The sequence below is a fragment of the Pseudomonas sp. Z8(2022) genome, assembly GCF_025837155.1.
Taxonomy (GTDB): domain Bacteria; phylum Pseudomonadota; class Gammaproteobacteria; order Pseudomonadales; family Pseudomonadaceae; genus Aquipseudomonas.
Map to the genome: position 1 here is coordinate 1,626,419 of NZ_CP107549.1, position 457,362 is coordinate 2,083,780.

The window sequence follows — 457,362 nt, forward strand, 5'->3', positions numbered from 1 at the left end:
CGGCGCCGAGCTGGCCTTCCGGCTGCGCCAGGGAGCGTGCATACAGCGCCTTGACCTCACGCATGCCCAGTACCTGCTTCTCGACCTGCTTGAGCAGGGCGTCTTTCTCCTGCACCGACAGGTCGCCGCGTGCGCGCAGCCAGATCTGTGCGCTTTCCGGCTCGACGTCGGGAAAGAATTCCACGCCATGGTTGAAGCGCCCGTAGCCGACGTAGATCAGGGCGATCAGCGCGAGCATGCCGAGCAGGGTCAGGCCTGGGCGCTTGAGCAGCGTTTCCAGCAGCTTGCGGTAGGCGTTGCCGACGGCGCTGGTGGGCGCGGCTTGTGGCCGCGCCTGGCCGCCGCTGACGGCGCCGAGCACCGGCAGAAACACCAGGGCCATGGCCAGGGAAGCCAGCAGGCAGACGATCACGGTGGCCGGCAGGTACTTCATGAACTGGCCGACCACGCCGGGCCAGAACAGCAGCGGCAGGAACACCACCAGGGTGGTGGCGGTGGAGGCGATCACCGGCCAGGCCATCCGTGTCGCGGCATTGGCCCAGGCCTGGCGTGGCGTCTGGCCCTGCTGCAGGTAACGGTCGGCCAGTTCGGAAACGACGATGGCGCCGTCGACCAGCATGCCGGCCACCAGAATCAGGCTGAACAATACGACGATGTTGAGGGTGAAACCGAGCATCCAGATCAGCAGGATGCCGCTGAGGAACGCACCGGGAATGGTCAGGCCGACCAGCAGTGCCGAGCGCATGCCCATGCTCGCCACCACCAGGATCAGCACCAGGACGATGGCGGTCAGCACGTTGTTCAGCAGGTCGCCGAGCATGTTCTGCACTTCCTGCGACTGGTCCATGATGTAGCTGACTTCCACGCCTGGCGGCAGCAGGGGTTTGGCCTGCTCCATCAGCGCCTTGACCTGGTCGATGGTCTCGATGATGTTGGCGCCGCTGCGCTTGGCCACTTCCAGCACGATGGCCGGCTGACCGTTGATGCGGGCGAAGCCGGTCGGGTCCTTGAAGGTGCGGCGGATGGTGGCGACGTCGGCGAAGGTGACCACGCTGCCCGCCACCACCTTGATCGGCATGCGCATGACGTCTTCGAGGTCCTCGATGACGCCTGGCACCTTCATGCTCATGCGCCCGGCGCCGGTATCCAGGCTGCCGGCAGCGACCAGGCGGTTGTTGCGGCTGACCAGGTTGAACAGCTCGTTGTAGTCGATGCCGTAGCTGTCCAGCACCTGCGGGTCGACGACGATTTCCAGCAGGTCCTCGCGGTCGCCGCCGATGGTCACCGACAGCACCTCGGCGATGCCTTCGAGGTTCTCCTTCAGGCGCCGGGCGATGTACACCAGCTCGGTCTCGGCGATCGGCCCGGACAGCCCCACCGACAACACCGGGAACAGCGCCACGTTGACTTCGCTCACGGTCGGCTCGTCAGCCTCGGCAGGCAGTTTGCTGCGGGCGGTGTCGACCTTCTCGCGCACGTCGGCCAGCGCCACCTTGGCGTCGAAGCCGGCGTCGAATTCCAGGGTCACCGAGGCGTGGCCTTCGCTGGACACCGAGCGCATTTCCTTGACGCCCTCCAGGCTGCGCAACTCCTGCTCCAGGGGGCGCACCAGCAGGCGCTCGCCGTCTTCCGGGCTGATGCCTTCGAGGGTCACCGAGACGTAGATGATCGGGATGGTGACGTCGGGGTTGGACTCCTTGGGCATGGCGACGTAGGCCACCAGCCCGCCACAGAGCAGGAACAGCAGGATCAGCAGGGTGGTGCGGCTGCGGTCGAGCGCGGCGGCGATCAGTGTGTGCATTTCAACTGCCCTCGGCCGCGAGTTGCGTCGCCACCTGCTGGCCGGGCTGGACGAAGCCCTGGCCGAGGGTGATCAGCGCCACCTTCGGCGGCAGCCCGCTGACCCAGGCGCCCTGGTTGTCGACGCTGATCAGCTCGACTGGCGTGAACTCCACGCGCTGCGCGTCGTTGACCCACTTGACGCCATGGCGGCCGCTTTCGTCCAGGCTGAGCAGGGCAGGGGACAGACGATGGGCCATGGCCTCGCCGGTCTGGATATGCAGCGTCGCGCTGGCGCCGGCCAGGCGCAGGCCGTCCGGGTTGTCCACCTTGACCTCGATGCGGAAGCTGCGCGAGCCGGGGTCGGCCGCCGCGGCGATGAAGTGCAGCTCGCCTTGCAGCGTGCGGCCGTCGAGCAGCTCCACCCTTACCGGCTGGCCCAGCTCGAGCTGGGTGACCTGCTGCTGGGCGATCTGCGCGCTGACCTTGAGGCGGTCGATATCCACCAGGGTCAGCAGGCTCTGGCCGGGCTGGACGAAGTCGCCCAGTTCGACCATGCGCTGGTCGTAGATGCCGGCGAACGGCGCCTCGATCCTGGTGTTGCGCTGCTGCAGGCGGGCGCTGTCGAGCTCGGCGCGGGCCTTGGCCAGCTCGCTTTCCAGGCGCATCAGTTCGTTGGCCGAGACCAGGCTGCGCTCGCGCAGGCGTTTGGCTGCAGTGACATCGCTTTGCCGTTGCCGGACATCGGCCTCGCTGCGTGCGACCTGGGCCGGGCGGTCATCCGGCGAGAGGCTGAGCAGCAGCTGATCGGCGGTGACGCGGTTGCCCTTGTCCTGATCCAGATTCTGTACGCTGCCGCTGACCTGGGCGCGTAGCTCCACCCGGCGCCAGGCCTCGATCTGTCCCTGCACGACATGCTGGCGCTGCATGGGCTGGGCTTCCAGCCATGTCACTTCCACCCGAGCCAGTTCGGTACTGGTGACCGGTTTGTCGGGCTCGGCCTGCACCTCGTCGCGAGCGACGAAGCGGTCTCCGCTGAGCAGCCATAGCAGCAGCACGATGGCGATGACGACGGCGATGATCCAGGGACGTTTGCTGAGTTGCGCGAACATGGCGATGGCTTACTCGTGGTTGGCGGGCGCTGCCAGCAGCGCGGTGGCCTGGCCCTGCAGGCCGGCGATGATGAAGTCGGTGACGCGGTCGAAGTACGCGTCCAGCTCGATGTACTCGGCCCAGTGGGCGAAACCGCCGGAAGCGATGCGCGTCATGACGCCGTTGACGCAGGCCTCCACGCCCCACAGCAGATGCTGGCAGTGCCGAGCGGAGAGCTTCAGGTCGCGAAAGCTGCCCTGCAGAAGATCGCTGAACAGACTCATGTACAGACCTTCCAGCTCGATGAACTGCTCGCGGTATTGAGGTTCCAGGCGCTCCTGAAAGGCGGGACGGTCACACAGCAGGCAAAGTTGCGCCTGCAGCGGGTCGGCCTGCAGCAGTTCGAAGGAGCGGCGAATCACTCGGCGCATGGCCTCTTGCGCGGGCGCGCTGCGGGCGATTTCCTGCAGCTCGGCCAGATGCCGGCGTGAGCAGTCCAGCACCAGACGCGCATAGAGCGCTTCCTTGCTGGTGAAGTGTTTGTACACCGTGCCCTTGCCGATACCCGCATGACGCGCCACCTCGGCAATGGTGACGCGATCCCAGGATTGATTCTGGAATAGCTGGCGTGCGGCTTCGAGCAGGGCGCTTTCGCGTTGCTGAAAGAGTTGATCCTGATAGCGCATGGGCTTTCCATGAAATGTTGTGACCGGTGGTCATGCTATGACCGTCGGTCACAGTGCGGCAAGTCGGGAGTTGTAACAAGGCAATTGCGGGGTGCCTCGTTAGCAGCTGCTGGCGATAGCTGCAGATGGCGGGATGTGGATGAGGAGGCCCGTGCTCGGGGCAAGTATGCGACAGCCGATGACCGTCCTGGCTGTCGGCTGCCGATGAACGGCGCTTAGCGCGCCACGCTGACGCCTTCGAGGCTGGCGAAGGAGGTGTCCTTGGCGGTCAGCAGAAAGTCGCGCATGAAGGGAGCATCGAGCATGTCGCTGCGGATTGCCGCGTATAGCGTGCAGTACAGGCCTTTCTCGCCCAGGCGTTTGGCGCTGACGTAGCCGCGCGAGCTGTATTCGTGCAGCGCCCAGTTGGGCAGGCAGCAGACGCCGCGACCGCTGGCGACCAGCTGCATCATCATCACCGTCAGCTCGGAGGTACGTATCTGCGCCGGCTCGACGTCGGCCGGTTCGAGGAAGCGGGTGAATATGTCCAGGCGATCTCGCTCGACGGGGTAGGTGATCAGGGTTTCTGTGGCCAGGTCTTCGGGCTGGATAGATGTCCTGGTGGCCAGACGATGCTGATTGGCGACCGCCAGCTGGGCCTCATAGGTGAACAGCGGCACGTAGGTGATGCCTGCCAGTTCGACGGGGTCTGAAGTCACTACCAAATCCAGATCGCCACGAGCCAGAGCCGGCAGCGGAGCGAAGGAAAAACCCGACGCCAGGTCCAGCTCCACTTCCGGCCAGGCGTCACGGAACTGGTCGATGGTGGGCATCAGCCACTGGAAGCAGCTGTGACACTCGATGGCCATGTGCAGGCGGCCGGCTGTGCCGCCGGCCAGGCGCGCCAGGTCGCGTTCGGCACCGCGCAGCAGAGGCAGGGCGGCATCGGCCAGTTGTAGCAGGCGCAGGCCGGCGCTGGTGAAGCGCACTGGCTTGGTCTTGCGCACGAACAGCTGCAGGCCGAGGCGCTCCTCCAGCTCCTTGAACTGGTGCGAAAGGGCCGATTGGGTCAGATGCAGGCGTTCGGCTGCCTCGACCAGGCTGTCGGTTTCGCGCAGGGCATGCAGGGTTTTCAGGTGGCGTAGCTCGAGCATGGCGGGTCTCTGCGAAGGATTCACTCATCCGTTTTCGGAGCTGGATGAAAATTCTTCATACAGCCTACATGAGTAAATCTGTAGATCAAGACGAAAATCTTGAGTTTGTCTCACGCTCGTCCGATCCCGAGAATGGCGCCATCTCGATTGATTGTGGAGCGTTAAGTCATGGCCCTGTCCCATTCCCTCGGTTTCCCGCGCATCGGTCGCGACCGTGAACTGAAAAAAGCCCTTGAGGCGCACTGGCAAGGCGAGCTGGATGTAGCCGGCCTGCGTGCGGTCGGCCAACGGCTGCGTGCCGAGCACTGGCAACTGCAGAAGGAGGCCGGTATCGACCTGCTGCCGGTGGGCGATTTCGCCTGGTACGATCAGGTGCTCGGCCATTCGCTGACCTTGGGCGTGATTCCCGATCGCTTCCGGCCGGCAGCGGGCAAGCCTACGCTGGAAACGTTGTTCGCCATGGCCCGCGGCGTCAAAGAAAGCTGTTGCGGCGGCACTCATGCGCAGGAGCTGACCAAGTGGTTCGACACCAACTACCACTACCTGGTACCGGAATTCAGCATCGACCAGCAGTTCGCCCTGAGCTGGGAGCAGTTGTTCGAGGAGGTAGACGAGGCGCATGCCCTGGGCCATCAGGTCAAACCGGTGCTGATCGGCCCGCTGACCTATTTATGGCTGGGCAAGGCCAAAGGCGCTGATTTCGACAGGCTGGACCTGCTCGAGCGGCTGTTGCCGGTGTATGGCGAGATTCTCCAGCGCCTGGCCGCACAAGGTGTGGAGTGGGTGCAGATCGACGAGCCGATTCTGGTGCTGGATCTGCCGCAGGACTGGAAGAATGCCTTCGAGCGCGCCTACAACCTGATCCAGCGCGAACCCTGCAAGAAGTTGATCGCCACCTATTTCGGCGGTCTGGAGGACAACCTCGGCCTGGCCGCCAACCTGCCGGTGGACGGCCTGCATATCGATCTGGTGCGAGCCCCGGAGCAGTACCCGACCATTCTCGATCGTCTGCCTGCCTACAAGGTGTTGTCGCTGGGCGTGGTAAACGGCCGCAATGTCTGGCGCTGCGATCTGGACAAGGCCCTGGAGGTGCTGCGTCACGCTCACGAACGGTTGGGCGAGCGGCTCTGGGTGGCACCGTCCTGTTCGCTGCTGCATAGCCCGGTCGACCTAGCGCGTGAAGATCGGCTCGATGCCGAACTGCAGAGCTGGCTCGCCTTCGCCGTACAGAAATGCGAGGAGGTGGCGGTGCTCGGCAAGGCGCTGCAGGCGCCGGAAGACGCGGCTGTGCAAGCGGCGCTGGAAGCGAGCCGTGCGGTACAGGCCGCACGTGCGGCCTCGACGCGCATTCACAAGCCAGAGGTGCAGGCGCGTCTGGCGGCGATTCGCCCGCGTCATGCGCAGCGTCAGTCAGCATTTGCCGAGCGTATCGGTAAGCAGCGCGAGCGCCTGCAGTTACCGCTGCTGCCGACCACCACCATCGGCTCTTTTCCGCAGACTTCGTCCATCCGCAAGGCGCGACAGGCGTTCAGGCAGGGCAGGCTGAGCGCTGCCGATTACCTTGAGGCCATGCACGGCGAAATCCGTGAAGCCGTGCAGGTGCAGGAGCGTCTCGGCCTGGATGTGCTGGTACACGGCGAGGCCGAGCGCAACGACATGGTCGAGTACTTCGCCGAGCAGTTCGACGGTTATGCCTTCACCCGTTTCGGCTGGGTACAGAGCTATGGTTCGCGTTGCGTCAAACCGGCGGTGATCATCGGCGATCTGAGCCGCCCGCAGGCGATGACCGTGGAGTGGATCCGCTATGCCCAGAGTCTGACCGACAAGGTGATGAAGGGCATGCTGACTGGCCCGGTGACCATGCTGATGTGGTCGTTCCCGCGCGAGGATGTACCCCGCGAAGTGCAGGCAAAACAGCTGGCGCTGGCGATTCGCGACGAGGTGGTGGATCTGGAGGCGGCGGGCATCAGGATCATCCAGATCGACGAGGCAGCATTCCGCGAGGGGCTACCGCTGCGTCAGGCTGCCTGGCAGCACTATCTGGACTGGGCCACCGAGGCCTTCCGCCTGGCTGCCAGCGGTGTGCGTGACGAAACCCAGATCCACACTCATATGTGCTACAGCGAGTTCAACGACGTGATCGAGTCCATCGCGGCGATGGATGCCGACGTGATCACCATCGAGACTTCACGTTCGGACATGGAGTTGCTGGAGGCCTTCGAGCGCTTCGCTTATCCCAACGAGATCGGCCCTGGCGTCTACGACATTCACTCGCCTCGTGTGCCTGACCGCGCCGAGATCATCGGGCTGTTGCGCAAGGCGGCGCGGCGGATTCCGCTCGAGCGACTCTGGGTCAACCCCGATTGCGGCCTGAAAACCCGTGGCTGGCCGGAGACCGAGGCAGCGCTGGTGAACATGGTTGCGGCTGCCCGGCAGATGCGCGCCGAGCTGGCCTGACTGCCGGTAGCCGCGGCTTGCGTCCCTCCCATCGGTCGATGAGAGGGGCGGGGCGCGGCTTGCCACCGAGCGACTTTCAGCGCAGTCGCCGGGACGTGCATGTCAGGGTTCCTGGTTGTGCCTGATCGCTTCGCGACGATGCAGATTGTCGATGTGCTCGCTGCTGTGACGCAGCAGCTTGGCCGCCATGGCCATGCGTTCTATGTAGCGCACGATGCTTTGCTCGGCATCGTGGCGGGAGAGGAAGGGGCCTTCCAGCGTGCCTTCACGGGTGGCGAAGAAGTACTGACCATTGACAGCGCTCAACCGTGAACTGCGGTAGTGCGTGCCTGGCTGAGGGTCGGCCGTGCGTTGGCTGAACATGAAAAGCTCCATCTGCGGGGGGCTGGATAAGCTGAGTCTACTGTCAGCCAATCGGTGCGCCTGGCAATGCGACTAGTGGTCGATTTTGCCGACATATTTGCGTCTTTTAACGGGTTTTATTGGTTTTTGACGCCGGCTGGATGACGCTTTCCTGGCGCTGAGCAGTACAGTTCTGCCCATCTGCCAGACTGAACTGTCGCTGTGTCGATGGCATGGCCTCTCCTAGAATGGTCGGCTGCGGACGGCATGTCCTGTCGACCGCCTGCCTGAGGTTCCCATGCATATTTCCTCCGGCCGTTGGATGTACGGCCTGCTGCTTGCCCTGACCACCTCCGTGCTCTGGGGCATCCTGCCAATCAAGCTGAAAGAAGTCCTTCAGGTAATGGACCCGGTAACGGTCACCTGGTATCGCCTGGCCGTGGCCGGTTCCCTGCTGTTCGCCTATCTTGCGGCTACCCGACGCTTGCCGCGTTTTCGCCCGCTCGGGCGCAGGGGCGGATGGCTGCTGGCGCTGGCCATCGGCGGACTGACGGCCAACTACGTGCTGTATCTGGTCGGGCTCAATCTGCTCAGCCCCGGCACCACACAACTGGTGATCCAGGTGGCACCGATCCTGCTGCTGATCAGCAGCCTGTTCGTCTTTCGCGAGCGTTTCAGTCTGGGCCAGGCGATTGGGCTGTTGGTGATGCTGCTGGGCTTCGGCCTGTTCTTCAATCAGCGCCTGGGTGAGCTGCTGACCTCGCTCACGGCCTACACCACCGGCGTGCTGACCGTACTGGCCGCGGCCTTCGTCTGGACCTTCTATGGCCTGGCGCAGAAACAGCTGCTGACCACCTGGACGTCGGTGCAGGTGATGATGGTCATCTACCTGGCCTGTGCACTGCTGCTGACGCCCTGGGCGCACCCCCTGCAGGTGTCGCAGCTGAGCCCGTTGCAAGGCTGGCTGTTGCTGGCCTGCTGTCTGAATACCCTGGTCGCCTACGGTGCCTTCGCCGAGGCGCTGGCCCACTGGGAGGCCTCGCGCGTCAGTGCGACTCTGGCGCTTACGCCGCTGGTGACCTTCGTCTCGGTGGCCCTGGCATCGACCTGGTGGCCGGACCACGTGCTGCCCGAGCAGGTCAACTGGATCGCCTATGCAGGGGCCGTGGTCGTTGTGCTCGGCTCGGCGCTCACCGCCCTCGGCCCTTCGCTGATGGCGGCTCTGCGTGCCCGCAAGGCCAGGCGTTAGGCCAGGGACTAATCCAGCGGTAGCTCGGTGGTGCGTTTGACCTCGCTCATGGCGATGTGCGAATGCGCTTCATGCACGTGCGGGCGCTGCAGCAGCTGGTCACGCAGGAAGCGTTCGTAGTCGGCAATGTCCTTGGCCACTACCTTGAGCAGATAGTCCGAGCCGCCGGCCATGCTGTAGCACTCCAGCACCTGCGGGTAGCCGACCACTGCCTGCTCGAACTCGTCCAGATTGCCACGACCGTGAGCCGACAGCTTGATGTCGACGAATACCGTGATGCCGAAGCCCAGCCGCTTGTGATTGAGCAGGGCGACCTTGCGTTCGATCAGCCCTTCTTCCTGCATGCGATTGATGCGTCGCCAGCAGGGCGACTGCGACAGCTCGACCTTCTCCGCTACCTCGGCGGCGGAAAGGTCGGCATCGTGTTGCAGCAGGCGGAGAATCCGCCGGTCAATAGGGCTGAGCTTGTCCTGCATGACTTTTTCCATTTTCTTGTGATTGTTGGAATGATCATGCGAAGTATTGTCCTCGATTCTCGAAAATAGAAAGAAAAAAGCGGAACCCTCCGGTCATGCTTTAGGCAAATCCGTCGCAGTGATCCTGCGGACAGGATTCAACGGAGCGCGTTTACCGTCGCGCTCCCCGTGCTCGCCATAAGAATAAAAGGAGCGCTCCATGTCTCTGGCCGAAATCCGCCTGGATGACAAATACCGCCTCGCCACGGGTCACCTGTACCTGACCGGCACCCAGGCGCTGACCCGCCTGCCCATGCTGCAGAAGCAGCGTGACGCTGCCTTCGGACTCAATACCGCCTGCTTCATTTCCGGCTATCGCGGCTCGCCCTTGGGCGGCCTGGACAAGAGCCTTTGGGACGCACGCGAGTACCTGAAGGAAAACCACATCCACTTTCAGCCTGGCGTCAACGAGGAGCTGGGCGCCACCGCGGTGTGGGGCAGCCAGCAGGCCAATCTGTTCCCCGGCGCCCGCTACGACGGCGTGTTCGCCATGTGGTACGGCAAGGGCCCGGGCGTCGACCGCAGCGGCGACGTGTTCAAGCATGGCAACTCGGCCGGTGTGTCCAAGTACGGTGGCGTGCTGCTGCTGGCCGGCGACGACCATGGCTGCAAGTCCTCGACCATCGCCCACCAGAGCGAGCACGCCTTCATCGCCGCTTCGATTCCGGTGCTCAACCCGGCCAACGTTCAGGAAGTTCTGGACTACGGCATCATCGGCTGGGAACTGTCGCGCTACAGCGGTTGCTGGGTAGCGTTGAAGACCATCGCCGAGAATGTCGACTCCTCGGCTGTGGTGGATGTCGACCCGCTGCGTATCCAGGTGAAGATTCCCGAGAATTTCCAGTTGCCGGAAGACGGCGTGCACATCCGCTGGCCCGACCCGCCCCTGGCCCAGGAAAAGCGCCTCAACGTCTACAAGATCTACGCCGCGCGCGCCTTCGCCTTGGCCAACAACCTCAATCAGGTCAAGCTTGATTCGCCCAACCCGCGCTTGGGAATCATCACCACCGGCAAGTCCTACCTCGACGTGCGCCAGGCGCTGGATGATCTCGGACTGGACGAGGCGCTGTGCGCCAAGGTCGGCCTGCGCGTGCTCAAGGTCGGCATGAGCTGGCCGCTGGAACCGGTGTCGGTGCACCAGTTCGCCGAGGGCCTGGATGAAATCCTGGTGGTGGAAGAAAAGCGCAGCATCATCGAGGATCAACTGACCGGGCAGCTGTACAACTGGCCGGTAGGCAAGCGCCCACGGGTGGTCGGCGAGTTCGATGAGCAGGGCAATTCGTTGCTGCCCAACCTCGGCGAGCTGACCCCGGCGATGATCGCCCGGGTGATCGCCAAGCGTCTGGCGCCGATCTACAGCAGCCCGACCATCGAGGAGCGCCTGGCCTTCCTCGATGCCAAGGAAAAGGCCCTGGCCGCGCCCAAGCACAACACGGTGCGCACCCCGCATTTCTGCTCCGGTTGCCCGCACAACAGCTCGACCAAGGTGCCGGAGGGCAGCCGCGCCCTCGGCGGTATCGGCTGTCATTACATGACCCAGTGGATGGATCGCAGAACCGACACCTTCACCCAGATGGGCGGCGAGGGTGCCACCTGGATCGGCCAGGCGCCGTTCACCGACACGCCGCACGTGTTCCAGAACCTCGGCGACGGTACCTACTTCCACTCCGGCCATCTGGCTCTGCGCGCGGCCGTGGCCGCCGGGGTCAACATCACCTACAAGATTCTCTACAACGACGCGGTGGCCATGACCGGCGGCCAGCCCATCGACGGCGAGCTGCGCATCGACCAGCTCAGTCAGCAGGTGTACGCAGAGGGCGTGAAACGCATCGCCCTGGTCTCGGACGAGCCGGACAAGTACCCGACCCGCGCCACCTTCGCGCCCATCGTCACCTTCCACCATCGTCGCGAGCTGGATGCCGTGCAGCGCGAGTTGCGCGAGTTCAAGGGCGTCTCGGTGATCCTCTACGACCAGACCTGCGCCACCGAGAAGCGCCGCCGGCGCAAGCGCGGCAAGATGGTCGATCCGGCCAAGCGCGCCTTCATCAACCCGGCGGTGTGCGAGGGCTGTGGCGACTGCAGCGTGAAATCCAACTGCCTTTCGGTACTGCCGCTGGAAACCGAACTGGGGCGCAAGCGCGAGATCGACCAGAGTGCCTGCAACAAGGACTTTAGTTGCCTTGAAGGTTTCTGCCCGAGCTTCGTCACCGTGCATGGCGGCAGCCTGCGCAAGCCCGAGGCCGTGGGCCTGGGAGCCTTGTTCATCGCCGTGCCGGAGCCGAAGCAACCGGCCCTGAACCGCCCATGGAACATCCTTCTGCCGGGCGTTGGCGGCAGTGGCGTGACCACAGTCGGCGCACTGCTGGGCATGGCCGCGCATATCGAAGGCAAGGGTTGCACCGTGCTCGATCAGGCGGGTCTGGCGCAGAAGTTCGGCCCGGTGATCACCCATATCCGCATCGCCGCGCGGCAGAGCGACATCTACGCGGTGCGCATCGCCGCCGGGGAAACCGACCTGCTGCTGGGCTGCGATCTGGTGGTGTCGTCCAGTGAAGAGGCGCTGGCCAAGCTCAACGACAAGATCGCCCATGCGGTGGTCAACAGTCATGAAGCGGCCACAGCCGAGTTCACCCGCAACCCGGACGCCCAGGTGCCTGGCGCGGCCATGCGTGCGGCGATCAGCGAGGCGGTAGGCGAGGGCAAGACCCGCTTCGTCGACGCCACGCGCCTGGCAACACGGCTGCTCGGGGACAGCATCGCCACCAACCTGTTCATGCTCGGCTATGCCTACCAGAAAGGACTGGTGCCGGTCTCGGCCGAGGCGATCAACAAGGCCATCGAACTCAATGGTGTGGCCGTCGAACTCAATCAGCAGGCCTTCCTCTGGGGCCGTCGCGCTGCGCATGACCTGGCCGCAGTGGAGAAAGTCGCCGCACCCAAGGTGGTCGAAGCGCCGCACTGCAGCACACTCGAGGAGATCGTCGCCGATCGCATGCAGCGCCTGACCGCCTACCAGAATGCGGCCTATGCCGAGCGCTATCGGGAGCTGGTCGAGCGTGTGCGCAAGGCCGACAGCGATACCGAGCAGCGCCTGAGCAAGGCCGTGGCGCGCTACTACTTCAAGCTCCTGGCCTACAAGGACGAGTACGAGGTGGCGCGGCTGTACAGCGACGAGACCTTCCGCAAGCAGCTCGAAGCCCAGTTCGAAGGCGACTACCGCCTGCAGTTCCACCTGGCTCCGAGCTGGCTGAGCAAGCCGGATGCAGTGACGGGGGAGCCGCGCAAGCGCAGCTTCGGCCCATGGATGCTCAAGGCCTTCGGTGTGCTGGCGCGCTTCAAGTTCCTGCGCGGCAGCGTGCTCGATCCGTTCGGCCACAGCGCCGAGCGCCGTCTGGAGCGCGAGCTGATCGAGGAGTACGAGGCCAACGTGGCCTATCTGCTCGCCGAGCTGAATGACGGCAACTACCGCACCGCGGTGGCGCTGGCCGAGATTCCTGAGCAGATCCGCGGCTACGGTCACGTCAAGGAAGCGGCGCTGGCCAAGGCGCGTGAGCAGGCGGATCAGCTCAAGGCGCGTCTGACCGTCAGCGAAATTGCCGCGGTGCAGCTATTCGAGCCGGCTGCCTGAGTCTCAACCCCATCCCTTTGCCACCCTCTCCGTGCAGGAGGGGGGCGGCTTTTTATATCCGAGGTAAACCCGATGTCTGTTTTCACTCACGTCGACTTCGATCAGCATGAACAGGTGGTCTATGGCCACGACAAGGCCAGTGGCCTGAAAGCCATCATCGCCATTCACGACAGCACCCTCGGCCCGGCGCTGGGTGGTTGCCGCATGTGGAACTACGCCACGGACGAGGAGGCGCTGCGCGATGTGCTGCGCCTGTCGCGCGGCATGACCTACAAATCGGCGCTGGCGCGTTTGCCACTGGGTGGCGGCAAGGCGGTGATCATTGGCGACCCGCACACCGGCAAGAGCGAGGCCTTGTTCCAGGCCATGGGCGATTTTGTCGACAGCCTGGGTGGGCGCTATGTCACTGCGGCGGATTCCGGTACCGGCGTAGCCGAGATGCGCATCATGGCCGAGCGCACCCGTCATGTGGCTGGCGCCGGGCAACGTGAGGCGTTCGATGGTGGTAGCCGTGACGGCGATCCGTCGCCCTCGACCGCCTATGGCGTCTTCATCGGTATCCAGGCGGCCGTGGCGCATCGCCTTGGGCGGAACGATCTTGAAGGCGTGCGGGTGGCCATCCAAGGCGTCGGTCAGGTTGGTTTCGGCCTGGCCAAACTGCTCAAGGAGGCCGGCGCCCAGCTATGGGTGACGGATATCGTCGAGGCCAATGTACAGCGTGCGGTCAGTCAGCTGGGAGCCGTCGCAGTCAGCCAGCACGAGATCTACCGTCTCGATGTGGACGTGTTCGCACCGTGCGCCTTGGGCGCCATCATCAATCTGCAGAGTCTCGAAGCGCTGCGCGCGCCGATCATCGCCGGCGCGGCCAACAACCAGCTGGCCGATGCCAGCCTGGCCGAGCTGCTGCGCCGTCGGGAATGCCTGTACGCACCGGACTATGCGATCAACGCCGGCGGCATCATTGATGTCTGCTACGAGCGTACCGGCGGTACTGCGGCTGAGCTAAAGGCGCATATCGAAGGCATCGGCCCGACCCTGACGGAGATCTTCCAGCGTGCCGAGCGCGAAGGCGCGACCACCACCGCGATTGCCGACCGCATGGCACTGGAACGCTTGCGCGGCGGTCTGCAGCCTGCGCGTGCTGCAGTGGCTGCCAGGGTCGTGTCCCAGGGGTGGCAGCGTTAGGAAGTGAGCGGTGGCAGCATGACAAATGCGCGCGCCGCCGCTAAGATGCGCCCCGGCCGTTGCCAATACGGCCGTGTCCCCTTAGTTCAACGGATAGAATAAGCCCCTCCTAAGGGCTAGATGCTGGTTCGATTCCAGCAGGGGACGCCACGATTCTATCAACGAAAAAGCCGGCTCTTGCAGCCGGCCTTTTCGTTTCTAGGTAGTCGCCATGGCGCGCGGCCATGCTGAAGTTGCGCAGCTCCACACCCAGGCCCGGTTGCGCGCGCTAGGATCGTCGCTCTGGCAGCAGGCAGGCGACCGTCAGGCGAATAAGCCGGTCCGTGTTCGTCGGCAGCAGGCCGAGCTTGTTAGGGGAGATGACACCGTCAGAAGGACAGAAGGCTTGTACGCGCAAGCCTTCTGTACGCTGGCATCAGGCCTGATGCCGTTCTTCCGCCATGCAGGCAGCTGCAGTGAACAGGGCATCGGTGGAGGAGTTGAGCGCGGTTTCCGCCGAGTCCTGGACGATGCCGATGATGAAGCCGATGGCGACGATCTGCATGGCCACTTCGTTGGGGATACCGAACAGGCTGCAGGCCAGCGGAATCAGCAGCAGCGAGCCGCCCGCCACGCCCGAGGCGCCACATGCACTGATCGAAGCCAGGACGCTCAGCAGCAGGGCGGTGGGCAGATCAACGGCGATGCCCAGGGTATGCACCGCGGCCATGGTCAGGACGATGATGGTGATCGCAGCGCCGGCCATGTTGATGGTGGCGCCCAGCGGGATGGATACCGAGTAGGTTTCCTCGTGCAGGCCCAGGCGCTGGCACAGCTGCAGGTTGACCGGGATGTTGGCGGCCGAGCTGCGGGTGAAGAAGGCGGTGATGCCGCTTTCACGCAGGCAGGTGAACACCAGGGGGTAGGGGTTGCGGCGGATCTTCCAGTAGACCAGTGCCGGGTTGATGATCAGCGCGACCAGCAACATGCAGCCGACCAGTACCACCAGCAGGTGCAGGTAACCGAGCAATGCGTCGAAACCGGACTCGGCCAGAGTCGCGGCGACCAGGCCGAAGATGCCCAGGGGCGCCAGGCGAATCACCAGCTTGACGACGGCGGTCACGCCGTTGGCCAGATCACCCAGCAGTTGCTTGCTGCCGGCGCCAGCGTGGCGGAAGGCGAAACCGAGGCCGATGGCCCAGGCCAGGATGCCGATGAAGTTGCCGCGCAGCAGCGCATTGACCGGGTTGTCGACCACGTTCATCAGCAGCGTCTTCAGGACCTCACCGATACCCCCAGGCGGCGTGAGCTCGGCAACCTGGCTGCTCAGTACCAGCGATGACGGAAAGGCGAAACTGGCCACGACCGCGACCAGCGCGGCGCTGAAGGTGCCGATCAGATACATCAGCAGAATCGGGCGGATATGAGTCTGCTGGCCGTGCTGATGATTGGCGATGGACGACATCACCAGAATGAACACCAGCACCGGAGCGACCGCCTTGAGTGCAGAGACGAACACGTTGCCGATGAACGCAACGGACAGTGCCGCCTGCGGGGCTGCAACGGCGAGCGCGATACCTGCGAGCAGGCCGATGATGATCTGCGTCACCAGGCTGGTACGGTTGAGGAACTGCAGGACAGGGTGCATGGCTTGGGACATCGCGTGGTTCTCTGGTTGCTGGGCACGTTGCAGGTCGCGTCGGGCCTGGATCGAGAGGCATTTCTGCATGGCCTGCGGAAGGCTTGCCGAAAAATAGCGCGCGACTCTAGCACAGCCTCGCCTGGCTTCGAGCCAGCGAGCGCGCATATGGGCGACAGGGCGCAAGCCCGTGTCGCATCTCGGTAAGCTTTGCCGGCCTGGATGGCGCATTAACGAATCGGCATTCACTGTGGGCGTCGAAGGCCGGAATCGAGGCCTGGGACGTCATCCAACCAATCAAGTCGAGCAGTTGGCGCTACTCTGTACCTTATGGGTGGCCATCGGCGTCTGAGACATTGCGGACCGACATCGAACTGTCTGCTGCGCAATTCATCGAAGGCCTTATCGCCAAATACCATGAGTTAATCCGCTTCCGGGATGGAACAGCGCTTTGCAAGCGTCCCGTGCCGACTGGCCAGTCCTGAATCATTGTTACCCAGTACAAGGAGCTTTACCCGCCAATGCGCCTGATCTGGAAGTCATTCCGCTCGCTGTATTTCGCCACTTTGCTGATGTTGCTCGGCTCCGGTCTGCTCAGTACCTACCTGGCGCTGCGTCTGGCCAATACGGTGGACGGTCTGTGGGTAGGTGCATTGATGGCGGCCAACTACCTGGGTCTTGTGGTCGGCGGCAAGCTGGGACATCGGCTGATCGCGCGGGTCGGGCACATTCGTGCGTATGTCGCGTGCGCCGGGGTGGTGACGGCGGCAGTGCTGGGGCACGGCCTGGTGGAATGGCTGCCGTTCTGGCTGTTTCTGCGTCTGCTGGTTGGCCTTGGCATGATGTGCCAGTACATGGTGATCGAAAGCTGGCTGAACGAGCAGGCCGAAGCCAAGCAGCGTGGCCTGGTGTTCAGCGGCTATATGGCGGCGTCCTACCTGGGCCTGATCCTGGGTCAGCTTGCCCTGGTCCTGCACCCGACGCTGGGACTGGAACTGCTGATGCTGGTGGCTCTGTGCTTTGCCCTGTGCCTGGTGCCGGTGGCGCTGACCCGACGGGTGCACCCGGCCCCCCTGCACCCGGCGCCGCTGGAGATGCGCTTCTTCCTCGGACGGGTGCCGCTGTCGCTGACCACGATCTCCGTGGCCGGTCTGCTGATCGGCTCGTTCTACGGCCTGGCGCCGCTTTACGCTACGCGCATGGGGCTCTCTACCGAGCAGGTGGGTCTGTTCATGGGCTGCTGCATTCTGGCCGGGCTGCTGGTGCAGTGGCCGTTGGGCTGGTTGTCGGATCGGCGTGACCGGGTGCGGCTGATTCGCGGCTGTGCAGTGCTGCTGCTGTTGAGTGCGGCGCCGCTGGCTGCCCTGCCCGAGGTGTTCATCGGCTTGCTGTTCGGTATCGGCTTTCTGGTCAGCGTGATGCAGTTCAGTCTCTATCCGCTTGCCGTGGCGCTGGCCAATGACCACGTCGAGCCGGAGCGCCGGGTGTCGCTGACGGCGATGCTGCTGGTCATCTTCGGTGTCGGTGCCTGCGTCGGGCCGCTGCTGGCGGGCGTGTTGATGCGTTTCTATGGGCCCAACATGCTTTACGTATTTTTCTGTTTCTGCGCGTTGATCCTGATCTGGCGGATCCGCCCCGAGGTGGTGACCAATCGCCACCAGGTCGACAACGCTCCGGTACAGCACGTGGCGATGCCCGGCAACGTGGCCAGCTCGCCGCTGGTCGCGGCACTCGATCCACGGGTGGATGAGCAGACCGTGCAGGAACAGATGCAGGAGCCGGCTGCTGCCGCAGCTGAAGATGATCAGGAAAAGGGGCAGGGCGCTCAGTAGGGCGCCTGCAGCTGGGCCTACAAGGGGTCGTCGCTCTCGGTGCGGCGAGCCTCACGCTGCAGCTGATAGACGAAACGCTCGACCTGGCGTTGTTCCAGACCATTGATGCGGTGGAAGCGTGTGCCGACGAAGGTCATGTCGACCTTTTCCTCGTAATGCACATGGCGGATTTCCACGGCGCAGGTCAGATCGCCGAAGGGCAGATAGGCTGTGAGGCGTTCGTGTACCTGGCCGCTGCTAAACTGCTGGGTGATATTGCCGGCAAAGCGCAGCTTGCAGCCGCTGGCCGAGATATCCAGCAGATGGCCTGACAACGGCTCACGCAGCTTGTCGCCACTGAGAACCACCTTGATCAGATCACCCAGTTTCAGCTGGGCGCGATAAGCGCTGCGCCGCTGGTGATAGATCACTTCGGTGGGCAGAGGGGTCCAGTAGCACGGCGCCCCATCGAGTTCGCCGATCTGTGCGTCGTGCCCACAGCTCCAGGCCACTCGAACACCATCGCGGTAAGCCTCGACATCGAAGGCTTCACCCTGCTTCAGAAAACGTTCGCCATCGGTTGGGATGATCTCATCCAGCGCTATGCGGGCGCGGTCCTTATCGATTTCGACAAGATAGCTTTGAAAGCGCTGGCCACGGTCCTTGAACTGGATAATCAGGGGGTCATGGTTTTGCTGCAACTGACGCAGGGTCGCAATGATCTCGACGGATGTCTTGAGCACCTTGGGCGGTTGAGGACCGCTCTCGTCGTTGAACGCGCTGGACACAGTTCGTAACTCTCCGAGTCATGGACTACACGGCACCAGCATACTGGCAGAATGCCGGTATGTCCCTGTGCTTTTTTTGTATTGCGGTGGTCACGCCTGGCTGAGAGGCCTTTGCTGGGCGATTCTAGCGGCCGTACCACGGCTGTCATAGAGACCGGGCGTTTCGCCGCCGCGCAGAATGCCGAGAACGCTGCGAACTGAGGCCTGATTGGCGCGGATCAAGCGGCCATTGCGCAGATTGGCCTCCTGGCAACGCTGCAGCAGGGCGGACAGTTCTCCGCTGCGAGCGAGCAGCTGATCACCTACGGACGATTTGCCTGCGAGTGCGCTGAGCCCTTCTTGATCGGCGCTCAGGCCGGCGCTTTGCAGCAGGCGGCTGCGGTCGCTGCCATGCTGCTGGAGCAGGGCGAGCAGCGGCTGCTTCTCGTTGAGCAGGGTATCCAGGCGGGGCAGGTCACGCTCGGTGAGTGCCTGGAATTCGTTATCGATCAGCTCAAGCAATTGCTCGGCGGTGCCGATATCGGCGATGAACAGATCAAGCAGGGCTGTATCGTGCATGGCGGGCTCTTGGGGATCGGGCGTCCAACACCCCCAGCGCAGCCCTGGGACTAGCGCTGGGATTCGAAATCGAGCAGTTTCTGGGCGACGCGTTTGCTGTCGACCTGATAGCTGCCGTCGGCGATGGCCTGTTTCAGCTGGGCCACGCGCTCCTTGTTGACGATAGGCTGAGCACGCAGCTTCTCGCTGATTGCCTGCAACTGCTTTGCCTCGCGGCTCAGTTGCACGGGTTCTCCGCTCTTGGCGTTGGTTTGTTCATCGGTACCGGTGACAGGCGCCTTGCTCGGCTGTGCCGACTCACTGCGATTGCCAGCTTGAGTTGCGCCGGTACGCCCCGCACTGGCGGGTGTATTGGCATTGTTCAGCCGGTTGAAGTCGATGACCATGATGCAGAACCTCGGACGATATGGTGGACGCTTGCCATGCTTTTCGGCCGCGGCCGGCAAAACTTTAGGATTAATTTCATCGCGTCATTCAACAGTGTAGGGAATCGCCTGACCTTTGCGCTACAAGAAACATGCCTACATGGAAACTTCCACCTGGCCTGGGCCGACGACGCGTGCACGAACCACCCGCTGCGAACGCAGGTTGCGAACATTGATCTGCTCGCCGGGGGCGCCGTTCGTCAGGGCCTCGCCAGGCATGCGTACGCTCACAGTGGTGCCGCGAGCACTGATGACGACCTGATCACCGCGCCGTATGACCTCTGCGACCTGCAGATGGCTGGGAGCCAGAACCTGATCACCGCCCAGCTGGCGCGTCAATTTCTTGCCGATCGCCTGCGCGGGGTCCGTCAGGAAGTTTTGACCGAGCGTCCCGATGTCGCGTTCCATCATGCTCAGATCTGCCGCCTTGATCACGCTCATGCGCTTGAGGGGACGGGTCACCACGACGACCTGCCGGTACAGGCGTACTTCAGCCGGCACGAACACGGTCCAGGGGGCAGTGCCGTCGCAGCGTACTCTCGTGGTCACACGGCCCAGCGGCTGCGCCGGGCTCTCCAGCGTTGTGGTCAGTGGTCGATCGCACAGAGGCAGACGCAACCTGGGGTCGAGCCGATTGACACGAATTTCATGGCGGCCCTGAATTTCGCTACGCTGTAGATATTCAGTGGTTACCTGCTCAAGAAAGGACTCGGTGGCGCCGATAAGCTGTTCGGTGCTGGTGAAAGTCGCAGCCGCAGTAGTGTTGTAGCCGAGGATGGGCAAAGCGAGTACAACGGGCAAAGAGACGAGGCACTTTGCCATTAGCTGACGGAATGATGACGTTCTTGGCTTCATGATCAATGCAAAGCAAGCCCCGTGCCGCCTGCTAGGCTGCTGGAGGCAGGCGTTACCAAAACGATAAGGAGTCCGGGCATGGCCGGGTTGATGGATTCGGTTAACCAGCGCACGCAGCTGGTAGGGCAGAACCGTTTGGAGTTGCTGTTGTTCCGCCTGGAAGGCCCACAGCTTTATGGGATCAACGTATTCAAGGTGAAGGAGGTGCTGCAGTGCCCCAATCTCACCATCATGCCCAAATCCAGCCAGGTGGTGCGGGGCGTGGCCAACATTCGTGGTGGCACCATTCCTATCCTTGACCTGTCCATCGCCACCGGGCGGGCAGCGCTTAAAGATCTGAAGTCCAGTTTCGTCATCATTACCGAATACAACACCAAGGTTCAGGGCTTTCTGGTGCGTTCGGTGGAACGTATCGTCAACATGAACTGGGAGGAGATCCATCCGCCACCCAAGGGAACCGGGCGCGATCACTACCTGACCGCCGTCACGCGGCTCGACCAGCAGCTGGTCGAGATCATCGATGTCGAGAAGATTCTCGCCGAGGTTGCGCCGACCTCCGAAGTGATCTCCGAAGGGGTCATCGATGATCAGGTGCAGAGTCAGGCGGTAACCAAGCATGTGCTGATCGTCGATGACTCTTCGGTGGCGCGCAAACAGGTCGTGCGTTGCCTGCAAACGGTCGGTGTCGAGGTTACCGCGTTGAACGATGGGCGGGAGGCACTCAATTACCTCAAGAGCATGGCGGACGAGGGACGTTATCCCGACAAGGAATTGCTGATGCTGATCTCCGACATCGAGATGCCCGAGATGGACGGATATACACTGACAACGGAGATTCGTAGCGATCCGCGCATGCAGAAGCTGTATATCCTCCTGCATACTTCGCTTTCTGGTGTGTTCAACCAGGCGATGGTGAAGAAGGTCGGTGCTGACGACTTCCTGGCCAAATTCAAGCCAGATGATCTGGCGGCGCGTGTAGTCGATCGCATTCGCGAATCGGATGGGGGCTGAAGGAGCGACCTTCGGCGAACGTTATGGTAGGTGAGGCGGCCCTAGTGTCTTCAGGTAACTTGGATTTCGAGCAGTTCCGGACTTTCCTGGAAAAGGCCTGCGGTATTCTGCTTGGCAGCAACAAGCAGTATCTGGTCTCCAGCCGTCTGAACAAGCTAATGGAACAGAACGGCATCAAGACCCTGGGCGAGCTGGTGCAGCGCATGCAGAGCCAGCCGCGCGGCGGGCTGCGCGAGCAGGTGGTGGATGCCATGACCACCAATGAGACCTTGTGGTTTCGCGACACCTATCCCTTCGAGGTGCTCAAGAGCCGTGTGCTGCCGGAGTTGATCAAGGCCTACCCGGGGCAGCGCCTGCGTATCTGGTCGGCCGCCTGCTCGTCCGGGCAGGAGCCATACTCGCTGTCGATGGCCATCGATGAGTTCGAGCGTACCAACCTCGGTCAGCTCAAGGCCGGGGTCCAGATCGTCGCCACCGATCTTTCGCCTTCGATGCTGGCCAACTGCAAGTCCGGTGAATACGACAGCCTGGCCATGGGACGCGGTCTTTCGCAGGAGCGACTGCAGCGCTACTTCGATCCCAAGGGGCCGGGGCGCTGGCAGGTCAAGGCGCCGATCAAGAGCCGCGTCGAGTTCCGTCCGCTCAACCTGCTGGACAGCTATGCGGTGTTGGGCAAGTTCGACATCGTGTTCTGCCGAAACGTGCTGATCTACTTCTCTGCAGAGGTGAAGAAGGACATCCTCACGCGTATCCACGCGACGCTGAAACCGGGTGGTTACCTGTTCCTTGGTGCCTCCGAGGCGCTCAATGGCCTACCGGACAAGTATCAGATGGTGCAGTGCAGTCCGGGGATCATTTACAAAGCCAAGTAGACACGAGAAGTGTCTGTTTCGCAAACGGGAGACCATAGGTCTCCCGTTTGCTTTTCCGGGGTTTGAATACCCCCCCCAGCCGCCCTTGGTGATCCAGGCGGGCGGCAATCTCCACACCAGGCTTTGCCGCTTGCTTGCCAGCAGGCGGAAAGCCCTTGCCGCTTTGCCGCTTCATACGCCTGATTTTTTATACAAGTTATTGAATTTGTTGAACTAAATAACTTGGCATGGCCTTTGCTGAATAGCTCGCAACAGTGACCACATGGCCTTAGCGGCAAAGGTTCGGAACATGAGCATCAACTTCGGCAAAGCACTTGGCATCCACGAACAGGCACTCGGTTTCCGCTCTCAGCGCGCCGAGATCCTGGCAAACAACATCGCCAACGCGGATACCCCGAACTACAAGGCGCGCGATCTGGATTTCGCCAGCGTACTGGCCGAACAGAGCAACCGCATGCAGCGTGGCAGTGTTTCTCTGAACCGTACCGACAGCCGTCATATCCCTGCCGAAGGCGTGAACACCGGCGACGCCGAACTGCCTTACCGCACCCCGTTCCATGCCTCGATGGATCAGAACACCGTCGACCTGCAGATCGAGCAGTCGAACTACGCCGAGAATGCCGTGCAGTTCCAGGCCAGCTTCACCTTTCTCAACAACAAGTTCAAAGGGCTGACCGCGGCCCTGCGCGGCGAATAAGGAGCGCGACCATGTCCCTTGCCAGTGTTTTCAATATCGCCGGAACCGGCATGAGCGCCCAGAGCACTCGCCTGAACACCATTTCCAGCAACATCGCCAACGCCGAGACCGTGTCTTCGAGCCTGGATCAGACCTACCGCGCCCGCCACCCGGTCTTCGCCACCGTGTTCCAGCAGGCGCAGGGCGGCGATCGTGGTTCGCTGTTCGCCGAACAGGACGAGGCCGGACGTGGTGTCCAGGTGCTGGGCGTGATCGAGGATCAGAGCAGCCTGATGCCGCGCTACGAGCCGGATCATCCGATGGCCAACGCCGATGGCTACGTCTACTACCCGAACGTCAACGTGGTCGAGGAAATGGCCGACATGATCTCTGCCAGTCGCGCCTTCCAGACCAACGTGGAAATGATGAATACCGCCAAACAGATGCTGCAGCGTGTGCTGACCCTGGGTCAGTAACGTATCGAGGAGACTAGGGATGAGCACAGTAAGCGGCGCGAGTTCGGTACTGGATCAGTACCAGATCAAGCAGGACACCAAGCAGAGCAAGGATCTGGGCAAGAACGAGTTCCTCAATCTGCTGGTTGCACAGTTGAACAACCAGAACCCGCTGGAGCCGCAGGGTAACGGCGAGTTCATCGCCCAGTTGGCCCAGTTCAGTCAGGTGGAGGGGGTCGAGAAGCTCAACGCCAGCATGGGAACGCTGCTCTCGACCTATCAGTCCTCGCAGGCCCTGCAGGCTTCTTCGCTGGTCGGGCGCAAGGTGATCGTGCCGAGCGAGAAGGCGGTGGTCGACACCAGCGAGAGTTTCAAGGCGAGCACCATACTGCCGGTCAGCAGCAGCAACGTGTATGTCAATGTCTACGACAACTCGGGGGCGCTGGTAACGCGCATCAACCTCGGTGAGCAGGCCGCCGGCAACGTCAGCTTCATCTGGGATGGCAAGGATGCTGACGGCAATGTCGCTCCGCCGGGGACCTACAAGTTCGAGGCGCAGGCCACTTACGGTAGTGAAACCAAGGGACTTTACACCCTGCTGCCGGCCAACGTCGACAGCGTCACGCTGGGTGGCAATGAGCTGATGCTCAATCTTGCCGGCCTGGGCAGCGTTCCTCTTTCTCAAGTGCAGGTCATCGGCCAATAACTATTGCCGCCGGCAGTTCCGGCAAAGGAGTTTTCCATGTCGTTCAATATTGGTCTTAGCGGTCTGCGTGCCGCGACCGGCGACCTCAACGTCACCGGCAACAATATCGCCAACGCCGGTACCGCAGGCTTCAAGCAGTCGCGTGCCGAGTTCGCCGACGTCTACGCCGCCTCCGTACTGGGTACGGGCAAGAACGCGCAGGGCAGCGGTGTGCTGCTGGCCGATGTTTCGCAGTTGTTCAACCAGGGCAACATCAACTACACCAACAACGCTCTGGATCTGGCCATCAACGGCAATGGCTTCTTCATGACCAGCAACAACGGCGAGATCGGCTATACCCGTGCCGGTTACTTCGGCACGGATCGTGATGGCTACATCGTCAACAACTTCGGCTACCGCCTGCAGGGTTATGCCGCCGATGAAACCGGCAATATCCTGCCGGTGCAGGACGATCTGCGTATCAGTGCGGGTCAGCAGGAGCCTCGGGCGACGACTACGGTCACGCAGCGGACCAACCTGAACTCCAATGCCGTCCGTCCTGCCAATGCCGGAACCATGGCGGCTCCGACCTTCGACCCGAGCGACTCGAAGTCCTTCAACTGGTCGACCTCTACCAATATCTACGACGCGCAGGGCAATGCCCACGTGATGACTCAGTACTTCGTCAAGAACGAAGCGCCGGCCAACAACGGTTGGGTCATGCATGTGCTGATCGATGGCGTGAATCCGCGTGATCCATCCAGTACCCAGCCGTTCAGCTATGCGGTGAACTACGATGCTGCCGGGCAGTTGGCCACGCCGGCAATCACGCCGCTGGCCAGTGTGCCGGCCAACCCGGCGCTGGACGCTCCGGCCATTCCCGGCGGCACACCCAACGGCATCTTCGTTCTGGCGGATACCGATTGGGTGCCGGCCGAGATAGATCCCCTCAACCCGGGGACCATGGTGCCTAACGGTGCTGACAGCGATTCCTTCACTTTCGATATGCGGGGTTCGACCCAGTACGCGGCGTCCTTCGGGGTCAATGCCGTCAGCCAGGATGGCTATACCACCGGGCAGCTTGCGGGTATCGAAATCGACGATACCGGGGTGATCTTCGCCCGCTACACAAACGGTCAGTCCAAGGTGCAGGGGCAGGTGCTGCTGGCCAACTTCGCCAACGTTCAGGGATTGACGCCAGTGGGCAAGACCGCCTGGGCGCAATCGTTCGCGTCCGGCGAACCGGTGATCGGTACGCCGCGCAGCAGCACCCTGGGGGCTCTGCAGGCGGGCGCGCTGGAGGATTCCAACGTCGAGCTGTCTGATCAGCTGGTGAACCTGATCGTGGCGCAGCGCAACTACCAGGCCAACGCCAAGACCATCGAAACCGAAAGCGCCATTACCCAGACCATCATCAACCTGCGTTGATGAGGGCTGACTGAACGAAGCGGCAAGCCAGGCTTGCCGCTTTGCCGTTTCGGGAGCGGCAAAACCTCGCCGTCCGTCCTCGGGGCGGCTGCCTTGTTTCCATATAAACGTCTTAAAAATCAGTGGCTTGTTTGTTTTTTTCGAGAGTGGCACGGCGTTTGCTGTAGAGCATGCAAAGAGCCAAGGGCACGTCGCCCACTCGGAGAATGACCATGGACAAGATGCTGTACGTCTCCATGACGGGAGCGCAGAACAACACGCTGGCTCTGCGCGCACACGCCAACAACCTGGCAAACGTTTCCACCTCGGGCTTTCGCCGGGACTTCGAGCAGGCGCGTTCCATGCCGCTGTTCGGGGAAACCTATCCGGCCCGCGTATTTGCCATGAGCGAACGTCCGGCCACTGATTTTCGCTCGGGTTCGCTGCAGGAAACCGGACGTGACCTGGATGTCGCCATCGGTGGCAAGGGCTGGATTGCCGTGCAGGCTCCGGACGGCAGCGAGGCCTACGTGCGTACCGCCAGCCTGAATATCGACGCCCTGGGAATCCTGCGCACCGGCAACGGTTTGCCGGTGATGGGCAATGCCGGGCCGATTGCCGTGCCGCCTGAGCAAAAGGTGGAGATCGGGCAGGACGGCACCATCAGCATCCGCGCCCTTGGCGAAAACCCCAATGTGCTGGCCGAGGTCGACCGCATCAAGCTGGTCAACCCCGATCCGAAAAGCATGGAGAAGGGGACCGATGGCCTGATTCGGGTCAAGGGTCAGCCTGAGATCGAGGCTGATGCCACGGTTCAGATCACCTCCGGCTTTCTTGAAGCGAGCAACGTCAATGCCGTCGAGGAGATGACCGCGATTCTCTCCCTGTCCCGTCAGTTCGAGCTGTCGGTAAAGATGATGCGCACCGCCGAAGACAATTCATCGGCCATGGCGCGGGTTTTGCAGATTAGCTAATTACCAGTACGCGGCGCCGTAAAACCGGCGCCCGAGGAGAATCGATATGCTTCCGGCACTTTGGGTCAGCAAGACCGGTTTGTCCGCTCAGGACATGAACCTGACCACCATTTCCAACAACCTGGCCAACGTCGCTACCACCGGCTTCAAACGCGACCGTGCCGAGTTCGAGGACCTGTTGTACCAGATCCGTCGCCAGCCCGGCGGTCAGTCCAGTCAGGACAGTCAGCTGCCCTCCGGTCTGCAGCTGGGTACCGGTGTGCGCGTGGTCGGCACTCAGAAGATCCACACCGCCGGCAGCCTGCAGACCACCGAGCAGCCGCTGGACATGGCCGTCAATGGCCGTGGCTTCTTCCAGATCCTGCAGCCGGACGGCACGGTTTCCTACACCCGCGACGGCAGTTTTCACCTGAACTCCGACGGCCAGATCGTCACATCCCAGGGTTTTGCTCTGGAGCCGGCGATCGTCCTGCCCGCCGAGGTGCGCACCTTTACCGTTGGTGAGGACGGTACCGTGTCGGTGACTACCGCCGGCAACCCGCAGCCGCAGATCATCGGCAACATCCAGCTGGCCGACTTCGTCAACCCGGCCGGGCTCGAAGCCATCGGCAATAACCTGTTCCTGGAGACCGGTGCCAGCGGCGCGCCGCAGGTCGGCAATCCAGGCCTCAACGGTCTGGGCACCACCCTGCAGAACACGCTGGAAAACTCCAACGTCAGCGTGGTGGAGGAGCTGGTGAACATGATCACCACCCAGCGCGCTTATGAAATGAACTCCAAGGTGATTTCCACCGCCGATCAGATGCTGTCATTCGTGACGCAGAACCTCTGATTTTTTGACTCTGTTGTGAACGCCGCGAGGTAGTGGTTATGAACCGGCAAATTCTCTGTTTCCCCCTGTTGGCTGGCCTGCTGCTCAGCAGCGGTTGCGTGGCGCCGACAGCCAAGCCGGACGATCCCTATTACGCGCCCGTATTGCCGCGCACGCCGCTGCCGGCTGCGCAGAACAACGGCTCGATCTACCAGGCCGGTTTCGAAAATGGCCTGTATGACGACCGCAAGGCGTTTCGTGTAGGCGACATCATCACCATCACCCTTAATGAACGGACTCAGGCCAGTAAGAACGCCAACAGCAATATTCAGAAAGACAGCAGCGCAAGCCTCGGCGCGCCGAATCTGTTCGGTATGGCGGTGAGCCCTGACAACCCGCTGCGCAGCGTCGGCGCCCTGGGTATGGGTAATCCCAACCTGAGTCTGGAAGCGAGCTGGGATGCCGAACGCGCGGCGAGCGGCTCCGGCCAGGCAGGGCAGAGCAACAGCCTGTCCGGCTCGATTACCGTGACCGTCGCTGAAGTACTGCCCAACGGGATTCTCGCCGTGCGTGGCGAGAAGTGGATGACTCTCAATACCGGTGACGAACTGGTGCGTATCTCGGGCCTGGTTCGTGCGGACGATATCGCCACCGACAACACCGTGGCCTCCACCCGTATTGCCGATGCGCGCATCACCTATTCGGGTACCGGCGCCTTTGCCGATGCCAGCCAGCCAGGCTGGTTGAGCCGCTTCTTCCTCAGCCCGATGTGGCCGTTCTGATCTCGGGGTGTCGCAGATGAAAGCCTGGATGAATCATGCTCCGTCCTTCCTGCTCGGGCAGCTGAGCAACTGGTACGCGCGGGTGACGACCAGCGGCTCGGCGCGCAAGGCCTTTGCCGTCACGTCGGCGACCAGACGTGGGGCGCGGACCAATGGCCGTGACTCGGCCTGTTCCGGGGCATGCCGCCGACAGTTCGCCGTCGCTCATCGCGGCTACCGCCATCGCGGCGCCAACGACTGGGTGCTGCTGGCGACCATGCTCGCCGGCCTGCTGCTGAGCCTGCCGACTCAGGCCGAGCGCCTGAAGGATCTGGCTTCGATCCAAGGCGTGCGCAGCAACCAGCTGATCGGTTACGGCCTCGTGGTCGGTCTCAACGGTAGCGGTGACCAGACCACCCAGACGCCGTTCACCGTGCAGACCTTCAACAACATGCTGGCGCAGTTCGGCATCAAGGTGCCGCCAGGCGGCAACGTGCAGTTGAAGAACGTCGCCGCGGTGTCGGTGCATGCCGACCTGCCACCGTTCGCCAAGCCGGGCCAGACCATCGACATCACCATTTCCTCCATCGGTAACGCCAAGAGTCTGCGCGGCGGCAGTCTGCTGATGACGCCGCTCAAGGGCATCGACGGCAATGTCTACGCCATCGCCCAGGGCAATCTGGTGGTTGGTGGTTTCGACGCCAGTGGCGCCGACGGCTCGCGCATCACCGTCAATGTGCCGTCGGCGGGCCGCATTCCCGGTGGTGCCACCGTGGAACGCCCGGTGCCGAGCGGTTTCGATCAGGGCAACTACCTGACCCTGAACCTCAATCGCCCCGACTTCACCACGGCGAAGAACATCGTCGACCAGATCAACGATCTGCTTGGCCCTGGGGTCGCGCAGGCCATCGATGGCGGCTCGATTCGCGTCAGTGCGCCGCTCGACCCCAACCAGCGCGTCGACTATCTGTCGATTCTGGAAAACCTGCAGGTCGAGGCCGGCAAGGCGGTGGCCAAGGTCATCATCAACTCGCGTACCGGCACCATCGTCATCGGTCAGGACGTCAAGGTGCAGCCGGCAGCCGTCACTCATGGCAGCCTGACAGTGACCATCACCGAAGACCCCATCGTCAGCCAGCCTGAGGCGTTTTCCGGCGGGCAGACTGCCGTTGTGCCGCGTTCGCGCGTCGGCGCCGAGGAGGAGGCCAAGCCGATGTTCAAGTTCGGCCCCGGCACTAGCCTCGACGAGATCGTGCGCGCGGTAAACCAGGTGGGCGCGGCGCCTTCCGACCTGATGGCCATCCTGGAGGCGCTCAAGCAAGCCGGCGCTCTGCAGGCCGACCTGATCGTGATCTGAGGAGAATTGCCGACATGGATTCCCGACTTTCAGCCGGTCTGCTCGGCAACGGCAAAAGCCCGATCGACAGCGGCGCTTTCACCGACCTTAACCGTCTCAACCAGTTCAAGGTAGGTGGCGACACCGAGCAGAACATCCGCAAGGTTGCTCAGGAGTTCGAGTCGCTGTTCATGAACGAAATGCTCAAGGCCATGCGTTCGGCCAACGCTGCGTTCGGCGAGGGCAACTTCATGAACAGCAACGAAAGCAAGACCTACCAGGACATGCACGACCAGCAGCTGGCGGTGACGCTTTCCAAGGAAGGGCGTGGCATCGGCCTGGCCGATGTGCTGGTGCGGCAGATGTCGAAGCTCAAGCAGCCATCGAGTCGTCCCAATCCCTTTGCACAGATCGAGCAACCGCTTGCAGCGACGAACGAGGCCAAGGCCGACAAGGTTGCCAGCAGCGAAGGTTTCCGTGATGACGTGGCGCTGCTCAATCGTCGCCGTCTGGCTGTGCCTGGCAAGCTGGCTGATCGCCTGCTGGCGGGCATCGTACCGTCGAGCGGAGAGGGCGAGGGTAAGGCGCTGGCAGGCAATGACTGGATTCCGGCACAGGCCAGTGCCGCGCCCAGGGAGCAGCGCCTCAGTCTCGGCAACAGCGATGCGTTGACCGGCCGGCGTATCGCCCAACCGCCGCTGGCGCCGGGCAAGGCTGCCTTCAGTTCGCCGCAGGAGTTCGTCGCCACCATGCTGCCGATGGCGGAAGCCGCTGCCGAGAAGATCGGTGTCGATCCGCGCTACCTGGTAGCCCAGGCCGCACTGGAGACCGGCTGGGGCAAGTCGATCATTCGTACCGGCGATGGCCAGAGCAGTCATAACCTGTTCGGCATTAAGTCCCATCGGGGCTGGCAGGGCGAGTCGGCCCGTGTGCTGACGACCGAATACAAGGGCGGCAAGGCGGTCAAGGAAGCGGCCAGTTTCCGCGCCTATGACTCCTACGCACAGAGCTTCGACGATTACGTCAGCTTCCTGCAGAACAACGGTCGCTACGACAAGGCGTTGAGTTCTACCGAGAACCCCGAGCGTTTCGTCAAGGAGCTGCAGCAGGCCGGTTATGCCACCGACCCGCATTACGCGCGCAAGATCTCGCAGATCGCTCGCAAGATGCAGACCTATCAGGCAATCGCTGCTGCCGATAGCGCCACTACAAGGACTTGAGGTTGAATCATGGCTGACCTACTCAATATCGGCCTCTCCGGACTTGCTGCGAACAAGACGTCGCTGGCTGTCACCGGTCACAACATCGTCAACGTCAACACGCCCGGATTCTCCCGCCAGGAGACAATTCAGGCCACGCGTACGCCGCAGTTCAGTGGTGCCGGCTATATCGGTTCGGGTACGACCCTGACCGACGTGCGCCGCATCTACAACGAGTTCCTCAATACTCAGGTGCGCAGCAGTACGGCGTTGAACAGCGATACCATGGCCTACCTGAGCCAGATCAACCAGCTCGACTCCCTGCTTGCCGGCAGCAACACCGGCATCACCCCGGGCTTGCAGAAACTGTTCTCGGCCCTGCAAACCGCGGCCGAAGACCCGGCCAACGTTCCGGCTCGCCAGTTGGCGCTGTCGGAGGCCGAAGGGCTGGCCAAGCGTTTCAATACCGTCTACGACCGCCTGAGCGAGCAGAGCTCGTTCATCAACAAGCAGCTGTCGGCGGTAACCGATCAGGTCAATCAGCTGGCTACCGCCATCGCCGGTTACAACGACGCGATTGCCGTGGCTGCTTCCAACGGTCAGGCGCCGAACGATCTGCTCGACGCTCGTGAAGAAGCGGTGCGCAAGCTTTCCGAGTTCGTCGGTGTGACCGTGGTTCCGCAGGACGACAGCAGCTACAACCTGTTCATCGGCTCTGGCCAGCCTCTGGTGGTCGGCAAGCAGGCCGCCCGGCTCGAAGTGGTGCCGGGGCAGGCCGACCCCTTGCGCCATGAGGTGATGTTCGTCAGCGGCAATTCGCGGCAGAACGTCACCTCGCTGATCACCGGTGGTGAAATGGGCGGCCTGCTGCGTTACCGCGAGGACGTGCTGGATACTTCGCTCAACGCAGTGGGGCGTCTGGCACTGTCGATCACCGACCAGATCAACCGGCAACTGGGACAGGGCCTTGATCTCAATGGCCAGTTCGGCAACGAGCTGTTCCGTTCGATCAATGATCCTGCGCTGCTCAGTCAACGCAGCCTGGCGCGGGTCGGCAACAGCGATCCGAATGCCAACCTCAACGTCACGCTCACCGATACCACGCGCCTGACCACCAGTGACTACGAGGTGCAGTTCACCAGCGCCACCGAATACGTGATTCGGCGGTCGTCCGACGGCACGATGTTCCCACCGACCCCGGCGACCTTCGATATCACCACGGTGCCCGCGCCCGAAGTGGACGGTTTCTCCCTTGGCATCGCCAGTGGCACCTTCGCGGCAGGTGACCGCTTTCTGGTAATGCCGACCCGTAACGCCGGCCGTGATGTCCGCACGGAAATGAGAAACCCCGAGGAGCTGGCCTTCGCTGCGCCGCTCAAGGCCGAAACCAGCCCGGCCAATATCGGTACCGGGAAGATCACTCAGCCGAAGCTGCTGACCGAAATCGATATATACGACCCGGCTGCACAGGCGGATCTGGAAACCAGTCTGCGCAACGCGCCGCCGCTGCGCATCGTGATGGGCGCTGGCGGCGGTGCGACGCAGAGCTATGAGGTGGTCGATATCAACGGCAACGTTATCGACACCGGCAATATCGTTCCGGGACAGGACAACGCACTGACCATCAGCGTGCCGGCCAACCCGCCTGGGGTTCCCGCTGCATTTGACTATCAGGTGACTATCAGCGGTCGGCCGTCGGCCGGTGATAACTTCTCGGTTTCGTTCAATACCAATGGTGTGTCGGATAACCGTAACGCGCTGAATCTGGTCAACCTGCAGAACAAGGCGGTGATCGGGATCAACCCGGCGGCGCCCGATACCACGGGTTCGAGCTTTTCCGACTCATACGGCGATCTGGTGGAACGGGTCGGTACGCTCACCAGCCAGGCGCGCGTGGACGGCGAGGCGACCGGCGCGATTCTCAAGCAGGCCACCGATAACCGGGATTCGGTTTCCGGGGTCAATCTCGATGAAGAAGCAGCCAAACTGATCCAGTTCGAGCAGTACTACCAGGCATCCGCGCAGATCATTCAAGTTGCGCGTAACCTGTTCGATACTCTGATCAATACATTCTGATAGTCGCTTCGCCGAGTTCGGGAAGCGCGGCCTGTAAAGATGACAGGCCTTGCAAGAGGCAAGCCCCATGGTCATGCGCATCTCATCCATTCAGGCGTTCAATAACGGCGTTTCCGGTCTGGGACGCAATTATTCGAACCTGATTCGCACCCAGGAGCAGATCAGCACTGGCAACCGTATCCTGACTCCGGCGGATGATCCGGTGGCCTCGGTGCGCCTGTTGCAGCTTGAACAGCAACAGGCGGTGCTCAAGCAGTACAGCGACAACCTGACTGCCGCAAAGAACAGCCTGACCCAGGAAGAGACTACGCTCAATTCAGTCAACAACGTGCTGCAGCGCGTGCGCGAGCTGGCGGTACGCGCGGGCGGCGGCTCGCTCTCGGCTGAGGACCGCAACTCCATTGCCAAGGAGCTTTCCGAGCGTGAGGCCGAGCTGCTCAACCTGATGAACAGCCGCAATGCCCGTGGCGAGTACCTGTTTTCCGGTTTTCTGGGCAAGAACGAGCCGTTTGTGCGCAACCCGGACGGTACCTACTCGTACTTCGGCGACGAAGGACAGCGGACGTTGCAGGTAGCCAGCTCCACCAATGTGGCGATCAACGACAACGGCAAGAGCCTGTTCGAGGATGTCACCAACGCCAATCGTGTGGCCAACGGTAATGGAGTCAACAATCCGGCACTGCCGTCGCCACCCTTGCCGGCGACCAACATTCCCGCGGTGCCCAGCGCCGATCAGCGGGTATTCATCTCGCCGGGTCTGGTCGAGGACAACCGAGCCTTCAATGCCGACTTCCGTAACGGTGAACCCTATTCGCTGGCCTTCGTCAGCGGTACCGAGTTTCGTATCTATGATGCCAGCGGCGCGGATGTCACCTCCGAGATACCCGGGGGCGGCAAGATCGACCCGCTGATCAATGGTGGTAACGTCATCAACTTCCGCGGCATGCGTTTTCAGCTCGACGTGGTGCTGAAAGAGGGTGACAACGCGCTGGATCTGGACAATCTGCTCGCCGATATCCAGCCACCCGCAACTGCAGGTTCGCCCGGTATCGGTACCCACAGTTTCACCCTGCAATCGGCGCCCACCGAGTTTGCCGTGACCCGCGCCTCCACCAATGGCTCTGCTGCCGTGGTGGCTGGCGGCAATACCGTCAACCAGGCGGTATTCGACAGCCAGTTCCCGACTTCGGGTGTGGTGCTGCGTTTTACCGATGACAGCAACTATGAGGTATATGCGCAGCCGGTAGGCCCCAACAGCCCGGTGCTGACGACCGGAACCGTCACTGGCCCGTATCCGGCCAACTTCACCGTCTATGGCGCCGAATTCACCCTTTCCGGCCCGGCTGCCGCCGCTGGTGGCGACGAGTTTGGCGTGAAACCGCAATTTCAGGAACAACGCAGCATCCTCAACACCATCTCGCGGCTGCGTCAGGCGCTGGAGTCTTCGCCTACCTCCACGGTCGGCAACCTGGCCATTCGTGATGAAATCGCCATCGCCCTGAAGAACCTCGACAACGGCATGGGTAGCGTGCTCGAAGTGCAGACCGAAATCGGCGCGCGCCTCAACCTGATCGACACAACCAGTGTCGACAACGAGGACGTGACCCTGGTGAACAAGTCCGTGCAGGCCGAACTGCGCGAACTGGATTACGCCGAAGCATTGTCGCGCCTGTCATTCCAGACCATCATCCTCGACGCTGCGCAGCAAAGTTATGTGAAGATCGCGGGGCTTAATCTGTTCAACCAGTTGCGTTGAATCTGCGCGCCCCTGCAGTCTTGTCACTTGACCGGAATCCGGATGGAGGTACGACGATTGAAGGGTTACCCTCGAGGCGTGTGTCTGCCCCATTTTTAACCTGAGATGAACAAATGAACGTTCTGTTTTGGATGGAGCCTTTTCACGAGTTTGAAAAGCCCGAGTATCTATTGCCTTGGGCTCGCTGGTATGCAGGCATCGATAGAACGCTGAGCAAGGCATTTGATCGTTACGAGTCGGTGATTGTCTGTTCCGATACTAACAGTCTGATCACCTCCGGGCAGTATCCTATCCGCTACATTGAGCTTTCCGTAGTGGAGATACTCAAAGGCGTATCAGGTGACTTTTCCTGGGAGGCTTTTCGCGAGGAATTGTCCGTCGATCAAGTTCGGTACTTTACTGAGCTGGTCGGTCGCAAGTTGGCGGGTTTCAGTCCCGATGTAATTATCTCGGGGTACCGGAATCAGGTGTTGTCGGCGCTTTTTCCAGATACCCAGTGGTTGTGCTTTGAGTACTCGGCCTTCTCGCGCAAACCTTATCCCGAGACGTGGAAGTTCGATCCTGTTGGCTTCGGTGTTGGGCGGGTTGTAAATCAACTCGAGCGGAAGATACTGCTTGCGCATGAATACCGACCAGAGCGTCTGGAGCAGTTGCGGGGGCGCTTGGACGCGAGCTTTCGCGCTGTGTACGAGCGGGCTGGCTTAGCCCGACTAGATCAATATCGAAAGAGGTTCAGGAAGCTTTGGTGTTTCCCGGCTCCTGGTCCGATTCTGCTGAGCGGGCAAAGTGTTTTCGGTGAGGTGGCGCGGCTTCTCGATCTTATGCCTCCGGATGAGGCGCTGCTGGTAACGTTTCATCCGGATACTCAGGCTTTGACCCCTGCGCAGATAAACTACCTGCAGCGGCGTTACCGGAACTTCATTGCCGACCTCAATAAGGAAGGAATCCATGCTCAGTCCCAATACTTGTTACCTTTCTGCGACGTTGTGGTCGGGGAGACATCTTCGCTCATCGTCCAGGCAGCTTTGTGGCAGAAAACCGTTGTCGGCGTGGGGCGTAACGTGTTGCCATGGGTCTACGATGCCCGCGCGCACGAGGGGCAACTGATTGGCCAGATCAATGGTGGTCGCGAAGAAAAGACGGTGCTGCTGGACTGGTTAATATCCCATTACTCCAAGCCGATCGACTGGATGTTGTCGCCCTCCAAGCTGGGCTCCTTCTTCGAAGGAGTTGCGAGCGCCCGAAGCATCGATGATTACTTTGATATCTACAAAGAGCACGCCGAGGCGGATGCTCTAAGTGTCTTTATCGATCGAGTCGATGGCTTTGCCCTGTCTGCAACTGACCCCGTGCTGCTGGAGGAGTATGCACGTTCAGCCCAGCGATTTCTGAATCAGTCTGGTAGCCCCAGTATCGCTGCGGAGTTCTCACTTGAGGACTGGTTGCAGGAGCGGTTGCCTACAGTCGTTCAGGGGCGGCTGATAAATGAGCATCTGGCTTATCACCAGGGCGGACCGCGATTCGGTATTGTATTGCTCGACATAGAGGGTGATACGTCGGGGCTGATGCAGACGGTTAAAAGTTTGGGGCTTGATCGCGGGCTTTATGCTTCTTTGAAGATTGTTGTGCTTTCTGTTGCGCAAGTTCCTCGAACTTGCCAGGAGGACAAGCTCCATTTCATTTCCGTTAAGTCTAGCGACTATGTCGATGCTCTCAATGAGGTCGTTAGAAGGGGAGATTTCGACTGGATGATGCTGGCTAGAGCTGGCGAGGAATTTACCCCCAGCGGTCTTATGATGGCTGCCTTGGAGTTGCTGAATGCGCAAGAATGCAGAGCCGTATACGGTGATGAGTTGCAACGTAACCTAGAAGGAAACTTCGGGGCCCTGTTTCGCCCAGGCTTCAACTTGGACATGCTGCTCAGTTTCCCCACCGCCATGGCTCGTCACTGGCTCTTTAGGCGCGAAGTCGTACTTGAGGCTGGAGGCTTCGACCCCGCGTTCTCGGCGGCCCTGGAGTTTGACCTGCTGCTCCGCCTGATAGAGCAGGGGGGGATGGCGGGGCTTGGGCACGTTGACGAGCCTCTCGTTATTACCGCAGCGCCCGTCCTGGTAGAAAACGCTCATGAGCGGGAGGCGTTGCTGGCTCATCTGGCGCGGCGAGGGTATGCAGATGCCAGACTGCTTCCATGTCCTCCGGGGCTCCATCGTATCAATTACGGTCACCAAGACCGTCCTCTGGTCTCGATTATTATTCCGACCAAGGATCAGCTGCCGGTATTGCAACGCTGTGTGGAAAGCCTGTTGGAAAAGACGGCCTACACGAATTATGAATTGCTGATCGTCGATAACAACAGCGAGACTGCTGAGGCGCTGGCATGGTTTGCGGGCGTAGAGGCCATGGCCGATGACAAGGTCAGAATTTTGCGCTACCCGCAACCCTTCAACTACTCGGCGATAAACAACATGGCGGCGCGCGAGGCGCGTGGCGAGTACCTGGTGTTGCTAAACAACGACACTGCGATCATCAGCGAGCGCTGGCTGGATGAGTTGCTCAACCACGCTCTGCGTCCGGAAGTCGGCATTGTCGGCGCCAAGCTGCTCTACCCGGACGGCAGGATTCAGCATGCTGGTGTGGTGCTGGGCCTGCGTGGTCCTGCGGATCACCCGTTCATTGGTGAGCCGATGGAGGCGCCCGGCTACATGCAGCGTTTGCAGGTCGACCAGAACTACAGCGCGGTCACGGCTGCGTGCCTGATGATCCGCAAGTCAATCTACGAGGACGTCGGTGGCCTGGAGGAGGGCTTCCAGGTTTCCTACAACGACGTCGATCTCTGTCTCAAGGTGCGCGAGGCCGGTCATCTGATCGTCTGGACTCCGCATGCCGTGGTGATGCACGAAGGCAGTGTCAGCCAGAAGCGCATCGATCCCAAGGCCGTCGAGAGCAAGCGCCAGCGTTTTATCGGCGAGCAGGATGCGATGTACGAGAAGTGGTTGCCGGCGCTGGCAAGAGATCCTGCCTATAACCGCAACCTGTCGCTCAACGGCAAGGGCTTTGAGCTGGAAACGGACGTCAATCTGACCTGGCGTCCCTTGACCTGGCGCCCGCTTCCGGTGGTGCTGGCGCATCCGGCCGATCCTTGGGGCTGCGGCAACTATCGGGTCATCAGGCCTCTTCGGGCCATGCGCCGTGACGGCCTGGTCGATGGCATGCTCTCTGAAGGTTTGTTGCAGGTGGTTGATCTGGAGCGCTACGACCCCGACATAATCGTGTTGCAGCGACAGATTGGCGACGAGCGTCTGGAGGCGATGCGGCGGATTCAGCGGTTCTCGCGGGCCTTTACCGTCTATGAACTGGACGACTATCTGCCCAACTTGCCGATGAAAAACATGCACCGTGAGCACATGCCCAAGGACATTCTCAAGTCCCTGCGCAAGGGGCTGAACTTCGTTGACCGTTTCGTCGTATCGACCGAGCCCCTGGCCGAGGCCCTTGCAGGCCTGCACGGTGATATCCGGGTGATCGAGAATCGCTTGCCAGTCGAGTGGTGGAAAGACCTAAGCAGCCAGCGCAGGCGTGGCCGCAAGCCACGCGTCGGCTGGGCCGGCGGTGTCAGCCATACCGGTGACCTAGAGTTGATCGCTGATGTGGTCAAGGAACTGGCTGCGGAAGTGGAGTGGGTATTCTTCGGTATGTGTCCTGAGGCGATCCGTCCATACGTCCATGAAGTGCACGAAGGTGTCCAAATCGACCTGTATCCAGCCGCACTCGCTCGCCTGGATCTGGATCTGGCATTGGCACCGATCGAGCAGAACCTGTTCAACGAGTGCAAGAGCAACCTGCGCCTGCTGGAGTACGGCGCTTGCGGCTTCCCTGTAGTCTGCAGTGATCTGCGCCCTTACCAGGGCAATTTGCCGGTGACGCGAGTGAAAAATCGCTTCAAGGACTGGGTGGACGCGATCCGTATGCACATCAACGATCTGGATGCTTCTGCGCGCATGGGCGACGAACTGCGAGCGAAAGTGCTGAGCGACTGGATGCTCGAAGGGAACAATCTGGTGGCCTGGCGAGAGGCTTGGTCGCCGAGTTGATTCAGCGCACCATTCAAGAAAACACGAAGCCGCCGATATTTATTGGCGGCTTCGTGTTTTAGCGGTGAGCAGCGAGCAAATCTCTCCCGCGGGCAAGGATAGATAGTGTCGAAAAAATGGCGTTTTGAGCTAGGGGCCATGAAGTGCTTTGTTTTTGCTTGGAAATAACGAAGAGCAAGAAAAATCTGCCAAAAACCCTAAAGCTCTCCAGGCAAGCGCCGATAAAGAAATCGAATGCGAACTCTCTGGGCGTCTGAGCATGCCGGCCCGAGCTCGCAAGCTCAGACAAACGGTTCAAAAGGTCATCCGGAGGAAATACCATGGCCCTTACAGTCAACACTAACGTCGCGTCCCTAAATACCCAGCGCAATCTGGGTGCTTCGTCCAAAGGCCTGGATACTTCCCTCCAGCGTCTGTCCACCGGCTTCCGCATCAACAGCGCGAAAGACGACGCCGCTGGCCTGCAGATTTCCAACCGACTGACCAGCCAGATCAACGGCCTGGGTGTGGCTACCCGCAACGCCAACGATGGCATTTCCCTGGCGCAGACCGCTGAAGGTGCTCTGCAGCAGTCCACTGGTATCCTGCAGCGTATGCGTGACTTGGCTCTGCAGGCTTCCAACGGTTCCAACGGCGCTACCGAACGCGCTGCTCTGCAGGCTGAAGTGTCTCAGCTGCAGCAGGAATTGAACCGTATTTCCGACACCACCAGCTTTGGTGGTCGCAAGATCCTTGACGGCAGCTTTGGCTCGCAGGCCTTCCAGGTTGGTGCCAATGCCTACGAGACCATCAGTGTCTCCATCGGCTCGGCTGCCACTGATCGTATTGGTATCAACCGCATTACCTCTTCTGGCGCAGCTGCCGCCCAGTTCGCTGCCACTGGCGCCGGCAGCGAGTCGGCGTACGGTAGCGGCGCTGGCAGCTTCAACATCACTTCGCAGTTCACAACCAACGCGCCGAGCGGTTCGGTAACCGTCAACTATGGTGCAAACTCTTCGGCTCGTGACATCGCAGCAGCGATCAACTCGAAGAGCGATGAAACCGGCGTGACGGCTAATGCCCGTACCGTAGCGGAGCTGGCCGGGTTGGCCAGCTCAGGCACCGTGTCCTTCAAGCTGGCTGGTGCTGGCGATAGCAGTTCGGTAATTTCGGCTGTTGTGGCTGACAGCTCTGACCTGTCTGCGCTGGCAGATGCCATCAACAAGGAAAGCGGCAAAACCGGTATTTCCGCCTTCTCCAAAGGTGACAAGCTGGAGCTGGTCAGCGACCGTGGTGAGAAGATCGAGATCAGCGACTTCGCAATTGGTGGTTCTTCGGCTTCCGGCACCCTGGCAACTCTGCAGGCCAAGAACTTCGACGGTAGCGAGTATATTGGAGCTACGCCTGCGAATATCGACGCCGATAACGGTGCGCGTGCCGACGGCCAGGTTCAGCTCGAAGCTTCCAGCGCCTTCCAGATTACTGATGTGGGTGATGGTTTCGAGGAAGGCTTCAGTGCTCTGGACAGCGTTAAGGACATCGATATCAGCACTGCAACAGGTGCGCAGGATGCCCTGGGTATCATCAACGGCGCGATTGCGAACATCGATGCTCAGCGCGCTCAGCTTGGTGCGGTGCAGAACCGCTTTGAGAACACCATCTCGAACCTGCAGAACATTGCCGAGAACTCCTCCGCAGCTCGCAGCCGGATTCGCGACACTGACTTTGCTGCCGAAACCTCGGAACTGACCAAGAATCAGATCCTGCAGCAGGCCGGTACCGCGATCCTGGCCCAGGCCAACCAGCTGCCGCAGTCTGTTCTCAGCCTGCTGGGCTAAGTTCAAAGGCGCTAGACTACGGGGAGAAGGGCTCAGCTCTTCTCCCCGTTACCTCATTCTGAGGAGTTATTTATGGACATTGGTTCGATAAAGTCCCCAGTTAATCTCGCACGGGCTCGTGACGGCGGTGTCTCCACGGTTGTGGATTCACGGCAAAAGCAGAGCCTGACGGAGATCGCCTCGGCCCAGTCGGCCAATGGGCAGTCCACTGCTCGCTCGGCCGCTCCGGTTCAGAATGTGAATCGGGCTCAGGTCGAAGATGCAGTGGCCACCATTCAGGAATTTGTCCAGTCTGTTCGTCGCAGTATCAATTTTGCGGTGGACGACGGTTCCGGGCGGGTTGTGGTCAAGGTGACGGATGCCGGTTCAGGCGACGTGATCCGACAGATTCCATCAGAGGAGGCGCTCAAGCTGGCAGAGAATCTGTCGGAAGTGCGCAGTCTGTTGTTCAAGGCCGAGGCATAGCTCCATTGTCTTGGCATGAGTTTTGACTGTTATCCTGCTATCTACAGGGTGCAGTCGAATTTTTGACGAGGTACGAGATAATGGCGGGTATCACGGGAATCGGTTCGGGCATCAAGATCGACGAGATCGTCACGGCGTTGGTCAATGCTGAGCGAGCACCCAAGACCAACCAGCTCGACCGCCTGGAAAAGCAGACCACCACTCGTATTTCCGCGATCGGTACGCTCACCGGGGCGATGAACTCGTTTAAGACCGCCCTCGATGCGCTCAACAAGCCCGCGCTGTTCGAGTCTCGCACCGCGAGCACTTCCAACAGCAGTGTGCTCAAGGCTACCGCCAGCAGCACTGCGCCTGCCGGCAGCTACAGCATTCAGGTTCAGCAGTTGGCCACCAGCAGCAAGGTGGCCCTGCAATCCGTCTCGGGTGGTACCGCCGCCACGTTCAACAGCGGTACGCTGGAAATCTCTGCGGGTAGCAGCAGCATCAGTGTCGATATCACCGCCGCCAACAACACGCTGGCCGGTATGCGTGATGCGATCAACGAGGCCGGTAAGAGCAGCGGGATCAGTGCGACCATCATCACCGATGACTCCGGCTCGCGCCTGGTGCTGAGTTCGACCAAGACCGGCGCAGGTAACGATATCAAGGTCGTTGCAAGCGAAGATGGCGAAACCACCGGAAGCAATCTTCTGACGAGTCAGGCTTTCGTTCCTGTTGAAGATCCTGACAACGAGGGCGCTTTCCTCAAGCCGAATTCGGACAGTGGAGCTGGCGGGGTGATCACTCAGGCCAAATCGGCCAAGCTGACCATCGACGGGCTGCAACTGGTGCGCGACAGCAACAAGATCGAGGATGCCCTCGAAGGTGTGACACTGGATCTTGTGGCAGTGCAAAGCGCTACCGACCTTACCGATGGCAAGACCATCAATCTTACTGTTGGCGTCGACAAGTCGAGCGTCAAGACCAACCTGCAGAAGTTTGTCGATGCCTACAACGCCCTGGTCTCGTCTGCGGCCCAGCTAACGGCGGTCGTCGAAGTAGAGGGATCCAAGCCCGTGGCTGGCCCCCTGGTCGGCGACTCCACGGTGCGCAGCGTGCTGGCGGGGCTGCGCAATGAAATCGTCAAGATGACCGGAGACAGTGATGCTGGCGTACGTGCGCTGGCCGACCTGGGCATCACCACTGGCAAGGATGGAAAACTGGCCATCGATGACGCCAAGCTGACCAAGGCGCTGGATGAAAACTTTGAGCAGGTCGGTGCCTACCTTACCGGTAATGATGGCCTGATGGGACGCCTCTCTGGTTTCGTTTCGGATTACGTGGCCAGTGAGGGGGTGCTGAAACAGCGAGACAGCGCCTTGCGAGGCACGTTGAAGGATATCGACAAGCAACGTGAGTCACTCGATAAACGTATCACCAGCCTGCAAGACCGTCTTTATGCTCAGTACAACGCAATGGATTCTCTGGTGGGACAGCTTTCTCGCACCAGTGAAAGCCTGAGCAATATGCTGGCCAACCTGCCGGGCTTTGTCAGAAAGGACAAGTAATTCATGAGCAAGAACCCTATCGATGCCTACAAGCAGGTCAAGACCAGCCAGGAAGTATCGCCTTATCGCACCGTACAGCTGCTGCTTGAGGGCGCACTACAGCGTGTAATGCTTGCCAAGCACGCGCAGGCTGAGGGGGACACCGAGATCCGCGGTATTGCTGTGGGCAGCACCATCACCATCTTGGGGGTACTGCAGGCCGCTCTGGACAAGGAACTGGGTGGCGAGATCGCCGAGAATCTCGATGCGTTGTACGACTATATGACCCGCCGCCTGGCAGGCGTCGCCCTGGATGATACGCCGCGTAATCTGGATGAGGTTCAGTCGCTACTGGGCGATATCAAAAGCGCCTGGGATGCCATCGGTCCCGAAGTCGAACCCGCTTCCGCAGGCTGATCTGGCAGGCTGCTTTCGCAACATAAAGCGCTAAAGCTTTGCCCCATAGAGCCGATATTCAAAGTATCAGCCCATTGGTAGAGTGAGAGCGATTATGAACGCAATGGCGGCCCTCAAGCAGTATCAGACCGTCAACAACCAGGCGCAGGCTGCAGAGGCCAGCCCTCATCGGCTCATTCAAATGTTGATGGAGGGTGGTTTGTCTCGTATTGCTCAGGCGCGTGGCGCCATGGAGCGTGGTCAGACTGCTCTGAAAGGTGAATTGATCGGCAAGAGTATTGCCATCATCTCGGGACTGCGCGAGAGTCTTGACCACCAGCAAGGTGGCGAACTGGCGGCCAACCTCGATAGTCTGTACGAATACATGATTGCCCGTTTGACCGAGGCCAATGTGAGCAACGAGCCGGAACTTCTTGAGGAAGTGTCTGTGCTGCTGCGTAACGTCAAACAGGGTTGGGATGCCATCGCTCAATAATGGGCGAGCATCGGAGGAGAAACGAATGAGTTCATCTGTCCAGCATTTGCAGGCGACCGGTACGGCCTTGCGCGATGCGCTGGCACGGCAGGACTGGGCCGCGATTGGTGAGCTTGACCTGCAGTGCCGCCTGGCTGTCGAGGCAGCCATGGTCGAAAGTGACGGAGACGATCTGCGTGACGGTCTGGAGCAACTCCTGGGGCTTTACCGTGAGCTGGTAACCGTTTGTCAGTCCGAACAGCAGCGCTTGGCCAATGAACTGGTGCAGCTCAACCACTCCCGTCAGGGGGCGAAGGTCTATCAGCTTTTCGGCTAATCTCTGCTTTTACCGAGTTTAACCGGCAGGTTCGGCTCGGTTCCCCTCTAGCTAATTCTCTCTCTTTTTCTCCTGTCCTGTCCGTAGCGATTGCCAATTCAGTCGGCAATTGCGTGGCTGACACTATCAAAGTGCTAAAAAGTTACGTCATAAAATTGACTGTCTTCAATTTTTTGACTTTACTAGTGGCAAGTTGCCGGTGTGCGCCGAGGAATCGGCGTGCGATCCTCCTCACTTCTCGGGTCAGACAAGCACAAGATGTGGCGTGAAACCAAAATCCTGTTGATCGATGACAATGCTGCGCGTCGCCATGAGCTGGCGATCATTCTGAATTTTCTCGGGGAGGAGCACCTGGCTTGCACGAGCCAGGATTGGCGTAATGCGGTGGCGGAGCTAGGTTCCAGCCGGGAAGTGCTCAGCGTTCTGCTGGGTGATGTCGAAGCCAAGGGCGGCGCGCTGGAGCTGACCAAGCAGATCGCAGGCTGGGATGAGTTTCTGCCATTGCTGACGGTGGGGGAGTCGTCCATCAGTGAGTGGCCCGAGGACCTGCGCAGGCGTGTGCTGGCCAGCCTGGAGACGCCGCTCAGCTACAACAAGCTGCTCGATTCCCTGCATCGTGCCCAGGTCTATCGCGAGATGTACGACCAGGCCCGTGATCGTGGCCGGCAGCGTGAGCCCAATCTGTTCCGTAGCCTGGTCGGCACCAGTCGTGCCATCCAGCAGGTACGGCAGATGATGCAGCAGGTGGCCGATACCGAGGCCAGCGTCCTGATTCTCGGTGAGTCCGGAACCGGCAAGGAAGTGGTCGCGCGCAATCTGCACTATCACTCAAAACGCCGTGAAGCACCGTTCGTGCCGGTCAATTGCGGCGCCATCCCGGCCGAGTTGCTGGAAAGCGAGCTGTTCGGCCATGAAAAAGGTGCCTTCACTGGCGCCATCACCAGTCGGGCAGGGCGCTTCGAGCTGGCCAATGGCGGCACGCTGTTCCTCGACGAGATCGGCGACATGCCGTTGCCGATGCAGGTCAAGCTGCTGCGTGTGCTGCAGGAGCGCACCTTCGAGCGCGTGGGCAGCAACAAGACTCAGACCGCCGATGTACGCATCATCGCCGCGACGCACAAGAACCTGGAGAAGATGATCGAGGACGGCAGCTTCCGCGAGGATCTGTACTACCGCCTCAACGTGTTCCCCATCGAGATGGCGCCGCTGCGTGAGCGCATCGAAGACATTCCGCTGTTGATGAACGAGCTGATCTCGCGCATGGAACACGAGAAGCGCGGTTCCATTCGCTTCAACTCGGCTGCCATCATGTCGCTGTGTCGCCATGACTGGGCGGGCAACGTGCGTGAGCTGGCCAACCTGGTGGAACGCATGGCGATCATGCACCCCTATGGCGTGATCGGAGTGGGTGAGCTGCCGAAGAAATTCCGCCATGTCGATGACGAAGACGAGCAACTCGCGGCCAACCTGCGTGACGAGATGGAAGAGCGCGCGGCGATCATGGCCGGCCTGCCGGGGCTCGATACGCCGGCCATGCTGCCCCCGGAAGGTCTGGACCTGAAGGACTACCTCGGTAATCTGGAGCAGGGCCTCATTCAGCAGGCGCTGGATGATGCCGGTGGTGTGGTGGCGCGTGCTGCCGAGCGCCTGCGTATCCGCCGTACCACGTTGGTCGAGAAGATGCGCAAGTACGGCATGAGCCGCCGAGACGAGGATGGTCAGGACGAGGATTGATCCCTCAGCCGCAGGCCAGCAATAGGAAAAAGCCGGAGCTTTGACGCAAGCTCCGGCTTTGTTTTTTCAAGTCATTGAAAAATAAGGATAAAAAAGTAGGCACGGGGATTGCTAAAGCTCTTGTATCCGACCGTCTTCTGACGGTGCGTCGTATGAGAGAAACAGATGGAAGCCAACCGCCGTCCTACCGAGTCAGCCGAGCCGAGCGTTTCGGCGCCGCTCGAACAAGCCAGCCGCGCAGGACTGGAGCAGGCCTTTGCCCTGTTCAACCAGATGTCCAACCAGCTCAGCGAGTCCTACAGCCTGCTCGAGGCTCGGGTCAATGAGCTGAAGGGGCAGTTGGCGCTGGTCAGTGCTCAGCGTATGCAGGAGCTGGCAGAGAAGGAGCGCCTGGCGCATCGCCTGCAAAGCCTGCTGGACTTGCTGCCTGGCGGTGTGATCGTCATCGACGGCCAGGGCGTCGTGCGTGAAGCCAACCCGGTGGCGCGGGCACTGCTCGGTCAGCCATTGGTGGGCATGCTCTGGCGCCAGGTGATTGCCCGCAACTTCGCCCCGCGCGAAGACGATGGGCATGAAATCTCCATGCGCGATGGCCGTCGTCTGTCCATCGCCACACGTTCCCTGCATGGTGAGCCGGGGCAGCTTGTGCTTTTGACTGATCTGACGGAAACCCGTCGCCTGCAGGATCAGTTGTCTCGTCACGAACGTCTTTCGGCGCTGGGGCGAATGGTGGCTTCGCTCGCGCATCAGATCCGTACGCCACTGTCCGCTGCGCTGCTTTACGCCAGTCACCTCAATGAACAGGTGCTGCCCGCCGAACAGCAGCAGCGTTTCGCCGGGCGTTTGAAGGAGCGGCTGCACGAACTGGAGAACCAGGTGCGCGACATGCTGATCTTCGCCCGTGGCGAGCTGCCGCTGCCTGATCGCTTGTCACCATCGGCCCTATTCGATGCGCTGCGTGCCGCTGCCGACGCGCATGTGGGCGGGATGAGCGTGCGCTGGCAGTGCGATGTACGCGATGGCGAGTTGCTGTGCAATCGTGACACGCTGGTCGGCACCGTGCTCAACCTGATCGACAATGCCATTCAGGCGGCTGGTCGTGATGCGCATCTGAAGATTCATCTGTATCGCCGCGACAGCCAGCTGCGCCTGTGTGTCAGCGATAACGGGCCGGGGATGAGTCAGGAAACCCTGGCGCGTCTGGGCGAACCCTTCTTTACCACCAAGACCACCGGAACCGGCCTCGGTCTGGCGGTGGTCAAGGCAGTGGCGCGCGCCCATCAGGGCCAGCTGCTGCTGCAATCACGTGCAGGTCGTGGTACCTGCGCCATCGTTTCTCTGCCGCTGCTCGACGCAGCGACTCACTCGAATCAGGAGTAACCCATGGCTGCCAAAGTCCTGCTGGTTGAAGACGATCGCGCATTGCGCGAAGCCCTGGCCGATACCCTGTGCCTGGGCGGGCATGATTATCGGGCCGTCGATTGTGCCGAGGCGGCACTCGTTGCCCTGACCGAAGAGCCGTTCGGGCTGGTCGTCAGCGATGTCAATATGCCGGGCATGGATGGACATCAGCTGCTGGCGCAGATTCGCGCCCGTTATCCGCAACTGCCGGTACTGCTGATGACCGCCTTCGGCGCTGTGGAACGCGCGGTGGATGCCATTCGCCAGGGCGCGGCCGACTATCTGGTCAAACCGTTCGAGCCGCGCACGCTGCTGGAGCTGGTGGCCAGGCACGCCCTCGGCAAGATGACGGCGGGTGATCGTGACGGCCCCGTGGCGCTCGAGCCGGCCAGCGTGCAACTGCTGGAGCTGGCGTCGCGCGTCGCGCAGAGTGATTCGACGGTGATGATCACGGGCGAATCCGGTACGGGCAAGGAGGTGCTGGCGCGCTATATCCATCAGCAATCGCCGCGCGCATCCGGCCCCTTCATCGCCATCAACTGCGCGGCGATTCCCGACAACATGCTCGAGGCCACGTTGTTCGGCCACGAGAAGGGTGCGTTTACCGGTGCAGTCACCGCGCAGCCCGGCAAGTTCGAGCTGGCCGACGGCGGCACCATTCTGCTCGATGAAATTTCCGAAATGCCGCTGGGTTTGCAGGCCAAGCTGTTGCGCGTGCTGCAGGAGCGTGAGGTCGAGCGGGTAGGCGCACGCAAGCCGATCAGTCTGGACATCCGCGTGCTGGCCACCAGTAACCGTGATCTGGCCAGCGAAGTCGCTGCCGGGCGTTTCCGCGAAGACCTTTACTATCGTCTGTCGGTTTTCCCGCTGGCCTGGCGTCCGCTGCGTGAGCGGCCTGCCGATATTCTGCCGTTGGCCGAGCGCCTGCTGGCCAAGCACGTCAAAAAAATGAATCAGGCTCCGGTGCGCTTGTCAGAATCGGCCGCGCAGTGCCTGGCGCAGCATCAGTGGCCGGGCAACGTGCGCGAACTGGACAACGCCATTCAGCGCGCATTGATTTTGCAGCAGGGTGGCGTGATCCAGGCGCAGGATCTCTGCCTGCATGCGCCGATTGGGCAAACGGTGCAAAGCGCCGCGCCGAGGCTGGCGGTCGTACCGAGTGTAGCCTCGCCATTGCCACAACCGCTCGAGTCTTCAGGTGCGGTGGATTCCGGTGCTTTGGGCGAGGATCTTCGTCGCCGCGAATTCCAGGTGATCATCGATACCTTGCGCGCTGAGCGTGGCCGTCGCAAGGAGGCTGCCGAGCGCCTGGGGATCAGCCCGCGCACCCTGCGGTACAAGCTGGCGCAGATGCGTGATGCAGGCATGGATGTCGAGGCGTACCTCTACGCCAGCTGAGTCCTGACGCAGGAATGCCGCAGCCGGGTAGGTGCGGCGTTGCCCGTGCTGCACGCGTTCTGCCGGTTTGGTATATGGAGTCCACCCTGAACCTGCCGGCTGCCTCCTGCTCGCGGTTCAGGGTGGTCGTTTTCTCGTCCGCGTTCTCTTCTCTTCGTCATTCTGGCACCCTTGTTGCAAATACCTCTGCATAGCGCCGCTAGCGTCAAAAAGCGGGCAGTGGAGGAAGTCATGAGCCAGGGTGTTGAATTCAATCGCTTGATGCTGGAAATGCGAGCCATGCAGGCCGAGGCCATGGCCCGCCAGAAGCCGGCTGTCAGCGAGCCAGTGCCAGGGGCACCGAGCTTCTCGGAAATGCTCGGGCAGGCGGTGAACAAGGTCAACGAGACCCAGCAGGTTTCCAACAAGCTCGCGACTGCCTTCGAGATGGGGCAGAGCGGGGTCGATCTGACTGACGTGATGATCGCCTCGCAGAAGGCCAGCGTATCCTTTCAAGCCATGACCCAGGTGCGTAACAAGCTGGTCCAGGCTTATCAAGACATCATGCAGATGCCGGTCTGAGGGTTGATTCATGGCTGAAGCAGCAGTAGCAAACGTACCGGCCAAGGCCGAAGCAGACGAGCCGAAGAAGCCCCTGCTGGGTCTTGGTTTCCTGGAAAACCTCGCCGAGATGTCGGTGTTGCGTCAACTCGGCCTGCTGGTCGGTCTGGCGGCCAGTGTGGCGATCGGCTTTGCCGTGGTGCTGTGGTCGCAGCAGCCGGATTACCGTCCGCTCTACGGCAGCCTCAACGGTATGGATGCGACCCAGGTGGTCGAGACGCTGACCGCCTCCGGTATCGACTACACCATCGAACCCAACTCCGGCGCGCTGCTGGTCAAGGCTGATGATCTGGCGCGTGCGCGCATGCGTCTGGCAGCCACTGGCGTGGCACCCACCGACACCAGCGTCGGTTTCGAAATTCTCGACCGTGAACAGGGTCTGGGCACCAGCCAGTTCATGGAAGCAACCCGTTATCGCCGTGGTCTCGAGGGCGAGCTGGCGCGTACGGTTTCCAGCCTCAACAACGTCAAGGCGGCACGGGTGCACCTGGCCATGCCCAAGGCTTCGGTCTTCGTGCGTGACGAGCGCAAACCGTCCGCCTCGGTACTGGTCGAGCTCTATCCGGGACGCGCGCTTGAGCCGAGCCAGGTTATGGCCATTGTCAATCTGGTGGCCACCAGCGTGCCCGAACTGGACAAGGGCCAGGTCACCGTGGTGGATCAGAAGGGCAACCTGCTCTCGGATCAGCAGGAGCTCTCCGAGCTGACCATGGCGGGCAAGCAGTTCGACTACACCCGGCGTATGGAAAGCCTGTTCACCCAGCGTGTGCACAATATCCTGCAGCCGGTGCTGGGTAGCGGCCGCTACAAGGCCGAAGTGTCGGCTGACGTGGACTTCAGCTCGGTCGAGTCCACTTCCGAAATGTTCAACCCGGACCAGCCGGCACTGCGCAGCGAGCAGCAGGTCAACGAGCAGCGTCAGAGCAGCCTGCCACCGCAGGGCGTACCGGGTGCGCTGTCCAACCAGCCGCCGGGGCCGGCCAGTGCGCCCGAGCAGACCGGTGGTGCAGCAGGTCCGGCCGGCCCGGTAGCGGCGGGGCAGCCGCTGGTGGACGCCAACGGTCAGCAGATCATGGACCCGGCCACGGGCCTGCCGATGCTGGCGCCTTACCCGGCGGACAAGCGTGAACAGTCCACCCGCAACTTCGAACTGGACCGTTCCATCAGTTATACCCGTCAGCAGCAGGGGCGTCTGCGTCGCCTGTCGGTTGCGGTGGTGGTCGACGATCAGGTGCGTGTCGATCCGGCTACCGGCGAAACCACCCGGGTGCCGTGGACCGCCGACGACCTGGCGCGCTTTACCCGCCTGGTACAGGACTCGGTGGGCTTCGATGCCAGCCGTGGGGACAGCGTCAGTGTGATCAACACCGCCTTCACCGCCTCTCTGGGCGAGGAAATTCCCGATATTCCGTTCTACACCCAGCCCTGGTTCTGGGACATCGTCAAACAGGTGCTTGGCGTCCTGTTCATCCTGGTGCTGGTGTTCGGTGTGCTGCGTCCGGTGCTCAACAACATCACCGGCGGCGGCAAGGGCAAGGAACTGGCTGAAGCCGGCGACGTGGAACTTGGCGAGATGGCCGGTCTGGATGGCGAGCTGTCCGAAGACCGCGTCAGCCTCGGCGGGCCGCAGAGCATACTGCTGCCGAGCCCCAGTGAGGGGTATGATGCGCAGCTGAGCGCTATCAAGAGTCTGGTGGCGGAAGATCCTGGCCGCGTAGCCCAGGTCGTCAAAGAGTGGATCAACGCCGATGAGTGACAATCGTACCGCTACCAAACTGACCAAGGTCGACAAGGCCGCGATTCTGCTGCTGTCGCTGGGTGAGACCGATGCCGCGCAGGTGCTGCGCCATCTGGGGCCGAAGGAAGTGCAGCGTGTCGGCGTTGCGATGGCCGGCATGCGCAACATTCATCGCGAGCAGGTCGAGCAGGTGATGGCCGAGTTCGTCGATATCGTCGGCGACCAGACCAGCCTTGGCGTCGGTGCCGATGGCTACATCCGCAAGATGCTTACCCAGGCGCTGGGCGAGGACAAGGCGGGCAACCTGATCGACCGCATCCTGCTCGGTGGCAGCACCAGTGGTCTGGACAGCCTGAAGTGGATGGAGCCGCGCGCCGTTGCCGACGTGATTCGCTACGAACACCCGCAGATCCAGGCCATCGTCGTCGCCTATCTGGACCCGGACCAGGCTGGCGAGGTGCTCAGCCACTTCGATCACAAGGTGCGCCTGGACATCATCCTGCGCGTGTCTTCGCTGAACACCGTGCAGCCGTCTGCGCTCAAGGAACTCAACCAGATTCTCGAGAAGCAGTTCTCCGGCAGTGCCAACACCACGCGTGCCACCATGGGTGGCGTCAAACGTGCGGCGGACATCATGAACTTCCTCGACAGTTCGGTGGAAGGACAGCTGATGGATTCGATTCGCGAAGTGGACGAAGACCTGTCGGCGCAGATCGAGGATCTGATGTTCGTCTTCGACAACCTGGCCGATGTCGACGACCGTGGCATCCAGGCGCTGATGCGCGAAGTTTCCTCCGAAGTGCTGGTGCTGGCGCTCAAGGGCGCCGACGACGCGATCAAGGAAAAGGTGTTCAAGAACATGTCCAAACGCGCGGCCGAGTTGCTGCGCGACGATCTGGAAGCCAAGGGCCCGGTGCGCGTCAGCGACGTCGAGGCCGCGCAGAAGGAAATTCTTACCATCGCCCGGCGCATGGCCGAGGCCGGAGAGATCGTGCTCGGTGGCAAGGGCGGCGAGGAGATGGTTTAAGCCATGGCAGCCAAGGAGCCTGAGAGCGAACTGATTCGCGCCAAGGATCTGGGCACCGTCGATCGCTGGGCACTGCCCAGCTTCGACGCACAGGTTGAAGAGCCGGTCGAAGACGATGTTCCGGCCGAAGAGCCTGCTCCTGTCGAGGCCGAAGATCAGGACGCCGGGCAGGTCGAAGAGATCGCCATCGAGGATGTCAAACCGCTGACGCTCGATGAGCTCGAAGCCATCCGCCAGGATGCCTACAACGAAGGTTTTGCCACCGGTGAGAAGGACGGCTTTCATGCCGGCCAGATCAAGGCCAGGCAGGAGGCCGACGCCGCCCTGGCGCTCAAGATCGACAGCCTGGAAAAGCTCATGACGCAGCTGTTCGATCCGATTGCCGAGCAGGATCAGCAGATGGAAGTGGCCATGGTGCGCCTGGTCAGCCATATGGTCCGCGAGGTGATTCAGCGCGAGCTGCAGATCGACTCCAGCCAGATTCGCCAGGTACTGCGCGAGGCGCTCAAGCTCCTGCCCATGGGCGCGGACAACGTGCGTATTCAGGTCAATCCGCAGGACTTCGAAACCATCAGGGCATTGCGCGAGCGTCATGAGGAGAGCTGGCGCATTCTCGAAGACGACAGTCTGTTGCCTGGTGGTTGCCGCATCGAGTCGGAGCACAGCCGGATCGACGCCAGCGTCGAGACGCGCATGGCGCAGGCGCTCAAGCAACTGTTCGAGCAGCAGCGGGCGCAGAGCACTCAGCTGCCGGAGGCGGACATCAGCCTGGACCTGGATGGCGGCGATGCGTCTTGACCGCGTGAGCTTCGCCCGGCGTCTGGGGGGCTACAGCGATGCGATCAGCCTTCCCAGCCAGCCCGTACTCGAGGGGCGTCTTCTGCGTATGGTCGGTCTCACCCTTGAGGCCGAAGGTCTGCGTGCAGCCGTTGGCAGCCGCTGCCTGGTGATCAATGACGACAGTTACCACCCGGTCCAGGTCGAGGCCGAGGTGATGGGCTTTTCCGCGGGCAAGATCTACCTCATGCCCGTGGGCAGTCTGGCCGGCATCGCGCCGGGCGCGCGCGTGGTACCGCTGCCGGATGCCGGGCGTCTGCCCATGGGCATGTCGATGCTCGGCCGCGTGCTCGATGGCGCCGGCCGCGCGCTGGACGGCAAGGGCAGGATGAAAGCCGAGGATTGGGTGCCGATGGACGGCCCCACCATCAACCCGCTCAACCGTGACCCCATCAGTCAGCCTCTGGATGTCGGTATTCGTTCGATCAACGGCTTGCTTACCGTCGGGCGCGGCCAGCGCCTGGGGCTGTTTGCCGGTACCGGTGTCGGCAAGTCGGTGTTGCTGGGCATGATGACGCGCTTTACCGAGGCCGAGATCATCGTCGTCGGCTTGATCGGGGAGCGGGGACGCGAGGTCAAGGAGTTCATCGACGAGATTCTCGGGGAAGAAGGCCTCAAACGCTCCGTCGTCGTCGCCTCGCCGGCCGATGACGCGCCGCTGATGCGGTTGCGCGCGGCGCAGTACTGCACCCGCATCGCCGAATATTTCCGTGACAAGGGCAAGAACGTCCTGTTGCTGATGGATTCGCTGACGCGTTATGCCCAGGCGCAGCGCGAAATCGCCCTGGCCATTGGTGAGCCGCCGGCTACCAAGGGCTATCCGCCTTCAGTCTTCGCCAAGTTGCCCAAGCTGGTCGAGCGTGCCGGTAACGCCGAGGCCGGTGGTGGCTCGATCACCGCTTTCTATACCGTGCTGAGCGAGGGCGATGACCAGCAGGACCCCATCGCCGATGCCGCGCGCGGGGTGCTCGATGGTCACTTCGTTCTGTCCCGGCGCCTGGCGGAGGAGGGGCACTATCCGGCGATCGATATCGAGTCCTCGATCAGCCGGGTCATGCCGCAGGTGGTGCCACCGGAGCAACTCAGGCAGGCGCAGCGTTTCAAGCAGTTGTGGTCACGCTACCAGCAGAGTCGCGACCTGATCAGTGTCGGCGCCTATGTACCGGGGGGCGACGCGGACACCGATCTGGCCATCGCACGTCAGCCAGCCATGGCTCAGTATCTGCGCCAGGCGCTCGATGAAAGCGTGGGTATGCCGCAAAGCCGTGAGCAATTGGCCGCCGTGCTGGGGCAATGATGGTGCTGGAAAAGGTTCTTTTCCCTGTTGTTGAGGCCGTGGCGCAATGAGTCTCAGCCGCGCCAGACGCTTGCAGCCGGTTGTCGAAATGGCGCAGAAGGCCGAACGCGAGGCTGCGCGTCAGCTTGGCCACTGCCAGGGGCTGGTAGGGCAGGCCGAGGCCAAACTGGGGGAGCTGGAGCGTTTTCGTGGCGACTATCAGCAGCAGTGGATCAGCGAGGGCAGCAAGGGCGTTTCCGGCCAGTGGCTAATGAACTACCAGCGTTTCCTGTCACAGCTGGAAACGGCGGTTGGCCAGCAGCAGCAGAGTCTGGAATGGCATCGTGCCAACCTGGAAAAGGTGCGCGCCGTGTGGCAGCAGCGTTACGCTCGCCTCGAGGGGCTGCGCAAACTGGTTCAGCGTTATATCGATGAAGCCCGCCTGGCCGAGGACAAGCGCGAGCAGAAACTGCTCGATGAGCTGGCGCAGCGTCTGATCGATCGCGGCGAGTCCTGATCGGCTTGGGCCCGTGCAGCGCCACGCCAGTGCAGCGAGCCACGCTCTTCTGAAAACCTGCGAACGCGCTGCTTCCCCCGCGGATTTACTTGATTGCCCCGGCCCGGCAGTTTTCAGGCGCACCTGAAAGTTGTTTCGTCATCTGCCAAATGCTACATCTGCAGTCGTCAATCGACCCATCCGGCAAAGTCTCTGCAAAGGAGTAGACATGCCCATCACCTCGCAACCGTCGGCGGACGGGCAAGAGCTGACCATCGTGATTCGAGGGCGCTTCGACTTCGCCTCCCACCAGGAATTTCGTGACGCCTACGAGCGCGTCAACGTGACACCCAAGCGCTATCGGGTCGATCTGAGCGACACCACCTACCTGGACAGCTCGGCGCTGGGCATGTTGCTGCTCCTGCGTGATCACGCTGGCGGTGATTCGGCGCAGATCAGTCTGGTCAACTGCAGCGGTGATGTGCGCAAGATTCTCGCCATCTCCAACTTCGAGCAGCTGTTTCAGATCAGCTGATGCCTGATCGTCTTGCGATCCTGATCGCCGAGGACAACGCAGCCGATCGCATGCTGCTGTCCACCATCGTCAGCCGTCAGGGGCATCGCGTGCTCACCGCCCGCAATGGCCTGGAGGCGGTCGCCCTGTTCGAGCAGGAGCGTCCGCATCTGGTCCTGATGGATGCACTGATGCCGGTGATGGACGGCTTCGAGGCGGCGCGCCGGATCAAGGCGCAGGCCGGTGAGGCGTTGGTGCCGATCATCTTTCTCACCTCGCTGAGCGAAAACGAAGCGCTGGTGCGGTGCCTGGAAGCGGGTGGCGACGACTTTCTCGCCAAGCCCTACAACCGGGTGATACTCGAAGCCAAGATCGGCGCGATGGATCGACTACGCCGCCTGCATGGCACGGTGCTGCAGCAGCGGGACCTGATCGCCCGGCACAACGAGCACCTGCTGCGCGAGCAGCACGTGGCCAAGGCGGTATTCGACAAGGTGGCGCATTCCGGCTGTCTGGATGCGCCGAACATCCGTTACATGCAATCGCCCTATGCGCTGTTCAATGGCGATCTGCTGCTGGCAGCCTACAAGCCATCCGGCGGCATGCATGTGATGCTCGGCGACTTCACCGGACATGGGCTGCCCGCAGCCATTGGCGCCATGCCGCTGGCCGAGTTGTTCTACGGCATGACAGCCAAGGGCCACACGCTGGCCGAGATCCTTCGCGAGATCAACGCCAAGCTCAAGCGCATCCTGCCGGTTGGCGTGTTCTGCTGCGCCACCCTGCTCAACATCAGCAGCAAGCGCGGTCTGCTTGAGGTATGGAATGGCGGGTTGCCGGATGGGTATCTGCTGCATGCCGATGGGCGTCCACGTCAGCCACTGGTATCACGTCATCTGCCGCTGGGTATTCTCGAGCCTGAGGGGTTCAGTGATCGCTGCGAGATTTACCCGCTGGCGCCGGGCGATCGAATTTTTCTGCTCACTGACGGCGTGTTCGAAACCAGTGACCAGCATGGTCAGTCGTTCGGCGAGCAGCGTCTGCTCGCGCTACTGGAGGCCAATCGTCAGCCGCAGGCACTGTTCGAGGAAGTCCAGCAGGCCCTGGTGGCCTTCCGCGGCGAGCAGCAGGACGATGTCAGCCTGGTCCAGGTCGGACTCGCCGAGGACGAGCACTCCCGGCCACTGGCCTTTGCCGACAGCGGGCAGAGCAGCGTGATGGACTGGTCGGCCAGTTTCGAGTTTCGTGCGCTGAGCCTGCGGCATTTCAATCCTCTGCCGTTCCTGCTGCAGTTGCTGCTGGACGTGCAGGCGTTACGCCCGCGCGGTGGCGAGTTGTATACGGTGCTTTCCGAGCTCTATTCCAACGCGCTGGAGCACGGCCTGATGGGGTTGGACTCCTCGCTAAAGCGGGATGCCGGTGGTTTTGCCGAGTACTACCGCGAGCGGCGGTTGCGCCTGGCGTCGTTGCATGATGGCTACGTGCGCTTTCACCTGCGGATGTTGCCGGAGGGAAATGGCGGTCGCCTGGTCGTCGAGGTGGAGGACAGCGGGCCCGGATTCGATCCTGCCAGGACCACGGCAACGAAGGATGATGCGCTCTGCGGGCGCGGGCTGGCGCTGGTCCGTGAACTGAGCGACGGTTTTGCCTGCAGCCCCGATGGCCGGGGCGTCAGCGTGGAGTTTTGCTGGTCTACTGAGGCATAATCCGAACCTTGATGCTCAGGGAGTGACCCGGTGTCCGATATCCATCTCGATGATGCCGTCCTGGCGTCCCTGCAGGACGTCATGGAAGACGAATACCCCATCCTGCTCGATACCTTCGTTGCCGACTCCGAGGAACGTGTGCGTTTGCTCCATCGGGCTCTGGCCGAAGGCGACGCGCAAGGCTTGCGCCTGGCTGCACACAGCTTCAAGGGCAGTTGCAGCAACATGGGCGCGGTGCTGTTGGCCAGTCTGTGCAAGGAGCTTGAAGACGCGGGACGCCGCGAGGCGCTGGAGCAGGCACCGGCACTGATAGAACAGATCGAGCGCGAGTTCGCCATCGTGCGCATCCTGTTCAAGTCCGAGCGTCAACGCTATCGCGTCTGAGCGCTTTTCACGAGTTGGCCCGTCCTTTGCTCTGATCCCGTCACGACCCATCAGACGGAGAGCGACCATGTCCGCGTTGCCCGATATTCGCCTGCAGGCCACGCCTGAGGCGAAGAGCAAAGCGAAGCAGCCGGCCAAAGCCCCGGAACCCGGCAAGAACGGTGCTTCCAGCTTCGCCGAGGTATATGCCAAGGAGCGTCAGGCCAAGCCTGGCGAGCGCGCAGGTAGTACCGACAAATCCAGCCAGACACAAAAGTCCGCGTCGGCTCCGGGGGAGCCTGGTGCCGCCCCGCCTGCCGCCGAGCAGCCTGCAGTTGCCGCTTCCGGCAATTCCTTGCCGAACCAGGAGGTGGCTGAAGAGGAACTTGATCCCTTGCTGGCCATGGCCTTGAGCGGTATTCAGGTTCAGGGGGAGAATCCGGTAACTGAGGAGTCGCCCGAGATGCCTGCTCTGGTGATTACCGGGGCTGCTGAAGAGGCCACGGCAGTGCTGGACGAGGACGCACTCGACCCGTTGGCGCTGCTCAAGCAATCGACGGATGAGGCCAAGGCCCAGTCTCCGCAAGATGCAGCGGCCAAGAGCGCCAAGGTCGCCACCAGTACCGACTTTGCCGCGGCCATGGCAGCGATGGGCAAGGGCGAGGAGGAGGGTGAGAGCAGTGAGGCAACGCAGGACCAGCCATTGGAAAGCCTGGCCAAGGATGCTCTCGAGAGTCTCAAGGACAGCGTTCAGTCCAATCGCCCTGATCAGTTCGTCAGCAAGCTCAATGCGTTGACCCAGGCGCTCAACCATCAGGCCGGTGGCGCGCAGCGCCTGCCGCTGGTTCCGGGGCAACCGGTGGCGATGCAGCAGGGCGGCTGGAGTGAGGCGGTGGTGGATCGCGTCATGTGGCTGTCCAGCCAGAACCTCAAATCGGCTGAAATTCAGCTCGACCCGGCTGAGCTGGGGCGCCTCGAGGTACGCGTGAATCTGTCTCAGGACCAGGCCCAGGTGACGTTCGCCAGCCCCAACGCCAGCGTACGCGATGCGCTGGAGGGGCAGATGCACCGTCTACGGGAGCTGTTTGCCCAGCAAGGCATGAACCTGGCCGACGCCAACGTTTCCGATCAGTCGCTCAATCGTGGCTGGCAGGGGCAGGGCGAAGGTGGCCGCAGTGGCTCCGGTTCGAACGATGGTCTGCTCGCAGGCGATGAGTTGTCGCCCGCGGCTCATCAGGAGGTGCGCAGCGAGCGACTGACCGCGGGGCGTGGTCTGGTGGACTACTACGCCTGAGCGGGCTTCGCCGGAGCACCGGATAGCGCAGCATCGCATCAGCCAATGTCCGGCTATTAGTACCACTCCGCTAGACTTGCATTCGCCCGGGTTGCCGAAAGGTGCTCGGGCGAATGCATTTTGGGTGACAGCAAGCGGCTGGCGCTGTTAAATCCGCAGCCCAGAGTTAGACAAGCCTGCTCATATGCTGGCATAACACTTGCTCCTAACCCTTTGAATGCGGAAAGAACCTGGGTAGTGACGGATTATTGGCATGGCTAAGAACGATGCGGCATCGGCTGCCGATGGACAACCTGGCGGCAAGGGCAAGCTCAAACTCATCATCCTGATGGTGGTGGGACTGCTTCTGGCCGTGGGCCTTTCCGTTGGCGGCACCTGGTTCGTTCTCAGCAAGGGCGACAAGCAGGGAGAGGCCACTCCGGCGCAAACCGTTGCGGCTGCCCCGGTTCGACAGCCGGCCCTGTACCAGGAGCTGATGCCTGCCTTCGTGGTCAATTTCAATTACCAGAATCGCGCCCGCTATCTGCAGGTGAGCATGGCCCTGATGAGTCGTGACGCTGCAGGGATGGAGAAGCTAAAGGTACATATGCCTGTGTTGCGCAACCGTCTGGTGATGCTCTTGTCCAGTCAGGATTTCGGCGCTCTGCAGACGCCGCTGGGCAAGGAGATGCTCCTGCAGCAGGCATTGGCCAGCGTGCAGGAGCTGGCGCAGAAGGAAACCGGCAGCACCGTGGTCGAGCAGGTGCTGTTCACCAATTTCGTGTTGCAGTAGCGGGAGCCGAAGATGGCCGTGCAAGACCTGCTTTCCCAGGACGAGATCGATGCGCTGTTGCATGGCGTCGACGACGGCCTGGTGGAAACCGAGGACGCCGCAGAGCCGGGTAGCGTCAAGCAATATGACCTGACCAGCCAGGACCGCATCGTCCGTGGGCGGATGCCGACCCTGGAGATGATCAACGAGCGTTTCGCCCGTTACACGCGCATCAGCATGTTCAACCTGCTGCGTCGCTCGGCCGATGTCGCCGTCGGTGGCGTTCAGGTGATGAAGTTCGGCGAATACGTGCATTCGCTGTATGTGCCCACCAGCCTCAACCTGGTGAAGATGAAACCCTTGCGCGGTACCGGGCTGTTCATCCTCGACGCCAAGCTGGTGTTCAAGCTGGTGGACAACTTCTTTGGCGGTGACGGTCGTCATGCCAAGATCGAAGGTCGCGAGTTCACCCCCACCGAGTTGCGTGTGGTGCGCATGGTGCTCGACCAGGCCTTTGTCGACCTGCGCGAGGCCTGGCATGCGGTGATGGACATCAATTTCGAGTACGTCAACTCCGAGGTCAATCCGGCGCTGGCCAACATCGTCAGCCCCAGCGAAGTGATCGTGGTGTCGACCTTCCATATCGAGCTGGATGGTGGCGGCGGCGATCTGCACATCACCATGCCGTACTCGATGATCGAGCCGATCCGCGAGATGCTCGATGCCGGCTTCCAGTCCGATGTCGATGATCAGGACGAGCGCTGGATCAAGGCCCTGCGCGAAGACATTCTCGACGTCAGCGTACCGCTGGCTGCCACGGTGGCGCGCCGTCAGTTGAAGCTGCGCGACATCCTGCACATGCAGCCGGGTGACGTGATCCCGGTGGAGCTGCCGGAGAATGTGGTGATGCGTGCCAACGGCGTGCCGACGTTCAAGGTCAAGCTGGGTGCACACAAGGGCAATCTGGCCCTGCAGGTGCTGGAGCCAATCGAACGCCAGCGCTGAGGCGCTGGAACTCAGTGGGGTCGGCAGACCCGATGTAAACGAATAGCTGAAGCCAGGCGAGGAAAGACGATGGCAGACGAAGAAAACACCACCCCCGAGGAACAGGCGCTGGCCGATGAGTGGGCCGCCGCGCTGGCCGAGGCGGGCGATGCAGGACAGGACGATATCGATGCGATGCTGGCCGCACAGGCACAGGCACAGGCACCGGCACAGCCGGCAGCCCCGCGTGCGCCGATGGAGGAATTTGGCAGTGCGCCGCCGCCCAGCAACAATCTGCCTGCCAACCTGGATGGCCCTAATCTGGACGTGATTCTGGATATTCCGGTCTCCATTTCCATGGAAGTGGGCAATACCGACATCACCATCCGTAATCTGCTGCAGCTGAACCAGGGCTCGGTGATCGAGCTCGACCGTCTGGCTGGCGAGCCGCTCGATGTGCTGGTCAACGGCACGCTGATCGCCCACGGTGAGGTAGTGGTGGTCAACGAGAAGTTCGGCATCCGTCTTACCGACGTGATCAGCCCCAGCGAACGTATCAAGAAACTGCGCTGACCATGACTCGACTTCTTGCACTGCTGTTGGCCCTGCCCGGTCTCGCACTGGCCGCCGAACCCGCCGGCAAGGCTGCCACTCCGATGGCGGGCAGCGACATCGCCGGCCAACTCGGCCAATTGCTGCTGGGGCTGCTGCTGGTCATCGGCCTGATCTTCGTCCTGGCCTGGTTGCTACGCCGCGTGCAGCAACTGGCACCGCGCGGCGGGCAGGTGATCAAGCTGCTGGCCACGCAACCGCTGGGGCCGCGTGACCGACTGGTGCTGGTGCAGGTGGGCAACGAGCAGATTCTGCTCGGCCTTTCGGCCGGGCGTATCACGCCGTTGCATGTGCTCGGGGAGCCGGTACACCTGCCCGACGCCGAGCCGGCCACGCCGGAGTTCGCCCAGCGCCTGATGGAGCTGCTGGGCAAGGATCAGAAGGACAAATCCTGATGCTGCGCTTGTTGCTGGTGCTGGTGCTGAGCCTGGCCGCCTCACTGGCGTTCGCCGAAGATCCGCCCGGCGCCACCTCGCTGATTCAGCAGGGCAACAGCCCGCTGTCGATTCCGGCCATCACCCTGTCGACGGACGCGGAAGGCCAGCAGGAATACTCGGTCAGCCTGCAGATACTGCTGATCATGACGGCGCTGAGTTTCATCCCGGCGTTCGTCATGCTGATGACCAGCTTCACCCGGATCATCATCGTCTTCTCCATCCTGCGTCAGGCGCTGGGCCTGCAGCAGACGCCGTCGAACCAGATCCTGGTCGGCCTGGCACTGTTTCTGACCCTGTTCATCATGGCGCCGATATTCGACCGGATTAACAGCGATGCCCTGCAGCCCTATCTCAACGAGGAGATCGTCGCTCAGGAGGCACTGAAGCGCGCCGAGCTACCCATCCGCGACTTCATGCTGGCGCAGACCCGTGAGAGCGACCTGGCGCTGTTCGTGCGGCTGTCCAAGCGTACCGACTTGGCAGGCGTCGAGGACGTGCCGCTGACCATCCTGGTGCCTGCGTTCGTCACCTCCGAGCTGAAAACCGCGTTCCAGATCGGCTTCATGATCTTCATCCCGTTTCTGATCATCGACATGGTGGTTGCCAGTATCCTCATGGCGATGGGCATGATGATGCTCTCGCCCCTGATCATCTCCCTGCCGTTCAAGATCATGCTGTTTGTCCTGGTTGACGGCTGGGCGCTGATCATGGGTACTCTGGCCGCCAGTTTCGGCACGATATAGCGAGGCTCCCGATGACTCCCGAGGTGGCGGTTGACCTGTTTCGCGAAGCGCTCTGGCTGATCGTGCTGATCGTCGGCTTAGCGGTGGTGCCGAGCCTGTTGGTCGGTCTGATCGTGGCCATGTTCCAGGCCGCCACACAGATCAACGAACAGACGTTGAGCTTTCTGCCACGCCTGATGGTGATGCTGTGCACGCTGATCTGGGCCGGCCCGTGGCTTGTGAGCCAGCTGATGGAGTACACCCAGACGCTGATCCAGAACATTCCGTACCTCATCGGTTGAGGGGCGGGGCGCGATGCTGGAGTTGAGCAACGAGCAGATCAGCGGCTGGGTCGGTCAGTTCCTACTGCCGTTGTTCCGTATTGCCGCGATGTTGATGGTGATGCCGATCATCGGCACCCAGCTGGTGCCGACCCGTGTGCGCCTGTACCTGGCGCTGGCCATCAGCGTCTTGCTGGTGCCGAGCTTGCCGCCGATGCCGCAGGTCGACGCGCTGAGCCTGCGCAGCCTGTTGCTGATCCTCGAGCAGGTGCTGATCGGCGCCATGTTCGGCTTCATCCTGCAGCTGTTCTTTCATCTGTTCACCGTTGCCGGGCAGATCATTGCCATGCAGATGGGCCTGGGCTTCGCCTCCATGGTCGATCCGAGCAATGGCGTTTCCGTGCCGGTGCTTGGTCAGTTCATGCTGATGCTGGTGACCTTGCTGTTCCTGGCCATCAACGGCCATCTGGTGGCGCTGGAAATTCTGGCCGAAAGTTTTGTCGCCTTGCCCTCGGGGCAGGGGCTGATGGTCAATCATTACTGGACGCTGGCCGGCAAACTGAGCTGGGTGATCGGCGCCGGTCTGTTGCTGACTCTGCCAATGGTGACCGCACTGCTGGTGATCAACCTGTCCTTCGGCGTGATGACCCGCGCCGCGCCGCAGCTCAACATCTTCAGCATCGGCTTTCCCCTGACCCTGGCCCTCGGTCTGGTGATCTTCTGGGTGGGCCTTTCCGATTTCGGCAGCCTGTTTCAGGCGCTGGCCAGCGAAGCCCTGCAGCAACTGGGCGAATTCGCGTTGACGCGATGAGAGGCGAGCATGGCTGAGAGCGAGAGCGGCGCCGACAAGAGCGAGGAACCCACAAGCAAGCGACTTGAAGAGTCGCGCAAGAAAGGCCAGATCGCCCGGTCCAAGGAGCTCAACACCCTGGCGGTGACCCTCACCGGCACCGTGGCCCTGATTATCTTCGGCGCCTATATGGGCAATGTGCTGATGGAAATCATGCGCGGCAATTTCAGCTTGCCGCGTGAGGTGCTGATGAGCGAGCGCAGCATGGCGCTTCACCTGCTGGCCTCGGGCAAGGAAGCGTTGCTGGCGGTACAGCCGTTCCTGATCGCCTTGCTGATCGCCTCCATCGCCGGCCCGATTGCCCTGGGCGGCTGGCTGTTCTCGGCTGAAGCGCTGCAGCCCAAGGCCAGCCGAATGAACCCGCTGGCAGGTCTCAAGCGCATGTTCTCGGTTCAGGCCCTGGTCGAGCTGATCAAGGCGCTGGCCAAGTTTCTGGTCATTCTCGCGGTGGCGCTTCTGGTGCTTTCGGTGGATCAGGACGATTTGCTGGCCATTGCCAACGAGCCGGTCGAACCCGCCATCCTGCATAGCTTGCAGGTGGTGGGCTGGAGCGCGCTGTGGCTGTCGTGCGGGTTGATCCTGATCGCGGCGGTGGACGTGCCGTTCCAGCTGTGGAGCCACAAGAACAAGTTGAAGATGACCAAGCAGGAAGTGCGCGACGAGTACAAGGACACCGAGGGCAAGCCGGAGGTCAAGGGGCGTATTCGTCAGTTGCAACGGGAGATGGCCGAGCGGCGCATGATGCAGGCCGTGCCGGAGGCCGATGTGGTGATCACCAACCCGACGCACTTCGCCGTGGCGCTCAAGTACGACCCCGAGAAGGGCGGCGCGCCGCTGCTGCTGGCCAAGGGCGGCGACTTCCTGGCGTTGAAGATCCGCGAGATCGCCCAGGAGCATCAGGTGATGGTGCTGGAATCGCCGGCGCTGGCGCGGGCCGTGTACTACTCCACCGAGCTGGACCAGGAAATCCCCGCCGGTCTGTATCTCGCCGTGGCGCAGGTGTTGGCCTACGTCTACCAGCTACGTCAGTACCGTGCCGGCAAGGGCAAGCGGCCGGGGCCGTTGCCCGATCTGCCGATTCCGCCGGATTTGCGTCGCGACTCATAACCCTCGTAATGCTGTTTTCGTCCACTCCCGCGTTTCTGGAACGCTTCTTGCCATAACCCTTGCAAGGCGCATGTCAGCGTCAAAAGATTGAATTGGCTGGGGTCGTCACGTGGCATTCAATATCAACCGCTCGCAAATCATCGGGGACGCTCGTGGCAACCTGGCCGGGCTGCGCCAGGGCAGCCTGGGTATCCCGCTGCTGTTGCTGGCGCTGCTGGGCATGGTCACGCTGCCGGTGCCGCCGCTGCTGCTCGACACCCTGTTCACGTTCAACATCGCCTTGTCCATCGTCGTGCTGCTGGTCGCCGTCTACGCGCTACGCCCGCTGGACTTCGCCGTATTCCCCACCATCCTGCTGGTGGCCACCCTGTTGCGCCTGGCGCTCAACGTCGCCTCAACTCGCGTCGTGCTGCTGCACGGCCAGGAAGGCCCGCACGCCGCGGGCAAGGTAATCCAGGCCTTCGGTGAGGTGGTGATCGGCGGTAACTACGTGGTCGGTGTGGTGGTCTTCGCCATCCTGGTTATCATCAACTTCGTGGTCGTCACCAAGGGTGCCGGACGGATTTCCGAAGTCAGCGCGCGTTTCACCCTCGACGCCATGCCCGGCAAGCAGATGGCCATCGACGCAGACCTGAACGCCGGTTTGATCGATCAGGCCGAGGCCAAGAAGCGTCGTGCGGAGGTTGCCCAGGAGGCCGACTTCTACGGTTCGATGGACGGTGCCAGCAAATTCGTTCGTGGCGATGCCATCGCTGGTCTGCTGATCATGTTCGTCACCCTGATCGGCGGCATGGCCATCGGCATGCTGCAGCATGGCCTGAGCTTTGCCGATGCGAGCAAGATCTACGCGCTGTTGGTGATCGGTGATGGCCTGGTCGCGCAGATTCCTTCGCTGCTGCTGTCCACCGCCGCAGCCATCATGGTTACCCGCGTATCCAGCTCCGAGGACATGGGCCAGCAGGTCAACCGGCAGATGTTCGCTTCGCCGCGTGCTCTGGCCGTAGCGGCGCTCATCCTGATCGTCATGGGGCTGGTGCCGGGTATGCCGCATATATCCTTCATCGGCCTGGGCCTGATCGCTGCTGGTGGCGCCTATTGGATCGCTAACAAGAAGCGCAGGGCTCAAGAGGTGGAGCAGCAGGAAGTGCAGCGTCAGCAGGAACTGATTCCGGCGCAGAAGGCGCAGGAGGTCAAGGAGCTGGGTTGGGATGACGTCACTCCGGTCGACATGGTCGGCCTGGAAGTGGGCTATCGGTTGATTCCGCTGGTCGATCGCAACCAGGGTGGCCAGTTGCTGGCGCGGATCAAGGGCGTGCGCAAAAAGCTGTCGCAGGAAATGGGCTTTCTCATGCCATCGGTGCATATCCGCGACAACCTCGACCTGGCGCCCAATGCCTATCGCCTGACGCTGATGGGCGTCAGCGTCGCCGAGGCCGAGGTCTACCCCGACCGTGAGTTGGCGATCAATCCCGGGCAGGTATTCGGCCCGCTCAACGGCATCGCCGCCAAGGATCCGGCGTTTGGGCTGGAGGCGGTGTGGATCGACCCGACTCAGCGTGACCAGGCGCAATCGCTCGGTTACACCGTGGTCGACGCCAGTACCGTGGTCGCCACTCATCTCAACCAGATCCTGCACAAGCATGCCCATGAGCTGCTGGGGCACGAGGAAGTGCAGCAGCTCATGCAGTTGCTGGCCAAGAGCTCGCCGAAGCTGGCCGAAGAGCTGGTACCCGGGCTGGTTTCGCTGTCGACCCTGCTCAAGGTGCTGCAGGCATTGCTGCAGGAACAGGTGCCGGTACGGGATATCCGCACCATCGCCGAGGCCATCGCCAACGTCGCGCCCAAGAGTCAAGATCCCGCCGCTATGGTCGCTGCCGTTCGCGTGTCGCTGGCCCGTGCAATCGTGCAAAGCATTGTGGGACTAGAGCCGGAGCTGCCTGTCATCACGCTTGAGCCAAGGTTGGAACAGATTTTGCTGAACAGTCTGCAGAAGGCCGGTCAGGGTAGCGAGGATGGCATCCTCCTCGAACCGGGCATGGCCGAGAAGCTGCAGCGATCCCTGGTGGAAGCGGCGCAGCGCCAGGAAATGCTCGGCAAGCCGGTGATTCTGCTGGTGGCCGGGCCGGTTCGGGCGATGCTGTCGCGCTTCGCGCGGCTGGCGGTACCCAGCATGCACGTGCTGGCGTACCAGGAAATTCCGGACAACAAGCAGGTCACCATAGTCGCTACGGTCGGCCAGAACTGAGGTAGAGGGTCATGCAGGTCAAACGTTTCTTCGCCGCCGATATGCGGACCGCCATGAAACTGGTGCGTGACGAACTGGGCGCTGACGCCTCGATCATCGGCAACCGCCGTGTCGCCGGTGGCGTCGAGCTGACTGCCGCCCTGGATTACCAGGCGCCGACGCCGGTCCGCCCGAACCCGGCGCTTGAGGCCGAACTGCGCAAGACTCAGGCGCGCATCGTCAGCGCCCAGGCAGAGCTGGCCACCCGCTCCGAACAGGACGCCGGCAAGGACCGTCAGCTGTTCGCCAATGAATCGCTGCTGGCGCCCGAGCTCCCGGTAACGCCAGTCAAGCCGCAGCGCCCGGTCGAGGTCGCAGCGTCGGCCGCGCCGGCGGTCGACCCGCGCGCGCTGGATGCCATGCGCTTCGAACTGCATGGTCTGCGCGAGCTGATCGAGGTGCAGCTGGGCTCCATCGCCTGGGGACAGTTGCAGAATCGCCGTCCGCAGCAGGCCAATCTGTGGCGCCGTCTGCAGCGCATGGGGCTATCCGCCGAGCTGTCGCAGGCATTGCTGGGCAAGGTCGCCGGTGTGGCCGAGCCACGTCAGGCCTGGCGCATGCTTCTGGCGCACCTGGCTCACGCGATCAAGACGCCCAAGGTCGAGCCTCTGGAAGAGGGTGGGGTAATTGCTCTGGTCGGTCCGGCCGGCATGGGCAAGACCACCACGCTGGCCAAGCTGGCCGCGCGCTATGTGCTTAAGTACGGGGCGCAACAGGTCGCTCTGGTGAGTATGGACAGCTTCCGTATTGGCGCACAGGAGCAACTCAAGACTTTGGGGCGTATCCTTGGTGTATCGGTGACGCAGATCGATCCGGGTCAGTCTCTGCTGCAGGCCCTGGCGCCGCTGGCCAAGAAGCGCGTGGTGCTGATCGATACTGCCGGGCTGCCGGGCAATGATCCGGCCCTGCGTCTGCAACTGGAAAGCCTCGCCTCGGCACGCATCAAGGCGAAAAATTATCTGGTTCTGGCTGCAACAAGTCAGAGTCAAGTGCTCAAGGCGGCCTACCATAGTTACAAGCGCTGCGGCCTCGCAGGCTGCATACTGACGAAACTGGATGAAGCCGCGAGCCTGGGCGAGGTTTTGGGTCTGGCTATAGGCCATCAACTGCCGGTAGCCTATGTGACGGACGGCCCGCGGATTCCTGACGATCTGCAGGTACCGCGCAGTCATCAGCTGGTCAGCCGTGCGGTAGGCCTGCAGGCTGCCGAGGAGCCGAGTGAGGATGCCATGGCGCAGATGTTCGCCGGCCTCTACCACAGCCCGGCGCAGCGAGCCGGTTGAAGCGGCGAGAATGTTGCACCCTCTGGCGCATATGGCGCGGGAGTGAACGGCCTGATGGCCAAGTCGAAGTTAGACAAGGTGTAAAGAAAACATGGGTATGCATCCCGTACAGGTGATCGCGGTGACCGGCGGCAAGGGTGGCGTCGGCAAGACCAATGTGTCGGTGAATCTGTCCATGGCCCTGGCCGATCTCGGTCGTCGGGTGATGTTGATGGATGCCGACCTGGGGCTGGCCAATGTCGACGTGTTGCTGGGGTTGACGCCCAAGCGCACGCTGGCCGATGTCATTGCAGGTGAATGCGATCTGCGCGATGTCCTGCTGCAGGGACCGGGTGGCATTCGCATCGTGCCGGCCGCATCCGGCACGCAGAGCATGGTCAGCCTCACGCCGATGCAGCATGCCGGTCTGATTCAGGCTTTCAGCGATATCAGTGAAAACCTCGATGTGCTGGTGATCGATACCGCCGCCGGCATCGGCGATGCAGTGGTCAGTTTCGTGCGCGCCGCGCAGGAAATCCTTGTGGTGGTGTGCGATGAGCCCACTTCGATCACCGATGCCTATGCGTTGATCAAACTGCTCAATCGTGACCACGGCATCAGCCGCTTCCGCGTCCTGGCCAACATGGCCCACAGCCCGCAGGAAGGGCGCAATCTCTTTGCTAAGCTGACCAAAGTGACCGATCGCTTCCTCGATGTCGCCCTGCAGTACGTCGGTGCCGTGCCCTACGATGAGTGCGTGCGCAAGGCCGTGCAGAAGCAGCGCGCAGTCTATGAAGCCTTCCCGCGATCCAAATGCGCGCTGGCGTTCAAGGCGATAGCTCAGAAAGTTGACACCTGGCCGCTGCCGGCCAATCCCCGCGGCCATCTGGAGTTTTTCGTCGAGCGTCTGGTACAGCAACCGACTGCAGACTCGGCCGTATGACAGCAGCCTCTGGACTTCGTATGTATAACAAGGCTCAGGCGCAGGACTCCCAGCATCAGCTGATCGAGCGTTACGCTCCGTTGGTCAAGCGCATCGCCTACCACCTGCTGGCGCGCCTGCCTGCCAGCGTGCAGGTCGATGATCTGATCCAGGCCGGCATGATCGGCCTGCTCGAAGCCTCGCGCAAATACGACGCCGGCAAGGGTGCCAGTTTCGAGACATTCGCCGGTATTCGTATCCGTGGCTCCATGCTCGACGAGGTGCGCAAGGGGGATTGGGCGCCGCGTTCGGTGCACCGCAACAGCCGTATGGTGAGCGACGCCATTCGTGCCGTCGAAGCAAGAACAGGACGCGACGCTAAAGATCACGAGGTTGCGGCCGAACTCCAATTGAGTCTGGAAGATTACTACGGCATTCTTGGCGACACTTTGGGCAGCCGCCTGTTCAGTTTCGACGACCTGTTACAGGACGGCGAGCATGGCGGGCTGCACGAAGACGCCACGCACACCCACCTCGAACCTTCGCGGGACCTCGAAGACGAACGCTTCCAGGCGGCCTTGGCCGATGCCATCGCCGGCTTGCCGGAGCGCGAACGTCTGGTGCTGGCGCTGTATTACGATGAAGAACTGAACTTGAAGGAAATCGGTGAAGTGCTGGGGGTTAGCGAGTCGCGCGTGAGCCAGTTGCACAGCCAGTGCGCGGCGCGTTTGCGCTCGCGGCTGAGTGAATGGCGCGCCAATTGAAGCGGCGTACTCGCAGGCAGAAACGGTTTCACGATTAAAGGACGTAGTTGCAAGCGCAATACGTTTGGGACTGTACGGAGGTCGACTTGGACAAGAACATGAAAATCCTCATCGTTGACGATTTCTCGACGATGCGACGGATCATCAAGAACCTCTTGCGGGACTTGGGTTTCACCAACACCGCGGAAGCCGACGACGGCACCTCGGCTTTGCCGATGCTGCAAAGCGGCAGCTTCGACTTTCTGGTGACCGACTGGAACATGCCCGGCATGACCGGTATCGACCTGCTGCGTGCCGTGCGTGCCGATGAGCGCCTCAAGCACCTGCCGGTGCTGATGGTGACCGCCGAAGCCAAGCGCGATCAGATCATTGAGGCGGCCCAGGCCGGCGTGAATGGCTACGTGGTCAAACCCTTCACCGCTCAGGTGCTGAAGGAAAAGATCGAGAAGATCTTCGAGCGGGTTAACGGCTGATGCCGGCCGCGAGGGTGCTATGGAACACGATGACTCTACGATGGGTGACCTTGAGTCGACCCTGAAAAGCAACGCCCGCGATCTGGTCGACAGTCTCGAACAAGGTAACTTCGGCGCCGCGGTGCAACTGATCAACGAGCTCAACAAGGTCCGCGACCGCGGGCTGTATCACGAAGTCGGCAAGCTGACCCGTGAGTTGCACAACGCCATCGTCAACTTTCAGCTTGACGCGCGCATGCCCCATGCTCAGGAACTTTCGCAGATCGCCGACGCGACCGAGCGCCTGAACTATGTCGTGACCATGACCGAGAGGGCCGCCAATCGCACCATGGATCTGGTCGAGCAGAGCGCGCCGCTGGTCAACGACATGAGCGACGAGGCGCAGAGTCTGAGCGTCGAGTGGGGTCGTTTCATGCGCCGCGAAATTGACGCCGATGGCTTCCGTGAGCTTGCCAAGCGAGTCGAGCTGTTCCTGGCCCGTAGCGAACGGGATGGCGCCAAGCTCTCAGGTTATCTAAACGACATTCTGCTGGCACAGGACTACCAGGACCTCACCGGTCAGGTGATCAAGCGAGTCACCCAGTTGGTGACCGAAGTGGAAAGCAACCTGCTCAAGCTGATGTTGATGGCGAGTCAGGTCGATCGTTTTGCCGGTATTCAGCACGACCACGAAGTGTTGCGCAAAGAGCAGGAAAAATTAAAAGAGCCGTCGCGGGGTGAAGGTCCGCAGATTCATGCCGATAAGCGTGATGACGTCGCCTCCAGTCAGGACGATGTCGACGACCTGCTGTCCAGTCTAGGGTTCTAAGGAGCACACAATATGAGCTTCGGCGCCGATGAAGAGATTCTCCAGGATTTCCTGGTAGAGGCCGGCGAGATTCTCGAACAGTTGTCCGAACAGTTGGTCGAGCTGGAAAGCCGACCGGACGACATGAACCTGCTCAACGCCATCTTTCGCGGTTTCCATACCGTCAAGGGTGGTGCAGGCTTCCTCCAGCTCAACGAGCTGGTGGAGTGCTGCCATATCGCCGAAAACGTCTTCGACATCCTGCGCAAGGGTGAGCGTCGCGTCGATTCGGAACTGATGGATGTGGTGCTCGAGGCTCTTGATGCTGTGAACGGGATGTTCGGCGAGGTGCGTGAGCGCCGCGAGCCGACCCCTGCCTCGCCCGAACTGCTGGCCGCGCTGTCTCGCCTGGCCGAACCGGGTGGCAGCGAAGCGCCTGCCGCACCCGTGCAGCAGACCGCACCGGAGCCCGAGCCGGAACCTGTGGCCGCTGCTGCACCTGTTTCCTCTGGCGACATCACCGACAGCGAATTCGAACAACTGCTCGACGCGCTGGGTGAGGCGCCGTCTGCCGAAGCGAGCGCGCAAGGCAACACCGCTAGCGACGAAATTACCGACGACGAGTTCGAGTCGCTGCTCGATCAGCTGCATGGCAAGGGGCAGTTCACCGGCACGGTCGAGGCGCCTGTGGCTGCCGCTTCGGCTTCGCCTGCGGCGGCTGCACCAGCCAGCGATGAAATCACCGACGATGAGTTCGAAGCCCTGCTCGATCAGCTGCATGGCAAGGGCCAGTTCTCGGGCGCGGCCGAAGCCGCTGCACCAGCCGCCCCGGCGGCAACGCCGGCAGCGGCCAGCGATGAAATCACCGACGACGAGTTCGAGTCGCTGCTCGATCAGCTGCACGGCAAGGGCAAGTTCGTGCCGCCTAGCGAGCCGGCGCCGGCAGCCGCGGTAGATCCTGTTGTCACGCCCAAGGCCGCTGCGCCGGCTGCCAAGCCTGCTGCGGCCAAGACCAAGGCCGAGCCAGCTGCTTCCCGTCCTGCCGCTCCGGCCCCGGCTGCCGACAAGGCACCTGCGGCAAGTGAGGCAGAAACCACCGTACGGGTCGATACAGCACGCCTCGACGAGATCATGAACATGGTCGGCGAGCTGGTGCTGGTGCGTAACCGCCTGGTTCGCCTGGGCCTCAACAGCGGCGACGAGGCCATGGCCAAGGCCGTGTCGAACCTCGACGTGGTGACGGCCGACCTGCAGACCTCGGTGATGAAGACGCGCATGCAGCCGATCAAGAAGGTCTTCGGCCGCTTCCCACGTCTGGTGCGCGACCTGGCGCGCAACCTGAAGAAGGAAATCAACCTCGAGCTGGTGGGTGAGGAAACCGACCTCGACAAGAACCTGGTCGAGGCGCTGGCCGATCCGCTGGTGCACCTGGTGCGCAACGCCGTCGACCATGGCGTGGAAACCCCGGAAGAGCGCGAGAAGGCCGGCAAGGCCCGTGCCGGTCGTGTGGTGCTGTCGGCCGAGCAGGAAGGCGACCACATCCTGCTGACCATCAGCGACGACGGCAAGGGCATGGACGCCGATGTGCTGCGTGCCAAGGCCGTGGAGAAAGGCCTGCTGGACAAGGATGCGGCTGACCGCCTCAACGAGTTCGAGTGCTACAACCTGATCTTTGCCCCGGGCTTCTCGACCAAGACCGAGATTTCCGACGTGTCTGGCCGTGGCGTCGGCATGGACGTAGTCAAGACCAAGATTTCCCAGCTCAACGGCACGGTCAACGTGTTCTCGCAGAAGGGCCAGGGTTCGAAGATCGTCATCAAGGTGCCGCTGACTCTGGCGATCATGCCGACGCTGATGGTGATGCTGGAGAATCAGGCCTTCGCCTTCCCGCTGGTCAACGTCAACGAGATCTTTCACCTCGACCTGTCGCGTACCAACGTCGTCGATGGTCAGGAAGTAGTGATCGTGCGCGACAAGGCGTTGCCGCTGTTCTACCTCAAGCGCTGGCTGGTGCCGCAGGCATTCCAGGAGGGGCAGGGTGAAGGCCATGTGGTGATCCTCACCGTTGGCAGCCAACGCATCGGCTTTGTCGTCGATCAATTGGTCGGGCAGGAAGAAGTGGTAATCAAGCCGCTGGGCAAGATGCTGCAAGGCACGCCCGGGATGTCTGGTGCCACGATCACTGGCGACGGACGCATCGCATTGATTCTCGACGTACCGAGCATGCTCAAGCGCTACGCTCGACGGTTCTGATGTTTCGCGGCGAGGGCCATGGTGTCGCGCCGTCTAGGAGTGTGTATGGCTGTTAAGGTTCTGGTGGTGGACGACTCCGGTTTCTTCCGCCGGCGCGTTTCAGAAATCCTGTCTGCTGACCCCAGCATTCAGGTCGTAGGCACGGCCACCAACGGGCGGGAAGCCATCGATCAGGCGTTGGCGCTCAAGCCCGACGTGATCACCATGGATTACGAGATGCCGATGATGGACGGCATCACTGCGGTCCGAAACATCATGCAGCGTTGCCCGACGCCGGTACTGATGTTCTCCTCGCTGACCCATGAAGGCGCCCGTGTGACTCTCGACGCACTGGACGCCGGCGCCGTGGATTTCCTGCCGAAGAACTTCGAGGACATCTCGCGCAACCCCGAGAAGGTCAAGCAGATGCTGTGCGAGAAGGTGCACAGCATCGCGCGCAGCAACCGCCGTTTCAGCTCGGCTGCAGTGGCTCCGGCGCCGACTGCGGCGAATCCGAGCACGGCGCCGAGTAGTCGTCCGGCCGTTTCGACACGACCTGCTGCGCCGGCTCCTGCTGCGCCTGCACGTTCCGCGTCAGCGCCTGGCGGCGGAGCAGCGATATCGCCTGCGCCCAGGCGCAAGGCCTACAAGCTGGTGGCGATCGGCACCTCCACCGGTGGGCCGGTAGCGCTGCAGCGTGTGTTGACTCAATTGCCAGCCAATTTCCCGGCACCCCTGGTGCTGATCCAGCACATGCCGGCCGCTTTCACCAAGGCCTTCGCCGAACGTCTGGACAAGCTGTGTCGTATTCAGGTCAAGGAAGCCGAGGATGGCGATATCCTGCGTCCCGGTCTGGCGCTGCTGGCGCCTGGCGGCAAGCAGATGATGGTCGACTCGCGCGGTGTGGTGAAGATCCTGCCGGGTGACGAGCGCCTCAACTACAAGCCCTGTGTTGATATCACCTTCGGTTCCGCGGCCAAATCCTATGGCGACAGGGTCCTTGCCGTGGTGCTGACCGGCATGGGCGCCGACGGTCGCGAGGGCGCGCGGATGCTCAAGCAGGTCGGCAGTCAGGTCTGGGCACAGGACGAGGCCAGTTGTGTCATCTACGGCATGCCCATGGCGGTGGTCAAAGCCAACCTGGCCGATGCGGTCTATGGCCTCGATGACATCGGTCGACACCTGACCGAGGCCTGCCAGTGACGAAGATCAACTCGGGAACATGCGCATGGATGTACTGAGCCTCATTGGCGTCATCCTGGCGTTCGTTGCCATTCTGGGCGGCAACTATCTGGAAGGCGGCAACGCCGGGGCGTTGCTCAACGGCCCGGCGGCGTTGATCGTCATTGGTGGTACGCTGGGGGCCGCCTTCCTGCAGACGCCCATGCCGGTGTTCAAGCGTGCCGTGGGCACCCTGCGCTGGATCTTCTTTCCGCCGCGTATCGATCTGATCGGTGGCATCAATCGGGTGGTCGGCTGGAGCATGGTGGCGCGCAAGGAAGGTCTGCTGGGACTTGAGGCCGTGGCCGATGCCGAGCCGGATCCTTATGCGCGCAAAGGCCTGCAATTGCTGGTCGATGGTGCCGAGCCCGAATCCATTCGCAGCATTCTGGAAGTCGATCTCTATACCCAGGAAGCGCGCGACATCCAGGCTGCCAAGGTATTCGAGAGCATGGGTGGCTATGCGCCGACCATCGGCATCATCGGTGCGGTGATGGGCCTCATTCATGTGATGGGCAACCTGGCCGATCCGAGCATGCTCGGCAGCGGCATTGCCGTGGCGTTCGTGGCTACCATCTACGGCGTCGGTTTTGCCAACCTGTTGCTGTTGCCGGCGGGCAACAAGCTCAAGTCCATCGCGCTGCGCCAGTCGCGCTACCGCGAGATGCTCCTCGAGGGCATCCTGTCCATCGCCGAAGGGGAGAACCCGCGCTCCATCGAACTGAAGCTGCAAGGCTTCATGGACTGATGGAGGCATGGCATGGCGCGCAGGCGGCAACATGAAGAGCACGAGAATCACGAGCGCTGGCTGGTGTCCTATGCGGACTTCATCACCTTACTCTTCGCCTTCTTCGTGGTGATGTACTCGATCTCTTCGATCAACGAAGGCAAGTACAAGATCCTTTCGGAGTCGCTGACCGGCGTGTTCAATCAGCCGGATCGCTCGATCAAGCCGATTCCGGTTGGTGAGGAACGGCCGCGTACCAGCGAGCCCGACAGCACGGCGATGGACGACCCGAGTTCCGACTCGACCCTGCAGAGCATCGCCTCCAGCGTGCGTGAAGCCTTCGGCGATCTGATCCAGAGCGATCAGCTGAGCGTACGCGGCAACGAAATGTGGGTGGAGCTCGAGCTCAGCTCCAGTCTGCTGTTTCCCAGCGGCGACGCGATTCCGAACAACCAGGCATTCGAGATCATCGAGAAGGTCGCCAAGATTCTGGCGCCCTACGAGAACCCGATCAGGGTCGAAGGGTTTACCGATAACCTGCCGATCCAGACTGCCCAGTACCCGACCAACTGGGAACTGTCTTCAGCACGTGCGTCGAGCATCGTGCGTATGCTGGCCATGGATGGCGTAGACCCTTCGCGTCTGGCCGCTGTCGGCTACGGTGAATTCCAGCCGGTGGCCGACAATGCCACGGCCGAGGGCAGGGGACGAAACCGTCGGGTTGTGCTGGTGATTTCGCGCAACCTCGACACGCGACGTGGCGCCGACAGTGCCGCTACCCGGCAGCCCGAGGCTGGCACGCAACCTGCACCGGCGTCTGCGTCAGGGGTTCCGCAGTCGTGAGCCGTCAAATCCCAGTCGCATGCTGTGTGCTTGCGACAGCCATTCTCGGCCTGAGCACCTCTTGCCGGGAGGATGAGAGAAGATGAAAGTCTGGGCAGTAGCCAATCAGAAGGGTGGGGTCGGCAAGACCACCACCTCCATCGCACTGGCGGGCCTGTTGGCCGATGCCGGCAAACGTGTGGTCGTTGTCGATCTCGACCCGCATGGGTCGATGACCAGCTACTTCGGCCATGATCCCGATACGCTGGAGCACAGCTGCTTCGATCTGTTCCTGCATCAGGGCAACGTGCCGCAAGGCTTGCCCAGGCAGCTGCTGCACGGCACCAGCCACGAGAATATTTCGCTGCTGCCATCGAGCACCGCACTGGCCACGCTCGAGCGCCAGTCGCCGGGGCAGAGTGGCCTGGGGCTGGTGGTCGCCAAGAGCCTGGCGCAGCTGTGGGAGGATTTCGACCATGCCATCATCGACAGCCCGCCGCTGCTCGGCGTACTGATGGTCAACGCTCTGGCAGCCAGCCAGCAGCTGGTTATTCCGGTGCAGACCGAGTTCCTCGCGGTCAAGGGGCTGGAACGCATGATCACCACGCTGGCGATGATCAACCGCTCGCGCAAGCTGGCGCTGCCCTACACCATCGTGCCGACCTTGTTCGACCGCCGAACCCAGGCCTCCATGAGTACGCTGCGTGTACTGCGCAACACCTATCCCGAGCACTTGTGGCCGGCTTACATTCCGGTCGATACGCGCTTGCGTGATGCCAGCCGGGCAGGGCGCACACCTTCGCAATTCGATGCCAACAGCCGCGGCGTCATCGCATATCGGGCGTTGCTCAAGCATCTGCTCAGCAATCAGCCGGCGGCGCAGGTGGCTTGAAATGAGCGTCTGTGTTGAACTGCCCTCAAGTCCGAGCATGCTGCGGCCGATAGGTTGGAAAGATCTTATTCCGGGTTCCCGCCATGAGTCGTAACGTCGCCACTGCCACACGTTCCCAGCTGGCTCTGCAGTCCTACCTCGATGGGCTCCTGCGGGAAGCTGCTGCCGAGCTGGAGGTGTCCGTGAGCCTCGACGAGTTCGAGGCTGCGGTGCTTGAGGAGCAGGTGCGCGATGCTCGACTGGTCGAGCCTGTTGCGTCGGTGGCCGCTCCCGTTGCGCTCGCTGTGGTTGCCGAAGCGCCTGTTCAGCCTGCGCAAGTCGTTGCACCCGTGGAGTTGACAGCGCCAGTGCAGGCGCCGGTGGTCGAGGAGGCGCCGCCAGCGGTTGCTACGCTTGCCGAGCTGGCTCCGCAACCGGCTGGTTTGCTGGCCGATGGACGTCCGGCCTGGGCCGAAGAGCCGTTCGAGTGCCTGTTGTTCGATGTTGCCGGCTTGACCCTGGCCGTGCCGCTGATCTGCCTGGGGTCCATCTACCCGCTCGAAGGGCAGGAACTGACACCACTGTTCGGACAGCCTGATTGGTTCCTCGGTATCCTGCCGAGCCAGGCTGGCAACCTGAAGGTGCTGGATACCGCACGTTGGGTGATGCCGGACCGTTACCGCGAGGACTTCCGCGAAGGCCTGCAGTACGTGATTTCCGTGCAGGGCTACGAATGGGGGCTGGCAGTGCATCAGGTCAGCCGCTCGATCCGCCTCGACCCCAGTGAGGTCAAGTGGCGCAGTCAGCGCACCCAGCGGCCCTGGCTGGCCGGCACGGTGATCGAGCACATGTGTGCGCTGCTCGACGTGGCGGCCCTGGCCGAGCTGATCGCCAGCGGTGCGGCGAAACGCCTGAATGGCGGAAAAGTGCATTGAGAATTGGTGGGTTCGTGGCAACGGGCTCTATAGTTTGATGACAAGCGGGTCAACCCGCACATGCCGCACTGAGCGGTTTTTGACGAGGCTAGGGACATGAAGAAAAGTTCTGCACAAGGTGCCGAAGATCCGATTCTGCAGTGGGTGACCTTTCGCCTGGACAACGAGACCTACGGCATCAACGTGATGCAGGTGCAGGAAGTCTTGCGCTACACCGAGATTGCCCCTGTGCCGGGGGCGCCGAGTTACGTACTGGGCATCATCAACCTGCGTGGCAACGTGGTGACCGTGATCGATACCCGCCAGCGTTTTGGCCTGGGTTCGGCGCCGGTAACCGACAATACCCGTATCGTCATCATCGAAGCGGACAAGCAGGTGGTCGGCATCCTGGTCGACAGCGTTGCCGAAGTGGTTTACCTGCGTCAGTCCGAGATCGAGACCGCACCGAACGTCGGCAACGACGAGTCGGCCAAGTTCATCCAGGGCGTATGCAACAAGAACGGCGAGCTGCTGATCCTGGTCGAACTGGACAAGATGATGTCCGAAGAAGAGTGGTCGGAGCTGGAGAGCATCTGAGCCATGTCCGAATTTGCCATGCTCGCTGCGGCCCTGGCCTTCGTGGCCTTGCTATGCGTGGCACTGGGCATCGTCTGCAATGGCCTGTATCGCAACCAGCAGCGTCTGCTGGCCGAGCAGGCCAAGCGTGATGCCGTGCGCGATGCGCGGATCAAGGATCTGAGCAAGCGCCTGGACACCTACCTGACCGGCAGCATCCGCATGGGTGAGGAGCTGCATGAGCTACGCCGAGTGGTGGCGCCGCTGCCGGACAAGGTCAGCCAGATCGAGCAGCGCGATCCCAGCAGCCTGTCCTTTACTCAGGCTGCGCGTCTGGTGGGCATGGGCGCCAGCGTCGATGACCTGACCCAGTCCTGCGGCCTGAGCAAGGCCGAGGCCGAGCTGATCAGCCGTCTGCACAAACCCAAGGCCGGACAGCCCCGATAGCATTGCGCCTGGACGCAGGTCGATGCGTATTGCCGGCGCGCTACTGTCCGAGCAACACCTCTGTAATGAACGCTTCTGCTTGGAGGCGCTCAGTTGGTCGGCCCTTCGAGCTGGCGCAGCGGCGGTGTGACGTCGCGTTCCTCATCCGCTCTGAAACCAGGTGGCGTTTTGCCCTGTAGGTACCAGGCAAAGGCGATGATCTCGGCGATACAGCGATACAGCGCTTCGGGAATCGCATCGCCCAACTCCAGACGTGCCAGCAGGCGCACCAGCTCGGCATTCTCGTAAATTGGCACTTCGTATTCGCGGGCGATGGCGAGTATGGCTTCGGCCAGCTCGTCGTCGCCCTTGGCACTGAGCACAGGTGTGCTCTGCCCGTCGTAGTTGAGGGCAATGGCCTGGCGGGGTTCGGCTTGCGACTTGCGACTCATGCGGTTTCATCCACCCAGCGTTGTTCCAGCGAGGTTTTCGGCCCTTGTGGCGGCATGCCCTGACTGCAGGCCAGCTCGCCGACTTCCAGACCTGCAGCCTGCAGGCGGTCACGCAGATGACCGAGTTCGGCATTGATCAGCTGGGTGGTTTCTGCGCGTTCGGCCCAAAGCTGACTGGACAGGCTGCCGCGCAGCAGTTGGGCGCGCACCTGCAGCGGGCCCAGGTGATCAAGATCGAAGGCCAGTTCCACGCGCCAGAGGGTTTCCTTCTGTTCCGCCTTTTCTGCCTTGCCGCTGTCTTCGCGTTGCAGTTTGACCTGCAGGGGAATCACTTCCTGCTGATGGCGCATGGGCAGCTCCAGTTGCCAGGTGGTCAGCAGATTGCCGTTGGCGTCGACCTGGGTTTGCGCCAGGCTCGACAACTGGTGGGTCTGCAGCCGCGAAACGGCCGCCGCAGCGAGTTTCAACAGGGTTTCCAGATCAGCCTCGCCATCCATGTTCTGCAACAGGCGCGAGGGTAGGGGGAAGGTCAGTGCCTGTTGCCTCGACGATCCGGCCGCATTCACGCCGAGCAGTTGCCGGGCCAGGTTGGGCAGATTCTGGTTGAACGCATTCTGCAGGCCGGCGAGGGTGCCGGCACCGCCCGGCAGCTGCGGCGTCAGTTGGGCAATCAGACGCAGCAGATTGGCTTTAAGATCCTGCTGCAGGGCTCCCGTCTGGCCCTGCAGCAGCTTGGCTTCGAGCAGCACGCCGCTGTTTGCCAGCGCCTGCGCCAGGCCCTTGGCGGTACTTAACTGAGCGCTGTCGGGCAGTGTGCCGAACAGCTTGTCGATACTGCCGCGCAGCGCCTCGTCGCCGCCGCTGAGGTTCTGCAATCCCTTGAACAGACCCTCCAGCGAAGCCTGGCGATTCTGCTGCGCCGCCAGTTGCTGGCCCAGCACCAGTTGGTCGAGGCGGCCACTGAGGGGCAGGAAGGTGAGGCTCTGGCTGCCCTGCACCTGAGCGCTGAGGAGGCTGCCGAGCGGTAGTGCCAGTGGGCTGTCGAGTGCCAGTTTGCTGCCGGCAAGCGGGGTGTTGAGCAGATTCACCACCAGGCGATAGATCGTCTGTGCGCCTTGGGGCGGCAGGACGTCGCGACTGACGACCTTGCCCTGGACCAGGGTGCCGGGCGGCAGTTGCTGCAGATCAAGGCTGGTCAGCGGCTTGTCACCGCCGGCCTGCAGGGCCACTGTCAGGCGGGTGTCGGACAGTGCAGTAACCACCAGCGCGCTGCCCTGAGCCAGCTGTCTGGGGCTTTCGGCCTGCAGGGTCGCCTGCCTGCCGCCTTCAAGCGTCAGTTTCAGCAGTAGTTGGAAGGTCTGCGCCTGCTCGCGAATCGCGACAACTTCGGCCCTGGCGCTTTCGCCGGCGGCCAGCATGCCTTCCAGCGGCTGCAGCAGGCGTACGGCCATGTCGGCAGCGCTCGCAGTGCTGCGGCTCACCGGTGAGGATGGCGGAAGCGGGCGTGGGCTGCTGATTTCGCTCATGGGCTCTCACGTATCTGGTGGTGTGCTGCCAGGTGGGCAAGCCTCAGGCCGATTTGCCTGCGACAGATTAACACCCTGTCGAAAATGCTGACTGCGGGGACAGTGATGCGCCATGTATAATGCCGGCCCGCTGCGCATCGCACTTCCGGCACGCGTCAGTATAGCGGCCGGAGTACCGTCGACTTTAACCCTGCCAGGTATCGATGACCCGTCCCGTTCCTCTTCTCGAAGCCGTGGCGCTCAGCTGTGAGCGGGACTGGCGCATGCTTTTCGAGCAACTGCATTTCGCGCTGCAGCCAGGTGACATGTTGCAGATCAGTGGCCCCAACGGCAGTGGCAAGACCAGCCTGTTGCGTCTGATCGCCGGTCTGCGGCAGCCGACCACCGGCGACATTCTCCTGCAGGGGCGGGCGCTGGCCGAGCAACGCAGTGAGCTGGCGCGCAATCTGTTGTGGATCGGTCACGCCGCCGGCATCAAGGGCCTGCTGAGCGCTGAAGAGAATCTGGCCTGGCTCTGCGCGCTGCATCGCCCGGCGAGCCGCGAAGCGATCTGGCGGGCGCTGGAGGCGGTCGGGCTGCGCGGCTTCGAAGACGTTCCCTGTCACACCCTGTCGGCCGGTCAGCAGCGTCGAGTGGCTCTGGCGCGCCTGTACCTGGAAGACACGCCACCGTTATGGGTGCTCGATGAACCATTCACCGCGCTGGACAAGAGCGGTGTGGCGCAACTCGAAGCGCATCTGGCCGGGCACTGCGAGCGAGGCGGCGTGGTGGTGCTGACCACTCACCACAGCCTGCAGCACAAACCGGCGTCCTATCGCGATCTGGATCTGGGGCAGTACGCCGCATGAGCAACGTTTTCACTCAGCTGCTTTCGCGCGAAATGCGCCTGCTCGCCCGCCGTCCGTCCGACCTGGCCAACCCTCTGGTTTTCTTCGCCATCGTCATCGCCCTGTTCCCGTTGGCGGTGGGGCCGGAGACGCAATTGTTGCAAACCCTTTCCCCGGGGCTGGTCTGGGTGGCGGCGCTGTTGGCCGTGCTGCTCTCGCTGGACGGGCTTTTCCGCAGCGATTTCGAGGATGGTTCGCTGGAACAGTGGGTCCTTTCGTCGCACCCCCTGCCTCTTCTGGTGTTGGCCAAGGTGCTGGCACACTGGCTTTTCAGCGGTCTGGCGCTGGTTCTGCTGGCCCCTCTGTTGGCGTTGATGCTCGGTTTGCCCGGGCGCTGCCTGCCGGTACTGCTGATTTCCCTGCTGCTTGGCACTCCGGTGCTGAGTCTGCTTGGCGCGGTGGGCGCCGCGCTTACCGTTGGTCTCAAGCGCGGCGGCCTGCTGCTGGCGCTGCTGATTCTGCCGCTGTACATCCCGGTGCTGATTCTCGGCAGCGGGGCGTTGCAGGCGGCCCTGCAAGGACTGCCGGCTGTTGGCCACCTGTTGTGGCTGGCCAGCCTCACTGCGCTGGCGGTGACCCTGACACCTTTTGCCATTGCCGCCGGTCTGACCATCAGTGTCGGCGAATAGGAACGAACCGTGATACACCTGACCGACAGCAGTCGAGCCAGGCCTGAATAATGAGTCGAGCATGAACTGGACGTGGTTTCACAAGTGGGGTTCGCCCAAGTGGTTCTATGAGATGAGTGGCCGCTGGCTGCCCTGGCTCAGCATCGCTGCCGTGTTGCTGACTGTTGCGGGCCTGGTCTGGGGCTTGGCCTTCGCGCCGCCTGACTACCAGCAGGGCAACAGCTTTCGCATCATCTACATCCACGTTCCGGCCGCTTTCCTGGCTCAATCCATCTACGTGATGCTGGCCATCGCCGGGCTGGTAGGCCTGGTGTGGAAGATGAAGCTGGCCGACGTCGCCTTGCAGCAGGCAGCGCCCATTGGAGCCTGGATGACGGCCATTGCGCTGCTCACCGGTGCGATCTGGGGCAAGCCGACCTGGGGCACCTACTGGGTGTGGGACGCGCGCCTGACTTCGATGCTGATCCTGCTGTTCCTCTACTTCGGTGTGATCGCCCTGGGCAACGCCATCAGCAACCGCGACAGCGCCGCCAAGGCCTGCGCGGTGCTGGCCATCGTCGGCGTGATCAATATCCCGATCATCAAGTACTCGGTGGAGTGGTGGAACTCGTTGCACCAGACCGCCACCTTCAAGGTCACCGAAAAGCCGGCGATGCCGGTGGAAATGTGGCTGCCGCTGTTGCTGGCGGTGCTGGGGTTCTACTGCTTCTTCGGCGCCGTGCTGCTGTATCGCATGCGTCTGGAAGTGCTCAAGCGCGAATCACGCAGCAGCTGGGTGAAGGCCGAAGTGCAGAACCTGGTGGAGGGCAAGGCATGAGCTTCTCGTCCTTTTCCGAATTCCTCGCCATGGGTACCCATGGCGCCTACGTCTGGAGCGCCTACGGCATCAGCCTGGCGATCCTGGCGTTGAATGTGGTGCTGCCGATTCTGGCTCGCCGCCGTTACCTGCAAGACGAGGCGCGCCGTTTGCGCCGGGAGAAGTCGAAGTGAATCCGGTTCGCAAGAAACGTCTGTACATTGTTCTGGCCATCCTCTGCGGTGTCAGCATCGCCGTCGCGCTGGCGCTGACCGCGCTGCAGGAGAACATCAATCTGTTCTACACCCCGAGCCAGATCGCCAACGGCGAGGCGCCGGTGGATACCCGCATTCGTGCCGGCGGTCTGGTGCAGGAGGGTTCGGTGAAGCGTTCGGCCGATTCGCTGGAAGTCGATTTCATCGTCACCGATGGCGCTCACGGCGTGACCATCCGCTACAGCGGCATCCTTCCGGATCTGTTCCGCGAGGGGCAGGGCATCGTCGCCCTTGGTCGCGTGAACGCGGACGGTGTGCTGGTGGCCGATGAAGTGCTAGCCAAGCACGACGAGAACTACATGCCGCCTGAAGTGATGCAGGCACTGGAAAAGAGTGGGATGAAGCAGCAGCACGATGCTGCAACCGCCGCCAAGCAGGGCTACCAGCAGGAGAGCGCGCAATGATCCCCGAGCTCGGCCATCTGGCGATGATCCTGGCGCTGTGCCTGTGCATGGCGCAGGCCACGCTGCCGCTGATCGGCGCCTGGCGCAGTGACCACCAGTGGATGAGCCTGGCGCAGCCGGCCGCCTGGGGGCAGTTCGCCTTCCTGCTGTTTGCCTTCATCTGCCTGACCTACGCCTTCATGGTCGACGACTTCTCCGTCGCCTACGTGGCCAGCAACTCCAACACGGCGCTGCCCTGGTATTACAAGTTCAGCGCGGTCTGGGGGGCACACGAAGGCTCCCTGCTGCTGTGGGCATTGATCCTGGCCGGCTGGACCTTTGCCGTGTCGATCTTCTCGCGGCATTTGCCGGAAGAGATGCTGGCCCGCGTGCTGGCAGTGATGGGCATGATCAGCGTCGGTTTCCTGCTGTTTCTGATCATCACCTCCAACCCCTTCGAGCGCCTGCTGCCGAACTCGCCCGTTGATGGTCGTGACCTCAATCCCCTGCTGCAGGACTTCGGCCTGATCGTCCACCCGCCGATGCTGTACATGGGTTATGTCGGCTTCTCGGTAGCCTTCGCCTTCGCCATCGCCGCACTGCTTGGCGGCAAGCTGGATGCCGCCTGGGCGCGCTGGTCGCGGCCCTGGACCATCGTCGCCTGGGCCTTCCTCGGCATCGGTATCGCCCTGGGTTCCTGGTGGGCCTACTACGAACTGGGCTGGGGCGGCTGGTGGTTCTGGGACCCGGTAGAGAACGCCTCCTTCATGCCCTGGCTGGTGGGCACGGCGCTGATCCACTCACTGGCCGTGACGGAAAAGCGTGGCGTGTTCAAGAGCTGGACCGTACTGCTGGCCATTGCCGCGTTCTCCCTCAGCCTGCTCGGAACCTTCCTGGTGCGTTCCGGAGTGCTGACCTCGGTGCATGCCTTTGCCACCGACCCGGAGCGCGGCGTATTCATCCTCGCCTTCCTGCTGGTGGTGGTCGGCGGTTCGCTGGCGCTGTTCGCCGTGCGTGCGCCGGTGGTCAAGAGCCAGGTCGGCTTTGGCCTGTGGTCGCGCGAGACGCTGCTGCTGGTCAACAACATCGTGCTGGTGGTGGCCGCGGCCATGATCCTGCTCGGCACTCTCTATCCGCTTGTGCTCGATGCCCTGAGCGGCGCCAAGCTGTCGGTCGGCCCACCATACTTCAACGCACTGTTCCTGCCGCTGATGGCATTGCTGATGGCGGTGATCAGCGTCGGCGTGCTGGTGCGCTGGAAGGACACCCCGCTGAAGTGGCTGGGCAGCATGCTGACGCCGGTGCTGGTCGCCAGTGTCGTGCTCGCGGTCGTCGCTACCTTCCTGCATGGTGATTTCCACTGGTCGGTGCTGGCTGTCTGCCTGCTGGCGTTCTGGGTGATCCTCGGTGGTGTGCGCGACATTCTCGACAAAACGAGGCACAAGGGCCTGTTCAAGGGGCTGCCGGGTCTCGGCCGCAGCTACTGGGGCATGCAGACGGCGCATCTGGGTTTTGCCGTGTGCGCCCTGGGTGTGGTGCTGACCAGCCTGGGCAGCTATGAGCGCGACCTGCGCATGGCACCGGGTGACTCGGTGGAGCTGGCGGGCTATCGCTTCCAGTTCGACGGCGCCGTGCATCACGAAGGCCCCAACTTCATCTCCGACAAGGGCACGGTGCGTGTCTTCGACGGTGAGCGGCAGATCAAGGTGCTGAACCCGGAGAAGCGTCTGTACACCGTGCAGCAGTCGACCATGACCGAGGCCGGCATCGATGCCGGCTTTACCCGCGATCTGTTCGTCGCCCTCGGCGAGCCGCTGGAGCAGGGCGCCTGGGCCGTGCGCATTCACATCAAACCCTTCGTCCGCTGGATCTGGCTCGGTGGTTTGCTGATGGCCTTCGGCGGTCTACTTGCCGCGGCCGACAAGCGCTACCGGATCAAGGTACGCACCCGTGTGCGTGAAGCTCTGGGCATGCAGGAGGTCAGCGCATGAGACGTTTGCTGCTGCTGTTGCCGCTACTGGCATTCCTGGCGATTGCCGTATTCCTGTATCGCGGTTTGTTCCTCGATCCCTCCGAGTTGCCCTCGGCGCTGATCGGCAAGCCGTTCCCGGCCTTCAGTCTGCCGGCGCTGGACAATCCCGAGCGCACCCTGAGCGCAGATGACCTCAAGGGCAAGCCTGCACTGGTCAATGTCTGGGCCACCTGGTGTCCGTCCTGTCGTCACGAACATCCGGTGCTGAACAAGCTGGCCGAGGCCGGCGTGGTGATTCACGGCATCAACTACAAGGACCAGCGCGAACCGGCGCAAAAGTGGCTGCGCGAGCTGCACAACCCCTACCAGCTGAACATCGAGGATGCCAAGGGCAGCCTGGGCCTGGACCTGGGCGTGTATGGCGCGCCGGAGACCTTCTTCATCGACGCCAGGGGCATCATCCGCCACAAGTACGTCGGAGCCATCGACGAGCGCATCTGGCGCGAAAAACTGGCGCCGATCTATCAGGAACTGGTCGACGAGGCACAGGCACCATGAAAACTACTGTGCTCGATCATGCTGCGTTGAAAACAGGCTGGAACGCCAGCCCGGTCAAATGCTCATTTACAACTTGTAAACTCCGCTTCTTCGCCTGCTTTCGCCTTGCCTGCTCTTCGCTCGCGACGTTTTCATGGCACCTGTCTAAACGTGTGCTGATGTCCGCCGGTCTGGCACTGGGCCTGTTGGCCAGTGCGCATGCTGCCATCGACACCTTCGAGTTCGCCAACGAGGCTGAGCGCCAGCGTTACCGCAATCTGATCGAAGAGCTGCGCTGTCCGAAGTGTCAGAACCAGAATATCGCCGATTCCGATGCGCCGATCGCCATGGACCTGCGTGGCGAGATCTATCGCATGCTGGAGGAGGGCAAGAGCAACGAGGAAATCATCGACTTCCTGGTTTCCCGCTACGGCGACTTCGTGCTCTACAAGCCACCGCTGACCAGCCGCACGCTGCTGCTCTGGTACGGCCCGGCCGGCCTGCTGCTGATAGGTTTCGGCGTGCTCGGGGTGATCGTCCTGCGCCGTCGCGGCCAGCAGAAGACACGCTCCGCCGCTGGCCTTTCCGCCGATGAGCAGGCGCGCCTCGCCGCGCTGCTCGCCCAAGCCTCTCAGGACAAGAAAGACCAATGATCGATTTCTGGTTGCCCGCCGGGCTGCTGTTGCTGACCGCCCTGGCGTTTCTGCTGATTCCGGTTTTGCGCATTCGCAAGCTGCAGGCCGAAGAAGACCGTACCGCCCTCAACGTCACTCTCTATCAGGAGCGCCTGCAGGAGCTGGAAAACCAGCGTCAGGCCGGCGTGCTCGATGATGCGCAGCTGGAGGCCGGTCGTGCCGAAGCGGCGCGCGAGCTGCTCGCCGATACCGAGGGCGTGCAGCGTCGCAGTGGCGTGCTCGGCGGCAAGATCCCGCTGGTTTCGGCGTTGCTGGTGCCGGTGCTCGGTGTAGCCCTGTACCTGCACTGGGGCGCGCTCGACGAGCTCGAGCAGAGCCGTCAGCTGGCCGCCATGCAGCCGCAGAGCATCGAGGAGATGACCGCGCGCCTGGAGCAGACCGTCAAGCAGCAGCCGGACTCCGCCGAAGGCTGGTATTTCCTCGGACGTACCTATATGGCGCAGGAGCGTGCCGGCGATGCCGCCAAGGCCTTCGAGCGCGCGGTGGAGATCGCCGGGCGTGCCCCGGAACTGCTCGGCCAGTGGGCGCAGGCGCTGTATTTCGCCGAGGGCAAGCAGTGGAACGAGCAACTGCAGGGGCTCACCGACGAGGCGCTGCAGGCCGATCCGGAAGAGGTCACCAGCCTTGGGCTGCTCGGCATCGCGGCTTATGAAAGTCAGCGCTATGCTGATGCAGTGCGCTACTGGGAGCGCCTGGTTGCCGTACTGCCGGAGCAGGACCCGTCTCGCGTGGCCATCGCCGGTGGTATCGAGCGCGCCCGGCAGCAGATGAGTGAAGGCGAGCAGCCCGGTGCTGCCGCCGGGCCGGCCGCCAAGGTGCATGCTCTGGAGGTCAGCGTGTCGCTGGCGCCCGAAGTGCAGCAGAACGTGCAGCCGGACGATGCCGTATTCGTCTTCGCCCGCGCACTCAGCGGCCCACCAATGCCGCTGGCAGTCAAACGCCTGAAGGTTTCCGACCTGCCGGTTCAGATCAGCCTCTCCGATGTGGACGCGATGATGCCCGAACTGAAGATTTCCCGATTCGACCAGGTACAGTTGGTGGCCCGTGTGTCCCGTGCCGGCAACGCCACACAGGGCGAGTGGACCGGCCAGACCGGGCCGGTTTCCAACACCGCTCGTGACGTGCAGACGCTGCTGATCGACAGCCGCGACGGGCAGGCCCAATGAAGCGCCTGGCGCTGGCCTGCGCCATCGGGCTGAGTCTGACTGGCTGCGTACTGCAGCAACCGACACCGCCGGCTGGCGATCCGCCGCCAGTGCAGCAGCAGCCATCGCACCCGCGCTACGCGCCGCCGCCAGGGGTGAAAAGCCACTGGAACCCGGCGCTGGGCGTCTACGTGGTCGAGGGCGCGCGAGATCTCTACTACCGCGAGCGTATCTTCTACCGCTGGGACGGTGGCTGGAGCTGGTCGCCGCAGGCCGGTGGTCCGTGGAAGGACACCGACAGCTCGGGGATTCCACCGGGGCTGTTTCGTCAGTATCAGAATCGTTGAAATGACCCGGTGCCGACAGCATCAGCTGCTGCGCGCCGGTTACCTGACACCGCATACGAGAACGGCGCCCGAAGGCGCCGTTTTCTTTGCTTGGTGAACAGTGCTCAGTGAGCCCAGATCCTGCCGACCAGGAGGTAGCAGATCAGGGTCACCAGCACCACGCCGAACAGGTTGAGGGCGAAGCCTGCCTTGATCATCGACTGTATCTTCATATGCCCGGTGCCGAACACGATGGCGTTGGGTGGTGTCGCCACCGGCATCATGAACGCGCAGCTGGCAGCGATGGCGGCGGGGATCGCCAGCAGTTCGGCCGGCATGCCCTGCGACACGGCCAGTGCACCCAGCAGTGGCAGGAAGGCGGCGGCAGTGGCGGTATTGGAGGTGACCTCGGTAAGGAAGATGATCACCAGCACCACCACGCCGATCATTGCAATCACCGGCAGTGCGCCCAGTGCGCCGAGGCTCTGGGCGATCCACTCGGCCAGGCCGGTGCTGCGGATCACGCCAGCCAGCGACAGACCACCACCGAACAGCAGCAGCACGCCCCAGGGCAGTTTGCTGGCGCTTTCCCAGTCCATCAGGAACACGCGCTGCTTGCTGTCCACGGGGATGATGAACAGCGCCAGGGCGGCGGCGATGGCGATGCTGGTGTCGTTGACCCCCGGCAGCCAGCCGGCGATCAGCGGCTGAAACACCCATGCCAGTGCGGTAACCACGAATACCAGCGCCACCAGCTTCTCGCCGCGGCTCAGCGGGCCGAGCTCGGCCAGTTCACTGCGAATCAGCTGCGTGCTGTCATGCCCGGCCAGGTTGAAGCCACCGCGGGTCAGCCACCACCAGGTGAAGGCCAGCATGATTATGGCCACCGGCACGCCGAGCAGCATCCACTGGCCGAAGCCGATCTGTACGTCGTAGTTGTCGGCGAGGAAGGCGGCCAACAGAGCGTTCGGCGGGGTGCCGATCAGCGTGGAGATACCGCCGATGCTGGCCGCGTAGGCGATTGCCAGCAGCAGCGCGGTGGCGAAGCGCTCATGATCGGCTTTGCCTGTTTCCTTTCCTCCAGTGAGCATGCCGATCACCGAAAGACCGATGGGCAGCATCATGATGGTGGTGGCGGTATTGCTTACCCACATGCTGAGAAATGCAGTGGCAATCATGAAGCCAGCAATCTGCCTGCTCGGCTTGCTGCCCATGGCCAGCAACGTCATCAGAGCGATGCGCTTGTGCAGGTTCCAGCGCTCCATGGCCAGGCCAAGTACGAAACCACCAAGGAACAGGTAGATGGTCGGGTTGGCGTAGGGCGCGGTCGCGGCGTTCAGACTGTCGATGTCCAGCGCCGGGATCAGCAGGATTGGCAGCAGCGAGGTGGCCGGAATCGGAATGGCTTCGGTCGACCACCAGGTGGCCATCAGCAGAGTCAGCCCGATGGTGGCCCAGGCGGCACTGGACAGGCCGGCTGGTGGCTCGGTGAACAGACACTCGAGCAGTAGCAATGGGCCCAGGATCAGGCCAATCCAGGCGGCCTTGGCAGGCGCCGTGGATTCATTGGTGGTAACGGCCATGGCACGCTTCCTTCAGCTAAAAGTCGGGCTTTATTGCCCACTGGGCGACTTTATGACCACGCGCTGGCCGATCGGTTTTGCTCAGTCTATGTCAGGCGTGCTTTGCACCGACGATGACGGGTCGCCCTCCCTGCTGAACAACGGCCCGCCGCAGCGGCTGCAGAACGCCGCGCTGTACTCATGGTGGTTCTTCCGGCATTGCGGGCAGTCGTGCTCCATCGCCCCGTCCTGACGCATGGCGTTGGCCAGTTCAGCAGTGAAGATGCCGGTCGGTACGGCGATGATCGAGTAGCCGGTGATCATGATCAGCGTGGCCAGCATCTGGCCGACGGGGGTTTGCGGGGTGATGTCGCCGAAGCCCACGGTCGTCAGGGTCACCACCGCCCAGTAGACGCTGGTGGGAATGCTGGTGAAGCCGTTGGACGGGCCTTCGATGACGTACATCAGCGCGCCATACACCGTGACCAGGGTCGAAACGCTGACCAGGAAGACCACGATCTTCTGCTTGCTGCCGCGCAATGCCACGAGCAGGAAGTTGGCCTGGGTCAGGTACTGGCGCAGCTTGAGCACACGGAAGACACGGATCATGCGGATGACACGGACGATCATCAGGTACTGCGCATTGGCGAACAGCAGCGCCAGAATGGCCGGCAACACCGCCAGCAGATCCACCAGACCAAAGAAGCTGAAGGCATAGCGCATGGGTTTGGGCGAGCTGTACAGGCGCAGGCCGTATTCGATGGCGAACAGCGCTGTAAAGCCCCACTCCAACGCGCTGAACAACCCGGCGTACCGGCTGTTGAAGTGTTCGACGCTGTCGAGCATCACCACCACCAGACTGGCGAGGATGGTCAGCAGTAACAGGTTGTCGAAGCGCTGAGCAGCAGGTGTGGAGGTTTCGAAGATGATGATATACAGGCGCTGGCGCCAGGTCTGGCCTTTTTCCACGGCGTAATTTTCCTCGTGATGCAGGGGGCAAGCCTAGGCAGGACAGCGCTGCGAGAGCAAGCCAGAGGTGCCGTCCTTACTGATCCCCCAGCGAGGACTCCTCACGAGGATCGGCAAGGATGAAGTGTTCCCCTGTCACTGCGGTGATCCGCGCGGTTCCCAGGTTGAGCATCTGCCATTGCCACTGCCCGTAGCGGGTGCTGAGGGTGCCGTGCGCCTGGCAGGGACCGTGGAGGTACCAGTCGTGCTCCTGGCGCGAGGTAATGAGAATGGCGTGGCGCAGGAAGTCGGCGACCGTCTCCGGGCTGACCTTGAAGCTCGCACAGTGCTCGTGCCGCGGGCCGAGTCCGTCTTCGATTACCGCGATATCGCTGACCGGACCGATCAGGCTGGGAATCGTATCGGCGCTGGCAATGCTTGTCGCCAGCAGCAGGCCGAGGCCGAGCGTTTGTCTGTCCATATTGCGTGATCCTTCACTGGCTGGTGGTCATGTGCAGGTCACCAGCTTAGCGCACTGCCTGCGACTCAGTCGGGAACCCGTCGCCGTTTCGGTCGATGGCCAGGCAGTGCCTGGTAGAGCTGTCGTTCACGATCTCCCGGAGCGTGCAGGTGCAACTGGTGACGAAGACGGCATCTCCGGCCTTGCAGTGAACGGTTTCGCCGCTGAGCGCAGGGCATAGCGATCTCAAGTCGATGGCAGTTTCTCCAGAAAACGCATCAGCAGGCTTTCTTCTGCGCGCAGGCCCTTGCGCGGCGTTGCCAGGCGCAGGCCGGCCAGCTCGCCGGCAAGGAAGGCGTCGATCAGCGCCGGATGGATATAGCACTTGCGGCAGACCGCCGGGGTATTGCGCAACTGCTCGGCGACCTCCTTGACCATGGCCACCACGTGTTTCCTGGCGGCGCTGTCCGGCTGCCACTCGAGCTCGCGCAGTACCGTCAGGGCCAGCGCGCTGCCGGCCCAGGTGCGGTAGTGCTTGGCGGTGAAGTCGGCGCCGGTGAGTTCACGCAGGTAGTCGTTGATGTCGGTGGAGGTCACCGCCCGGCGTTCGCCATGTTCGTCCAGATACTGGAACAGATGTTGTCCGGGCAGTTCCAGGCAACGCCGGATGATGCGCGCCAGGCGCCGGTCGTTGACCTGCACTTCGTGTTCGATGCCGCTCTTGCCGCGGAAGTGAAAGCGAATGGTGCTGCCTTGCACCTCGACATGACGGTTGCGCAGGGTGGTCAGGCCATAGGAGCGATTTTCCCGCGCGTAGCGGGCGTTGCCGACCCGGATGAGAGTGTTGTCCAGCAGCATGATCACGGTTGCCAGCACTTTCTCGCGGCGGTGTTCGCGCAGATCGAGGTGCTGCTGTAGCGCCTCACGCAGCGCCGGCAGAGCCTTGCCGAATGCCAGCAGGCTGGCGTACTTGTCCGCATCCCTGATCTCGCGCCAGCGGGCGTGGTAGCGGTACTGCTTGCGCCCGCGGGCATCGCGGCCGGTAGCCTGCAGATGGCCGTTGGCCAATGGGCAGATCCACACCTCGGTATAGGCCGGCGGTATGGCCAGTGCATCGATGCGGGCCACCTCCTGTTTGTCACGGATACGCTGACCCTGGCTGTCGAAATAGCAGAATCTGCCACGCAGCTTGCGGCGGCTGATGCCCGGCATGCTGTCGTCCACATAGCGCAGGTCGGGCGGTAGGGCGATGTCGCCAGGCACCGTGCTCATCGCCAGGCATCCGCAAGAGAGGCACTGGCCGCAGGCGACAGTGGCGTGGCAGGACAGAAGACGATGTGGGGCATTGGTATCGCTCGTCGTGGCTGATATCCATTAGCCCATCGAACGCAGCGGTAGTTCAGTCTTTGCGGGGGGAGCCGGGTGTCTGTCTGCGCTGCCGGGCGGCAGGCTGCGCGCAGTCCAGCACCGCCTGTTGCCAGCTGTGCGCGCCGGCTCTGACCAGCCAGCAGGCGAGGATGAAGGGCATGGTCAGGGCCGGCAGGCCCAGTGCGCTGAATCCGGGCTGCAGGAGCAGAGCGAGGAAAATGCCCAGGGCAGGTACCAGGGGGCAACGATGCACCTGGGCCAGGGCGATGGCGGCAAGGCTGGCGTTGTAGCCGTAGAGACCGGCCAGAGCGGCGTCGCTGGGCCAGCCATTGAGCATCGTCAGCGCCAGTCCGCCGCTGGAGCCGAGCAGCGCCCAGAGCGCCGCCCGGCCGTCAGCCAGGCGCAAGCCGATCAGCAGGCACAGGCCGGCCAGGGGGGAGTCGAGGAAGATGACCTGGCCGAGGCCGCGCAGCACGCCGAGCAGCAGCTCCGTGAAGTTCAGCGTTGCTGCAGCCTGGGCGGTGGGCGCCGCAGGCGGCAGATCCAGCCGGGCGAGCAGTGCCAGCAACAGCCAGCCAAGCAGCACGAAGGGAAAGGTGAACGCAGGCAACCAGCCATGCTGGCGCATGCGCCGCATCCAGGCCGCCAGAAGCAGGCTGGAAATGGCTGCACTGGCAATGATCAGCAGCGGCAGCAGCGGCGTCCATGGCAGCTTCAGGCTAAGGAGCAGGCCGAGCAGGATGCCGTTGTAGCCGTACAGGCCGATGGCGATGTCCGCAGGCGGGTAACCACGGCGTTGCGCAACCAGGGTCGAGACCAGGCCGCCGAGCAGTGCGCCGGCCAGCAGGTCGGGCGCGCCGACAAGAATGGCGGTTAGCACCAGCAGGCCGCAGCCGGGGTGCTGTTGCAAAAATATCTGGGCGAAGCCGCAAAGCAGGGCGCGCAGGCTTTGCAGGGCAGGGTGGGTGGTTGCTAGTGAAGGCATGATGTCGGTGCCAGGAGAACCCTCTCCCACCCGGCTCCTCGGTATTGGCATCCAGTGTCGCCCTACCTCCTGCATCCGCGCAGTCGTCTCCTATAGACGAGAGAGGGGGAGCCGTTCGGGTAAAGCCCAGCGGATTGGTGTGCGGGCCTGGTTTGATGTGGAGTCCGGATGAAATCCGGGAGACGGGGGAGGTCCCCCTCGGATTTCATCCGGGCTACGGGTTTCAATGCAGCGTTTCGATTCTCAGGCTGTTGGTGCTGCCGGGCTGGCCGAAGGGTTCGCCGGCGGTGATCACCACGGTTTCACCGCGCTGGGCCATGCCCTGGGCCTGGGCGATTTCCAGTGCGGTGCTGGTGACTTCCTCGACCCTGCGCAGGCGCTCGTTGACCACCGAGTAGATACCCCAGGCCACGGTCAGGCGCCTTGCCGTGGTCAGGCTCGGCGTCAGGCTCAGGATCGGCGCTTTCGGACGCTCACGGGATGCGCGCAGGCTGCTGGCGCCGGACTCCGTGTAGTTGACCAGTGCCGCCACCGGCAGGATCGAGCTGATACGGCGGATGGCGCAGCTGATGGCGTCGCTGGCAGTGGCCTCGGCCTGCGGGCGACCGACGTCGAGCTGGCTCTGGTAATCCGGGCCGTTTTCCACCTGGCGAATGATCTTGCTCATCATCTGCACGGTTTCCAGCGGGTAGTCACCGGAGGCGGTTTCAGCCGACAGCATTACCGCATCGGCACCTTCGGCCACGGCGTTGGCCACGTCGGTGACCTCGGCGCGGGTCGGTGCCGGGGAGAAACGCATGGATTCGAGCATCTGCGTGGCCACCACCACTGGGCGGCCCAGCTGGCGGCAGGTGCGCACGATGTCCTTCTGGATGCGCGGCACGTTCTCGGCCGGCACTTCCACGCCCAGGTCGCCACGCGCCACCATTATGGCGTCGCACAGCCTGGCGATTTCTTCCAGGTGGGTGACTGCCGAGGGCTTCTCGATCTTGGCCATGAGGAAGGCCTTGCCGCCGATCAGTTCGCGGGCCTCGACGATGTCTTCGGGGCGCTGGACGAACGACAGCGCCACCCAGTCGACGCCCAGTTCCAGGCCGAAGGCCAGGTCGCGGCGATCCTTTTCGGTCAGCGGGGAGAGCTGCAGCACGGCTTCGGGTACGTTGACGCCCTTGCGGTCGGACAGCTCGCCGCCGGCGATTACCTCGGTGATCACGGCGTCGGCCTGCTTGGCGGTCACCTTCAGGCGCAGGCGGCCGTCATCCAGCAGCAGGCTCATGCCCGGTTGCAGGGCCTCGATGATCTCGGGGTGGGGCAGGTTGACCCGGCTGGCATCACCGGGAGTGGTGTCCAGATCCAGACGCAGGCTCTGGCCGTTGACCAGTTGCACCTTGCCCTCTGCGAAGCGGCCGACGCGCAGCTTCGGCCCCTGCAGATCCATGAGGATGCCGATCGGCTGGTTCAGCTCGCGCTCCACCTCGCGCACCCACTGATAGCGCTGGGCATGGTCGGCGTGCTCGCCATGGCTGAAGTTGAGGCGGAACAGGTTGACCCCGGCTTCCACCAGCTGGCGGATGTGCGCGGCATCGCGGATCGCCGGCCCGAGGGTGGCGAGGATCTTCACTTTCTTGTCGGCGTTCATTGAGCAGGGTTCTCAAGGATCAGAATGGCGCGGAAATCGTTGACGTTGGTACGGGTCGGCCCGGTGACGATCAACTCGTCGAGGGCGGCGAAGTAGCCATAGCCGTTGTTGTTGTCCAGTTCGTCGCGGGAGGACAGCCCCTTGATGCCGGCACGGGCGTAGCTGTAGGGGGTCATGATGGCGCCGGCGTTGTCTTCGGAGCCGTCGATGCCGTCGGTGTCCCCGGCCAGCGCATAGATGCCGGGCAGCCCCTTGAGGCTGTCGGTGAGGCTCAGGAGGAACTCGGCGTTGCGTCCGCCGCGGCCGTTGCCGCGCACGGTCACGGTGGTTTCGCCGCCGGAGAGGATCACGCACGGGGGCTTGATCGGCTGGCCATGCAGTTGCACCTGGCGAGCGATGCCAGCATGCACCTTGGCCACGTCACGCGACTCGCCTTCCAGATCACCGAGAATCAGCACCGGCAGGCCGGCGGCTTCGGCCTTGGCCGCGGCGGCGTCGAGCGACTGCTGCGGGGTGGCGATCAGCTGGAAGTGGCTGCGCGACAGCACCGGGTCGCCCGGCTTGACCGTCTCCGAGCGCGGGTCTTCGAGCCAGGCGCGTACGTTGGCCGGGATGTCGATTGCATAGCGGGCGAGAATCGCCAGGGCCTCGGCCGAGGTGGTCGGGTCCGCGACGGTGGGACCGGAAGCGATCACCGTGGCCTCGTCGCCCGGCACGTCGGAGATGGCGTAGGTGTATACGGTGGCCGGCCAGCAGGCTCTGGCCAGGCGGCCACCCTTGATCGCCGATAGGTGCTTGCGCACGCAGTTCATCTCGCCGATGGTGGCGCCGGATTTGAGCAGTGCCTTGTTGATTGCCTGCTTGTCCGGGAGGCTGATGCCTTCGGCCGGCAGGGCGAGCAGCGAGGAGCCGCCGCCAGAAAGCAGGAAGATCACCCGGTCTTCTGCGGACAGGTTCGACACCAGCTCCAGCACGCGGCGGGCGACGCGCTCGCCGGCATCGTCCGGCACCGGGTGAGCAGCTTCCACCACTTCGATCTTCTGGCAATCGGCGCCGTGCTCGTAGCGCGTCACCACCAGGCCGCTGACCTCGCCCTGCCACTGTTGCTCGATCACTTCGGCCATGGCTGCAGCGGCCTTGCCGGCGCCGATGACGATGACGCGCCCGCTGCGGTCGGCAGGCAGGTGATCGGCCAGTACCTGGCGCGGATGGGCAGCGGCGATGGCGGTGGCGAACAGGTCGCGCAGCAGGCTTTGCGGGTCGAAGGTCATGGTGGTGGTCTCTTGCAGATCGATTCCAGTCCGCAGATGCCGCACGGCAGCATCTGGGGAATGGAATCGACCAACCTGGCAATCGGGCCGTGACACCTCCTGCCAGGAAGGTCGAAAGGTTGCCGGGGCAAGCCCGGCTTATCGGTGCACACGACGCACCCTACCGTGCGCCGTGTGCGACGATTCATTCGCCGCGGATATTGAAGTTGGCCATATGCTCCAGGCCCTTGATCAGGGCAGAGTGGTCCCAGCCGCTGCCGCCGAGAGCCGCGCAGGTGCTGAAGACCTGCTGGGCATTGGCGGTGTTGGGCAGGTTCAGGCCCAGCTCGCGGGCACCGGACAGCGCCAGGTTGAGGTCCTTCTGGTGCAGGCTGATGCGGAAGCCCGGATCGAAGGTGCCTTTGATCATGCGCTCTCCGTGCACTTCGAGGATCTTCGAGCCGGCGAAACCACCGGAAAGCGCTTCACGTACCTTGGCCGGGTCGGCACCGTTCTTGGCGGCAAACAGCAGCGCTTCGGCCACTGCCTGGATGTTAAGCGCGACGATGATCTGGTTGGCCACCTTGGCGGTCTGGCCGTCGCCATTGCCGCCGACGCGGGTGATGTTCTTGCCCATGGCCTGGAACAGCGGCAGGGCGCGTTCGAAGGCGTTCGGGCAACCGCCGACCATGATCGACAGGGTCGCGGCCTTGGCACCCACTTCACCACCGGATACCGGAGCATCCAGATAGGCGGCGCCGGTAGCCTTGATCTTGTCGGCGAAAACCTTGGTCGCGGACGGCGAGATCGAGCTCATGTCGATAACGACCTTGCCGCTGCCAACACCGCTGGCAACGCCATCGGCGCGGAACAGCACGTCTTCGACCTGCGGAGTGTCCGGCACCATGACGATGATGAACTCGGCTTCCTGAGCGACTTCCTGCGGGTTGGCCAGCGCGATGGCCCCGGCGGCTACGAGGTCGGCCGGAGCCGGGTCGTGATGCTCGGAAAGGAACAGGGTGTGACCGGCTTTCTGCAGGTTCTGCGCCATGGGTTTGCCCATGATGCCGGTGCCGATGAATCCGATTTTTGCCATGAGTAAGCTCTCCTTAAGAGTGGGGCTCAGATTGCGTTGTGCGCTTTCATCCAGCCGAGGCCGGCAGCGGTGGTGGTTGCCGGCTTGTATTCACAGCCGACCCAGCCCTGGTAGCCGATACGGTCCAGGTGGGCGAAGAGGAAGCGGTAGTTGATCTCGCCGGTGCCCGGCTCGTTGCGGCCCGGGTTGTCGGCCAGCTGCACGTGGTTGATGGCTGCCACGTTGTTTTCCATGGTGCGGGCCAGGTCACCTTCCATGATCTGCATGTGGTAGATGTCGTACTGCAGGTACAGGTTGGTGCTGCCGACCTTGTCGCGAATGTCCAGCGCCTGACGGGTGTTGTTCAGGTAGAAGCCGGGGATGTCGCGAGTGTTGATCGCTTCCATCACCAGGCGAATGCCGGCGCCGGCCAGCTTGTCTGCGGCGTAGCGCAGGTTGTCGATGAAGGTCTTCTCCACCGTGGCGCAGTCCACACCCTGCGGGCGGATGCCGGCCAGGCAGTTGATCTGCTTGTTGCCCAGCACCTTGGCGTAGGCGATGGCCTTGTCGACGCCGGCGCGGAACTCCTCGACGCGGTCCGGGTGGCAGGCGATGCCGCGCTCGCCCTTGCCCCAGTCACCGGCCGGCAGGTTGAACAGCACCTGCTCGAGCTGATTGGCGTCCAGGCGGGCCTTGATCTCCTCAACCGGGAAGTCATAGGGGAAGAGGTATTCCACACCGCTGAAGCCGGCTTCGGCGGCGGCGGCAAAACGGTCCAGGAAGTCCACTTCGGTGAACAGCATGGACAGGTTGGCAGCAAAACGGGGCATGGTGTCGCTCCTATGTTCGTAGCCCGGATGCAATCCGGGGTGTTGCGCTATTCCCGGATTGCATCCGGGCTACGTCGTCGGGGTAGGTGCGCCGTGTGCACAGCGCACCCTACGGATCAGTCGAGCAGCGAGATGGCAGTCGGGGCGTCAACGCCGCGCTCGGCCAGTTCCTCGAATTCGTTGATGGCGTTGATCTCGGTGCCCATGGAGATGTTGGTGACACGCTCCAGGATGATCTCCACCACAACCGGCACGCGGTGCTCGGCCATCAGGCGCTTGGCTTCGGCGAAGGCGTTCTGCAGTTCGTTCGGGTCGAACACGCGGATTGCCTTGCAGCCCAGGCCCTCGACCACGGCCATGTGGTCGACGCCATAACCATTGAGTTCCGGCGCATTGATGTTCTCGAATGCCAGCTGCACGCAGTAATCGATGTCGAAGCCACGCTGTGCCTGACGGATCAGGCCCAGGTAGGAGTTGTTCACCAGCACGTGGATGTACGGCAGGTTGAACTGCGCACCGACAGCCAGCTCCTCGATCATGAACTGGAAGTCGTAGTCGCCGGACAGCGCCACCACGTTGCGATTCGGGTCGGCCTTGACCACACCGAGGGCTGCGGGAATGGTCCAGCCCAGCGGGCCGGCCTGGCCGCAGTTGATCCAGTGGCGCGGCTTGTACACATGCAGGAATTGCGCGCCGGCGATCTGCGACAGACCGATGGTGCTGACGTAGCAGGTGTCCTTGCCGAAGGCCTCGTTCATTTCCTCGTATACGCGCTGCGGCTTGGCCGGCACGTTGTCGAAGTGGGTCTTGCGCTGCAGGGTGCGCTTGCGCTCGCGGCAGGACTCGACCCAGGCGCTGCGGTCCTTCAGCTTGCCGGCGGCTTTCCACTCGCGAGCCACCTCGAGGAAGGCGTCCAGCGCACTGCCGGCGTCGGAAACGATGCCCAGGTCCGGGTTGAACACGCGGCCAATCTGCGTCGGCTCGATGTCGACGTGGATGAACTTGCGGCCTTCGGTATAGACGTCGACCGAACCGGTGTGGCGGTTGGCCCAGCGGTTGCCGATGCCGAACACCAGGTCGGAAGCGAGCAGGGTGGCGTTGCCGTAGCGATGCGAGGTCTGCAGGCCGACCATGCCGACCATCAGACGGTGGTCGTCAGGGATCGCCCCCCAGCCCATCAGCGTCGGTACAACCGGTACGCCGGTCAGTTCGGCGAATTCGACCAGCTTGTCCGCCGCATTGGCGTTGAAGATGCCGCCACCGGCCACCAGCAGCGGGCGCTCGGCGTCGTTGAGCATGGCGATGGCTTTTTCGGCCTGGACGCGGCTGGTGCTCGGCTTGGCCACCGGCAGCGGTTCGTAGGCATCGATATCGAACTCGATTTCCGCCATCTGCACGTCGAACGGCAGGTCGATCAGCACCGGGCCCGGGCGGCCGCTGCGCATTTCATGGAAGGCACGCTGGAACGCACGCGGCACCTGGCCGGGTTCCATCACGGTGGTCGCCCACTTGGTGACCGGGCCGACGATGCTGGTGATGTCGACCGCCTGGAAATCTTCCTTGTGCATGCGAGCACGCGGTGCCTGACCGGTGATGCAGAGGATCGGAATGGAGTCGGCGGAGGCGGAGTACAGGCCGGTGACCATGTCGGTGCCTGCCGGACCCGAGGTGCCGATGCACACGCCGATATTGCCGGCGTTGGTACGGGTGTAGCCCTCGGCCATGTGCGAAGCGCCTTCGACGTGACGGGCCAGGACGTGATCGATGCCGCCGAGTTTCTTCAGCGCGGCATACAGGGGGTTGATGGCAGCGCCGGGGACGCCGAACGCAGTATCCACGCCTTCGCGACGCATCACCAGTACGGCTGCCTCGATTGCTCTCATTCTGGCCATGACCATTGTTCTCCGAGTCAGTGGTTTTTCTTCTTGGGAGCAAGGATGACTGCTGTACCGGGGCGACGGAATTGTTGGATACTTCAGTTCTGTCGATACTTGGAGTACCGAATGGACCGTCATACCCTCATTCGCAGTTTCGTTCTGGTGGCCGACAACGGCAGCTTCGCAGCCGCTGCGCTCAGCGAAGGTGTCACACCGGTGGTCATGGGGCGCCGTCTGGATGCGCTGGAGCGTCACCTGGGTGTCAAGCTGATGCACCGCTCCACACGCGGCCTGCAGTTGACCGATCTCGGCGAGCAGTACCTCGAACGCGCCCGCAGCCTGCTCAAGGAGTTCGACGAGGCCGACGCCAGCGTGGCCCGTGGCGGGCGCTCGGTGCGCGGCCATCTGGTGGTGTCGGCGCCGGCCGCGTTCGGCAGGCGGCATATCGCGCCGCATGCGCCGGCGTTCCTCAAGCGCTACCCGGACCTGAAGCTGTCGTTCAACTTCACCGACAGCCTGGTCGACCTGGTGCGGCAGGGTTACGACATGGGCATCCGTATCGGTGAGGTGACCGATCCCAACTACGTTGCGGTCAAGCTCTTCCCCAATCGCCGTGTGGTCTGCGGCGCGCCCAGTTACTTCGAACTGCATGGCGTACCACGCACCCTCGAAGACCTGGCGCGGCACAACTGCCTGGCGTTCAACCTGCAGGGCGGTCAACAGCGCGGCTGGACCTTCCTGCGCGACGGTCGCCAGGTAGCGGTGAAGGTGGCCGGCAACCTCGATTGCAATGACGGGGAACTGCTCTACGACTGGGTCAAGCAGGGGCTGGGCATCGGTTGGCGCTCGACCTGGGAAATCCAGGCGGAGCTAAAGGCCGGTGAGCTGGTGACCGTGCTGGATGACTACGAGATCCCCGCTTACGACATCCAGGCGGTCTACCCGCAGCAGCGTTATTTGCCGGCCAAGGTGCGCTTTTTCATCGACTATCTGAAGGACATCTACAACGCGCCGGGGTACTGGGAAACGCGAGGGAGTTGAGTTGTTTATTCGATACTTGTCTTGTAATTAACAAGATTATTTATTGTGTACATTTCTTCGTATTTTTGTTCTTTTTGTGTTGCAACAATCCTTGTGTTCGGCTATTGCATAAGGCGCTTTTCCATGTCGCACGCAGTCGACGGTGCATGCGACGACTTCCTCATCGGTTTCGGAGATTCCTTATGAACGCTATCAATCTGGCCACTGCGGTGAGCATCACCCATAACGCTCTCGCCGTTGGGCGTGAGCTTCGCGCCGCGCCGCTGACGGTGGCGGTGCTGGATGCCGGTGGGCATCTGATCAGTCTGCAACGCGAAGATGGTGCCAGCCTGCTGCGCCCGCAGATCGCCATCGGCAAGGCCTGGGGGGCACTGGCGCTGGGCAAGGGCTCACGCCAGATCGCTGCGGATGCACAGCAGCGCCCGGCCTTTATCGGTGCGGTGAACAACCTGGCCCAGGGCAGTCTGGTGCCGGCGCCGGGTGGGGTGTTGATTCGTGACGCGCAGGGTGAGGTGATCGGTGCCGTTGGCATCACCGGCGATACCTCGGACATCGATGAGCAGTGCGCGGTCAGTGCGCTGGAGTCGCTGGGTCTGAAGGCGGACGCGGGCGTCTAGGCTGGGTGGAGCGCAGTAGCTGCATTACCAGATGCGCTCCAGGCAGGGCTGTCCCGGATCTGATCCGGGTTACGGCCCTGAGTCTCGGCGGGGCCTGATGTCAGGTCGCGGCGAACCGGAGGTCAGGCGCTGGTCACCAGTTCGGATGCCGGCGAGGGCATCGGGTTGACGTCGCAACCCTTGAGTACCAAGCGGATGATGGTCTGCGCGGCGGCTTCGTAGTCGGCGTCGTCCAGGTTGGCCTTGCCGGTGACGGTGGAGATCTGCCAGTCGAAGTCGGCGTAGGTCTGGGTCGCGGCCCAGATGCTGAACAGCAGGTGATGGGGGTCGACCTTGGCCATCAGCTCCTGATCGATCCAGCGCTGGATACAGGCGACGTTGTGTCTGGCCTGGGCGTTGAGCTGCTCGGTCTGTTCCTGCGACAGGTGCGGCGCACCATGCATGATCTCGCTGGCGAACACCTTGGAGGCATGTGGCAGATCGCGGGAGATGCGAATCTTCGAGCGGATGTAGGCGGTCAGCACTTCACTCGGGTGGCCCGGCTGGTTGAAGGGGGCAGAGGCGGCCAGCAAGGGCTCGATGATGCTCTCCAGGACCTCGCGATAGAGGTTTTCCTTGGACTTGAAGTAGTAGTACACGTTCGGCTTGGGCAAGCCTGCCTTGGCCGCGATGTCGCTGGTCTTGGTGGCGGCGAAGCCCTTTTCGGCGAACTCCTCGCTGGCTGCGCGCAGGATGAGCTCTTTGTTGCGCTCGCGAATGCTGGTCATAAGGCCCTGTGTTTTCCTCTGCCGCCGGGCGCGGCGGTCGGGCATGGTAGCACCGGCTTTGCGCGAGGCTCAAGCCAGTGACCATGGGCTGCGCAGCGATTAACTGACTTTCGGGTCAAATTTTTGTGTACAGGAAATCGCTTTTCTGTTCTTATCCCGCACAGCGATATCCATAACAAAAAGTCTCGGCGCGCGACGCTGCAGGAGACCCACCGTGAGTACCAGCCAACTCGTCGATCCTTTCGGTCGACGCATCACCTACCTGCGTTTGTCGGTGACCGATCGCTGCGATTTTCGCTGCACCTACTGCATGAGCGAAGACATGCAGTTCGCCCCGCGTGCGCAGATTCTCACCCTGGAAGAACTCTATAGTGTCGCCGATGCCTTTATCGGGCTGGGCGTGCGGCGCATTCGCATCACCGGCGGCGAGCCGCTGGTACGCAAGAACCTCCTGAGTCTGGTGCAGCGTCTGGGTGCGCGTGACGAGCTGGATGACCTGGCCATCACCACCAACGGTTCGCAGCTCACCGAGCTGGCGCCGCAATTGCGTGCGGCCGGTGTGCGTCGCCTGAACATCAGCCTGGACTCCCTGCAGCGCGAGCGCTTCGCTGCCTTCACCCGTCGCGACAAGCTGGATGGGGTGCTGGCCGGTATCGACGCGGCGCGTGCCGCCGGTTTCGAGCGGATCAAGCTCAATAGCGTGGTACAGAGCGGGCGCAACGATGACGAGGTGCTGGATCTGGTCGAGTTCGCCATCGATCGTGGCCTGGATATCAGCTTCATCGAGGAAATGCCGCTGGGCACCGTGGTCAGTCATAGCCGCGAGCAGACGTTCTGCTCCAGCGATGAGGTGCGCCAGCGTATCGAGCAGCGCCATGCGTTGGTGCGCAGCAGTGCGGTAACCGGTGGTCCTTCGCGCTACTGGCAGGTGGTTGGAAGCGACACTCGAGTCGGCTTCATCTCGCCGCACAGTCACAACTTCTGCGGCGACTGCAATCGTGTGCGGGTTACCGCCGAGGGCAAGCTGGTGCTCTGCCTTGGTCATGACAACGCGCTGGATCTCAGGCGTCTCCTGCGCGCTCATCCCGGTGACGGCGAGCGCCTGCGCCAGGCACTGGTCGAGGCGCTGCGCCTGAAGCCCGAGCGGCACCACTTCGCAACTGATGAGCAGGTCCAGGTGGTGCGCTTCATGAGCGTGACCGGCGGATAGATCCGTCTTCGAATTTCCAGAACAACAATAAGGAGGCTCTGCATGAAGCCCGTACGACTGTGTCTGCTATCTGCCGTTCTACTGAGTCCCAGTGCCTTGGCCCAAACCTACGTGGTCGGTGTCGAGGACCTGCCGTTCGCGCCGCATTACAGCCTTGATGCCGATGGGCAATACCGCGGCTTCGCACGTGAGATCCTGGATGCCTTCGCCGCCGACAGCGGCGTCAGCCTGAGCTACAAGGCGTTGCCGGTGGATCAGCTGCTGCCGGCTCTGCAGCGGGGCGAGATCGACTTCAAGTATCCCGATAGCCCTCAGTGGGCTGGTGCGCAGAAGGCCGGCATGAGGCTGCATTACAGTCAGGCCGTGGTCGATTACGTCGATGGCGTGCTGGTGGCGCCGCAGCGTCAGGGCCAGCCGCTGGAGGGCATTCACCGCCTGGCGATGGTGCAGGGCTGGACGCCGCGTGGCTACGAACAGCCGATCGACAGCGGGCAGATCCGCCTGAGTTACAGCGAGGACCTGCGCCAGATGATTCGCCAGGCTCTGAAGCAGGAAACCGATGGCGCCTATTTCAATGTGGTGGTGGCGACGCATTATCTGGACAACATCCGTGCGCGTCCCGGTGCGCTGGTGTTCGACTCCAGCCTGCCGCACACGCGCGGTAGCTTTCACCTGTCGAGCCTGCGCCATCCACAACTGATCGCCCGCTTCGATCAGTTTCTTGCCGAGCGTGCTGCCCAGGTGGCCGCGCTCAAGGCGAGTCATCGCGTCGAGGCCAATCTGGACAGCGAGTACATGGGCGTCGAGCAGTGGAAGGTGGATTTTCTTGAGCGCCAGAAAGACAAAGCCGGCGCACAGGCGCCGGCTTCGTCGTCACTATGAAGCTTCAGCTGGTGGCATCGGCGTGCTTCAGTGCCCGCGCCTGGCCGTGCATCAGACCATAGTGCAGCACTGCGCCAAGCAGGGCGCCGAGCAGCCAGGCATAGCCTGACAGTTGGCTCAGGGTTGGCACCCAGACCGAGGCGACGGAGAACATCGAGGCGATGGCGAAGGCAATCATCGCCTTGCGGTTCCAACCGCCATTGAAATAGTAGGTCGAGCCGACCTCGGCGCTGAACAGCTGCTGCAGGTCGAGCTTGCGCCGACGCACCAGGTAATAGTCGGCGACGATGATGCCGTACAGCGGCGCGAGCACGGCACCCAGGGTGTCGACGAAGGCGGCGATGCCGACGCTGCTGATGAAGGCTACCCACAGTGCGCCGATGAAGAAGGCGATACCGGCGGTGATGAAACCACCAGTGCGGGCGCTGATATGCGCCGGCGCCAGGTTCGCCAGGTCATAGGCTGGCGGGATGAAGTTGGCCACCAGGTTGATGCCCACGGTCGCGGCGAAGAAGGTCAGCGCGGCGATGATGGTCAGGGTCAGGTTGTCGACGCGTGCGACGATGTCGGTCGGATTGGTCAGCGTCTCGCCGAATACCACCACGGTGCCGGCGGTGATCACCAGCGCGATCAGCGAGAAGAGCGCCAGGCTTACCGGCAGACCGAGGAAGTTGCCGATGGTCATCTGCCTTTCGCTTTTGACGAAGCGGGCGAAGTCGCCGTAGTTGATCACCACCGCGGCGAAGTAGGCGACCATGGTGCCCACCACTGCGAAGAATGCCGCCACCGGCCCGGCCTTGTACTCGCCTGTGCCACTGAAGATGTTGCCCAGTTCGCTGAGCAGGCTCGGGCCGGCCTTGTACCAGATCAGCCCCATCAGCGCGATCATCACCACGTAGACCAGAGGGCCGGCCCAGTTGAGGAAGCGGGTGATCCAGCTCATGCCGCAGACGAACAGCATCACCTGGAACAGACAGACGATCACGTAGGACAGCCAGCCGATGGCGGTCAGCCCCATATAGACCGCCGGGTTCTGCGGTTCCAGCACAGAGTTGAGCAACAGGGCCACTGCCGTGGAGGCGAAGTAGGTCTGCACGCCGTACCAGAAGATGGCGACGATGCCACGCACCAGGGCGGGGAAGTTGGCGCCGCGCACGCCCATACTGGCGCGGGCGAACACCGGGAAGGGGATGCCGTACTTGACGCTGGGTTTGCCGGTCAGTTGCACCAGGCCCATGACGATGACCCCGGCGAGAACGATGCCCGCCAGTACCGCCCAGCCATTGAGACCGTAGGAAATGAACAGCGTCGCCGCCAGGGTGTAGCCGAATAGGCTTTGAATGTCGTTCGACCAGACGTTGAAAATCTCGAACCAGCCCCAGGTGCGTTTCTCGGGAGCCAGGGGAGCGAGGTCCTCGTTGTGTAGCGAGGGGGCGATGTTCTTGATGCGAAAGTCTTCGGTGGTGGACATGGACAGCTCCCAGTTTTGTTATTGCGCCGCGGCGACCTATGAGGAGATTTGTCTGCAGGTTCCGTTCCGGTTTTGTATTCGTTGCGTGACTGATTCCATGTATACAGCCATTCCAACAGTGTTTCGGTAGGAACCTGTTTGTCTTGTACACATAAAATCCGTTGTTGAATATGACTTTTGTACAAATTGCACACAAAAAATTGATTTTTTGTGCTCAAAAACTTGACCTTGCGGTCAATTGTGTGATTGTGCTGCATTGGTCGAAAGGTCTCTTTCAGGCATCCGCTGGTGCACCGAGGCAGTGCCGGATCTGCTTCAGTGTGCTGGATTGGTGCGGCCGCTCAGGCCACATATGAATGCGCAGAGCGCTGCCTTCTTCAGTCTTTCCCGGGGCGGGCATTTCGACAGGGCGAAGAAAAGGGGGAGGGCGCGAGCGCCCGTCCCCCTTTCTGCCTGGCCGCCGTCTCTACCCGACGGCGCTCAGATTCATTGCGTAGTGGTCAGAAGTGATACTTGACCAGTGCCTGCACCGCAGTCTGATCGAAGCGGTCGCCCGAACCATCCACCGGTTTCACGCCGTACTTGGCACGCCACATGTTGATCTCGGTACCGACATAGAGCTGACGCTCCTTGCCGAACAGCGCCTTGCCGGCATCCCACTTGACCTGAATCGAGGAGCCGACCGAGGTCTGGGTGCCGGCGTCGCGGGACGGCGAGCGCCAGTCGAGGAAGCCGTCGATCACGAAGTCCTGATCGCCCAGGCTGAACGGATACGCCGCGCTGACGGTGAGCTGGGTGGCGTAGCCGTTGCTGCCCGCGTCGGCGAAGAAGGTGTGGTTGTTGATCTTCACCTGATACAGGTTGGTCTTGAAGTAGCTGAAACCCGGGACTTCCCAGTCCAGGCCGATGCCGTACAGGTAGTTCTCCGGTCCCGGACCGCCGTTGCCTTTCTCATAGGTGAATGCGGCGAACACGTCCTTGATCGGGCCGGCTGCGAGCTTCTGCCCTGTCAGCCAGCTCAGGCTCACGCGTGGCGAGAACTCCATGTAGTAGAAGGAGTCCTTGTCGTGCTGGCGGAAGGTGCCGTTGTCGAAGCTGCCGCGTGTCTGCACGTTATCGGCGCGGATGTAGTCGAGGAAGTAGAAGATGTCGCCCCAGGCCCAACCGCTGGCGTGCTCGAAGGTGAAGGTGGTCTGGGTGCGCTGTTCTTCGCCATTGAAGTTCATGCGCTGGAAGTTCTCGCCATACAGGTACGACAGGCTGTTGTCCTGCCAGTAGAGCAGGTCGCCGGCGAGCGCTTGCTGACCGGAAAACAGTCCGGCAGAGAGGGCCAGGCAGTGAGGCAGATGCTTGAGTTTCATGAATTGTCCTTGTTTTTTGAGGTGCAAGCAGGTGCCTCCCGGCAGCGGGCTGCCGGGAGCGGATGGAGGTTGCTGTTGGGGTTTGTCAGCTGGTGCGCGCGTCCGGGGTAAGGTCGCGGCTCAAAGTCTTGAGACTGTTGTCGACGCTATCGTCGTCCTGGCGGTTCTGCAGCACGGTGTGCAGGTGCGCCTCGGGATCGTAGTCGTCCTCTTCCACTTCCTGCTGCTCGTCTGGCAGGAAAATGTTCAGCACGATGGCGCTGAAGGCTCCGATGGTGATCGGTGAGCCGAAGATGTTCTTCAGCACATCCGGCATGTGCGAGAGCACATCCGGCACGCCGGCCACACCCAGGCCCAGGCCCAGGGAAATGGCCACGATCAGCACGTTGCGGCGGTGCAGACCGGCTTCGCTGAGAATCTTGATGCCGGCCACCGCAACGGTGCCGAACATGATCAGGGTGGCACCGCCGAGTACCGGCTTGGGCATCAGCTGCAGCACCGCGCCGACCACCGGAAACAGGCCGAGCAGGACCAGGATGCCGGCGATGTAGAAGGCCACGTGGCGGCTGGCCACGCCGGTGAGCTGGATCACCCCGTTGTTCTGGCTGAAGGTGGTCATCGGCAGGCTGTTGAACATGGCCGCCACCGCCGAGTTGCAGCCGTCGGCCAGTACTCCGGACTTGATCCTGCGCATGTACAGCGGACCCTTGACCGGCTGCCTGGAGATGATCGAGTTGGCTGTCAGGTCGCCGGCGGTTTCCAGCGGGGTGACCAGGAAGATCACGGCGATCGGCACGAAAGCGATCCAGTCGAACCCGAAACCGTACTTGAACGGTTGCGGAACGCTGATCAGAGGCACTGCGGCCATGTCGGCGAAGTCCACTCGGCCGGTGAGCCAGGCAACGGCGAAGCCCAGGGTCAGGCCGATTATCACCGCCGAAAGGCGCAGTACCTGCGATGAGGCGCGGTTGAGCACGACGATGGTGCCCAGCACCAGGCCGCCGAGGGCCAGATGATGCAGTGCGCCGAGATCGGCTGCGCCGTAGCCGCCGGCCAGGTCGGTCATGCCGACCTTGATCAGCGATAGGCCCATCAGGCAGATGATGGTGCCGGTCACCACCGGGGTGACGACCTTGCGCAGCTTGTTGATGAACTGGCTGAAGGTAATCTCGACGAAGGCCGCGCAGAAGCAGATACCGAACAGCGTGGCGAGTATTTCCTCCTCGCTGGCACCCCGGCCCTTGGCGATGAACCCGGCGCTGAGCACCACGCTGAGAAAGCCGAAACTGGTGCCCTGCAGGCAAAGCAGGCCGGAGCCGATCGGGCCGATTCGTTTGGCCTGGACGAATGTGCCGAGGCCGGAGACGAACAGCGCCATGCTCACCAGATAGGGTACGTGGGCGCCGAGGCCCAGAGCGCTGCCGACGATCAGAGTGGGGGTGATGATGCCGACGAAGCTGGCCAGCACATGCTGCAGCGCCGCGAAGATGGCAGGGGCGAAAGCTGGGGTGTCGTCCAGCTGGTAGATCAGGTCGTTGTTGACGACGGGCGTAGCCGGAGCTTGGGTGTTGCTGTCTGTGGTCATGTCAGAGCCTGCCATTTGTTTTTATACGGTCATGGGCTTGCACGAGGCTTCACGGCACCTCTGTCCTGTCCGGCAGAAACCTGTCTAGTCGGTCGGGATGTCCCGACTATAGCAACTTGTGGACATGGTTAAAAACAATTTATTTCTGGATTGTGCACAAAAAATGAACCGCCGGTCAGCTCGCGCTGCCGGCGGTTCATGGGTGTAAAAAGATGCCGCACCCGGCATGGGCGCGACATGTGTGGCAATCAGTTGATCTGGGCGCCCTCGGCAATCCAGCTGCCGATCAGGTCGCGTTCGTCCTGGGTCATCTGGGTGATGTTGCCCAGCGGCATGATCTGCGAGGCCACGGTCTGCGCGTGGATCTTCGCAGCCTGCGCCTTCATCTGCTCGGGGGTGTCGAGCATCAGGCCGGCCGGGGCAGCGCTGAACATCGGGCTGGTCGGGCTGGCCGAGTGGCACACGGTGCAGCGCTCGTGAATCACGCTTTCGACCTTGGCGAAGTCACTGGCGCCGGCGTTGGCGGCTGGTGCGCCTTGCGCGCCTTGCGCATCGGCGGTCTGCTCGGCCGGGGCTGCGGCTTCAGCCTGCTCGACGGTGTTCGGGCTGCTGCTGGCCGGCTGCTCGACGGCTGCCACCGGGGCTGCGGCAGGTGCACGGTGCGCCGGGGAGGTGACGTAAGCCAGGCAGATCATGCCCAGCGCCGCGGCCGGCAGGGTCCAGACGTACTTACTGCTGTCATGACGGGTGTTGAAGTAATGACGGACCAGCACGGCCAGGATCGCGATACCGGCGAGGATCAGCCAGTTGTACTGACTGCCGTAGGTGCTCGGGAAGTGGTTGCTGATCATGATGAACAGCACCGGCAGGGTGAAGTAGTTGTTGTGGCGCGAACGCAGCAGGCCCTTGGCCGGCAGCAGCGGATCAGGCGTGGTGTTGGTTTCGATCGCCTTAACCAGTGCGCGCTGGGCCGGCATGATGGTGAAGAACACGTTGCCGACCATGATGGTGCCGATGATGGCGCCGACGTGGATGTAGGCCGCGCGACCACTGAATATCTGGCTGAAGCCGTAGGCCGCCGCGATAATCAGGACGAACAGTACGGCGCCGAGCAGGGCGGTACGCTTGCCTAGTGGCGAATCGCAGAGGAAGTGGTAGATCACATAGCTGACCGCCATGGAGCCGAGGCCGATGGCGATGGCTGCAGCGGGTGCCAGATCCACGCCCGGCTTGACCAGATACAGGCTGGGGTTGAGGTAATACACCACCAGCAGCAGGGCGACGCCCGACAGCCAGGTGAAGTAGGCCTCCCATTTGAACCAGTGCAGGTTCTCCGGCATCTTCGGCGGAGCCAGCTTGTATTTTTCCAGGTGGTAGATACCGCCGCCGTGAATGGCCCAGAGGTCGCCCGACAGGCCCTCTCGAGGGTTGCTACGGTTGAGGTTGTTCTCCAGCCAGACGAAATAGAAGGATGCGCCGATCCAGGCGATACCGGTGATCATATGGATCCAGCGGATGCCCAGGTTTAGCCATTCAGTGAAATGTGCTTCCACGATTCGTACCTCTTCCCCGGGGGAGGCACGCCAGCCCCGGGCTTCTCTTATTGGTGGGGGTTGAGGAGAAGGAACTCGTCCTCATTGAAGAAATGCTCATCGCAGTTGTTGCCGGAACCACTGCGATCAACCACCAGGAAGTCATCCCGCTTTTCGATCGTCAGCACCGGATGGTGCCAGACGCCGCGATGGTAATTGACGCCCTGCCTGCCATTGCTGAGGAAGGCACGGACGGACCCTGATACAGGTACATCGCCAAGTGGCGCGACCACGATCAGAAAGGGGTTGCCGAGCAGCGGGATGAAAGCCTGGCTGCCCAGCGGATGGCGTTCCAGCATGCGGATGGTCACCGGCCTTTCCAGCATTTCGGCGCTGAAGATGCTGATGATGGCCTTGTCCTCCGGCTGTGCGGTCTCCACGGTGGCCAGCTTGTGATAGCGGCGGGTGGAGCCGTTGTTGATCATGAAAAACTCGCTGCCCTCGGTTTCGATCACGTCACCGAAGGGGGCGAAGGCTTCTTTGCTCAGAGGCTCGATGGTCAGGGTGCGCATGGTTGTTCTACTTGTTCTGTGCGATTGGGGGCTGCAGCGTTACATCTGCTGCAGGCGGAAGAGGGCAATCTTGTTGATCTCGGCCAGCGCAGTGGCGAATTCCTGCTCCGGCGTGTTGTGAATGCGCTCCTCGAAGGCTGCCAGAATCTGGTGGCGATTGCTGCCCTTGACGGCCTTGATGAACGGAAAGCCGAACTTGGCCTTGTAGGCGTCGTTGAGTTCGGTGAAGCGGGCGAACTCCTCGGCGGTGCATTCGTGGATGCCGGCACCGGATTGTTCGGCGGTGCTGGAGGCGGTCAGTTCGCCGCGCACGGCGGCCTTGCCGGCAAGATCCGGGTGAGCATTGATCAGCGCAAGCTGTTGCTCGTGGCTGGCCGACAGGAGGATGTCGGCCATGCGCTGCTGCAGGCCGTCGATGTCATCTACCGAAGCGTCCACACCGAGGTCATAGGCCTTTTCGGCCACCCAGGGCGAGTGCTCGTAAATGTCGGCAAAGGCGGCGACGAATGCTTCACGGCTCAGTTGGGACGGGGTGAGGGTCTGAAAACGGCTCATGGGCGGCTCTCTTGTTCGGTCGCGCGGAAGGGGTGGGTAGCGTGCCAGTGCCTGGCGATATCGACGCGGCGGGCGCACCAGACCTTGTCATGGCTCTTCACATACTCGATGAAGCGCGCCAGTGAGGCCAGGCGAGCCGGGCGGCCGAGCAGGCGGCAGTGCATGCCGATCGACAGCATCTTCGGTGCGCCGGCCTGGCCCTCGGCGTAGAGCACGTCGAAGGCATCCTTGAGGTATTCGAAGAAATCGTCACCCTTGTTGAAGCCCTGTACCTGGGTGAAGCGCATGTCGTTGGTGTCCAGGGTGTAGGGGATCACCAGGTGCGGTTTTTCCGGCGTGCTGGCCGGGTCCCAGTAGGGCAGGTCGTCATCGTAGGTGTCGGAGTCGTAGAGGAAGCCGCCTTCCTCGCGCACGATGCGACGGGTGTTCGGGCCGAGGCGGCCGGTGTACCAGCCCAGCGGGCGCTCGCCGGTCAGCTCGGTGAGAATGCGAATGGCCTCGTACATGTGCTCACGCTCGGTGGCTTCGTCCATGTACTGATAGTCGATCCAGCGGTAGCCGTGGCTGCAGATCTCGTGACCGGCGGCGACCATCTGCCTGATCACTTCGGGGTGACGCTGGGCGGCCATGGCCACGGCGAAGATGGTCAGCGGAATGTCGTGCTTCTTGAACAGGTCGAGCAGTCGCCATACGCCGGCGCGGCTGCCGTATTCGTAGAGCGACTCCATGCACAGATTGCGTTGGCCCTGCAGCGGCTGGGCGGCGACCATCTCGGAAAGAAACGCCTCGGATTCCTTGTCCCCATGGAGGATGTTGCGTTCGCCGCCTTCCTCGTAGTTGAGCACGAAGGAGAGGGCGATACGGGCGTCGCCCGGCCAGTGCGGATGGGGCGGGTTTGCGCCGTAGCCGATCAGATCGCGTGGGTAATCAGCGTTCACTGCAGTCTTCCTATCTGGAGCGTTGCGGTCACTGCGTGCCGGATAATCGACGGCTACGCGACCGGGACGAGTAATTGTATACAAAGTTGTTGGGAGTTTGTAAATCGACTTTTCATCCTTTTCTTCGCGATATGCCCGAGCGTGAAAATTGTCCGGGTGGCCAGCAATTCACCCTGACAGAGGCGTTATAGCGGGCTTTCGATGAAATCTGATGTGAACCGATTTGGTGCGTTAATGGCAAGGGTGTCGATTTTATTGTGTACAATTCTGGCTAGAAATGTTTTATATTCGACCTGCATGCTATCCTGCCGTAGCGTCGCAGCAGTGCGACGAGTCGATTTCAACCGAGTAGAGGAGGTGTGGTGTTCGTCAGGCGCTCGCGCCACGAGCATCCGAGACCCATGGGACGTTTGACAACACATGTACTGGATGCCGCTCACGGCTGCCCAGGGAGTGATATCAAGGTCGAGCTGTATCGCGTCGAAGGCGCGCAGCTGGAGCTGATCAACAGCGTAACCACCAATCACGACGGCCGTTGCGATGCGCCGGTGCTGCAAGGCGAGGACTACCGTACGGGCGTGTATCAGCTGCACTTCCATGCCGGCGACTACTACCGCGCCCGTGGCGTGAAGCTGCCGGAACCGGCCTTTCTCGACGTGGTCGTTCTGCGCTTCGGTATCGATGCCGGTCAGGAGCATTACCACGTGCCACTGCTGATTTCTCCCTACAGCTACTCTACCTATCGCGGTAGCTGATGACGGGCGGGTTACCCGCCAGACGAATGCTTGTCACCCTCAGACTCGTTTGAGTCCCTATGCCCGCTCACACTGCGGGCTTTTTTTTCGCCTGCATTTCAGGGTTCCTGCTGGGGAGGCGCGCCGGCTCCAACTCGTTGCGCCTGTTGAAACAGTACCGGTGCGCATGGCGCACCTTAACGAGCGACCCGTAGCCCGGACGCAATCCGGGGACGGCGCCGTGTTTGCGGCGGATGAATCTGGCTGACGTTGCTGGGGCAAACGAAAAAACCCGGCACAAGGCCGGGGTTTCGCTCAGCACCTGGTTGTTGGCCGTCAGAGGAAGGCGAACTTGGCGATGAAGATGATGCACAGGGCGTACAGGCTCAGCGACACCTTGTCACCCTGGCCGGTGAGCAGTTTCAGTGTGGCGTAGGTGAGGAAGCCCAGGGCGATGCCGTTGGCGATGGAGAAGGTCAGCGGCATCATCACCACGGTGACGATGGCCGGAATGGTGTCGGTGTGATCCTTCCAGTCGATGTGCGCCATGCCGCTCATCATCAGCATCGCCACGTAGATCAGCGCACCTGCGGTGGCATAGGCGGGAATCATGCCGGCCAGCGGTGCGAAGAACATTGCGGCGAGGAACAGGATGCCGACGGTGATGGCGGTCAGTCCGGTGCGACCACCAGCAGCGACGCCGGCTGCGCTTTCGACGTAGCTGGTTACCGGTGGGCAGCCGACCATCGCGCCCACCACACTGGAAGTGGAGTCGGCTTTCAGCGCGCGGGACAGGTTCTGAATCTTGCCGTCTTCATCCACCAGGTTGGCGCGGTGGGCAACGCCCATCAGAGTGCCGGCGGTGTCGAACATGTTCACGAAGAGGAAGGCCAGGATTACGCTGATCATTGCCACGTTGAAGGCGCCGGCGATGTCCATCGCCAGGAAGGTCGGCGCCAGGCTCGGCGGCATCGATACCAGGCCGCCGTATTCCACCAGACCCAGGGCCCAGCCGATGGCTGTCACGCCGAGCATGCTGAACAGGATGGCGCCAAACACGTTGCGGTGGCTGAGCACGGCGATCAGCAGGAAGCAGACGGCGGCGAGCAGCGCAGTAGGATTGCCGAACGAGCCCATGGTCAGCAGGGTGGCCGGGCTGTCGACGACGATGCCGGCGGTTTTCAGACCGATCAGGCCTAGGAACAGGCCGACCCCGGCGCCCATGGCGAAGCGCAGACTCATCGGAATGCTGTTGAGCAGCCATTCACGGATCTTCGACAGGCTCATGAACATGAACAGCACGCCGGAGATGAATACTGCGCCCAGAGCGATCTGCCAGCTGTAGCCCATTTCACCGACAACGGTGTAGGTGAAGAAGGCGTTCAGGCCCATCCCTGGCGCCAGGCCGACCGGCCAGTTGGCGTACAGACCCATGAGGAAGCAGCCCAGGGCTGCGCCGATGCAGGTCGCGACGAAGGCGGCGCCGTGATCGATGCCGGCGCCGGCCATGATGTTGGGGTTGACGAAGATGATGTAGGCCATGGTGACGAAGGTCGTCAGGCCGGCCAGCAGCTCGGTCTTGATGGTGGTGCGGTGCTCGGTCAGTTTGAAGAAGCGGTCGAGCAGGCCGCCTCTTGCCAGTTGATTCGCGTGTTGTTCTTGTTTGACGCTTTCCACAGCGGGTACTCCTCATCTCTCTTGTTGTGTACCGCCCAGAGCGTTGCGCAAGGCTGGGCTCTCTGAGGCAGGCGGTGTTTTCGATGGTGCTTCCTGGCTAAGTTATTGACCGAGCGGTCAAGAAGTCACTCAGGCGCGATTATGATGTTGTATACAAAAAATGCAATTAATGTTTTTAATGTTGCGTTAATCGCACCAGTCGCCCATGCTGCTGCCAATCAGAGCGTATTTGGCGACAATTCGCAGGAGAGCCTATTTAATTCCTTTAAAAACAACGGGATATGAATGTGGCGCGTCTTGTGAGGTCAGGGGCAGGAATACCGGGTTGCCAGCCTTTCGAAGCCCTTATCTGCTAATGAACTGAGAAGGCAGCTATATATAAGGAAAGGATTTGTTGCGCTGAACCCTGTCCCGGGCATTGAACCGCCAGTAGCCAGCGTGTGATGTCATGCAGTGATTGGTGTGATGGCTGTTTGATTTGTGTACAATTGTCCCAATTCTTTTCTGATGTTTTTCGCTCGGTGCTTGTCAGCTACCGGGTAGAACACAGTAGAGTCGCACTGTCGCCGACTCTCATTGACGCGAGCCAGAATGAACGATCAATTGCAGCCTCTTAAGAAGCAGCCGCGTGCGGGCAAAAGCAGCCGCAGCGGGACTCAGGACGATGTCGTATATGCCCATATCTTCGATGCCATTCTTGAGCAGCGCCTGGCACCAGGCACCAAGCTGAGTGAAGAGGCGTTGGGCGAGATCTTCGGCGTCAGTCGCACCATCATTCGTCGCGCCCTGTCGCGCCTGGCCCATGAAGGGGTGGTGCTGCTGCGACCGAATCGCGGGGCGGTAGTGGCCAGCCCGAGCGTCGACGAAGCCCGGCAGATCTTCTACGCGCGCCGCCTGGTTGAGCGAGCCATCACCGAGCTGGCCGTCGAGCATGCCACCGCCGAACAGCTGGCCGAGCTGCGGCAGATGGTCAAGGACGAGCAGGACAGCTTCTCCCGTGGCGATCGTGGCGCTGGTATCCGTCTGTCCGGCGAGTTTCACCTGAAACTGGCCGAGGCTGCGCGCAATGCGCCGCTGGTGAGCTTCCAGCGCAGCCTGGTGTCGCAGACCTCGCTGATCATTGCCCAATACGAAAGCGGCAGCCGCTCGCACTGTTCCTACGACGAGCACAACCAGTTGATCGATGCCATCGAGGCGCGCGATGCCGAGCGTGCGGTGCAGTTGATGATGCATCACATGGATCACATCGACAGCAAGCTGAACCTGGACGAGGAAAGTGCCTCGGACGATCTGCACGCAGTGTTCTCGCACCTGTTGCAGACCAAGAAGAAGCCGGGCCGCAGCGCCGCCAATCGCTGACCGACTGCGTGTCATGAAAAAGCCCCGATGTTCGCGCATCGGGGCTTTTTCGTTGTGGCGACGATCTGGCCGAGGTGAGGCACGCTTGGGTAGGAGCGAATTCATTCGCGATGCTGTCGAGCCTTGCCTACGCCCTGATCGCGGATCAATCCGCTCCTACCAGGGCGCGCAGATGATCGATTTCAGTCGCGCTGATGCACCGATACACCAGCCGCGAAGGTTTCCTTCACCGTGCGGTCATCGCCGAGCATGGTCAGGGCGAACAGGCGCTCTTCCAGAGTCCTGGCCTGCTGCATGCGGTAGCCCATAAGCGGCGTGGCGTTGTAGTCGAGCACCACGAAGTCGGCGTCCTTGCCGGGCAGGAAGTTGCCCAGCCTGTCGTCCAGATACAGCGCGTTGGCACCGCCCAGGGTCGCCAGGTACAGCGACTTGAACGGGTCGAGCTTCTTGCCCTGCAGCTGCATCACCTTGTACGCCTCGTTGAGCGACTGCAGCTGGCTGAAACTGGTGCCGGCGCCCACATCCGTGCCCAGGCCGACGCGCACACCGTGTTGCTCCAGCTTGTTCAGGTCAAACAGGCCGCTGCCGAGGAACAGGTTGGAGGTCGGGCAGAAGGCCACTGCCGAGCCGGTTTCCGCCAGGCGCTTGCACTCGTCGTCGCACAGGTGCACACCGTGGGCGAACACCGCGCGTGGGCCGATCAGCTTGTGGTGATCGTAGACGTCGAGATAGCCCTTGCGCTCGGGGAACAGCTCCTTGACCCATTCGATTTCCTTACGGTTTTCGGACAGGTGCGTGTGCATGTACAGGTCCGGATACTCACCCAGCAGCTTGCCCGCCAGCTCGAGTTGCTCCGGCGTACTGGTCGGGGCGAAGCGCGGGGTGACGGCGTAATGCAGGCGACCCTTGCCGTGCCAGCGTTCGATCAGTGCCTTGCTCTCGGCGTAACCGCTTTCGGCGGTGTCGGTCAGGTAGTCCGGGGCGTTACGGTCCATCAGCACCTTGCCGGCGATCATGCGCAGGTTGAGTCTGTCTGCCTGCTCGAAGAAGGCGTCCACCGACTGCGGGTGCACCGTGCCGAATACCAGGGCAGTGGTAGTGCCGTTGCGCAGCAGCTCCTTGAGGAAGATCGCCGCTACGTCGCTGGCGTGCGCCTTGTCTTCGAACTGGCGCTCGGTCGGGAAGGTGTAGGTGTTGAGCCAATCCAGCAGCTGTTCGCCGTAGGAGGCGATCATGCCGGTCTGCGGGTAGTGGATGTGGGTGTCGATGAAACCGGGGGTGATTAGCGCGTCACGGTAGTGCTCGACCTCGACGCCCGCCAGCTTGGGCAGCAAGTCCGAAGCCGCACCGACCTCGGCGACCTTGCCGTTCTCGATCAGCAGGATGCCGTCCTCGAAATACTGGTAGGACTGCTCGACGCCGACGACGGCCGGGTCGGCGAGGCTGTGCAGGATGGCGGCGCGGTAGGCTTTGCAGGTGTTGCTCATTGTTCCAATCTCATGCGTAGGATGCGCTATGCGCATCGAAAAAATAGGGCGGGGCGCGCGGCGCCCCCGGCAGTGGAGGCCCGGATCAGGACCGGCGCGAGGCCGGCAAAAGCCTGGCGACGCTGGATTCGCCTTTCTTCACGTCCTGCCCAAAGCTGGCGTTGTAGGTGGCGATCACCTCGCCGGCGATGGACACCGCAATTTCCACCGGAAGCTTGCCTTTTACTTCGGCCAGGCCCATGGGGCAGCGCATGCGTGCCATCAGCGATTCTTCGAAGCCGCGCTCGCGCAGGCGGTGTTCGAACTTGACGCGCTTGGTCTTCGAGCCGATCAGGCCGTAGTAGGCGAAATCACCGCGTTTGAGGATTGCTGCGGTCAGCTCCAGGTCGAGCTGGTGGTTATGGGTCATGACGATGTAGTAACTGCCGGGCGGCATGTTCTCCACCTCGTCGACGACTTCGTCATTGACGATCTTCTCCACGCCGGCCGGGATGTGCTCGGGAAACTCGTTCTCCCGTGAGTCGATCCAGCACACCTTACACGGCAGGCTGGCGAGCAACGGCACCAGCGCGCGGCCGACGTGGCCGGCGCCGAACACGGCGATCTGCGCCTGTGGCTGACCCATCGGCTCGAACAGCAGCACGGTGGCGCCGCCGCAGCACTGGCCGAGGCTGGCACCGAGGGAGAAGCGCTCCAGGCGGGTGTCCTGGCAGCGGCTGGCGAGCATCTCGCGGGCCATTTCCATGGCCTTGTATTCCAGGTGGCCGCCGCCGATGGTCTCGAAGATGCGTTCCGCGGTGACCACCATCTTCGAGCCGGAATTGCGCGGCGTCGAGCCGCGTTCCTCGATGATGGTCACCAGAACGCAGGGCTCTCCTTTTTGCTGCAGGTCGGCGAGGGCGCTGATCCAGCTCATTTGCTCAGCCTCCAGGAAGGCGTGGTCTGGCCCGGGCGCGGCAGGCGCCAGTTACTTGGCGACGGATCGAGAATCGGTACCGGCGTCGGGCGTGCGGGCGGGTTATTCGGCTCGGTGTGTTTTGTCATTGTTGTACACCCATTCATCATTTGTTCGCCTTAGCAGGTCTGTGGGAGGCGCTTCAGCGGCGACAGTCGCGGCTAAAGCCCCTCCCACGGCAGCCTGAGGCTGCGCTAGGTCAGGCCGGCTCGACCTCGACAGCGTTGGCTGCCTTGCTCTGTGCTTTCAGCTTGCGCATCTGCTCCACACCCCAGAGCACGCGTTCAGGGGTGGCCGGGGCGTCGATCTGCGGCTGTACCTTGTAGTCGGCCAGGCTGGCCACCGCATCCTTGAGGGCGCACCAGGCCGCGATGCCGAGCATGAACGGCGGCTCGCCGACGGCCTTGGAGTGGAACACGGTGTCTTCCGGATTCTTGCGGTTTTCCACCAGCTTCACCCGCAGGTCGATGGGCATGTCGGCAATGGCCGGAATCTTGTAGCTGGCCGGGCCGTTGGTCATCAGCTTGCCCTTGGCGTTCCACACCAACTCCTCGGTGGTCAGCCAGCCCATGCCCTGAACGAAGGCACCCTCGACCTGGCCGATGTCGATGGCCGGGTTCAGCGAGTCGCCCACGTCATGCAGGATGTCGGCGCGCAGCATGCGGTATTCGCCGGTCAGGGTATCCACCAGCACTTCCACGCAGGCCACGCCGTAGGCGTAGTAGTAGAAGGGGCGGCCGCGCGCTTGGTCCCGGTCATAGAAAATCTTCGGCGTGCGGTAGAAACCGGTAGAAGACAGCGAGACCTGACCGAAATAGGCCTTCTGGATCATCTCTTCGAACGACAGGAAGTGATCGCGCACGCGCACCTGGCCGTTGCGGAACTCCACGTCCTCCGGGGTGACCCGGTATTCGCGCACCAGGAAGTCCACCAGACGCTGCTTGATGGTTTCGGCCGCGTTCTTGGCTGCCATGCCGTTGAGGTCAGCGCCGCTGGAGGCCGCGGTGGGCGAGGTGTTGGGCACCTTGTCGGTGTTGGTGGCAGTGATCTGGATGCGCGAGATGTCCACCTGGAACACTTCAGCCACGACCTGCGCGACCTTGGTGTTGAGGCCCTGGCCCATCTCGGTGCCACCGTGGTTCAGGTGGATCGAACCGTCGGTGTAGATGTGGATCAGCGCGCCGGCCTGGTTGAGGAAGGTGGCGGTGAAACTGATGCCGAACTTCACCGGGGTCATGGCCAGGCCTTTCTTCAGCACCGGGCTTTTCTGGTTGAACTCGACGATTTCGCGGCGACGCTTGGCGTACTCGGCGCTTTCCTCGAGCTCGGCGGTCATCTCGTGGATGACGTTGTGCTCGACGGTCTGGTGGTAGTGAGTGACGTTACGCTCGGTCTTGCCGTAGTAGTTGAGCTTGCGCACCTCCAGCGGGTCCTTGCCCAGACTGCGCGCGACCGCATCCATCACTTCCTCGATGGCGACCATGCCCTGCGGGCCGCCGAAGCCGCGGTAGGCGGTGTTCGAGGCTGTGTTGGTCTTGCAACGATGGCCGTTGATGGTGGCGTTGCCGAGGAAGTAGGCGTTGTCCGAGTGGAACATGGCGCGGTCGACGATGGAGCCGGACAGGTCCGGCGAGTAGCCGCAGTTGCCGGCCAGGTCCATCTCGATACCGTGCAGCAGGCCATCGTCATCGAAGCCCACGTCGTATTCGACATAGAAGGGGTGACGCTTGCCGGTCATGCTCATGTCTTCCATGCGCGGCAGACGCATCTTGGTCGGCCGACCGGTGAGGTGCGCGATCACCGCGCACAGACAGGCCGGGCCGGCGGCCTGGGTTTCCTTGCCGCCGAAGCCGCCGCCCATGCGGCGCATGTCGATGACGATCTTGTTCATCGGCACGCCGAGCACCTCGGCGACCAGCTTCTGCACCTCGGTGGGGTTCTGTGTCGAGGTGTAGACCAGCATGCCGCCATCTTCGGTGGGCATCACCGAGGAAATCTGGGTTTCCAGGTAGAAGTGCTCCTGGCCACCGATATGCAGGGTGCCCTGCAGGCGACGCGGGGCGCTGGCCAGCTTGCTGGCCGAGTCACCGATGCGGTGGGTGTGGCTGTCGAGCACGAAGTGTTTCTTGCGGTAAGCCTCGACCACGTCGAGCACCGGCTCCAGGTCCTCGTATTCGACGATCGCGGCCATGGCCGCCTTGCGTGCGGTCTCCAGGCTGTCGGCGGCGACTGCCAGCACCACCTGGCCGACATACTCCACCTTGCCATCGGCCAGCAGCGGGTCGCCTGCGACCACCGGGCCGATGTCCAGCTGGCCCGGCACGTCATCCTTGGTGATGGCGATGGCCACGCCGGGGAACTGGTAGCAGGGGCTGGTATCGATGCGCAGGATGCGCGCGTGGGCGCGATCCGACTGGCGCGCGTAGACATGCAGCTGGTTGGGGAATTCCAGGCGGTCGTCGACATAGACAGCCTCGCCGGACACGTGCTTGTCCGCGCTCTCGTGCTTGACGCTGCGGCCGACGCCGGTGGTCATGCCGGCGCGGAACAGTTCGGCCAGCTCTTCCTGGGATTTGTGTTCGATATGACTGGACATCTTCGCCTCCAAAACTTCGCAAGCCGCCGGGCGGGCCGGCGGCGTATCAATTCACTGCACGCTTATGCGTAGGCGGTAACCCGGGTTTCGACCTCGGGCGACTGCTGCTCCAGGAAGAACTTGCGCAGCAGGTTCTGGGCAGTGAGCAGGCGGTATTCCTTGCTGGCGCGGAAATCCGACAGCGGGGTGAAGTCTTCACCCAGCGCGTCGCAGGCGCGTTCGATCACACCCGGATACCAGGCCGAGCCGACCAGAGCCGCCTCGCAGGCGCTGGCACGTTTGGGGATGGCGGCCATGCCACCGAAGGCGATGCGCGCATCGCGCACCACGCCGTCTTCGATGGTCAGGTTGAAGGCCGCGCAGACGGCGGAAATGTCGTCGTCCAGACGCTTGGAAACCTTGTAGGCGCGGAACGCCTGGTTGGCCTGCTTGCGCGGCACGATGATCTTCTCGATGAATTCGGCTTCCTGGCAGGCGGTCACCTTGTAGTCGAGGAAGTAGTCCTGCAACGGCAGAATGCGCCGCGTGTTGCCCTGACGCAGGGCGATCTGCGCGCCGAGGGCGATCAGCAGCGGTGGGGCGTCGCCGATGGGCGAGGCGTTGCCGATGTTGCCGCCCAGGGTGCCCTGGTTGCGGATTTGCAGGGAGGCAAAGCGGTGCAGCAGCTCGCCGAAGTCCGGGTATTCGTGCGACAGCGCTTCGTAGCAGTCGGACAGGGCCGCGGCAGCACCGATCTCGATGGCCTCGTCGGTCACTTCGATGCGTTTCATGTCCTCGATGTGGCCGACATAGATCATTACCGGCAGCTCGCGATGGAACTGGGTGACTTCCAGCGCCAGGTCGGTGCCGCCGGCGAGCAGGCGCGCTTCTGGGTTGGCGGTGTAGAGATCGGCCAGGTCGGCCACGGTCAGCGGCACCAGGCAGCGCTTGTCACCACTGTTGAGCTCGGCCGTCTCGCGCGGGGCGATGGACTTGAGCTTGGCCACGGTGTCAGTTTCGAAGGCGTCGAACTGATCCGGCTGCTTCTGGCAGCAGGCCTGTTCGGCTGCGTCGATGATCGGTCGATAGCCGGTGCAGCGGCACAGGTTGCCGGCCAGAGCTTCCATCGTCGCGCCCTTGTCGAAGCCGCTGGAGTTCTTCTGCAGGGCGAACAGCGACATGATGAAGCCGGGGGTGCAGAAGCCGCACTGCGAGCCGTGGCAGTCGACCATCGCCTGCTGCACGCTGTGCAGCTTGCCCTGGTGCTTGAGGTCTTCGACGGTGATCAGCTGCTTGCCATGCAGGCTGGAAACGAAGGTCAGGCAGGAATTGAGGGTGCGGTAGCGCACGCGCTCGCCATCGAGCTCGCCCACCACCACGGTGCAGGCACCGCAGTCGCCGGAGGCGCAGCCTTCCTTGGTTCCGGTTTTGCCGACATGCTCACGCAGGTAGTTGAGCACGGTGACGTTGGGGTCCAGGGCGTGCTCTGTGCGCAGCTCCCGGTTGAGTAAAAACTGGATCAAGGACGACCTCCAGGCACTTTATTGTTATGAATCGGTGGCTCGCCGGGTAATGCGCACGCGTTGCAAGGCCCGGGCGTGATTGGCTATGGAGGCAATCTAGGGTTTTCTGACTTTTGGGTCAACAAATATTTGACCCCGTGGTCAGCATGTTTTCATGCAAATTGGTTATGAAACGCCCAGGGTCCTTGCTCTGTAAACCACAGCACCGGGACGCTTGGCCCGGTCATGCCCTGTGTTACACTCATGCCCTGTTTTTCCAGCCTCCGCCCAGACCTGGCGGGGCTCTCAGACTCGACTGCCTGCCCCTGGATCGACGCACATAAGGAATGTCATGACGTTCAAGGCCCCGGACAGCCTCGCCGAGCAAATTGCCCGTTACCTGGCCGAACGCATCATTCGCGGTGAGCTCAAGGAACGTGAGCGCATCCAGGAGCAGAAGGTCACCCAGGCGCTTAATGTCAGCCGAGGCTCGGTACGCGAAGCGCTTCTGATTCTTGAACGTCGCCATCTGATCGTGATCCTGCCGCGCCGTGGCGCCCACGTCAGCGAGCTGACTGCACACCACGTCACCAGCCTTTATGCCCTGACCATCGAGCTTTACATCATGCTGGCCCGCGCGGTAATCGAGCGCTGGCAGGTGGAAACCGATCTGGCTCCCTTCCTCGACATTCAGCGCCGGCTGCAGGACAGCCTCGAGCGTGGCGATATCGACACCTTCGTCGAACTCAGCTTCGACGTGATGCGAGCAGCCTTTCCCTTCGCCGACAACCCCTATCTGCAGGAAACCCTGGAGAACCTGCTGCCGGCCATCAGCCGTACCTACCACCTGGCGCTGGAGCGGCGCAAAGGCGAGATGGGCCAGTTCATGAACACCTTCGCCAATCTGCTGCAGGCGATCATCAGCCGCGACCCGGTGCGAGCACGCGAGGTGCTGCAGGCGTATGGCGATCACAACTGCCAGCTGGTGCTGGCGACCCTGGCCGAGCGCTGAATCCAGATGCGCCTGAAAAGCATAAAACTGGCGGGCTTCAAGTCCTTCGTCGACCCGACGACGGTGAGCTTTCCCAGCAACATGGCGGCGGTGGTCGGGCCCAACGGCTGCGGCAAGTCCAACATCATCGACGCCGTACGCTGGGTGATGGGCGAGAGTTCGGCGAAGAACCTGCGCGGCGAGTCGATGACTGACGTCATCTTCAACGGCTCCAACACGCGCAAGCCGGTGACCCAGGCCTCCATCGAACTGATCTTCGACAACAGCGACAACTCGCTGGTGGGCGAGTACGCCGCCTTCGCCGAGATTTCCATCCGCCGCCGGGTCACCCGCGACGGGCAGAACACCTATTTCCTTAACGGCACCAAGTGCCGTCGCCGCGACATCACCGACATCTTCCTCGGCACCGGTCTGGGCCCGCGCAGTTACTCGATCATCGAGCAGGGCATGATCAGCAAACTGATCGAGGCCAAGCCCGAGGAGCTGCGCAACTTCATCGAGGAAGCCGCCGGCATCTCCAAGTACAAGGAGCGCCGCCGCGAGACCGAGAACCGCATCCGCCGCACCCAGGAAAACCTGGCGCGTCTGACCGACCTGCGCGAGGAGCTGGAACGCCAGCTCGAACGCCTGCACCGCCAGGCCCAGGCAGCGGAGAAGTATCAGGAATACAAGGCCGAGGAGCGGCAGCTCAAGGCGCAGCTGCTGGCCCTGCGCTGGCAGACCCTCAACCAGCAGGTCGGCAGCCGCGAACAGGTCATCGGCGATCAGGAAGTGGCTTTCGAGGCCCTGGTGGCCGAGCAGCGCAGCGCCGATGCCGCCATCGAGCGCCTGCGCGACGGCCATCACGAATTGAGCGAGCGTTTCAATCAGGTGCAGGGGCGCTTCTATTCGGTCGGTGGCGATATCGCCCGCGTCGAGCAGAGCATCCAGCACGGCCAGCAGCGTCTGCGTCAGTTGCAGGACGATTTGCGCGAGGCGGAAAAGGCGCGTCTGGAAACCGAATCGCACCTTGGCCATGACCGCACCCTGCTGGCCACCCTGGGCGAAGAGCTGGAAATGCTCCTGCCCGAGCAGGAAATGACGGCCGCTGCCGCCGAAGAGTCTGCGGCCAGTCTGGAAGAAGCCGAAGCCGCCATGCATGGCTGGCAGGAGCAGTGGGACGGATTCAACCAGCGCAGCGCCGAACCGCGCCGCCAGGCCGAGGTGCAGCAGTCGCGCATCGCCCAGCTGGAGCAGAGTCTGGAGCGTCTGGCCGAACGCCAGCGCCGTCTGAACGAAGAATTGCAGCAACTGGCGGCCGACCCGGAAGACGCCGCCATTCTCGAATTGAACGAGCAGCTGGCCGCCGGCGAGCTGGAACATGAAGCGCTGCAGTTGGCCGAAGAGCAGCAGGCCGAGCGACTGCAGCAACTGCGCGAAGAGATGCAACAAGCCGGTCAGGCCCAGCAGCAGGCGCAAGGCGAACTGCAGCGGCTGAATGGCCGTCTGGCGTCGCTGGAGGCGCTGCAACAGGCTGCGCTGGATCCGGGGCAGGGCGCCGGCGAGTGGCTGCGCGAGCAGAACCTGCTGCAGCGTCCGCGCCTGGCCGAAGGGCTGCGCGTCGAGCCGGGCTGGGAACTGGCTGTGGAAACCGTACTTGGCGCCGATCTGCAGGCCGTGCTGCTGGATGATTTCGCCGGTCTGGATTTCTCTGCGCTGGAGCAGGGCGAGCTGCGTCTGGCCAGCCCGGCTTCGGGTGGTGCCCGTCGCGCCGGCAGCCTATTGGACAAGGTCGAGTCGAACCATGACCTGTCGCCCTGGCTGGCTGCGGTACGCCCGGTGGAATCGCTGGAGCAGGCGCTGGCTGCGCGTGCGCAACTGGCCGAGGGCGAGAGCCTGATCAGTCGCGACGGTTACTGGGTCGGCCGGCATTTCCTGCGCGTGCGTCGTGCCGCCGAGTCCGAAAGTGGCGTGCTGGCCCGTGGTCAGGAGCTGGAGCGTCTGCAGCTGGAGCGCGAGGAGCGCGAAGCGGCCCTGACGCAACTGGACGAGCGCCTGCTGGGGCTGCGCGACGAACAACGTGTTCAGGAAGAGCAGCGTGAGCAGCAGCGCCGTCAGGGCCAGGAACTGGCGCGGCAACTGAGTGAGTTGAAGGCAAAGTTGTCCGCCAGCCAGGCCAGGGCCGAGCAGTTGGGCCTGCGCCGTCGTCGTCTGCAGGATGAACTGCAGGAGGCGGCCGAGCAGCGCGAGATCGAGCAGGAGCAACTGGGCGAAGCGCGTCTGCAACTGCAGGACGCATTGGACGCCATGGCCCTGGACAATGAGCAGCGCGAAAGCCTGCTGGCCAGTCGCGACGATCTGCGCGAGCGCCTCGATCGCGTGCGTCAGGAAGCCCGTCAGCACAAGGATCACGCCCACCAGCTGGCGGTGCGCGTCGGCTCGCTCAAGGCCCAGCACGACTCCACCCGCCAGGCGCTGGAGCGCCTGGAAATGCAGGCCGAACGCCTGCACGAGCGGCGCGAGCAGTTGTCGCTGAACCTGGAAGAGGGCGAGGCGCCGCTGGAGGAGCTGCGCATCAAACTTGAGGAACTGCTCGAACGGCGCATGGCGGTGGACGAGGAGCTGCGTCTGGCGCGTCTGGCGCTGGAAGATGCCGACCGCGAACTGCGTGATGCCGAGAAGCGCCGCACCCAGGCCGAGCAGCAGGCGCAGATGCTGCGCAGCCAGCTGGAACAGCAGCGCATGGACTGGCAGTCGCTCAACGTGCGGCGCAAGGCCCTGGCCGATCAGCTTGCCGAGGACAACTACGACCTGCACGGGGTGATCGCCACGCTCCCGGCCGAGGCCACGGAAAGCGCCTGGGAGGAAGAACTGGAGCGCATGGCCGCGCGTATCGCCCGTCTCGGGCCGATCAACCTGGCGGCCATCGACGAGTATCAGCAGCAGTCCGAGCGCAAACGTTATCTCGACGCGCAGGACGCCGACCTGGTCGAGGCGCTGGAAACCCTGGAGAACGTCATTCGCAAGATCGACAAGGAAACGCGCAATCGTTTCAAGGACACCTTCGATCAGATCAATGGCGGTTTGCAGGCACTCTTTCCAAAAGTTTTCGGTGGCGGCAACGCTTATTTGGAACTCACCGGCGAAGATCTACTCGATACCGGTGTAACCATCATGGCGCGGCCCCCGGGCAAGAAGAACAGCACCATTCATTTGCTCTCCGGTGGAGAGAAGGCATTGACTGCCCTGGCACTGGTGTTTTCCATCTTCCAGCTCAATCCGGCGCCGTTCTGCATGTTGGACGAAGTGGATGCACCACTCGACGATGCCAACGTCGGACGCTATGCGCGGCTGGTCAAGGAGATGTCGGCGACGGTGCAGTTCATCTATATCACCCACAACAAGATCGCCATGGAAATGGCCGATCAACTGATGGGGGTCACCATGCACGAGCCGGGCTGCTCGCGACTGGTGGCCGTGGATGTCGAGGAGGCGTTGGCGATGGTGGATGCGTGATGACAGAGCGCCGAGAGATCAACTGAATATACGCGCAACCTTATGTTGCTCCCGGTGTAAAGTTGCCTTTCGTCGTGCTAGCTTATTGCCCACTTTTGTTACACGCGGAAAAACGTCAGCTAGAACATCAGGTTGTCGCCGCGTTTTATAGTCGAGTTGTGATCCGGTTGATTGGATCTTTTTTTCACCAGAATTATTAAGGGTCAGGTATTTCATGGAATTCGGTCTGCGCGAGTGGCTGATCGTTATTGGCATCATCGTTATCGCTGGCATTCTTTTCGACGGCTGGCGCCGTATGCGCGGTGGCAAGGGCAAGCTCAAGTTCAAGCTCGACCGCAGCTTCGCCAACATGCCGGACGACGACAGCGATCCGGATCTGCTCAGCCCGCCGCGTGTGGTCAATCGCGACAACGAGCCGCAACTGGATGAAGACGACCTGCCGTCGATGAGCGCCAAGGACCTGCCGCGCCGCCCGCGTAACGAGCCGCAGCAGGGCGACCTCAACCTGGCGGTCGACGAGCCTGTACCGACCCTGCTCAACCCGGTCGATGAAGTCGAGCCGAAGGACGCGAAGAAACCTGCCAAACCAGCCGCTGATGCCGCTCCGGTGGAAGAGGTGCTGGTGATCAACGTGGTCGCCCGTGACGATTTCGGCTTCAAGGGGCCGGCGCTGTTGCAGAACATCCTCGAAAGCGGCCTGCGTTTCGGCGAGATGGACATCTTCCACCGCCATGAAAGCATGGCCGGCAACGGCGAAGTGCTGTTCTCCATGGCCAACGCGCTCAAGCCCGGCACCTTCGACCTGGACGACATCGAAGGCTTCAGCACCCGCGCGGTGAGCTTCTTCCTCAGCCTGCCCGGCCCGCGTCATCCCAAGCAGGCTTTCGACGTCATGGTCGCTGCCGCACGCAAGCTGGCCCATGAGCTGGGCGGCGAGCTGAAGGATGACCAGCGCAGCGTGATGACCGCGCAGACCATCGAACATTACCGCCAGCGCATCGTCGAATTCGAGCGCCGGCAACTGACACAGAAACGCTGACCCGTACACGAAGTCAAAAGAGAGCAGCCAAGGCTGCTCTTTTCGTTTGAGAGACCCGAGCATGACCGACGCCGCCCAACGTATTTCCGAATTGCGCAACGAACTGGATGCGCACAACTACCGTTACTACGTACTGGACGAACCGAGCGTGCCCGACGCCGAGTACGACCGACTGTTCCGTGAGCTGCAGGCGCTGGAGGCCGAGCATCCGGAACTGGTCACGCCCGAGTCGCCGACCCAGCGCGTTGGCGGTGAAGCTCTCAGCGCCTTCGGCGAGGTGCGTCATGAAGTGCCGATGCTCAGTCTGGGCAATGCCTTCGAGGAGGACGATCTGCGCGCCTTCGACCGCAGCGTGCAGAATGGCCTCGGCGTGTCGGGTGGTGATCTGTTCGGCGGCGGTGCCGAAATCGAATACAGCTGCGAACCCAAGCTCGATGGCCTGGCCGTCAGCCTGCGCTACGAGAACGGCCAGCTGGTGCGCGGCGCTACCCGCGGCGACGGCAGCACGGGCGAGGACATCACCAGCAACGTGCGCACCATCCGTAACGTGCCGCTCAAGCTGCAGGGCGAGGGCTGGCCGCAGGTACTGGAAGTGCGCGGTGAGGTGTTCATGCCCAAGGCCGGCTTCGAGGAGCTCAACGCACGCCAGGCCGAGATTGGCGGCAAGACCTTCGCCAACCCGCGCAACGCGGCTGCCGGCAGCCTGCGTCAGCTCGACCCGAAGATCACCGCCAGCCGTCCGCTGGAGTTCTGCTGCTACGGCGTCGGTCAGGTCAGTGGCGAGCTGCCGGGCACCCAGGTGGCGATGCTGCAGCAGCTCAAGGCCTGGGGCGTACCGATCAGCCGTGAACTGAAGTTGGCCAAGGGCGTGGAGGAGTGCCTGGCCTACTACCGTGATATCGGTGAGCGGCGCATGAGCCTGGCATATGACATCGATGGTGTGGTGTTCAAGGTCAACAATATCGAAGACCAGCAGCAGCTGGGTTTTCGTGCACGTACGCCGCACTGGGCCATCGCCCACAAGTTTCCCGCGCAGGAAGAACTCACCGAGCTGCTGGACGTGGAGTTCCAGGTCGGCCGTACCGGCGCCGTCACGCCCGTGGCGCGTCTGAACCCGGTCAAGGTGGCGGGCGTGATGGTGGCCAATGCCACCCTGCACAATATGGATGAAGTAGCGCGCCTGGGCGTGATGATCGGTGACACGGTGATCATCCGCCGGGCTGGTGACGTGATTCCGCAGGTGATGGCCGTGGTACCCGAGCGTCGCCCGGATAACGCGCGTCCGGTGCATATCCCCGAACATTGCCCGGTATGCGGCTCGGCGGTGGAGCGCACGCAGCTGGTCAAGCGCAGCAAGGGCAAGGAGTCGGTCAGCGAAGGTTCGGTATATCGCTGCGTCGGACGCCTGAGCTGCCAGGCGCAGCTCAAGCAGGCGATCATTCACTTCGTTTCGCGCCGCGCAATGGACATCGAGGGCCTCGGCGACAAGACCATCGAGCAACTGGTGGACGAGAAGCTGATCGCCTCGCCAGCCGACCTGTACAAGCTGACCTTCGAGCAGATCATCGGCCTGGAAGGCTTCGCCGAGGTTTCCAGCAACAAGCTGCTGGCAGCCATCGAGGCCAGCAAGCGACCGACCCTGGCGCGCTTCATCTACGCCCTCGGCATCCCCGATGTGGGTGAGGAAACCGCCAAGGTGCTGGCGCGTTCCCTGGCCTCGCTGGAGCGTGTACGCAAGGCATTGCCGCAGGTGCTGACCTATCTGCCGGACATCGGTCTGGAAGTCGCGCACGAGATCCACAGCTTTTTCGAGGATGAACACAACCAGCAGGTGATCAGTACCCTGCTCGGCGAGTGCGGCCTCGAACTGCAGGAAGAGGGCGAGCTGAGCGCCGAGTTCTCGGCCGTCGCCACGCTTGGCGGCATGCTCGACAAGTTGAACATCCCCAGCGTTGGGCCGGGCGCTGCGCAGAAGCTGGCGGAGCGATTCGGCAGCCTGGAGGGCGTGCTCGGCGGCGACTGGCTGGACATGCGCCAGGCCCTGCCGGAGAAGCAGGCCAGGGCTGTACGCGAGTTCTTCGACAACGCGGGCAATGCCCAGCTTGCGCGTGCCATCGAACAGCAGCTGCTTGAGTTCGGCATGCACTGGGAATGTGAGAAGAAGGTGGCCGAGGGTCTGCCACTGGCCGGTCAGACCTGGGTGCTGACCGGCACCCTTGAGGTGATGAGCCGTGATGTGGCCAAGGGCAAGCTGGAAAGCCTGGGGGCCAAGGTGGCCGGTTCGGTTTCGGCCAAGACCCACTGCGTAGTGGCCGGTCCGGGGGCCGGCTCGAAGCTGGCCAAGGCCAGCGAGCTGGGGGTCAGGGTGCTGGATGAAGCGCAGTTCCTCGACCTGCTCAAAAGCTACGGAATCGAGGCGTAGCGAGCAGAGCCGCTCCTGCACGCCAAGGCGAGAACACGCCAAGGCGAGAACACGCCAAACCGGGTAGGCGCGGCTTCAGCCGCGAAAGGGCGTTGCGGATAGGATCGGGGCTACGATCTGGGCGTTGATACCCGGTGCGCGCGGCCCCCGCAGCCCCTCCGATCCTCAGCCGGCGAAGCGCTGATCCAGATAGGTGATGATCGCCTTGGACTCGTACAGCCAAGTACTCTGGCCGTTTTCCTCAATACGCAGGCACGGCACCTTGATGCGGCCACCATGCTGCTCCAGAGCCTGGCGATGCTCAGCGTCGTTCCTGGCATCGCGCAGCTGTACCGGCAGGTTGAGACGGTGCAGGGTGCGCCGAACCTTGACGCAGAACGGGCAGGCGTGGAACTGGTACAACGCCAGAGCGGCCGTGGCTCGCTCGACCTCGGCCTGCGCCTCGGGGCTGCGCTTGAGCTTGCGCGGGCGGCTGATCCAGTCGGCGAACACGACGAGCTGGCCCAGGCCTATACGAAGGGCTTTGAGCAACATCTTCTCTTACTCCTGAAATGCCGACGGCCGTTCACCGAAGTGAGCGGCCGTCGTCTTGAGAGGGATCAGCGGACCAGATTGAGGAATTCGCCGCGGGTTGCCGGGTTGGTGCGGAATTCGCCGAGCATCACCGAGGTGACCATGGAGGAGTTCTGCTTCTCCACGCCGCGCATCATCATGCACATGTGCTGCGCTTCGATGACCACCGCCACACCCAGGGCGCCGGTGACCTGCTCGACCGCTTCGGCGATCTGCCGGCTGAGGTTTTCCTGAATCTGCAGGCGGCGGGCATACATGTCGACGATGCGCGCGACCTTGGACAGGCCCAGTACCTTGCCATTGGGGATGTAGGCAACATGGGCCTTGCCGATGAAGGGCAGCAGGTGATGCTCGCACAGCGAGTACAGCTCGATGTTCTTGACCAGCACCATCTCGCTGTTGTCGCTGCTGAACAGCGCGCCGTTGGTGACTTCTTCCAGTGTCTGCTGGTAGCCGCGGCAAAGGTACTGCATGGCTTTGGCAGCGCGCTTGGGCGTGTCCAGCAGACCTTCGCGGGAAACGTCTTCGCCGAGCTGGCCGAGGATGGCGGTGTAGTGTTGTTCCAGGGACATGGAAAATCCTGTTGGGTATCGAAGGGCGCAGAGTAGGGCGCCATTATGGGCCTGACAAGAGTAGCGGGCGTCAGCGCGCGTCTGGTTACTCGTCGCGACCATCCATCATGGTGCGCTTGAGAATGATGTACACCGCGCCGGTACCACCGTGTTTGGCCAGGCACGAGCTGAAGCCCAGTACCTGCGGGTGCTGGCGCAGCCAGGTGTTGACGTGGCTCTTGATCATCGGCTTGCGCCCGTCCATGCGTACCGCCTTGCCATGGGTGACGCGCACGCAGCGAACTTCCAGCCTGGTGGCTTCGGCGAGAAACTCCCACAGCGTATCGCGCGCCTTTTCGACGCTCATGCCGTGCAGGTCGAGGCTGCCATCGAAGGGGATCTGGCCGAGCTTGAGCTTGCGCATCTGCCCTTCCTGCATGCCGTTGGCGGCCCAGTACAGGGCATCCTCGGCACCGACGTCGATGACGAACTGATCGGACAGACCATCCACCTTGATTTCGCCCTGGCTGGTGGTCGCAGCCTGACGCAGGGTGTTGAACTGCTTGCGATCGGGTTTGGGTTTGCCGGTGTCGGCGCGGTCGTGCTTGAGCGGTTTTACGCCGCGTAGCTCGGCCTGAAACAGGGACAGGTCGTCGTCTTGCATCGGAGGCTCCACGAAACAGGCGCGTATTTTATGGCCTAGCCTGCCTCTGGGCCACCATTGCGCGACGTTGAGCGGAGAGTCGTGCGCCTTATGCTGGCGTTCTCTGTCGATCAGTCGCGCTTTTTCATCAGTGAAGGCGACAGGCTCAGATCGCTGGGGCGGCGCAGGCGCCTGCGGCAGCGGCGCCAGAAGGCGATGCCGGCCCATAGCAGGAACAGGCCGAGCAGCAGCAGGACGATGGCCTCGCCAGTGGAGTCGTTGAGCGTGCCCAGCACTGGTGCACGACCCGCTAGCGAGGCGACTCCGGCCATCGACAGGAGAATACCGAAGGCGGCCAGCAGCGCGCCCAGCCCGGCACCGATGCGCAGGCGCCAGTGTTTAGGCTGGCGCGGGCGCAGACGGCGTGCGTCGAAATCGTCGGACAGCTTCATTCCGATTTCCTTTGGGTTATCGGCGGTATGACCGACTGCTTCTGTCAGGGTTCCGTAGGGTTGGCGAGACCTGCGACAGGTTTCACACCAGCGACTTGGCGGTCGGTACCAGGGTGGCGAAGTTGTCGCCCAGAGCGATCATCTCGATGCGGTGGACCTCGGCGGCGGGGATCACGCTGCCATCCGGTGCGGGCAGGTCGCGCGTGGCACAGGCGGTGTCGACCAGGGTGCAACGATATCCGTAGTCCTTGGCCGCGCGTACGGTGGTGCTGACGCTGGAGTGAGTCATGAAACCGCAGACGATCAGATCGAGATGGCCCTGTGCCTGCAAACGATCATGCAGCTCGGTGCCGGCGAAGGCATTGGGCAGGCGTTTCTCCACCACGATTTCGCCGGCCAGAGGTGCAGCTTCCGGCAGATGACGGCCGCGCGGACCGCTGGGATCGAGCAGGCCGCCAGGTATGCCAAGGTGCTTGACGTGAACGATGCTGGTGCCGGCAGCACGGGCTGCGGCCAGCAAACTGGCGATCTCCGCCAGTGCCGGATCCAGGCCGGGAAGTGCCAGTACGCCGCTGCGGTACTCCTCCTGGGCATCGATGATCAGCAAAGTCGCATTGCTCAGGCTGGCCGGTGCGTGGCCACGACCGGTGAGCTGGAACATGGTTTGCGGAAGGGACATCTCGGGCTCCTGGCTGATGGTGATGATGTGCCATTGTCCGCTGGCCAGAGCGGTCTGTGAACCTCTATCTGCGCCTATGCTTGCTCAGGGCATTGTGCGGGAGCAGAATCGGAACTGCCCTGAAGGAGTCGGGGTCGTATGCAAAAGGAGGTGCCATGTCACTTTTTTCGCAGTTGTCCCCGCATTTCTGGCTTTTGTTCTCCATCGCCGTGTCCGTCGCGGTGCTGCGCGAGCTGCGGCGTCCCGATGAGGACGCATCGCGCAAGAAATCCAATGGTTCATGAGCGCTCGTCAACCGTCGTTCATGCGCTGGCTACCCGCGCTGGGCTAAACTCCCGCACTTTTCATACGGAGGCTGCCCTTGACCGCTCTCTCTACCCGTTTACGCACCTTGCGTGATTACATCCGTTGGGCCGTCAGCCGTTTTCAGGCCGAGCAGCTGTTTTTCGGTCATGGCACCGACAACGCCTGGGACGAGGCGCGTCAGCTGGTGCTCGGGGCGTTGCATCTGCCCTGGGAAATGTCCGATGCCTATCTCGATTGTCGTCTCGAGGACGACGAACACGCTCATCTGCAGGCGTTGCTCAAGCGCCGCATCGAAGAGCGTGTGCCGACCGCCTACCTGCTCGGTGAGGCCTGGTTCTGCGGCCTGCCGTTTGTGGTCGACGAGCGTGTGCTGGTGCCGCGTTCGCCGATCGCCGAGCTGATCGACCGGCACTTCTCACCCTGGCTGCCTGGCGAGCCTGCACGCATTCTCGATCTGTGCACCGGTTCCGGCTGTATCGGTATCGCTTGCGCCTATGAGTTTCCCGAGGCGGAAGTGGTATTGGCCGACCTGTCGTTCGATGCACTGGAGGTTGCCAACCTCAATATCGAGCGTCATGGCCTGGAGGAGCGCGTCTACTGCGTGCAAGGCGATGGTTTTGCCGAATTGCCGGGGCAGCGTTTCGATCTGATCGTCTCCAACCCGCCTTATGTCGACGCCGAGGATTTCGCGGATATGCCGGCCGAATACCAGCATGAGCCTGCGATGGGTCTGGCCTGCGGCAATGACGGTCTGGACCTGGTGCGGCGCATGCTGGCCGAAGCGGCCGATCACCTGACCGAGCATGGCGTGCTGATCGTCGAAGTGGGTAACAGCCAGGTACACGTCGAGGCGCTGTACCCGGAAGTGGACTTCACCTGGCTGGACTTCCAGCGCGGCGGGCACGGTGTATTCCTGCTGGCAGCCAAACAATGTCGCGAGCATCAGCAGCTGTTTCGTTCGCGTATTAACGGTTGATTCGCCGGTGCCGTTAGGTCGTGTAGGCCGTCAGTAGAGGCTGTTTACGATCTTTCGAGCTAGAGCGATACAAGGCAAAAGCAAGCGAGAAAGCGGAGTGTACTTTTGTACATGAGCATTTCGAGCTTGTTTTCAACGCAGTAGCGCCAACGCGCAGATGATCGTAAATAGGCTCTCAGCGTGTGGCGATCCAAATCAGCAGCCCCGCCTGAAACAGGCTGAATGCCACCAGGCAGGTGATGGTGAAGCGCAGGCCGCTGTCTTCGCGTTTCAGGCGGTCAACCCGGTCTTCCAGTTTACGTAGCTTGACGTCCTGCTCCTGCAGCGTCTGGTCGGCCTGCTGCAGCATGGCAGCGGCATCCAGCAACTCGACGACCTGCACCTTCTCGGCATTCCAGTCACCATGCAGCGAGCTGACTCGTGGTGCGCTGTAGAAGGGCTTGAGCTGCAACGGGTCGCTGTACTCGATGGTGAAGCCCTGCGCCTTCAGCGCGTGATCACGGCGTGCGCGAACGGTTTCGTTGAAATTGTCCTTGGTTGGCAGCGCCCCGCCTTCGACCTGATAGTGCGCGTACTGCTTGCGGGCCCAGGCAATGCCCTGTGCCATGAGAAAACGTCCCAGGCCTCGGTTGGCAGGGTCCACGCTCAGCCCCTTGTCCGGGCCGAAGCGAACCTCCTTGCGTTGATGGTCTGCCCAGACTTCCAGCAGATTATGCTGACGATGCATGCGCTGCCCTGGCACCTGAATGGTCAGGCGCAGCATGCTCATGTCCTTGGCATGCCGTTCCACCCGACTAAGCTGGACGAACCTTAGCGGTCTCGGTCCGGTTTCACGGTCAACGGGTAAAGGCGCCAGGCGCAGCAGGCTGAACTGCTCGGCTGGCAGCTCGGTCCAGGGGTGCGGTGCCGCAGGTGTTTCGCCGGTCTGTGCTTCGGCTTCGGCTTCGGCTTCGGTGGCTGGCGGCTGCGGGGCTGGGTTCTCGCTCATGGACGTCCTGTGTACTTTTTTTGGCGGCTTTCGATGCGTTATCGGCCGTTTTTCTCAGCACTGGAGTGAATAAAGGCGACGATTCGCTCGCCCAGCGCACGGGCCAAGGGTAGCTGTGGATCGTCGTAGGACGCCACCTGTTCGTTCCAGGGGGCCGGGGTGATGCGCATGACGTGATTCATGCCGGGAATCAGCGCCAGTTCGGCTTCGGGCTTGGCCTGCTTGAGCAGTTCGGCATTGTCCGGGCTGACCTGGGCATCGTGGCTGCCCTGCACGATCAGTGCGGGAATCTGCAGGGCGGCAAAGTTCTCCGCCGGATTCTGGCGCAGCAGACTGATCAGATAGGGCTGTACGCTGGGGCGGTATACCACCTGTAATTCCTCGGGGACCTCGGGCTGCAGCTTGCCGCGAATCAGGTTGGCGAGGATGTGCCGGCTTTCGGCCAGGAGCGGCGCTGGCAGGCGCATGGCCAGTTGCATGTCCAGTACCTGGCCGATGGGATAGGCGGGACCGGCAATCGAAACCAGCGCATCGGCCTGGCTACCGGGCGCGGCCAGGCTGGCGACCAGCGCGCCCTCGCTGTGACCGATGAGAATCAGCCGATCGAAACGCGGGTCATCCCTGAGCAGCCTGGCCCAGCCTTCGGTATCGGCCACATAGCGTTCGATGCTGAGGTCCTTTTCATCCGGCGTTGCAGCGCGGCTGGCGGCCACGCCGCGTTTGTCGTAGCGCAGGCTGGCGATGCCGTTGCGCGCCAGGACCTGGGCCAGCTTCTTCAATGCATCGTTATGGCCGCCCTCGGGGTTGTTGCCGTCGCGGTCGGTGGGGCCGGAGCCGGCGATCAACAGCGCCACCGGCAGCGGCTGGTCGCTTTGCGGTACCAGCAGGCTGCCATGCAGGGTGCCCTGATCGGTATCGAGGCTGAGGGGCAGTTGCCGGGTAGTGCTGGCCTGGGCCAGGCCGGTAATCAGAGTGAGGGACAAAAGCAGGGCTCGCAGCATGATGGGGGTAGGGTAGTGGCAGACTGGCATTGGACGCGTTCGGCCGGACAAGGTTCGGGGTGAACTGCAACTAGGTGGCAGGTATACTCGCCCACCTTGTGAATCGGGCCTGCGCAGTGGCAGGCCGATGCTGAATCTCGCGGAGCGACTTCCCATGTCCGGCAATACCTACGGCAAGCTGTTCACCGTCACCACCGCTGGCGAAAGCCATGGCCCGGCGCTGGTCGCCATAGTCGACGGTTGCCCACCCGGTGTCGAGATTTCCCTGGAAGACCTGCAGCGTGACCTTGACCGCCGCAAGCCGGGCACCAGCCGCCACACCACCCAGCGTCAGGAAGCCGACGAGGTGGAGATTCTCTCCGGCGTGTTCGAAGGCAGGACCACCGGTTGCTCCATCGGCCTGCTGATTCGCAACACCGACCAGAAGTCCAAGGACTACTCGGCGATCAAGGATCTGTTCCGTCCGGCCCATGCCGACTACACCTACCACCACAAGTACGGCGTCCGCGACTACCGCGGCGGTGGCCGCAGCTCGGCGCGCGAAACCGCCATGCGCGTGGCGGCCGGCGCCATCGCCAAGAAGTATCTGGCCAGCCAGGGCATCGTCATCCGTGGCTACATGAGCCAGCTCGGCCCCATCGAGATTCCGTTCAAGACCTGGGACAGCGTCGAGCAGAACGCCTTCTTCAGCCCCGACCCGGACAAGGTGCCGGAGCTGGAGGCCTACATGGACCAGCTGCGACGTGATCAGGACTCGGTCGGCGCGAAGATCACCGTGGTTGCCGAAGGCGTCATGCCGGGCCTGGGTGAGCCGATCTTCGACCGCCTCGACGCCGAACTGGCCCATGCACTGATGAGCATCAACGCGGTCAAGGGCGTGGAGATCGGTGATGGCTTCGCTTCGGTGGCGCAGCGCGGCACCGAGCACCGTGACGAGCTGACCCCGGCGGGCTTCGTGTCCAACCATGCCGGCGGCATTCTGGGCGGCATCTCCAGCGGCCAGCCGATCGTCGCCCATCTGGCGCTCAAGCCGACCTCCAGCATCACCACGCCGGGCCGTTCCATCGATATCGACGGCAATCCGGTGGACGTCATCACCAAGGGCCGTCACGACCCCTGCGTCGGCATTCGTGCCACGCCTATCGCCGAGGCGATGATGGCCATCGTGCTGATGGATCACCTGCTGCGTCACCGCGCGCAGAACGCCGACGTGCGCGTCACCACGCCGGTGCTGCCGCAGCTGTGATCCGGGCGGCAGCATGAGCGCGGCCTTGCCGTACTGGCGGCTGTCCGGTTTCTACTTTTTCTATTTCGCCCTGCTTGGGGGTACGGCGCCGTTTCTGGCACTGTACTTCGATCACCTGGGCTTTTCCCCGGCGCGAATCGGCGAGCTGATCGCCATTCCCATGCTGATGCGCTGCCTGGCGCCGAACCTGTGGGGCTGGCTCGGCGACCATACCGGCCGGCGGTTGCTGATCGTGCGGCTCGGCGCGTTGTGCACCCTGGTCTGCTTCGCCGGCATCTTCCTCAGTCAGAGTTATGCCTGGCTGGCGCTGATCATGGCCACCCACGCGTTCTTCTGGCACGCGGTGCTGCCGCAGTTCGAGGTCATCACTCTGGCGCACCTGCGTGAGCAGGCAGCGCGCTACAGCCAGATCCGCCTGTGGGGCAGCATCGGCTTCATCGTCGCGGTGGTAGGACTCGGCCTGCTGTTCGAGTGGCTGAGTCTGGACGCCTATCCGGCAGCGCTGGTGGCGATCATGGTCGGTATCGTCATCAGCAGTTTCTGGGTACCCAATGCTCAGCCGTTACTCAGCCCGAACGCGCTGGAACCGGAGGGTTTTCTGCGCCAGTTGCGTCGTCCTGGCATCCTGGCGTTCTACCTCTGCGTCGGGCTGATGCAGTTGAGTAACGGCCCGTATTACACCTTCCTGACGCTGCATCTGGAGGGGGTTGGCTACAGCCGCGGCGCCATCGGCCTGTTCTGGGCGCTGGGAGTAGTGGCGGAAATCCTCCTGTTTCTGGTCATGGCGCGACTGCTGCAGCGTTACTCGCTGCGCGCGGTGTTGCTGGCCAGCTTCCTAATCACCGCCGTGCGCTGGCTGTTGCTGGGTAATCTGGCCCAGTACCTGCCGGTGCTGCTGCTGGCGCAGTGCATGCACGCCGCCACCTTCGGCGCCTTTCATGCCGCGTGCATCCACTTCGTGCAACGCAGCTTCGCCGACAGCCAGCAGGGCCAGGCCCAGGCGCTGTATGTCAGCCTGGCCGGGATCGGCGGCGCCCTGGGCGCGCTGTATGCCGGTTACAGCTGGAAGAGCCTGGGCCCGGCCTGGACCTTCGCCATCGCCAGTCTGGTAGCCTTGCTCGCAGCCTTTGTCATTGCCACCCGTCTGCCGCCCGAGCGGCCCTGAATCGAGTGAATCCTTCATGAGCAGCCTCGCCGTCCACCTGCACACCTCTCCGGAACTGCCGAACAAGGTGCTGAATCACGCCGACGACATCACCAGAACTCTGGCAGCGGTGGGCATCGACTATCGCCAGGTCGAGCTGCCGGCTGTATTGCGCCCCGGCTGCGAACAGACGGAGTTCGATACGGCCTGTGGACTCTGGCTACAGGCGTTGATGAGCAGGGAAGGGCATGTGCAGCAGGAACTGTTCAACCTGCAACGCAATCACCCGCAGAAGCTTGAGCTGCGTGCGCGCCACCTCGATGAGCAGGTGCAGGCCAGTGCCAGCGCCTGGCTGTTCATCGGCGGTTTCGCCCAGCTCAGCGTGCACCTCGATGGCTACGTCTACGTTCTTCAGGGTGAGCGCGGTGATTTGCTGAGCTTGCCGGCCGGCGTTCGGCATTGGTTCGACCTGGGCGAGGAGCCGCATGCGCTGGTGGTACGCCTGAGTGCGAGTGACGAGCTGCCGGAGCGTACCGGCGACGATATCGCCAGACGCTTCCCTCGCCTGGGGGAGTGAAGCGCACGTCATTAAGGGCGCTGGATCAGCCATGGCGGGAACCCGGGCAGGCCGCCGACTCTCCTAAGAAGGCAACCCTTCGCACAGGAGTGTCATCATGGGTTCCACTCTCAATGGTCTGGTTGGCCTGATCATCCTTGCCCTGGATATCTGGGCGATCATGAATGTGGTCAAGAGCAACGCCGAGACCGGTATCAAGATCCTCTGGATACTGTTGATCGTGCTGTTGCCGCTCATCGGTCTGATCATCTGGGCGTTGATGGGGCCGCGCGGCAACGTCAGGATCTGAGTGCCGCCTAAAGGGCCAGTTGCGCCTGCGCTGGCGGCAGCACGCCTTCAAGCTCCAGCAGCTGCTGCTTGCGCGGCAAACCGCCGGCGTAGCCGGTAAGGCTGCCGTCCCGGCCGATCACGCGATGGCAGGGCACGATGATGGAAATCGGGTTGGCGCCGTTGGCCGTGCCCACCGCGCGCACACCTTGCGGCCGGCCAATCACGCCGGCCAGTTCGGAGTAGCTGCAGGTGCGGCCGTAGGGAATGGCCAGCAGCGCCTGCCACACGGCCTGTTGAAACGCGGTGCCTCTGGGGGCAAGGCGCAGGTCGAACTGGCGGCGCTTGCCGGCGAAGTATTCGTCGAGCTGGCTGCATACTGCGTCCAGTTCACGACCGGCGGGCTGCCAGCTGTCTTCGATGCGCCAGGGCCGGCTGTCCAGTTCCATCAGCAGCAATTGCAGGCCATTTTCGTCACCTGCGATGAGCAGGGGCCCGATGGGGCTGTCGTGGTAGCGGTAATGCATGCTCAGCCTCCCGAATAGCAATGCCAAAGGTGTGATGCGGCGTAGGCCCGCCAGGGCCGCCAGGCTTCGGCGCGTGCTTTCAGACGGCGCGCATCGATGCCGCCGGTTCCCCAGACCGGCGCCTTGAGCAGGCCCAGATCGCTGGCCGGAAAGGCGTCGGCTTCACCGAAGGCGCGCAGCGCGATGTATTCCGCCGTCCAGGGGCCGATGCCGGGTAGGGCGCAGAGTCGCTCGATCAGCGCTGTGCTGCCATCCTGCAGGTTCAATTGAAGACTGCCGTCGGTAATGCGTGCAGCGAAATGCTGCAGGCACTGTACTCGTTTACCGGGCATGCCGATGCCGGTCAGATCGGCTTCGGCGAGCGCCTGCGGTGTCGGGAACAGGCGGTTGATGCCCAGCGCTTCCGGCGTTTCGATTGGCGTGCCGACACGCTGCACCAGACGTCCGACTATGGTGACCGCCGCCTTGACCGTGACCTGCTGGCCGACGATGGCCCGCACTGCCTGCTCGAACGGATCGAACGCCACCGGCAATCGCAAGCCGGGATTGCGCAGCAGCAGTGGCGCGAGCAGTTCGTCAGCGCCCAGATGTCGGGCAATGGTGTCTGGATTGCTGTCGAGATCGAACATGCGCCGCACGCGTTGTTCCAGTTGATCGAGGTGCGCTGGCGAGGCGATCCGGCAGCGCAGTTCCAGCGCGTTTTGCCCGGTCATCGGCGCCACCCGCAACCAGCCTGGCGTTCCCTCGAGAGTGAAACCACGGCTGTAGCTGCCAGCGCTTAGCGACTCCAGCCCGGGGATTGCACGCAGGGCGAAGTGGCTGTGGAACTGTTGCCAGTCCCAGGGCGGTTGATAGGGCAGAAGCAGCGTGATGATGTTCATGACTGGCACCCTAGCGCGACGTTTGCGGCTTGTCAGCGTGAAGGTGACTTTCAAACTGCGGCCAGGGGACATCGCTAAGAATGCGCGCTTGAACCGAGAGCCCTCTAGGTCGTCATTTCACGCTGATAGCGCCCCGGCGTGGTGCCTTTCCAGCGCTTGAAGGCATGGATGAAGTTGGACAGTTCGCCATAACCCAGGCGCTCGGCGATCTCCTCCAGGCTCAGGCCGCCCGAGGCGAGCAGCTCCTCGGCCAGTGCCTGGCGCACTTCGTCCTGCAGGGTGCGGAAACTGGTGCCTTCTTCGATCAGGCGGCGACGCAGGGTCCGGCTGCTCAGGTGCAGAAGAGCGGCCACATGTTCCATGTCGGCGATCTGTCCCGGTGACTGCAGCAGCAACTGGCGCACGCGCCCGGCCAGGCCCTGACGCCACTGATGGCGTGCCAGCAATGCCTGGCATTGTTGCTCGCAGGCGCTGACCAGTTGCGGGTTGGCGCGCGGCAACGGGTTGTCCAGCAGTTCGGCGGCAAATCCCATTCGGTTGCATGGCGCGTTGAAGCGGGGCGTATGGCCGAAGGCGGCGATAAAGGGTGACAGGTCGGCCGGCGCGGCTTGGCGCAGTTCCACGTCCAGCAGCTGCAGGCTGCTGCCGAGCAGCTCGCGCACGACCACCAGGGCGCCAAGCATGTCGCGTTGCACGATGAAGTCGTGCAGCGCCGGGGGCAGGGCGCTGTCGTCGAAATTCAGGCTGGCAACGCTGTCATCCACGCTCAGGCTGATACGGTTGAACGCGTAGGTCAGGCCGTGATAGCGCAGCCCCAGCTCGGCAGCCTGACGCACGGTGGCGCTGCTGAGAATGGCATAGCCCCAGGCGCCGTAGCTGGTCACGTGGTAGCGCCGGCCGGCTTGCAAACCCAGGTCGGCTACGGTGGGCAGTGCCTCGATCAGATTGGCGATCAGTTGTAATTCGCTCCGGGCTTCGACTTCGCCGTTCAGGCTGACCAGCTGCAAAGGCTCGATCCCCGTTTCACGCAGGCATTTGTCGACACTCAGGCCGAGATCCAGACCGAGCTTGGTGAGCAACTGAATGCTGGTGATACTGCGTCGTGCGGGCCAGGGGAGAGACATGCATTGTCCGAATATCACAATATTCTGGCCGACTATGCCATAACCCGGGCATGGCGAGGCAGGTAGCATTCGGTCATTGCCATAAACCGGGCCTGCAGAAAACCTTGGGGTTACCTGCAGGAGCCCATACAGGTAGGGGAGACCACAATGAATAACAATCCCCGCACGAACGCGCCCTGGCGCGTGCTGATCATCGGCAGCGGTTTTGCCGGTCTCGGCCTGGCCATGCAGCTGCGCAAGGCCGGTGACGACGATTTCCTGTTGCTGGAGAAGGCCGGCGAGGTCGGCGGAACCTGGCGCGACAACAGCTACCCGGGTGCGGCCTGCGATGTGCCTTCGCACCTGTATTCCTTCTCTTTCGAGCCCAAACACGACTGGTCGCGCAAGTTCGCGCCGCAGGCGGAAATCCACGCCTATATCCTGCAGTGCGTGGAGAAACACCAGCTGCGCCCGCACATTCGCCTGAACTCCGAGGTGCTGGGGGCGGCATTCTATGCCGAGCGCGGCGTCTGGCAGGTCGAACTGGCCAGTGGAGAGGTGATCGAGGCGCAGGCACTGGTCAGCGCCTGCGGCCAGCTCAATCGCCCGGCCTATCCGAAGCTGCCCGGCCTGGAGAATTTTCGTGGCGAGGCCTTTCACTCGGCGCGCTGGCGCCATGATCTCGACCTGACCGGCAAACGCGTGGCAGTAATCGGTACCGGCGCATCGGCTATTCAATTCGTGCCGCAGATCCAGCCGAGGGTCGCCAGCCTGCACCTGTTCCAGCGCTCGGCCGCCTATGTGCTGGCGAAGCCGGATCGCGTCTACCGCGCCTGGGAAATTGCCCTGAAGCAGCGTTTCCCTCTATTGCAGCGCGCCGACCGCCTGCTGCAATACCTGCATCATGAGGGCCGTGCCCTGGCGTTCATTCGCTTTCCGTGGCTGATGCGCCTGTTTCGCCACGGCTTCGTTCGCCATCTGCAGCGGCAGATGCCCGATGCGCGCAAGCGCGCGCAGTTGCAGCCGGACTATCCCATGGGCTGCAAGCGCATCCTGATCAGTAACGATTACTTCCCGGCGTTGGCACAGGCCAATGTCGAAATCGTCGACTCGGCGATTCGAGAGGTGCGCGAGCATTCGCTGGTGACGGCCGATGGTCGTGAGCATTCCTGCGACGTGCTGATCTATGGCACCGGCTTCACTGCCACCGATTTCCTCGCGCCGATGCACATTCGCGGCCTCGATGGCGTGGATCTGAACCAGGCCTGGAGGAACGGCGCCGAGGCGTACAAGGGCATCAGCGTCAGTGGCTTTCCCAACCTGTTCCTGCTTTATGGGCCGAATACCAACCTTGGGCACAACTCCATTCTCTACATGCTGGAGAGCCAGTACGCCTACGTGCTGGGCTGCCTGCGTGCGCTGCGCGAGCAGGGGCTACGCTATCTCGATCTGCGTCCGACCGTGCAACACGGCTATAACGCCGATCTGCAACAGGCGACCCATCGAACGATATGGGAACAGGGCTGCGACAGCTGGTACAAGACTGCTACCGGCAAGAACACCAACAACTGGCCGGGTTTCACCTTCACCTATCGCCTCATGACCCGTGCTCCGGAGCTTGCCGACTATGACTGCGTCCGCTGACTTCAAGGCCCCCTCCGCCGAGCAGATGCTGCTGCGCGGCCTGTTGCGCGGCTTTCTGCGCCTGTTCTTCCGCAGCCTCGTGCGGCCCCCGGTTCCGGTGTCGGCGCAGCGCCGCATATTGCGCGCGCTCACCACCATTACCCTGACGCCGCGCGGCGTCAGCCGCAGCACAGCGACGCTGGGTGGGCGGCCGTGTGAATGGCATAGACCGCCTGCCAGCAACGGCGGTGTGCTGCTCTACCTGCATGGCGGCGCGTTCATGATCGGCGGGCCGGATACCCATCGCGGCATCTGCGCCAGCCTGGCCAAGCGTGGATCTCTGGCGGTGTGTGCGCTGGACTACCGTCTGGCGCCGGAGCACCCCTATCCGGCAGCGCGCGATGACGTGGTGGCTGCCTATGAGCGGCTGCTCGAGGCAGGCTATCGGCCAGAGCAGATCGCCATCGGCGGCGACTCGGCCGGTGGCAACCTGAGCCTGGTTGGCTGCCTGCGCATCATCGAGCTGGGGCTGCCGGCGCCGGCAGCTCTGGTGTGCTTTTCGCCTGTCACCGATTTCACTGGTGAGCAGATGCGCGAGCCGACAGCCGGTGATCCCTTGCTTCACCCGCGCTGGATCGAGCAGGCCGCCGAACTCTACTGCCCGGCCGATCTGCCGCGTACCGATCCGGGGCTATCGCCGCTGTACGCCGATCTCGACCGCTTGCCGCCAACCCTGATTCAGGTTGGCGAAGACGAACTGCTGCTCGGCGACAGTCTGAGCCTGGCCGAGCGGGCCAAGGCGGCCGGCGCAGATGTGCGTCTGGAGCGCTATCCAGGGCTGTGGCACGTGTTTCAGGCCCATGTCGGCATGCTGCGCGCAGCCGATTACGCCATTGCCCGCGTGGCGGCCTTTCTTCGTGAGCGGGGGCTGTGATGGAAAACATTGTCATCAGCGGCGCTGCATCGGGCATCGGCGCTGCCACCGCGCGGTTGTTTCATGCACGGGGCTGGCGCGTCGGGCTGCTTGATGTCGATGCGCAGGCGCTGGGGGCATTGGCCGCTGAGCTGGACGGTGCCTGGCATACCCGGCTGGATGTAGTCGACGCTGGGGCGGTGCGAGCCGCGCTGGCCGACTTCTGCGCGCAGAGCGGTGGTCAGCTGCGCCTGCTGTTCAACGGCGCCGGAATCCTGCGCACCGGTGCCTTCGTCGATATCGAGTTGGAGCACCATGCACGTCTGGTGCAGATCAATGTGCTCGGCCTGCTCAATCTCTGCCACGCGGCCTTTCCCTATCTCAAGGCCACGCCAGAGGCACAGGTCATCAATATGAGTTCGGCTTCGGCGCTTTATGGCGTGCCGCAACTGGCCAGCTATTCGGCCAGCAAGTTCGCCGTGCGTGGGTTGACCGAGGCGCTGGAGCTGGAATGGCGCGAGCATGGCATCCGCGTTGGCGACCTGATGCCACCGTTCGTCGACACGCCCATGGTGCGCAATCAGGCTCGCCGCCCGCCGGTGATGCGCCGCCTGGGCGTGCGCCTGCAGGCCGAGCAGATCGCTGAAGCCGCCTGGCAGCAGGCCCAACGCAGTATGGTGCATCGTCCGGTCGGGTTGCAGTTCGGTGTGCTGTTCAATCTCGGGCAGGTAGCGCCGGGGTGGGTCAACAGGCTGTTGATGGGCTGGCTCAGTCGCTGACTGGCCGGCCTGGCTGGCCAGTTACCACCGGTCGCCGGGTTTGTCACAAAGCCTTTCTGCCTGACGCGCAACCCTGATTCAGCGACTACTCTGATGTAGACGGTTTCAGTCTGGCGTTCTTGCCGGACAGTCGTCGATACGCTTGCAGTAAACACATCGGGCGTTTGCTCGATTCTCGGGGCGGCACCATCCGGGGACCTCCAGGATCCATTCAGAGGTACTCGCAGGGGCCGCGACACCGCCCTCAGGGGCGGTTGCATTGGGAAAGCGGTTAATCCATCCATAGCCTGGGAGGGGTCGTTTATGAGCACAGCCTTCCACGAAGATTCCAGCACCTCGGTGCTGCGTCGGATGAAAGAAGGGGGATTCGACTTCGCCCAGTTTCACCCGATCGAGTTCTACGCCATCTTCCCCGATGAAGAGCGGGCCAGAATGGCGGCCAGAAACTTTCGCGGCGAATCGCTCAACGCCCAGATATCCGCCCGTGAGGACGGTGTCTGGCACCTGCAGATCAGTAAGGTGATGTACGCCACCCATGCCGGTATCGGCGAGTTCGAACATGATCTGGAATCCATCGTCGTCCCGCTGGGCGGCAAAATGGACGGCTGGGGCGTTACGCAGGAGGTAAAAGCGTCAGCCATGCGCTAGGGCGTGCAGTAACGTCCGTGGTCACACAGCATCGGCCGGTTATCCGGCCGATGACTTGATCAACTGATTCACTCGACTTGGCCATCCTTCTCGCACAGACTGCGCGGCGGAGGTGCTCATGGCCGATGTTCTGATCCTGACTCATATCGATTACTGCCCGCCGGCCCACCTGGCGCAGGTGCTGCAGGCGCGTGGCTGCAGCTTCGAGGTGCTGCGCGCAGACCTCGGCGAACTGCGTGCGCGGGACCTGGAGCGGCCGAAGGCCGTTGCCGTGATGGGCGGGCCGATGAGCGTCAACGATCCGCTGCCCTGGATCGCCGACGAAGTGGCTGCGTTGCAGCGCTTCATCGCGCGAGACGTTCCCATCATCGGCCACTGTCTGGGCGGCCAGTTGCTGGCCAAGGCGCTGGGCGCCACGATCTGCCGGATGCCTTATACCGAGGCTGGCTGGCAGCTTATGCAACGTCGCCCGGAATCAGCCGACAGTCCATGGTTGGCGCATTTGCCCGAGTCGTTCAGCATCTTCCAGTGGCACGGCGATACCTTTGCCCTGCCTGAAGGTGCCCAGCCACTGTTGGGCAGTCGCTGGTGCGACAATCAGGCGTTCGCCTGGGGGGACAAGGTGCTGGCGCTGCAAGGACACCCGGAAATGACCGAGGCACTGATCCAGCTCTGGCTCGACGACTGGGCGCATCTGCTCGATGCGAGTCAACCCAGCCAGCAGAGCATCGACGAGATGCGCGCAGACCTGAGCAGAAAGGTCAGGGCACTGAACCATGTGGCCGAGGGCTTCTACGCTCACTGGCTGAAGCTTGCCGGACTCTGAGTTGCTGGCTTGCATCCATGCTCCGGCCGAGCGCGCGTATCGCCGGCAGGGGAGGCGCCTTCAAGCGGATGGTGCGTCAGGATTCAATGCCGGCAGGTCGGGTACGCCGACATCCACACTCGCCTGAGTCAGGAGTACAGGCGAGCAGGGAAAAGGCGCAGCGTTTTGTCCGCTGCGCCTTCTGTTCTCAGCGGTTGAAGCGTTCGACCAGAGCGTACTGGCCCTGGGCGGTGCTGGTCAGGGCTTCGCTGAGTTTGGCGGTGCTTTGTGCTTCGCCAGCTGTCTGGTCGGCCAACTGGGCAATGGTGGTGATGTTGCGGTTGATCTCGTCGGCGACGGCGCTCTGTTCCTCCGCTGCTGCGGCGATCTGGTTGGCCATGTCGGCGATGTTGGCAACCGATTCGCTGATGCCGGACAGCGCCTGATCGGCCTGGAGCACGCGTTCGACACCTTCGTCAGCCTGCTTGCGGCCGATTTCCATGGTCAGCACGGCTTCTTCGGCCGTACGTTGCAGCTTGGCGATCAGCCCATGAATCTGCTCCGTGGATTCGGCCGTGCGCTGAGCCAGCGAGCGAACCTCGTCGGCCACCACGGCGAAACCGCGGCCCATTTCGCCGGCGCGGGCGGCCTCGATGGCGGCGTTGAGGGCGAGCAGGTTGGTCTGGTCTGCGATGCCCTTGATCACGTCGACCACGCCGCCAATCTCGCTGCTGTCCTGGGCCAGACGGGTAACGGTTTCGCCGGTATCGCCCACCGATTGCGACAGGCGCTGGATGGCTTCACGGGTCTCCGCGGCGATGGTGCGGCCCTCGCTGGTGAGGCGGTTGGCCTCCTGGGTAGCGATGGCGGTGCGGGCGACGTTGCTGGCCACTTCCAGAGTGGTGGCGGCCATTTCGTTCACGGCGGTAGCGACCTGCTCGGTTTCCTGGCGTTGGCGGTCAAGGCCGGCGGAGCTGTTGTGCGCCAGCTTGTCGGCCTCGCGGGCCTGCTGGGTCAGATGCTCGGCGGTGTCCTGCAGACGGGTCAGGCAGGTTTTCAGCCGGGCATCTTGGCTGAGCATGGCCATCTCCAAGCGGGCCTCGGCGCCGCGGCTGTCGGTATACATCTGCGCGATCAGCGGGTCGGAGGTGGTCTGTTCGGCCAGGCGTAGCAGGCGTTTGATCCCGCGTGTCTGCCAGGCTATGCCGGCCAGACCCAGCGGTACCGATAGAATCGCTGCCAGTGCGAAGCCCCAGCCGCTGCCCATCCAGTGGCCGATCAGGAAACCGATCTGGCTGATCAGGATGAAAGGCATCCAGGCCTGCACTACCGGGACCCAGGCGTCGCGTTTCGGAATCGGGGACTTGCCGGCGTTGATGCGGGCGTACAGCGCTTCGGCGCGGCGCACCTGTTCGGCAGTCGGTTTGACGCGGACGGATTCATAACCGACGACCTGGTTGTTCTCGGTCATGGGCGTGACGTAGGCGTTGACCCAGTAGTGGTCGCCGTTCTTGCACCGATTCTTGACGATGCCCATCCACGGGCGACCCTTCTTCAGGGTCGTCCACATGTGATCGAACACCGCCGATGGCACGTCGGGATGGCGCACGATGTTATGCGGCGCGCGCAGCAGCTCCTCGCCACTGAAACCACTGACGTCGATGAAGGCATCGTTGCAGTAGGTGATCTGCCCTTTCAGGTCGGTGGTGGAAATCAGGCGTTGTTGCGCAGGGAAGGTTCGCTCACGCTGAGTGACCGGCTGGTTGTTACGCATGGCAGGTATCCGTCGTTGTAATGCCCCTGTCATCGGCCGGTGAGCGGCAAAGTTGAGGGCTGAATCGATATGCGCGAGTTTAAATGCTTTTTGACTGGCGTCACATTTAGGTGGCGACATCGGCCATCCCTGGCCTGACGGAGAATGCCCCACTACCGGTGGTAACAGGGCAGGGGTCTATCAGTTGGCGATCATCTGCCGCAACACGAAGTGGAGGATGCCGCCGGCCTTGAAGTACTCGACCTCGTTGAGGGTGTCGATGCGGCATAGCACCTGGACTTCCTCGTGCGTGCCGTCCTCGCGGGTAATGATCAGCGTCAGCGGCATCTGCGGGCGCAGCTCTACACCTTCCAGCCCTTCGATGGCCAGCACTTCCTTGCCGGTCAGTTTCAGGCTGTTGCGGTCGGTGCCCGGATTGAACTGCAGCGGCAGCACGCCCATGCCCACCAGGTTGGAGCGGTGGATGCGTTCGAAGCTTTCGGCGATCACCGCCTTGACCCCCAGCAGGTTGGTGCCCTTGGCCGCCCAGTCGCGGCTGGAGCCGGTGCCGTATTCCTTGCCGGCGATGATCACCAGCGGCGTGCCCTCGGCCTGGTAGCGCATGGCGGCGTCATAGATCGCCAGTTTTTTGCCGCTCGGTACATGCAGGGTGTTGCCGCCTTCCTCGCCGCCGAGCATCTCGTTGCGGATACGAATGTTGGCGAAGGTGCCGCGCATCATCACTTCATGATTGCCACGGCGTGAGCCGTAGGAGTTGAAGTCGGCCTGGGCCACGCCGTGATCGCGCAGGTAGCGCCCGGCCGGGCTGTCGGCCTTGATGTTGCCGGCCGGCGAGATGTGGTCGGTGGTGACCGAGTCACCGAGCAGGGCGAGGATGCGCGCCTGGCGGATATCGGTGATGCGTGGCGGGTCGCCGGCGATGTTTTCGAAGAACGGCGGATGCTGGATATAGGTGGAGTCTCCCTGCCAGGCATAGGTGTCGGCCTTGGGCACATCGATGGCCTGCCACTTTTCGTCGCCGGCGAAGACTTCGGCGTATTCCTTGCGGAACATGGCGGTGTCGACTTGGGCGATGGCCTGGGCGATTTCCGCCTGGGTCGGCCAGATGTCCTTGAGGTACACCCGCTGGCCGTCCTTGCCGATACCCAGGGCGTCACGAGTCAGGTCGATACGTACGCTGCCGGCCAGGGCATAGGCGACGACCAGAGGCGGCGAGGCCAGCCAGTTGGTCTTGACCAGCGGATGCACGCGGCCTTCGAAGTTGCGGTTGCCGGAGAGCACCGAGGCGACGGTCAGGTCTGCCTGGGTAATGGCTTTCTCGATGGGCTCGCGCAACGGACCGGAGTTGCCGATGCAGGTGGTACAGCCGTAGCCCACCAGGTCGAAGCCAAGCGTTTCCAGGTAGGGTGTCAGGCCGGCGGCGTCGAAGTATTCTGTGACCACCTTGGAGCCGGGGGCCAGCGAGCTCTTGACCCAGGGCTGGCGCTGCAGGCCTTTCTCCACGGCCTTCTTGGCCAGCAGACCGGCGGCCATCATTACGCTGGGGTTGGAGGTGTTGGTGCAGGAGGTGATGGCGGCGATCACCACGGCGCCGTCTTTCAGGCGATAGGTGCGACCGTCGTCCTCATAGTCGATCTCGCCGCTCTGCCTGTCGCCACCAACAGCCGTGCCACCGCCGCCTTCGCTGAGCAGGCGGCCCTCTTCCTTGGCGCTTGGCTTGAGCTGCAGGCCGAGGAAGTCATCGAAGGCCTGGCTGACCTGGCCCAGCGAGACGCGGTCCTGTGGGCGCTTGGGCCCGGCCAGGCTGGCTTCGACACTGCCCATGTCCAGGCTCAGGCTGTCGCTGAACAGCGGCTCATCGCCTGGCTCGCGCCACAGCCCCTGGGCCTTGCTGTAGGCCTCGACCAGTTGCACGGTGGCCTCCGGGCGGCCGGACAGGCGCAGGTAACCGAGGGTGATCTCGTCAACCGGGAAGAAGCCGCAGGTGGCACCGTATTCCGGCGCCATGTTGGCGATGGTGGCACGGTCGGCCAGCGGCAGGTCGGCCAGGCCGTCACCGTAGAACTCGACGAACTTGCCCACCACACCCTTCTTGCGCAGCATCTGGGTGACGGTGAGCACCAGGTCGGTGGCGGTGATGCCTTCCCTGAGCTTGCCGCTGAGCTTGAAGCCGATCACTTCGGGAATCAGCATCGATACCGGCTGGCCGAGCATGGCCGCTTCCGCCTCGATGCCGCCGACGCCCCAGCCGAGTACGCCGAGCCCGTTGATCATGGTGGTGTGCGAGTCGGTGCCGACCAGTGTGTCGGGGAAGGCGAGGGTGGTGCCGTCTTCCTCCTTGGTCCACACGGTGCGCGCCAGGTATTCGAGGTTGACCTGGTGGCAGATGCCGGTGCCCGGCGGCACCACGCTGAAGTTGTCGAAGGCGTGCTGGCCCCAGCGCAGGAAGGCGTAACGCTCGCCGTTGCGCTGCATTTCCAGTTCGACATTGTCGTGGAAGGCGCTGGACGAGGCGTAGCGGTCGACCATCACCGAGTGGTCGATGACAAGATCCACCGGCGACAGCGGGTTGATCCGCTGCGGGTCGCCGCCGGCCTTGGCCATCGCATCGCGCATCGCGGCCAGGTCGACCACGGCCGGTACGCCGGTGAAGTCCTGCATCAGCACGCGCGCCGGGCGGTACTGGACCTCGCGGTCGGAGGCGCGCTTGTCGAGCCAGTCGACCATCGCCTGCAGGTCCTGCGGCTGCACGGTCCGGCCGTCTTCGTTGCGTAGCAGGTTCTCCAGCAGCACCTTGAGCGATTTGGGCAAACGGTCGATGTTGCCGAGGCGCTGGGCGGCTTCAGGCAGGCTGAAATAGTGGTAGGTGGCGTCGCCGATCTTCAGTTCGCGGCGGCAGTTCAGGCTATCGAGGGAGGGCATTGCACATCTCCTTGGGCCCGCACGGTACGGGCTGTGTCTGATGGCGGCAGACTTTCAAGCTAGTTCGGCTTGAGCAGTCTGGCTAGCGCATATCCTTTATCGGTTGCTACGCGTTGCCCGGTTTGAGTCGCCGGATTTTCTCGCCACGCAAGGGCGATGGCTCCGTATCTACGGGCAGCGCATATGTAGCTGGACAGGTTTAGCGGCTCCGGGTTCCGGTCTCGGGTATCATGCGCGCCTCGAGGAGAGCCTTAGATGAATACCCTGTTTCTGCATTGCCGCCCCGGTTTCGAGGGGGAGGTTTGCGCCGAGATCACCGACCTTGCGGCGCGTCTTGACGTGCCGGGCTACTCCCGGGCCAAGCCCGGCAGCGCTTGCGCCGAGTTCGTCTGCAGCGAGGCGGCCGATAGCGAACGGCTGATGCGCAGTGTGCGTTTCAACCAGTTGATCTTCCCGCGGCAGTGGGCGCGCGGTGCGTTCGTCAGCCTGCCGGAAAGCGATCGTATCAGCGTGTTGCTCGATGCCCTGGCTGACTACCCGGTGTGCGGCAGCCTGTGGCTGGAAGTGGTGGATACCAACGAGGGCAAGGAAGTCTCCACCTTCTGCAAGAAGTTCGAGGCGCCGCTGCGCAAGGCGCTGCTCAAGGCCGGCAAGCTGGTGGATGACGCCAAGAAGCCGCGCCTGCTGCTGACTTTCAAGAGTGGCCGCGAGGTGTTTGCCGGCATCGCCGAGGCGGACAACCAGGCGATGTGGCCGATGGGCATCCCGCGCCTGAAGTTTCCGCGTGAGGCACCGAGCCGCTCCACGCTCAAGCTGGAGGAGGCCTGGCACCACTTCATCCCGCGTGAGCAGTGGGATCAGCGCCTGGCGCCGGGCATGACCGCCGTGGATCTGGGGGCCGCGCCAGGTGGTTGGACCTGGCAGCTGGTCAATCGGGAAATTCGCGTGACTGCCGTGGACAACGGGCCGATGGCCGAAAGCCTGATGTACTCGGGGTTCGTGGTGCACCAGCGCGCCGATGGTTTCACCTTCCGCCCGCGGCATCCGGTGCACTGGATGGTTTGCGACATCGTCGAAAAACCGGCACGTACCGCAGCGATGATCGAGACCTGGCTGGGCGAAGGGCTGTGTCGCGAGGCGGTGGTCAATCTCAAACTGCCGATGAAACAGCGTTACGCCGAAGTGCGACGCCTGCTCGATCGCATCGAGTCGGGGCTGGCCGAACGCGGCCTGAAGGTCGGCATCGGTTGCAAGCAGCTCTATCACGACCGCGAGGAAGTCACCTGCCATCTGCGTCGGCATGGCAAGTGAAGGTGTGGAGCGGGCGTAGGCATCCGTCCGGCCCCGAATCTGCAATCGCGATAAAGGCGTCGGCGATGTAGACGTGCGAACCCGCCATGTTGCGCCAGCGCGCAGGTGACCTGGAGGTCAGCTTTGCGCGACAATGCGCGCCTGCCTGTGGAGCCCCTTATGTCCGAAGCCCTGACCCTCAATCACGATGACCTGCTCGACGCCAGCGGCCTGAATTGCCCGGAACCGGTGATGATGCTGCACAACAAGGTGCGCGACCTGTCGCCGGGCGGCCTGCTCAAGGTGATCGCTACCGATCCGTCGACCCGTCGTGATATTCCCAAGTTTTGCGTGTTCCTCGGTCACGAACTGCTCGGTCAGGCCGAGGAAGACGGCACCTACCTGTACTGGATTCGCAAGAAGGCCGACTAGACAGTTATCTCGTAGGGCGGGTGCAACCCGCCAAATAGTCGATGTTGTTGGTCGCGATGGCGGGTTACACCCGCCCTACGGTTTGCTAGCTTTCGCTGTGCCATCCCGCCTGTCCCGGCGCCAGGCCGCAGCTGTTTAGCAAAGCCTGCCAGGCCTTGACGTGACGCGCCGTGGCTATACGGAAATCCTGCCATAACGAATCCTGTTCGCCGGCCAGTCTCTGCAGGTGCTCGCGGGTGGTGGTGGGAATACCGTCGATGCGCTGCAATTGCAGCAGCGCCGCCTGCCACTGCTGGCCGCGTTGGTCGACCTGTGCCAGGTAGGGTTGCAGGCCGCCAGCGTAGAACTTGATGAAGATGTTCTGCAGGATGCGCCCGCGTGGCGTCGCCTGGCCCAGCGGGCAGAGTGGGCGATTGCGCTGGCGTTGCTCCAGCAGTTCGCTGCCAACGTCTAGGGTGTGGCGCAGGCTGGCCAGGCTGGTAATCAACTGGCCGCCTTGTTCGCTGGCGTAGAGGGCGAAGAACTGCGGTTCCAGCTCACTGGCGCTCGGTGGTAGTTGCGCGGGCAGGGCGGCGCCGATGCTGGCCAGCCGCTGCAATGCGTCCAGCGCGGCGCTGTCTTCCAGCGTGTCCACCGGCAAGGCTTTATCAGCGAAACGCAGGTAGTTCTCGAACTCCGGACTGCCGTTCAGCGCATTCCAGAATACTGCAGGCAGTTGCTGGCGCTTGTCGTTGGCCAGGCGTTGCAGGGTGGCCTTCAGGCTGGAGTCGTCCTGCAGATGAGGCAGGCAGTCATCGATGGCGCGCAGCAGGTCGCCTTCGTAGCCGAGACGCTGGCTGGGCATAAGCTGTTTGCCCAGGCTGCTGTTGCGCTGACTGATCAACTGCTGCAGGTGCGGGCAGCGCCGCGCATCGATCAGCAGATCGAGCAGGCCGATACGCAGTTCTGGAAGTTCCACAAGCCGCTCACGCCGGGCCGGCAGTCGGTACTGGCTGGCGCTGCGGCTGTCGAAGGTGCTGAAGTCGCCTGAGTCGAGCGAGCGCTGCAGGCGTTCGAGGTAATCGCTCTGCAGGGCCAGGCCATCGTTGGCCGGGCCGCAGCCAGCGAGCAGCAGGAGGCAGAGAATCAGAGCAGGTCGCAACATGCCCCCAGTCTAGAGCTGATCTGCTGCCCATCCAATGCTCAGGCGACCTGGCGAATGCGCTTGCGAGCGCTGCGTGCCAGACGCACGGTGAGCATTGCTGCAGCGCAGGTCAGGCCCACCACCAGACCTTGCCAGAGGCCACTGGGGCCGCTCGGTTCGCCGAGCAGGTCGGACAGCCCCAGCGCATACCCCACCGGCAGGCCGATGCCCCAGTAGGCGAACAGGGTCAGCAACATGGTGATGCGCGTGTCCTGATAGCCGCGCAGCGCGCCGGCCGCCGTCACCTGGATGGCGTCGGAGAACTGGAACAGTGCCGAATAGACGATCAGCGTCGCCGCCATGGCGATCACGGTCTTGTCCGGCGTGTAGATCTGCGCAATCTGCTCGCGCAGCAGGAACATCAGGCTTGCCGACACACAGGCATAGCCCAGCGCGGCGCCCATGCTCACACCGGCGGCGAAGCGCGCCTCACGCGGCTGGCCGCGGCCCAGTGCCTGGCCGACGCGTACCGTGGCGGCCATGGCCAGGGAGTAGGGGATCATGAACACCATGGAGCTGAAATTCAGGGCGATCTGGTGTCCGGCCACCACGGTGGCACCGAGCCCTCCGATCAGCAGGGCGATTACCGCGAAGATGCTCGATTCGGCGAACACCGCCACGCCGATCGGCACGCCGATGCCCAGCAGGCGTTTGATCACCGCCCACCGTGGCCAGTCGAAACGGGCGAACAGGGCACTGGCGCGGTAGTAGGGCGCCCACTTAACCCATACCAGCATGCCGATCAGCATGAAGCCCATCACCAGTGCCGTCGCCCAGCCGCAGCCTACGCCGCCCATGGCCGGCAGCCCGAGCTTGCCGTAGATGAAGATGTAGTTGGCGGGGATGTTGAGCAGCAGGCCGATAATGCCCAGCACCATGCTTGGACGGGTGTGGCCCAGGCCATCGCTGAAGCAGCGCAGTACGTGATACAGCGCCACTGCCGGAAAACCGCAGGCCACGGCACGCAGGTAACCCATGGCCGGAGTGACCAGGGCCGGGTCGACGTCCATGGTGCGCAGGATGAACTCGGCATTCCACAGCAGCGTAGCGGCGCTGCCGCCCACCGCCAGTGCCAGCCACAGCGCCTGGCGTACCAGCGGGCCGATGGCAGCCTCCTCACCGGCACCAAAGCGCTGCGCCACCTTGGGCGTGGTGGCCAGCAGGATGCCGGTCATCAGCAGGAATACCGGTACCCAGATCGAGTTGCCCAGCGCCACGGCCGCCAGGTCCTGCGGGCTGACGCGCCCGGCCATCAGCGTATCGACGAAGCCCATGGCGGTATGCGCCAGCTGAGCGATGATAATGGGCGTGGCCAGAATGAGCAGGCTGCGCAGCTCCGTGCGCACGCGAGCAAGGCGGGTGTCGGCAGACATTTGGTTTCTTCGGGATGACAGGAAACCGCGTAGTCTACGCCTTGACGCGGCGGTCAGAAAAGCGCGGCTTGAGGTTCTGCCAGGCGCCTCGCGGGGCGACGCTGGCGGCCGCACTGGCTTAGAATGGCGACCTGCCCGATGGAGCTTGCCATGCACATAGTCGCCGACGAAAACATTCCCCTGCTCGATGAGTTCTTCGCTGCGTTCGGCAGCATCCGCCGTTTGCCTGGGCGAGCCATAAGCGCGGCCGACGTACGCGATGCCGACCTGCTGCTGGTGCGCTCGGTGACGCGGGTGAATCGTGCCTTGCTCGAAGGCAGCCGGGTTCGTTTCGTCGGCACCTGCACCATCGGCACCGATCATCTGGACCTTGATTACTTTGCCGAGGCCGGCATTGCCTGGAGCAGTGCGCCGGGCTGCAATGCCCGCGGCGTGGTGGATTACGTGCTGGGCAGCGTGCTGACCCTGGCTGAGCGGGAAGGCGTCGATCCGGCGGCACGTATCTACGGAGTGGTCGGGGCGGGGCAGGTCGGCGGGCGTCTGGTCGATCTGCTGCGTGGTCTCGGCTGGCAGGTGCGGGTGTGCGATCCGCCACGCCAGGCGGCCGAGGGTGGCGATTTCGTCAGCCTGGAGCGAATCATCGAAGAATGCGACGTGATCAGCCTGCATACGCCGCTGGACGCTTCGACGCACCATCTGTTCGATGCGGCTCGCCTGGCGACGTTGAACGCGGGCACCTGGCTGATCAATGCCAGCCGCGGTGCGGTGGTGGACAACGCGGCGCTGCGCGCGCTGCTGCCGCAGAGGCCCGATCTGAAGGCGGTGCTGGACGTGTGGGAAGGTGAACCTCAGGCCGATGTCGAACTGGCGACCCTGTGTCAGTTGGCGACGCCGCATATCGCCGGTTACAGCCTCGACGGCAAGCTGCGCGGCACGGCGCAGATCTATCAGGCCTGCTGCCGTGTGCTGGGCGTACCTGAGCAGGTGAGTCTGGACGAGCTTCTGCCGGCCCCCTGGCTCAGCGAAGTGAGCATCGACGGCAGTGCCGATCCGGCCTGGGCTCTGACTAGCCTGTGCCGCGCGGTCTACGAACCGCGCCGCGACGATGCGGATTTTCGCCGTAGCCTGGTCGGCGATGCCGAGGCCCGTCGTGCTGCATTCGACCGCCTGCGCAAGCATTACCCGATGCGTCGCGAGATCGATGGATTGCGCGTGCGGATCGAGGGCGATTCAGCGCCACTGGCCGGCCTGATCAGAGCCCTGGGGGCCACTGTTCTGTAGAGGCCGCGGCGCCTACGGCGCTGCTCGCTCATAAGGCGCTATCCATGCGCCTTATTTTGTGCTTATTAAATTGCATGCAATTTAATTGCTCACTATTTTATTTGTCACTTCCAATCCATCAGGACGATTCCCATGAGCAACGCGCTTTTCGATATCCCGGTCACCACCATCAAGGGCGAGCAGAAGACCCTGGCCGATTTCGGCGGCAAGGCGGTGCTGGTGGTCAATACCGCCAGCAAATGCGGTTTCACCCCGCAGTACAAGGGCCTGGAAAACGTCTGGCAGCAATACAAGGACAAGGGGCTGGTGGTGTTGGGCTTTCCCTGCAACCAGTTCGGCAAGCAGGAGCCGGGCGACGAGGGTGCCATCTCCGAGTTCTGCGAGCTGAACTTCGGCGTCAGCTTCCCGCTGTTCAAGAAGGTCGAGGTCAACGGTGCCGGTGCCCATCCGCTGTTCGTGCAACTGAAGAAGCGTGCACCCGGTCTGCTGGGTAGCCAGGGCATCAAGTGGAACTTCACCAAGTTCCTGATCGGCAAGGATGGCCAGGTGGTCAAGCGTTTTGCCCCGACCACCAAGCCGGAAGAGCTGAGCAGCGAGATCGAAGCGCTGCTGAAATGACCGCATTCGATACCTCCACGCTGCAGCTGGACAACCAGCTGTGCTTCAAGCTCTACGCTGCCTCGCGCGCAGTGACCCGTGCCTACAAGCCGATGCTCGATAGCCTCGGCCTGACCTATCCGCAGTATCTGGTGATGCTGGTGCTGTGGGAGTGGCAGGAGCGTGCGCCCGAGCAGCCGACGCTCAAGGCTCTCGGTGAGCGTTTGCAGCTGGATTCGGGCACCCTGACCCCGTTGCTCAAGCGCCTGGAGCAGATGGGGCTGGTGCAACGCCGTCGGGCACAGGCGGACGAGCGCGAGGTGCATCTGGCGCTGAGCGAGACTGGCAGTGCGTTAAGGGCGCAGGTCCCGCCGCTGAGGGCGCGGTTGCTGTGCCAGTTCGATGATCAGGATCTGCTGGAGATGGAAGGGCTGCGGCGCAGCCTGGATCGCCTGCTGATGCGGCTCAGCGAGTGACCTCGCCGGGCAGCCAGGTGTCGAGCATGGCCGCCAGTTCTTCTCGACGGAAGGGTTTGGCCAGGTAGTCGTTCATACCGGCTGCGCGGCAGCGTTCGCGCTCGTCGGACAGCGCATTGGCGGTCAGGGCGACGATGGGCAGTTCCGGCCAGCGGCCATTGCTGCGGATGCGTCGGCTGGCTTCGTAACCATCCATCACCGGCATGTTGCAGTCCATCAGGATCAGGTCGATGGGCTCCTGCTCCAGTACCTCCAGCGCTTCACCGCCGTGGCTGGCGACCAGCACCTGGTAGCCCAGCTTGGCCAGCATGCCCTTGGCAACCATCTGGTTGACCGGATTGTCTTCGACCAGCAGCACGCGCGCCGATCTTGCCTGACTGGGTTGGGGCTGGCTGGCGTTGTCCAGGTCGCCATCGCCGCTCTGCAGAATGTGCCGCAGCACCTGCTGCAGGCCGTTGCGCGCCAGTGGACGGGCGATCTGCAGCAGGGGCATGAGGCGCTGTGCCTGATCCTGCGGCAGGAAGTTGCCATAGGCCGTGACCAGCAGCACCGGCGTGGTGACCGCTGGACGCATGCTGAACAGGCACTCGGGGCAGTCGCTGATCAGCAGGTCGGCCTCCACGCCGAGCAGGCTTGCATCGGTATCCAGGCGCTGATAACTCAGACCCCAGACCGGCAGCCACTGGCTGAGCATCTGTTGCAGGCCGCTGCTGGCCGGGGTCAGCGCGACGATACGCCCCTGCAGAGTCGGCTGCGACGCTGCCGGGGCATGCGCCGGCAGCGGCAGTTCGGCGCAGAACTCACTGCCAAAGCCCTCTTTCGAGTGCAGGGACAGCTTGCCGTGCATCGCTTCGCAGAGACGCCGCGTAAGCGCCAGGCCGAGCCCGGTGCCGCCGTATTCGCGGGTAATGCCCACCTCGGCCTGGGCGAAGGGCTGGAAGATACGCGCCTTGGCATCTTCGGCGATGCCGATGCCGGTGTCGCGTACGCGGATACTGATGCCGTCCGTGCTGCAGGCGACGATCAGATCGACGCGGCCGAAACGGGTGAACTTGAGCGCATTGGACAGCAGGTTGCTGACGATCTGCCGCACTCGGGTCGGATCGCCCAGCACCTGCGCCGGCAGTGCCGGATCGATCAGGCAGGTCAGTTCAACGGCGCTGGCGGCATTTTGTGACAGCAGGCTGGCGGTTTCCTCGGCGAGTGCGCCGAGATCGAAGGGGATTTCTTCCAGCTCCAGCTGACCGGCCTCGAATTTGGACAGGTCGAGAATGTCGTTGAGCAGTTCTACCAGCACCTTGCCGGAATCGTGAGCGATGCCCAGCTGCTGGCGTTGTTCGGCGCTGAGCGGGCCGTCCAGAGCCAGGGCGAGCATACCCAACAGGCCATTGAGCGGCGTACGTATCTCGTGGCTCATGTTGGCGAGAAAGGCCGAGCGCGCCTGCGCCATGTTCAGTGCAGTGGTTCGTGCCACCTCCAGCTCGTTGTTGGATTGGCTGAGGCGCAGGTTGGTGGCCTTGAGTTCGGCGGTACGCGCCGAGACGATGTTTTCCAGTTCGCCGAGGTACTGGGTCAGACGGTCTTCGGCGTTGCGTCTCTGCTCGATTTCCCGGGCGATGTTAGACAGCTGGCGGTTGGTGACCTCGACCAGAATGCCGATCTCATCGCGTTCGTGGCCCTTGGGGCAGGGTACGGCGCGGTGTTGCGGATCCTGCGGGTTGCGTTGGCTGAGCGCCCGAATCACGTCGGTCAGTGGCCTGGTCAGCATGAAATAGAACAGCACCAGCAAAATCAGTGACAGCAGCAGGCTGCGAGCGAAGCCGGTGAGCAGGGTCAGCAGCGAGCGCTTGAGGAAATGGCTGCCGAAGGCGTAGGTGTCGATCTCAAGGCGCAGAAAGCCGAGCGCTTCTTCGGGCGCGTGACTGACGTAGAGCGGGTCCTGGAATGTTCTCTGGGCGCCGAACAGACTGTCGCTGAGGACTCTGTAACGGCTTTCGCTACCCGGTCGGCTGACGCTGGCCAACACCATGCCGCTGCTGTCGATCAGTTCGGCGCGGGTCACGGCCGGCGAGCGCAGCAGGCCGAGCACCAGCTCCTGGGCCAGCTCGGCGTCTATGTTGTAGGCGATGCGGGCGGCGGGGTTGTGGCTGATTTCCAGCAACGCGTGAATCTCGCGGTTGATGGAGGCCTCTTCGCTGGCATAATCGATGGTCACCTGGGTGACGCTCAGCAGCGTGCCAAGGATAAATGCCACCAGCACGGTCAAGCCGGCCTGTTTGAATGACAGGCGATTGGTGAGCGAAATATCCATAAATGCGTGCGTTAGTCTCTGATCCTTGGCGCCTGCCAAGCATAGCTGATAGCGACCCCGTACCGGCAGAGTCTGCGCGTGCAGCTCTGCGCAAAAGGAGTAGTAGATCTTGGATTCTCGATTGCTGGATTTTCTCGCCCGCGCCGAGCAGGTGCTGGAGCGTCTCGAACCCCTGCTGCCGGCGTTGCGCCCGCAGGTGGACTGGAATACCTGCGTGGCCGCGCGCTGGGTGCGTGATGGCCGCAGCGGTTATCTGATGCCGCTGGAGGTCAGTCTCGACCTGGCGTTGAGCGACCTGCTGGGGGTGGACGCCCAGCGCGAGCAGCTGGCGCGCAATACGCGGCAGTTCGTCAGTGGTCTGCCGGCCAACCATGCCTTGCTCTGGGGCGCACGTGGTACCGGTAAGTCCTCCCTGGTGCGTGCGCTGCTCGCCGAGCACGCCAGGGCCGGCCTGCGCCTGATCGAGATCGAGCGTGATCACCTGGCCGATCTGCCGCGAGTGGTGGAGTTGCTGGCCGGATTGCCGCAGCGCTTCGTGATGTTCTGCGACGATCTGTCGTTCGAGGCGGGCGAGGGCGACTATCGGGTGCTCAAGAGCGTACTCGATGGCTCGCTGGAGCAGGCGCCGAACAACGTGCTGCTTTACGCCACCTCCAACCGCCGCCATCTGGTACCCGAGCACCAGAGCGACAACGAGAACTGGAAGAGAGTCGACGGTGAGTTGCATCCCAGCGAGTCGGTGGAGGACAAGATCGCACTGTCCGATCGTTTCGGTCTGTGGCTGTCGTTCTATCCCTTCAGTCAGGAGCACTTCCTGATCGTCGTGCGCCACTGGGTCACGGTACAGGCGCGCCAGGTCGGGCTTGACTGGACCTGGGACGAAGCACTGGAGAAGGCGGCCATCCGCTGGGCGCTGGGCCGCGGCAACCGCAACGGCCGCTGCGCCTATCAGTTCGCCCGTCACTGGGTGGGGCTGAAACTGCTGGAGCAGCAGGCATGATCGACCTTTCCCAGACCGGTGGCGACCTCAACGGCTATCCGCTGCTCAGTGCGCAACTGCAGGCGCTGCTGTCCGGCGAGCGTGATTTCATCGCCAACGCTGCGCAATTCTCCGCTTTCCTGTTTCACGAGCTGGCCGACCTGAACTGGGCCGGCTTCTATCTGGTCAAGGATGGCGAGCTGGTGCTCGGTCCGTTCCAGGGCAAGGTGGCCTGCGTGCGTATCGCATTCGGCCGCGGAGTCTGCGGTGCGGCAGCGGCAAGCTTGCAGACGCAGCGCGTCGAGGATGTACACGCTTTCCCCGGGCACATCGCCTGCGACAGCGCATCCAGCAGCGAGCTGGTCGTTCCCCTGGTCAAGGATGGTCGCCTGATCGGTGTGCTGGATCTGGACAGCCCGTCGGTGGGGCGTTTCAGCGAAGAGGATCAGGCCGGTATCGAAGCGCTTGTCGCGATCTTCCTGGCCGCCAGCGATTGCTGAGACAGGGCCGGTGCGCCTTGCGCACCGGCTCGATGTAACGCTCATTCAGGGCTGCCTGGTCGCTGCCCTGTGGGCGTCAGCGCTTGGCGCCGATCTTCTCCAGCGTGCGCAGTTCGCGAGGCAGCAGTTGCTGCATGGCGGCACCGGCTTTCAGGCGCTGGTAGTGGGCCGTCAGTTTGGGCCAGCGCGCGCCGTCAAGCGTTTCTCCGCCATGTTCCATGCTGACCAGCTGGCTGGCCACTGCCAGATCGGCCATGGACAGTTGCTCGCCCAGAAAATGGGGCGCGTCGCCCAGCGTGGTTTCGAGATAGTCGAAGTGATTCGGCAGTTTGTCCTGGAGGGCCTGCTGCACCTTTTCTTCGTCGCACGGCTGGCCCATGGTGGCTTTCAGGACGCGATTGCGGAACACGGTGAAGGTGCATAGCGGCGCCAGCTCGTAGTCGGCGTACTTTTCCAGCCAGCGTACGCTGGCCCGTTGTTGCGCATCTGCGCCATACAGGGACTTGCGTTCGGGGTGACGTTCTTCCAGGTACTGGCAGATCACGCTGGAGTCCGCCAGCTTGAGGTCGCCATCGCGAAAGGCAGGGATCCGGCCCAGCGGGTTTAGTTCGCGGAACCAGTCCGGCTGACCGAAGGGCATGACCACTTCGAGTTCGTAATCCAGACCTTTCTCGATCAGACACAGGCAGACTTTACGGACGAACGGGGAGAGTGGCGCCCCGTAAACGGTCATGCTCATTGCAGCTCCCAAACCCAGGTCAACGTGTGAGCCGAGCGACGGCGAACGTTGCTCAGTCGTAGATGTTCTTCTTCTTCCAGTCGTCTTCCAGGTCCTTCAGACCTTCGGTCAACTGGCTCGGTTCGTCCGCGGAAGGGACATTCCTGTTGAGAACCAGGGCGTTGGCCCGTGCCAGCTGTTCCTCGAAACGTTTGAGTTGCGCCTGGTAGGGCGCGGGATCGGGTTGCTTGCGCAGGTACTGCACGCCCCGTTCGAAGGCCAGGCGTGCCTGGCCGGGATGGTTCTGTTGCAGCGCCGTCTGGCCCAGGGTGCTGAAGAACTCGATATGCACCTGTACCAGCATTTGGCGAATCTGCTTGAGCCAGTGCTTGCCTTCGTTGGCCGGCAACAGGCCGTTCTGTACCGAGCCGGTAATCAGGGCATGCAGGTTTTCCAGAAGGAAACGTATGTCCTTGGCCTTGGCTTCGTTGGCGATGGGCTGTGGCGGGTTCTTCACCGCAATGGATTCACCCTTGGCGACCTCGGTTTTCAGGGTGGCGATCTCGCTATGCAACTCGGTGTTTTTCTTATCCAGCGGCAGCAGGCGCTCGTTGAGCTGAAGCTGCAGTTTGCTCAGCAGCAGCTTTAGTTGTGGCGTCATCAGCTGGCCGGGCATGCGTTCGGAGATGTTCTGACAGCGACGGATGCGGTCGAGCAGGTCGGCGCGTTGGCGGGCTTTTTCCAGCTTGTTGTTCTCGACGGCCTGGTTGGCATAGGCAATCAGCATCAACAGGGCGATGCCGCCGACGATCAGTATGGTTATCACGAGTGCGGACACTACCTGGGACCTCTCGAGAATCGACTTTTCGACCGAGTGTAGTGGCTTGGTCGCATCGCTCCTAGTGGCATATCGATTTCTTGGCTGAAGTCTTTGATTTTAAAAATTTTTTAGAGAGTGGTTGACGACCTCTAAAAGCCTCCATAGAATGCGCGCCACTTCCAGCGCAAAGCCTGAGGCAGAGCGAAGGGAGCCGGAAAGTTGCTTGATGTTCCGGGGTGTGTCCCCTTCGTCTAGTGGCCTAGGACACCGCCCTTTCACGGCGGTAACAGGGGTTCGAGTCCCCTAGGGGACGCCACTTTCAAGCTGTAAATGCGGGAATAGCTCAGTTGGTAGAGCACGACCTTGCCAAGGTCGGGGTCGCGAGTTCGAGTCTCGTTTCCCGCTCCAGATTCCGAAATGCTGCTTTTGCAGGGTTTTAAAAGAAGTTCCAGGTCCCCTTCGTCTAGTGGCCTAGGACACCGCCCTTTCACGGCGGTAACAGGGGTTCGAGTCCCCTAGGGGACGCCACTTCAAGTTGTAAATGCGGGAATAGCTCAGTTGGTAGAGCACGACCTTGCCAAGGTCGGGGTCGCGAGTTCGAGTCTCGTTTCCCGCTCCAAATAAACGAAAACGCCGCTCAAACGAGCGGCGTTTTCGTTTTCGTTTCTGTCGTTTGCCAAGGCAAATGAAAAGGCCCGCACGGTTTCCGTGCGGGCCTTTTGGTGATCAGTGCCTGGCGCCGTCAGTGGGCAGTGCCAGCAGCTGTTTTTCCTGGTTCCAGTCGAACGGCTCGTCGTTCTGTTCGGCTTCGAAACGACGCTCGTCGAGGGTCTGGTAGAGGGCGATTTCCTCGTCCGGCATGAAGTGCAGGCAGTCGCCGCCAAAGAACCACAGCAGGTCACGCGGTACCAGATGGGCGATTTGCGGGTAGCGGTGGAACACCTGGCTGATCAGGTCCTGGCCCAGATACTGGCTGGACACCGGATCGTTTGGCAGCTCGGCAAGCAGTTCGTCGTAGCGCTCGAGGAACAGGGCGTGGCTGTCGTCGAGCACCTGTTCGGCTTCGCCCAGTGCGACGAGGATGCCGCGCAGGTGGTTGAGCAGGGCGAGATGGTGTTCGAGATGGCTGGCCATGTTGCAGTGTCCTGAAAGGTAAAACGGGCGCAGGAGTATAGAGTTCCTGGCGCCCGCTGTCCCGTTTGGCTGACCTTGGCGTGGCTGAGGCTTCAGTGGCGACTACAGCAAGTCGTCGTTGAAGCGCTCCTGCCAGTGGCTCGGGTCAGCGCACCTTGCCAATTCCCAGTTCGAGCTCTTCCTTGGCGAAGTCGTCGACATCGATCACCCGCCGGCGCGCCGCTTCGGCTGCCTGCAGGCGTTGACCCTGCTCGGCATCGAAGATGCCGGCGGCGATTGCGGCTTCGATGGCATCCTGGCCCGGAGCCGGTTGCAAGCTGCCGTCCCTGATGGCCTTGTGCAGGCGCTTGCGTGCATCCTGACTGGCCTGTACCAGATTCAGCGCGTGCTGCAGGGCACCGACCGAATCCTGGTCGGCCTGCGGGCGATAGCATCCTTCCAGTACCGATTCCAGCGCCGGATCGCCGGCCTGGCGCCCGATGATCGCGGCCACTTCGGCGTCCAGTTCATCGCTCGGGCCGTTATGGCGGCGGCCCAGCGGGAACACCAGCACCTTGAGCAGGCAACCGAACAGGCGGTTGGGGAAGTTGCTCAGCAGATCATCGAGCGCCTGCTCGGCCTGATGGAGGTTTTCCTCCATGGCCCAGCGCAGCAGCGGTCTGACCGCTTCCTGGTAGTCCAGATCGTGGTAACGCTTGAGTGCGGCAGAGCCCAGGTAGAGGTGGCTGAGCACATCTCCCAGGCGCGCAGACAGGCGCTCGCGGCGCTTCAGATCGCCGCCGAGCAGCATCATGCTGCTGTCGGCGCACAGGGCGAAGGCGGCGGCCAGGCGGTTGAGGGCGCGGTAGTAGGGCTGGCTGAGGTCGTCACCCGGCACGCTGCCCAGCCGGTTGAGTGTCAGGCCCAGCAGCAGGCTGCTGGCCGCATTGCTGACCGCGAAACCGATATGGCTCATCAGCAGCGAGTCGAACTCTACCTGCGCCTGGTCCTTGTCCTCGCGGTCGGCCAGGGCCATTTCCTTGAGCACATAGGGGTGGCAGCGGATGGCACCCTGGCCGAAGATCATCAGGTTGCGCGAGAGAATGTTGGCCCCCTCGACGGTAATGAAGATCGGCGCCCCTTGCCAGGAACGGGCCAGGTAGTTGTTCGGACCCATGATGATGCCCTTGCCGCCGTGCACATCCATGGCGTGGCTGATGCACTCGCGGCCGCGTTCGGTCAGGTGGTACTTGAGCACCGCCGACAGCACGGAAGGTTTCTCGCCCAGGTCGACGGCGTTGGCGGTAAGGATGCGCGCGCTGTCCATCAGCCAGGCGTTGCCGCCGATGCGGGCGAGGGCTTCCTGAATGCCTTCGAAGGCGGCCAGCGGCACGTTGAACTGTTCGCGCAGTTGCGTGTACTGGCCGGTGGTGAGGCTGGTGAACTTGGCCGCGCCCGTGCCAACGGCGGGCAGCGAGATGGAACGCCCGACCGACAGGCAGTTCATCAGCATCATCCAGCCCTTGCCGAGGTATTCCTGGCCACCGATCAGAAAATCGAGCGGAATGAACACGTCCTTGCCCGAGTTCGGGCCGTTCATGAAGGCGGCGCCCAGCGGCAGGTGGCGACGGCCGATCTCCACCCCGGGGGTGTCGGTGGGAATCAGTGCCAGGCTGATGCCCAGGTCTTCCTTGTCGCCCAGCAGGTGATCCGGGTCGTAGGCCTTGAAGGCCAGACCGAGCAGGGTGGCCACCGGGCCGAGGGTGATGTAGCGCTTCTCCCAGTTCAGGCGCAGGCCGATCACTTCCTCGCCGTTGTACTGGCCCTTGCAGATGACCCCTGTGTCCGGCATCGCGCCGGCGTCGGAGCCGGCCAGCGGGCCGGTGAGGGCGAAGCAGGGGATGTCTTCACCGCGTGCCAGGCGCGGCAGGTAATGGTTGCGCTGTTCTTCGGTGCCGTAGTGCAGCAGCAGCTCGGCCGGGCCTAGGGAGTTGGGCACCATCACGGTGGAGGCCAGGTCACCGCTGCGGGTGGCCAGTTTCATCGCCACCTGCGAGTGGGCGTAGGCGGAAAAGCCCTTGCCGCCGTATTCCTTGGGAATGATCAGGGCGAAGAAGCCGTGCTGCTTGATGTGCTCCCAGGCTTTCTCCGGCAGGTCCATCTGCTGGCCGACCTGCCAGTCGCTGATCATTGCGCACAACTCTTCGGTCGGTCCGTCGATAAAGGCCTGTTCCTCCTCCGTCAGCCTGGCCTTGGGGTAGGCCAGCAGCTTGTCCCAGTCCGGTTTGCCGCTGAACAGCTCGCCATCCCACCACACCGTGCCGGCCTCGATGGCATCGCGCTCGGTGGCGGACATCGGCGGCAATACGCGCTGGAACCAGGCGAACAGCGGGCGGGTGAACAGCTGCCGACGCAGATCACCGAGCAGGATGAAGGCGGCTACCGCGCCTGTGATGATCCACAGCAGCAGTTGCAGCCAGCCGGGTACCGGGCTGAGCAGGGCCATGGCCACCAGATAGGCCGCGGTAATGCCGAGGGCGGGGCGTGCGGCGGTACGACTATGGGCCAGGTAGATGACCCCGAGCAGCAGCACCAGCAACCAGATGACGAGCATGTGCATTCCTCCATGATTCAAGCGGGCGACGCCCCGAGCATAGCCATAAATGGCGACAGGGGCGGTGAGCTTGGCCGGATCGTCGTGAACGTGGCGCAATCGGCAGGTTTAGACTGGGGCGAGCTCAAGGAGTCCCCATCATGCAAACCTGTCTACGCCCCGGCCGCTTCATTGACAGTGACCACCCATTGGTAATCGAGTTCGCCGAACGTTGGCGTGGTGCCTCGCGAGAACCGCGCAGTCAGGCCGTCGCGCTGTATCTCGCGGTGCGTGACGAGATTCGTTACAACCCCTATGCCTTCAGTCTTGATGCGCAGACGCTGAAGGCCAGTCATGCGCTGACGGCAGGGGAGTCCTACTGCGTGCCCAAGGCCAATCTGCTTGCTGCCTGTGCAAGGCATTGCGGCATTCCCGCGCGAATCGGTCTGGCCGACGTGCGCAATCACCTGTCGACGCCGCGCCTGCTGGAGGTGCTGCGCAGCGAAGTATTCGCCATGCACGGCTATACGGAGCTGTATCTGGACGGGCGCTGGGTAAAGGCTACGCCGGCATTCAACGAGGCGCTGTGTCGCGTCTTCAAGGTGGCGCCGCTGGAGTTCGATGGCGTGCACGACAGCGTCTTTCATCCCTACAACAGCAAGGGTGAGCGCTATATGGAATATCTGGTAGACCACGGCCAGTTCGAGGATCTGCCGGAGCAGCTGTTCTTCTCACATCTGCGTGACTGCTATCCGCATCTGTTCGAGGCAGGTGCGCTGCAAGTGAACGGCGACATGCAGCGTGAGGCGGATGTTATCGACTAAGTCGATAATCAACATCGCCAGGACGGACTTTTCTCCGCGCGTCCGGGTCGGTAGGGTGCATGCCAGTAAAAAGTGGGCGGAGCACGCGGTTGCAATCGAGCGCCTTCGCCCGCATCTATAACGACTTCACTCTCGCGCGGGAAACCCCATCTTCATGAGCTCCGCCCTGACCATTCGCCAGTTGACCAAGACCTACGGAAACGGCTTCCAGGCCCTGCATGGCATCGATCTGGATGTCGCCGAAGGTGATTTCTTCGCTCTGCTTGGCCCCAATGGCGCCGGCAAATCTACCACCATCGGCATTCTGTCCACGCTGGTGAACAAGAGCAGCGGCACGGTCAATGTGTTCGGCCACGACCTCGACCGCGAGCCGTATGCGCTCAAGCGTTGCCTGGGCGTGGTGCCGCAGGAATTCAATTTCAACCAGTTCGAGAAGGTGTTCGACATCGTCGTCACCCAGGCCGGCTATTACGGCATCCCGCGTTCGATTGCCAAGGAGCGTGCCGAGCAGTACCTGACCCAGCTCGGCCTCTGGGAAAAGCGCGACGTCGCTTCGCGCGAGTTGTCCGGCGGCATGAAGCGCCGTCTGATGATCGCCCGCGCCCTGGTGCATCAGCCGCGCCTGCTGATCCTCGACGAGCCGACCGCCGGGGTGGACATCGAGTTGCGTCGTTCGATGTGGAGCTTCCTCACCGACCTGAACAGGCAGGGCATCACCATCATCCTCACCACCCATTATCTGGAGGAAGCCGAGCAGCTCTGCCGCAATATCGGCATCATCGACCACGGCCGCATCGTCGAACTCAGCAGCATGAAGGATCTGCTGAAGAAGCTGCATGTCGAGACCTTCCTGCTCGACCTCAAGGATTCCTACAGCGTGGCGCCGAGCCTGAGCGGCTATCCGGCGCGGCTGGTCGATCCGCACACCCTGGAGGTGCAGGTGGAAAAGAGCCAGGGCCTCAATTCGCTGTTCCAGCAACTGGCGCAGCAGCAGGTGCAGGTGCTGAGCCTGCGCAACAAGACCAATCGCCTGGAGGAGCTGTTCGTCTCCCTGGTGGAAAAGAACCTGGCCAAGGTGGCGCAATGAATACCCAGTACCTCAACAGCGAATTCGCCGCCAATCTGGTCGCCCTGCGCACCATCGTCCAGCGCGAAGTGCGCCGCTTCGTGCGCATCTGGCCGCAGACCCTGCTGCCGCCGGCGATCACCATGGTTCTGTACTTCGTCATCTTCGGCAATCTGATCGGCCAGCGCATCGGCGACATGGGCGGCTTCAGCTACATGGAGTACATCGTGCCCGGGCTGATCATGATGTCGGTGATCACCAACAGCTACGGCAACGTGGTGTCGAGCTTCTTCGGCAGCAAGTTCCAGCGCAACGTCGAGGAACTGCTGGTATCGCCGGTTTCGCCGCACACCATCCTTGTCGGCTTCGTCGTCGGTGGCGTGCTGCGCGGCTTGGCTGTGGGCGTGATCGTCACCATCCTCTCGCTGTTCTTCACCCACCTGCAGGTGCATCACCTCGGTGTGACCATACTGGTGGTGTTGCTGACGGCGACGATCTTCTCCCTCGGCGGCTTCGTCAACGCGGTCTATGCACGCAACTTCGACGATATTTCGATCGTTCCCACCTTCGTGCTGACGCCGCTGACCTACCTGGGCGGCGTGTTCTACTCCATCACCCTGCTGCCGCCGTTCTGGCAGACGGTGTCGATGGGCAACCCCATCCTGCATATGGTCAACGCCTTCCGCTATGGCATTCTCGGGGTGTCGGACATCCGCATCGGCGTGGCCATCGGTTTCATGCTGCTGGCGACCGCCGTGCTCTACACCCTGTGCATCCGCCTGTTGATCAGCGGCCGTGGCATGCGCCAGTAAGGCGAAAAACAAAGCGAAATAAACTGCACGGCTCCCATTAGCGCGACAGCCGGTTAGACTCCGCCTCTACCAAGAAGAAGGGGCTGATCAATGACCGGGCTGTTGCGCGCACTTCCATGGCTGTTATCGGGCTTGTTTTCGTTGCCTGCGATGGCCGCCGAAGGGCCGATGGTCGAGGTCGTGCCGGTACGGCAGATGGAGGTGCGCGACGAGCTGATCACTTTCGGCTCGCTACGCTCCGACGAGTCGGTGATGATTCGACCGGAAGTGGAAGGGCGTCTGGCCACCCTGCATTTTCGTGAAGGGCAGGCGGTGACCGCCGGCGACCTGCTGATCAGCCTCGATGATGCCATCACCCGCGCCGAATTCGCCCAGGCCCGGGCCAATCTCGATCTCGCCGAAAAGAACCACCAGCGGGCGCAGATGCTGTTCCAGCGTGGCGCCAGCAATGCCCAGGCGTTGGACGAGGCACAGAGCCAGCTGCAGGCCGCACGTGCCAGCCAGGCTCTGGCTCAGGCGCGGCTCGACAAGACTCAGATCAAGGCGCCGTACGATGGCGTGCTCGGCCTGCGCCAGGCCAGTGTCGGCGACTATCTCAGTGCCGGGCAGAACATCGTCAACCTGGAGGTGCTCGACCCGCTCAAGGTCGACTTCCGCATTCCGCAGAAGGCCGTGGCCCAGGTGCGTCTTGGCCAGATTGTGGAAATCACCCTCGATACCTATCCCGGCGAGCGCTTTCGCGGCGAGATCTTCGCGATCAACCCGCGGCTCGATGAAGCCGGGCGCAGCCAGGCGATCCGCGCGCATATCGGCAACGCTGATCGTCGCCTGCGGCCCGGCCAGTTCGTCCGTGTTTCGGTGATTCTTGAGGAGCGCCCGAACGCACTGGTGATTCCCGAGGAAGCGGTGATGCCGCAGGGCGACAAGCTGCTGGTCAACCTGCTGGTGGACGGCAAGGTGGAGCGCCGCGAGATCACGCTGGGCAAGCGTTTCGACGGGCTGGTCGAGGTGCGCGAAGGCCTGCAGGGCGACGAGACCATCATCAGCGCCGGCTGGCAGCGTGTGCGCGAGGGGCTTGCCGTGCGCAGCAAGAGCGGGGAGCGCCAGCCGTGACGCTTTCCGACGTCTGCATTCGCAGGCCGGTATTCGCCACCGTCCTGTCACTGATCGTGGTGCTGCTGGGCCTGATGGCCTATGACCGCCTCAACGTGCGCGAATACCCCAATATCGATGTGCCCATCGTCACCGTGCAGGTCACCTATCCCGGCGCCAGCCCGGAGATCATGGAGTCGCAGGTGGCGCAGCCGGTGGAGGACGTGCTGTCCGGCATCGAGGGACTGGATTTCGTCACCTCCATCAGCCGTGCGGAAAATACCCAGATCACCGCGCAGTTCCGCCTCGGGCGCAGTGCCGATGAGGCGGCCAACGATGTCCGCGACCGTCTCGGGCGCGTGCGCAGTCTGCTGCCGGACGAGGTCGACGAGCCCATCGTGCAGAAGGTCGAGGCCGATGCCCAGCCGGTGGTATGGGTCGCCTTTCATAGCCAGCAGCACAGCGCCATGGAGATCACCGATCTGCTGGAGCGGGTGGTCAAGGACCGGCTGCAGACCATTCCTGGGGTGTCCGAAGTGCAGGTGCGCGGCGCCCGTACCTTCTCCATGCGCATCTGGCTCGACCCGGAAAAACTCGCAGCACACAACCTCACCGTACAGGACGTGGAGGACGCGCTGCGCCGGCAGAACGTGGAGATTCCGGCCGGGCGCATCGAGTCGCGCGAGCGTGAGTTCAGCGTGCTGTCGGAAACCGATCTGCGCACACCGGAGCAATTCAACGAACTGATTCTCGATGATTCGCAGGGTTATCTGCTGCGCCTTTCCGACGTTGGCCGCGCCGAGGTGGGGCCACGCGACGAGCGCTCCGTGGTGCGCTTCAACGGTTTGCCGGCGGTGACCCTCGGCCTGGTCAAACAGGCCACGGCCAACCCGCTGGACATCTCCGATGGCCTCACGGCGGCCTGGGAGGATGTCAGGGCGCTGTTACCCGACGGCATGAACATGACCGTGGCCAGCGACAACTCGCAGTTCATCCGCGAGTCCATCGACAACGTCTTCGCGACCATCTGGGAAGCCGTGGCGCTGGTCATCCTGATCATCTTCATCTTTCTGCGCTCGCTGCGCGCGACGCTGATCCCGCTGGTGACCATTCCGGTGTCGCTGATCGGTGCCTTCGCCCTGATGTCGCTGATGGGCTTCACCATCAACACCCTGACGCTGCTGGCCATGGTCCTGGCCATCGGCCTGGTGGTGGACGACGCCATCGTCATGCTGGAAAACATCCACCGCCATATCGAGGACGGAATGAAGCCGGTACAGGCAGCGTTCAAGGGCAGCCGCGAGATCGCCTTCGCGGTGATTGCCATGACCCTGACCCTGGCTGCCGTTTTCGCCCCCATCGGCTTCATGCAGGGCACCACCGGAAAACTGTTCACCGAATTCGCCTGGACCCTGGCCGGTTCGGTGCTGGTGTCCGGTTTCGTCGCCCTGACGCTGACGCCGATGATGTGCGCGGTGCTGCTCAAGCCGCACCAGCACGAGCAGCGGCACGGCCGCGTTTACAACCTGATCGAGGGTTTCCTCAACGGTCTGACCTACAGCTACAAGCACAGCCTGGAGCGCGCCTTGCGGGCCTGGCCTGTGGTGCTGGGCGTGCTGCTGGCAGCCTTGGTGCTTTGCGCCTGGCTGTTCGGCAGCCTGCGTTCGGAGCTGGCGCCCACCGAGGACACCGGCACCATCGTCGGTGTGTTCAATGGTCCGGATGGCGCCACCATCGGCTACACCGCGCGCTATGCCCGCGAGGTGGAGGCAGCCTATGCGAGCATTCCGGAGGTCAATCGCTATCTGGTGGTCGCCGGTTTCCCGACCGTGGCCCAGGGCATTTCCTTCTTGAAGCTGGAGGACTGGAGCGACCGCACACGCAGCCAGTTCGAGATCCGCAATGAACTGCTGCCGAAACTGCAGGATATCGCCGGCATGCGCGTGACCCCGGTCAATCGCCCGCCACTGGGGCAGAGCGCGCGCAACCAGCCGATCAACTTCGTCATCCGCTCGTCGATGGAATATGCCGAGTTGCAGGGCTATGTCGATCAGTTGATGGAGCGCATGCGCGACTATCCGGGTGTGGAAGGGCTGGACAGCGACCTCAAGCTCAACTCGCCGCAGCTCAAGATCACCGTCAATCGCGAGCAGGCCGTGGCGGTCGGCACCGACGTGTCGGTGATCGGCCGCAGCCTGGAAAGCCTGTTCGGCAGTCGTCAGGTGACGCGTTTCAAGCAGAATGGCGAGCAGTACGACGTGCTGGTGCAGTTGCAGAACATCGACCGCAGCAATCCGCGGGACCTCGATCGCGTCTATGTGCGTGACCGCGACGGTGACATGGTGCAGCTGTCCAACCTGATCGAGGTACGTGAGACGGTCGCTCCGCGCGAGCTCAACCACTTCAACCAGTTGCGCGCGGTGACCATCAGCGCCAATGTCGGCACCGGCTTCACCCTGGGCGAGGCCCTGAACCACCTGGAGGCGGTCGCGCGCGAAGTATTCCCGCCGGAGACCCAGTACGACTACACCGGCACCTCGCGCGACTTCAAGGAGTCCAGCTCCGGCATCCTGCTGATCTTCGCCCTGGCCCTGGCCTTCATCTTTCTGGTGCTGGCCGCGCAGTTCGAAAGTTTCAGCGATCCGCTGATCATCCTGTTCAGCGTGCCGCTGTCGATGGCCGGCGCCTTGCTGGCGCTGAAGCTGTTCGGCGGTACCTGGAACATCTACTCGCAGATTGGTTTGGTCACGCTGATTGGCCTGATCACCAAGCACGGCATCCTCATCGTCGAGTTCGCCAATCATCTGCTACGTGAGGGCCGGGCCCTGCGTGAGTCGGTGATCGAGGCATCGGTGCAGCGTCTGCGCCCGATCCTGATGACCACGGGCGCCATGGTTCTGGGCTCGCTGCCCCTGGCCATCGCCACTGGTGCCGGCGCCGAAAGCCGTCAGCAGATCGGCCTGGTGATCGTTGGTGGCTTGCTGGTCGGCACCTTCTTCACTCTCTACGTGATTCCGACGCTGTACCTGCTGCTGCGCCGCTGGGCGCCGCTGCGCAGCATCGAGGAAGAGCCGGTGGTAGCCTGAATGCGGAAGGAAGGGGCCTTGGCAGCGCGCTCTTGAGAGCGTTGCGGCCGAAGTGCCTGCCATGACATATCGGTCGGCGGAACGTGCGGCGCGGCGGTCAACCGGCTAAACTCGCGCGGTTTTTCGCCACCCTGGTTTACGCGCCATGCAGCACCCCGCCGAACACTCTCCGCTGGGCAAGTCCAGCCAGTACATCGCCGAATACAGCCCGGAGCTGCTGTTCCCCATCTCGCGCACCACCAAATGGGCCGAACTGGGCCTCGACGGCGCCAACCTGCCGTATCGGGGTGTGGATTACTGGAACTGTTACGAGCTGTCCTGGCTGACGCCGTCCGGCAAGCCGGTAGTCGCCATCGGTGAGTTCGCCATCCCTGCCGACTCGCCGAACATCATCGAGTCGAAGTCCTTCAAGCTGTATCTCAATTCATTGAATCAGACCGCCTTTGCCGGTTGGGATGAAGTGCAGGCGACCCTGGCGCGTGATCTGTCGGCCGTGGCCGGCAAGCCGGTGGCGGTTCGCCTGCGCTCTCTGGATGACGTGTCGCAGGAAGGTGTGGCGGCGCTGCCAGGGCAGTGCATCGATGAGCTGGACATCAGTGTCAGCCAGTATGACCATCCGCAGCCGGAACTGCTGCGCTGCGACGCCAGCCAGGTGGTCGAGGAAAGCCTGCACAGCCATCTGCTCAAGTCCAACTGCCCGGTCACCGGCCAACCGGACTGGGGCAGCCTGGTGGTCGAATACCGTGGTGCGGCGCTGGATCATGCCAGTCTGCTGGCTTACCTGGTGAGCTTCCGTCAGCACGCCGACTTTCATGAGCAGTGCGTCGAACGTATCTTTCTCGATCTGCAACGGCTGCTGCAGCCGCAGTCGCTGACTGTCTATGCGCGCTATGTGCGCCGTGGCGGGCTAGACATCAACCCCTACCGCAGCACCGAGGCGATCACCCCGGCGAACGGACGTCTGGCGCGTCAGTAATGCAAAAAAATGCCGCCATTTGGCGGCATTTCTCCTGATGCTTCGGTTTCGCCAGGTCAGATGCCCATATTGGCCAGGCTCTGCATGATGTTGCGCAGGGTGCCGGCCAGTGTCGGGTGGCTGGCCTCGAAGCGCTCCACCGCCAGATTGACGCCATCGACCAGCGTGGCGTCGGGCGCAGCCGCGGCTTCACGCGCCAGTTGCACTTCGATTTGCTGAGTCAGCAGGTACAGCGATGTACGTTCTTCCTCGCTGAGCGGCGTGCCTTGGGCCAGATGCTGCTGGAGGGCTTCCAGTTGCTGCTGCAGATCGCTTGCTGGCATAGAGTTCTCCTTGTCGAATCGGCATAGGCATTGACTCCCGGCGCCGCCGGAAGTTTTCGGCCCGTACCTGAAGGTTAATCCAAGCAGGCCGGCTTTGCCTGATCCCGGTCAAGCACTCGGTGCTTTCGCTGCATGCATGTGGCGCATGTCGTTAGCGCCGTAGCCGGCGCGGATTCCCCTCGGGTGACAGCGCCGCAGATAGGGGGGGGGAAGGGGCATGCGTGCAATGGCTCGGGCGAATTCTGCAGCAACGGATGAGCGAAACGTGGCTGTCAGTTAAACGCCGAACAGAGCACGTACATGGTCGGGCAGGTTCACCGACTTGCCGCTGGAGTGATCGATCCAGACGAGCTTGCAGTAACCCTCACCGTAGAACGTCAGCGGATCCTCGACCGTGCTCAGCCTATGCCTGACCACCAGGCTGCTGCGACCTACTGCGCCGGCCCTCAGTTCGACCACCACGGTGGCCGGGTAGACCACAGGCTTGAGGTAGGTGTGCTGGGTCTGCAGCACGACAGGGCCGAACGGCACGTTGCTCATCGCCACGCCGGCCTGTTCGAACCAGGCCACGCGGGCCTCTTCCAGGTACTGCATGTAGATGATGTTGTTGACGTGCCCGTAGCTGTCCATATCGCCCCAGCGTACGGGAATGTGTGCGGTATAAAGCAGGGTTTCATCGGTCATCGCTTTTCTTCGCTATGCTGCCCAATATGGCCTTCAGGCTTTATACTACGCGGCCTTCGGGGCCGCTGGCGGGTGGCCACCTTATTTCCCTCAAGGAGAGATTTCAATGCATGTGATCGGTGCTCGCTGGTTCGCGCGCCTGGGCGGCCTGATGGCCCTCGTTGGCTTGAGCCTTTTGTCTGCCATGACTCAGGCCGCTTCGGAAGACGACCCGTGGGAAGGCTTCAACCGTGCCATGTTCCGCTTCAACGACACTCTCGATACCTATGCGCTGAAGCCTGTGGCGCAGGGGTACCGGGCCGTTACGCCGCAGTTCCTCGAAGACGGCGTGCATAACGTATTCGGCAATATCGGCGATGTCGGCAACCTGGCCAACAACCTGCTGCAGGGCAAGCTGCATGATGCCGGGGTCGATACCGGTCGCCTGATCTTCAACACCACCTTCGGTCTTCTCGGTTTCTTCGACGTGGCCAAACACATGGGCCTGCAGAAGAACAATGAGGACTTCGGTCAGACCCTTGGTGCCTGGGGAGTGGAGAGCGGTCCGTACCTAGTCATCCCGTTCCTTGGCCCGAGCACCGTGCGTGATGCTGCCGGGCGTGTACCGGATAGCCTCCTGACGCCCTATCCCCATATCGATCATGTCCCGACCCGCAACGTCACCCGCGGTGTCGAGGTCGTCGATACTCGCGCCAACCTGCTGCAGGCTGAGCGCCTGATCAGCGGCGACAAGTACATCTTCATCCGCAACGCCTACCTGCAGAACCGCGAGTTCAACGTCAAGGATGGGCAGGTCGAAGACGACTTCTGAACAGGTCGCGATCTGTCGCGCGCAAGCGCGATCAGAGGCAGTTCTGCAACAACGAAAAAGGCGGCCACAGGGCCGCCTTTTTCGTAAGTACGGATTTCAGCTCATGGAGGTGATCGCCAGCCCCAGCGACTGCCGGCCATCGCCCAGATCGGTTACCCGAACCACCTCGGCCTGAGCGTCGAGACCCGCCAGCTCGCTGTGTTCGGACGGGATGTGAACCTTGACCTTGTCACCGGTGCTCAGGGCGACGTTGGCCTCGATCTGCATGCCGGTACTGGAAAGATCCAGGCACAGTGCGGGGATTTCCTGGCCAGCGTGATGGAGGACGACCGCGGCGTCCAGTCGCATACGGATGTAGTCACGTTTCTCGCTGTACGCTCGGTCATTCTGACTCATGAACCCGGTCCTCTTCTTATGAGCTCTTCCGCGGCTCTTATAACTCCCGCCGATTTGACCTGTAAAGCTGCCTAGCGACAACTGGTCCCGGCTTGAATCGGCCAGCAGATGGGAGTACCGTCTGCCCCTTGAAATCGCCCTAGCGCCAACGATGCGGCGGCGCGCCAAGGGCAGTGACCACAATTGCCCTGGCGCAGTTTGCCTGGATACCCCATGCACAAAACCAGTGCCACCCTGCTGATCATCGATGACGACGATGTCGTACGTGCAAGCCTCGCGGCCTACCTCGAGGACAGCGGCTTCAAGGTGTTGCAGGCCAACAACGGTTTGCAGGGGCTGGAAGTGTTCCAGCAGGAAAGCCCCGACCTGATGATCTGCGATCTGCGCATGCCGCAGGTCGATGGTCTGGAGCTGATCCGACGAATCAACGCTCTTGGCGTCGAAGTCCCGGTGATCGTGGTTTCCGGCGCCGGGGTGATGAACGATGCCGTCGAAGCCCTGCGTCTCGGCGCTGCCGATTACCTGATCAAACCTCTGGAAGACCTCGCGGTGCTGGAGCATTCGGTACGCCGCGCGCTGGACCGTTCGCGCCTGCGGGTCGAGAACCAGCGCTATCGCGAGAAGCTGGAAGCGACCAACCGCGAGCTGCAGGCCAGCCTGCACCTGTTGCAGGAAGACCAGAACGCCGGGCGCCAGGTGCAGATGAACATGCTGCCGGGCACCCCCTGGCAGGCTGACGGCCTGACCTTCGCTCACCAGATCATTCCGTCGCTGTACCTGTCCGGCGACTTCGTCGACTACTTCCGTATCGATGAGCGACGCATTGCCTTCTATCTGGCCGACGTTTCCGGCCATGGCGCTTCCTCGGCATTCGTCACCGTGCTGCTCAAGTTCATGACCACGCGCCTGCTCTATGAATGGCGACGTGGCGGCACGCTGCCCGAATTCAAGCCATCCGATGTGCTCGGTCACATCAACCGCGGCCTCATCAACTGCAAGCTGGGCAAGCACGTGACCATGCTTGGCGGGGTGATCGACGAGGAGAGCGACATGCTCACCTACAGCATCGGTGGGCATCTGCCGCTTCCGGTGTTGTTTGAAAATGGCCAGGCGCGATACCTCGAGGGCCGCGGCCTGCCAGTCGGCCTGTTCGACGAGGCCGAGTACAGCGATCTGGAAATGAAGCTGCCGGAGTCGTTCAGTCTGACCCTGCTCTCGGACGGCATTCTCGATCTGTTGCCGGGTGACACGCTGAAGGAGAAGGAATTGGCGTTGCCACAACTGGTTAGCCAGGCTGGCGGTACGCTGAACGGTTTGCGTCAAGTTCTCGGTCTGGCCAATCTGGGCGAGATGCCGGATGATATCGCCTTGCTGGTGTTGAGCAGGAACCTTGCATGAACCCTGGGATTAGCCCCGGTCGCATCCAATTTGCCGAGCAGGATGGAACATTCGTCCTGAAGTTCGTCGGTGAAGTCCGTCTGACCCTGTGCTCAGCACTGGATGCCACGATTGAAAAGATTTTCACCGCGTTGAATTTTTCGGCCATCGTCATCGACTTGACCGAAACTCGCAGCATCGACAGTACTACCCTCGGTTTGCTGGCGAAATTGTCCATTCTGTCGCGGCAGAAGGTTGGTCTGCTACCGACCGTTGTCACCACTCACGACGACATCACACGTCTGCTGGAGTCCATGGGCTTCGATCAGGTGTTCAATATCGTCGATCGGCCGATTCCGTGCCCGGAATGCCTGGATGATCTGCCGTCGCAGGATCAGTCCGAAGAAGTGGTCAAGGCCAAGGTGCTGGAAGCGCACCGCATTCTGATGGGGCTCAATGACTCCAACCGCGAGGCGTTTCACGACCTGGTCAGCGCACTCGAGAGGCACTGAGTTCTCGATCAGGCTTTGTGAAAGTGAAAAGGGGCGTCAGCTTGGCTGACGCCCCTTTTTCGTTCAGACCTTGGCCGTCAGCAGGGCTTCGAGCTTTTCCTGGTCGCGGGCGAACAGGCGGATGCCCTCGGCGAGTTTCTCGGTAGCCATGGCGTCCTCGTTCAGAGCCCAGCGGAAGGAGCCTTCGTTGAGGCTCTGGCGGGCCTCTCTGGCGGCGCCCGGCTGCAGCTGTCGGTTCAGCTGGCCATCGTCTTCGGCCAGCTTCTGCAGCAGCTCGGGGCTGATGGTCAGGCGGTCGCAGCCGGCCAGTGCTTCGATCTGGCCGAGGTTGCGGAAGCTCGCGCCCATCACCACGGTGTCGTAGCCGTTGGCCTTGTAGTAGTCATAGATGCGCGTGACCGACTGCACGCCCGGGTCTTCGCTGCCGGTGAAGTCGCGGCCCTCGGCCTTCTTGTACCAGTCGTAGATGCGTCCCACGAACGGCGAGATGAGAAATACCCCGGCATCGGCGCAGGCCTGGGCCTGGGCGAAGGCGAACAGCAGGGTCAGGTTGGTCTGCACACCGGCCTTTTCCAGTTGCTCTGCGGCGCGGATGCCTTCCCAGGTCGAGGCGATCTTGATCAGCACGCGGTCGCGGCCGATGCCGGCCTTCTCATACAGGCCGATCAGGCGTTCGGCGCGACGCAGTGTGGCATCGGTGTCGAACGACAGCCGCGCATCGACCTCGGTGGAGATGCGCCCCGGAATGACCTTGAGAATTTCCTGGCCAACGGCCACGCCAAAATGATCGCAGGCCAAGCCCAGATCACCCTGGCCGGCACTCACGGCCTGCTTCAGCAGGTCGGCGTAACGGGGCAGGGCAGCGGCCTTGAGCAGCAGCGAGGGATTGGTGGTGGCATCCACCGGTTGCAGGCGGGCGATGGCATCGAGGTCACCGGTATCGGCGACCACGGTGGTGAACTGCTTGAGTTGTTCCAGCTTGGAGGTCATGACGAGGCCTTGTCGTTGCAGATGGCATGACCTTACCCGAGGCGCTGGAGGCGCTCAACGGTCGGGTCACTGACAGAATTACCTTCTCGGGGCTACGGCTCTGGCCGGTCCGCTCGCGGTACGTGAGGACGCGCCACAGTCGGTGGAGCCCGACTGTAGACGAGTTGCCCGGAAGCTCGAGCATGTCGACCCGAACCCTGGCTTCTCGTTCAGTCCGCAGCAGCGGGTACGCATTGGTGCTGCGGGCCACTATCGCCCGAGTGCGGCGAATCAATGCCCGCGCAGCAGTTCGGCCGCCTGGTCGAGCAGACCCAGCGGGTCCTGCACCTTGTGAATGTCCACCGACAGCAGCTGGCGGAAGCGCCGCGCCCCGGGGAAACCCTGGCCCAGCCCCAGTACATGTCGGCTGATGTGATGCAAGGTGCCGCCCTCGCGCAGGTGCTGCTCGACGTAGGGTTTCAGGGCGAGCAGGGCATCCATGCGACTGATGCCAGGGTCCCTGCTGCCGAACAGGCGGCTGTCCACCTGCGCCAGCAGATAGGGATTGTGATAGGCCTCGCGGCCGAGCATCACGCCGTCGAAGGTCTGCAGGTGCTGCTCGCATTCCTCGAGGATCTTGATGCCACCGTTGAGGATGATCTCCAGGTCCGGGAAATCCTGTTTGAGCTGGGCGGCCACGTCGTAGCGCAGTGGTGGTACCTCGCGGTTCTCCTTCGGCGACAGGCCTTCGAGGATGGCGATGCGGGCGTGCACGGTGAAACTGCGACAGCCGGCTTCACGCACCTGGCCAACGAAATCGCACAGTTCGGCATAGCTGTCACGGCCGTTGATGCCGATGCGGTGCTTGACCGTCACCGGGATGCTCACGGCATCCTGCATGGCCTTCACGCAGTCGGCCACCAGCGCCGGATGGCCCATCAGGCAGGCGCCGATCATGTTGTTCTGCACGCGGTCGCTGGGGCAGCCGACGTTGAGGTTCACCTCGTCATAGCCGTGTTCTTCGGCCATCTTCGCGCAGGTCGCCAGGTCCTGCGGGTTACTGCCGCCCAGTTGCAGCGCGATCGGGTGCTCGCATTCGCTGTAACGCAGGAAGCGCTCGCGGTCACCATGGATCAGCGCGCCGGTGGTGACCATCTCGGTGTAGAGCAGGGCATGGCGCGACAGCTGACGGAGAAAGTACCGGCAGTGGCGATCCGTCCAGTCCATCATCGGGGCAACGGAAAAGCGGCGGGACAGGGCGGGGCGCGTGGTGGCTGGGTTTGAGCTAGATTCTGTGGGCATTTTCAATGTCTGGTTTACTGCGTGTTTCTGACCGTTTTCGCCTGTTTTTAATGGGCCGCTGGCCATGTACCAGCCACGTTTGCCCAAGTATCAAACGATATGGCCACGATCAGGAGGCGAAAGGGCGGAAGCTACGGATATACGGCGCAGATCCGCATCATGCGCGATGGCCTGCAAGTTTATCAGGAAAGCCAGACCTACGACCGGCAGCAGAGCGCGCGGCCTGGGTGGCGGCAGAAAGGGCATCACGCTGTTCTTCATGCTGAGCTTTGAGCCCAGTACCTGCTCGGCGGTGGCGAGGCCATGACCTTCAGCTATTCAATCCATTACATCCAGAATCGGAAGCCTCACTGAGTAGCAACGGGATTGGCGGGGGCGGCATTCGAGCGTCAGAATGCGGGTTGAAACGTGCTCGGGCAGTGCGCTGAAACCGGCTGAAAGCGCGGCCGCAGGGTGCTTGCCCACGGTCATTGACTGAGCATCTGTCTCCACGTCTGCGGGCTCACGCCGAGCTCGCGGCGGAAGGTACGGCAGAAGTGGGACTGATCACAGAAACCATGGGCCAGAGCAATGTGGGTCAACGGCTCATTGGTGGCGAGCATCATTTTGCGCGCTGCCTCGATGCGCAAGCGTGCAACGTACAGCCGTGGCGGGATGCCAAAGGTCTGTTTGAACAGGTACGAAAAATGACTGGTACTGAGATTCAGCAGAGCTGCCAGGTTGCAGGTGCGGATCGGTTCATCGACATGCTGGTTGATATATTCGGTCAGGCGGCGCGTCTGCCAGGCGGTAAACACGCCGTGCTTGCCGTGGTTGCCCTGCTCGCAGAGCTGCTCCTGGCGTAGCAACTTAACCGCCAGCTCAAGATGACGATACGCCGTGTGCGTATCGTCGCGCAGAGCTGCCCGGGCTTTCTCCAGCAGGTTTTCTGCCTGCTGGACAAGTGTCGGGTTCAGGCCGGCCTCTTGCAGCAATGTCTGCGGGCCGTCATAAGCCTCTGAAGCTGATCCCATCGAAGGCCTCTAATCCGGGGTCCTTAATGGGTCTAAGCATGAATAGCTTTGCCGTTCGCGCACAGCTCAGAAGGAGGGGCGCGGCGGCAACACTAAAGTGGGGTTCCCACTTCAATGATGCCGCGTTGCAAGCCTATGGCGACGGCATGCGTTCGATTTCTGGCGCTCAATTTTTCCATGATCAGACGCACGTGGCCTTTGACGGTATCTTCAGTGATACCCAGGCGACAGGCGATATCGCGATTCGAAAGACCAAGCGCAGTGGCTTGCAGTACCTCCAATTCCCGGGGGCTGAGGCTCTCCTCGCCAACGTGTTGCGCCAGCTCACAGGCGATCTCGGGCGGAATGTGCCGTCTGCCTGCCGCCAGCTGGCGGACAGTTTCAACCAGCTCCTTGCGCAGACAGCTTTTCAGCAGGTATGCCTGTGCACCCGCGCGGATGGCATGCAGGGCGCGTACGTCGCCACGGTAAGTCGTGAGAATGGCGATGCGGGCATTCGGGAACTCGCTGCAGATGGCCGCAATGCTTTCGATACCGTTCATCTTGGGCATCTGCAGGTCGATGAGCGCCACATCGGGACGCAGGCGGCGAAAGTATTCCAGTGCCTCGTGTCCGTCGCTGGCTTCTCCGACCAGTTCGATGTCGGCATGACCGGCGAGAACGGCGGCAATGCCTTCTCTGAGCAAGGGGTGGTCATCCGCAACCAGAACGCGGATGGTGGGAGTGTTGGTTGTCATCGCGGCGGACTCCTAAACAATAGCTTCCAATGCCGCCAGCTTCGCGCGGTGGGTCGTGTGTATGCCAGTTGCCCGGCAAGGGTCAGGCTTACATGGCTGCCTTGCCCGGAGATTGTGTCAATTCTCAAGGTGCCGCCTACCTTCAGGGCGCGTTCATGCATGCCTTTGATGCCCCAATGATCGATCGGGGCTCGCCCGTGTATGTAGCCAGGTGGAATACCGCGCCCGTCGTCGCTGATGCGCAACGTGAATTCACGCGGATCGTAGTTGAGTTGTACGTCAATGTTGCTGGCCTGCGCATGGCGGAAGGCATTGTTTACCGCTTCTCGGGCGACCTGGATTATCTCGTCGTATACCACCGGATGGAGAGGGCGCGGAGTGCCTTCGACCGCTACCCGGTAGCTGGCGTCGCCCTGTTCCTGGAGGTGCGCAAAACTGCAGAGCAGCCTCGGTAGGTCGTCCGGGATGTTCGGGGTATGACGCAAACTGCGTACCCGTTCGCGGCCTTCCAGGATCGATTGCTCCGCGCGATCCAGGGCCTGCTCCAGTTTATTTCGCATAGGGTCGTCTGTTGGCGTGCTGTCGGCGGCGGCCTGCACATGCAGCATCAGCCCCTGCACACCTTGCAGCAGAGTGTCGTGCAGCTCGCGGGCGATGCGCTCGCGCTCCTCGTGGCGCTCCTCCAGGCGGGTACGCAGGCGCTCGGCCACTCGCTGCACATGCTGGCGGTACGACAGATGCAGTGCGAGAAGTGCTGCCAGCGCCAAGGCGAGGAGGAACAGAGGGTGGCGATAGAAGACCTGGGCGATGGTGAAGGTCAGCTCGGCGTCTTCTTCGCTCTGCATGCCGTTCTGATTGAGCGCTCGTACGCGGAAACGGTACGTGCCGGCGGGCAGGCCGGTGTAGATCGCCTCACGTTGCCGTCCGGCGTGGTGCCAGTCGTTATCGAAACCATCGAGGCGGTAGAGATAGTGCAGGCCGTCCGGTGCCGCCAGGCAAAGCGCCCGGTAGTCGATCACCACGCGCTGGATATCGGCCGGTAACGCCGGCGTGCCGTGCAGGGGGATGTTCGCGCCATCAGCCACCATCGACTGGATCAGCATGCGTGGCACTGCACTGTCCTGTTGCTGGCGCTTGGGGTCCAGGCCCACTACACCGTCACGGGTGATGAACCACAGGGTGCCATCGGTGGTGCTTACGCCGGTGGGGACCGCGAGTACCTGCTGGGGATCGTTGTCCAGCCCGCCACGCAGATCGTAGGTGCGGTAGCGGATGTGGTAACCAGAGTCGGCTTGCGCCCGTCGTATTTCCTCGGCGGGCAACTGGAATATGCCGCCTTTGCCGTGCAGCCAGAGGTCTTCACCGTGCTCACTGGAAACCGGAATGATCGCGTAGAGGTTATCGAACAGCCCGTTGCCAGGTAGGGGCAGGGTCGTGAACCGGTTGCCATCGAAATGCGCCAGGCCGCGCTGGCCGCCGAACCAGCTATGGCCCTGCAGATGAGCCATTGCCGTCACATGCCCGATGTCCAGGCCTTCGGCGCTGCTCCAGTGGCGCTCGCCCTGGGCGTCGTAGCTGACGACGAGATTGTTGCGGTAACCGAACCAGCGTCTTCCGTCCGGCGCCAGGGCTGAGGCCACCGGCATCAGCTGCGCGGGATCGTCGCTGGGGGCGGGCAATCGGTGCCATTGATCCTGCAGCAGGACGTAGAGACCCTGGCGGTTCAGCGACAGCCAGGGTGTGCCTTGCTCGTCGATCAGCAGCGAGCGCACCGATGAATCCAGTTCCCGGTTCACCGGCAGGCTGGAAACCTTCTGCAACTGATTGCCCACGCTGCGCCAGATCCCTTCGGGACCGGCCAGCCACACCGATCCCTGCGGATCTTTGCTGACGGTGTTGATGTGGGTTTTCAGCGGCAGGTAATGCAGGCCTTCGTTGTCCAGGCGCATGACCGGAAAATTCGCGCTCCCGGCCCAGAGATTACCCAGACTGTCGACTCCCAACGCCAGATTGTGGGCGGTGGTTGGGAAGCCCGCGGGAAGCAGTGGCCGCTCGCGCAGCCGATCCAGACCATTTTGCGTGCCGACCCAGACACTGTCCTCGCGACCTTCGAACAGGGGCCAGGCGAAGTCGGAGCTAAGGCCGTTGCGGGTGGAAAAGCGCTCGACGAAATAAAAGCCTTTGCCATCATGGCGGTCGGGGTTGGCGACATGCAGCACGCCGGCCCCGGCTGTACTCAGCCACAGACTGCCGTCGCGCGCGAACAGCATCGCGTTGATGGTCGCGCCGGTGGCTATTGTGGTCATGGGCTGTTCGCGTTCATCCGGCTCGATGCGCAGCAGGGACTCACTGCCGCGCTCTATCAGCCACAGGGCGCCGTCGGGCGCCTGAGTGATCTGCCGGGTACGGTTGCTGCGATGGCCGCTGTCATACAGCGTCTGTGCGCCCGGTTCCAGATAGTAGAGGCGCTGTTCGTCCGCGACCCAGAGTCGGGCATCGCGGTCGACGAAAAGACTGTAGGCGTTCTGCCCCAGAAAACCGTCGCTATTGCCCAGTGCCGTCCAGCGTTCGCCATCGAAGCTGAACAGGCCGTCATTGGCAGCGGCCCAGATGCGCCCATCCGGCGTTTCCGCCAGCGCATAGATCACGCCGTGATTCAGATCGAATAAGGTGATTTGGTTATCGTCCGGTCTGATCAGGCCAACCCCGCCATTGCGCAGGCCTACCCACAATCCAGTATCGCTGGCCAGCAGGCTGGAGACGATGCCGAGGTCATGACCGCTCAGCGAGCGATAGCTGGTGAAGTTGATGCCGTCGAAGCGATAGAGCGAGTCGTGAGTGCCCAGCCACAGATAACTGCCCTGAGTCTCGACCATGGCGCCGATCTGGCTGGGGTTGTCATCGCTATGTGACCAGCGGCGGTGTTCCAGACGCTGTTCCAGGTTGATTCTGTCGGCCTGGGCCAACGCGCTGCACAGCATCAGGCAGACCACGCTCAGCCAACCGAGGAGCGTGCGCCATGAATGCCGCTTCGAAGGTCGATGGCAAAGGGGCTGCGTCGGCAACCAGGCGTTGACGACCATCTCTCTGGTTTCGTTAACCGCAGCGCAACTGCGCGCTGTCGGCGGTGTGCTAGTAATTACCATCGATCCGGTCTTGCCTGCCCGCGGTTTCAACGACCTGCTAGAAACGTCCTAGCTGGTTCTGCGCCCATTCAATGCAGTAGTCGGCAATTGTTTCCCAGCCCGGCTCGGCAATCAGCCAGTGGCTGTAGCCGTTGAAGTGTTTGAACGCGGTGACGGCCGTCGAGCACCGATGACGCCGATAGGTCGCGGCGACCCCTTCGGGGCGGACGCTACGGTCAGCACCCGCTGCAATCAGCAGCAGCGGTGAGCGTTCGGTATTACCGAAGTCGATACGGCTGCCGACGCCCAGCGCATTTTCGAAAAACACCCGGCCTGGTGCCGGTACGATATGCCGATCATACGCGACGGCCTGTTGCTCCGGCGTCAGGGTCTGCGCCATGGTGCGTGCGAAACGCTGCGGACTCATGTGCAGTACGCCGCGCCAGAACGCCCGCTGCAACAGCCATGGCCCGCTGTCACGCAGCCCCGCCAGGCCGCCATGGCAGGGCGGTGCAATGGCAATGCCGGCGCAGCCCAGGCCGCGGTCGAGCAGCAGTTGCACCAGTAGACCGCCAAGGTCATGGCCGATCAACAGGGGCGGCTGTTCGAAGTCGCGGATGATGCGCTCATAGTGAACCCGTATCGCGGTGATATCCAGGCCGGCTATCGCCCGCGGTGGCTGATTGCGCTGACGCAGCAGGTCGGCTCCTAGCGCCGGCCAGGCCGGCGCGCTGCAACTGTAGCCGCACGCTTCGAAGCGACGGCTGAAACGGCTCCAGATCAGCGGGGTGAGCCAGGTTCCGTGAATGAACAGAGCGTGGCGGTTCATGGCAGTGGGCGCCCAGGCGCCGCTGTGCCGTCATGGCTGACTTTTGGCATGCTGCATATCCGTATGCTCGGGCGCCTGCTTACTCGGCATGAGGAAGTGGTCGATACGTATCGCCACACCGGGGCTCTGGAACTGCCTGGCGGCGGCTTCGATGCGTTGTTCGGCACGGGTGACCCGGCCGTGGTGGCGCAGGTGCTCGAGCCATGACTCGTCGAAGAAGAACTCCTGCCAATGCTGCGGGTTCTCGCTGCTCTGTACCAGTCCCCAGGAGAACGCACCGTTGCGCCGGCGCATACGTGCCACCTCGTGCATCGCCTGACGGAAGGCCGCTGCATGCTCGACGGCGATGTCGTAGTGCAGGGTGACCATCACCGGGCCGCGTTCGAGGTCGGCCTCGTCGGCCAGGATCGGTGCCGGCCAATGCAGCGATGGTGCGAGGTCTTCACTGCTGGTTACCGGCAGCGGAAACCGCGCGCTCAGCAGCAGCCCCAGGAGCAGACAGCCGGCAGCCGCGAACAGCGCCAGTGGAATCGACGCCTGACTGGCGACGAAGCCCCACAGCGCGCCGCCGGCGGCCATGCTGCCGAAGAACACCAGGATATACACGGACAGCGCGCGTGCACGTACCCAGTCCGGTACCGAGGTTTGCGCCGCGACCTGCAGGCTGGACAGCACGGCGATCCACGCCGCGCCGCTGAGCAGCATCACCGGCAGCAGGGCTGCGAAGTGACGCAGGCTGGCCAGGGCCAGCAGCACCAGGGCGTAGAGCACACTGGCCAGCAGCACCAGGCGGTCGCTGCTGATGCGCTCGCGAATACGCGGCAGCAGGGTGGCACCGAGCACCGCGCCAACGCCGACACTGCCCAGCATCAGGCCGAAGTCGCTGGCGCTGCCCTGCAACTCGCCACGCACGATCAGCGGTAGCAGCGACATCCCGGCGCTGGCGCCGATGAAGAACGCCGCTGCGCGCACCAGGACCGCCTGCAGCGGCTTCGAAGCGCGGCTGTAGCGCCAGCCGGCGCGGATGGCGCCCAGCAGACGTTCGGCCGGGAATGTCGCAACCTGACGCTCGCGCTTCCAGATCAGCAGCACGGCCATGACCGCGAAGAACGACAGGGCATTGAGGGCGAAGGTCGCCCAGGGCCCACTCAGGCTGACCAGTACGCCGGCGATGGCCGGGCCGAGTGCACGGGCCACGTTGATGCCGAGGCTGGAAAGGGCGATGGCCGAAGGCAGGTCGCGTTTGCTCACCAGCTCCGGGGTCAGGGCCGACCAGGCCGGCATCATCAACGCTGTGCCGACGCCCATGGCCAGGGTCATGGCCAACAGCAACCAGACGGTGGTCAAGCCGAGCAGGGTCAGCGCGGCCAGCGCAGTGGCGACGGCGGCCATCCACACCTGTACGCCCAGCAGATAGCGACGCTTGTCGATGATATCGGCCATGGCGCCGGCCGGCAGTGCCAGGAGGAACATCGGCGCTGAGCCGGCGACCTGCACCAGTGCCACGTGCATGGGGTTGGCCGACAGGCTGGTCATCAGCCAGCCGGCACCGACCTCGTGCATCCAGGTGCCGATGTTCGAGGCGATGCTGGCCAGCCACAGCCAGCGGAAGGTGCTGTGCCTGAGTGCGCCCCAGGGCGAGATTTTTTCGCTGGCCATGTCAGAACGCAAAGCACGAGCAGCCGAATGCGCCCCAGAAGCCCTGGTGATCGCTGACCGGCACATTGCTGCGGCGAGCCCGATCATGCTGGTGGGCGTGCACGGAACAGGCACCGACGCACTGATGCAGACTGGCGGGCATGGGCGTCGCAAGCGGCTTCCAGTGGCCCGGCACCTTGGCCACCGGTGACCAGTCCGGCAGCACTGGCAGCGTTGGCGGGGCGAGTTTGTCGAACTCGTCGCTGCCGTGTACCACCTTGCCGCCGACAATGGTCAGTACCGACTCCAGCCACTTGATCTGCTCTTCCTCGATACTGAAAAAATCCGCCGTCAGTGCCACCAGATCGGCCAGCTGGCCCACCTTGATCTGCCCTTTCTTGCCCTGTTCGCTGGAGAACCAGGCGCTACCGTGAGTGAACAGTTGCAGCGCGGTGTCACGCGACAGCCCATGCGGCGTCAGTGTGGTGCCGCCGACTGTCTTGCCGCTGACCAGCCAGTACAGGGCGGTCCAGGGGTTGTAGCTGGCGACGCGGGTGGCATCGGTGCCGCCGCCCACCGGTACGCCTTCGGCCAGCATGCGCTGGATCGGCGGCGTGGCCTCGGCGGCCCTGGCGCCGTAACGGTCGATAAAGTATTCGCCCTGGAAGGCCATGCGGTGCTGAATGGCAATGCCGCCGCCAAGTGCGCGTACCCGTTCGATGTTGCGCGGGCTGATGGTCTCGGCGTGGTCGAACAGCCAGGGCAGGCCGTTGAGCGGCATGTCGCGGTCGACCTTCTCGAACACGTCGAGCATGCGCGAGATGGATTCGTCGTAGGTGGCGTGCAGACGGAACGGCCAGCGGTGTTCTACCAAGTGGCGGACCACCGGCTCCAGTTCGGCCTCCATGCTCGGCGCCAGATCCGGGCGCGGCTGGACGAAATCCTCGAAGTCGGCGGCAGAGAACACCAGCATCTCGCCGGCACCATTGTGGCGCAAGTAGTCGTCGCCCTGATGCAGCTTGACGCTGCCGGTCCAGTTCCTGAAGTCGGCCAGCTCTTCCTTGGGCTTCTGGGTGAACAGGTTGTAGGCGATGCGTACGGTGAGCTGGTCGTTGTCGGCCAGCTCCTGGATCACCTGGTAGTCCTCGGGGTAGTTCTGGTAACCGCCGCCGGCATCGATGGCGCTGGTCACGCCGAGGCGATTGAGCTCGCGCATGAACTGTCGGGTGGAGTTGACCTGGTACTCCAGCGGCAGCGTCGGCCCCTTGGCCAGGGTGGCGTAGAGAATAAGGGCATTGGGGCGGGCGATCAGCATGCCGGTGGGCTCGCCGCTGGAGTCGCGCTGGATCTCACCGCCCGGCGGGTTCGGCGTGTTCCTGTCGTAGCCCACGGCGCGCAATGCGGCGCGGTTGAGCAGGGCACGGTCATACAGGTGCAGAATGAACACCGGGGTGTCCGGCGCAGCCCTGTTCAGCTCATCCAGGGTCGGCAGGCGTTTCTCGGCGAACTGGAATTCGCTCCAGCCGCCGACCACGCGTACCCACTGCGGCGTAGGCGTGCGGTCGGCCTGATCCTTGAGCATGCGCAGGGCATCGGCCAGTGAGGGAACGCCTTCCCAGCGCAGCTCCAGGTTGTAGTTGAGACCGCCACGGATCAGGTGCAGGTGCGAGTCGTTGAGGCCCGGGATCACCGTGCGCTTGTTCAGGTCGATGACGCGGGTGGCGTCGCCAAGCAGGGCCATGGCTTCGGCGTCGCTGCCAACCGCGATGAAGCGCCCGTCCTTGATGGCTACGGCACTGGCCTGAGGGTTCTCGCGGTCAACCGTATGCAGGCGACCGTTGTACAAGATGAGATCGGCACTCATGATGCCTCCTGATGAACTGATGTATGAGTCGCCGGCCAAGGCCAGGGGCAGGGTGGACCACAGCGCGCCGGCAGCGCCGAGAACGCTGCTGGCAGCGAGAAAATGGCGACGTTTCGGGTCGGAAGGATCCTTGCTCATGGTCGATCCTCGTCTGTGTCTGGGCTCAGCCAACTGGCGAACAGGCGCGTGGCCATCGGCATGAACAGATAAACCACGAGCAGGACGATGCTCAGGGTGATCAGTACGTTGCTTGGTACGTAGCGGCCGGTCCAGGGCACACGCTGGAACAGCGGTTGCCAGAGCAGCGGCACCAGCAGGCTCAGCGGCAGGATCACCAGAAAGGTGACGCAGACCTGCTTCCAGCGGGGCGGTGGAGCCTGCGCAGTTTCCGGCATGAACCAGAACTCGTTGCCCGGGGCGACCTCCATTTGATCGCCGGCGCGCAGCAGCGGCTCGACCTCGGCGATCAGTTCCCGCCTTTGTTCGGATTCGGTCCAGTTGCGCAGTTGTTCCAGGCCGACGAAGCGCAGCACGCAGGTAAATTGCGTCAGGCTATCCAGATGGTTGCGCACCACGTCCACGCCGAGGTGGCCGGGGCATTGACTGGCGGTGCTGGTGACGCGCCGCAGCCAGGCCTCGTAACGCGGTACATGGTTGGCGCGCACCTGGTGACGGACTACCAGAGTGACGGTTTCCTGTGGCGTCTCGTTCATGCTGAGGGCTCTGTGCGTGGCGTGGGTCTTGTCGATCCGGCGGCGCAGGCGCGCCACCGGTCGAGTCGGGGACGTTGCCGCCCCATGGGCTCAGATGGGCGTTGCCACCGGGGCCAGGGTCGGGCCGTGCTGCACCCGCTCCGGCGCCTTGTGCACCATGGTGTAGGCGTAGTCCACGCCCATGCCGTAGGCACCGGAGTGTTCGGTGACCAGCGCCATGACAGCGTCATAGGTGTCGCGGTTTTTCCAGTCGCGCTGCCACTCCAGCAGCACCTGCTGCCAGGTCACCGGCACTACGCCGGCCTGAATCATGCGCTGCATGGCGTAGTCGTGCGCCGCCTGGCTAGTACCACCGGACGCATCGGCGACCATGTAGATCTCATAACCGGCATCGTGGATGGCGGACAGGGCGAAGGTCAGGTTGCAGACCTCGGTCCACAGGCCGGAAACGATGATCTTGTTGCGGCCGTTCTTCTTCAGCGCGTCACGAACCTTCTGGTCGTCCCAGGAGTTCATCGAGGTACGCTCCAGCAGCGGCGCATCCGGGAATACGGCAAGCAGCTCGGGGTAGGTATGGCCGGAGAAGCTTTCGGTCTCGACCGTGGTGATGATGGTCGGAATGTCGAAGATCTTGGCAGCCTTGGCCAGACCCACGGTGTTGTTCTTCAGGGTTTGCCGGTCGATGCTCTGGACGCCGAAAGCCATCTGAGGCTGTTGGTCGATGAAGATCAGCTGGCTGTTCTGAGGGGTCAGGACTTCGGTTTTTGGATTGCTCATGGCGCTTTCCTTTGGGTTGGCAATTAAGGGGCCGCCCTTCGCCGAGTAGACAGTCGCGTCCCCGAGGGCGTGGAAGTGGACTATCTCAGCTCGATTCTGGTGGGGATTGGATTGCTTTCCTGCTTTGGTATCAGGCTACGTTGATCGCACCGGATGACTGGGGCGCAGGGTGTTCCAGCAGCGCGGCGCGGCTGTAGCGAGAGGGCGAGCCGGGCGCAGGTGCGGGTAGCTGGAGCAGTTGCGAAAAGGGGCAGGTGGTGCGCTGTGTCGGGGAAGGGTGGTTGTCGGGGATGCGCGACGACAGGAGCCAATGCGGCTCGGCTTCGTCCCAAAGCAGCATTGCCCGGCGCGGCTGAAGGCGGCAAGCTGGTCGGCAAGCTGCCCGGAGAACCGTCGATGTCTGATCAACCCCCCGTTACCCGGCAACTGGACAATGGTGCCGAGCTGCGCGCGCAGCAACAGCCCTGGGCGCAACAGGTGGGGTTCTGCCTGCGCGTGGCGGCAGGCAGTCATGACGAGCCCGCGGCCTACCCGGGCCTGGCGCATTTTCTCGAGCACCTGCTGTTTCTCGGCAGTCGCAATTACCCGCGCGATCAGGGGCTGATGGCGTTTGTCCAGCTTCATGGCGGGCAGGTCAACGCCTCGACTCAGGCGCGGAATACCGACTTCGTCTGCCAGTTGCCGGTCGCGCACCTGCAGCCGGCGCTGGCCCGCCTGCTGGACATGCTCTGCCGGCCGCTGCTGGATAGCGAAGCCCAATTGCGCGAGCGCGAAGTGCTGCACGCGGAATACCAGGCGCGCAGCCAGGATGGCAGCAGTCGCATCGATCATGCCCTGGGGCAGGCGCTGGCTGCCGGTCATCGCTGTAGCGAGTTCCTGGCGGGGGAGCGCAGTACGCTGCCGGTCGAGACGCCTGCGTTTCAGCAGGCGCTGCGGGAGTATCACCTACGACACTATCAGCCCCGGCATATGCGCCTGACCCTGGTGGGGCCGCAATCGCCAGAGCAATTGCTGGACTTGGCCGAAGCGCTGCTTGGGCCTTTGCCCGCTGGCGAGTCCTACGCCGATGCAAAGCCGGTGGCCGGTTTGCTGCCGCTGCGTGCTTCCTGTCTGCGCCTGCAGCATGATCAGCCGGGCGTGCATCTTGCCTTTGCCGCGCAAGTCGATATCGGGCAGTTGCAGGCACCACTGGCGTTGCTGCTGGATGCCCTGCAGGACCCCGCACCTGGCGGACTGCTGGCTGGCATGCGTGAGCTGCGGCTGTGTCGACGAGTACAGGTGCGGGAGCTGTATCGCCATCAGGGGCAATGCCTGCTGCGCTTCGACTTTCCCGGCGCCTCGGCGGAGCAGGGGCCGGCCTTGCGCGCTGCCTTGCGGGGCTGGGCTGTGCAGCTGCAGGGCCATGCGCACTGGCCTCGACGGTTGCGGCAGCATGAGCAGGCGGCTGCGCTCAACTCCTTCTCGCTCGGTCCCCTGGGCCTGGCCCAAGGCCTGCAGGCACACGGGCAGGAAGACGCCAGCACCTTGCGCGCACTGGATGCGCTGCTCGGACAACTGGCGCAAGGCGACGGCCTGATCGAGCTGCAATGCAGCGAGCAGGCGCAACCCTTGTGGCCCGCGACAGGGCTGTCTTTGCCGCTTAAGGCCTTGCCACTTCAGGCGCCGCCGGCTCTGGAGCGCGAATGGCAGCTGCGCAGCGACGAGCCCCTGCTGACTGGCTGCTCCCCCGTAGAGGTCGTCCTGCCTCCGGCCCGGCTGAGGCATTACCCGGGGCAGCCCGAAGGCGGCCCGGCCGCGCTTTACTGGCGCGGCCCCTGCGTTGGTAGCGGCGACGTCCCAGTCATCGAAGCCGGCCTGCTGGCGCGCAGTGCCGATCTGCGCTGGCGTGGTGAGCGGCTTGGCATCGTCAGCCAACTGAGCGTGCACACCTCTGGCTGGACTCTGATGCTGCAGGGGCCTGCGGCGCTGTTGCCGGCTTTCAGCGCACAGCTGCTGCCCTTGCTGCTGGCGCCCGTAAGCGAGTCTGTCGAGCCGGCGCCCTCAGGCATGCTGTTGCGAACGCTGTTGCAGCGTTTGCCGCAACTGTGCGAGCTGCCTGCTGCGTCGACGCTGGAGGGGCTGAGTGTCGGTCTGGGCGAGGGGGAACAGACGCAACTCGCCAAGATGTGCGCGGTTGTCGAGCCGTTGACCGAGCTGGCGCCACCGCCAACTGTCGCAAGCGGGCTTGCATGGCACCAGGCCACGCAGCCGGGCGCTGATGCGGCGCTGCTGCTGTTCTGCCCGCTGCCCGACGCCAACGCCTGTACCGAGGCAGCCTGGCGCCTGCTCGGGCAACTGTTGCAGGAGCGTTTCTATCAGCGGCTGCGAGGCGAGCTGCAACTGGGCTATGCCTTGTTCGCCGGTTTTCGTCAGGTGCAGGGCAGCCGCGGCCTGCTGTTCGCTCTGCAGTCGCCGGTATGCGATGCGGCCGCAATCTTCGGGCATATCCGCGCCTTTCTCGACGAACAGCGCTCGGTGCTGGACGGGCTGGGAGAGGCTGCGCTGTCGGGTTGCCGTGATGGGTTGCTGGCTGCGTTGAGCCCGGCGAGGTCCAATCTGGCTAGCGCCGAGCAACTCTGGCAGCTGTATCTGGCTGGCTTGCCCGAGGTGCATCCGCAACGGGTGCAGCAGGCGTTGATGACCGTGACCCCGGGCGATCTGCTCAGGGCGCATGAGCAGTTGCTGCTTGCCCGCGACTGGCGCGTACTGGCCAGCGGAGTGCCGTCGCCCGTCTAGGTCGCACGCTTTCCCCTTTAATTCCCGCCCCCGGTTCGCCAGGCCCCTGCGCCTGATGGCGTGTCGTGCGCATCTCTCCGTTTCCCGTTGCACAGGGCGCCTTGCCGGGCACTTCTACGTCCAAGGACTGGCCAGGTACTACGACCTTTCGTCCGCTACCGGTAGCAGGTCGGTCGCGAGTCCGCCGGAGCAGGCCGGTAGCGCCCGGCCAAAGCAGCAGCGAATCGCTGCCAAGGCAGCGTATGGTTGGCCTGATCGGCTTTCGATAATCGCCTCCGACACGACTGCCCTGGCGGTCGCCACTCAAGCGGAGAGCGTTATGCACAACAACAAGATCGCCATCACCCGGTTTCTGCCCCTGACCCTGGCTACGGCCGTCGCCCTGGCGACCGCGCAGCAGGCCGCCGCCGAGATCGTCCTGTACGACCAGGACGACACCACATTCTCCACCGACGGCTATATCAACGCCTTCTACGTCAACAGTGACGTGGATCGTGAGGGCGATCAGTTCGACCGCCGTCAGTCGCGGGTGAAGATGGGCTTTCTGCCCAACTGGATCGGCTTCAACTTCGGCAAGCAGATCGACGACCTCAAACTGAGCGGCCGCGCCTCGTTCTGGGTCACCATCAACGACGGCGAATCCAACGGCACCGATACCGCCATCGACGTGCGCCAGTTCTATGGCACGGTGTCCAACCCCGAGTGGGGCGAGGTGCTGATCGGTAAGGACTTCGGTCTGTTCGCCCGTTCCAACATCTTCCTCGATGAGCTGTTGGCCGGTTACGGCAACGTTTCCGACACTCTTGGTCTGGTCGACGGCAACGGCGTGTCCTTCGGCAACATCGGCACCGGCTACCCGTACCCGTTCCCGACCTCGCAGATCACCTACCGCAACAACAACCTGGCCGAGGGCCTGCGCATCGCCGTCGGTATCATGGACCCGGTCGACACCAACGACGACAGCGCCGTCGGCAAGGCCTACCAGGAGAATCCGCGCTTCGAGTCGGAGATCAGCTACCAGTTCGACCTCGGTGGTTCGACCATCTACACCTGGGTCAACGGTGCCTACCAGACCTCCGAGAACACCGACGACACCGTCGACACCATCACTTCCAAGGGCCTCGGCTATGGTGTGCAGGCCAAGTTCGGCGGCCTGTCGCTGACCGGCTCGGGCTTCCAGGCGAAGGGCATCAACCCCTTCTTCACCAATAACCTGGGCGAGCCGACCCTGCGTGACATCGACAGCGACGGTTACCTGCTGCAGGGCTCCTATACCTGGGGCAAGAACCGCGTGGCGCTGTCCTACGGCAAGACCGAGGACGACGGCAACGGCCTGGGCGTGGCGGCGGACTACGAGACCCGCGGTATCGCCTACTTCCGCACCATCAACGACAACCTCAAGCTGGTTGCCGAGTACAACCAGTACCAGATCGACGCTGCTGCCGGCAGCGGTCTGAACGAAGACACCGACACCTTCGCGGTGGGCGCGGTACTCAGCTGGTAAGCCTTACGGCTGGCAAACGACGGGAGGCCATATGGTCTCCCGTTCTTTTTTGGGCGGCGAAAGAGCAGAGCCTGCTGATCGGACTTTGCAGCGAATCGGCGCAGAACCTGTCTGCTGGTATTGGCGATCAGAACCTCGCCTGCCTGCTTTGCCGTTCTGGCCGGTCGTTGTCTGACCATCGGCGCGCTTCTCGCTACCTACGAACGCCTGATCCAGTACTCAAGTAGCATGGGGTGGCCAACCCGTGCTTCGTAGAATTTCCTCGTGATCAGATTTTGCGGTGGGACGTGTTATGGCCCTGGAACAGGCGGAAGGCGTAATCAGCGCCGTATCCAGCACCAAAGATGTGGAACTGGCCGCCCAGGAACTGGCGCGTCAGCTGATCCATCCCTATCTCGGTTTCGTGCTGTTCTTCTGCTCGGCCGAATACGACCTGGAAGGACTGGGCCAGGCGCTCGAGGCGCATTTCGGCGGCGTCAGCCTGGTGGGCTGCACCAGCGCCGGGGAAATCACCCCGCAGGGCTACGGCCGCGGCTGCGTGGTGGCGCTGGGCTTCGACCTGCGCTGTTTCTCCATCGCCAGCGCGCTGATCGACGAGATGGAACGCTTCAATCTGCTCGATGCCCAGCAACTGGTCGATGGCCTGGTCAAGGATTGCCGCAGCAACGAGCTGGCCTCGATCAAGGGCCACAGCTTCGCCCTGACCCTGCTCGATGGCCTTTCCAGCCGTGAAGAGCTGGTGCTCGGCGCGCTCAGTGCGGCGCTGGGCAGCATCCCGCATTTCGGCGGCTCGGCCGGCGATGACAACCATCTGACCCACACCCACGTCTATCACGGTGGGCGCTTCCACAGCGGCGCGGCGGTGGTGGTGCTGTTCAACACCTGGCTGGAGTTCGAGGTGTTCAGCACCCATCACATTCAGCCCAGTGCGGAAAAGCTGGTGGTGACCCGTGCCGACAGCGCTACCCGCCGGGTGTATGAACTCAATGCGGCGCCGGCTGCACAGGAATATGCCGACCTGATCGGTGTGCCGGTCGAGGCGCTGGATCTGCGGGCGTTCGCCGCCTATCCGCTGGCGGTGCGCATCAGCGATCACTATTACGTGCGCTCGATCCAGCAGGTGCACGACGACCTCAGCCTGACCTTCTACTGTGCGGTGGAAAACGGCATCGTCCTTACCGCCATGCACCCCGGCCCCTTGCTGCCCAACCTGCAGCAGCTGTTCGCCGGGCTGCAGCAGCGCCTCGGTCCGCTGCTGCTGACCATCGGCTGCGACTGCTTCCTGCGCCGCCTGGAGATCGAGACCGATGGCGGCGTCGAGTCGGTCGCCACACTGCTGCGCGAGCAGCGGGTGATCGGCTTCAACACCTACGGAGAGCAGTTCAATGGCATGCACATCAACCAGACCTTCACCGGTGTCGCCATTGGCCGACCTGTTGGGCGTGTCGAGCGCTGAGCTGCAGGCGCATTGTGCGGCGCTGGAGCAGGAGAACGCCAAGCTCAGGCGCATCAACGCCGCGCTGATCGAACGGGTCGAGTCGATCCATTCCCGTGGCGATGACGCCTATGCGGCCTTCCAGCACTCGGTGGTGCTGTCCGAGCAGGTGCGCGAGCGCACCGACGCGCTGAACCAGGCGATGGCCGAACTGAAATCCAGCAACCAGTTGCTCAGCGACGCGCGGCTGCGTGCCGAGACCGCGCACCAGCACCTGATCGATGCCATCGAAAGCATCTCCGACGCCTTCGTGCTGTTCGATGATCGCCAGCGCATCGTGCTGTTCAACAGCCGCTTCAAGGCGCTGTGGGCGCGCAGCCGCGCACGCATCGGCACCGGCACGCGGCTGGAGGAGATTCGCCGGCTGAGCCGCAGCACCGGTCTGGTGGTGGAGGCGCAGCTGGGCAAGGAGGGTGAGCCGAGTCTGTTTCGCCTGCAGGACGGACGCTGGGTGCAGGTCAGCGAGCGGCCGACTCGCGAGGGTGGGCTGGTGATCCTCTACACCGACATCACCGAGGTCAAGCAGAGCGAGGCGCTGCGCCGCGAGCAGGCGCTGGCGCAGAAGTCGCGCCTGCTGCAGCGCGCGGTCGACAACCTGTCGCAGGGCATGGCGATGGTCAATGCCGATGGCGCGCTGGAGCTGTGGAATCACCGCTTTCTGGAGCTATGCGGGCTGGCCCCGATCAGCGCGCACCGGCCGTTCGCCGAGGTGATGGCCGAGAGCGAGCTGCAGCCGCTGACCCCGGATAGCCGCGATGCCAACGGCAAGCTGCTGCGTCAGGTGGAGGTTCGCCTGTTCAATGGGCGCATGCTGGAAGTGCGCACCCATCCGCTGCCCACCGGCGGCTTCGTCAACACCTTCACCGACATCACCGAGCGACATCGTCAGGCCCAGGCGCTGAGCGACAGCGAGCGCTGGATTCGCCTGATCACCGACCATGTGCCGGCGCTGATCGCCTACCTGTCGGCGGACCTGGTCTACGAGTTCACCAACAAGGTCTACGAGGAGTGGTACTGCTGGCCGCGCGGCGCCATGCTCGGCCAGAGCCTGCGCGAAGTGCACAGCGAGGAACACTGCCAGCGCCTCGAGCCCTACGTGGAGTTGGCGTTGTCCGGTGAGAGCGTGACCTTCGAATTCGCCGAAACCAACCACAACGGCCAGGAGCGCTACATGCTGCGTTCCTACGTGCCCAACCGCCAGGCCAGCGGTGAGGTGGTCGGCATCTTCGTGCTGATCCGCGACATCACCGAGCGCCGCCGCACTGCCGAGGCATTGCACCAGGCCTATCAGCACCTGGAACAGCGCGTGCGTGAGCGTACCGCCGAGCTGACCACGGTGAACGAGCAGCTGCGCCGCGAGATCGACGAGCGTACGCAGATGGAAGCGCGCCTGCGTGAAGCCAAGGGTGAAGCGGAGCAGGCCAACCTGTCCAAGACCAAGTTCCTCGCCGCTGTCAGCCATGACCTGCTGCAGCCGCTCAATGCGGCGCGGCTGTTCACCAGCGCGCTGCTGGAGAAGAACGATCTGAGCGGCTGCGCGCCGCTGGTGCGCAACGTCAGCAACTCGCTGGAAGACGTGGAAAGCCTGCTCGGCACGCTGGTGGACATTTCCAAACTCGATGCCGGGGTAATCAAGCCGGATATCGCGCCGTTCGCCGTCAGCGAACTGCTGGAGAACCTGGCCGCCGAGTATCACCAGATCGCCGGCAGCGAGGGGCTGCGCCTGGACTACCTGCCCAGTTCGGCCCTGGTGCGCAGCGACGTGCAATTGCTGGCGCGGATTCTGCGCAACTTCCTCAGCAACGCCATTCGCTACACCGCCAGCGGGCGCATCCTGCTGGGTTGCCGGCGGCGCGGCAACAGCCTGTCCATCGAGGTCTGGGACACCGGCATCGGCATCGCCCAGGACAAGCTGGTGGAGATATTCCAGGAGTTCAAACGCGGCGATAACGTCCAACGCAAGCAGGATCGCGGCCTCGGCCTTGGGCTGGCGATTGTCGACAAGATCGCGCGCATGCTCGGCCACCGCATTCGCGTGGCATCGCAGCAGGGCAAGGGGTCGATGTTCGCCGTCGAAGTACCGCTGACCCGTCGCGCGCCGCGCGTGCGCACCGTGCAGGACAGCCCGGATCAACTGCTCGAACGCCTCAGCGGCGCGCGGGTATGGGTACTGGATAACGATGCGTCGATCTGCGCCGGCATGCGCACATTGCTCGAGGGCTGGGGCTGCCAGGTGATCACCGCGCTGAGCGAGGAGGATCTGGCGCGTCAGGTGGACAACTACCACGCCGAGGCCGATCTGCTGATCGCCGACTATCACCTCGACGACGAGCGCAACGGCGTCGACGCCGTTGCGCAGATCAACGCCCGGCGCAGCACGCCGCTACCGGCGCTGATGATCACCGCCAACTACAGCAACGAACTCAAGCAGCAGATGCGCGAGCTGGGCCACAGCCTGCTGCACAAGCCGGTGCGGCCGATGAAGCTGAAGGCAGCGATGAGCCATTTGATGGAGCGTGGGGCAGGGGCTTGAGGCTGACGTGGGCCCCGGCTGAACACACGGCGCACCCTGCTGACGCCCTGCGCCGAGGCCGCCACGATCCCGTAGCCCGGATGCAATACGGGAAGGATCATGCCGTTCTGCCCCGGATTTCATCCGGGCTACGATACGGGCAGGTCATAAATCATCCGCGATCAGGCGCTTGCCCAGGCTGACCGAGGCATCGACCTTGTAGCCAAGCCGTTCGTAGAAGGCCAGGGCCGCGCGGTTGGTATCGCGCACCTGCAGGCTGAGCTTGGGGCAGCCCATGGCAAGCAATTGCTCTTCGATATAGGCCATCAGCTGACGGGCCAGCCCCTGCTGGCGCCGCTGCGGAGATACCGCCAGGTAGTTGACCCAACCGCGATGCCCCTCGTAGCCGGCCATGGCCGAAGCCACCAGTTCGCCGTCGATCTCACCCACCAGAAACAGCTCGGGTTGCACCTTCAGCTTGCGCTGGATGTCCTTGTACGGATCGTTCCACGGGCGGGTCAGGTCGCAGCGTTGCCAGAGATCAACGACGGCGGCTTCGTCGGAAAGGCGGAAGGGGCGGATCAACATGCGGGCGACTCCGTGGCGCAAAGTCGCCGTTTTAGCACGTCGCTCAGCGGCGCAGGTAGGAGGCGAAATCGATATCGCCGGCCGAGAGAATCGCCTGCACACGGTTATGTACGTTTAGTTTGCGCAGGATGGCCGAGACGTGGGCTTTGACCGTGGTTTCGGCGATATCCAGGCTGTAGGCGATCTGCTTGTTCGACTCGCCCTTGGTCATGCGCTCAAGCACCAGCAGCTGCTTGCGCGTCAGGGCCTGCAGCAGTTCCGGGGCAATGCTGGGGTTGTCGTGGTGCTGGCGCGAGTTGCCGCTCTTCTGCGAGCGGATGATGTCCGGCGGCAGGTAGACGTTGCCATCGAGAATCTGCGCGATGGCCTCGGTCATCTGCGCGCGCGGCGAGGATTTGGTGATGAAACCCACTGCGCCGTAGGTGATGGCCTGCAGCACGATCTGCTTGTCCTGTTCGGCGGAAACGATGACCACCGGAATGGTTGGCGCCTCGTTGCGCAGGTTCATCAGTCCGCCCAGGCCGTGCATGCCGGGCATGTTCAGGTCGAGCAGGATCAGGTCCAGATCGTCGTGGTTCTGGGTCAGCTCCAGGGCACTGTCCAGGTCGGAGGTTTCCATGATCTCGCTGCCGGGAAAACCGTCGGCGATGACGTTATGGATGGCTTCACGAAACAGCGGATGGTCGTCGGCAATCAGAATCTTGTACATGGCCTTGCACCTCGTTGTTGTGATTATGGGTTGGCGGCGGGCGTGAGGAAAGCAGCAGGCAGTTCGGCAGGTTGTGCGGCTACCAGGGGCAGGCCGGCCTGTTCCCAGGAATCGACGCCGTCACGGTACCAGTAGAGCTGGCGATAGCCCATGGCATGGGCGCGACGCGCGGCGTTCCAGCTCAGCCAGCAGTCGGAGCGGCAGTAGAACACGAAGGGCTGGCGCACGTCGCCGCGGCTCTGCTGGTGCAGATAGTGGCTGAAATAGCGCTGCCATTGCGGGGCCAGGTTGCCATCGCCGGTGTTGGCCAGCCACAGGCTGCCGGGCAGGTTGGCGTGGGGGACGTCCTCGACGAAGCGGTCCTGCACGAAGGGACGGCGATAAACGTCGATCAGGCGGGTGTCCGGGCGCTCGGCTAGGAGCTTCTGCAGCGCGGGGGTATCGACGATCTGTACGCCTTCCAGGCTGGATGGCGTCGGGCTGCGGTACTGGCTGCTGCGATAACCATCGGCGTCGAATAGGTCTTCGGCATGTGCAAGGCAGGCCAGCAGCACGGCGGCGAGCATCAGGCTCGCTTGCACGGGCAGACGGTACTTCATGGCAAGGTCTCTACTTATTGTTGTAGCGGTATTACAGGCCATGGTCGCAGGCTTGGGAATTCTACGTTGGAGAGGAAAACCAGTACCAAAGTAGTAGAAATGCCTGCGCTGCCGGCCGCTCGCCCCCCGCGCCTGCGATGGCGCGGGGCCGTGCTCAGCCGGCCTTGCGCAGCGCCGCGTGCTGCGGATTGAAGCTGGCCACTGCGAGCACCGTCAGCAGCACGGTGAGACCGCCGCAGATCAGCAGCGCATCCAGATGCAGACGCAGGTACAGGGCGTTGCGCACCAGCTCCACCGCATGGGTGAAGGGATTGAGCGCACACAGCCAGTACAGCCACTCGCTGGACTCGCGCATCTTCCACAACGGGTACAGCGCGGACGAGAGGAAGAACAGCGGGAAGATGACGAAATTCATCACCCCGGCGAAGTTCTCCAGCTGGCGGATGCCGTTGGACAGCAGCAGGCCCAGCGCACTGAGCAGCAGCGCCACCAGCAGCAGCGCCGGCAGTGCGGCGAGCAGGCCCATGGCCGGCGGCTGCACCCCGTAGAACCACGCGATGGCGAGAAAAGCGTAGACCTGCAGCAGCGAGATCAGCGCCGTGGCCAGCAGCTTGGCCACCAGCAGAAAGGCGCGCGGCAGCGGGCTGGTGAGCAGCACGCGCATGCTGCCCATTTCGCGGTCGTAGACCATCGACAGCGAGCCCTGCATGCCGTTGAACAGCAGGATCATGCAGGTCAGGCCCGGGACGATGTAGGTGTCGTAGGTGATGTAGGTGTCGTACGGCTCGATGATGGCGATGCCCAGCGCGGCGCGAAAACCGGCGGCGAACACCAGCAGCCACAGCAGCGGCCGCACCAGCGCGCTGAGAAAGCGTGAACGTTGCAGGACGAAACGCAGCCATTCGCGCAGCACGATGCCGCGCAGGCATTCCCAGTAGGCGGTCATGGTTGCGGCTCCTCGGTGGGTTGTTCGCGGCTGAAGCCGCTCCTGCGGGCCTGGCTGTCCAGGTTTGGCCGCAGCGCCTCGCGCACATGGCCACGGCCCAGCGCCTCGTCGCCGGTGAGGCGGGCGAAGCTGATGGCCAGGTCGTCGCCGAACTGACCGGCCTTGCCCCAGGCCACGCACTCACCACGATGCAGGATCAACAGATCGTCGCTGGACTCGATTTCGTCCAGCAGGTGGGTCGTCCACAGCACGCACAGGCCCTGTTCGCGACACAGGTTGCGCACGTGCCGACCCAGTGCCAGGCGGCTGGCCGGATCAAGCCCGGCACTGGCTTCGTCGAGCAGCAGCAGGCGTGGCTGATGGAGCAGGGCGCGAGCGATCTCCACCCGGCGACGATGGCCGCCGTTGAGCGTGCGCACCTTGTCATGACGGCGCTCGGCGAGATCCTGACGCAGCAGTTCCTCGTCGATGCGCGCCTGCGCCTGGCGGCGCGGCATACCGTGCAGCGCGGCGTGGTAGGCGAGGTTCTGCTGCACCGAGAGGTCGAGATCCAGCGTGCTCTGCTGGAACACCACGCCGAGCTGACGCAGCGCCTGGCGAGGTTCATTGCGCAGGCTGTGGCCGAAAATGTGGATGTCGCCCTGCTGCAGGTCGTAGAGGCGGGTGAGCAGGGCGATCAGGGTGGACTTGCCGGCGCCGTTGGGGCCGAGCAGGGCGCCGAAGCGCCCCGACGTCAGCTCGAAGGTCAGATCGCCGAGGGCCTGGCGGGCGCCATAGGCGAAACCGACGCCGCTCACCTCGAGCGCATTCATGGCGTCACCACCACGCCCCAGGGGTAGCGGCCGACCTTGATCGACTTGGTCACCTTGAGCGAGTCGACGTCGATCACCGAGACGTCGCCGCTGACCCCGTTGGTGGTCAGCAGGCGTTTCTGATCCGGGGTGAACGCCAGGTGCCAGACGCGCCGGCCGACCAGCAGGTAGTCGAGAATCTCGAAGGTCTTGGCGTCCACCACGGCCACATGGTTGGCCGGGCCGAGGGCGATGAAGGCGTACTTGCCGTCGTCGGTCAGCTTGACCCCGACGGGCTGCACCTTGTCCGGGTGCACGCCCTTGATGGCGAAGTTGAGCACCTTGAGCACCTGACGCGTGTCCACATCCAGCACCGTCACCGTGCCACCAATCTCGGCCGAGGCCCACAGGCGCTTGCCGTCCTTCTCGAACTCGACATGGCGCGGGCGCTGGTCGACCAGGGTGTTGTCCACCAGTTGCTGAGTGCTGGTGTCGATCCAGTGCAGCATGTTGGTGGTCTCGCTGGTGTTGACCGCCCACTTGCCGTCCGGGCTGACCGCCATGCCTTCCGGCTCCACGCCCACTTCGATCTGTGCCAGCACCTCGTCGCTCTGTGCGTCGACCACCGTGACCAGCGCATCGTCCTCGTTGGAGATGTACAGCCAGCGGTCGTTGGGGTGCAGGGCGAACTGCTCGGGGTCGGCGCCGGACGGCAGCTCCTTGATGATCTTGCGCGTGGCCAGATCCATTACCTGCACGCGGTCCGAATCGCTGGCGCAGATGTACAGAAGCTTGTTGTCGGAAGACAGCAGCAACCCGCGCGGGCGCATGCCGACGTCGAGTGTGGCGGTGACTTCGAGGCTGTCGAGGTCGATGACGCTGATGCTGTCATCCTTCTCGTTGGATACGTAGGCGGTGGCGGCGAAGGCCGGGTGGCAGGCTAGGCCGAAGGCGACGGCGCAGGCGAGGCGGGTCACGCGCATGGGGTTGATCCTCTTGTTGTAATGATTTGCAGCCATCGGCTGGGCGCTTGCTTTTTTTGTGGGAGGCGCTTTCGGCTCGGGCATCCTGCTTCGCTCTACCTCCTGCATCCCTGCAGTCGCAGCGGCGACTCTCGCGGCTAAAGCCCCTCCCACAGGTGTTCTCCTACAGAGGGGGTCCCGCCAGGTCGCAGCTCACCTCGGGCCGGTCGTAGCCGAGGCTGTCCATCTCGTTGCTCGGATGGAGGAATCCGTCCTGCGGCGAGGTGCTGACCAGCGCGCGCGGATGCACCAGGGCAATCGGTTGGCGCAGCTCGCCGTTCCATGGGCGGAAGCTCAGCTTGCGGCCCTTGAAGCCGTCCAGCGGCAGGTCGGCGGATAGCGCCAGAGCCTGGATCGCCTGAGGCTCGGCGGCGCGCAGCCTGGTCACGGCGGCGGCGATGCTGCGCACGGCCATCCAGGCGGCGAAGTCGCGGTCGTTCATCCAGCGTCCGGCCAGTTCCTCGAAGCGTTTCTGCAGCTGCGCGGCGCCGAAGGTTTCCACCGTCTTGTGCCAGGCGGTCGGCGTCAGACCCTGGGTGCCGGCCACCGGGCGCGGATACCAGGTGTTGTAGGGCAGGTATTCGCCGAAGTCGCCGCGCTCGTCGGCCACCAGCACCACGTCGTATTCGGCGGTCTGGGTGAACAGCGGCATTTCCGCCTGGGCGCTGCGGCGCTGGTCGTTGTCGAAGCTCCAGGGCTTCTCGGCGACGATCTTGTGGCCGAAACGCTTGGCGGCGCGCTTGAGCGCGTCGGCGTAGGCGATGTCGTCCTCGGTGCTGCCGGTGACCAGCAGCCAGCGCGACCATTTGCGCACGGCGAGAAACTGCGCCAGGGCGTCGGCCAGCATGGCGCGGCTGGGCAGGGTGTGCAGCACGTTGCCCAGGCATTGCTCGCGGCGCAGGCCGTCATCGGCGCTGCCGGCATTGAGCAGCAGGCTGCCCGGCAGGCGCTGGCTGAGCTGGCGCAGGGTGGTGGTCGGCGCGTTGATCACGAACAGGCGGATACCGGCCTGGTGCTGCTGTTCGGCTGCTGCGAGAACTTCATCGGCATCTGCGCTCTCGGCGCTGACCAGCTCATAACGCTGCTTGAGGAAGCGCCCGGTGCTGTTGCTGTCGATGATCGCCAGCTCGGCTCCGCGCAGGCCGGCGTCGGTCGGTTCGGGTATGACGTTGGACAGTAGTGGGCCGCGCGCCGGCTGATGCGCCAGGTAGCCGATACGCACCTGCAGTTCGTCCGCCACGGCGCTGGTCGCCAGCGTGCAGGCGGCAGTGAGGCAGAACAACAGGCGGCAACTGATCCGGTGCATGGGGCGACTCCTGCATAGGGTGTCGCCAGCATAGGAAGCGCTTACGGCTCGGGAAATATGCCCAAGGTAGCGCCGGACACGTACGAAGGTAGTAGCTCTTCAGGGTGGCTCTGCGCCGTTTTCACTCGCCTTGCTGGCGGATGTCCAGACGCAGTCCATGGATCTCGGCCTGGCCGTCGCGCAGGCGCTGCAGGGCGTTTTCGCGGATTTCCAGCTGCTGCGTCCGCTCGCCACGTTGCAATGTTTCGCGGATCAGCGAGAAGGCCAGGACGCCATCATCCGTGCTCAGCAACTCCGGCTCGTTGCGCTGATAGTGATAGTCGTCGGCCTGGGCGAAGCTTTGTTGCCACAGTGTGCGCAGTTGCGCCTTGTCCAGCCGCTGCCAGCTACGCGACTGCGGCAGGCGCACCTGGATCTGGGCGTCGTCGTTGATCGGCGCGACCAGAGCTGCGGAATCCATGCGTTGCGCCGCCTGGTCGACCTTCGCCAAGGCGGTCAGCACGGCGCGGCGTTGATCGACGCCGGGTACGATGGCGGCGCTGCTGTCGCCTTCGAGCGCAGTTAGAAACTGCTGGGCCTGCGGATGTTCTCCTTGCCTGGCGGCAGCTCGTATCCAGCTCAGGCCTGCAGCGTGCTGGCCCTGCTGGTAAAGACGCTCGCCCAGCGTCCATTGTGCGTCGGCGTTGTCCTGTTCGGCGGCACGCCGATACCAGCGCAGCGCCTGGTCCTGATTGCTTTCCGTGCCCAGCCCCAGGTCGTGGGCGCGAGCCACTTCGTACATGCCGATGGCGTCGCCGGCATCGGCAGCGAGCTGGTACCAGTCGAATGCTTGCTTCAGATCGACCTCCGTACCCAGGCCAGCCGCGTACATGTTGCCGAGATTCAGCATGCCCTGGCGGTTGCCGGCTTCAGCAAGGTGGCGATAGCGCACGAAGGCTTCGTCGAAGTCGCCCCTCTTGTACACCGCGTAAGCCTCCAGGACCTGGATCATCTCGCGGGCGATATGCGCCTGTTCCTCGTCGTTGGCGCTCAGCGGCGCGCTTAGCAGAGTACCCAGCAACAGGCAGGCAATATGGCGCATGAGGCTCTCCGGCCAGGTGGATATGGAAAATTCAGGCTAGCAAGCCGAGGGCGTGCGGTATTTAGTCCGATGGTGGCGGATGGATGCGTCGATGGTGGGAGGCATGGCGGCTGTAGTGGGCAATCGGCCTTTTGCTGACGGGAAATCTGCCCAAAGTACCAGCCCATCAGTACCAAGGTAGTAACCCGGTTTGGGCTCTGGCTTCTTAGCATGGCAGGCATCGTCCAATAACAAGAACAGGTGAACGCCATGCGTATTCTCAAAGCTCTGCTGCTGCCGCTGTTGCTGATCCTCAGCCTGCTCGGCGTCGACCAGCTCCACGCTGCCGGTGACATGACCCGTCGCCCGGTGGCGTTGCCCGATCTGGTGCTGGGCAGCGATGACAGCGACTACTTCATGTCGCAGACCGAGTACCAGCTGGAAACCGGCCAGGCCTACCAACTCAAGATCATCTCCAACGGCCAGAAGGAATACGCCTTCCAGGCACCGGAGTTCGCCACCTCCATCTACCTGCGCAAGGTCGAGGCCGGCGGCGTGGAGATCAAGGCAGTGACCCTCACCGAACTGGAATTCGAGGACGCCGGTGAGGCGGAGATCTTCTTCCTGCCGGTCAAACCGGGCAAATATCGTTTCTACGCCAAGGGCCTGGAAGGCAAGGGCATGCTCGGGCACTTCGTGGTCAAGTAGATGACTGCTCTGGGCCGCATCAATCTCGGCGTCAGCCTGCTGTTCGGGCTGGTGACCCTGGCCGGGCTGGCGCTGCTGCTGCGTCAGGCCAGCCACGATGTGCAGCGCGAGCTGCAGGCAGCCGAGGCGGTGGTGCAGTACCTGGGCGAGGTGGCCCGCAGCAACCCGGCCAGCCTGCGTCCCGAACTGACCGAGAACCTGCGCCATGTCAGCGTCAGCTGGCAGCGCCCTGGCGAGCCGGCGCAGGAGGCGGACGCCAGCGGTATCGAACGCTGGATCGCCGAGCGTCTGCTGGGCCCGGCCATGCTGGCTAGCCACACCTGGCCGCTGGATGACGGGCGTGAACTGCACATCGCCCTCGATCCTGACGATGAGATCGAGGAAATCTACGATTCGCTGCTGCAACTGCTGCTGCTCAGCGCCTTCGCCCTGATCCTCACTCTGCTGAGCATTCGCTTTGCCGTACAGCGGGCTCGGCGCGTGCTGGACGAGTTGCTCGCCGGCCTGCGCGAAGTCGGCGCCGGTCACTTCGACACCCGACTGCACGACCACGGCCTGGCCGAGGCCAGGCACCTGGCGGCACACTTCAACGAGATGGCCATCACCCTGCAACAGGTGCAGGCGGACAACGTCGAGCTGACTCAGGCGCTGCTGGAGCTGCAGGAGCGCGAGCGTACGCGCCTCGGTCAGACCCTGCATGACGACCTCGGCCAATACCTTAGCGGCATTCGCGCCCAGGCCTGCCTGCTCAAGGTAATCGCCGACCGCCCGCAGCAGGTGCAGGACATCGCACGTCTGCTCGACGACAACTGCGAGCGTCTGCAGCAGGGCTTTCGCAGCCTGATCCGCGACCTCTACCCGGTGGTGCTGGAGCGCCTGGAACTAGGCCCGGCGTTGCAGCAACTGGCTGCCGACTGGCAGCAGGCACAGGGCATTCGCTGCCGCCTGCAACTCAGTGAACAACTGCCGAGCCTGCCGCTGGCGAGCAAGGCCCATCTCTACCGCCTGGTGCAGGAGGCGCTGACCAATGTCGCCCGGCATGCCGATGCCAGCGAAGTACGCATTCGCCTGCAGCGCCGTGGCCATGGCCTGCGCCTGCTGGTACGTGACAACGGCAGGGGCACTGCACTACCGCTGCGCCCGGGCATCGGTCTGCGCTCGATGCGCGAACGCAGCCGCAGCCTGGGCGGCGAGCTGCGCCTGCACAGTCGCCCGCAAGCGGGCTGGGCGCTGTGCCTGAACATTCCCCTGGAGGCAACGTCATGAAGATTCTGCTGGTAGATGACCACGCCGTGGTGCGTCAGGGCTACGCCAGTCTGCTGCGTGCGCTGTTGCCCGAGGTGCAATTGCGTGAAGCCTGCGATGGCGAACAGGCGTTGCAGCGGGTGCAGGAAGAGATTCCCAACCTGGTGATCATGGATATCGGCCTGCCCGGCATTAGCGGTCTGGAAACCACTCGCCGCCTGCGTCAGCGCCTGCCACAGCTGCGCATCCTGTTCTTCAGCATGCATGACGAACTGCCTCTGGTGCGCCAGGCGCTGGACGCCGGCGCCATCGGCTATCTGACCAAGAACTCGTCACCGGAAGTGCTGGTGGAAGCGGTCAAACGCACCGCCGCCGGCCACGCCTATATCGAACAGCAACTGGCCACCCAGCTGGCCTGCAATCCCGCCAGCAGCGACGGTCTCGACCCGCGCCTGCGTGAGCTGACCCAGCGCGAGTTCGAAATCTTCGTCATGCTCGCCCGCGGCCTGCCACCGCGGCAGATTGCCGAGAAGCTGTGCATCAGCGCCAAGACCCTGTCCAACTACCAGACCCTGGTAAAGAACAAACTGCAGATCGCCTCGCAGGCAGAGCTGGTGCACCTGGCCATTGACAGCGGGGTGGTGAGGGTTGGGCTGGAGAGCGCCTGAGCAGGGCGATTCATTAGTTACGTGGCAAGTTTGGCGTTCTCAACGCTCGGGCAGTCTTACAAAAGCGAAAATGGAGACTACCTTCTGACCCTATACCTGAGGTTATGATGATTGGTCCAAGTCGTTCGCCGCGCGAACTCAGGACGTCAGCTTAAATGAGTAGCTCTGTAACCATTCGTGAAGTTCAAGAAGCGTTCGCCGACACTATTCTTACCTCTGAAGAGCGCGTTGTCGTTTCAACTTATGATAACGAAGGGGCTTCATTTGTATTCGAGGGGCGTCGCTGGCAGGAGATTGGTCGGCATGAACTTGCAATGGTCACCGCGTGCCTCTGGTTTCTCACTCCAGCAGCTATTTGTGCGTATCTGCCGGCATTCTTAGGTTCTGTACGAAAAGTACTGTCGTAGGCACCGCAGCGTGCAAGCCAGCGTGACCATTGCGGCAAAACTTCTTGCCAGCTTGTCGTAGCGAGTGCCGATTCTGCGGCTCTCCTTCAGCCAGCCGAACATCCGCTCGATAATGTTGCGCTGTCGGTATTTCGGGCGGTCGAACAGCCTTGGTAGTCCCGGCTTGGGCTTGCGTTTCATGGTTCGCAGCGGAATCACAGGCTGCATCCGGTAACGGTCGCAGTACTGACGCAAGTGCTCGGCATCGTAGCCCTTGTCTGCCAACAGCCAGCGGCAGCGCTTGCGAGGTCGGCCTGGCTTGCCGGGGATACGAACCTGATCCAGGAGTGCCTGAGCATTCGAGATGTCGCTGGCCTGGCCCGGCGACAGCAAAAAGCGCAGAGGCACGCCGTTGGCATCGCAGAGCATATGAATCTTGGTGGTCAGGCCACCTCGGCTACGTCCCAACGCATGGTCTACCGGCTCTTCTGGCCCCCCTTTTTCCCGGCGCCAGAAGAGGCTCGGGTTGCTCGTACCGCTGTCGAGTCGATCATCCAGGTATCCAGATCAATCAGTCCTTCCTGATTCAATCGAATCTGCAAACGCTCAAGAACTTGGTCGAACGTACCGTCATCCCGCCAGTCACGAAACCGTTGATACACCGTCGACCATGGGCCAAACCGCTCTGGCAGGTCACGCCAAGCTGCGCCTGAGCACAGGATCCAGAGGAGGCCGTTGAGCATCAGCCGGTCATCACTGCGAGGTCGCCCCATTTTCTGCTCGGGGGAAACCAGATCCGCGATCAGCTCCCAAGCTGCATCCGGGAGTTCGTAACGCTTTGCCATGCGGGCCTCCAGCCGGTCATGGCGCCGATTCTACCCGTTCGGACTTTTCGTACAGAACCTAGTTGCTTCTTTGGAAGAGCCTCGATCAGGAATAGCTGATGTAACCTTTAGCTTCATCATCCCTCCCAAGAACAACAATCGCCGTCCAAGCTTCATGGCGTGGTGGTCGCTCCTATCGCGCCGTCAGCAATCAGCAGTGGTTGCGTTTCTCCGGGTAATGCCTGAGTCGGTTCCAAATGAGTACGCAGAGGCCGTGTCTGCATTGGAGGAATCATATGCGGCACGTTAACAACTGACCATCTTCGCTCGCTGGGTCTGTTTTAGGTCAATCCACCCTGCGCAAGGTATGAACAGAGTAGGGAGCGTGAAGCTTGCCCATCGTTTACCTCAAAGCCTGCAAGAAATCTCCTTCCATAAATAGGCGTAGTTGAATTTAAGCCAGGCAACCAAGGCTTTATCGGTTTGCCGGCGAATCCAACTGTTCCTTCTTGCTGCCAGCCTTGCTTCGATCATGGCGTTGAGTGATTCCGGCTCGAAACCTGTCCAGACGGAGGGTACGGCAGCAGCGATATTCGTAAAGCATATCGGTGCTACTTCAGAGTAGAGAATCTCATAGAGAATTTCTGGCTCGATATCTTTTAATTCTTGGACTATGGCGTCGTAGTCCACCGGAAAGTCATTGAACAGGTCGGATAGTGCGACTCTGGCGGCTGTGCGTTTTTGCTCAGTCAGAAGATATCCCAATGCGAAAACTCCTCAAGCTCTTCGTCTAGCGAGTCTGCAACTGCGCCACCTGCAGCTCCGCCTGCGATAGAACCTGCCAATACGACAGCGATTGCGCAAACGGGGGCCCCTGGCCCACAAAGCGCGCTAACTCCTAAACCGGCGAGAAAACCCCCGATTGCGCCGCCACTGATAATGATGCCTTGGCGTGCGGTTTCTTTAACTTTGTTGTCAGCATTCAATATCTGATAAGTTGCCAGGGTAGCCGTTATGAGGACACCTAATTTGCCCATGATGAGCATTTTTTTCGTGCCCTTGGTGAACTTGGCATCATCTCGGCCAGCGGCTTCGAGAATGCTGTAGTGGACTTTGGACTGCTCTGCACTGGAAAGGCTGTTGTAAGGCTTTTTGAAGAGGCGTTCTGAGTAGCGATCAAAAAGCGATTGGAGTGTTCGGCCATCGGCCTTCTTTTTTTGGACAATTGCCAGGCCTTGAGCGGAGGTGAACTTCCGATGTTCCATCATGATCTTGTTTCTCATCTCATGACTGAACTGTACACCGTCCAATGCGGTAATATTTCCCGCTTTCACATCATTCAGAATTTGTTGTGACATGCGCTTGATATTTCTTAGATAGCTTGCTCTGACTTTTTCGTCTGAGATTGCATCCATAGAGAATCTGAGTGCGGCCCCTTCCATGAGCTCCAGTGCCTTATCAAGCGGGGACTCATTCAGCGCATGTTCACGTTGGACGACATAGCTGCCGGTGACAAGGTACGGCTCTGTCATAGGATCATCCTTATCCTAAAATGGAATTCAAAAATTTTTCCGTAAGCGAGGCGGATTCGGAAGACGGTCCGACGGCTAGTTCGAGCGCTACGCAGGTTTTTCCTGATGGATTCAGGAAGTTAACGCAGTTATTCGTGTTGAACACGCCTTGTAGTATGGAACCGTCTTCAAAGTGTGCGCTGCAGGATAAACCCTCATAACTTTCTTCGGCAGGAATTTTAAAGCCAATCCATGCGGTATGGCCGGGCAATAGTGAAGGAATGACAAAATTGGCAGGGGTGTGCGAGTCGCCAATAATCACTGTCCCCGAACCGCCGATTACGACGCTGCCATGAGAGCCGCCTGTATCGATGGTTGCGGCATTCTTGCCGTTTATGAATACCGTCGAGGACAGCCCCGAAACCAATGCACTGCCACATGTGCAGGTGTCGCCTTGTCTTGCGGCTGGCAGGGCATCGAACAGTACGTCAGGTGATCCTGTTGCTATGGGATTGGTACCGTGTCCTGGAATAGGGCAGCTAGGGAAGGTCTGAAGTAGCCGGGTATTTCGCGTCAACTTCAGCCCTTGCCGATTTTGAAAGCGGGCAATCGATCAAAAACCGGACAGATAGCCCACTCATTTCTCCTTTTTTGGCCGTCGCGAGCATCTCGCAACGGCTATTACCCACATTACAGGCGCACCTCTCCTGCGGTGGCAATCAAATGTCGACGTGCCATCCACAGGTTCGACAGTGCGAACAGTGTCATCAGCTGCGCGGTGTTCTTGGCCAGGCCGCGGAAGCGTACCTTCACGTAACCGAACTGGCGCTTGATCACCCGGAATGGGTGCTCGACCTTGGCCCGCACCTGCGCCTTGGCCTTTTCGATCTTGCGCTTGGCTTTGTAGAGCGGGCTGTTCTTGCCGAGTTTTCTGTATGTGCTGCGACGCGCCGCGACCTGCCAGATCACTTCGCGGCCCGCATGTTCTGAGCGCTTTTCGACCCCGGTGTAACCGGCATCGGCGCAGACGACGTTCTCCACGCCATGCAGCAGTTTGTCGACCTGGGTGACATCCGCCACGTTGGCCGCCGTGCCAACCACGCTATGCACCAGCCCCGACTCGTCATCCACACCGATGTGGGCCTTCATGCCGAAGTAGTACTGGTTACCCTTCTTGGTCTGGTGCATCTCCGGGTCGCGCTTGCCGTCCTTGTTCTTGGTCGAACTGGGTGCATGGATCAACGTAGCATCGACGATAGTGCCCTGACGCAGCGACAGACCGCGGTCACCGAGATAGCCATTGATGACGGCCAGGATACCGGCAGCCAGTTCGTGTTTCTCCAGCAGGCGGCGGAAGTTGAGGATGGTGGTTTCGTCGGGAATGCGCTCCAGCCTCAACCCGGCAAACTGGCGCAGGATGGTGGTCTCGTACAGCGCTTCCTCCATCGCCGGGTCGCTGTAGCCGAACCAGTTCTGCATCAAATGTACGCGCAGCATCGCCATCAGCGGATACGCCGGACGACCACCTTCACCCTTGGGGTAATGCGGCTCGATCAAGGCAATCAAACCCTTCCACGGCACCACCTGATCCATCTCGATCAGGAACAGCTCTTTACGGGTCTGTTTGCGCTTGCCGGCGTACTCGGCGTCGGCGAAGGTCATTTGCTTCATCGGGAAACTCGGGCAACGGGATCGGCGTATTTCACCAGATTCGGGAAGTCTTTTTCAGACCATCCCTAGACGGGTCGCTCAAGCGTGCTGCTGGTTTAGCCATGATGGCCTCGTTAAATCCTTTTAGGTGGCTCAGCCTATCATGGCTCCTATGTTCATTTTTGCTCTTTGTCTCATATCTGGGCAGTGGCCCCGCCAATAGCGGATGAAGAAAGCGTCAGCTACGCGCCCGATCTACCCTACGCAGAAGGATGGGTATGGGAGGACAATACGAACCTTGTCCACCATAGCCGCAGCTCAGGTGTCGACGGTGGAAGCGCTTGGCCATTTCCACCTTCTAAGCCTTACTCGCTACCTTCGCGCACCACCCGCCAAACCGTATTCGCCAGGTCATCCGCCACGATCAGCGCGCCGCGCGGGTCGACGGTGACGCCCACCGGGCGGCCGCGGGTCTTGCCGTCTTCGCCGCGAAAGCCGCTGACGAAGTCGATCGGATCGCCCGCGGGGCGGCCGTTCTCGAAGGGCACGAAGATCACCTTGTAGCCCACCGGGTTCTTGCGGTTCCAGCTGCCGTGCTCGCCGACGAATACGCCGTCGGCATATTGCTCGCCCATCACTTCGCTGGAGAAGTCCAGGCCCAGCGCGGCGACGTGCGCGCCGAGGGCATAGTCCGGGACGATGGCGCTGGCGACCTTGTCCTCATCCTGCGATTTCACCCTTGGGTCGACGTGCTGGCCGAAGTAGCTGTAGGGCCAGCCGTAGAAGCCGCCCTCCTGCACCGAGGTGAGGTAGTCGGGCACCAGGTCTTCGCCCAGTTCGTCACGCTCGTTGACCACCGCCCACAAGGTGCCGGTGCCCGGCTGGATGGCCAGTGCGGTGGGGTTGCGCAGGCCGGTGGCGTAGGGCTTGTAGGCTCCGGTTTCGGTGTCTACCTGCCAGACCATGGCGCGGTCGACTTCGGCCTCCATGCCGCGTTCGGTGATGTTGCTGTTGGAGCCGATGCCCACGTACAGGTAGCGGCCGTCTTCGCTGATGGTCAGCGCCTTGGTCCAGTGGTGGTTGATCGCCGACGGCAGGTCGGCGACTTTGCTCGGCGGGCCGCTGGCCCTGGTCTGGCCTTCCTCGTAGTCGAAGCGCACCAGCTCGTCCTGATTGGCCACGTACAGGTTGCCCTCGTGCAGGGCCAGGCCGTAGGGCGCGTTGAGGTCTTCGGCGAACACCGTTTGCAGCTCATAGCTGCCGTCACCATCGGCGTCGCGCAGCAGGGTCAGGCGGTTGCCGCTTTTCACCGAAGTGTTGCCGCGTGCCTTGATCACGCCGGCGATCACGTCCTTGGGCTTGAGCTTGGCCGCGTTGCCGCCACGACCTTCGGCAACGAGGATGTCGCCGTTGGGCAGCACCAGGGTTTGCCGGGGAATCTTCAGGTCGGTGGCGATGGCGCTGATGCTGAAGCCTTCGGGCACGGTCGGTCGCTGATCACCCCAGGGCGTCGGCTCGGCAATGGTCATGCTCGGCAGGATGCCGCGTTCGGGCTCGGGCAGGTCCGGCTGGGCACCGTAGGACTGCTGCTTGCTGCCGGGCTGTTCACCGCAGGCGGTCAGCAGCAGGGCGAGGGGCAGGGCGGTCAGTGCGATGGCAGTTTTCATCGGGCATCTCCTGTGCGTGGCTGGGCCATGCCGACCCAGGTGGCGGCGATGGCCAGCAGGGTGACGATCACCGACAGGGCCAGGCCCATCGGCATAACGGCCCAGGCGTCCTTGGCGTGCTCCAGCGCATTGATGAAGCCCAGCACCCAGGTAACCAGGAGCAGCAGGAAGTAGGTGAGCGGGCGCGGGTTGCGTCTACGGAACAGCCCGACCAGGGCGAACAGCATCGCCAGACCGGCGAATACCAGGGCGCCGGCGATCAGCCAGGAGGCGAAGTTGCTCCACTGGATCTGGTAGCTGCGGTAGTAGGCGATGTCGGCGATCAGCGCGCCGAGAAACAGCGGCACCTGGCCGCACAGCAGGGTGGCGTGCAGGGGGCTGAGCATGTTCGGGTAGGCGTGCGGCGTTGCGGTGGTGGTCACGGCAGATCCCTCTTGGGTCAATGACTGTTGGCGGCCCGGCTGCTGCCGCCTCGATCTGACTGTTCCTAAGAAGGGATTGCCCTGGGTGGGCATGGTTCAGGTTGTTTTAGCTAAGGGGAAAGGGTGATTTTTTCTGGCACGGTGTTCGATCTGGTGGGTAGGAGCGGCTTCAGCCGCGATGCGCTCATGAACATCGCGGCTAAAACGGAATGCCGCCCAGCCGCTCCTACGGTAAGGGGGGCTTGCGGGATCGGCTCAGTCCCAGCCCTTCGGGCACTGCACGCAGCCGGGCATGTTGGCGTCCTGGAAGTTGCCGAAGCGGGTGCGCGCGCCGGTGAGGTTGGCGTTCTCCAGATTGGAGCCGCCGAGTTTCACTTCCTGCAGGTTGGCATCTTCCAGGTGCGCGCCCCTGAGATCGGCCTTGCTCAGCCAGGTCATTTCCAGGTTGGCTGCCTGCAACTGGACGTTGTGCAGCTTGGCGCCGGAGAGCCGGGCGAATTCCAGATTGGCGGCGCGCATGTCGGCGCCTTCGAACTGCGCCGCCTGGGCGAACAGGGCCCAGCCGCTGATGGCAACCAGATTGGCGCCGGACAGGTCGGCCAGGCGCAGGTTGCTTTGTTGCAGGCTGGCGCGGGTCAGGTTGGCGCCGCGCAGCTTGGCTTTTTCCAGATTGGCCAGGTCGAGGTTGACGTGGCGCAGGTCTGCGCCGGACAGGTCGGCCCCGGACAGGTCCATGCGGCGCATGTCGAGGTTGCGCAGGTCGGCGCCACGCAGGTTGGCGTTGGGGCATTTGCTGTCGGGTTCGATGCGGCAGCCGTTGATCTGCGGCACGCCGTCGTTCTGAGTTTCGGCGCCGATGGCATGGCTGCCGAGTACCAGCAGCAGGGCCGGGATAAGCAGGGGCAGGTAGTTCATGGCGAGTCCTCGAATGGGTGATGGGGGAGGCAGTCGCGGCTAACAGGCCGTTGAAAAACGTAGGTGAGGCAGCCAGTGCAAGGCAAAAACAGGCGAAAAAGCGGAGTTTACGAGCTGTAAATGAGCATTTTGAGCCTATTTTTAACGCAGCAATGGCAACGCAGGTAGTTTTTCAACAGCCTGTTAAAGCCCCTCCCACAGTAGCGTGCATGGCGCACCCAGGTGCGCCATGCGTTCAGCCTTTAGCGCTTGGCGGTGGTCTTGTCCCAGCTCGGCAGCTTGAACACCCAGAAGGATCCACCCTGGGCGACCGGCTTGGTCAGATCGGCCATGTCGCCGCCCCACAGCGGTACCGCACCACCGTAACCGGCGGTCACGCCGATGTACTGTTCGCCGTCCTGTTCCCAGGTGATGGGCGGGGAGATGATCCCGGTGCCAACCTGGAACTGCCACAGCTCCTTGCCGTTCTTGGCGTCGAAGGCCTTGAAGTAGCCGTCGCCGGTTCCGGTGAACACCAGGTTGCCCTTGGTGGCCAGTACGCCGGCCCACAGCGGCAGGCGCTCCTTGTGTTCCCATACCACTTTGCCGGTGGTCGGGTTCATCGCCCGCAGGATGCCGACGTGGTCGTCATACAGGCGCTTGATGCGGAAGCCCATGCCCAGGTAGGCAGAGCCTTTCTTGTAGTGCGCTTCCTCGGCCCAGTAGTCCTCCTTCCAGTGGTTGGCCGGTACGTAGAACAGGCCGGTGTCCTGGCTGTAGGCCATCGGGTTCCAGTTCTTGCCACCGAGGAAGGGCGGCGAGACCTCGACCACTTCACCCTTGGATTCGCCGGCTTTCGGCTTCGGCGGACGCTGGCCTTCGTTTTCGACCGGGCGACCGGTTTCCAGGTCGATGTGGCTGGCCCAGGTGATCTTGTCGACGAAGGGGAAGGCGTTCTTCAGCTTGCCGTTGGCGCGGTCGACCACGTAGAAGAAACCGTTGCGGTCGGCGTGGGCGGTGGCCTTGGTGACCTTGCCGTCCTTGTCCTTGTAGTCGAACAGCACCAGCTCGTTATTGCCGGAGAAGTCCCAGGCATCGTTCGGGGTGTGCTGGTAGAACCACTTCACTTCACCGGTGGTCGGGTCGACGCCGACCTGGCCGGAGGTGTACAGGCTGTCGTAGTCCTTGGGATTGCCACCGTCGGCGGTGCGTGCCCAGCCGTTCCACGGCGCCGGGTTGCCCGCGCCGATGATGATGGTGTTGGTTTCGGCATCGAAGCTGGCGCTCTGCCACGGCGCGCCGCCGCCCTGGCTCCAGGCTTCCTTCTTGCCGGTCGGGCTGTTGGGGTCATCCGGCCAGCTCGGCGCCTTGATGTCACCGGTCGGGGTGCTGTCCTTGCCATTCAGGCGGCCCATGTGGCCTTCCACGAACGGACGCATCCAGATTTCCTCGCCGGTGTCCGGATCGCGGGCGAACAGGCGGCCGACCACGCCGAACTCGTCACCGGAGCTGCCGTGGATCAGCAGCACCTTGCCGGTCTTGCCGTCCTTCACGATGGTCGGTGCGCCGGTCATGGTGTAGCCGGCGGAGTGGTCGCCGAACTTCTTGTTCCACACCACCTTGCCGGTGTCCTTGTTCAGCGCCACGACGCGGGCGTCGAGGGTGCCGAAATAGATCTTGTCGCCGTAGATGGCGGCGCCACGGTTGACCACGTCGCAGCACGGGCGGATGTCATCGGGCAGGCGGTGGCTGTAGGTCCACAGGCGCTTGCCGGTCTTGGCGTCGAGGGCGAAGACGCGCGAGTAGGAGCCGGTCACGTAGACCACGCCGTCGTGGATGATCGCCTGGGATTCCTGGCCGCGCTGCTTCTCGTCGCCGAAGGAGTAGCTCCAGGCCGGGGTCAGCTTGAACACGTTGTCGGCGTTCACCTGAGCCAGCGGGCTCCAGCGCTGGGCGTTGGTGCCCATGCCGTACTGCAGCACGTTGTTGGTGGTGAGGTGGTCGTTGGCGATGTCTTCCCAGGTGACCGGCTTGGCGATCGCGCCCTGGCTCAGCGCCAGGCCGCCCGCCAGCATGAGGGCAAGCGCCAGGGGGCGTGGGGTGCTGGGTAGGTTTCTTGTTGTCATCGTTGTGCTTCCCATTGGAGGTGGTAGGTCGCCGCAGTGGCGCCGCAAGAACGCGGTTCTGGCGATGTCCTGCAGAGGCAAGTCGATGGTGGTGCCCGGCCACCTTCGCGCCTACGGAAAAACTCCCGACTTTGCCGGGAGGATTTCCCGGTCGGGACATGACTTGGCCTTGCTGCCAAGGCATCACGCACACCCCCACCCAAGCCCTACTACCAAGGGACTAGAGCGCGACCACCAAAGCAGCATTCGGCGCTCCGTGCGGCCTTTCTAAGATGGTCGCCACGAGCTCTGAACGGGCTGTCTTGCGTGCATTAGATGAGGTCCTAGCCATGAACAAGAAGATCCAATCCAGCCTGGCGTTGCTGCTGCTCGCCGCGTCGACCAATCTCTGGGCGCACGGTGATGTGGTACCGCAGGCGGTGAACACCGATGGCCTGGAGCCCTTGGGTGAGGAATGGCTGGACGAGAACCCCTACCGGGACAATCCGCGTGCCGTCGAAATCGGCGCCTCGGCCTACAACCAGAACTGTGCCGCCTGTCATGGCCTGGAAGCCAAGTCCGGCGGTATCGCCCCGGACCTGCGTCTGCTGGAGCTGGGGGCGAGCGGGGACGAGTGGTTCAAGGAGCGGGTGATCAACGGTGCGGTGCGCGACGGGCGCGTGTACATGCCGAAGATGGCCAACTTCCTCAGTCAGGAGGCGCTGTGGGCGGTGCGTACATACCTGGAGAGCGTGCACGTCGAGGAGTAGGCGCCTGATGAAGAATCTGCTGCGCTCGGCATCTCGCACTCCGGTGCTCGCAATGCTCATGTATTTCAATACATTGCGCTTGCTGCACGCAGGCCCGGTGCGAGCTGCCATCGCTCGCGCGGATTTCTTAATGAGCTCCTGCGCTTTGCGGCGTGTGATCTCCCTGTGTGGTCTGCTGCTGTGCCTGGGAACCGCCCAGGCGCAGGTGCGTGACTTCGACCGCATCACCGAGTCGGGCACCCTGCGCGTGGCGCTGTACCAGAACTTCCCGCCCTACAGCTACGAGCAGGACGGCCAGCCGTGTGGCGTCGACTACGAACTGGCCAGGGCGCTGGCAGAAGGCCTCGGCCTGAAGCTTGAGCTGATGTGGGCACCGCCGGGTGAAAAGCTCGACGACGACCTGCGCGACTACATCTGGCGTGGCCGGGTGACTGCGCAGGGCCAGTTGGCCGACGTGATGCTGCGGGTGCCCTACGACCGCGACTACGCACAGATGCGCAACGAGCTGGGCGAACTGGTCAACGAACGGGTGGTGATGTTCGGCCCCTATCAGCGCGAGCGCTGGCAGCTGGCCTTCGACCGTCGGCGTCTGCCCGAGGTGCCGAGCATCCATGCCTTGCGACAGCATCCGATCGGTGTGGAAGTGGAGAGCGTGCCGTCGTTCTACCTCAGTTCGGTGCACAGTGGCATGCTCAGCCAGGAAACCCGCCACTACCCGACGCCGCAACTGGCCTTCGCCGCCATGCAGGGCGGTGAAGTGGATGCAGTGATGGCGCTGCGTGGCGAGGTCGACTGGCTGCTGCACGAGGCGGGCGATCCGCAGCTGATACTTGCGGAAAACGCCTATCCGGACATGGGCCGGCAGATCTGGGAGATCGGCATGGCGGTGCACGAGACCAACCGGCAACTGGCCTATGCCCTGGAAGAACAGCTGGAAAAGCTGATTCTCGATGGTTCGCTCGAGCGCCTGTATGCGCGCTACGGGCTGCGTTACGAGAAGCCTGAACAATACCAATAGTGGTTTCAGCCGCAGCGGAGGTAATGATGGATTGGCGCAGCCTGATGTTGCTGGCCCTGTTTGCCTGGGCCTGGGAGGCGCGGGCCGCCGCGCCCGATCCGGTCACCTCGGTGATGTGGGACTACTACCATCAGCGCCTGCTCAACGCCGAGCCCTTCGTCTTCGACGACAGGGTTCGCCTCGAGGTGCCGCCGTTCGCCGAGGATTCGCGCCAGGTGCCGATCCAGATCGACGCCAGTGCCTATCGCGGCAAGGTCAGGCGCATTCTGGCCTGGGCCGAGCTCAATCCGATTCCGCAGATCTTCGATTTCACCCCGGGCGAGCAGCTGGAGCCGAGCCTGGCGATTCGCATCCGCGTCGAGCAGGCCACGCCGATCCGCGCGGCGGTGCTGACCGACGACGGCGTCTGGCATATCGGCTCGGCGCGCATCGAGGCTGCCGGTGGTGGCTGCACCGCGCCCAGCGTGGTACGCGCCGAGGCCGGCTGGGAGGAGCGCCTGGGTCAGGTGCTCGGCAAGCGCTTCGAACGCGGCGACGGCAGCCGCCTGCGCCTGCAGGTCTCGCACCCGATGGACAACGGCCTGGTTGGCGGCATCCCCGAGTTCTACATCGAAGAGGCCGAACTGCGCGGTGCCGACGGCCAGGTGCTGGGCCGCCTGGAACTGTTCCCGGCGGTCGGCGAGAACCCGACGCTGACCTTCGACCTGCGTGATGATCAATCCGCGGAGCTGTGGCTGCGCGACAACAACGGCAATGAATTTCAGGCCGATCTGCCGGCCGAGAACAGGAGATCCTCATGATCAAAGTCAGTGTGCTGTATCCGAACGCAGCCGGGGTGCGCTTCGACCTCGACTACTACTGCGACACCCACATGGCGCTGGTGCGCGAGTGCCTCGGCGCGGCCTGCAGGGGCATTGCCGTAGACCACGGCCTGGCGGGTGGCGCGCCCGGTGAGCCGGCGCCGTTCGTGGCGGTCGGGCATCTGCTGTTCGACAGCCTGGAGGCCTTCCAGCAGGCCTTCGCCCCGCATGCCGAGCGGATCATGGGTGATCTGCCCAATTTCACCAACGCCACGCCCGTGCTGCAGATCAGCGAGGTCTGCCTGGCCTGACCCCGCCATCCGGAGGTTCCATGCTGCGTTTCCTGCTGCTTTGTCTCGTCCTCGGCTGCAGTTTGGCGGCTCAGGCTGCGCTCGACTACCGTCTGGCCCCGAAGCAGATCGCGCCCGGCATCTGGCTGCTGGAGGGCAGCACCGACCATTTTGCCGCGGACAACGGCGGCAATATCGTCAACGTCGGCTTCATCGAGACCAGCGACGGCGTGGTGGTGATCGACACCGGTCCGTCGCGGCGCTACGGCGAGGCGCTGCGCCAGAGCATCGAGCAGACCACCGGCAAGCCGGTGGTGCGCGTGTTGCTGACGCACCATCATCCCGATCATGTGTTGGGCAACCAGGCTTTCGCCGACGTGCCCATTGCGGCGTTGCCCGAAACCACCAGGCTGCTGGCCGAGCAGGGCGACGCCATGGCGGAGAACATGTACCGCCTGGTCGGCGACTGGATGCGCGGTACAGAAGTGGTGTTGCCCAGCGAGGCGCTGCAGGAAGGCCCGCTGGAGATTGGCGGCCGGCGCCTGCAGTTGCTGGCGCTGCGCGGTCACACCGGCGCCGACCTGGCGATTCTCGACGAGCGCACGGGCGTGTTGTTCGCCGGCGATATCCTGTTCTACCAGCGCGCGCTGACCACGCCGAACAGCCCGGGGCTGGATGTATGGCTGGCCGATCTGGATCGCCTCGAAGCGCTGACATGGCAGCAGATCGTGCCTGGCCATGGCCCGGTGACCCGTGATGCAGCGCCTTTCGCGCAGATGCGCGATTACCTCGGATGGCTCGATGACCTGCTGCGCAAGGGAGCGGAGCAGGGCGCGGAGATGAACGAGCTGATCCGCGCGCCGATCCCTGAGCGCTTCGCCGAGGTCAGCCTGTCACGCTATGAGCTGACCCGCAGCGTCAGCCATCTTTACCCGCGCTATGAGCGCAATGCCATGGCGCGGGTGGATCGTCAGGATTAGAGACTTGCGCAATCATCGGTGCGCACGTCGCCACGGCTTCGTAGCCCGGATGAAATCCGCGAGGAATATGCTCGCTATTCGCCGTATTTCATCCGCGCTACAGGCTGCTCATGTGGGAGGGGCTTTAGCCGCGACTTGCGTATAGGGCGTCGCCACTGAAGCGCCTCCCACGCTCAGCGATCAGAGCTCCTCGTCGTCACGAATCAGCACGTAATGGCGACCGTGCTCGGTTTCCTCGTGGTCGTAGACGTAATACATCACCACCTCGCCCAGGCTGGGCTGTACGGCCACGTAGTCGCCGCTCTCGGGCATGAAGAATTCCCGGGTGGCCGGCTTGGCCAGGCATTCGATATGGGCGGTGACGAAATGGGTGGGGTCTTCTTCGCCGTAGTAGTCCTCGCGCTGGTGCGCATCCCAGTCCACGGGCGGCTCGAAGGCACCGGTGATCAGGACCTTGCCGTCGCCCAGATCCTGCTCTTCTGCATCCGGGTCCTGCTCGTCGGGACGATAGACCGTGCAGTCCAGTGCATCGGGATGGTTGAGAATTTCCTGGCGGGCTTGGGGCACGGGCGTCTCCGATCAGAATGTGCGGGCGGCCAAGTGTCGGGCAAAGATGTGGCCGCCGCAATCATCGTGAATCTCGCGCGTTCAGGCAGGTGACGGACGTCACTGCAGGCTGAGCACTTCGCCTCGTTCCTGGATCCACTCGTCGTGACTGGGTGCGGCCTGCTCGCCGCTCATGCGGTGAATGATCTCGAAGTAATGCTGCTTGAGCGTGTCACGCATGATCTGCTCGCGCTTGCGCACGCGCACGGCATAGATGCTCTGCAGATTCTGATGGTCGAAATCGCGCCATTGCTGCTCGTCCTTGAGCAACTGGTAGCTATGACCCTCGAGCGCGGCGATAAGGGTTTCGGCATCGGTGCTGGCGCTGCGCCTGACGGCATCGGCCCATTGCTGAACGACGGTGTAGGCGGAGGCAGCGGTACCGCCCGGGTACTCCTGATGTTCGCGCAGATAGCGTTCGACGAAGCGCTGGCCGGCTTCACTGTTCTCCAGTTTCGGGGTGTCCCAGGTCCAGGTTTCGGTGCCGATCACGTCCTCCATTACCTGCGGGCCGACCTGCTGCACCAGGCTCTTGGTCAGGTTCGGCACGATGATCTGCATGCGCTGTTTCAGGCCCCTGTTGTGTGCCAGACGCATGCTGCGCTGCAGGTTGTCGCCGAGCAGCGCCAGTACCAGCACGTCGGCGCCACTGGCCGCCGCCTTGTCCATGGCGGCCCGGTACTGCTCGCGGCGCACCGGGCCGGGGGGCAGGGTGCTGCGGCCATGGCGGGCACGGTCGGTGCTGCCGGTGGCCAGGCGCAGGGTCTGCTCGATGCTGCGACCCCAGGCGTCATCGATGACGATGTAGTAATAGTGCTGGCGCGGCAGATGCCAGGCCAGGTATTCGCCGAGTACCCGCGCACTCATCCAGGCGCTGCCGGACTCGCGAAACAGGTAACGCTGGCCGGCCTGACCGGTGACGTCGTTGGCGTAACCGAGGGTGGCGAAATACAGCAGGCCCAGCTCGCGGGCGCGTTGCCCGGCGGCGATGGCCTCTTCGCTGGTAGCTCCACCGAAGACCATGCGAGCGCCCTGTCTGGCAAAGTGCTCGACGTTGCGTGTGGCCTGTGCGGCATTGGAGTCGGTGTTCTCGCTCAGCAGCTCCAGCGGGCGCCCGAGCAGACCCCCCTGGCGGTTGATCTCTTCCACGGCGAGCAGGGCACCGCGGCGCAACTCCAGGCCTTCGTCCTTGTAGTTGCCGGTTCGCGGATAGTTGAGGCCGATCTTCAGGCTTTCCGCCTGCGCCTGGCCAAGCAAAGCGGTCAGTAGCAGTGCGAACAGGACGCGTCCCATGGGCATTCTCCTTGTAAATGGGGAGGTGCCTTTCTACGGATCACGCTGCCCCTGCACCATGGGCTTTTGGTGGCGCCTGGTTGCTACTTGCGGCGATCTGCCCTGAGTGGCGGAAGGGCAGGTATTGCTACCAAGGAACGAGGAAAATCGGCTGGGGGTGCAATTGTTGGGTGGCCTGTGCGAGCCAAGAATTCGCGGCAGACCGGGAAAAATTCCCGGCAATAACAATGAACCCGCAGAGGTAGCCGCAATGAAACACGCCGGTCTTCGCCAGCCCTTCCTCCTCACCGCACTCTGTGCCGCCATGCTGTTGCCGTCCGCCGCCGCGCTGGCGGTCACCGACGCCGAGATTCTCAAGGACGCCACCACCACCAATGAGATCGTCACCAACGGTCTCGGTCTGCAGGGGCAGCGCTACAGCCCGCTGAACATCCTCAACGATCAGAACGTCAAGGAACTGCGTCCGGTGTGGGCCATGTCCTTTGGTGGCGAGAAGCAGCGTGGCCAGCAGGCGCAGCCGCTGATCAAGGACGGCGTGATGTACGTCACTGCCTCCTACTCGCGGGTGTTCGCCGTCGATGCCCGTACCGGTCGCGAGCTGTGGCAGTACGAAGCGCGCCTGCCGGACGACATCCGCCCCTGCTGTGACGTGATCAACCGGGGTGTCGCCCTGTACGACGATCTGGTGATCTTCGGCACCCTGGACGCCAAGCTGGTGGCGCTGAACAAGGACACCGGCAAGGTGGTCTGGCGCAAGAATGTAGCCGATCACAAGGCCGGCTATTCGATCACCGCAGCGCCGCTGGTGGTCAACGGCAAGCTGATCACCGGTGTCTCCGGTGGCGAGTTCGGCGTGGTCGGCAAGATCGAAGCCTACAACCCGAAGAACGGCGAGCTGCTGTGGAGCCGTCCGACCGTGGAAGGCCACATGGGCTACGTCTACAAGGACGGCAAGGCCGTGGAAAACGGCATCAGCGGTGGCGAGGCCGGCAAGACCTGGCCGGGCGATCTGTGGAAGACCGGCGGCGCCGCGCCCTGGCTGGGCGGTTACTACGATGCCGATACCAACCTGCTGTTCTTCGGTACCGGCAACCCGGCGCCGTGGAACTCGCACCTGCGCCCTGGCGACAACCTCTATTCGTCCTCGCGTCTGGCGCTCAACCCGGACGACGGCAGCATCAAATGGCACTTCCAGACCACGCCACATGACGGCTGGGACTTCGACGGTGTCAACGAGCTGATCTCCTTCGACTACCAGGAAGGCGGCAAGACCGTGAAGGCGGCTGCGACCGCGGACCGCAACGGCTTCTTCTACGTGCTCGACCGCACCAACGGCAAGTTCATCCGCGGCTTCCCCTTCGTCGACAAGATCACCTGGGCCAAGGGTCTGGACAAGAATGGCCGGCCGATCTACGACGACAGCAACCGTCCCGGCTCGCCGAGCGCGGCAGAGAAGGGTACGAGCGTATTCGCCGCACCGGCCTTCCTCGGCGCGAAGAACTGGATGCCCATGGCCTACAGCCAGGACACCGGCCTGTTCTACGTGCCGTCCAACGAATGGGGCATGGACATCTGGAACGAGGACATCGCCTACAAAAAGGGCGCGGCCTACCTGGGTGCCGGCTTCACCATCAAGCCGCTCAACGAGGAATACATCGGCGTGCTGCGCGCCATCGATCCTAAGACCGGCAAGGAAGTCTGGCGGCACAAGAACTATGCGCCGCTGTGGGGCGGGGTGCTGACCACCAAGGGCAACCTGGTGTTCACCGGCAACCCGGAAGGCTACCTGCAGGCGTTCAACGCCAGGACCGGTGAGAAGGTCTGGGAATTCCAGACCGGCTCGGGTGTGATCGGCTCGCCGGTGACCTGGGAAATGGACGGCGAGCAGTACGTCTCGGTGCTCTCCGGTTGGGGCGGTGCGGTACCGCTGTGGGGCGGTGAAGTGGCCAAGCGCGTCAAGCACCTGAACCAGGGCGGCATGCTGTGGACCTTCAAACTGCCGAAGGAGCTGGTAGCCAAGCGCTGATCGTTCCAGCAGCAGACGATGGCCGGACCGATGTCCGGCCATCGTCGTTTCCGGCTCCGCTCAGTCATCTGCGAAGCCGCTGCGAAATGCCACGGGCGAATTTCCCCGTCCGGCAGCGCAAGACCAGGCGAACGGGTCTAGCCTTTAGCTTTCATGGCCCGTATCTCGCTGCCAAAGGCCCGGCCCAGACCGCTTGCCGCTCTACTACCAAATAACTAGGCGATCTGTGCCATGGGCGCATACCGAGGTTTTCAGGGGCTTCCTAAGATCGAACCATGACTCGCTCCACCAACCCGGAGCGGGCACCGACAACAAGAGAGGTCAGCATCATGATTTACGCGAAACCGGGTTCCGCAGGCTCCGTCGTCACCCTCAAGCCGCGCTATGGCAACTATATCGGCGGTGAATTCGTCGCTCCGCTGAGCGGCCAGTACTTCAGCAACACCAGCCCGGTCGACGGCTCGGTGATCGGCGAATTCCCCCGCTCCAATGCCGCCGACATCGACAAGGCGCTGGACGCCGCGCATGCCGCTGCCGATGCCTGGGGCCGCACCAGCGTGCAGGAGCGCTCGCACATCCTGCTGAAGATCGCCGACCGTATCGAAGCCAACCTCGAACTGCTGGCCGTGGCCGAAACCTGGGACAACGGCAAGGCCGTGCGTGAGACGCTGAACGCCGACGTGCCACTGTCCGCCGACCACTTCCGCTACTTCGCCGGCTGCATTCGCGCCCAGGAAGGCAGCACCGCCGAAATCAACGACGGCACCGTGGCCTACCACTTCCATGAGCCGCTGGGCGTGGTCGGGCAGATCATTCCGTGGAACTTCCCGCTGCTGATGGCCGCCTGGAAGCTGGCTCCGGCCCTGGCTGCCGGCAACGCCATCGTCATGAAGCCGGCCGAGCAGACGCCACTGTCGATCACCCTGCTGGTGGAAATCATCGGCGACCTGCTGCCGCCGGGCGTGCTCAACATCGTCCAGGGCTTCGGTCGTGAAGCCGGCGAAGCACTGGCCACCAGCAAGCGCATCGCCAAGATCGCCTTCACCGGTTCCACCCCGGTCGGCTCGCACATCCTCAAGTGCGCCGCCGAGAACATCATTCCCTCCACCGTGGAGCTGGGCGGCAAATCGCCGAACATCTTCTTCGCCGACATCATGAACGCCGAGCCGGCCTTCATCGAGAAGGCCGCCGAAGGTCTGGTGCTGGGCTTCTTCAATCAGGGCGAGGTGTGCACCTGCCCGTCGCGTGCGCTGGTGCAGGAGTCGATCTACGACGCCTTCATGGCCGAGGTGATGAAGAAGGTCAAGCAGATCAAGCGTGGCAACCCGCTGGACACCGAAACCATGGTCGGCGCCCAGGCCTCGCAGCAGCAGTTCGACAAGATCCTCAGCTACCTCGAAATCGCTCAGCAGGAAGGCGCGCAGGTGCTGACCGGCGGTGCGGCCGAGCGTCTGGAGGGTGACCTGGCCAGCGGTTACTACATCCAGCCGACCCTGCTCAAGGGCACCAACAAGATGCGCGTGTTCCAGGAAGAGATCTTCGGCCCGGTGATCGGTGTGACCACCTTCAAGGACGAAGCCGAAGCCCTGGCGATTGCCAACGACACCGAGTTCGGCCTGGGTGCCGGCGTGTGGAGCCGCGACATCAACGTCGCCTACCGCATGGGTCGTGCGATCAAGGCCGGTCGCGTATGGACCAACTGCTACCACCTGTACCCGGCGCACGCTGCGTTCGGTGGCTACAAGAAGTCCGGTGTCGGCCGCGAAACCCACAAGATGATGCTCGACCACTATCAGCAGACCAAGAACCTGCTGGTGAGCTACGACATCAATCCGCTGGGCTTCTTCTGATAGCCAGCACACGATCTGCTGCGCGTCGGCCCTACTGCGTTAGAAGCAGGCTCGGCAGGCCGCTTGCGGCCAACGCACTTCAGTGCGGCCCCGGAGGGGCGAGCGAAGCGAGTCATGCGGACAAAAGTACAGTCGCCCGCGACTCCGACCGTTCCTCACCTGCTTCTGCCTTGTAGGTCTCTAGCTCGCAAGATCGTGAGCCGGCTATGTACCAAAGGTGGCGCACTCGCTCCGGTGCGCCGCCTCTTGCCAGGCGAAGAACCCTACCCGGGTGGATCTGCAGGCAGTCATGGGCCTGAACGGCAGCAGATCCTTATCGCGACGCGGCTTCGGCCGCGTTTTTTATTGGTTGCCATCGCTGCTTGCCGGCCTGGGCTTGCCTGTCCTTGCAGGAAATGTCAGCCGAACCTTTCCGCCTGGCCATGTCCCAATACGGAAGGGGGGTGGTTGCATGCAGGACCTCGCATGGCCGTCCAGGCTCATGCGCTACCTACCAATGCCAGCCGAATCTCCTCCCAAAGTACCATTTGGCCGCCTGCCTGGCGGGGGCTTAATGGAGTTGCCGGAATGCCCCGGCTCAATAACAAGAGGACCGCACCATGTGGACTAAACCCGCCTACACCGACCTGCGCATTGGCTTCGAAGTGACGATGTATTTCGCCAACCGCTGATCGCTCCTGGCCCCGGCTCGTCCGGGGCATCCCGCTGGTGACTTCCATGCATATCCAGATTCTCGGCTCCGCCGCCGGTGGCGGCTTTCCCCAGTGGAACTGCAACTGCCGCAACTGCCGCGGCGTACGGGCCGGCACCTTGCGGGCGCAGCCGCGCACGCAATCGTCCATTGCCATTTCCGATGACGGTCAGCAGTGGATCCTGTGCAACGCCTCACCGGATATTCGCGCGCAGCTCGAAGCCTTTCCTGCGCTGCAACCGGCGCGCAAGCTGCGTGATACGGCAATTGCCGGCATCGTTCTGCTCGACAGCCAGATCGACCACTGTACCGGCCTCCTGACCCTGCGCGAAGGCTGCCCGCATCAGGTCTGGTGTACCGAGATGGTGCATCAGGATCTGACCACCGGCTTCCCGCTGTTCAACATGCTCAGCCACTGGAATGGCGGCCTGCAGCACCGCTTGATCGAGCTGGATGCTGAGCCGTTCGTCATTCCCGCCTGCCCGGCGCTGAGCATCACCGCCATCGCCCTGCGCAGCAGCGCGCCGCCGTATTCGCCGCACCGCGGCAATCCGCATCCGGGCGACAACATCGGCCTGTTCATCGAGGACCGGCGCACTGGCCGCTGCCTGTTCTACGCCCCTGGCCTGGGCCAGGTGGATGAGCAGCTGCTCGGCTGGATGCGCCGCGCCGACTGCCTGTTGGTCGATGGCACGCTGTGGCGCGACGACGAGATGCGCGTCTGCGAGGTAGGCGACAAGCTCGGCAGCGAGATGGGTCACCTGTGCCAGAGTGGCCCGGGCGGCATGATCGAGGTGCTCGACGGCTTGCCTTCGGCACGCAAGATCCTTATCCATATCAACAACACCAACCCGATTCTCGACCTGGATTCGCCCGAGCGTGCCGAGCTGGACGCGCATGGCATCGAGGTCGCCTTCGACGGCATGAGCATCCGCCTGTAAGGCCAACAAGAACAACACGGAGAGCCGATGAGCCAGACTGCCATGAGCCCCGCTGAATTCGAGCAGGCGCTGCGCGCCAAGGGCGCGCTCTACCACATCCACCATCCGTTCCATCGCGCCATGTACGAAGGACGGGCGACCCGCGAGCAGATCCAGGGCTGGGTGGCCAACCGGTTCTATTACCAGGTCAACATCCCGATGAAGGACGCGGCGATCCTCGCCAATTGCCCGGATCGCGAAACCCGCCGCGAGTGGATTCAGCGCATTCTCGACCATGACGGTGCACCGGGCGAGGAGGGCGGCATCGAGGCCTGGCTGCGCCTGGCCGAGTCGGTCGGGCTCGACCGCGAGCAGGTGCTGTCGCAGGAACTGGTGCTGCCCGGCGTGCGCTTCGCCGTCGATGCCTACGTCAACTTCGCTCGCCGTGCCAGCTGGCAGGAAGCGGCCAGCAGTTCGCTGACCGAACTGTTCGCCCCGCAGATCCACCAGTCGCGCCTGGATGCCTGGCCGCAGCACTATCCATGGATTGATGCCACCGGCTACGACTACTTCCGCAAGCGCCTGAAGGAGGCGCGCCGTGATGTCGAACATGGCCTGCGCATCACCCTCGAACACTACCGCACCCGCGAGGCGCAGGAGCGCATGCTGCAGATCCTGCAGTTCAAGCTGGATGTGCTGTGGAGCATGCTCGATGCCATGAGCATGGCCTACGAGCTGGAGCGCCCGCCGTATCACACCGTGACTGCCGAGCGCGTCTGGCATCGGGGGATAGCCCTGTGAACGCACTGAACACCAACCAGATGCTGGCGCCTGGCAGCGTCCCGGCCATCCGCCGTGGTTTCCGCCTGCAGTTCGAACCGGCTCAGGGCTGCCATGTGCTGCTCTACCCGGAAGGCATGATCAAGCTCAACGACAGTGCTGGCGAAATCCTCCAGCAGGTCGACGGCAAGCGCTCGGTGGCCGAGATCATCGGCAACCTGCACCAGCGCTTTCCCGATGTGCCCGGTATTGACGAGGACATCCTCGCATTCATGGAGGTGGCCCATGCTCAGTTCTGGATCGAGCTTCGCTAAGCCGGGGCACGAAGCAGGGCCACCGCTGTGGCTGCTGGCCGAGCTGACCTACCGCTGCCCGTTGCAGTGCCCGTACTGCTCCAACCCGCTGGATTTCGCCCGGCACGGCGAGGAGCTGAGTACCGCCGAGTGGATCGAGGTATTTCGCCAGGCGCGCGAGCTGGGTGCGGCGCAGTTGGGCTTCTCCGGTGGCGAGCCGCTGGTGCGCCAGGATCTGGCCGAGCTGATCGCAGCGGCGCGCGGCCTGGGCTACTACACCAACCTGATCACCTCCGGCATCGGCCTGACCGAAGCGCGTATCGCCGAGTTCGCCGACTCCGGGCTGGACCATATCCAGATCAGCTTCCAGGCCGCCGACGAGGAAGTGAACAACCTGCTGGCCGGCTCGAAGAAAGCCTTCGCGCAGAAGCTGGCCATGGCCCGTGCGGTCAAGGCTCACGGCTACCCGATGGTGCTCAACTTCGTCACCCACCGGCACAACATCGACAACATCGAGCGCATCATCGAGCTGTGCCTGGAGCTGGAGGCGGACTTCGTCGAACTCGCTACCTGCCAGTTCTATGGCTGGGCCGAACTCAACCGCGCAGGGCTGCTGCCGACCCGCGCGCAACTGGAACGCGCCGAACGCATCACCAACCAGTGGCGCGACAAGCTGGCGGCGCAGAACCACCCGTGCAAACTGATCTTCGTCACCCCGGACTATTACGAGGAGCGCCCCAAGGCGTGCATGAACGGCTGGGGCAACCTGTTCCTCGACATCACCCCGGACGGCACGGCGCTGCCCTGCCACAGTGCGCGGCAGTTGCCGGTGCAGTTTCCCAACGTGCGCGAGCACAGCCTCTCGCATATCTGGCGCGAGTCGTTCGGTTTCAACCGCTTCCGTGGTGATGACTGGATGCCCGAGCCCTGTCGTTCGTGTGACGAGAAGGACAAGGATTTCGGCGGCTGTCGCTGCCAGGCCTTCATGCTCACCGGCGATGCCAGCAACGCCGACCCAGTGTGCAGCAAGTCAGCGCACCATGGTGTGATTCTCGCTGCCCGCCAGCAGGCTGAGGACGCCGCGCTGGAACTGGCTCAGCTGCAGTACCGCAACGAAAAAGCCTCGCGGATCATATGCAAGGCCTGAGCGAGCCGGACAGTATCTGGAGCGCCGAGCAGGCCGCTGCGGCCAGTGCCGACTTCGCCGAACTGCACGCGGCCCACGGCGGACTGTTGTGGGTAGCGTTCGACCCGCTGCAGGCGCGCTGCGGGCTTTTTTTCTGGCGTGACGGAAGCAGCCGCGAGCTGACCCCGGCGGGATTCTCCGTGTGCAGCCGGGTCTACGAGTACGGCGGTGGCGCCTGCTGCGCCACGGAGCAGGGCGTGGCGTTCGTCAATGAGCTTGATCAGCAGATTTATCACCTGCCGATTGCGAGCAGTTCGGTAGGAGGGACTTCAGCCGCGATTTATCTTGATTCATCGGGCATCGCGGCCAAAGAGGAATACCGTCCAACCGCTCCTGCAGGATATGAGCTTCAGGCGCTCACGGAGCGCGCCAATTGCCGCTACGGCGACCTGTTCTTCGTGCCCGCCTGGCAGGCACTGCTGGCCGTGGAAGAAAGTCATGAAGGCGAGGCGGTGGTGCACCGCCTGGTGCGCATCGGCCTTGGAGGCAAACGCGATGTTCTGGTCGAGGGCGCAGACTTCTATGCCGCGCCGGTGGCTGACTCCACTGGACAGCGTCTGGCCTGGATCGAGTGGGATCGCCCAAACCAGCCCTGGGTTGCCACGCGTCTGTGTCAGCGTGAGTCTGGCGGGCGCAGTCAGGTGCTGAGCACACAGGACGGTGATCAGGCCCTGCAGCAGCCGCGCGTCGATGCGCAGGGCAGGCTTTGGGTGCTGAGTGACCGGTCGGGTTGGTGGCAGCCCGAGTGCATCGATAACGACAGGGTGCGTGTCGTTACGCCTTACGATCATGCGCCGGCGCCCTGGCAGCTGGGTGGCCGCACCTATCTGCCACTGGATAATGACGAGCTTCTGCTGACTCGATTCGAGCAGGGTACAGGCGTCCTGGTTGTACATGGGCGCCCGGCGTCACCCAACCCGAAGGCAGAATGGCGGCTGGCCGAGGGTTTCACCCGCTTTCGCTCCCTGGACGCTGATACCGAGCACTTCTACTGCATCGCCGCCGCGCCGGATCGTCTGCCGGCCGTGCTGGCGATCAGTCGGGATGATGGCGCAGTGCGGATACTGGCCGGTGGCGAGCAGCCGCTGGGTGAGGAGCAGCTATCACGGCCCAAGCCTTTCACCTGTGCGGTGGGCGAGGACGAACGCAGCCACGGCTTTTTCTACTCGCCGGCTTCAACCCATGAGCGTCCGCCGCTGGTGATCTTCCTGCACGGCGGGCCTACCTCGGCCAGCTATCCGGTGTTCGACCCGCGCATCGCCTTCTGGACGCTGCGCGGCTTCGCCGTGCTGGACCTCAATTACCGGGGCAGCGGCGGTTACGGCCGGGCCTATCGACTGCGTCTGGCTGGCAACTGGGGCGAGCTGGAGGTAGAGGACATTGGCGCCGCCATCGATGCACTGGCCCGTGACGGCCAAATCGACCCGCAGCGGGTGTTCGTGCGTGGTGGCAGCGCCGGTGGTTTCAGCGCGCTGCGGGCGCTGGCCGAACTGCCGCAGCTACGAGGTGGCGCCAGCCTCTACGGCGTCAGTGACCCGCTGGCCTTGCGCCGGCTGACACACAAGTTCGAGGCGGATTATCTCGACTGGCTGATCGGCGATCCGCAGCTCGACGCCGAGCGTTATCGCAGCCGTACGCCGCTGTTGCAGGCCGACAGGATCGATGTGCCGGTAATCTTCTTTCAGGGCGCGCTGGACGCCGTGGTGGTGCCGAGCCAGACCGAAAGCATGGTCGAGGCGTTGCGTCAGCGCGGTTTGCCGGTCGAATATCACCTGTTCGCCGAAGAACGCCACGGTTTCCGTCAGGCTGCCAACCTGGCCGAGGCGCTGCGGGCCGAGCATGCCTTTTATCAGCGTCTGGGCTGAACGCAGGTCGCATTGCATAAACCGGGCAATGCAGTAGGCTGATCGCCATTCCATAACAAGAAATTTCAGGCCGTTGTATGAGCCACGAATTGAATCAGCTGCGAAAGTTCGTTTCCCCCGAGATCATCTTTGGTGCCGGCTCCCGGCATAACGTCGGCAATTACGCCAAGACCTTCGGCGCACGCAAGGTGCTGGTCGTCTCCGATCCCGGCGTGGTCGCGGCCGGCTGGGCCGGCGATGTAGAGGCCAGTCTGCAGGCCCAGGGCATCGCCTATTGCCTGTACACCAAGGTGTCGCCCAACCCGCGCGTGGAAGAGGTAATGGAGGGCGCCGAGCTGTACCTCAGCGAGGGCTGCAACGTCATCGTCGCGGTCGGCGGCGGCAGCCCGATGGATTGCGCCAAGGGCATCGGTATCGTCGTCGCCCATGGCCGCAGCATTCTCGAGTTCGAAGGCGTGGACACCATTCGCGTGCCCAGCCCGCCGCTGATCCTGATCCCGACCACTGCCGGTACTTCGGCCGACGTGTCGCAGTTCGTGATCATCTCCAATCAGCAGGAGCGGATGAAGTTCTCCATCGTCAGCAAGGCGGTGGTGCCGGATGTGTCGCTGATCGACCCGGAAACCACCCTGAGCATGGACCCGTTCCTGTCGGCCTGTACCGGCATCGACGCCATGGTGCACGCCATCGAGGCGTTCGTCTCCACCGGCCACGGTCCGCTGACCGACCCGCACGCACTGGAAGCCATGCGCCTGATCAACGGCAACCTGGTGGAGATGATCGCCAACCCCAATGACATTGCGCTGCGCGAGAAGATCATGCTCGGCAGCATGCAGGCCGGCCTGGCCTTCTCCAATGCGATTCTCGGCGCGGTGCACGCCATGAGCCACAGCCTCGGCGGTTTCCTCGACCTGCCGCACGGTCTGTGCAATGCGGTGCTGGTGGAACATGTGGTGGCGTTCAACTACAGCGCGGCGCCGGAGCGCTTCAAGGTCATCGCCGAAACCCTCGGCATCGACTGCCGCGGGCTCAACCACGTGCAGATTCGCCAGCGTCTGGTCGATCATCTGATCGCCTTCAAGCACGCCATGGGTTTTCGCGAAACCCTTGGCCTGCATGGTGTCAGCACCTCGGACATTCCGTTCCTGTCCAGCCACGCCATGGACGATCCGTGCATCCTGACCAATCCGCGCGAATCGACCCAGCGTGACGTCGAGGTGGTGTATGGCGAGGCGCTCTGACGAAGCGCTGGCCGGGCTGCTCGGCCTCGGCAGCCAGTCCGCGCGCAAGAGCCACTATCCCGAACTGCTGGCGCGCCTGGAAGAGCTGGAAACCGAGCGCAATCGCTATAAATGGCTGTTCGAGCACGCGGTGCACGGCATCATCCAGGCCAGCCTGCAGGACGGCGTGCTGGCGGCCAACCCGGCGATGGCCCGCATGCTCGGCTACGATGATCCGCAGCAGGTGCTCTGGTCGCCGGACGATCTGGCCCTGCATCTGTTCGACGGTGGTTTCGACGAGCTGGAGGTGATTCGCCAGCGGCTGAGCCAGGGGCAGATGTTGCTGGGTTACGAAACGCGCCTGCGCCGGCGCGACGGCAGCACCATCGATGTGCTGATGAACCTGCTGCTCAAGCCTGGGGGCGAGGGGGTGTTCGAGGGCTTCGTCGCCGATATCACTGAGCGCAAGCAGGCGCAGCAGCGTCTGCAACAGCTCAATGACGAACTGGAGCGCCGCGTTGCCGCGCGCACCTTCGAGCTGCTCGAATCCAACCGCAACCTTAAGCGGCAGATCGAGGAGCGCGAGCGCATCGAACTGGCCCTGCGCGAAGCGCGTGACGCCGCCGAGGCGGCCAACCGCAGCAAGGACAAGTACCTGGCCGCGGCCAGTCACGACCTACTGCAACCGCTCAATGCTGCGCGCCTGCTGATTTCCACGCTACGCGAGCGCGAGCTGCCAAGCGCCGAGCAGAACCTGGTGGAACGCAGCCACCTGGCGCTGGAAGGGGCTGAGGATCTGCTGGCCGATCTGCTGGATATTTCCAAGCTGGATCAGGCGGCAATCAAGCCGGATCTCGATGTCTACCGGCTTGAAGAATTGCTCGCGCCGCTGGCGTCCGAGTTCGAAAGTGTGGCTTCGGCCAGTGGTTTGCGGCTGCGGGCACGAGTCCCCGGTTATGCGGTGCATACCGATTTCCGGCTGCTGACGCGCATCCTGCGCAACTTCCTCAGCAACGCCTGCCGTTACACCGAGCGCGGTGGCGTGCTGCTCGGTGCGCGGCGGCGTGGTGTCTTCGTCGAGCTGCAGGTGTGGGACAGCGGGCGTGGCATCGCTGCCGATCAGCTGGACAAGATCTTCCTCGAGTTCAACCAGCTGGAAGTCGGTCGCGCCGCTGAGCGCAAGGGCGTCGGCCTGGGCCTGGCGATCGTTGAACGCATCGCGCGCATGCTGGGTTACCCGATACAGGTGCGCTCGCAGCCGGGTCGCGGTTCGGTTTTCAGCATCCGGGTGCCTCTGGCGCAGGAGACTCCGCGGCGCCAGGCGCAATCCGTGGCGCAACCGGTTCTCGGCAATCCGCTGCCGGGTCGCCGCCTGCTGGTGATCGACAACGAGGTGGACATCCTGCACAGCATGCAGGCGCTGCTCGGCCAGTGGGGATGCGAGGTGATCACCGCAGCCGATCTGAGTGAAGCGCAGCAGCGTTTGCAGGGCAGGGCGCCGGAGGTGATTCTGGCGGATTATCACCTCGATCATGGCGTGCTCGGTTGCCAGGTGATTCAGCAATTGCGTGAAGAGTTTGCCAGCCCGATTCCTGCGCTGATAATCAGCGCCGATCGCAGCGATGCCTGCCGTCGCGAATTGCAGGCGCTGGGTGCGCCCTTGCTGAACAAGCCGGTCAAGCCGGGCAAGTTGCGAGCGGTGCTCAGCCAGCTCCTGACGGAGGCGCAGGGCAGCAGATCGATGAACTGAACCTGCGGGTTTTCGGTGGTGTCTATTGGCTACCCCGTCCCTTAGGAGATAACCACAATGACAATTTCCATGAACCCCGTCATGCGTCGTCTGGCTGCTATCACCGCACTGTTTCATCTGCTGCTGGTGGTGCAGATTCCCGCTGCGAACGCTGCGATGGTAGGCACTCACGAAGTGATCGCCGAGCAGCAGCACAAGGTGGACCAGGAGCAGTTGATGGCCATGCTCGATGACGAGCAGGTAAAGGAGAAACTGGTGTCCATGGGCGTCGACCGTGATCAGGTCGAATCGCGTATCGCCAGCCTGACCCCGGCCGAACTGGCGCAGTTCAACCAGCAGCTGGATCAGGCGCCTGCCGGTGCGGGTGTGGTCGGCATCATCGTGTTGTTTCTGGTGATCTTCATCATCACTGATATGCTGTGCGCCACCAATATCTTCAATTTCGTCAAATGCATAAATCGCTGATTCGCCTCTGCTGCATCGCTTCACTCGTTCTGCTTACAGCCTGCGCTCGGTCTCCGGTGTTGTCACCGGAGGCCCAGCGCCTGCCTGAACGGGTGGAGCTCACCGATGTTCCCTTCTTTCCCCAGGATGCCTATCAGTGTGGACCGGCTGCCCTGGCCACCATGCTCAACCAGCGCGGTGTGCTGACTACACCGGGCGCGCTCAAGGACAAGGTCTACATCCCCAGTCGTGAAGGCAGCCTGCAGGTCGAGATGGTCGCCGCTGCGCGCAACCACGAGATGCTGGTGTACCCATTGCAGCCACGGCTGGACGCGGTGCTGGCCGAAGTGGCGGCCGGCAATCCGGTACTGGTACTACAGAACCTGGCGTTCGACTGGTATCCGCAGTGGCATTTCGCGGTCGTGGTTGGCTATGACCGTCGTGAGCGCACGCTGATTCTGCGTTCGGCGACTACGCGCCGCCTCGTGGACAGTTTCGCCAGCTTCGACAAGACCTGGGCGCGAGGCGGTCGCTGGGCGGTGCTGACTCTGCCGCCTGAGCGCCTGCCGGCACAGGCCGACATGCACGTCTGGATGAAGGCCGCCAACGATCTCGAGCAGACCGGCAATGCCCAGCCGGCACGGCGCGCGTATCGCCGCGCCACCGAAGCCTGGCCGGAACAGTCGCTGCCCTGGTTCGCCCTGAGCAACAGTCGTTACGCCGATGGCGACCGCAAGGGTGCCGAACAGGCGCTGCGTCAGAGTCTCAAGCGTGAGCCGGGGTTTGCTGCCGGTTGGTTCAACCTGTCCCAGGTATTGGGCGAGCAGGGTTGCGCGCATGAGGCGCAGCAGGCTCAGGCCTGTGCGCAGCGTCTGGCGCCGGAGGACTCGCGGTTCGCTGCATCACCGACAGCCAGTGGTTCTGCCGGACAGTGCCAGGCCTTGCCGGCCTGTCCATGAACGCAAATGAAAACGGCGCCCTTGGGCGCCGTTTTCATTTATGCGTTGGTCAGACGCCCAGCTTGTCGCGCAGGGTGTAGTACCAGGCGCCGATGGCGCTGAACGGGACCTGGAACAGACGGCCGCCCGGGAAGGGATAGTGCGGCAGGCCGGCGAAGGCATCGAAGCGTTCGGCCTGGCCGCGCAGGGCTTCGGCCAGCACCTTGCCGGCGAGGTGCGTGTAGGTCACGCCGTGGCCGCTGCACCCCTGGGAGTAATAGATGTTGTCGCCGATACGGCCGACTTGCGGCAGACGCGAAAGGGTCAGCAGGAAGTTGCCGGTCCAGGCGAAGTCGATCTTCACATTCTTCAGTTGCGGGAAGGTCTTGAGCATCTTTGGGCGGATGATCGCCTCGATATTCGCCGGATCGCGCGCGCCGTAGACCACGCCACCACCGTAGATCAGGCGCTTGTCGCCAGAAAGTCGGTAGTAGTCGAGCAGGTAGTTGCAGTCCTCGACGCAGTAATCCTGTGGCAACAGACTCGCGGCGACTTCGTCGGACAGCGGTTCGGTGGTGATCACCTGGGTACCGCACGGCATCGACTTGGAAGCCAGTTCCGGCACCAGATTGCCGAGATAGGCGTTGCCGGCGACCACCACGAACTTGGCCTTGATGCGACCTTCAGGGGTGTGCACCACCGGGTTGGCGCCACGGTCGATGCGGGTGGCGGGGGACTGCTCATAGATCACCCCACCCAGCGACTCCACCGCGGCTGCTTCACCCAGTGCCAGGTTCAGAGGGTGAATATGGCCACCGCTCATGTCCAGCATGCCGCCAACGTAGTTTTCGGTTGCCACCACCTCGCGGATGCGCTTGGCATCCAGCAGCTCCAGCTGGGTATGGCCGTAGCGCTCCCACAGCTTCTTCTGTGATTCCAGATGACCCATCTGTTTGCTGGTCAGTGCGGCGAACACGCCGCCGTCCTTCAGATCGCACTGGATGTCGTACTTGGCGATGCGCTCACGAATGATGCGTCCGCCTTCGAAGGCCATCTGCCCGAGCAGTTGCGCCTGCTTCGGACCAACGGTGCGTTCGATCACGTCGATATCACGGCTGTAGCTGTTGACGATCTGCCCGCCGTTGCGGCCCGATGCGCCAAAACCAACCTTGGCCGCTTCGACGATGCTGACCTTGAAACCGTTCTCCAGCAGAAACAGTGCAGTGGACAGGCCGGTATAACCCGCGCCGATGATGCACACATCGGTTTCCACCTCGCCTTGCAGGGCTGGGCGTTGCGGAACGGAGTTGGCTGAGGCGGCGTAATAGGATTGGGGGTAGGCCGTGTGCGCCATCTTGAACCTCTGTTCTTTATTTTTTACGAATGAATCGATGCTACCTGAGTTGAAAATGCCCGGCTAGTGCCCGTGCGAAATATTCAACGTTCCTGCTTCGAATAAAAAATTGGCCTATTTCAGTGAGTTAGAGAAAAAATCTGTTGACGGCCAAAAAGATCTGCGTAGAATGCGCACCCATCGAAGGCACATAGCTCAGTTGGTTAGAGCACCACCTTGACATGGTGGGGGTCGTTGGTTCGAGTCCAATTGTGCCTACCAAATCGATAAAAAGGGGTCGCTGAGCGACCCCTTTTTTGTTGCCCGAATTTCCTGGGTAGCGGTACCGGATTTTCATGTTTGTTTCATGTGCTTGCTTGTCACGGCTCAGGCTTTCTGAAAGCATTCACACTCTTTACCTCCAGTGACTTGGTTCGGTCTGGTTGGCCTTCGGGCTCCTGCCATTGTTAGGCGGGTATACCGCCGAATCGCTTCCTGGCTCATCCCAACCCACGTGACCTTTGGTAGGGGTCACCACTAGGAGAGGAGGCGCCATGCCCATCATCACTCTTCCCGACGGCAGTCAGCGTTCGTTCGATCATCCGGTATCCGTACTGGAAGTCGCTCAATCCATTGGTGCGGGCCTGGCCAAGGCCACGCTTGCTGGCAAGGTAAACGGCAGGCAGGTCGATGCCTGTGACGTGATCGATACCGATGCCACCCTGCAGATCATCACGCCGAAGGACGAAGAGGGGCTGGAAATCATCCGCCACTCCTGTGCTCACCTGGTTGGGCATGCGGTCAAGCAGCTGTATCCCAATGCCAAGATGGTGATCGGCCCGGTCATCGATGAAGGCTTCTATTACGACATCGCCATCGATCGACCCTTTACTCCGGAAGACATGGCGGCCATCGAGAAGCGCATGGCCGAGCTGATCGACAAGGACTACGACGTCATCAAGAAGATGACGCCGCGCGCCGAGGTCATCGAGCTGTTCAAGTCCCGTGGTGAGGAGTACAAGCTGCGTCTGATCGACGACATGCCGGACGAGAAGGCCATGGGCCTGTACTTCCATGAAGAGTACGTGGACATGTGCCGCGGTCCGCACGTGCCCAATACCCGCTTCCTCAAGGCGTTCAAGCTGACCCGGATTTCCGGCGCCTACTGGCGCGGCGACTCGAAGAACGAGCAGCTGCAGCGTATCTACGGCACTGCCTGGGCGGACAAGAAGCAACTGGCTGCGTATATCCAGCGCATCGAGGAAGCCGAGAAGCGCGATCACCGCCGTATCGGCAAGCAGCTGGACCTGTTCCATCTGCAGGAAGAAGCGCCGGGCATGGTCTTCTGGCACCCCAATGGCTGGACCGTCTATCAGGTGCTGGAGCAGTACATGCGCCAGGTGCAGCGTGAGAACGGCTACGTGGAGGTGCGCACGCCGCAGGTGGTCGATCGCATCCTGTGGGAGCGTTCCGGTCACTGGTCCAACTACGCCGAGAATATGTTCACCACAGCCTCGGAGAACCGCGACTACGCCGTCAAACCGATGAACTGCCCGTGTCACGTGCAGATCTTCAATCAGGGCCTGAAGTCCTACCGCGACCTGCCGCTGCGTCTGGCCGAGTTCGGTGCCTGTCACCGCAACGAGCCGTCCGGTGCGCTGCACGGCATCATGCGCGTGCGTGGCTTCGTGCAGGACGATGCGCACATCTTCTGCACCGAGGATCAGGTGAAGAAGGAAGCGGCCGACTTCATCAGGCTGACCCTGCAGGTCTACTCGGACTTCGGCTTCACCGATATCGCCATGAAGCTCTCGACTCGCCCCGCCAAGCGCGTAGGTTCCGATGAGTTGTGGGATCGCGCCGAGGGTGCGCTGGCCGAGGCGCTGAACGAGTCCGGGCTGGCCTGGGAATATCAGCCGGGCGAGGGTGCCTTCTACGGGCCGAAGATCGAGTTCACCCTGCGCGACTGCCTGGGGCGCAACTGGCAGTGCGGCACGCTGCAGTATGATCCGAACCTGCCTGAGCGCCTGGACGCCAGCTATATCGCCGAAGACAACAACCGCAAGCGTCCGGTCATGCTGCACCGTGCGATCCTGGGGTCGTTTGAACGTTTCATCGGCATGCTGATCGAACATTACGCCGGATCGTTCCCGGCCTGGTTGGCGCCGACCCAGGCGGTAATCATGAATATCACTGACAAGCAGGCCGATTTCGCCCTCGAAGTCGAGAAAACTCTCAATCAAAGCGGTTTTCGTGCCAAGGTTGACTTGAGAAACGAAAAGATCGGCTTTAAAATCCGCGAGCATACCTTGCTCAAGGTTCCCTATCTCTTGGTTATCGGAGATCGGGAAGTCGAGACACGATCCGTTGCTGTGCGCACCCGCGAAGGCGTCGACCTGGGGTCAATGCCTATCGAGCAGTTCGCCGCGCAGTTGCAGCAAGCGGTTTCCCGGCGTGGTCGCCAAGATTTGGAGTAAGAACTATTAAGCGTGATATGAGACAGGACAAGCGGGCCGCTCCCAAAGCGCCGATCAACGAGAACATCACTGCACGTGAGGTTCGTCTGATTGGTGCGGACGGCGAGCAGATTGGTATTGTTTCGATCGATGAAGCATTGCGCGTGGCTGAAGAAGCCAAGCTGGATCTGGTAGAGATCTCGGCCGATGCAGTACCGCCAGTTTGCCGCATCATGGACTACGGCAAGCACCTGTTCGAGAAGAAAAAGCAGGCTGCTATCGCCAAGAAGAATCAGCACCAGCAGCAGATCAAAGAGATCAAGTTTCGTCCAGGGACGGAAGAAGGGGATTACCAGGTAAAACTACGCAACCTGGTACGTTTCCTTGAAGATGGGGACAAGGCCAAGGTATCACTTCGATTCCGCGGTCGTGAGATGGCTCACCAGGAGCTGGGTATGGAGCTGCTCAAGCGGGTCGAACAAGACCTGATCGAGCTCGGCACCGTAGAACAGCATCCTAAGCTGGAAGGACGCCAGCTGATGATGGTCATCGCTCCCAAGAAGCGTAAATAACCTCCCGGGCACTGGCAGGCCTGATGGTTATCAGTTGTTAATGAATGCGGAGTACTAAACATGCCAAAAATGAAAACCAAGAGCGGTGCTGCAAAGCGCTTCCTGAAGACTGCTACAGGCTTCAAGCACAAGCACGCTTTCAAGAGCCACATCCTGACCAAAATGTCCACCAAACGTAAGCGCCAGCTGCGTGGCAGCTCGCTGATCGGCCCGTCGGACAAAGCTAAAGTCGAGCGCATGCTGCGCGTTCGTTAATCGGTCAAGATACTTAGAGGTAATTACTCATGGCTCGTGTTAAGCGTGGCGTTATCGCTCGTGCTCGTCACAAAAAAATCCTGAAGCTCGCCAAGGGCTACTACGGTGCGCGTTCGCGCGTGTTCCGCGTCGCCAAGCAGGCGGTGATCAAGGCTGGCCAATACGCCTACCGTGACCGTCGTCAGCGCAAGCGTCAGTTCCGTGCACTGTGGATCGCTCGTATCAACGCAGGTGCCCGCGTCAACGGTCTGTCCTACAGCCGTCTGATCGCTGGCCTGAAGAAAGCGTCGATCGAAATCGACCGCAAGGTTCTGGCTGATCTGGCAGTGAACGAAAAAGCGGCGTTTGCTGCGATTGTCGAGAAAGCTAAGGCCGTTCTGGCTTAAGTCCCCCGACAATCACCGGGTCCGCCCGGTGGCAACGTCAAAGATAGGGGAAGAGCCTTAACAGCTCTTCCCCTATTTCGTATCTGGAGTCTGTAAATGGAAAATCTGGATGCATTGGTCTCCCAAGCGCTCGAGGCCGTGCAACAAAGCGAAGATGTCAACGCCCTGGAACAGCTCCGGGTTCAATACCTTGGCAAGAAAGGCGAGCTGACTGCCCTGATGCAGACTCTGGGCAAGCTGTCGGCCGAAGAACGTCCGCAGGCCGGCGCCCTGATCAACACTGCCAAGGGACAGGTGCAAGATGCCCTGAACGCCCGCAAATCCGTGCTTGAGCAGGCCCTGCTCGCCGAGAAGCTGGCGTCCGAGCGTATCGACGTGACCCTGCCGGGCCGCGGTCAGGCTTCCGGTGGTCTGCACCCGGTCACCCGCACGCTTGAGCGTGTCGAGCAGTTCTTCACCCATATCGGTTACAGCGTCGCCGAAGGCCCGGAAGTCGAAGACGACTACCACAACTTCGAAGCGCTCAACATCCCCGGCCACCACCCGGCACGGGCGATGCACGATACCTTCTACTTCAATGCGAACATGTTGCTGCGCACCCACACCTCGCCGGTGCAGGTGCGTACCATGGAATCGCAGCAGCCGCCGATCCGCATCGTTTGCCCCGGCCGCGTCTATCGCTGCGACTCCGATATCACCCACTCGCCGATGTTCCATCAGGTCGAAGGCCTGCTGGTCGATGAGGACATCAGCTTCGCTGATCTGAAGGGTACCATCGAGGAGTTCCTCCGGGTGTTCTTCGAGAAGCCGCTGGGTGTGCGTTTCCGTCCCTCCTTCTTCCCCTTCACCGAGCCGTCGGCCGAGGTCGACATGCAGTGCGTGATGTGTTCCGGCAAGGGCTGCCGCGTATGCAAGCAGACCGGCTGGCTGGAAGTGATGGGCTGCGGCATGGTGCACCCGAACGTGCTGCGCATGAGCGGCATCGATCCGGAGAAATACTCCGGTTTCGCCTTCGGTATGGGCGTCGAGCGCCTGGCCATGCTGCGCTATGGCGTCAATGACTTGCGCCTGTTCTTCGATAACGACCTGCGGTTCCTGGCGCAATTTCGCTAGCAACCGCCCCTCGTGATCGAATTCGTTTAAGGAGAACAGACAACATGAAATTCAGTGAACAGTGGCTGCGCAGCTGGGTGAACCCCGATGTATCCCGTGAGGATCTGGTCGCGCGCCTGTCCATGGTCGGCCTCGAGGTCGATGCCGTTCAACCGGTGGCTGGCGCCTTCAGTGGCGTGGTAGTTGGTGAGATTCTCAGCGCCGAGCAGCATCCGGACGCCGACAAGCTGCGCGTATGCCAGGTGAGCAATGGCAGCGAGACCTTCCAGGTCGTCTGCGGCGCCCCCAATGCGCGCGCCGGCATCAAGGTTCCGTTCGCCATGATCGGTGCCGAGCTGCCGGGTGACTTCAAGATCAAGAAGGCCAAGCTGCGTGGTGTGGAGTCCCAGGGCATGCTGTGTTCGGCCTCCGAACTGCAGATCAGTGATGATCACAGCGGCCTGATGGAACTGGCGGCCGATGCGCCGGTGGGCAGTGATGTCCGTAGCTACCTGCAACTGGACGACGCCAGCATCGAGATCGGCCTGACCCCCAATCGCGGTGACTGCCTGTCGCTCGCCGGTCTGGCCCGGGAAGTCGGTGCCATGTACAGCGCTGCCGTTTCTCCGATTGCTGTTGAGGTCGTAGCTCCCAGTCATGACGAAGTGCGTCCGGTCGAGGTATTGGCGCCCAAGGCCTGCCCGCGTTATCTGGGCCGTGTGGTACGCAATGTCGACCTGTCGCGTCCGACTCCGCTGTGGATGGTCGAGCGCCTGCGCCGTTCCGATATCCGCAGCATCGATGCTGCCGTCGATATCACCAACTACGTGATGCTCGAACTGGGGCAGCCGATGCACGCCTTCGATCTCGCCGAGATCAACGGCGGCATCCGCGTGCGCATGGCGGAAGAGGGCGAGAAGCTGGTCCTGCTGGACGGCCAGGAAGTCAGCCTGCGTGCCGACACCCTGGTAATCGCCGATCACAATCGCGCCCTGGCCATCGCCGGTGTGATGGGCGGTGAGCACAGTGGCGTGAGTGCCACGACGCGCGATTTGTTCCTGGAAAGCGCCTTCTTCGACAACATCGCTGTCGCCGGCAAAGCTCGTTCCTATGGTCTGCACACGGACGCTTCGCATCGCTTCGAGCGTGGCGTGGATTCCCAGCTGGCGCGCAAGGCCATGGAGCGAGCGACTGCGCTGCTGCTGGAGATCGTCGGCGGCGAGGCAGGTCCGATCGTCGAGGTCAGTAGCGAAGCCGATTTGCCGAGCGTTGCGCCGATCACCCTGCGTGCCGAACGCATCAGCCAGATGCTGGGCATGGATATGGACAGCGCCGAAGTCGAGCGCCTGCTCTCTGCACTGGGTCTGGGCGTTACCGCTCAGGGTGCAGGTCAGTGGCAGGTCAGTGTGCCGAGCCACCGCTTCGACATCAGCCTGGAAGTTGATCTGATCGAAGAGCTGGGCCGTCTTTACGGTTACAACCGTCTGCCGGTGCGCTACCCGCAGGCGCGTCTGGCTCCGCAGTCCAAGGCTGAGGCCCGTGCCGAGCTGCCCGCGTTGCGTCGCCTGCTGGTTGCCCGTGGCTATCAGGAAGCGATCACTTACAGCTTCATCGATCCCAAGCTGTTCGAGCTGTTCAATCCCGGTGTCGAGCCGCTGCAACTGGCTAACCCGATCTCCGCCGACATGGCTGCCATGCGTTCTTCGCTGTGGCCGGGTCTGGTCAAGGCGCTGCAGCACAACCTCAACCGTCAGCAGTCGCGCGTGCGTCTGTTCGAAAGCGGTCTGCGATTTGTCGGCCAGCTGGACGAACTCAGGCAGGAGCCGATGCTCGCCGGTGTGATCACTGGCAGCCGCCTGCCGGAAGGTTGGGCCAACAGCCGTGAGAGTGTCGACTTCTACGATCTGAAAGCCGATGTCGAAGCGCTGCTGGGTTATGCCGGCGCTGCCGATGCGTTCAGCTTCGTCCCAGGCGACCATCCAGCCCTGCATCCGGGGCAGACCGCTCGCATCGAGCGGGAAGGCCGCCTGGTTGGCTTCATCGGTGCTCTGCATCCGGAGCTGGCCAAGACGGTGGGGCTGGATCAGCCGGTGTTCGTCTTCGAGCTGGTGCTGGCGGAAGTAGCCGCCGGTCGCATGCCTGCGTTCAGTGAGCTGTCGCGCTTCCCTGAGGTGCGTCGTGATCTGGCGTTACTGGTCGATCGCGAGCAGCCGGCCGAAGCCGTGCTGACGGCGATTCGTGAAACAGCGGGCGAATGGCTCACGGACCTCAAGCTATTTGACGTCTATCACGGTAAAGGTATTGATCCGCATAGAAAAAGCCTCGCCGTTGGCTTGACCTGGCAACATCCATCGCGCACTCTTAATGACGATGAGGTGAGTACCACTACGCAAAACATCCTCACCTGCCTCGAACAAAGGTTCAACGCCACGTTAAGGAAGTAGCGTATGGGGGCTCTGACGAAAGCTGAAATGGCGGAACGTCTGTATGAAGAGCTCGGCCTGAACAAACGGGAAGCCAAGGAGCTGGTGGAGCTGTTTTTTGAAGAGATCCGCCAGGCTCTTGAGCTGAACGAACAGGTCAAGCTTTCCGGGTTCGGTAACTTCGACTTGCGCGACAAGCGCCAGCGACCAGGCCGGAACCCGAAAACAGGGGAAGAGATTCCAATCACGGCTCGCCGTGTGGTCACTTTTCGTCCAGGGCAAAAATTGAAGGCCAGGGTCGAGGCATATGCTGGAACCAAGTCATAACGACGAACTACCGGCAATTCCCGGCAAGCGCTACTTCACCATTGGCGAGGTCAGCGAACTCTGCGCGGTCAAGCCCCACGTTCTGCGTTACTGGGAACAGGAATTCCCACAGCTCAATCCGGTAAAGCGACGGGGTAACCGTCGCTACTACCAGCGCCAGGATGTACTGATGATTCGGCAGATTCGAGCGCTCCTGTACGACCAAGGCTTTACCATCGGAGGTGCGCGTCAGCGTCTTTCTGGCGATGAAGCCAAGGATGACACCACTCAGTATCGTCAGTTGATCAAGCAGATGATCACTGAGCTTGAGGATGTGTTGCTCGTACTGAAGAAGTAAGCGCGAAGAAAAAGTTGCCTTATTTCAAATGCTTAATGTATAGTTCCTCCCGCTTTCGGTAACCCGGAAGCATCGTCGGGGCGTAGCGCAGCCCGGTAGCGCACTTGCATGGGGTGCAAGGGGTCGAGTGTTCGAATCACTCCGTCCCGACCAAAAAATCCCTAGAAAATCCAGTCACTTAGCGGTGACTGGATTTTTTTATGGGCGCTTCACACGTAGAAGCGTAGGGACTTTTGCGGGACTTTTTTTCATCCTGCCATTCTCCTCAAAATTGTCAGGGCCGGACCGCGCGAGTCGGTGGCCGAAATCCTGTTGGCTTCATCGATCAGTTTGCCCAGCTCGGCGGCTGAGTAGTGACTGGTGATGCTGCCGTTCTTGTGGCCCAGCAGAGCCTTCCTGTCTTCCTCCGTTACCCCAGCTGCCCGAAGTCTTCGGCCGAAGGTGTGCTTCAGATCGTGAACGCGGATCGAAGCAAATCCAGCTGGGGCAGGGCGCAGAAAACGCTCTTGGAACTTCTTCGCTGCTCTGACCCTGGCTTTCTTCCACGCCGAGTCGTTCATTCGGTGAACCGGCGTGGCCTTGCCGTTTCGATCGGGTTGTCCGTAAGGAAATACCCAAACCGGATCAAGCCCGCGCTGTCCCTCTATGACCGACTTGGCTACGTTGTTGAGCACAACGAGGCGCTCGTCGCCGTTCTTGACCCCGGAGCTCTCATGTCGGCCACCAAAATCCGCCGGTATGAGAAAGACGCTGGTGTTGAGCTCAGGAATCGGTATCTCCCAATCCCAGCGAAGCTTCACGACCTCCTGCTCGCGTGAGCCGCTGTTGACCTTGTACAGGGCCATGCGGCGCAAATGATCCGGCAGTTCGGCGAAGAGAATCGACTGCTCCTCCCAGGACATCGGGTAGGGCATGCGTCTGGTTTTCTTCTCTTCCAGCTTGGTGATCATTGGCACTACGTCGAGCCAGGGACGCTTCTGCTCATCACGCCATTTTCGGGCGCACAGGTTCAGGATGCGTATGACGCGCTCTAGTGCGATGTTCACCGTGCGGTGTGAGACGCCAGGCTTCAACTTGCCATCGCTGGTTCTGCTGCTCTTGAGTCGATCCCTTATGTAGGGAGCCAGGGTCTCGTCGTCGACATGAGTCAGAGGCTGGTCGCCAATATACGGGTCCAACTGCTCCAGATAGATGGCTGTGAGGCCTATCGACGGCTGATCCTTGTACTCGGTCAGGTAACGCGTAGCAGCCTCCCGCCACGTTCTGATCTTGCGGACGCCGTAGATCTTCTGTTCCCGGAGCTTTTCCAGCTTGTGTATCAGGTATTGCTCTGCCTCCTTCCTATCGCTTGATCCAGTGCTTTCCTGAATTCGCTGACCTCTGAAGACCTTGTCGATGTGCCAGATCCCGTTCCTTTGGTAGAGGCCGCTAATGGTTTTTCGCGCCATGGCTTTTCTCCTTGGCGCTCGCTGCGAGAGTGATCATGTCCCTTGGCACCTTCCTTTTCAATGATGGCCCGGTCGATGTAGGCGTCTGCCCAGGCATCCAGCTCTTGGCGATCAAAGCCGATGCCTTGCACCCCAATGCGGAACTCCCGCACGTAAGGCCGGACGGTTTTGTTGAATTCTGTGCGGCACATGCCGAGGTAGGCGGGGGCCGCGCTGGCTCGCAGGATTCTGGGTGGGCAGGTGATCAAGCGTGCGGCTATCTGTTCAGATGATGCGGGCATGAATGTCGCCTCCTTATCGGCCCTGATCCGTGCTGCAGATGCTGTCCGTTGCTCGCTACGCGAACAACGTGGTGGAGTGGGCTGCGGAGGGTTTGGTACAACAACCGTTTTGGCTCGGTTTGACCTGATGGATCGTGGCGTATGGCCTGTCGTTGGCTGGTGCGGTGATATCAGGCTTAAGGATTGATGCGTGTCTTCCGAACAGGTATCTCAGCAACCTGATTCCAACTCTGGTGGCCCAGTCAGTCGTGAGGAGATGTACGCAGAGGTGTGGCGGCTTCCCATGACCAAGATCGCGGATCACCACCGTGTTTCCTCCAGCTTCTTGGCGCGCGTGTGTACCCGCATGAATGTCCCGCGGCCGCCGCGTGGTCACTGGGTAAAGCTGGAGAATGGAATACCAAGTCGTCAGCCACCGCTGCCTGAGGCTGGGCCAGGTGATCTTCAGGTCTGGCGCAAGGGAGATGCTCTTGGTGCTGTTTCTCGACCGGTACCGAAGGCACCTGCACCGCGCAAAATCAAACCCGAACAGCTCCGCATATCGCGATCAAGGCAGCACCCTGTTGTCGTGGGGGCGTATGAGGTCTTTGAGCAGGGGCGAGTCATCGACCAGGGGTTTCTCAAGCCAGGTAGGCAGCGCCTGGTGGATGTCGTGGTGACCAAGCCTCAGCTAGAGCCGGCCCTGAAACTGGCGAATCAGCTGTTTCTCAAGCTGGAGGCTGCCGGCCATCGCGTGATGTTTGCCCCGAGTGACCGAACCTATGCCCGGGCCTCGTTTGATGAACATGAGCACCCACCCAAGAAGCCAAGGCACCGGCATCCGGCGTTGTGGTCACCATCCAAGCCCACAGTGGTCTTCATCGGGACGGTTGCCATTGGGCTGACGTTATTTGAGATGACTGAGGAGCTGGAGGCCCGCTACATCGATGGCAAGTACATCCCCACCTCCAAGATACCGTCGCAGCAGATGCGCCGCTTGAGCCCAACCTGGAACTGGTCGACGAGCATGGACTTTGCGACCGGCCGCCTATGTATAAGGGCGTTCTCGCCATATCCGTGGACTGATTGGTCTCAGAGTTGGAAGGAGGTCAAGCAAAGCCAGCTGCGTGGCCAGCTGGATGAGATCGTCCAGCAGCTCACGGACGCCGCGCCTGTAATTGCCCGATTGGTAGAGGAAGCCGAGGAGCAGGCGAGAATTCGTCAGCAGGAGTGGAAGGAGCAGATGTGCCGGCTCGAGGAGAGAGAACGGATTCGACGTCAAAACGAGGCAAGGGAGCAGGCGAGAGCTGATTTGCTGAGTGCCATCAAACAGTGGGATGACATAAAACGGATCCAGGCCTTTTTCAGTGATGCTGAGAGCTCCGTATCGAATCTGCCCGAAGCCGAGCGGTGTGTTGCTATGGACAAGCTCGCCCGAGCGCGTGAGCTTGTTGGCGAGCTGGATCCGCTACAGGCGTTGCTGGAGTGGAAGGGGCCTCGGGAGCGCTGAGACTGATTCGGTCTGGGTTTACGAAACTCGGAAAATGCTCACTGATGGTGAGCGTTTTCTGGATTTTATAAACCTGTCGATCCGGAGGTATGTGAATCGCCCCTTGATGCCTGTTCAACGTCTGTGACGTCGACCGATGCAGGCGTCAGTCGAGGCGCTTGCGGATTTCGTTGAATGCCCGCTGAATTATTCTCTGCTGATTGGGATCGATCTCAAGTTCATTGCATAGTGAAGACCAGCCGGAGAGCACATCAAGGGTCTGTTCGATGTAAAGATCCGGATCCAGATAGCGGAAAGCAGAGCAGACTTGTTTGAGGTTTTTACGTGTTGCCACTCCGGAGCCGTTGAAAGAGGTAGTGTGCTCGTCTGCGAAACCCTGGACAGGGGCATAGGTCAGGTCATAGGCCGGAGCTAATGTCCACCGTCCTTGGTCGTGTAGGAATGCGAAGTTCTTGGCGTGGTCATCATGGTTGTGGGTCAGGGCATTGAAAACCATGAGTCTTGCCATGCGCTCTACCTCCGCTGCATGGTTGGTGACCGCGTGGGTTGTTTTCAAGAGATCTGAATAGTCCAGCGAGGGCGCGCGGTGATCTGCATAGAGAATACCGCTGGCAGTCATCATGTGGAGTTTGCTATTGCCGTGTCTGTCGAAACGTTGGGCAGCAAAGAAACGCTCGGTACCGTTTGCAGAGCTGACTGTGAGCAAGTCGCTCGCAGCCATCTTCACTCCAGCACGTTCTGCCAAGAGCGCGTAGGCATATTCAATGGTGCCGGTATCACGATGTTCGGTTGGTGATCGGAACTTCACTAGCCAGTGTTGGTAGCCGGCTGGGAGCTGCTGGAAAGATGTATTGCATTGCTTTCTGTCTGGGGACAGGGCAACGACGACCTTGGGGCGAGCGCCGGCAGGGGAGCCACCAGCGAGGCGCAGAGCATCAAGAATGGACGAGGTGTCTCCTTCGTAGACCGCCTGGGATTCCTGGTAGAGCTGGGCCAGATCAATATCATCTTCACCGGTGGCGTGCTCAAGCACCGGGCGATATTCCAGTGCACCCATGCCCCTGTCTGCCATGTAAGCCAGCCGATCGAGCGGGGAAATGTGTCTACGGTCTATGCCATGATTGGCAAGGAAATAACGATCCATTAGCAACATGCCCCATCCGTCTGGGAGGGAGTCGGCAATCGCGCCTGGTAGGCCTGCGAAAAGGACTGGATCAGCAGCTTTCTGGGGTTGGGTTGTGAAGTCCATGTTCAGGGGTGACAGGTTGAAGCCTTGCGCCACCCACTGTGGATGATAGGCAAAGTAGATACCCTGTCGACTGGCCACCAGCTCCCCGACCGGTGTGCCGGCGAGCAATACCTCTACGGTGTTGATGGATTTCATTGGCGCCCCCGGGTACGTCCTGTTTGTTTGATTTCTTCAAGCGAGACAGGCCGCTCATGCTTGAACAGTTCGGCGATTTGGCGTGTGGCACCAAGTGCTGTAGCGATGAGAACCAGAGCATCAAGGGTGATCTGCCCATTGGATTCGAATCGCTTAATGGTTGATTCGGAAACACCCGCCATCTTCGCCAAGGATTTGCGTGAGAGGTTCTTTGCGAGTCGCGCATCTCGGGCGTTGGCACCGATCTTTTGGGCCAGTTCGCCTGGAGCGAGCAGAGAATGGGTTAGGGCCAAGGGGGAGCCTCAGTTAATGGTTCACTTGTGATCCATTATACGCCATTCATGCTCTTATTGGCTCAAATGTGATCCATTGATTTTTCCTGGGCCAGATTGCTTCAGGGCGGAGATCGCATGCCCTGACCTTCATGCTCAAGCGGATTGTTCTGTTACCTGTCTGTTCCCGTCGCAATCCGCATGTGGAAAAAACGCTAGCAGTTGCAATAGGAATGCGGACGGCAGCATGGCTTCACCTAGCCATGCGTGATCGACTAGGTGCATGTCAAAAAATCCTTTAACTTGTCTCTGTTCCCCAGATTTTCTTGATTGAGCAAAGAAAATATTCAGCTTCTAGGATTCTGCTGATTTTTTCTTTATTCATTCAGGCAACTCAGTTCGAATGTTCTCTGGAAGAAGATCCGTACTCACACTTGTTACCAGCCTCTTCGGAGGCAGGACATAACAGGCGGCCAGCCAGGGTAAACCGATTCGGTTGTCAGCTCGTTGTGCCAAGTCTCCTGAACACCCGATCCCTTGCCATGAAGGCCTCCAGCATGTGCGGAACGAGCGTCAGGGCGTCGACCTCTTCACCGTAGGTCTGTGAGTGCAGCACCGCGTAGCGCTCGAGGTCGGCCTTCAGGCTGGCCGGGCAGGTGAAAGTCAGCTTCAGGCTCTCAGTTTTCGGCAGTGGGCCGAGACGGAGTTTGGTCGTGCTCATTGCGGGCTCCCTTGTTGAGCTGTGACGGGTTGGTAGGGGCGCAACACCAGATCGCGGTTCACGATCACGCGCAGGGGCAGGCCAGGGCGCTGGGTCAGTGTGGGCTGGATATCGAGGTTGCGGCGGGTGACCTCCTGACCGACCTGGTTCACCGTGTCCTGCAGGCTGTCGCGCCCCGCGATGATGATGCGGTCGCCATCGGTGCGACTGGTCGGTGCTGCCAGTTCGGCACCGATACCCAGCAGACTGGTCATGGCCGCGCCGGCGACGATCCGGTTCCAGTGCCAGTCGACGCCATCCTCGAGACCGGCATAGCCGGCGGCGTCTGTACCAACCAGGTTGTCGATCTGGAGGGACGAGGTGTCCGGCAAGATCACCCGCTGCCACACCACCTGCACGCGGCTCTGCCCATAGCTCACCTGACTGTTATAGCGGCCCAGCAGGCGTGCACCCTGAGGGATGAGTACGTGCTGGCCGGTGGCGCTGTCGTAGACCGGTTCGGTCACCGTGGCGATCACGTCGCCGGGTAGATCCGACTTGATGCCGGTGACCAGCGCCGCTGCGATGATGGTGCCGGCCATCACCTGATAGGGCGACTCAGGCATCTGCAGCAATCCGGAATTACGGATTTGTGTATTTACGGATCTACTGAGAAACGCCTCGTTCCGTTCCTGCTGGGGCGGCGTTCCTGCAACTGCGGCTACCGCGCCTGACGAGGCCATACCCAGGGTCATGGGATCTGGCTGGGCGCTCCCAGTGGATGCAACGTTCGATTTCCTCACGCTACTGGTCTGGAAGAACACCGATGACTGCGCTGCCTCCTCAGCTTCCTTGAGCAGGGCCAGGCGCTCTGCTTCGGCGGCATCTGGCCCATGTCCATAACCTTGCGCCTGCTGCTCCGCCCTGAGGATTGGCCCGCCCAGATCGCCGGGTAACGGTGGGCCCAGTTGCGGTATCTCGGGGGCAGGTGGAGGCGGCAACTGCGAGTAGTCTGCTGGCAAATGCTCCAGCCCCTCGGAGCGTGCCACGCGGTCGACGTTGTATAGCTCGTTCGGCTCTGCGCCCTGACGGCGTTGCTGTGGTTGCAGCGACCACAGCATGGCACCGAGCACCGCAGCCGACAGGCCTCCGACCACTACCGCCAGCATGCGCGGATTGAGGCGAGTAACCGGGCGCGGCTTGGCGCGCAGCTCCAGCGACTCCGGCGCTTCCTTGGGCGGCAGCGAGGTTCCTGCGGTTTGGTCGTTGTTCTTGGCCGTCATGCTCAGGGCCTCCGTGCCACGCCGTCGGTGCGCTCGATCCGCACCACGTCACCTTTGTCGGCGCCCAGGCGCAACTCGGCCGCACCGAACAGACGGTCGACGATGTAGTAGGGCGAGCGGAAGCGGTAGTTGACCAGTTGTCCGCCTCCTTCCGAGCCAATCACGAACAGCGGAGGCAACTCGCCCTGGGCGATGCCAGCGGGAAACTGGATATACACCTTGCGGCCGTCGTCGAAGGCGCGCAGCGGCTTCCAGGGTGGATTGCTTCCGCTGATCGCATAGCGAAAACGCAGCTGCTCCAGCGCCAGGCCGGCGTCCACCGGCGCCGCGGCCTGGGCGGCACTAGCGTGGCGTTGCAGGGCGAGCATGCGATCCTTCGGATAGTCCCAGGACACCGAAGCCATCCAAGCGTGTTCGGTTGAACTCAGCTCGACCAGGTAGGTGCGGCGCGTGGTGGTGATCACCAGGTTGGTCTTCAGATCGACCCGTGTCGGTTTGATCAGCACGCTGGTGCGCAACTCATCGCCGCTGCCGCTGGTGGTATCGCCGACGATCCAGCGCACGGTGTCTCCGGCGGCCACGGTGACCAGCTCCTCGCCAGGCTGCAGGTTGATCGCCGTGACCCGCCCCGGGCTGGCGTACACCTGATACAGCGCACCATCGGAGTAGGGCCACACCTGGATGGCGTTGATATAGCCCTCGCGGCTCGGCGCTACCCGAGCATCGCGATTGGCGCGCGAGACCCGCACGCGCTCATCGGCCGGTTCCTTGGCCGGCTTGCTGGGTTGAGTTTCCGGCAGTGGCTTGAGCTGGGCAGGCAGAGCCAGGGGCTTGGGCATTTCCACCACTTCGATGGGCCTGGGTGGCTCCGCTAGGCGATGCGCCTCGACCGGTTCGTCCAAGGCGATCACTGGCGGCTGCTGGCTGGCACAGCCGGCCAGCACGCTCAGCAGCAGAGGGCAGATAGAAAGGTTCAGGGAGGTTTTCATGGTTTCTTGGCTCCTTCCGCAGTGTCCAGTTCACGGCTCCAGGACAGGCCGTTGACGTAGATGCCGAGCGGGTTGCGGCGCAGTTTTTCCTCAGTGCGCGGAGGCTGCAGTACCAGAGAGATCACCGCTGTCCAGCGCTCCAGGCCGGCGGCTGAACCATTCACGAAACGGCGTTCGATCCAGCGCACCTGGAAGGAGCTGTCGCTGGCACGCACCACGCTGGTGACTTCGACTGATACCGACTCCTTGCCGACTCGGGTGAAGGGATCGTTGGCGCGGGCATAATCGTTGAGGGTGGCCGCGCCGCGGTCGGTGGTGGAGTGATAGGCCTCCAGCCAGTTCTGCCGGACGACCACCGGATCGATCGATAGCGAGCGCACCTGCTCGATAAAGCGCGCCAGGTGGTGCGCGATCTGCGCATCCTGGGGCTGGTAGGGGCTGGCGGCTTCGCCGACGGCGCGCACCTGGCCGAGGTTGTCGACCTCCACCACATAGGGCGTCACCGTCGACTGCGCCGAACGCCAGACCAGACCGCCGGCCATCAGCAGCGCCAGGCCCAGGCAACCGAAGGCCATCAGCCGCCAGTTGCGTGCCTGCGCCAGGCTGCTACCCATGCGCAGGTCCCAGGCCTGTGCCGCTGCCTGGTAGGGGGTGACCGGTTGAGGGGTGTCGCTGTAGCGCACCCGTGGACGTCTGAATCGCATCCTCGTCCTCCTTTACGAATTCGATGGGTCGCGGATCTGCGGTCCGGGTGATGAGCCACCGCCATCGCCACCACGAAGGGTGTGAGCGACTGTGCTGGTAGCCTGTGAGAGTTGTTGCCTGCGCTGCAGGCGCCTGGCCCAGTCGGGCTGTTTGGCTGGAGCAGTTGCTGGGTCGGACGCGGCGGGGGCGCCACCTGCTGCAGCGCCGGAAGAGGCGCCTGCCAGAGAGCCAGCGCCGCCCATCGCCACGCGCGCCGCACCAGGTGCCATGCGTGCACCGGCCAATACCGCACCGCCGACACCTGTTGCCAGCGCAGCAGCACCTGCTGCCATGCCCGCCGCGCCGAGCGCGGTACCGGCAGCTGCACCAGCACCCAGTTGCGGTGCGCCGGAGACCAACCCGCTGGCAATGCCCGGCCCGAAGATGCCCAGGCCGAGCAGGGCCAGCGAGGCGAGCATGACCACCAGCGCATGGTCGATGGAGGGCTCGTCCGGTACAGCCTGGAACTCGGCGAACAGCCCGCTGCCAATGCCGACGATCACCGCCAGCACCAGTACCTTGATGCCGGACGCCACCACGTTGCCCAGCACCTTCTCGGCGAGAAAGGCGGTCTTGTTCCACAGCGCAAAGGGCACCAGCACGAAGCCGGCAAGGGTGGTCAGCTTGAACTCGATCAAGGTCACGAACAGCTGAATGGCCAGAAAGAAGAAGCTGACGATCACCACCAACCAGGCGAGAAACAGCACAAAAATGCTATGCAGATTGCTGAAGACTTCGGGAAAACCGCTGAGACTGCTGATCTGCTCAAGCAGCGGCCCTCCAGTCTCAACCCCAATTGCGGCCAATCGTCCCGGCTGCAGAAACTCCGCATGACTCAACGCAGAACCTGAGGCCAGCAGACCCAACCCGGCGAATGAGTTGAAGACGATCTTCGCGAGCATGTTGAAGTTGCCGATGATGAAGGCGAAGGCGCCGACATAGAGGGTCTTGCGGATCAGCTTGGCGCTGACGTCCTCTCCACCCATGGCCCAGAACAGCCCGGCCAGGGTCATGTCGATCACCACCAGCGTCATGGTGAGAAAGGCCACCTCGCCGCCGAGCAGCCCGAAGCCGGTGTCGATATACAGCCCGAAAACTTCGAGGAAACGGTCGATCACGCTGACGTCGTTCATGGCACGTCCTCGTCGAAATTTGCTGGTATGGCGGGTAGGTCGGCAGGACGAAGAAACTCGCCGGGATGGGCGCCGCCCGAGTAGAAGCGTTCAGGCGCATCCTCTTGCCGAGCCATGACGCCGTTGTCAGCCTGTCCGCAGGCGGCCAGCACCAGCAGTGGTAGCAGTGTCAGGAGTCTCATGACGCCGCCTCCCTAGCGATAGAACTGCACGGGGTAGGGGGTGTAGGGCGTGCCGTTGCCCATAAATCGGCGCCGCCGTTCGCGTGCTTCCTCGGCCGCAGCAGACTGACGGGCAAGCTCCAGGGCGACGGCGCGGTTCTGGGTGATCTGCAGTTGCTGCGCCTGGATCGACTGCTTGGCCTGCAGGGCCAGCAACTGGTTGGTGGCCTGGGCAGCCTGCAAGGCGCCACCCGCGGACTGGCTCTGCTGCACCAGAGCGGCCAAGGCGCTTTCATCCTCGGCCAGGTTCTGCGTCACCTGTGCCTGCACGCGCAGCGCCGTATGCAGCCCGTCGAGGCCCTGCTGCCAGCGCTCCCGCGCCTCTTCTGCCAGGCGCTGGCTGCTGACGTCGCCGGTGTACTCGTTCGGGTAGAGTCGGCTGAACTCCTGATCCAGGCGCTGCACTTCATAGGCCAGCCCTCGCGCCTCGGCGAGCAGCCGCTCGGTATTGGCCAGGCTCGTGCGCAACTGGCTGACCACGTTGTAGTCCAGGCGCTGCAGATGACGGGCCTGGTTCAGCAGCATCTGGGTTTCGTTCTGCAACTGGCGAACCTGGTTGTTCGCCATCTCCAGGGTGCGTACTGCGGTCAAGGTGTTCTGCACCAGGTTGGTCGGATCGATTACGGTGAAGGCGTTAACTGGCTTGACGGCCAACAGACCCAGTAACAGCAGCGCTGCGCAGGGGAAACGGTGGACAGGGGATCTCATGGCAGACACTCCTTGCGTGACGAGGGATAAGCGGTGAGTAGATCGGCAGCCCAGTCCAGCCCACGGTGACGCAACCAGACAGGGGCGAAATCGGCGGCGCCGGACGCCTGCAGGATGCGGTCGATCTCACGCTGCTCGGCCGGGCTGGCCGAGGCGGCGAAGGCCAGCGCCACCGGCCCCAGATCGAGGTCGAACAGGCGGTTGCCCAAGCGCGACTGGTAGTAGTAATCACGCTTGGGCGTGGCCTGGGCGATGATCTCGATCTGCCGGTCATTGAGGCCGAAGCTTTGGTAGATGCCTCGGATCTGCGGCTCGCCCGCCTGCGGGTTGGGCAGGAAGATGCGGCTGGCGCAGCTCTCGATGATTGCCGCAGCGATGCTGGAGTCCTTGATGTCGGCCAGCGACTGGGTGGCGAAGATGACGCTGACGTTCTTCTTGCGCAGGGTTTTGAGCCACTGGCGGATGCGCGCAGCGAACAGCGGATCGTCGAGAAATAGCCAGGCCTCGTCGAGGATCAGCAGGGTCGGCGCGCCGTCGAAGCGCTCCTCGAAACGGGCGAACAGGTAGCTCAGCACGGCGGCTACCGCCGCCTTGCTGTGCATCAGTTCCTCCATCTCGAAGCACTGTACGTCGGCGCCGCCCAGGCGATCCTGATCGGCATCCAGCAATGCGCCATGAGCGCCGCCTAGCACATAGGGTTGCAGCGCCTGGCGCAGAGCGTTGTCCTGCAGCAGCACCGAAAAACCGGTCAATGTGCGCTGCGCTTCGGGCGCGCCGGCCAGACTGTCCAGCGCCGTCCACAGCGCAGCCTTCTGCTCGGGGCCGATAGCCACGCCCTCCTGCAGCAGGCGAGCCTCCAGCCACTCGGCGGCCCAGGCTCGGTATCCCGGCTGATCGATGCGCGCCAGAGGCTGGAAGGCCAGCTCGCCATCGCCGCCGAGGTCGTAGTGCTCGCCACCCAGGCCCAACACCGTTGCGCGCAGCGAGCGCCCCATATCGAACAGAAACAGGCGCGAGCCCGGGTAGCGTCGAAATTGCAATGCCAGGGTCGCCAGTAGCACCGACTTGCCCATGCCGGTAGGGCCAGCCACCAGGGTGTGGCCGACATCGCCAACGTGGGTGACCAGGCGAAACGGTGTCGCGCCATCGGTGCGGGTAATCACCAGCGGCGGGCCATCCAGATGTTCGTTGCGTGCCGGGCCAGCCCAGACTGCCGAGATCGGTATCAGGTGCGCCAGATTGAGCGTGGAGATCAGCGGCTGGCGGACATTGGCGTAGGCGTTGCCGGGGATCGACGACAACCAGGCCTCCACCGCGTTGAGGCTCTCTGCGATGGTGACAAAACCGCGGCCCTGGATCACCCGCTCGACACGGCGCAGCTTCTCGTCGGCGATCTGGGCGTCTGAATCGCTCACCGTCACGGTGGCGGTCACATAGCCAAACGCGACCTGGTCGGCGCCGAGTTCCTGCAACGCCGCGTCGGCGTCGCTGGCCTTGTTCGCGGCGTCGCTGTCGAGCAGCGGGCTTTCCTGCTGGAAGATCGCTTCGCGCAGCAGCGCCAGGACGCCCTTGCGCTTGGCAAACCACTGCCGGCGTAGACGCACCAGTTCCTTCTCGGCCTCGTCCTTGTCCAGGCAGATGAAGCGGGTCGACCAGCGATAGGCGAAGCCCAAGCGGTTGAGATCGTCCAGCACGCCCGGCCAGGTCGCGGTGGGGAACCCACGTACCGACAGCACGCGCAGATGCTGCTCGCCGAGACGCGGCGCCAGGCCCGTGGTCAGGTGGCTGTCGGCCAGCAGGGCATCGAGGTGGAAGGGCTCCTCGGGTACAGCCACTCTCTGGCGGTGGACAGATATCGTGCCATGCAGGTAAGTCAGCGTCTGGCTGTCATCGAGCCAGGCGAGCTCCGGCATCACCCCGTCCAGCAGGTCGAAGAAACGATCCGTCTCGGCGACAAAGGCAGCCAGCCGTTCGCGCCAGTCGACGCCGCGCTGAGCGCGGTGCTCGTAGAGCAGGCCGGCGGCGCGCGAGCGCGACTCCTCGGGCGGCAGGTAGAGTAGCGTCAGGTGATAACTGCTCTCGAAGTGGCTTCCGAGCGCCTCGAAGGCGGCGCGACGCTCCTCGTCTACCAGCCAGGACAAGGGTTCGGGAAAGTCGCTGTCAGGGTAGTTGGCTGCCGCCAGGCGCTCGGCTTCGACAAACAGCGCCCAGCCCGAGCCAAGGCGACGCAGGGCATTGTTCAGGCGCGCCGAGGCTGCCACCAGTTCGCCCTGGGTGGCGCTGTCCAGATCCGGCCCACGAAAGCGCAAGCTGCGTTGGAACGAACCGTCCTTGTTTAACACCACGCCGGGCGCGACCAGCCCGGCCCAGGGCAGCCAGTCGGCGAGTTGGGCGGGGCGAAGTTGGTATTCGGTGAGATTCAGCATGGCGGCCTCCTCACACATCCAGCAGCGACGGCTGCTTGATATGCCGGGCAAACACCTGCAGGAACTGCGGGTCCAGGCGGGCCCCCCAGACCGCCAGCGAGTGGCCGACCAGCCAGAGTGCCAAGCCAGGCAGCCACAGCTGCAGGCCCAGGCCGACCACGGCCGCCAGAGTGCCGTTGAGGATCGCCACGTTGCGCGGCGCGCCGCCGAGCAGGATCGGCTCGGCCAGCGATCGGTGCAGTGGCACCTCGAAACCGGGGATGAGTTCGCGCTCGCCGTTCATGCGATCACCGCCCCGCCGGCAAAGCTGAAGAAGCTGAGGAAGAACGACGACGCGGCGAAGGCGATCGACAGGCCGAAGACGATCTGGATCAGCTTGCGAAAGCCGCCGCTGGTGTCGCCGAAGGCCAGCGTCAGGCCGGTGGTAATGATGATGATCACTGCGATGATGCGCGCCACCGGACCCTGTACCGAGTCAAGGATCGATTGCAGCGGTCCTTCCCAGGGCATGCCGGAGCCGGCTGCGAGCACAGGCAGGGAGGAGCCCAGGCAGAGGGCACCGAGCATCAAGGCGCCAATGAGGCGACGACGATTAGCAACGCGGGGATGGCAGGCAGTCATGACTGTTTTCCTGAGTAAGCGAAGGAATGAATGCGGGGGCGATGGACGTGAGTTGATAGCCGCGCTCGTCATAGCCGGTGACGCGGGCGATCTGCTGGACATAGCGCGTGTGGCCACGCCCGGATAGAAACATCACCAGGTTGACCGCCTCGGCGATCAACGCCCTCGGCGCGGTCAGGGCGACTTCCAGAATCAGTTGCTCCAGGCGCAGCAGTGCGCCCAGTGCAGAGCCGGCATGAATAGTGGCGATACCGCCGGGATGGCCGGTGCCCCAGGCCTTGACCAGATCCAGCGCCTCGCCGCCGCGCACTTCGCCGACCACCACGCGATCGGGGCGCAAACGCAGCGTGCTGCGCACCAGATCAGCCATGGAGACCACGCCGGGCTTGGTGCGTAGGGCAACGTGATCGAGGGCCGGGCACTGCAACTCGACCGTGTCCTCAAGCACCAGCACACGGTCACCACTGCCGGCCACCTCGGCCAGCAATGCGTTAGCCAGAGTGGTCTTGCCGCTGCTGGTGCCGCCGGCCACGAGGATGTTCTGTCGCTCGCGTACGGCCGCGCGCAGGTGCTCTGCCTGGGTAGCGCTGAGAATGCCGTCGGCCACGTACTGCTGCAGCGGAATGACGCCGGCTGCGCGTTTGCGCAGGGCGAAGGTGGGGCTTGCCACCACTGGCGGCAGTACACCTTCGAAGCGCTCGCCAGTTCCTGGCAACTCGGCGCTCAGCAGAGGCTTGTTGCGGTGTACCTCCTGACCGACATGCGCTGCCACCAGGCGGATGATCCGTTCACCGTCGGCAGCTGCCAGCGTGCCCAGATGGGCGCGGCCGGCGGACAGGCGATCCATCCAAAGCACGCCGTCGGGGTTGAGCATCACCTCGACCACGTCCGGGTCGTCAAGGGCATCAGCGATCTGCGGGCCCATCGCCGTGCGCAGCATGCGCGTGCGCCGCTCCAGGGACGTTGCCGCAACGCTCAGCACTGGGGAGGAAGCAACAGTCATGGACGCTCTCCCGAAACCAGAGCCTCTGCCTGAACCTCTTCCTGCACGTCCCTGACCAGGCTGCGCCCGCGCTGCAGGTGACGCCCCAGTTGCTCGACGAACTGGCTGAAGCGCAGCTTGCCCTGCGCGCGCGCCGCGTCCTGATGCGCCTCGGGCACCGGTGTGCTGACCGTGAGGTAGTAACGCACGTAGAGCGCCACGGTCTCGATCAGGATGTTCTGGTCGCGCTCCAGCCGCTCGAACTGGCGCGACAGCCGGTCCAGGCGCTTGGCCAGGGCCACCTCGCGCTGCTCGCCGGATTCGGGTGACAGCCAGGAAGCCAGTGCCGCGGCGATGATCGAGGACTTCGACACGCTCTTGGCGATCGCCAGTTCGTTCAGGCGCTTGGCATGTTCGGGTTGGATAAACAGGTTGAGGCGGGCTCGGCTCATAGGGCTATTCCATCGTCAGGGTCGAGGGCGGCCAGCCGCGCCGCGCGCTGCAGGCGTGGATCCGGCTGGGTGGGGAAGGGCGTGGGAATGTCGTCCTCGTCGAGCAGCAGCAGGTCGCTGGCCAGCCCGTCGTGATCCGGCAACTGGGCGACTTCCGCCAGCTCGGGCTGAATGTTCGGGCCGCCGTCGTCGACGGTCTCGTCATCGGTCAGGCCAGCCGGCGAAGCGCCGATGGCGGCAGGTACGACCAGGCCGCTCCAGTCATCCGCGCGTGGTGTCGGCGCGTCGGCATAGCGGCCCGGCTGCAAGCGCGGCGCGGGCAGCACCCGGCTCTGGAAGTTGGTGTCGGTGAAGTAGCGCAGCTTCTTTGCGCGGATTGGCGCCAGGCCTGAGAGCATCACCACGGCCTCGTCGCTGGGCAGCTGCATCACCTCGCCCGGAGTCAGCAGTGGGCGGGCGGTTTCCTGGCTTGACACCATCAAATGGCCCAGCCAGGGTGCCAGGCGGTGGCCGGCGTAGTTGCGCTGCGCGCGCAACTCGGTGGCGGTACCCAGGGTCTCCGAGATGCGCTTGGCGGTGCGTTCGTCGTTGGTGGCGAAGGTCACCCGCACATGGCAGTTGTCGAGGATCGAGTGGTTCTGGCCGTAGGCCTTGTCTATCTGGTTCAGCGACTGGGAGATCAGGAAGGCGCGCAGCCCATAGCCGGCCATGAAGGCCAGGGCCGTCTCGAAGAAATCCAGTCGCCCCAACGCAGGAAACTCATCGAGCATCAGCAGCAGCTTGTGCCGGCGTTCGATGCCGTCGGAGCCGTCGAGCGATTCGGTCAGGCGCCGGCCGACTTGGTTGAGGATGAGGCGGATCAGCGGCTTGGTGCGGCTGATATCAGAGGGCGGTACCACCAGGTACAACGACACCGGATGCTCAGCCGAGATCAGGTCGGCAATGCGCCAGTCGCAGCGCGAGGTGACCTCGGCCACCGTCGGGTCCCGGTACAGGCCGAGGAAGGACATGGCCGTGGAGAGCACGCCCGAGCGCTCGTTGTCGCTCTTGTTCAGCACCTCCCGAGCGGCCGAGGCCACCACCGGATGGGGTGCATCGCCCAGGTGCGGCGTGGTCATCATCCGGTGCAAGGTCAGCTCGAAGGTGCAGGCCGGATCGGAGAGGAAGTTGGCAACGCCGCGCAGGGTCTTGTCCTGGCCGGCGTAGAGCACGTGCAGGATGGCGCCGACCAGCAGCGCATGGCTGGTCTTCTCCCAGTGGTTGCGCCGCTCCAGCGCGCCTTCAGGATCGACCAGGATGTCTGCGATGTTCTGCACGTCGCGCACCTCGTGGGCGCCACGGCGGACTTCCAGAAGCGGGTTGTAGGCGGCCGAGGCCAGATCGGTGGGGTTGAACAGCAGGCAGTGGGAGAAGCGCGAACGCCATCCCGCGGTCAGGCTCCAGTTCTCGCCCTTGATGTCGTGGATCACCGCCGAGGTCGGCCAGGAGAGCAGGGTGGGTACCACCAGGCCGACGCCCTTGCCCGAGCGCGTCGGCGCGAAGGTCAACACATGCTCGGGGCCTTCGTGGCGCAGGTACTGGTCGTCGAACTGGCCGAGGAACACACCCGCCGGCTGGGTCAGGCCGGCCTGGCGCACTTCATTCGCATCGGCCCAGCGCGCCGAGCCGTAGGTGGTGACCCGGCGCGCCTGGCGTGCCCGCCAGATCGCCATGCCGATGGCCACCACCAACGCCAGCAGGCTGCTGCATGCAGCGATGCTACCGCCGACGTTGAAGACTTCCGGCGCATAAGCATCGAAGACGAACCACCACTCGAACAAGCGCCAGGGGTGATAGACCGGTATGCCCAGCAACTCGAACCAGGGTGCTCCCAGGCGGGTCTGGTAGCCGAGCGCAGCAGCCGTCCACTGCGTGGCACTCCAAACCCCGGAAAGGGTAAGGGCCAAAACCACCAGCACCTGGCCGTAAAGCACCGTTGTCGCATGCATCCCTGAACCCAACCTCCCAGAAAAAACGCACGGCACGCCGATGTGCCGCGGGCGAGAGGTTCGGTACTGAAGGAGTAGGGGTCAAAGACCGTTTCGGCGGGTACTAAGACAGATAGGACAACACAGCAGACAGTGGTGGGTGGCGGACAAGATCAACGGGGTATGGTGTAGATGACCGGTTGGCGGCCTTTAGGCTGTAATCGGCCGATTCTGTTCGGAAAGGAGGAGCACGTGGCGTTCCGGTGAACCCTACAGCAACCAAAGAGATTACGAGCTCCCAGCAGAAAGAGATCCTCGAACTCACGGCAACAGCCAACATGGCATTGAAACGCATGGGCCTCGAAGGTCGCTTGGTGAGCCATGGAATGCGCTCAATGGCCAGCACATTCTCAATGAACACAACAACTGAGATGCCGAATTGATCGAAGTAGCACTTGCCCACGTCAACAAGGATTTGGTGCGCAGCGCTTAGGACCGCGCGGATTACATCGAGAGAAAAGGCCGATGTTGGCTTGGTGGAGTGAGCACATTCAGCAATGTGGCTTGGCTTGCCGGTAACTTATCGCTGTGAGCTATTCAAGAAGCTGGAGGCTAGAGAGTAGCATCAGCATTCTGAAGGCCAACATTAAGAATCCTAAGGCTTGACTTTCCTATCGTATGCCCTCTCTGGAGACTGGGCCCACTTATAAAGTACTGGAGAAACAGTTCAAGGCTGCTTTTTCCCCACGAAATCCGTAATGAGACGGCTTTCTCGTGCATAGAACCTAATCTTCTCGGAAAATCCTTGTATGCAAAAAGGGCAAGTTATCCATTTTATTAAACTGTTGATGTCCTTGCCAGCGCTCAGTTTTGCGGTGTTTCGATACAAATAAGAGTTGACTCCGCGCCACTCGAGGTATGCAGCCTCCGAATCATCGCTGCAGCCGGACTTTCTGAACCTGTAGGCTTTGAAACCATAAAGTAAAATGTTTAGCTCTTGATCGGAGAGTGTTTCAACGGCTCGCGAAAAGTCAAAGAGCCCTTCCTTGGCAAAACGCCGAATCGTTGCCTTGGGTATTACCTTGTGCACGGGATAGGCCATAAACCCCTCATCGAGTACGGAGTGCGACCTGCTGACCCATTCCCGCAGCGGATAGCTTTGGATATGTCCGTAACCGTTACAGTAATGACAGGCATTTTTGTATAGGTTAAAAGCAAACGTGTGAGGAAAAACCCGATCTACCACCCGCTCCCGCAAACTCACCAAGCGGACTGCATGATAGGTGAATGCTCTGTTTGGTCCAGGGGCGATAACTACCCCAGCTCCATTCAGATACGCAGACTGCAACGAGTCCGCCTTCACTATGAAAGACCAGGGATCGGTATCGCAGACAATGGCGCGCTTATCGATTCTCTTCCGGATTTCTTGCTGTAGAGATGCCGGAACACGTGGAAAACGCTCCAGCAGTGCGATAAAAGGATTGAAGAAAAACTGACACTCTGACTTCAGTGCACCCTCCAATGCATCCCGACTTCTGTAAAAAAATACGTTTTCGTCTGGGAGCAGAAGACTGAAAGAATTGCGAAATTTGGCTTCAAGAGCAAAGTTGTCCTGCCTAAGTAGAAACGAGGGAATCAACCCGTAACGTTTTTTGTTTAACTCCCTCGGTAGCTCTTCATCCTCGATCCGTAGATCATCTTCATTACAGGGTATCCGCAGATGAACTGAGACGTCTGATTCGCTCAACACCTGAGCATGATTGAGACTTGGGAATATTTTTTCCCTTACGCCCCCCTGAACCACAGATGTGTCATCTTTTATGCCCTTACCTTCACCCAAATCGATTATATAATGGCACCTGTAAATAAAATTGGGGTTGTGTTCAATTATCAATACTGCCGCATCGGATAGGGAATCCCTCAGTGTGTCGAACAGGTTCTTCACAGCCTGCGGATCAAGGCCGCGACAAGGCTCATCTAGGATCACAAAATAGCCGCTGGCGTTGCGTTCTTTCCGATGTGCCATTAGAAATCTAGCGACTTTGAGGCGCTGTAGTTCACCACCACTTAAACTGTCCGTCTCTCGTCCCAAACTAAGATGAGAAAGAGAAAGTTTTTTTAGGATATCTACAGCCTCAGCGAGAAAGGCTAGTCCTCCCTCCAAAGGAATCTGGTCAAGGTCAGTCGCCAGTAGTTCCGTAAGGGTGCGGCCATCTACACTAAAAAGCGCCACCTCGGATCGGAAACGACTCCCGAAGCACACACTGCAGACCTGCCCCTCAATATTACCAGCACCTTGGCAGTGATCGCATGCTCCCGTCGAATTGAAGCTGAAATCACTTTCGACCAATCCTCCTTCGTAGCCGCGGGCATAAAATTTTCGTATTTTATCGAACACGTTAAGGTAAGTAGCTACGATGGAGTTGGAGGCACCGCGGGGTGGCGTGCTGTCCAACAAGATGACCTTTTCACCTTTTTGTATAAGCGCGGGGTAGATTAGTTCGCGGCATAAAGTAGATTTGCCTGCTCCACTAGATCCGATAACAGCGGTAAATGCACTATGTGGAATACGCACCTGACCCAATTGCAGGGTTCGCAAGCTTGGGAGTTGGAGTGTGGTATATGTGAATTCAGTTTCTGGACCATCAGTTGTGCGTGGATCGTCTAAAGCAGTAGCTAATTGAGAGTCATCGCCTACTTCGCAATAATAACCGCCAAGCTCTCCAGAACCAGGGCCAATCTTTATAACCCGGTCGGCGATAACCCGATACATCGGATTATGGTCCACGATGATGATCGAATTATTACGTGCTCTCAACTGAAGGATCAGGCTGAGTATTTTGAGATTGTCACGATACTGCAGGTTCGAAGAGGGCTCATCGAAAATCATGAGCCGTCCTGAATATCGATTGATGAGCGCTGGCAGTAGCTTCATCCTTTGTAGTTCGCCTGAACTCATGCTCAGTAAAGGTCGGTTCAGATCGATGTGATCAATGGACAATGCCGAGAGATAGTCCAGTATAATCCGTATCTTGCCCGTGACCTCATCGTACTCTGTAACCGAAGCTGGTAACTCGGCAAGCAATTTGGATGGAGTCAGGCCGAAAAAATAGTCTATGGACTTTCCATTGATCGTTACTGCTCGAGCCTGCCAGGCTAGACCACTTCCCTCGCAGGCATTGCATGTCTCGACAGAGATAAACTGCTGGGCAACTCTATCGCTGCTGTTTCGGGCTAGCTTATCTTTTAATATATTTAGTATTGCAGACTTGCTCTCAGCACTGAGGGCGCAGTAGGGTTTATTAACATCAATCCCCTCCTTCTGTAGCAAAGCAACTAAGCCAGACGGTAGGAACTTGAAGCCCTTGTAACGCCCCGATGACGAAAGCGGTACAGTCAGAAACCCGTTTTTTAACGGGACTTTTTGGTCAATCGCTCGTTCAGCATCGTAGTGAGCAGCCGTTCCCGCGCCACCACAAGTACGACAGCATCCCGAGTGTGACGACATCGTGGAACGTGAAAACAACAGCTTGGAGGGTAGTCTGAATACCGTTCCATCTTCTAGCGCCACGCCGTGCTCGTGAAAATCTATCTCAAGGGCGTCATCGATCAACACAGGAATCGCCCGGCTTTTTTTCAATAGGGCCTGAGGGGCGTCACTGTCAAGATCGATGAAAACCTCACAATTCGAAACCTGTGAGGTCAACAGTTTCTCCAGTGCAAGCGGCCTAAGCGCACGCTTGCCTTCAGTTCGTAGGTAGACCTGATGGATCCCAATACTACGCAGCAGGTTCAGTTGGCTACGTCCGACACTTTCATAGCGAGCAATGCAGCCCAGTATACGGGCCTGAGGGTGATAGAGTTGGCGGAACTGCATGATAGTCGCAAGGTCCGGTTTAGAAATCCTCCCGCCGCGGTAATGAATTTCACCTCGGCGAACGAATAGCCTGACCAGCAAATCATTGAGTCCCGTTCGTATACCGAACGTTGATGATACCAAGGGCGTGATGGCGCGCTGGGAAATCATTACTGGCTCGGGCAAGCGCGTAGCAGCTTGAAAGTTGGGGCGCACGCAGTAATCTATGAGTTCGTCGCTCTTACGGCGTAATTTGCTCTGTCGAAGAGCTTCGGCGGCTATGACTTGATTGACTAAGGTGGATTTTCCAGACCCGCTAACACCGATGATCACAATCACTTCCGCGCCCCTAGCACAGAAGTCTATGTTCTTCAGGTTGTTCTCGGTAATTCCGGTGATTTCAAAGGCGTTCTTGTTCGCGCTCATACAAATCGAATACTTGTCTGATGATCTTCTTATAGGATTGACACATGGGGCTCTTTCCCTCTACACGATAGAGTGGGCAGCCACCCGCACAAATCAGCCGGTACTCGCATTGCTGGCAGTCATCACTCAAGCCAAAGTGTTTTCCTCTGCCTTTCTGAATAATTTCAAGAATACTGTCGTTATCATCTAGGTGCCCCAGTGGCTTGCCCTTCCCGAACTCGGTATGACAAAAATAGACCGAACCATCTAGGTAAATGGCTGCCGCGTTCTTACCCATTGAACAAGGGGTTGAGTTGGGGTAATGGGTGCGTAAATCGGAAACAACAACGCGTCGGCTAACCGGAAAGCCAGCGTCAATACCAGTGCGCAGCACATCAGAGACCATGTCCATGGTAGAAAGGAACTCAGCGGGATCGATATACCCGCCTTTGGCATCTGCCAAGCGGAAGGTAATGTCGTTCTGCACGAGGTAGTCCACCAAGTCAGGGATACCCTTATGATTTTCTGATGTTACAGTGACCATCACACTTGGCGTTATACCAGCGCCCTGCAATCGCTTTATATTCTTATCCACAATCTCGAACGTGCCCTTTTGGGTGCCCGTGTAGATTCTGTTCCTGTCATGATAAGCCGAGAGACCGTCCAGAGAAACTGAGACTGCGATATCATGCTCACCGATGAACTCGATCATCGCATTTGTTAGAGTTGTGAGGTTGGTAATTAAGCGCAACTGCAACTCGATTCCCTTGTCTGCTAGAAGTTCCTTGAGTTGGATAACGCCCGATTTCCATTTGTTGAACGCCATCAAGGGTTCACCTCCGGCAAGTTTGACGTTAACCGTACGCAACCCGTTTATCGAAAGCAATTTGCGAGCAAGCATGTCAAACAAATCAAAGCGGAAAAGCTGCTTGCTGTTCAATGAGGGGATATAACAATAGCTACAGGCTAGATTGCAGGAATCCGTGACCTGTAACCAGAAACTCAGACTATCTGCATAAGGGAGGCTTTTAGAGTGGTCGGAGGGATCTAAAGGGATAATTACTTGTTCGCCAGCCAACCTCGCGAAAGTAGATGTATCTTCATCGGACTCATAAATTGCCCCCGTTTCATTTGCTCTTTTTATCAGTGCTAAAGAACGGTCATCTAGGATAACAATATTGTCTCGATGCTCTTTTCTAACAAAGAACACGCTCCCATAGCCTTTGATATCCTGTTTCTCAATGCTATATCGAGTGTTAAAGCCATACTTCATAGATTGAACCTTATGGTGGCCATTTCTCGCGCGCGCCATTTACCGGTCTCACCTGCGAACTCGATACTGCACTCTCCGCGACGGTGCAGAGTATTATGATTTGCAACAATCAACAGATCGCCGCTATCCAAGCAAATATCGAACATGACCTCCATCATAACCGTGTGAAGCATTGCCGCCGTCGACAAACCCAGCGCGGAAATACCCTGCGCTTGCTCTTTTGCCAGTAACCGCTCTTGGAAGCGAAAAATGACTTTTCCATCTAAGTCTGCCAGGATCGGCTGCTCGAAGCTGCCCCGCTCAGCAAGGTCATACAGCAGTCTGTACTCCTTCAGTTCTTGCTCACCCACTCCAAAGATCTGCTTCATCCTTTCTAGAAAGGGCCGCATATGTACCACTTGGTTGCGGCCATATATAGGATGTCGGGGGTCAGGATGCAGACACAGCAACGCAATATAGGCTGGAGGGTGCGGCTGAAACATAAAATCTGTGTGGAATCCACCGCAAAGCATCTGTTCAGAGAAATTGACACTTTCCGGAAGCACGCTGAACTGATGGCAAATCGCTCCCACCCTGTTTGAGTAATATAGCTGGCCTCCAGAAATCCGGTCCAAGTCACGCTCAAGCCGAGCCACATCAATCCCGTATTGACGTATTACTTGAAAGCCATGCTCTGCGAGCTCGCATTGGTCCAACCGCAACGATGCGTTCGATGTGGGTTTCTCGCGAGGCCAGCGCATCACACTATGGCTGCCTGGAACGCCGCTCTCTGACATGAATCAGGCGCTTCTCAAAGATTCAGGCAGTCCGGAAGACATGATCGTCAGATCATCAATGTGACAGGGACAAACTTGCGGACACTTTTGCGGAGCGCTACTGGCACCGTAAAGCGGCTCGCCAAATAGTTGTTCCCATAGATTCGTAGATACTTTCTGCACCTCCAGCCATTGCTGCCGGTTCTCATCACCAAGCATGCCAAAATAGGGATAATGATGCAGGTATTCACCAAATAACGCATTGCAATCAGCCATGTAGGCGCGCGTATCAAGAATGTGCATGTGCCAGATTTCGTCGATGTCCCCGTTAGGCACCATTTGCAATCCACCTAGCGCTTTGGTCACAGCCATGTAACGCTTGTAGTTCTGTACGGCCTTGTTCGCACGGGCACGAGTCCATTCTCCAGTTTTGATCTCTAAGATTTTTTCAATGGCCAGCTCAAATTCCCAAGTTTCCGTCAAAGTTAGGGCTTGTTCAAATACCGCGTTATCAAATTGATGAGGCACGACGCTCTCCTTTCCTATTGCGCCTCTAGCGCAAAGTGTGTTTCATTTTTAGGGTACCAACGCTCTAGCCGCATCGACGCAGGCCAAATTGCCTACCAATGCTAAGCGGCATAATGCCACTACACAAGACGTAGTCCAACCTGTTCTGTAATAGGAACTCGAGCAGTTGCTCCTCAGCGCCAAACTCCGTCTGTGGAAGAGTATGTCGGCTCAACGCGCTGCCTGGTTCTGAGCAAAACTCCGTGCAGTCGAGCGCTGGATACCGTTACGCATGCAGCACAAGCCCTCAAAGACGAGTGAGCAGGAACCCCCAACCTCTTACTATCCGTCGCTGCCATCGATGGCCACCAGCGCTTCAGAAAACAGCCACGCTGCTGGCACAGCATCGCGAACTGCCGACAACGCCTTGGATTGCCCTTGTCCTTGCGGGAGTTGGCGATATTCTTGATGTCTGGCATCAGGCGCCTGGTCAGCCTCATCAGTTCAACGTTGCGCCGTGCCTCTCGCTCGAGGCGGCGACTGGATTGGATGCTATTGAGGTAGCCGTAGATGTACATCTTCAGCAGGTCTGCTGGATGGTAGGAGGGTCGACCAGTTTCAGCCGGGATGACACCCTCGAAACCCAGTTGGCCAAGGTCGAGTTCATCGACAAAAACATCGACCATTCGCACCGGGTTGGTTTCCGCCACGTAGTCATCCAGGCTCTCGGGAAGCAGCGCGCTTTGGCCTCGATGCTCTTCCTTGATAAATCGCTTCATCGGCCCCCGCTGATTTGAATCCATCCAGTCACAGCAAGGTCGATGCCAGTTTTTACACAGCCTGGGCCGAAAGCTGCCGACCACTACGGAGAATGGCCAGGATTTAACATTCGCACGGGCTTCAGAGCCAGAGCTGAGTAGCTTTCCAGCATTACTACCTGTGGAGGAGTTGTGGTCAGTGCGGAGGCCCTGTATTTCCTGTCTATGCCAGCTCGCGTATGTGCTCAGGATGCCTACTCAAAATATGGATCAGAACGGTGCTCTGGTGGTTAGGCTTTGAACGGTTCTGTTCCCAGTTTTTGAGGGTCGCAGGCTTGGCTTGAATGGCCTGGACAAACACATCCTGGGACATCTGCAGCTTTTCGTGCAGTGCGACGATTTCCGCACCTCTCGTGGGTTCGACTGGCTTGTATCGACCTTGTGGTTACGCAGCGTACGCTTGCCTTCACGTGCTGCGGCCAGATCGTCAAACCCCTCGACCCTCTCGGAAAAAATATCGCGTTTGGTAACGGCTTTCTTCGCTCTCAAGGAGCGCTTTCACTGCCTGCGCTGGTCGTTGCTCAGGTCATCGAGTTCGTCTTTGCCATACAGGCTGAAGACCCATAGTTGCGGACTGCGGTGCTGCCGCTCAGAAGTTCTTATGAAGGGAGCTGCGAGGAGAAGGTTTTGTGCCAGGGCCGATCAAGCGATCTCCTTCTGTGATGCGTGATCGGGCAGCGACTCCTGGCTTTCCGCGGGGCTTACCCGCTCGATAAACCGGGCCAGTTGCTCGGCCGGTTCGCCTTCGCGCCGTATCAGGTAAGTGGTCAATATGGTTGTGCAGCCGTCTAGCGGACGGGCCACAACGTCTGGATTGTTGAGTTCGTTGATGCGCGCCAGGCTGGAAAAGCCGAGCCCGTATCCTGCCGACACCAGCGCCATCATCAGGTCCAGGGTGGGGACGCGGTCAGCGATTGTCAGTCGCGTATCGACGGCGCCCAGTACCCGCTGCAGCTGTTGCCAGAAACCTTCGCAAACTTGTGGATCGCAAAGGACCAGCGGGTAGCGGACGACCTCTTCAAGCGGCACACACCGGTAGCTCAGCAGCGGGTGGCGAGCAGGCACCGCCACAACCAGTGCATCGAACCAGATCGGCTCGGCCACCAGCACATCGCCAACCTCGTCGGACTGTGCGAGCCCGATGTCGAACAGGTCGTCGTTCAGGCCCCTGACCTGCTCGCTGAAGGTGACCTCCGACAGGCAGATCTCGACCTCCGGCTCCTCTTCGCGGCACTGGGCGAGCAGGGCGGCCAGACGTGCCTGGGGTATGCCGTCGGATAGCGCTACGCGGATGCGCCCGCGGTAGCCGGCCGCCGCGCTCTTGACGCTGGCCTTGGCCTGGTCGACCACGGTGAGCACCCGGCGGGCTTCTTCCAGGAGCACCTTGCCGGCCCAGGTCAGGCGCGTGCGCCGTGTGGTGCGCTCGAACAGTTGCACGCCCAGGCGGTACTCCAGTTCCTTGATGATCCGCGACAGGGGCGACTGTTCGATATGCAGGCGCGCGGCGGCGCGGGCAAAATGCAGTTCTTCTGCAACGGCGATGAAACAGCGAAGGTGGCGCAGTTCCACGGCCTTTCCTCCGTCAGTTGTAAGTTTCGGCTTGCACTTCGCCGTTCAAGCTTGGTTGGCGACGCAGGTTGATGATCTGCAGTAGCGCGCCCAGTGCGGCGACGCCACCAGCACTGGCGGCCAGGGTCCAGGTGGGCATCTGCAACAGCAGCACGAAGCCGCCGGCTGCGGCGCCGATGGCGCTGCCCAGGTAGAGCGCCGACTCGTTCAGGGCGATGGCCAGGTTGCCGTCACCCTGGGCCTGGCGCGCCAGTATCAGCTCGTTGTTCTGCGGTACCTGCAGCGCCCAGCCGACGGCGCCCCACAGGGCGATGGGCAGCATCACCAGCCAGGTGTTGAGGGCTGCCGCCAGCGGCAGCACGAACAGCGACACGGCGAGGATCAGCATGATGGCGAAGGTCAGCACCGGGCCCCTGATGCGGTCCACCAGCGGGCCGATCAGGAAGCTGCCCAGCACGCCGCCGATGCCCCAGACCCACAGGTAGGGTGTGACCGAGCGCACCGCACCATAGGCCGGGTCAGCCAGCAGCGGGGCGATGAAGGTGTACATGCCCAGGCTGGCGATGGCGGCCAGCAGCGACACCAGCAGGATGACCAGCACATGGCTGTCGCCGAGGATCGCCAGCTTCTCGCCCAGCGTGGTCGCAGTGGCTGCCGGCAGGGAAGGGAGCTTCAGCAGCAGGCCGAAGAAGGCCACCAGACCGAGCAGGGTGACCAGCCACAGGGCAGATTGCCAGCCCAGCTGTTCAGCAATCAGCAGGCTGAGCGGAACGCCAAGCACCACGCCGCTGGCCATGCCGCCCATGATGATGGCGATGGCCTTGCCACGGCGCTCGGGGATGGACACGGCGGCCGAGGCGCCAATACCCATGGCCAGGTAGACGCCGGCGCCGATACCGGCGATGGCCCGCCAGGCCATCAGCGCGGTGAAGCTCTCGGCCAGCGCGCTGGCAGCGTTGGCGATGACGAACAGGCCCAGGGCCAGCAGCAAGCCGGCGCGCTGACGGTGCGCTGGGGTCAGGGCGACGAAGATTGGCGAACCCAGGCCGTAGGCCAGGGTGAAGGCGGTGACCAGCTGGGCGGCCACCGCGACGGATACCGTGAACGAGGCCTCGATCATCGGGATCAGCCCGGCGGTGACATAGGAGGCCATGCCGAGGGCAAAGGCCCCCAGCGCTATGAGGTAGATGGGTGATTGGTTGGGAGTGTGCATGCTCGGACTCGCTTGCGTTGCAGGAACGTGTCGGTGGTAAAATGAAGGGATGTGGCCCCGCACCGGGGCCACATCCGGTTGGGGCTAGAGTTCGAGGCTGACGTCGTACTCGTTCAGCCAGGTGTTGAGGCCGACCGCCAGTTCCATGCCCATGCGCTCGTACATGGGCGAGACACTGCCGAGCGGTTTGGCCAGGGTTTGCTGGATACGGGCGCTGTCGAGCAGCGGCGTGACCGGCGCGTTGCGATCCGCCTGGATGGCAGTCAGGGCGTCACGCAGCGCTTGCTCGTAGGCCGGATCCTGGGTCGAGGGATAGGGGCTCTTGACCCGCGCGCTGATCGACTCCGGCAGCAGGTCGCGGGTCGCCGCGCGCAAGATGCTTTTCTCTCGCCCGTCGAAGGCCTTCAACGCCCAAGGGATGTTGAAGGCGTACTCGACCAGGCGGTGGTCGCAGAAGGGCACCCGTACCTCAAGGCCGACGGCCATGCTCATGCGGTCCTTGCGATCGAGCAGGGTCTGTACGAAGCGGGTCAGGTTGACGTAGCTCATCTGCCGCATGCGCTGGTCGACCGCGCTTTCGCCGGGCAGTACCGGCGCTTCGGCGATGGCCTGCCCGTAGCTGTCGCGCAGGAAACTGTGCATGTCCAGCTGGGCCAGCAGGCCCGGGTCGAACAACGTCTTCCCGTCGAAGTACTTGCCGGTGACCGAGGTCAGCCAGGGGAAGGTGTCGGCCTGGATCGCCTCCGGATCGTGGAACCAACGATAGCCACCGAACACCTCGTCCGCGCTTTCGCCGGACAGCGCCACGGTCGAGTGCTTGCGCACCTCCTGGAACAGGCGATACAGCGACGGCCACATGTCGCCCCAGAATGCTGGTGGTAGATCTAAGGCGCGGACGATCTGCGCACGCAGCGCCGGATCGGCCAGCTCGCGACTGTCGAGGACGATTTCCTGGTGGCTGGAGTGAATGATCTCCACCAGGTCGCGCACGAAGGGCGCATCCGGGGTGCCGCGCACGGCGTCGCCGGTGAAGGCGCTGCCATGATCGACGAAGTCGACGGAGAAGGAGCGGATGTTCTCCTTGCCGGCAGCCAGCAACTTCTTCGACGCCAGCGCGGTGATGATCGAGGAGTCCAGCCCGCCGGAAAGCAAGCTGCACAACGGTACGTCGGCGACGATCTGGCGGTCGACGATGTCCTCCAGCAGGTCGCGGGTATGGCGGATGGTCTCGTCCAGCGTATGTTCGTGCTCGCGTGCCTCCAGCTTCCAGTAGTGGCGGCGGCCCAGGCCCTGGCGGTTGATACGCACGATCTCACCTGGCATCACCTCGCGCATGCCGTCGAACACGGCATGGCCCGGTGTCTTCACCATCTCCAGGATCTCGCGCAGGCCATCGGCGCGCACCTTTCGCGGTACCAGCGGGTTGGCCAGCAGGGCCTTGGGCTCGGAGCCGAACACTATGCCGTCGGAGGTTGGGAAGTAGTACAGCGGCTTGACGCCCATGCGGTCGCGGATCAGCAGCAGCTCCTGCGAACGCAGGTCCCAGATGGCAAAGGCATACATGCCATTGAGTTGCTCGACGAAGGCCTCACCCCATTCGACATAGGCACGCAGCACCACCTCGGTGTCGCTGCGGGTCTCGAAACGGTGGCCAAGCCGTTGCAGTTCGGTGCGCAGCTCGCGGAAGTTGTAGACCTCGCCGCTGTAGGTGATGGCGGCGACTTCGCGCGGGCCACCGTGCATGGCGGTCATCGGTTGGCGACCACCCTCGAGGTCGATAATCGACAGGCGCCGATGACCCAGGCCCACCGGGCCCTCGATCCACAGACCGCCAGCATCCGGGCCACGCAGGGCCATGGTGTCGGTCATGCGCTGCAGGGTGTCGCGTTGCGTTTCCAGGTTCTGGCTGTAGGACAGCCATCCAGCGATTCCACACATAGTCGTTCTCCTTGTGATTGGGTTAACCGAGGCTTTCCAGGTCGCTGTCCTCGGCCAGCAGCAGGCGCGTCTCGCCATGGACGTAGCGCGCCGGTGCTGCGGTTTGGGCATGGGTTTCCATGTCGTTGAGCAGGCGCTGCAGCGCCGCGGCGGTATCAAGGTCGGCGAAGGGCTGGCGGGGTGGCTCCTTGAGCGCCACGACGCGCACTACCTGTCGGCACAGCCGCGAGAGCTTGTGCAGGGTGTCCAGGCCAGGCTCGTCGGGAGCGGTGGCGAACGCGTGCAACAGCTCCTCGGCGCCGTTGGCGCCGCGCGTCCAGATGCTCAGCTGGTCGTGATCCCAGCGTGGGGTGTCGAATATCAGGCGTGCATGGATCAGTCGGGCGTCGCGGTCGACGAAGCTGAAATCCACGGTGCGCTGGCGCGAGATGTTGACGAAGCTGGCGTAGCCGGTGACCTGCGCCTCGCCCAGGCTGGCGGTGAGCTGCACGGTGTCGAGCACCTCTGCGCCGGAGATGGAGAAATCCGAGCGCACGCCGAGCACCCGATTGAGCTGGATCTGGCCGGCGCGCGGGCAGATCCAGCCCACCAGATCCAGGGCATGGATCACCTCGCTGGTCACACCACAGGTGGGGCGGTAGTCGTTGATGCGGTCCTTGCCCCAGTGGAAGTTGGCTCGGACCAGCTGCCAGTCATGGCGCTCGACCCAATCGCGCAACTGCTGGGTCGCGTCCGAGTAGCGCTCCACCAGATCCAGGGCAAAGCCGCCGAGATGTTCCAGTGCGCCGAGCAACACGTCCATGTCGTCACCTGGCGTGACCAGCGGCTTCTCGCAGAGCACGAAGCCCCGATAACCGGACAGCTGCTTGAGCACGGGCGCATGGCTGTGGTCGTTGACGCTGACCACCACGATGTCCGGCGCGAAGGCTTCCAGTGCGCGGGTGACGCTGTCGAAGTAGGGCAGCTCGTTCGCCTTCTGCCGGCGCCCGACATAGGCCAGCGACAGCGGCAGGCCGGAGCTCGTGGCGATATGCTCGAAGGCGCGGCGGTAGCGGTTGCCGGCATAGCCCAGGCCGATGATCAGGATGTTCATGCCGAGGCCTCCTGACGGATCAGCAGGCGCTCGTCGCTGACGGCGAAGCCCAGGGTCTGGTACAGCGAGCCGGCCGCCTCGGTGCTTTGAAGTACCACGCAGCCGACGTTGTGGTTGGCGAACCAGCGCATTAGGTGCTGCATAAGTTGCCGGGCGATGCCGCGGCCTCGCCACTGTGGTTCAACCACCACCGATTGCACCCAGCCGGACAGGCCGTTGAGACAGCCTGGAGCAGGGGCGCGTTGGTCGATGATGGCGGTCGCACAGCCCAGCACCTGTCCGGACTCCTTGTGCTCGGCGGCCAGGATCTGCACGCAGTTACTGTCGTTCAAGCGGCTGCTCAGCCAGGTGCGGTAGGCCGTTCGCCAGCGTGCCGCGTCTTCCGGCGTCTTGCTCGAGTAGCTGGCTGCGGTGCCATCCAGCAAGTACGCGCGCAGCTCCATCAGGCTGGCCAGGTCGGCCTGGGTCGCGGGGCGCACGATGAGGAAGGACTGTTCCATCTCAGGCCACCTCCGCAGCAAAAACCTTGGATGCCAACGGGATGCTGAAGTGGTCGAATGTCTCGCGCAGCGACACCGCCAGATGCTCGATCTGCTCGTCGCTGTGATTCGGCGTAGCGTTGACGCGGAAGCGCTCGGTCCCTACCGGCACGGATGGATAGTTGATCGGCTGCAGGTACACACCGTGGTTATGCAGCAGGCGTTCGGCCGACGCCTTGCAGCGCTTAGCTTCACCTACCAGCACCGGCAGTACATGGGTTTGTGAGCAGGGCATCACCGGCACGTCATGGTGCTTGAGGCGCTCGCGCAGCTTGGCGGTTTGGGTATGCAACTGATCACGCTCGAGGCTGCTGGCCTTGAGATGCTCGACACTGGCCAGGCAGCCGGCAGTGATCGCCGGCGGCAGCGAGGTGGTGAAGATGAAGCCCACGGCGAAAGAGCGCACGGCATCCACGATCACCTGGGTCGAGGCGATATAGCCCCCGATCACGCCAATGGCCTTGGCCATGGTGCCCTGGATGATGTCCACCTGATCGGCTACGCCCAGCTCGGCGGCGATACCGGCACCACGTGGGCCATACATTCCTACTGCGTGTACCTCATCGAGGTAGGTGAGGGCGTTGTAGCGCTTGGCGACCGCGACAATCTCGGCGATGGGAGCGATATCGCCGTCCATCGAGTAGACCGACTCGAACACCACGATCTTCGGTTGGCCATGCGGGTAGCTGGCGAGGATCTGCTCCAGATGCTCAACGTCGTTATGGCGGAAGATCTTGCGCTCGTTGGGCGTCGAGCGGATGCCGTTGACGATTGAGGCGTGGTTCAGTTCGTCACTGATTACCACGCAATCGGGAATACGCCGCAGCAGGCACTGCAGGGTGGCGTCGTTGGAGCCAAAACCCGTGGGGAAGACCAGCGCCGCTTCCTTGCCGTGCCAGTCAGCCAGGCTAGCTTCCAGGCTGGAATACACCTCGTGCGAACCGCCGATATTGCGCGATCCACCGGAGCCCGCACCGTAGGCTTCCAGTGCGTTATGCATTTGCTCGCGGACTGCAGGATGTTGCGACATCCCGAGATAGTCGTTACTGCACCAGACCACCACCGGTTCTTGCTCACGGCCATCCAGCTTGGCCAGCGGGTACTGGCCGCAGATGCGGCTGAGGGTGGTGAAGGTGCGGTACTGGTTGGAGAGCTTCAGTGCCTCCAGTTGTTCCCGAAGAAGTGCTTGGTACATCCGTTTATCTCCTTACCGAGTTGATGACACGTCTCTGTGTGGATCCTCATCAAGCAAGAGCCCTGGCACGGGCATTTGCGGCCAGGTCGGGGTATTCTTCTCGGGATTTATAGGGGTTACAATTTGACTGTTTATCCTAGTACTGGAGGTAACCGGATGAACGCGCCTCGCACAGCCGAACGCACTCGGGTAGAGCTGGCCGAATTCCTGCGTAGCCGCCGCGAACGTATTTCGCCGGAGGAGGTGGGGTTGCCCGCCGGTACTCGGCGGCGCACGCCGGGGCTGCGCCGCGAGGAGGTCGCAGCCCTGGCCGGAGTAGGGTTGTCCTGGTACACCTGGCTGGAACAAGGACGGGACATCAGCGTGTCCGCGACCTTCCTCGACAACCTCTCGCGCACGCTCAAGCTGGATGCCACCGAGCGTCGCCACCTGTTCCTGCTCGCCCACCAGCGACTGCCGCCAGAGCCGGGCAAGACCTGGTGCACGGTGCCTGCGCTGATTCATCGTCTGATGGGGGATCTGCCGTCACGTCCGACCTACGTGCTCAACCTGCGCTGGGATGTGCTGGCCTGGAACGCCGCAGCGGATCGGGTGTTCGGCTTTTCCGTCGTGCCGGCGGACCGCCGTAACCTGCTGTGGATGCTGTTCACCAACCCGGCCATGTGCGAGCTGTTTAATCCCTGGGAGGAGCAGGCGCTGCAGATACTCTCCAGTTTCCGTCGTGACTTCGTGCGGGCGACCCAGGATCCGGATATCGCCGCGCTGGTGAAGGACCTGGAGAAGGCCTCGCCGGACTTCAGGGAATGGTGGCGGCAGCAGGACATCCACGGCCCGTGTCAGGGGATCCGTCACCTGAAGATCGATTCGGTCGGCCAGGTGGTGTTCGAGCACACCACGCTGACCATCGACGAGGATCGCCACCTGCGGCTGGTCTACTACGTGGCCAAGGAAGGCATGCCGCAGAGCCGAGACTTCGAGCAGTGGCTGCAGCAGGCGCCCGCGCTGGTATAAGCCCCGGTGCCTGTTGCTCAACCAATCGACGGCCCGCGCTGGCGACTCAGTTGCCAGGACACGCTGTTGCCCTGGATCAGCGCCGATACGCTCTGCCCTAGCCTCTGCTCAATCACCGGCTTCCAGGGCACCAGGCTGAAGCCGATGCCATCGTCGAGCAGGGCATAACGGCCGCTGGCCAACTGCACGCTGCGCCGGTAGATCCCGCTGACTCGCTGGCCCTCGACCGCCGGGCGGTACTGCATACCCGTCTGCGTCGAGATATCGCGCGCCGTCGCGGTCAGCTCCCGCCCTCGCAGGGTGGCCAACAGGTTGCGTGCGAGCAGCACGCGTTGGCCCTGGCGTTCGGCCAGGCCCTGTTCCACCAGGAAGTCCACGCGCTGTCGCAACTCTTCGCGCACCTCCTTTCCGAAACCCTTGTCGACCATTTCGCGGTTGCCGCCGATCAGCTGTTGGTCCAGCCAGGTCGCGCCAACGGCGCGCACCTGCTGCCCGAGGGGCAGCGGCGTGCGCAGCTCGACGGCGACGTCTCCTAGGCGGTGGGCGTCATGCTGCCGGCCTTGCTCGGGCAGATCGGCCGGTACCCGCCAGACGCCCTCGGCCAGCCGTTCGACGATACCCGACCGGCGCAAGGCTTCGAGGCGCCGCACATGGCGCTCGACCAGTGCCTCGGGATCCTGTCCTGCGACTGCCTGTGATCGTGCCAGGGCCGTATGATGATCGGTGCGATAAATACCGCCCGCAGCCAACGCGGCAATCGACCTGTCCACTGTGCGCGCTTCTCTCAGGCTGCGCGTTTCCACCAGGCCACCGATGGGGAAATCGGCTACTTCCGCACGGGCAGGCAGGGCCAGGTAATGCGCCTTGCCGTCGAGTCCGTCGACCACCAGGTAGCCACGGTCGTTTAGCTCGTCGGCCAGCCCCTTGGCCACGATCCGACCCACCACCTCGGGGCTATCCTTGCCCGGCTGGAAGACCGTCAGCTCTCGCTGCGCGCTACCCATGGCCCGCTGCATCGTGCGCACGATATCGCCACGCTCACCCATGGCGCGCAGAGTGGCCTCGGCGTTGTCACGTAGGAGCCATTGTCCTGGCCGAACTTCATCAGCTAGCTCAAGCTTTTGCAACTGCTGCAGGCGGCCGATCAGCAGCTGCCGGCGCGGATGTTTGGCGAGCGATTTCAGGCTGAGCACACTGGCCTGGCGTTCGCGCAGCAGGGTGCGATCCAGGCTGGTGAAACGCTCCTGCTGTACCTCGCGCTGCAGGCTCTGTTGGATCTCCAGTTCGGTACGCGGACCGAGCCATTCGGTGGCCAGCTCCGAGGCGCGGTTGCGCATGCCCTCGGCGATGTAGTCGCGGGCGATCACCAGATCCTTGCCGGTGTCGTCCTTGCCGCGCAGGACGATATGGGTGTGCGGGTTGTCGGTGTTCCAGTGATCGACCGCCACCCAGTCGAGGCGGGTGCCGAGGTCGGCCTCCATCCGGCTCATCAGGTGGCGGGTATAGGTGCGAAGGTCGTCGAGTTGCTCGGCATCCTCGGGCGAGACGATGAAACGAAACTGGTGGCGGTCGTCCTGGCCGCGTTCCTCGAACGCATTCAGGTCGGCCTGATCGGTCAACGGCCCATAGGCCTGGCCCGGATCGCCTTCGCGACTGACGCCGTCGCGCTCGATATAGCGCAGGTGGCTGAGCGTCGAGCGCTTGCCAGCCTGGCGCAGGTTTACCAGGCGCGTCTTGATGGTAACGCGCCGGGCGTTGGACGGCAGTTGCTGCGCGCTGAAACGGGCGGCGACATGCCCGCGGCCGAGGCGGGCGCCGGGCTGGTGGCCTGTCTTGCGTGGCTTGCCGGTACCGGCCTTGTTGGCCTGGCGCAGCACCTGGTTGACGAAGGGTTGTCCGCGTTGCTGCGGCTTGCCCGGCTGCGGGCGAAAGCTTAATTCGTCGTCCTGACGGCTTCCCTTGCTCATGTTTTGATTCCTCCAAGTTGATCGTGGTACGGCGTATCAGGCACGCTCCCAGGCCGTTGCCGCTGTGGGGCGAACACGATTTCGGCACCTGGCGACACCGGCGCTGTGTCGCCGCCAACCCCCATGCAGACTGCTCTCCGGGCCAACGGAGTGCCGCCCCCTTTTATCTTGCCCTCCGCTTTTTCCGTGCCTTTGCGCTGCTGGGTTGGGTAATCAGGAGAGGCGGGAGGGCGACTTCCAAAGTCCTGGCCGGCAGGAGAGGGCAGAGGTATCTGCAGCCTGGCGGTCCGCGACTGTGCGCACCGAGCGTGTGCGTTCCGCAGGCGGATCGACACGGAGAAGGCCTGTTCATCGACGCGCCTCCAGCGACAAGGGCTGCGCCCGACCAATCACCGCGTCGGCAGACACCGGGCCGAAGTAGCGGCTGTCGAACGACGCCGGGTTGCTGCTGAGCAGGAACAGTTCATCGCCAACCAGGCGTCGACAGGCCTGCCAGGTTGGCAGCGCGCGACCCTGTCGATCCCACCTCAAACGCCTCGCAACAAGGACACCATCGATACGCACCTGACTGCCTTGCATGCACACCCGCTGCGGTGCCACTGCCGCCACGGTCTTCAGCAACGGCACGTCCGCCGGCAGGTAGCCACGCTGAGCCGCCAGCGACCTCACCTCCGGCGGCAGGCGAACCAGTACCAGATCGCCCGGCGCCAACGAGCCGGCCGACGAAATGCGGTACCAGCCGACGGGCACGCTGTCGGAGGCGTTGTAGACCAGCTGCGGTGGCGATGTTGTGAGCGCCGCCCAACCCAGGGCAAACAAGCTGCCGGCGAGCAGCGCCAGTGGCCACCGCACGCCGCGAGCACCCAACGTCATGACGTGGCCTCCGGGAACTGCCGCTCCAGCACTTCGCGCAGCATCTCCGCCATGGTCACGCCGCGGTCGAAGGCCGCCAGCTTGATGCGCGTACGCAGTGCAGGCGTGACGTCCAGCGTCAGGCGGGCGCTATAGCGCTCGACCTTGCCGTTGTCGATTCCAGCGCCTTGGCGTATCCAGGCTTCGGCCTGCGGATCTGCCAGTGGACGTGCACCGATACCGATGCGCTTGCTTCTCATGGCGACCACCTCAGCAACTCGTCGACCAGGCTGCTGACCTCGCACGCGGCGGCGCTGTCCGGCGCCAGTTCGCGCGCCAGACGACCGGCTGCCACGCTTTCGGCGAAGACGATGCGCTGGCGTACTTCTGCTTGCAGTGCTGGTAGCGGTTGGTCGGCCAAGGCGCCGCGCGCTTCGCGGCCGATCACCGTGGTGCTGACGCGGCGGTTGATGGCAAATGCCGCGCGCAGCGTGGGCCTGAACACCTGCGCCTCGCGGATCAGGTTGACCATCTCCGCGCTGGCCCACAGGTCGTAGGGGCTGGGCTGCACCGGGATCAACACGCTATCTGCCGCCAGCAACGCCGAGCGGGCGAGGGCGGCGATGCGCGGTGGCCCGTCGATGATCACGTGATCGACGCGAAGAGCCAGCTCCGGTGCTTCCTGATGCAGCGTCTCGCGTGCCAGGCCGACAGCGCTGAACAGCCTGGGCAAGCCCTGCTGGCTACGCCGCTGCGTCCAGTCCAGCGCCGAGCCCTGCGGGTCGGCATCGAGCAGGATGACGTTCTGCCCGCGCAGGGCCAGTTCGCCGGCGATATGGGTGGCGAGGGTGGTCTTGCCCACCCCGCCTTTCTGGTTGAGCAGGGCGACGATCATGGCCGGTTCTCCCGGGCTAGACTGCCCCGATCAGCAACTTTCCACACGCAGGCGCTGCCCCAATAACAAGTTAGAGCTTTTAAGTTAGTAATGTTAGAGAGGGCTGAAAGCCGCGCCAGCCGGGGTGTGTAGAGGAGTTCGTGCGCCTGAAAGCACGTGCGCCGCGCTCCTGATAGCACGGGCCAGCGTGCGCCTGATAGCACGTCGGGATTCACAGCTTTTCCAGAAGATATCCCCGTGCCGTCTACGGCACGTGTCGGAAGGCCAGCAGCTCGGTCGAACGGGACAGACGCACCACTTCCAGGCGATACCCGGGCAGCGACTGGCGAGCCACCAGCGCACGCAGGTCGAGGGCGAAGTCTGAGTAGCGCGCCGAGCTGCCCGACTTGCGGTACAGGTGGCGAAAGTCGAACTGCCAGCCGTCCTTCTGCTTGCCGCCATGCTTGCGCACCAGACGATATAACCAGCGCTCGATACCGCCGGTGAGGCGGAAATAGGCCGGGTCGATGGTTAGCACAAGGGCTTGATCCAGCACCCCGCTGTAGAACCAGTCCGGCAGGATCAGCTCGATACCCAGTGGCCGGCCATCTGCCGCGGCCAGCTCCTTCCACTCGTTGATCCAGGAGAAACGGTGCAGCCGCCGACCAGTGGTCTCGCGGATCGAGGTGGCCACGCTGGTCGACTGCAGCCGATCCAAGGCGGCCTTCAGGCGTTGGTAGTCGCGCAGCGAGGTACCACGGCCGATGAATCGCAGAATCTGGTAGGGCGTCGCGCGCATCAGCCGCGAAGTGGGAATGCCCGCATCGCGCGCCTCGACGATTTGGCTGGCTGCCCAGATCAGGATGTCGGCATCCCAGATCGTGGCGATGCCATGCTCCAGCGTGCCCTCCACACGCACCGTCACCTCGCCAGAGCGAAAGTCGATGGGCACGGTGCGCCGCGACTTGGCCAGCGAGAAGAACGGATGCGCCATCAGATCCTGGGCGTCGCGTGGCGCCATATCCCCCGGCAGGGCGCGGAACAGATCCAGTTGCTCGCTCTGCGAAGTCAAATCGAGATGCCGGCAATTCATAGACGAAGGTTTCACTGATCATCACGCTGCGCTCCCGGGTGGCGGTCGATGTACTCGGGGTCGAAGGTGGTCTCGAAACTGCGCTCACTGGCCCAGGCTTCGAGATCAGTGAGCGCGTACATCACCCGCCGGCCGAACTTGTGAAAGCGCGGCCCGCCGCCGATCACCCGATGTTTTTCCAGCGTGCGTGGAGACAGCCGCAGGAAGTCCGCTGCTTCGTTGTTTGTGAGGTACCGAGGGGGTGGGCAGGCCTGTGGTGTTTGCGCCTCGCGGGCACCCTCCACGGGCCGCATGGCATGCGTCGTCGGCCCGGCCTTGCGGTGCAGCGGGGCATCGAGATCGATGCGTCGCGGCTGACGGGAAAGATCGGTTGAGTGCGACATGGTGTGTCCTCCGTTGACGTGGGAGGTGCACCGTGCGGCAGCCATCGCGTTCGATCATGCCAGGTTGAGTCTGGGCGAATGCGCAGGCAGTAGGGGCGAGGATTGATACCGGGACGGTCTGGGCGCTGACCGGGTACGCCCATATACGCGTGTCACCGCCCAAGGTGCTCAAGCACACCAAGCTCCGCACGCGTAGCCCCACGGATATACGGATCTACGGCTTTCCACAAACCGGAAAACCGCATCGGCGTACTTCCGTAAATCCGTAAAAGCGTAAATCCGCTTCCCCACAAATCCGTAAATCCGTGGTTACGGATCGACGGATTTGGGCAAAACCGTAAGACCATAACGGTCTCAATCAACTGGCAGCACAACGTGGTTGTTCCAGGCTGATTGTCGGGTGCGTGCTCCCGTGCATCAGCCTTCCGGGTGGGGCGCGCGGGTGGCCGGCAGGACAGGGGCGCCAAAAACAAGGCACCGGATCGCCCCGGTGCCTTCCGCTGTTAGCGATTCCAGAACACATGCACCTGCTCGAAGCCGGTCTCCAAAGTGAAGACGTCGCCGCTGTATTCCATATCGCGCACCATGGCGCGGTAATCGATGTACATGGCCAAGTGCGGCGGAATGCTTGTGGTTTCCTCGGTCAACTCCTGGGCGTAGTCGGCCAGCGAGCTGTAGCAACCGCAGTAATCTTCCTCAGCCGCCTTGCGCGCCTGCTCCAGATCGTTGAAGTGCGCGAGCAGGGCGCCGCCGAACTCGGGGTACTCCTCGATGAAGCAGGCGATCTCATGGGCGTTCTCGAGGCCTTCATACTCGCCGAGGCGGTAGCCGTCGAAGCCCTCAAAGTCATGGATGGCGTACTCCTCCGCGCCCTCGACCGGCGAGGCCGCCAGCATAGCGTCGACCTGTGCTTGGATGTCGTCTAGCTCCAGGGTGGCGTCGATCCAGACGCCATGCAGGTGACCGGCGTTGTAGGCGGCCAGGTCGGCAACGTAGATCCTGATGTGTTCGCTCATGGCTTTCGCTCCTTCGTCTTCAGGGTTCTGCGCTTGCGCTGCGCATGAACCCCTGCCGACTAGGGCGACTAAGGCGGTCGTGAAAAAATCAGGAAAAATCGCGGAGGCTCCACCAGCGCAGCGGCCGGGTGGAAACCGTCTATTTTTCTTGATTTTGAGGGGGCAAGAACCCCTGTTCAGCTATAGATGAGTGTGCCACCTGCGGAGGAAACCTATCTGAAAAAGCGCCGGTGCTAAACGTATTGTCGACTTTCTGGAGTGCTGACTAAGAGTTGATGAATTGTTCAAGCGGCTGCAGTTGGGACGTTAAACTTCTCGAGATTTACATCGCGTCAGTTCACTGCAACTTGTGGGCGGCTGGATAACGGTATCGAACAGGCGGCGTCAGCCGTTGTGATAGGGAGAACGCCTTGAGCGTGAATATTAGCTTCGACAATGAACTGGCAGTTGCAAGTATCCTGCTGGTCGATTGGGCTCCGCCGCTGGTCGAACATTTGGGACGCTACTTTGACGTTCATGATGGGATCCTTCGGCTGAACTACGCCCACCTGTCCGCCGAGCGCACCTGCGATTGGACTGATGGACTGTGGGTCTCGCCAGCCTATCGTGAGCGCTTTGTGTCTGAACTAGAGGAGGTAGCACGAGAGGGGGCGATTGCACTAACCCTGAAACTCCTTGGGCACGGATGCACCTGGGTCAAGGACTCATCGTCTATTCTCGACCAGGATGCTTACCTGTCTGCTGAGCAGGTTTTCAGTATGGACGTTCTCCAAGGTGACTCGCCGGCCTTGCGTGAGGCCGTCTTGGCGGAGATCGCTCCCCGTGCAATATGGGTAAGTTGGTTGCTCGATTCACATAATCGGCATCGTTTTTTGGACGATCGGGAAATGATGGCGGCGCTTGTGACCAGTACGTCAAAGGGCGATTGCATCCATTGCCTTCAACTGGTGACCCCACGTCACAACCAGAGTAACCGGGCCTTCGAACAGTTGGTTGCGCAGCATTGGCAGACTGTGTACGACTATTTGGAGACCCACATCGGCGGCACCCCAGGCTATTCAAGCTACAACGTAACTGATCTCGTTTACTCGTTGTTTGCCAATTCGCCTACGGTGAAGGCGTCCCGTTGGGCCTGCGAGCAGGTTCTTGATCGAGCTGATCCGAAGGTCTTCCCTCGGCTGATCCAACATTGCCGCAAGATTGTGGCGGACGATGTACGCAGCCTGTTTCTGCGTTGGCAAAACCATCCGCAGGCAGAGAAGAAAGACCAACTCAGGGAATGCGTTGCCAAAGCCTGCTCTGCGCTTGCTGCATTGCTGGTTGACACTATGCCGTCGGACCTCGCGCTTGCCTCTGCCTGGCACGGGTTCGAAAACCCAGCGCGATCCAGCCAGCAAAACGTTGCTGCAAGCCTCAGAGAATTGCCATCGGATGCGTGGTGCCGAGAGGCGCTGTGGAACCAACTAGGTCCTTCCGCTCGCGAAGCCTGGCGGCAGGATCTTTTCGATCAGGTGGGCGAGGAGCCAGAGCTGGCCCAAGGCCTCCTCGATTTCGCCTGCCGTTGGCTCGAGCAGACGGCGTTTGCCGAAGTCGAGCCGGTGCTTCTGCGATTGATGGATGACGAGGATCACCTGGCTTTTGCGAACCAGCTCGCCAACGCTGGTCCAAGGCAACTGCAACTGAGGGCAAAAGGGCTAGTGCGCTCTAGGCGGGGGGCGCTGGACCTAGAGGGGCCGATAGGCCTGGGCGAGGATACCACTGCGTTGCCAAACATCGGCACCCAGACCTGGTTGGGCGACCCGTCCGTAGAGCGCGTCATCCATAGCGCGCTCAGCCAGATCGAGGAAAAGTTTTGCCGCGAGTATTCGGATACTTGGGGAGAGGACGAGGAGGTCCACACAGCTCGCCTCCTGGCCCTGACGCAGGAGGCAGTTGGCAACGCAAGCCACCAACTGCGCCAGCTCTCAGCCATTACGCGATCGACCTATCCGGGCCTGTCGGTGAATGTACGCCAGCCCAGCAAGCGGGAGGAAGGGACTAACACGTCAGTTGGGTCCCCGCTGGGGGCAGACGTGCTGTTCTTGACCCGTGTCGTGGACGCAGGCAGGACAGTTATCCAGCGAGCCACCCTTGTGCAGGTGAAAAAGCGCAGTGGCACTGGTTCGGGGAGGGGCTTCAGTTCGACTATCGGTATTAACCTGCAGCAGTGCGAGGATATGCTCAACCAGTCAGAGCACGCCTACTATCTGTTCATGACACCGGTCTCGGCGCGACCGACGCTCTGGGTTGCCCCGGCCCGGCTCGTCAGGAACTTGACCCAGTTGCATACGAGCAAAACATCGGTCTTGGCGGCTACGGTGAGGGACGCCAGTTGCTCCTATGCCGATTTCTTCCTGAACTACCTAGTTGGCCTGTGGGCTGGTGACGAACAGGAGGGAATCGTCGCCGTTGCCAACGGCGATCCTCGGCTTGGGCGAACGCCTCGTCACATCGTCGACATTGAGGTTCGCCGCCAATCGGAGTGAGGGTCGTGGCAGTGGGCCGCGCTGCCAGTATCCTCCGCCCCGACTTCCAACCGCCCTAGGAGGCTGCGGGACCTGGTTATCTTCTGATTGGGGCGGAATCAGCCCTCTGAGGGCTCCCCGTTCACGTTCCTTTTAAGGGGAAATTGATTGGGCGCAGAATACGCCCAATCTCTGATACCCGTTAGCTTGAGGTCATCGGTATCGCTTGCTCCAAAACCTGGGCAGTGCGCAGCAAATCATGTCTGCTGGCACAACGGTTACCGGCTTGAGCGAGTTTATGAGCCAAAGAGGACAACGCCTCTGGATGTTCGATCAAGACCTCAACCTGCTCCAACGGAGTCATGCCGCGCAGGTTTCGCTTCCACGCAAGCTCAGGGGCTAGTTGTAAAAGGCGTTCCGTCGCATACAGATTTGCGGTCCAGGCTGAAGTATGAAGCGGAGACTGGCCGTCAAAAGTGGTCTTATCCAGCGCGCATGGATGATCGAGTAGGGCGTCGACGCAGCTGTTCACGCCGGATTTGATCGCAGAGTGCAGGGCGGTCATGCCCTGCACATCCTGCATATCAGGGTCGGCACCAGCCTCCAGCATTAACGTGACCATTTCAGTATCCCCAACTTCCGCCATCAGCATGAGCGGGGTTTGCTTCTTGAAATCTGCAATATTCAGCTGTTTCGGTGCCTTCAGAGCCAACATACCAATGGCTTGATGCCAGTGTTTAAGCATGATCTGAAAACGGCTCCATTCGCCTTGCAATTCGTTTGGTGTCATATGTCGAAGTTGGGGAAGTCTGCGCAGAAAGTTGCTGTGCCCTTTTATCCAATGCATTAACAGTGAATCACCGGTCACCGACGGAAGTGGCGCGTTGAGTTTGCTGCGATTGCGCTGTATCCAGACAAGCAGTTCTGGTTGGTTACCGGTCATCAGAAGCCTGATGGACTCGTCCACTTGTCCACGAGCCAGAGGCTCCAAACGCTCAATACCCGGGTAGGGTTTGTACAGCGTATTCCAGAAGTAATCGCCGGCCCAGCGTGCCGTATCTTCGATGCTGGGAATCTCACTACTCTCGACCATCCCACCGGCCAACATCTCTCGATAATATTTTTCGTGGTTCTCCGGTACGAGCCTTTGATTAGCTACTGCTACGGCAAGACAATCCCGTGCCACTTCACCACGCAGTGGCCCACAGTTGCGCTCCAGTCCAGCGTCTAAGGCCTCCCGAAAGAGCTTGCCAGCGCCATCAAAGTCATTGCAGGCCAACAGATGCTTGGCCTTATATTGCAAGATTGCGGCCTTCCACAGAACGTAACCATCGCTCGCCTCGGCCTCTTCGAGTAGTGCTTGGACCCGCTTGCTGCTGTCTTTCGGGCGTTGTTGATGGTCGCCGTTCAGGTAAGCATTGAGCTCGAACAGAATTGCCTGGACAGTCTGTTCCGGAGTGATGGCCAGTTCGCGCAGGCGCTGAATGGTGGCCGTTTTAGCGCGGGTACTGAGTTCGGAGTGATTGGCCACTTGGCTGACTACCCAGTAGCGATGCTCACTTTGCAAGGCTCGCCAAGAGGAAGAATTCTTCATGCGTGCTACCAAATGCAACTCTGCATGCAGCTCGTCTGCAATGGCAGCGGTACGTTCGGCGTTGCGCATGATGATTGGCCGTGCGGATTCCGCATCGAGCCCCAAGTGATCCTCAAGCTCTGCGCCTGCCTGCACTTCGGAGAAGTAGCGCGTAAGCAGGTGCGCCAGTTCCATATTGGCAGTTTCTCGACGTGACGGCAGGATGGAAAGGAATAGCCCATGTCTATCTGTGGCGGGTAGGTGCTCCTCGAACCAAGCATTCTCTGCCGCCTCACCCTTATCGCCGCAGTTGCGCCAAGCGCCGATGGTCATGTTGTAGACAAACTTGTAGCTAGCGAGTAACTGCAGCAGTTTGTTCTGCTTAGGGTCAGTGCATTGCGAGTCAACGCCTGGGCACAGGAATTTGAGCAAACGCTCATAACCATCCTGCACCATGCGGGCAAAGAGCAGGCGTTGGCGGATTGTGTGTAGTGATGGGATAGCATAACGATCAGCTAGGCATTCGATGAAAGCAGCCTGCTCATCTTCATCAGCAACACCGTCCAGAATGGCCTCAAGGCGGCCCGGTTGGGTCATCGGAATTTCTAGGCGGAGTTGCTCTGCTGTCAGTTGTTTGCGCATTACGAATGCCAGCGCGTCGGTGAACTGCTCAGCAGGCGAGCGACTGTTGTCGAGGGTGAACGCTCCCTTGAAGTCCAAGACCGCTTTGTCCGAGAAGTACTTGCGGAAGGTGTCGGGGCGGATGTTGGTATCCTTTCGCCAGTTGTACAGGGAGCGCCGTAGGCCATCATGTCCGCCTCTTGTGCTCTCACTGCGCTGATCGGCAAGCTCCTCTAAAGGCATACCCAGTAAGTCCAGTAGCCAATCCACTACCTGAGCTACGGGTAGATAGAGGCTCTGTTTTCCTCCCACATCGCGGGGCTCGGGTAGATACCAGAAGCGCCCGCCAGGCATGCCCGTATCTAATGGTTTGCTCAGATTCCAAAAAGCAGCGCGGCGAGCCAGCCCAGGCATATAGAAATAACCGAGCAGCATCCACAGAATCTGGCGCTCATCGGTGGCAAAGGTCCAGGTATTGAGTTCCAGGTGTTTGTAGGCGTTCCCAAACTCGGTAAGGTTGTCGAGGGCATCGAGGCGAGCCCGAGGATCCATATCTAGAGCATCGAAGATTGCATGCAGGACTTCTTCGCCCATGGCCTTGTGGGATGCAAGGCTGTCTTGTCCGGTCGCAAACTTGCGTTTTTTGGTGGTCTGATAGCCTGGGCAGCCGAGGCTCTGATGAATTTCCAGTAGGATAGCTTCGGCTAGCGGTAGGGTGCTCATGGCGCCTGTCCTTGGTGTTGTTGAAGGTGCGTTAATCCTTGCAAAGCGCTGCAACCTTAACACTGAAGAATCGCGTACTCCCCCCTGCTCAGGAACCATGAGGAGGGGGTACGCCGTTCTGCATACCGGGTAATCAGGTGCACTGAGATCCTGCGCGGACCCCAACAGACGGAGTCCGCTTCATGCAATCCCCCACCCAGCTTGTCCTGAACTGGCATCTCACCGAGGCTTGCAATTACCGTTGCCAGTACTGCTATGCAGCCTGGCAAGAATCTGCGTGCCCACGAGAGTTGATCCACGATACAGAGCAAACATCAGCGCTGTTAAGAGAACTGTATCGATTCTTCCACCCGACTAACCACGCCAACCCGCTGGCTAGGCAAATGTCCTGGAACTCCGTCCGTCTGAATCTGGCTGGCGGAGAGCCTTTGCTACATGCCAGGAAGCTCCCGGCCATTGTTAGTCAGGCCCGGGCGCTTGGCTTTGAAGTCTCCATGATCAGCAATGGGGCAAGTCTGACCCGGGAGCTACTGGATCGTTTGGTGCCCCAGTTAATCTGGCTCGGGATCAGCATCGATTCGAGTAGCTCTGAGACCAACCGTGCAATCGGCCGAGTCGACCGTCGTGGCAAGCTTCTCAACCTGAGCGATCTGGCCAGCGCCCTCGACAGTGTTCGTCAGTTCAACCCTGGTTTGAGGCTCAAGCTCAATACTGTGGTCAACCAGGCCAACCATGCTGAAGACATGAGCGGTCTTTTGGGCCGTTTTGCTCCGCAGAAGTGGAAAGTCCTGCGCATGCTGCCCGTGGTCAACCAGCAATTGTCCATCAGTGAAGAGCAGTTTGCCGCCTTTGTCCTACGTCATCGTGCCTTCGCAAATATCTTATGTCCGGAAGACAACCAGGACATGGCCGAATCCTATCTGATGGTTGATCCACATGGGCGCTTCTTCCAGAACAGCCCGCTGCTTGTGGGGAACGGTTACACCTACAGTAGGCCGATCCTGGAGGTAGGTGCGGATGCAGCCCTTTCTCAAATGGCCTTCGACATTGAGCGTTTCCTCGCACGCTACGCCCTGCAGGCAGGGGAGAGCGCATGAAGTACTGTTCGAACAAAGAAATCGATGCGCTCATCCGTCAATTGGTTCGTCAAGGATGGCGCTTCCATCGTGGAGGTAAGCATGGACGGCTTACTCATCCAGGTGGCCGACCGACAGTGACCGTAGCCAAGTCACCTAGCGACTTCCGGAGTTTGGAAAATTTCCGCCGCGACTTACGCAAAGCTACTGGTTGATGCTGGAGGCCGGCGGTCTGCTGGTTCACAATCTGATCGCTTGTTCATCGCGGTATTTCTATTTTGGAACTGAAGACGCGCACGTCCGCCAAGTGAACTAGACCCGAGGCAGATAAACCGGTCTGTAATTGTCGTGCTGGCAGCAGTCGTGAGGCTATTGGTTCAACTGGGATCAATCAAAAGGAGCAGGGATGGGAGTTTTCACGCCGGCTGGAGAAACGCGTGTAGCTGTTTTGGTGGATTGCGACAACGTATCGCCCGAGATTCTGGAGCACGCCTTGCGTGTGGTCGCCCAGTTCGGCCGCGTCGTCCTTAGACGGGGGTATGGCAATCATGGGACCTTGGCCAACAAGTGGCAGGAGGCCTTGGTTCGACTGGCCTTCACGCCATGCCTGCAGTACCAGTATGCGGCCGGTAAGAACACGTCCGACATCGCCTTGGCTCTTGATGCAATGGAAGCGCTCTTCGATCACCGTGCGGATACATTCTGCCTGGTAACCAGCGACTCCGATTTCGCCTACCTGTGCCGCAAGCTCAGAGAACGTGGCGCTACGGTCTGCATCGTCGGTGAACCCAAGACTCCTGATGCACTGCGCAACGCCAGCGACCAGTTCTTCGAGTGGCGCCGCGAGGAACATTTTCAAGAGCCTGTTGCGGAGCATGCCGAGAAGCCTGTGGCCAAGGCTGAGTCGAGTTGCAAGCAGGAAACCACTAAGCCTGAACCCAGCAAGCCAGTCGTCAAACGGCGACCAAGGTTCGTGGTGGATGCCGTATCTCTACTTGCAGGCGGAACCAGTGAAGGCAAGGTCACCCTGAGCGCCCTTGGGCAGTATCTCAAACGTACCGATCCGGCATTTTCGCCAAACGCGTATGGCCACTCTGGTTTGCTCGACATGATCAGAACCTACGACCTGCTGCATCTGATCCAAGAGAACGGCGGGCACTGGACGGTGGGGCTGGCAGCGAAAGAAGAGGAACCGGCTGAACATGCTGCGCACGCCTGAAAGGCGCAGCAAAAAGGGGGCTCAGCCCCCTTGGTTCATAGCAACCCAAGCTCAGCGCGCGTAGCTCAGGATGTTGGGCGACGTCAGTTGTTAAACAAGGGTAGATAGCCCAGCTCGACGAGCTTAGTGTCCAGCGTGCCGACGATGCGGAAGTGCTCTCGATTTCGTTCATCCATAGCCTGAGCACTGCTCACTAGAATTGTGCCGCGCTCCGGTATGTCGATCAGCTCATCTGCATCCGGAAAATCGCTAGGATTTAGCGGGTGTGGGCAGAAACCGATCCAGCCGGTGGTTTGACGGTCGGAGAAGGTTTGGCCATCCAGGTAGTACCTTCCGGGAGCGATTACACCCCAATCGATTTCCGGCCAGATGGATACCGCTAGGCGAAGCATTTCCACTAACACCGGACGTGGGTTTTCAAGGGCTGAAACCAGAGCGCCGGCATCTTCGAAATCCATGCTGGATATGGACTCCATGTCATGTGCGTCGTAACTGAAGGCCAGGCCTCCTTGCTGCGGATCTTCCTGTCCGTTCCAGACGGATACTGACAGCCATGTTGGATACTCGGCGTCAAAGCTAGTGGCTGCTGCGTTGGCCAAGGTTAGAGGTTTGCTCAGCACCTCGTTGCTCAACGCGTCCTGAACTGAGGCGCCTTGCAAATACCATTTGCCAAGAAGCGGATGTAATTGGCCCAAAGCACCCAGATAGCGGCGTATCCGCTCCAACTGCTCTTCATGGGGCACCGCGGCGATCGCGTGCTTCTTGAAGCGCATCTTGAATACAAAGGACCGGAAAGAATTTGTCATGCCCACTCTTCAAGCAATCAGATCGTTCTACAAGCGCTCTGGCAGGGTATTGGTTGCATCCAGATAGGGCTCACCATTGAGCAGTTTGTCGTGCCAGCTGGCTAGGTCGCCATCATCCACGTCAAGGCGCTTGAGCCACTGATCAGCCGACCAGCCTACCAACCGTAACTCCCCGTCATGCGAGCCACCATGCAAGGAGCCTATGGTTTCGTAGCGGATTCCCTTGAGTGCATGGTTCAGCAGCACATAGGGAGCAGGCCTCGGGTCGTCAGCATCTCCGCCAAGGTAGGAGTGAGCGCCTGCTTGAATGACTACGCCGTTGCCGCACTCATAGAAAGCGAAGTGACTCGACGGCAGTTGACCGCGCAGCACGTCCTGGCCGCCCACCTGATCCAAACGCACCTGGTCGAGCAAGGTCAGCCAACTGACCGTCTTGATCTTGGGATGCTTGAACGCCGGGCGATTAGCGAGCAGCGCTGCGGTACCTACATCCAGGCCGGGCATGCGTTGAGCCATAAAGGCTTCGGTGGGTTCGTTGTCATCGCGCCGAGTCGGTGACAGGTTGAAGGCCAGGCCGGCGTAACCCTGCTCGGGATCCAGCCGACGGGCGAAGCTCAGGAATAGTTGCTGAAAAAACAGGGGGTTCTGTTCCTGGTAAAGCAGTGGAGCCGAGAACTCCAGAACGCTTAGGCCGTCCCCCATCTTGGCTTGCCACCCACGCTTGCCGTAGATATCGAAGAGCCAAGCGCCGGCATCATGGGCGTTTTTTCCATTGGTGTAGGAGAAGCTGAGGTGATCATCCTCATCCATCTCCTGCATCATTTCCCGCAGCGGCTTTGCGTCCTTGTAGGCGATAAGCGGCTTACCCTTGGGGGGCTCTTCCCGCCACAACCAAGTCAGATGCGGTTCTGCCACCTTCTTGAACTCGTCGAAGCATTGGCAAAGCGCTTCACGTACCAAGGGCGTGTGTGCCTCTCTGAAGTAGAGCGTGCCGCGCACGCAAAGTACTGCCCCAATGTAGTCCTGTGGGCCGCCTTTCATCAGCAGGTTACCGGGCATTTCCAGTAGGTGAGGCTGCTTGGCCAGTTCCTCGGCCAGGTCGAATGGTTGTGCCATGGGTGTTCCTCGAAATCAGTAAGCAGGTGCTGGAAGCGGCGGGCGTGGCGAGCGGCCACGGGTCAGGATATACATCAGAGCGCTTGCCGCCGCAGCGGCCCAGCCCAGCTGTTCGACAGGTACCTCGGACTGCTGATTTTCCTGGCTGCAGTCGCACTCGGTTGATTTCATTTCCACCACTTTTCGCTCATCCCCAGCGATAGCTGCGTATGCTTCAGTTTGCTCGCGATTCTTCTGATCCGGTGGGAACTTCATCTCCACCACCTGCTTGATATTGTCCTGCGTCGGCGGCTTGTTGGGATCCTTGACGATCACCACGTCAGGTCGGCGAATCATCCCCTTGCCCGGTTTGAAGGGCGGATGCTCCGGGTCATCATTCCAGTACTTGCTGATCCACCCCGGTATCCAGCCGTGAGCGCTGCTGCCCGTCTGGCTGTCGAGAATGGGCTGCGGCGGGCTCTTGGTCATGTCGTAGCTTACTTCGGGCCGATAAGGACTATGCCCTTGAAGCACCTCATTCAACTCGCCGAGTCGTTGGGCAACACAGGACTGTTTGAGGTTCTTGCCATCCTGGCTGATGTTAGGCGTGCTGCTGCAGTAGCAGATCGCTGAGCACAAAACCTTCTTGTCCTGCGGATCGAGCTTAGGCTCCAGCACACCTACTGGATTGACCTTGCCAGTCGGGCTCATACCACCTTGAGAGAGGCTTGGCTGATCGCTCATTGCCCATCCCCCTGAATCAGATCGATATGCAGGGTTTCAGAGGCGTCGTGATTGACCCAGGAGGTCATGCCTTCTGCATCTGTCGTGTCGATGGCACTCCACCCGCCGCTCGACCAGACTTTCACCCTACGACCGGCTACAGGTTTACCGGTCTCCTGGTCGATCAGCTGGAAGCGCCCGGAGAAGGGGGAGGCGGAGTTGCTTAGGGGAACAGGAGGCGTGAAGGCTGCCACGACCGAGGCATCGCCGATCAGCACAGTTCCTGAGCCACCGACGATCACATTGCCGTGCGCACCGACACTCCCCAGTGTGGCCGCTGGAAAGCCGTTGATGAACACGGTGGAGGCCACCGCTGAAGCGATTGGGCTTCCACAGGCTGAAACGTCAGTCTGCCTGGCAGCTGGTAAACCATCGAACAGAACATCTGGAGAGCCAGAAACGATTGGATTAGTGCCGTGTCCAGGAATGGGGCAGGCAGTCGGGTCGGTAACTCGTGCTGCTGGTTTTCCACTCATTTTGCAGATCCTTGCATGAGCGCGATGTCGCTTCGAAGAGAATGGCCAGAGGGCGGTGGACTAGCCCCTTTTAAGAAGCCTAAACGCGATTCACACTAGCCAGATTTCGCGCGTGACATTAGCAAGAATGTGTTGTGCAAATCTTTGCGCAAATAGCGCCTAGCCCGCGTATTGAAAGGGCTTTCAGTGAGTGTAAGAAATTATGTCTTTGAGGGGCGGGTTTCCCATGAGCAAGAGCCTGCTGCACAGGCTGCACACGAGTGATAAGGCAGAGTAAAAAAGGGGGCTCAGCCCCCTTGGTTCATAGCAACCCAAGCTCGGCGAAAGATACGGTGCGCTGGCCAGCCACGATGATGTGATCCAACGAGCGGACATCGACCAGCGCCAAGGCCTCTCTCAAACGCAGTGTGAGCACCTTGTCCGCCTGGCTCGGCTCTGGATTTCCGCTTGGATGATTGTGCGCGAAGATCACTGCCGCGGCATTCAGGCGCAGTGCTTCCTTGACCACCTCGCGCGGGTACACAGACGCACTGTCGATGGTGCCGCGGAACATCTCGACGTACTGGATCAGGTGATGCTTGGCATCCAGAAACAGTGCTGAGAAAACCTCGTGTTCAAAGCCACCCAGCTTCGCGATCAAATAGTCCTTGACCAGCTCCGAAGACGTGAAGGCTGCGCCTCGCTGAACCTTCTGATCGATCACCTTGCGAGCAGCATCCAGGATCTGTTCTGCAGTGGCAGGCAGATAGCGACCTTGCTCGTCGCGAATCATCAGGGAAGTGTCAAAAACAAGAGAAAGCTGCGACATGATCATGCTCCAGTTGCTCGGGCGGAATTGCCCGGAACCGGTCCAGCACGGCGCAGCGCAGCAGTCAGGGGGCGATAGCCGGCCTCGCCGCAAGCGCGCGAAGCGCGTGCAGCCCTTGACGGCGAGAACGCCGTGATAGGGTGAGAGGAAACAGCAAGACCGCCATTCCACCGGTCTCACAGGCGCCACCAGCAAGCGCAGCGCGCAGGCTCTATTGACCCGGCGGCAGGCGTCCAGAGGCGTTGTGGGCGAACAGCAGAAATGCAGTCATGGCGTGCACCACGCAGTGCGAAAGGCAGGAGACAAATTTCGCGCTATGTGACCAATGGCCCATCCTGCAGGGTTGGCAGATGGCCGCTACCGAAATATTCTCCGGTCGCTGAGCTAACGAAGTGCGACAGGCAGGATGCTGACCCCATGCACTCCGTTAGCTCAGAACCTTCCTTCCTGGTCTGTTTTAACAGGCCACTTCATTGGCTTTGCCATGGCTCAGGTCAGCCCTGACACCTCGCTTCTGCGAGCGTCAGGGTCTTTCTGTGGCCAAAGCAGTCACCCATGGCATAGATCTCGGCCTGCTCACCGCAGCGAAGATGCGACCACATACGCTGGTGGATACGACTCAGGAAACCCACCTCAAAAGCTCGCCTTTCAATAGCGCAGGGCAGCAGATCGCGCTCGGCGATCATCACTGCCCAGAGCCACCCACTGCGGGCGTTATCGAGCCAGGTCTGAGCCAGCTTCACGCCTTGGTCGAATGCCTCTCTGCAATCTGCAGCCCAAGTGATCTCCATACCTGGATGGCCGTCGTGAGGTGGAAGGTAGGTCATCACACCCTTGCTCATCTGGCATCTCCTCGAACGTCAGAGAGGGCGCGGCGATAGAGCACGACCATTTCATCGAGCAAAGCCAGCGCAGCGTAAGCAGCGATGCGCACACGCAGATCTGCCGGCTGCAAGCCCTCAGGTTCAGCCAGTTGATCCAACAGATTCCCGAGCATGACGCCACGCAGTTCAGCGGCAGCTTCAGAGGGTAGGGGAGAGCGCTCGGATTCATGCAGCGGGCTTCGCTGCAGCGGGAAAGGTACAACGCAGGATTCGAACTCAGCCATGGCGCACCTCCGGATCAGAGGTGGACAGCAAGACCTGAAGCCCAAGGCGGAGCTCTCGGGTAAAAAGGGGGTAGCGCATTTTCCTTATGCTCCTCAGACGATTAAGGAGCCGCCTACCGCCGTTGCTACACGGTAATGGAGGCGGACCGTGCGGGGGTAGCAAACCGGCGTCCGAGGGAACCGGCCAGGCAAAAGCCTGCCCCACACGGTCCGCCATAGAAGTTAAGCAACCAAGCACATCAAGCGCTGGCTACTCAAACTATGGCGCTACCGCGCCTCGAACGAATCAGGTTGCTACACCCGGCCGTGGGATTTACCACGACGGGCGCACTCTAGCCCGAGGGTTTCAGGATGGCAACCTACTGTGGCGTAGTTGGAGCAGGAGTGACACCATGCCAACCGTCCCACACACGTAACAAAGAGCCAACGCAACAGCGGCAGCCATGCAAGAGCTGCAGGTGCGGCTAAGCGAGGCCTAGGCTTACCGCCCGGGCGCGGCCATAGAGCTGGCCTGTGAATCAAGGGCGCGTCTGGCTTTACCCGCGATTCGTCAGTGGATATGGTGACAGGCATGGCAAAATGGCAGCTTGCGGTATACCAGGGATGGCCCTCCGAATGTGCTGCGGTAACCGCCGCATACCGCCGCGCCACCCTCTGACCCCGTCTTAATTGCCACCCCAGTTTGAATTGGGCTGGCCTGCACTGTGACGGGCGGCTGCGGAGTGTTGTGCATGAATGAGTTGGAGCAGGCCCTGCCGGCCTTGGTGCCGGTTGATTGTTCGAACATTGGCAATCAGTCGCTGCTGGGGCGCCTCAAAGAGCAATTTCCGCAGCTGCGCGAAGAAGCCTTTTGTGCGGTGCGCGATGGGCTGATCGACCAGGGTGTGCTGTACAAGGGGCGCGGTCTGGGTTGCCCTGTGCTTCGGGCGCAACCGGTTGCCAGCGTCACCAAGGGCAAGGCGGCCAAGGTACAACCCGCCAGCGGCATCGAGGATATGAAGAAAATCCTTTGGGCCACCGCCGACAAGCTGCGCGCCAATATCAGCAGCTATAAAATGGAGATATTACAACACCGAGTGACCGCATGCCTTAAATGACTGAATTGCGCTGGCAATAGAGGAAGAAAATCTTAAATCGGTGCCCGGGATCAGTTGACCACTACAAGAGTTGACACGGAATGAAAGATAATCTTGACCTCAAAATTCTAGAAATCTTAGAGCGTGAGCCGGTTAGTGCCAGGCTGCACAATGCCGTGTTGCAAGCCGCCTCCGAGGGTGGGCTGCCTTTTGAGAGTTTGTCTGAATACATTCAGAATAAAGGTGACAATATTCAGCGCCTCTTTCTAATTCCTAACCTCGGGAAAAAAGGCGCTATTGAACTAATAAGCATACTCGATGAGTATGTCAAAGCTAATATAACTGGTAACTCACATACTTCTGCTTCACCTCAACAGATTCTTTCTTTAACTATCCCCGCCTCCTACAAGAGCTTCAGTCTCATCACTTTTCTCCGAGCTTGTCAATGCAGCGTGCGATTGCATAATGCGCTCACTAGAGCTATCGAAAAAAAAGAGTTCGGATCAGAGACCTTGGGGGATTTAGAAGGTAAGAGTATTTGCACTCTGAGGAGTGAGCTTCAAAAGCTACCCGGCCTTGGTCAGAAATCTGTGGTCGAATTTCTCGACCTGTTGAAAGCCTTGGTAAACGGATCTGTGAACGAATTGGCTTTCACAGAAACGGAGCTACAGAGTCTGCCGCTTCAGTATGAGTCGAGTGACTTGAGCTCGGAGTTCGTGTTGCTGCTCGAAAGTGAAGGCTATGCCAACATCACCGTTACGGACATCATCAACAAAGCGCCCGGCCTATCGAAGCAGGAAGGAACGCTGCGAAATAAACTGGACCCCGTCTACCGCAAATCCTCGCTACATCAACTGTTAACCTCAATCAGTTATGACATCTATGAGCTGTCTGAGAAAATAATCACCGACGCTAAGCTCGCACCGAGGCTTGCTGCATTGCTTTCGGATTTTTACAGATTCTTATTGAGCAAGAAGAGTCAGGTCTTCCGCCACGATGAGTATTTCGCAAATGACTTGTCGGGCTTGGAAGACCGAGAGGCAAAAGTTTTGCTGGCGAGATTAGAGCGAGAAGGCCAGACACTTGAGGAGCTGGGGCGGCGCTTTGGCGTTACCCGAGAGCGAATCCGGCAAATCGAGTCTAAGGCGCTAACGAAATACGTGAAGAGTAATCGCATTGGCCTGTTTCATCTATCCGAAAACCTCGAAAAATATGTCAAAGCCTCAAAAGGGGTGCTATCCGTTGAGGTTATACATCGCTTGTACGGCGTTTCAAGGCATAAGCTGGAAGTGGCCTTAAACTTCGTTGTCCCGGCCAGCCGGGATGCGTGGATGGCACGGGACGGCGATTACATCATCAGTAAGGATTTTACGTCGCGTCAAGACCAACTATTCGGCGACATTGAAGCGTTTATTTATCGTCACCCCGGCGGGGATAGTAAAACTCTGATTAAAGAGCTCGACGGTGTGAATCGCCCGGTGTTGGAGTACTTTATTTTCCGTCACCAGAAGAAGTTTTCCATGAGTGCGGAGGGTGACATTGATATCGTCACTATCTCCGCATCGGAGCGCGCCCGAATTGTGCTGACGGCCGCGGGACAACCCCTCCACACCAGCGAAGCCACACGACTTTACAAAACGATTTTCAAGGAAGAGGTTACAGAACACGCCCTTGGGTCAACCCTGAACCGATTGCCGGATGGATTAATTATCGGCCCAGGTACGTTTGCCTTGTACGCCCATTTAAAACTGGATTCTAACGATATCGACCACATCAAAAACGAAGCTTACAAGTTCATCTTCAGTGAAGGTCGTTACGTGAGTTCGAGAATTATTTTCGAACACATTTCTCGCATCAGGCCAGAGTTCAGACAGAAAGAACCTCATTTTAACTTTTATCTGGTGCATGGCATTCTTCAGGACGACGGACGATACCGAATTGGACGAGGGTTTATGGTCGGCCTGCCCAGCTATGGGGATTATTTACCGCTGGAAACCGAAATCGCAGAACTGGTCGAAACCCACGGACCGGTTTCGATCTCCGAGGTCATGGAGTTGCTCCGTCCCACCCGGGGTGAGCTAACCAATGGCTCGGTCCGAAACAGCTTGGTGGCGTGTGATGAGGTCTACCTGACGGCGGAAAAGCGCCGGTGGGATGTGGCGTACCGAGTGTTCAACGACCCTGCCGACATCCGCCGTCTTCAAACCGCAATCCGAATGGCTGCCTACAAAGAATCTGTTGCGTTGTCGTCGGTCTTTAATCGTGTTCGATCAACGGGGATAGAGTATGCACTCGGTACCATTCTCTCGGTCGTTTGGAAGGATCCGGACATCACCTTAGAGCGGGATTATGTGCGCTTTGATGGAACGGATACGGAGATTGAACGCTATTATGCTACCGGCGAGCCAACCAGCTTATGCCAACTGGATTACCGTAACCATACGGAAGAAAAGTCTGTTGATACGGGCGTTCTGGATGCGTTGATAAAGGAGTTCGATCTGTATGTTTGAAGAAATCGATCTCCCGCTGTCGATCAACACTTCTTCCGAAGACCCCAGTGCGGTCTTCTTCGACCCGGTGCTAAAGAGTGCCGTCACCTACGACGTGGGGGTGGGGTATTTTACCTCCGGCTGGATTGCGGACACCGCTCAGGGCATCTCGCAGTTCGCCCGATCTCGGGGTAAGGCTCGATGGATCGTCGGCCACGAGTTGCAGGAAAAGGACCTAGACTGCATCGTGAATTCGAAAGCCGTGGCGGATAAGGAGTTTCAGGCCAAGCGGATTTTTGAGGAAGAGGTGGATCAGGTGTTCTCGGCGCTCAAAGAGGACGCCCGTCTAGCGCTGGCTTGGCTGATCCGCGATGGCATTGTTGAGCTGAAAGTGGCGGTGCCTACCAATAAGCTGAGTGGGATATACCATGCGAAAAATGGCATTTTCTCGGACGAGGCGGGCAACGATATCGCCTTCAGCGGCTCGTACAATCTGACCGCCAGAGCCTCTTCCAATTGGGAAACTATTGACATCTATCGGTCGTGGACCAGCGAGGAAGGTCGCCAGCGGTGCGAAAAGAAGAAGCACGAATTTGAGAGCATCTGGCAAGGCAAAGACCCTAATCTCCTGACCTTTACGCCCACATCAAAGACGCTGGATAAAATCAAAGCCTATGCCAAAACGGGCTCTCGCCCCTACAGCTTGCCATCTGGCCGCCCGGCCGTCCCCCAAGCCATTCAAGATGACGAGGGGAAGATCCGAGGGTACCAGGAAAAAGCCATCAAAGCCTGGTTTGCTCAGAATGGGCAAGGGCTGTTCTGCATGGCCACCGGGGCGGGCAAAACCATCACCGCCCTGACCGCGGCCACTAGGCTGTTGGACTACTTCCGCACTCAACAAGCCAAGCTCGTCATCGTCATCACCGTCCCCTACGTGCATTTAGGGGAGCAATGGGCGGACGAAGCGGCGTTCTTTGGCTACGACGCGATCAAATGCTACGGGGGCAAAGACAAGTGGTTGGGTGCGCTGCAGTCTGCCTACAATCAGTTGTTGTCCGGGGACCGTGACCATCTGGTGGCCATTGCGGTCAATGACACCTTCAAGAACAGCCAGTTCCAGTCGTTCCTAGATGGCATCCGCACCAACTTCCTGTTGGTGTCGGACGAGGTGCATAACATGGGCGCTGAGAACATTGCCCAGAAGCTGCCCCAACAGGCGCGATTCCGAATTGGGTTGTCGGCCACGCCCATCCGCCACAACGACCCCTTTGGCACCAAGGCTATCTTTGACTACTTCGGCGAGCCGGTAATTGAGTTTGACATCAAGGACGCCATCGACGCCGGCTTTCTGTGCAAGTACAACTATTACCCGATCGTCTGTGAGTTGGATCCGGAGGAGCTGGACGAATACATCCGGTTGAGCAAAAGAATTGCCCGGCTCATGGCTATGGGGGACAAAGACGATTTTTCCACCAGCCTAAAGCTCGAACTCATCAAACGCGCCAAGCTCACCGGCAGCAGTGCGGACAAAAAACGCAAGCTGAAACAACTGCTGAATGACAGTCAGGACCGACAACACACCCTGATCTATTCCAGTGAGGCCATCAACGACGGCGAACGGGATATCGACCGGATTGTTCAGATTGCCGGGAGGGACTGCCAATGGCGCGTGGCTAAGTTCACGGCCGAAGAGAGCAAAGAACAGCGCGCCGAGATTTTGGGCAGCTTTAAGGCCGGCGACATTGACGCCATTGTTGCCATTAAGTGCCTCGATGAGGGGGTCGACATCCCGCAAACGAAAACCGCTTACATCGTGGCGTCCTCGACCAACCCGCGTCAGTTCATTCAACGACGTGGACGGGTACTGCGTCAGTACGACGGTAAGGGCTTGGCCGCCATCTACGACTTTATCGCTATCCCGCCCCTGGACAAACTGGGGGAGGACGAAGAAACGTTCAATATCGAAAAAAACATGGTTGAGCGTGAACTTGAGCGAATCGCCGAGTTTGCCGAGATTTCCGAAAACTACGGACACACCCTCTCGACCTTACGAGAAATAAGAAAGAAACTGAAACTGTTAGGTGCTTAATATGAAAACGCCCGCTGAGGTCATCAAGTCGGCTTCCCCAGAAGCTCAATCGGTCATCAATAAAGTCCTGAAAATTCACCAGGAAGGCAAGCATTATAGAGTTCTTACGGCGGAAATGGAGCGAGATTTCTGCGAGCGCATCATTCAGGTTATTAAGGATGAAGTCAAAGCATGAAATTAAAAAAATTAACTATTAGGAACTTTCGGCAGTTCTATGGCGAAGTGTCGATCAGTTTTTCAACCGATGACCAAGCGAGCGTCACCGTAATTCACGGAGAAAACGGTGCTGGTAAAACGTCCCTGTTGAATGCCTTTAAATGGGTGCTCTACGGAGCCACCGACTTTGATACCAACAACGAAAATATCCTCAGCGAAAAGGCCATCGCCGAAGCGGCCCAGGACAGCACGATCGTCATGTCGGTGACCTTGGAGTTTGATGATGACGGCGCCACCTACACCGCGCACCGGGAGCAAAAGTTTGCCAAGGGCGCGGGCTTGCACGTAGAGTCCTTGGGTCCCTCTGTGCCATCACTCACCTTGATTGATTCTGCAGGCCTGTCCAGGCGCTCCTCGAACCCGGGGAGTCAGCTGAATCAAATCTTGCCGGAAGACATGCACAGCTATTTCTTTTTTAACGGAGAGCGCATCGAAAAGCTAGCCTACAACAGCGCATCCACTCAGGTCAGAGAGGCTATTAAAGCCCTAATGGGTTTGAATATTCTGGATCGTGCCGAGAAGCAGTTAAAGAATTCGGTTGTCCGACATTTCAACAAAGAAGCCAAAGACAGTTCCTCTGGCAATATGACGGCGCTTTTGGATGAGCAATCGAGGTTGACGGATAAAATCCAGAAAAAAGAGGAAGAGATCAGCGGCTGGAAAAAGACTCTGAGCGAAATTGATCTAGAGATTGAAGCCATCGATAAACGGTTGCATTCGATCGAGGCGATTGCTGAAAAGCAAAAGCGGCGAGAGGAACTCGAGAATCAGCTTGAGCAAATCAAAAAAGATAAAGACGACGCCTCATCCGCGCTCAACAAAAACGTCACGGAACGGGGCTTCCTGGCGTTTATTGATACGGAACTGACCGAGGTCAAACAGTATCTTGATGAAATGCGGATTCGGGGTGAGATGCCCAGCAAGGTAAAAGCTACCTTTATCGATGATTTGATCGAGCTGGGTAAGTGCATCTGTGGCCAACCGCTGGAGCCCGGTAGTGAGTGTGTGTCTACCCTGGAGTCGTACAAAACCACTATCAAGGACAATGGCGTTGAAGAACAATTCATGACGCTGTTTGGTGACATGTCCCATTTGCAGACAGCGCGAAAAGCGTTGTTCGCCAACATCAATGAGTTGATGAATAGATTAGCTGACTTGGGCAACCGACGACAGGATTTGCTGGGAAAAATTGATGAGCTGGGTGAAGAGATTAAGGGGGTAGAGGATTCCGCCAAGTTGGAGACGCGGCGGATGGAGTTAAAGGCGAGGAGCAAACAATTATACGACAACTGTCTCCTCGGTGAGCATCAAAAATCCGCCTGGGAAGACCAGCTCAAAGACAAGGATAAGGAAATTGAGAAAGAGCTGGCCAATACCAATCAGGCGGACTTGAGTCAGCGTCGAAAGCAGCTGGCCAAGGAAGTGGCTGACACCATTGGCGAATTGCACGAAGCGATGGCCCATAAGGTCCGCTCAGATTTGTCGAAAAAGGTCGATGACACCTTCCGGAAAATCATGAGGAAGGATTACTGGGCGGAGATCGATGATGACTTCACCCTAAAAATCTTCAAAAATATCGAAGGGCACGGCAAGCAACCGGTTTTGGAGAAATCCACCGGTGAAAACCAGATTACCAGCCTTTGTTTCATCAGCAGCATCGTCAACACCGCCAAAGAATGGGCCAGTAAACCGAGTGTATTTCAAAAAGGTGGAATTTATCCGATCGTGATGGACTCTCCGTTTGGAGCTTTGGATCCCGAGTATCGCCAAAAAGTGGCAACCTTCATTCCGGCCTTGGCTGATCAAGTCATCGTCATGGTGTCGAAATCTCAGTGGCGCGGTGAGGTTGAGAGCGAGTTGTCCAAACGCCTGGGTAAGCAATACACGCTGAAATACCATAAGCCTGACCCAAGCAGTGATGAGAAGTTCGAGTACACAAAGTTGGAGGAAGGGTTCTATGGTTGATCGCGTCCGGAAACCAGCAAAACATACCGAGACCCTAACCTATCTCAAGGACAAGGGTGTCTTCGTCTCCTTTAAGGACGCCATGGTATTTGCCGCGGCTCTGGGCTTTTCGAGGAAAAAGTCGGTGGAGTTCGATAAGTCCAGCGAGCCCATACCCTTGTCGGTGTTTCGGGGGGAGTACGACGAAGCTTTTATGAACGTGCTGGCTCTGTTCGAGCATCAGGATTCCGGTTACCTGGAGCCTGAGGGCGATAAGTTTGACGCCAAGATCAAGCTTTTCGAAGAATACGCCTGCGGTGGTTTGGATATCATCAAAAGCACGATCATCGACCCGGGGCTGAATGCACAAAATGCCATCATTAGCCTGATTCTCGATGAGCAGGCCGAGCACACGATCATTGATGATATTACGGCGCTGGGCGCCTAAGTTCCGGGATTGGTACGGAGGCAGGGACGCCTCTGACTCCAAAACTGCAGAGTGCAGTGGGGCTTGTCGGTGACGTGGGAATGACGTTGACTAAAAAGAAGATCCAATCATCATGGCAGACCCAACCAGCCACGATCACGCTGCGTCCCACCATGCAGATTGCCCTTTTTGCAATCTGCCCCAGGAGCGGTCGATCTACAGCGACGAGATAGCCAACATTTTTGCGGACGGTTACCCGGTTTCTCCCGGTCATCTACTAATAACCCCACGATGCCATTACCCAACCCTGTTTGACGTGCCCGCCGAACAACAAAGGCATCTGCTCAGTTTGATCAATCAGGCGAAGGACCTTATCGGCCAATTCCATCGTCCCGATGGCTACAACGTGGGGATCAATAATGGGGCGGCTGCAGGACAGACGGTCCCGCACGTGCACATTCACGTCATTCCCAGGTACGACGGCGATGTCGAGGACCCCAGAGGCGGGGTACGTTGGGTGATTCCGGACAAAGCGAAGTATTGGCCATGAGCGCGATCCCTCCCTCGGCTGCCACGCTGAACGTAGGTGCGCTATCGGCGATCTTCGATAAGACAACTGCATCCTACAAGCTGCTGTTCTTTATCGGCCTGTTGCAGCTGATCGAAAACCGGTTGCGCCGGTTCGATGACGACAGAACCTTTGCGTTGGACGAGATTACCAGCACCTTGCTGAGCTTCGGCTGGTATCCCCATCGGTTCTTCAAACTTTCATTTGGGGTGCAGGATCAAGTTGGTGCGGTGCTGGATCAGCTGGACTTTGATCTGTCTGAGCGCGCGGTGACGTCACCGGAGGCGCAGCAAGCCCTGCGCGACGCCCTTGCCGGCCAGTTCGATTGTATTGGCGCGGCGACCCTCCAACGGTACGTCCCCCAGCGCCTACTGACGCCCTTTTTTGCGGACGCGTTGCGTTGCCTTCCTGATCAAAAGAAAGACCGACGAATACGCGAACTGGCGGAATCTACGTTTACGTCAGACAAACCACCCCTCTATCGCTTCGTCAACGGCGGCGCTCGCATCGAGATCCACCCGCGTTGGATGGAGTATCTGACGGTGAATTTCTCGATCATTAAAGGCTGGGCGTTCAACCATTGGGCAGCCTACCTGCAGAGGAGCAATCCAAATTCGCCGGCCATTATCGACAAGATCGCGCCGCCGTACGAACGGGCGTCGCTCACGAAGCAGCGCAAAGTCTGGAAGCAGCTTCTTGCCGAGCTGCCTCTGACGTGCATTTACGCCAATGATCCAGTTCAGCCCGATACCTTTGATCTGGACCACTTCCTGCCTTGGTCGTTCATCTGCCACGATCAGTACTGGAATCTGATCCCGGCCAAGTCAGCCACTAACCGCAGCATCGGAAGGACCCTACCCACCCCAGAGCAAGTGGAGGCGTTTATCAACGTCCAAATCCAGGCTCTGCAAGTGGCTCAACGCCTGCTGTCGTCAAAACAGTGGACAGCCATGGCTGAAGATTACAGCGTTGGCCTTGGCCTCAGCACCGCCGAGCTGGTATATCCGGAAAAGGTTACGGCGGCGTACACGAAAACCTTAAATCCAATGATTTCATTGGCCCAGAGCCTGGGGTATTAGCTTACCAACGAGCCACCGTCGGGAGGACCTAATATGGGTAACGGAACCGCCTTCGTTGGTAAGAAAGTCGGACAGCACCTATATGTGCATTGCTCGGCGCTGCCGAGCTTGGGGCCACATCACCGTAAGACCATCCAAAAAGCCATCTCGCTTGCGGGCGTTGAAGCGGAGAAGGACTTCAATGTCGTCAAATTACACGACAACAACCAGGATGTTTCCTTTCTTTATTACCCTGCTTTTTTTGAGGACGCTTTCCCTAGCCTAGCCCACTATTGGTCGTTAACCGGGGACACGGAACGTCTAATCTTTAGGACCTTTCAAGAGTCCCTTAATCCGCCTGTTCTGCACCGCAAAGAGCTCCTGCTGGCTCCCGATCATCCTCGCCGAGCGGGGTTTGCGTCACTAACCGTACAAGCCGAAGCCGTTGGACTGTTTGATGATACCAGTCGCATTGGCTTCGCCCGAGAGTGGGCTGTGGTCTTGATCGAGCGAGGTTACCGAATTCAGGGCCACGACTTGCTACCCATTGGCAATGAAGAGTTTGGTGAGGCGGCCCCTAGCACGCAGGCTGACACAGATATCATTCAACGCCACCTCACGGCACTCTCGCGCACCAACCTTTCGGCGCCCATGCAGACCTTGGCTCGGCTTGGCTATTTGAACGGCCAAAAGACCATCTTCGATTACGGGTGTGGACGGGGCAGTGACGTTCGCTTTCTGACTGATAACGGCATCACGGCCTCAGGCTGGGATCCCTATTACGCCCCCGACAACAACAAAAACACAGCTGATGTGGTGAATCTCGGCTTCGTCATCAACGTGATTGAGGATCGCCAGCAACGTGATGAAGCCCTTAAAGGCGCCTTTGAGCTAGCTCAGGAATGGCTGGTGGTGTCTGCTATGTTGGTGCACTCGAACACCGGCAACGGCATCCCGTATGCTGACGGTGTCCTAACCTCCCGCAACACATTTCAAAAGTACTACTCTCAGGTCGAACTAGCCCAATACCTGGAAGCGGTGTTAGGCATCGAGCCGGTGCCCGTGGCGCCCGGCATCTTCTACGTCTTTAAAAGCTCGGATGCTGAACAGCGATTCAGCAGTCAGCGGGTCGCCAAACGACGCTCCCCCGTCCGGCCTATTTACACCCCGCTGACTTTGGAAGAAAAAACGGCGCGGGTCGCCCAGCGGGCGAAACATAAATACGAATCCCATGCGCAGTTGCTAGAGACGCTTTGGGCGCTATGGTTGGGTTTGGGGCGAGAACCAAAACCCAAAGAGCTGGGTATTTTGGATGAGATTCGTACCCAGTTGGGCTCCTTGCCCTTGGCCTTGCGGCTGATCATTCAGCTCAAAGGGGAAGAGGGCGTCGCCGAGTTAGAACATGCCCGCCAGACCCGAATCGATGACTTATCGGTGTATTTTGCCAAGCTTCGGTTTGCTGGCAAGCGACCCAGGAGGCCACTCGAACCCACTCTCAAAGAAGACATCAAGCACTTCTTTGGCGACATCGAGAACGCCTTAGCACATGGCGAGGCTTTGCTACTTAGGGCTTTCGACAAAGAGGCCATCAACGCCGCCTGTAACTCTGCGGCAGAGTCCGGGTTGGGATGGTTGATCGAGGGGCATTCGCTACAACTGCACACCAGCTTGGTCTCACATTTACCGTCGGTGCTAAGAACCTATGTGCACTGTGCCACCAGTTTGTACGGTGACGTTACCAGCGCCGACTTGGTGAAGATTCACATTCGCTCGAGTAAGCTCACGCTGATGGAGTTCGATGATTTTGATGGTAAACCGCTGCCGCGAATGATCGAGCGGGTCAAAATCAATCTGATGAATCAGCGGCTGGATTTCTTCGACTACGGCGAAACCTACATCCCGCCATTCCTCTATCTGAAAAGTCGCTACATCAACGAAAGTTGCCATAATTACGGTCAACAGTTGGCGTTTGACGAGGAATTAGAAAACCTACGGTTTCTCGATCTGGATGGATATGGGCCAAGTCCAGAAGAATTGGTGAAAACCTTGGCGAAACACCGCTACCAAGTTGATGGATTTACACTTGCGCGAAGTCAATCGATACCAAATCTGGACGACCCTTGCGGGGAGAATTTTACCTACCGAGACTTCATCCACTGCGGCGACACGCAACAACGAACCAATCTCGATAATCTTCCCAAAGAACCGAACACCTACACCGCGCTTCTGGACTTAGCCGTAAACTTACTCGACCCCATTATCGATTATTTCGGGATGATCAAGCTGACCTACGGCTTTTGCTCGCAGGCTCTGGCCAAAGAAATACCCAGGGGTATTGCCCCGAGGTTAGACCAGCATGCCAGCTACGAAAAGAATCGAAAAGGAAACTATATTTGTGACCGAAAAGGGGCGGCAGTTGACTTTATCATTGAAGACGAAGACATGCTGGAAGTCACGCAATGGATTGTTAACAATCTGAACTTTGATCGACTTTATTTGTACGATAGGAGTCGGCCAGTTCATATCAGCTACAGTAACAGCAATCAGGGCAGAGTCGAATCGTTTCTGGACCTGAGTCCTGGAGGAGGAAAAGCACCTCCCAGAGGCTACTCGAAAGATACCTTTCTTCGCCACTTCTCGTGTAAGGGATAAAATTTAATTGATGTTCTAAAATTAGATTGCCAATGCAGTTTGAATAGGTCCGACGCCTCCCCGTCTTCAGTAGCATCTAGGGATGGTCTGAAGTAGCCCTACATTTCCCGGTCACATCGCCATCAGCGATTTCAAAAACGGCGGCTGGTCAAAACACGATCAAATCCGCCGCTTATTTCATGATTTTCGGTTGCCGCGAGTGCCTCCCAGCAGCCATTCCCCGCATTACAGGCGCACCTCTCCTGCATTCGCCAGTAAATGTCGGCGAGCCATCCACAGGTTCGACAGGGCAAACAATGTCACCAGCTGTGCCGTGTTCTTCGCCAAGCCCCGGAAGCGCACCTTGGTGTAGCCAAACTGACGCTTGATCACCCGAAACGGGTGTTCGACCTTGGCGCGCACCTGGGCCTTGGCCTTCTCGATCTTGCGCTTGGCTTTGTACAGCGCGCTGCGCTTACTCAGCTTCTTGTACGTACTGCGGCGGGCCGCGATCTGCCAGATCACCTCCCGGCCTTCATGTTCCGGGCGCTTCTCTACGCCGGTATAACCCGCGTCGGCCCCAATCATGTTTTCCTCGCCGTGCAGCAACTTGTCGACCTGGGTAACGTCTGCAACGTTGGCAGCCGTCCCCACTACGCTGTGCACCAGACCGGACTCGGCATCGGCGCCGATGTGGGCCTTCATGCCGAAGTAATACTGGTTGCCCTTCTTCGTCTGGTGCATTTCCGGGTCGCGCTTGCCGTCCTGGTTCTTGGTCGAACTCGGCGCGTGGATCAGCGTCGCATCGACGATGGTGCCCTGGCGCAGCGACAGGCCACGATCCCCCAGATAGCCATTGATCACCGCCAGAATCCCAGCCGCCAACTCGTGCTTCTCCAGCAGGCGACGGAAATTGAGGATGGTGGTTTCGTCGGGGATACGCTCCAGGCTCAGCCCGGCAAACTGGCGCAAGATCGTGGTCTCGTACAGCGCCTCCTCCATCGCCGGATCGCTGTAGCCGAACCAGTTCTGCATCAGATGGACGCGCAACATCGCCATCAGTGGATACGCTGGACGGCCGCCTTCACCCTTAGGGTAGTGCGGCTCGATCAGGGCAACCAAGCCCTTCCACGGCACCACCTGATCCATCTCGATCAGGAACAATTCCTTGCGGGTCTGCTTGCGTTTGCCGGCGTACTCGGCGTCGGCAAAGGTCATCTGCTTCATCAGGAAACTCGGGCAACGGGATCGACGTATTTCACCAGATTCGGGAAGTCTTCTTCAGGATTTCCCTAGCTTTAGAGTCCTGGCTCAATGTAATGGCTTTTGAGGCCAGTTGCTCGGCATAGGCGGACGGGGTTAGCCCACCAAGTCCTTTCTTGGGTCGCTCTTCGTTGTACTCCCTCCGCCAGGACTCAACCACCACCTTGGCGTGCGACAGGCTGGTGAACCAATGCTAGTTCAGCCACTCATAACGAAAGTGCCGTTGAAGGATTCTATGTAGACCTTCTGATTGGGCTTGCCTGGCACAATCAAAAACAACATCACTCCACGCTGATGAGCCCAGGTCAGCATGGCCCGGCCACAGGGCTCCTTGCCATTGTACGTGTGGATGGCCTTGGGCAGTCCTCGCGAGCAGCTAGACGATCCAGAGTGCGCGTCAAAGAGTGCCCGCCAATGGTAAGCGTCTGGCCAACACACCTCCCCGGTTCTTCCAGCTAGCGGCATGGTGTCCACCTGTTTTTGGTGGACACCATTTCAAGCCCCTTGCGGAGGATCTCCCGTGCCAGGCCAACGCCGCTCCTATCCCAAATCCTTCAAGGCCCAGGTCGTCGAGGAGTGTACCCAGCCCGGCGCCTCGGTTGCCGGCGTGGCCTTGAGCCACGGCCTCAACGCCAATCTCGTGCACAAGTGGATTCGCCGCCAGCAGGCACAGCTGCCCGCGGTACCCTCAGGTTTTATTCCAATTCCTCTCGTCCCGAGCGTGCCGGCTACCCCGAGTGCGGCCGACAGGGCCATCCAGATCGCAATTCCCCATCGGGCCGGCAAACTGTCGGTGCAGTGGCCGGGCAAGGACCCTGAAGGCTGCGCCCGCTTTCTGCGCGAGCTACTGAAGTGATCCGCATCGAGCGCATCTGGCTCGCCACCGAGCCGCTGGACATGCGCGCCGGCACCGAAACCGCGTTGGCCCGGGTGGTTCAAGTTTTCGGTGCGGCGCAGCCGCACTGCGCCTACCTGTTCACCAACAAGCGCGCCAATCGGATGAAGGTGCTGGTGCACGATGGCTTCGGCATCTGGCTGGCCGCTCGCAGGCTCAATCGAGGGCGCTTCGTCTGGTCGGGCAATTGGCAGGGACAGCAGTTGGAACTCAGTCCCGAGCAGTTGCAGGCCCTGGTGGTCGGCCTACCTTGGCAGCGTCTTGGGCCCAATGCCGAGATCAGACTCCTGTAGCCGGGGTGCAATTAGGCCAATGGCCTATCGCCGAGGGGGGCGACAATCCGCACACTCGGCGCCATGAGTCCTGCCGCTTTCGATCACCTGACACCCGAGCAACTGCGCCAACTGGCCGCGCAGTTGAGTCAGCGCGTCGATCACCTGGAAACGCTCAACCAGCGGTTGAACCACGAACTCGCCGTGCTGCGGCGCCACCGCTTCGCCCGCCGCAGCGAGCAGCTCAATGCCGACCAGCTCAATCTGCTGGACGAGATGATCGAGGCCGACATCGCCGCCATCGAGGCAGAGCTTGAAACGGCCCGACCAGAGCCCGCTAAGCGCGAGCCACGGCAGCAGCCCAAGCGAGCGCCGCTGCCGGCCGAACTGCCGCGCACGCTGACTTCACGAGCCGGACAGCACCCAGTGTGCCTGCGGCTGTCAGCTCAAGCGCATCGGTGAAGACGTCAGCGAGAAGCTCGACTACACCCCGGGCACCTTCACCGTCGAGCGGCATATCCGTGGCAAGTGGGTCTGCGCCATATGTGAAACGCTGATCCAGGCCCCAGTGCCTGCGCAGGTGATCGACAAGGGCATCCCGACTGCCGGGCTACTGGCTCAGGTCATGGTGGCCAAGTTCGCCGATCATCTGCCACTGTACCGCCAGGAAAAGATCTTCGCCCGCGCCGGGCTGGCCATCGCGCGCTCCACGCTGGCGCAATGGGTCGGCGCATGCGGCGTCCAACTGCAACCTCTGGTCGATGCCCTGCGCGACTGCCTGCTTCAGCAGGACGTCATCCTCGCCGACGAAACCCCAGTGCAGATGCTTGCCCCGGGCACAAAGAAGACCCAGCGGGCTTACGTCTGGGCTTATGCACCCAGCCCCTTCGCCGACCTCAAGGCCGTGGTCTACGACTTCAGGCCGAGCCGGGCCGGCGAGCACGCGCGCAGCTTCCTAGGTGACTGGCAAGGCAAACTGGTCTGCGACGACTTCGCCGGCTACAAGGCCAGCTTCGAGCAAGGCGTGACCGAGATCGGCTGCATGGCCCATGCACGGCGCAAGTTCTTCGACCTGCATGCCGCCAACCAGAGCCAACTGGCCGAGCAGGCCCTCCAGTACATCGGTCAGCTGTACGAGGTGGAGCGCGAAGGGCGAGAGTTGCTCGCCGCACAGCGACGGCAACTGCGCCAGGACAAAGCCAGGCCGATCATCGATGGCCTGCATAGCTGGATGCTTGGGCAGCGGCAGAAGGTGCCGGAAGGCAGCGCGATCGCCAAGGCACTCGACTACAGCCTCAAGCGCTGGGCAGCGTTGGTGCGCTACCTGGATGACGGCAACCTACCCATCGACAACAACTGGATCGAGAATCAGATCCGCCCCTGGGCCCTGGGGCGCGCCAACTGGCTGTTTGCCGGCTCGCTACGCAGTGGCCAGCGTGGCGCAGCCTTGATGACGCTGATCCAGTCAGCCCGCCTGAACGGACACGATCCGTACGCCTACCTGAAGGATGTGCTCATGCGCCTGCCGACGCAGAAGGCCAGCGCCCTGGCCGAGCTGCTGCCGCACAACTGGGTATCCGCCGGCAAGGTGTGATGCCCGTTCGCTTACCGCCAATGGCTCGCTCCGGCACGATGGCAGCAGCCTCGTGGGTAGCATCGTCCACCAGGTCAGGCTCTTGATGACACGTCCTTCAGCTGTGCGATCAAACACAAAGTCCATCGACCAGGCCTGATAGGCGGCCCGTGGACGCCCCAGCAGCTATCAATCTGCAATCGGGATCTTCTTGCGCTTGCGCCTTTTTGACCTGCAAGCGTGCTTCGGCATGCAGACGGTCAGCCCGCTTGTGGTAAACCACCTCGACAGCCTGCCGCAGCTTCAAATAGATCATCGCTGCACCATAACGGCGATACCGATGAGTCAGAGCCACAGTTCGCTCACGCAGGCTCTGGCTGTGATCTGGCCTTGGTTGGTAGCGCAGAGCGCTGGCGCTCATGCAGATCACCCGTAGCGCCCGGCGCTCACTCAAGCCGCGTGCCGTCATGTGGCGCAACAGCTCTCGACGGGATGGTGCGCTCACCACTTTCTCCGCAACGCCTCGCGGGTGACTTCGATCTCCAGCATCAACTCGGCAAGCATTTTCTTCAGGCGGGGGTTCTCGCTTTCCGGCTCCTTCAGGCGCTTGGCATCTGGCACGCTCATGCCACCGAACTTGCTGCGCCAGAGGTAGTGGCCGTCCTCTGAAAAGCCGTGCCGACGACACAGCTCTTTGATCGGCAGCCCAGCCTCCGCTTCGCGCAAGAAGCCAATGATTTGCTCTTCAGTGAAACGCTTTTTATGTCCAATCTCCTGGGGACTGGGACTGGGACTGGGACTGGGCTCTAAAGCTGGGCACTACTCAAATCGGGAGAGACGTCACACGCCTACTAAGCATCCTCTGCTTCAGCTTTGCTACCCATAAAACTCTCGACAAGGAAGTCATAATGTGATAAAAAAACTTCCAATTTATTTTTAACTTCCAACATGGAAAGCAAAATGATGAGCGAGTTTTTTCACAGCTTTCCTGCTGTCCGGGGTATGCAGGCGGGAAGACCTTGCTATATCGCGATGTGCCCTATGCGTTTGATCCCCAAAATTTTTGTCTTTGACGAAGATGAGGTGCCGCCAGAGCTGAGAGCGCAGCGCACATTGAACAGAGCCCGTGTTCCAGAGATTGTGAGTTATCTCCTTGATAATACTGGAGATTATACACTTTCCGCTATTACGGCATCCGTAGACGCTAAAGTGAAATTTGAACCCAGTGCCGACACCGGTCTGGGTCAGAGTCTGGGGCTTCTTTCGATCCCCATGGAAGCACGCATTCTCATCAATGATGGGCAGCATCGGCGCGCTGCCATAGAGCACGCCATCCAAGAGAATCCGGAGCTAGGTTACGACAACATTCCCGTTCTTTTCTTTATTGATGAGGGCCTGGAGCGCAGCCAGCAAATGTTCGCGGATTTGAACAAGCATGCGGTTCGGCCCAGTGACTCCATAAGCACCCTGTATGACCGTCGAGATTCGCTATCAGAATTGGCCCGCACTATGGTCAAGGACGTCTCAGCCTTCTCACGTCTTACCGAGATGGAGAGATCCAGCATCTCCAATCGCAGTACCAAGCTCTTTACTCTGTCGGCTATTAAAAATGCCTCCAAGGCATTGCTCTCGAAAGGCAAAGATGGCCCGATTGATTCGTACGAAACCGATCTGGCGGCGACCTTTTGGAATGAAGTGGCGAACAACATGCCCGACTGGCAACTGGCGCTGAACAAGAAGGTCGCAACGGCGGAGTTACGAGAACAATTCGTCCATGCCCATGCAGTGATGCTTCAGGCCATGGGGTTTATCGGTGCCGATTTGATCGCGCGACCTAAGAGTGTCTGGGCAAATATTCTTAAGGGGCTGCAAAACATCGATTGGGCAAGAGCCAACCCGGAATGGGAGGGGCGAGCTATGCACCACGGCAGAATAAGTAAGGCGCGCAGCAGTGTCGTCCTCACCGGTAATTACATCAAACAGCAGCTGGATATTCCGCTTTCTCCCACCGAACAGGAATATGAGGAGTCTCTGAAAAAATGACGAATGGCGCCTTTCCGTTCCCCACTCATCTGGAAATGATCCGGGAGATGAGTTTGGGAAATCGCCCTTTGGTTGATCTGGTTCGGGAGATCCAAACTATCTATGTGACGGACGAGCGTCCTTGGATTATTGGATTCAGTGGCGGTAAAGACTCGACCTGCGTCTTGTCTCTAGTCTACATCGCCCTGCAACAGCTTCCCCCTGAGCAGCGAGACAAGCACGTTTATGTGGTTTCCTCTGACACCTTGGTGGAGACTCCAGTGGTCGTCGACATGATCAATTCCGTCATTGAAACGATCAATGAGTCGGCAACGCTAGAGGGCCTGCCCATCAGCGCCCACAAAGTTGTCCCCAAAACGGACCAAACCTTCTGGGTGAATCTGCTGGGCCGGGGCTACCCGGCGCCCAATCAATCCTTCCGGTGGTGCACAGAGCGCATGAAGATCGATCCGGTCAGCGGGTTCATCCTGGATAAAGTTGCTCGGTTTGGCGAGGCTGTCGTGGTTCTGGGGTCTCGCTCAGAAGAGAGTGCCTCGCGTGCCCAAGTCATAGCCAAACACAAGATTGATGGATCTGCGCTGAGCCGGCACAGCTCTTTGCCGAACGCATACACTTACATGCCCATCGAAAGCTGGTCGGCGGATGAGGTATGGATGTATCTGATGAGCTCGCCTTGTCCGTGGGGCGGATCGAATCAGCTGCTGTTTGAGCTTTATAAAGGTTCGAATCAGGGCGAGTGCCCGCTGGTCATTGACAAAAGCACGCCCTCTTGCGGTAACAGTCGATTCGGTTGTTGGACCTGCACCGTGGTCACAGAAGACAAAGCCCTGCATGGGTTGATTGAGTCTGGTGCCGATTGGATGCGACCGCTGCTTGACTTTAGAGATCTACTTTATCGCTCGAGACAGCCTGAAAATGCCGATCATTATCGTAACTTCCGCCGTCGTACGGGGCGCGTTTCCTACAATATCGGCGACATTAGTGACGACAGCGTGCAGGAGGTTCGTCATATTCCCGGCCCTTATCTTCTCCAAACCCGTCGAGACTTTCTCAGGGAGCTGCTGACGATTGAGAAAAGTATTAAGGAGCAGGGGCGTGATATGGAACTGATCACGCGGCCGGAACTACATATGATTCGTCGTGAATGGCTGCGGGACCCCAACGAGCCGGATTGGGCGGACTCCCTTCCGGGCATCTATCGCGAGGTGTATGGCGAAGATCTGGATTGGGTTGAGGATGATGCCGGAGCGTTTACAAAAGCTGATTCACAGACGCTAGAGCTTCTTTCCGAGGCTTATGACGTGCCCGCAGCATTGATTCGAAAGATGCTGGAGGCGGAACTGGAAGTGTCCGGTCTTGGTAAACGCAGGGGAATATTAGAGCGGTTGGAGTCCCTTCTTCAACGGGATTGGGAAGAACTCTCTGTGATCAACGCGCGCAACGCTGAGTATCGGAAATACGAACGGTCTCACGTTGAAGACGTTAAAGATGAATTTGCTGAGTTCCTACTCTGATGCTGATACAAAATTTGACTCTGACCAATTTCCGAGTTTACGAAGGTACCAACAGCTTTGACTTGAGTCCTGTTAAGCGCTGTGGCAAAACACCGCCGATCATTTTGTTTGGCGGTTTGAACGGGGCTGGAAAAACGAGCATCCTGTCTGGAGTGCGTCTAGCTCTGTACGGGCGCCTTTCGCTCGGTTCTGCCGTTTCGCAAAAGCGCTACGATAACTATCTGCTCGAGTCGATTCACCACTCCAAGGAGACGAACCGGTCGCCGAATACGGCGTCGGTCGAGATAACTTTTACCTACGCAAAGCTGGGTACTGAGAACCAATATCAGGTCAAGCGTCAGTGGGAGCGGAAAAGGACGGGTGTTAAGGAAGCGTTAACCGTTCTACAAGATGGTCAGGTGATTCAAGGCCTTTCCTACGACCAGGCGCAAAACTTTCTGAATGAGCTGATCCCCAGCGGCGTGTCCGACCTGTTCTTCTTTGACGGCGAGAAGATCGCCGAGCTGGCCGATGACACTGGAGGTGCCGCGCTTGAGCAGTCCATCAAAAAACTGTTAGGTCTGGATATCGTGGAGCGGCTGTCCGGAGACTTAACGGTTCTCAAGCGCAGCATCACCAAGCGATCTTCGGTCGAAACAATTCAGGCTGAAATTGACACTCAAAAAGCAATGCTAGAGGCAAGGCGCCACCAGATCGAGCAGGTTCGCCAGGATATAAATGCGGTGATGGTTCAACGTTCTGAGGTGCAGAGTCACATCGCCCAGCTGCAGAAAAACATCGACGGTCGGGGCGGCCATTTTTCAGCGTCCCGAAAAGACCTAGAAACCGACCTTGGTCGGCTGCAGAGTCAAAAAGATGCGCTTATCGCACAGATAAGCGGGCTAATTTCTGATGCTGCCCCTCTGGCCCTGGCCCAAGACCTTTGCGAGAGAACCAAAACTCAAATTGAGCAAGACTTGTCTGCTCAAGCAGCGCATCAGAAACATGCGCTGCTATGCAGCTACTCTGAGCAACTTAGTAAGCAACTTTCAGGTGTGCTGCCAACTGACGCGATGGCAGTGGTGTCTAGGGAGTTAGATGTTGTTCTTGCGCAAAATACTAACACTATGCTTAGTGAGATACTGCATGACGTGACGCCCATGCAGGCCAGCCGCTTATTGTCCATGTTTAAAGATGCACAGAGACAAGCCACTGACTCGGCACAGATGTTTCTGGCCCTGGAAGTCGTTGAGGCGGCGCTCGATGAGATGGGGGCGGCGCTAGCCCGCGCCCCGGATGACCGATTGATTGCTGATGATTTCGAGAGCTTACAAAACCTGCAGCAACAAATCGGTTGGTTGGATGCCAAACTAGATGAGCTGAAGGCTTCTGGCAGAGAGATTGCTAAAGGTGCTGTCGAGATAGCACGTAAGCTAGACCGTCTTTACGAAGACGCGGCCAAAACTAGCGATCAGAAACGTATGCTGGATTACATCGGCAAAATTAGTGGATTGCTCAAAAATTTCGTGGATCAAACGTCGGAAGCGAAGATCCGGGACCTTGAAGCTCAGTTTGCTGAGCGTTTTTCCAAGCTGGCCCGCAAAGACGACATGCAACTGCAGATCCGCATTGACGCGACGACCTTTCAAATTCAGCTCCTGTCGGAGTCGGGTCGCCCTATTGCCAAAGACGAGCTGTCCGCGGGTGAAAAGCAGATCTTCGCGATATCGGTGCTCGAGGCGCTTGCCAAAACATCTAGCCGCCAGTTGCCGATGATCGTTGATACACCGCTGGGCCGTTTGGACTCGCGTCATCGGAGCAAGCTTATTGAAGGCTACTTCCCAACCGCCAGTCATCAGATGATTGTCCTATCCACGGACACCGAGGTCGACGAGTCATTCTACGAGGATCTTGCGGCGGATATCTCTCGCGCTTATCGGCTCGAATACGATCCCCAAAAGGGCGCGACCCGGGCTAGTGAAGGATACTTCTGGAAGATAAGGGAGGCGGGCTGACATGTTTCCAACGCGCATACATTTGAGTAAGAAAACCTGGGACAAGCTGCAGTTTCTGCAGACCAAAATTCGCTTAACTCCGAACGTAACGGCACGGATTGCAATCGCACTGGCCCTCAAAGACACGCGCATTGCGTCCATTAACGAGAGCAAGCCCGAGCAAACCCACGTCATCAACCGGGACGTCTTATTTGGTGAGTATGAAAAAGCGTACGAAGCGTTGATTCGCCAATTTTGCGCCGAGCAGGAAGTTCAGAGTGACATTCAGGATGTGATTCGTTCGCTGATCGACAGCGGGCTGCATAAGCTTGGTCACTTAAAGAAGCTGTCTGACTTAAAGAGCATTTTTCCGTGTGTTTCAGTTTAGGGAGGGGCCGCCTCTTTTCATCCTGAGCGGGGATCTAGTGGAGTGTCTGGATAGTTCGTTTATTTTTTGAATATACTGCGTGCACTTTCATCATGAATTGAGCGCGTATATGGCCCGACCAGCAGCTCCATTTGTTTTAACGCTGACCGATGCCGAGTCTTGCAGGGCTGGCTGCGCATGACGTCGCTGCCGCAGAGCCTCGCCCAACGGGCGCGGATTCTGCTGCGACTGGCCGACGGCCAGACCCCCAAGGAGATCAGTGAGCAGCTGCACATCTCCGCGCCAGTGGTCTTCAAATGGCGCAAGCGCTATCAGGACGCCGGCCTGGAGGGGCTGAATGATCTGCCGCGCAGTGGGCAGCCGCGCAAGCTCGACGAGGCGAAGATCAAGGAAATTCTGACCCTGACGACCCAGCGGGTACCCCGTGAAGCCACCCACTGGAGCCTGCGGCTGATGGCCAAGTACGCCGGGGTCGCCGTCTGGCAAGTCGCCCAGGTGTGGGCGGCCGCCGACCTCAAGCCCCATCGGCTGAAAACCTTCAAGATCAGCAACGACCCGCATTTCGCCGACAAAGTGGTCGATGTGGTCGGGCTGTACCTGAATCCGCCTGACAACGCGCTGGTGCTGTCGGTGGACGAAAAAACACAGATCCAGGCGCTGGATCGCACCCAGCCCATGCTGCCGCTCAAGCCTGGGCAGATCGAACGGCGGACGCATGACTACAAGCGCCACGGCACGGCCAGTCTGTATGCCGCCTTTGACATCCTGACCGGCCAGGTCATCGGTCGCATCACCCAGCGACACCGGGCCAAGGAGTTCCTGGCCTTCCTGCAGCAGATCGACCGCAGCACCCCCGCCGAGCTGGATTTGCATGTGATTCTGGACAACAGCGCGACGCACAAGACCGCAGCCGTCAGGGCGTGGCTGGAAAAGCATCCCCGCTTCAAGCTGCACTTCACGCCGACCAGCGCCTCCTGGCTGAACGCCGTGGAGGGCTGGTTTGCGCAACTGGAACGACGGGCGATCTATCGGGACGCGTTCAGCAGTGTGGCGGATCTGCGAGCGGCCATCCGGCGTTTCATTGAGGCCCATAACGAACACTCAGCCAAGCCGTTTCGCTGGAACAAAACCGCCGAATCCATAATCAGCTCGGTACATCGGGCAAAGCTGGCCGCAATCAAACTGTAGTGGTCAACAATTCCCGGACACAGAATTGAGTTTTTCTTCCGCAACCGCCGGCGGTACGAAGCCGTTGTGCTGATGCGGCCTTATCCAGTTGTACCGCTGCATGAGGTAGCGGCCGATGTCCTGCTCGGCCAACGCTGTCGTCATGTAACCCACTGTCGGCACCCACTCCGTTTTCAGGCTACGAAACAGCCGCTCCATGGGCGAATTGTCGTAACAATTTCCCCTTCGGCTCATGCTCTGAATCATCCGATAGCGCCAGAGCCGTTGGCGGAAACCCCGGCTGCCATATTGGCTGCCCTGGTCGCTGTGAAACAGCACGCCTTGTGGTCTGCCACGCATCTCGTAAGCCCTGTCGAGCGCTTTGACGACCAGTTCCGCATCAGGCTTGGCGGACATCGCCCAACCCACCACTCTGCGGCTGTACAAGTCCAAGACCGCCGCCAGATAGCTCCATCGACCCTCTGCCCAGATATACGTGATGTCGCCACACCAGACCTTGTTTGGCGCAGCCACGGTGAACTTGCGATCAAGCACATTGGGAATGTCGGGGCGCTCGACCGTGGCCTTCTTGTACGCATGAGAACCGGGCTGTTTGCTGATCAGTCCTTGTTCCTTCATCAATCTTCTGACTCTGAAACGCCCGACGTTAACGCCTTCATCCCGCAGCATGGCAACCAGACTGCGACTGCCCGCTGAGCCACGACTTTGGTTGAACAGCTCGTTGACACGACTGCGTAGGTTCACTCGGCGGACATCGATATGACGCCGCCGGGCCAAGTGGGCGTAATAACAAGACCGGGGTAGCTCGAAGACTGAACACAACAGTTGAACAGGGTAGTGCTTTACCAACTGCCGAATCGACTTCAACGTCTGCGCCCGTGTTCCTCGGCCATCAAGAGCGCAGTGGCCTCCTTTAATATTTTCTTCTCAAGCTCCAGCCGGTTGATACGGGCCTGAAGCTCCTGAATGGTCTGCTGCTCCGGTGTGAGCGCCTTGGCAGTGGGCGTAACGCCCCCGCGCTCCAGCTGCAACTGGGTAACCCAGCGGCGCAATAAGCTCTCACCTACATCGAGAGATCTGGCGGCCTCGGGACAGCTGTAGCCTTGGTCGAGCACCAGGCTGGCAGCCTCTCGCTTGAAAGTCGGGGTGAAGGTACGTCGTTGTCTGCTCATCGAACACCTCTGTATGGCGAGCATTCTCGCCCTAAATGGGTGTCTGGGGTTAGTAGACCACTACACTGCCGAGCGTGCTCCAACCGGAGTTATCCTCATTAGCGGCCTGGAAGAGTGCTTGCGCCATCACATCGTCAATCAGGCGATTGAAGAGCGTGTCGACATCAACATGCTTCTCGAACAAGGCCACGTCATGGTCCTGTACCGCGTTGCGGATCTGCAGGACGGAATAGGTTGGTGTGGTCGTGTAGTAGTAGAAACCACCCACTGAAACGGCAACCAGCCCCAGAACGGACAGAAGTAACTTCCTTTTCATCAGGCTCCTCACAAGCATTTTTGGGGCTATCCAGTTTGTGATCGAAAACCAGCCAGCGCCGGCTTCACACGTCGGAGTTTGGCGTTATCTGTTCTGGCTGGCCAGTAAGCGGGATCTTTTTGTGTGATCAGCGCGCGACGCATCTACCTCTGCCGGTCTCGCCAGCCCCACAACCCAGTCGGTAAATAATCGGAGACACGATATTGATGCTGCCGAGCGTCAGCTCGGGGTCGACTCTGTCTTTCGTGACTGACCGCTCCTGGCCGGTCGCAGCCGAACAGCCCAGGCTCTACCCCCGTAAAAGGTCTACCGAATGCGCGCACCCTAGTGGGACTGTGAAACACAACAGGCTACGGTTTTTGGCAGTTGCCGTATCAGCACTCAAGAAAAAACTGATACTAGAATCGCCGGTGTAAATCCGGGAAGAGCAGTTGAGCGAACCATACTGGGAAGCCAGGATAAAGGTCGCGAGACTTGGGTGACGGCGCTTCTACCACCCCAAGCAGCAGCAACTCCTTGAGCTGATTGGCCGCCGTCTTATCGTGCAGGTTGAAGTACGCCTTGAAGTCGGCGCGCGATACCGGGTTCTACCCAGTTAACACGGACACTTTCGAGTAAGCTCATACCGAGCTGAAGGAGTGTTCATGAAGCGCAAGAAATACAGTCCCGAGTTCAAGCGGGAAGCCATCGAGTTGGTTCGTCGTTCAGGGGCGAGCTGTCGACAAGTGGCCCTGGAGATTGGTGTGGCTCCGAACCTGCTCACACGCTGGGTTCGAGAAGCACAGCCAGGCACAGAAAAGGCCTTTCCCGGAACCGGTAGTCCGCGAGATGAGGAGCTTGCCCGCCTCAAGCGTGAGTTGGCCCGGGTCACCAAGGAACGTGATTTTTTAAGAGACGCGGCAGCGTACTTTGCCAAGGAGTCATCGAGCGGTACACGGTGATCCAGCGCTGCCGCAACGAGTACCCGGTACGCCTGATGTGCCGTTGCCTGAAGGTTTCCGCCAGCGGCTACTATGCCTGGCAGGATCGCGAGCCAAGCTCACGTGCTCAAGAGAATGTGCGCCTGGTGAGGCGCATTCGTGAGATTCACGAAGACAGCCGTGGTGTCATCGGAGCACCACGCATGCACGAGGATCTGCGCGACGAGGGCGAAACCGTCAGCCTGAATCGCGTTGCTCGCCTGATGGCGGCTGAGCAAATTCAAGGCTGGCCACGCCGGAAGCGGCGTGGCTTTGGGAGAGTGGCCAGCAGCCGTCCAGCAGGCGTGAAAAACCTGCTGGAGCGCGACTTCACCGCGCAGGAACCAGAGCGCAAGTGGGTCACGGACATCACGGAAATCGCCACCCAGGAAGGCAAACTCTTTCTATGCGTGGTGCTCGACTTGTACAGCAAGCTGGTGATCGGTTGGTCGATGCACCACCGCCAGGATCGGCAGATGGTGATTCGAGCGGTGGAGATGGCGATCTGGCAGCGCCAGGGTGACTGGTCAGTGATCCTGCATTCGGATCGCGGCAGCCAATTCACCAGCGCCGACTACCAGCGCTTTCTGAATCGCAACACGCTGGTTTGCAGCATGAGTGCCGTCGGGCACTGCGGCGACAACGCTGCCTGTGAAGGCTTCTTCGGTCAGCTCAAACGGGAGCGCGTTGTCCATCAGTCATATCGAACTCGTGATGAAGCACGAGCGGATCTCTTCGACTACATCGAGCGGTTTCATAACCCACGAATGCGTCGTAGAGTCGCCCGGCAAGATCTGAAGTTTTCAGCCCTTTTCAAACCGTCCGTGGAAATGGGGTAGAACCCGAAACTCAATTCCCGCTTTTGCTAACAGCGGCAATCGCTGACCCGAACCAGTTGGAAATGGCGGTGCTGAACCTGGTCGTCAATGCGCGGGATGCGATGCCCAGTGGCGGTGTAATCACGATTGCCGCAGTGGAGCGGGAAATTTCCGATGCAGAAGACGGACTGAAGCCTGGGCGATACGTCTGTCTGCTGATCACGGACACTGGCACCGGGATGGATAGCGCAACGCTTCAGCGAGCCAAGGAGCCATTCTTCACGACCAAGGGCGCTGGTAAAGGTACCGGCCTAGGGCTTTCTATGGTTCATGGCCTCGCGGAGCAATCCGGGGGATGTCTTCACCTGAGAAGTGAACCCGGTCGGGGTACTACAGCCGAGCTTTGGCTACCGGCCGTGGACGCTCCAGCCACAGGCAACCCGGATGGCGCTGCACCCTCGTTGCAGGGCATGGAGCTGAAGGATCGATCCGTCCTGGTGGTTGATGACGACCCGCTGGTGCTACTCAGTACCACCGCGATGCTGGAGGATCTCGGGGCGACCGTTTCGCAGGCAAGCTCGGCGGAAGAGGCCGTCGCTGCGTTGAAAACAATGATCGTTGACCTGGTTATTACAGATCAGGTGATGCCGGGTATGACGGGGACACAGTTGGCTGAACAGCTGCGCTCCACACATCCCCGATTGCCTGTAATCCTCGCCTCGGGCTTCGCCGACAAAGCGGCTGAGGAGTTGGGATTCAGGTTGCCCAGGCTTTACAAGCCATTCGATCAGGAAACGTTGGCGCGTGTTTCGCTACAGGCACTATTCCTGCCTGCAGGGTGACTCACCTTGTCGTCAAATACTGGCAAACTTGCGCTTCGATTTTCGACAGGAGTCAGTCGATGTCTGCCAGCCCGGAGCTGTCCCCCGGTCTCATCGTCATTCACGGCAATCACCTCGAAGAGCTGCGCGCCCTGGCGGTGCAGTGGATGCGGCGCTATCCGTTGCAGCCCCTGGAGAACGAAGTCTTGCTGGTGCAGAGCAACGGCATTGCCCAGTGGCTCAAGCTGGCGCTGGCCGAGCGTGACGGCTGTGGCATCGCTGCCGCGCTGGATGTCGATCTGCCCGCCCGCTTTCTCTGGCAGGCGTATCGCAACGTACTCGGCAAGGACGCGATTCCGCAGCAATCTCCCTTGGACAAGGCGCCGCTGACCTGGCGTCTGATGCGGCTGTTGCCGGGCTTGCTGGCAGAAGAGGCCTTCGCTCCGTTGCGGCGCTTTCTCGCCGATGATCAGGACCTGCGCAAGCGCTACCAGCTGGCCGAACGCCTGGCTGATCTGTTCGACCAGTACCAGGTCTACCGCGCCGACTGGCTGGCGGACTGGGCCGCCGGACATGATCGCCTGCGCACCTCTCGCGGCGGTGAACGGGTTCTGCAAGGTGATTCGTGCTGGCAGCCCGCGCTCTGGCGCGCCTTGCTGGCGGACGTTGGCGAGCAGCATCTGGCCGAGAGCCGCGCCGGTGTGCATCCGCGTTTCGTCGCCCGCCTCGGCGAGCTTGATGCACCGCCGCCCGGCCTGCCCCGACGCATCACTGTTTTCGGTATTTCCTCGCTGCCGGCCCAGGTGCTCGAGGCGTTGGCAGCCATGGCGCGCTTCAGCCAGGTCATGCTCTACGTGCACAACCCCTGTCAGCACCACTGGGGGGATATCGTCGAAGACAAGGACCTGCTGCGTCACGAGTACCGTCGCCAGCAGCGCAAGGGCAGGCCGGGCGCGCAGATCGGTCTGTTCGAGCAGGAGGACATGCACCAGCACGGGCAGCCGCTGCTGGCAGCCTGGGGCAAGCAGGGGCGCGACTACATCAACCTGCTGGATCAGTACGACGAGCCGCAGCGCTACCGCGAGCAGTTCGAGCGCATCGACCTGTTCAGCCCGTCCAGTGAAAGCAACCTGCTTGGTCAACTGCAGAACGATATTCTCGATCTGCGTCCGTTGGCGGAGACTCGCAGCACCTGGCCTGCCGTCGACCCAGCCAGGGACCATTCGCTGCGTTTTCACATAGCCCACAGTGCCCAGCGCGAGGTGGAGATACTCCACGACCAGTTGCTGGCCAGCTTCAGCGAGGACGCCACGTTGCGACCGCGCGACGTGATCGTCATGGTGCCGGACGTCAACGCCTATGCACCGCATATCCAGGCCGTGTTCGGCCAGTTTGCCAGCGACGACCCGCGTTTCATCCCCTTCACCCTGGCCGACCAGGGCCTGCGCGGGAAGGAACCGATGATCATCGCACTGGAGCATTTGCTGCGCCTGCCGGAGAGCCGCTTCAGCGTAAGCGAGATCCTCGATCTGCTGGATGTCGCCGCGCTGCGTCAGCGCTTTGCCATCGCCGAGGATCAGTTGCCCACGTTACGCCGCTGGCTGGAGGGCGCCGGTGTGCGTTGGGGGCTGGATGCGAGCCAGCGACAATCGCTCGGCCTTGGCGAGAATCTGGAGCAGAACACCTGGCGCTTCGGTCTGCGGCGCATGCTGCTGGGCTATGCGGTGGGTGCAGCCGATGCCTTTGCCGGTATCGAACCCTATGACGAGATCGGCGGGCTGGATGCCGTACTGATCGGCCCGGTAACGCGACTGCTGGAAGCCCTCGAGCGACATGTGCAGCAACTGCGTGAACCCGCCACGCCTGCGCTGTGGGGCGAGCGCCTGCGCGGGTTGCTCGGCGACTTCTTCCAGGCGCAGAACGACCGCGAGGAGGTTCTGGTTACCCAACTGCTCGATGCGCTGGATGCCTGGCTGGAGCTTTGCGAGGCTGCCACGCTGGACGAAGCGCTGACCTTGCCGGTGGTACGCGAAGCCTGGCTTGGCGGGCTTGATCAGGGGCGGCTGAGCCAGCGTTTTCTCGCCGGTGCGGTGAGTTTCTGCACCCTGATGCCGATGCGCGCGATTCCATTCCGCCAGGTCTGTCTGCTGGGCATGAATGATGGCGACTACCCGCGCAGCCAGGCGCCGCTGGATTTCGATCTGATGGCGGGTGATTACCGACCCGGTGACCGTTCACGTCGCGAGGATGATCGCTATCTGCTGCTGGAAGCACTGCTGGCGGCGCGTGATCGTCTGTATATCAGCTGGGTAGGGCGCAGCATTCGCGACAACAGCGAGCGACCGCCGTCCGTGTTGGTCGGTCAGTTGCGCGACCATCTGGCCAGTGCCTGGACACTGGCGGGTGGCGGTGACCTGCTGCATGGCCTGACGACCGAGCACCCCTTGCAACCGTTCAGCCGACGTTACTTCGATGGCGATGCGCAGTTGTTCAGCTATGCCCGTGAATGGGCAGCGCTGCATGGCCAGGCTGCGGCGAGTGAGGATGCTGCACCCTTGTCTTCCTGGGAAGAGGGACGACAACTGACCCCCGAGTTGTTGCAGTCATTCCTGCGTGATCCGGTGAAGTGTTTCTTCACCCGCCGGCTGAAAGTTTTTCTCGATGAAGAAGAGCAGGCGCAGCTGGACAGTGAGCCATTTGCCCTCGATGGTCTGCAGCGCTACCAACTGCAGGAAGCCCTGCTCAAGGCGGCTGTGGCGACTGACGAAGATGTCGAGGAGGCGCTGAGGTCTGCAGCCGACCGCCTGCAACGCAGTGGCGTCCTGCCGTTGGCCGGTTTCGGCGAGCAGTATCGCAACACCTTGTTGGAGCCCTTGCCGGCACAGTTGCGGCGTTATCAGGGGCTCTGTCTGTGCTGGCCTACTCTCCTGGAATCGCCACAGCGTCTGCTGTTCAGTGCAGCCGGTGTTGAGCTTGACGGCTGGCTTGCCGGACTGCGGCAGAAGGCCGATGGCAGCCTGGCGCGGCTGGAGTTGTTGCCCGGTGCACTGCACAAGGACAAGAGCTGGAGGTGGCATCGCCTGCTGCGGCCTTACGTGCTGCATGTCATTGCCGCGGCCTGCGGTGTGCCGCTGACCACGCTGCTGGTCGGCGAGGATCGTAGCCTGGCTTTCGATCCCGTACCGGCCGAGCATGCCGCTGCTGTGCTGGCGGCGTGGCTGGAGGCCTGGAATGCCGGTATGCAGACGCCTCTGCCGGTGGCCTTGAAGACCTCGTTGGCCTGGTTGCAGGACAACAACGAGGAGAAAGCGCGCAGCGTTTATGAGGGCGGCTACAACCTCACCGGAGAAGTCCGGGGCAGCGCCAGTCTGGCGCGGCAGTTCCCCGATTACTCGGCGCTCACTGCTGATGGCCAGTTCCCCGCCTGGAGCGAGCGGCTCTACCAGCCACTGCTCGACAGCCAACCGCAAGCGCTCGAGGAGGTTGCAGCATGAGTCAACAGCGACCTCTGGCCCTGACGTTCCCCTTGCACGGCAGTCGTCTGATCGAGGCCAGTGCCGGAACGGGCAAGACCTTCACCATTTCCGCACTTTACCTGCGCTTGATCCTCGGTCATGGAGGTGATGCTGCGTTTCGCGAGGCGCTGCTGCCGCCACAGATTCTGGTGGTGACGTTCACTGATGCGGCCACGCGTGAACTGCGCGACCGGATTCGTGCGCGTCTGGTCGAGGCCGCAAGCGTATTCCGCGGCGATGCTCAGGGTGACGAGCTGCTACGTGAGCTGCGCGGGGATTTCGCGCAAACGCAGTGGGACGAGTGCGCCCGCCGCCTCGAGCTGGCCGCGCAGTGGATGGACGAGGCGGCCGTGTCCACCATCCACGGCTGGTGCCAGCGCATGCTGCGAGAGCATGCCTTCGACAGTGGCAGCCTTTTCAGCCAGACCCTGGAGACCGATCACAGCGAGCTGCTGGCCGAAGTGGTGCGTGATTACTGGCGGCAGCACTGTTATCCGTTGCAGGACACTGCACTGCAATGGGTTGCGAACGTCTGGGGAACACCCAACGGGCTTGGGGTGAAGCTACGACCATTGCTGGGGGAGGAGGGTGAGATTGCGTCCTCGTCACTGGGCGAGTTGCTCAACGGCGCATTGCATCAGCGCGAGCAGGCGCTTGCCGAACTCAAATCTCCCTGGCGGGCATGGGCCGACGAGCTGCAGCAGTTGCTGGATGCCGCCGTGGCGGCCAAGCAGGTAGACGGCAAGAAAATCCAGGCGCGCTTCTATAACCCCTGGCTGGCAAGGTTGCGCGAGTGGGCCAGCAGCGAAGAGCCGCGTCTCGACCTGGGGACAGGGTTCACTCGTCTGACCCCCGATGGCCTGGCCGAAGCCTGGAAGGGTGAGCCACCTGGTCATCCTGCCCTGGAAGCCATGGCATTGCTCAAGGCGCAGCTTGATGCGCTGCCTGACCCTGCTGATGCGGCTTTGCGCCATGCCGCAGCCTGGGTACGCCAGCGCTTCGACTGGGAGAAACGCCAGCGTGCGGAGATGGGCTTCGACGACATGCTGGTGCGCCTGGATGCAGCCCTGCAAGGCAGCAATGGCCCGCGCCTTGCCGAGGTGATCCGTCGTCAGTTCCCGGTGGCGATGATCGATGAATTCCAGGACACCGACCCGCTGCAGTACCGCATCTTCGATACGCTCTACGAGGTCGAGGTCAATCGCGACGACTGCGGCCTGTTTATGATCGGTGACCCCAAACAGGCCATCTATTCCTTCCGTGGTGCCGACATCCACACCTACCTGCGTGCACGTCGGGCGACAGCCGGCCGGCATTACAACCTGGAGAAGAACTTCCGCTCCAGCCAGGCGATGGTCGATGCCGTCAACGGCGTTTTCCTGCGTGCCGAGCAGCGCGAGGGTGGAGAAGGGGCGTTCCTGCTGCGTGACGATCTGCCGTTCATCGAAGTCGGGGCGCAAGGTCGACGCGAGGTCTGGAGTGTCGACGGCCAGGCGCAGCCAGCACTGACCGTGTGGCAACTGGCGAGCGATGAGCCGGTTGCCAAGGGCGCCTATCTGGAAGCCATGGCGGCCGGTGCCGCCAGCGAGATCGTGCGTCTGCTGGATCTGGGACAACGAGGTCAGGCCGGTTTTGGCAAAGAGGGGGCATTGAGGGCTCTGCGGCCCAGCGATATTGCAGTTCTGGTGCGCGACTTCAATGAAGCGCAGGCTATTCGCGGCGAGCTGGCCGCGCGTGGTGTGCGCAGCGTCTACCTCTCCGACAAGGATTCGGTATTCGCCGCCCAGGAAGCGCGTGACCTGCTGCTGTGGCTGCGTGCCTGTGCCGAGCCGGATCAGGATCGCCCCCTGCGTGCGGCGCTGGCCAGTGCGACGCTGGGGCTGGAGCTGGCCGATCTGGAGCAGCTCAACCTCGACGAGCGCACCTGGGAGCGCCGCGTCATGCAGTTCCGCGACTACCGCCAGCGCTGGCAGCGGCAGGGCGTGCTGCCGATGCTGCGTCAGCTGCTGCAGGACTTCGACCTGCCGCAACGGCTGATGGGGCGTGACGACGGCGAGCGCGTGCTGACCAACCTTCTGCACCTGGCCGAACTGCTGCAACAGGCCGCCGCCGAGCTCGATGGCGAGCTGGCGCTGATTCGTCACCTGGGCGAGCTGCTGGCCGGCGCGGGGCAGGCAGCCGATGAGCAGGTATTGCGTCTGGAGAGTGACGAGGCTCTGGTGCGTGTGGTGACCATTCACAAATCCAAGGGCCTGGAGTATCCCCTGGTTTTCCTGCCATTCATCTGCGCCTTCCGCCCGGTGGATGACAAGAAATCGCTGCAGATTCATGACGGCGAACGTCGCCGGCTGGTCCTCAAGGCCGATCAGGACAGTCTGCAGCGCGCCGAGCGTGAGCGCCTGGGCGAAGACTTGCGCCTGCTCTATGTGGCCCTGACCCGCGCTCGCCATGCCTGCTGGTTGGGGGTGGCGGATCTGAAGATCGGCAACGGCAAGAAGTCGCGCCTGCATGAGTCGGCGCTGGGTTACCTGCTGGGGGGCGGTGTATCGCTGGCCTCGAGCAAACAGCTCGAAACCTGGCTGGAACCTTTTTCTGCGGGACTGGAAAGTGTCGTGGCGCCAGTGCCACCGGCCAGCGAGCAGCGCTACTGCGTGATCGAGGATGGCCAGTTCGAGCCGCGCTGGCGTACACCTGTCCGACGCGCAGCCGAACATTGGTGGATTGCCTCCTACAGTGCATTGCGCCTGGACGAGGACGCACCTGGCCAGGTCAGTCGCCACGAGGACGCAGCACCCGACAGTCCGGCGATGCAGAACGCCATCGACGATGAGGATCCGTCGCTGGCTCTGACCCCACTACCGGCATCCGCTCAGGGGTTGCATCGTTTCCCGCGCGGTCCCAATCCGGGCACCTTCCTGCACGGTTTGCTGGAAATGGCGGCGCAGGAAGGTTTTGCGAACCTGGCACAGGACCCGCCAAGGCTGCGCGAGGCGCTGGCCAGGCGTTGTCAGCGGCGCGGTCTGGAAAGCTGGATCGATCCCTTGCAGCAGTGGCTGCTGGGGTTGCTGACCCAGCCGCTCGCGCTGAATGCGGAGGCTGTCGTGCTGACGCAACTGACGCAGTACCAACCGGAACTGGAGTTCTGGTTCGAAGCGCGCGGCGTGGACGTCAGGTTGCTGGATCAGTCGGTGCAGCAGCACGAGTTGCCGGGTATCGCCAGGCAGCCGCTGCGCGCCGACACCCTCAACGGCATGTTCAAGGGTTTCATCGATCTGGTCTTCGAGCATCAGGGGCGTTACTACGTGGCGGATTACAAGTCCAACTGGCTGGGCAGCGACGACAGCGCCTACACCCGTGAAGCGATGGAAGCTGCCATCGCCAGCCATCGCTATGACCTGCAATACGTACTTTATGTACTGGCGCTGCATCGCCAACTGCGTCTGCGTCTGCCGGACTACGACTATGACCGGCACGTCGGGGGCGCGCTCTACCTGTTCCTGCGCGCACCGCAGCGGGGCTCTTATTTGGCGCGGCCGCCTCGTCAGCTGATCGAGCGGCTGGATGCGCTGTTTCTGGGTGAAGCCGGGGAGGGCGCAGCATGAGTACGATGCTTGCGCCGGCGCTGTGTGACCGCGCCGAACTCTTCGCCCTGCTCTCTACATGGAGTGACCGTGGCTGGCTGCGTGAGCTGGATCGCGCGCTGGCGCAGTTGTTCGCCGAGCTGGACCCGGAGGCCTCGCCCTTGCTGTTGCTTGGCGCCGCATTGGCCAGCCACCAGTTGGGCCAGGGACATGTCTGCCTGGATTTGGCCGCCACGCTGGACAATCCGGATTTCGCCCTGTCCATGCCGCCGGAGGGCGAGGACGCGCAAGAAGCGATGATCCTGCCGTCGCAGGTGCTGGCCGGAATCGACCTGGATTCCTGGCTGGGCGCCTGTGCCGGCAGCTTGCTGCTGGAATCCGCGGGCGCGCCTCTGGTCCTCAGTGGCGCTCGTCTATATATGAGGCGCTACTGGGACTATGAGCGTCAGGTAGCCGGCCATATCGCCCAGCGCCTGCGGACAGGGGCCGCAGCCCCGAGCGATCTGGCCACGCGCCTGGCTTCACTTTTCCCTGACGCTCTGGTGGTGGACGGTCAGCGCCAGACTGATTGGCAGAAGCTGGCATGTGCCATGGCTGCCCAGGGACGCTTCACGCTGATCACTGGCGGGCCTGGAACCGGCAAGACGACCACGGTGGTGCGTCTTCTGGCGTTATTGCAGGAAGCCGCCATGGCTGTCGGTGAGCCGCTGCGCCTTAGCCTGGCGGCGCCTACCGGCAAGGCTGCCGCGCGGCTTACCGAATCGATCGGTGCGCAAGTGCAATCCCTGGCGCTGGACGAGCGCGTGCGTGAGCAGATTCCGACGCTGGTGACGACACTGCATCGCTTGTTGGGAAGTCGTCCTGGCAGTCGTCATTTCCGTCACGATGCTGCCAACCCTTTACCTCTGGATGTGCTGGTGGTGGACGAAGCGTCGATGATCGACCTCGAAATGATGTCCAGCCTGCTGGACGCACTACCATCGCATGCGCGTTTGATTGTGCTGGGCGACAAGGATCAGCTCGCGTCCGTTGAGGCCGGTGCGGTATTGGGCGATCTCTGTCGAGAGGCGGAAAGCGGTGGCTATAGCGCTACAACGAGAACCTGGCTGGAAAGTCAGACCGGTGAGCGACTTGACGATCCGACGCTGGTGCCCGGTGACAAAGCTCTGGCGCAGCATATCGTCATGCTGCGTCACTCACGCCGCTTCGGCAGTGGGTCGGGTATCGGGCGCTTGGCGCGTTCGGTGAACCAGGGCGATGCGCAGGCGGCTCGTGGGACCCTGGCCGCAGGAGCGGATGATCTGCATGTTCTGCGTCTAACTGGTGAGCAGGATCGTGCGCTGCAGCGACTGCTGATAGATGGGCGAGGCGGTAGCGAGCCTCATCCTCAGGGATACGCGCGCTATCTGCAGGTGATGCAGATGGAGCGTCCTGCCCTCGAAGCCGATTCCCAGGCCTGGGATGGATGGGCCAGTAATGTTCTGGCGGCATTCGATCAGTTCCGGTTGCTGTGCGCTGTGCGCAAGGGGCCCTGGGGTGTTGAGGCGCTCAATGAGCGTATCGCTCAGGCGCTGGTACATCGTGGCCTGCTCGAACAGGCTCATGGCTGGTACGAAGGTCGCCCCGTGCTGGTGACGCGTAATGATTACAGCCTCGGCTTGATGAATGGCGATATCGGTATCGCTCTGCGCCTGCCGGAGCCGCCCGATTTCCCGGGCGCGCCTGTACGGCAGGTGTTGCGCGTGGTGTTTCCACGGAATGATGGCAGCGGCGCCTTGCGCCATATCCTGCCCAGCCGTCTGAGTGCAATGGAGACGGTTTTCGCCATGACCGTGCACAAGTCGCAGGGGTCGGAGTTCGCCCATTGCGCGCTGATTCTGCCCGATAGCCTCAATCCTGTGCTGACCAAGGAACTGGTCTATACCGGCATCACTCGGGCCCGCCACTGGTTCAGCTTGATTGAAAGCCGAGCAGGCATCTTCGAGCAAGCTGTACAGCGACGTGTGGAACGGCGTAGCGGTCTGCGTGAGGCGCTCGAAGCGCTGTGAGTAATGAAACTGCAATTAAAGCTTGACGCGCATTCTGCTGGATGTAGAATGCGCGCCACTTCAGTGATGAAGCGCTTCAAAAACTTCTTGTTAATCAATAAGTTAAGTTAAATGAAGGGTTTGCAAAGCTGGATCTGGCGTGTAGAATGCGCGCCGGCCGACAGGGTGGTGGTTTGATCCTGTTGGTGGTTCGGTCGAATGGATCGAAAGCGGTAGAAAAGAGGTGGTTGACAGCGGTTTTGAACGCTGTAGAATGCGCATCCCGCTGGAGAGAAGAAGTTCTGATCGAAAGCGCAAGTGGTTGAGTAGAAAGAAGTTTCCTCGGAAACAAGATCGAAAAACAGCTTGACAGATTGAAAGGCTGCTGTAGAATGCGCGGCCTCGGTTGAGACGAAAGGCTTGACCAACTGCTCTTTAACAACTGAATCAAGCAATTCGTGTGGGTGCTTGTGAGGTAAGACTGATAGTCGACTGATTATCAGCATCACAAGTAACACTCGTGAATTCGAGAGTTTATTTGCGATTGCTGAGCCAAGTTTAGGGTTTTCTCAAAACCCAAGCAGTATTGAACTGAAGAGTTTGATCATGGCTCAGATTGAACGCTGGCGGCAGGCCTAACACATGCAAGTCGAGCGGATGAAGGGAGCTTGCTCCTGGATTTAGCGGCGGACGGGTGAGTAATGCCTAGGAATCTGCCTGGTAGTGGGGGATAACGTTCCGAAAGGAACGCTAATACCGCGTACGTCCTACGGGAGAAAGCAGGGGACCTTCGGGCCTTGCGCTATCAGATGAGCCTAGGTCGGATTAGCTAGTTGGTGAGGTAATGGCTCACCAAGGCGACGATCCGTAACTGGTCTGAGAGGATGATCAGTCACACTGGAACTGAGACACGGTCCAGACTCCTACGGGAGGCAGCAGTGGGGAATATTGGACAATGGGCGAAAGCCTGATCCAGCCATGCCGCGTGTGTGAAGAAGGTCTTCGGATTGTAAAGCACTTTAAGTTGGGAGGAAGGGTTGTACGTTAATACCGTGCAATTTTGACGTTACCGACAGAATAAGCACCGGCTAACTTCGTGCCAGCAGCCGCGGTAATACGAAGGGTGCAAGCGTTAATCGGAATTACTGGGCGTAAAGCGCGCGTAGGTGGTTCAGTAAGTTGGAAGTGAAATCCCCGGGCTCAACCTGGGAACTGCTTTCAAAACTGCTGAGCTAGAGTACGGTAGAGGGTAGTGGAATTTCCTGTGTAGCGGTGAAATGCGTAGATATAGGAAGGAACACCAGTGGCGAAGGCGACTACCTGGACTGATACTGACACTGAGGTGCGAAAGCGTGGGGAGCAAACAGGATTAGATACCCTGGTAGTCCACGCCGTAAACGATGTCAACTAGCCGTTGGGATCCTTGAGATCTTAGTGGCGCAGCTAACGCATTAAGTTGACCGCCTGGGGAGTACGGCCGCAAGGTTAAAACTCAAATGAATTGACGGGGGCCCGCACAAGCGGTGGAGCATGTGGTTTAATTCGAAGCAACGCGAAGAACCTTACCTGGCCTTGACATGCTGAGAACTTTCCAGAGATGGATTGGTGCCTTCGGGAGCTCAGACACAGGTGCTGCATGGCTGTCGTCAGCTCGTGTCGTGAGATGTTGGGTTAAGTCCCGTAACGAGCGCAACCCTTGTCCTTAGTTACCAGCACCTCGGGTGGGCACTCTAAGGAGACTGCCGGTGACAAACCGGAGGAAGGTGGGGATGACGTCAAGTCATCATGGCCCTTACGGCCAGGGCTACACACGTGCTACAATGGTCGGTACAAAGGGTTGCCAAGCCGCGAGGTGGAGCTAATCCCATAAAACCGATCGTAGTCCGGATCGCAGTCTGCAACTCGACTGCGTGAAGTCGGAATCGCTAGTAATCGTGAATCAGAATGTCACGGTGAATACGTTCCCGGGCCTTGTACACACCGCCCGTCACACCATGGGAGTGGGTTGCTCCAGAAGTAGCTAGTCTAACCTTCGGGGGGACGGTTACCACGGAGTGATTCATGACTGGGGTGAAGTCGTAACAAGGTAGCCGTAGGGGAACCTGCGGCTGGATCACCTCCTTAATCGAAGACATCAGCTTCTTCATAAGTTCCCACACGAATTGCTTGATTCACTGTAGAAGACGATGCTGTAACGCGGCGACCCTGTTATAGGTCTGTAGCTCAGTTGGTTAGAGCGCACCCCTGATAAGGGTGAGGTCGGCAGTTCAAATCTGCCCAGACCTACCAATTCAGGTGCAGATGCTTACGGGGCCATAGCTCAGCTGGGAGAGCGCCTGCTTTGCACGCAGGAGGTCAGCGGTTCGATCCCGCTTGGCTCCACCATTACAGCATGATCGTAGAGAGTTCAGAAATGAGCGCTTCAGGGTTGCCTGTTGAGTGCTGATTTCTGGTCTTTTGACCGGTACTCGTTCTTTAAAAATTTGGATATGTGATAGAAGTGACTAACGACGTGTTTCACTGCACGTTGTTAATCAAGGCAAAATTTGTAGTTCTCAAGACGCAAATTTTCGGCGAATGTCGTCTTCACGATTGAGACAGTAACCAGATTGCTTGGGGTTATATGGTCAAGTGAAGAAGCGCATACGGTGGATGCCTTGGCAGTCAGAGGCGATGAAAGACGTGGTAGCCTGCGAAAAGCTTTGGGGAGTCGGCAAACAGACTGTGATCCAGAGATCTCTGAATGGGGGAACCCACCTAGGATAACCTAGGTATCTTGTACTGAATCCATAGGTGCAAGAGGCGAACCAGGGGAACTGAAACATCTAAGTACCCTGAGGAAAAGAAATCAACCGAGATTCCCTAAGTAGTGGCGAGCGAACGGGGACTAGCCCTTAAGTTGATTTGAGTGTAGTGGAAGGCTCTGGAAAGTGCCGCCGTAGTGGGTGATAGCCCCGTACACGAAACGCTCTTATCAATGAAATCGAGTAGGACGGGGCACGAGAAACCTTGTCTGAACATGGGGGGACCATCCTCCAAGGCTAAATACTACTGACTGACCGATAGTGAACCAGTACCGTGAGGGAAAGGCGAAAAGAACCCCGGAGAGGGGAGTGAAATAGAACCTGAAACCGTATGCGTACAAGCAGTGGGAGCCCACTTTGTTGGGTGACTGCGTACCTTTTGTATAATGGGTCAGCGACTTATATTCAGTGGCGAGCTTAACCGAATAGGGGAGGCGTAGCGAAAGCGAGTCTTAATAGGGCGCTTTAGTCGCTGGGTATAGACCCGAAACCGGGCGATCTATCCATGGGCAGGTTGAAGGTTAGGTAACACTGACTGGAGGACCGAACCGACTACCGTTGAAAAGTTAGCGGATGACCTGTGGATCGGAGTGAAAGGCTAATCAAGCTCGGAGATAGCTGGTTCTCCTCGAAAGCTATTTAGGTAGCGCCTCGTGTATCACTGCTGGGGGTAGAGCACTGTTTCGGCTAGGGGGTCATCCCGACTTACCAAACCGATGCAAACTCCGAATACCAGCAAGTGTCAGCACGGGAGACACACGGCGGGTGCTAACGTCCGTCGTGAAAAGGGAAACAACCCAGACCGTCAGCTAAGGTCCCAAAGTTATGGTTAAGTGGGAAACGATGTGGGAAGGCTTAGACAGCTAGGAGGTTGGCTTAGAAGCAGCCATCCTTTAAAGAAAGCGTAATAGCTCACTAGTCGAGTCGGCCTGCGCGGAAGATGTAACGGGGCTCAAACCATACACCGAAGCTACGGGTTCACACTTTGTGTGAGCGGTAGAGGAGCGTTCTGTAAGCCTGTGAAGGTGAGTTGAGAAGCTTGCTGGAGGTATCAGAAGTGCGAATGCTGACATGAGTAACGACAATGCGAGTGAAAAACTCGCACGCCGAAAGACCAAGGTTTCCTGCGCAACGTTAATCGACGCAGGGTTAGTCGGCCCCTAAGGCGAGGCAGAAATGCGTAGTCGATGGGAAACGGGTTAATATTCCCGTACTTCTAGTTACTGCGATGGAGGGACGGAGAAGGCTAGGCCAGCACGGCGTTGGTTGTCCGTGTTTAAGGTTGTAGGCTGGTTTCTTAGGTAAATCCGGGAGATCAAGGCCGAGAGCTGATGACGAGCGTTCTTTTAGAATGCGAAGTGGTTGATGCCATGCTTCCAGGAAAAGCTTCTAAGCTTCAGGTAACTAGGAACCGTACCCCAAACCGACACAGGTGGTTAGGTAGAGAATACCAAGGCGCTTGAGAGAACTCGGGTGAAGGAACTAGGCAAAATGGCACCGTAACTTCGGGAGAAGGTGCGCCGGTGAGGGTGAAGTATTTACTACGTAAGCCCATGCCGGTCGAAGATACCAGGCCGCTGCGACTGTTTATTAAAAACACAGCACTCTGCAAACACGAAAGTGGACGTATAGGGTGTGACGCCTGCCCGGTGCCGGAAGGTTAATTGATGGGGTTAGCGCAAGCGAAGCTCTTGATCGAAGCCCCGGTAAACGGCGGCCGTAACTATAACGGTCCTAAGGTAGCGAAATTCCTTGTCGGGTAAGTTCCGACCTGCACGAATGGCGTAACGATGGCGGCGCTGTCTCCACCCGAGACTCAGTGAAATTGAAATCGCTGTGAAGATGCAGTGTATCCGCGGCTAGACGGAAAGACCCCGTGAACCTTTACTATAGCTTTGCACTGGACTTTGAGCTTGCTTGTGTAGGATAGGTGGGAGGCTTTGAAGTGGGGACGCCAGTTCTCATGGAGCCATCCTTGAAATACCACCCTGGCAACCTTGAGGTTCTAACTCTGGTCCGTCATCCGGATCGAGGACAGTGTATGGTGGGTAGTTTGACTGGGGCGGTCTCCTCCCAAAGAGTAACGGAGGAGTACGAAGGTGCGCTCAGACCGGTCGGAAATCGGTCGTAGAGTATAAAGGCAAAAGCGCGCTTGACTGCGAGACAGACACGTCGAGCAGGTACGAAAGTAGGTCTTAGTGATCCGGTGGTTCTGTATGGAAGGGCCATCGCTCAACGGATAAAAGGTACTCCGGGGATAACAGGCTGATACCGCCCAAGAGTTCATATCGACGGCGGTGTTTGGCACCTCGATGTCGGCTCATCACATCCTGGGGCTGAAGCCGGTCCCAAGGGTATGGCTGTTCGCCATTTAAAGTGGTACGCGAGCTGGGTTTAGAACGTCGTGAGACAGTTCGGTCCCTATCTGCCGTGGACGTTTGAGATTTGAGAGGGGCTGACCTTAGTACGAGAGGACCGGGTTGGACGAACCTCTGGTGTTCCGGTTGTCACGCCAGTGGCATTGCCGGGTAGCTATGTTCGGAAGAGATAACCGCTGAAAGCATCTAAGCGGGAAACTTGCCTCAAGATGAGATCTCACTGGAGCCTTGAGCTCCCTAAAGGGCCGTCGAAGACTACGACGTTGATAGGTTGGGTGTGTAAGCGCTGTGAGGCGTTGAGCTAACCAATACTAATTGCCCGTGAGGCTTGACCATATAACACCCAAACAATCTGCCCTCAAAGCAGAGGGTGTCGATGGTGAAGTCGACAGAAAGCCGAAAATTTGCGAGAGCTACAAGCCTCTATCACGTATCCAAGGGATAGCGTCCATGACGACATCCCAACCGAATTGCTTGACGACCATAGAGCGTTGGAACCACCTGATCCCATCCCGAACTCAGAAGTGAAACGACGCATCGCCGATGGTAGTGTGGTGCTTCACCATGTGAGAGTAGGTCATCGTCAAGCTCCTATACGAACGCCCAGTTTGCTAACGCAGACTGGGCGTTCTTCTATCTGCGCAAAAAATGGCGCGTGACGGTGAGATCCCGGAGTGCCGGCCAAATCCTCGTCAAACTCCTATACGAAACCCCAGATCTCCAAAGCGGTCTGGGGTTTCTTCTTTTCCGCGCCGAAAAAACCGGCGCATGCAGCACTGTCTACGGAGAGGCGCGTTGCCAGGCGTCAACGAAAAGGCCACCGCGAGGGTGGCCTTTGCGTCTCTGAGCGCGGTCAGTCGCCGCGGTATTCGCAGCCACTGGTGCAGGTTTCGTGGATGCGTACGCGGGACAGCTCCGGGAGCAGCGGCTTGACCTGTTGCCAGATCCACTTGGCGAGCACTTCGCTGGTTGGGTTTTCCAGGCCGGGGATTTCGTTCAGATAGTTGTGATCGAGTTGTTCGTAGATTGGCTTGAAGATCGCCTTGATCTCGGAGAAGTCGCGAATCCAGCCGGTATGGGGATCGACATCACCTTCGATATAGATCGCGACCCGGAAGGAGTGACCGTGCAGACGGCCGCACTTGTGGCCTGCCGGTACGTGGGGAAGGCGATGGGCCGCCTCGAAGATGAACTCTTTGAACAATTCCACTGAACAGCGCTCGCGTAGATGATTCCGCCTGATTGGCGTTGAGCGGTGCAGTTTATCAGCTCTGTAGATAGATGCCTGATCACATCCGCTCTACGTTGAGCGTGCCCATCAAAGTGGTTGCAGGCGTTCAGCCAGACGGCCGTTTTCGACTAGCTCGAGAAATTCATCACCGAGTCGCGCGCTCTCTGCCATGGCCTGACGCCAATAGCGCTCGCGGCCATCGTCGTTGCCCAGGTAGCGTTTGAAGTCGGTGCGATCCGGCAGTTTGCCGTGCGGCAGGCGCGCCAGATACTCCCGCGAAGGGGCGATTAGCACGGCATTCTGCAGGCGAGTACGGTCGCCACGGCGCCACGGCATGGTCTTGTCGAACCAGCCTGGAATCACGCGATCGGTGAAGTGCGGGTAGAGGACGATATCGTCGCCGCCGTAGGGCAGATCAAGATGGTAGTCGAGCAGGCCGCCATCACGATAAGCGCCTGGCTCCAAGCCAGGTATCTCGCGAATCGCCTCCATCACCATGGGAATCGAGCCCGATGCGAGCAAGGCGTGACGCAGGTTCTCCGCGGTCAGGGTATGGAAGTGTGAGCGGAAGTCTCTGAGTTCCCCGAACGGTGGGGTTTGCCGTGCGTCGTGCAGTATGACCCGGTCAAAATGACGCCCCAGGCGCTGGCGGGCCAACAGGTTGTTGCCGATCACCGATGACAGGCCGAGGCTCAGTTTTCCGCGATGATCGTGCTGCAGCAGGCCATGGCTTTTCACCACGACGATATGCAAGCGATAGTGCGGGTTGGCGATGATGGCTTCGTCCTGGTCGGCGAGCAGTTCGGCGAGCATCTGCCTGCAACTGCGCGATACCTCTGCCATGGTCACGCGCCTGGCGAATCGCTGAGAGGTATACAGCTCGCCGAGTCGACGAATTCCTTCGGCTGGATCCGGCAGGCAGGCGCTGGCAAAGCGCCAGGAGCCGATGGAGGCGCCGACCAGAGCGCGCTCACGCGGAGCTCGGGGCAGCCAGTCACCGAACAGCGCGAGATCCAGACCCTGAATGCCGATGCCTTTGGGGCCGCCAGCCGCGCCCGGCAGAATGCCGACATCCGCCGGGCTCAGGCCATTCTGGCGAATTCGCGCCAAGGCTTTGGGGCCCGCCTTCAATGTCAGGGCAGGGGACTTGATGTGGATCGTGCTCATCGATGGCTCCTTTCGAACAGGCGATTATAGAGCGCTGATGGAGCAGGCCAAGCGACTTCACGTCGTGAATGACGCAGGTGAATTCAGCTTGAATTAAGTGCTCGGGACTAGAGTGGCAGTCACTGAACTACTGCTGGAGAATTCCATGAAACGACTGCTCACGCTTGCAACGCTTGCCACTCTCGTCAGCGCCGCTACCATGGCTCAGGCGCGCGATCTCGGCCCGGACGAGGCCTTGCGCCTGCGTGACGCCGGAACCATCAAGTCTTTCGAACAGCTCAATGAAGCGGCTCTGGCTCAGCACCCGGGGGCACGCATCGAGGAAACCGAGCTGGAAGATGAATACGGCCGCTATATCTATCAGATCGAGCTGCGCGACGCTCAAGGCGTGCAATGGGACCTGGAGCTGGATGCCAGTACCGGGGAAATTCTCAAGAACCACCAGGACGATTGATGAAGTTTCGTCGTACCTTCACGCTGTTGCTGCTTCTGGCCTGCGGCTTTGCCATTGGGCCTGGCGCTGCGCGTGACCTCGACCAGGATGAGGCCCTGCGTTTGCGCCGCGAGGGCGTCATCATGCCCTTTGAGCAGTTGATGCATCACGTCGGCAATGCCTATCCCGGCTCTACTTTGCTCGAAGCGGAGTTGGAGGAGGAAGACGGAGTGCTGGTTTATGAAGTCGAGATCCTGACCACTTCGGGCGTGGTGCGTGAAATCGAACTGGATGCCCGCAACGGCAATATTCTGAAGGATGAGGAAGACGACTGATGCGCCTGTTGCTGGTGGAAGACAATGTCCCTCTGGCCGATGAGCTGACTGCGAGCCTGACTCGCCAGGGCTACGCCGTGGACTGGCTGGCCGATGGACGTGACGCGGCCTATCAGGGGGCGAGCGAGCCGTATGACCTGATCATTCTCGACCTGGGCCTGCCGGGTAAGCCGGGCCTCGAGGTGCTGCAGGAATGGCGCGCCGGCGGCCTGGCGACACCGGTGCTGGTACTGACGGCGCGTGGTTCCTGGGCCGAGCGCATCGAGGGTCTCAAGACCGGTGCCGACGATTACCTGACCAAACCCTTCCATCCCGAAGAGCTGGCACTGCGCATACAGGCGCTGTTGCGTCGTGCCCATGGCCTGGCCAACCAGCCGCAACTGGAGGCTGCCGGTCTGCAACTGGATGAAAGCCGTCAATGCGTGACGTCTGGTGGTGAGGCCGTCGACCTGACCGCTGCCGAGTTTCGTTTGCTGCGTTATTTCATGCTGCACCCGGGGCAGATCCTCTCCAAGAGTCATCTCGCCGACCATCTATACGACGGGGAGACCGAGCGCGACTCCAATGTCATCGAAGTACACGTCAATCGGCTGCGCGGCAAGCTCGGACGCAACGTGATCGAGACGCGCCGCGGGCAAGGCTATCGCTTTACCGGAGAGCAGGGTTGAGGTCCATTCAGCGCCGGCTCGGTATCGGCCTGGCCGCGACGCTGTTGCTGGTCGGATTGGTTCTGGCACAGGCCAGCCTCTGGGTATTCGATCGTGGTCTGCGCGCCTATCTGGAAGAAGATCTGCGCGACGAGGCGCAAGGACTGCTGGCGGCGCTGGTGCGTGGGCCTTCGGGCATACAGCTGGATGAGCGACGCCTTGACCCTTCTTTTCAGCGGCAATTTTCCGGGCATTACTTCCGTATCGATTTTTCCGACCGTAGCTGGCGTTCGCGCTCGCTGTGGGATCGTGAGCTGCTCAGACCCGATGGTACCGGCATGCAGGCTGAGCTGGGCGATGGTCCGCAAGGCCAGTTGTTGCTGATCTACCGAGCCGATTACCGCCGCTATGGCGAGAATCTCTCGATCAGCGTGGCGCAGGACTACGAGCCGATACTGCAGAGCTTTCGCCGCATGCAGTGGGTGGGCCTGGGGCTGGGCGGTGCCGCACTGTTGCTGATACTGATTGCCCAGCGCTACACCGTGCGCCGCGCGCTACGCCCGCTGGAGCAGGTGCGCCAGCAGATCGCGCAGTTGCAGCAGGGGCGGCGTACCGATCTGGATGCCGAGGTGCCGGAGGAGCTGGAACCGCTGGTCGCACAGATCAACCACCTGTTGGCGCATACAGAGGACACCCTCAAGCGTTCGCGTAATGCACTGGGGAACCTTGGTCATGCGCTCAAGACACCGCTGGCAGTGCTGATCAGTCTGGCCGGACGGGAGGAGATGGCCACACATCCGGAGTTGCGCGCGAGCATGCGCGAGCAACTGGAGCAGATCGAGCAGCGTCTTGGTCGCGAACTGGGGCGCGCGCGTCTGGCCGGTGAGGTCCTGCCGGGCGCGCGTTTCGATTGCGCGCAGGAGCTGCCGGGACTGTTTGCCACCTTGTCGATGATCCATGACCGCGGTTTGAGCCTTGACTGGCAGGCGCCGGTTGGCCTGGTTCTGCCGCGTGACCGCGAGGACCTGCTGGAGCTGCTTGGCAATCTGCTGGACAACGCCTGCAAATGGGCGCGGCAGCGCGTGCAGTTGACAGTGGAGGAGAGCGCCGACGGTTATCTTCTGTATGTCGATGATGATGGTCCGGGCATCGATGCCTCACGCCGCGAGGCGGTGCTTGGCCGCGGCACCCGGCTGGACGAGCAGGTAGCGGGGCACGGTCTGGGGCTGGGAATCGTGCGCGATATCATCGAGGCCTGGAACGGTCGTATCGATCTGCAGGAAAGTCCACTGGGGGGCTTGCGAGTACAGGTCAGTCTGCCACGGCGTTGAAGCTCTGGCGGTCGCCAGGCGACGCACCGCCTGGCGACTGCAAACGGCCGCAAACGCCTTTGCGGCCACCACCTTGCAGTAGTTACATGCCGTTGGCGAAGGCCGGATTGTCGAAGTTGATGGCAGCCCGCACCGGCTGCAGGGCGTGAGCGTAGCGTACCAGCACGTCGAGCGCGTAATCGATTCGGGCACGGATTCGCTCATCGGCTTCGTCCGCTGGCTGCGGGCCATTCAGAACCTTCTCGACCTGGCGCACGATCAGGTGCTCCGGCAGATAGCACAGACGACAGTTCTTGTAGCTGGAGGCGCGCAACTCACCGATTGGGTAGGCGCCGCCAATACCGGAGGAAACGCCAACCAGCAGGCCGGGTTTATGCGCCAGTTCCGCCTTGCTGGCATAGATGAAGAAGTTCTTGATCGCCGGACAGGCCATGCCGTTCCACTCCGGTGCGATGATCACCACTGCATCGGCGGCTGCCAGTTGCTGCTGGTACATGCTCCAAGGACCGGCATCCTCCGTCGGCCACAGCGGCAGAGGCGCCAGACCCAGATCGATGACGCTGCTGGTTTCCTGAGTGGTATGACCCATCTCGATCAGGCGCTGACGCAGTGCGCGAGCCACCTTTCCCGACTGGCTGTTGTTACGGCTGGAGCCGGCGACCAAGGCGATATTGAGCATGTTGCTTCCCCAAAAAAGAACGCAGGCTAGGCGATTGCCGGCCTGCGCTGCAAGGGAAGCACCGCCAGATCAGGGATGATTTGGCGTCATACGCGGAACTGGTCCATCAGGCTCTGCTGGTGATTGGCCAGGCGATTCAGGTCCTGGCTCACTTGCGCCGATTCATCGGCCTGCGCGGTAATGGACTCGGTCACGTCACGGATCGACGCGACGTTACGGTTGATTTCTTCGGCCACCGAACTCTGTTCCTCGGCGGCGCTCGCGATCTGCAGGTTCATGTCGGTGATCAGGCTGACAGCCTGGCTGATGCGCTGCAGCGCGGCCACGGCCTGTTGCACCTGCTCGACGCTGTCCTGTGCCTGGCGATGGCTGCTGTGCATGGTGCTGACCACTTCACGGGTGCCGCTCTGCAGGCCTTCGATCACCTGGCGAATTTCTTCGACCGAATCCTGAGTGCGTTTGGCCAGGTTGCGCACTTCGTCGGCAACCACGGCAAAACCACGGCCAGCTTCGCCGGCGCGTGCCGCCTCGATGGCCGCGTTTAGGGCGAGGAGGTTGGTCTGCTCGGCAATCGAGCGGATCACCTCGAGTACCGAACCGATCTGTTCGCTGCTGCTGGCCAGGCCTTCGACTTCCTGCATGGCCACGTTCATCTCATTTGCCAGCAGGTCGATGGTGCTGGTGGTGCGGTCGATCACCTGCTGACCCTCGCGGCTGGCTAGGTCGGCGTTGCGTGCGGCCTCTGCGGCCTGCGCCGCGTTATGTGCGACATCCTGCGCGGTGGCGCTCATCTCCTGGAAGGCGGTCGCCACCTGATCGACCTCGCGATACTGTTGCTGCATGCCGGCGCTGGTCTGACTGGCGATGGCTGCGGATTTGTCGGCCGTGCCGCGGGCATCGAGCACGCTGTTCTTAACGTCGGCGATGATCGGCTGCAGCTTGTCGAGGAAACGGTTGAACCAGCCGGCCAGTTCGCCCAGTTCGTCCTGCCTGGCGTACTGCAGGCGACGGGTCAGGTCGCCTTCGCCGCTGGCGATGTCCTTGAGCATGGCCGCTACGCCGAGAATCGGTCGGGTCACGCCGCGCGCCGTCAGCCACATCAGCAGCAGGCCCGCAATCACCGCAATCAGGCCCATCAGCAACGCGACCAGGCTATCACTGGCACGGTTGGCGTCGAGTTCTTCGCCCAGTTTGATGGCGCGCGCCAGCAAGACGTCCTGTGGCACTTCCAGCAGCACCGACCAGGGCTTGGCCTCGGGAATCGGTTTGAACGGAATGATTTCGCGCAGCATGTCGTCATGCTTCAGTTCGGCCGCGTTGCCTGCCTGGAACAGGCCGCGCAGTTCGCCAGCATGAGCGGCATAGACACGTTCCACGGGCTGGCTCAGCAGGCTGCCGTCGCGGCTGTGTCCTGCCAGCAACGCGCTGGGGCTGAAGATGCTGATATGCCCCTGGCCGTCGTACAGCTCGCGGTTGGCCTCCTGGCTGATTTTCTGCAGATTGGACAAGCTGATGTCCATGCCCATCACGCCGATGATCTTGCCGTCGAGCTCCAGCGGGAAGGCGATGCTGGTCATCAGAATGCGCTGGTCTCCGATATCGTCGTAATACGGCTCCAGCACGCAGGGTTGGCGCGTCTCGCGTGGGCAGGTGTACCAGGTGTTGTAGGCGATGCCGTTGGCCCCGGGCGTGGAGTCGTCGAGCAGTTCTTCGCCCATTGCCTCGGATTCCAGCTGGCCGGCCGTGGGCTGCGCCCAATAGAGTGCGAAGCGCCCGCGTTCATTGCTGCCGAGATCGGGCTGATCGGTGAACAGCTCATCCTTGCCATCGAGCGCGTTGGGCTCGAACACCAGGTACAGGCCCAGCAACCCGGGGTTGGCCTCCAGGCTGCCGCGTACCTGGCGAGTCATGTCCTCGCGCAGATCGAAGGCATCGAGGAAGCGTTTCTCCGCTTGCTCGCGCAGAAAGAGGATCTGCCGGGAAAATCCCTTGCCGTACTGATAGGTGTCCATGAAATAGCGCTGGATACGGATCGCCTGCAACTCGCCACGGGCCCTCAGGCGCAGCTTGGCACTTTCTTCGAGCATGCCGGAGCTGGCGTCACGCACCAGCGTGGCACTGCGGCTGGACTGATACTGCGAGGCGCCCACCAGCAATGTGACGATGGCGAGAAGGCACATGCCGGCGAGCAGGGTGATCTTCCATTGGATGGAAAGACGACTGAACAGCATGGTGCGTTCCTTTCTGCAGGGAGTAACAGGGTATCGGTAAGCGCAGGGCTTTCTTTATCGACGGACATTATGCTCTGAATTTCGCACGCCGTGCTTTGGATTCTGAACGAAGGGCGGTTTTGACAGAATAGTCGGCATGCGGCAAATTAGGCAGTTTTTGCGCTGTTCAGGTGGAGTACTATGAACGCTGTAATCGCTGCGGTCGGCATCATGCTGGTCCTCAGTCTCTGTCGCGTACACGTGGTTGTGGCGCTGATCATCGGTGCGCTGGCCGGTGGCCTGCTGGGTGGGCTGGGTATTGAGGGCACGCTGCAGGCGTTCAACCAGGGACTGGGCGGCGGGGCGACGGTTGCATTGTCTTACGCTCTGCTCGGCGCTTTTGCCGTGGCAATCGCCAAATCCGGCCTGGCGCATGCCCTGGCGGACCATGCTCTGGCACTGGTCGACAAGCAACATGAAGGTGGCGGCAGATTGAAATGGCTGATGATCGCATTGCTGCTGGCGGTCGCGATCTCCTCGCAGAACCTGCTGCCGATTCACATCGCCTTCATTCCATTGCTCGTTCCGCCGCTGCTCTACGTGTTGAGCAAGTTGCAGCTCGACCGCCGTCTGATTGCCTGTGTGCTGACCTTCGGACTGATCACGCCGTACATGTTCCTGCCGGTTGGCTTTGGCGGCATCTTCCTTAACGAGATCCTGCTGGCCAACGTCGCCAAGTCCGGTGTCGATGTCTCCGGGATCAGCGTCACCCAGGCCATGGCGATCCCGGCGCTGGGCATGCTTTTCGGCCTGCTCGTGGCGGTGCTGTTCAGTTATCGCGGCAAGCGCGCGTATGACCTGGATAAGGTTGCCCAGAGCGAGCGCGTCGATGTTCAGTACAACCCGCTGAGCCTGCTGGTTGCGGGGGGGGCCATCGCCGTGGCGTTCGTCGTGCAGCTGTGGCTGGATTCGATGATCATCGGCGCGCTGGTCGGCTTCGTGATCTTTTCGGTGTCCGGCGTGGTGCGCTGGAAAGAGGCGGACGGCCTGTTCACCGAAGGCATGAAAATGATGGCCATGATCGGCTTCATTATGATCTCCGCCCAGGGTTTCGCCGAGGTGATGACCGCCACTGGCGAGGTCAAGAGCCTGGTGGATGCCTCTGCCGAGTGGATTGGCAACAGCCGTGGCCTTGGCGTGTTCATGATGCTGCTAGTGGGACTGCTGGTGACCATGGGCATCGGCTCGTCGTTCTCCACCGTGCCGATCATCGCCGCGATCTTCGTGCCGCTGTGCATCCAGCTGGGCTTCAGCCCGCTGGCCATCGTCTGCATCGTCGGCACCGCCGGTGCTCTGGGCGATGCCGGTTCCCCGGCATCGGACTCCACGCTTGGCCCGACCTCGGGGCTCAACGCCGATGGTCAGCACAATCACATCTGGGACAGCGTGGTGCCTACCTTCCTGCACTACAACCTGCCGCTGCTGGCGTTCGGCTGGGCGGCCGCCATGCTCCTCTGACGGCGTGAGCCGACGCCGAATTAAGTTTTCGGCGCGTGGGGTCGCTTAATTCTTCCACGGGGCTGCCGATACATCGGTAGCCCCGTTTTGCTTCCGCATAAGAAGGACAACAAGAATGCGCCTCACATTAAAAAGCAAAGTGATCCTGCTCGCGCTGGTTCCCGTCATCCTCTTCGCGCTGGTGCTCAGTGGCACCGCCGCGCGAGTCCTGCAGAACCTTGCGGTTGACGAAGTGGCCGAGACGCGCGAGCGCTTGCTGCAGGAAAAACGCACCGAGCTGGAGCATTACATCCAGATCGCCCTGGGCTCCGTGAAGGGGCTCTACGACAGCGCCGCAGAGGGTGACATGGCCAGTCGCGAACAGGCCATCGCCATTCTTTCCAAGATCAAGTACGGCGCAGATGGCTACTTCTTCGGCCACGATTCCAACGTGGTGCGCCTGTTCCGTGGTGACAGCCCGGTGGATGTCGGCAAGAACCTGGCTGACCGGCGCGACTCCAACGGCGTCTACATCAACCGCGAGCTGGTCAACGTGGCGAAGAACAACAGCTACTTCGTCAACTATTCCTCGCCGCTGCCAGGCAATGAATCGGTGATGGTGCCCAAGCTCGCCTACAGCTACTACCTGCCGAAGTGGGACATGGCTCTTGGCACCGCACTGAACCTCGATGGCATCGAGGCGCAGATCAGCGAGGTGCAGAAAGATATCGACCAGCGTATCAACACCATCATCACCAGCATCGTGGTCGTGGCGGTGATTCTGCTGCTGGTGTTCGGGGCGGTCGGCGTATGGCTGGGTAACGCATTCCTGCGTCCGCTGCAGCAGATCAAGGACAACCTCGACGACATCGCGGCGGGTGAGGGCGACCTGACCCGTCGTTTGCCCGTGACCAGTGATGATGAACTGGGGCAACTGTCCGGCTCGTTCAACCGGTTTGTCGAGAAGGTGCACGGTCTGGTTCGGCAGATCGTCGAGATGACCGGGCAGCTCACCGAGTTGGTCAATCAGGTTTCCGAGCAGGCGCAACGTTCGGAGCAGGCGATGGCACAGCAGCGCCACGAGACCGATCAGGTGGCCACGGCGATCAACGAAATGTCGGCCGCTGCTCACGAAGTCGCGAAAAGTGCGCAGAACGCCGCAGAAGCCGCGCAGCAGACCGACCGCGAAGGTCAGGCGGCGAAGAGTGTGGTCGACGGCAGCATCCAGCGTATTCATTCGCTGGTAGAGGACATCCGCAGCAGTGGTGTCTCGCTCGACAGCCTGCAGCAGGACGTGCAGTCGATCGTCAGCGTGCTCGATGTGATTCGCTCCATTGCCGAGCAGACCAACCTGCTGGCGCTCAACGCGGCCATCGAGGCGGCGCGTGCCGGTGAAGCCGGGCGAGGTTTCGCCGTGGTCGCCGATGAGGTGCGGGCGCTGGCCAGCCGTACCCAGCAGAGCACTCAGGAAATCCAGGGCATGATCGATCGTCTGCAGCAGGGCACGCAGCAGTCGGTGAGTTCGATGCGGCGCTCCAGCGATGCCGGCGAACTGACCAGCGAGCAGGCCAACAAGGCCGGAGAATCCCTCGATGCCATCGCTCAACTGATCGCCACCATCAACGCGATGAACGCGCAGATCGCCAGCGCCGCAGAGGAGCAGACCGCTGTGGCCGAGGAGATCAACCGCAGCGTGCACCAGATCGCGGTTGCCGTGGACAGCGTCGCCGATGAAACCGAGCGCGGCGCGCAGACGGCTCGCAGCCTGGCGGGTCTCGGTGAGCGTCTGGGAGCGCTGGTGCGTCAGTTCCGCATCTGATCAGACCGGGTAGCTCCAGCGGCTGAAAGCGTCGCTCAGCAGTTCGATCCAGGCGCGGACTGCTGGCGACATGCCGCGCCTGTGGGTATAGGCCAGCTGGATGTGGCCTTGCGGTACGGTCCACTGCGGCAGCAGGGCGATGAGACGACCGTCGGCCAGTTCCTCGTGACAATGCGTGGTCGGTAGCAGCGTGATGCCGATCCCCGCCAATGCTGCAGCCTTGCGCATGGGAAAGTCGTCGACCGCCAGGCGTGCTTCCAGGGCAATTTCCCGAACTTGCTGCGTCGTGGCGTGACAGAAGCGCAGATGGATACGCCGATCTGCGCGAATCGAACCCAGAGCCGGCAGTTGCTGGAGATCCTCAGGCTGTTCCAGGTTCAGCCCGCTGATCAGCTCCGGGTGCGCCACGATATGGGCGCGCGCAGGCAGCAGGCGGCGTGTGATCAGGCTGGGTTCTTCATCATTGACGTTACGCACGCGCAGGGCCACATCCACGGCCTCGTTGAGCAGGTCGACGCGGCGGCTTGTCTGCAGTACTTCCAGCTGCACCCTGGGGTAGCGCTTCAGGAACTCGCTGATCAGGTCCGGCAGCAGCGTCACGCCAGGTGGCGTTGAGAACCGCACCCGGCCGCGCGGCTCGCTGGTCAGGTTGGCCACGGTTTCCTCGGCCTGTTCGGCTTCCAGCAGCATCGCCTGGCAATGACGCAGGTAGCGTTCGCCGATATCGGTGAGTGCCAGCTTGCGCGTCGAACGCTGCAGCAGGCGTGCGCCCAGGCGGTGTTCCAATTCTGCGATGCGTCGTGACAAACGTGACTTGGGAATGCCTAGCAGCCTTCCGGCAGCGGTGAAACCACCGGCCTCCACCACTTTGGCGAAGTAGAACAAGTCGTTGAGGTCTTGCATTTCAGTGTCCTATATATGGGACGAAGCATCGCATTTTTGCGATCTTATCGGCTATTGGCTTCATGGATAGTATCTCCGCCAACGCACCGTTACGTCGCATCACACTCTGGAGATACGCCATGAACCTACTGCACCTCGATTCCAGCATCCTCGGCGATGCATCCGCTTCCCGTCAGCTCAGCCGCGCCGTGGTCGAGGCCTGGGGCGTTGTCGCGCCGAATGCCCAGGTGACTTACCGCGATCTGGCCAGCGACGCGATCAGTCACCTCTCCGCTGCCAGCCTGGTCGCCGCTGGTACGCCGGCCGAATTGCGCGATGCTGCGCAGAAGCACGAAGCCGAGCTGGCCGAACGCACGCTGGAAGAGTTTATTGCGGCCGATGCCATCGTCATCGGTGCGCCGATGTACAACTTCACCATCCCCACCCAGCTCAAGGCCTGGATTGATCGGATCGCGGTAGCCGGCAAGACCTTCCGCTATACCGAAAGCGGCCCTGTAGGGCTGGCAGGCGGCAAGAAAGTGGTGATCGTTTCCACGGCCGGCGGCCTGCATGCCGGTCAGCCGAGTGGTCAGGCGCACGAGGATTATCTGGTGTACGTGCTCAACTTCCTCGGCATCGAGGAGATCGAGATCGTCCGTGCCGAAGGCCTGTCCTACGGCGAGGAGCCTCGCGCCGAGGCCCTGAATGGCGCCGGTCAGCGAATTGCCGAGCTGTTCGTCGCCGCCTGAGGCGAAATAAAAAAGCCCGCTTTCGCGGGCTTTTTGTGCCTGGGGCAGGGGGTCAGACGATGATGCCCTGGCTGCGCAGGTAGTCGTCATAGGTGCCGCTGAAGTCGGTCACGCCGTTGTCGCTCAGTTCGATGATGCGCGTGGCCAGGGAGCTGACGAATTCACGGTCGTGGCTGACGAAGATCAGCGTGCCCGGGTAGTTCTCCAGTGCCAGGTTGAGCGCTTCGATCGATTCCATGTCGAGGTGGTTGGTCGGTTCGTCCATCACCAGCACGTTGGGCTTCTGACAGGCCAGCTTGCCGAACAGCATGCGGCCCTGTTCACCACCGGAGAGCACCTTGACCGACTTCTGGATTTCGTCGGAGGAGAACAGCATGCGGCCCAGGGCTGCGCGAATGTTCTGCTCGCCGCTGGTCCACTGGCCCATCCACTCGAACAGGGTTTCGTCGGTCTCGAAGTCGTGGGCGTGGTCCTGGGCGTAGTAGCCGACCTCGGCGCTGTCGGTCCACTTCACGCTGCCGGCGTCCGGCTGCATCTCGCCGACCAGGGTGCGCAGCAGGGTGGTCTTGCCGATACCGTTGGGGCCGATGATGGCCACGCGCTCGCCGGCCTCGATGGTGAAACTGAAGTTTTTGAACAGCACCTTGTCATCGAAGGCCTTGGACAGTTTCTCGACGGTCACGGCCTGGCGGTGCAGCTTCTTGTTCTGGTCGAAGCGGATGAACGGGCTGACGCGGCTCGACGGCTTGACCTCGGCCAGCTGGATCTTGTCGATCTGCTTGGCACGGCTGGTGGCCTGCTTGGCCTTGGAGGCGTTGGCCGAGAAGCGGCTGACGAAGGTCTGCAGCTCGGCGATCTGCGCCTTCTTCTTGGCGTTGTCAGCCAGCAGTTGTTCGCGGGCCTGGGTGGAGGCCGTCATGTACTCGTCGTAGTTGCCCGGGAACAGGCGCAGCTCACCGTAGTCGAGGTCGGCCATGTGGGTGCAGACCGCATTGAGGAAGTGACGGTCGTGGGAAATGATGATCATGGTGCTGTTACGCGCCGTGAGGATCGACTCCAGCCAGCGGATGGTGTTGATGTCCAGGTGGTTGGTCGGCTCATCGAGCAGCAGCACGTCCGGGTCGGCGAACAAGGCCTGGGCCAGGAGCACGCGCAGCTTCCAGCCCGGCGCCACTTCGCTCATCGGGCCGAAGTGCTGCTCCAGCGGAATACCCAGGCCGAGCAGCAGCTCGCCGGCGCGGGATTCGGCGGTGTAGCCGTCCATCTCGGCGAATTCGCCTTCCAGCTCGCCAACCTTCATGCCGTCCTCTTCGCTCATTTCCGGCAGCGAGTAGATACGGTCACGCTCGGCCTTGACCCTCCACAACTCCTCATGGCCCATGATCACGGTGTCGATCACGTTGAATTCTTCGTAGGCGAACTGATCCTGGCGCAGTTTGCCCAGGCGTACGTTCGGCTCGAGCATCACCTGGCCGGCAGACGGCTCCAGATCGCCGCCGAGGATCTTCATGAAGGTGGACTTGCCGCAGCCATTGGCGCCGATCAGTCCGTAGCGATTGCCGTTGTTGAACTTGACGGAAACGTTCTCGAACAGCGGTTTGGCGCCGAACTGCATGGTGATGTTAGCGGTGGAGATCAAAGGACTTACCTATCAGTAACTTGAGGTGCGCTGTTTACCGGGGGTATCCCGCTTTCGAGTCTTCGGCCCGCCCTGAATCGAGGAAGATGAACTTGCGCGCGTGGGTGAAGGCTACGACCCTGCCGGCAGACAAGCCGCTGAGGCTGGTGAGGCATGGGTGGGAGTGTCGGGCATCGTGACGCCGTAGCTTGTTGGTGCTCAGGACGGCGTCGAAGCGAGCAATGGTATCACTTGGCGGCTGCAACTTCAGCCATCGTGGAGAGCGCACAGCATATTGTCTGTCCAGAGGCGACACACGAGCATGTAGCGTCGACAGGCCGGGCTGGCAAGCCACTGGCGCCTGCAGCAACTCGCGTGTTGCTGCACGGCACCGCGCAGATGGAGCCGGCCTGAAGTCCGTGCGTTGCTCCCAGGTTCGTCACCCAGCGGGATAACAGGCGTGGCGGGCGGGGGGGACGCCTGCACTCAGTGCGCCTGGGCACTACCGTTCCACGTTTTTACAGAGCGCAAAGGCCGGCCTGACAAGCTGCGCATGACCATGTAGAACACCGGCGTCAGGAACAGCCCGAAGAAGGTGACGCCAAGCATCCCGAAGAACACCGAGATACCCATGGCCTGGCGCATTTCCGCGCCCGCGCCGTGGGAGACCACCAGCGGCACCACGCCCATGATGAAGGCCAGCGAGGTCATCAGGATCGGCCGCAGGCGCAGCCGGCAGGCTTCCAGCACGGCATCCAGCGTGGAATGACCGGCGATTTCCAGCTCACGGGCAAACTCGACGATGAGGATGGCGTTCTTCGAGGCCAGACCGACCAGCACGATCAGCCCGATCTGCGTGAAGATGTTGTTGTCCCCTGCCGTCAGCCAGACGCCCAGCAACGCCGAGAGCAGGCTCATCGGCACGATCAGGATCACCGACAGCGGCAGGGTCAGGCTTTCGTACTGCGCGGCCAGCACCAGCAGCACCAGCAGCACGCAGAGCGGGAAGATCCACAGGGCGCTGTTGCCGGCGATGATCTGCTGGTAGGTCAGGTCGGTCCATTCGTAGCCGATGCCCGGCGGCAGCGTTTTCGCGGCGACCCGCTCGATGGCGGCCATGGCCTGCGACGACGAGTAGCCGGGCGCCGGTGCACCGCTCAGGTCCGCGGCGGTGAAGCCGTTGTAGCGGGTCACCAGCTCCGGACCGTAGATTTGCTCCACGCTGGCGAAGGCCGCGAGCGGGACCATCTGGCCGTCGGCGGCGCGGGTCTTCAACTGCAGGATGTCCTCCGGGTGGGCGCGATGCGGCGCATCCGCCTGCACGCGTACCTGGTACACCCGGCCGAACAGGTTGAAGTCGTTGACGTAGAAGGAGCCCAGGTAGACCTGCAGGGTCTGGAACACCTCGCTGACGGAAATCCCCAGCTGCTTGGCCTTGAGGCGATCCAGGTCGATGCGCAGTTGCGGCACGTTGATCTGGTAGGTGCTGAACAGCGGCGACAGCTCCGGCTGCCTGGCCGCCTCGGCGATGAAGTCCTGGGTCGCCTTGTAGAGCGCGTCATAGCCCAGATTGCCCTGGTCCTCCAGCTGCAGCTTGAAGCCGCCCAGCGAGCCGAGGCCCATGACCGGCGGCGCCGGGAAGACCGCAGCGAAGCTGGCCTTTTCCAGACCGGCATATTTGGCATTGAGCGATGCCGCGATGGCGTCGGCGCTCAGCCCTTTGCGTTCCTCGAAGGGCTTGAGGAGGATGAACGACAGCCCCGAGCTGGAACTGGTGGTGGTGCCGTTGATCGAGAGGCCGGCATAGGACGAGGTGGAGGCCACGCCCGGCTCGTCCAGGGCGATCTCGGTCATCTTCGTGAGCACCGCGTCGGTGCGATCCAGCGAGGCACCGGCCGGTAGCTGCACGAAACTGATCAGGTACTCCTTGTCCTGGGCGGGAACGAAACCGCCCGGAACCGCCTTGCCGAGCAGGACGGTAACGCCCAGCAGCCCGGCATAGATCGCCATTACCAAGCTCTTGCGCCCGGCCAGCCGCGCCACGCCCCGCCCGTAGCGCTCCGAACCCCGTGTGAAGGCGCGGTTGAAGCGTCCGAAGAACCCGCCGAACACCCGCTGCATCGCCCGCGACAGCCAGTCGTTCTGCTCTCCGTGGGACTTGAGCAACAGCGCGGACAGCGCCGGCGACAGGGTCAGCGAGTTGATCGCCGACAGTACGGTGGACACCGCGATGGTCACCGCGAACTGCTGGTAGAAACGCCCGGTCAGCCCGGAGAGGAAGGCCAGCGGCACGAACACCGCCACCAGGGTCAGGGCGATGGCGATGATCGGGCCGCTCACTTCGCGCATGGCCAGGTAGGTGGCCTCGCGCGGCGCATGGCCAAGCGCGATGTTGCGTTCGACGTTCTCCACCACCACGATGGCGTCGTCCACCACGATGCCGATGGCCAGCACCAGGCCGAACAGGCTCAGGGCGTTGATGGAGAAGCCGAACAGGTACAGGCAGGCCATGGTGCCGACGATGGACACCGGCACGGCCAGCAGCGGGATGATCGAGGCCCTCCAGGTCTGCAGGAAGAGGAATACCACGATCACCACCAGCCCGATGGCCTCGAACAGCGTCCGGACCACGGCGTCGATGCTCGCCTGCACCGAGCGGGTCGGGTTGTAGACGATGCGGTAGTCCAGCCCGGCGGGAAATCGGATCTTCAGCTCCTCCATGGTGCTCTGCACCTTGGCGGCAATATTCAGGGCATTGGCCCCTGGCGCTTCCATGATCGCCAGCGGCACGGCCGCGTCCCGGCCCAGATAGGCACGCACCCCGTACTCCTGGGCAGCCAGCTCGATGCGCGCCACGTCGCGCAGCAATGTGGTGCGACCGTCAGGCTCGGCGCGCAGGACGATGTCGCCGAACTCCTCGACGCTGCGCAGCCGGCCGTCCGCGCTGACCGACAGCTGGAACGGAGCCTGCTCGACCATCGGCGCCGCGCCGATGCTGCCCACCGCCGCCTGCGCGTTCTGCTCGCGGATCGCCGCCACCACCTCGGCCGCGGTGAGACCGCGTGCCGCCACCGCCCCCGGATCGAGCCAGATACGCATGGCGTACGCGCCCGGCCCCCAGAGATTGACCTGCCCCACGCCATCGATGCGGGCGAGCCGGTCACGGACATGCCGGATGGCGTAGTTGCTCAGGTAATTGGCGTCGTATTCCCCGTTGGGCGAAACCAGGTGCACGGCCAGGGTGATGTTCGGCGAGCTCTTGATGGTGGTGACACCCAGGCGCTGCACGTCCTCCGGCAGCCGCGGCACGGCCTGTTCCACGCGGTTGCGCACCCACTGCAGGGCCTGATCCGGATCGGTGCCGATCTTGAAGGTCACGGTCAGGTAGAGGTTGCCGTCGGCATTCGCCAGCGACTGCATGTAGAGCATGTTCTCGACGCCGTTGACCTCCTCCTCGATCGGCGCGGCCACGCTCTGCGCCAGGGTGGTGGCGTTGGCGCCCGGATACTGGGCATGCACGACGACGGACGGCGGCACCACCTGCGGATACTCGGAGACGGGCAGGACCAACATCGCGATGGCCCCGGCGATGAAGATCAGCGCGGAGATCACCCCCGCGAAGATCGGCCGGTCGATGAAAAAGCGGGACAGGTTCATCGGGCGCCCTCCTGTTCGCTGGCCAGTGCCGGTGCGGCCTGCTCGACCCGAACCAGATCGCCGGGTCGTACGCGCTGGGCGCCCTCGACGATCACCTGCTCACCGGGCTCCAGGCCCTGGCGAACCACGCGCTGGTCACCCTGCCGGCTGCCCAGCTCCAGGCGGCGGTACTCGACCCGGCCGTCGTCACCCACCACCAGCACGAAACGGCGGTCCTGGTCGGTGGCGACCGCCGCCTCGTCCACGAGGGTCGCCTGGTACGGATTGCTGATCTGCATGCGTACCCGGGCCTGCAGCCCGGGGACCAGGCGACCGTCGGGGTTCGCCAGCAGGGCGCGCACGCGCAGGGTGCCTGTGCGGGTATCCAGCTGGTTGTCCAGGGAGTACAGCTGGCCGACAAGGGGATGGCCGTCGTCACCGGCCAGACCGACCTGCACCTGCAGCGGGTCCGTGCCGCGACGGGCACCCACGTAGCGCAGGTAGGTGCGCTCATCGATGGTAAACGCGGCATACAGCGGATCGAGGCTGACGATGGAAGTCAGCGGCGGTGCATCCCCGCCGGCCTTCACCTCGTTGCCGGCGGTGATCTCCGGGCGGGAAACGCGCCCTGAGATCGGCGCGGTGATGCGGGTGTAGTCGACATTCAGGCGGCTACGTTCGACCACCGCCCTGGCGGCCTGAACCGCCGAGCGCGCTTCCCGGGCGGCATTCTCCAGGGCGTCGAAGTCGCGTTTGGCGATGGCGTTGGCCTGGATCAGGCGCCGACCGCGCTCCAGATTCCGGGCGGTGAAGCGCTGGCGGTCCTCGGCCTGCGCCAGCAGCGCCTCGGCGCGCCTGAGATCGGCCTCGAAGGGCGCCGCATCGAGGGTGAACAGCAGGTCGCCCTGGCGCACCAGCTGCCCGTCGCGGAAATGCACGGCCAGCAAGGTTCCCTCGACCTTCGGACGAATCTCAACGCGTTCGACAGCCTCCAGCCGCCCGGAGTATTCGGCCCAGTCAGTGACCTGCCTGCTTGTAGCGGGACGAGCCACTACGGGCACGGGGTCTGCCGGTTCTGCCTGAGAGATGCCCTCGTTGAGGAGGGCATATCCCGCCAGTGTCAGGACGGCTGTGCCAAAGAGCGCGGCCGGTATGGAAGCTCGACTGTTGAAAGAAGTGAACATGGCAGGACCCTGCAAACGCTGTAGATCTCGGCGCAGTCTCTGCCAGGCACGCCTGAAGATATAGGCGTGGTTTCGGCTTTTACTATTATCAGAAATGGAATAATCGAATAGAGAATGACGCCGTTTAAATGCGTTCTATCAGGTGGGTTGAAATATTTTTCTGCTTGGTTCTGGAATAATGCGGCGATGGATATTGGGGTGTCGATTAGGTGGGGCGAGGGGCGGGCATCGCAGGTTCCGACCTCCATATGCAATGAGGATCAAGAGAAATGGATCGACTGCAGGCTATGCATGTGTACTGTCGCGTGGTTGAAGTACACAGCTTCAGCAGGGCGGCCGAAAGTCTGGAGATGCCACCGTCTACCGTGACCCGCATCATCAAGGAGCTTGAAGCCTTCCTCGGCGTCCGCCTGTTGCAGCGAACCACCCGTCACATCAGCCTCACTCCGGATGGCAGCCTCTACTATGACCACTGCCGGAAACTGTTGGCCGAAATCGAGCAGCTCGAGTCTTCGTTCGCCCGGGCCGGGCGGCCCCGCGGCAAGCTGCGCGTGGACATGACATCTTCCTTCGCGCGCCTGATCGTCGTGCCGGCGATACGGGACTTCCTGGCTGCCTATCCTGACGTGGAGATAACGCTGTCTCTAGGGGATCGGACCATAGACCTGGTGCAAGAGGGGGTCGACTGCGTGATTCGGGCTGGCGTACCTCAAGACTCGACGACACTCGTGGCCAGGCGCATAGCAGGCTTCGACTGGGTCACCTGCGCCTCGCCTGCATACCTGGAGATGCACGGTGAGCCGCAGTCGCTGGATGACCTTCGCCATCATCATGCCGTGGGCTTCCTGTCCAACCGCAGCGGCCGTCGGGCGCACTGGAGTTTTGTGATCGAAGGCGAGGAAGCGGCAGCCCCTATCCAGGAGCGGATAACCGTCAACGATACCGACAGCTATCTCGCCTGCGGGCTGGAAGGGCTTGGGCTGATACGCGCAGCAAGTTACCTGGTGATCCCTTACCTGCGCAGCGGTCAACTGCGCCAGGTTCTGCCAGATCTCACGGCGCCGACAGTGCCGCTGTCGATCATCTACCCCAAGAACCGCCACCTCTCACCAACCGTACGCGCTTTCAGCGACTGGATTGCGCAGCGTGTGGCAGAGATGGAACCACAGTGGAAGCTTTCACCTTCCGGAATGTCCTGAAATGACAGGGCACTAGGCCCCGGCTTGCAATTACAGGAGCCGGCTAGCGTTCGGCATAGCAGATCGCGACCAGCATTATCGCGATACCGGTCAATTGCAGGCCCCCCAGGCTTTGCCCGTAGAACAGCCAGTCGATGATGATGGCGACTGCCGGATAGAAAAACTGGTACACCGCGATCCGATCCGTGTTCAGGCGTGCCATGCCGGCATAGATCAGACCATAGGCGAGCCCGGTGTGAATCAGACCGAGCCCCGAAAGCCATACCCAGGACATGCCCATTTCCGGCCAGCCATTGAGGGCTGGCCAGGCGAACAAGGCTATTGCGCCAACTGCACACTGCCACCAGGCAAGGATGCCGGCAGGCATATGCCGCACCTGCCGGGCGACTATGGTGACGCAGGCAGTGCAGAGTGCACCGATCAGGCAGAAGGCTACGCCCAGCCAGTATGTGGCCTGGGCAGGCTGGCTGGCGCCGAACAGCGAAAGATGTTCGAGCACCCCGGTGGCCAGTACCAGGCCAAGCATGGCGATCAGCACCGCCGCGATGCGTCGCCTGGCGATGGACTCTTTCAGGAAGAAGGCACCTAGCAGCAGCACCCACAGCGGCTGGACGTGGAACAGTACCGTGGCGATGCCGGCGGACACGTACTCGATAGCCGCGAAGAACAACCCCCACGCCGTCACCATCAGCACGCCGGCCGCAAGTACTGCAAAGCCGGGGGCACGGTAACGCCGCAGATCGCCCAGTTGCCCACGCCAGGCAGCCCAGAGCGTGAGGCCGAGCAGGCCGAAAACGCAGCGAAACCACGTTGCGGTCAGCGGGTCGGCATTGGCCTCGTGCACGAAGACACCAACGGTGCCGAGGATCAGGCTACCCAGAAGAAACGCCTGGGTTCCTCCCTTTTCGAGGCTGCCTTGAGCGGTGGAGTAGCCGTTGGCGACGGCCTGGTTGGATGTTTTCATGCCCCCAGCATGAAACCGGGCACAAATTACGAGAAGCGAATAATATTGCAAGCATCTATTCGATTAACGAAATGGTGCGGCTATGGCCGATCGTGACCTGCAGATCGACTGGCTCAAGTGTTTCGTCGCGGTTGTCGACACGGGGTCGTTGTCGAGCGCGGCCGAGGAGGTGTACCGGTCCCAGTCGGCGGTAAGCATGCAGATCAAGAAACTGGAGGCGGCCGTCGGCCGGCAGCTGCTGATACGAGGCCCCCGGCACCTTCAGCTGACTGTCGATGGGCAGAAGCTTCTGGGGTACGCCCGGCGCATGCTGGACTTGCACGGAGAGGCCAAGGCCGCTTTCCATGGCGAGGAGCTCACCGGTCGCATACGCCTTGGTGTGCCCGACGACTATGCCGCCAGATACCTCACGCCGGTGCTCAAGCGTTTCTCGCCACGTCATGGCGGTGTGGAGATCGAGCTGAACTGTGAACAGTCGACCGCACTGATTCCTCGGGTGGAAAGCGGGGACCTGGATCTCGCTCTGGTTTCCCGTGATCACGCCCGGCGAGGCACCTTTCTCTTTCATGAACCTCTGGTATGGGTGGGCTCCGCGCAATTCGAACTCTGGCGCCGAGACCCGTTGCCGATTGCGGTTTATGAAGCCGCCAGTCTGGCACGTCGCAATGCACTCAATTCAATCGCCCTGCAAGGGCGTCGCTACAAGGTGGTTTACAACAGCTCCAGCCTGGCCGGGCAGTTCGCTGCAGTCGAAAGCGGATTGGCTATCGCAGTACTGACCCGCTGCAGCGTTCCGGATCATTTGCAGATACTGGGCCTTGAACATGGTCTCGGGCCTCTGGAACCGGTGGAAGTTGGTGTCTACCGGAGCCGGGCGTCGCACAATTCCAAAGCGGTGAACAGCCTCAGAGAGCTTCTTATCAGGACGCTCAGATCATCCGGCAGGGGGTGATCCTTTTTTGTGGGGTCCAGATAGCAGACGCTCCGGCGACGACCGTCCCATCCATTCTTTCGTTTCTTGAACGCACGTTTCTACCTCTGCGTGCCACATCTCAAGCTTTGAGCGCCGCAGATTGGATGGAAGCTCAGTGCGATGACACGTAAGGCGACGGGGTTGCTGGGGCCGGCAGCGCATAGGTTCGTTTCATCCACGCCACTTCCGCTGAGGGTGTGCGACCGAAAAAGCGTTTGAAATCGCGGCTGAATTGAGAGGCGCTTTCATAGCCGACCAGGAATGCCGACTTGGCTGCCGTAAGTTCGTTACGCAACATCAGCAATCGCGCCTGATGCAGGCGCGTCGACTTCAGATACTGAATCGGTGATGAGTCGGTCACCTTGCGAAAGTGTCGATGAACGTTGGGCACACTCATCTGCGCTTCTCTGGCCAGGGTGGCTACATCCAGACGCTCGTGGTAACAGCTGTGGATCTTGTGCAGCGCGCGCGTGACCTTGCCGAACGGCCCCTGCCGGGCGATTGCCGCGCGCAGGGTGCCGCCTTGCTCACCGGCAAGGATGCGGTAGTAGAGCTCTCGAAGCATCGCTGGGCCGATGACCTGTGCGTCCGTCCGGTCGCACATGATCTCCAGAAAGCGCAGTGTCGACTGGCGCAGCGGTTCATCCATGGGGGAGGCGTACATGCCCATCGGTTGCGCTGTACGGAAACCCCGCAGCTCGTCCAGTTGCTGAATCAGCTCGCCAGCCAGGGTGAAATCCAGCCGTATGTAAACCGCCAGCATGGGTTCCGCCTCACTGGCATCGGTTTCCATGGTGAAGGGAACCGGCACCGACACCACCAGATAGTGCTGGGCGTCGTAGACGTAGGTCTCGTCGCCCATGTAACCGCGCTTGCGTCCCTGGCAGAGGATGACGATACCCGGCTCGTACAGCGCCGGGGTTCGCGTCAGTGGCCGGTTGGAGCGCAGAAAGCGGACGTCGTCCAGCTGGCTCAGGTTGTAACCCTCCAGCGGCGCCAGCGGGCTCATCAGCCGCACCATGCGTTGGGTAATCGGGTCGCTGGATCTGACCATCGGCTGACACCTCTCGCTGCTCATGCTCAGCCATCCGCAGAGCGGCTAAGCGTTTCCCATTGCTCAATACTCTCTGCCGTGCGATGCAGATTTTCACGCACCAGGGCCAGGGCATCGCTGCCCAGCAACAGGTGAGCCGGCGGGCTGGGGCTGGCGATTATGGTCAGCATGGCGCGTGCCGCTTTCTGCGGGTCCCCCAGCTGATGGCCGCTCTTTTCCTCACGTGCTTTGCGCACCGGGTCGAAGCTTGCATCGTAGTCACTGATGCTGCGCGGCGTGCGTTGCATCGAACGGCCTGCCCAATCCGTACGAAATGATCCCGGCGCCACCGCTGTGACAGAAATGTTGAAGGGCGCAAGCTCCTTGCTCAGCGTATCGGAGATGCCTTCCAGAGCGAATTTGCTGCCGCAGTAATAGGTGATTCCCGGCATGGTGATGTAGCCACCCATGGAAGTGATATTCAGAATGTGCCCGGCGCGACGACGGCGGAAATAGGGGAGGAAGGCTTTGGTTACGGCCACTGCACCGAATACGTTGACGTCGAACTGGCGACGCATCTCGGCGAGCGGCGATTCTTCGCAAATCCCTTCGTGGCCATAACCTGCATTGTTCACCAGCACATCCACCGGACCGTGCCGCTCCTCTGCGACGGCTATCACCGCATCGATTGCGTCGAAATCAGTCACGTCCAGCATTACGCCATGGGTTCGCCCGGGGGATTGCGCCTCGAAGGCGGCGAGGGCCGATTCGCTGCGAACCGTGCCGATCACGCGATAGCCCAGGGCGAGGGCTTCTCTCGCGAGGGCCTGGCCGAAGCCACTGCTGACGCCGGTGATGAAGAGAGTTTTCTGAGCATTCATGTGGGCGCTCCCAGGGGAAATGGTGAGCGGTCATGCTAGGGCGACGGGGATGAGGGAACGATGCCGGATCGGATTCCAGTATTGCCTGTTCCTATCAAACTCGTGGCAGGCTGATCTGCGCGGTGTCGGCGGGAATGGTGCAGACAAGCCTGGCCAAACGGAAGTGAGGCTACGCCCTATGCTTCAGTGGCACTCAGCGCGCTGCGATCCTGTCGCGGAGATCGACCGAAAAATGCCTTGTAAGCGCGGCTGAACGCCGCCTCGGATTCATAGCCGACCGAGAATCCCACGTCGCTGATGCGGCGGTCCTGGGTGGTCAACAAGGTTCTGGCCAGCGTGAGCCGCCATTCGTTCTGATAGCGCAAAGGTGAGCGGCCGACGAGCGCGCTGAAGCGCTCACAGAAGCTGGAGCGTGACATGCCCGCCATTGCCGCCAGTGCATCGACGCGCCAGTTCTGCCTGGGCTGTTCATGAATGGCCCTGAGCACGCGAGCTATACGGGCGTCGGCCAGACCGCCCAGCCATCCCGAGGCGGCACCCTGTTGAACCCAGGTCCGCAGAATGCGGATGACGGTGAGGTCGATCAGTCGCGAGATCATCAATGCACCACCTGGCTGCACGTCGTCGGCCTCCAGCAGCATGAAGTGCAGCAAGCCTTCGGACCATGGCGCGGCGTCGACCTGACGGATATGAATCAGCGAAGGGAGCGCGAACAGCATGGCCCTGAAGCTGCCTGCATCGAACCAGAAGCGGCATATGGCCAGTGTCGTTGGTTCATCCTCGGACTGGAGTTCCAAAGTGGATGCGCTGTGAGGCAACAGGACGACATCGCCGGGCTCCATCGCGAGTGCGCTCTCGTCGCCTGTGCGGATGTGCAACCGGCCGGACTGCATCAGGCAAACGTGTGCGCTGTTGCTGTCCAGTTGGAGGCACTCTCCAGCGTTCAGCACACACGAGTACACACGATCCCCTGTCAGTCGTATCTGGGCGAGCACCTGGGAGAGCAGATCCCCGCTCGCGAGGCCTTCAGCTGTAGTTCCGGAGGAATGATCAAGGATTTGAGCGTATCGGTCATGTAGCGCCGGCCATGCGTCGATTAACGTGTGACCGGAATCATAGAGCACCGCCAGGTTGAGCTGGAAAGTCGAGTCCCGCCCCGGCTGTCGTGATCTATGCCGATCATCCAAACAGAGGAATTGCCAAATGTTCGGAATTTCTGCCCTTGGCTGGGTACACACACTGGGTAGCCTGCCCGCTATTCCGGCAGCCGCCTACATGCTTGCACGTCACGGGCGCATCGTTCCCCGTTCCACGCCGGGCCTGATCTACCTGGTATCGATGGTGATCGGTGCTGCCTCTGTGTTCATCATCGCCAGGCAGCCCGTCAGTGCCGCTTTTGCAGCGCTGACTCTGGTGTTGCTGCTGGCCGGCTACGGGGTCGGTCGTGTGTTTGCTTTCAGGCGAGCAGGGGGGTATCTGGAAACCATCCTGCTCAGCGCAACCGTCTTCCTGCTCATGCTGCCAACCGCTTCCGAAGTGCTGCGTCGCGTGCCGGACGGACACCCGGTCGTCACGGACCCGCACGCGCCCTTGCTGATCGGTACCCAAGTCGGTCTGCTGATTGCTCTGATCATCGGGATCATTACTCAGGTTCTTTACCTGCGCAGACAAGGTGCGCAGCTGCGCCGTGTCGTCAGCTAGCGGTCCAGCTGCCGGCTCGGTTTCTGCCTCGTATTCACTCTTCCCGGAGTCGGATGCATCGGCTTCGGGAGATTGCTGATGCGACGCACAATGATCAGCGAGCTCGGCAGTGTCGAGCAGGCAGCCGAAGGCATGGGGCGAAACAAGTCATATGAATATTCCTAAACAATATTTAAATTGGTTTTCTTATATCTATAAAGTTCGCTCCATGCGTACCTGCCGACCAATCGGCGCGCCGCACTGAATACATGGCCGAATCCCGGCCGGTCAAAGTGATGCGCCGATTGGCGCCCCTTGCATGGAGTTTTCTATGTCGGCAGCAGCTCATTCCATCCCCTCGGCGTCGGCGCAGTCGTTTGAAGTTCGCTCGTTCGACGCCCCGGTGGGTGCCGAGATCATCGGTCTGGATCTGACCCGGCCGCTCAGCGATGAAGAGTTTGCCCGCGTCCATCGTGCCCATCTCGATCATGCATTGCTGGTGTTCCGTGACCAGCGCATCACCCCTGAACAGCAGATCGCCTTCAGTCGCCGTTTCGGCCCGTTGCAGATTCACGTGCTCAAGCAGTTCCTGCTCGCCGATCACCCGGAAATCTTCATCATCTCCAACATCGTCGAGAACGGTCAGCCCATCGGTCTGGGTGATGCCGGCAAGTTCTGGCACTCGGATCTGTCCTACAAGGAGTTCCCCAGCCTCGGCTCCATGCTGCTGGCGCAGGAGCTGCCGGAAGAGGGCGGCGATACCCTGTTTGCCAGTCAGCAGCTGGCTTATGAAACCCTGCCGGCCGAGCTGCGCCAGGCCATCGAGGGCAAGCGTGCCGCGCATTCCTACACGGCGCGTTACGCCGATGAGGTGTTCGCCGGCATTCGCCGCCCGACGCTGACCGAGGCGCAACTGGCCGAGGTCAAGGCCGTAGTCCATCCGGTGGTGCGTACCCATCCGGAAACCGGACGCAAGGGACTGTTCGTCAACGAGAACTTCACCACCCACATTCTCGACATTCCCGAGGACGAGAGCCGGCAGATTCTCGCCGAGCTGTTTGCCCACAGCGCCAGGCCCGAATTCATCTACCGTCACCAGTGGCGGCCGCACGACATGGTGTTCTGGGACAACCGCGCGCTGATCCACCTGGCCACCGGTTGCCCGAGCCACCTGCGCCGGCGCATGCACCGCACGACGATTCAGGGCGACGTGCCGTTCTGATCCGCCGCATCGCGTTCATGCCCCTTTTCCTGCTCTAGTCCGAATGGAGTCACACCATGTCTCTAGGCAAACGCTTTACCTTCGTTCCGCGTTTTGGCCGGCTGCCCGAGGCCATCGGTCTTTCCCTGGGCCTGCTGGCGAGCTCGCTGGCGGTGCCTCAGGCGGCGCACGCCGAGGGGCAGATTCGCATCGCCGAGCAGTTCGGCATCGTCTACCTGCTGCTCAACGTGGTGCGTGACCAGCAGTTGATCGAGAAGCACGGCAAGGCCGAGGGGCTGGACATCAAGGTCGACTGGCAGCAGCTCTCCGGAGGCTCGGCGGTGAACGATGCGCTGCTGTCCGGCGCCATCGATATCGCCGGTGCCGGCATCGGCCCGCTGCTCACCGTCTGGGATCGCACCCAGGGCAGGCAGAACGTCAAGGGCGTGGCTTCGCTGGGCAACTTCCCGTACTACCTGCTGAGCAATGATCCCAAGGTCAAGACCATTGCCGACTTCACCGACAAGGATCGCATCGCCGTGCCGGCGGTGGGCGTATCGGTGCAGTCGCGCTTCCTGCAGTACGCCGCCGCCAGGCAGTGGGGCGACAACGAGTTCAACCGTCTCGACAAGTACACCGTGGCGCTGCCGCACCCGGACGCCACCGCCTCGCTGTTGTCTGGCGGCACCGAGCTGAGCGGACATTTCTCCAACCCGCCGTTCCAGAACCAGGCGCTGGAGAATCCCGATGTGCACGTGGTGCTCGACACTTACGAGCTGCTCGGGCCGAACTCGCCGACCGTGCTCTATGCCACCGAGAAGTTCCGCAACGACAACCCCAGGACCTACAAGGCTTTCGTCGCTGCGCTGGCCGAGGCCGCCCGATTCGCCCAGAACGACAAGGGCGCGGCTGCCGACACCTACATCCGCGTGACCGGCGCCAAGATCAGCCGTGAAGCGCTGCTGAAGATCATCGACAACGAGCGCTTCCAGTTCAGTGTCACTCCCACCAATACCTACCAGCTGGCCGAATTCCTCCATCGCGTTGGTGCGATCAAGAGCAAGCCGGCCTCCTGGCAGGACTACTTCTTCGAAGACGCCGCCATCGGCCAAGGAAGTTGATTTCATGAATGTCGCTCTGCAAGGCCACACGGTCAGCACGCACCCCACCGGCACCTTCGACACCCTGCTCGAGGTGGAGAAGGTCAGCCTTGAATACCGCACCCCGCAGCGCGTAGTGCGCGCCACCCACGAAGTCAGCTTCGAGGTGGATCGCTCTGATCGTTTCGTGCTGCTTGGCCCTTCGGGGTGTGGCAAATCCACGCTGCTCAAGGCCGTGGCCGGCTTTATCGAGCCGATAGGCGGCAGCATTCGCCTCGATGGCGCCGAGGTACGCGAGCCCGGGCCGGATCGCATCGTGGTGTTCCAGGAGTTCGACCAGCTGCCACCCTGGAAAACGGTCAAACAGAACGTCATGTTCCCGCTGCTGGCTTCGCGCACCCTGGGGCGCCGCGAGGCCGAGGAGCGTGCGCTGCACTACCTGGAAAAGGTCGGCCTGGCGGCTTTTGCCGACGCCTATCCGCACACATTGTCCGGCGGCATGAAGGCGCGTGTGGCGATTGCCCGTGCGCTGGCCATGCAGCCGAAGATCCTGTTGATGGACGAGCCCTTTGCCGCGCTCGACGCACTGACCCGCCGCAAGATGCAGGAAGAGCTGCTGGAGCTGTGGGAGGAAGTGCGCTTCACCCTGCTGTTCGTCACCCACTCCATCGAGGAGGCGCTGATCGTCGGCAACCGCATCCTGCTGCTGTCGCCACACCCGGGGCGGGTAAGGGCGGAGGTGGGCAGCCACCAGTTCGACCTGCACAGTCTGGGCGGCTCGGCGTTCCAGCAGACCGCACAGCGCATCCATCGTCTGTTGTTCGACGAGGACAGCGAGGAGGGCGCACGCGCCGCTGCCGAGCTGGGTTTCCATGACATCCGTATCGCCTACTGAGGAGAGTGCAACCATGAGTCTTTCCCCCGCACGGCGTGAGGAATACGAAATACCGCTGCAACCGCTGCCGGATCTCAAGCTGGAGCGCGAACTGCCATTGCTGCAACGCCTGTGGCAACAGGGCTGGCTGCGCAAGACGCTGATCCTGCTGGCCCTGGCACTGATCTGGGAACTGGCGGCACGTTACCAGGGCAACGACCTGCTGCTGCCCAGCTTCCTGCAGACGGCCAGCGCCTTCTTCGAGGGCATTGGTAGTGGCGAATTGCTGGAGAAGATGGCGATCTCGCTGTCGGTGCTGGTCAAGGGCTATCTGCTCGGCATCGGCCTGGCCTTTGCACTGACCAGCCTGGCGGTGTCGACCCAGCTGGGGCGCGACCTGCTGTCGACCCTGACCTCGATGTTCAACCCGCTGCCGGCCATCGCGCTGCTGCCGCTGTCACTACTGTGGTTCGGTCTTGGCGAGAACAGCCTGATCTTCGTGCTGGTGCACTCGGTGCTCTGGGCGCTGGCGCTCAATACCTACGCCGGTTTTCTCGGAGTCTCGGAAACCCAGCGCATGGCCGGGCGCAACTATGGTCTCAAGGGCCTGCGCTTCGTGCTGTTCATCCTGATCCCCGCGGCGCTGCCGTCGATCCTTTCAGGCCTGAAGATCGGCTGGGCCTTCGCCTGGCGCACGCTGATCGCCGCCGAGCTGGTGTTCGGCGCCTCCAGCGGCAAGGGCGGCCTGGGCTGGTACATCTTCCAGAACCGCAACGAGCTGTACACCGACAAGGTTTTCGCCGGGCTTGCTGCGGTGATCCTTATCGGCCTGCTGGTGGAAAACCTGGTGTTCGCCACGATCGAGCGGGTCACCGTCAAGCGCTGGGGGATGCAGCGCTGAGTCCAGCAGCGCAAGCCGTAGCCCACAAGCGACGTGCCACCAACAGGAGCGGCTTTAGCCGCGGCAGGTAGACGAAAGCTCGCGGCTGAAGCCGCTCCTACAGGGTGATCCCTGCCGCCACGCACGACGCGAGCCAGCATTGGCTTCGAAGCACAACTGACACTTAACCGCCTGGCCAGCCAAGGCCAGGCACACAGGAGAAACCATGAAAAAATCCCGCATCGCCACCGCGCTGGGCCTGCTCGGTGCATTGGCACTGCCGCTGTCCGCCCAGGCCGAAGGCAAGATCAGCATCGCCCAGCAGTTCGGCATCGGCTATCTGCTGCTGCATGTGGTCAAGGATCAGCAACTGATCGAGAAGCACGCCAAGGCTCAGGGGCTGGATGAGATCGACGTCGAGTGGCGCACCATTTCCGGTGCCACCGCAATGAACGAGGCGCTGCTGGCCGGCGCCATCGACGTGGTTTCGGCCGGTGTGCCGCCGATGCTCACCGTATGGGATCGCAGCTACGGCCGGCAGAACGTCAAGGCGGTATCGGCCCTGGGCTCGCTGCCCGGCTACGTGCTAAGCAACCGTGACGACGTGAAGTCGCTGGACGATCTGAGCGAGAAGGATCGCCTAGCGGTGCCGGCTGCCGGGGTCGGATTCCAGTCGCGCACCCTGCAGATCGAGGCGGCCAAGCGCTATGGCAAGGACGATTTCCAGCGCTTCGACGCCATCTCCATCAGCCTGCCGCACCCCGATGCCACGGCAGCGCTGATCAAGGGCGGTTCGGAAATCACTGCGCACTTCTCCAGCCCGCCGTTCCAGTACCAGGCGCTGGAAAATCCCAATGTGCACAAGCTGATCAGCAGCTACGACATTCTTGGCGGCCAGGCAACCTTCAACGTGCTCTATGCGACCGAGAAGTTCCACGACGAAAACCCGAAGACCTACAAGGCCTTCTATGACGCCCTGGTGGAGGCCGAACAGATCATCAAGGCGGACAAGGCCGCGGCTGCCGAGATCTACATCCGCGTGGAGAACTCCAAGCTGCCCTTGGAGTTCGTGAAGAAGATCATCGAAGACCCGGAAAACGACTTCACCGTATCGCCGCAGCGCACCTTCATCTATGCCGAGAAGCTGCATGAGCTGGGCGTGTTGAAGAACAAGGCCGCGTCGTGGAAGGATTACTTTTTCGAAGAGGCCCAGGCCAATCCGGGTAGCTGATCGCCTCTGCGGCCAGCCTCAAATGCGTGGCCGCAGCTTCAGTTCGGGAGTGGGCTTGGGCGCATTCCCGGCCGGGTGGTGGTCGGGGTGCTGCTCGATCATCTGGGCGATTGCCCTCAGCTGATCGAGCATGGCCCTGGCCAGCCCGGCCTGAGTGCGGTACAGGCCGCTGTCCGGGTCCTGCGCCAGGTCGTTGAGTCCCCGTAAGGGGTAGCTGTAGCGCTTGGCCTCCGGGGTGAAGAAGCGCTGGTAGTCGTGCGCGGTACCGTGCAGTTCGCGGCAGGCGCGCTCCAGGCTTTGCAGTTGTTCGGCAACACTGGCCAACTGCAGGCGCAGGCGGATGATCTGATGGTTCTCCCAGTTCATCGGCGAGGCTTTGGCGCCGGGCTGCCAGCAAGCCGGATCACCAAAGCGCAGCACGAACTGCTGGCCGGCTTCGCGTCCATAACGGGTCAGGCGAGCGATGCGCTCGGGCGGCATGGTCAGGTTGAGGCCGCCTTCCTCGCGGGTCAGCTGAATCAGGCCGATGCGGTCGCGAAAGCCTGGCATCAGCGACAGGGTTTCGTGGTTCCAGTCCTTGGCCACGTTGCTGAGCTGGGCCAGAAAACCACGCAGCGCCGGCAGGCCGTTTTGCGGAAAACGCCGCCAGTAGGCGAGCCGCGCATCGCCGTTGTTGCGCGGGAAGCGCACGCGCTGCTCATCCGCGCCGTCGGTCGGTCCCAGGTCCAGGCCAAAGGTGGGGCGCCGGGGCAGGGCGGCATCGAAGAAGTGAATGGGAAAGTTGGAGCTGATGCCGCCATCGGTGAACCAGCAGCGCTCCAGTTTCCTCTCGTTCCTGCGGTAATCCACGGCGTGCAGCGGCACGGCGCTGAGCAGCAGCGGAAAACTCAGGCTCATGCGCACCGCGACGATCACCGGCAGATCGTCGGGCAAGGGCAAACGCAGGTAGCCGTCATTACGTTCATCGCAACCGGGGCGCTGGCGTGCGCGCATCCAGGCCACTACGCGGCGCGGGAACAGGCGGGCAAACTCTTCCTCGCGAAAATGGAACTGGTTGTTCTCACGTACCTGATCGTCATCGCGAAATGGCAGGCGAAACGGCCGCGCCATGCTCAGGCAGGTGGTCATCACCTGCAGATCGATGCCGTGCGCGCGCAGATCGCCGAAGGTCAGCGGCCGCTCGCATTCGATGGCCTCCGGATGCAGCGCACAGAACGCCTGCTGCCCGCTGAGACGATCGAAGTAGTGGGTCAGCCAATTGGTCAGGGCTTCATCCGGCGCCTTGTCATCGGCGTCGGACAAACCGCTGCACAGGCCGAAGCCATTCTGCGGCAGTTGCCGCAGCGCGGGCAGCAGCACACGCAAGGCTGCGGCAAAAACGCCGCCAAGCGCCGCAAATGACAACACCCAGAACCACACCAGCAGGCTGCTGCCGGCGATGGCGCTGGCCCACAAAGGCCCACCCGCCACCAGTGCGCCGATCAGCGCAGCGAACTTGTGTCGCGTCAGCATCACCTTGAGGGGCGCCAGCAGTTGCGCGCGCGGCCCCTTGCCCTTGGCTTCGAGGGCGGCGATGAAGGTGTCGAACAGTGTTCGCAGTGCGGGAACGGGTTTGAACAAGGCCAGCAGTTTGGTGCCATGTCCCTCCGCTGCTGGGGTACAGAGATGTTCGGGCAAGCGCTCGATTTCGGCGAAGCCGTCCGGGTCGCTGCTCAATTGCCCGCTCTGGAAGCGCTGGCGACCGAGTTCGGCGGCGGCTGCTGCCGCGGCGGCGATGGCACCGGCACTGGTGCCGCCGATGCTGCGCAGGCGAAAAGCCCTGGCGATCTCGGTAATGGCCAGCGGATAGACGATGCCGCTGGTGATACCGCCCTTCATGATCAGGTCGCATTCCCTGGCGAACACCGCTTGGCGCGAATCGTTCATCTACTGCTCCTTGTCGTCATGCCGAACGCGGGCGCTGGCATGATAACTCGGCTTTGGCGGCTATATGCCAGTATTGCGAGCGAGCGCTGGCGCCGAAACCGCATCGCACCGGGGCATCGATTGTATTGAGGGAGTCAGCGTTTAGAAGTAGTCGCCACAGGCTAAGGATGGTGGTGTGGTAGTGGAAGCGCTGGACGATCTTGTTCTCAATGGCAAATTGCCTTCCCTGGCGCCACTAGCGTTATATCAGTGTCCTTTGCTGCAGGCATCAGAGAGAGCCTTGAATTTCAGGGTCTGGATGTTTCCAGCAGAGTCTATGTATTTCATCAGGTGATCCACAGGCTTGCAGGTATGGGTTTTGGGCTTTGATATGGACAGAACCCTGGATACATCAAGTTTCAATCCATACTTGTAAATGGTGGCCGGGCTTTCAGCGAGTGCATTGCCGGATAGAAGCAAGGCAAGGCTGGTAATTAGAATGTTTGCCAGATTTTTTACATGTTTGCTGATCATCTTCAAACTCCGGAAAGGATAAATGGATGTTGAATGCCTCCGGGAGAGTTGAGTGTGGTTGCCAACTCACTCTCGGAGCAAAACGACGGAATTGTGTTCAGGAGTTGATCTGACAGACTTGTGTTTCAAATACTGCCAGATCAAATGGTGGCCAAGAGTAGCAGCGAAGTCAGGGCTGCGGGCTTAAGCTTTTGGCACTGCAATATCGAAGTCTTGGTCGTTTCCCGTGGTAAAGGCGGCCTCCTGAATGTGGTAGACAGTTGGTTCTTGCGAGAAGTATTGCTCCAGGCCCAGCATGAAAGTCTGATGGTCGTCACTCGCTTCGAAACCCGGTGAATGGTCCTCAAGTGACGCCCAACGAACGATCAGGTTGAACGTCTCGGGGCTTTCGATTCCCTGCGCGAACATATGGCCGTGGTAGCCCTTGGCGCGTTGGAGCAAGTGAACTACTTCGGCAAATGCCTGTTTGAACTGTTCGATATGTGTACTGTGAACTGGCAGTACTGCGATTTCATAAATCATTGCGGTATTCCTCTGGAGTCAGTTTTGTAGTTGAACCTATGTACTTACGGGGCGAGCGAGGGCTCGACGGCAATCGCGACTTTGCCGCGAAGACCGTTGTTGGGTGTCTCCAGCAGCGCATGCGCGCTTGAGATATCAGCGAGCGAATAGACCGCGCCAATATGGGGGCGCAGCTGGCCGCGCTCGACCAATGCCTTCAGTTCATCGAGCTTGCCGCGGTTCTGTCGGGTGAAGACGAAGTGGTAACTGGCGTTCTTGCCCCAGGCCTGAATCAGGTTCTGCGGCTTGGCGATGTCCACGATCGACACCACGCGGCCGAGCTGGGCGAGCGCATCGGGGCTGCGCGTCAGGGTGTCGCCGCCGATGGTGTCGAATATCACATCGACGCCGTGGCCATCGGTTTCCCGCAGGATGGCCTCAACGTAATCTTCCTGCTCGTAGTCGATGACCACGTCGGCGCCCAGACTGCGGGCGAACTCGAAGTTCGCTTCGCGTACGGTGGTAAAGACCCGGGCGCCAATGGCTTTTGCCACCTGGATCGCGACATGACCGACACCGCCGGCGCCGCCGTGGATCAGAATGCTTTCCCCGACTCTGAGTGATACTCGCCCGATCAGTGCTTCCCACACGGTGCCGCCGACCAGCGTCAGGCTTGCCGCCTCGAGGTGGCTCAGCGATTCTGGCTTCTTGCCGATGATGCTTTCGGAGGCAACGTGGTACTCGGCGTAACTGCCGTCGCCTTCGAAGATCTGCGTGGTGTACCAGACCTCGTCGCCTGGCACGAAGGTCGTCACACCCGGGCCGACAGCTTCGACGACGCCGGATACGTCATGCCCGGTGATGGCGGGGAGGGGCACGTAATCCACGTAGTCGCCACGACGCACCTGGTAATCCAGCGGGTTGATGGAGGTTGCGTGGACCCGTACCAACACTTGGCCTGCCTGCGGTACGGGTTTGGCCACTTCGCTCAGTTCGAACGCATTAGGGCCGCCAAAGGATTTGAGAATTTGCGCTTTCATTGTATTTCCTCGCTTCTGGAAAAAGGGATATAGGGAATTTTCGATATATGTAAACAAAAGAAATGCATGTCTTTGCCTAGGGTACCTCCGTCATGATTCATTGATTCGGCAAAAAGGGATATCGGGAATATTCGATTTATAAGGCTAAAGCAGCAGGCTAAAAAATTACAGTTCCTTGCCTATCAGCTCGGCCAGAGCACGGATATTGGTTTCATTGCGCTTGTAGTAGGTCCACTGTCCGATCCGACGGACTTCGACCAAGCCTACACGTTGCAGCGTCGCAAGGTAGTCGGACACCGTCGACTGCGACAGACCGACGCCTTCCTGAATACTGCTGACGCACACGCCCACGGTGTGAACATCCCCTTCATCCTGGGGTGGAAAGTTCTTAACCGGATCCTTCAACCCCTTGAGGATTCCAAGGCGGGTGGGATTCGAGAGGGCTTTGAATACATTGATCAGGTCCATGGGTGGCGATGATATCGATATTTACCGATATGTCAATTCGGTGTTCGACCGTTCGTCGCGCATATGGCTTGAGGGTTTTTGCCGGTGTGGTGGACAGACTCCATTGCGGATTTCGATTTTCCATGGGGGATAGACCGTTGCTTTGCACAGAGTGATACCTCAAGGTGCGAGACTTGCGCCGTGCGGCCAACTCTCCACGTCAGCGCTTGTTCAACCTCTGCGCCAACCTGTCGCCACTGAGCTGGATCAGGCTGACCATCACCACCAGCACCACGATGACGGTGAGCATCACCTGGGTGTCGAAGCGCTGGTAACCGTAGCGGTAGGCCAGGTCGCCGAGGCCGCCGGCACCGATGGCACCGGCCATGGCCGAGGAGTTGATCATGGTCACCAGGGTGATGGTGAAGCCGCCGACGATGCCCGGCAGGGCCTCGGGCAGCAGCACGTGCCAGATGATGTGTCGGCGCCGGCAACCCATGGCCTGGGCCGCCTCGATCAGGCCGTGGTCGACCTCGCGCAGGCTGACTTCGGCGATACGGGCGAAGAACGGCGTGGCGGCGATGGTCAGCGGCACCACCGCCGCCCAGACACCGTAGGTGGTGCCGACCACCAGGCGAGTGAAGGGGATCAGCGCGACCATCAGGATCAGGAAGGGGATCGAGCGGAACAGGTTGACCACCGCGCCGATCAGGCGGTTGAGTCGCGGCGACTCGAACAGCCCGCCGGGCCCGCTGGTGACCAGGAAGATGGCCAGCGGGATGCCGGCCAGCAGCGCCAGCAGCGACGACACGCCGACCATCAGCAGGGTGTCGAGCAGCCCCTGCCAGAGACGTTCAAGCAGCAGCGGCATAACCGATCACCTCCACGTGATCCGCCAGGCGGCGGGCGTTGTCCAGCAATTGTTCGGGATCCAGCGGGCTGTCCGCGACTTCCAGCAGCAGGCGGCCGAGCGGGCGGCCCTGGATGCGTTCGATGCCGCCGTCGAGCAGGGTGATCCGCCCGCCCAGGGCACTGCCCAGGTCCTGCAGGTCCGGCGCGCCGTGGCCGGCGTAGTGCAGGCGCAGCACCGGGTGGTCATGCGCGCTCTGGCGCTGGCTGTACAGGCGCGCCTTGAGGTCGTCCGGCAGCTGGTGCTGCAGCGGCGCCAGCAGGGTGCGGGTGACCTCGTGGGTGGGGGCGCCGAATACCCGCCAGACCTGGCCATGCTCGACGATCTCGCCCCGTTCCAGCACCACCACGCGGTCGCAGATTTCGCGGATCACCGCCATCTCGTGAGTGATCAGCACGATGGTCAGGTTCAGTCGCCGGTTGATCTCGCGCAGCAGGGCGAGGATCGACTGGGTGGTCTCCGGGTCCAGCGCGCTGGTGGCCTCGTCGCACAGCAGGATGTCCGGGTCGTGTACCAGCGCGCGGGCGATGCCGACGCGCTGCTTCTGCCCGCCGGAGAGCTGCGCCGGGTAGGCGTCGTGCTTGTCCGCCAGACCGACCAGCTGCAGCAGCTCCTCGGCCTTGCGCCGGCGCTGCTGGCGCGGCACGCCGGCCACCTTCAGCGGCAGTTCGACGTTCTGCCGCACGGTCTTGGCCGAGAGCAGGTTGAAGTGCTGGAAGATCATGCCGATGCGCCGGCGCAGCGCCACCAGTTGCTCGTAGTCGTATGCGCCGATATCGACGCCGTCGATCAGCACCTTGCCGTTGGTGGGCTGCTCCAGACGGTTGATGGTGCGCAGCAGCGACGACTTGCCGGCGCCGCTGCGGCCGATGATGCCGAAGATCTCGCCGCGCTCGATGGCCAGGTCGATGTCGCGCAGGGCACGCACGCCGTTGCTGTAGGTCTTGCTGACACCGGCGAAGCGCAGCTGCGCCTCGCCGACGGTCTGTGGCAGGTGGGCCTGGAAACCGCTCATCTCAGCTCTCCCAGCCAGCCTGATAGAGCTTGCCGTTGGATTTGTCGAGGGCCGCGCGGACCTTCGGCGAGCTCTGGTAGATCTCGATGAACTTGAGGATGCGCGGGTCCTTGGCCTTCTGTGGCTGGGCGACGAACTGGATGATGTACTCCGGGTAGTCGAGGCCGTCGAACAGCAGCGCGGACTCGGCGTCGTGGGTGCCGGCCAGGCGGATGTAGTGCGGATAGCCCAGGGCCAGGTCGACTTCGTCCAGCGCGCGCACCAGTTGTACCGCTTCCAGCTCGATGATCTTCAGCTTCTTGGGATTGGCGGTGATGTCCTGCTGGGTGGCCTTGTAGCTGACGCCGGGCTTGAGCTGGATCAGTCCGGCCTTCTGCAGCAGCTGCAGGGCGCGGCCGCCATTGATCGGGTCGTTGGCGATGGCCACGCTGGCGCCTTCGGGCAGGCTGGCGAAGTCCTTGTGCTTCTTCGAGTAGAGGCCGACGTTGTTGATCACTCCGCGGGCCACCGGCACCAGGTCGTAACCGCCTTCCTGCTTGGCGTTTTCCAGGAAGGGAATGTGCTGGAAGTAGTTCAGGTCGATATCGCCGTTGGCCAGGCTGACATTGGGCGCGATCCAGTCGGTGAACTCCACCAGTTTCACTTCCAGACCCTGGGCCCGGGCTTCCTCCACCGCCACTTCCAGCGGTGGGACAAAGGCGGCAGTGGTGCCGAGCTTGAGCGGTTCGTCGGCCTGGGCCAGGGAGCCTGCCAGCAGCAGGCCGAGGGCGGCTGCGCCCCGGATGAAACTGAATGGAGTGAAGCGTCGTAGGGTTTTACGCATGGCGAGATTCCTTTTCTTCGGTTTGCGGAGCGAGTTGCCGCCAGCCGGCGGCGGGATGGGGAGCGGCCAGGCGCGGGCCCTGGCCGAACAGCTTGTGGCGCAGGGCGCCGTCCACGTAGGCGGTCTTGTAGCGACCGCGCTGTTGCAGCTCGGGCACTACCAGGTCGATGACGTCGGCGTAGCTTTCCGGGGTGACCGTGCGGGTCAGGTTGAAGCCGTCCAGACCGGTTTCGTCGATCCACGCCAGCAGCTGGTCGGCCACCTGTGAGGGTGAGCCGACTGCCTGTGGGTAGCGACCGCCCAGGGCGTGCTGCTGCAGCAGGCGGCGCTTGGTCCAGCCGCTGAAGCTCTTGACCACCGACTCGATGGCGTTGGTCTTGCGCTCGACGATGGGCTCATCCAGGCCGAAGGCGGCCAGGTCGATGCCGGTGGAGGCGGAGAAGTGAGCGATGCCGGCCTCGGGGCTGGCATGGCGCTGGTACTCGGCCAGTTTGTCGCGGGCCTCGGCCTCGCTCGGCGCGACGATCACGCTGATACCCATGAACACCTTGATCGCATCCGCGGGGCGGCCGGCGGCTACGGCCGCGGCACGTACCTTGTCGACCTGGGCGCGCACCGCCTCCTTGTTCTGCCCGCCGATGAACACGCACTCGGCGTGGTTGCCGGCGAACTGCAGGCCGCGTGCCGAGGAGCCGGCCTGGAACAGCAGTGGCGTGCGCTGCGGTGAAGGCTGACTGAGGTGGTAGCCCTCGACCTGGTAGAACTCCCCGTGGTGGCGCACCGGATGCACCTTGTGCGGCTGGGCATAGATGCGCCGGTCGCGGTCGGCCAGCACCGCGTCGTCCTCCCAGCTGCCTTCCCAGAGCTTGTAGAGCACCTCCAGGTATTCCTCGGCCTGGTCGTAGCGGCGGTCGTGCTCCACCTGCTGCGGCCGGCCCATGGCGCGGGCGGCACTGTCCAGGTAGCCGGTGACGATGTTCCAGCCGACCCGGCCATTGGTGAGGTGATCCAGGGTGCTCATGCGCCGGGCGAAGGTGTAGGGCGCCTCGTAGCTCAAGTTGGCGGTGACGCCGAAACCCAGGTGCGAGGTGACGCCGGCCATGGCCGGGACCAGCAGCAGCGGGTCGTTGATCGGCAGCTGGATGCTTTCGCGCAGGGTCAGGTCGAGGTTGCCCTGGTAGATGTCGTAGACGCCGAGGATGTCGGCGAGGAACAGGCCGTCGAACAGCCCGCGCTCGAGCAGGCGGGCCAGGTCGGTCCAGTAGTCCAGCCGGGTGAAGTCCACCGAGCGGTCGCGTGGGTGGGTCCACAGGCCGTGGTTGATGTGGCCGACGCAGTTCATGTTGAAGGCGTTGAGCAGCACTTGCTTGGCCATCAGATGGTCCCCCGGCGCGGCGGCAGACGGTCGTTGAGGTAGTAGTCGCCGACGGCGTGGTACTTCCAGCGCACCGGGTCGTGCAGGGTGTGAGTGCGGGCGTTGCGCCAGTGGCGGTCGAGGCCGTACTCGGCCAGCGTTGCGCGGCTGCCGGACAGCTCCAGCAGCTTGCTGCCGAGCAGCAGCGAGGTTTCCGTGCTGATCACCCGCGCCTCGGCCACGGCAATGGAGGCGGCGGCCACGCTGGCCTCGTCCGGCTCTGCCTGGGCACGGTCGACGAACTCGCCGGCACGCTGCAGCAGCTTCTCGCTGGCGGCCAGGCGCACGCGCAGCTTGCCGATCTCCTGCTGGGTCAGCGGATCCTCGGCGGCACGCTCGACGCCGGCGTCGATCCATGGCCGTGCCTTGTGCCGCACGAACTGCAGCAGGTCCTCGTAGGCGCCGCGGGCGATGCCGGTGTCGATGGCCGCGTGCAGCAGCTGGGCGAAGGGGCCGACCGTGGTCGGCCGCTCGAAGGCGCTCTGGAACGGCACCAGGTCTTCTTCCGCCAGCGGCACGCCGGTGAAGACCACGCTGCCGCTGCCGGTGGTGCGCTGGCCGAAGCCGCTCCAGTCGTCGATCAGCTCCAGCCCCTCGGCCTCGCGCGGGACGAAGGCGAGGAAACCGACGCCGTGCTCGTCCAGCACATGGGTGGGGATGCGCTGGGCGAACAGCGCGCCGGTGCAGTAGAACTTGCGTCCGTCGATGCGATAGCCGCTATCGCTGCGGGTCAGGCGGGTGGTGCGGTCCAGCGCGGTCCGGGTGCCGAGTTCGGCCAGGGCATTGCCGAAGCGTTTGCCGGCCAGCACTTCGCCGTACAGGCGGCGCTGCTGCTCCGGGCTGCCGTTTACCCGCAGCACTTCCAGGGCGTAGAAGTGGTTCTGCGGGATCTGCCCCAGCGAGGAATCGGCCTGGGCGATGCGGGCAATGACCCGGGCCAGGGTGACGCTGGTAACGCCGGCGCCGCCGAATTCCTGCGGCACGCTGATGCCCCACAACCCGGAGCGGGAGAACTGCTCCAGCTCGGCATGCGGCAGGCGGCGCTCGCGGTCACGCTCGGCGGCGTCGCGGACGAAGCTGGTGGCCAGCTTCTCGGCCACCTCGAGGGCTTCGGCATCGCTGCGAATCAGCGCCACCGGGGTAGTCAGGGGTGCGTTCATGGCTCAGATCCAGGAATGACGGTTGGGATGACGGCCGTTGAGGTGCCAGGCGCCGATGGCGTGGTATTTCCAGCGCACCGGATCGTGCAGGGTGTGGGTGCGGGCGTTGCGCCAGTGGCGGTCGAGGCCGAACTCGGCCAGCGTCGCGCGACTGCCGGCGAGGTCCAGCAGCTTTTCGCTGGCGACCAGGCTGATCTCGGTGGTCAGCGCCTTGGCTTCGGCCACGGCAATGGACGCACGGGCGGCGGCATCGGCGTCGATGGGGGCGGCGGCCACTTCGTCGAGCACGCGTCCGGCCTCGTGCAGCAGCGCCTCGGCGGCGTGCAGCTCGATCTGCAGGCGGCCGATGTCGGCGATCACGTAGGGATCGTCGCCGGCACGCTCGACTTTGGCATCGACCCAGGGACGCGCCCTGTCGCGGACGAAGACGATGGCGTCGCGTACGGCAGCGTCGGCGATGCCCAGGTCGATGGCGGCCTGGATCAACTGTGAAAAGGCGCCCTGGATGCTTGGCTGTTCGACCAGCGGCCACAGCGGGATCAGGTTGTCCTCGTCGACTTCCACCTCGTTGAGCAGCACGGTGCCGCTGGCGGTGGTGCGCTGGCCGAAGCCGGACCAGTCGTTGACGATGCGCAGGCCCGGGCGGCCGCGCTGGATGAAGGCCAGCCAGGGACGGCCTTGTTCGTCCAGCGCCTTGCTGGCGACCCAGTGGGCGAAGATGGCGCCGGTGGAATAGAACTTCTCGCCGCTGAACAGCCAGCGGCCGTCACGGCGTATCAGGCGTGCCTGGATATCCAGCGTGTGCCTGCTGCCACGCTCGGGGCCGCCGTTGCCGATGCGCCAGCCGGCCAGCACGCTGGCAAACAGGCGGCGCTGTTGTTCCGGGCTGGCGGCTACGCGCAGCAGGCCGAGCAGGCCGAAATGGTTCTGCGGAATCTGACCCAGGGCCGGGTCCGCGGCGGAAATGATGCGGAACACTTCGGCGATGGTGACGAAGGACAACTGCGGGCCACCGAACTCGCGCGGCACGGCGATGCTGCCGAGGCCGCTGGCGGTGAAGCGTTCCACCAGTTCCCAGGGCAGGCGGCGCTCGCGGTCACGCTGGATAGCCTCGGCCTGCGCCGCTTCGGCCAGGGCACGAGCAGCCTGCAGCGCGTCGGCATCGGTGACGAGAATGGTGGAAGGGTAGAGGGCAGGGGCGACGTCCTGGTCGCTGTTCTTGAGGGTACTCGGACTGGTCATGCAAACCTCATCTTGTGGATGTGCCGCAACGGCACCGGGATGAGGGCGCAACGGAGCGGCGGTAAATATCGAGGCTCCGGTGGTCCGGTTTTTATACCCTATGAGATTTAAAACATCCTGTTAAATATGATTAAAGAATATCTATGTGCCTGGAAGTTGTGTCGAAGCGGGCACATTGCCCGGGTGGAGGGGTGACAACCTCTCCACCCGGGGCGGGGCTGCCTAGCGCGGTCTGTCGCCCAGTACGGTGGCGCGATGCATGACCCGTCGCGCCGGGCGGTAGTCGTCGACGGCGTAGTGCTGGGTGATGCGGTTGTCCCAGAAGGCCACGTCGTTTTCCTGCCAGCGCCAGCGGATGGTGAACTCCGGCCGCGTGGCATGGGCGAAGAGAAAGCGCAGCAGGGCGTCGCTTTCGGCTGCTTTTAGTTCGTTGATGCGTGTTGTGAAACCCTCGTTGACGAATAGGCCCTTGCGCCCGGTGACGGGGTGCGTCCTTATCACCGGGTGCACCACGGGCGGGTGAGTGCGTTGCACCTCGTGGTAGCGCTCCAGCGCCTCGGGGGTATTGCCGAAGCGTTCCAGCGGAAAGGAGCGGGTGAAGTCATGGGTGGCGGTCAGGCCGTCGAGCAGGCGCTGCAGTGGCGTCGAGAGGGCCTTGAAGGCCGCGCTGCTGCTGGCCCAGAGGGTGTCGCCGCCATAGGCCGGCAGCTGTTTGGCGGCCAGCACCGCGCCGAGCGCCGGAGTCTCCAGGAAGGTCACGTCGGTGTGCCAGATGGCGTTGTCGCGCACGTCGGTCACGGCGGTGTCGAGCACCAGTACTTCCGGTTGCTCGGGGATGTTCGGGTAGATCGGATGGATATGCAGGTCGCCGAACTGGGCCGCGAAGGCGGCTTGCTGCTGCGGCTCGATGGGCTGCTCACGAAAGAACAGCACCTGATGCTGCAGCAGGGCGTCTTCCAGTTGCTGGCGCAGGCCGGCAGTCAGCGGCTGGCGCAGGTCGATGCCGCTGATCTGGGCACCCAGGGCCGGGCTGAGTGGGGTGATGTGCAAGGTCATGTCGGAAGCTCGTTCAATGTGCCTGGCCGTGCCAGGGCACCAGTTTGCGTTGCAGGGCGCGCAGGCCCAGTTCGAGGGCGAAGGCGATCAGGGCGATGACCAGGATGCCGAGGATCACCACGTCGGTGACCAGGAATTGCGCGGCCGACTGCACCATGAAACCCAGGCCTTCGGTGGCGGCGATCAACTCGGCGGCAACCAGCGTCGACCAGCCCACGCCAAGACCGATACGGATGCCTGTGAGAATGTCCGGCAGGGCGCTGGGCAGGATCACGTGGCGTATCAGTTGTGCCGGCGTGGCACCCAGCGATTGCGCGGCGCGCAGCTTGGCGGGGTCGACATTGCGCACGCCGGTGGCGGTGGCGATGGCGATTGGGGCGAAGATCGCCAGGTAGATCAGCAGCACCTTGGACAGCTCGCCGATACCGCACCAGATGACGATCAGCGGCAGGTAGGCCAGCGGCGGGATCGGTCGGTAGAACTCGATCAGCGGGTCGAAGATGCCGCGCACGATGCGCTGGCGGCCGATGGCGATGCCCAGCGGTACGGCGGTGAGCACGGCGGCCGCCAGACCGAGGCCGATGCGCCCGAGGCTGGCGCCCAGGTGCTGCCAGAGGCTGGCGTTCATGTAGCCTTCGCCGAGCAGTTGCCAGCCACGGGCGAGCACGGCCTGCGGGCTGGGCAGAAACAGGGGTTCGATCAACCCGGCGCTGGTCACTGCCCACCACAGCCAGAGCAGGCTGGCTATGCTCAGGCTGCTGATGGTCAGCAGGCTCAGTTCCCGGCGCGGCCTGGGCGCGTGCTGTTCTTCGGGCGTCTTGGCGTAGACATATTCGTAGCTGCTCATGCGCGGCTCCCGTGGCGTTGGGCAAAGACCTGGGCGAGGACGTGCTCGCGGGTTTCGATGAAAGCGGGGTCGGACTTGATCGCACGGGCACTTTCGCCAGCGGCGTAGCGACGGCCGAACTCCAGCCGAAGGTGCTCGACGATGCGTCCGGGGTTGGGAGCCAGCAGCACCAGATCACTGGCGAGGAACACGGCTTCCTCGATGTCGTGGGTGATCAGGAACACCGGCTTGCGCGTGCGCTGCCAGACCTGCAGCAGCAGTTCCTGCATCTGCTCGCGGGTGAAGGCATCGAGGGCGCCGAAGGGTTCGTCCATCAGCAGCACGCGGGGATCTGCGGTGAGGGCGCGGGCCAGGCCAACGCGCTGCTTCTGCCCGCCGGAGAGTTCCCAGATGCGGCGCTGCTCGAAGCCGGCCAGGTCGACCAGGGCGAGCAGCTCACGCGCCCTGGCTTCGCGCTCGGCGCGGCCGACGCCGGCCAGTTGCAGGCCGAAGGCGACGTTCTCCAGCACGTTCTGCCAGGGCAGCAGGGCGTCGTCCTGAAACACCACGCCACGGTCGGCGCCGGGGCCTGCTACGGGCTGGCCGTCGAGGCGAATGCGCCCGGCGCTGGGGGCAACGAATCCGGCGATGAGGTTGAGCAGGGTGGTCTTGCCGCTGCCGGAGGGGCCCAGGGCGACCAGCAGTTGCTCGGGGCCGAGGTTGAATGACAGGTCGCTCAATACCGCGTTGGCGGCGCCCGGGTACTGTGCGCTGATGTGCTCCAGTTCGAGTAGGGCCATGTTCAGATTCTCTTCAAGGCAGGCGGTTTGATGTACTGGCTGCTGACGCAGATCGAGATCGCATCAACATCGAAAGGGGCGGCATGAACTGCCGCCCGCACAGGGTGTGGTCAGTTGCTGATGAACTGATTGCTGACGTAGGGCGCGTAGTCCGGCAGAACCTTGTCCACCTTGCCTTGCTCCTTGAGGAAGCCGGCAGTGGCGCTGACGGCCTGGGTGGTCGGCGCGCCGAGGGCGGTGACCTGATCGGCAGCCAGCGGGAAGACGTTGCCCTGCAGCAGCAGCGGGATGTCCTCGGCCTTGGCGCCGGAGAGTTTCACCACCTTGGCGATGTTGTCCTGATTGGCCAGCCAGGCTTGCGGGTCATTGCGGTAGTCGGCGTAGGCGTCGAGGGTGACCTTGGCGAAGGCACGTACGGCATCCGGGTGCTTCTCGGCGAAGTCCTTGCGCACGATCCAGGCGTCGAAGGTCGGTGCACCCAGTTCGCCGAGCTCGCCGGAGGTGATCAGCACCTTGCCGGTTTCCTTGGCCACGCCAAGGGCAGGATCCCAAACGTAGGTAGCGTCGATGTCCCCACGCTGCCAGGCAGCGATGATCGCTGGCGGCGCCAGGTTGAGGATCTGCACCTTGCCCGGGTCGATGTTCCAGTGCTTGAGCGCGGCCAGCAGGCTGTAGTGGCCGGTGGACACGAACGGTACGGCGACCTTCTTGCCGATCAGGTCGACGGGTTTCTCGATACCGCTGCCGGTGCGCGCAACCAGCGCCTCGGCGGCGCCGATCTGCGCAGCGATGAGGAAGGTCTGCACCGGCAGTTGGCGGGTGGCGGCTGCGGCCAGCGGGCTGGAGCCGACGTAACCGATCTGTACGTCACCGGAAGCGACGGCGGTGATCACTTCAGCGCCGCCGTCGAACTTGCGCCAGTCGATCTTGGCGTTGGTGGCTTTTTCGTAGGCACCGTCAGCCTGAGCAACCTTGGCCGGATCGACGGTAGTCTGGTAGGCAACGGTGAAGTCGGCGGCCTGTGCAACCAGGGTCGCGCTCGACAGGGTCAGTGCGGCCAGCACGCGGCGCACGAAGGGAAACGGGGTCATGGTGTCGCTCCTCGAAAGCGGACTGGCCCTTCTGTCGAGGTACCGAGCCGCGGGACGTTGTTCAGGTGTTGTCAGGGTGTCCGGCGGTCCGGTGGAGCAAGACTATCTATCCGAAATGGAATAGATAAATACTTTTTTAGAATATTTTTATATTTTTTGGATCGGGCATGAGTGCCCTTCAGCCGCCGGCTGGTCTGCCCTGTGGCGCAATGGGCAGCGCCTCATGACGCCGCCGTTCAAGCCACCTGAGCCGGCTTCGAGTGGTCCAGTGTCAACAGTAAGTCGATCATCGCCTTGGCCGCAGGGGACAGGCGAAAACCCGTACGGGTCACGATGCCGCAGCGGGCGCTTAGGCTATCGAGGTTGCTTGGTAGGTTGCGCAGATGCAGTTGCACCAGAGCACCACGGGCCAATTCGTCCGCAACGGCTTCATAGGCCGCTATGCTGATGGCATCGCTGCGTTTGACCAACTGCACCAGCAGGGGAATCTGTTCGCATTCCAGATGAATGCTGATATCGACCTTGCCGCTGAGGTTGGCCAACACCTTGCGAGCTTCGCTCGGAATACGGCTGGCCGCCAGGGGGAAGTCGAAGAGGTCATTGGTCGACAGGCTTTCCTTGCCCAGCAAAGGATGCTCGGGGCGGCAGAAGAATAGACCAGCACGTGGCCGTAGCGGTTGCGTCTGAACTCCAGGATCGGCATCGCAGTGGCGGATGTCGGTGATGAAGAATTCGATCTCGCCACGGTTCAGGCTGCGACTCAGTTGTTCCCAGTTGTCCACTTCGAAGCGCGTGCGAATGCGCGGATAACGTTGCATGAATGCCAACAATGCATCAGGCAGCAAACTGGTGGCCAGCGCCGGGCCACAACCGAAATGCAGGTCGCCGGCATCCAACTTGCTCATCTGGGTGATTTCACTGGTCAGGTTACTGGCGCCGCGAATCAACGCCAGGGCATGTTGCAGTGCGATCTGTCCCTCTGGCGTGGGGCGTAGATCCTTGCTCGCACGGTCGATCAGCACGCAGCCAAGCTCCTGCTCCAGGCCCTGGATGCTGCGGCTGAATGCCGGTTGAGTGATACCCATCGCCTCGGCTGCGCGAACGAAGCTGCGGTGTTCGTTGAGTGCGACAAGGTAGCGGAGCTGACGCAAATCCATATGGGTTCCGGCGTTGACAGGTCTATAGAGGCGGGCGAGTCGCCACGTTTGCGCCGGTTTTAATGGTCAGTTTTTATTCCGTCAATCTATTGATTTGGATATGCATATTCCTTTTAGGAATGTATTCGCATGCCCGCTATGCCCGGCCTGACAGATAGAGCGCCGCTGGTTCTGCCATGACGCGCTTCTTTGCCGGTGGGCTGGATGCACGCAATGCCTTTCTCGCATTTTTTCCATGCCTTTCAGTAATGACTTTTAAAAAATCATTTTTAATCAACGTCTTATGTTTTTTTATTCCTTTTGGAAATCAATATCTCATTAAAAATTACTTTGTGGGATAAGGAGCCGAATCAATCATCGCCGCAGCTCTACGGCGGGCCTGGCAATCGCAGCTGCCGTCAGAGTTCAGCAGTCCATACAGCACACAGGAGTCTTGCCCATGGGCAATGTACTTAAAGCCGACAACCTTTCCGAGGTGCTCTGGCGTGATGCACGCAAGCCGGGCGAACAACGTGATCTGGGTGTCAGCGTACGCCAGGCACTTGGCTTGCAGCGCCTGACGCCGCAGGCCGGCAAGCCGGTGCTGGGGCGCCGCGAAGCGATCCTGCTCGGCGTTTACGCAGCGCAAGCGTGGAAACTGGTGCGATTGGCCACGGTGAACACGGTTATCGGCTGCGGATGAGAGTCAGGCGGGCAATGGTGGCCGGTGAGTGCCGTTGTGGAACGCTACCGGCCCGCAGAGCATGTCTCGCTAGAGTGCGCGGTCGAGGAGGAACTTGCTGAGGAACTGGCGTGTGCGTTCGTGCTGTGGCGCCGTGAACAGGGTATTGGCCGGGCCCTGTTCGACGATTCTTCCCTGGTCGATGAAGATGGCCCTGTCCGCCACATCGCGCGCAAAGGCCATTTCGTGGGTGACGATGACCATGGTGCGCCTCTCTTCGGCCAGATCACGGATGGTGGTCAGCACTTCGCCCACCAGCTCCGGGTCGAGCGCGGACGTGGGTTCGTCGAAGAGGATCACCTGTGGGCGCATGGCTAGGGCCCGGGCGATGGCCACACGCTGTTGCTGGCCGCCGGAGAGGCGCTTGGGATAGGCGTCTTCCTTGCCGCTCAGGCCCACCTTGGCGAGCAGGGCGCGGGCATGGGCCAGTGCGTCGCCGCGCGGTTCCTTCTTCACCTGCACCGGGCCTTCGATGACGTTCTCCAGCGCGGTGCGATGAGGGAACAGGTTGAAGTTCTGAAACACGAAACCGGCCTGCTGGCGTAACTGGCGGATCAGCTTCTGCTGGCCCTTGAGCGGTCGGTCGGCGTCGATATGGATATCGCCCACGGTGATCTGCCCGGCACTGGGTTCTTCCAGCAGGTTCAGGCAGCGCAGCAGGGTGGTCTTTCCCGAACCACTGGGGCCGATGATGGCGACCACCTCGCCGGCGGCCACGTCCAGGTCGATACCTTTGAGTACTTCACTGCTGCCGAAGGTTTTTCGCAGATTGCGCACGGAAATCATCAGTTGTCCTGCTCGTGCCGGTTGACCCTGGCCTCCAGGCGCGCCTGGAAGTGCGCGAGGATGCTCGCCAGCGCCCAGTAGATCAGCGCGGCCGCCAGGTACATGGTGAAAATCTCGAAAGTTCGTGCGGTGATCAGCTGCGCCTGGCGGAACAGTTCCGGCACCTGAATGGTGGCAGCCAGGGCGGTGTCCTTGACCAGCGAAATGAAGCTGTTGCCCAAGGGCGGCAGGGCCGTTCGCGCCGCCTGAGGCAGGATGGCCCGGTACAGCGTCTGCGCCTTGCTCATGCCGATGCTGGCGGCAGCTTCCCACTGGCCGCGATCAATGGAGGCGATGGCGGAGCGGAGAATCTCCGAGGTGTAGGCGGCCATGTTCAGCGAGAAGCCGATCAGCGCGGCCGGTAGCGGATCGAGCTGAATCCCCAGCTGCGGCAGACCGTAGTAGATCAGAAACAGCTGCACCAGCAACGGCGTGCCGCGGAAGAAGGATACGTACAGACGTGCGAGCCAGCGCAGCGGGGCTGGCCCATACAGGCGTCCGATGGCCAGGCCGAAACCCAGCAACAGGCCGAAGAACATGCCACCCAGGCTGAGTACGACCGTGTAGTAAGCGCCCTTTAACAGAAAGGGCGCGGACTCAAGAGCCAGCTGCAGGGCGGACTCGATCATCGGGTGACGTCAGCCTTGAACCATTTCTCGGAAAGTTGCTGGAGGGTGCCGTCGGCACTCAGTTTGGCCAGCGCCTCGTCGATGGCGGCGAGCAGCGCGGGATTACCCTTGCGCAGGGCGATACCGGCTTCCTGGCGGGAAAAGGCATCGCCGGCCACGGCCAGACGGCCGCCGGTTTTCTCGACCATCTCGAAGGCGGCCAGACGGTCCACCAGAATCGCGTCGATGCGACCGACGTTGAGGTCCTGGAACTTGGTCGGGTCGTCGTCGTAGGTGCGGATGTCGGCCTGCGGCACGTTCTCGCGCAGCCACTGCTCGTAGTTGGTGCCAAGGCCTACGCCGACCTTCTTGCCGGCCAAATCCTGCGCGCTCTTGATGCTGTCGCCATCGGCCTTCCGGGTCAGGGCCTGGATGCCGGAAATGGTGTAGGGGGTGGAAAAGTCGTACTTCTTCCTGCGCTCTTCGGAAATGGTCACCTGGTTGATCACCACGTCCAGGCGCTTGGATTCCAGGGCAGCGAGGATGCCGTCCCACTTGGTCGGCTGAAACTCGGCCTTGACCCCCAGTTCCTTGGCCAGTGCTTCGGCCAGATCGACCTCGAAGCCGGTCAGCTTGCCGTTCTCGTCCTGATAGTTGAAGGGTGGGTAGGTGCCTTCAAGGCCGACCTTGATGGCACCACGGGCCTTGATGTCATCGAGCAGGTCGGCGGCGAAGCTCGGCGCGCTGAAACTGGCTCCCAGCACGAGAGCCAGGCTACCGAGAAGGAAATGGCGACGCAGGGTGGAGAAGTTCATGAGGACCTCGTGCAGGTTGGAAGGTGGCGCCACTCTAGGCGGAAAATCCTTATGCTTATAAATAATTAAAAGTTATCTATATATTCATTTTTATTTGTATGCGAAGAGGGCGGGAGCGCCGCCCGTATGCAGGAACAGCAGCGGCCCGTCGCCGGGGAAGGCACCACGCGAGAGCCCGTCGAGCAATCCGGCGAAGGCTTTGCCAGTGTAGACCGGGTCGAGCAGGATCGCTTCCAGACGGGCCAGCAGGCGGATGGCGTCCAGAGCACCAGGGTTGGCCTCGCCGTAGCATGGGGCGAAATAGGCGTCCCACAGCTCCAGATTCAGTTCGGCCGGCACTTTCATGCCCAGCAGTTCAGCCGTGCGCTGCAGCAGACCTTCCACCTTGGGCTTTTGTGCGGCTTCGTTGCGTGAAACGGTGACGCCGATCACCCGTGTAGCGGGACGTGCGCTCGCCAGTGCCAGGGCCAGCCCGGCATGAGTACCGGCGCTGCCGGAGGCCAGCACGACGGCGGCGAAATACTGGCCGCTGGCGGCGATCTGTTCGGCCAGTTCCAGGCCGCCTCGCACATAGCCGAGTGCACCCAGCGCATTGGAACCACCAATGGGCACGGCGTACGGGCGCCGTCCGGCTGCGCCGAGGCGCTGGCAGGCGGCCTCCAGCAATTCATCGGCGTTGTCCAGGTTGGCGACGTTCTCTACTTCGGCGCCGAACAGATCGAGCAGCAGGCGGTTGCCGTTGCTCAGGTAGTCTTCGCTGCGGCTGTCGATCGGGTTTTCCAGCAGGGCCAGGCAGTCGAGGCCCAGTTGGGCTGCGACCGCTGCGGTCTGGCGCACATGGTTGGACTGGATGGCGCCGGCGGTGACCAGTATGTCGGCGCCCTTGGCTCGGGCATCGGCAGCGAGGTATTCCAGCTTGCGCGCCTTGTTGCCGCCGAGTGCCAGCGGGGTGAGGTCGTCGCGCTTGATCCAGATATCCCGGCCCAGATGTTCGGACAGACGCGGCAGATGGTGCAGGGCGGTGGCCTGGGGGATCAGTTGCAGACGGGGGAAGCGGGTGAGAGCGGCGGCAAGCATGGAAACCTCCTGGGAGCGAAGGCCAACCACTCTAGGGCGAAGCGGTACGGGGTCACAAGTGAAAGCGATAAGTTATTTTTGTTATAAGAAAATAATTAATAAGTATTTTGTGGAATAAAAAAATCTTCGTACTGTCGCGCTCAGCCCGCCAGATCCGTCGGGCATCTGCCACACGCACCGGGCTGCCGATCCAGCCGGTGCCACAGACCGAGAACAAGGACATCATGAAGAAGACCCTGCTGCTGACTGCCCTGGCCGCTGCCCTGACCGCCTCTCTGGCCCACGCTGGCGAAAAGCTGAGCGTTGCCGCTACGCCGGTGCCGCACGCCGAAATCCTCGAACTGATCAAGCCCGAACTGGCCAAGCAGGGCGTGGACCTCGATATCAAGGTCTTCACCGACTACGTTCAGCCCAACCTGCGGGTCAGCCAGAAGAACCTGGATGCCAACTACTTCCAGACCAAGCCCTACCTGGACAGTTTCAACGCTCAGCGCAGTACCGAACTGGTGATCGTAGAGGGCGTGCACGTCGAACCGTTCGGTGCCTATTCGGCCAAGTACAAGTCCCTCGACGAATTGCCAGATGGCGCCACTATCGCCATTCCCAACGACGTCAGCACCACTGGCCGTGCGCTGCTTCTGCTGCAGAAGGCCGGCGTGCTGACCCTCAAGGACCCCAACAGCGCCCAGTCGCTGCCACGCGATATCGTCGATAACCCGCGCAACTTCAAGTTCCGCGAGCTGGAAGCGGCTACCGTGCCGCGCGTGCTGAATCAGGTCGACCTGGCGCTGATCAACACCAACTACGCGCTGGAAGCCAAACTCAATCCCAAGCGTGATGCGTTGGCCATCGAAGGCAGCGACTCGCCCTACGTCAATTATCTGGTAGCCCGTCCGGACAACCAGAACAGCGAGGCGATCAAGAAGCTGTCCGCTGCGCTGACCAGCCCGCAGGTGAAGGAATTTATCGAGAAACGATACGAAGGCGCGGTGTTGCCTGCCTTCTGATTCGAACTTTTGGCGGCTCCTTCTGTGTCGTAGCTGCCCACCGTCGATCACGGTAGTAAACCTGTGCCAACGGGTTTGCGTTTACGCCGAGCCGGCCCAGCCGTCTCGGCGTTCTTTTTTTATTCGAAGTATCCGATACGGATGTCAGGGCTGCCGTCAGCCCGCGAAGTGCTCCAGGCGTTAACACCATAACCATATGCAAAAAAAGTATTTCCATTGGCGTGCTCATGCTGGATATCTTCTCGCTACAACTTGTTATGACAAGTAAAGATGACGAGACGGAACATGGCCCAATTGCTACCGCTTTCCCCCGTGCCGCTGTATAGCCAGCTCAAGGAGCTGCTGCGTACGCGCATTCTCGACGGAACCTATCCGCCTCATAGCCGCATGCCTTCCGAGAGCGAGCTTGGCAAGGTGTTCGATGTCAGCCGAATCACCGTGCGTCAGGCCCTCGGCGACCTGCAGAAGGAAGGGCTGATCTTCAAGATCCACGGCAAGGGCACTTTTGTCGCCAAGCCCAAGGCGTTCCAGAACGTCAGCACCCTGCAGGGCTTGGCTGAATCCATGTCGCAGATGGGCTACGAGGTAATCAACCGTCTGATCAGCCTCAAGCACCTGCCGGCCAGCGCCAGAGTGGCCGAGCGCCTGCAACTTGAGGAGGGCGCGCCAGTGACCGAAATCAAGCGTGTGCGCCTGGTCAATCGCGAGCCGGTGTCACTGGAAGTCACCTACGTGCCGCGTGCCATCGGTGAGAAGCTGGAAAGGGCGGATCTGGTGGCTCGCGACATATTTCTGATCATCGAGAACGACTGTGGCCTCGCCCTCGGTCATGCCGATCTGGCGATCGATGCGGTGCTTGCCGATGACGACCTGACCCATGCGCTGGACGTGGAGGATGGCGCGCCGATCATGCGCATTGAGCGTCTGACCCACGCCGCCGACGGTACGCCGCTGGACTTCGAATACCTCTACTACCGTGGCGATGCCTTCCAGTACCGCCTGCGCATCGACCGCAACAAGGAGCGCCCGGCATGAACACCCTCGAACGCGAATATGACCTGGTGGTTATCGGGGGAGGTACTGCCGGGCCGATGGCGGCGATCAAGGCCAAGGAAGCCAATCGCGAGTTGCGCGTGCTGCTGCTGGATAAGGCCAACGTCAAGCGCAGCGGCGCCATCAGCATGGGCATGGATGGCCTCAACAATGCGGTGATCCCAGGCCACGCCACCCCGGAGCAGTACACCAAGGAGATCACCATTGCCAACGACGGCATCGTCAATCAGGCAGCGGTGTACGCCTATGCGACCAAGAGTTTCGAGACCATCGAACAGCTCGACCGCTGGGGCGTGAAGTTCGAGAAGGACGAGACCGGCGACTACGCGGTGAAGAAGGTTCACCACATGGGCGCCTACGTGCTGCCAATGCCCGAAGGGCACGACATCAAGAAGGTGCTCTACCGTCAGCTCAAGCGTGCCCGGGTGGAAATCACCAATCGGGTGATCGCCACGCGCCTGCTGACCGATGCCGAGGGCGTAGTGAATGGTGTGATGGGCTTCGACTGCCGTACCGCCGACTTCCACCTGATCCGCGCCAAGGCGGTGATCCTCGCCTGCGGCGCCGCCGGGCGTCTGGGGCTGCCGGCCTCCGGCTATCTGATGGGCACCTACGAGAATCCGACCAATGCCGGCGACGGCTACGCCATGGCCTATCACGCCGGCGCCGAGCTGGCGAACCTGGAATGCTTCCAGATCAACCCGCTGATCAAGGACTACAACGGCCCGGCCTGCGCCTACGTCACTGGCCCGCTGGGCGGCTACACCGCCAACAACAAGGGCGAGCGCTTCATCGAGTGCGACTACTGGAGCGGGCAGATGATGTGGGAGTTCCACCAGGAACTTGAAGGTGGCAATGGCCCGGTGTTCCTCAAGCTCGATCACCTGGCGGAGGAAACCATTCAGACCATCGAGGACATCCTGCACAGCAACGAACGACCCAGCCGCGGCCAGTTCCACGCCAACCGCGGCACCGACTACCGCACCGGCATGGTCGAGATGCACATCTCCGAGATCGGCTTCTGCTCCGGCCACAGCGCCTCGGGCGTATGGGTCAACGAGAAGGCCGAGACCTCGGTGAAAGGTTTGTATGCTGCCGGTGACATGGCTGCAGTGCCGCACAACTACATGCTCGGCGCTTTTACCTATGGCTGGTTCGCCGGGGTCAACGCCGCGGAGTACATTGCCGGACGCGACTTCACTCCGGTGGACGTAGCACAGGTGACGCGTGAGCAGGCTCGAGTTTTTGCGCCACTCAACCGCGAGCACGGTCTGCCGCCGGCCCAGGTCGAGTACAAGCTGCGGCGCATGGTCAACGACTACCTGCAGCCGCCGAAAGTGACCAAGAAAATGGAAATCGGCTTGACCCGGTTCGCCGAGATTCAGCGTGATCTGGATCAGCTCAAGGCCAACAACCCGCATGAGCTGATGCGCGCACTGGAGGTCAGCGTGATCCGCGACTGTGCCGAGATGGCTGCACGTGCCTCGCTGTTCCGCACCGAGAGCCGCTGGGGGCTGTACCACCACCGCGTCGACCACCCGCAGCGCAATGACGCCGAATGGTTCTGCCATGCCCATCTGAAGAAGGACGAGCAGGGCGCGATGATCAGCTTCAAGAAACCGGTCGAACCCTACGTGATCCCGCTGGACGCGGAGGAGCAGAGCGCCTACGACCGTTTGCGCGTGCGTAGCGATGCCGCGTAGCTGTGTACGCAAAGAATTTTGCGGCATATGCCGCATGCAATCGAAGCAGAGAGCCACAAGGCTCCCAGGAACTTTGAAATGGCCTATCAGCCCCAGGAAATCTTCTTTCGCAGCAGCGCACCGGTAACAGTCGATGAAGACAAGTGCATCGCCGACAAGGGCTGCACCGTGTGCGTCGAGGTCTGCCCGATGGACTTGCTGGCGATCAACCCGGCCACGCAGAAGGCCTACATGGCCTTCGACGAATGCTGGTACTGCATGCCCTGCGAGAAGGACTGCCCAACCGGCGCGGTGAAAGTGGAGATTCCCTACCTGCTGCGTTGAGTCGGTGCGTACAGGGCACCCTGCGTAATCCACTGCTCCCGGATTTTCATCCGGCTACAAAAAAACTGCCATCCGGCCAACCACCGGACGCCTGATGCAATACCCCTCGTTTCCCACCAGCTCACCTGCTGGCGGAGACGACTCCAACACTCAATGATTCGAGGGGAGAACACCCATGCTCTTGCGTAGCACCCTGGCCGGCCTTGCGCTGACCATTGCCGCCGCCCAGGCGTCGGCCGAAACCATCCGCGTCGCCATCGGCACCCAGGACACCACCATAAATTGCGCCGCCGGCGGTCTGCTCATTCGTGAGCTGGGCTTGCTCGACAAGTACCTGCCGAAGGAAGGCAAGTATAGGGACGCCGACTACGTCGTCGAATGGAAAAACTTCACCAGCGGCGCGCCGCTGACAAACGAGATGGTCGCCGGAAAACTGGATTTCGGTGCCATGGCTGAATTCCCGGCTGCCTTCAATGGCGTCGCCCACGAGGAGGCGGGCAAGCGCAGTCTGCTGATCAACGTGCTGTCCGGCAGCATCAAGGGCAGTGGCAACGGCATCGTGGTGCCGGCTGCCTCGCCAGTGCAGTCGCTGGCCGACCTCAAGGGCAAGACCATTTCAGTGCCCTTCGCCTCCACGGCTCATGGCGTACTGCTGCGTGCGATCCAGGCCCAGGGCTGGGACCCGGAAAAAGACGTACGGATCATCGCCCAGGCACCAGAGATTGCCGGTTCGGCACTGCGCAGCAACCGTATCGATGCCCATGCCGACTTCGTGCCCTTCGCCGACCTGTTCCCCAACCGTGGCTTCGCCCGCAAGATCTTCGATGGCTCGCAGACCCAGGCTCCGACCTTCCATGGGGGCCTGGTCAACGCCGAGTACGCCGAGAAGTACCCGGAAGTGGTGGTCGCCTATCTGCGTGCCGGTATCGAAGCCAACCAGTTGCTGGCCAGCGACCCGGAGAAGTACAGCCTGCTGATCGAGAAGGTCACCGGTATCGAAGCCGAGGTGAACTACCTGTTCCATGGCCCACTGGGCCTGCAGACCCGCGACCTGACCTGGAAGCCGGAGTACCGCAAGGCGGTGGCAGGCGCGCTGGAAACCCTCAAGACGCTCAAGCGGACCAACCGCGATCTCGACCTGAACACCTTCATAGACGACCGCTACGTGCGTCAGGCCTTTGCAGCGTCCGGCGTGGACTACGAAAAGGCGCTGGCCGACTACGCGCCGATCGCCCTGAAGGCCAGCGATGCGGTCACCGGCAAGCCGATCACCGACTTCAAGCGTGTCGCGCAGATATGGGTGCGTGGCGAAGACAAGGTACGCAGCTACGCCTCGCCGGAAGCCGCGCTCCAGGCTTTGGCTACCTTGGAAGAAGAGGGCAAGGACATCCGTGCCATCTACGCCCATGCCGCCGACAGCGGGCTCAAGCTGCTGGCCAACCAGGCCTGGTTCGTGCGCAACGGCAAGGGTGAGCTGAACGCCTTCCTGCTCAAGGAGCAGGCCCAGTCCTACGCCCAGGCCAACGGCGGCGAAGCGCTGGACTTCGTCGACGTCAACCAGAAACTGGTGGCACAACGCTGACGATATTCCCTCTCCCCTGACCCCTCGGCTTTAGCGTCCTGCGTCGCCCTACCTCCTGCATCCATGCAGTCGTCTTCCGCAAGCGGGAGAGGGCGACTCGCGCCTGATGCGGCGTTCGGCTGCACATGACCTGTGTTGCCGAGCACAGCTACAGTCCCCTCTTCCATTGATGGGAGAGGGGCGGGGAGAGGGCATTCCCTGGAGAGCCCATATGACACACCTCTATCGCTGGCCCACGCGTCTGGCCTCGCTGGCCGCCTGCCTGCTGTTCTGGCAGGTGGCCGCCAACCAGCGCCTGGATCTGGGGCTGATCGCCTTTACCTACGTGCCGACTCCAGCCGCGGTGCTGGATGCCGTCTGGCACCTGCTGCAATCGAGCAAGCTCGCCGATCACCTCGGCAGCAGCCTGGGCCGGGTGTTCGCCGGCTACCTCAGCGCGGCCATAACTGGTGTGTTGCTGGGCCTGGCCATCGGCCGCTCCAAATGGGCCGAGGACAGCCTGTTGCCGCCCCTGGAGGTATTGCGGCCGATTCCCGCCGTGGCCTGGATTCCCCTGGCCATCCTGATGTTTCCCTCGTCGGAGCTGTCGATGGTGTTCATCACATTCACCGGCGCACTGTTCCCCATCCTGCTCAACACCGTGCATGGGGTGGAGGGTGTCGACCCACGGCTGATCGCCTCGGCGCGCAGCCTGGGGGCAGGGCGCCTGGCGATCCTGCGTGAGGTGATCCTGCCCGGCGCGGCGCCAAGCATCGTCACCGGCTTGGCCATCGGCATGGGCACCTCCTGGTTCTGCCTGGTCACCGCCGAGATGATCTCCGGCCAGTTCGGCATCGGTTACTACACTTGGGAGTCCTACACCATTCAAAACTACCCGGACATCGTCGTCGGCATGTTGTTGATCGGCCTGCTGGGTATGGTCAGCAGCGGCCTGGTCAAGCGCCTCGGCGGCCTGGCCACGCCCTGGTACCGCAGTGGAGCACAGCGATGAGCGCCTACGAGAAAGCCCCCGAGCCCGGCCGCATCGACGGCCGCCAGCTGTCCATTCGTCTCGGTCATGGCCGTGATGCCTTCGAGGCGGTACAGGCGCTGGACTTCACTGTTGAACCCGGCGAGTTCGTGTGCATCCTCGGCCCGTCCGGTTGTGGCAAGTCGACCCTGCTCGGCGCCCTGGCCGGCCATCTGCGCCCGGCCGGCGGCAGCCTGCTGGTGGACGGCGCGCCAATCTCCGGCCCGTCGCCGGAGCGCGGCATGGTGTTCCAGCACCACACCCTGCTGCCCTGGCGCAGCGTGCTGGACAACGTCGCCTTCGGCCTGAAGATGCAGGGCATCGGCAAGATCGAACGGTGCAGCCAGGCTGCCGAAATGCTACGGCTGGTCGGCTTGCAGGATTTCGCCACTCGCTGGCCCAGCCAGCTGTCCGGCGGCATGCAGCAGCGTGCCGAGATCGCCCGTGTGCTGATCAACCGGCCGCGCCTTCTGCTCATGGACGAGCCGTTCGGAGCCCTCGACGCGCAGACCCGTTCGCGTATGCAGGAGCTGCTGCTGGATATCTGGACGCGCATCCGCACCACCGTGGTGTTCGTCACCCACGATATCGACGAGGCGCTGTTCCTCGCCGATCGCATCCTGGTGATGAGCCCGCGTCCTGGCCGCTTCATCGAAGATCTGCGTCTGGAGTTCCCGCGCCCGCGCAATGCCAGCCTGCTGACCAGCCCCGGTTTCGTCCATTTCAAACGCCACTGCCTGGACCTGCTGCGCCACGAGGAAGGACGCGAGTTGCCGCGCCTCACTCCGTTGGGCTTGCCGACCACCGACCACCCGCCACTGCGAATAGCCTTATGACCGATCTGACCACCAATAACCCGGACATTCTCGAGCTGTTGCCGCGTCTGGCCGATGCCGACGCCGCCGTCCGCCGCATTGCCCTGATCGAGCTGGCCGATCTGGAAGACCCCGACGCCTTGCCCTGGTTGACCCGCACCCTGGGTGACGACCCTGCCTTTGAGGTGCGCGCCGAGGCCGCGCGCTTGCTGGAGGCCTGGGAAGAGCCGGAAGTGGTCTCCGCCTTATGCGCTGCGCTCGCCGATGCAAATGAGACAGTGCGGGCCGCCGCAGCTCAGAGCCTGTCCGAGTTGAAGAGCGCCGAGGCTGGCAGGGTGATCCTGCCCTGGGCTGCTCATGACGACGCTTTCGTTCGTGCCAGTGCCCTGCGTGCTCTGCGCGAGCTGCGTCTGGTCGAGGCCGCGCCGCTGGCTCTGGGTGCATTGCACGACAGCCACGCCTTCGTCCGCCGCGAGGCAGTCGGCATCCTCGGCTGGCTGAAGCAGATCGACGCGTTGCCGGCCCTGGCCACCCTGGCCAGCAGCGATCCGGATACCGAAGTGCGCCGAGCTGCCGCCGGTGCCCTGGGACTGGCCAATGACGCCACCGTACTTCCCGCCCTGCGCGTGGCCTTGTGTGACCGCGAATGGCAGGTACGCGAGGAAGCAGCCACTACCCTTGGCAAGGTTGGCCAGAGCGAGGCCGGCCCGGCCCTGATCGACGCGTTGGCCGACGGCTACTGGCAAGTGCGCCTGCGCGCGGCCCGAGCATTGGGCAGGCTGCGTTTCGCCGCCGCACTGCCGGAGCTGGTCGACCTGCTCGGTCACAGCATCAGCAACCTGCGCAAGGAGGCCGCCCTGGCCCTTGGCGAGCTGGCCGACATTAGCGCCGTACCAGCGCTGCAAGCGGCAGAAAACGACGGCGACCCGGAGGTGCGCAAGGCCGTGCGTATCGCCCTCGCGCAGTTGCAGGACGCGAACCAGTGACTACGCCAACGTCCCTGCGCAGCGCCGCCGGCCAGCTCTTCGTGGACTGGTCGGACGGCAGTCACAGTCAAATCGCCCACGCCCGTCTGCGCGCTGCCTGCCCTTGCTCGCAATGCCGCGCTGCACGCCTGCGTGGGCGTATCGACCTGGTACTGGTCAACATTCGTCTGCAGGCCGTCAATGCGCAGGGCTATGGTGCGCAACTGGTTTTCAGTGATGGTCATGACCGTGGCATCTACCCCTGGGACTACCTTCGCGAGTTGTCTGCCTGAGTTCCGGCAAGCCTCGTTTCCCCGCCTCATCGTCGCCAACGACGAGCTGAATAGCAGCCTCGGCAATAGGCGCTGCCTCGTTTGCCATGTGGCTCTACCGCCTTGCAGCAAATGGCAAATTGCCTTCCCAGCGGTATATGCCTAGGATTCGTCAATTCCGATTGTCATGCCGGACGCCTCTGAAGCGCAGAGAGAGGCGTGCAGATTCGCGCTAGCCCGCCGATGCTCGGCTCCTGTTGCCACTTTCGACTTACGCGAACCCATGGTCACTACCATCATTCTCGGCATGCTTTGCGTGCATTTGCTCTGCTTCTCCATGATGTTCCTGCTGATCAGCACGCGGCTGAAGGGCAAGACGATGGGCATGGAGATCTTTGCGCTGGGCAATCTTCTGCTTGGACTTGCCTACATCCTGCAACTGCTCGAGGGGCAGGCAGGGTGGGGGCTGATGAATCTGATCAACCATACGCTGACGCTTAGCGCACCTTTCGCTTACGTCCTGGGGGCCATGCGCTTTTTCGAGCGTCCGACACCGGTGCTGCGTCCGCTGCTCATGCTGGTGGTCGTCTATACCGCGGCACAGGTGCTGATGCAGTGGTGGTTCGGCGAGGCGGCGCGTCACGCCATGCTGGCCGGTATCTGCGCACTGCTCTTTCTGGGCATGACGGTAGCCGTGATATATGCCGGCCGTAGTTTTGCCCGGGACCTGCGCGTCGAGATGATCGTGTTTGCCGTGCTGATCAGCGGCATCTGCGCGCTCAACGCCATCAAGTTCGCGATGATCGTCGAAGGCGGTATGGCCGCGCTGGATATGAACAGCGGCTTTCAGAAAATCTTCTATATCTACATGTCGTTCCTGGCCACCGTATTGCCGCCGTGCGCGGTCTGGCTGGTGCTGCGTCGCCTCACAGATGAGCTGCGCAGCCTGGCGGCGCATGACCCGCTCACTCGTTTGCTCAACCGGCGTGGGCTGATGGACGCCCTGGCGGCGCAATTTCGCTTGCGCATGGCTGGTCCTGCTTACCTGCTGATCATCGATATCGATCACTTCAAGCACATCAATGACACCCATGGCCACAAGGTCGGTGATCAGGTTCTGTGCCATGTTGCCGATGTGCTCAAGTCCACCGCTCGCCAAGGTGACCTGATCTGCCGTCTGGGCGGCGAGGAGTTCGTGGTCATCGCCCTGGAGACGGACAAGGCCGGTGTCATGCGCATGGCGGAGCGCATGCGTGCCGTGATCGAGCATATCGAGGTGCCTGGTACCGGCCAGACGCACCCGGTCCGCTGCACGGTAACCATTGGTGTATCGGATGGCTTCAACTCTGTTGACGCCTTCGACGGGGCGTTGCAGAGCGCCGATGCCGCGCTGTACCGCGGCAAGACGGCTGGGCGTAACCGGATCGAATGGGCGCTGGCGGTCGAGGCGTGACAGCTTCGCACGGCTGACGAATAATCCCTGGCACCTCGCTTTCAGCCTGCAGAGACCTTCATGAGCGCCAAGCTACCGCCCCTCGTCTTGTCCATTCAGTCGCATGTTGCCTGGGGGCATGTCGGCAACGCCGCAGCGGTTTTCCCTTTGCAGCGGCTCGGTTTCGAGGTCCTGCCGATTCACACCGTGCAGTTCTCCAATCACACCGGTTATGGTCAGTTTCGCGGCCAGGTGTTCGGCGCCGAACACGTGCGCGAAGTGCTGCTCGGGCTGCGTGAACGTGGCGTGCTGCCGCGCCTGTCCGCCGTGCTGTCCGGCTACCTGGGCGATGCCGATACGGGGCGGGTGATTCTCGAGGCGGTGGGCGAGATTCGCCAGCACAACCCGGCAGTGCGCTACCTGTGCGACCCGGTGATGGGCGACGTCGGGCGTGGCGTGTTCGTCAACCCGGCAATTCCCGATTTCCTGCGGGATCAGGCCATTCCCTTCGCCAATATCATCACGCCCAACCAGTTCGAGTTCGAACTGCTGACCGGCTCGAAACCGGCCAACCTGCAGGAGGCGGTGAAGATCGCCCGGCAGTTGCGTGGCCGTGGCCCGGATGCGGTGATCGTGACCAGCCTGGCGACGCCGGATATCCCTGATAGCGAACTGGGTACGCTGGCGGTGAACGGTGAGGGCGCCTGGCTGGTGACCACGCCACGCCTGGCGCTGCATCCGCTGCCCAACGGCATGGGAGACGTGTTCTCGGCCACGCTGCTGGGCCGGTTGCTGGCCGGCCAGGCGCTACCGCAAGCACTGGAGCAGGCTACGGCCACGCTCTACGCACTGGTCGAGCAGACCGAAGACGGTGCCCGCGACCTGCCGCTGGTGGCCGCGCAGGAGCAGATCGTGGCGCCGACCACGCGCTTCGTTACGCGACAGATTGCCAGCGCCTGACCCTGACGCAGAAGCCTTCACAGCAGGCATCAGCAACTGAGAGATCAGCGGCCTCGTTACCCGGCATTTTCATTTTTTCTTTGAAACTCCTGTTGCTTATCGCCACTTTTTTCATGCTTCGGCATGGTTCAGACTAGCGCCCATTCGCGTCATCCAATCCATCAGGAGGTTATTCATGAGCCCCGTTTCCTTCGCGCGTCAGCGTTACACCACCAAGGCCTACGATGCCAGCCGCCAGGTGGACCAGGCGATCATCGACGAATTGCTCGAACTGCTGCGCCTGTCGCCGTCGTCGGTCAACTCGCAGCCGTGGCACTTTGTCGTGGCAAGTACCGCCGAGGGCAAGGCGCGCCTGGCCAAGGGCGCACAGGGCGGTTTCGCCTATAACGAGCCGAAGATTCTCAACGCCTCGCACGTGATCCTGATCTGCGCCCGCCGCGACCTCGACGATGCCTACCTGGCGGAGGTGCTGCAGCAGGAGGCCGACGACGGCCGCTTCCGTGATGATGCGGCGCGCACCACCCAGCACAACACCCGCACCAGTTATGTCGAACTCCACCGTGGCCTTGGCGACATGCAGCACTGGACGGAGAAGCAGGCCTATCTGGCACTTGGCACCCTGTTGTTGGGCGCCTCAGCCAAGGGTATCGACGCTACGCCAATGGAGGGCATCGACCGTCAGGCGCTGGACGAGGAGCTGGGGCTGGACGCCCAGGGCCTGACCAGTGTGGTAGCAGTTGCGCTGGGCTACCGCAGCGACAGCGATTTCAATGCCGCGCTGCCGAAGTCCCGTCTACCTGCCGAGCGGGTGTTCACCCACCTCTAAGCGCGTTGCCCCTCCGTGCCAGTGCGCAGAGGGGCCGGGCTGCCGCTCATTCCGGCAGCCTGGCGATCACCTTGATCTCGAAGTCGAAGCCGGCCAGCCAGGTCACGCCAACCGCAGTCACGTTCGGGTAGGGGGCCTGGCCCCAGTAATCGGCCACCACTTCCCAGATGGTTTCGAACTTCGAGTGCGGTTCGACCATGAATATCGTGGTGTCGACCACATCATCGAAGCTGCAACCCGCTGCGTGGAGAATCGCATTCAGGTTGGCGAAGGCGAGGCGAACCTGATCCGTCAGATCGGGTTCGGGCGAGCCGTCCTTGCGGCTGCCGACCTGGCCGGATACGAACAGGAAACCGTTGGAGCGAACCGCTGGCGAGTAGCGGTGAAGTTCGTACAGGTCATGGCGCTCTGCCGGGAAAACCACATCACGTTTGCTTGTCATCATTGCCTCGTCGAGGGCCAATGCGGCCCGCTGTTGTCGATGACGCCACTCTAGGAGTGCCACCGAAGCGGATAAACGAGCAACTCTGGTCATGACTGTTTGTAGAATCCAAACAATCAATGATCGAGAGAGACGTGAAATGGACCGTTTCGATGCGATGCAGGCTTTCGCCCGGGTGGTGGAAACCGGCAGTTTCACCAAGGCAGCTGCGACCCTGCACATGAGCAAGACCAGCGTGACCCAGCTGCTCCAGCAGCTGGAAGCGCGGCTGCGTGTGCGCCTGCTCAACCGCACTACGCGCAAGGTCAACGTCACGGCTGATGGGGCTGCCTACTACGAGCGTGTGGTGCGTCTGCTGGCGGATGTCGACGATGCCGAAACCAGCCTGTCTAGTGCCTCGCTGGCCCCGCGTGGTCGTTTGCGCGTGGATGTGCCCAGCCCCTTTGCGCGCATGCTGCTGATTCCGGCGCTGCCCGCCTTTTACGCACGTTATCCGGAAATTCAGCTGACCCTGGGTGTAAGCGACCGAATCATCGACATCATCGGCGAGAACGTCGATTGCGTGGTGCGTGGCGGCGAGATCACCGACCAATCGCTGGTGGCGCGTCACGTGGGGGATCTGCAACTCGGCGTCTACGCCACACCGGGCTATCTGCAGCGAGTGGGAACTCCTTCTCATCCACGTGAGCTGGAGTCGGCCGGGCACAGTACGGTGGGGTTCCTCTGGTCACGAACGCGCAGGGCCTTGCCCTATGCGATGCAGCGGGGAGAAGAGCGCATCGAAGCGCAGGGCCGCCCGCTGTTGACCGTCGATGACGGCAATGCCTACCTGGCCGCAGGGCTGGCGGGGCTGGGCATGCTCTGGTTGCCGCACTACATGGCCAAACCGCACCTGGCCAGTGGCGAACTGGTGCGCCTGTTCGGCGACTGGCAGATGACGCCGATGCCGATGTACCTGGCCTTTGCGCCTAATCGCCATGTCAGTGCCAAGCTGCGGGTATTCATCGACTGGGTGGTGGAGCTGATGGCCGAGCATGCACCGGTGTCGTCGAGACCTGAGTGACCGGCCGGCGAGGCGTGATGCCTTGATCGGTGTTCTGCAAACGCACCGGGCCTCGTGGGAGCGGCAACGCGCTTTGATTCACGAGAATCCGATTGACTCTTGAGAATGATCGTTCTACGTTCTGAGAACGATCATTCTCTACGGTCAAGAACATGTCTGACGATGCTTCCCTGCAACACCGCCTGCTACAGACCACCGAAAGCCTGATCTATGCCGGCGGCATCAATGCCACCGGCATGGACGCCATCGTCAAGGCTTCGGGGGTGGCGCGCAAAAGCATCTATCGCCTCTATCCGACCAAGGAGGCGCTGGTCGCAGCCGCGCTGCGCGAACGTGACGAACGCTGGATGCAGTGGTTCATCGCGGGCACCTCCGCCGGCTCGCCGGGCGAGCGCTTGCTGGCGGCATTTCCGCTATTGCGCAGCTGGTTTCAGACACCCGATTTTCGCGGCTGCGCCTTTATCAACGCGGCTGGCGAGATCGGCGATCCCGACAGTGAGATCCGCGCCGTGACGCAGTTGCACAAACAGCGGCTGCTGGCCTATCTGCAGGAGCTGACCACGGCCTGCGGCTTTGCCGAACCCGAGGAGATGGCGCGGCAGTTTCTCCTGCTGATCGACGGCGCTACCGCCCTCGCCATGGTCACCGGTCAGGCCGATGCTGCCGACAGTGCCGGCCGCACTGCGCAACTGCTTCTGCAAAGCCTGTCGCCCAGCGATGGGCACAATTCCCCGCAAGCCTGAGGTGCCGCCATGTCGTCCAATCCTGAAGTACATCCGCCGCTGCCGCCGTTCACCCGCGAGAGCGCCATCGAGAAAGTCCGCCTGGCCGAGGATGGCTGGAACAGCCGCGACGCCGGCAGGGTGGCGCTGGCCTACAGCCACGATACGTGCTGGCGCAACCGCTCCGAGTTCATCAATGGCCGCGATCAGGCACGCGCGTTCCTCGAGCGCAAGTGGGGCAGGGAGCTGGAGTACCGGCTGATCAAGGAGCTGTGGGCATTCACCGACAACCGTATCGCCGTGCGCTATGCCTACGAATGGCGTGACGATTCCGGTAACTGGTATCGCTCATACGGCAACGAGAACTGGGAGTTCGACGCCAACGGGCTGATGATCAATCGTTACGCCAGCATCAACGACCTGCCGATCCAGGAGTCCGAGCGCAAGTTCCGCTGGCCTCAGGGGCGGCGTCCGGACGATCATCCGGGTCTCTCCGAGCTGGGGCTGTGATCGCGTCAGGTGGGTGCGCCGCATTGCTGCTTTAATGCGTACTGAACCCGAGCCGCGAGAGCTTTCCGGATGAATCGCAACGACCTGCGCCGCGTCGACCTGAACCTGCTGGTGATCTTCGAAACCCTGATGTTCGAGAAGAACCTTACCCGCGCGGCCGAGAAGCTGTTTCTCGGCCAGCCGGCGGTCAGCGCGGCACTGGCCCGCTTGCGGGATCTGTTCGATGATCCGTTGCTGGTGCGCAACGGCCGCAGTTTCGAGCCGACCGCGCGGGCGCTGGCGATTCTCAAGGAGCTGCAACCGGCGATGGACACCATCTCGGGTGCGGTAAGCCGTGCCCGCGAGTTCAACCCGGCGACCAACCGCGACACCTTTCGCATCGGTCTGTCCGATGACGCCGAGTTCGGTCTGTTTCCGGCCTTGCTCAATCGGATCCGTGAAGAGGCGCCGGAGGTGGTGATCGTGGTGCGGCGGGTCAATTTCCTGCTGATGTCGCCGATGCTTGCCTCGGGGGAAATCTCCGTGGGCGTCAGCTATACCACCGAGCTGCCGGCCAACGCCAAGCGGCGCAAGTTGCGCGAGATGAAGGTCAAGGTACTGCGTGGCGACGACCGCCCGGGGGCGCTGACGCTGGACGAGTACTGTTCACGTCCGCATGCGCTGGTGTCGTTCTCGGGAGATCTGAGCGGCAATATCGACAACGATCTGGCGCGCCTGAACCGGTCCCGTCGCGTGGTGCTGGCGGTGCCGCAGTTCAGTGGTTTGCGCTCGATCATCGCCGGCACGGAAATGCTCGCTACCGTGCCGGACTTCGCCGCGGCAGCGCTGATCGAGGGAACCAGTCTGCGCGCCGATGATCCGCCATTCGAATTGGTGAATTCGGAGCTCTCCATGGTCTGGAGCGGGGTGACCGACAACGATCCGGCCGAGCGCTGGCTGAGAAGCAAGATCGTCGAGTTCATGGGCGAACCTGGCGCCTGAGTGCGTCAGTCGCGAAAGAACACCTGGATCAGGTGGTAGCCGAACTGGGTCTTCACCGGGCCGTGTACTTCACGCAGCGGTTTCTTGAAGATCACCTGATCCACCGCCCGTACCATCTGTCCGGGGCGCACTTCGCCGAGGTCACCGCCTTTCTTGCCGGAAGGGCAGGTGGAGTGCTTGCGCGCCAGTACATCGAAGGCCTCGCCAGCGGCGATGCGCTTCTTCAGTGCCACGGCTTCCGCTTCGGTCTTGACCAGGATGTGGCGGGCCATTGCCTTTGCCATTGATGGGGTCCTCAATTCTGTCAGGGCGCTATTGTGCCAGTATTTGTTGCGCCAGCAGAATGACGCCAATTTTATGGGGTGTGCATCATCCGCGATGCGGGCGAAACATGTCCTATGGTTTTTCAATCGTATTAACGGAAGCGCCGTCATGGATCTCCACGCAATGCTGAAAATCCTGTCCAGTCAGGATGGCTCCGACCTCTATCTCTCCACCGGCGCGCCGCCCTGTGCCAAGTTCAACGGCGTGCTCAAGGCGCTGAGCCAGGAGCCGATGAAAGCCGGCGACGTCGCGGTCATCGCCGATTCGATCATGGATAGTGCGCAGCGCGAGGAATTCGAACGCGAGCTGGAGATGAACCTGGCGATTTCCGTGACCGGCGTCGGACGCTTTCGTATCAACATCTTCAAGCAGCGCAACGAGGTGTCCATCGTCGCGCGCAACATCAAGCTGGATATTCCCCGTTTCGAAGACCTGAAGCTGCCGGAAGTGTTGCTCAGCACGGTGATGGAAAAACGTGGCCTGGTACTGTTTGTCGGGGGCACCGGTTCGGGCAAGTCGACGTCCCTGGCGGCGCTGATCGACTACCGCAACCGCAACAGCGGTGGCCATATCATCACCATCGAAGACCCGGTGGAGTACGTGCACCGGCACAAGAAGTCGATCATCAACCAGCGCGAAGTGGGGGTGGATACCCGCAGCTTCCACGCCGCGCTGAAGAACACCCTGCGTCAGGCGCCGGACGTGATCCTCATCGGCGAGATCCGCGACCGCGAAACCATGGAACATGCCCTGGCCTTTGCCGACACTGGCCACCTGGCGATTTCCACCCTGCATGCCAACAATGCCAACCAGGCGCTGGACCGCATCATCAACTTCTTCCCCGAGGATCGTCGCCCGCAACTGCTCAACGATCTGGGCAACAACCTCAAGGCGTTCGTTTCGCAGCGTCTGGTCAAGACCGTCGATGGCAAGCGTCGCGCCGCGGTGGAGGTGATGCTGGGCACGCCGACGGTGCGCGATCTGATCAAGCGCAACGAGTTTTCCGAGCTCAAGGAAATCATGGAGAAATCCAAGAACCTCGGCATGCAGACCTTCGATCAGGCCCTGATCGACCTGGTGCACGAGGGCGCCATTGACGAAGAGGAGGCGGTGAAGAACGCCGATTCGGCGAACAACGTGCGTCTCAAGCTCAAGCTCTATCGCGACAACCCGGCCAATGCCAAACCGGCACCCCCTGTGCCTGCCGCTGCGCCCGCCACGCCGGTCGCCGCTCCGAAAGCGGCTGCTGCTGGCGATTGGGGGCTGGAGCTGAAGCTGGAGGATATCGAAGAAGAGCTGCCGCCAGAGGATCCAGGGCGTCAGGGAATCTAGGGGCTTTCCCGCTGCGCGGAAGGTGTTGCTCCAACGGGCCGACGGCCTTGCAACTCCTTCCAGTAGCCTTCCTGGATGCGCGCCAGCAGGCCTTCGGCGCGTAGAGCCTCGACGCTTTCGCGCAGACGCCTGACCAGTTTTTCGTCGCAAATCTTCGAGCAGGCCAGGTAGAGCCCGCTGCTGGCCAGGACAGGACCCACGTGCAGACGAGCACGTTCACTCTCAGGCCATTGCCGCAACCCTTCCGGCACGCTGGTGAACCAGGCGTCGACGCGGCCTAGTTCGAGCATGCGTAGCGCGCTCTCGCCGAACTGCAGATCGACGATCTGTTCGTTGCTGAAACCCTCATTCAGCAGCATCTGCTCCTGCGCCGTGCCGCGCGCTATGGCCACTTTACGGTAGCGTTGGCGGGCTTCGGCAAAACTCGTCAGCGACGGCTCCAGGGTGAAAAAGACGCGCTCCAGCAGCATGATCTCGGCGATCCAGGTGAAGGCGTCTTCGCGCTCCGGGACGCGTGACTGCGGGGCCATCAGCAGGTCGGTGCCGCGGCTGACCTTCACTTGTGTGCGGGCCCAGGGCTCCACCTTCAGCTGCACGCTGTAGCCGGCCCGCTGCAACGCGGCCAGTACCACGTCGCCGACCATGCCTCGGGCGTGTTCCTCGAATGGTTGAGTCAGCGGCGGCGCGTTGGCAACGTACAGCTGCACCGATTCCTCGGCGGGCAGCAGGGGAAGGTAGAGCAGCGGCAGGCAAAGCAGGGCTCTTTGTGCAAGCAAGACGGGAATCCCTTCACGACGAATTCACGCAGTATAGATAGCCTGGCGAGGTCAGTAATTGGCCGTCCTGACCTCGCCTGGAGGTCACTCGCGCAGCGCCGGCAGGTCGCGATACAGCTCCAGTGCCTCTGGATTGGCCAGGGCATCGGTATTCTTTACCGGGCGACCATGGACGACGTTGCGCACCGCCAGTTCGACTATCTTGCCGCTGATGGTGCGCGGGATATCGGTGACCTGGACGATGCGCGCCGGCACATGACGCGGTGTGGTGTTGGCACGGATGACCCGGCAGATTTCATTGCGTAATGCATCGTCCAGCGTCACGCCATCACGCAGCCGCACGAACAGCACCACGCGCACGTCACCTTGCCAGTCCTGGCCGATGGCGATGGATTCCAGTACCTGCGGCACCTTTTCCACCTGGCGGTAGATTTCTGCGGTGCCGATGCGCACGCCGCCCGGGTTGAGCACGGCGTCGGAACGGCCGTGAATGACCAGGCCGCCGTGCGCGGTTTCCTCGGCGTAGTCGCCGTGGGCCCAGACACCCGGGAAGGTGTCGAAGTACGCCGCGCGAAATTTTTCGCCATCAGGGTCGTTCCAGAAGCCCACCGGCATCGAGGGGAAGTGGCGGGCACAGACCAGCTCGCCCTTGTCGCCGGTGACCGGCTTGCCACTCTCGTCCCACACCTGCACATCCATGCCCAGGCCCTTGCACTGCAGTTCGCCGCGCCATACCGGCAGCGTCGGGTTGCCGAGGGCGAAGCAGGAAACGATATCGGTGCCGCCGGAGATCGAGGACAGGCACAGATCTGCCTTCACGTCGCGATAGACGTACTCGAAGCTCTCGTGGGCCAGCGGCGAGCCGGTGGAGAGAATGGCCTTCAGGCGCTCCAGCTTGTGCGTCTCGCGTGGCTTGGCGCCGGCCTTCTCCAGGGCGGCGATGAACTTGGCGCTGGTGCCGAAGATGGAGATGTCCTCGGCGTCGATCAGGTCGATCAGGCGAGTCGGTTGCGGGTGGAAGGGCGAACCGTCGAACAGCACCAGGGTCGCGCCCAGGGCCAGGCCGGAAACCAGCCAGTTCCACATCATCCAGCCGCAGGTGGTGTAGTAGAACAACGTGTCGTCTGCACTGAGGTCACTGTGCAGGCCCAGCTCCTTGACGTGCTGCAGCAGGGTGCCGCCGACGCCATGGATGATGCACTTGGGCACGCCGGTGGTGCCGCTGGAGTAGAGGATGTACAGCGGCTGGTCGAACGGTACTGGGGTGAACTGCGGCTCGCCGCCGGGCTGGTAGAAGTCCTGCCAGAGGCTGATGCGCGCCACCGCACGGTAGTCCTCGATGCCGGCCTCGTTGTGCGAATAGGGCACTACCACCAGCTGCTGCAGTGATGGCAGGCGTTCGAGGATTTCGTTGAGCTTGTCGGTCAGGTCGATGTTCTTGCCAGCGTAGCGGTAGCCGGCGGCGGCAATCAGCACCTTGGGTTCGATCTGGCCGAAGCGGTCGATCACGCCCTGGGTGCCGAAGTCCGGTGAGCAGCTCGACCAGGTGGCGCCCAGGCTCGCCGTGGCGAGCATGCCCACCACGGTCTGCCAGGTATTGGGCATGACGGCTGCCACACGGTCGCCAAGGCCAACGCCGGCGTCACGCAGTGCACGTTGCAGCCCGGCGACATGGGCGGCGAGCTGCGCGTAGCTGAGCTGTTCGCGGCTGCCGTCCTCGCCGATGGCAACCAGGGCCGGGTGGCCATCGCGACGACGCAGCAGATGCTCGGCGAAGTTCAGGGTGGCGCCGGGGAACCACTGCGCATCGGGCATGGCGGGGCCTTCACGCAGCACGCATTCGCCAGGGTTGTGGAAGCGAATTTCGAAGAAATCGACGATGGCTTGCCAGAACGCCTCGCGGTTCTCAACACTCCAGGCGTGCAGGTCAGGGTAGTTGGCCAGTTGCAGACCGTGGCGCTCGTTGACGAAGCGGCGCAAGGCATCCATGCGGCTGGCGGCGATACGCTCGGCGGAAGGTGTCCACAGAGGTTGTGGCATGGTCAGTCCTCGTCATTCTTGTTCGTGTCGTTGAGGTTAGTGCGTACAACCTGTCCCGCCTTTAACTCAGACGACCTTTGTTGCCATTGCACCGACCTGTTCATGGCTTCGCCAGCCGTCCCTGCCCGCAGAGGCGGATTATCGGCTCAGCCGCGCCCGCGCCACCCGCGAGCCGTTGGCCTTGCCGAGCACCTGGCAGATGCGTGCGCCGGCTTCGATCAGTTTGTCCATGTCGATGCCGGTGTTGATGTCCAGACCCTGCAGCATATACAGCACGTCCTCGGTGGCGACATTGCCGGTGGCGCCCCTGGCGTAGGGGCAGCCGCCCAGACCTGCGACCGAGCTGTCGAACACGCTGATGCCTTCGAGAAGGCTGGCGTAGATATTGGCCAGGGCCTGGCCGTAGGTGTCGTGGAAGTGGCCCGCCAGCAGGCGGCGCGGTACCTCGCGGGCGACCGTCTCTATCAGCTGGCGGGTCTTGCCCGGCGTGCCGGTGCCGATGGTGTCACCCAGCGAAACCTCGTAGCAGCCCATGGCGTACAGCTCGCGGGCCACGCTGGCGACCTGAGCCGCATCGATTTCGCCGTCGTAGGGGCAGCCCAGCACGCAGGAAACGTAGCCGCGCACGCGCACGTTCGCCGCCCTGGCGGCCTCCATCAGCGGCACGAAACGCTGCAGGCTCTCGGTGATGGAGCAGTTGATGTTCTTCTGCGAGAAGGCCTCGCTGGCCGCGGCGAACACCGCCACTTCCTCTACCCTGGCTTCCAGCGCGGCCTCGAAACCCTTGAGGTTCGGCGTCAGCGCCGCGTAGGTGACGCCCGCCTTGCGCTGGATACCGGTGAAGACCTCGGCGGAGCCGGCCATCTGCGGCACCCACTTGGGCGAGACGAAACTGCCGACTTCGACGTAGCGCAGCCCGGCGGCGGACAGGTCGTCCACCAACTGCACCTTGTCGGCGACGCTGATAGGTTGTTTCTCGTTCTGCAGGCCGTCACGCGGGCCGACTTCGACCAGGCGGACGGAGGAGGGCAGGTTCATGGCGTTTCCTTCATGATCAGATACCGTAGGGTGCGCCGATGCCCGCGGCCGGAGCAAGCTCGCGGCAGCATAGGGCCTGGTGCTGCAGGTTCATTCCAGCTCCACCAGCACGGCGCCTTCGCTGACCATTTCCCCTTCGCTGCAATACAGCGCCCTGACCGTACCGGCCTCGGCGGCGCGGATGCTGTGCTCCATCTTCATCGCCTCCAGCACTACCAGGGCGGTGCCAGCCTCGACTGCCTGGCCCGGTGCGACCAGCACGCGCACGATACTGCCGTTCATCGGCGCACTCAGGCCGCCATGCTGCACATGGCTGGCTTCGGCGGCGGCGATGGGATCGAAGTGGGTGACGGCATGCAGCTCGCCGGCCCATTGCAAAAACAGCGTGTCGCCACGGCGGATGGCGCACAGGCGCTGGCGCGTGCCGTCGATCTCGGCCAGCAGTTCCTCGCCCTGCAGACGGGCGAGCTGGCGCGCACGCACCTTGCGCTCGCTGCCCTGGCAACTCAGGTGCAGGTCGATTTCCGCCGGGCCACCCGAGCGCCAGCCACTACGGCCGGCCCAGGGCGAATGGAGATCGTCGGCGCGCTGCAGCGGCGCTTCGCTCTGTACCCAGGCATCGGCGGCCAGATCCCAGAAGGTTTCCGGCAATTCACCGACCTCCGGCAGCAGTTGCTGCTGGTGGCGCGGGATAAAGCCGGTGTCCAGCTCGGCGGCGGCGAAGGCCGGGTGAGCCAGCACGCGACGCAGGAACGCCAGGTTGGTGCGCACGCCACCGACCCGGGTTTCCTCGAGCATCGCCAGCAGGCGCAGGCGCGCTTCCTCGCGGTTCTCGCCCCAGGCGATCAGCTTGCCCAGCATCGGGTCGTAGAACGGCGAGACCTCGTCGTCCTGTTCGACCCCGCTGTCGACGCGGCGGCCGTCGCCGCTGGCGGACTCCCGGTACAGCGCCAGCCTGCCGGTGGCCGGCAGGAAATCGTTGTCCGGGTCTTCGGCATACAGCCGCACTTCGATGGCGTGGCCATTGAGCGGCACCTGTTCCTGGGTGATCGGCAGCGGCTCGCCGCGGGCGACACGAATCTGCCAGGCGACCAGATCGAGGCCGGTGATGGCCTCGGTGACCGGGTGTTCCACCTGCAGGCGGGTGTTCATCTCCATGAAGAAGAATTCGCCGCGCTCGTCGAGCAGGAATTCCACGGTGCCGGCGCCGACATAGCCGATGGCCTGCGCCGCCTTGACCGCCGCCTCGCCCATGGCGCGGCGCAGCTCTGGCGACAGACCGGGGGCTGGGGCTTCCTCGACCACCTTCTGGTGGCGGCGCTGGATCGAGCAGTCGCGCTCGTTGAGGTACAGGCAGTTGCCGTGACGGTCGGCGAACACCTGGATCTCCACGTGACGTGGCTTGAGCACGTATTTTTCCACCAGCATGCGCGAGTCGCCGAAGGCCGACTGCGCCTCGCGCTGGGCCGATTCCAGAGTCTCGGCCAGCTGTGCTTCGCTTTCCGCCACCTTCATGCCCTTGCCGCCACCGCCGGCAGCGGCTTTCAGCAACACCGGGTAGCCGATCCGAGCCGAGGCGGCGCGGAAGGTTTCGTAGTCCTGTGCTTCGCCGTGGTAGCCCGGCACCAGCGGTACGCCGGCCTGTTCCATCAGTGCCTTGGCCGCGGACTTGCTGCCCATGGCCTCGATGGCCGAGGCGGGCGGGCCGAGAAACACCAGCCCGGCTTCTTCGATGGCGCGGGCGAAGCCGGCGTTCTCCGAAAGAAAGCCATAGCCCGGATGGATGGCCTGAGCGCCGCTGGCCTTGGCGGCGGCGATGATCCTGTCGATCAGCAGGTAGCTTTCGGCAGGCTTGGCGCCGCCGAGATTGACCGCTACATCGGCTTCGCGCACGTGGCGGGCGTTGGCATCGATGGCGCTGTGCACGGCCACGGTACGCAGGCCCATGGCCTTGGCGCTGCGCATGACGCGGCAGGCGATCTCGCCACGGTTGGCAACCAGCAGGGTGTCGATGTGCGTGTGGCTCATGCTTGCGGCTCCTGCCAGCTGGGCTGGCGTTTTTCCAGGAAGGCGCGCAGACCGTCCTGTCCTTCGGCGCTGACGCGCAGACGGGCGATGGCGTTTTCGGTGTAGCGGCGCAGGGCCGGGCTCAGCTTGCCGCTGCCCACTTCGCGCAGCAGATCCTTGCTGGCACGCATGGCTTGCGGGCTGTTCTGCAGCAGGTTGGCCACCCAGGCCTCGACCTGCGTCTCCAGCTCGGCGGCCGGATAGCATTCGGCGAGCAGGCCCAGTTCACGGGCACGCTTGCCGTCGAAGCGCTCGGCGCTCAGCGCGTAACGCCTGGCGGCGCGCTCGCCGATGGCCTGCACGACGAAGGGACTGATCACCGCCGGGGCCAGACCGATACGCACTTCCGACAGCGAGAACAGGCTGTCCTCGGCACCGATGGCCATGTCGCAGCAACTGGCCAGGCCTACCGCGCCGCCGAAGGCTGCGCCCTGGATCACGGCCAGGGTCGGAATTTTCAGACCGTGCAGGTTGTACATCAGCTCGGCCAGTTCGCGGGCGTCGCTCAAGTTGGCGTTGTAGTCCAGCTCGGCCGCGTGCTGCATCCAGGCCAGGTCGGCGCCGGCGGAAAAATGCCGGCCGCGCCCGCGCAGCAGGAGAAAGCGCAGGCTCTTGTCTTCGCCAACGGCGTCGAGGGCGAGAATCAGCTCGCGGATCATCTCGGCGTTGAAGGCGTTGTTCTTTTCCGCACGGTTCAGCCACAGGGTGGCGAAGCCGCGCGGGTCTTTTTCCAGCTGTATGGTGGTGAAGTCGGTCATGGTCAATCCCGGAATCTGCTTTGCCCTCTCCATTCATGGGCGAGGGCCGGGGAGACGGCGCTCAAACCTTTTACCCTCTCCCCCGACCCCTCTCCCGCAAGCGGGAGAGGGGAGTTGGTTATCACATGCGGAACACGCCGAAGCGGGTCGGCTCGATCGGCGCGTTGAGGCTGGCCGACAGGGCCAGGGCCAGTACCTCGCGGGTCTGCGCCGGATCGATCACTCCGTCGTCCCACAGACGGGCGCTGGAGTAGAAGGCGTGCGCCTGCTGCTCGTACTGCTCGACGATGGGCTGCTTGAGGCGCAGCTCGTCCTCATCGCTGAAGGCCTGGCCGGCACGCAGGGCCTGCTCGCGCTTGACCTGCACCAACACGCCGGCGGCCTGCTGCGCGCCCATCACGCCGATCCGCGCATTGGGCCACATCCACAGGAAACGCGGATCGTAGGCGCGACCGCACATGCCATAGTTGCCGGCGCCGAAGCTGCCGCCGATGATCACGGTGAATTTCGGCACCTGGGCGCAGGCCACCGCGGTGACCAGCTTGGCGCCGTGCTTGGCGATGCCGCCTTCTTCGTACTTCTTGCCGACCATGAAACCGGTGATGTTCTGCAAAAACAGCAGCGGGATGCCGCGCTGGCAGGCCAGCTCGACGAAGTGCGCGCCTTTCTGCGCCGATTCGGCGAAGAGGATGCCGTTGTTCGCCAGGATCGCCACCGGGTAGCCATTGATGCGGGCGAAGCCGCATACCAGGGTGGTACCGAACAGTGCCTTGAATTCGTCGAGCTGCGAGTCGTCGACGATGCGGGCGATCACCTCGCGCACGTCGAACGGCTGCTTGGCGTCGGCGGGAATCACCCCGTACAGCTCCTCGGCCGCATAGCGCGGGGCGATCGGTGCGCGGCAGTCGAGCTGGCCGAGCTTGCGCCAGTTGAGGTTGGCGATCGAGCGGCGGGCCAGGGCCAGCGCGTGTTCGTCGTCCTCGGCGTAGTGGTCGGCCACGCCGCTGGTCTTGCAGTGCACGTCGGCACCGCCCAGTTCCTCGGCGGTCACCACCTCGCCGGTGGCGGCCTTCACCAGCGGCGGGCCGGCGAGGAAGATGGTGGCCTGGTTGCGCACCATGATGGTCTCGTCGCTCATGGCCGGCACGTAGGCGCCGCCGGCGGTGCAGGAACCCATGACCACGGCGATCTGGGGAATGCCCTGGGCGCTCATGTTGGCCTGGTTGAAGAAGATGCGGCCGAAGTGCTCGCGATCCGGGAATACCTCGTCCTGGCGCGGCAGGTTGGCGCCGCCGGAATCCACCAGGTAGATGCACGGCAGGCGGTTCTGCTGGGCGATGGTCTGCGCACGCAGGTGCTTCTTCACCGTCAGCGGGTAATAGCTGCCGCCTTTTACCGTGGCGTCGTTGGCCACGATCATGCATTCGACGCCCTCGACGCGGCCGATGCCGGCAATTACCCCGGCGGCGGGCACGTCCTCACCGTAAACCTCATGGGCGGCCAGCTGGCCGATCTCGAGGAACGGCGAGCCCGGGTCGAGCAGGCGGTTGATGCGCTCGCGCGGCAGCAGCTTGCCGCGCGAAGTGTGGCGTTCCTGGGCCTTGGCGCCGCCGCCTTCATGGGTGCGGGCGAGCAGGGCGCGCAGTTCGTCCACCTGGGCGAGCATGGCGGCCTGGTTGGCGGCGAACTCCGGCGAACGGGTATTGATCTGGGTATGCAGGATGGCCATGTGGCGCACTCCGGGTTGTAGGCTGTGGCTCCCCTCTGCCCCTTGTGGGAGAGGGGCCGGGGGAGAGGGTGGGTGGTTGACGCAAAGCCCCTCTCCCTAACCCTCTCCCACAAGGGGGAGAGGGGACTGTCCGTGCCTTACTTGGTCTCGTTGAACAGCTCGCGGCCGATCAGCATGCGGCGGATTTCGCTGGTGCCGGCGCCGATCTCGTAGAGTTTGGCGTCACGCAGCAGGCGGCCGGCCGGGTATTCGTTGGTGTAGCCGTTGCCGCCGAGGATCTGGATGGTGTCCAGCGCCATTTTCGTTGCCATCTCGGCCGTGTAGAGGATCACTGCGGCGGCGTCCTTGCGCGATTCCTCGCCGCGGTCGCAGGCCTTGGCCACGTTGTACAGATAGGATTTCGAGGCGTTCATGCCGGCGTACATGTCGGCGATCTTGCCCTGGATCAGCTGGAATTCGCCGATCGACTGGCCGAACTGGCGACGCTCGTGAACGTAGGGCACCACCACGTCCATGCAGGCGCTCATGATTCCGGTCGGCCCGCCGGAGAGCACGGTGCGCTCGTAGTCCAGGCCGCTCATCAGTACCGCCACGCCACGGCCTTCGGCGCCGAGAACGTTCTCTTCCGGCACTTCGCAGTCCTCGAACACCAGCTCGCAGGTGTTGGAGCCGCGCATGCCCAGCTTGTCCAGCTTCTGATGGCGGGAGAAGCCCTTGAAGTCGCGCTCGACGATGAATGCGGTCATGCCACGCGAGCCGGCGTTGATGTCGGTCTTGGCGTAGATCACGTAGGTGTTGGCATCCGGGCCGTTGGTGATCCACATTTTGTTGCCGTTGAGCACGTAGCGGTCGCCGCGCTTCTCGGCGCGCAGCTTCATCGACACCACGTCGGAGCCGGCATTCGGTTCGCTCATGGCCAGCGCGCCGATATGTTCGCCGGAGCAGAGCTTGGGCAGATATTTGCGTTTTTGCTCTTCCGTGCCGTTCTTGTGGATCTGGTTGACGCACAGGTTCGAGTGCGCGCCATAGGACAGGCCCACCGAGGCCGAGGCGCGGCTGATTTCCTCCATCGCCACCACATGTGCCAGGTAGCCCATGTCGGTGCCGCCGTATTCCTCCTTCACGGTCATGCCGAGCAGGCCCATGTCGCCGAACTTGCGCCACATGTCCATGGGGAACTCGTTGTCGCGGTCGATCTGCGCGGCACGCGGCGCCAGCTCGGCCTGGGCGAACTGGCGAACCGAGTCGCGCAGCATGTCGATGGTTTCACCGAGACCGAAGTTCAGGGAGGGATAACTCATAAGGCACCTGTAATTGTTGTTGGCGGTAGCAGAGGGTTATTAACGCTTGGTTTGTTCGAGTGCGGCCAGGCAGCGCTCTTCGGCGGTGTCCAGCTCCAGCTGCATCTGCTGGATGTCCAGCAGCTGCTGCTGCAGTTGCGCGCGGCGCGCGGCGATCTTCGCCATGAAGGTTTCCAGCTGCTTGCGGTTGCCGCTGGCCGGGTCGTAGAGATCGATCAGCTCCTTGCATTCGGCCAGGGAGAAGCCGATGCGCTTGCCGCGCAGGATCAGCTTCAGGGTCACCAGATCCTTGGGCGTATAGATGCGCTCCTGGCCGCGCCGCTCGGGGGCGAGCAGGCCCTGCTCCTCGTAGAAGCGGATGGCGCGGGTGGTGATGTCCAGTTCGCGGGCCAGATCGGAGATGGAGTAGGTGGTGGCCATGGTCTTCGCTCGTTTACCTTTACGTTAACGTAAACCTGTGCAAATCTGGCTGTCAATCTCACCGAACAACAAGCACAGAGGTTGAGCATGCGTATCGATGATTCCGTATTCCTCATCAGTGGTGGCGCCTCCGGCCTGGGCCTGGCCACCGCACGCGAACTGACCGGGCAGGGCGGCCGGGTGCTGCTGCTGGACATCAACGCCGAGGCCGGCGCGCAGGCCATCGAGGAGCTGGGCGCAGCAGCGCGCTTCGTGCGTGCCGATATCACCCGTGAGGACGATGCCCGCGCCGCAGTGGCGCAGGCCCTGGACACCTTTGGCGGTCTGCACGGGCTGGTCAACTGCGCTGGCATCGCGCCGGCTGAAAAGGTGCTCGGGCGCAACGGCGCGCACGGTCTGGATAGCTTCCGGCGTACCGTGGAAATCAATCTGGTGGGCAGCTTCAACCTGCTGCGCCTGGCCGCCGAGGCCATGGCCAAGGGCACGCCGAACGCAGAGGGCGAGCGCGGGGTCATTATCAATACCGCCTCGGTGGCGGCCTTCGACGGGCAGATGGGCCAGGCTGCCTACGCCGCGTCCAAGGGCGGCGTGGCCGCGTTGACCCTGCCGGCGGCCCGCGATCTGGCGCGTTCCGGCATCCGCGTGATGTGCATCGCCCCCGGCGTGTTCGAGACGCCGATGATGGCCGGCATGCCGCAGGAGGTGCGCGACTCGCTGGCGGCCAATGTGCCATTTCCGCCGCGCCTGGGTCGGCCCGATGAGTACGCCGCGCTGGTACGTCACATCGTCGAGAACCCGATGCTCAACGGCGAGGTGATCCGCCTCGACGGCGCGCTGCGCATGGCAGCGAAATAACGGACTGGCAGCCCGGATGCAATCCGGGAGGACTTACAGCGATTTCCCGGATTGCATCCGGCTACGCGATTTGCAGGTGACATTCATGAAACAACAACTCGACCCCGTGGTTATCGTCAGTGCGGTGCGCACGCCCATGGGCGGCTTTCTCGGCGATCTGGCCGGCCTTTCGGCCGCCGAACTGGGCGCTGCCGCCATTCGTTCGACTCTGGAGCGCGCGGGTCTGGCGCCCGAGGCGGTGGACACGGTGCTGATGGGCTGCGTGCTGCAGGCCGGCCAGGGCCAGGCGCCGGCACGCCAGGCGGCGCTGGGCGCCGGGCTGAGCCAGGCGGTGCAGTGCACCACGCTGAACAAGATGTGTGGCTCGGGCATGCAGGCGCTGATGCTCGGCCATGACCAACTGCTGGCCGGCAGCAGCGACGTGCTGGTGGCCGGCGGCATGGAGAGCATGTCCAATGCACCGTACCTGCTGCCGCGCGCCCGTGGCGGCTATCGCATGGGCCATGGTCAGGTGCTCGATCACATGTTCCTCGACGGCCTGGAGGATGCCTACGAGCGCGGCCGGTTGATGGGCACCTTCGCTGAGGACTGCGCGCAGAGCTACGGCTTCAGTCGCGAGGAACAGGACGCCTACGCCCTGGAGTCGCTGCGCCGCGCCCAGCAGGCGATGGCCGAGGGGCGTTTTGCCGGCGAGATCGTCGCGGTCGAGGCACCGCACGGCCGTGACCGTCACCTGGTCGAGGCCGACGAGCAGCCGCCGAAGGCCCGTCCGGACAAGATCCCGACGCTCAAGCCGGCTTTCCGCGAAGGCGGCACGGTGACCGCGGCCAATGCCAGCTCCATTTCCGACGGCGCCGCCGCGCTGCTGCTGATGCGTCTGTCCGAAGCCCAGGAGCGCGGCCTGACGCCGCTGGCGCGGATCGTCGGGCACGCCGGCCACGCACAGGCGCCGAACCTGTTCACCACTGCGCCGGTGGCGGCTATCCAGCGTCTGCTGACGCGCATCGACTGGTCGCTGGACGAGGTCGACCTGTTCGAGATCAACGAAGCCTTCGCCGTGGTGCCGATGGTGGCCATGCGCGAACTGACCATCACTCACGACAAGCTCAACGTGCACGGCGGCGCCTGCGCGCTGGGCCATCCAATCGGCGCCTCCGGCGCGCGCATCCTGGTCACGCTGCTCTCGGCGCTGCAGCAGCATGGCGGCAAGCGCGGCGTGGCCTCGGTCTGCATCGGCGGCGGGGAAGCCACCGCCGTCGCCATCGAACTGTATTGAGGAGCCTTGTGATGCTGCCATCGGAACAGGATCTGCAGATTCAGGACGCGGCCCGTCAGTTCGCCCAGGAACGCCTGAAACCCTTTGCCGCCGACTGGGATCGCGAACACCGCTTTCCCGCCGAGGCCATTGCCGAAATGGGCCAGCTGGGCTTCATGGGCATGCTGGTGCCGGAGCAGTGGGGAGGTGCCGAGACTGGCCATCTGGCCTATGCCATGGCGCTGGAGGAAGTGGCTGCCGGCGACGGCGCCTGCTCGACGATCATGAGCGTGCACAACTCGGTCGGCTGCATGCCGATCCTCAAGTACGGCAGCGAGGAACAGAAGGAGCGCTTCCTCCGCCCGCTGGCCGAGGGCCGCATGCTCGGTGCCTTCGCCCTCACCGAGCCACAGGCCGGCTCGGATGCCAGCGACCTGCGCACCCGCGCGCGCCGTGATGGCGACCACTATGTGCTTAACGGAGCCAAGCAATTCATCACCTCCGGCAGCCATGCTGGCATGGTGATCGTCTTCGCCGTGACCGATCCGCAGGCGGGCAAGAAGGGCATCAGCGCCTTTATCGTGCCCACCGACACGCCGGGATTCTCGGTGGTGCGGGTGGAGGACAAGCTCGGCCAGCACGCCTCGGACACCTGCCAGATCCAGCTCGACGAGGTGCGCATCCCGGCCCAGCTGCGCCTGGGCGAGGAGGGAGAGGGCTATCGCATCGCCCTGGCCAATCTGGAAGGCGGGCGCATCGGCATCGCAGCCCAGTCGGTGGGCATGGCCCGCGCCGCGTTCGAGGCCGCGCGCGACTATGCCCGCGAGCGGGTGACCTTCGGCAAGCCGATCATCGAGCACCAGGCGGTGTCCTTCCGCCTGGCCGATATGGCTACGCAGATCGCCGTGGCGCGGCAGATGGTGCATCACGCCGCCAGCCTGCGCGAAGCCGGCCGGCCCTGCCTGAACGAAGCTTCGATGGCCAAGCTGTTCGCCTCGGAAATGGCCGAGAAGGTCTGCTCGGCGGCCATCCAGACCCTCGGCGGCTACGGCTATCTCAAGGACTTCCCGGTCGAGCGCATCTACCGGGACGTGCGCGTGTGCCAGATCTACGAGGGCACCAGCGACGTGCAGCGGATGGTAATTGCGCGCAGTCTGTAGGCGGCTTCGGCGCGAATTAAAGGGTGTTTCCCGTTGCGCCGGCGCGTTGGTGGATTGGTGGATGTAGAAGGCGACATCCCCCCTACGTAGGGTGGATCGCGCTTCACCGATCCACCGTTGCGGTGACCTGGCCGGATCAATCGAAGCGGTACTGCACTCCGGCGCCAACATACCAGGCACGCTCTGGGCCGGGTTCGTAGAAGCGGCCGTTGCCGTCGCCGACGATCACCGAGCCGATGTATTCGCGATCCAGCAGGTTGTCGATGCGCAGCACCTGATTGAACGTCAGGGCGCCGAGACTCTGCTCGAAACGCGCCTGCCAGTTGAACAGCGCGTAGCTCGGAGCCGCCTTGGCCGTATTGCTGTCTTCGACGTAGAGCTTGCTGCGGTACAGGCCTTCGATGGCGGTGCTGAAGCCCTCCCGCGGTTGCCAGGTGAGTTCGCCAAACAGGGTGCGGGCGGGTATGCCCGGCAAGTGGTTGCCGTCCTCGATCAGCCGGCCGTTGCTGGTGAAGTCCTTGCTGTAGGTGGCGTCGATATGGGTATAGGCGAGGTTGGCGTGCAGGGTCTCGCTCAGTTGGCTTTCCACTGCCAGCTCTACTCCTCGGCGGCGGGTCTGGGCAGCGTTCTGGAAGCGCGAACGGCCGCCGCTGGCTGATTCCACCACCAGCTCGTCGTCGGTATCGATCTGGAACAACGCCAGCTGCAGGCTGGTGGCCTTGGCCAGACGCGCCTTGAGGCCAACTTCAATCTGCTCGCTGGTAGCCGGTTTCAGGTCGAAGCCGAAGCTGTTGTCGGGGCCTGAATAGGACAGCTCGTTGAGCGTCGGCGTCTCCAGCCCCTTGCCCCAGCTGGCGTAGATATTCAGCTCGGGGAGCAGGGCGTAGCTGGCGCCCAAGGTCGGTGTCAGCTCGCGGTAGGTCACTGAACCGCTGTCGTCGCCATTGCCGAGGAAGCGGTCGTCCACCTCGAACTCCACCTGGCTGTGGCGCAGACCGGCCTGCAGGTCGAGCTTGCCCAGCTGCCAGGCCGCCTGAATATAGGGTGACAGGCTGGTCACCTCGTTGCGTTCGTCGCGGCGCAGGTTGCCTTTCACACCCAGGGTGCTGCCGACAAAGTTCTCATAGCCCTGACGGTCGTCGCGCGAGAAGTCGTAGTCCAGCCCGGCGGTCAGGGTCAGCAGGCTGCTGCCGAGGTCGAATGGCTGAATCCAGCGGTTGCCGATGCCGTGGAAGTGCCGCTCGAAATCGATCACCCCACCTGAGTGCGACGGGTTGCCCTGCACCGCGACGGGAATGGACTGGTACTGAATTACCCGCCGCGTGCCGCTGTACAGCGTGCTTTGCCAGGTGCCGGCGGCGAAGCTGCGCTCGTAATTGAGCGCCAATTGGCGGTGATCAACAGTCTTGCGCGTGTTGAACTCAAGGGCGCTGGGGGCAGCGGCGCGGCGATCTTTCTGCACCTGCTGCCAGGTCAGGCCCTGTGGATCTTCGGTGTCGTTCTGATCCAGCTCGCTGACGCTCAGGCTGAGCTTGCTGAGATCATCCGGGTACAGCGTCAGCTTGGCGAAGGTCTTGTCGAGGATGGCACCGCTGTGGTCGCGGTAGCCATCGGTCTCGAAGTGCGAGCGGTTGATGATAAAGCCCGCCTTGTCATTGCCGCCTTCGGCCGCGACGCGGGTGCGGCTGGTGCCGTAGGCGGCCTGCGAGGTATCGACGGAAACCTTGGGTGCACCTTCGCCGTCACGCGAAAACAGCTGGATCACGCCACCGGAGTTGCTGCCATAAACGCTGGCGAACGGCCCGCGCAGTACTTCGATACGCTCCAACGTGTCGAGGTCGAAGGTCGCCGCCTGACCCTGACCGTCAGGGTTGGACAGCGGTACGCCATCGGCCAGCAGCTTGATGCCACGGATGCCGAACGCCGAGCGGGCGCCGAAGCCGCGCGAGGACACCTGCAGATCCTGCGCGTAGTTCTGCCGGTTCTGCACCACCAGCCCGGGCACGCTGCCGAGCGCCTCGGACGGGTTGACGCCGGGCTTGCCGAGCGTTGCCTGCTCGGCATCGATGCGGTTGACCGAGAAGGGCAGTTGCCAGCCACTGGCCTGGTAGCGGCTGCCGGTGACTACCAGCGGGGCGGTGTGATAGGCAGCTTCCTCGGCCTGCGCGGCCAGTGGCAGGAACAGCGTAGGCAGCCAGGCACAGCGTTTCAGCCGGTGCATAAGCGAAAGTTCTCCGATGTGGCAGGTAGGTGATCTTGACCGCGTCATGCGCTCCGGGACCAGTGCCGCCTGGTGAGCATCAGAAGAAATGCTCTACGAAATGTTGCCGGGGAGGGTTGTCGAGTCATTTGGATAGCGCTAACATCCGGCTCAAACAATGAGCGGCCCACTCGATGGTGCCCATGGAGTTCCCATGCAACAGCAGCCTTCCGCACTGCCTGCCCGCACCACGCTCGTGGTCATGGGCGTCAGTGGCTCCGGCAAGAGCGAGATCAGCCAGGCGGTTGCCACTGCGCTCGGCTGGCGCCATATCGAAGCCGATCACTTCCATCCTCTCGAAAACGTAGAGCGCATGCGCGCCGGCATTGCGCTGAGCGACGAAGATCGTCGGCAGTGGCTGGATGCGCTGTGCGAACGGATGTTGGCCGCTCAGGCGGCTGGCGAGAGTTTCGTCCTGGCCTGCTCGGCGCTCAAACGGACCTACCGCGAGCGTTTGCGCCAGGCAATTCCGGGGCTGCAGTTCGTGCACCTGGATATCGATCACGCCACTGCGGTGCAGCGTGTCGGTGCGCGGCCCGGGCATTTCATGCCGACCTCTCTGGTGGACAGCCAGTTCGCCACCCTCGAAAGCCCGGCGGGGGAACCGCATGTGTACGTTGTTGATGCGCAGCTGCCCCTGCAGGCCCTGGTGACCGAGATCCAGGACTGGGTGCGCCGTGATGCCTCGGAGGCGGGCTCCAGTGAAGTCCGTAATGTCCTCGATAGCGAGATTGATAGCGCTAACCAGGCGGCCCGGCTGGGCGCCGAGCCTATCTACGATGGACGTATCGCGCGTCTGTTCGATCGCCTGACCGACAGCCTGATGGCCGTTCTGATGGCCTTCATGGTGGTGGCCGTTTTCGCCAACGTGGTGCTGCGCTATGCGTTCGGCACCGGCTGGCCGGGCGCCGAGGAGCTGTCGCGGCTGGCCTTCGTCTGGCTGGTATTCGTAGGCGTGGCTTCCAGCATGCGCCGTGGCGAGCTGATGACCTTTCGCATGATTCGTGATCGCTTCCCGCTGCTGGCGCAGCGGCTGGTGGATTCGCTGAGCTGGATGCTGGTCACCTTGGCCAGCCTGCTCTCGGCCTGGGGCGCCTGGAATCAGGTGCAGTTCGGCTGGGGCAATGTCAGCACGGTGGTCGGTTACCCGGTGGTGCTGGCCATGCTGCCTGTGCTGGCGAGCATGCTGGTGCTGGCGATTCTCGCCGTGGTGCAACTGGTCAATCTCTGGCGGCACGCGCCGCAACGGGCGCTGTCGCAGGCGCACGCAGAATGATGCCGGCCCCATTCCAACAAGACGGGCACTGCCCACCGAGGATCTGCCGATGACTGTCGCGGTATTTCTTTCATCCCTGCTGGGGTTCATGGCATTCGGCATGCCCATCGCGTTCGCCCTGGTCCTCACTGCGGCCGTGCTGATGTGGTACCTGGATTTCTGGGACGTGCAGTTGCTGGCGCAGAATCTGCTGGCCGGTGCCGACAGCTTTCCGCTGCTCGCGGTACCTTTCTTCATCCTGGCCGGTGAGCTGATGAATGCCGGCGGCATTTCCCGGCGCATCATCGCCATGGCCCAGGCGTATTTCGGCCACCTGCGTGGCGGCCTGGGCTACGTTGCCATCGCTGCCGCCGTGCTGCTGGCCAGCATGTCCGGTTCGGCCCTGGCCGATACCGCTGCACTGGCAACCTTGCTGCTGCCGATGATGCGTCAGCGGGGTTATCCGGTGCATTCCTCGGCCGGCCTGGTGGCCGCTGGCGGCATCATCGCGCCGATCATTCCGCCGTCGATGCCCTTCGTGATCTACGGCGTGGTCACCAATACGTCCATCAGCCAGCTGTTCATGGCCGGCCTGGTGCCGGGACTGATCATGGGCGCAGGGCTGATCATAGCTTGGACCCTGATCGCCCGTGGCTTTACCGAGCCGACGCCGCCCAAGGCCAGTGCCGCCGAGCGGCGCCGGGTGCTGATCGATGGTGTGGCGGCGCTGATGCTGCCGGTGATCATCGTCGGCGGCCTGCGCTTCGGCATTTTCACGCCTACCGAGGCGGCCGTGGTTGCGGCGGTCTATGCCCTGGCCGTATCCACCTTGCTCTACCGTGAGCTGAGCTGGACCGACCTGATGGAAACCCTGACCCGCGCCAGCCGCACCACCGCGTCGGTGATGTTCCTCTGCGCGGCCGCCACCGTATCGGCCTACATGATCACCCTGGCCCAGCTGCCGGACGAGATCGGCGCCATGCTCGGGCCGCTGGCCGAACATCCGCGCTTGCTGGTACTGGCAATCATGCTGCTGATGATCGCGGTGGGCATGGTGCTGGACCTGACGCCGACCATCCTGATTCTGGCGCCGGTGCTGGCCCCCATTGCGATCAAGGCCGGGGTCGATCCGGTGTATTTCGGCGTGATGTTCGTGCTGATCGGCTCCATCGGTCTGATCACCCCGCCAGTCGGCACGGTGCTCAATGTCGTCGGCGGTATCGGCAAGTTGCGCATGGAGGTTCTGGTGCGCGGCGTGATGCCGTTCTTCCTGATCTATCTGGCGATCGTCGTGATGCTGGTGGCTTTCCCGGCCATTGTCACCGTGCCGCTGGCCTGGTTGCGCTGAGTTGACCCACCGGCGCTGGTGCGCCGGCAACATTCACAACAATAAGAGGTAGTCCCGATGAAACGTCCGCTGCTCGCCATCCTCACCGCTGCCATGCTGTGCAGCCCGCTCGCCAGTGTCTCCGCCCATGCCGATGAGGTGCGCTCGCGCATGATTCGTTTCGGTTACGGCCTCAATGAAAACAGTAACCAGGGACGTGCGGCCAAGCTGTTCGCCGAAGAGGTCGCCAAGGCTTCCGACGGCAAACTCAAGGTGCGTACCTTCGGTGCCGCCAGCCTGGGCTCGGATGATCAGATGCAGAGTGCGCTGATCGGCGGTGCTCAGGAAATGATGGTTGGTTCCACCGCGACCCTGGTGGGCATCACCAAGGAAATGGCGGTGTGGGACACGCCTTTCCTGTTCAGCAGCGCCGAACAGGCCGATGTCGTACTGGACGGCCCGGTGGGGCGTCAGGTGATGGACAAGCTGGAGGAGAAAGGCCTGGTCGGGCTGGTGTATTGGGAGAACGGCTTCCGCAACCTGACCAACAACAGCCGCCCGATCAGCAAGCTGGAGGACTTCTCCGGGGTCAAGTTGCGTGTGATGCCCAACCCGGTGTTTCTCGAGACCTTCAAGCTGATGGGCGCCAACGCTGTGCCGTTGCCGTTCTCCGAGCTGTTCACCGCGCTTGAGACCAAGGCGGTCGACGGCCAGGAAAACCCCTTCAACACCATCCTCTCCTCGAAGTTCTACGAGGTGCAGAAGTACCTGACCGTGACCAACCACGTTTACAGCCCCTGGATCGTCACCGTGTCCAAACGCTGGTGGGACGGCCTGTCGCAGACCGAGCAGAACATTCTGCTGGAGGCGGCCAAGAAAGCCCGCGACTTCGAGCGCAAGGATACCCGCGAGGAAGCAGCCAGTGCCCTGGCCGAGCTGAAGGACAAGGGCATGCAGATCAACGAAGTGGATCCCGCCGAGGTGCAGCGCATGCGCGAGCAGGCCGCCCCGGCGATCCAGAAGGTGGTCGATACGGTCGGTCAGCAACTGTTCGATCAGGTCCAGGCCGAAGCCGAGAAGGCCGCTTTGTAAGAGCCTGCCCGGACCAGGCTGAGCAACGCACAGCCTGGTCCGGGTGGTGTCGCAGTTTCGCGGGGCACGCAGGCGGTAGCACTCCTTGCATGGTGGCGTTACCCCGGGCGGCGTGTCCCGCGCTTTATTCGCCGGTCGGGCTGATAGAATCGTCCGCTGGTAAACAATGGAGGCGCTATGACTCAACGCCGTCGCCGCTCCGCCGAACGCGTCACCCTGTCCGATGTGGCCAAGGCCGCAGGCTGTTCGCTGATGTCTGCCTCGCGCGCGCTGTCGCAGCCGGGGCGGGTGTCCGATGCGCTGCGCGAGCAGGTAATGCGCGCAGCCCAGGCGCTGGGCTATGTGCCAAACCCGGCAGCCCGCGCCCTGGCCAGCTCGCGATCTAACCTGGTGGCCGTGGTCATTCCTTCGCTGTCGAACTCGGTCTTCGTCGATACCGTCGAGGCAATCCAGCGCGTGCTGATGCCAGCCGGTTTCGAGATGATGATCGGCGTCAGTCATTACCGGGTCGAGGAGGACGAGCGCTTGCTGCGCTCCTACTTGGCGCACCAGCCTGCCGGTTTGCTGGTGACCGGTTTCGAGCGCAGCGATGCGGCGCGCGAAATCCTCGGTGCCAGCAATTGTCCGCTGGTCACACTGATGGAACTGAGCAAGGAGCCGGAGGATTATTGCGTCGGCTTCTCGCAGATGGATGCAGGTGCTGCCATGACCCGTGCTCTGGTGCAGCGCGGCTACCGTCATATCGCCTTTGCCGCGGCGCAGCTCGACCCGCGTACCTTGCAGCGCGCCGAAGGCTATCGCCAGGTCATGCGCTACCTCAATCGCTACGACCCCGCGCTGGAACTGCTGACGCCGCAGTTGTCGTCCATCGGCCTCGGTGCCGAGTTGCTCGATCGTCTGCTGGCGCAGCAGCCGCAGATCGATGCGGTGTTCTTCAACAACGACGACCTGGCCATGGGCGCGCTGTTTAGAGCCCGCCAGTTGGGGCTGGATGTGCCTGGGCGCCTGGCCATCGCCGGCTTCAACGACCTGCCTGCCGCGGCATGGATGCATCCGGCGTTGAGTACGGTGCGCACCACGCGCGGCCGGGTTGGCGAGCTGGCGGCGAACATGCTGCTGACGTTGATGCGTGGTGAAACGCCAAAGCAGCACTGCGTCGACGTCGGTTTTGAACTGGTGATGCGTGACAGCGCCTGACGCCACTGCTTCCTGCTGCGTATCTGACCTGTTTGCGGCGCGCAGGCCCCGCTGAAGCGGGTGCACCTTGCTCGCAGGCGCAGAAGGCACGGAAGCGGCACCCGAGCGCGCCTTGACAGTTTGTTGTTGGCTTCTCTAGGATGCGCACTGCGCCGATTTAAACAGCTACTTGCGGGGCGCCTCAGGGTGTTGTCATCAACGCCTGAAATTCCGCTAAAGCGCTGGTTCGGTGTCGCCTCTCACCGCTGCCCAGCGGGATTCTCGAGGCGGAGACGCGGTCATGATTTGTCCCCAACCCCTTGTTCGCCTGGCGCCCATCACTTCGGGCCTGCTGCTGCGCAATCCGCGCGTACTGCTTGGCGGTAATCACCAACCCACCTTGCTGCGTTATCTCGAAGGCTGGCCCAAGCGCTGGGCCGGGTCGCGTGCCTTTCGCATCCAGTTCGTGCAGAACGGCGAGTCGCTAAGCCGCTTCGCTCGTGACAGCTTCGACCTGGCGGTGATCCAGGCGCCCTGTGCGGATGAAGTGGCGCAAACGGTCGGTGAGCTGGTGCGCGTGGCACGTCAGGGGTTGATCACCCGACGCTAGGTCTGCGTGGCCGATGGCCTGTGCAGCGCCTGGTATCAGGCGCCGCAACACCTCAGGGATACTCGATCTCGACGATGTAGCAGGTCTTCTCGCCGCCGGGGCTGTGTACCTGCACCTCGGCGTCCAGTTCCTTGCCGACCAGGGCGCGGGCCAGTGGCGAGTCGATGCTGATCAGGCTCTGTTTCAGATCCAGTTCGTCGGGGCCGACGATGCGGTAGCGCGACTGTTCGCCGTCCTCATCCTCGATGGTTACCCAGGCGCCGAAATACACCTTGTTCGGATCGGACGGTTTCTCGCGGACGACCTTGAGCTTTTCCAGGCGCTTGGTCAGAAAGCGCACGCGGCTGTCGATCTCCCGCAGCATCTTCTTGCCGTAGGTGTACTCGGCGTTTTCCGAGCGGTCGCCCTGGGCCGCCGCCTCGCTGACCGACTGTGTCACCTGCGGTCTGCGCACATGCCACAGCTCATGCAGCTCGGCGCGCAGGCGCGCTTCGCCTTCAGGCGTGATCAATGGGGTACCGGCGGGGCGAGGAGGGCGATAGCGGCTCATGGTCTCTCGGTTCCAGGGAGGGGCGCCAAGTCTAGCAAACCCCTTTCTTGGTTCTCAGCCTTCGCGCAGCACGCTCAGAGGGCTGGCACTCAGCGCACGTCGGGTGCCGAGAACACCGGCCAGGCCGATCAGCAGAGCGCCTATCACAGGCAGCAGAAGCAACCAGGGGTGAGGTTGCCAGCTCATGTCGAAGGCATAGCGATAGAGCAGGAAACTTACCAGCTCGCAGCCCAGAGCAGCGAGCAGGCCAGCGGCAGCACCGAGCAGGCCGAACTCGGCGCGCCGAGCGCTGATGAGCAACCTGCGCTCGGCGCCCAATGCGCGCAGCAGCGCGCCCTGGCGAATGCGTTCGTCCAGTGTTGCCTGCAGCCCTGCGAGGAGGACCGTAATGCCGGCGGCGAGTACGAACAGCAGCACGTATTCAATGGCCAGAGTGACCTGGGCGAGGATGCTGCGCAGCTGCGCCAGCAGCGCGTCGACCTGCAGAAGCGTCACGCTGGGGAAGGCGCGGCTGAGCTTGATGAGTTCCGCATCCTGGCCGGGCGGCAGGTAGAAGCTGGTCAGATAGGTGGCGGGCAGGTCCTGCAGGGTCTGTGGTTCGAAGATCATGTAGAAATTGGGCTGGAAAGTGTCCCAGTCCACCTGGCGCAGGCTGGTGACCTGCGCTTCACGTTCGATGCCGCCAACGTTGAAACGCAGGCGATCGCCCAGCTTGAGTTGCAGGCTTTCGGCTAGCTTGGCTTCGACGGAAACGCCCGGCAGCTCACTGGGGTGTGTGGCGTCCCACCAGCTACCTGCGGTGATCAGGTTGTCCGATGGCAGCTGTTCGGCCCAGGTCAGGCTCAGATCGCGCTGGATGGCGCGCTCACCGCGGCTTTCCTTGCTCACCAGTTGGCGCACCGGCTCATCGTTGATCATGATCAGCCGGCCCGGTACCACCGGATACAGCGGCGCTGGATGCGGCGACAGTTCGGCCAGGCGCGCGGCGAAGGCATCACGTTCGGCCGGCAGTACATTGAGCGCGAAGTGATTGGGCGCATCTTCCGGCAACTGGTCCTGCCAGTTGTCCAGCAGTTCGCCGCGCAGCAGGGCGATCAGCGCCATGGCCAGCAGGATCAGGCCGAAGGCCAGCGACTGGCCGGCGGCGGCCAGCGGGTGGCGCAGCAGTTGCCCAAGACCCAGGCGCCAGGGCAGGGCAGCGCGTTGCAGCAATCGGCGCAGGCTTTGCAGAGCGAGCAGAAGCAGACCGCCGAGTAGCAGCGTGGCGAGCAGGCCGCCACCGAGCAGCGCCAGCGTCAGTTTCAGATCCAGGCTCAGGCGCCACATGATCAGCCCCAGCGCGATCAGCGCCGCCCCATACACCAGCCAGGAACTGGCTGGCACTGGCAGCATGTCACGACGCAGCACGCGCAGCGGTGGCACGCGGCCGAGAGCTGCCAGCGGCGGCAGAGCGAAGCCGGCCAGTGCCACCAGACCGGTAGCCATCCCGGCGACAGCTGGCCACAGGTCGGCAGGCGGCAGATCATCGGGGATCAGACCGCGTAGCAGATGGAACAGCACGTGCTGGCCGGACCAGCCGAGAAGTGCTCCGAGCACGCTGGCGATCAGCCCGAGCATCGCCAGTTGCAGGCCGAACAGTGTCAGTGCCTCGCGTCGTGATAGCCCGAGGCAACGCAGCAGCGCGCTGGCGTCGAAACGACGTGCGGCGAAGCGTGCCGCCGACAACGCCACCGCGACGCCGGCGAGCAGCACTGCCGCCAGGCTGGCCAGGTTCAGATAACGTTCGGCCCGGCCGAGTGCACCACCGACCTGGCGATTGCCGTCGCGGGCATCCTCCAGGCGCTGGTTGGGCTCCAGAGCGGCTTCGACGGCCTGACGGTAGGCCGCCAGCGCGTCGGTATCACCGCGCCAGAGTTCGCGAAAGTGCACACGGCTGCCAGGCTGCACGACCTCGGTTGCAGCGAGGTCGTCCAGGTGCATCAGCACCCTGGGCGTCAGGCTGTAGAAATCGCCAGCGGTGTCCGGGTCATAGGTCAGCACGCGGCTCAAACGCAGCGTCCTGGCGCCGATCTCCAGCTCGTCGCCGATCTTCAGGTTCAGCGCGACCATCAGGCGCGCCTCTGCCCAGACTTCGCCGGGACGCGGGCCGGCGCCCACTTCTTCTGATGCGTAGGGTTCAGCCGCGCTCCTCAGTTCGCCGCGCAGCGGATAAAGGCTGTCGACTGCCTTGACGCTGGCCAGCTGGATACCGTCCGCTGCGGCAATCACGCTGGAGAACTCCACCGCCCGGGCGTGATCAAGGCCCAGCCCGAGCCCGGCATCGATCTGCTCCCGGCTGGCCGGCGAGCTGCCACTCAGGCGCAGGTCGGCGGCGAGAAATTCGCTGGCGCGCAGCAGCATGGCGTCATTGAGGCGAGCACTGAAGTAGCCGATGGCGCTGCTGGCCGCCACGGCGACCAGCAAGGCGAAGAACAGCACCCGCAACTCGCCGGCGCGGGCATCACGCAACAGTTGGCGGGCGGCGAGCGAAAACAGGCGAGCGAAGGGCACGCGTTTCATCAGGGCTCCACGCTGTCGATCAGGTGCCCGCCTTCCAGGCGGATCAGGCGCTGGCAACGATGCGCCAGACGCTCGTCGTGGGTCACCAGTACCAGCGTTGTGCCGCGTTCCTGATTGAGCTGAAAGAGCAGGTCGCTAATGCGTTCACCGGTATGGCTATCGAGATTGCCGGTGGGTTCGTCGGCGAACAGCACGTCGGGGTCGGCGGCGAAGGCGCGCGCGATGGCCACGCGCTGCTGTTCACCGCCGGAGAGCTGGCGCGGGTAGTGCGTCAGGCGCTGGCCGAGGCCGACGCGTTCGAGCAACGCGCGGGCGCGCTGGCGGGCGTCGGCATGACCCTCCAGCTCCAGCGGCAGCATCACGTTCTCCAGTGCATTGAGACTGTCGAGCAACTGGAACGACTGGAAGACGAAGCCGACATGCTCGGCGCGCAAGCGCGCACGCTGATCTTCATCGAGTTCGCTGAGGTTTTGGCCGGCCAGCAGCACGGCACCGCCGCTGGGCAGGTCAAGGCCGGCGAGCAGGCCGAGCAGGGTGGATTTGCCGGAGCCGGAGCTGCCGACGATGGCCAGGCTGTCGCCCTTGCTCAGTTCCAGATCGAGGTCGTGAAGGATGGTCAGCTCGCCTTCCGCGCTGCTGACCACTTTGCTAAGGTTCCGCGCAGCGAGAATGCTCGAAGTCATGGAGATTCCAAATGCGTGCATGGTGGCTCAGTGGTGCCTTGGCCCTGATGTTCTGGGCTCAGGGAGCGGTTGCAGGCACCCTGCTTGTGGTCGGCGATAGTATCAGCGCCGCTTTTGGCCTGGATAGCCGTGTGGGATGGGTCGCCTTGCTGGAAAAGCGCCTCCGGGATGAGGGCTTCGAGCACTCGGTGGTCAACGCCTCGATCAGCGGCGATACCAGCGCAGGCGGCGCCGCACGGCTCTCCGCGCTGCTTGCCGCACACAAACCGGAGCTGGTCATCATCGAACTCGGCGGCAATGATGGCCTGCGTGGCCAGCCCCCTGCGCAATTGCAGCAGAATCTTGCTTCGATGATCGACGCATCGCAGTCTGCAGGTGCCAGGGTACTGCTCTTGGGCATGCGTTTGCCGCCCAACTATGGCGCGCGCTACACCACGGCCTTTGCGCAGGTGTTCGCTGATCTGGCCGAGCAGAAGCAGGTTCCGCTGGTGCCGTTCTTTCTGGAAGGCGTTGGCGGTGTACCGGGGATGATGCAGGCCGATGGCATTCATCCGGCCGAGGCCGCGCAGGCCATACTGCTGGACAATGTCTGGCCGACTCTCCAACCCTTGTTGTAACGACCGCTTTGCGCGGGAAAACTGAACGGGCAGAGGCTTTTCCGCCTCAAGTCTTTCGGCTAATGTGGCCGACCTGTCACGGAGCCCCAGATGCCGCGTCCCGCCTGGTCCCTATACGCCTATCAACTGATCGAGCCGGATGAGCAGCTGGATCTGTTCGCCTGTCGCGAGGCGCGTGTGCACCTCGTGGCCCGACAGTTGCGTCTGGGAGGTCATGCTGACCGCACGCTATGCGGTGGTTTGCTACCGGCACAGCCGCGTTGGCGCGCGCTGGAAAAGGTATGGCTGCGTGATCGTCGGCTGTGCCCTGCGTGTCTGGCGACTTTCGAGGCGCAGCGACAGGGCTTGTGCTCGAACTGGGCGGATGGCTGACGCCTGCCAGGCTTTCAAACAGCGGTGTACAATCGCCGCAATATCATTCAACTCTCCAAGGGACTCCCGGATGTTGTCGCGCTTTTCTGCGGTCAACCGTTGCCTGACGCTGGTCGCACTGTGCTCCAGTGCCGCGGTACAGGCTCTCGAACTTCCACTGCCGCCGCCAGGTGAGGATGTGGTCGGCCAGGTACAGGTGATCAAGGCCAAGTACGAGGACACCTTCGCCGATCTGGGAACGGCAAACGATCTCGGCTATCTGGAAATGGTCGCAGCCAACCCGGGCGTCGACCCCTGGTTGCCTGGCGAGGGCAGCGAAGTCATCCTGCCGACGCGTTACGTGCTGCCGCCTGGCCCGCGCGAGGGCATCGTGATCAACCTGGCCGAGTATCGTCTGTACTACTTCCCGAAAGGGCAGAACGTGGTGCATACATTCCCGTTGGGTATCGGTCGAGAAGGCTGGGGCTCGCCACTGGGCGTTGGCCGGGTGACGGTGAAGACGCCGAACCCGGCCTGGTATCCACCCAAGTCGATACGTGAAGAGCACGCCGCCGAGGGGGATATCCTGCCCACTGTCGTACCACCTGGCCCCGACAACCCGCTCGGTCCGTACAAGCTCACGCTGTCGTTCCCCGGCTACCTGATTCATGGTTCGAACAAGAAGTTCGGTATCGGTATGCGCGTCAGCCATGGCTGCTTCCGCATGCTCAATCACAATGTTCTGCAGCTGGCGGGTATGGTGCCGGTCGGTACTCCGGTGCGTATTCTGAATGAGCCCTACAAGTTCGGCGTGAGTGGCGGCAAGGTCTATCTGGAAGCCCATGCGCCGCTGGATGATGAAGGCGATCCATCCGTTGTCGACAAGCACACGGCGGTGATCAACGCGCTGCTCAAGCGCGATGAGCTCAGTGGTCTGCGCCTTGATTGGGAAATGGTCCGCGAAGTGGTCGCTGCCGAGGACGGCATTCCGGTTCCTATCGCCTCGCAAACCGAGAGCGTGGTAGCCAGCAGCGACAATCCGTTCTGATCTGCCTGGGACCCAAAAGCCCGCCCGCTTTCATGCCGGCGGGCTTTTTATTGTCTGATTGCCAGGGTTTCAAGCTTGGCTGCAGGCAATAAAAAAGCCGCGCCAGTTGCCTGGGCGGCTTTGGGAAAAACGAGTCGCAAATTACTTGCGGCTGGCTTTTTCCAGCATGCGCAGAGCACGCTCGTTAGCTTCGTCAGCGGTCTGCTGAGCTTTCTGAGCGGCAGCCAGAGCTTCATCAGCCTTGCGGTAGGCTTCGTCAGCACGGGCTTGAGCGCGAGCAGCTGCGTCTTCAGTAGCAGTCAGACGAGCTTCGGTTTCTTTGGAGATGCTGCTGCAACCAGTAGCCAGAACAGCGGCCAGAGCCAGAGCAGAGAATTTCAGAACGTTGTTCATCGTGTTCCCCTTGAGGTGGAGTTTTCCATATAAAGCAATTCCCCAACAGCGGGAAATTAGCCGGCGTACATACTACCTATTACTTTTAGTAAGTAAACGGAGCCAAGGCAAGAGTTGCAGTTTTTTTTTTTCTCCGGATACGCCGCTGCAGGGTACGGGCTACGGGGGCTGGCTAAAAAACAGCCAGTTACGCAATCCATACAGTGCTCCGATTGTACGAACTGTTATAACTGTCCCGACTTGGAACTAAGAGCAATAAGGAGAAGCTGGATGCTTGGGAATCTGGGGCTCTTGCTGGGGCTGGCGCTACTTATCTTCATGGCGTTGCGTGGAGTGAACATTTTCATCGCAGCATTGCTATGTTCGATTCTGGTGGCGCTGAGCAATGGTGTCGTCGTACCTCGTGCACTACTTGAACATTTTCCATTCGGCCCACTGGGCGCCTTCACCTTTGCCGGCAAGTTCTTCGTGCTGTTTCTCTGCGGTGCGATCTTCGGCAAGGTGATGGCGGCGAGTCAGGCGGCCGGCAGTATCGCCCAGGCCATTACCCGCGGGCTGGGAACTCAACGCACGCTGTGGGTGGCGATGCTGGTTTGTGCGGTGCTGACCTACGGCGGAGTCGTGGTGTTCGTGGTTATCTTCACCATGTACCCGCTGGGCATCACGCTGATGCGCGAGGCCAATCTGCCCAAACGACTGTTCTGTGCCGCCACAGCGCTCGGCGCCGGTACCTTCACCATGACGGCGTTGCCCGGTTCTCCATCGATTCACAACGTGATTGCTGCCAGTGCATTGGGCACAGACCTGTTCGCCGGTGCCTGGATCGGGATCTTCGCTTCCCTGGTGATGATCGTCCTTGGCATGGTGGCGCCTGGCGCGTGAGCGGGGCGAAGGCTTCGAGCCCAATGCGCAGGACGAACGCATGCAGCAGTTGGCCGGTGCACCGGGCTGCGGGCCATATTGGGGCCTGGCGCTGGTGCCGATCGTCGTGGTGCTGGGAATCATTCTCCTGCCACGCCTGCTTGCGTTGTCCGCAGCGGTCGTACCGGGGGAGGGGGCATTGGGCGGGCTGCTGGCGTTCAGTCAGGCGCAGCCGATTCTCTGGCCTAGCCTGGCTCTGGTGATCGCCACCAGCGTCGCTGTGCTGATGTTTCCGAGCTTGCGTCGCAATACCCTGGGGTTGCTGGGGCAGGGGGCGGACGATTCGATCATGCCGCTGCTGAATACGGCGGCGGTAATCGGCTTTGGCGGGGTCGTTACCCAGACTGCAGGTTTTGCCCAGTTCGCCCAGTGGATACTCGCCGTCGACCTGCCACCACTGCTGTCGGTCTTCGCCTCGGTCAGTGTGGTGTCGGGGATTGTCGGCTCGTCCTCCGGTGGCTTGCAGATATTCATGCAGACCCTGGCGCCGCGCTATCTGGAAATGGGGGTGGAGCCGGAGGTGCTGCACCGTATCGCCAACATCACCGCCGGCGGCCTGGATTCGCTGCCGCACTGCGGCGCGGTGATCGCCATGCTGATGATCATGGGGCTGACACATAAGCAGGCGTACAAGGACATCTTCGTCATCACCGTACTGATCCCGGTGATCGCGGCGCTGCTCAGCATCGCACTTCTCAGCGTCTGATTGCTCGTGCTGGACGGTTCTGTGCCTGATAAGCTTGGCGGATCGCGATGCAGAAGCAGGATCCGGGTTTGCGCTTTTGCCAAAGCAACGGTATGAAGTAAAAGTAGATGCGCCGCTAACGGTTGCGGCTAGAGGAGAGAAGATGAGCGAGGGGTTGTCCATCCAGCATGACCAGACGAGTCACCAGTTCGTGACGACCGTCGATGGTGATCGTGCCTATCTGGCCTATATGGATCTGGGCAAGCAGACGCTGGACATCTATCGCACCTTCGTACCCAACTCACTGCGTGGTCGCGGCATCGCCGCAGCGCTGACCGAGCATGCCCTGCAGTATGCCGAAGACAAGGGTTATACTGTGATTCCCTCCTGCTCCTATGTCGAACGCTACATGGAGCGTCGTTCGCGACAGCAGTAGGAAGGTCAAATACGAAAACGCCGGGCAATGCCCGGCGTTTTCTTTGCTGTCTGCCCCTCAGGCGCGATTGCGCTTGGGCAGTACATCCTTGAGCTTGGCGTGCATGCTGCGCAGGCTCTTCTCGGTAGTGTCCCAGTCGATGCAGGCATCGGTAATGGATACGCCGTACTTGAGATCGCACAGGTTCTTCGGAATCGACTGATTGCCCCAACCCAGATGGCTCTCGACCATCAGGCCGACGATGGAGTTGTTGCCTTCGAGAATCTGGTTGGCGACGTTCTCCAGTACCAGCGGCTGCAGGGCCGGGTCCTTGTTGGAGTTGGCGTGGCTGCAGTCGACCATGATGTTCGGGCGGATGCCGGCTTTGGCCAGTTCCTGCTCACAAATGGCCACGCTGACCGAATCGTAGTTGGGCTTGCCGTTGCCGCCGCGCAGCACCACGTGACCGTAGGCGTTGCCCTTGGTGGTGACGATGGATACGCCGCCTTCCTGGTTGATGCCGAGGAAGCGGTGCGGGCTGGAGACCGACTGCAGTGCGTTGATCGCGACGGTCAGGCCACCGTCGGTACCGTTCTTGAAGCCAACAGCCGAGGACAGGCCCGAGGCCATCTCGCGGTGGGTCTGGGATTCGGTGGTACGGGCGCCGATGGCCGACCAGCTGATCAGATCCTGCAGGTATTGCGGGGAGATCGGGTCGAGGGCTTCGGTGGCGGTGGGCAGGCCCATTTCCGCCAGGTCGAGCAGCAGTTGGCGACCGATGCGCAGGCCATCCTGGATCTTGAACGAGTCATCCAGATACGGATCGTTGATCAGACCTTTCCAGCCGACGGTGGTACGCGGTTTCTCGAAGTACACGCGCATGACCAGGAACAGGCTGTCGGACACTTCGGCAGCCAGCACCTTGAGGCGCTCGGCATATTCGTGGGCGGCCTTGATGTCGTGGATGGAGCAGGGGCCGACGACCACGAACAAGCGATGATCCTTGCCGTCGAGGATGTCGCGTACCACCTGACGACCATGGGCGACGGTCTTCAGTGCGCTATCGGTCAGGGGAATTTCGCGTTTGAGCTGATCGGGGGTGATCAGGGTTTCGTTGGAAGCGACGTTGAGGTCGTCGATTGGTAAATCAGCCATCGTGCTATTCATCGGGTCAGGTCGTCAGGTCACGGGTGCCGGCCGCCAGCGATCCCCTATGGCGGTGCACAGCTAGTTGGTGCAGGGGGAGCCGAACCTTAGCGCGTACGGGGCTGCGCGACAATGGGCGTTAAGTTCAATAGGCCTCATAGATTGGCAGTATGAGGTGGCCGATTGCCTTGCGGATGATGGCGACGCTTCAATCAGGCGAAATAGGGAAACTCGGCGGCATGTTTGGCGATCCAGTCCCGAGCGCATTGTTCGATGGCGATGGACTGGCCCGACTCCTGTTCCAGTTGTTGGCGATAATGCTGGATCTGGCAGACCTGTTCGACCATGCGTGCGCGGAACAGCGTGTCTTCATCGATGAAGGCGATGCCCACCAGATAACCGTTATCCTCGCGTCGACACCAGGCCACGACCCCGGGATAGCGCGCCTGATCGCCGAACAGCGGAATGCGCAGCTCCACCGAGGTACCACGGCGAAAGGCACGCAACGAGTTGCAAGCGACCCCGCCGAGGCTGATATTGTTCAGCCGTTGCCGGGGAATGCAGGTTTGTCTGCGTCGCACCAGTTCCACCGGCATGTCGCTTGGATGACGCAGAAACTTACGCATGAACACCGACCTTGAATGCAGGCAAACTGATGTCAGTGAGTGCAGTATAGCGATGCAACTGGAACTGACCGATCTGGATGCTGATCGCCTTCTGCTCGATCTCCCGGGAGTTTCGCTACTGGTGTTCACAAGCGAGGGCTGTGCCAGCTGTCGTTGGGCACGCCAGACATTGCCAGGCATGCGCCTGCCGGTGGAGCGCCTGTGCTGGGTCGACGCCGGGCATAACGCCGGATTGGTGGCGCGTTATGAGGTCTTCCATCTGCCCGCTCTGTTTCTGGTCAGGGACGGACTTTTCCTTGGCGCATTGCATGCCCGTCTTATTCATTCCGATCTGCTAACCGCCATGGGCGAGGCTGTGCTTCGACCGGCTGAGGAGCTTCCCTGATGTCCCAAACCTCCGCGCCGCGTATCGGTATCATCGGCACCGGTGCTATCGGCGGCTTCTACGGCGTGCTGCTGGCACGTGCCGGGCACGACGTGCACTTCCTGCTGCGTAGTGAATACACCGCCGTTGTCGAGCGTGGCCTGCAACTGAACAGCAGCGTGCACGGTGCGCTGCACCTGATGCCGGTGCAGGCCTATCAGAATATCGGGGACATGCCGCAGTGCGACTGGCTGCTGGTGGGGGCCAAGACTACCGCCAATGCCGAGCTGGCGCCCTTGATCACCAGGGCAGCCGCGCCCGGCGCCAAGGTGGTGCTGTTACAGAACGGTCTGGCTGTGGAGGATGAGCTGCGTCCGCTGCTCAGTGATGATCTGCACCTGCTGGGTGGGCTTTGCTACATCTGCGTTCATCGCAGTGCGCCGGGGGTGATCGAGCATCAGGCGCTGGGTGCGATCAACCTGGCCTATCACTCAGGACCGCTGGATGACGACGAGGCGCGTCTGGCGCTGGTCGAGGAGGGCGCGAGCCTGCTGCGCAGTACCGGTCTGGACTCGGCGGCGATGCGCGACCTGGCGCAGACCCGTTGGCAGAAACTGGTGTGGAACGTCCCTTACAACGGCCTGTCAGTGCTGCTTGATGCTGATACGCGGCGCCTGATGGACAATGCCGATAGCCGTGCGCTGATCGCCGACATGATGAACGAAGTGGTTAGCGCCGCTCAGGCGCTTGGCTATGCCATGCCTGAGAACTATGCGGACAAACTGCTGGCGGCGACGCAGCGCATGCCCGATTACCTGCCGAGCATGTATCACGACTTTGCCCAGAGGCGGCCCGCCGAGTTGCACGCCATTTATGAAGCGCCTCTGGCGGCTGCGGACTCAGCGAGCTTCGATATGCCCAAGGTGCGCGCGCTGTATCAGGCGCTACGTTTCATTCAGGCTCGCCGGGAGGCCTAAGCATGGGCAAGGGATTGAAAGACAAACTGGTCCTGGCGATTTCCTCGCGGGCGCTGTTCGATCTGAGCGAAAGCCACCAGATTTACGAAAGCGAAGGAGTAGAAGCCTATCGTCGCTACCAGATCGAGCATGAGGACGAAGTGCTGATGCCGGGTGATGCTTTTCCTCTGGTGGAGAAGTTGCTGGGTTTGAACACACGACTCAGCGAGCAGCGCGTCGAAGTCATTCTGGTATCGCGCAACAGTGCCGATACCGGTCTGCGTGCGTTCAATTCGATCCAGCATTATGGTCTCGGCATTTCCCGTGCGGCGTTCGTTGGCGGCCGCAGCCCCGATCCCTATCTGGCGGCCTTTGGCTGCCATCTGTTCCTGTCTACCCATGCAGACGATGTGCGCAATGCGCTGAAAGCCGGTTTCGGTGCGGCCACGCTGCTTTCCGGTGGTACCCGGCGGGCCAGCAGCAACGAGTTGCGCATTGCCTTCGATGGCGATGCCGTGCTGTTTTCCGACGACTCCGAGCGCGTCTACCAAAGCGGCGGCCTCAATGCCTTTCAGGATCACGAGCGTGAGTCCGCCCGACAGGCCTTGCCTGGTGGGCCTTTCAAGCCCTTTCTGGCCGCATTGCACAACCTGCAGCAGGAATTTCCCGAAGATGAGTGCCCGATCCGTACGGCGCTTGTCACGGCCCGTTCGGCACCGGCGCATGAGCGGGTGATCCGCACGTTGCGCGAATGGAACATCCGCCTGGATGAATCCTTCTTCCTGGGTGGGCTGGACAAGTCAGCGGTGCTGGAGGCCTTCGCTGCCGACGTGTTCTTCGACGACCAGACCGGACACTGCGAAAAAGCGCGCCAGGTGGTGGCCACCGGTCACGTCCCTCATGGCGTGAGCAACGAACTGTTGCCCTGAGCCATGCGGATCAGTGACCAAGTGGCTGTATATAGCCATTCGTCCTAAATAACGCTGCCGACCTTGCTTTGTCTGATGCGCTGCTAAGCTCAATCAAGGGCCTACGCAAGCAGTCGAGGAGGCCGCGTGATCCGCTCGATACTTTATGCCACCGATCTGGGGCTTTATGCCTCCTATGTGCTGCAGCACGCCCTTGCGCTGAGTCGCAGCTTCGGCGCCGATCTGTATGTGGTGCATGCGGTGGAACCCATGGGGCTGTTTGCCGAATCCGTACTGCAGACCTATCTGGACGAGGACACCCTTGGGGAGCTGCGTCGAAATGGTCTGAGCAGCGTCATGGCCAGCATCGAGCAGCGCGTGCTGGAGGGTTTTCGCGATGAGCTGGGAGACGGTCAGCAGGACCTTAAACTGATTCGTGCAGTGCGGGTGGTACAGGGGGATCCACCGGCGGTAATTCTCGAGGAGGCGCAGAAACTTGGGGTGGATCTGCTGGTCGTAGGCAGTCACAGCCATGGCACCGATCTGACCGTGCCTCTGGGGCGTACGGCCGCGCGGATCGTGCAATTGTCGGAGGCACCGGTGTATCTGGTGCCCATGCTGCAACACCGGGGGCACGCAGATCTGTAAGAAGAGGAGGATGTCAAAAAGTTCTAGGCTGTTCGATTAAACCAATAATATGGTTATATAAGGCATTGGCAGGCTGTTGGCCTGTCTTACTGCTCTGAGGGAAATCTATGAAGCTTCAGCAATTGCGCTACATCTGGGAAGTTGCGCATCACGACCTCAACGTATCGGCTACCGCTCAGAGCCTGTACACCTCGCAACCAGGGATCAGCAAGCAGATTCGCTTGCTCGAGGATGAGCTGGGCGTGGAAGTTTTCGCCCGCAGCGGCAAGCACCTGACCCGCGTGACCCCGGCCGGGGAGCGCATCATTACCACGGCTGGCGAAATCCTGCGCAAGGTCGAAAGCATCAAGCAGATCGCCCAGGAGTTCTCCAACGAGAAGAAGGGCACGCTGTCCATTGCCACCACTCACACCCAAGCGCGTTATGCCTTGCCGCCGGTGATCAGCGCCTTCATCAGGCAGTACCCCGACGTCGCGCTGCACATGCACCAAGGCACACCGACGCAGATCGCCGAGATGGCTGCCGATGGCAGTGTCGATTTCGCCATCGCCACCGAAGGTCTGGAACTGTTCAACGACCTGATCATGATGCCCTGCTACCGCTGGAACCGTTGCGTGGTGGTGCCGCAGGGGCACCCGTTGACCAAGCTGCCGAAGCTGACCCTCGAGGCCCTGGCCGAGCATCCCATCGTCACCTATGTATTCGGTTTCACCGGACGCTCGAAACTGGACGAAGCCTTCAGCCATCGCGGCCTGACGCCCAAGGTGGTGTTCACCGCAGCCGATGCCGACGTGATCAAGACCTACGTGCGCCTGAACCTGGGGGTCGGCATCGTGGCCAAGATGGCCGTCGATCCCAAGCTGGACCCGGATCTGGTGGTGCTCGATGCCGATGACCTGTTCGAGCCCAGCGTGACCAAGATCGGTTTCCGCCGCGGCACCTTCCTGCGTGGCTTCATGTGCGACTTCATCGAGCGGTTCGCTCCGCACCTGACCCGAGACATGTTGGCCAAGGCAGTGCAGTGCCACAACAAGTCCGAACTCGAAGACCTGTTCGCGGATGTCGAGCTGCCGATGCATTGATGCATACGCTGAAACGAAACATGGCGCCCAAGGGCGCCATGTTTCGTTTCAGCCGGTGTCGATCAATGGCTCAGGTGCAGGCCGCACTCGCGATTGTCTTCGCCCTTGGTCGGGTCGTAGTAATCGAATTCGTTCGGCAGGTCGTGAGCGACCAGATACTGGTAAAGATCCTTGGAAGTCCAGTGCAGCAGCGGGGCGACCTTGATCAGGCCGTCCGGGTTGATGCTGATCGGCTCCATCTGCGCACGCACGGCCGTGTCTGTGGCGCGCAGGGCGGTGAACCATACGCTTGGCGCGGTTTCGCGCAGGGCTCGGGCGAAGGGCTCGAGTTTCACTTCTTCGGTGAACGCCGCGTGGCGCGGATCATCCAGGCCGGGCACCGGGCCGTCGATGGCCTCGCGATGCGCGCGCGAGCGCTTGGGCAGGTAGGTGATCAGGTTAAGGTTCAGCTTGCGCGTCACCTCGTCGGCGAAACGGTAGGTGGCTTCGGTGTTGTAGCCGCTGTCCATCCAGACCACCGGGATATCCGGTTTGACCTGGCTGACCATGTGCAGGATCACCGCTTCGAAGGGGCGGAAGTTGGTGGTGCAGATGGCGGGTTTGCCCAGTCCGATGGCCCACTGCACCAGTTTTTCAGGCTGGTTGCCGAGTTCGGCGTTGAGCGCGTCCAGGTCGAGTTCCATGGTGAGGACTCCAGATCGTGTGCGTGAGGCCGCGATGGTAACAAAGGCCGATTATGCGGCTAAATAACTAAGATCATTGTTGTACTTACTCATGGTTATAAGAAGGCCGCATTGCGCGAGCAAAGCCCAGCGGCTAGAGTGCCGGCTCCTTTTTTGTCTCAAGCGAGGAGTGGCCTGTGGAAATCGCGTGTCTCGACCTGGAAGGCGTACTGGTCCCGGAAATCTGGATCGCATTTGCGGAAAAAACCGGCATCGAGTCGCTCAAGGCGACCACCCGCGACATTCCCGATTACGACGTGCTGATGCAGCAGCGCCTGCGCATCCTCGATGAGCACGGTCTGAAGCTGAAGGACATTCAGGACGTGATCGCCACGCTCAAACCGCTCGAGGGTGCCGTGGAGTTCGTCGACTGGTTGCGTGAGCGCTTCCAGGTAGTGATTCTCTCGGACACCTTCTACGAGTTCTCCCAGCCGCTGATGCGCCAGCTCGGTTTCCCGACCCTGCTGTGCCATCGCCTGATTACCGACGAGAATGATCGCGTAGTCAGCTACCAGCTGCGCCAGAAGGATCCCAAGCGTCAGTCGGTCATTGCCTTCAAGAGCCTGTATTACCGTGTGATCGCGGCGGGCGATTCGTATAACGACACCACCATGCTCAGCGAGGCCCACGCCGGCATCCTGTTCCATGCGCCGGATAACGTCATCCGCGAGTTTCCGCAGTTCCCGGCGGTGCACACTTATGAGGATCTGAAGCAGGAATTCCTCAAGGCATCGAACCGAAAACTGAGCCTGTAAGGCCGATGAAATAAAAAAAACGCCGCGGTTTCGCGGCGTTTTCGTTAAGCCTGTCTGTTCGGCAGACGCTCCAGAGCCTCCAACAGCACTTTCACCTTGGTGATCGACTCCTGGTATTCGGCCTGCCAGTTGGAGTCGGCGACGATGCCGCCACCGCCCCAGCAACTGACCTTGCCATCCTTGACCAGCAGGCTGCGGATGGCGATGGAGCTGTCCATCTCGCCGCGCACGTCGAGATACAGCATGGATCCGCAGTAGAGCCCGCGCCGGGTCGGCTCCAGTTCGTCGATGATCTGCATCGCGCGGATCTTCGGCGCGCCGGTGATTGAGCCGCCGGGGAAACTGCCAGCGATCAGGTCCAGCGCATCCCTGTCGGACGCCAGTTCGGCGGTCACGCAACTGACCAGATGATGCACGTTGGTGTAGCTTTCCAGGGCGAACAGTTCCGGCACCTTGACCGAGCCGATTCGGCAGCTCCGGCCGAGATCGTTGCGCAGCAGGTCGACGATCATCAGGTTCTCCGCGCGATCCTTGCGGCTGGCCAGCAGCTCCTGCGCCTGCGTCTGATCATCCTCGGCGTCATTGCCGCGGCGCCGGGTGCCCTTGATCGGGCGGGTTTCCACCTGGCCTGCGCTGACCTTGAGAAAGCGTTCAGGCGACAGACTGAGAATCGCGTCGTCACCACCCAGGCTCTGAAAACCCGAGAACGGCGTGGGACAGGCCTGACGCAGCGCCAGGTAAGCCGTCCAGGGATCGCCTTCGCAGGGAGCCTGAAAGCGCTGGGCGAAATTCACCTGATAACAGTCACCGGCGAGGATATAGCCCTGGATGCGTTCGATCGCCTGGCGATAGCGATGCGGGTCGATATCCGCATGAAACGGCTGGGTCAGCCGGAAGGGGCGCTCCTGCTCGCTGGCCGGCGCCTCGAATAGCGCCAGCAGGCGCTGCCGCTCGGTTTCTGGCAGCGCCGGATGAAACAGCAGCGCACTGCTGCCGAGCTGATGATCGCTGATCAGTGCCCAAGCATAGAGACCGAAGCGTGCATCGTCGAGCCCAAGATCATCGACGCTCCGCTCGGGCAGTGCTTCCAGGCGGCGACCGAAATCGTAGGACAGATAACCGATCAGGCCTCCGACGAATGGCAACTCCTGAACCTCTGGCGCTTCGGCTTGACCAAGGCTCTGGAGCGCGTTTCGCAGGCGTTGCAGAAATCCGTTGGCCGATTCGTCGGGCGCTGGCGCCAGTTCTGCCAATGGCCAGGCGCTCATAAGGTCATAGCGTCCACGCTCGGCATGCGGGCGCCCGGCATCCAGCAGCACTGCGCCTGGTGCCTGGCGAATGCGCCGGAAGTAATCACTGGGGTCTGGCCGGTAAGGAAGAGGGTGCAGGGAGCAACTGGGCATGCGTGGCAGTCAGAAGAGAGGAAAGGGCGATTGTAGTCCGGCGTCAACATTCATCCTAGAGCTCGGCCGGGTCAACTCGGCTGCGTTCGGCTGACCCGGATGGCTGCGCGCCAGGACATTGGATGTAGAGCTGTTTCCGCTTGAGTCGGAAACGGGAGCCAGTGCCAGAACAATAACTTGCAAGGAGATCCGGACCATGGATGTAGTGACAGCTCTAGCCGCTGGAAGCCTGCTGCCTTGGCAATTGTCGGCGCCTCAGGCACCTGTCGAGCGTCTGCCAAGACCTCAGGTAGAAGCCGTGCTTTCGGCTCATCCTCATGCCCGGCTCGTGCTGTTCTGCGCGCCGGCAGGTTTCGGCAAGACCACTGCACTGGCGATGCTGGCCGAGCAGCGCCGCAACGCCGGAAGTGCGATTGTCTGGCTGTCGCTGGGCACCGACGACGATGAGCCGGTCCGTTTCTTCCTGCAACTGATCGAAGTACTGGGCCGTGTACGCCCCGGCGTGGGTGACGACGCCCTGGGCTACCTGCGCAATACCCTGCGCGCGCCGGTCGAGGCGGTGATGGACAGTCTGTTGCTGGATCTGACCCAGAGTCCCGAGCCCCTGCTGCTGGTGCTCGATGATCTGAACTTGATTCAGAACAGCGAGGTGCTTGCCGCGCTTGATCGTCTGGTCAGGCTGGCACCCCCGCATTTCACCCTGGCCGTCGGCAGTCGTTCGCAACCGGCCCTGAGTCTGGCGACCTTGCGTGCCAAGGGCCTGCTACTCGAACTGGGCAGCGATGAGCTCAGGCTCGACCCGGACGAGACCCGCAGCTATCTGGAACGCTGCGGCCTGCAACTGGACCCCGAGATGCTCGGCGCCCTTTACAGCCGCACTGAGGGCTGGATGGCCGGAGTACACCTGGCCAGCCTGTGGCTGCGCAATCACCCGCAATCGCCGGAGCGCCTGGCCGAGCTGGGTGCCGACAGGCATGCACTCGGTGATCACCTGTTGCGTTCGGTATTCGAACAGTTGCCGATCGAGCGCCAGGAACAATTGCTGGCGCTGGGCGTGGCACAGCAGCTCAATGGCGATCTGGCCAATGCGTTGACCGGGCGGCAGGACGGACAGCAACTGCTGGAAGAGCTGGAAGCCATGCAGCTGTTCCTGCTGCCAATGGACCGTGAACGCCAGTGGTATCGCTTCCATAACCTGTTCGCCGAGTTCCTGCGCGGCCGCCTCAGGGAGCGCGATCCGGAGCGCTTCAGGCAGCTGCACTTCAATGCCAGCCTGTGGTTCACCAATCACCACATGCAGAACCTGGCCATCGAGCACGCCTGTCTGGCCGAGGATGCCGAGATGCTCGCCGCGCTGCTCGACGGCTGTGGGCCGGAGCTGATCAATCGCGGCCAGTTGAACCTCATCTACAAGTGGCGTCAGCACGTCCCGGACGAAATCGCCGGACGTTTCCCGATGCTGGTACTCGCCGATGTCTGGACCCGTGCGACAGAGCTGGGGCTGAACGAGGCCAATCGCCTGCTCGACGAGCTGCTGCAGCGTTGGGGGGAATCGCCGGGCAGCGGACCGCTGAGCGACAGGGGCCTGGCCACGCTGGCCATCAAGGCGGTGATCGCGCTGCAGAAGGATGATCTGGAGGGCTGCGTCGGGCTGGCCCGGTGTATCGAGGCGCAGCTTGGGCAACATGCCGCGTTCCTCGAAGTGGCAATTCTCACGCTTGGCGCACTGGCCAATGTCATGCTCGGGCAGGCCGAAGCCGCGCGCAAACTGCTGGCGCTGGCGCAGCAGCGCAATCACTTCCTTGAAGGTCGCTATCTGGACATGCAACTGGCCAACGTCGAGGTACTCCTTTGCCTGGAGCAGGGGCGGGTAAAGCAGGCGCACCTGTTGTTCGAACAGTTGCGTGGGCGGGTAATGCCCGGGTTCGGCGATCAGTCCCGCGCCCTGGCATTGCCGACCATCAGCGAGTCACTGATCGCTTATCACCAGGGCCGCCTGGACGGACTGCCGGATCGCCTGCGCTGGGCTCTGTGCGCGGTCGACGTGATCAACCCGATCGATCTATACGCTCAGGCAATGCTTTGCCTGGCACGAGTTCAACGCCTGCGGGAGGCGCCGAAAGAGGCGCTGGCGATCCTGGTGTCGATGCAGAACCTGGCAGCCCGCAACCATTCCTGGCGTTTTTACGTGCAGGCGGTGGGGGAGGAGATTGCGCTCATCCTTCAGGAGCCGGCGGCTGACCGCAGCAGACGCGCGGAGCAGCGGCTGAAGTCGGTAGATTGGGCCAAGCTGGCTGCACTTTACAAGCAGCGAAGCTTCAACCCGGTGTCATGGACCCTTGGCCTGACTCGTATACGTCTGCAGCAGGCACGTGGGCATTACAGTGAAGCGCTGCATGAAATTACCCAGCTACGTGGCCAGTTGCAGAGCGGCTGGCATGGATTGCATCGCTTGCGCCTGGATCTGCTCGCGGCGTTGAGCTATCAGCGTCTGGGCTACCAGGAGCGTTCGCAAAACCTGCTGGTGCAGTGCCTGATAAGCGCGGAGCGGGAGGAGGCGCGCAGCCTGTTCCTGGAGGAGGGCGAGGCCATCCGCCAACTGCTGCAGCAACTGGAGTCTGCCGAGCGTCAGCCGGCGTTGCAGGCATTCATCCGCAGCGTGCTGAGCGCCTGGCCTGGCCGGGACTCGCGTCAGGTCCCGGAGGTATTGGAAGAGGGGCTGACCGAGCGTGAGCGCGAAGTGGTCTACCTGGCTGCCACGGGCATGTCCAACGAGGAAATCGGTCGGCAGCTGGCGCTGGCCCTGGGCACTGTCAAATGGCATCTGCACAACATCTACGACAAGCTCAAGGTGCGTAATCGCACTCAAGCCATCCGCCGTGCCCGTGAGTTGAGCCTACTGGAATCATGAACAGTCACAGTCCGTTACGCCAATCCACTGTTCCACTGCTGCTCCCCACCAAGCTCTATCCTGCCTATGCCGAGGGGGCGCCGCTGCTGGAGCGCTCGGCCCTGCTCGAACGCCTGCTGGAGGCTCGTGGGCAACGTCTGATCCTGCTCAGCGCGCCGGCCGGTTTCGGCAAGAGTGCCGTACTCAGCCAACTGCGCAAGCGTTTGCAGGCCCAGGGCGTGCGCGTTGCCTGGCTGTCCTGCGATGAGAGTGACAGCGAGCCGGCGCGGCTTGTGCAATATCTGGTAGCGGCAATCGCCGCGGTCTACCCCGGCTTCGGCAACAGGGCCACGGCATTGCTACAGGGTGAGGTCAGCTGGCCGATCGAGGCGGTCATCGATGCGTTTCTCGATGACCTCAGGGGCCTGTCGCAAGACTTCTATCTGATGCTCGACGACTTCCACCGTATCCGTCATCCCTCAATCGGCGAGAGTTCGCGTTATTTGCTCGAGCGCCTGCCCCAACAGGTGAAGCTGGTGGTCAGCACCCGCCACCAGCCGCGCTTTCTTCCTGCATTCGGCGGCCGGGCCTTCTGGCTCAAGGCCGAGGATCTGCGGCTGTCCCGGGCCGAGACAGCCGCCTATTTTCGCGATCTCAAGGGGCTCGTTCTCGAGGAACGCGAGCTTGACCAGCTGCATGCCCGCACGGAAGGCTGGATCACCGCGCTGCACCTGGCGGCGCTGACCTTGCCGCGCCAGCAGAATCGTGCGGCCTTTCTCGCCGGTCTGTCAGGCACCGAGCGCAATATCGCCGATTATCTGGCCGAAGATGTGGTGGCGAGCCTGCCTGACGACATGCAGCTGTTTCTCGATCAGACCTCGGTGCTCGACGAATTCAATGCCGAACTGTGCAACGCCCTGACCGGGCGCCAGGATGGGCTGGACATGCTGCGTCGTCTGCAGGGCGAGCAACTGTTCGTGATTCCCCTGGACGAGCAGGGCGAATGGTTCCGTTACCATCACCTGTTCGCCGAGTTCCTCCAGGGGCGCCTGCACAAGCGCGGTGACTGCGCCCATCTGCTGCACGCCGCTGCGCGCTGGTGCGAAAGTCACGACTTTGCCGACAGGTCGATCAGGTACGCCCTGCGCGCCCGTGATTACGCCTTTGCCGCCGAATTGCTGGGGCGTCAGGGTGCGCGGCTGATTGCCGGCAACCGGGTGTACGGCATTCTCGCCATCCTCAAGGAAATTCCGCCGCCGGTGATCACCGAGCAGCCGGTATTCCAGATCTTCTATGCCTGGCAGCTGGCTTTCGAGCAGAAATTCGCCGAGTCCGAGGCATTGATCGAGGAAGTCAGTACGCGCCTGACTCAGGGGGGCAGCAGGGGTATTCATTTGGGGCTGATCGAGCTGCTGGCTGCCGCCCAGGTGCTCAAGGCGCTGGTGCTGCTCTATCAGGACAAGCTCGAGGCCTGTCTCAAGGTCGCGAGCCACTGGTTGGCGCTGGTACCACAGAATCAGCCGGTATTCCGCGCCAGCCTGGCCTGCGTGCAGGCCGCGGCATTCGCCCTGCTGGGCGAATTTGGCGAGGCGGCCAAGGCGATTGCCGTCGCCCGGGAGAGCTTGCGCGAGTGTGAAAGCGAATACCTGCACGTGATGGCCAGCCTGATCGAGGCGCTGATCTGCAAGGAATATGGTGAGCTGGAGCGCGGGCGGGCGCTGGCGGAGGCTGCCCGGGCGAGGGTGGCGCAGGTCTTCGGGCGACGCAGTCGGGTCGGTGGACCGCTGGGGCTGGCGTATGCCGATCTGTTGTACGAGCAGGATCGTCATGGTGCGATCCTTGCCGAACTGCCTTTGGCCACGACCTGGCGCGACGTGGCCACACCGGTGGAGTTGATCAGCCGCGGCAAACTGGTCATGGCGCGTGCCCGCTTCTTCGCCGGAGCGGCAGAGCAGGGGCTGGAGGACCTGGACGAGTGGCTGGACGACCTTCAGGGGCCGGGCTATGAACGGGTCTATGCCATAGCCATGGGTTGCAAGGTGCAATTTCTGTTGTGGTTGCGTCGGCCCAACGAGGCGCAGCGCATCTACCTGCAGCTGGAGCGTCACATCACAGCCCTGCCGGTCGAGCGCTATGGCGATGCCCATACCGCATTGGTGTTGAGCGAGGCGCGCCTGGCACTGGGCGAGCGCAGGGCGGAAAAGGCCCAGGCCAGCCTGGAGGCCTGTCTGGCCAGGCAGGGCGACGATCACCAGCGTGACCGGCGCCTGCGCCTGAGCCTGTTGCTCGCCGTGGCGTTCTGGCGCAAGGGCAACAGCGACAAGGCTTTCGCGCTGTTTGGTGCGACGCTGGAGGAGGCCTGGCAATGCGGCTACCGACGTCTGTTCCAGGACGACGCGCTGTGGTTGCTACCGCTCTGGGATGCCTGGAAAGGCGCGGAACCCAAACGCGCCGCTGCCTGGCAAGGTGTTGCCGAAACGCTGCGCGAACAATGCCGAAGGCTGTCCATCGATCCCGCAAGCTTCGAGGAAAATCAGGATGTCAGTCATCGGGAGCGGGAGATACTGCGACTCGTGGCCGCCGGTCTGTCGAATCGTGATATCGCCCAGGCGGTGCACCTGTCCGAAGCCACCATTAAATGGCATCTGCATAACCTGTTTTCCAAGTTGGGCGTACGCAGCCGCACTCAAGCCGTGCTCAAGGGCAAGAGCCAGGGGCTGCTGAGCGAAGCATGAGGACTGGGATCATCGCCTGGATGGGCTGGTAATCGAGTGAGCGGCTTGTAGCCGGAGGCCCTGGCGTGTATCGAAGCCGCCCCTGGTGTCACCAGGGGGCACAAGGGCTGGCGGCGGTCGTGCTGTGAGCGAGTTGTAGATCGCGCCAGTTACTGATGATCTGGCGCGACACCTACGACAGTCAGACTTCCTTGCTGGCGATGTGGCCGAACAGCTCCTGGGAGAAACGCACGCGCTCTTCGGCGGTTTCCTGGATGCCCTTGGCCTTCAGTTCTTCCAGGCGCGCTTCCACGGCGTGGGCACGATGGGTCAGGCCGCAGTCGTTGGCGATCTGGATGTTCAGACCGGGGCGGGCGTTGAGTTCCAGAATCAGCGGGCCCTTGTCCTGGTCCAGCACCATGTCCACACCGATGTAGCCCAGACCGCACAGCTCGTAGCAGCCAGCTGCGAGCTTCATGAAGCCATCCCAGTTCGGCAGTTGCACACCGTCCACCGCATTGGTGGTGTCCGGGTGCTTGCTGATCTTGTTGTTCAGCCAGGTTCCGCGCAGGGTCACGCCGGTGGCCAGGTCCACACCCACGCCGATGGCGCCCTGGTGCAGGTTGGCCTTGCCGTTGGACTGACGGGTCGGCAGGCGCAGCATGGCCATCACCGGGTAACCCATCAGCACGATGATGCGGATATCCGGTACGCCTTCGTAGCTGATGCTCTTGAAGATAGTGTCCGGGGTCACGCGGTATTCGATCAGCGCGCGGTCACGGTGACCACCCAGCGAATACAGGCCGGAAAGGATGCTGGAAATCTGCTGCTCCAGCTCGTCGTGGCTGACGATCTTGCCCGATACCGTCTTGAAGCGATCCTCGAAACGGTCGGCGATGACCATGATGCCGTCACCGCCGGCGCCTTGCGCCGGCTTGATGACGAAGTCATTGCGCCCGGCGATGATCTCGTCGAGCTTGTCGATTTCCTTCTCGGTTTCGATGATGCCGTACAGTTCCGGCACGTCGATGCCGGCCTGGATGGCCCGTTCCTTGGTGATGATCTTGTCGTCGACGATGGGGTACAGATGCCGTTTGTTGTACTTCAGCACATAGTCCGCATTGCGCCGGTTGATGCCCATGATGCCTTTGGCTTCAAGGGCCTTCCACGTCTTGATCAGGCCGAACATGGTCTTAGTCCTTGAGGAAGGCTTTGAAACGGAACAGTTCGGTCAGGCGGTAGCCGCGGTAGCGACCCATCGCCAGCATGAAGCCCACCAGGATCAGCAGTACGGCCGGGAAGGTGAAGACGAAGTACACCAGTTCCGGCACGCTCATCAGCAGATGCGCGATGGTGGCGGCGAACAGGGTGCCGATGGCGACCTTGAAGGCGTGACCGCCGCCACGTTCTTCCCAGGTGATCGACAGGCGTTCGATGGTCATGGTCAGAATCACCATCGGGAACAGCGCTACCGACAGACCGCGCTCCAGGCCCAGCTTGTGGCTGAACAGGCTGATGGTGGCAATCAGTACCACGACGAAGGTCAGCACCACCGAAAGGCGCGGCAGCATCTGCAGCTTCAGGTGTTCCAGATACGAGCGTAGCGACAGGCCCAGCGCAGTGATGATGGTGAAGAGGAAGATACCGAAGCCCAGCTGGGTCTCACGGAAGGCCAGGGCGATCAGCACCGGGGTGAAGGTCCCCAGGGTCTGCAGGCCGCCGAGGTTGCGCAGGATCAGAATGACCAGCACGCCGATGGGGATCATCACCATGATCATGAAGGTCTGCTGGGTCTGCAGCGGCAGACCGTACAGCGAGTACTCGAGGAAGCTGGCGTCGGTGTTCTCGTCGGTCAGTTTGGCCAGGCGAATGGCGTTCATCTCGCTGTTGTTCAGGCTGAAGCTGACCTGCGCCTGGCGACCGCCTTCGAGGCTGACCAGTTCACCGTCACCGATCCACCACACCAGACGGTCGGCGGGCAGACCCTGTTCACCGGTTTCCGGGTTGAAGTAGAGCCACTTCTGGCCGTTGAAGCTGCGCAGCCACAGCTCCGGCGCCTGAGCTACTTCGGCCTGCAGGCGAATGGTGTGTACGCGCTCCATCGGTACGTGGGCGATGGACAGCAGCAGGTCGATGACCTTGGCCTTGTTGACGGTCGACGCGTCGCCGCCCAGCAGCAGCTTGACGTTGTCGTCGGTGACATTGTTGACGCGCTTGATGGTCTCGCTGATGAAGGTTTCGACGTCCGCCGAGTGCTGGCGGATCGGCGCCAGCAGGGCTTCGGCAGCTATCTTCTCGGCGCCCTCGACCGCGATGCTGTCACGGAAGATCGGCCCCTTGGCCGGCGTCTGCTCACCGCTGTAACGCTTGGTCAGAACCAGGCGGTAGTAGAGGGTCTGCTTGCCGTTGGCGCGGCGGGCCGACCAGGTGACGCGGCGATTGCCGTCGACACGGTTGACGCTGACACCGTAGTTGTTGGAGATGAAGCTCTCGTTGAGGCTCACGTAGTCCTGGTTCA

402 protein-coding genes, 9 tRNA genes, 3 rRNA genes and 11 pseudogenes (2 of these 425 only partly in view) are annotated in these 457,362 nt (G+C 62.0%); 235 read left to right on the forward strand and 190 right to left on the reverse strand.

Annotation, left to right across the window (positions count from 1 at the left end):
- The 4 genes from OEG79_RS07745 to metR form a co-directional block, all read right to left on the reverse strand.
- Window positions 1-1,801 carry the 5' portion of an efflux RND transporter permease subunit gene (locus tag OEG79_RS07745; RefSeq protein ID WP_264148194.1) on the reverse strand. Its footprint begins 1,346 nt before the window's first position, so only the first 1,801 of its 3,147 coding nucleotides appear in the window; its start codon is at window positions 1,799-1,801; its stop codon lies off the left edge, out of view.
- A gap of 1 nt (window position 1,802) precedes the next feature.
- Window positions 1,803-2,891 carry an efflux RND transporter periplasmic adaptor subunit gene (locus tag OEG79_RS07750; protein WP_264148195.1) on the reverse strand — a complete coding sequence of 363 codons (1,089 nt, stop codon included), beginning with the start codon at window positions 2,889-2,891 and terminating at the stop codon, window positions 1,803-1,805.
- A 9-nt stretch (window positions 2,892-2,900) separates the two neighbouring features.
- Window positions 2,901-3,557, reverse strand: a complete 657-nt coding sequence (locus OEG79_RS07755) for a TetR/AcrR family transcriptional regulator (RefSeq protein WP_264148196.1) — start codon at window positions 3,555-3,557, stop codon at window positions 2,901-2,903.
- Window positions 3,558-3,772: 215 nt separating this feature from the next.
- Window positions 3,773-4,690: a transcriptional regulator MetR gene (gene metR, locus OEG79_RS07760; RefSeq protein WP_264148197.1), complete on the reverse strand. Its 918-nt coding sequence runs from the start codon at window positions 4,688-4,690 to the stop codon at window positions 3,773-3,775.
- 168 nt (window positions 4,691-4,858) lie between these two features.
- Between metR and metE the strand changes: the two genes are divergently transcribed.
- The gene (gene metE / locus OEG79_RS07765) at window positions 4,859-7,147 is read left to right on the forward strand and encodes a 5-methyltetrahydropteroyltriglutamate--homocysteine S-methyltransferase (RefSeq protein ID WP_264148198.1); all 2,289 of its coding nucleotides are present in this window, start codon (window positions 4,859-4,861) and stop codon (window positions 7,145-7,147) included.
- 174 nt (window positions 7,148-7,321) lie between these two features.
- Here metE and OEG79_RS07770 read toward each other — a convergent pair.
- Window positions 7,322-7,510, reverse strand: a pseudogene (locus tag OEG79_RS07770) (DUF6316 family protein); the annotation flags it as partial.
- Between the two features lie 277 nt (window positions 7,511-7,787).
- Here OEG79_RS07770 and OEG79_RS07775 point away from each other — a divergent pair.
- Window positions 7,788-8,738 (forward strand): DMT family transporter, encoded by a 951-nt coding sequence (locus OEG79_RS07775; protein ID WP_264148199.1) that lies wholly within the window; start codon window positions 7,788-7,790, stop codon window positions 8,736-8,738.
- 8 nt (window positions 8,739-8,746) lie between these two features.
- On the opposite strand, the gene OEG79_RS07780 is transcribed toward OEG79_RS07775, so the two are convergent.
- On the reverse strand, window positions 8,747-9,214 hold the full coding sequence (locus OEG79_RS07780; RefSeq protein WP_264148200.1) for an Lrp/AsnC family transcriptional regulator: 468 nt from the start codon (window positions 9,212-9,214) through the stop codon (window positions 8,747-8,749).
- Between the two features lie 199 nt (window positions 9,215-9,413).
- Between OEG79_RS07780 and OEG79_RS07785 the strand changes: the two genes are divergently transcribed.
- The 3 genes from OEG79_RS07785 to OEG79_RS07795 all read left to right on the forward strand — a co-directional run bounded on the left by OEG79_RS07785 (window position 9,414) and on the right by OEG79_RS07795 (window position 14,216).
- Window positions 9,414-12,881: an indolepyruvate ferredoxin oxidoreductase family protein gene (locus tag OEG79_RS07785; RefSeq protein ID WP_264148201.1), complete on the forward strand. Its 3,468-nt coding sequence runs from the start codon at window positions 9,414-9,416 to the stop codon at window positions 12,879-12,881.
- A 72-nt stretch (window positions 12,882-12,953) separates the two neighbouring features.
- Window positions 12,954-14,066: a Leu/Phe/Val dehydrogenase gene (locus OEG79_RS07790; protein WP_264148202.1), complete on the forward strand. Its 1,113-nt coding sequence runs from the start codon at window positions 12,954-12,956 to the stop codon at window positions 14,064-14,066.
- 75 nt (window positions 14,067-14,141) lie between these two features.
- A tRNA-Arg gene (locus tag OEG79_RS07795) sits at window positions 14,142-14,216 on the forward strand.
- A gap of 265 nt (window positions 14,217-14,481) precedes the next feature.
- Here the strand turns inward: OEG79_RS07795 and sstT are convergent.
- Window positions 14,482-15,705: a serine/threonine transporter SstT gene (gene sstT, locus OEG79_RS07800; RefSeq protein ID WP_264148203.1), complete on the reverse strand. Its 1,224-nt coding sequence runs from the start codon at window positions 15,703-15,705 to the stop codon at window positions 14,482-14,484.
- Window positions 15,706-16,205: 500 nt separating this feature from the next.
- Here sstT and OEG79_RS07805 point away from each other — a divergent pair, with 500 nt between their 5' ends.
- The gene (locus OEG79_RS07805) at window positions 16,206-17,516 is read left to right on the forward strand and encodes an MFS transporter (protein ID WP_264148204.1); all 1,311 of its coding nucleotides are present in this window, start codon (window positions 16,206-16,208) and stop codon (window positions 17,514-17,516) included.
- A gap of 17 nt (window positions 17,517-17,533) precedes the next feature.
- Here OEG79_RS07805 and OEG79_RS07810 read toward each other — a convergent pair whose 3' ends face one another.
- The 4 genes from OEG79_RS07810 to flgA form a co-directional block, all read right to left on the reverse strand.
- Window positions 17,534-18,283, reverse strand: coding sequence for a flagellar brake protein (locus tag OEG79_RS07810; RefSeq protein WP_264148205.1), 750 nt, complete (start codon window positions 18,281-18,283; stop codon window positions 17,534-17,536).
- 90 nt (window positions 18,284-18,373) lie between these two features.
- Complete coding sequence (locus tag OEG79_RS07815) at window positions 18,374-18,841, reverse strand: flagella synthesis protein FlgN (protein WP_264148206.1); 468 nt, start codon at window positions 18,839-18,841, stop codon at window positions 18,374-18,376.
- A gap of 50 nt (window positions 18,842-18,891) precedes the next feature.
- The gene (flgM, locus tag OEG79_RS07820) at window positions 18,892-19,227 is read right to left on the reverse strand and encodes a flagellar biosynthesis anti-sigma factor FlgM (RefSeq protein WP_264148207.1); all 336 of its coding nucleotides are present in this window, start codon (window positions 19,225-19,227) and stop codon (window positions 18,892-18,894) included.
- Window positions 19,228-19,362: 135 nt separating this feature from the next.
- Window positions 19,363-20,121 (reverse strand): flagellar basal body P-ring formation chaperone FlgA, encoded by a 759-nt coding sequence (gene flgA, locus OEG79_RS07825; RefSeq protein WP_264148208.1) that lies wholly within the window; start codon window positions 20,119-20,121, stop codon window positions 19,363-19,365.
- Between the two features lie 78 nt (window positions 20,122-20,199).
- On the opposite strand from flgA, the gene OEG79_RS07830 reads away from it, so the two are divergent.
- From OEG79_RS07830 to OEG79_RS08100, 55 genes are all read left to right on the forward strand, one after another.
- Window positions 20,200-21,132, forward strand: a complete 933-nt coding sequence (locus OEG79_RS07830) for a chemotaxis protein CheV (protein ID WP_264148209.1) — start codon at window positions 20,200-20,202, stop codon at window positions 21,130-21,132.
- 44 nt (window positions 21,133-21,176) lie between these two features.
- Window positions 21,177-22,004, forward strand: coding sequence for a protein-glutamate O-methyltransferase CheR (gene cheR, locus OEG79_RS07835; protein ID WP_264148210.1), 828 nt, complete (start codon window positions 21,177-21,179; stop codon window positions 22,002-22,004).
- 289 nt (window positions 22,005-22,293) lie between these two features.
- Entirely contained in the window at window positions 22,294-22,701 is a 408-nt protein-coding gene (flgB, locus tag OEG79_RS07840; protein ID WP_264148211.1) for a flagellar basal body rod protein FlgB, read from the forward strand.
- Between the two features lie 11 nt (window positions 22,702-22,712).
- Window positions 22,713-23,156 carry a flagellar basal body rod protein FlgC gene (gene flgC, locus OEG79_RS07845; RefSeq protein ID WP_013714948.1) on the forward strand — a complete coding sequence of 148 codons (444 nt, stop codon included), beginning with the start codon at window positions 22,713-22,715 and terminating at the stop codon, window positions 23,154-23,156.
- 19 nt (window positions 23,157-23,175) lie between these two features.
- Window positions 23,176-23,841, forward strand: a complete 666-nt coding sequence (gene flgD, locus OEG79_RS07850) for a flagellar hook assembly protein FlgD (protein ID WP_264148212.1) — start codon at window positions 23,176-23,178, stop codon at window positions 23,839-23,841.
- A gap of 36 nt (window positions 23,842-23,877) precedes the next feature.
- Entirely contained in the window at window positions 23,878-25,248 is a 1,371-nt protein-coding gene (gene flgE, locus OEG79_RS07855) for a flagellar hook protein FlgE (protein ID WP_264148213.1), read from the forward strand.
- A 212-nt stretch (window positions 25,249-25,460) separates the two neighbouring features.
- A complete protein-coding gene (locus OEG79_RS07860) occupies window positions 25,461-26,201 on the forward strand; it encodes a flagellar basal body rod protein FlgF (RefSeq protein WP_264148214.1) in 741 nt (246 codons plus the stop codon).
- Window positions 26,202-26,247: 46 nt separating this feature from the next.
- Entirely contained in the window at window positions 26,248-27,033 is a 786-nt protein-coding gene (gene flgG / locus OEG79_RS07865; protein ID WP_264148215.1) for a flagellar basal-body rod protein FlgG, read from the forward strand.
- Between the two features lie 38 nt (window positions 27,034-27,071).
- Window positions 27,072-27,794, forward strand: coding sequence for a flagellar basal body L-ring protein FlgH (gene flgH / locus OEG79_RS07870; protein ID WP_264148216.1), 723 nt, complete (start codon window positions 27,072-27,074; stop codon window positions 27,792-27,794).
- 256 nt (window positions 27,795-28,050) lie between these two features.
- Window positions 28,051-29,130 (forward strand): flagellar basal body P-ring protein FlgI, encoded by a 1,080-nt coding sequence (locus tag OEG79_RS07875; RefSeq protein WP_264148693.1) that lies wholly within the window; start codon window positions 28,051-28,053, stop codon window positions 29,128-29,130.
- A 14-nt stretch (window positions 29,131-29,144) separates the two neighbouring features.
- On the forward strand, window positions 29,145-30,329 hold the full coding sequence (gene flgJ, locus OEG79_RS07880) for a flagellar assembly peptidoglycan hydrolase FlgJ (RefSeq protein ID WP_264148217.1): 1,185 nt from the start codon (window positions 29,145-29,147) through the stop codon (window positions 30,327-30,329).
- Between the two features lie 9 nt (window positions 30,330-30,338).
- Window positions 30,339-32,384 carry a flagellar hook-associated protein FlgK gene (flgK, locus tag OEG79_RS07885; RefSeq protein ID WP_264148218.1) on the forward strand — a complete coding sequence of 682 codons (2,046 nt, stop codon included), beginning with the start codon at window positions 30,339-30,341 and terminating at the stop codon, window positions 32,382-32,384.
- 67 nt (window positions 32,385-32,451) lie between these two features.
- Complete coding sequence (locus OEG79_RS07890) at window positions 32,452-34,140, forward strand: flagellar hook-associated protein 3 (RefSeq protein ID WP_264148219.1); 1,689 nt, start codon at window positions 32,452-32,454, stop codon at window positions 34,138-34,140.
- A gap of 113 nt (window positions 34,141-34,253) precedes the next feature.
- On the forward strand, window positions 34,254-38,231 hold the full coding sequence (locus OEG79_RS07895; RefSeq protein WP_264148220.1) for a glycosyltransferase: 3,978 nt from the start codon (window positions 34,254-34,256) through the stop codon (window positions 38,229-38,231).
- A 320-nt stretch (window positions 38,232-38,551) separates the two neighbouring features.
- Window positions 38,552-40,048 (forward strand): flagellin, encoded by a 1,497-nt coding sequence (locus OEG79_RS07900; protein ID WP_264148221.1) that lies wholly within the window; start codon window positions 38,552-38,554, stop codon window positions 40,046-40,048.
- 72 nt (window positions 40,049-40,120) lie between these two features.
- The gene (locus OEG79_RS07905; protein ID WP_264148222.1) at window positions 40,121-40,513 is read left to right on the forward strand and encodes a flagellar protein FlaG; all 393 of its coding nucleotides are present in this window, start codon (window positions 40,121-40,123) and stop codon (window positions 40,511-40,513) included.
- A gap of 80 nt (window positions 40,514-40,593) precedes the next feature.
- Window positions 40,594-42,060, forward strand: coding sequence for a flagellar filament capping protein FliD (fliD, locus tag OEG79_RS07910; RefSeq protein WP_264148223.1), 1,467 nt, complete (start codon window positions 40,594-40,596; stop codon window positions 42,058-42,060).
- A gap of 3 nt (window positions 42,061-42,063) precedes the next feature.
- Entirely contained in the window at window positions 42,064-42,456 is a 393-nt protein-coding gene (gene fliS, locus OEG79_RS07915) for a flagellar export chaperone FliS (RefSeq protein WP_264148224.1), read from the forward strand.
- 94 nt (window positions 42,457-42,550) lie between these two features.
- Entirely contained in the window at window positions 42,551-42,931 is a 381-nt protein-coding gene (gene fliS / locus OEG79_RS07920) for a flagellar export chaperone FliS (protein WP_264148225.1), read from the forward strand.
- Window positions 42,932-42,956: 25 nt separating this feature from the next.
- Window positions 42,957-43,247: a flagellar protein FliT gene (locus tag OEG79_RS07925; protein WP_264148226.1), complete on the forward strand. Its 291-nt coding sequence runs from the start codon at window positions 42,957-42,959 to the stop codon at window positions 43,245-43,247.
- Window positions 43,248-43,505: 258 nt separating this feature from the next.
- The gene (locus OEG79_RS07930; protein WP_264148227.1) at window positions 43,506-44,981 is read left to right on the forward strand and encodes a sigma-54 dependent transcriptional regulator; all 1,476 of its coding nucleotides are present in this window, start codon (window positions 43,506-43,508) and stop codon (window positions 44,979-44,981) included.
- Between the two features lie 165 nt (window positions 44,982-45,146).
- Window positions 45,147-46,361, forward strand: a complete 1,215-nt coding sequence (locus OEG79_RS07935; RefSeq protein ID WP_264148228.1) for a sensor histidine kinase — start codon at window positions 45,147-45,149, stop codon at window positions 46,359-46,361.
- Window positions 46,362-46,364: 3 nt separating this feature from the next.
- The gene (fleR, locus tag OEG79_RS07940) at window positions 46,365-47,780 is read left to right on the forward strand and encodes a sigma-54-dependent response regulator transcription factor FleR (RefSeq protein WP_264148229.1); all 1,416 of its coding nucleotides are present in this window, start codon (window positions 46,365-46,367) and stop codon (window positions 47,778-47,780) included.
- Between the two features lie 231 nt (window positions 47,781-48,011).
- The gene (gene fliE, locus OEG79_RS07945) at window positions 48,012-48,341 is read left to right on the forward strand and encodes a flagellar hook-basal body complex protein FliE (protein ID WP_264148230.1); all 330 of its coding nucleotides are present in this window, start codon (window positions 48,012-48,014) and stop codon (window positions 48,339-48,341) included.
- Window positions 48,342-48,351: 10 nt separating this feature from the next.
- On the forward strand, window positions 48,352-50,136 hold the full coding sequence (gene fliF, locus OEG79_RS07950; protein ID WP_264148231.1) for a flagellar basal-body MS-ring/collar protein FliF: 1,785 nt from the start codon (window positions 48,352-48,354) through the stop codon (window positions 50,134-50,136).
- Window positions 50,129-51,145: a flagellar motor switch protein FliG gene (gene fliG / locus OEG79_RS07955; protein WP_264148232.1), complete on the forward strand. Its 1,017-nt coding sequence runs from the start codon at window positions 50,129-50,131 to the stop codon at window positions 51,143-51,145. Before fliF ends, fliG begins: the two co-directional genes overlap by 8 nt.
- Before the next feature lie 3 nt (window positions 51,146-51,148).
- Window positions 51,149-51,943 carry a flagellar assembly protein FliH gene (fliH, locus tag OEG79_RS07960; RefSeq protein WP_264148233.1) on the forward strand — a complete coding sequence of 265 codons (795 nt, stop codon included), beginning with the start codon at window positions 51,149-51,151 and terminating at the stop codon, window positions 51,941-51,943.
- Window positions 51,933-53,279 carry a flagellar protein export ATPase FliI gene (gene fliI / locus OEG79_RS07965; RefSeq protein ID WP_264148234.1) on the forward strand — a complete coding sequence of 449 codons (1,347 nt, stop codon included), beginning with the start codon at window positions 51,933-51,935 and terminating at the stop codon, window positions 53,277-53,279. The genes fliH and fliI overlap by 11 nt, the downstream gene beginning before the upstream one ends.
- Before the next feature lie 46 nt (window positions 53,280-53,325).
- On the forward strand, window positions 53,326-53,775 hold the full coding sequence (gene fliJ / locus OEG79_RS07970) for a flagellar export protein FliJ (RefSeq protein WP_264148235.1): 450 nt from the start codon (window positions 53,326-53,328) through the stop codon (window positions 53,773-53,775).
- 208 nt (window positions 53,776-53,983) lie between these two features.
- Window positions 53,984-54,289, forward strand: a complete 306-nt coding sequence (locus OEG79_RS07975) for an STAS domain-containing protein (protein ID WP_264148236.1) — start codon at window positions 53,984-53,986, stop codon at window positions 54,287-54,289.
- Entirely contained in the window at window positions 54,289-55,974 is a 1,686-nt protein-coding gene (locus tag OEG79_RS07980; protein WP_264148237.1) for a fused response regulator/phosphatase, read from the forward strand. Before OEG79_RS07975 ends, OEG79_RS07980 begins: the two co-directional genes overlap by 1 nt.
- A 30-nt stretch (window positions 55,975-56,004) precedes the next feature.
- On the forward strand, window positions 56,005-56,358 hold the full coding sequence (locus tag OEG79_RS07985; RefSeq protein ID WP_264148238.1) for an Hpt domain-containing protein: 354 nt from the start codon (window positions 56,005-56,007) through the stop codon (window positions 56,356-56,358).
- A 67-nt stretch (window positions 56,359-56,425) separates the two neighbouring features.
- Window positions 56,426-57,631, forward strand: coding sequence for a flagellar hook-length control protein FliK (locus OEG79_RS07990; RefSeq protein WP_264148239.1), 1,206 nt, complete (start codon window positions 56,426-56,428; stop codon window positions 57,629-57,631).
- A gap of 253 nt (window positions 57,632-57,884) precedes the next feature.
- A complete protein-coding gene (gene fliL, locus OEG79_RS07995; protein ID WP_264148240.1) occupies window positions 57,885-58,403 on the forward strand; it encodes a flagellar basal body-associated protein FliL in 519 nt (172 codons plus the stop codon).
- A gap of 12 nt (window positions 58,404-58,415) precedes the next feature.
- Entirely contained in the window at window positions 58,416-59,387 is a 972-nt protein-coding gene (gene fliM / locus OEG79_RS08000; protein ID WP_264148241.1) for a flagellar motor switch protein FliM, read from the forward strand.
- Between the two features lie 69 nt (window positions 59,388-59,456).
- Window positions 59,457-59,939, forward strand: coding sequence for a flagellar motor switch protein FliN (gene fliN / locus OEG79_RS08005; RefSeq protein ID WP_264148242.1), 483 nt, complete (start codon window positions 59,457-59,459; stop codon window positions 59,937-59,939).
- 2 nt (window positions 59,940-59,941) lie between these two features.
- A complete protein-coding gene (gene fliO / locus OEG79_RS08010) occupies window positions 59,942-60,373 on the forward strand; it encodes a flagellar biosynthetic protein FliO (protein WP_264148243.1) in 432 nt (143 codons plus the stop codon).
- Entirely contained in the window at window positions 60,373-61,158 is a 786-nt protein-coding gene (gene fliP, locus OEG79_RS08015) for a flagellar type III secretion system pore protein FliP (RefSeq protein WP_264148244.1), read from the forward strand. Before fliO ends, fliP begins: the two co-directional genes overlap by 1 nt.
- An 11-nt stretch (window positions 61,159-61,169) precedes the next feature.
- Window positions 61,170-61,439: a flagellar biosynthesis protein FliQ gene (gene fliQ / locus OEG79_RS08020; RefSeq protein ID WP_264148245.1), complete on the forward strand. Its 270-nt coding sequence runs from the start codon at window positions 61,170-61,172 to the stop codon at window positions 61,437-61,439.
- Window positions 61,440-61,452: 13 nt separating this feature from the next.
- Window positions 61,453-62,229: a flagellar biosynthetic protein FliR gene (fliR, locus tag OEG79_RS08025; protein ID WP_264148246.1), complete on the forward strand. Its 777-nt coding sequence runs from the start codon at window positions 61,453-61,455 to the stop codon at window positions 62,227-62,229.
- Window positions 62,230-62,238: 9 nt separating this feature from the next.
- Window positions 62,239-63,375: a flagellar biosynthesis protein FlhB gene (gene flhB, locus OEG79_RS08030; RefSeq protein ID WP_264148247.1), complete on the forward strand. Its 1,137-nt coding sequence runs from the start codon at window positions 62,239-62,241 to the stop codon at window positions 63,373-63,375.
- Between the two features lie 121 nt (window positions 63,376-63,496).
- Window positions 63,497-65,620, forward strand: coding sequence for a flagellar biosynthesis protein FlhA (flhA, locus tag OEG79_RS08035; RefSeq protein WP_264148694.1), 2,124 nt, complete (start codon window positions 63,497-63,499; stop codon window positions 65,618-65,620).
- An 11-nt stretch (window positions 65,621-65,631) separates the two neighbouring features.
- Window positions 65,632-66,942 carry a flagellar biosynthesis protein FlhF gene (gene flhF, locus OEG79_RS08040; protein WP_264148248.1) on the forward strand — a complete coding sequence of 437 codons (1,311 nt, stop codon included), beginning with the start codon at window positions 65,632-65,634 and terminating at the stop codon, window positions 66,940-66,942.
- Between the two features lie 91 nt (window positions 66,943-67,033).
- The gene (gene fleN, locus OEG79_RS08045) at window positions 67,034-67,864 is read left to right on the forward strand and encodes a flagellar synthesis regulator FleN (RefSeq protein WP_167494315.1); all 831 of its coding nucleotides are present in this window, start codon (window positions 67,034-67,036) and stop codon (window positions 67,862-67,864) included.
- Complete coding sequence (fliA, locus tag OEG79_RS08050) at window positions 67,861-68,607, forward strand: RNA polymerase sigma factor FliA (protein ID WP_264148249.1); 747 nt, start codon at window positions 67,861-67,863, stop codon at window positions 68,605-68,607. The genes fleN and fliA overlap by 4 nt, the downstream gene beginning before the upstream one ends.
- 98 nt (window positions 68,608-68,705) lie before the next feature.
- Window positions 68,706-69,080 carry a chemotaxis response regulator CheY gene (locus OEG79_RS08055; RefSeq protein WP_169968482.1) on the forward strand — a complete coding sequence of 125 codons (375 nt, stop codon included), beginning with the start codon at window positions 68,706-68,708 and terminating at the stop codon, window positions 69,078-69,080.
- A gap of 19 nt (window positions 69,081-69,099) precedes the next feature.
- Window positions 69,100-69,888, forward strand: coding sequence for a protein phosphatase CheZ (locus tag OEG79_RS08060; protein WP_264148250.1), 789 nt, complete (start codon window positions 69,100-69,102; stop codon window positions 69,886-69,888).
- Between the two features lie 12 nt (window positions 69,889-69,900).
- Window positions 69,901-72,120: a chemotaxis protein CheA gene (locus OEG79_RS08065; protein WP_264148251.1), complete on the forward strand. Its 2,220-nt coding sequence runs from the start codon at window positions 69,901-69,903 to the stop codon at window positions 72,118-72,120.
- Between the two features lie 45 nt (window positions 72,121-72,165).
- The gene (locus tag OEG79_RS08070) at window positions 72,166-73,302 is read left to right on the forward strand and encodes a protein-glutamate methylesterase/protein-glutamine glutaminase (protein ID WP_264148252.1); all 1,137 of its coding nucleotides are present in this window, start codon (window positions 72,166-72,168) and stop codon (window positions 73,300-73,302) included.
- Window positions 73,303-73,327: 25 nt separating this feature from the next.
- Window positions 73,328-74,068, forward strand: coding sequence for a flagellar motor protein (locus OEG79_RS08075; RefSeq protein ID WP_264148253.1), 741 nt, complete (start codon window positions 73,328-73,330; stop codon window positions 74,066-74,068).
- Between the two features lie 12 nt (window positions 74,069-74,080).
- The gene (gene motD, locus OEG79_RS08080; RefSeq protein ID WP_264148254.1) at window positions 74,081-74,890 is read left to right on the forward strand and encodes a flagellar motor protein MotD; all 810 of its coding nucleotides are present in this window, start codon (window positions 74,081-74,083) and stop codon (window positions 74,888-74,890) included.
- A gap of 82 nt (window positions 74,891-74,972) precedes the next feature.
- On the forward strand, window positions 74,973-75,761 hold the full coding sequence (locus OEG79_RS08085) for a ParA family protein (RefSeq protein ID WP_264148255.1): 789 nt from the start codon (window positions 74,973-74,975) through the stop codon (window positions 75,759-75,761).
- A gap of 83 nt (window positions 75,762-75,844) precedes the next feature.
- A complete protein-coding gene (locus OEG79_RS08090) occupies window positions 75,845-76,675 on the forward strand; it encodes a CheW domain-containing protein (protein WP_264148256.1) in 831 nt (276 codons plus the stop codon).
- Window positions 76,676-76,771: 96 nt separating this feature from the next.
- The gene (locus tag OEG79_RS08095; RefSeq protein ID WP_003243242.1) at window positions 76,772-77,251 is read left to right on the forward strand and encodes a chemotaxis protein CheW; all 480 of its coding nucleotides are present in this window, start codon (window positions 76,772-76,774) and stop codon (window positions 77,249-77,251) included.
- Between the two features lie 3 nt (window positions 77,252-77,254).
- Window positions 77,255-77,677: a DUF2802 domain-containing protein gene (locus OEG79_RS08100; protein WP_264148257.1), complete on the forward strand. Its 423-nt coding sequence runs from the start codon at window positions 77,255-77,257 to the stop codon at window positions 77,675-77,677.
- Window positions 77,678-77,766: 89 nt separating this feature from the next.
- Here OEG79_RS08100 and OEG79_RS08105 read toward each other — a convergent pair whose 3' ends face one another.
- Window positions 77,767-78,108 (reverse strand): EscU/YscU/HrcU family type III secretion system export apparatus switch protein, encoded by a 342-nt coding sequence (locus OEG79_RS08105; protein WP_264148258.1) that lies wholly within the window; start codon window positions 78,106-78,108, stop codon window positions 77,767-77,769.
- On the reverse strand, window positions 78,105-79,634 hold the full coding sequence (locus tag OEG79_RS08110; RefSeq protein ID WP_264148259.1) for a flagellar hook-length control protein FliK: 1,530 nt from the start codon (window positions 79,632-79,634) through the stop codon (window positions 78,105-78,107). Before OEG79_RS08110 ends, OEG79_RS08105 begins: the two co-directional genes overlap by 4 nt.
- Window positions 79,635-79,837: 203 nt before the next feature.
- On the opposite strand from OEG79_RS08110, the gene ccmA reads away from it, so the two are divergent.
- The 10 genes from ccmA (at window position 79,838) to OEG79_RS08160 (ending at window position 87,300) form a co-directional block, all read left to right on the forward strand.
- A complete protein-coding gene (gene ccmA, locus OEG79_RS08115; RefSeq protein ID WP_264148260.1) occupies window positions 79,838-80,482 on the forward strand; it encodes a cytochrome c biogenesis heme-transporting ATPase CcmA in 645 nt (214 codons plus the stop codon).
- The gene (ccmB, locus tag OEG79_RS08120; RefSeq protein ID WP_264148261.1) at window positions 80,479-81,150 is read left to right on the forward strand and encodes a heme exporter protein CcmB; all 672 of its coding nucleotides are present in this window, start codon (window positions 80,479-80,481) and stop codon (window positions 81,148-81,150) included. The genes ccmA and ccmB overlap by 4 nt, the downstream gene beginning before the upstream one ends.
- A 61-nt stretch (window positions 81,151-81,211) precedes the next feature.
- Window positions 81,212-81,967, forward strand: coding sequence for a heme ABC transporter permease (locus tag OEG79_RS08125; RefSeq protein WP_264148262.1), 756 nt, complete (start codon window positions 81,212-81,214; stop codon window positions 81,965-81,967).
- Complete coding sequence (ccmD, locus tag OEG79_RS08130; RefSeq protein WP_013715013.1) at window positions 81,964-82,140, forward strand: heme exporter protein CcmD; 177 nt, start codon at window positions 81,964-81,966, stop codon at window positions 82,138-82,140. Before OEG79_RS08125 ends, ccmD begins: the two co-directional genes overlap by 4 nt.
- The gene (gene ccmE, locus OEG79_RS08135) at window positions 82,137-82,625 is read left to right on the forward strand and encodes a cytochrome c maturation protein CcmE (protein WP_264148263.1); all 489 of its coding nucleotides are present in this window, start codon (window positions 82,137-82,139) and stop codon (window positions 82,623-82,625) included. Before ccmD ends, ccmE begins: the two co-directional genes overlap by 4 nt.
- Window positions 82,622-84,595 carry a heme lyase CcmF/NrfE family subunit gene (locus OEG79_RS08140; RefSeq protein ID WP_264148264.1) on the forward strand — a complete coding sequence of 658 codons (1,974 nt, stop codon included), beginning with the start codon at window positions 82,622-82,624 and terminating at the stop codon, window positions 84,593-84,595. Before ccmE ends, OEG79_RS08140 begins: the two co-directional genes overlap by 4 nt.
- A complete protein-coding gene (locus OEG79_RS08145) occupies window positions 84,592-85,134 on the forward strand; it encodes a DsbE family thiol:disulfide interchange protein (RefSeq protein WP_264148265.1) in 543 nt (180 codons plus the stop codon). Before OEG79_RS08140 ends, OEG79_RS08145 begins: the two co-directional genes overlap by 4 nt.
- A gap of 158 nt (window positions 85,135-85,292) precedes the next feature.
- On the forward strand, window positions 85,293-85,766 hold the full coding sequence (locus OEG79_RS08150) for a cytochrome c-type biogenesis protein (protein WP_264148266.1): 474 nt from the start codon (window positions 85,293-85,295) through the stop codon (window positions 85,764-85,766).
- The gene (gene ccmI / locus OEG79_RS08155) at window positions 85,763-86,974 is read left to right on the forward strand and encodes a c-type cytochrome biogenesis protein CcmI (protein ID WP_264148267.1); all 1,212 of its coding nucleotides are present in this window, start codon (window positions 85,763-85,765) and stop codon (window positions 86,972-86,974) included. Before OEG79_RS08150 ends, ccmI begins: the two co-directional genes overlap by 4 nt.
- Window positions 86,971-87,300: a hypothetical protein gene (locus tag OEG79_RS08160; RefSeq protein ID WP_264148268.1), complete on the forward strand. Its 330-nt coding sequence runs from the start codon at window positions 86,971-86,973 to the stop codon at window positions 87,298-87,300. The genes ccmI and OEG79_RS08160 overlap by 4 nt, the downstream gene beginning before the upstream one ends.
- A gap of 104 nt (window positions 87,301-87,404) precedes the next feature.
- Here OEG79_RS08160 and OEG79_RS08165 read toward each other — a convergent pair whose 3' ends face one another.
- From OEG79_RS08165 to gcl, 10 genes are all read right to left on the reverse strand, one after another.
- On the reverse strand, window positions 87,405-88,862 hold the full coding sequence (locus tag OEG79_RS08165; protein WP_264148269.1) for an SLC13 family permease: 1,458 nt from the start codon (window positions 88,860-88,862) through the stop codon (window positions 87,405-87,407).
- An 81-nt stretch (window positions 88,863-88,943) separates the two neighbouring features.
- On the reverse strand, window positions 88,944-89,810 hold the full coding sequence (locus OEG79_RS08170; RefSeq protein ID WP_264148270.1) for an ion transporter: 867 nt from the start codon (window positions 89,808-89,810) through the stop codon (window positions 88,944-88,946).
- Between the two features lie 76 nt (window positions 89,811-89,886).
- Window positions 89,887-90,270 carry a hypothetical protein gene (locus OEG79_RS08175; RefSeq protein ID WP_264148271.1) on the reverse strand — a complete coding sequence of 128 codons (384 nt, stop codon included), beginning with the start codon at window positions 90,268-90,270 and terminating at the stop codon, window positions 89,887-89,889.
- Window positions 90,271-90,495: 225 nt separating this feature from the next.
- Window positions 90,496-91,521 (reverse strand): DNA topoisomerase IB, encoded by a 1,026-nt coding sequence (locus tag OEG79_RS08180; protein ID WP_264148272.1) that lies wholly within the window; start codon window positions 91,519-91,521, stop codon window positions 90,496-90,498.
- A 127-nt stretch (window positions 91,522-91,648) separates the two neighbouring features.
- Window positions 91,649-92,602 carry an urea transporter gene (locus tag OEG79_RS08185; RefSeq protein ID WP_264148273.1) on the reverse strand — a complete coding sequence of 318 codons (954 nt, stop codon included), beginning with the start codon at window positions 92,600-92,602 and terminating at the stop codon, window positions 91,649-91,651.
- 223 nt (window positions 92,603-92,825) lie between these two features.
- Entirely contained in the window at window positions 92,826-94,241 is a 1,416-nt protein-coding gene (gene pyk / locus OEG79_RS08190; protein WP_264148274.1) for a pyruvate kinase, read from the reverse strand.
- Window positions 94,238-95,512, reverse strand: a complete 1,275-nt coding sequence (locus OEG79_RS08195; protein ID WP_264148275.1) for a glycerate kinase — start codon at window positions 95,510-95,512, stop codon at window positions 94,238-94,240. The genes pyk and OEG79_RS08195 overlap by 4 nt, the downstream gene beginning before the upstream one ends.
- 184 nt (window positions 95,513-95,696) lie before the next feature.
- Window positions 95,697-96,587 carry a 2-hydroxy-3-oxopropionate reductase gene (locus tag OEG79_RS08200; protein WP_264148276.1) on the reverse strand — a complete coding sequence of 297 codons (891 nt, stop codon included), beginning with the start codon at window positions 96,585-96,587 and terminating at the stop codon, window positions 95,697-95,699.
- 26 nt (window positions 96,588-96,613) lie between these two features.
- A complete protein-coding gene (gene hyi / locus OEG79_RS08205; RefSeq protein ID WP_264148277.1) occupies window positions 96,614-97,396 on the reverse strand; it encodes a hydroxypyruvate isomerase in 783 nt (260 codons plus the stop codon).
- 116 nt (window positions 97,397-97,512) lie between these two features.
- On the reverse strand, window positions 97,513-99,288 hold the full coding sequence (gcl, locus tag OEG79_RS08210; protein WP_264148278.1) for a glyoxylate carboligase: 1,776 nt from the start codon (window positions 99,286-99,288) through the stop codon (window positions 97,513-97,515).
- Window positions 99,289-99,399: 111 nt separating this feature from the next.
- Between gcl and OEG79_RS08215 the strand changes: the two genes are divergently transcribed.
- Together OEG79_RS08215 and OEG79_RS08220 are read left to right on the forward strand one after the other, a co-directional pair.
- Window positions 99,400-100,314 carry a LysR family transcriptional regulator gene (locus tag OEG79_RS08215; RefSeq protein WP_264148279.1) on the forward strand — a complete coding sequence of 305 codons (915 nt, stop codon included), beginning with the start codon at window positions 99,400-99,402 and terminating at the stop codon, window positions 100,312-100,314.
- Between the two features lie 182 nt (window positions 100,315-100,496).
- Window positions 100,497-100,931: a GlcG/HbpS family heme-binding protein gene (locus tag OEG79_RS08220; protein ID WP_264148280.1), complete on the forward strand. Its 435-nt coding sequence runs from the start codon at window positions 100,497-100,499 to the stop codon at window positions 100,929-100,931.
- 122 nt (window positions 100,932-101,053) lie between these two features.
- On the opposite strand, the gene OEG79_RS08225 is transcribed toward OEG79_RS08220, so the two are convergent.
- Window positions 101,054-101,698 (reverse strand): TetR/AcrR family transcriptional regulator, encoded by a 645-nt coding sequence (locus OEG79_RS08225; protein ID WP_264148281.1) that lies wholly within the window; start codon window positions 101,696-101,698, stop codon window positions 101,054-101,056.
- Window positions 101,699-101,912: 214 nt separating this feature from the next.
- On the opposite strand from OEG79_RS08225, the gene moaA reads away from it, so the two are divergent.
- Together moaA and OEG79_RS08235 are read left to right on the forward strand one after the other, a co-directional pair.
- A complete protein-coding gene (gene moaA / locus OEG79_RS08230) occupies window positions 101,913-102,908 on the forward strand; it encodes a GTP 3',8-cyclase MoaA (RefSeq protein ID WP_264148282.1) in 996 nt (331 codons plus the stop codon).
- A gap of 42 nt (window positions 102,909-102,950) precedes the next feature.
- Window positions 102,951-103,790 carry a substrate-binding periplasmic protein gene (locus OEG79_RS08235; protein ID WP_264148283.1) on the forward strand — a complete coding sequence of 280 codons (840 nt, stop codon included), beginning with the start codon at window positions 102,951-102,953 and terminating at the stop codon, window positions 103,788-103,790.
- A gap of 4 nt (window positions 103,791-103,794) precedes the next feature.
- On the opposite strand, the gene OEG79_RS08240 is transcribed toward OEG79_RS08235, so the two are convergent.
- The 7 genes from OEG79_RS08240 to puuE all read right to left on the reverse strand — a co-directional run bounded on the left by OEG79_RS08240 (window position 103,795) and on the right by puuE (window position 111,804).
- Window positions 103,795-105,261, reverse strand: a complete 1,467-nt coding sequence (locus OEG79_RS08240) for an NCS1 family nucleobase:cation symporter-1 (protein WP_264148284.1) — start codon at window positions 105,259-105,261, stop codon at window positions 103,795-103,797.
- 500 nt (window positions 105,262-105,761) lie between these two features.
- Window positions 105,762-106,622 (reverse strand): outer membrane protein OmpK, encoded by an 861-nt coding sequence (locus OEG79_RS08245; RefSeq protein WP_264148285.1) that lies wholly within the window; start codon window positions 106,620-106,622, stop codon window positions 105,762-105,764.
- A gap of 85 nt (window positions 106,623-106,707) precedes the next feature.
- Entirely contained in the window at window positions 106,708-108,222 is a 1,515-nt protein-coding gene (locus OEG79_RS08250) for a nucleobase:cation symporter-2 family protein (protein WP_413247530.1), read from the reverse strand.
- A 233-nt stretch (window positions 108,223-108,455) separates the two neighbouring features.
- Window positions 108,456-109,760 carry a urate hydroxylase PuuD gene (locus tag OEG79_RS08255; protein ID WP_264148287.1) on the reverse strand — a complete coding sequence of 435 codons (1,305 nt, stop codon included), beginning with the start codon at window positions 109,758-109,760 and terminating at the stop codon, window positions 108,456-108,458.
- A gap of 47 nt (window positions 109,761-109,807) precedes the next feature.
- Entirely contained in the window at window positions 109,808-110,311 is a 504-nt protein-coding gene (locus OEG79_RS08260; RefSeq protein WP_264148288.1) for an ureidoglycolate lyase, read from the reverse strand.
- A 39-nt stretch (window positions 110,312-110,350) separates the two neighbouring features.
- Window positions 110,351-110,866 carry a 2-oxo-4-hydroxy-4-carboxy-5-ureidoimidazoline decarboxylase gene (gene uraD / locus OEG79_RS08265; protein WP_264148289.1) on the reverse strand — a complete coding sequence of 172 codons (516 nt, stop codon included), beginning with the start codon at window positions 110,864-110,866 and terminating at the stop codon, window positions 110,351-110,353.
- A complete protein-coding gene (puuE, locus tag OEG79_RS08270; protein ID WP_264148290.1) occupies window positions 110,863-111,804 on the reverse strand; it encodes an allantoinase PuuE in 942 nt (313 codons plus the stop codon). The genes uraD and puuE overlap by 4 nt, the downstream gene beginning before the upstream one ends.
- Before the next feature lie 401 nt (window positions 111,805-112,205).
- On the opposite strand from puuE, the gene uraH reads away from it, so the two are divergent.
- Window positions 112,206-112,559: a hydroxyisourate hydrolase gene (uraH, locus tag OEG79_RS08275; RefSeq protein ID WP_264148291.1), complete on the forward strand. Its 354-nt coding sequence runs from the start codon at window positions 112,206-112,208 to the stop codon at window positions 112,557-112,559.
- A 315-nt stretch (window positions 112,560-112,874) separates the two neighbouring features.
- Here uraH and OEG79_RS08280 read toward each other — a convergent pair whose 3' ends face one another.
- Complete coding sequence (locus tag OEG79_RS08280) at window positions 112,875-114,215, reverse strand: NCS2 family permease (RefSeq protein WP_264148292.1); 1,341 nt, start codon at window positions 114,213-114,215, stop codon at window positions 112,875-112,877.
- Window positions 114,216-114,806: 591 nt separating this feature from the next.
- On the opposite strand from OEG79_RS08280, the gene OEG79_RS08285 reads away from it, so the two are divergent.
- A complete protein-coding gene (locus OEG79_RS08285; RefSeq protein WP_061242525.1) occupies window positions 114,807-115,574 on the forward strand; it encodes a GntR family transcriptional regulator in 768 nt (255 codons plus the stop codon).
- Between the two features lie 182 nt (window positions 115,575-115,756).
- On the opposite strand, the gene guaD is transcribed toward OEG79_RS08285, so the two are convergent.
- From guaD to xdhA, 4 genes are all read right to left on the reverse strand, one after another.
- The gene (guaD, locus tag OEG79_RS08290; RefSeq protein WP_264148293.1) at window positions 115,757-117,061 is read right to left on the reverse strand and encodes a guanine deaminase; all 1,305 of its coding nucleotides are present in this window, start codon (window positions 117,059-117,061) and stop codon (window positions 115,757-115,759) included.
- 85 nt (window positions 117,062-117,146) lie between these two features.
- Entirely contained in the window at window positions 117,147-117,977 is an 831-nt protein-coding gene (xdhC, locus tag OEG79_RS08295) for a xanthine dehydrogenase accessory protein XdhC (protein ID WP_264148294.1), read from the reverse strand.
- 238 nt (window positions 117,978-118,215) lie between these two features.
- Complete coding sequence (gene xdhB / locus OEG79_RS08300) at window positions 118,216-120,612, reverse strand: xanthine dehydrogenase molybdopterin binding subunit (RefSeq protein WP_264148295.1); 2,397 nt, start codon at window positions 120,610-120,612, stop codon at window positions 118,216-118,218.
- Between the two features lie 62 nt (window positions 120,613-120,674).
- Entirely contained in the window at window positions 120,675-122,114 is a 1,440-nt protein-coding gene (xdhA, locus tag OEG79_RS08305) for a xanthine dehydrogenase small subunit (RefSeq protein ID WP_264148296.1), read from the reverse strand.
- A gap of 331 nt (window positions 122,115-122,445) precedes the next feature.
- Between xdhA and OEG79_RS08310 the strand changes: the two genes are divergently transcribed.
- From OEG79_RS08310 to ligA, 4 genes are all read left to right on the forward strand, one after another.
- The gene (locus OEG79_RS08310; RefSeq protein WP_264148297.1) at window positions 122,446-123,105 is read left to right on the forward strand and encodes a GntR family transcriptional regulator; all 660 of its coding nucleotides are present in this window, start codon (window positions 122,446-122,448) and stop codon (window positions 123,103-123,105) included.
- A 6-nt stretch (window positions 123,106-123,111) separates the two neighbouring features.
- Window positions 123,112-126,600, forward strand: coding sequence for a chromosome segregation protein SMC (smc, locus tag OEG79_RS08315; RefSeq protein ID WP_264148298.1), 3,489 nt, complete (start codon window positions 123,112-123,114; stop codon window positions 126,598-126,600).
- Window positions 126,601-126,814: 214 nt separating this feature from the next.
- Entirely contained in the window at window positions 126,815-127,639 is an 825-nt protein-coding gene (gene zipA / locus OEG79_RS08320) for a cell division protein ZipA (protein ID WP_264148299.1), read from the forward strand.
- Window positions 127,640-127,700: 61 nt separating this feature from the next.
- Window positions 127,701-130,061, forward strand: coding sequence for an NAD-dependent DNA ligase LigA (ligA, locus tag OEG79_RS08325; protein ID WP_264148300.1), 2,361 nt, complete (start codon window positions 127,701-127,703; stop codon window positions 130,059-130,061).
- A 165-nt stretch (window positions 130,062-130,226) separates the two neighbouring features.
- Here the strand turns inward: ligA and OEG79_RS08330 are convergent, their stop codons facing one another.
- The 5 genes from OEG79_RS08330 to OEG79_RS08350 all read right to left on the reverse strand — a co-directional run bounded on the left by OEG79_RS08330 (window position 130,227) and on the right by OEG79_RS08350 (window position 132,959).
- On the reverse strand, window positions 130,227-130,595 hold the full coding sequence (locus OEG79_RS08330; RefSeq protein WP_264148301.1) for a glutaredoxin family protein: 369 nt from the start codon (window positions 130,593-130,595) through the stop codon (window positions 130,227-130,229).
- A 65-nt stretch (window positions 130,596-130,660) separates the two neighbouring features.
- Window positions 130,661-131,206, reverse strand: coding sequence for a GTP cyclohydrolase I FolE (gene folE, locus OEG79_RS08335; RefSeq protein ID WP_013715062.1), 546 nt, complete (start codon window positions 131,204-131,206; stop codon window positions 130,661-130,663).
- Between the two features lie 85 nt (window positions 131,207-131,291).
- Complete coding sequence (locus OEG79_RS08340; RefSeq protein WP_264148302.1) at window positions 131,292-131,849, reverse strand: Smr/MutS family protein; 558 nt, start codon at window positions 131,847-131,849, stop codon at window positions 131,292-131,294.
- 110 nt (window positions 131,850-131,959) lie between these two features.
- Window positions 131,960-132,280 carry a hypothetical protein gene (locus OEG79_RS08345; RefSeq protein WP_264148303.1) on the reverse strand — a complete coding sequence of 107 codons (321 nt, stop codon included), beginning with the start codon at window positions 132,278-132,280 and terminating at the stop codon, window positions 131,960-131,962.
- A gap of 82 nt (window positions 132,281-132,362) precedes the next feature.
- Window positions 132,363-132,959, reverse strand: a complete 597-nt coding sequence (locus OEG79_RS08350; protein ID WP_264148304.1) for a cysteine hydrolase family protein — start codon at window positions 132,957-132,959, stop codon at window positions 132,363-132,365.
- A gap of 155 nt (window positions 132,960-133,114) precedes the next feature.
- Between OEG79_RS08350 and OEG79_RS08355 the strand changes: the two genes are divergently transcribed.
- Together OEG79_RS08355 and prmB are read left to right on the forward strand one after the other, a co-directional pair.
- Window positions 133,115-133,243 carry a hypothetical protein gene (locus OEG79_RS08355; RefSeq protein ID WP_264148305.1) on the forward strand — a complete coding sequence of 43 codons (129 nt, stop codon included), beginning with the start codon at window positions 133,115-133,117 and terminating at the stop codon, window positions 133,241-133,243.
- A 77-nt stretch (window positions 133,244-133,320) separates the two neighbouring features.
- Window positions 133,321-134,241 carry a 50S ribosomal protein L3 N(5)-glutamine methyltransferase gene (prmB, locus tag OEG79_RS08360; RefSeq protein WP_264148306.1) on the forward strand — a complete coding sequence of 307 codons (921 nt, stop codon included), beginning with the start codon at window positions 133,321-133,323 and terminating at the stop codon, window positions 134,239-134,241.
- Between the two features lie 175 nt (window positions 134,242-134,416).
- Here prmB and OEG79_RS08365 read toward each other — a convergent pair whose 3' ends face one another.
- Window positions 134,417-135,229: a hypothetical protein gene (locus OEG79_RS08365; protein ID WP_264148307.1), complete on the reverse strand. Its 813-nt coding sequence runs from the start codon at window positions 135,227-135,229 to the stop codon at window positions 134,417-134,419.
- A 38-nt stretch (window positions 135,230-135,267) separates the two neighbouring features.
- A complete protein-coding gene (locus OEG79_RS08370) occupies window positions 135,268-136,260 on the reverse strand; it encodes an alpha/beta hydrolase (protein WP_264148308.1) in 993 nt (330 codons plus the stop codon).
- 124 nt (window positions 136,261-136,384) lie between these two features.
- Here OEG79_RS08370 and aroC point away from each other — a divergent pair, with 124 nt between their 5' ends.
- The 4 genes from aroC (at window position 136,385) to OEG79_RS08390 (ending at window position 139,486) form a co-directional block, all read left to right on the forward strand.
- Window positions 136,385-137,476: a chorismate synthase gene (gene aroC, locus OEG79_RS08375; protein ID WP_264148309.1), complete on the forward strand. Its 1,092-nt coding sequence runs from the start codon at window positions 136,385-136,387 to the stop codon at window positions 137,474-137,476.
- Window positions 137,477-137,489: 13 nt separating this feature from the next.
- Window positions 137,490-138,641, forward strand: a complete 1,152-nt coding sequence (locus tag OEG79_RS08380; RefSeq protein ID WP_264148310.1) for an MFS transporter — start codon at window positions 137,490-137,492, stop codon at window positions 138,639-138,641.
- Between the two features lie 16 nt (window positions 138,642-138,657).
- Window positions 138,658-139,197 (forward strand): acireductone dioxygenase, encoded by a 540-nt coding sequence (locus tag OEG79_RS08385; RefSeq protein WP_264148311.1) that lies wholly within the window; start codon window positions 138,658-138,660, stop codon window positions 139,195-139,197.
- Between the two features lie 97 nt (window positions 139,198-139,294).
- Entirely contained in the window at window positions 139,295-139,486 is a 192-nt protein-coding gene (locus OEG79_RS08390; RefSeq protein WP_264148312.1) for a PLDc N-terminal domain-containing protein, read from the forward strand.
- Between the two features lie 7 nt (window positions 139,487-139,493).
- On the opposite strand, the gene OEG79_RS08395 is transcribed toward OEG79_RS08390, so the two are convergent.
- The 3 genes from OEG79_RS08395 to OEG79_RS08405 form a co-directional block, all read right to left on the reverse strand.
- Complete coding sequence (locus tag OEG79_RS08395) at window positions 139,494-139,991, reverse strand: methylated-DNA--[protein]-cysteine S-methyltransferase (RefSeq protein ID WP_264148313.1); 498 nt, start codon at window positions 139,989-139,991, stop codon at window positions 139,494-139,496.
- Between the two features lie 2 nt (window positions 139,992-139,993).
- Window positions 139,994-140,872 carry a DNA-3-methyladenine glycosylase family protein gene (locus OEG79_RS08400; RefSeq protein WP_264148314.1) on the reverse strand — a complete coding sequence of 293 codons (879 nt, stop codon included), beginning with the start codon at window positions 140,870-140,872 and terminating at the stop codon, window positions 139,994-139,996.
- 104 nt (window positions 140,873-140,976) lie between these two features.
- Complete coding sequence (locus OEG79_RS08405; RefSeq protein WP_264148315.1) at window positions 140,977-141,996, reverse strand: AraC family transcriptional regulator; 1,020 nt, start codon at window positions 141,994-141,996, stop codon at window positions 140,977-140,979.
- Between the two features lie 147 nt (window positions 141,997-142,143).
- Between OEG79_RS08405 and OEG79_RS08410 the strand changes: the two genes are divergently transcribed.
- From OEG79_RS08410 to OEG79_RS08430, 5 genes are all read left to right on the forward strand, one after another.
- A complete protein-coding gene (locus OEG79_RS08410; protein WP_264148316.1) occupies window positions 142,144-143,619 on the forward strand; it encodes a flavin-containing monooxygenase in 1,476 nt (491 codons plus the stop codon).
- The gene (locus OEG79_RS08415; RefSeq protein WP_264148317.1) at window positions 143,603-144,532 is read left to right on the forward strand and encodes an alpha/beta hydrolase; all 930 of its coding nucleotides are present in this window, start codon (window positions 143,603-143,605) and stop codon (window positions 144,530-144,532) included. The genes OEG79_RS08410 and OEG79_RS08415 overlap by 17 nt, the downstream gene beginning before the upstream one ends.
- Window positions 144,532-145,290 (forward strand): SDR family oxidoreductase, encoded by a 759-nt coding sequence (locus OEG79_RS08420; RefSeq protein WP_264148318.1) that lies wholly within the window; start codon window positions 144,532-144,534, stop codon window positions 145,288-145,290. The genes OEG79_RS08415 and OEG79_RS08420 overlap by 1 nt, the downstream gene beginning before the upstream one ends.
- A gap of 303 nt (window positions 145,291-145,593) precedes the next feature.
- Window positions 145,594-145,938 carry a ribonuclease E inhibitor RraB gene (locus tag OEG79_RS08425; protein ID WP_024307795.1) on the forward strand — a complete coding sequence of 115 codons (345 nt, stop codon included), beginning with the start codon at window positions 145,594-145,596 and terminating at the stop codon, window positions 145,936-145,938.
- A 118-nt stretch (window positions 145,939-146,056) separates the two neighbouring features.
- Window positions 146,057-146,764 carry a type 1 glutamine amidotransferase gene (locus OEG79_RS08430; protein ID WP_264148319.1) on the forward strand — a complete coding sequence of 236 codons (708 nt, stop codon included), beginning with the start codon at window positions 146,057-146,059 and terminating at the stop codon, window positions 146,762-146,764.
- A gap of 187 nt (window positions 146,765-146,951) precedes the next feature.
- On the opposite strand, the gene OEG79_RS08435 is transcribed toward OEG79_RS08430, so the two are convergent.
- Window positions 146,952-148,517 (reverse strand): methyl-accepting chemotaxis protein, encoded by a 1,566-nt coding sequence (locus tag OEG79_RS08435; RefSeq protein ID WP_264148320.1) that lies wholly within the window; start codon window positions 148,515-148,517, stop codon window positions 146,952-146,954.
- Window positions 148,518-148,697: 180 nt separating this feature from the next.
- Window positions 148,698-151,439 carry an aconitate hydratase AcnA gene (acnA, locus tag OEG79_RS08440; protein WP_264148321.1) on the reverse strand — a complete coding sequence of 914 codons (2,742 nt, stop codon included), beginning with the start codon at window positions 151,437-151,439 and terminating at the stop codon, window positions 148,698-148,700.
- Window positions 151,440-151,694: 255 nt separating this feature from the next.
- Here acnA and rlmM point away from each other — a divergent pair, with 255 nt between their 5' ends.
- Both rlmM and tusA read left to right on the forward strand, forming a co-directional pair.
- A complete protein-coding gene (rlmM, locus tag OEG79_RS08445) occupies window positions 151,695-152,750 on the forward strand; it encodes a 23S rRNA (cytidine(2498)-2'-O)-methyltransferase RlmM (RefSeq protein WP_161865630.1) in 1,056 nt (351 codons plus the stop codon).
- 159 nt (window positions 152,751-152,909) lie between these two features.
- On the forward strand, window positions 152,910-153,161 hold the full coding sequence (gene tusA / locus OEG79_RS08450; protein ID WP_003460892.1) for a sulfurtransferase TusA: 252 nt from the start codon (window positions 152,910-152,912) through the stop codon (window positions 153,159-153,161).
- Between the two features lie 85 nt (window positions 153,162-153,246).
- Here tusA and OEG79_RS08455 read toward each other — a convergent pair whose 3' ends face one another.
- Both OEG79_RS08455 and OEG79_RS08460 read right to left on the reverse strand, forming a co-directional pair.
- On the reverse strand, window positions 153,247-154,305 hold the full coding sequence (locus OEG79_RS08455) for a DUF3080 domain-containing protein (protein ID WP_264148322.1): 1,059 nt from the start codon (window positions 154,303-154,305) through the stop codon (window positions 153,247-153,249).
- Between the two features lie 38 nt (window positions 154,306-154,343).
- Complete coding sequence (locus tag OEG79_RS08460) at window positions 154,344-155,717, reverse strand: MATE family efflux transporter (RefSeq protein WP_264148323.1); 1,374 nt, start codon at window positions 155,715-155,717, stop codon at window positions 154,344-154,346.
- 150 nt (window positions 155,718-155,867) lie between these two features.
- Here OEG79_RS08460 and pdxB point away from each other — a divergent pair, with 150 nt between their 5' ends.
- The 3 genes from pdxB (at window position 155,868) to OEG79_RS08475 (ending at window position 158,071) form a co-directional block, all read left to right on the forward strand.
- Window positions 155,868-156,998, forward strand: coding sequence for a 4-phosphoerythronate dehydrogenase PdxB (gene pdxB / locus OEG79_RS08465; RefSeq protein ID WP_264148324.1), 1,131 nt, complete (start codon window positions 155,868-155,870; stop codon window positions 156,996-156,998).
- A 132-nt stretch (window positions 156,999-157,130) separates the two neighbouring features.
- Window positions 157,131-157,616, forward strand: a complete 486-nt coding sequence (locus tag OEG79_RS08470; RefSeq protein ID WP_264148325.1) for a glutathione peroxidase — start codon at window positions 157,131-157,133, stop codon at window positions 157,614-157,616.
- Window positions 157,613-158,071: a MarR family winged helix-turn-helix transcriptional regulator gene (locus OEG79_RS08475; protein WP_264148326.1), complete on the forward strand. Its 459-nt coding sequence runs from the start codon at window positions 157,613-157,615 to the stop codon at window positions 158,069-158,071. Before OEG79_RS08470 ends, OEG79_RS08475 begins: the two co-directional genes overlap by 4 nt.
- Here the strand turns inward: OEG79_RS08475 and OEG79_RS08480 are convergent.
- Window positions 158,061-160,382 carry a response regulator gene (locus OEG79_RS08480; RefSeq protein ID WP_264148327.1) on the reverse strand — a complete coding sequence of 774 codons (2,322 nt, stop codon included), beginning with the start codon at window positions 160,380-160,382 and terminating at the stop codon, window positions 158,061-158,063. The two genes, OEG79_RS08475 and OEG79_RS08480, sit on opposite strands and share 11 nt — an antisense overlap.
- Window positions 160,383-160,491: 109 nt before the next feature.
- Here OEG79_RS08480 and OEG79_RS08485 point away from each other — a divergent pair, with 109 nt between their 5' ends.
- Together OEG79_RS08485 and OEG79_RS08490 are read left to right on the forward strand one after the other, a co-directional pair.
- Complete coding sequence (locus OEG79_RS08485; protein ID WP_264148328.1) at window positions 160,492-161,382, forward strand: ATP-binding protein; 891 nt, start codon at window positions 160,492-160,494, stop codon at window positions 161,380-161,382.
- Window positions 161,379-161,861, forward strand: a complete 483-nt coding sequence (locus OEG79_RS08490) for a GAF domain-containing protein (protein ID WP_264148329.1) — start codon at window positions 161,379-161,381, stop codon at window positions 161,859-161,861. The genes OEG79_RS08485 and OEG79_RS08490 overlap by 4 nt, the downstream gene beginning before the upstream one ends.
- Window positions 161,862-161,937: 76 nt before the next feature.
- Here OEG79_RS08490 and OEG79_RS08495 read toward each other — a convergent pair whose 3' ends face one another.
- Both OEG79_RS08495 and OEG79_RS08500 read right to left on the reverse strand, forming a co-directional pair.
- Window positions 161,938-162,600 carry a glutathione S-transferase family protein gene (locus tag OEG79_RS08495; protein ID WP_264148330.1) on the reverse strand — a complete coding sequence of 221 codons (663 nt, stop codon included), beginning with the start codon at window positions 162,598-162,600 and terminating at the stop codon, window positions 161,938-161,940.
- 52 nt (window positions 162,601-162,652) lie between these two features.
- Window positions 162,653-163,366, reverse strand: coding sequence for a hypothetical protein (locus OEG79_RS08500; protein ID WP_264148695.1), 714 nt, complete (start codon window positions 163,364-163,366; stop codon window positions 162,653-162,655).
- Between the two features lie 273 nt (window positions 163,367-163,639).
- Between OEG79_RS08500 and OEG79_RS08505 the strand changes: the two genes are divergently transcribed.
- The 4 genes from OEG79_RS08505 (at window position 163,640) to OEG79_RS08520 (ending at window position 164,018) form a co-directional block, all read left to right on the forward strand.
- Window positions 163,640-163,715, forward strand: a tRNA-Glu gene (locus tag OEG79_RS08505).
- A 16-nt stretch (window positions 163,716-163,731) separates the two neighbouring features.
- Window positions 163,732-163,807 (forward strand) — tRNA-Gly (locus OEG79_RS08510).
- A gap of 44 nt (window positions 163,808-163,851) precedes the next feature.
- Window positions 163,852-163,927 (forward strand) — tRNA-Glu (locus OEG79_RS08515).
- Window positions 163,928-163,942: 15 nt separating this feature from the next.
- Window positions 163,943-164,018: transfer RNA gene (locus tag OEG79_RS08520), tRNA-Gly, on the forward strand.
- A 107-nt stretch (window positions 164,019-164,125) separates the two neighbouring features.
- Here OEG79_RS08520 and OEG79_RS08525 read toward each other — a convergent pair.
- A complete protein-coding gene (locus OEG79_RS08525) occupies window positions 164,126-164,533 on the reverse strand; it encodes a PA2817 family protein (RefSeq protein WP_264148331.1) in 408 nt (135 codons plus the stop codon).
- Between the two features lie 145 nt (window positions 164,534-164,678).
- Window positions 164,679-167,126 carry an acyl-CoA dehydrogenase gene (locus tag OEG79_RS08530; RefSeq protein ID WP_264148332.1) on the reverse strand — a complete coding sequence of 816 codons (2,448 nt, stop codon included), beginning with the start codon at window positions 167,124-167,126 and terminating at the stop codon, window positions 164,679-164,681.
- A 140-nt stretch (window positions 167,127-167,266) separates the two neighbouring features.
- Between OEG79_RS08530 and OEG79_RS08535 the strand changes: the two genes are divergently transcribed.
- The 6 genes from OEG79_RS08535 to queF all read left to right on the forward strand — a co-directional run bounded on the left by OEG79_RS08535 (window position 167,267) and on the right by queF (window position 174,961).
- On the forward strand, window positions 167,267-167,929 hold the full coding sequence (locus OEG79_RS08535; RefSeq protein WP_264148333.1) for a transglutaminase-like domain-containing protein: 663 nt from the start codon (window positions 167,267-167,269) through the stop codon (window positions 167,927-167,929).
- Window positions 167,930-168,083: 154 nt separating this feature from the next.
- A complete protein-coding gene (locus OEG79_RS08540) occupies window positions 168,084-169,016 on the forward strand; it encodes an ABC transporter ATP-binding protein (RefSeq protein WP_264148334.1) in 933 nt (310 codons plus the stop codon).
- Entirely contained in the window at window positions 169,013-169,807 is a 795-nt protein-coding gene (locus OEG79_RS08545) for an ABC transporter permease (protein ID WP_264148335.1), read from the forward strand. The genes OEG79_RS08540 and OEG79_RS08545 overlap by 4 nt, the downstream gene beginning before the upstream one ends.
- Before the next feature lie 90 nt (window positions 169,808-169,897).
- On the forward strand, window positions 169,898-170,920 hold the full coding sequence (locus OEG79_RS08550) for an efflux RND transporter periplasmic adaptor subunit (RefSeq protein ID WP_318840858.1): 1,023 nt from the start codon (window positions 169,898-169,900) through the stop codon (window positions 170,918-170,920).
- Window positions 170,917-173,985, forward strand: a complete 3,069-nt coding sequence (locus tag OEG79_RS08555; protein WP_264148337.1) for an efflux RND transporter permease subunit — start codon at window positions 170,917-170,919, stop codon at window positions 173,983-173,985. Before OEG79_RS08550 ends, OEG79_RS08555 begins: the two co-directional genes overlap by 4 nt.
- Before the next feature lie 145 nt (window positions 173,986-174,130).
- Window positions 174,131-174,961, forward strand: coding sequence for an NADPH-dependent 7-cyano-7-deazaguanine reductase QueF (gene queF, locus OEG79_RS08560; RefSeq protein ID WP_264148338.1), 831 nt, complete (start codon window positions 174,131-174,133; stop codon window positions 174,959-174,961).
- 56 nt (window positions 174,962-175,017) lie between these two features.
- Here the strand turns inward: queF and OEG79_RS08565 are convergent, their stop codons facing one another.
- A complete protein-coding gene (locus tag OEG79_RS08565) occupies window positions 175,018-175,284 on the reverse strand; it encodes a DUF4404 family protein (RefSeq protein ID WP_264148339.1) in 267 nt (88 codons plus the stop codon).
- Window positions 175,285-175,560: 276 nt separating this feature from the next.
- Complete coding sequence (locus OEG79_RS08570; RefSeq protein WP_264148340.1) at window positions 175,561-175,968, reverse strand: acyl-CoA thioesterase; 408 nt, start codon at window positions 175,966-175,968, stop codon at window positions 175,561-175,563.
- Window positions 175,969-176,074: 106 nt separating this feature from the next.
- On the opposite strand from OEG79_RS08570, the gene OEG79_RS08575 reads away from it, so the two are divergent.
- Window positions 176,075-176,779, forward strand: coding sequence for a VacJ family lipoprotein (locus OEG79_RS08575; RefSeq protein WP_264148341.1), 705 nt, complete (start codon window positions 176,075-176,077; stop codon window positions 176,777-176,779).
- A 96-nt stretch (window positions 176,780-176,875) separates the two neighbouring features.
- Here OEG79_RS08575 and OEG79_RS08580 read toward each other — a convergent pair whose 3' ends face one another.
- A complete protein-coding gene (locus tag OEG79_RS08580; RefSeq protein ID WP_264148342.1) occupies window positions 176,876-177,175 on the reverse strand; it encodes a PilZ domain-containing protein in 300 nt (99 codons plus the stop codon).
- A 213-nt stretch (window positions 177,176-177,388) separates the two neighbouring features.
- On the opposite strand from OEG79_RS08580, the gene rssB reads away from it, so the two are divergent.
- A complete protein-coding gene (rssB, locus tag OEG79_RS08585; RefSeq protein WP_264148343.1) occupies window positions 177,389-178,573 on the forward strand; it encodes a two-component system response regulator RssB in 1,185 nt (394 codons plus the stop codon).
- Window positions 178,574-178,581: 8 nt separating this feature from the next.
- On the forward strand, window positions 178,582-179,064 hold the full coding sequence (gene rssC / locus OEG79_RS08590) for an anti-sigma factor antagonist RssC (protein ID WP_024308595.1): 483 nt from the start codon (window positions 178,582-178,584) through the stop codon (window positions 179,062-179,064).
- Between the two features lie 63 nt (window positions 179,065-179,127).
- Here the strand turns inward: rssC and tal are convergent, their stop codons facing one another.
- Both tal and dusA read right to left on the reverse strand, forming a co-directional pair.
- Entirely contained in the window at window positions 179,128-180,054 is a 927-nt protein-coding gene (tal, locus tag OEG79_RS08595) for a transaldolase (RefSeq protein WP_264148344.1), read from the reverse strand.
- 270 nt (window positions 180,055-180,324) lie between these two features.
- Window positions 180,325-181,335 carry a tRNA dihydrouridine(20/20a) synthase DusA gene (dusA, locus tag OEG79_RS08600; protein WP_264148345.1) on the reverse strand — a complete coding sequence of 337 codons (1,011 nt, stop codon included), beginning with the start codon at window positions 181,333-181,335 and terminating at the stop codon, window positions 180,325-180,327.
- A 99-nt stretch (window positions 181,336-181,434) separates the two neighbouring features.
- Here dusA and OEG79_RS08605 point away from each other — a divergent pair.
- Window positions 181,435-181,575: pseudogene (locus tag OEG79_RS08605) on the forward strand (site-specific integrase); the annotation flags it as partial.
- Between the two features lie 227 nt (window positions 181,576-181,802).
- Here the strand turns inward: OEG79_RS08605 and OEG79_RS08610 are convergent.
- From OEG79_RS08610 to OEG79_RS08645, 8 genes are all read right to left on the reverse strand, one after another.
- On the reverse strand, window positions 181,803-182,309 hold the full coding sequence (locus tag OEG79_RS08610) for a helix-turn-helix domain-containing protein (protein ID WP_264148346.1): 507 nt from the start codon (window positions 182,307-182,309) through the stop codon (window positions 181,803-181,805).
- Between the two features lie 131 nt (window positions 182,310-182,440).
- Window positions 182,441-183,085 (reverse strand): response regulator, encoded by a 645-nt coding sequence (locus OEG79_RS08615; RefSeq protein WP_264148347.1) that lies wholly within the window; start codon window positions 183,083-183,085, stop codon window positions 182,441-182,443.
- The gene (locus OEG79_RS08620; protein WP_264148348.1) at window positions 183,082-186,078 is read right to left on the reverse strand and encodes a sensor histidine kinase; all 2,997 of its coding nucleotides are present in this window, start codon (window positions 186,076-186,078) and stop codon (window positions 183,082-183,084) included. The genes OEG79_RS08615 and OEG79_RS08620 overlap by 4 nt, the downstream gene beginning before the upstream one ends.
- A 190-nt stretch (window positions 186,079-186,268) precedes the next feature.
- Window positions 186,269-187,039, reverse strand: coding sequence for an alpha/beta fold hydrolase (locus OEG79_RS08625; RefSeq protein ID WP_264148349.1), 771 nt, complete (start codon window positions 187,037-187,039; stop codon window positions 186,269-186,271).
- Window positions 187,040-187,069: 30 nt separating this feature from the next.
- Window positions 187,070-188,698 carry an MFS transporter gene (locus OEG79_RS08630; RefSeq protein WP_264148350.1) on the reverse strand — a complete coding sequence of 543 codons (1,629 nt, stop codon included), beginning with the start codon at window positions 188,696-188,698 and terminating at the stop codon, window positions 187,070-187,072.
- A 1-nt stretch (window position 188,699) separates the two neighbouring features.
- Window positions 188,700-190,541 carry an amidohydrolase gene (locus tag OEG79_RS08635; protein WP_264148696.1) on the reverse strand — a complete coding sequence of 614 codons (1,842 nt, stop codon included), beginning with the start codon at window positions 190,539-190,541 and terminating at the stop codon, window positions 188,700-188,702.
- Between the two features lie 134 nt (window positions 190,542-190,675).
- Window positions 190,676-191,254, reverse strand: a complete 579-nt coding sequence (locus tag OEG79_RS08640; protein WP_264148351.1) for an antibiotic biosynthesis monooxygenase — start codon at window positions 191,252-191,254, stop codon at window positions 190,676-190,678.
- Window positions 191,255-191,344: 90 nt separating this feature from the next.
- Window positions 191,345-192,031, reverse strand: a complete 687-nt coding sequence (locus tag OEG79_RS08645; RefSeq protein ID WP_264148352.1) for a hydrolase — start codon at window positions 192,029-192,031, stop codon at window positions 191,345-191,347.
- A gap of 396 nt (window positions 192,032-192,427) precedes the next feature.
- Here OEG79_RS08645 and pqqF point away from each other — a divergent pair, with 396 nt between their 5' ends.
- The 4 genes from pqqF (at window position 192,428) to nahK (ending at window position 200,338) form a co-directional block, all read left to right on the forward strand.
- Entirely contained in the window at window positions 192,428-194,806 is a 2,379-nt protein-coding gene (gene pqqF / locus OEG79_RS08650; protein ID WP_264148353.1) for a pyrroloquinoline quinone biosynthesis protein PqqF, read from the forward strand.
- 319 nt (window positions 194,807-195,125) lie between these two features.
- Window positions 195,126-196,310, forward strand: coding sequence for a porin (locus tag OEG79_RS08655; protein ID WP_264148354.1), 1,185 nt, complete (start codon window positions 195,126-195,128; stop codon window positions 196,308-196,310).
- Window positions 196,311-196,602: 292 nt separating this feature from the next.
- Window positions 196,603-197,766, forward strand: coding sequence for a nitric oxide-sensing protein NosP (nosP, locus tag OEG79_RS08660; RefSeq protein WP_264148355.1), 1,164 nt, complete (start codon window positions 196,603-196,605; stop codon window positions 197,764-197,766).
- The gene (gene nahK, locus OEG79_RS08665; RefSeq protein WP_264148356.1) at window positions 197,696-200,338 is read left to right on the forward strand and encodes a hybrid sensor histidine kinase/response regulator NahK/ErcS'; all 2,643 of its coding nucleotides are present in this window, start codon (window positions 197,696-197,698) and stop codon (window positions 200,336-200,338) included. The genes nosP and nahK overlap by 71 nt, the downstream gene beginning before the upstream one ends.
- Window positions 200,339-200,482: 144 nt before the next feature.
- On the opposite strand, the gene OEG79_RS08670 is transcribed toward nahK, so the two are convergent.
- The 8 genes from OEG79_RS08670 to OEG79_RS08705 form a co-directional block, all read right to left on the reverse strand.
- Window positions 200,483-200,905: a GNAT family acetyltransferase gene (locus tag OEG79_RS08670; RefSeq protein WP_264148357.1), complete on the reverse strand. Its 423-nt coding sequence runs from the start codon at window positions 200,903-200,905 to the stop codon at window positions 200,483-200,485.
- Between the two features lie 43 nt (window positions 200,906-200,948).
- Window positions 200,949-201,614, reverse strand: a complete 666-nt coding sequence (locus OEG79_RS08675) for a response regulator transcription factor (RefSeq protein ID WP_264148358.1) — start codon at window positions 201,612-201,614, stop codon at window positions 200,949-200,951.
- 23 nt (window positions 201,615-201,637) lie between these two features.
- Entirely contained in the window at window positions 201,638-202,213 is a 576-nt protein-coding gene (locus tag OEG79_RS08680; RefSeq protein ID WP_264148359.1) for a PQQ-dependent catabolism-associated CXXCW motif protein, read from the reverse strand.
- A 154-nt stretch (window positions 202,214-202,367) separates the two neighbouring features.
- Window positions 202,368-203,159: an ABC transporter permease gene (locus tag OEG79_RS08685; protein WP_264148360.1), complete on the reverse strand. Its 792-nt coding sequence runs from the start codon at window positions 203,157-203,159 to the stop codon at window positions 202,368-202,370.
- A complete protein-coding gene (locus OEG79_RS08690; RefSeq protein WP_264148361.1) occupies window positions 203,156-203,971 on the reverse strand; it encodes an ABC transporter ATP-binding protein in 816 nt (271 codons plus the stop codon). Before OEG79_RS08690 ends, OEG79_RS08685 begins: the two co-directional genes overlap by 4 nt.
- Entirely contained in the window at window positions 203,968-204,933 is a 966-nt protein-coding gene (locus OEG79_RS08695; RefSeq protein WP_264148362.1) for a YVTN family beta-propeller repeat protein, read from the reverse strand. The genes OEG79_RS08690 and OEG79_RS08695 overlap by 4 nt, the downstream gene beginning before the upstream one ends.
- Window positions 204,934-205,096: 163 nt before the next feature.
- Window positions 205,097-206,278: an ABC transporter substrate-binding protein gene (locus tag OEG79_RS08700; RefSeq protein WP_264148363.1), complete on the reverse strand. Its 1,182-nt coding sequence runs from the start codon at window positions 206,276-206,278 to the stop codon at window positions 205,097-205,099.
- 121 nt (window positions 206,279-206,399) lie between these two features.
- Window positions 206,400-207,359 carry a tetratricopeptide repeat protein gene (locus OEG79_RS08705; RefSeq protein WP_264148364.1) on the reverse strand — a complete coding sequence of 320 codons (960 nt, stop codon included), beginning with the start codon at window positions 207,357-207,359 and terminating at the stop codon, window positions 206,400-206,402.
- A 249-nt stretch (window positions 207,360-207,608) separates the two neighbouring features.
- On the opposite strand from OEG79_RS08705, the gene OEG79_RS08710 reads away from it, so the two are divergent.
- The 3 genes from OEG79_RS08710 to OEG79_RS08720 are packed head-to-tail and all read left to right on the forward strand — an operon-like array spanning window position 207,609 to window position 209,959.
- A complete protein-coding gene (locus OEG79_RS08710; protein WP_264148365.1) occupies window positions 207,609-208,046 on the forward strand; it encodes a copper-binding protein in 438 nt (145 codons plus the stop codon).
- Window positions 208,047-209,312, forward strand: a complete 1,266-nt coding sequence (locus OEG79_RS08715; RefSeq protein ID WP_264148366.1) for a histidine kinase — start codon at window positions 208,047-208,049, stop codon at window positions 209,310-209,312.
- Entirely contained in the window at window positions 209,309-209,959 is a 651-nt protein-coding gene (locus tag OEG79_RS08720) for a response regulator transcription factor (protein ID WP_264148367.1), read from the forward strand. The genes OEG79_RS08715 and OEG79_RS08720 overlap by 4 nt, the downstream gene beginning before the upstream one ends.
- Before the next feature lie 377 nt (window positions 209,960-210,336).
- On the opposite strand, the gene OEG79_RS08725 is transcribed toward OEG79_RS08720, so the two are convergent.
- The 9 genes from OEG79_RS08725 to exaA all read right to left on the reverse strand — a co-directional run bounded on the left by OEG79_RS08725 (window position 210,337) and on the right by exaA (window position 219,439).
- Window positions 210,337-211,190 (reverse strand): IS5 family transposase gene (locus tag OEG79_RS08725; protein ID WP_264145361.1). Its coding sequence is split into 2 segments (ribosomal slippage): window positions 210,337-210,848 and window positions 210,848-211,190, totalling 855 coding nucleotides; the frame shifts between segments, so codons are not numbered across the junction.
- A gap of 387 nt (window positions 211,191-211,577) precedes the next feature.
- Window positions 211,578-211,934, reverse strand: a complete 357-nt coding sequence (locus tag OEG79_RS08730; RefSeq protein ID WP_264148368.1) for a hypothetical protein — start codon at window positions 211,932-211,934, stop codon at window positions 211,578-211,580.
- Window positions 211,919-212,701, reverse strand: a complete 783-nt coding sequence (locus OEG79_RS08735) for a hypothetical protein (RefSeq protein WP_264148369.1) — start codon at window positions 212,699-212,701, stop codon at window positions 211,919-211,921. Before OEG79_RS08735 ends, OEG79_RS08730 begins: the two co-directional genes overlap by 16 nt.
- A gap of 10 nt (window positions 212,702-212,711) precedes the next feature.
- Window positions 212,712-213,257 (reverse strand): PAAR domain-containing protein, encoded by a 546-nt coding sequence (locus tag OEG79_RS08740; protein ID WP_264148370.1) that lies wholly within the window; start codon window positions 213,255-213,257, stop codon window positions 212,712-212,714.
- Between the two features lie 113 nt (window positions 213,258-213,370).
- Window positions 213,371-214,351 carry an IS5 family transposase gene (locus tag OEG79_RS08745; protein WP_264148371.1) on the reverse strand — a complete coding sequence of 327 codons (981 nt, stop codon included), beginning with the start codon at window positions 214,349-214,351 and terminating at the stop codon, window positions 213,371-213,373.
- A 344-nt stretch (window positions 214,352-214,695) separates the two neighbouring features.
- Window positions 214,696-215,997, reverse strand: a complete 1,302-nt coding sequence (locus OEG79_RS08750; RefSeq protein WP_264148372.1) for a PQQ-dependent sugar dehydrogenase — start codon at window positions 215,995-215,997, stop codon at window positions 214,696-214,698.
- Entirely contained in the window at window positions 215,994-216,383 is a 390-nt protein-coding gene (locus tag OEG79_RS08755) for a DUF2231 domain-containing protein (protein WP_264148697.1), read from the reverse strand. The genes OEG79_RS08750 and OEG79_RS08755 overlap by 4 nt, the downstream gene beginning before the upstream one ends.
- A 291-nt stretch (window positions 216,384-216,674) precedes the next feature.
- Window positions 216,675-217,334, reverse strand: coding sequence for a pentapeptide repeat-containing protein (locus tag OEG79_RS08760; protein WP_264148373.1), 660 nt, complete (start codon window positions 217,332-217,334; stop codon window positions 216,675-216,677).
- 242 nt (window positions 217,335-217,576) lie between these two features.
- The gene (gene exaA, locus OEG79_RS08765; protein WP_413247531.1) at window positions 217,577-219,439 is read right to left on the reverse strand and encodes a quinoprotein ethanol dehydrogenase; all 1,863 of its coding nucleotides are present in this window, start codon (window positions 219,437-219,439) and stop codon (window positions 217,577-217,579) included.
- 329 nt (window positions 219,440-219,768) lie between these two features.
- Between exaA and pedF the strand changes: the two genes are divergently transcribed.
- The 5 genes from pedF to OEG79_RS08790 all read left to right on the forward strand — a co-directional run bounded on the left by pedF (window position 219,769) and on the right by OEG79_RS08790 (window position 223,276).
- Window positions 219,769-220,188 (forward strand): cytochrome c-550 PedF, encoded by a 420-nt coding sequence (gene pedF, locus OEG79_RS08770; RefSeq protein WP_264148374.1) that lies wholly within the window; start codon window positions 219,769-219,771, stop codon window positions 220,186-220,188.
- A 130-nt stretch (window positions 220,189-220,318) separates the two neighbouring features.
- Window positions 220,319-221,206 carry a substrate-binding periplasmic protein gene (locus OEG79_RS08775; protein ID WP_264148375.1) on the forward strand — a complete coding sequence of 296 codons (888 nt, stop codon included), beginning with the start codon at window positions 220,319-220,321 and terminating at the stop codon, window positions 221,204-221,206.
- A 26-nt stretch (window positions 221,207-221,232) separates the two neighbouring features.
- Window positions 221,233-222,006, forward strand: coding sequence for a quinoprotein dehydrogenase-associated SoxYZ-like carrier (locus tag OEG79_RS08780; protein ID WP_264148376.1), 774 nt, complete (start codon window positions 221,233-221,235; stop codon window positions 222,004-222,006).
- A complete protein-coding gene (locus OEG79_RS08785) occupies window positions 222,003-222,317 on the forward strand; it encodes an EthD family reductase (RefSeq protein WP_264148377.1) in 315 nt (104 codons plus the stop codon). The genes OEG79_RS08780 and OEG79_RS08785 overlap by 4 nt, the downstream gene beginning before the upstream one ends.
- A gap of 20 nt (window positions 222,318-222,337) precedes the next feature.
- Window positions 222,338-223,276 (forward strand): quinoprotein relay system zinc metallohydrolase 1, encoded by a 939-nt coding sequence (locus OEG79_RS08790; protein WP_413247532.1) that lies wholly within the window; start codon window positions 222,338-222,340, stop codon window positions 223,274-223,276.
- Window positions 223,277-223,456: 180 nt separating this feature from the next.
- Here OEG79_RS08790 and OEG79_RS08795 read toward each other — a convergent pair whose 3' ends face one another.
- Together OEG79_RS08795 and OEG79_RS08800 are read right to left on the reverse strand one after the other, a co-directional pair.
- The gene (locus tag OEG79_RS08795; RefSeq protein ID WP_264148378.1) at window positions 223,457-223,843 is read right to left on the reverse strand and encodes a hypothetical protein; all 387 of its coding nucleotides are present in this window, start codon (window positions 223,841-223,843) and stop codon (window positions 223,457-223,459) included.
- A 99-nt stretch (window positions 223,844-223,942) separates the two neighbouring features.
- The gene (locus OEG79_RS08800; protein WP_264148379.1) at window positions 223,943-225,175 is read right to left on the reverse strand and encodes an ABC transporter substrate-binding protein; all 1,233 of its coding nucleotides are present in this window, start codon (window positions 225,173-225,175) and stop codon (window positions 223,943-223,945) included.
- Window positions 225,176-225,425: 250 nt separating this feature from the next.
- Here OEG79_RS08800 and OEG79_RS08805 point away from each other — a divergent pair, with 250 nt between their 5' ends.
- The 12 genes from OEG79_RS08805 to OEG79_RS08860 all read left to right on the forward strand — a co-directional run bounded on the left by OEG79_RS08805 (window position 225,426) and on the right by OEG79_RS08860 (window position 239,159).
- Window positions 225,426-227,201 carry a methanol/ethanol family PQQ-dependent dehydrogenase gene (locus tag OEG79_RS08805; RefSeq protein ID WP_264148380.1) on the forward strand — a complete coding sequence of 592 codons (1,776 nt, stop codon included), beginning with the start codon at window positions 225,426-225,428 and terminating at the stop codon, window positions 227,199-227,201.
- A gap of 329 nt (window positions 227,202-227,530) precedes the next feature.
- Entirely contained in the window at window positions 227,531-229,051 is a 1,521-nt protein-coding gene (locus tag OEG79_RS08810) for an aldehyde dehydrogenase family protein (RefSeq protein ID WP_264148381.1), read from the forward strand.
- Window positions 229,052-229,650: 599 nt separating this feature from the next.
- Window positions 229,651-229,722: a pyrroloquinoline quinone precursor peptide PqqA gene (gene pqqA / locus OEG79_RS08815; protein WP_003243383.1), complete on the forward strand. Its 72-nt coding sequence runs from the start codon at window positions 229,651-229,653 to the stop codon at window positions 229,720-229,722.
- A gap of 46 nt (window positions 229,723-229,768) precedes the next feature.
- Window positions 229,769-230,683: a pyrroloquinoline quinone biosynthesis protein PqqB gene (gene pqqB / locus OEG79_RS08820; RefSeq protein WP_264148382.1), complete on the forward strand. Its 915-nt coding sequence runs from the start codon at window positions 229,769-229,771 to the stop codon at window positions 230,681-230,683.
- Window positions 230,684-230,710: 27 nt separating this feature from the next.
- A complete protein-coding gene (gene pqqC, locus OEG79_RS08825) occupies window positions 230,711-231,463 on the forward strand; it encodes a pyrroloquinoline-quinone synthase PqqC (RefSeq protein ID WP_264148383.1) in 753 nt (250 codons plus the stop codon).
- A gap of 20 nt (window positions 231,464-231,483) precedes the next feature.
- Window positions 231,484-231,756, forward strand: a complete 273-nt coding sequence (gene pqqD / locus OEG79_RS08830) for a pyrroloquinoline quinone biosynthesis peptide chaperone PqqD (RefSeq protein ID WP_264148700.1) — start codon at window positions 231,484-231,486, stop codon at window positions 231,754-231,756.
- Window positions 231,728-232,882 (forward strand): pyrroloquinoline quinone biosynthesis protein PqqE, encoded by a 1,155-nt coding sequence (gene pqqE / locus OEG79_RS08835; protein WP_264148384.1) that lies wholly within the window; start codon window positions 231,728-231,730, stop codon window positions 232,880-232,882. Before pqqD ends, pqqE begins: the two co-directional genes overlap by 29 nt.
- Window positions 232,870-234,786: an alpha/beta hydrolase family protein gene (locus OEG79_RS08840; RefSeq protein WP_264148385.1), complete on the forward strand. Its 1,917-nt coding sequence runs from the start codon at window positions 232,870-232,872 to the stop codon at window positions 234,784-234,786. The genes pqqE and OEG79_RS08840 overlap by 13 nt, the downstream gene beginning before the upstream one ends.
- Before the next feature lie 77 nt (window positions 234,787-234,863).
- Complete coding sequence (gene ercA, locus OEG79_RS08845; protein WP_264148386.1) at window positions 234,864-236,027, forward strand: alcohol dehydrogenase-like regulatory protein ErcA; 1,164 nt, start codon at window positions 234,864-234,866, stop codon at window positions 236,025-236,027.
- Window positions 236,011-237,756 (forward strand): NahK/ErcS family hybrid sensor histidine kinase/response regulator, encoded by a 1,746-nt coding sequence (locus OEG79_RS08850; protein WP_264148387.1) that lies wholly within the window; start codon window positions 236,011-236,013, stop codon window positions 237,754-237,756. Before ercA ends, OEG79_RS08850 begins: the two co-directional genes overlap by 17 nt.
- A 57-nt stretch (window positions 237,757-237,813) precedes the next feature.
- Window positions 237,814-238,221: a PA2779 family protein gene (locus OEG79_RS08855; protein ID WP_021490532.1), complete on the forward strand. Its 408-nt coding sequence runs from the start codon at window positions 237,814-237,816 to the stop codon at window positions 238,219-238,221.
- A gap of 56 nt (window positions 238,222-238,277) precedes the next feature.
- Window positions 238,278-239,159 carry a PA2778 family cysteine peptidase gene (locus tag OEG79_RS08860; RefSeq protein ID WP_264148388.1) on the forward strand — a complete coding sequence of 294 codons (882 nt, stop codon included), beginning with the start codon at window positions 238,278-238,280 and terminating at the stop codon, window positions 239,157-239,159.
- A 49-nt stretch (window positions 239,160-239,208) separates the two neighbouring features.
- Here the strand turns inward: OEG79_RS08860 and OEG79_RS08865 are convergent, their stop codons facing one another.
- The gene (locus OEG79_RS08865; protein ID WP_143498659.1) at window positions 239,209-240,492 is read right to left on the reverse strand and encodes an NAD(P)/FAD-dependent oxidoreductase; all 1,284 of its coding nucleotides are present in this window, start codon (window positions 240,490-240,492) and stop codon (window positions 239,209-239,211) included.
- A gap of 184 nt (window positions 240,493-240,676) precedes the next feature.
- Here OEG79_RS08865 and OEG79_RS08870 point away from each other — a divergent pair.
- The 10 genes from OEG79_RS08870 (at window position 240,677) to OEG79_RS08915 (ending at window position 248,472) form a co-directional block, all read left to right on the forward strand.
- Window positions 240,677-240,753, forward strand: a tRNA-Val gene (locus tag OEG79_RS08870).
- Between the two features lie 272 nt (window positions 240,754-241,025).
- Window positions 241,026-242,948 carry a threonine--tRNA ligase gene (gene thrS, locus OEG79_RS08875; protein ID WP_143498660.1) on the forward strand — a complete coding sequence of 641 codons (1,923 nt, stop codon included), beginning with the start codon at window positions 241,026-241,028 and terminating at the stop codon, window positions 242,946-242,948.
- 17 nt (window positions 242,949-242,965) lie between these two features.
- Window positions 242,966-243,499 carry a translation initiation factor IF-3 gene (infC, locus tag OEG79_RS08880; protein ID WP_013716024.1) on the forward strand — a complete coding sequence of 178 codons (534 nt, stop codon included), beginning with the start codon at window positions 242,966-242,968 and terminating at the stop codon, window positions 243,497-243,499.
- A 60-nt stretch (window positions 243,500-243,559) separates the two neighbouring features.
- On the forward strand, window positions 243,560-243,754 hold the full coding sequence (gene rpmI, locus OEG79_RS08885; RefSeq protein ID WP_003461222.1) for a 50S ribosomal protein L35: 195 nt from the start codon (window positions 243,560-243,562) through the stop codon (window positions 243,752-243,754).
- Window positions 243,755-243,783: 29 nt separating this feature from the next.
- Entirely contained in the window at window positions 243,784-244,140 is a 357-nt protein-coding gene (gene rplT, locus OEG79_RS08890; protein WP_003243409.1) for a 50S ribosomal protein L20, read from the forward strand.
- A 96-nt stretch (window positions 244,141-244,236) separates the two neighbouring features.
- A complete protein-coding gene (gene pheS / locus OEG79_RS08895) occupies window positions 244,237-245,253 on the forward strand; it encodes a phenylalanine--tRNA ligase subunit alpha (RefSeq protein WP_264148389.1) in 1,017 nt (338 codons plus the stop codon).
- Between the two features lie 44 nt (window positions 245,254-245,297).
- Window positions 245,298-247,676 carry a phenylalanine--tRNA ligase subunit beta gene (gene pheT, locus OEG79_RS08900; RefSeq protein ID WP_264148390.1) on the forward strand — a complete coding sequence of 793 codons (2,379 nt, stop codon included), beginning with the start codon at window positions 245,298-245,300 and terminating at the stop codon, window positions 247,674-247,676.
- 3 nt (window positions 247,677-247,679) lie between these two features.
- Window positions 247,680-247,982, forward strand: coding sequence for an integration host factor subunit alpha (gene ihfA / locus OEG79_RS08905; protein ID WP_003243414.1), 303 nt, complete (start codon window positions 247,680-247,682; stop codon window positions 247,980-247,982).
- Complete coding sequence (locus OEG79_RS08910) at window positions 247,963-248,319, forward strand: MerR family transcriptional regulator (RefSeq protein ID WP_264148391.1); 357 nt, start codon at window positions 247,963-247,965, stop codon at window positions 248,317-248,319. Before ihfA ends, OEG79_RS08910 begins: the two co-directional genes overlap by 20 nt.
- A gap of 76 nt (window positions 248,320-248,395) precedes the next feature.
- Window positions 248,396-248,472, forward strand: a tRNA-Pro gene (locus OEG79_RS08915).
- Window positions 248,473-248,567: 95 nt separating this feature from the next.
- Here OEG79_RS08915 and OEG79_RS08920 read toward each other — a convergent pair.
- Window positions 248,568-249,752 carry a tyrosine-type recombinase/integrase gene (locus tag OEG79_RS08920; RefSeq protein WP_264148701.1) on the reverse strand — a complete coding sequence of 395 codons (1,185 nt, stop codon included), beginning with the start codon at window positions 249,750-249,752 and terminating at the stop codon, window positions 248,568-248,570.
- Window positions 249,638-250,048: a hypothetical protein gene (locus OEG79_RS08925; protein WP_231499337.1), complete on the reverse strand. Its 411-nt coding sequence runs from the start codon at window positions 250,046-250,048 to the stop codon at window positions 249,638-249,640. Before OEG79_RS08925 ends, OEG79_RS08920 begins: the two co-directional genes overlap by 115 nt.
- A gap of 283 nt (window positions 250,049-250,331) precedes the next feature.
- Between OEG79_RS08925 and OEG79_RS08930 the strand changes: the two genes are divergently transcribed.
- Window positions 250,332-251,537 (forward strand): hypothetical protein, encoded by a 1,206-nt coding sequence (locus OEG79_RS08930; protein ID WP_264148392.1) that lies wholly within the window; start codon window positions 250,332-250,334, stop codon window positions 251,535-251,537.
- 145 nt (window positions 251,538-251,682) lie between these two features.
- Here OEG79_RS08930 and OEG79_RS08935 read toward each other — a convergent pair whose 3' ends face one another.
- The 15 genes from OEG79_RS08935 to OEG79_RS09005 form a co-directional block, all read right to left on the reverse strand.
- Entirely contained in the window at window positions 251,683-252,921 is a 1,239-nt protein-coding gene (locus OEG79_RS08935; RefSeq protein WP_264148393.1) for a type II toxin-antitoxin system HipA family toxin, read from the reverse strand.
- Window positions 252,918-253,214 carry a helix-turn-helix domain-containing protein gene (locus OEG79_RS08940; protein WP_264148394.1) on the reverse strand — a complete coding sequence of 99 codons (297 nt, stop codon included), beginning with the start codon at window positions 253,212-253,214 and terminating at the stop codon, window positions 252,918-252,920. The genes OEG79_RS08935 and OEG79_RS08940 overlap by 4 nt, the downstream gene beginning before the upstream one ends.
- A gap of 478 nt (window positions 253,215-253,692) precedes the next feature.
- Window positions 253,693-253,914 carry a DUF2274 domain-containing protein gene (locus OEG79_RS08945; protein ID WP_264148395.1) on the reverse strand — a complete coding sequence of 74 codons (222 nt, stop codon included), beginning with the start codon at window positions 253,912-253,914 and terminating at the stop codon, window positions 253,693-253,695.
- Window positions 253,911-255,176: a TrbI/VirB10 family protein gene (locus OEG79_RS08950; RefSeq protein ID WP_264148396.1), complete on the reverse strand. Its 1,266-nt coding sequence runs from the start codon at window positions 255,174-255,176 to the stop codon at window positions 253,911-253,913. The genes OEG79_RS08945 and OEG79_RS08950 overlap by 4 nt, the downstream gene beginning before the upstream one ends.
- Before the next feature lie 2 nt (window positions 255,177-255,178).
- Window positions 255,179-256,165 carry a P-type conjugative transfer protein TrbG gene (gene trbG, locus OEG79_RS08955; protein ID WP_264148397.1) on the reverse strand — a complete coding sequence of 329 codons (987 nt, stop codon included), beginning with the start codon at window positions 256,163-256,165 and terminating at the stop codon, window positions 255,179-255,181.
- Window positions 256,162-256,869 (reverse strand): conjugal transfer protein TrbF, encoded by a 708-nt coding sequence (gene trbF / locus OEG79_RS08960; RefSeq protein WP_125886655.1) that lies wholly within the window; start codon window positions 256,867-256,869, stop codon window positions 256,162-256,164. The genes trbG and trbF overlap by 4 nt, the downstream gene beginning before the upstream one ends.
- Before the next feature lie 12 nt (window positions 256,870-256,881).
- On the reverse strand, window positions 256,882-258,042 hold the full coding sequence (trbL, locus tag OEG79_RS08965; RefSeq protein ID WP_048329030.1) for a P-type conjugative transfer protein TrbL: 1,161 nt from the start codon (window positions 258,040-258,042) through the stop codon (window positions 256,882-256,884).
- Complete coding sequence (locus tag OEG79_RS08970; protein ID WP_264148398.1) at window positions 258,039-258,224, reverse strand: hypothetical protein; 186 nt, start codon at window positions 258,222-258,224, stop codon at window positions 258,039-258,041. Before OEG79_RS08970 ends, trbL begins: the two co-directional genes overlap by 4 nt.
- A gap of 12 nt (window positions 258,225-258,236) precedes the next feature.
- Window positions 258,237-258,971 carry a P-type conjugative transfer protein TrbJ gene (trbJ, locus tag OEG79_RS08975; protein WP_264148399.1) on the reverse strand — a complete coding sequence of 245 codons (735 nt, stop codon included), beginning with the start codon at window positions 258,969-258,971 and terminating at the stop codon, window positions 258,237-258,239.
- Window positions 258,968-261,397 carry a conjugal transfer protein TrbE gene (gene trbE, locus OEG79_RS08980; RefSeq protein WP_264148400.1) on the reverse strand — a complete coding sequence of 810 codons (2,430 nt, stop codon included), beginning with the start codon at window positions 261,395-261,397 and terminating at the stop codon, window positions 258,968-258,970. Before trbE ends, trbJ begins: the two co-directional genes overlap by 4 nt.
- 10 nt (window positions 261,398-261,407) lie before the next feature.
- Entirely contained in the window at window positions 261,408-261,680 is a 273-nt protein-coding gene (locus OEG79_RS08985; RefSeq protein WP_003116617.1) for a VirB3 family type IV secretion system protein, read from the reverse strand.
- Complete coding sequence (locus OEG79_RS08990; protein WP_197444638.1) at window positions 261,677-262,018, reverse strand: TrbC/VirB2 family protein; 342 nt, start codon at window positions 262,016-262,018, stop codon at window positions 261,677-261,679. Before OEG79_RS08990 ends, OEG79_RS08985 begins: the two co-directional genes overlap by 4 nt.
- Window positions 261,990-262,958: a P-type conjugative transfer ATPase TrbB gene (trbB, locus tag OEG79_RS08995; protein ID WP_264148702.1), complete on the reverse strand. Its 969-nt coding sequence runs from the start codon at window positions 262,956-262,958 to the stop codon at window positions 261,990-261,992. The genes OEG79_RS08990 and trbB overlap by 29 nt, the downstream gene beginning before the upstream one ends.
- 59 nt (window positions 262,959-263,017) lie before the next feature.
- Window positions 263,018-263,452, reverse strand: a complete 435-nt coding sequence (locus OEG79_RS09000; RefSeq protein ID WP_264148401.1) for a CopG family transcriptional regulator — start codon at window positions 263,450-263,452, stop codon at window positions 263,018-263,020.
- Window positions 263,449-265,440 (reverse strand): conjugal transfer protein TraG, encoded by a 1,992-nt coding sequence (locus tag OEG79_RS09005; RefSeq protein WP_264148402.1) that lies wholly within the window; start codon window positions 265,438-265,440, stop codon window positions 263,449-263,451. The genes OEG79_RS09000 and OEG79_RS09005 overlap by 4 nt, the downstream gene beginning before the upstream one ends.
- Window positions 265,441-265,684: 244 nt before the next feature.
- Here OEG79_RS09005 and OEG79_RS09010 point away from each other — a divergent pair.
- Window positions 265,685-265,998, forward strand: a pseudogene (locus OEG79_RS09010) (integrase); the annotation flags it as partial.
- Between the two features lie 148 nt (window positions 265,999-266,146).
- Here the strand turns inward: OEG79_RS09010 and OEG79_RS09015 are convergent.
- From OEG79_RS09015 to hemA, 11 genes and pseudogenes are all read right to left on the reverse strand, one after another.
- Window positions 266,147-269,701, reverse strand: a complete 3,555-nt coding sequence (locus OEG79_RS09015) for an ATP-binding cassette domain-containing protein (protein WP_264148403.1) — start codon at window positions 269,699-269,701, stop codon at window positions 266,147-266,149.
- Window positions 269,676-270,953: a radical SAM/SPASM domain-containing protein gene (locus OEG79_RS09020; protein ID WP_264148404.1), complete on the reverse strand. Its 1,278-nt coding sequence runs from the start codon at window positions 270,951-270,953 to the stop codon at window positions 269,676-269,678. Before OEG79_RS09020 ends, OEG79_RS09015 begins: the two co-directional genes overlap by 26 nt.
- Window positions 270,950-271,693, reverse strand: a complete 744-nt coding sequence (locus OEG79_RS09025; protein ID WP_046154748.1) for a TauD/TfdA family dioxygenase — start codon at window positions 271,691-271,693, stop codon at window positions 270,950-270,952. The genes OEG79_RS09020 and OEG79_RS09025 overlap by 4 nt, the downstream gene beginning before the upstream one ends.
- Before the next feature lie 39 nt (window positions 271,694-271,732).
- Window positions 271,733-272,236, reverse strand: coding sequence for a glycine-rich domain-containing protein (locus OEG79_RS09030; protein ID WP_256518976.1), 504 nt, complete (start codon window positions 272,234-272,236; stop codon window positions 271,733-271,735).
- Window positions 272,237-272,566: 330 nt separating this feature from the next.
- Window positions 272,567-272,994, reverse strand: a pseudogene (locus tag OEG79_RS09035) (transposase); the annotation flags it as partial.
- A 681-nt stretch (window positions 272,995-273,675) separates the two neighbouring features.
- Window positions 273,676-274,602 (reverse strand): LysR family transcriptional regulator, encoded by a 927-nt coding sequence (locus OEG79_RS09040; protein WP_264148405.1) that lies wholly within the window; start codon window positions 274,600-274,602, stop codon window positions 273,676-273,678.
- Between the two features lie 13 nt (window positions 274,603-274,615).
- Window positions 274,616-275,815, reverse strand: coding sequence for an MFS transporter (locus OEG79_RS09045; RefSeq protein ID WP_264148406.1), 1,200 nt, complete (start codon window positions 275,813-275,815; stop codon window positions 274,616-274,618).
- An 84-nt stretch (window positions 275,816-275,899) separates the two neighbouring features.
- On the reverse strand, window positions 275,900-277,753 hold the full coding sequence (asnB, locus tag OEG79_RS09050; RefSeq protein ID WP_264148407.1) for an asparagine synthase (glutamine-hydrolyzing): 1,854 nt from the start codon (window positions 277,751-277,753) through the stop codon (window positions 275,900-275,902).
- A gap of 22 nt (window positions 277,754-277,775) precedes the next feature.
- A complete protein-coding gene (locus OEG79_RS09055; protein ID WP_264148408.1) occupies window positions 277,776-278,846 on the reverse strand; it encodes a Gfo/Idh/MocA family oxidoreductase in 1,071 nt (356 codons plus the stop codon).
- Window positions 278,843-279,346: a GNAT family N-acetyltransferase gene (locus OEG79_RS09060; RefSeq protein WP_264148409.1), complete on the reverse strand. Its 504-nt coding sequence runs from the start codon at window positions 279,344-279,346 to the stop codon at window positions 278,843-278,845. Before OEG79_RS09060 ends, OEG79_RS09055 begins: the two co-directional genes overlap by 4 nt.
- Window position 279,347: 1 nt before the next feature.
- Window positions 279,348-280,580, reverse strand: coding sequence for a 5-aminolevulinate synthase (gene hemA / locus OEG79_RS09065; RefSeq protein WP_264148410.1), 1,233 nt, complete (start codon window positions 280,578-280,580; stop codon window positions 279,348-279,350).
- Between the two features lie 156 nt (window positions 280,581-280,736).
- Between hemA and OEG79_RS09070 the strand changes: the two genes are divergently transcribed.
- Window positions 280,737-281,591 carry a helix-turn-helix transcriptional regulator gene (locus tag OEG79_RS09070; RefSeq protein WP_264148411.1) on the forward strand — a complete coding sequence of 285 codons (855 nt, stop codon included), beginning with the start codon at window positions 280,737-280,739 and terminating at the stop codon, window positions 281,589-281,591.
- Window positions 281,592-281,608: 17 nt separating this feature from the next.
- Here OEG79_RS09070 and OEG79_RS09075 read toward each other — a convergent pair whose 3' ends face one another.
- From OEG79_RS09075 to OEG79_RS09105, 7 genes are all read right to left on the reverse strand, one after another.
- Window positions 281,609-283,558, reverse strand: coding sequence for a relaxase/mobilization nuclease and DUF3363 domain-containing protein (locus OEG79_RS09075; RefSeq protein ID WP_264148412.1), 1,950 nt, complete (start codon window positions 283,556-283,558; stop codon window positions 281,609-281,611).
- Between the two features lie 348 nt (window positions 283,559-283,906).
- Window positions 283,907-284,431 carry a S26 family signal peptidase gene (locus tag OEG79_RS09080; protein WP_264148413.1) on the reverse strand — a complete coding sequence of 175 codons (525 nt, stop codon included), beginning with the start codon at window positions 284,429-284,431 and terminating at the stop codon, window positions 283,907-283,909.
- A complete protein-coding gene (locus OEG79_RS09085) occupies window positions 284,428-284,670 on the reverse strand; it encodes a hypothetical protein (protein WP_143511060.1) in 243 nt (80 codons plus the stop codon). Before OEG79_RS09085 ends, OEG79_RS09080 begins: the two co-directional genes overlap by 4 nt.
- Window positions 284,667-285,305, reverse strand: a complete 639-nt coding sequence (gene parA, locus OEG79_RS09090; RefSeq protein ID WP_264148414.1) for a ParA family partition ATPase — start codon at window positions 285,303-285,305, stop codon at window positions 284,667-284,669. The genes OEG79_RS09085 and parA overlap by 4 nt, the downstream gene beginning before the upstream one ends.
- Before the next feature lie 244 nt (window positions 285,306-285,549).
- Window positions 285,550-286,377 (reverse strand): replication initiator protein A, encoded by an 828-nt coding sequence (locus OEG79_RS09095; RefSeq protein ID WP_264148415.1) that lies wholly within the window; start codon window positions 286,375-286,377, stop codon window positions 285,550-285,552.
- A gap of 11 nt (window positions 286,378-286,388) precedes the next feature.
- Window positions 286,389-286,670, reverse strand: coding sequence for a helix-turn-helix transcriptional regulator (locus OEG79_RS09100; protein WP_197035121.1), 282 nt, complete (start codon window positions 286,668-286,670; stop codon window positions 286,389-286,391).
- A 593-nt stretch (window positions 286,671-287,263) separates the two neighbouring features.
- Window positions 287,264-287,776, reverse strand: coding sequence for an antirestriction protein ArdA (locus OEG79_RS09105; protein ID WP_264148416.1), 513 nt, complete (start codon window positions 287,774-287,776; stop codon window positions 287,264-287,266).
- A gap of 410 nt (window positions 287,777-288,186) precedes the next feature.
- Between OEG79_RS09105 and OEG79_RS09110 the strand changes: the two genes are divergently transcribed.
- Window positions 288,187-290,301 carry a hypothetical protein gene (locus OEG79_RS09110; RefSeq protein ID WP_264148417.1) on the forward strand — a complete coding sequence of 705 codons (2,115 nt, stop codon included), beginning with the start codon at window positions 288,187-288,189 and terminating at the stop codon, window positions 290,299-290,301.
- Between the two features lie 181 nt (window positions 290,302-290,482).
- On the opposite strand, the gene OEG79_RS09115 is transcribed toward OEG79_RS09110, so the two are convergent.
- Window positions 290,483-293,197, reverse strand: a complete 2,715-nt coding sequence (locus OEG79_RS09115; protein WP_264148418.1) for an ankyrin repeat domain-containing protein — start codon at window positions 293,195-293,197, stop codon at window positions 290,483-290,485.
- 182 nt (window positions 293,198-293,379) lie between these two features.
- Here OEG79_RS09115 and OEG79_RS09120 point away from each other — a divergent pair, with 182 nt between their 5' ends.
- The 3 genes from OEG79_RS09120 to OEG79_RS09125 all read left to right on the forward strand — a co-directional run bounded on the left by OEG79_RS09120 (window position 293,380) and on the right by OEG79_RS09125 (window position 295,492).
- Window positions 293,380-294,294 (forward strand): viperin family antiviral radical SAM protein, encoded by a 915-nt coding sequence (locus OEG79_RS09120; RefSeq protein WP_264148419.1) that lies wholly within the window; start codon window positions 293,380-293,382, stop codon window positions 294,292-294,294.
- Window positions 294,291-294,488 (forward strand): type II toxin-antitoxin system HicA family toxin, encoded by a 198-nt coding sequence (locus tag OEG79_RS21265; RefSeq protein WP_125851392.1) that lies wholly within the window; start codon window positions 294,291-294,293, stop codon window positions 294,486-294,488. Before OEG79_RS09120 ends, OEG79_RS21265 begins: the two co-directional genes overlap by 4 nt.
- 191 nt (window positions 294,489-294,679) lie before the next feature.
- Window positions 294,680-295,492, forward strand: a complete 813-nt coding sequence (locus OEG79_RS09125; RefSeq protein ID WP_264148420.1) for an NYN domain-containing protein — start codon at window positions 294,680-294,682, stop codon at window positions 295,490-295,492.
- A gap of 83 nt (window positions 295,493-295,575) precedes the next feature.
- Here OEG79_RS09125 and OEG79_RS09130 read toward each other — a convergent pair whose 3' ends face one another.
- The 7 genes from OEG79_RS09130 to OEG79_RS09160 form a co-directional block, all read right to left on the reverse strand.
- Complete coding sequence (locus tag OEG79_RS09130) at window positions 295,576-296,298, reverse strand: immunity 52 family protein (RefSeq protein ID WP_264148421.1); 723 nt, start codon at window positions 296,296-296,298, stop codon at window positions 295,576-295,578.
- A gap of 27 nt (window positions 296,299-296,325) precedes the next feature.
- Window positions 296,326-297,414, reverse strand: coding sequence for a DUF3396 domain-containing protein (locus OEG79_RS09135; protein WP_264148422.1), 1,089 nt, complete (start codon window positions 297,412-297,414; stop codon window positions 296,326-296,328).
- Between the two features lie 15 nt (window positions 297,415-297,429).
- The gene (locus OEG79_RS09140) at window positions 297,430-298,137 is read right to left on the reverse strand and encodes a VRR-NUC domain-containing protein (RefSeq protein ID WP_264148423.1); all 708 of its coding nucleotides are present in this window, start codon (window positions 298,135-298,137) and stop codon (window positions 297,430-297,432) included.
- A complete protein-coding gene (locus tag OEG79_RS09145; RefSeq protein ID WP_254347826.1) occupies window positions 298,134-298,652 on the reverse strand; it encodes a PAAR domain-containing protein in 519 nt (172 codons plus the stop codon). Before OEG79_RS09145 ends, OEG79_RS09140 begins: the two co-directional genes overlap by 4 nt.
- Window positions 298,653-298,953: 301 nt before the next feature.
- On the reverse strand, window positions 298,954-299,460 hold the full coding sequence (radC, locus tag OEG79_RS09150; protein WP_264148424.1) for a RadC family protein: 507 nt from the start codon (window positions 299,458-299,460) through the stop codon (window positions 298,954-298,956).
- A gap of 494 nt (window positions 299,461-299,954) precedes the next feature.
- Complete coding sequence (locus OEG79_RS09155; protein ID WP_264148425.1) at window positions 299,955-300,302, reverse strand: LasR-specific antiactivator QslA; 348 nt, start codon at window positions 300,300-300,302, stop codon at window positions 299,955-299,957.
- Complete coding sequence (locus OEG79_RS09160) at window positions 300,299-300,568, reverse strand: hypothetical protein (protein ID WP_254347821.1); 270 nt, start codon at window positions 300,566-300,568, stop codon at window positions 300,299-300,301. Before OEG79_RS09160 ends, OEG79_RS09155 begins: the two co-directional genes overlap by 4 nt.
- A 731-nt stretch (window positions 300,569-301,299) precedes the next feature.
- Between OEG79_RS09160 and OEG79_RS09165 the strand changes: the two genes are divergently transcribed.
- From OEG79_RS09165 to OEG79_RS09205, 9 genes and pseudogenes are all read left to right on the forward strand, one after another.
- Window positions 301,300-301,665 (forward strand): hypothetical protein, encoded by a 366-nt coding sequence (locus OEG79_RS09165; RefSeq protein ID WP_264148426.1) that lies wholly within the window; start codon window positions 301,300-301,302, stop codon window positions 301,663-301,665.
- A 995-nt stretch (window positions 301,666-302,660) separates the two neighbouring features.
- Window positions 302,661-302,801, forward strand: a pseudogene (locus tag OEG79_RS09170) (sigma factor-like helix-turn-helix DNA-binding protein); the annotation flags it as partial.
- A 1,345-nt stretch (window positions 302,802-304,146) separates the two neighbouring features.
- The gene (locus OEG79_RS09175) at window positions 304,147-306,222 is read left to right on the forward strand and encodes a DEAD/DEAH box helicase family protein (protein ID WP_264148427.1); all 2,076 of its coding nucleotides are present in this window, start codon (window positions 304,147-304,149) and stop codon (window positions 306,220-306,222) included.
- A 1-nt stretch (window position 306,223) separates the two neighbouring features.
- On the forward strand, window positions 306,224-306,397 hold the full coding sequence (locus OEG79_RS09180) for a DUF1737 domain-containing protein (protein ID WP_108581382.1): 174 nt from the start codon (window positions 306,224-306,226) through the stop codon (window positions 306,395-306,397).
- Window positions 306,394-308,403, forward strand: a complete 2,010-nt coding sequence (locus tag OEG79_RS09185; RefSeq protein WP_264148428.1) for an AAA family ATPase — start codon at window positions 306,394-306,396, stop codon at window positions 308,401-308,403. Before OEG79_RS09180 ends, OEG79_RS09185 begins: the two co-directional genes overlap by 4 nt.
- Window positions 308,396-308,830, forward strand: a complete 435-nt coding sequence (locus tag OEG79_RS09190) for a DNA phosphorothioation-associated protein 4 (RefSeq protein WP_264148429.1) — start codon at window positions 308,396-308,398, stop codon at window positions 308,828-308,830. The genes OEG79_RS09185 and OEG79_RS09190 overlap by 8 nt, the downstream gene beginning before the upstream one ends.
- A gap of 112 nt (window positions 308,831-308,942) precedes the next feature.
- A complete protein-coding gene (locus tag OEG79_RS09195; RefSeq protein ID WP_264148430.1) occupies window positions 308,943-309,359 on the forward strand; it encodes an HIT family protein in 417 nt (138 codons plus the stop codon).
- Entirely contained in the window at window positions 309,356-310,456 is a 1,101-nt protein-coding gene (locus OEG79_RS09200) for an HNH endonuclease domain-containing protein (protein WP_264148431.1), read from the forward strand. Before OEG79_RS09195 ends, OEG79_RS09200 begins: the two co-directional genes overlap by 4 nt.
- Before the next feature lie 33 nt (window positions 310,457-310,489).
- A complete protein-coding gene (locus OEG79_RS09205) occupies window positions 310,490-313,087 on the forward strand; it encodes a DNA phosphorothioation-associated putative methyltransferase (RefSeq protein ID WP_264148432.1) in 2,598 nt (865 codons plus the stop codon).
- 225 nt (window positions 313,088-313,312) lie between these two features.
- On the opposite strand, the gene OEG79_RS09210 is transcribed toward OEG79_RS09205, so the two are convergent.
- Complete coding sequence (locus OEG79_RS09210) at window positions 313,313-314,293, reverse strand: IS5 family transposase (RefSeq protein WP_264148433.1); 981 nt, start codon at window positions 314,291-314,293, stop codon at window positions 313,313-313,315.
- 31 nt (window positions 314,294-314,324) lie between these two features.
- Window positions 314,325-314,745 (reverse strand): annotated as a pseudogene (locus OEG79_RS09215) (integrase core domain-containing protein); the annotation flags it as partial.
- Between the two features lie 104 nt (window positions 314,746-314,849).
- On the opposite strand from OEG79_RS09215, the gene tnpA reads away from it, so the two are divergent.
- The 3 genes and pseudogenes from tnpA (at window position 314,850) to tnpC (ending at window position 317,090) form a co-directional block, all read left to right on the forward strand.
- Window positions 314,850-315,185 (forward strand): IS66-like element accessory protein TnpA, encoded by a 336-nt coding sequence (gene tnpA, locus OEG79_RS09220; protein ID WP_023105889.1) that lies wholly within the window; start codon window positions 314,850-314,852, stop codon window positions 315,183-315,185.
- On the forward strand, window positions 315,182-315,517 hold the full coding sequence (gene tnpB, locus OEG79_RS09225; RefSeq protein ID WP_033997876.1) for an IS66 family insertion sequence element accessory protein TnpB: 336 nt from the start codon (window positions 315,182-315,184) through the stop codon (window positions 315,515-315,517). Before tnpA ends, tnpB begins: the two co-directional genes overlap by 4 nt.
- Window positions 315,518-315,580: 63 nt before the next feature.
- A pseudogene (gene tnpC / locus OEG79_RS09230) lies at window positions 315,581-317,090 on the forward strand (IS66 family transposase).
- 13 nt (window positions 317,091-317,103) lie between these two features.
- Here the strand turns inward: tnpC and OEG79_RS09235 are convergent.
- A pseudogene (locus tag OEG79_RS09235) lies at window positions 317,104-317,840 on the reverse strand (transposase); the annotation flags it as partial.
- 192 nt (window positions 317,841-318,032) lie between these two features.
- Here OEG79_RS09235 and dndB point away from each other — a divergent pair.
- The 5 genes and pseudogenes from dndB (at window position 318,033) to OEG79_RS09260 (ending at window position 324,175) form a co-directional block, all read left to right on the forward strand.
- Entirely contained in the window at window positions 318,033-319,112 is a 1,080-nt protein-coding gene (gene dndB, locus OEG79_RS09240) for a DNA sulfur modification protein DndB (protein ID WP_264148434.1), read from the forward strand.
- Window positions 319,109-320,626, forward strand: coding sequence for a DNA phosphorothioation system sulfurtransferase DndC (gene dndC / locus OEG79_RS09245; protein WP_264148435.1), 1,518 nt, complete (start codon window positions 319,109-319,111; stop codon window positions 320,624-320,626). Before dndB ends, dndC begins: the two co-directional genes overlap by 4 nt.
- Window positions 320,626-322,620, forward strand: coding sequence for a DNA sulfur modification protein DndD (gene dndD, locus OEG79_RS09250; protein ID WP_264148436.1), 1,995 nt, complete (start codon window positions 320,626-320,628; stop codon window positions 322,618-322,620). The genes dndC and dndD overlap by 1 nt, the downstream gene beginning before the upstream one ends.
- A gap of 22 nt (window positions 322,621-322,642) precedes the next feature.
- Complete coding sequence (locus OEG79_RS09255; protein WP_264148437.1) at window positions 322,643-322,987, forward strand: DndE family protein; 345 nt, start codon at window positions 322,643-322,645, stop codon at window positions 322,985-322,987.
- Window positions 322,988-323,096: 109 nt separating this feature from the next.
- Window positions 323,097-324,175, forward strand: a pseudogene (locus OEG79_RS09260) (IS630 family transposase).
- Window positions 324,176-324,178: 3 nt separating this feature from the next.
- Here the strand turns inward: OEG79_RS09260 and OEG79_RS09265 are convergent.
- Together OEG79_RS09265 and OEG79_RS09270 are read right to left on the reverse strand one after the other, a co-directional pair.
- Window positions 324,179-325,347 (reverse strand): IS3 family transposase gene (locus OEG79_RS09265; RefSeq protein ID WP_264145293.1). Its coding sequence is split into 2 segments (ribosomal slippage): window positions 324,179-325,086 and window positions 325,086-325,347, totalling 1,170 coding nucleotides; the frame shifts between segments, so codons are not numbered across the junction.
- 49 nt (window positions 325,348-325,396) lie between these two features.
- Entirely contained in the window at window positions 325,397-325,663 is a 267-nt protein-coding gene (locus tag OEG79_RS09270; protein WP_264148438.1) for a DUF2939 domain-containing protein, read from the reverse strand.
- Between the two features lie 644 nt (window positions 325,664-326,307).
- Here OEG79_RS09270 and OEG79_RS09275 point away from each other — a divergent pair.
- The 10 genes from OEG79_RS09275 to rrf all read left to right on the forward strand — a co-directional run bounded on the left by OEG79_RS09275 (window position 326,308) and on the right by rrf (window position 343,155).
- Window positions 326,308-327,461, forward strand: a protein-coding gene (locus OEG79_RS09275) for an IS3 family transposase (RefSeq protein WP_264148439.1) whose coding sequence is annotated in 2 segments (ribosomal slippage) — window positions 326,308-326,554 and window positions 326,554-327,461 — 1,155 coding nt in all. Because the reading frame shifts where the segments join, the coding sequence is not laid out codon by codon here.
- Window positions 327,462-327,529: 68 nt separating this feature from the next.
- Window positions 327,530-328,282: a response regulator gene (locus OEG79_RS09280; protein ID WP_264148440.1), complete on the forward strand. Its 753-nt coding sequence runs from the start codon at window positions 327,530-327,532 to the stop codon at window positions 328,280-328,282.
- A 59-nt stretch (window positions 328,283-328,341) separates the two neighbouring features.
- A complete protein-coding gene (gene recC, locus OEG79_RS09285) occupies window positions 328,342-331,755 on the forward strand; it encodes an exodeoxyribonuclease V subunit gamma (protein WP_264148441.1) in 3,414 nt (1,137 codons plus the stop codon).
- Window positions 331,752-335,378, forward strand: coding sequence for an exodeoxyribonuclease V subunit beta (gene recB / locus OEG79_RS09290; protein ID WP_264148442.1), 3,627 nt, complete (start codon window positions 331,752-331,754; stop codon window positions 335,376-335,378). Before recC ends, recB begins: the two co-directional genes overlap by 4 nt.
- Window positions 335,375-337,405, forward strand: a complete 2,031-nt coding sequence (gene recD / locus OEG79_RS09295) for an exodeoxyribonuclease V subunit alpha (protein ID WP_264148443.1) — start codon at window positions 335,375-335,377, stop codon at window positions 337,403-337,405. Before recB ends, recD begins: the two co-directional genes overlap by 4 nt.
- Window positions 337,406-337,972: 567 nt before the next feature.
- Window positions 337,973-339,508 (forward strand): 16S ribosomal RNA (locus OEG79_RS09300).
- Window positions 339,509-339,596: 88 nt separating this feature from the next.
- A tRNA-Ile gene (locus OEG79_RS09305) sits at window positions 339,597-339,673 on the forward strand.
- A 20-nt stretch (window positions 339,674-339,693) separates the two neighbouring features.
- Window positions 339,694-339,769 (forward strand) — tRNA-Ala (locus tag OEG79_RS09310).
- A gap of 240 nt (window positions 339,770-340,009) precedes the next feature.
- Window positions 340,010-342,902, forward strand: a 23S ribosomal RNA gene (locus OEG79_RS09315).
- 137 nt (window positions 342,903-343,039) lie between these two features.
- Window positions 343,040-343,155, forward strand: a 5S ribosomal RNA gene (rrf, locus tag OEG79_RS09320).
- Together the 16S, 23S and 5S rRNA genes with 2 tRNA genes alongside form the textbook arrangement of a ribosomal RNA operon.
- Before the next feature lie 264 nt (window positions 343,156-343,419).
- Here the strand turns inward: rrf and queD are convergent.
- Window positions 343,420-343,776 carry a 6-carboxytetrahydropterin synthase QueD gene (gene queD / locus OEG79_RS09325; protein ID WP_220803298.1) on the reverse strand — a complete coding sequence of 119 codons (357 nt, stop codon included), beginning with the start codon at window positions 343,774-343,776 and terminating at the stop codon, window positions 343,420-343,422.
- Between the two features lie 108 nt (window positions 343,777-343,884).
- The gene (locus tag OEG79_RS09330) at window positions 343,885-344,964 is read right to left on the reverse strand and encodes a patatin-like phospholipase family protein (protein ID WP_220803297.1); all 1,080 of its coding nucleotides are present in this window, start codon (window positions 344,962-344,964) and stop codon (window positions 343,885-343,887) included.
- Between the two features lie 145 nt (window positions 344,965-345,109).
- On the opposite strand from OEG79_RS09330, the gene OEG79_RS09335 reads away from it, so the two are divergent.
- Genes OEG79_RS09335 through OEG79_RS09350 form a run of 4 tightly spaced genes read left to right on the forward strand, consistent with a single transcriptional unit; the run spans window position 345,110 to window position 347,710 of the window.
- Entirely contained in the window at window positions 345,110-345,418 is a 309-nt protein-coding gene (locus tag OEG79_RS09335; protein WP_264148444.1) for a PepSY domain-containing protein, read from the forward strand.
- Window positions 345,418-345,732 carry a PepSY domain-containing protein gene (locus OEG79_RS09340; RefSeq protein ID WP_264148445.1) on the forward strand — a complete coding sequence of 105 codons (315 nt, stop codon included), beginning with the start codon at window positions 345,418-345,420 and terminating at the stop codon, window positions 345,730-345,732. The genes OEG79_RS09335 and OEG79_RS09340 overlap by 1 nt, the downstream gene beginning before the upstream one ends.
- Window positions 345,732-346,400: a response regulator transcription factor gene (locus OEG79_RS09345; RefSeq protein WP_264148446.1), complete on the forward strand. Its 669-nt coding sequence runs from the start codon at window positions 345,732-345,734 to the stop codon at window positions 346,398-346,400. Before OEG79_RS09340 ends, OEG79_RS09345 begins: the two co-directional genes overlap by 1 nt.
- Window positions 346,397-347,710, forward strand: coding sequence for an ATP-binding protein (locus OEG79_RS09350; protein ID WP_264148447.1), 1,314 nt, complete (start codon window positions 346,397-346,399; stop codon window positions 347,708-347,710). Before OEG79_RS09345 ends, OEG79_RS09350 begins: the two co-directional genes overlap by 4 nt.
- Before the next feature lie 82 nt (window positions 347,711-347,792).
- Here the strand turns inward: OEG79_RS09350 and OEG79_RS09355 are convergent, their stop codons facing one another.
- The 3 genes and pseudogenes from OEG79_RS09355 to OEG79_RS21275 form a co-directional block, all read right to left on the reverse strand.
- Window positions 347,793-348,389 carry an NADPH-dependent FMN reductase gene (locus OEG79_RS09355; protein WP_264148448.1) on the reverse strand — a complete coding sequence of 199 codons (597 nt, stop codon included), beginning with the start codon at window positions 348,387-348,389 and terminating at the stop codon, window positions 347,793-347,795.
- Between the two features lie 86 nt (window positions 348,390-348,475).
- Window positions 348,476-349,231: a methyl-accepting chemotaxis protein gene (locus OEG79_RS21270; RefSeq protein WP_413247542.1), complete on the reverse strand. Its 756-nt coding sequence runs from the start codon at window positions 349,229-349,231 to the stop codon at window positions 348,476-348,478.
- Window positions 349,232-349,381: 150 nt separating this feature from the next.
- A pseudogene (locus OEG79_RS21275) lies at window positions 349,382-350,620 on the reverse strand (chemotaxis protein); the annotation flags it as partial.
- Between the two features lie 180 nt (window positions 350,621-350,800).
- Here OEG79_RS21275 and OEG79_RS09365 point away from each other — a divergent pair.
- A complete protein-coding gene (locus OEG79_RS09365) occupies window positions 350,801-352,117 on the forward strand; it encodes a Na+/H+ antiporter family protein (protein WP_264148450.1) in 1,317 nt (438 codons plus the stop codon).
- Window positions 352,118-352,232: 115 nt separating this feature from the next.
- Window positions 352,233-353,915, forward strand: a complete 1,683-nt coding sequence (locus OEG79_RS09370; protein WP_264148451.1) for a methyl-accepting chemotaxis protein — start codon at window positions 352,233-352,235, stop codon at window positions 353,913-353,915.
- On the opposite strand, the gene OEG79_RS09375 is transcribed toward OEG79_RS09370, so the two are convergent.
- A complete protein-coding gene (locus OEG79_RS09375) occupies window positions 353,916-354,818 on the reverse strand; it encodes a LysR substrate-binding domain-containing protein (RefSeq protein WP_220803288.1) in 903 nt (300 codons plus the stop codon).
- Between the two features lie 119 nt (window positions 354,819-354,937).
- Here OEG79_RS09375 and OEG79_RS09380 point away from each other — a divergent pair, with 119 nt between their 5' ends.
- Window positions 354,938-355,546: an FMN-dependent NADH-azoreductase gene (locus OEG79_RS09380; protein WP_264148452.1), complete on the forward strand. Its 609-nt coding sequence runs from the start codon at window positions 354,938-354,940 to the stop codon at window positions 355,544-355,546.
- A gap of 52 nt (window positions 355,547-355,598) precedes the next feature.
- Here OEG79_RS09380 and OEG79_RS09385 read toward each other — a convergent pair whose 3' ends face one another.
- The 3 genes from OEG79_RS09385 to OEG79_RS09395 form a co-directional block, all read right to left on the reverse strand.
- Window positions 355,599-357,185: an ABC-F family ATPase gene (locus OEG79_RS09385; protein ID WP_264148453.1), complete on the reverse strand. Its 1,587-nt coding sequence runs from the start codon at window positions 357,183-357,185 to the stop codon at window positions 355,599-355,601.
- Window positions 357,186-357,650: 465 nt separating this feature from the next.
- Window positions 357,651-360,821: an efflux RND transporter permease subunit gene (locus tag OEG79_RS09390; RefSeq protein ID WP_264148454.1), complete on the reverse strand. Its 3,171-nt coding sequence runs from the start codon at window positions 360,819-360,821 to the stop codon at window positions 357,651-357,653.
- Window positions 360,818-361,861, reverse strand: coding sequence for an efflux RND transporter periplasmic adaptor subunit (locus OEG79_RS09395; RefSeq protein ID WP_264148455.1), 1,044 nt, complete (start codon window positions 361,859-361,861; stop codon window positions 360,818-360,820). Before OEG79_RS09395 ends, OEG79_RS09390 begins: the two co-directional genes overlap by 4 nt.
- A 392-nt stretch (window positions 361,862-362,253) precedes the next feature.
- On the opposite strand from OEG79_RS09395, the gene OEG79_RS09400 reads away from it, so the two are divergent.
- A complete protein-coding gene (locus tag OEG79_RS09400; protein ID WP_220803283.1) occupies window positions 362,254-363,183 on the forward strand; it encodes a LysR family transcriptional regulator in 930 nt (309 codons plus the stop codon).
- Window positions 363,184-363,226: 43 nt separating this feature from the next.
- Here OEG79_RS09400 and OEG79_RS09405 read toward each other — a convergent pair whose 3' ends face one another.
- Window positions 363,227-364,147 carry a DMT family transporter gene (locus OEG79_RS09405; RefSeq protein ID WP_264148456.1) on the reverse strand — a complete coding sequence of 307 codons (921 nt, stop codon included), beginning with the start codon at window positions 364,145-364,147 and terminating at the stop codon, window positions 363,227-363,229.
- An 82-nt stretch (window positions 364,148-364,229) separates the two neighbouring features.
- On the opposite strand from OEG79_RS09405, the gene OEG79_RS09410 reads away from it, so the two are divergent.
- Window positions 364,230-365,099, forward strand: coding sequence for a LysR family transcriptional regulator (locus OEG79_RS09410; RefSeq protein ID WP_264148457.1), 870 nt, complete (start codon window positions 364,230-364,232; stop codon window positions 365,097-365,099).
- Between the two features lie 133 nt (window positions 365,100-365,232).
- Here the strand turns inward: OEG79_RS09410 and OEG79_RS09415 are convergent, their stop codons facing one another.
- From OEG79_RS09415 to OEG79_RS09425, 3 genes are all read right to left on the reverse strand, one after another.
- Window positions 365,233-366,174 carry an AraC family transcriptional regulator gene (locus OEG79_RS09415; protein WP_264148458.1) on the reverse strand — a complete coding sequence of 314 codons (942 nt, stop codon included), beginning with the start codon at window positions 366,172-366,174 and terminating at the stop codon, window positions 365,233-365,235.
- A gap of 26 nt (window positions 366,175-366,200) precedes the next feature.
- Complete coding sequence (locus tag OEG79_RS09420; RefSeq protein WP_220803279.1) at window positions 366,201-367,034, reverse strand: oxidoreductase; 834 nt, start codon at window positions 367,032-367,034, stop codon at window positions 366,201-366,203.
- A gap of 176 nt (window positions 367,035-367,210) precedes the next feature.
- Entirely contained in the window at window positions 367,211-368,029 is an 819-nt protein-coding gene (locus tag OEG79_RS09425) for an AraC family transcriptional regulator (RefSeq protein ID WP_264148459.1), read from the reverse strand.
- Window positions 368,030-368,237: 208 nt separating this feature from the next.
- Between OEG79_RS09425 and OEG79_RS09430 the strand changes: the two genes are divergently transcribed.
- The 6 genes from OEG79_RS09430 (at window position 368,238) to OEG79_RS09455 (ending at window position 374,000) form a co-directional block, all read left to right on the forward strand.
- Window positions 368,238-368,735 carry a hypothetical protein gene (locus OEG79_RS09430; protein WP_264148460.1) on the forward strand — a complete coding sequence of 166 codons (498 nt, stop codon included), beginning with the start codon at window positions 368,238-368,240 and terminating at the stop codon, window positions 368,733-368,735.
- Window positions 368,736-369,045: 310 nt separating this feature from the next.
- Complete coding sequence (locus OEG79_RS09435) at window positions 369,046-369,936, forward strand: TauD/TfdA dioxygenase family protein (RefSeq protein WP_264148461.1); 891 nt, start codon at window positions 369,046-369,048, stop codon at window positions 369,934-369,936.
- 56 nt (window positions 369,937-369,992) lie between these two features.
- The gene (locus OEG79_RS09440) at window positions 369,993-371,036 is read left to right on the forward strand and encodes an ABC transporter substrate-binding protein (RefSeq protein WP_264148462.1); all 1,044 of its coding nucleotides are present in this window, start codon (window positions 369,993-369,995) and stop codon (window positions 371,034-371,036) included.
- A gap of 4 nt (window positions 371,037-371,040) precedes the next feature.
- Window positions 371,041-371,910, forward strand: a complete 870-nt coding sequence (locus OEG79_RS09445) for an ABC transporter ATP-binding protein (protein WP_264148463.1) — start codon at window positions 371,041-371,043, stop codon at window positions 371,908-371,910.
- A gap of 13 nt (window positions 371,911-371,923) precedes the next feature.
- Window positions 371,924-372,790 (forward strand): ABC transporter permease, encoded by an 867-nt coding sequence (locus tag OEG79_RS09450; RefSeq protein ID WP_264148464.1) that lies wholly within the window; start codon window positions 371,924-371,926, stop codon window positions 372,788-372,790.
- 205 nt (window positions 372,791-372,995) lie between these two features.
- On the forward strand, window positions 372,996-374,000 hold the full coding sequence (locus OEG79_RS09455; RefSeq protein ID WP_264148465.1) for an ABC transporter substrate-binding protein: 1,005 nt from the start codon (window positions 372,996-372,998) through the stop codon (window positions 373,998-374,000).
- 18 nt (window positions 374,001-374,018) lie between these two features.
- Here OEG79_RS09455 and OEG79_RS09460 read toward each other — a convergent pair whose 3' ends face one another.
- The 16 genes from OEG79_RS09460 to OEG79_RS09535 all read right to left on the reverse strand — a co-directional run bounded on the left by OEG79_RS09460 (window position 374,019) and on the right by OEG79_RS09535 (window position 389,921).
- A complete protein-coding gene (locus tag OEG79_RS09460; RefSeq protein WP_264148466.1) occupies window positions 374,019-375,926 on the reverse strand; it encodes a patatin-like phospholipase family protein in 1,908 nt (635 codons plus the stop codon).
- Window positions 375,927-376,172: 246 nt separating this feature from the next.
- A complete protein-coding gene (locus OEG79_RS09465; RefSeq protein WP_264148467.1) occupies window positions 376,173-376,439 on the reverse strand; it encodes a DUF2790 domain-containing protein in 267 nt (88 codons plus the stop codon).
- A 183-nt stretch (window positions 376,440-376,622) separates the two neighbouring features.
- The gene (locus OEG79_RS09470; protein WP_264148468.1) at window positions 376,623-376,961 is read right to left on the reverse strand and encodes an antibiotic biosynthesis monooxygenase family protein; all 339 of its coding nucleotides are present in this window, start codon (window positions 376,959-376,961) and stop codon (window positions 376,623-376,625) included.
- 44 nt (window positions 376,962-377,005) lie between these two features.
- Complete coding sequence (locus tag OEG79_RS09475; protein WP_264148469.1) at window positions 377,006-377,980, reverse strand: zinc-dependent alcohol dehydrogenase family protein; 975 nt, start codon at window positions 377,978-377,980, stop codon at window positions 377,006-377,008.
- A 165-nt stretch (window positions 377,981-378,145) separates the two neighbouring features.
- Window positions 378,146-378,448 carry an ArsR/SmtB family transcription factor gene (locus tag OEG79_RS09480; RefSeq protein ID WP_264148470.1) on the reverse strand — a complete coding sequence of 101 codons (303 nt, stop codon included), beginning with the start codon at window positions 378,446-378,448 and terminating at the stop codon, window positions 378,146-378,148.
- Between the two features lie 199 nt (window positions 378,449-378,647).
- On the reverse strand, window positions 378,648-379,298 hold the full coding sequence (locus OEG79_RS09485; protein WP_264148471.1) for a methionine ABC transporter permease: 651 nt from the start codon (window positions 379,296-379,298) through the stop codon (window positions 378,648-378,650).
- Complete coding sequence (locus OEG79_RS09490; RefSeq protein WP_264148472.1) at window positions 379,282-380,352, reverse strand: methionine ABC transporter ATP-binding protein; 1,071 nt, start codon at window positions 380,350-380,352, stop codon at window positions 379,282-379,284. The genes OEG79_RS09485 and OEG79_RS09490 overlap by 17 nt, the downstream gene beginning before the upstream one ends.
- A 1-nt stretch (window position 380,353) precedes the next feature.
- Window positions 380,354-381,175: a MetQ/NlpA family ABC transporter substrate-binding protein gene (locus OEG79_RS09495; protein ID WP_264148473.1), complete on the reverse strand. Its 822-nt coding sequence runs from the start codon at window positions 381,173-381,175 to the stop codon at window positions 380,354-380,356.
- Window positions 381,168-382,550: an LLM class flavin-dependent oxidoreductase gene (locus tag OEG79_RS09500; RefSeq protein ID WP_264148474.1), complete on the reverse strand. Its 1,383-nt coding sequence runs from the start codon at window positions 382,548-382,550 to the stop codon at window positions 381,168-381,170. The genes OEG79_RS09495 and OEG79_RS09500 overlap by 8 nt, the downstream gene beginning before the upstream one ends.
- A complete protein-coding gene (locus tag OEG79_RS09505; RefSeq protein WP_264148475.1) occupies window positions 382,550-383,749 on the reverse strand; it encodes an SfnB family sulfur acquisition oxidoreductase in 1,200 nt (399 codons plus the stop codon). The genes OEG79_RS09500 and OEG79_RS09505 overlap by 1 nt, the downstream gene beginning before the upstream one ends.
- Window positions 383,750-383,752: 3 nt before the next feature.
- Complete coding sequence (locus tag OEG79_RS09510) at window positions 383,753-384,991, reverse strand: SfnB family sulfur acquisition oxidoreductase (RefSeq protein ID WP_264148476.1); 1,239 nt, start codon at window positions 384,989-384,991, stop codon at window positions 383,753-383,755.
- Between the two features lie 222 nt (window positions 384,992-385,213).
- Complete coding sequence (gene tauD, locus OEG79_RS09515; RefSeq protein ID WP_264148477.1) at window positions 385,214-386,047, reverse strand: taurine dioxygenase; 834 nt, start codon at window positions 386,045-386,047, stop codon at window positions 385,214-385,216.
- A gap of 13 nt (window positions 386,048-386,060) precedes the next feature.
- A complete protein-coding gene (gene tauC / locus OEG79_RS09520) occupies window positions 386,061-386,894 on the reverse strand; it encodes a taurine ABC transporter permease TauC (RefSeq protein ID WP_264148478.1) in 834 nt (277 codons plus the stop codon).
- A complete protein-coding gene (tauB, locus tag OEG79_RS09525; RefSeq protein WP_264148479.1) occupies window positions 386,891-387,673 on the reverse strand; it encodes a taurine ABC transporter ATP-binding subunit in 783 nt (260 codons plus the stop codon). The genes tauC and tauB overlap by 4 nt, the downstream gene beginning before the upstream one ends.
- Window positions 387,674-387,783: 110 nt before the next feature.
- Window positions 387,784-388,764, reverse strand: a complete 981-nt coding sequence (tauA, locus tag OEG79_RS09530; RefSeq protein WP_264148480.1) for a taurine ABC transporter substrate-binding protein — start codon at window positions 388,762-388,764, stop codon at window positions 387,784-387,786.
- Window positions 388,765-389,000: 236 nt separating this feature from the next.
- On the reverse strand, window positions 389,001-389,921 hold the full coding sequence (locus OEG79_RS09535) for a LysR family transcriptional regulator (RefSeq protein ID WP_264148481.1): 921 nt from the start codon (window positions 389,919-389,921) through the stop codon (window positions 389,001-389,003).
- A 439-nt stretch (window positions 389,922-390,360) separates the two neighbouring features.
- Between OEG79_RS09535 and OEG79_RS09540 the strand changes: the two genes are divergently transcribed.
- Entirely contained in the window at window positions 390,361-390,603 is a 243-nt protein-coding gene (locus OEG79_RS09540) for a hypothetical protein (RefSeq protein ID WP_264148482.1), read from the forward strand.
- Window positions 390,604-390,672: 69 nt separating this feature from the next.
- Here the strand turns inward: OEG79_RS09540 and tcyN are convergent, their stop codons facing one another.
- The 4 genes from tcyN to OEG79_RS09560 all read right to left on the reverse strand — a co-directional run bounded on the left by tcyN (window position 390,673) and on the right by OEG79_RS09560 (window position 393,967).
- The gene (gene tcyN, locus OEG79_RS09545) at window positions 390,673-391,428 is read right to left on the reverse strand and encodes an L-cystine ABC transporter ATP-binding protein TcyN (RefSeq protein ID WP_264148483.1); all 756 of its coding nucleotides are present in this window, start codon (window positions 391,426-391,428) and stop codon (window positions 390,673-390,675) included.
- Entirely contained in the window at window positions 391,428-392,096 is a 669-nt protein-coding gene (gene tcyL, locus OEG79_RS09550) for a cystine ABC transporter permease (protein WP_264148484.1), read from the reverse strand. Before tcyL ends, tcyN begins: the two co-directional genes overlap by 1 nt.
- On the reverse strand, window positions 392,093-392,890 hold the full coding sequence (gene tcyJ / locus OEG79_RS09555) for a cystine ABC transporter substrate-binding protein (protein ID WP_264148485.1): 798 nt from the start codon (window positions 392,888-392,890) through the stop codon (window positions 392,093-392,095). Before tcyJ ends, tcyL begins: the two co-directional genes overlap by 4 nt.
- Before the next feature lie 90 nt (window positions 392,891-392,980).
- A complete protein-coding gene (locus OEG79_RS09560) occupies window positions 392,981-393,967 on the reverse strand; it encodes a D-cysteine desulfhydrase (protein WP_264148486.1) in 987 nt (328 codons plus the stop codon).
- Between the two features lie 224 nt (window positions 393,968-394,191).
- On the opposite strand from OEG79_RS09560, the gene OEG79_RS09565 reads away from it, so the two are divergent.
- The 12 genes from OEG79_RS09565 to nfsB all read left to right on the forward strand — a co-directional run bounded on the left by OEG79_RS09565 (window position 394,192) and on the right by nfsB (window position 405,915).
- Window positions 394,192-394,974: a MetQ/NlpA family ABC transporter substrate-binding protein gene (locus tag OEG79_RS09565; protein ID WP_264148703.1), complete on the forward strand. Its 783-nt coding sequence runs from the start codon at window positions 394,192-394,194 to the stop codon at window positions 394,972-394,974.
- A 285-nt stretch (window positions 394,975-395,259) separates the two neighbouring features.
- Window positions 395,260-396,009 (forward strand): GntR family transcriptional regulator, encoded by a 750-nt coding sequence (locus tag OEG79_RS09570; protein ID WP_264148487.1) that lies wholly within the window; start codon window positions 395,260-395,262, stop codon window positions 396,007-396,009.
- Window positions 396,006-397,730: a fumarate reductase/succinate dehydrogenase flavoprotein subunit gene (locus tag OEG79_RS09575; protein WP_264148488.1), complete on the forward strand. Its 1,725-nt coding sequence runs from the start codon at window positions 396,006-396,008 to the stop codon at window positions 397,728-397,730. The genes OEG79_RS09570 and OEG79_RS09575 overlap by 4 nt, the downstream gene beginning before the upstream one ends.
- Window positions 397,731-397,808: 78 nt before the next feature.
- A complete protein-coding gene (locus tag OEG79_RS09580; RefSeq protein ID WP_081517023.1) occupies window positions 397,809-398,054 on the forward strand; it encodes a ferredoxin family protein in 246 nt (81 codons plus the stop codon).
- A 175-nt stretch (window positions 398,055-398,229) separates the two neighbouring features.
- Complete coding sequence (locus OEG79_RS09585) at window positions 398,230-399,636, forward strand: ABC transporter substrate-binding protein (RefSeq protein ID WP_264148489.1); 1,407 nt, start codon at window positions 398,230-398,232, stop codon at window positions 399,634-399,636.
- A 211-nt stretch (window positions 399,637-399,847) separates the two neighbouring features.
- Window positions 399,848-400,627 (forward strand): ABC transporter permease, encoded by a 780-nt coding sequence (locus OEG79_RS09590; RefSeq protein WP_264148490.1) that lies wholly within the window; start codon window positions 399,848-399,850, stop codon window positions 400,625-400,627.
- Complete coding sequence (locus OEG79_RS09595; protein ID WP_264148491.1) at window positions 400,624-401,481, forward strand: ABC transporter ATP-binding protein; 858 nt, start codon at window positions 400,624-400,626, stop codon at window positions 401,479-401,481. The genes OEG79_RS09590 and OEG79_RS09595 overlap by 4 nt, the downstream gene beginning before the upstream one ends.
- Entirely contained in the window at window positions 401,478-402,446 is a 969-nt protein-coding gene (locus tag OEG79_RS09600; RefSeq protein WP_264148492.1) for a HEAT repeat domain-containing protein, read from the forward strand. The genes OEG79_RS09595 and OEG79_RS09600 overlap by 4 nt, the downstream gene beginning before the upstream one ends.
- Window positions 402,443-402,718, forward strand: a complete 276-nt coding sequence (locus OEG79_RS09605; RefSeq protein ID WP_264148493.1) for a DUF971 domain-containing protein — start codon at window positions 402,443-402,445, stop codon at window positions 402,716-402,718. The genes OEG79_RS09600 and OEG79_RS09605 overlap by 4 nt, the downstream gene beginning before the upstream one ends.
- Window positions 402,719-402,980: 262 nt before the next feature.
- Window positions 402,981-404,150: a GGDEF domain-containing protein gene (locus tag OEG79_RS09610; RefSeq protein WP_264148494.1), complete on the forward strand. Its 1,170-nt coding sequence runs from the start codon at window positions 402,981-402,983 to the stop codon at window positions 404,148-404,150.
- A gap of 60 nt (window positions 404,151-404,210) precedes the next feature.
- Window positions 404,211-405,089 carry a pyridoxal kinase PdxY gene (gene pdxY, locus OEG79_RS09615; RefSeq protein ID WP_264148495.1) on the forward strand — a complete coding sequence of 293 codons (879 nt, stop codon included), beginning with the start codon at window positions 404,211-404,213 and terminating at the stop codon, window positions 405,087-405,089.
- A gap of 175 nt (window positions 405,090-405,264) precedes the next feature.
- On the forward strand, window positions 405,265-405,915 hold the full coding sequence (gene nfsB / locus OEG79_RS09620) for an oxygen-insensitive NAD(P)H nitroreductase (protein ID WP_264148496.1): 651 nt from the start codon (window positions 405,265-405,267) through the stop codon (window positions 405,913-405,915).
- Between the two features lie 46 nt (window positions 405,916-405,961).
- Here the strand turns inward: nfsB and OEG79_RS09625 are convergent, their stop codons facing one another.
- Window positions 405,962-406,357: a RidA family protein gene (locus OEG79_RS09625; RefSeq protein WP_264148497.1), complete on the reverse strand. Its 396-nt coding sequence runs from the start codon at window positions 406,355-406,357 to the stop codon at window positions 405,962-405,964.
- Window positions 406,358-406,496: 139 nt separating this feature from the next.
- Here OEG79_RS09625 and OEG79_RS09630 point away from each other — a divergent pair, with 139 nt between their 5' ends.
- From OEG79_RS09630 to OEG79_RS09645, 4 genes are all read left to right on the forward strand, one after another.
- Window positions 406,497-407,420: a LysR family transcriptional regulator gene (locus tag OEG79_RS09630; RefSeq protein ID WP_264148498.1), complete on the forward strand. Its 924-nt coding sequence runs from the start codon at window positions 406,497-406,499 to the stop codon at window positions 407,418-407,420.
- A gap of 152 nt (window positions 407,421-407,572) precedes the next feature.
- Window positions 407,573-408,163: a TetR/AcrR family transcriptional regulator gene (locus OEG79_RS09635; RefSeq protein ID WP_264148499.1), complete on the forward strand. Its 591-nt coding sequence runs from the start codon at window positions 407,573-407,575 to the stop codon at window positions 408,161-408,163.
- A gap of 9 nt (window positions 408,164-408,172) precedes the next feature.
- Complete coding sequence (locus OEG79_RS09640) at window positions 408,173-408,652, forward strand: nuclear transport factor 2 family protein (RefSeq protein WP_264148500.1); 480 nt, start codon at window positions 408,173-408,175, stop codon at window positions 408,650-408,652.
- A gap of 69 nt (window positions 408,653-408,721) precedes the next feature.
- Window positions 408,722-409,633: a LysR family transcriptional regulator gene (locus OEG79_RS09645; RefSeq protein ID WP_264148501.1), complete on the forward strand. Its 912-nt coding sequence runs from the start codon at window positions 408,722-408,724 to the stop codon at window positions 409,631-409,633.
- Between the two features lie 5 nt (window positions 409,634-409,638).
- Here the strand turns inward: OEG79_RS09645 and OEG79_RS09650 are convergent, their stop codons facing one another.
- A complete protein-coding gene (locus OEG79_RS09650; protein WP_233787615.1) occupies window positions 409,639-409,917 on the reverse strand; it encodes a peptidylprolyl isomerase in 279 nt (92 codons plus the stop codon).
- A 148-nt stretch (window positions 409,918-410,065) separates the two neighbouring features.
- Between OEG79_RS09650 and OEG79_RS09655 the strand changes: the two genes are divergently transcribed.
- Window positions 410,066-411,289, forward strand: coding sequence for a PilT/PilU family type 4a pilus ATPase (locus OEG79_RS09655; protein ID WP_264148502.1), 1,224 nt, complete (start codon window positions 410,066-410,068; stop codon window positions 411,287-411,289).
- Here OEG79_RS09655 and OEG79_RS09660 read toward each other — a convergent pair.
- The 8 genes from OEG79_RS09660 to OEG79_RS09695 all read right to left on the reverse strand — a co-directional run bounded on the left by OEG79_RS09660 (window position 411,286) and on the right by OEG79_RS09695 (window position 421,418).
- Window positions 411,286-412,065, reverse strand: coding sequence for a substrate-binding periplasmic protein (locus OEG79_RS09660; RefSeq protein ID WP_264148503.1), 780 nt, complete (start codon window positions 412,063-412,065; stop codon window positions 411,286-411,288). The two genes, OEG79_RS09655 and OEG79_RS09660, sit on opposite strands and share 4 nt — an antisense overlap.
- Before the next feature lie 84 nt (window positions 412,066-412,149).
- Window positions 412,150-414,105, reverse strand: coding sequence for an acetoacetate--CoA ligase (locus tag OEG79_RS09665; RefSeq protein WP_264148504.1), 1,956 nt, complete (start codon window positions 414,103-414,105; stop codon window positions 412,150-412,152).
- A 138-nt stretch (window positions 414,106-414,243) separates the two neighbouring features.
- Window positions 414,244-415,143, reverse strand: coding sequence for a hydroxymethylglutaryl-CoA lyase (locus OEG79_RS09670; protein WP_264148505.1), 900 nt, complete (start codon window positions 415,141-415,143; stop codon window positions 414,244-414,246).
- 90 nt (window positions 415,144-415,233) lie between these two features.
- The gene (locus tag OEG79_RS09675) at window positions 415,234-417,171 is read right to left on the reverse strand and encodes an acetyl/propionyl/methylcrotonyl-CoA carboxylase subunit alpha (RefSeq protein ID WP_264148506.1); all 1,938 of its coding nucleotides are present in this window, start codon (window positions 417,169-417,171) and stop codon (window positions 415,234-415,236) included.
- Complete coding sequence (locus OEG79_RS09680; protein ID WP_264148507.1) at window positions 417,168-417,968, reverse strand: gamma-carboxygeranoyl-CoA hydratase; 801 nt, start codon at window positions 417,966-417,968, stop codon at window positions 417,168-417,170. Before OEG79_RS09680 ends, OEG79_RS09675 begins: the two co-directional genes overlap by 4 nt.
- 121 nt (window positions 417,969-418,089) lie before the next feature.
- Window positions 418,090-419,697, reverse strand: a complete 1,608-nt coding sequence (locus tag OEG79_RS09685; RefSeq protein ID WP_264148508.1) for a carboxyl transferase domain-containing protein — start codon at window positions 419,695-419,697, stop codon at window positions 418,090-418,092.
- A gap of 137 nt (window positions 419,698-419,834) precedes the next feature.
- Window positions 419,835-420,998, reverse strand: coding sequence for an isovaleryl-CoA dehydrogenase (locus tag OEG79_RS09690; protein WP_264148509.1), 1,164 nt, complete (start codon window positions 420,996-420,998; stop codon window positions 419,835-419,837).
- A gap of 39 nt (window positions 420,999-421,037) precedes the next feature.
- Window positions 421,038-421,418, reverse strand: coding sequence for a MerR family transcriptional regulator (locus tag OEG79_RS09695; RefSeq protein ID WP_264148510.1), 381 nt, complete (start codon window positions 421,416-421,418; stop codon window positions 421,038-421,040).
- 87 nt (window positions 421,419-421,505) lie between these two features.
- Between OEG79_RS09695 and OEG79_RS09700 the strand changes: the two genes are divergently transcribed.
- The 3 genes from OEG79_RS09700 to OEG79_RS09710 all read left to right on the forward strand — a co-directional run bounded on the left by OEG79_RS09700 (window position 421,506) and on the right by OEG79_RS09710 (window position 424,688).
- Window positions 421,506-422,273: a 3-hydroxyacyl-CoA dehydrogenase gene (locus OEG79_RS09700; protein ID WP_264148511.1), complete on the forward strand. Its 768-nt coding sequence runs from the start codon at window positions 421,506-421,508 to the stop codon at window positions 422,271-422,273.
- Window positions 422,274-422,358: 85 nt separating this feature from the next.
- Window positions 422,359-423,549, forward strand: a complete 1,191-nt coding sequence (locus OEG79_RS09705) for an acetyl-CoA C-acyltransferase (protein ID WP_264148512.1) — start codon at window positions 422,359-422,361, stop codon at window positions 423,547-423,549.
- Between the two features lie 11 nt (window positions 423,550-423,560).
- Window positions 423,561-424,688: an acyl-CoA dehydrogenase family protein gene (locus OEG79_RS09710; protein ID WP_264148513.1), complete on the forward strand. Its 1,128-nt coding sequence runs from the start codon at window positions 423,561-423,563 to the stop codon at window positions 424,686-424,688.
- Between the two features lie 136 nt (window positions 424,689-424,824).
- Here OEG79_RS09710 and OEG79_RS09715 read toward each other — a convergent pair whose 3' ends face one another.
- Window positions 424,825-426,909 (reverse strand): TonB-dependent receptor family protein, encoded by a 2,085-nt coding sequence (locus tag OEG79_RS09715; RefSeq protein ID WP_264148514.1) that lies wholly within the window; start codon window positions 426,907-426,909, stop codon window positions 424,825-424,827.
- Between the two features lie 193 nt (window positions 426,910-427,102).
- Between OEG79_RS09715 and OEG79_RS09720 the strand changes: the two genes are divergently transcribed.
- The 5 genes from OEG79_RS09720 to OEG79_RS09740 all read left to right on the forward strand — a co-directional run bounded on the left by OEG79_RS09720 (window position 427,103) and on the right by OEG79_RS09740 (window position 432,408).
- The gene (locus tag OEG79_RS09720; protein ID WP_264148515.1) at window positions 427,103-428,224 is read left to right on the forward strand and encodes a gluconokinase, GntK/IdnK-type; all 1,122 of its coding nucleotides are present in this window, start codon (window positions 427,103-427,105) and stop codon (window positions 428,222-428,224) included.
- A 49-nt stretch (window positions 428,225-428,273) separates the two neighbouring features.
- The gene (locus tag OEG79_RS09725) at window positions 428,274-429,551 is read left to right on the forward strand and encodes a TRAP transporter large permease (protein ID WP_264148516.1); all 1,278 of its coding nucleotides are present in this window, start codon (window positions 428,274-428,276) and stop codon (window positions 429,549-429,551) included.
- A 57-nt stretch (window positions 429,552-429,608) separates the two neighbouring features.
- Window positions 429,609-430,622 (forward strand): TRAP transporter substrate-binding protein, encoded by a 1,014-nt coding sequence (locus OEG79_RS09730; protein WP_264148517.1) that lies wholly within the window; start codon window positions 429,609-429,611, stop codon window positions 430,620-430,622.
- Window positions 430,623-430,799: 177 nt separating this feature from the next.
- Window positions 430,800-431,819, forward strand: a complete 1,020-nt coding sequence (locus OEG79_RS09735) for a LacI family DNA-binding transcriptional regulator (protein WP_264148518.1) — start codon at window positions 430,800-430,802, stop codon at window positions 431,817-431,819.
- 280 nt (window positions 431,820-432,099) lie between these two features.
- The gene (locus OEG79_RS09740) at window positions 432,100-432,408 is read left to right on the forward strand and encodes a class I SAM-dependent methyltransferase (RefSeq protein WP_264148519.1); all 309 of its coding nucleotides are present in this window, start codon (window positions 432,100-432,102) and stop codon (window positions 432,406-432,408) included.
- A 52-nt stretch (window positions 432,409-432,460) separates the two neighbouring features.
- Here OEG79_RS09740 and greB read toward each other — a convergent pair whose 3' ends face one another.
- Genes greB through OEG79_RS09755 form a run of 3 tightly spaced genes read right to left on the reverse strand, consistent with a single transcriptional unit; the run spans window position 432,461 to window position 436,200 of the window.
- Window positions 432,461-432,958, reverse strand: coding sequence for a transcription elongation factor GreB (gene greB, locus OEG79_RS09745; RefSeq protein ID WP_264148520.1), 498 nt, complete (start codon window positions 432,956-432,958; stop codon window positions 432,461-432,463).
- 54 nt (window positions 432,959-433,012) lie between these two features.
- Complete coding sequence (locus tag OEG79_RS09750; RefSeq protein WP_264148521.1) at window positions 433,013-435,517, reverse strand: ABC transporter permease; 2,505 nt, start codon at window positions 435,515-435,517, stop codon at window positions 433,013-433,015.
- Complete coding sequence (locus OEG79_RS09755; protein WP_264148522.1) at window positions 435,517-436,200, reverse strand: ABC transporter ATP-binding protein; 684 nt, start codon at window positions 436,198-436,200, stop codon at window positions 435,517-435,519. Before OEG79_RS09755 ends, OEG79_RS09750 begins: the two co-directional genes overlap by 1 nt.
- A gap of 11 nt (window positions 436,201-436,211) precedes the next feature.
- Here OEG79_RS09755 and OEG79_RS09760 point away from each other — a divergent pair, with 11 nt between their 5' ends.
- The 3 genes from OEG79_RS09760 (at window position 436,212) to OEG79_RS09770 (ending at window position 438,216) form a co-directional block, all read left to right on the forward strand.
- Window positions 436,212-436,817: an arylesterase gene (locus OEG79_RS09760; RefSeq protein WP_264148523.1), complete on the forward strand. Its 606-nt coding sequence runs from the start codon at window positions 436,212-436,214 to the stop codon at window positions 436,815-436,817.
- 90 nt (window positions 436,818-436,907) lie between these two features.
- Window positions 436,908-437,189: a hypothetical protein gene (locus OEG79_RS09765; protein ID WP_264148524.1), complete on the forward strand. Its 282-nt coding sequence runs from the start codon at window positions 436,908-436,910 to the stop codon at window positions 437,187-437,189.
- A 70-nt stretch (window positions 437,190-437,259) separates the two neighbouring features.
- A complete protein-coding gene (locus OEG79_RS09770) occupies window positions 437,260-438,216 on the forward strand; it encodes a L,D-transpeptidase family protein (RefSeq protein WP_264148525.1) in 957 nt (318 codons plus the stop codon).
- A gap of 141 nt (window positions 438,217-438,357) precedes the next feature.
- On the opposite strand, the gene oprI is transcribed toward OEG79_RS09770, so the two are convergent.
- On the reverse strand, window positions 438,358-438,609 hold the full coding sequence (oprI, locus tag OEG79_RS09775) for an outer membrane lipoprotei OprI (RefSeq protein ID WP_106740573.1): 252 nt from the start codon (window positions 438,607-438,609) through the stop codon (window positions 438,358-438,360).
- A 270-nt stretch (window positions 438,610-438,879) separates the two neighbouring features.
- Here oprI and OEG79_RS21195 point away from each other — a divergent pair.
- Both OEG79_RS21195 and OEG79_RS09790 read left to right on the forward strand, forming a co-directional pair.
- Window positions 438,880-440,236: pseudogene (locus OEG79_RS21195) on the forward strand (GntP family permease).
- Window positions 440,237-440,378: 142 nt separating this feature from the next.
- Window positions 440,379-440,651, forward strand: coding sequence for a GNAT family N-acetyltransferase (locus tag OEG79_RS09790; protein ID WP_264148528.1), 273 nt, complete (start codon window positions 440,379-440,381; stop codon window positions 440,649-440,651).
- A 57-nt stretch (window positions 440,652-440,708) separates the two neighbouring features.
- On the opposite strand, the gene OEG79_RS09795 is transcribed toward OEG79_RS09790, so the two are convergent.
- Both OEG79_RS09795 and OEG79_RS09800 read right to left on the reverse strand, forming a co-directional pair.
- Entirely contained in the window at window positions 440,709-441,785 is a 1,077-nt protein-coding gene (locus OEG79_RS09795; protein WP_264148529.1) for a 3-deoxy-7-phosphoheptulonate synthase, read from the reverse strand.
- Window positions 441,786-441,988: 203 nt separating this feature from the next.
- Complete coding sequence (locus OEG79_RS09800) at window positions 441,989-442,402, reverse strand: PilZ domain-containing protein (RefSeq protein WP_264148530.1); 414 nt, start codon at window positions 442,400-442,402, stop codon at window positions 441,989-441,991.
- Here OEG79_RS09800 and OEG79_RS09805 point away from each other — a divergent pair.
- The 5 genes from OEG79_RS09805 (at window position 442,401) to cysB (ending at window position 446,360) form a co-directional block, all read left to right on the forward strand.
- On the forward strand, window positions 442,401-442,787 hold the full coding sequence (locus OEG79_RS09805) for a thioredoxin (protein WP_264148531.1): 387 nt from the start codon (window positions 442,401-442,403) through the stop codon (window positions 442,785-442,787). The two genes, OEG79_RS09800 and OEG79_RS09805, sit on opposite strands and share 2 nt — an antisense overlap.
- Entirely contained in the window at window positions 442,787-443,743 is a 957-nt protein-coding gene (locus OEG79_RS09810; RefSeq protein ID WP_264148532.1) for a putative 2-dehydropantoate 2-reductase, read from the forward strand. Before OEG79_RS09805 ends, OEG79_RS09810 begins: the two co-directional genes overlap by 1 nt.
- Window positions 443,744-443,745: 2 nt before the next feature.
- Window positions 443,746-444,651: a 5'-nucleotidase gene (locus OEG79_RS09815; RefSeq protein WP_264148533.1), complete on the forward strand. Its 906-nt coding sequence runs from the start codon at window positions 443,746-443,748 to the stop codon at window positions 444,649-444,651.
- Between the two features lie 126 nt (window positions 444,652-444,777).
- Window positions 444,778-445,278, forward strand: a complete 501-nt coding sequence (locus OEG79_RS09820) for a universal stress protein (protein ID WP_264148534.1) — start codon at window positions 444,778-444,780, stop codon at window positions 445,276-445,278.
- Window positions 445,279-445,385: 107 nt separating this feature from the next.
- The gene (cysB, locus tag OEG79_RS09825) at window positions 445,386-446,360 is read left to right on the forward strand and encodes an HTH-type transcriptional regulator CysB (protein WP_264148535.1); all 975 of its coding nucleotides are present in this window, start codon (window positions 445,386-445,388) and stop codon (window positions 446,358-446,360) included.
- Window positions 446,361-446,422: 62 nt separating this feature from the next.
- On the opposite strand, the gene OEG79_RS09830 is transcribed toward cysB, so the two are convergent.
- Window positions 446,423-447,043: a phosphoadenosine phosphosulfate reductase family protein gene (locus OEG79_RS09830; protein ID WP_264148536.1), complete on the reverse strand. Its 621-nt coding sequence runs from the start codon at window positions 447,041-447,043 to the stop codon at window positions 446,423-446,425.
- Between the two features lie 176 nt (window positions 447,044-447,219).
- Between OEG79_RS09830 and thrH the strand changes: the two genes are divergently transcribed.
- The gene (gene thrH / locus OEG79_RS09835) at window positions 447,220-447,837 is read left to right on the forward strand and encodes a bifunctional phosphoserine phosphatase/homoserine phosphotransferase ThrH (protein ID WP_197855819.1); all 618 of its coding nucleotides are present in this window, start codon (window positions 447,220-447,222) and stop codon (window positions 447,835-447,837) included.
- 44 nt (window positions 447,838-447,881) lie between these two features.
- On the opposite strand, the gene pabB is transcribed toward thrH, so the two are convergent.
- Window positions 447,882-449,240, reverse strand: coding sequence for an aminodeoxychorismate synthase component I (pabB, locus tag OEG79_RS09840; RefSeq protein WP_264148537.1), 1,359 nt, complete (start codon window positions 449,238-449,240; stop codon window positions 447,882-447,884).
- A 196-nt stretch (window positions 449,241-449,436) separates the two neighbouring features.
- On the opposite strand from pabB, the gene OEG79_RS09845 reads away from it, so the two are divergent.
- Window positions 449,437-452,151, forward strand: a complete 2,715-nt coding sequence (locus OEG79_RS09845) for a LuxR C-terminal-related transcriptional regulator (RefSeq protein WP_264148538.1) — start codon at window positions 449,437-449,439, stop codon at window positions 452,149-452,151.
- Window positions 452,148-454,865 carry a helix-turn-helix transcriptional regulator gene (locus OEG79_RS09850; protein WP_264148539.1) on the forward strand — a complete coding sequence of 906 codons (2,718 nt, stop codon included), beginning with the start codon at window positions 452,148-452,150 and terminating at the stop codon, window positions 454,863-454,865. The genes OEG79_RS09845 and OEG79_RS09850 overlap by 4 nt, the downstream gene beginning before the upstream one ends.
- A 181-nt stretch (window positions 454,866-455,046) precedes the next feature.
- On the opposite strand, the gene OEG79_RS09855 is transcribed toward OEG79_RS09850, so the two are convergent.
- Window positions 455,047-456,033: an alpha-L-glutamate ligase-like protein gene (locus tag OEG79_RS09855; protein WP_264148540.1), complete on the reverse strand. Its 987-nt coding sequence runs from the start codon at window positions 456,031-456,033 to the stop codon at window positions 455,047-455,049.
- 4 nt (window positions 456,034-456,037) lie between these two features.
- Window positions 456,038-457,362: the 3' portion of an inactive transglutaminase family protein gene (locus OEG79_RS09860; RefSeq protein ID WP_264148541.1), read on the reverse strand. 202 nt of this gene lie beyond the right edge of the window; the window shows 1,325 of its 1,527 coding nt (coding positions 203-1,527); its start codon lies off the right edge, out of view — the gene reads right to left on this strand; it ends in the stop codon at window positions 456,038-456,040.

Bases quoted from the DNA above. Each gene is read 5' to 3' on its own strand.
- OEG79_RS08055 (WP_169968482.1), top strand. From the start codon at position 68,706: ATGAAAATCCTCATCGTTGACGATTTCTCGACGATGCGACGGATCATC.
- OEG79_RS08125 (WP_264148262.1), top strand. From the start codon at position 81,212: ATGAACTGGACGTGGTTTCACAAGTGGGGTTCGCCCAAGTGGTTCTAT.
- cysB (WP_264148535.1), top strand. From the start codon at position 445,386: ATGAAGCTTCAGCAATTGCGCTACATCTGGGAAGTTGCGCATCACGAC.
- OEG79_RS09720 (WP_264148515.1), top strand. From the start codon at position 427,103: ATGCAACAGCAGCCTTCCGCACTGCCTGCCCGCACCACGCTCGTGGTC.
- OEG79_RS09160 (WP_254347821.1), bottom strand. From the start codon at position 300,568: ATGGCTGAGTTCGAATCCTGCGTTGTACCTTTCCCGCTGCAGCGAAGC.
- pqqB (WP_264148382.1), top strand. From the start codon at position 229,769: ATGCATATCCAGATTCTCGGCTCCGCCGCCGGTGGCGGCTTTCCCCAG.
- OEG79_RS09635 (WP_264148499.1), top strand. From the start codon at position 407,573: ATGTCTGACGATGCTTCCCTGCAACACCGCCTGCTACAGACCACCGAA.
- OEG79_RS09445 (WP_264148463.1), top strand. From the start codon at position 371,041: ATGAATGTCGCTCTGCAAGGCCACACGGTCAGCACGCACCCCACCGGC.
- OEG79_RS09760 (WP_264148523.1), top strand. From the start codon at position 436,212: ATGCGTGCATGGTGGCTCAGTGGTGCCTTGGCCCTGATGTTCTGGGCT.
- OEG79_RS08085 (WP_264148255.1), top strand. From the start codon at position 74,973: ATGAAAGTCTGGGCAGTAGCCAATCAGAAGGGTGGGGTCGGCAAGACC.
- nahK (WP_264148356.1), top strand. From the start codon at position 197,696: ATGGCATGCACATCAACCAGACCTTCACCGGTGTCGCCATTGGCCGAC.
- recD (WP_264148443.1), top strand. From the start codon at position 335,375: ATGAGTACGATGCTTGCGCCGGCGCTGTGTGACCGCGCCGAACTCTTC.
- OEG79_RS08385 (WP_264148311.1), top strand. From the start codon at position 138,658: ATGAGCAGCCTCGCCGTCCACCTGCACACCTCTCCGGAACTGCCGAAC.
- OEG79_RS07930 (WP_264148227.1), top strand. From the start codon at position 43,506: ATGTGGCGTGAAACCAAAATCCTGTTGATCGATGACAATGCTGCGCGT.
- recB (WP_264148442.1), top strand. From the start codon at position 331,752: ATGAGTCAACAGCGACCTCTGGCCCTGACGTTCCCCTTGCACGGCAGT.
- OEG79_RS08260 (WP_264148288.1), bottom strand. From the start codon at position 110,311: ATGCGCACCCTGACCATCGAGCCTCTGAGCAAAGAAGCCTTCGCCCCC.
- OEG79_RS09505 (WP_264148475.1), bottom strand. From the start codon at position 383,749: ATGAACGCACCCCTGACTACCCCGGTGGCGCTGATTCGCAGCGATGCC.
- OEG79_RS08345 (WP_264148303.1), bottom strand. From the start codon at position 132,280: ATGAAGCTGTCCGACGATTTCGACGCACGCCGTCTGCGCCCGCGCCAG.
- queF (WP_264148338.1), top strand. From the start codon at position 174,131: ATGCAGCACCCCGCCGAACACTCTCCGCTGGGCAAGTCCAGCCAGTAC.
- pqqC (WP_264148383.1), top strand. From the start codon at position 230,711: ATGAGCCAGACTGCCATGAGCCCCGCTGAATTCGAGCAGGCGCTGCGC.
- OEG79_RS09475 (WP_264148469.1), bottom strand. From the start codon at position 377,980: ATGAAAGCGCAAATTCTCAAATCCTTTGGCGGCCCTAATGCGTTCGAA.
- OEG79_RS09455 (WP_264148465.1), top strand. From the start codon at position 372,996: ATGAAAAAATCCCGCATCGCCACCGCGCTGGGCCTGCTCGGTGCATTG.
- OEG79_RS09585 (WP_264148489.1), top strand. From the start codon at position 398,230: ATGCTCTTGCGTAGCACCCTGGCCGGCCTTGCGCTGACCATTGCCGCC.
- flgJ (WP_264148217.1), top strand. From the start codon at position 29,145: ATGGATTCCCGACTTTCAGCCGGTCTGCTCGGCAACGGCAAAAGCCCG.
- OEG79_RS07990 (WP_264148239.1), top strand. From the start codon at position 56,426: ATGTCCGCGTTGCCCGATATTCGCCTGCAGGCCACGCCTGAGGCGAAG.
- OEG79_RS09715 (WP_264148514.1), bottom strand. From the start codon at position 426,909: ATGCACCGGCTGAAACGCTGTGCCTGGCTGCCTACGCTGTTCCTGCCA.
- OEG79_RS07975 (WP_264148236.1), top strand. From the start codon at position 53,984: ATGCCCATCACCTCGCAACCGTCGGCGGACGGGCAAGAGCTGACCATC.
- OEG79_RS08780 (WP_264148376.1), top strand. From the start codon at position 221,233: ATGGATTGGCGCAGCCTGATGTTGCTGGCCCTGTTTGCCTGGGCCTGG.
- OEG79_RS09675 (WP_264148506.1), bottom strand. From the start codon at position 417,171: ATGAGCCACACGCACATCGACACCCTGCTGGTTGCCAACCGTGGCGAG.
- OEG79_RS09695 (WP_264148510.1), bottom strand. From the start codon at position 421,418: ATGGCCACCACCTACTCCATCTCCGATCTGGCCCGCGAACTGGACATC.
- flgD (WP_264148212.1), top strand. From the start codon at position 23,176: ATGAGCACAGTAAGCGGCGCGAGTTCGGTACTGGATCAGTACCAGATC.
- OEG79_RS08380 (WP_264148310.1), top strand. From the start codon at position 137,490: ATGAGCGCGGCCTTGCCGTACTGGCGGCTGTCCGGTTTCTACTTTTTC.
- OEG79_RS08200 (WP_264148276.1), bottom strand. From the start codon at position 96,587: ATGGCAAAAATCGGATTCATCGGCACCGGCATCATGGGCAAACCCATG.
- pqqF (WP_264148353.1), top strand. From the start codon at position 192,428: ATGTCTGATCAACCCCCCGTTACCCGGCAACTGGACAATGGTGCCGAG.
- OEG79_RS08435 (WP_264148320.1), bottom strand. From the start codon at position 148,517: ATGCGTAACAACCAGCCGGTCACTCAGCGTGAGCGAACCTTCCCTGCG.
- OEG79_RS07925 (WP_264148226.1), top strand. From the start codon at position 42,957: ATGAGTTCATCTGTCCAGCATTTGCAGGCGACCGGTACGGCCTTGCGC.
- smc (WP_264148298.1), top strand. From the start codon at position 123,112: ATGCGCCTGAAAAGCATAAAACTGGCGGGCTTCAAGTCCTTCGTCGAC.
- OEG79_RS08215 (WP_264148279.1), top strand. From the start codon at position 99,400: ATGGACCGTCATACCCTCATTCGCAGTTTCGTTCTGGTGGCCGACAAC.
- OEG79_RS08700 (WP_264148363.1), bottom strand. From the start codon at position 206,278: ATGCACCGGATCAGTTGCCGCCTGTTGTTCTGCCTCACTGCCGCCTGC.
- OEG79_RS09790 (WP_264148528.1), top strand. From the start codon at position 440,379: ATGAGCGAGGGGTTGTCCATCCAGCATGACCAGACGAGTCACCAGTTC.
- OEG79_RS08370 (WP_264148308.1), bottom strand. From the start codon at position 136,260: ATGCCAGTCTGCCACTACCCTACCCCCATCATGCTGCGAGCCCTGCTT.
- OEG79_RS07815 (WP_264148206.1), bottom strand. From the start codon at position 18,841: ATGCACGATACAGCCCTGCTTGATCTGTTCATCGCCGATATCGGCACC.
- OEG79_RS09850 (WP_264148539.1), top strand. From the start codon at position 452,148: ATGAACAGTCACAGTCCGTTACGCCAATCCACTGTTCCACTGCTGCTC.
- OEG79_RS08390 (WP_264148312.1), top strand. From the start codon at position 139,295: ATGGGTTCCACTCTCAATGGTCTGGTTGGCCTGATCATCCTTGCCCTG.
- OEG79_RS08645 (WP_264148352.1), bottom strand. From the start codon at position 192,031: ATGAGCAATCCAAAAACCGAAGTCCTGACCCCTCAGAACAGCCAGCTG.
- OEG79_RS09125 (WP_264148420.1), top strand. From the start codon at position 294,680: ATGGGAGTTTTCACGCCGGCTGGAGAAACGCGTGTAGCTGTTTTGGTG.
- OEG79_RS08245 (WP_264148285.1), bottom strand. From the start codon at position 106,622: ATGAAACTCAAGCATCTGCCTCACTGCCTGGCCCTCTCTGCCGGACTG.
- fliR (WP_264148246.1), top strand. From the start codon at position 61,453: ATGCTGGAGTTGAGCAACGAGCAGATCAGCGGCTGGGTCGGTCAGTTC.
- OEG79_RS09560 (WP_264148486.1), bottom strand. From the start codon at position 393,967: ATGCTTGCCGCCGCTCTCACCCGCTTCCCCCGTCTGCAACTGATCCCC.
- OEG79_RS09080 (WP_264148413.1), bottom strand. From the start codon at position 284,431: ATGACGTTGGGTGCTCGCGGCGTGCGGTGGCCACTGGCGCTGCTCGCC.
- flgA (WP_264148208.1), bottom strand. From the start codon at position 20,121: ATGAAGCCAAGAACGTCATCATTCCGTCAGCTAATGGCAAAGTGCCTC.
- OEG79_RS09705 (WP_264148512.1), top strand. From the start codon at position 422,359: ATGAAACAACAACTCGACCCCGTGGTTATCGTCAGTGCGGTGCGCACG.
- flgE (WP_264148213.1), top strand. From the start codon at position 23,878: ATGTCGTTCAATATTGGTCTTAGCGGTCTGCGTGCCGCGACCGGCGAC.
- OEG79_RS08095 (WP_003243242.1), top strand. From the start codon at position 76,772: ATGAAGAAAAGTTCTGCACAAGGTGCCGAAGATCCGATTCTGCAGTGG.
- OEG79_RS09200 (WP_264148431.1), top strand. From the start codon at position 309,356: ATGAGCGCGATCCCTCCCTCGGCTGCCACGCTGAACGTAGGTGCGCTA.
- fliE (WP_264148230.1), top strand. From the start codon at position 48,012: ATGAGCCAGGGTGTTGAATTCAATCGCTTGATGCTGGAAATGCGAGCC.
- OEG79_RS09650 (WP_233787615.1), bottom strand. From the start codon at position 409,917: ATGGCAAAGGCAATGGCCCGCCACATCCTGGTCAAGACCGAAGCGGAA.
- OEG79_RS09680 (WP_264148507.1), bottom strand. From the start codon at position 417,968: ATGACCGACTTCACCACCATACAGCTGGAAAAAGACCCGCGCGGCTTC.
- OEG79_RS08640 (WP_264148351.1), bottom strand. From the start codon at position 191,254: ATGAACGAGACGCCACAGGAAACCGTCACTCTGGTAGTCCGTCACCAG.
- pheS (WP_264148389.1), top strand. From the start codon at position 244,237: ATGGAAAATCTGGATGCATTGGTCTCCCAAGCGCTCGAGGCCGTGCAA.
- folE (WP_013715062.1), bottom strand. From the start codon at position 131,206: ATGTCCCTGGAACAACACTACACCGCCATCCTCGGCCAGCTCGGCGAA.
- OEG79_RS09460 (WP_264148466.1), bottom strand. From the start codon at position 375,926: ATGAACGATTCGCGCCAAGCGGTGTTCGCCAGGGAATGCGACCTGATC.
- sstT (WP_264148203.1), bottom strand. From the start codon at position 15,705: ATGTCCCAAGCCATGCACCCTGTCCTGCAGTTCCTCAACCGTACCAGC.
- OEG79_RS07780 (WP_264148200.1), bottom strand. From the start codon at position 9,214: ATGCAGGACAAGCTCAGCCCTATTGACCGGCGGATTCTCCGCCTGCTG.
- OEG79_RS08840 (WP_264148385.1), top strand. From the start codon at position 232,870: ATGCAAGGCCTGAGCGAGCCGGACAGTATCTGGAGCGCCGAGCAGGCC.
- OEG79_RS09565 (WP_264148703.1), top strand. From the start codon at position 394,192: ATGAAGAAGACCCTGCTGCTGACTGCCCTGGCCGCTGCCCTGACCGCC.
- OEG79_RS09185 (WP_264148428.1), top strand. From the start codon at position 306,394: ATGAAATTAAAAAAATTAACTATTAGGAACTTTCGGCAGTTCTATGGC.
- tauB (WP_264148479.1), bottom strand. From the start codon at position 387,673: ATGGCCCTACTCGAACTGGAGCACATCAGCGCACAGTACCCGGGCGCC.
- OEG79_RS08545 (WP_264148335.1), top strand. From the start codon at position 169,013: ATGAATACCCAGTACCTCAACAGCGAATTCGCCGCCAATCTGGTCGCC.
- ccmI (WP_264148267.1), top strand. From the start codon at position 85,763: ATGATCGATTTCTGGTTGCCCGCCGGGCTGCTGTTGCTGACCGCCCTG.
- flgC (WP_013714948.1), top strand. From the start codon at position 22,713: ATGTCCCTTGCCAGTGTTTTCAATATCGCCGGAACCGGCATGAGCGCC.
- OEG79_RS09400 (WP_220803283.1), top strand. From the start codon at position 362,254: ATGGATCGACTGCAGGCTATGCATGTGTACTGTCGCGTGGTTGAAGTA.
- OEG79_RS09105 (WP_264148416.1), bottom strand. From the start codon at position 287,776: ATGAGCGAACACATCAGGATCTACGTTGCCGACCTGGCCGCCTACAAC.
- OEG79_RS09610 (WP_264148494.1), top strand. From the start codon at position 402,981: ATGGTCACTACCATCATTCTCGGCATGCTTTGCGTGCATTTGCTCTGC.
- fliM (WP_264148241.1), top strand. From the start codon at position 58,416: ATGGCCGTGCAAGACCTGCTTTCCCAGGACGAGATCGATGCGCTGTTG.
- OEG79_RS09195 (WP_264148430.1), top strand. From the start codon at position 308,943: ATGGCAGACCCAACCAGCCACGATCACGCTGCGTCCCACCATGCAGAT.
- exaA (WP_413247531.1), bottom strand. From the start codon at position 219,439: ATGACAACAAGAAACCTACCCAGCACCCCACGCCCCCTGGCGCTTGCC.
- OEG79_RS07755 (WP_264148196.1), bottom strand. From the start codon at position 3,557: ATGCGCTATCAGGATCAACTCTTTCAGCAACGCGAAAGCGCCCTGCTC.
- OEG79_RS09735 (WP_264148518.1), top strand. From the start codon at position 430,800: ATGACTCAACGCCGTCGCCGCTCCGCCGAACGCGTCACCCTGTCCGAT.
- fliL (WP_264148240.1), top strand. From the start codon at position 57,885: ATGGCTAAGAACGATGCGGCATCGGCTGCCGATGGACAACCTGGCGGC.
- OEG79_RS09725 (WP_264148516.1), top strand. From the start codon at position 428,274: ATGACTGTCGCGGTATTTCTTTCATCCCTGCTGGGGTTCATGGCATTC.
- fliI (WP_264148234.1), top strand. From the start codon at position 51,933: ATGCGTCTTGACCGCGTGAGCTTCGCCCGGCGTCTGGGGGGCTACAGC.
- OEG79_RS08950 (WP_264148396.1), bottom strand. From the start codon at position 255,176: ATGACGGCCAAGAACAACGACCAAACCGCAGGAACCTCGCTGCCGCCC.
- OEG79_RS08145 (WP_264148265.1), top strand. From the start codon at position 84,592: ATGAGACGTTTGCTGCTGCTGTTGCCGCTACTGGCATTCCTGGCGATT.
- OEG79_RS09625 (WP_264148497.1), bottom strand. From the start codon at position 406,357: ATGACAAGCAAACGTGATGTGGTTTTCCCGGCAGAGCGCCATGACCTG.
- OEG79_RS09700 (WP_264148511.1), top strand. From the start codon at position 421,506: ATGCGTATCGATGATTCCGTATTCCTCATCAGTGGTGGCGCCTCCGGC.
- recC (WP_264148441.1), top strand. From the start codon at position 328,342: ATGTCTGCCAGCCCGGAGCTGTCCCCCGGTCTCATCGTCATTCACGGC.
- OEG79_RS09655 (WP_264148502.1), top strand. From the start codon at position 410,066: ATGGATCTCCACGCAATGCTGAAAATCCTGTCCAGTCAGGATGGCTCC.
- tcyJ (WP_264148485.1), bottom strand. From the start codon at position 392,890: ATGAACTTCTCCACCCTGCGTCGCCATTTCCTTCTCGGTAGCCTGGCT.
- OEG79_RS08715 (WP_264148366.1), top strand. From the start codon at position 208,047: ATGACTGCTCTGGGCCGCATCAATCTCGGCGTCAGCCTGCTGTTCGGG.
- OEG79_RS09690 (WP_264148509.1), bottom strand. From the start codon at position 420,998: ATGAGTTATCCCTCCCTGAACTTCGGTCTCGGTGAAACCATCGACATG.
- OEG79_RS09685 (WP_264148508.1), bottom strand. From the start codon at position 419,697: ATGGCCATCCTGCATACCCAGATCAATACCCGTTCGCCGGAGTTCGCC.
- OEG79_RS09070 (WP_264148411.1), top strand. From the start codon at position 280,737: ATGAACGCGCCTCGCACAGCCGAACGCACTCGGGTAGAGCTGGCCGAA.
- OEG79_RS09765 (WP_264148524.1), top strand. From the start codon at position 436,908: ATGCCGCGTCCCGCCTGGTCCCTATACGCCTATCAACTGATCGAGCCG.
- pheT (WP_264148390.1), top strand. From the start codon at position 245,298: ATGAAATTCAGTGAACAGTGGCTGCGCAGCTGGGTGAACCCCGATGTA.
- nosP (WP_264148355.1), top strand. From the start codon at position 196,603: ATGGCCCTGGAACAGGCGGAAGGCGTAATCAGCGCCGTATCCAGCACC.
- pedF (WP_264148374.1), top strand. From the start codon at position 219,769: ATGAACAAGAAGATCCAATCCAGCCTGGCGTTGCTGCTGCTCGCCGCG.
- OEG79_RS09085 (WP_143511060.1), bottom strand. From the start codon at position 284,670: ATGAGAAGCAAGCGCATCGGTATCGGTGCACGTCCACTGGCAGATCCG.
- trbJ (WP_264148399.1), bottom strand. From the start codon at position 258,971: ATGAGATCCCCTGTCCACCGTTTCCCCTGCGCAGCGCTGCTGTTACTG.
- dndD (WP_264148436.1), top strand. From the start codon at position 320,626: ATGCTGATACAAAATTTGACTCTGACCAATTTCCGAGTTTACGAAGGT.
- OEG79_RS08985 (WP_003116617.1), bottom strand. From the start codon at position 261,680: ATGAACGGCGAGCGCGAACTCATCCCCGGTTTCGAGGTGCCACTGCAC.
- OEG79_RS08350 (WP_264148304.1), bottom strand. From the start codon at position 132,959: ATGTCCCTTCCGCAAACCATGTTCCAGCTCACCGGTCGTGGCCACGCA.
- OEG79_RS08805 (WP_264148380.1), top strand. From the start codon at position 225,426: ATGAAACACGCCGGTCTTCGCCAGCCCTTCCTCCTCACCGCACTCTGT.
- fliN (WP_264148242.1), top strand. From the start codon at position 59,457: ATGGCAGACGAAGAAAACACCACCCCCGAGGAACAGGCGCTGGCCGAT.
- OEG79_RS07890 (WP_264148219.1), top strand. From the start codon at position 32,452: ATGGTCATGCGCATCTCATCCATTCAGGCGTTCAATAACGGCGTTTCC.
- OEG79_RS09205 (WP_264148432.1), top strand. From the start codon at position 310,490: ATGGGTAACGGAACCGCCTTCGTTGGTAAGAAAGTCGGACAGCACCTA.
- OEG79_RS08475 (WP_264148326.1), top strand. From the start codon at position 157,613: ATGACCGCATTCGATACCTCCACGCTGCAGCTGGACAACCAGCTGTGC.
- OEG79_RS08175 (WP_264148271.1), bottom strand. From the start codon at position 90,270: ATGGACAGACAAACGCTCGGCCTCGGCCTGCTGCTGGCGACAAGCATT.
- OEG79_RS08070 (WP_264148252.1), top strand. From the start codon at position 72,166: ATGGCTGTTAAGGTTCTGGTGGTGGACGACTCCGGTTTCTTCCGCCGG.
- pyk (WP_264148274.1), bottom strand. From the start codon at position 94,241: ATGAACGCCGACAAGAAAGTGAAGATCCTCGCCACCCTCGGGCCGGCG.
- trbG (WP_264148397.1), bottom strand. From the start codon at position 256,165: ATGAAAACCTCCCTGAACCTTTCTATCTGCCCTCTGCTGCTGAGCGTG.
- OEG79_RS08760 (WP_264148373.1), bottom strand. From the start codon at position 217,334: ATGAACTACCTGCCCCTGCTTATCCCGGCCCTGCTGCTGGTACTCGGC.
- fliD (WP_264148223.1), top strand. From the start codon at position 40,594: ATGGCGGGTATCACGGGAATCGGTTCGGGCATCAAGATCGACGAGATC.
- OEG79_RS08800 (WP_264148379.1), bottom strand. From the start codon at position 225,175: ATGGGACGCGTCCTGTTCGCACTGCTACTGACCGCTTTGCTTGGCCAG.
- OEG79_RS09365 (WP_264148450.1), top strand. From the start codon at position 350,801: ATGAACGCTGTAATCGCTGCGGTCGGCATCATGCTGGTCCTCAGTCTC.
- OEG79_RS08395 (WP_264148313.1), bottom strand. From the start codon at position 139,991: ATGCATTACCGCTACCACGACAGCCCCATCGGGCCCCTGCTCATCGCA.
- OEG79_RS08735 (WP_264148369.1), bottom strand. From the start codon at position 212,701: ATGACAGAGCCGTACCTTGTCACCGGCAGCTATGTCGTCCAACGTGAA.
- OEG79_RS08565 (WP_264148339.1), bottom strand. From the start codon at position 175,284: ATGCCAGCAAGCGATCTGCAGCAGCAACTGGAAGCCCTCCAGCAGCAT.
- OEG79_RS09485 (WP_264148471.1), bottom strand. From the start codon at position 379,298: ATGCCGCTGCTGCTTGAACGTCTCTGGCAGGGGCTGCTCGACACCCTG.
- infC (WP_013716024.1), top strand. From the start codon at position 242,966: ATGAGACAGGACAAGCGGGCCGCTCCCAAAGCGCCGATCAACGAGAAC.
- pdxY (WP_264148495.1), top strand. From the start codon at position 404,211: ATGAGCGCCAAGCTACCGCCCCTCGTCTTGTCCATTCAGTCGCATGTT.
- fliO (WP_264148243.1), top strand. From the start codon at position 59,942: ATGACTCGACTTCTTGCACTGCTGTTGGCCCTGCCCGGTCTCGCACTG.
- OEG79_RS08340 (WP_264148302.1), bottom strand. From the start codon at position 131,849: ATGCAAGACGACGACCTGTCCCTGTTTCAGGCCGAGCTACGCGGCGTA.
- OEG79_RS09175 (WP_264148427.1), top strand. From the start codon at position 304,147: ATGTTTGAAGAAATCGATCTCCCGCTGTCGATCAACACTTCTTCCGAA.
- oprI (WP_106740573.1), bottom strand. From the start codon at position 438,609: ATGAACAACGTTCTGAAATTCTCTGCTCTGGCTCTGGCCGCTGTTCTG.
- OEG79_RS07805 (WP_264148204.1), top strand. From the start codon at position 16,206: ATGCGCCTGATCTGGAAGTCATTCCGCTCGCTGTATTTCGCCACTTTG.
- OEG79_RS09165 (WP_264148426.1), top strand. From the start codon at position 301,300: ATGAATGAGTTGGAGCAGGCCCTGCCGGCCTTGGTGCCGGTTGATTGT.
- OEG79_RS08785 (WP_264148377.1), top strand. From the start codon at position 222,003: ATGATCAAAGTCAGTGTGCTGTATCCGAACGCAGCCGGGGTGCGCTTC.
- OEG79_RS09495 (WP_264148473.1), bottom strand. From the start codon at position 381,175: ATGCGTAAAACCCTACGACGCTTCACTCCATTCAGTTTCATCCGGGGC.
- flgM (WP_264148207.1), bottom strand. From the start codon at position 19,227: ATGGTCATCGACTTCAACCGGCTGAACAATGCCAATACACCCGCCAGT.
- rpmI (WP_003461222.1), top strand. From the start codon at position 243,560: ATGCCAAAAATGAAAACCAAGAGCGGTGCTGCAAAGCGCTTCCTGAAG.
- OEG79_RS09025 (WP_046154748.1), bottom strand. From the start codon at position 271,693: ATGCGCTGGCCTCGCGAGAAACCCACATCGAACGCATCGTTGCGGTTG.
- OEG79_RS09575 (WP_264148488.1), top strand. From the start codon at position 396,006: ATGAACACCCTCGAACGCGAATATGACCTGGTGGTTATCGGGGGAGGT.
- OEG79_RS07785 (WP_264148201.1), top strand. From the start codon at position 9,414: ATGTCTCTGGCCGAAATCCGCCTGGATGACAAATACCGCCTCGCCACG.
- OEG79_RS09770 (WP_264148525.1), top strand. From the start codon at position 437,260: ATGTTGTCGCGCTTTTCTGCGGTCAACCGTTGCCTGACGCTGGTCGCA.
- OEG79_RS07830 (WP_264148209.1), top strand. From the start codon at position 20,200: ATGGCCGGGTTGATGGATTCGGTTAACCAGCGCACGCAGCTGGTAGGG.
- OEG79_RS09645 (WP_264148501.1), top strand. From the start codon at position 408,722: ATGAATCGCAACGACCTGCGCCGCGTCGACCTGAACCTGCTGGTGATC.
- OEG79_RS08455 (WP_264148322.1), bottom strand. From the start codon at position 154,305: ATGTTGCGACCTGCTCTGATTCTCTGCCTCCTGCTGCTCGCTGGCTGC.
- OEG79_RS09430 (WP_264148460.1), top strand. From the start codon at position 368,238: ATGTTCGGAATTTCTGCCCTTGGCTGGGTACACACACTGGGTAGCCTG.
- OEG79_RS08535 (WP_264148333.1), top strand. From the start codon at position 167,267: ATGCAAACCTGTCTACGCCCCGGCCGCTTCATTGACAGTGACCACCCA.
- OEG79_RS08680 (WP_264148359.1), bottom strand. From the start codon at position 202,213: ATGAAGTACCGTCTGCCCGTGCAAGCGAGCCTGATGCTCGCCGCCGTG.
- OEG79_RS08630 (WP_264148350.1), bottom strand. From the start codon at position 188,698: ATGGCCAGCGAAAAAATCTCGCCCTGGGGCGCACTCAGGCACAGCACC.
- tcyN (WP_264148483.1), bottom strand. From the start codon at position 391,428: ATGATTTCCGTGCGCAATCTGCGAAAAACCTTCGGCAGCAGTGAAGTA.
- OEG79_RS08865 (WP_143498659.1), bottom strand. From the start codon at position 240,492: ATGGCGCACACGGCCTACCCCCAATCCTATTACGCCGCCTCAGCCAAC.
- radC (WP_264148424.1), bottom strand. From the start codon at position 299,460: ATGTCGCAGCTTTCTCTTGTTTTTGACACTTCCCTGATGATTCGCGAC.
- uraD (WP_264148289.1), bottom strand. From the start codon at position 110,866: ATGAGCCGTTTTCAGACCCTCACCCCGTCCCAACTGAGCCGTGAAGCA.
- fliP (WP_264148244.1), top strand. From the start codon at position 60,373: ATGCTGCGCTTGTTGCTGGTGCTGGTGCTGAGCCTGGCCGCCTCACTG.
- OEG79_RS09355 (WP_264148448.1), bottom strand. From the start codon at position 348,389: ATGCTCAATATCGCCTTGGTCGCCGGCTCCAGCCGTAACAACAGCCAG.
- OEG79_RS08720 (WP_264148367.1), top strand. From the start codon at position 209,309: ATGAAGATTCTGCTGGTAGATGACCACGCCGTGGTGCGTCAGGGCTAC.
- OEG79_RS08550 (WP_318840858.1), top strand. From the start codon at position 169,898: ATGACCGGGCTGTTGCGCGCACTTCCATGGCTGTTATCGGGCTTGTTT.
- OEG79_RS09340 (WP_264148445.1), top strand. From the start codon at position 345,418: ATGAAGTTTCGTCGTACCTTCACGCTGTTGCTGCTTCTGGCCTGCGGC.
- trbE (WP_264148400.1), bottom strand. From the start codon at position 261,397: ATGCTGAATCTCACCGAATACCAACTTCGCCCCGCCCAACTCGCCGAC.
- OEG79_RS08425 (WP_024307795.1), top strand. From the start codon at position 145,594: ATGAGCACAGCCTTCCACGAAGATTCCAGCACCTCGGTGCTGCGTCGG.
- OEG79_RS08540 (WP_264148334.1), top strand. From the start codon at position 168,084: ATGAGCTCCGCCCTGACCATTCGCCAGTTGACCAAGACCTACGGAAAC.
- OEG79_RS09380 (WP_264148452.1), top strand. From the start codon at position 354,938: ATGAACCTACTGCACCTCGATTCCAGCATCCTCGGCGATGCATCCGCT.
- fleR (WP_264148229.1), top strand. From the start codon at position 46,365: ATGGCTGCCAAAGTCCTGCTGGTTGAAGACGATCGCGCATTGCGCGAA.
- OEG79_RS09855 (WP_264148540.1), bottom strand. From the start codon at position 456,033: ATGTTCGGCCTGATCAAGACGTGGAAGGCCCTTGAAGCCAAAGGCATC.
- OEG79_RS09480 (WP_264148470.1), bottom strand. From the start codon at position 378,448: ATGGACCTGATCAATGTATTCAAAGCCCTCTCGAATCCCACCCGCCTT.
- OEG79_RS09420 (WP_220803279.1), bottom strand. From the start codon at position 367,034: ATGAATGCTCAGAAAACTCTCTTCATCACCGGCGTCAGCAGTGGCTTC.
- tauA (WP_264148480.1), bottom strand. From the start codon at position 388,764: ATGACCCCGTTTCCCTTCGTGCGCCGCGTGCTGGCCGCACTGACCCTG.
- flhF (WP_264148248.1), top strand. From the start codon at position 65,632: ATGCAGGTCAAACGTTTCTTCGCCGCCGATATGCGGACCGCCATGAAA.
- gcl (WP_264148278.1), bottom strand. From the start codon at position 99,288: ATGGCCAGAATGAGAGCAATCGAGGCAGCCGTACTGGTGATGCGTCGC.
- xdhB (WP_264148295.1), bottom strand. From the start codon at position 120,612: ATGTCCAGTCATATCGAACACAAATCCCAGGAAGAGCTGGCCGAACTG.
- OEG79_RS09100 (WP_197035121.1), bottom strand. From the start codon at position 286,670: ATGCGGCCCGTGGAGGGTGCCCGCGAGGCGCAAACACCACAGGCCTGC.
- OEG79_RS08710 (WP_264148365.1), top strand. From the start codon at position 207,609: ATGCGTATTCTCAAAGCTCTGCTGCTGCCGCTGTTGCTGATCCTCAGC.
- OEG79_RS09180 (WP_108581382.1), top strand. From the start codon at position 306,224: ATGAAAACGCCCGCTGAGGTCATCAAGTCGGCTTCCCCAGAAGCTCAA.
- OEG79_RS08285 (WP_061242525.1), top strand. From the start codon at position 114,807: ATGAACGATCAATTGCAGCCTCTTAAGAAGCAGCCGCGTGCGGGCAAA.
- OEG79_RS09095 (WP_264148415.1), bottom strand. From the start codon at position 286,377: ATGAATTGCCGGCATCTCGATTTGACTTCGCAGAGCGAGCAACTGGAT.
- fliG (WP_264148232.1), top strand. From the start codon at position 50,129: ATGAGTGACAATCGTACCGCTACCAAACTGACCAAGGTCGACAAGGCC.
- OEG79_RS08420 (WP_264148318.1), top strand. From the start codon at position 144,532: ATGGAAAACATTGTCATCAGCGGCGCTGCATCGGGCATCGGCGCTGCC.
- trbB (WP_264148702.1), bottom strand. From the start codon at position 262,958: ATGCTGCGCACGGCGATGGGCCCGCAGATCGCTGATGCCCTTGACGAC.
- OEG79_RS09115 (WP_264148418.1), bottom strand. From the start codon at position 293,197: ATGAGCACCCTACCGCTAGCCGAAGCTATCCTACTGGAAATTCATCAG.
- pqqD (WP_264148700.1), top strand. From the start codon at position 231,484: ATGCTGGCGCCTGGCAGCGTCCCGGCCATCCGCCGTGGTTTCCGCCTG.
- OEG79_RS08330 (WP_264148301.1), bottom strand. From the start codon at position 130,595: ATGTTGCTCAAAGCCCTTCGTATAGGCCTGGGCCAGCTCGTCGTGTTC.
- OEG79_RS08185 (WP_264148273.1), bottom strand. From the start codon at position 92,602: ATGCCTTCACTAGCAACCACCCACCCTGCCCTGCAAAGCCTGCGCGCC.
- OEG79_RS07860 (WP_264148214.1), top strand. From the start codon at position 25,461: ATGGACAAGATGCTGTACGTCTCCATGACGGGAGCGCAGAACAACACG.
- OEG79_RS08745 (WP_264148371.1), bottom strand. From the start codon at position 214,351: ATGAAGCAAATGACCTTCGCCGACGCCGAGTACGCCGGCAAGCGCAAA.
- OEG79_RS08570 (WP_264148340.1), bottom strand. From the start codon at position 175,968: ATGACCGATGAAACCCTGCTTTATACCGCACACATTCCCGTACGCTGG.
- OEG79_RS09440 (WP_264148462.1), top strand. From the start codon at position 369,993: ATGTCTCTAGGCAAACGCTTTACCTTCGTTCCGCGTTTTGGCCGGCTG.
- OEG79_RS09730 (WP_264148517.1), top strand. From the start codon at position 429,609: ATGAAACGTCCGCTGCTCGCCATCCTCACCGCTGCCATGCTGTGCAGC.
- OEG79_RS08105 (WP_264148258.1), bottom strand. From the start codon at position 78,108: ATGAGTCGCAAGTCGCAAGCCGAACCCCGCCAGGCCATTGCCCTCAAC.
- dndB (WP_264148434.1), top strand. From the start codon at position 318,033: ATGAGCGAGTTTTTTCACAGCTTTCCTGCTGTCCGGGGTATGCAGGCG.
- OEG79_RS08775 (WP_264148375.1), top strand. From the start codon at position 220,319: ATGAGCTCCTGCGCTTTGCGGCGTGTGATCTCCCTGTGTGGTCTGCTG.
- OEG79_RS09710 (WP_264148513.1), top strand. From the start codon at position 423,561: ATGCTGCCATCGGAACAGGATCTGCAGATTCAGGACGCGGCCCGTCAG.
- OEG79_RS09145 (WP_254347826.1), bottom strand. From the start codon at position 298,652: ATGAGTGGAAAACCAGCAGCACGAGTTACCGACCCGACTGCCTGCCCC.
- OEG79_RS09120 (WP_264148419.1), top strand. From the start codon at position 293,380: ATGCAATCCCCCACCCAGCTTGTCCTGAACTGGCATCTCACCGAGGCT.
- OEG79_RS21270 (WP_413247542.1), bottom strand. From the start codon at position 349,231: ATGCAGCAACAGTATCGCGAGGTCGATCAGGTGGCGACCGCCTTCCAG.
- fliJ (WP_264148235.1), top strand. From the start codon at position 53,326: ATGAGTCTCAGCCGCGCCAGACGCTTGCAGCCGGTTGTCGAAATGGCG.
- OEG79_RS09600 (WP_264148492.1), top strand. From the start codon at position 401,478: ATGACCGATCTGACCACCAATAACCCGGACATTCTCGAGCTGTTGCCG.
- OEG79_RS08675 (WP_264148358.1), bottom strand. From the start codon at position 201,614: ATGTACAAGATTCTGATTGCCGACGACCATCCGCTGTTTCGTGAAGCC.
- guaD (WP_264148293.1), bottom strand. From the start codon at position 117,061: ATGAGCAACACCTGCAAAGCCTACCGCGCCGCCATCCTGCACAGCCTC.
- OEG79_RS08410 (WP_264148316.1), top strand. From the start codon at position 142,144: ATGAATAACAATCCCCGCACGAACGCGCCCTGGCGCGTGCTGATCATC.
- rlmM (WP_161865630.1), top strand. From the start codon at position 151,695: ATGAATACCCTGTTTCTGCATTGCCGCCCCGGTTTCGAGGGGGAGGTT.
- OEG79_RS08695 (WP_264148362.1), bottom strand. From the start codon at position 204,933: ATGCGCGTGACCCGCCTCGCCTGCGCCGTCGCCTTCGGCCTAGCCTGC.
- OEG79_RS09500 (WP_264148474.1), bottom strand. From the start codon at position 382,550: ATGGCCAAGCAAGTGCTGCTCAACGCCTTCAACATGAACTGCGTCGGC.
- OEG79_RS07900 (WP_264148221.1), top strand. From the start codon at position 38,552: ATGGCCCTTACAGTCAACACTAACGTCGCGTCCCTAAATACCCAGCGC.
- pqqE (WP_264148384.1), top strand. From the start codon at position 231,728: ATGCTCAGTTCTGGATCGAGCTTCGCTAAGCCGGGGCACGAAGCAGGG.
- OEG79_RS08405 (WP_264148315.1), bottom strand. From the start codon at position 141,996: ATGTCTCTCCCCTGGCCCGCACGACGCAGTATCACCAGCATTCAGTTG.
- OEG79_RS08935 (WP_264148393.1), bottom strand. From the start codon at position 252,921: ATGAAATCCATCAACACCGTAGAGGTATTGCTCGCCGGCACACCGGTC.
- OEG79_RS08460 (WP_264148323.1), bottom strand. From the start codon at position 155,717: ATGTCTGCCGACACCCGCCTTGCTCGCGTGCGCACGGAGCTGCGCAGC.
- OEG79_RS09140 (WP_264148423.1), bottom strand. From the start codon at position 298,137: ATGAGCGATCAGCCAAGCCTCTCTCAAGGTGGTATGAGCCCGACTGGC.
- tal (WP_264148344.1), bottom strand. From the start codon at position 180,054: ATGACCTCCAAGCTGGAACAACTCAAGCAGTTCACCACCGTGGTCGCC.
- OEG79_RS08580 (WP_264148342.1), bottom strand. From the start codon at position 177,175: ATGAGTCAGAATGACCGAGCGTACAGCGAGAAACGTGACTACATCCGT.
- OEG79_RS09800 (WP_264148530.1), bottom strand. From the start codon at position 442,402: ATGCGTAAGTTTCTGCGTCATCCAAGCGACATGCCGGTGGAACTGGTG.
- OEG79_RS09750 (WP_264148521.1), bottom strand. From the start codon at position 435,517: ATGAAACGCGTGCCCTTCGCTCGCCTGTTTTCGCTCGCCGCCCGCCAA.
- OEG79_RS09830 (WP_264148536.1), bottom strand. From the start codon at position 447,043: ATGGAACTCGACCTGGACGCGCTCAACGCCGAACTCGGCAACCAGCCT.
- OEG79_RS09075 (WP_264148412.1), bottom strand. From the start codon at position 283,558: ATGAGCAAGGGAAGCCGTCAGGACGACGAATTAAGCTTTCGCCCGCAG.
- OEG79_RS08575 (WP_264148341.1), top strand. From the start codon at position 176,075: ATGCATGTGATCGGTGCTCGCTGGTTCGCGCGCCTGGGCGGCCTGATG.
- fliS (WP_264148225.1), top strand. From the start codon at position 42,551: ATGAACGCAATGGCGGCCCTCAAGCAGTATCAGACCGTCAACAACCAG.
- uraH (WP_264148291.1), top strand. From the start codon at position 112,206: ATGGGACGTTTGACAACACATGTACTGGATGCCGCTCACGGCTGCCCA.
- OEG79_RS08060 (WP_264148250.1), top strand. From the start codon at position 69,100: ATGGAACACGATGACTCTACGATGGGTGACCTTGAGTCGACCCTGAAA.
- dndC (WP_264148435.1), top strand. From the start codon at position 319,109: ATGACGAATGGCGCCTTTCCGTTCCCCACTCATCTGGAAATGATCCGG.
- OEG79_RS08310 (WP_264148297.1), top strand. From the start codon at position 122,446: ATGACGTTCAAGGCCCCGGACAGCCTCGCCGAGCAAATTGCCCGTTAC.
- OEG79_RS09630 (WP_264148498.1), top strand. From the start codon at position 406,497: ATGGACCGTTTCGATGCGATGCAGGCTTTCGCCCGGGTGGTGGAAACC.
- OEG79_RS09390 (WP_264148454.1), bottom strand. From the start codon at position 360,821: ATGAACCTGTCCCGCTTTTTCATCGACCGGCCGATCTTCGCGGGGGTG.
- thrS (WP_143498660.1), top strand. From the start codon at position 241,026: ATGCCCATCATCACTCTTCCCGACGGCAGTCAGCGTTCGTTCGATCAT.
- OEG79_RS08910 (WP_264148391.1), top strand. From the start codon at position 247,963: ATGCTGGAACCAAGTCATAACGACGAACTACCGGCAATTCCCGGCAAG.
- OEG79_RS08355 (WP_264148305.1), top strand. From the start codon at position 133,115: ATGTCACTTTTTTCGCAGTTGTCCCCGCATTTCTGGCTTTTGTTCTCC.
- OEG79_RS07905 (WP_264148222.1), top strand. From the start codon at position 40,121: ATGGACATTGGTTCGATAAAGTCCCCAGTTAATCTCGCACGGGCTCGT.
- OEG79_RS09060 (WP_264148409.1), bottom strand. From the start codon at position 279,346: ATGGAACAGTCCTTCCTCATCGTGCGCCCCGCGACCCAGGCCGACCTG.
- OEG79_RS08110 (WP_264148259.1), bottom strand. From the start codon at position 79,634: ATGAGCGAAATCAGCAGCCCACGCCCGCTTCCGCCATCCTCACCGGTG.
- OEG79_RS08235 (WP_264148283.1), top strand. From the start codon at position 102,951: ATGAAGCCCGTACGACTGTGTCTGCTATCTGCCGTTCTACTGAGTCCC.
- OEG79_RS08855 (WP_021490532.1), top strand. From the start codon at position 237,814: ATGACAATTTCCATGAACCCCGTCATGCGTCGTCTGGCTGCTATCACC.
- metR (WP_264148197.1), bottom strand. From the start codon at position 4,690: ATGCTCGAGCTACGCCACCTGAAAACCCTGCATGCCCTGCGCGAAACC.
- OEG79_RS08160 (WP_264148268.1), top strand. From the start codon at position 86,971: ATGAAGCGCCTGGCGCTGGCCTGCGCCATCGGGCTGAGTCTGACTGGC.
- OEG79_RS09045 (WP_264148406.1), bottom strand. From the start codon at position 275,815: ATGCACACTCCCAACCAATCACCCATCTACCTCATAGCGCTGGGGGCC.
- OEG79_RS09000 (WP_264148401.1), bottom strand. From the start codon at position 263,452: ATGAGCCGAGCCCGCCTCAACCTGTTTATCCAACCCGAACATGCCAAG.
- OEG79_RS09580 (WP_081517023.1), top strand. From the start codon at position 397,809: ATGGCCTATCAGCCCCAGGAAATCTTCTTTCGCAGCAGCGCACCGGTA.
- flgB (WP_264148211.1), top strand. From the start codon at position 22,294: ATGAGCATCAACTTCGGCAAAGCACTTGGCATCCACGAACAGGCACTC.
- OEG79_RS08810 (WP_264148381.1), top strand. From the start codon at position 227,531: ATGATTTACGCGAAACCGGGTTCCGCAGGCTCCGTCGTCACCCTCAAG.
- OEG79_RS09595 (WP_264148491.1), top strand. From the start codon at position 400,624: ATGAGCGCCTACGAGAAAGCCCCCGAGCCCGGCCGCATCGACGGCCGC.
- parA (WP_264148414.1), bottom strand. From the start codon at position 285,305: ATGATCGTCGCCCTGCTCAACCAGAAAGGCGGGGTGGGCAAGACCACC.
- OEG79_RS08655 (WP_264148354.1), top strand. From the start codon at position 195,126: ATGCACAACAACAAGATCGCCATCACCCGGTTTCTGCCCCTGACCCTG.
- OEG79_RS08925 (WP_231499337.1), bottom strand. From the start codon at position 250,048: ATGCCCGCATCATCTGAACAGATAGCCGCACGCTTGATCACCTGCCCA.
- tauD (WP_264148477.1), bottom strand. From the start codon at position 386,047: ATGACCTTGCACATCACCCCACTCAGCCCGGCCCTGGGTGCCCAGATC.
- hyi (WP_264148277.1), bottom strand. From the start codon at position 97,396: ATGCCCCGTTTTGCTGCCAACCTGTCCATGCTGTTCACCGAAGTGGAC.
- OEG79_RS09005 (WP_264148402.1), bottom strand. From the start codon at position 265,440: ATGCATGCGACAACGGTGCTTTACGGCCAGGTGCTGGTGGTTTTGGCC.
- OEG79_RS09795 (WP_264148529.1), bottom strand. From the start codon at position 441,785: ATGGCTGATTTACCAATCGACGACCTCAACGTCGCTTCCAACGAAACC.
- OEG79_RS09410 (WP_264148457.1), top strand. From the start codon at position 364,230: ATGGCCGATCGTGACCTGCAGATCGACTGGCTCAAGTGTTTCGTCGCG.
- OEG79_RS09190 (WP_264148429.1), top strand. From the start codon at position 308,396: ATGGTTGATCGCGTCCGGAAACCAGCAAAACATACCGAGACCCTAACC.
- OEG79_RS08990 (WP_197444638.1), bottom strand. From the start codon at position 262,018: ATGACTGCCTGCCATCCCCGCGTTGCTAATCGTCGTCGCCTCATTGGC.
- flgK (WP_264148218.1), top strand. From the start codon at position 30,339: ATGGCTGACCTACTCAATATCGGCCTCTCCGGACTTGCTGCGAACAAG.
- OEG79_RS08415 (WP_264148317.1), top strand. From the start codon at position 143,603: ATGACTGCGTCCGCTGACTTCAAGGCCCCCTCCGCCGAGCAGATGCTG.
- ccmB (WP_264148261.1), top strand. From the start codon at position 80,479: ATGAGCAACGTTTTCACTCAGCTGCTTTCGCGCGAAATGCGCCTGCTC.
- OEG79_RS07875 (WP_264148693.1), top strand. From the start codon at position 28,051: ATGCTCGCCGGCCTGCTGCTGAGCCTGCCGACTCAGGCCGAGCGCCTG.
- OEG79_RS09810 (WP_264148532.1), top strand. From the start codon at position 442,787: ATGTCCCAAACCTCCGCGCCGCGTATCGGTATCATCGGCACCGGTGCT.
- motD (WP_264148254.1), top strand. From the start codon at position 74,081: ATGGCGCGCAGGCGGCAACATGAAGAGCACGAGAATCACGAGCGCTGG.
- aroC (WP_264148309.1), top strand. From the start codon at position 136,385: ATGTCCGGCAATACCTACGGCAAGCTGTTCACCGTCACCACCGCTGGC.
- OEG79_RS08195 (WP_264148275.1), bottom strand. From the start codon at position 95,512: ATGACCTTCGACCCGCAAAGCCTGCTGCGCGACCTGTTCGCCACCGCC.
- OEG79_RS08525 (WP_264148331.1), bottom strand. From the start codon at position 164,533: ATGGCCAGCCATCTCGAACACCATCTCGCCCTGCTCAACCACCTGCGC.
- OEG79_RS08220 (WP_264148280.1), top strand. From the start codon at position 100,497: ATGAACGCTATCAATCTGGCCACTGCGGTGAGCATCACCCATAACGCT.
- nfsB (WP_264148496.1), top strand. From the start codon at position 405,265: ATGAGCCCCGTTTCCTTCGCGCGTCAGCGTTACACCACCAAGGCCTAC.
- pabB (WP_264148537.1), bottom strand. From the start codon at position 449,240: ATGCCCAGTTGCTCCCTGCACCCTCTTCCTTACCGGCCAGACCCCAGT.
- OEG79_RS09740 (WP_264148519.1), top strand. From the start codon at position 432,100: ATGATTTGTCCCCAACCCCTTGTTCGCCTGGCGCCCATCACTTCGGGC.
- OEG79_RS08140 (WP_264148264.1), top strand. From the start codon at position 82,622: ATGATCCCCGAGCTCGGCCATCTGGCGATGATCCTGGCGCTGTGCCTG.
- OEG79_RS07935 (WP_264148228.1), top strand. From the start codon at position 45,147: ATGGAAGCCAACCGCCGTCCTACCGAGTCAGCCGAGCCGAGCGTTTCG.
- OEG79_RS08495 (WP_264148330.1), bottom strand. From the start codon at position 162,600: ATGAGCATGACCGTTTACGGGGCGCCACTCTCCCCGTTCGTCCGTAAA.
- OEG79_RS09590 (WP_264148490.1), top strand. From the start codon at position 399,848: ATGACACACCTCTATCGCTGGCCCACGCGTCTGGCCTCGCTGGCCGCC.
- OEG79_RS08400 (WP_264148314.1), bottom strand. From the start codon at position 140,872: ATGAACATCATCACGCTGCTTCTGCCCTATCAACCGCCCTGGGACTGG.
- OEG79_RS09470 (WP_264148468.1), bottom strand. From the start codon at position 376,961: ATGATTTATGAAATCGCAGTACTGCCAGTTCACAGTACACATATCGAA.
- ccmD (WP_013715013.1), top strand. From the start codon at position 81,964: ATGAGCTTCTCGTCCTTTTCCGAATTCCTCGCCATGGGTACCCATGGC.
- greB (WP_264148520.1), bottom strand. From the start codon at position 432,958: ATGAGCCGCTATCGCCCTCCTCGCCCCGCCGGTACCCCATTGATCACG.
- OEG79_RS09755 (WP_264148522.1), bottom strand. From the start codon at position 436,200: ATGACTTCGAGCATTCTCGCTGCGCGGAACCTTAGCAAAGTGGTCAGC.
- ccmA (WP_264148260.1), top strand. From the start codon at position 79,838: ATGACCCGTCCCGTTCCTCTTCTCGAAGCCGTGGCGCTCAGCTGTGAG.
- OEG79_RS09450 (WP_264148464.1), top strand. From the start codon at position 371,924: ATGAGTCTTTCCCCCGCACGGCGTGAGGAATACGAAATACCGCTGCAA.
- asnB (WP_264148407.1), bottom strand. From the start codon at position 277,753: ATGTGTGGAATCGCTGGATGGCTGTCCTACAGCCAGAACCTGGAAACG.
- xdhC (WP_264148294.1), bottom strand. From the start codon at position 117,977: ATGAGCTGGATCAGCGCCCTCGCCGACCTGCAGCAAAAAGGAGAGCCC.
- OEG79_RS07775 (WP_264148199.1), top strand. From the start codon at position 7,788: ATGCATATTTCCTCCGGCCGTTGGATGTACGGCCTGCTGCTTGCCCTG.
- OEG79_RS09370 (WP_264148451.1), top strand. From the start codon at position 352,233: ATGCGCCTCACATTAAAAAGCAAAGTGATCCTGCTCGCGCTGGTTCCC.
- OEG79_RS07895 (WP_264148220.1), top strand. From the start codon at position 34,254: ATGAACGTTCTGTTTTGGATGGAGCCTTTTCACGAGTTTGAAAAGCCC.
- OEG79_RS08970 (WP_264148398.1), bottom strand. From the start codon at position 258,224: ATGAGACTCCTGACACTGCTACCACTGCTGGTGCTGGCCGCCTGCGGA.
- OEG79_RS09435 (WP_264148461.1), top strand. From the start codon at position 369,046: ATGTCGGCAGCAGCTCATTCCATCCCCTCGGCGTCGGCGCAGTCGTTT.
- zipA (WP_264148299.1), top strand. From the start codon at position 126,815: ATGGAATTCGGTCTGCGCGAGTGGCTGATCGTTATTGGCATCATCGTT.
- hemA (WP_264148410.1), bottom strand. From the start codon at position 280,580: ATGTACCAAGCACTTCTTCGGGAACAACTGGAGGCACTGAAGCTCTCC.
- OEG79_RS08850 (WP_264148387.1), top strand. From the start codon at position 236,011: ATGGCGAGGCGCTCTGACGAAGCGCTGGCCGGGCTGCTCGGCCTCGGC.
- OEG79_RS08500 (WP_264148695.1), bottom strand. From the start codon at position 163,366: ATGCTGATTGCCTATGCCAACCAGGCCGTCGAGAACAACAAGCTGGAA.
- fliQ (WP_264148245.1), top strand. From the start codon at position 61,170: ATGACTCCCGAGGTGGCGGTTGACCTGTTTCGCGAAGCGCTCTGGCTG.
- OEG79_RS09465 (WP_264148467.1), bottom strand. From the start codon at position 376,439: ATGATCAGCAAACATGTAAAAAATCTGGCAAACATTCTAATTACCAGC.
- rssB (WP_264148343.1), top strand. From the start codon at position 177,389: ATGCACAAAACCAGTGCCACCCTGCTGATCATCGATGACGACGATGTC.
- OEG79_RS09135 (WP_264148422.1), bottom strand. From the start codon at position 297,414: ATGGCACAACCATTCGACCTGGCCGAGGAACTGGCCAAGCAGCCTCAC.
- ihfA (WP_003243414.1), top strand. From the start codon at position 247,680: ATGGGGGCTCTGACGAAAGCTGAAATGGCGGAACGTCTGTATGAAGAG.
- OEG79_RS08615 (WP_264148347.1), bottom strand. From the start codon at position 183,085: ATGACAACCAACACTCCCACCATCCGCGTTCTGGTTGCGGATGACCAC.
- OEG79_RS09845 (WP_264148538.1), top strand. From the start codon at position 449,437: ATGGATGTAGTGACAGCTCTAGCCGCTGGAAGCCTGCTGCCTTGGCAA.
- OEG79_RS09330 (WP_220803297.1), bottom strand. From the start codon at position 344,964: ATGAGCACGATCCACATCAAGTCCCCTGCCCTGACATTGAAGGCGGGC.
- flhB (WP_264148247.1), top strand. From the start codon at position 62,239: ATGGCTGAGAGCGAGAGCGGCGCCGACAAGAGCGAGGAACCCACAAGC.
- OEG79_RS09020 (WP_264148404.1), bottom strand. From the start codon at position 270,953: ATGAAGTATGGCTTTAACACTCGATATAGCATTGAGAAACAGGATATC.
- OEG79_RS09270 (WP_264148438.1), bottom strand. From the start codon at position 325,663: ATGAAAAGGAAGTTACTTCTGTCCGTTCTGGGGCTGGTTGCCGTTTCA.
- metE (WP_264148198.1), top strand. From the start codon at position 4,859: ATGGCCCTGTCCCATTCCCTCGGTTTCCCGCGCATCGGTCGCGACCGT.
- OEG79_RS08690 (WP_264148361.1), bottom strand. From the start codon at position 203,971: ATGAATGCGCTCGAGGTGAGCGGCGTCGGTTTCGCCTATGGCGCCCGC.
- OEG79_RS08430 (WP_264148319.1), top strand. From the start codon at position 146,057: ATGGCCGATGTTCTGATCCTGACTCATATCGATTACTGCCCGCCGGCC.
- OEG79_RS09640 (WP_264148500.1), top strand. From the start codon at position 408,173: ATGTCGTCCAATCCTGAAGTACATCCGCCGCTGCCGCCGTTCACCCGC.
- OEG79_RS08100 (WP_264148257.1), top strand. From the start codon at position 77,255: ATGTCCGAATTTGCCATGCTCGCTGCGGCCCTGGCCTTCGTGGCCTTG.
- OEG79_RS08480 (WP_264148327.1), bottom strand. From the start codon at position 160,382: ATGGATATTTCGCTCACCAATCGCCTGTCATTCAAACAGGCCGGCTTG.
- OEG79_RS09670 (WP_264148505.1), bottom strand. From the start codon at position 415,143: ATGAACCTGCCCTCCTCCGTCCGCCTGGTCGAAGTCGGCCCGCGTGAC.
- trbL (WP_048329030.1), bottom strand. From the start codon at position 258,042: ATGAACGACGTCAGCGTGATCGACCGTTTCCTCGAAGTTTTCGGGCTG.
- dusA (WP_264148345.1), bottom strand. From the start codon at position 181,335: ATGCCCACAGAATCTAGCTCAAACCCAGCCACCACGCGCCCCGCCCTG.
- fleN (WP_167494315.1), top strand. From the start codon at position 67,034: ATGGGTATGCATCCCGTACAGGTGATCGCGGTGACCGGCGGCAAGGGT.
- OEG79_RS09415 (WP_264148458.1), bottom strand. From the start codon at position 366,174: ATGGTCAGATCCAGCGACCCGATTACCCAACGCATGGTGCGGCTGATG.
- OEG79_RS08240 (WP_264148284.1), bottom strand. From the start codon at position 105,261: ATGTCCACCACCGAAGACTTTCGCATCAAGAACATCGCCCCCTCGCTA.
- ligA (WP_264148300.1), top strand. From the start codon at position 127,701: ATGACCGACGCCGCCCAACGTATTTCCGAATTGCGCAACGAACTGGAT.
- OEG79_RS09510 (WP_264148476.1), bottom strand. From the start codon at position 384,991: ATGACCAGTCCGAGTACCCTCAAGAACAGCGACCAGGACGTCGCCCCT.
- OEG79_RS09490 (WP_264148472.1), bottom strand. From the start codon at position 380,352: ATGAGCGGTTTCCAGGCCCACCTGCCACAGACCGTCGGCGAGGCGCAG.
- OEG79_RS09375 (WP_220803288.1), bottom strand. From the start codon at position 354,818: ATGCAAGACCTCAACGACTTGTTCTACTTCGCCAAAGTGGTGGAGGCC.
- OEG79_RS08685 (WP_264148360.1), bottom strand. From the start codon at position 203,159: ATGACCGCCTACTGGGAATGCCTGCGCGGCATCGTGCTGCGCGAATGG.
- OEG79_RS09540 (WP_264148482.1), top strand. From the start codon at position 390,361: ATGGGCAATGTACTTAAAGCCGACAACCTTTCCGAGGTGCTCTGGCGT.
- OEG79_RS08180 (WP_264148272.1), bottom strand. From the start codon at position 91,521: ATGAGCACGGTGCCTGGCGACATCGCCCTACCGCCCGACCTGCGCTAT.
- OEG79_RS08635 (WP_264148696.1), bottom strand. From the start codon at position 190,541: ATGAGTGCCGATCTCATCTTGTACAACGGTCGCCTGCATACGGTTGAC.
- OEG79_RS08750 (WP_264148372.1), bottom strand. From the start codon at position 215,997: ATGAAAACTGCCATCGCACTGACCGCCCTGCCCCTCGCCCTGCTGCTG.
- OEG79_RS08625 (WP_264148349.1), bottom strand. From the start codon at position 187,039: ATGAACCGCCACGCTCTGTTCATTCACGGAACCTGGCTCACCCCGCTG.
- flgG (WP_264148215.1), top strand. From the start codon at position 26,248: ATGCTTCCGGCACTTTGGGTCAGCAAGACCGGTTTGTCCGCTCAGGAC.
- OEG79_RS08790 (WP_413247532.1), top strand. From the start codon at position 222,338: ATGCTGCGTTTCCTGCTGCTTTGTCTCGTCCTCGGCTGCAGTTTGGCG.
- OEG79_RS08250 (WP_413247530.1), bottom strand. From the start codon at position 108,222: ATGGCAGGCTCTGACATGACCACAGACAGCAACACCCAAGCTCCGGCT.
- OEG79_RS09130 (WP_264148421.1), bottom strand. From the start codon at position 296,298: ATGACAAATTCTTTCCGGTCCTTTGTATTCAAGATGCGCTTCAAGAAG.
- fliS (WP_264148224.1), top strand. From the start codon at position 42,064: ATGAGCAAGAACCCTATCGATGCCTACAAGCAGGTCAAGACCAGCCAG.
- OEG79_RS09155 (WP_264148425.1), bottom strand. From the start codon at position 300,302: ATGAGCAAGGGTGTGATGACCTACCTTCCACCTCACGACGGCCATCCA.
- OEG79_RS09535 (WP_264148481.1), bottom strand. From the start codon at position 389,921: ATGGATTTGCGTCAGCTCCGCTACCTTGTCGCACTCAACGAACACCGC.
- OEG79_RS21265 (WP_125851392.1), top strand. From the start codon at position 294,291: ATGAAGTACTGTTCGAACAAAGAAATCGATGCGCTCATCCGTCAATTG.
- OEG79_RS08705 (WP_264148364.1), bottom strand. From the start codon at position 207,359: ATGCGCCATATTGCCTGCCTGTTGCTGGGTACTCTGCTAAGCGCGCCG.
- rplT (WP_003243409.1), top strand. From the start codon at position 243,784: ATGGCTCGTGTTAAGCGTGGCGTTATCGCTCGTGCTCGTCACAAAAAA.
- fliF (WP_264148231.1), top strand. From the start codon at position 48,352: ATGGCTGAAGCAGCAGTAGCAAACGTACCGGCCAAGGCCGAAGCAGAC.
- fliA (WP_264148249.1), top strand. From the start codon at position 67,861: ATGACAGCAGCCTCTGGACTTCGTATGTATAACAAGGCTCAGGCGCAG.
- fliH (WP_264148233.1), top strand. From the start codon at position 51,149: ATGGCAGCCAAGGAGCCTGAGAGCGAACTGATTCGCGCCAAGGATCTG.
- OEG79_RS09055 (WP_264148408.1), bottom strand. From the start codon at position 278,846: ATGAACATCCTGATCATCGGCCTGGGCTATGCCGGCAACCGCTACCGC.
- trbF (WP_125886655.1), bottom strand. From the start codon at position 256,869: ATGCGATTCAGACGTCCACGGGTGCGCTACAGCGACACCCCTCAACCG.
- OEG79_RS09345 (WP_264148446.1), top strand. From the start codon at position 345,732: ATGCGCCTGTTGCTGGTGGAAGACAATGTCCCTCTGGCCGATGAGCTG.
- OEG79_RS09570 (WP_264148487.1), top strand. From the start codon at position 395,260: ATGGCCCAATTGCTACCGCTTTCCCCCGTGCCGCTGTATAGCCAGCTC.
- ercA (WP_264148386.1), top strand. From the start codon at position 234,864: ATGAGCCACGAATTGAATCAGCTGCGAAAGTTCGTTTCCCCCGAGATC.
- OEG79_RS08755 (WP_264148697.1), bottom strand. From the start codon at position 216,383: ATGCTCAGCCCCCTGCACGCCACCCTGCTGTGCGGCCAGGTGCCGCTG.
- OEG79_RS09210 (WP_264148433.1), bottom strand. From the start codon at position 314,293: ATGAAGCAGATGACCTTTGCCGACGCCGAGTACGCCGGCAAACGCAAG.
- OEG79_RS07750 (WP_264148195.1), bottom strand. From the start codon at position 2,891: ATGTTCGCGCAACTCAGCAAACGTCCCTGGATCATCGCCGTCGTCATC.
- OEG79_RS08470 (WP_264148325.1), top strand. From the start codon at position 157,131: ATGAGCAACGCGCTTTTCGATATCCCGGTCACCACCATCAAGGGCGAG.
- OEG79_RS08225 (WP_264148281.1), bottom strand. From the start codon at position 101,698: ATGACCAGCATTCGCGAGCGCAACAAAGAGCTCATCCTGCGCGCAGCC.
- OEG79_RS09335 (WP_264148444.1), top strand. From the start codon at position 345,110: ATGAAACGACTGCTCACGCTTGCAACGCTTGCCACTCTCGTCAGCGCC.
- OEG79_RS08490 (WP_264148329.1), top strand. From the start codon at position 161,379: ATGATCGACCTTTCCCAGACCGGTGGCGACCTCAACGGCTATCCGCTG.
- OEG79_RS08930 (WP_264148392.1), top strand. From the start codon at position 250,332: ATGACCAAGATCGCGGATCACCACCGTGTTTCCTCCAGCTTCTTGGCG.
- OEG79_RS08090 (WP_264148256.1), top strand. From the start codon at position 75,845: ATGAGTCGTAACGTCGCCACTGCCACACGTTCCCAGCTGGCTCTGCAG.
- OEG79_RS08165 (WP_264148269.1), bottom strand. From the start codon at position 88,862: ATGGCCGTTACCACCAATGAATCCACGGCGCCTGCCAAGGCCGCCTGG.
- OEG79_RS08065 (WP_264148251.1), top strand. From the start codon at position 69,901: ATGAGCTTCGGCGCCGATGAAGAGATTCTCCAGGATTTCCTGGTAGAG.
- OEG79_RS09665 (WP_264148504.1), bottom strand. From the start codon at position 414,105: ATGCCACAACCTCTGTGGACACCTTCCGCCGAGCGTATCGCCGCCAGC.
- OEG79_RS08365 (WP_264148307.1), bottom strand. From the start codon at position 135,229: ATGAGCGAGAACCCAGCCCCGCAGCCGCCAGCCACCGAAGCCGAAGCC.
- OEG79_RS07980 (WP_264148237.1), top strand. From the start codon at position 54,289: ATGCCTGATCGTCTTGCGATCCTGATCGCCGAGGACAACGCAGCCGAT.
- tusA (WP_003460892.1), top strand. From the start codon at position 152,910: ATGTCCGAAGCCCTGACCCTCAATCACGATGACCTGCTCGACGCCAGC.
- OEG79_RS08150 (WP_264148266.1), top strand. From the start codon at position 85,293: ATGTCCGCCGGTCTGGCACTGGGCCTGTTGGCCAGTGCGCATGCTGCC.
- OEG79_RS08075 (WP_264148253.1), top strand. From the start codon at position 73,328: ATGGATGTACTGAGCCTCATTGGCGTCATCCTGGCGTTCGTTGCCATT.
- tauC (WP_264148478.1), bottom strand. From the start codon at position 386,894: ATGAGCAGCTACGAATATGTCTACGCCAAGACGCCCGAAGAACAGCAC.
- OEG79_RS07790 (WP_264148202.1), top strand. From the start codon at position 12,954: ATGTCTGTTTTCACTCACGTCGACTTCGATCAGCATGAACAGGTGGTC.
- OEG79_RS09405 (WP_264148456.1), bottom strand. From the start codon at position 364,147: ATGAAAACATCCAACCAGGCCGTCGCCAACGGCTACTCCACCGCTCAA.
- pdxB (WP_264148324.1), top strand. From the start codon at position 155,868: ATGCACATAGTCGCCGACGAAAACATTCCCCTGCTCGATGAGTTCTTC.
- flgH (WP_264148216.1), top strand. From the start codon at position 27,072: ATGAACCGGCAAATTCTCTGTTTCCCCCTGTTGGCTGGCCTGCTGCTC.
- OEG79_RS08670 (WP_264148357.1), bottom strand. From the start codon at position 200,905: ATGTTGATCCGCCCCTTCCGCCTTTCCGACGAAGCCGCCGTCGTTGAT.
- OEG79_RS09805 (WP_264148531.1), top strand. From the start codon at position 442,401: ATGAACACCGACCTTGAATGCAGGCAAACTGATGTCAGTGAGTGCAGT.
- OEG79_RS09815 (WP_264148533.1), top strand. From the start codon at position 443,746: ATGGGCAAGGGATTGAAAGACAAACTGGTCCTGGCGATTTCCTCGCGG.
- OEG79_RS09015 (WP_264148403.1), bottom strand. From the start codon at position 269,701: ATGAGCGCGAACAAGAACGCCTTTGAAATCACCGGAATTACCGAGAAC.
- OEG79_RS08530 (WP_264148332.1), bottom strand. From the start codon at position 167,126: ATGCTCGTCATCTGGTTGCTGGTGCTGCTGCTCGGGGTCATCTACCTG.
- acnA (WP_264148321.1), bottom strand. From the start codon at position 151,439: ATGCCCTCCCTCGATAGCCTGAACTGCCGCCGCGAACTGAAGATCGGC.
- OEG79_RS08945 (WP_264148395.1), bottom strand. From the start codon at position 253,914: ATGAGCACGACCAAACTCCGTCTCGGCCCACTGCCGAAAACTGAGAGC.
- tcyL (WP_264148484.1), bottom strand. From the start codon at position 392,096: ATGATCGAGTCCGCCCTGCAGCTGGCTCTTGAGTCCGCGCCCTTTCTG.